We start from the raw sequence: 421,709 nt of genomic DNA on the forward strand, positions 1-421,709 counted from the left end.
GACCCTCACCCTGTTTTCCAGCCTTGGCTTTGCCGCCTCCCCTGTTGTGCTGCAACGCCCCATCAGCCTGGACACCGGCAGCGGCGAGCTGTTCGGCTCGCTCTTGCTGCCCAAATCCGACAAGCCGGTGCCGGTGGTATTGATCATTGCCGGTTCCGGCCCCACTGACCGCAACGGCAACAGCGCCGACGGTGCACGCAACGACAGCCTCAAGCGCCTGGCCTGGGTGCTCGCCCGGCATAACATCGCCAGCGTGCGCTACGACAAGCGCGGGGTCGCCGCCAGCCTGGCCGCCACCCCCGACGAGCGCAACCTGACCCTCGACGCCTATGTGGCCGATGCCGTGGCCTGGGGCAAACTGCTCAAGGCTGACTCCCGCATGGGCCCGTTGATCGTGCTGGGCCATAGCGAAGGCGCGCTGGTCGCCGCCCTCGCCGCGCCGCAACTTGACCCGGCGGGCGTCATCTCCCTCTCCGGCAGCGCCCGGCCGGTGGACCAAGTGATCCGTCAACAACTGGCCGGCCACCTGCCCCCTGCCCTGTTGCTGCGCAGTAATGAAATCCTCGACCGCCTCAAGGCCGGCCAGGTAGATGCCGACATACCCCGCCCACTGGAGGGCATTTTCCGCCCCAGCGTACAGCCTTATCTGATCAGCCTGTTTCGTGCCGACCCTTCGGCCGCTTTCGCCAAGCTGAAGATGCCGGCGCTGATCATCCAGGGCACCAACGACATCCAGGTCGGCGTCGGCGATGCCCAGTTGTTGAAAAAGGCCAAGCCGGACGCCCAACTGACAGTGATCGAGGGAATGAACCACGTGATGCGCATCATCCCCAAGGATGTGAAGGAGCAACTGGAGTCCTACAACGACCCGCAACTGCCCCTCGCCGCCGAGTTGGGCCAACGCATCGTGCGTTTTATCGACGGACTTGGGCCCCGATAAGCGACTATTTGCCTCCAGTCCTGAACAAAGCGGCCGATAAGCCCAGAGTCGACAGCAAAAAAGACTGCCGACTCGCAAGGCTTGGACAGGATCGCGCCGCATGACAACCACCGAAGCAACACCAGAACCTACCGCCGACACCCCGGCTGAAAAAACCGAGGCCGTCGAGGCGGCGGCACTGCCGTGGGCGGACGTACAGGCCGAACACTTCAAGATGCTACGCCTGGCGCCCCTGGCCACGGATCGCGCCACCGGCGTGCGGCCGTTGCGCTTTGTACAGTTCGGCTATGCCGAGCGCCATGACAAACGCCACAGCCTGCTGCGCATGGTTATCCAACTACCAGGGCAGCGCGTACGCCGTGAGCAGAATCACTTGGATATCTGGGTCGATCACGATACTCACCGCGTGCACTTCGGCCCGGGCAACAGCCTGGAGATCGAACCGGCCAACCGTGGGTTGGGGCGATTTCTGGTCGCTCAAGGCGCCGCTTGGGCCAAAAAGAAGTGGTCACATTACCGCGTCGACGGTGTGGACCTGGCCAATAAAGACGCACTGAACGAAGCCACGCGTCTGCGCCGCGATCACTTCCTGCGTATCCAGGGTTTTGACGTGGCCTATGCCGACGTGCAACACCTCAAGGGCACTGTGCAGCCGGGCAAAGTCAGCGAAGTGCTGGACAGCTGGAACACCGAGAAGGTGCAGTTCGTGGAGATCCTTGAAGCCGCACAGATGTTGCAGCAGGCCGAGCACAACCTGGCCGAGCAGGAAGTGAAACTGCGCAAGGAAGAAGAGAAGGTCACCAAGTTCAAGCGTGAGGACAGCGGGCTGCGTTTTACCATCACCTGTCTGGTGGCGTTTACGGTGTTTCAGGCGGGATTGTTGATCTGGATTGCCACACACCGCTGAAACCGGCCTGTGCCATGAAATGAGGTCTAAATGTGGGAGGGGGCTTGCCCCCGATGACGGTGTGTCAGTCAATTCATCAGTGACTGAACCGCAGCTATCGGGGGCAAGCCCCCTCCCACATTTTTTACCTGTATTCCTGCCTTTAAACCTTGGCGGCGAACACCGCTTGGTGCGCTCGGCACTGCTCAGCCGTCAACATGAACACACCATGACCACCGCGCTGGAAGTCCAACCAGGCAAAATCCACTTCCGGGTACAACGCCTCGACGTGCACCTGACTGTTGCCGACTTCGACAATCAGCAAACCCTTCTCGGTCAAGTGGTCCGCCGCCTCGGCCAGCATGCGCCGCACCAGGTTCAAGCCATCATCACCACAGGCCAGGCCCAGCTCCGGCTCGTGCTGGTATTCATCCGGCATGTCGGCGAAGTCTTCGGCATCTACATACGGCGGGTTGGACACAATCAGGTCAAACCGTTGGCCCGGCAGACCGTCGAAGCCATCCCCTTGCACGGTATAAACACGCTCATCGACGCCATGGCGTTCGATGTTCTGGTTGGCGACTTCCAAGGCTTCGAAGGACAAATCGCCCAGCACCACCTCGGCGTCCTGGAATTCATAGGCACAGGCAATACCGATGCAACCGGAGCCCGTGCACAGGTCGAGGATGCGCGCCGGCGGCTGGGCCAGCCAGGGTTCGAAGCGGTTTTCGATCAGTTCACCAATCGGTGAGCGTGGGATCAACACGCGCTCGTCGACGATAAACGACATGCCGCAGAACCAAGCCTCTTTCAGCAGGTACGCGGTAGGGACTCGCTCGTGAATGCGGCGATGCAACAAACGCTGCACGTGGGAGATTTCTTCTTCTTCCAGATTGCAGTCAAGGTAGCTATCAGCAATTTCCCAAGGTAGGTGCAAGGCGCCGAGTACCAATTGCCGGGCTTCGTCCCAGGCGTTGTCGGTGCCATGGCCGAAAAACAGGTCTTCCCCATGGAAACGGCTGACAGCCCAACGGATATGGTCGCGCAAGGTGCGCAGGCGGGAAGTGATCACGGGGGCAAGCTCCTGGAAAAAACGACTGGCGATTCTAACAGTCTTCGCCTGTCCCTTCGATGTACGAAAACCGTTCGCCATCCGTCGGAATTCATCCAATTTGCCATCATTGCCCTAAACAAGCCGCCCACTTGACATCGCTGCACGTCAACAACGGCGTACCTTACGATGGTAGCGATTCACAGAACCGCTCAGCCAGTGGACAATGTCGCAAAAGCCCCCCTCACAGGAGCCCCAGAATGTCCGTTCCAAAGACGATGTTTCAACTCAGCGGTCGCGGTTACGCAGCAGCCAACCTGAACCATGCGACCCTCGTGATCATCGACGCCCAGAAGGAATACCTCAGCGGCCCACTCGCCCTCTCGGGCATGGACGCAGCAGTCGGTAACATCAAGCAGCTTGTGTCATCCGCGCGCAACGCCGGGCGCCCGATCGTGCACGTGCGCCACCTGGGTACCGTCGGCGGCCTGTTTGACCCACAAGGCGAGCGCGGCGAATTCATCCCGGGCCTGGAACCCCTCGCTGACGAAACCATCATCGGCAAGTTGCTGCCCAGTGCGTTCCACGGCACCGGCCTGGAAAAACACCTGCAAGACCTCGGCTCCCTGGACCTGATCGTCTGCGGTTTCATGAGCCACTCCAGCGTCAGCACTACCGTGCGCGCCGCCAAGAACCTGGGCTTTCGCTGCACCCTGGTGGAAGACGCCTGCGCCACCCGCGACCTGCCTTACAAAGGCGGCATCCTGAGTGCCGAGCACGTACAACAGACCGAAATGGCCATCATGGCCGACAACTTCGCAACCCTCGCGTTGACCAAAGATCTGATCTGATCGACTTCTGATGAGCGGTGTGGCGTGTTTATTGCCCCGCTCATCCGCAACGCCCTCTCATTCGGCGCATTTACCTCTCTCTCAGGAACAACTTGTGTATCTTCCGGTCGAAGGGCCGATACCCTGGAGGAAAGGTCGGAATGAAGATATCCGATGGTTTTGACGCCCGCCGCTTGCGCCCCAAGGGCCCGAGCAACTGGCGTCTGCGCCTGGTCGCTGGCTTTGCCGCGCTGCTGGCGATAGTAGGTCTGCTGTTGGCCGGCGCTGGTGGTGCCGGTTTGTTTGGCCACTCACCCGCCCTGGGTGAACTGAATGCCAGCCCTGGCGGTTCGGCCATCCTGTTGGTGATCGGGCTGTTGGTGCTATGGCTGGGCGTATGGTTGTGGCGTCGCAGTCGTCGACGGATGCGCCAGCCGTTGTCACTGAACATCGCTTCGCACCTGATGAAAAAGCACGACTGATGGCACTTGGATAGCGTTTCCTGCGCCCCGGCCGCCGCGATTTAGGTAAACTGCCCGCCCTTCGCGGAGGCTGATATGCAAGACGACGATTTTTCCCTGTTCAAAAACGAGCTGCGCGGCGTCAAGCCGATCAAGCACGACCGCGCCGACACCGGCAAACCCAAGACCGACCGGGCGCAGATCGCCAAGCTGCGCCAGGCCGCGACTGTGCGCACCGATGCCACGGCGGTGGATGGTCTCTCGGACCAGTTCGTGATCGACGTCGGCCCCGAAGATGAGTTGATGTGGGCGCGTGATGGCGTGCAAGAAAGCCAGATGCGCAAGCTCAAGGTCGGGCAGATCCCGTTCGAAGGCAGCCTCGACCTGCACGGCATGAGCGTCGAGAAAGCCCGCGAAACCCTTTGGGCCTTCCTGGCCGAAGCCACTAAATTCGAGATCCGCTGCGTACGCGTCACCCATGGCAAGGCCGTGCGGCTGGATGGCAAACGCCCAATGATCAAGAGCCACGTCAACACCTGGCTGCGCCAGCACGCCCAAGTGCTCGGTTTCACCTCGTGCCAGGCCCGCCACGGCGGCGCCGGTGCGGTGTATGTGATGCTCAAGCGCACCATGATGGAAGGACGCGACGAGTAACAAGTGCCATCGTCAGGCTTGCAGCGATGGGTCGGCCACCGTACCCTTGCGCTTTGCGAAAAACCCACAGGTAGTTTCATGTCCCTGGAACAGAATTACACCGCGATCCTCGGCCAGCTCGGCGAGGACGTTTCCCGCGAGGGCCTGCTCGACACGCCAAAGCGTGCCGCCAAGGCGATGCAGTACCTTTGCCGCGGCTATGAACAGACCCTGGAAGAAGTCACCAACGGTGCCTTGTTCAGCTCTGACAACAGCGAAATGGTGCTGGTCAAGGACATCGAGTTGTACTCGTTGTGCGAACACCACCTGCTGCCGTTCATCGGCAAGGCCCACGTTGCCTACATCCCCAGCGGCAAAGTGCTGGGCCTGTCGAAGGTAGCGCGGATTGTCGATATGTATGCGCGACGCCTGCAGATCCAGGAAAACCTCAGCCGCCAGATCGCCGACGCGGTGATGCAAGTGACCGGCGCCCTGGGTGTGGCCGTCGTGATCGAGGCCAAGCACATGTGCATGATGATGCGCGGTGTGGAAAAACAGAATTCGTCGATGATCACCTCGGTGATGCTGGGTGAGTTCCGCGAAAACGCGGCGACCCGTAGCGAATTCCTCAGCCTGATCAAGTAACAGGCTGCGTACGAAAAAGCCGGCGTTCATCGCCGGTTTTTTTTCGCCTGCAGAATTGAGGTAAGCTGCGGCCCCTTCTGTCATGGGCAAGAGGTTTCAGCCATGTTCGTCAAAGCACTTCGAGTGGGCCTCGGCCAAATCATCATCGCGGGGGACTTCTTGACTCGCCCACGCAAAAAGGCGCGTCCTGCTGAACAACAGGCAAAGGTCAATGAAGCGGCCAAGGGCCTGACCCTGTATCAGTTCCACGCCTGCCCGTTTTGCGTGAAGACCCGCCGCACCCTGCACCGTCTGAATGTGCCGGTGGCGTTGAAGGATGCGAAGAACAACGAGCAAGACCGCCAGACCTTGCTGGAGCAAGGCGGCAAGATCAAGGTGCCGTGCCTGCGCATTGAAGAAAATGGCCAGACCACCTGGATGTATGACTCCAAGGTAATCATCGATTACCTGGACAAGCGTTTCGCCGCAGTCTGACTGACACCGCGATCAGTGTAGGAGCTGGCTTGCCTGCGATGGCGGTGGGTCAGCTTGCATCTCTACGGCTGAAACATCGCCATCGCAGGCAAGCCAGCTCCCACATTCAGTTTTGTATTATCAGATCGAGATCGAGTAGCGCCGAGCCCAGGCACTTGCCATGGGCATCCAGGGCCAGCGAACGGGTGACGCCGCCGCGCAAAATACCCGGCAACACGAAATTCAGCGCCTGCACATTCGGCAGTTCATAACGGCGCACCGGCTCTGCGTCCGGCTCACGCAAGCCGGCGAAGAACTCGGCCACGCGCTCGGCGGTCAGCTGTTCGCACAGCCATGAATAGTCTTCGGCGCGGTACGCAATGATCGAAATGTTCGACGTGTCACCCTTATCTCCGGTACGGGAATGGGCCAGCGTGTGCAACTTCATGCTTCGATCCTCGGGTTGACCTGGCTGCGCGGCAGCATCAACGATGCCACCGCCACCACCTGGCGTACGCTCTTGCTCGCACCTCCACCGCCGGACGGGCCGTTGGTGTAGAGGGTTTCCACTTCATTACCGACCCGCACCGCCTCGCTGCGATCTTCACAGCGGGCAGCCACGCGCAGGCGTACTTCCCAGGGTTCGACGCTGCTACGTGGGCCGTGCAGTGAATCCATGCCGATCAATTCGGCGCGCACGTCCTGCATCCTCACGCCCGTCAACTCAAGGCGCTTGAGTACGATTTCCCGCGCCATCTGCGCTCGTGCGACAGCACCTGGGCCGCCGTAGGACATCTGCCCTTCGCCGATCCAACCGTCCAGGTAACCAACGCTGACCTTCAACTGCCCGGGCCGCGCACGGCCAGCAGCGCCGTGTGCGCGAACGCGATCAACGCCCTCCTCCATGAACGCCACTTGGGAAAAATCCGCAGTCACATCCGGCGTCAGATATGAGGCAGGATCATGTACCTCGTAGATCAGTTGTTCGGTGCACGTGGCGCGACTGACCCGCCCACCCGAACCGCAGACCTTGGTGATGACTGCTTCGCCATCAGGGCCAATCTCGGCCAGGGGGAAACCCAGGCGCGCCAGGTCCTCCACATCCTTGAAACCGGGATCGGCAAAATACCCACCGCTGACCTGTCCGGCACACTCAAGCAAATGCCCCACCAATGTCCCACGCCCCAGGCGAGGCCAGTCGTCTGCCGCCCAGCCGAATTCGAACATCTGTGGCGCCAGGAACAACGACGGGTCGGCTACGCGACCGGTGATGACCACATCGGCGTCGGCGCGCAACGCTTCAAGAATGCCGTCGACGCCCATATAGGCATTCGCTGAAATCAGCCGGCCCCCCAGGGAACCGACGGTTTGGCCATTATCCAGCAGAAACTCAGGTTTCAACACATTCAGCACGTCATCACCGACCACGGCGACCACCTTGAGATCAAGGCCCAGCTCGCTGGCGATACGCCGAACCTCATTGGCGGCGGACACCGGATTGGCCGCCCCCATGTTGGTGATCACCCGTAGACGACGGCCGCCTTCATGCAGGCCAACGAATGGCAACACGCGGCGCATGCGTTCACTCAACAACGGGTCATAGCCGCCCTGCGGATCGCTGATACGCGCCTGTTGCGCCAGGGCAATGGTGCGTTCGGCCAGGCATTCGAACACCAGGTAATCCAGGTCGCCCTGCTCAGCCAGCTCCACGGCAGGTTCGATACGGTCGCCGGAATAGCCCGCGCCGGAACCGATGCGTAAGGTTTTCATCTCAAAAAACTCCCAGGAGCAACGCGGTCAGGGTCATCAACACCGACGCGGCAAACAGAAAAGGAATGGTGAAGCGCTGGTGATCGGCCAGTTCGATCTTGCACAGGCCCACCAACAGGAAAGTCGCGGGGGTCAGTGGGCTGACCGGGAAACCGGTGGTGTGCACGCCCAGTAACGAAGCCTGGGCCACTTGCAACGGGTCGACGCCCAAGGCCTTGCCGACTTCGGCGATCACCGGCATCACGCCGAAATAGTAGGAGTCGGGGTCAAACAACAGGCTCAACGGCATGGAGATAAAACCCACCACGGCCGGAATCAGCTTGCCGTGCCCCGCCGGAATCTGGGCCACCGCCACTTCGGCCATCGCCTTGAGCATGCCGGTGCCTTGCATGATGCCGGTGAACACCCCCGCCGCGAGCAGGATACTGGCCATGGTCAAGGCGGTCTTGGCATGGGCATCGATGCGCGCACGCTGGGCATCCACGTTCGGGTAGTTGATGCACAGCGCGACCACGGTGCCGAGCATGAACATCACCACCGGATCGACCCAGCCGGCAATCATCACCACCATCACCAGCACAGTGAGCATCAGGTTGGCCCAGAACAGCCGTGGGCGACGCAGCTTGATGTCATCTTCACTGAGCAGCCGTTGCGGTACGGCGTCCACCGTGGAGCCGGCGCCCAGGCCCAGGCGTTTTTCCTCACGACGGCCCAGCCACCAGGCGCAGGCGAAGACAAACACCAGGCCGACGATCTGCACCGGAATCAGCGGCTGGAACAAATCCGCCACCGGCACATGCAACGCCGCCGACGAACGCAGTACCGGCCCGGTCCAGGGCAAAAAATTGACCCCGGCGGCCATGGCACATACGCAAGCCAGGATGCGCTTGTCGATGCCCAGCCGCGTATACAACGGCAGCATCGCCGGCACCGTGACCAAAAAGGTCACTGCGCCGGAGCCATCCAGGTGTACCAGCAGCGCCAACGTCGCGGTGCCCACGACAATTCGTGTAGGACGTGTCCCTACCGTGCGCAGGATGCGATCAATGATGGGGTCGAGCATGCCGGCATCGGTCATGATCCCGAAAAACAGAATCGCAAAGACAAACATGCCCACCACTGGGGCGACGTTCTTGATCCCGGTGATGATGAAGGCGCTGGTTTGCAGGCCGAATCCGCCGAGCAGTGCGGCAATGATCGGCAAGGCGATCAGGGCCACCAGCGGTGAAAGGCGCTTGCTCATGACGGCAGCGAGCAAGCACAGGATGGTGATGACACCCAGGGTAGCGAGCATGGGGTACTCCAGAGCGGCCTTTGCGGCCGGTTATTGTTTTCCCTGGAGTATTGGAAGCGGGTTAGTCTTTGTAAATTGGAATATTCACCACCTGGTGTTCGGAAAAACAAAATGAAGAACAGCATCCAACACATTCAGGCGTTTCTTGCGGTAGCCCGCACCGGTAGCTTCACCAAGGCCGCTAGCGAGCTGCACCTGTCACCTTCCGCCCTGACGGTACAGGTGCAACAACTGGAAGACTGGCTCGGCGTCGCCCTGCTCGACCGCAGCCCGCGCCACGTCAGCATCACCGCCGCCGGCCAGGATGCCCGTGGCCCCATGGAAAAACTGCTGCTGGACCTGGACAACATTGTCACCGGCTCTCGCGACCTGGCGGCCTTGCGTCGGGGTGTAGTCACTATCGCCGCCCTGCCCTCCGTGTGCGCGGGCGCCCTGCCCCCGGCTTTGCGTCTGTTTCGCGAGCGCTTTGCCGGGATCGAAATACGCCTGCATGATCTGGTGGCTCACCGTATCCATGCCCAGGTTCGCGAAGGGAGGGTGGATTTCGGTATCGGCGTGCGTGCGCGACTGAGCCATGGCCTGGAATTCCTGCCGGTGTTGAATGATCGTTTGTGTGCATTTGTGCCGCGTGATCATCCCCTCACCCGTCATCCACAACTGACGCTGGAGCAGTTGGCGGAACAGTCGATCATCCTCACCGGCCGCGACAGCAGCGTGCGCGAGCAAGTGGATGCCCTGTTCGATGAGACACGCCTGACAATGAACGCCGGCATGGAGGCCAACTACATGTCGACGGTGCTGGCACTGGTGCGTCAGGGGTTGGGGATCAGTGTGCTGCCAGAGTCGGCGGCGGATAGCCTGGAAGGTTTAAAGCGGATCAACATCGATCATCCCGGCGTAAACCGGGAGATTGGGTTGATCAGTCGTAGCGGGATGGGCTTGAGCCCAGCGGCGCAGCAGTGTTTCGAGCTGCTGAAAGAACAACTCGCTGACACACCACTGAGCTGAATGTGGGAGCTGGCTTGCCTGCGATGCAAACGACACGGTCTGTCAGTTGCACTGCGGCGATACGATCGCAGGCAAGCCAGCTCCCACATTTTGACCGAGTGAATTAGCTCAGCATGGCGACATGCTTGGGATGGCTGGCCACTCGCTTCAACCATGCCTGCACACCCGGATAAGCATCCAACTCAAAACCACCTTCATTCGCCACATGGGTATAGGCATACAACGCCACATCGGCGATAGAGAACTGATCCCCCACCAGATACGGCGTCAGCTGCAACTGGCGCTCCATGACCTTGAGCGCTTTGTAACCGCCCTTGTGCAGTTTTTTGTATTCCTCCAGGCGATCCTCGGGCAGCCCCAGGTAAAACTGGATAAACCGCGCCACCGCGATGTACGGCTCATGGCTGTACTGTTCAAAAAACTGCCATTGCAGCACCTGGGTCCGCAGGCGTGGTTCGGACGGCAGGAACTCGCTGCCATCGGCCAGGAAGTTGAGGATCGCGTTGGATTCCCACAAACAGGTGCCGTCTTCCAGCTCCAATACGGGGATCTTGCCGTTCGGGTTCTTGGCCAGGAATTCGGCAGTCTGGGTATCGCCCTTGAGGATATCGACATCGATCCATTGGTACGGGATGCCCAGCAGGTTGAGCATCAACTTGACCTTGTAGCAGTTGCCCGACTTGTAATCGCCATAAACCTTGTACATGGGGCTCCCCTTATGCCGCTTGCGCGTGCTGTGCTTGACGGACCACCGCGGCCAGGCGCTTGAGACCTTCGTCCAGGCGGGCCGGGTCAATATGGCTGAAATTGAGTCGCAACGAGCCAAGATGCAGGTCCGGCTCGGAAAAGAACGGTTCACCGGGCATGAACGCGACGTCCTGTTCTAATGCTTGCGCCAGTAAAGTGCGGGTGTCGAGTGGCTGTTTCAAGGTCAGCCAGAAGAATAATCCGCCCTGGGGCACCTGCCAGTTGGCCAAGTCACCGAAGTGGCGCGCCAACGCGGCCTGGAAAGCATCGCGACGCTCACGGTAAAAACTGCGCAGTTGCGCCAGATGCTGTTGGTATTTTTCCGTACCCATCCACTGCATCGCCTGCCATTGACCGACGCGATTGGTATGCAGGTCGGCTGACTGCTTGAGCTTGAGCAAATGTGGGAACAAATCCGCGCTGGCAATCAGGTAACCCACACGCAGCCCGGGCAGCAGCGTCTTGGAGACGGTACCGGTGTAGATCCAACTGGCTTTTTTCAAGCGCCCGACGATGGGTTTGGCACTGCCACCATCGAACGTAAGCTCGCGATAGGGCTCGTCCTCGATCAAGGTCACGCCAAACTCATCGAGCAGCGCGGCGACCGCCTCGCGCTTGGCTTCGCTGTAGCGCACGGCCGATGGGTTCTGAAAAGTCGGGATCAGGTAAATGAACGCGGGTCGATGGCGTTCCAGGTTGTCGCGCAACGCCGTCAGGTTCGGGCCATCAGCTTCCAGTTGCACGGTCAGGCAATCGGCGCCGAACAGCTGGAAGATCTGCAACGCGGCCAAGTAAGTCGGGCCCTCCAGCAGGATCTGCGTGCCTTTGTCGATATACAGCTTGGCCGCCAGGTCCAGGGTTTGCTGGGAGCCGCTGACCACCAGCACCTGGCTGGCCTCACAGGGCACGCCCAGCGCACGGGCCTCGGCCGCCAACAATTCACGCAGCCGCGGCTCGCCTTCGCTCATGCCGTATTGGCCGATGTTCAGCGGCATATCATCCCAATTCAGCGCGGGCAGCATGGCCTCGGCAGGTAGGCCACCGGCGAACGACATCACTTCCGGGCGCTGGGCCGCCGCGAGGATTTCACGGATCAAGGAGCTTTTGAGGCGCGTAATACGTTCAGAGAAGGCCATAAGGTCACCGGTAGCGAAGACTGTGGAAAGTACGTCAAACTGGTTGACCGAAATTACGACGACTTCAACGGATACGTCAACATGCTTGACCTTAAAAACCCAGCCAACCAACAAGAAGCCATGCAAGCGTTCTTTTTTGGCTATCAGGCGTTCACCGCCAAGGCCGACGAAATGCTCGAACGCCGTGGCCTGAGCCGGGTGCACCAGCGCATCGTGTTTTTTATCGCGCGCTATCCGGCGTTGAGCGTGAAAGAGCTGCTGGAATTGCTCGGTGTGAGCAAGCAGGCGCTGAATATGCCGCTGCGCCAGCTGCAGGAAATGCACCTGGTCAGCAGCGTCGCGTCCGAGACCGACAAGCGCAAACGCCTGCTGGAATTGAGCGACGAAGGCCTGCGTTTCGAGCAGTCACTGCGCCGGGAACAGGTGAAGTTGTTGCAGCGGGCCTTCAGCGAAGCTGGGGAGGAAGCGGTGGCCGGCTGGCTGGCCGTCAATCAAGCATTGAGCGCAGCGAACTAGCAGCGCCCCAACCATTCGAAAACATTATTTGCTTTATTTGTATACAAAAGCATAATCCACTGCGTGCGAGTTCCTGACCTATTGGTCAACAAAACCCGCCAGTACCTCAAAGCGCTGTTGCCCACTGTTGTGACCGGCGCTGGAAATAACAATAAAACTCTTGAGGAGTACTCGCTGTGGATAGCCGCAAATCCGAAGCCCCGACGCTGGACCTTGCCCCCTCACAGAACAGCTGGCTGGAACGCCTGTTCAAACTCAGTTTGCATGGCACCACAGTGAAGACCGAGCTGATCGCCGGCCTCACGACCTTTATCACCATGGCCTACATCATCTTCGTCAACCCCAACATCATGGCCGACGCCGGTATCGATCATGGCGCGGCGTTCGTCGCCACGTGCATCGCCGCCGCGCTGGGTTGCCTGTTGATGGGCCTGTACGCCAACTGGCCAGTGGGCCTGGCGCCGGGTATGGGGCTTAATGCGTTTTTCACCTACACCGTGGTCGGCACCATGGGCTATCACTGGGAGACCGCCCTGGGTGCGGTGTTTATCTCCGGCGTGCTGTTCATGGGCCTGACCCTTTCGCGCGTGCGTGAATGGTTGCTCAACAGTATTCCCGTGAGCCTGCGCCATGCCATGGGTGCGGGTGTCGGCTTGTTCCTCGGCGTGATTGGCTTGAAGACCGCAGGCATCATCGTCGACAGCCCGGCCACCTTGATCAAGCTCGGCTCGCTGCATGAGCCAGCGCCGCTACTGGCAGCCGTGTGTTTCCTGCTGATCGCCATCCTCAGCTACCACCGTGTGTTCGGCGCCATCCTGATCAGTATCATCGCTGTCACCCTCGCTGGGTGGGGCCTGGGCCTGGTGCATTACAACGGCATGATCTCCACCCCACCGAGCCTGGCGCCGACCTGGATGGCCATGGACGTCAAGGGTGTATTCAATGTAAGCATGATTAGCGTTGTTTTTGCTTTTCTTTTTGTACACATGTTTGATACCGCAGGTACACTGATGGGCGTCGCGCAGCGGGCCGGATTGGTGAATGCCGATGGGCGTATCGATAACCTGTCCCGTGCATTGAAGGCTGATAGTGCTTCCAGCGTGTTCGGCGCCATGGTCGGTGTTCCGCCGGTGACCAGCTACGTGGAAAGCGCAGCGGGTGTTGCCGCTGGCGGCCGTACCGGGCTGACCGCCGTGACCGTGGGTATCCTGTTTGTGGCGGCGATGTTTTTCGCACCACTGGCAGGCATGATCCCCGCCTATGCCACCGCTGGCGCGCTGATCTACGTGGCAATGCTGATGATGGCAAGCATGGCGCACATCAATTGGGATGAAGCCACCGACAGCATCCCGGCGATTGTCACGGCGATCATGATGCCACTGACCTTCTCGGTCGCCGACGGGATTGCCCTGGGCTTTATCACGTATGTGGCGCTCAAGGCCGGTACTGGCAAGTATCGCGAGATCTCCGCCAGCTTGTGGGTGCTGTGCGCGATCTTTATCGCCAAATTCATATTTCTATAAAGGAGTAACGGATGAACCTGGAAACCTGGCTACTGTTCAGCGGCGCAGCACTGATCGTGATCCTGATCCCTGGGCCACTGTCACTGCTGATGATCAGCAACAGTCTCAACTACGGCCTGCGTCGTTCGTATCCAGCGTTTCTCGGTGGGGTGTTTGCCTCGATCTGCCTGCTCAGTGCCTCGGCCCTGGGCTTGGGCGCTCTGTTGATGGCGTCGGAACAATTGTTCAGCGCGTTGAAGATCGCCGGCGCGGTGTATCTGTTCTACCTCGCCTGGCAGAGCTGGGTGCAATCACGGCAGCCGAGCCAGGGTGCGGTGGTGCCTCAGGTCGTGGCGACGCCACGGTTCCGTGCACTGTTTGGCCGTGCGTTTGTGCTGGGCGCCAGCAACCCCAAGGACATCCTGTTCTTCGCTGCCTTCCTGCCGCAATTTCTCAGCAGCCAGCAGCCGTTCCTGCCGCAACTGCTGATCATGATCGTCACCTGGACTGTGCTCGACCTGCTGTGCAAGCTCGCCTACGGCCTCAGCGCCCATGGTGCGGCGCGGTATCTGCGCAGCGGCAAGGGCCAGAACTGGTTCAATCGAATCAGCGCGGGGCTGTTCGGCGGCGCCGGCGCCATTGCTCTGCTCAAGGGATGAGCTGGATCTTGACGAAGTAAACCGTTGGGCCGGTGTCGCCTGCCCACTGGATACCGGCCACGATCTTGACCAACCGTCCCCCCCTGAGGCTACGCAGGACCAACGGATACACCGGCGATCGGCTTCTACGCAGCGCGCCTCGTTCAAACCAGCTATCAGAAAGCCTGATGAAGGGTTTGCTGGACAAATTGACGTTAGTCCCACTGACCCAACGCGTATATATGTAGTACCCGTTGCCGGAATTGGGATGGGTGCAAAAGAAGTCGGCAAACTCGATGCCACCGGGCTGCTTGCCGATGGGGCGTACCACAAAACCTTGTTGTTCCAGCACCCGGCGCACAGCGGCCTGGTTTGCAGCCAGACGAGGTCGTTTGTTACTCCTGCTAGCCAGGCCAAGTGACGCATCCAGCACAAACGGCGGCGTGAAATCCACACGTGCGAACCCAGGCGCCAAACCGTCGAGCCCGAGAGTGAAACTGGCGCGACTGGACAGTTGAACAGGGCGCAACATTCTCAGCAGGTCATCGGTGCGCCCCAAAGTTTTCGGATCAGTCCATTGGTCCAGAGTCGCTTTGACGGTGAGCAAGTGCGTTGCCGTGACCGACGGACTGTTGTCCGCCAACTCCACCAATCGCCGTCCACCAAACGTCTTGCTGCTTGCGGACATCGTCGGGAATGCGCGGGTAAAGGTACGCTCCAGGGGTTCATTAAACAGCACTGGATGAGGCGTCCATAACCCATTGGCACCGAGTGTCGCGGGCACCGGTTGATCCTCCCAACCGACACCCAGCCAGTGGTCCACATCCTGATAGGCACGCGGGCGCAGCGACGGGCTCTTCATGATGAATAGCGTTTTCTGGTAAGGCGCATTCGTGCCCTGCGGCAACAACCAATAATAGTCGACGCCCAATTGGACCAGATGCTGCCCCTCCCCGGCGGCTCCTGCCGGTAAGCGATAAATACGGTGAGCGGGCGACACATCGTCCAGGGGTCCACTGGCGCGATTCCCCCATCCCTGCCATGTGCTGGGCGCATTGGGTGATTGGCGCAGGGCATCAAGCAACGCCTGATGCGAGGGGGCGACCCATTGGGTGCCGACGGCTTGGGCAGTACTCGGGCCGGGTTGAGGAACAGGCTCCCCTCGCGGGGTAACGGACCACGGCCGCAAGCCCCCGGAACTCGGCCCGGGTTGCGGTTCCGGTGCATCGGCCTGCAACAACCACTCCCTGGGTTCCTCGATATGCAGGATCAGCTCATTCTCACCTTTTTCCTTGGGGTTCTTCAGCCGCAGGACCTGTTCATTGTCGCGTCGATACACCGCATATTGATGCCCTCCCTCCTCCACGAACTGCTCGCCGTCCTTCACGAAGACACCTTTAAGGCCAGGACCTTGTAGCGCGACACCGCCGGTGATGCGCTCCTTGCGCATGTGCTCCAACGTGCGAAAAGGTTTGATAGACGGCGCCAACCGGGAAGGCCCAACACCTGCCAACGCCTGGCGACGATGCAATTGCCCCAATGCCCCACGCATGGAGGCGCGCCCCACCGACGACACCACAGTGCTGGAACCTTTGGGTACGGGAGCAAAACTGGCCAACACGTCCACAAACGCCATCAACGTCACGAAAGCCAGGTCCACCGCATCATGAGAATCTCGACTGTGGTGGTAGCGTTTTGCCGCGATCAGAACCTCCACCAAGCTGATGCCCAACCCAATCACCGGGATGAACGACAACAGGCCGCGCACCCGCGCAGCGTACTGTTCGCCCAGTCGCAGTTCTCGGTAAGTCGCCAGCAGCTTGGCCGAATTGGACTGCCCCTGGCTGCGCCGCTGAATATCGAACATCTGGGCATGGGCCAGCAACACCAACGGCTGCGTGTGTACGGTAGGGACGATGCCCAGCCAGCCGGTGGGCGAGTCGTCTATCTGCTCCTGGATTTGTGCTTCGATTGCCTCCAGCGATACGGCCGGCACCCGATGCTTGACCTTGAACCAGCGCACCACGCGCGCAATACCTTCATAGGTGCTGAGAATACCGTGATCCAAAATCTTGACCGGGCGCCACAGCCAATCCGGGATCGGCGAAGATTCCGCGCCGCCGGGGTAACTGGCCACAGCTTCGGCATCCCAGCCGGGCGCAATATGCTGCGCCAAGGCCTTCACTTGAGCCTGCGACGCCCAGACCCGATTCACTTCGGCACGCGCTTGCTCCAAACCCGCAAACTCGCTGAGCGACGGGTAATCCAAAGCCGCTGGCCAATACAGCACACAACGCTCGCTGAGCTCATCATGGATCAGCAACATCCCGGCGATGTGTCGAGGATGTTCAAGGGTATGGCCGAGCAAACGCATGAAGTAAAGCCGCAACCGATGGCCATTCTTTGCCAGGTCTGCCGGCAGCACGGCTGCCATGGCGGTCGTGAACATGCTCTGGGCGATCGCGCCGAAGCCCTGTTGCACCGCTGAAAACAACTGCATGCGAGCACGCTGTCGAACGGTCCGGTGGGTCAGTGCCCTTGAAACGCCTTGCTGGATGGCCGAGGGGTAAAAGACCTGTTGGATCAGTGTGTCGTAACGGCCACCGATATCCAGTCTGGAGAGGGTTTTGATCAAATAGCGCGGGTTGAGGCGCGATTTCCACGCGGGCTCCAGGTAAGTAGCCCGGTTCAAGCGCCACTCGGTCCAGGGCGCTTGCGCGTCGAGATTGTGCAACGCCAGTTGCAGCAGGGTGTAAGTCGAGCGCTGTGGGCTGACCACCGTCTTGATATGGCGATCGCCAGGCACGCACTGACTCGACCACCCACAAAAGTGAGTCGCGACGTCATCCGGAATTTCAATGAAAGGCTTGTCGATGTCCAGCCCGTCGTACACGCCATCCTCTTTCAGTTGTTTGATCAACTGCTCGCGGGTGAACGTCTCTAAAGAGGGTAATAACTGCCAGAGCCGTTTTTCCAAAGCAATGGAGTTGGCCAGATAGCGTGTTTGCAGACGCCGGTATTCTTTGCGCCGCGCAGGCGTTGTCGTGGCAGGCCAAGCCGGAAGTTTTTTCGCCTGCTCAGCCGCCAGTTGCATCAATTGCACGTTGGCAATCGCCAGGTCACGGGCGTCACTGGCTGGCACCTGCAAGTACTGGCGCAACTCTCCAGCCAACATTGAGCGCCCCAAGGCAGGGTCACTCACCTCGCTGAACAAGCGAACTTTTTCACCGAGCCGCTTATACAAATCGGCGTGATAAACAATCAGCTCCCGAAAAATCTCGTGCAGCACATTGCCCTCGGTGGCCTTGTACTCAATCACTGAAGTTGGGCCAATCACCCGGCGCGCTGAAAGGCGTTGATCACGCCCGATGCATTGCCACAACGGCGAACCATCAGGACTGCGCAGGCTGGCCAACACGCACTCGGACAGCACCTGCAAACTGGCAAAGGCACACATGCCGCCGTGCGTACCGGCCGTGACCAACACAACAGGCTGTGCCCGTGCGGGTTGGCTGAAGGCACTGCGAGTGGTCACCACAAAGGCCCCCATCAGGGGAAATGTCGACTGCCCCGGCGTGTTCATCGCCAGGCGCAACACCTGAGTGTCACTGCCGTTGCGCGCTGCGGCCAATGGCTTGTCGAGCACCTCGAATACACGTCGCAGTGGCCCTTCGTTTATCAACTTCAGGCGTTGCTGCATCCGTGCTTCATACATCAGTGCCTGATGCTGCGCCTTCAGCAACAGCGTCGCTCGCTTATGGTCGCCGTCAGGCCGTTCCAACCAATAGGCCTGTTGAAACAAGCGCTCACCCTCGGCCTGAACATGCTTTTGAGCTTGCTCAACCTGAACCTGCCACTGTGCCTGGAGCGCACTGAACACTTGATAGGCGCCTGGCGTCTTGTCATCCGACAGGGCGGCCAACGCCCTCTCCCAGCGCTTGAGGGTTTGCTCCCGGGTGCGCAATGGCAAACCAGGGGCCAGGCTGGCAAAGGTAATTTCCCGGGAACGGCGCACGTGATCCCACTCCAGCAACCAGGCCACTGCAGTACCTGATCCGAAACGGCTTACCAGGCGATTTCTTCCCCGCTCGATCACCTGCATGAATCGCGCGATGTCGCCTTCGGCAGGTCGGGCCTCTCCTGGTGCATTCACACTTTGATGGTTGATCGACAAGGCGCAGGCCAGCTCATTGGCCCACTGCCCGTCCAGCACCGCAATTGCGCTGTGGCGCAAGCCATCACCGAGCAGCGAATGACCGCGCCGAGCCAACACTCCGGCGCCGATGCCATCACACACTTCATTGCGCCGCCTCAGTGGCAGGCATTGCCACACGCTGGCGAATAATTCACCGCCGATCAACAGCGGCAGGTTGCATTGCAATTGCTGCCAGGAGCGAAACTCATAGAACTCCCGAGCCAACCCCGGAAGGTAAATGACCTGTGGGGAGGTCTCATCCTGATAAAGATGCAATGCCCCGGGAATGGCCAGAAACACTTGATCCGCCCTCGGCCACCCCAACTCCGCCACTTGCAACAGTGCCCAGGCGCCGCCTGCACGCTGACGTGCTTCTAGGGTGGGCGCATCAATCAGACACTGGACCAGGGCAAACCCGAAAGACGACAGTTGATCCAGTTCACGTGCCAGGAATGCCTTTTGCGCGAACGCTATAGCGCACTGCTCCACCCAACGTTCTCGTCGGGTCAGCCACGAGCCATCGGCCAACTGTCGCCAGTAGACGGTGACTGCGCGATCCAGCGTGCCCAGCAGGTTCAACCTGTTGATGCGCTCCAGCGCTTGCCTGGCGGTAAAAGGCAATCGAGCTTCGGGTTCATCCTTCACGCTCAACACCGTGAATTGATTGGTATTGGCTGCGATGAACGGATCAGCAAGCAGCGCCAGGGCACGCTCGGTGAGCCGGTGAACCTTGCTTGGCTCGGTAAATATCAGACGGTCCGGGTCGAGCGCGAATGCCTCGCGCAAGGTGGCACGAACCACCAGCAAGATACGCGGCGCGCGGCTTATCAGTTGCTTCAGGATTTTCACCGAGGCCGCACAACGCACTTCGGCGACATGGAGTTGATTGATCAACTGACTGGGTTGGGCGGCAGCATTGATGCGACGCGTCAATTGTTGCCGCAAGGCATTCAGTGCGGGCTCGGGGGTGTCAGTGGGCATGGCAAGTTCTTCATATGCAGGAAAAACCGAGCCTAGGCACAGCAGCCCATGACCGTGCGCTACATACTTGAGCCGTGGGCCAGACGAAAAAAAGCCCGCAGTGTGGGCGGGCGAAACCAACGAAGAGCTTTGGGGGTGTGAAGCGAGGTGACGCTAGCTACCGCGATAGGTGGAGTAGCTGTAGGGCGAAATCAGTAGCGGGACATGGTAGTGATCCTGTTCGGCGCTGATGCCGAAACGCAGTACCACCACGTCGAGGAAAGCAGGTTCCGGCAATTGCACGCCACGGGCACGGTAGTAATCCCCGGCGCTGAATTGCAGCTGGTAGACACCACTGCGGTAGTCGTCGCCTTGCAGCAGTGGCGCATCGCAACGGCCGTCGCTGTTGGTCACGGCAGTGGCGACCAGTTCCAGCTGCGCACCTTCGACGCGGTACAGCTCCACCTTGATCGCGCTGCCGGGGCAGCCGTGTGCGGCGTCCAAAACGTGTGTGGTCAAACGTCCCATGGCGTCTACGCGCCTCCCGTAGTCAGTAGAAGAGTGATCCGCACTTTTTCAGGGCATCGAAAAAGCCGGCGATGACTGATTAAGACACTTTTTAAAAAAATTGTACACAATAAAAATTACAAACCTTTGGATCTGCCCACCGCTATTGCGCGGGCAGGCAATTGACGAGTGATCCTTGCTTTTAAACGACCTTTTGTCCATTAGCTGACCAACCAGGCAAGTTTCTTGCTACACCATTTACCGTGAGCCCTGCAGAAAAAATGCAGAAATGCAGGCTTACAAAGTGCGCGATAAGTTGTATACAATCACTCATCGCTAACACGACGAACAAGAAGGAAGACTGCAGTGAGCGCTGACTACCCACGCGACCTGATCGGTTACGGCAGTAACCCTCCTCACCCCCACTGGCCGGGCAAGGCGCGCATTGCGCTGTCTTTCGTACTCAACTACGAAGAAGGTGGCGAGCGCAATATCTTGCACGGCGATAAAGAGTCCGAAGCCTTCCTCTCGGAAATGGTCTCGGCCCAGCCACTGCAAGGCGCACGTAACATGAGCATGGAGTCGCTGTACGAATACGGCAGCCGTGCCGGCGTGTGGCGCATCCTCAAGCTGTTCAAAGAGTTCGATATCCCACTGACCATCTTCGCCGTGGCCATGGCTGCCCAGCGCCACCCGGATGTGATCCGTGCCATGGTCGAGGCCGGCCATGAGATCTGCAGCCACGGTTATCGCTGGATCGACTACCAATACATGGACGAGGCCCAGGAACGCGAGCACATGCTCGAAGCCATCCGCATCCTCACCGAGCTGACCGGCGAACGCCCACTGGGCTGGTACACCGGCCGCACCGGCCCCAACACCCGGCGACTGGTGATGGAGGAAGGCGGCTTCCTCTACGACTGCGATACCTACGACGACGACCTGCCCTACTGGGAGCCCAACAATCCCACTGGCAAGCCACACCTGGTGATCCCCTACACCCTGGACACCAACGACATGCGCTTCACCCAGGTGCAGGGTTTCAACAAGGGCGATGACTTTTTCGAATACCTGAAAGACGCATTCGACGTGCTCTACGCCGAAGGGGCCGAGGCGCCGAAAATGCTCTCCATTGGCTTGCATTGCCGTCTGATTGGTCGCCCGGCGCGCCTGGCTTCGTTGAAGCGTTTCATTGAATACGTCAAAGGTCACGAGCACGTGTGGTTCACTCGCCGAGTGGACATTGCCCGTCACTGGCACGAAACCCACCCTTTCAAGGGAGCGGCGAAATGACTGCGTTCCAAACCGTCAAACCCTCGACCTTGAGCCGCGATGCCTTCGTCAACGCTTTCGCCGATATCTACGAACATTCGCCATGGGTGGCCGAAAAGGCCTTCGACCTGGGCCAGGACGCCTCGATTGATGAAATCGAGACCCTGCACCAGCGCATGAGCGACATCCTGTTGAGCACCGATCACACCCGTCAACTGGCCCTGATCAATGCTCACCCGGACCTGGCCGGCAAAGCCGCCGTCCAGGGTCAACTGACCCAAGCCAGCACTGATGAACAGGCTGGCGCGGGGATTCACCAATGCACGGCCGAAGAGTTTTCTCGCTTCACCGAGCTGAACGATGCCTACAAGGCCAAGTTCAAGTTTCCCTTCATCATGGCGGTAAAAGGCAGCAACCGGCATCAGATCCTGGCCGCGTTCGAAACGCGCATCCACAACTCGGTGGACACCGAGTTCAAATGCGCACTGGCCGAGATCAACAAGATTGCGTTGTTCCGTTTACTGACCCTCTAACAGACCATCCCCAGCCACTCTATCTAAGGCAGACAAGAAGAATGAAAGCTTACGCCGTACCTTTCGAGAAGTTCGTCAACCTGGCCGACGCCCGCCTGGGCACCAAGATCATCTCCGTGACCGATGACTGGTTCGCTGACGCCAACCGCCTGTTCCAGCCGACCCCGGCCGTGTGGAAGGAGGGCGTTTTCGATGACAACGGCAAGTGGATGGACGGCTGGGAGTCGCGCCGCAAGCGCTTCGAAGGCTACGACAGCGCGGTGATTCGCCTGGGCGTGCCAGGTTCGATCAAAGGCGTGGACATCGACACTTCATTCTTCACCGGCAACTTCCCGCCGTCGGCGTCCCTGGAAGCCTGTTTCCTGGCTTCGGGCGAGCCGGATGACAATACCCAGTGGGTGGAAGTACTGTCGGCCGTCGAGCTGCAAGGCAACAGCCACCACTACCACGAGATCAACAACGACCAGGCCTTCAGCCACTTGCGCTTCAACATCTACCCGGATGGCGGCGTGGCGCGTCTGCGTGTATACGGCGTGCCGTTCCGCGACTGGTCTTCGGTGGGCGACAACGAACAAGTCGACCTGGCGTCAGCCCTGAACGGCGGTCGTGCCCTGGCCTGCTCCGACGAACACTTCGGTCGCATGAGCAACATCCTCAACCCGGGCCGTGGCATCAACATGGGCGACGGTTGGGAAACCGCGCGTCGTCGTACGCCAGGCAATGACTGGGTGATCGTCGCATTGGGTCATCCAGGCGAGATCGAGAAGATCATCGTCGACACCCTGCACTTCAAGGGCAACTACCCGGACACCTGCTCGATCCAGGGCGCATTCGTGAAGGGCGGCACCGACAGCCAGATCGAAACCCAATCGCTGTTCTGGCGCGAACTGCTGCCGGCGCAGAAACTGGAAATGCACGCTGAACACACCTTCGCCGAGCAGATCAAGGCACTGGGGCCGATTACCCACATCCGCCTGAATGTGTTCCCGGATGGCGGTGTGAGTCGCCTGCGGGTCCTGGGCAAAGTAGCCAAGTAAGCGGTGAACCCAATCGCAGGCAAGCCAGCTCCCACATTTGAAATGCATTCCCCTGTGGGAGCGGGCTTGCCCGCGATGGCGGCAAAACAAACAACACAGCATTCGGATAAGAAGACAGCCATGCGCACACTCGTGATCGAACCCCTGACCAAAGAAGCCTTCGCCCCCTTCGGAGACGTTATCGAAACCGACGGCAGCGATCACTTCATGATCAACAACGGGTCGACCATGCGCTTTCACAAACTGGCCACGGTCGAAACCGCTAAACCGGAAGACCACGCCATCATCAGCATCTTCCGCGCCGACGCGCAGGACATGCCGCTGACTGTGTGCATGCTGGAACGACACCCGCTGGGCAGCCAGGCTTTCATTCCGCTGCTCGGCAACCCCTTTCTGATCGTGGTCGCGCCCCTTGGCGATGCACCTGTATCAGGCTTGGTCCGCGCCTTCGTTACCAACGGCAGGCAGGGCATTAATTACCATCGCGGCGTCTGGCACCACCCGGTGCTGACGATCGAAAAGCGGGATGACTTCCTGGTGGTTGATCGCAGTGGCACAGGCAATAACTGCGATGAGCATTTTTTCAAAGAGGATGAGCGGTTGATCCTCGCCCCCCACCAATAAGAGAAGGTCTGATCACCCGACAATAAGGGTGACAGGCGAGAGGTAAAGACTGTGGAAGCACATCTGTTGGAATGGCTGAACCTTAGCGTGCGCTGGGTTCACATGATCACTGGCGTCGCGTGGATCGGCGCTTCCTTCTATTTCGTCTGGCTGGAAAACAACCTCAATCGTGTCAACCCCAAGGACGGCCTGGCCGGTGACTTGTGGGCGATCCACGGTGGCGGTATCTATCACCTGGAAAAATACAAGCTGGCCCCACCGACCATGCCAGATAACCTGCACTGGTTCAAATGGGAAGCCTATTTCACCTGGATGTCCGGCATCGCGCTGCTGTGCGTGGTGTTCTACTCCAACCCGACCTTGTACCTGCTGGCACCGGGCAGCAGCCTGAGTGGTCCGGAAGGTGTACTGCTGGGCATCGGCTCGCTGTTCGTCGGCTGGTTCATCTACTCCTTCCTTTGCGACTCGGCCCTGGGCAAGCGCCCTGCCCTGCTCGGCCTGATCCTGTTCGTGCTGTTGATTGCAGCGGCCTACGGCTTCAGCAAGGTGTTCAGCGGTCGTGGTGCTTACCTGCACGTCGGTGCAGTGATCGGCACCATCATGGTGGGCAACGTGTTCCGCATCATCATGCCCGCCCAGCGCGCGCTGGTGGCGGCCATTGCGGAGAACCGCACGCCGGATCCCGCACTGCCGGCCAAAGGCTTGCTGCGTTCACGCCACAACAACTACTTCACCTTGCCGGTGCTGTTCATCATGATCAGCAACCACTTCCCGAGCACCTACGGCAGCCAATACAACTGGCTGATCCTGGCAGGTATCGCAGTGGCGGCGGTGTTGGTGCGTCATTACTTCAACACCCGGCATAACAGCCAGAAGTATGCGTGGACCTTGCCTGTGGGTGCGTTGGCGATGATTTGCCTGGCGTACGTGACGGGTCCGAAACCGGTGGCGACCACACCGGACGTGGCCAAGGCACCTGCCGCCATCGAGTACCAGCCGTTGCCGGAAACCGCGTTGGGTGGTGGCTTGAAACCTGCCGCACCCGCAGCGCCCGTCGAACCGGCTGCTGCACCTGCCCCCGCCCAAGCGACGATTGATTTCGACAAGGTGCACGGGGTGATCCAGGAACGCTGTGCCGTGTGCCACTCGGCCAAGCCCACCAGCCCACTGTTCAGCACCGCGCCAGCCGGCGTGATGTTCGACACCCCGGCACAGATCCAGCAGCAGGCGGCGCGCATTCAAGCGCAGGCCGTGGCGAGCCAGATCATGCCATTGGGCAACATCACCCAGATGACCCAGCAGGAGCGGGATTTGATTGGCACCTGGATCAACCAGGGGGCTCGTACCAATTAACTGACTCACAGAGATCCAGTGTGGGAGCTGGCTTGCCTGCGAAAGCGGTCGGCCAGTCCCCCATCTGGTGGCTGATACACCGCCATCGCAGGCAAGCCAGCTCCCACATTTGGGATTTGCGGTGATTTGAAGATTGCGTTCCAAACAACACAAAAATAAAAAAGATCCGAGGTGTTGCATGTCCGAGTTAGCCGAACCGCAGACTACTGCCGCGCCCGCCATGGTGCGGCTGCCCCTCTTGCAACTGATTCTGGTAGGCCTGCAACACGTCTTGCTGATGTACGGCGGCGCCGTCGCCGTCCCCCTGATCATTGGCCAGGCCGCAGGCCTCAGCCGTGAAGAAATCGCCTTTCTGATCAACGCCGACTTGCTGGTGGCCGGTGTCGCCACCATGGTGCAGTCGTTCGGCATCGGCCCGGTGGGCATTCGTATGCCGGTGATGATGGGCGCCAGTTTCGCCGCTGTCGGCAGTATGGTCGCCATGACCGGCATGCCCGGGATCGGCTTGCAAGGGATCTTCGGCGCAACCATCGCCGCTGGATTCTTCGGCATTCTGATCGCACCGTTCATGTCCAAGGTCGTGCGCTTTTTCCCGCCGTTGGTGACCGGTACAGTGATTACCGCCATCGGCCTGTCGCTGTTTCCCGTGGCCGTCAACTGGGCCGGTGGCGGCAGTGCCGCCGCCACATTCGGCTCGCCGATTTACCTGGCGATTGCCGCCCTGGTGCTGGCCACCATCCTGCTGATCAACCGCTTCATGCGCGGTTTTTGGGTGAACATCTCAGTGCTGATCGGCATGGCGCTCGGCTACGCCTTGTGCGGCCTGCTCGGCATGGTCGACCTCAGCGGCCTGACCCAGGCACCCTGGGTGCAGGTGGTGACCCCGCTGCACTTCGGCATGCCCAAGTTCGAGCTGGCACCGATCCTGTCGATGTGCCTGGTGGTGGTGATCATCTTCGTCGAGTCCACGGGCATGTTCCTCGCCCTGGGCAAAATCACCGGCCAGGAAGTCACGCCGAAGATGCTGCGCCGTGGCTTGCTGTGTGATGCCGGCGCGTCATTCTTCGCCGGTTTCTTCAACACCTTTACCCACTCGTCCTTCGCCCAGAACATCGGCCTGGTGCAGATGACCGGCGTGCGCTGCCGCTCGGTGACAATCATGGCCGGGCTGTTCCTGATTGTGCTGAGCCTGCTGCCCAAAGCCGCGTTCCTGGTGGCATCGATTCCACCAGCGGTATTGGGTGGCGCAGCGATCGCCATGTTCGGCATGGTGACGGCGACCGGCATCAAGATCCTGCAGGAAGCCGACATCGCTGACCGTCGCAACCAACTGCTGGTAGCGGTGAGTATCGGCATGGGCTTGATCCCCGTGGTACGCCCGGAGTTCTTCGCACAGCTGCCGCTGTGGATGAGCCCGATTACCCACAGCGGGATTGCCATGGCCACCCTCAGCGCGCTGTCGCTGAACATACTGTTCAACATCTTGGGCGGCGCTGAACGACCCGCCGTCGCCCATACCCACTGATTCCTTCGTTAACAATAAAAACAATAACGAACAAGGAACATCCCCATGCACGCCATTCACCTGGGGCCGGCCACAAGCCGCGCCCCATTCTCGCCCCACGCGCTCTGTTACAGCGCACTTGAGCCAAGGCCTGAGAGCCAGTATTCTCCGCGCCCGCTCGAATCGACTCAAAAAAAAACAGCGAATGTAAAAGCTGACTGCAGGGCCAACTTATCCGGGCCTACTGTCTGCGGCCAACGTGCACAAAAAACCACTGGATTCGACTGCATCAAGTGCAGCCGAAGGCGTCTTATTGGCTTTTTAAACACCTTGGCGCAGCTCTTGCTAAAAGCATTAAAGCTGACCAAACAGACGATTTTTGCAGCGAACCAAAAGGCGCCACACCAGAGCGCCTGCGTAGAAGAACAACCATAAAACTTTGACTCGGGAGCACCGAATGAAACCTATGTTAAAAGGCCTGATGTTGGCAGGTTCCCTGCTGGCCGGCGGCCAAGCCGTAGCAGGCGATTTGTTGCAGTGGCAGAACAACAGCCTGACGTACCTGTGGGGCAAGAACTTCACCATCAACCCGCAGATCCAGCAAACCGTCACGTTCGAACATGCCGACGCCTGGAAGTACGGCGACAACTTCCTGTTCGTCGACCGCATCTTTTATAACGGCAAGGAAGACGGCAACGTCGGCCCGGATACCTATTACGGCGAGTTCAGCCCACGGTTATCGTTCGGCAAGATCTTCGACAAAGACCTGTCATTCGGCCCGATCAAAGATGTATTGCTGGCCTTCACTTACGAGTTCGGCGAAGGCAATAACAACGCCTACCTGATCGGCCCGGGCTTTGACTTGAATGTGCCGGGCTTCGACTACTTCCAGCTGAACTTCTACCAGCGCCACCCGGCAGGCGACCGTCCAGGCAACAACATCTGGCAAATCACGCCGGTGTGGTCCTACACCATTCCCGTGGGCAGCTCCAATGTGCTGATCGACGGTTTCATGGATTGGGTAGTCGACAACGACAAGAACGCGCGCGGCACCTACCACGCCAACCTGCACTTCAACCCACAGATCAAATATGACCTGGGCAAGGCACTGCACTGGGGCGAGAAGCAGCTGTATGTCGGTATTGAATACGACTACTGGAAGAACAAGTACGGGGTTGAAGACAGCGGCGCGTTCAGGACCAACCAGGACACGGCGAGCTTGCTGGTCAAGTACCACTTTTAACAGACACCGCCAGTCCCTGTGGGAGCTGGCTTGCCTGCGATAGCGATCTATCTGTACTGATCAGGTTGACTGACACACCGCTATCGCAGGCAAGCCAGCTCCCACATTCAGTTCGGTGCCAGACCGAGGAATCGGGTGATTTCTTCACGCTGGGCCAACGCATCCCGCCTGCCCAATTCAATCAACTCACTACAATACCCAGCCTCGAACAGCAAGTAGCTCAACACCCCCGCCCCGCTGGTCTTGGTCGCTCCCGGCCCACGCAAGAACAAACGCAACGCCGCCGGCAACTCCTGGCGATGCCGTGCCGCGATTTCATCGATGGGCTGGCTCGGCGCAATCACCAACACCTCCACAGGCGCCAACTCTGGCGCGACATGGCTGAACCGGTTCAAACGCTCCAGCAGCTCGATATCACTCTCCAGACTGTCGATGAACGTGCTGTTGAGCATGTGCCCACCAATCTGCGCCAGCGTCGGCTGCTGACCGGTGTAGGTGCGCTGCGTCGCGGGTTCGTTACCCCGTGGATTGCCACTTACCCCCACCACTAAAACTCGGCTGGCACCCAGGTGCAAGGCTGGGCTGATCGGCGCCGACTGGCGCACCGCGCCGTCACCGAAATATTCCTGGCCAAGTTTCACCGGAGCAAACAACAGGGGGATGGCAGAACTGGCCAGCAGATGTTCGACACTGAGTTGAGTCGGCAGACCAATACGCCGGTGACGTAGCCAGGTATCAATGAGGCGCCCCCCTTGATAGAAGGTCACCGCTTGCCCGGACTCGTAGCCAAAGGCCGTCACCGCCACGGCATGCAGATGCTTTTTGCGGATGGCCTCATCGATGCCGTGCAGGTGCAGTTTGTCGTTGAGCAGATCCCGCAGCGGCGCGCTATTGAGCAGCGCCACCGGCACCTGGGCGCCCAGGCCCAGCAGGCTATGAATGAAAAAGCGGCCGGCCTGGCGGATCACGCCCGGCCAGTCACTGCGCAGGACCAGATGGCTGCGAAAGCCCTGCCAGAAGGCGGTGAGGCGTTGGATGGCGGCGGCGAAGTCTGTCGCCCCGCTGGCCAGACTCACCGCGTTGATTGCCCCGGCGGAGGTGCCGACAATCACCGGAAAAGGGTTGGGTGCTCCGGGCGGCAACAGCTCGGCAATCGCCGCCAACACTCCCACCTGATACGCCGCTCGCGCCCCGCCGCCGGAAAGAATCAAGCCTGTGACCGGTTCAACTGGGCGCATTGCGTCACTCCATGTGGGAAAGGTAGGGCTTACCGACGGCGTTTCTCGTACAGCTTAGGCTCACCCGGTGGCCGGCTCTTGAAGCGGCGATGGGTCCACAGGTATTGCTCGGGGCATTCGCGCACCGAAGCTTCGACCCACTGGTTGATACGCAGGCAGTCGATCTCATCGGTTTCGCCAGGGAAGTCAGTCAACGGTGGGTGAATCACCAGGCGATAACCGCTGCCATCGGCCAAGCGCTCCTGGGTGAACGGCACTACCAGCGCCTTGCCCAAGCGCGCGAATTTGCTGGTGGCGGTCACGGTGGCGGCCTGGATGCCGAACAGCGGCACGAAGATGCTTTGTTTGGCGCCGTAGTCCTGGTCCGGTGCGTACCAGATGGCGCGGCCGGCGCGCAGCAGCTTGAGCATACCGCGTACGTCGTCGCGCTCTACCGCCAGGGAGTCGAGGTTATGCCGCTCGCGGCCACGGCGCTGGATAAAGTCGAACAGCGGGTTGCCGTGCTCGCGGTACATGCCATCGATGGTGTGCTTCTGCCCGAGCAGGGCGGCGCCGATTTCCAGGGTGGTGAAGTGCAGGGCCATCAGGATCACACCCTTGCCTTCCAGCTGTGCCTGCTTGAGATGCTCCAACCCTTCGACATGGGCCAGCCGTGCCAGGCGCGGCTTGGCCCACCACCAGCTCATGGCCATTTCAAAGAAGGCGATGCCAGTGGAGGCAAAGTTTTCCTTGAGCAGGTGTTGACGTTCCTTGGCGGTTTTTTCCGGGAAACACAGTTCCAGGTTGCGTGCGGCAATGCGGCGGCGATCGCCGGCCACGCGGTACATGCCCGCGCCCAATAAACGACCAATGGTCAACAGCGCCCGGTACGGCAACTGAGTGATCAGCCATAGCAGGCCGAGTCCCAGCCATAACAGCCAAAAACGCGGGTGAAGAAATACAGCTCGAAAACGCGGGCGATCCATTACAGATTCCGGTAAAGACATGGGCCGCGCATTCTACAACGGTTCGACTCGGCTTGCGGCCCGCGGATGTTCTCGTTATAAGTCTCGACACTTTTCGTGACAAGCCGCTTTTGCCGACCATGAGCCAAACCGAACCGCTAGACCAAGATCCCGTGTTCCAGCTGAAAGGCAGCATGCTCGCCATCACCGTGCTGGAACTCGCCCGCAATGACCTCGACGCCCTGGACCGCCAACTGGCCGCCAAGGTCGCCCTGGCGCCAAACTTTTTCAACAATGCCCCCTTGGTATTGGCCCTCGACAAGCTGCCGGCCGGCCAGGGCGCCATCGACTTGCCCGGGCTGATGCGTGTCTGCCGTTCCCATGGCCTGCGGACTCTGGCGATTCGTGCCAGCCGTATCGAAGATATTGCCGCAGCCATCGCTATTGAACTGCCAGTATTGCCGCCGTCCGGTGCCCGAGAACGTCCGCTTGACCCAAGCGAAGGCGAAGTGAAGAAAAAACCGGAAAAACCAGCGGAGCCGCTGATCAAGCCTACAAAGATCATCACCTCCCCCGTACGGGGCGGGCAGCAGATTTACGCCCAGGGTGGCGACCTGGTGGTGGTCGCGCCGGTCAGTCCGGGTGCGGAACTTCTGGCCGATGGCAACATCCATGTATACGGCCCGATGCGCGGACGTGCCCTCGCCGGCATCAAGGGAGATACCAAGGCCCGTATTTTTTGCCAGCAGTTGACCGCTGAGCTAGTGTCCATCGCAGGCCAGTACAAGGTTTCAGAAGATTTGCGCCGTGATCCGCTGTGGGGGGCCGGGGTGCAGGTCAGCCTGTCGGGCGATGTGTTGAACATCATCCGTCTTTAACGGATACTGCCGCATTTTCCAAGCATCTCTAGACTCTGATAGCACAGCGAAACCGGCAAGACTTGCGTAGGAATATTGAAGACTGGTGTTTCCCCTGCGGAAACCACAGTTTTTTTCCTACCAGGCTGTCCGCCTGCAGCGAGTTCCAAGAGATGTTTTTCAGGGGCTGAAAAGTCCTTTTTCCTTAGGGGTGAAACACCTTGGCCAAGATTCTCGTGGTTACATCCGGCAAGGGTGGTGTGGGTAAGACCACCACCAGCGCCGCTATCGGTACCGGTCTCGCTCTGCGCGGCCATAAAACAGTTATCGTCGACTTCGACGTCGGCCTGCGTAACCTCGACCTGATCATGGGCTGCGAACGCCGTGTGGTGTACGACTTCGTCAACGTGGTCAACGGCGAAGCCAACCTGCAACAGGCCCTGATCAAGGACAAGCGCCTTGAGAACCTGTACGTGCTGGCCGCCAGCCAGACCCGTGACAAAGACGCGCTGACCAAAGAAGGCGTAGGCAAAGTCCTGGCCGAGCTGAAAGAAACGTTCGAATACGTAGTTTGCGATTCGCCGGCGGGTATCGAAACCGGTGCTCACCTGGCGATGTACTTCGCCGATGAAGCCATCGTGGTCACCAACCCGGAAGTTTCCTCGGTACGTGACTCGGACCGTATGCTGGGCCTGTTGGCCAGCAAGTCCCAACGCGCCGAAAAAGGCGAAGACCCGATCAAGGAGCACTTGCTGCTCACCCGTTACAACCCTGAGCGCGTCAGCAACGGCGAAATGCTCGGTGTTGAAGACGTGAAGGAAATCCTCGCAGTGACCCTGCTGGGCGTCATCCCGGAATCCCAGGCAGTCCTGAAGGCTTCCAACCAGGGTGTTCCGGTCATTCTCGACGACCAGAGCGACGCCGGCCAGGCGTACAGCGACGCCGTCGACCGTCTGCTGGGCAAGTCCGTGGAACATCGCTTCCTCGATGTCAAGAAGAAGGGATTCTTCGAGCGTATCTTTGGAGGCAACTAAACAATGAAATTTCTCGACTTCTTTCGCGCCAACAAAAAGCCAACGACCGCGTCGGTAGCGAAAGAGCGTCTACAGATCATCGTGGCGCACGAACGCGGCCAACGCAGCACGCCGGACTACCTGCCAGCCTTGCAGAAGGAACTGGTCGAGGTGATCCGCAAATACGTCAATATCGGCAACGATGACGTGCATGTCGCTCTGGAAAATGACGGCAGCTGCTCGATTCTGGAACTTAATATCACCCTGCCTGATCGTTGATCGAAAGGGCGGTCGTCACGGCGGCTCGGTCACCCTGATCCCTTTTTGGGAACCGGGTGGGCGAGCCGCCGTTGGCGTTTGTAACGAGGCTGTTTAATGCCGCTGTCCAATATTCATATCCTGCATCAGGACGACGCTGTCCTGGTGGTGAACAAGCCGACCCTGTTGCTCTCGGTGCCCGGCCGGGCCGATGACAACAAGGATTGCCTGATCACCCGCCTGCAGGAAAACGGCTACCCCGAAGCCCGTATCGTCCATCGACTGGATTGGGAAACTTCAGGGATCATCCTGCTAGCCCGGGATGCCGACACCCACCGCGAACTGTCCCGCCAGTTTCACGACCGCGAAACCGAAAAAGCCTACACCGCACTGGCTTGGGGCCAGCCGGCGCTGGACAGCGGCAGCATCGACCTGCCCCTGCGCTACGACCCGCCGACCAAACCACGCCACGTGGTGGACCACGAGTTCGGCAAGCATGCGCTGACGTTCTGGAAAGTGCTGGAGCGCTGTGGCGACTGGTGTCGTGTGGAGCTGACGCCGATCACCGGGCGTTCGCACCAGTTGCGCGTACACATGCTGTCGATCGGGCACCCATTGCTGGGGGATGGGCTGTATGCCCATGAACAGGCCCTGGCCGCTTGGCCGCGGTTATGCCTGCACGCAAGCATGCTCAGCTTCACTCACCCGCAAAGCGGTGAGCGGTTGCGTTTCGAGTGCCCAGCCCCATTCTAAAACTGGTAATGCGATCAAAATGTGGGAGGGGGCTTGCCCCCGATGGCGGTGTGCCAGTCCATGGACTCAGTGACTGACACTCTGTTATCGGGAGCAAGCCCCCTCCCACATTTGTTCTGTGCACTTTTCGCCACCGACGGTAAACTCCGCGCATTGCTGTCTGGAGCTATTTATGCGCGAAGCGTTGAATCAAGGCCTGATCGACTTCCTCAAGGCCTCCCCTACTCCTTTTCATGCCACTGCCGCCCTCGCCCAGCGCCTGGAAGCGGCCGGTTACCAGCGTCTCGACGAGCGCGACACCTGGACCACCGAGCCCAACGGCCGCTATTACGTCACCCGTAACGACTCCTCGATCATCGCCTTCAAGCTCGGCCGTCACTCGCCGCTGCAAGGCGGGATTCGCCTGGTCGGCGCCCACACCGACAGCCCGTGCCTGCGGGTCAAGCCCCAGCCGGAGCTGCAACGTCAGGGCTTCTGGCAGTTGGGCGTGGAAGTGTACGGCGGCGCACTGTTGGCGCCGTGGTTCGACCGCGACTTGTCACTCGCCGGCCGCGTCACCTTCCGCCGTGACGGCAAGGTCGAAAGCCAGTTGATCGACTTCAAGTTGCCGATTGCCATCATCCCCAACCTGGCCATTCACCTGAACCGCGAAGCCAACCAGGGTTGGGCGATCAATGCCCAGACCGAGCTGCCGCCGATCCTCGCGCAATTCGCCGGTGACGAGCGCGTGGATTTCCGCGCCGTACTCACCGAGCAATTGGCACGGGAGCATGGGCTGAACGCCGACGTGGTGCTCGACTATGAGCTGAGCTTCTACGACACCCAAAGCGCAGCCGTCATCGGCCTCAACGGCGACTTTATCGCCGGTGCGCGCCTGGACAACCTGCTGTCGTGCTACGCCGGCCTGCAAGCCTTGCTCACCAGCGACACCGACGAAACCTGTGTGCTCGTCTGCAACGACCACGAAGAGGTCGGCTCCTGCTCCGCCTGCGGTGCCGATGGCCCGATGCTGGAACAGACCCTGCGCCGCCTGTTGCCTGAGGGTGATGAATTCGTACGCACCATTCAGAAATCACTGTTGGTTTCAGCGGACAACGCGCATGGCGTGCACCCGAACTACGCCGAGAAACACGACGCCAACCATGGCCCGAAACTCAACGCTGGCCCGGTGATCAAGGTCAACAGCAACCAGCGCTACGCCACCAACAGCGAAACCGCCGGTTTCTTCCGCCACCTGTGCATGGCCCAGGAAGTCCCGGTGCAGAGCTTTGTGGTACGCAGCGACATGGGCTGCGGCTCGACCATCGGCCCCATCACCGCCAGCCACCTGGGCGTACGCACCGTGGACATCGGCCTGCCGACATTTGCCATGCACTCGATTCGGGAACTGTGCGGCAGTCATGACCTGGCGCATTTGGTGAAGGTGCTGGGCGCGTTCTACGCGAGTCGCGATCTCCCCTAAGACCGAGGCGCGACCATCGCGGGCAAGCCCACTCCCACAGGGAAATGCATTCCAAACTGTGGGAGCGGGCTTGCCCGCGATGGCGATTTTAAGCACACCGAACTCCACCTGACACACATCAACCCAATTTTCTGTAATCCGACCTAGACTTGTCAGTATTCCCACTCCGACAAGGCTATCCCCTGCCATGATTTCCATGTCCTCCTTCCACGCCATGCTTATCCCCATCCTGATCGGCATGATCCTACTGGCGACAGGCTTCAACTTTCGCGACAAGCCGGTAGGCGTGTTCGGTATGTGGATCGGCATGCTGCTGATCCTGGGCACCGTGGTTTACAAGATCCTCGCCAAACTGGCGGAATGACAAATGCACTCGCATTGGGCATAGCGGCCTCGTACACTCGGTCAATTCGTCGTTTCCAAGGTTGACCGCCTCGTGCTCTCCCGTCTGTTCGCCCTGCCCTGCTATGCCTTGATCGCTCTGCTCACCCTGCTGCCGCTCGCGCCTGCCCAAGCCGTGAGCTTGCCCGGCCTGCTGGGCAACGCCACCAAGACCCAACCCCAGGCCGACGTCCCCCTGGGGCAGTCGCTGGACGAGGTGATCAAGACCCTCGAAAACGACCAGCAGCGCACCCAACTGCTGAGCGACCTGAAGAAGCTGCGCGCTGCCACGCAGAAGGCACAACCGGCCGCCGAAGAGGGCGTGCTCGGTTTGATCGGCGGCACGCTGGCAGGCCTTGAAGCGCAGTTCTCCGGGGCCGACAGCCCACTGGCGCGCTGGTCCAATGAAGTCGACCAGGCCAAGGACGAACTCAGCGCCCTGATGATGCCGGCCAGCGAATGGCTCCCGATCATCTTCGGTTTTGCCGTGATCCTGGCACTATGGAGCCTGCTGGCGGCGGCGCTGATCTGGCTCAGCCACCGCGTGCGCGAACGCTTCGGCCTGCCGGAAGAACTGCCACAGCACCCCCGTACCTGGGACATGGTGCGCTTCGCCCTGCGCAAGCTGGGGCCGTGGATGATCGCGTTGATCATCACGGTGTACTTGAGCTACGCCTTGCCTTCCTCCCTGGGTAAATCCCTGGCGATGGTGCTGGCCTATGCGCTGGTGGTCGGCACCTGTTTCTCGGCGATCTGCGTGATTGCCTTTTCCGTGCTCGACGGCCCCCACCGTCATCGCGCGCTGTATATCCTGCGCCATCAGGCGTTCCGTCCGCTGTGGTGGATCGGCAGCTTTGCCGCCTTCGGCGAAGCCTTGAGCGACCCGCGACTGGTAACAGCGCTGGGCCAGCACCTGGCCCACACCGCCGCCACCATTGCCAATGTGATGGCAGCGCTCTCCACCGGCGTGTTTATCCTGCGTTTCCGTCGCCCCATCGCGCACCTGATTCGCAACCAACCACTGTCCCGCCGCCTCACACGCCGCGCCCTCACCGACACCCTGTCCATCATTGGCACCTTCTGGTATCTGCCGGCGCTGCTGCTGGTGGGTATTTCGCTGTTCGCCACGTTCCTGTCGGCGGGCGACACCAGCACGGCATTGCGCCAGTCGCTGCTGTGCACGGTGTTGCTGGTGCTGTGCATGGTGATCAATGGCCTGGTACGCCGCCACGCCCTCAAGCCGCAACGCGGGCACAAGCGCCATGCCTTGTACTCCGAACGCCTGAAAAGCTTTGTCTACACCCTGGCCCACCTGGTGGTCTGGCTGGTGTTTATCGAACTGGGCCTGCGTGTATGGGGGCTGTCGCTGATCCGCTTTACCGAAGGCGACGGTCATGAGATCAGCGTCAAGTTGTTCGGCCTGGGCGGCACCCTGCTGTTTGCCTGGCTGATCTGGATCCTCAGCGACACCGCGATCCACCACGCCCTGACCCGCTCGCGCAAAGGCTTGGCCAACGCCCGCGCGCAAACCATGATGCCGCTGATCCGCAACGTGCTGTTCGTGACCATCTTCATCATCGCCGCCATCGTCGCCCTGGCGAACATGGGCATGAACGTCACGCCCCTGCTGGCCGGTGCCGGTGTGATCGGTCTGGCCATCGGTTTTGGTGCACAGTCGCTGGTAGCGGACTTGATCACCGGCCTGTTCATCATCATCGAAGACTCCCTGGCCATCGATGACTACGTGGACGTCGGCGGCCACCTCGGCACCGTCGAGGGCCTGACCATCCGTACCGTGCGCCTGCGCGACATCGATGGCATCGTGCATACCATTCCGTTCAGTGAAATCAAAAGCATCAAGAACTACTCCCGGGAGTTCGGCTACGCGATCTTCCGGGTGGCGATCCCCTACAACATGGAAATCGACGACGCGATCAAGCTGATGCGCGATGTCGGCCATAAAATGCGCAACGACCCGCTGCAACGCCGCAACATCTGGTCGCCGCTGGAGATTCAGGGCGTGGAAAGCTTCGAGTCCGGCAGCGCCATCCTAAGGGCGCGCTTTAAAACCGCCCCGATCAAGCAGTGGGAAGTGTCGCGGGCGTTCAACCTGTCACTCAAGCGCCACCTGGATGAAGCCGGGCTCGACCTGGCGACACCGCGCCTGAGTGTGCAGGTGGTAACCGCCGGCAGCGTGCAGGAGAAAGATCAACAACAATAAAGAAGGAGAGGGATTAAGGCGGCGACAGCTTATCTCTACACCAACACACCGCCCCTCCCACATTGGAATGCAGTGAATCAGTTGGCCAGCACCGCACCGTCCATCTTCTGGCGCAGGCTCAACGGGCGCATGTCGGTCCAGACTTCCTCGATGTAGGCCAGGCACTCTTTCTTCATGCCGCTCTTGCCCACGGTGCGCCAGCCTTCTGGCACGGCCTTGTAGTCGGGCCAGATGGAATACTGTTCTTCGTGGTTGACCACAACCTGGAAGAGGATGTCGTCGCGGTCAAATACTGAGGTCATTGCGGTTCTCCGTCGCTCAAAGGCTGGCTGCGCACTGCGCGCAGCGTTGATATCTGTAGAAACGTATCAGGACACAGAAAAATTAGAGGCCGGCCACTGCCGCGGCCAGCGCACGCCCGAATATCTCGGCGACCCGGTCGACTTCGGCGGCGGTAATGACCAACGGCGGCAGGAAGCGCACCACGCTGCCGTGGCGGCCACCCAGCTCCAGGATCAAGCCACGCTTGAGGCATTCACGCTGCACCAGCGGTGCCAGTTGGCGATGCACCGGTGGATGACCCTGGCTATCGAGTGTGCCGTTCGGGTCCACCAGTTCCACGCCGAGCATTAGCCCACGCCCCCGTATATCCCCCAGTTGCGGGAAGTCCCGTTGCAGGATGCGCAAGTGTTCAGCCAAGCGTTCACCCATGGCGGCCGCGTGACCGGCCAGGTCGTGCTCCTTGAGGTAGCGCATCACCGCCGAACCCGCGGCCATCGCCATCTGGTTGCCACGGAACGTCCCAGCATGGGCGCCTGGCAGCCAGGTGTCGAGCCAGTCGCGATACACCACCACCGCCAACGGCAGGCTGCCGCCGATGGCCTTGGACATCACCACAACATCCGGGATGATGCCGGCGTGTTCAAAGGCAAACATCTTGCCGGTACGGCCGAAGCCGCTCTGGATCTCATCGACGATCAACGCCACACCGGCCTGTTCGGTGATACGCCGCAGACCGCGCAACCAGTCGAGATCGGCGGGAATCACCCCGCCCTCGCCCTGCACCACTTCGACAATCACCGCCGCCGGCAGCGCTACGCCGGCTTCCGGGTCATTGAGCAGATTTTCCAGATAATGCAGGTTGACCCGCACGCCTTCCGCGCCGCCCAGGCCGAACGGGCAGCGATAATCGTAAGGGTACGGCAGGAACTGCACGCCATTGGCGAGCAAGGCACTCAAGGGTTTCTTCGGCCCCAGACTGCCCATCAAACTCAACGCGCCCTGGCTCATGCCGTGATAACCGCCCTGGAATGACAAGACCGTGCTACGGCCGGTGGCGGTACGCACCAGTTTCAGCGCGGCTTCCACTGCATCGGTACCGGTGGGCCCGCAGAACTGGATTTTCGCTTCCCGCGCCAGCTCGGCAGGCAAAAGGCCGAACAGGTCCTGTACGAACTGGTCTTTGACCGGTGTGGTCAGGTCGAGGGTGTGTAACGGCAACTCGTCGCTCAGCACCTGTTGAATGGCTTCAATCACCACCGGGTGGTTATGGCCCAACGCCAGGGTGCCGGCGCCGGCCAGGCAATCGATGAAACGGCGACCTTCCACGTCTTCCACGTAGATACCCTTGGCACGCTTGAGCGCCAAGGGGATACGTCGCGGGTAGCTACGGGCGTTGGATTCCTGTTGGCGTTGGCGGGCCAGCAGTGGGGTTTCTTCAAATTGGTAGAGCGTTTCGTGAAGCTGCGTGTCTTCGATATGGCTGATAGCGACGGACATTACTCGATCCCTCATCTGATTCCTGTTCTGGAAACGCACCAGCGAGGAAAGGATTTAGGGGTAGTGGTCGCTAACAGGCAAATGAGCCTCAAATGTGAGAGGGAGCATGCCCCCTCCTACTTTTTGATCGTGTATGCGTCAGAGCCCGCGGTATTTTTCATTCAACGCATACAGAATCGCGCAGGTTTCTGCATCCAGAAACCCACAATAATCCCTGGCTCTAAAGTGCATCTGGAACGCCCGGGTCCGTTGCTCAAACATCTGCCGATTCTTCGCCGGCGCATACCCATACCGCTGGAAAGCCCGCTCCACCCCTACCTCCGATGGCAACCCCAGGCAAAACCGGCGCTGATACATGGCCCGTGTCGCCTCATCGAACCAGGCACCCATGCCTGCTTCATACAAACACCGCCAAGGCAGTTGCGGCCCCGGATCGCTCTTGCGCCAATACGCCACATCCGAATGGCCGATCACGTTGGTCGGCCCGATCTGCGGGTAGCGACCAAGAATGTCGCGCAGCAGGGCAATCAGCACCTCGATCTGCGCCGCAGGGTATGCTGGAAAGGTAAACACGCCACCGTCATCCCGCGCCACGTTGACGATCTCGATGCCGATTGCCCGGCTATTGAGGTTGTCTCGCCCCTCCCAGTGGCCCACACCGGCGTGCCAGGCACGTTTGTCTTCATTCACCAGGCGAAATGCCCGCAGTTCGTCATAACCCGCGGCGTGGTAGGCGGGTTCATTCGGGTCGGGCAACAAATAATGCGCACTGACGCCACCCTGGGTCAGCGTATTCAGGGAAGAGGTGAACGGCGCTGCCGTGTAGTGCAGCACAACCTGCCCCACGGGCTCGCCGTTACGTTCATTGAAATCTTTGGAAGGAAAACTGCTATCGATGACCAACATAAGGATCGTCCTTTTTCAGTACAGGCCGAGTCATTCAGCCCGCTAGAGCACAAAAAAATTACCGCCATCCTGAACGGCTGAATTCCTGGAAGGCAGTAATTATTTGGCACTTGAAAAAGAACAGGTCAGCGTCGCAGCGGCATACCCAGGTCAACCCGCAGACCGTCCGGCTGGCTGTCGAACTTCAGCGAGCAGGAGCAACGCTGGACAATCGCCTGCACAATCGCCAGGCCCAGGCCGCAGCCCTCACTGTTGCCGTTGCGCCAGAAACGCTGCGTGAGGTATTGCAGGTCTTCGCTGGAGATCTGCTTACCATGGTCACGTACCCGGAAGACTACGTTGTCGGCCGCCGTCAGCACGCTCAGCTCCACCCGTGTATCCGCCGGGGTGTGGCGCAAGGCGTTGTCCAACAGGTTGCGCAGCGCCGCGACCGCCAGGCCCACCGGCATTTCCACCGGGGTGATCGAGAGATTGTCGGGCAGGATCAGGTCAATGCGCCGGTTGTCACCTGCATTGGCGTCCTGGATCGCCAGGCGCGCCACTTCTTCGGCGCTGGAATGCATGCCGTCGTCGAACGACAGGTTGCCCTCCACCCGCGCCAATAGCAGTAACTGCTCAAGAGTACGGTGCAGGCGGTCGGCGCCCTCTTCAGCATGAGCCAGTGACTGATCGCGAGCCGCGCCTTCGGTCATGCGCGCCACTTGCAGGTGGGTCTTGATCGCCGTCAGCGGGCTGCGCAGCTCATGGGCGGCGTCACCGGTGAGGCGACGTTCGCGCTCGATGGTCTTGGCGATGCGTTGCAGCAGTTGGTTCTGGGTGTCGAGCAGCGGCTTGAGTTCGCTGGGCAACGGGTGGATCTGCAACGGTTCGAGGGAGTCAGCGCTGCGGCGCATCAAGGCGTCACGCATGCGGTTGAGCGGCACCAGGCTCTGGCCGATGCCCAGCCACAACAGGCACAGACACCCCAGCAAGGCCACACCGACCGGGACCGAGGCGGCCAGCAGGATCGACAGGTTCAACGCCTCGCGCTCCACCTGGCGGTCGGCGGTGGTGATCAACAAATCACCGCGAGAGAGGGTAAAACTGCGCCAGCCCACGCCGTCGATGACCTGATCGCGAAAGCCGCTCTTGCGCGACTCCAGCCCTTCCTCCGGCGTGACATGGCTGCGCGCCAGGATTTCGCCGCGCAACGAACTGACCTGGCAGGCCATGCCGCCCGGTACGTCGAGCTGTGCGGTGCGTAGATACGTGCGGCCGCTCACACTGGCCAAGCCCGGCATCTGTTCGGTCAGCCCCGCCACCATGCGTGCTGACGCCACCAGACGCTGGTCAAGGGAGAACATCATCTGGTTACGCAGGTCGTTGAGCATCCAAGCCGCCGCCAAGACCCAGATCAACACAAAAGCAGCGCCCAATTTAAACGTCAGGCGCAGGCGCAGGCTCATCACGAGGCGTTCTCTCCACCGTCAGCCGTGCCCAGGCGATAACCCAGGCCGCGCACGGTCTCGACGATGCCATTGCCCAATTTGCGGCGTAGGTGATGGATGTGCACGTTGAGGGCGTTGCTTTCCAGCTCGTCGTTGAAGCCGTAGACACTGTCCTTGAGCTGCTCGCTGGACAGCACGCGGCCCTTGTTATGCAACAAGGCTTGCAGCAGCGCCTGCTCGCGACGGGACAGGTCCACCGGTTGGCCGCCCAAGAAGGTCTCGCGGCTGCTCGGGTCGTAGGCCAGCCGACCGTGTTCGATCAGGTTGACGCTGCGCCCCGCCACGCGCCGCAGCAGGGTTTGCAGGCGGGCGGCGAGTTCGCGCAGGTCGAAGGGCTTGAGCAAGTAGTCGTCGGCGCCGGCTTGCAGGCCGTCGACGCGGTTGGTCACTGAATCGCGCGCAGTGAGGATCAGCACCGGGATTTCCAGGCCCTGGCTGCGCTGCTGCTGCAACAGCTTGAGGCCGTCTTCATCGGGCAGGCCGAGGTCGAGCACCATGATGTCGAACGTGGCAGCCTTGAGCATGGCCCGCGCCGCGGCGGCCGAGGCGACGCGCTCAACGGTAAAACCCTGGGCGGTCAGGCCGGCTACGATGCCGCTGGCGATCAGTTCATCGTCTTCACAGACCAGTACGTGCATGCTGAACCCTTCATAAAAGATGGGGGAATTAAAGGCTGGGCGGATTAACGGCCGATTATGCCGTAAAAAGAGGTGCGCCCAGATTATCCCTACACTCTAGAATAGCGCCGGTTAATCATCGGTTAATCAACGCCACACATTGTGTGCCTCACTTGCATCGAACTAAGGCTTGACCATGCGGCATCTGTTTACTTTTTTGCTGGTGTTGTTCGCAGGATTCGCCCAGGCAGCGCCGGGTAATCCGTTTGAGACCAAACCCGACTTCCTCCCGGTGGGCAAAGCCTTCACCTTTACCTCCGAACGCCTGGAAAGTGGCGAGACCCAGCTGTATTGGCAGATTGCCGACGGTTATTACCTGTACCAGCAACGCATGAAGTTCGACGGCCTCGCCGAAAAACCGGCACTGCCCCAGGGTGAAGACCATAGCGATGAGTTCTTTGGCGAGCAGCAAGTGTATCGCCAGGGCTTGGAAGTGAAGATCCCCGCCGGTGTCACCGGTAAGGTCAAGCTCGGCTGGCAGGGCTGCGCCGATGCGGGCCTGTGCTACCCGCCGCAGTCAATCACCGTGGACCTGGGCGGCAACCCGGCCGTTGCCGCCACTACCCTGGCCCAGGACCAGATCCTGGCCAGTGGCCTGCAACAACGCAGCCTGGGCTGGAGCCTGTTGGTGTTCTTCGGTTTGGGCCTGCTGCTGGCGTTTGCGCCGTGTTCGTTGCCGATGCTGCCGATTCTCGCCGGCCTGGTCGTGGGCAGTGGCGCCAGCCCACGCCGTGGTTTTGCCCTGGCCAGCAGCTATGTGGTGTGCATGGCCTTGGTGTATGCAGCGCTTGGCGTATTGGCCGCGCTGCTCGGCGGCAACCTGGCCGCGCTGCTGCAAACCCCGTGGATTCTGGGCAGTTTCGCCGCGCTGTTCGTGATCCTCGCCCTGCCAATGTTCGGTTTTTTTGAACTGCAACTGCCCGCCTTCCTGCGTGATCGCCTAGACAACGTCAGCCGCCAGCAAAGCGGTGGCAGCCTGGTCGGCGCCGGGGTTCTGGGGGCGCTGTCCGGCCTGTTGGTCGGCCCGTGCATGACCGCGCCCCTGGCCGGTGCCCTGTTGTATATCGCCCAGAGCGGCAACGCGCTGCACGGCGGCTTGATTCTGTTCACCATGGGCATCGGCATCGGTATCCCATTGTTGCTGCTGGTGACCGTGGGCAACCGCTTCCTGCCCAAGCCGGGCACCTGGATGAATGTGCTCAAGGGTATCTTCGGCTTCCTGTTCCTCGGCACCGCCGTGTTGATGATTCGCCCGGTAGTCGGCGAAAGCCTGTGGCTCGGCCTGTGGGGCGCACTGGCGCTGGTCATGGCCTACTGCGGCTGGACCCTCGCTCGCGAATACGGGTTGGCGGCCAAGGTGTTCGGCGCCGGCTCCCTGGTGCTGGGCCTGTGGGGCGCGGTGCTGGTGGTGGGCGCGGCCGGTGGCAGCGATGACCTGTGGCAACCACTGAAGGTCTACAGCGGCTCGCGGGTTGCCGCCACGGCGAGCGCTCATGATGCGTTCATGACCATCAACGACCCGGCCGTGCTGCAAACCCAGCTCGACGCCGCCAAGGCCCAGGGCCAATGGGTGCTGGTGGACTACTACGCCGACTGGTGCGTGTCGTGCAAGATCATGGAAAAACAAGTGTTCGGCCAACCCGGCGTGATGGACGCCCTGAAAGATGTGCGCCTGCTGCGCCTGGACGTCACCGCCGACAACGCCGCCAGCCGCGAGCTGCTCGGCCGCTACAAAGTGCCAGGGCCACCGAGTTTCGTGTGGATCGGCCCGGACGGTGAAGAACGCCGCGCCCAACGTATCACCGGCGAAGTGGATGCCGCCGCCTTCCTGCAACGCTGGACGCAAACCCGGGACGCGCTCTGATGCTGACCCTGACCATCGGCACCTTCGCCATTGCCCTGAATCATATCCTGCTGATCAGCGCGCTGATTCTCGCCACCCTGGTGGGTTGGCGAGTGGCCAAGCGTGGCGGGGAAAACCCTGAGTCGGTGCTGTTCAGCCTGTTTTTGCTGGGCATGCTGGTGGCACGCCTCAGCTTTGTGCTGATGTACTGGAGCGAGTACAGCCACGACCCGCTGCAAATGGTCGACCTGCGCGATGGCGGTTTTCTTCCCTGGCCCGGCGTGATCGCCCTGGTGCTCGGCGCGCTGCTGTATGGCTGGCGCCGCCCTGCCCTGCGCACACCGCTGAGTGCCGGCGTGGTCACCGGGCTGGTGTTCTGGGGGTTGACCAGCCTGTCACTGAGCCTGTACGACAAGGGCGCGCAACTGCCGGACATCACCTTGCGCAACGCCAATGGCGACGTGGTGCAACTGGCCGACTACAAAGGCGGCCCGTTGGTGATCAACCTCTGGGCCACCTGGTGCCCACCGTGCCGCCGCGAGATGCCGGTACTGGAACGCGCCCAACACCAGCGGCCCGACGTGACCTTCCTGTTCGTCAACCAGGCCGAAAGCATGCAAAGCGTCAGCACCTTCCTCGCTACCCAGGGCCTGACCCTCGACAACGTGCTGTTCGACGCCAGTGGCCGCCTCGGCCAGGCCGTAGGTTCCATGGCGTTGCCGACGACCCTGTTCTACCAAGCCGATGGACGCCTGATCAATAGTCATCTGGGCGAACTGTCCCAGGCCAGCCTGGCCCGCGCCATGGAACCCTTCGACAACGCCCCCGCCGCCACAAGGAAACCGACATGCCTCGCCTCCGCCACCTGCTGACCCTGCTGCCACTGACCTTGGCCGCGACCCTGGCCCAGGCCGAAGACTGGCCGGCGCCAATCAAACAGATCGAAGCCAAGGGCGCCAAGATCCTCGGCAAGTTCGACGCCCCCAGCGGCCTCACCGGCTACGCCGCGCAATACCAGAACCGCGGCATGGCCCTGTACCTGACCGCCGACGGCAAGAACGTAATCGCCGGCAACCTGTACGACGCCCAAGGCAACGACCTGAGCAGCGCGCCCCTGGAAAAACTGGTCTACGCGCCAATGGCCAAGGAAGTCTGGGCCAAGATGGAAAAAAGCAGCTGGATCCAGGACGGCGACATCAACGCGCCGCGCATCGTCTACCTGTTCAGCGACCCCAACTGCCCGTACTGCAACATGTTCTGGGAACAGGCGCGTCCGTGGGTCAAGGCCGGCAAGGTGCAGCTGCGCCACATCATGGTCGGTATCATCCGCGAAGACAGCGCGGCCAAATCCGCCGCGTTGTTTGCCGCCAAAGAACCGCAAAAGGCCCTGGAAGAACACGAAGCCGCCGGTAAAGGCAGCAAGTTGCAGGCGCTGGCGAAGATCCCGGCGAATATCGAGGCCAAGCTGGATGGGAATATGAAGTTGATGGATGAGCTGGAGTTGTCGGCGACGCCAGCGATTTTTTATCTGGATGACAAGGGTGGGTTGCAGCAACAGCAAGGGGCGCCTTCGCCGGAGAAACTCGGAAAAATTTTGGGCTCTAAGTAGCCGTTTGCTCGCCCCCAAAGTCTTCGCAGAGGCGAGCAAAAGGAGCGCATTCTACTTAATAGTCAAGTTCGAAATCGTCCAAGTATGAGTGTTGTTGATTGGTGGCGCTTATACGAACGATTTGTTGCCCTATCGGAGCAGTGAAATCAACCCTGCTATTTAAAGGCAATCCAGATCGAGTTCCGAGAACCGCACTATTCGCACCGTAAAAGGTAAAAGCTCCATAATACGCATTGCGCGTAAAAGAAAACCTGACACGCGAATAACCACGCTTGAGGAAGAGGTCAACGGTTTGCGTTGGCATCGGCCCTTCTGTAGTCGCTGCACAGTTCAACGCAATGGCGTTGCCAGAAGTCATACCAGGAACTGCTGGATTGGCAGCATGAATACCAACCGTACCTGACTGAGCCCTGATCGTCATCGTTGAAGCGTCAACGTTAGTGCCAGCAGGATACTGGCCATAAGGGAGGGAATTGAAATTTTCAAAGACCGTCGTGATCACACGCACGATCAAAACCCTTGATGGACAGACCACCGCATTGCTTTTGTTTGCGCTGCCATCCGTCGTCACTCTAAACACCAATGTCAAGTTGGTAGCGTCTTTCAGCTTATCCAACTCAGATCGCAATAGAGGAGCGGCCACCCCAGCAGTCAACTCACCAGCGGTAATGCCCCTGGCCGCGTAGACAGGGAAAGAATAGAGCGTGCCGTCCTTTTTCGTCCCAGTTGCGTCCAACCAACAGATATGTCCAGCCCGCAAAAACCACATCGGGTCTTCGAGAGAGTTGGCATTTCCAGTAAAGGTCCTCAGATCCAGAACCCCGTTCTGAGTCCTCGACGGAACGGCCTCCAGCACGTTCGGCGTTTCCAGACGCACTGGAAGACTGATAGCCAATTTCAGCGCAGGAGAAGTCTGCATCTTGCACGCGGTCGTCACGGTGTAAACGATATCCACCGTTTTCCCCATACTCTCGATCACTGCCTCAGGTGGCAGCGCGAAGATGACGGCTCCCGTGGAACTGCCCGGTTTCGATGCCAACGGCCAGCAAGTGCCATTCGGTTTTTTCCAGCAGACACTGATGGTGTGCTTGGCGTGGTTACCCACGTAATCCACCTCGACATGGACGCCGTTGCGCCCATTGTAAGCTGTCAAGTTGGTGCCCACGGCCTCCGTTACCTTGGGCGCAGTCAGGGCCAGAGGCTCCTGCTCGATTTTGAACGTCTGCACAGGAAATGCATGAGCACTCGCCAGATCACATGCCTCACAAAAACTCGCCGCAAAGTGCAGTTCAAACTCGCTGCAATCGGCCAACTTTTTCAGGTCAGCTCTCAGGATAGGCGTATCAACTCCGCTCGCCTTCCACTCGTCTGTAACAGGCGCATCCATCAAAATATCGAACCGGTAGGCAGTACCGTCTTCATGTTCACCAGTGATCCACATCCAGCAACAGTTCGAACACTCTGCGTAATCCCATACGGGAACCAAGGCCGTTGCTCCCCCTGGGAATGTCTGAAGGTCCAGAACCTTGCCCGTTGCCTCTTCAATTTCCGAGTGGGTAAATTCAGGCGATGACACATTGACGAGTTGTTCGGGTGATGCCTGAGGCTCCTCACTATTCGGGAATTCAAGGGTGTATGCCAGTGTCATTTTTTTATTGAAGAAACACGCAATGTCACACGCTGACAGCTCAACGGCCGGCATATCGCCGTCGTTGGCCACTGTCACGCAGCCGAGCGACTTGGAACCGTAGCCCGGCCCGCTCAGGGTGAAGCAGACATGGTCGCCTGCATAGGTGTCCAGGCTGGGGACATCGACATCCCCTCCGTCTTTAGTGAGTACGGGATTAAGGTGCCACTCACGGTTGTAGTCCACAGACTGGCGCAGATGAGGAGGAGGCAAATCCAGCCCAGGTGCCACAATCAACGCTGCGGTCCGACGCCGCTGGATCTCCAGAGCATTCGCCGGCAGTCGCGTTTCAAGGTGCGGGTCGACTTCAGCTGGAGGCTCAGCTGACAAACCGCTGGTAATCCAGGCGCTTTGTAGCGTAATGGACCTCCAGGGTTTACGTCGCGCCAGCCAACCGCGTGCGATAGAGAAGCGAAGCACGTGCCCCGCAACGGCCTCTTCAGCACTCAATTCGTGACCATAAACCACGGTATAGAAGGTATACGGCACAACGTCCTGCTCGGTCACCGCGGTGCAGTAGACCTTGTCACCCTCCTTGGCAAGAGGCGGTACCGGCACCAGCACCGTCTCATCGCCCGTATGATCGTTCATGTCATAGGTAGGCGTGTTGTGCACAATTTTTTCGTGGAGCAAGTAGGGCGCAAGGTTTTCACTTTCACTGGCTGGATAGAACGATATCCCCACTTCCTTGCCCAATGATTGCGCTGCCTGCCCTTGGGCTTTCCCTGTATATGAAATGAGGGCTGTAAATCCCATAAGCCGGGTTAGGTAATTCAAAGGGATTGGTATCTTCCTCGCCCCGGACTGACCGCTTGAGTCCACAATAGCCTCGAGTACCGGCTCAGGCGCCTCCTTTGCACTGAACGTAACGGTGATGGGCGAACCGTCCATGCGTGGGTCAACGGTCAGGTAAGAACCTGGCATTCGAGAGGGAACGACGGTGCCGTCCACCTCACTGGAAATCTGCGCAGCGGCAACTTCCAGCGCTTTGGGCTTGAGCAGTTTTGGCGATTGGGTTTCGACTGGATCTGAGACAGTTTCGGCTGTGGTTGGTGCTTTTTCTTTAGCCATGACAAGAACTCCGTGTTTAAAGGGGCAGCAACCTCGGCCAGCATGAAGCCGAGGTTTCTCCCTTTAGTGAGCTCTTTCGCCACTCTTGCGCCTACTGTCAGAATTGACAGTTCTGACATTACACGAGGCTTTTTCCGATCAGCGGCCGTCTCACAATCCCTCCAACTCCGCCATCAAATCACTCAACCGATCCACCTTCTCCGCGCTGATCTCATTCGCCGCCAACCCATCGATATACCCGGCCAGCTCCGCCACCGTGCTGCACTCGAACATCGCCCGCAGCGGCACATCGCGCTGCAAGGTTTTCTGCACCCGCGAGGCAATCTGCGTGGCCAGCAACGAGTGCCCGCCCAATTCGAAGAAGTTGTCCTGCACGCCGACCCGCTCAACCTTCAGCACCTCGGCCCAGATTGCGGCCAGGGTGCCTTCCAGCTCGTTGCGCGGTGCCAGGTAATCCTGGCTCTGGAGCTGGCCGATCTCGAGCGAAGGCAACGCCTTGCGGTCGAGTTTGCCGTTGGCGTTCAGCGGCAGGCGGTCGAGCCACAGCCAGTGCAGCGGCACCATGTATTCCGGCAGTTCGGCGCGCAGGCGTTGCTTGATGCGGTCCAGGCGTTCGCTTGGTTTCAGCGCTTCATCCGCCGCCACCAGGTAGCCGACCAGATGCTTGCCGTTGACGCCTTCCTGTACGCCCACCGCCGCATCACGCACTTCTGGCTGTTCATGCAGACGCGCTTCGATTTCCCCCAGTTCGATGCGGTAGCCACGAATCTTCACCTGATGGTCGATCCGCCCGACGTACTCCAACACGCCATCACTGCGCCGCCGTGCTAGGTCGCCGGTACGATAGAGGCGCTCGCCCGCTGCGCCAAACGGGTTCGGCACAAACACCGGCGCGGTGCGCAGCGGGTCGCTGACATAACCCCGCCCGACGCCCGTACCCGCCACGCACAACTCACCGACTGCGCCTTGGGGCACCAGCTCCAGTGCGCCATCCAGCAGGTACAAACGGTTGTTGTCGGTCGGTGTACCAATCGGCAGGTAAGTGCCACGGGTCGATGCGGCATCGACACGGAAGAACGCCACGTCATCGGAGCATTCCGCCGGGCCATAGGCGTTCACCAGACCTATCTCGGGGTAACGCTGCAACCACTGGTGCGCCAGCTCCGGCGGCATGGCTTCGCCCGTCGGCAGCATCCAGCGCAAGCCGTCGAGGCCGATGCGATCCTGGGCGAGCATGCCCTGGATCAGTGACGGCACGCTCTCCAGCACCGTGATGCCTTGCGCCTGGACATGCTCAAGCAGCCCTTGCGGATCATGGGCCAGCGCGTTCGGCACGATATCCACCCGCGCACCAAACAACGGCGCGGCAAGGAACTGCCACACGGAAATATCAAAGCTCTGCGAGGCGGTCTGCGCGATCACATCCGCCTCGCTTAGTTGCAGGTACGGCACCTTGCTCAACTGGTTATTGAGCATACCGCGCTGTTCCACCATCACGCCCTTGGGCAGGCCGGTGGAGCCCGAGGTGTAGATCACGTAGGCGAGGTTGTCCGGGCTGCTGTAGATACCGGGGTTTTCGCCACGTGCCGGTATTTCTTCCCACACCAGCAATTGGCAGTCGAAACCGTCCAGCAACTCGATGGCCTGCTCGCGAGATGCTTCTGTACACACCAGCAACGGCGTGCGGCTCAGGTCGATGATGCTGCTCAACCGCTGGCTCGGCAGCCCTGGGTCCAGCGGCAAGTAGCCGGCACCGGCCTTGAAGCTGCCGATGATCATGCCGAGCAGGTCGAGGTTACGCTCGGCCAGCAACGCCACGGGTTGGTCCAGGCCCACACCCGCTGCAATCAGCGCGTGACCCAGGCCGTTACTACGGCGGTTCAGCTCGTCATAGGTCCATTGCTGGTCGAGGCAACTGGCGGCAACGCGCTGCGGATGCGCAACCACTTGGGCTTCAAACAGTTCGACATAGCTGCGTTCCAGCGGGTAGTCATGCTCGCTCTGGTTACAGCCATCCAACAGGAACTCGCGCTCCTGTTCGCCAATCAGCGGCAGCTCGGCCATCTCGCCGTGGAAGCCCTGCACCAACGCCAGCAGCAGGCGCTTGAACTCGCCCAGCATGCCTTGCACGGTGGTTTCGTCGAAGTAGCGCTGGTCGTAGGACAGGTGCAAACCGAGATCATCGCCCGGGTAGCAAACGGCGGTCAGCGGGAAGTTGGTGTGGGTGCGGCCGGAATCCGAGGTGGCATTCAGGCTTTGTGCACGGTCCAGCACCGAGACTTCCACCGGGGCGTTTTCGAACACGAACAGGCTGTCGAACAGCGGCTGGCCCTTGGGCAGTTCGCTGTGCTCCTGGATCGTCACCAGCGGCAGGTATTCGTACTCGCGCAGTTGCATGTTGCTGTCGAGCAAACCGCTCAACCACTGGCGCACACTGCACGGTTGATCGTCCTCGGGCAGTTTCACCCGCAGCGCGATGCTGTTGATGAACAGGCCGACAGTGCGCTGCATCTCGGGCATTTCCACCGGGCGACCCGCCACGGTGACGCCGAACAGCACGTCGCGGTCGCCGCTCAAGCGACGCAGTACCAAAGCCCACGCCGCCTGGGCGAAGGTGTTGACGGTCAGTTGGTGAGCCTGGGCCAGTTCACGCAATTGCGCACCGTCACGGGCATCAAGACGGGTGTAGCAGTCGCCCACCACCATGCCGCCGCTGTGGCCCGCGTGTTCACGCAAGAACGGGCGGTCGCTCGGGATCGGCGTGGTGCGTTCGAAGCCTTGCAGGTTCTGCTGCCACCACTGGCGCGCCTCATTCAGGTTCTGGCGTTGCAGCCAGGCGATGTAGTCGCGATAGCGTGGCGGCGTGGCCAGTTGCGCGTCGCGACCTTCGCCCAGGGCCATATAGATCTCGAAGAAGTCATTCATCAGCAACGAACGGCACCAGGCATCAATCAGGATGTGGTGGTTGCTCATCATGAACCAATAACGCGCTTCACCGACGCGGATCAGGCGCAAGTGGAACGGTGCCCGGTTGAGCAGATCGAAACCGGCTTCACGTTCGGCCTTGAGCAAAGCTTGCAGACGCGGTTCCTGTTGCTCCTCAGGGTCGTTGCTCCAGTCCAGGTACTCAATGGGCGTGCTGCCCGGCTTGTGGATCACTTGCAGCATGTCTTCGCCGACGTTCCAGCAGAACGACGCACGCAGGGCTTCGTGACGGGCGATCACCGCTTGCCAGGCCTGGGCGAAACGCTGCGGGTCCAGGGCGCTGTTAATGCGATAGCGGTCCTGCATGTAGTAGAGGCCGGTGCCCGGCTCCAACAGTGTGTGCAGTAGCAGGCCTTCCTGCATGGGGGTCAGCGGGTAGACGTCTTCGATGGCATTGGCCGGAACCGGCAAGACATCCAGTTGTGCCTGGGTCAGCTGCGCCAAGGGGAAGTCGGACGGCGTGAGGCCACCGGCATCGTCCTGGAGGCAGTGCGCGATCAGGCTTTGCAATTCAGCCAGGTAACCGTCGGCCAATGCGCGGATAGTCTGCGAGTCGTGGCGTTCGCGACTGAACGTCCAGCGCAAGACCAATTCCCCGCCATACACCTGGCTGTCCACGCTCAGCTCATTGGGCAGCGGCGCATCCGGGTCATGGGCAACGCCTGCCGACTCGTCCAGCGGATGGAACAGCGCGTCGGCACCAAAGCTCTGGTCGAACTGGCCGAGGTAGTTGAAGGTGATCGCAGCGCTCGGCAGCGTGGCCATAGACTGCTGGCACAGGTCGTCCGCCAGATAACGCAGCACGCCGTAGCCCAAGCCTTTGTGCGGTACGCCACGCAGTTGCTCCTTGATCGCCTTGATCGACGCGCCCTGCTCCTCGAGCGGGGTGAGGCGCAGCGGATAGGCACTGGTGAACCAGCCCACACTACGGGTCAGGTCGATCTCATCGAACAGCGTTTCGCGCCCATGGCCTTCCAGCTGGATCAATGCCGAACCGTGACCACTCCAGCGGCACAACACACGCGCCAGGGCTGTCAGCAGCAAGTCATTGACCTGTGTGCGGTAGGCACTCGGTGCCTGTTGCAACAGCTGGCGGGTAGACTCGGCATCCAGCCGCACGCTGACGGTATCGGCATCGCGGTTGCGCAATGAACCGTGCGGGCGATCCACCGGCAACGCCACTGCCGGGCCTGCCAGTTGCATCTGCCAGACACCCAACTCTTCACGCAGGGACTCGCTGCCGGCATACGCCTGCAAGCGTGCTGCCCAGTCCCGTAGCGCACTGGTCTTGGCCGGCAGGCTGACGGACTGGCCCTCGCTCAGTTGGCGGTAGACCGTTTGCAGATCCTCCAGCAACACCCGCCACGACACGCCGTCGACCACCAAGTGATGGATGGCAATCAGCAGACGCTGCTGGCCTTGCGGGCCATCCACCAGCAAGGCACGCAGCAGCGGACCACGAGCCAGGTCGAGGCTGCGCTGGGTGTCGGTGAACAGCGCCGTGCACTGGTCCATATCGCGCACTTGCGCCTGCATCAGCACGCCGCCTTCGGGCACCGCCAAGTGCTCGGCGTGCCATTGGGCATCACGCGGGGTGAAGCTCAAGCGCAGGGCATCATGGTGTTCCAGCACCGCCAGCAGCGCTTGCTCCAGGCGATGCGGGTCGAGCAGTTGCAGCGGCTTGAGCACCAGCGCCTGGTTCCAGTGCTGACGGTTCGGGATCTCGGTATCGAAGAACCAGTGCTGGATCGGCGTCAGGCCTGAGCTGCCCGTCAACACGCCCTGCTCCGCGATGACCTGCTCCGAGCGGGTGGCGACGGCGGCCAGGGTTTGTACGGTCTGGTGCTGGAACAGGTCGCGAGGACTGAAATGGATCCCCGCCTGCCGAGCGCGGCTGACCACCTGGATCGACAAGATCGAATCGCCGCCCAGCTCGAAGAAGTTGTCGTCCAAACCGACCTGCTGCACGTTCAACACTGCGCACCAGATCGCAACCAGGGTGTGCTCCAGTTCATTGCGGGGCGCCACATACTGTTGGCGGTTGGCCTCTGGGTCCGGTTGCGGCAAGGCGCGGCGGTCGAGCTTGCCGTTGGCGGTCAGCGGCATGCTGTCCAGTACGATCAGGTGCGCGGGCACCATGTAGTCCGGCAGTTGCGCCTTGAGGTGAGCCTTGAGCGCGTCACGCAGTGCGCCGTGCTCGGCGTCGCTGACCAGATAAGCCACCAACTGCTTGCCGCTCGGCGAGTCCAGCGCCAGCACCACCGTTTCACGCACGGCCTCGTGCTCCAGCAAACGGGTTTCGATCTCGCCCAGTTCGATACGGAAGCCGCGGATTTTCACCTGATGGTCGATACGCCCCAGGTACTCCACAAGACCATCGGCGCGCTGGCGCACCAGGTCGCCGGTGCGATACAGGCGGCCACCGTTGCGGGCAAACGGATCGGCAACAAAGCGCTCCGCCGTCATGCCCGGGCGTTGGTGATAACCCTGGGCCAGGCCGGCACCGCCAACGTACAACTCGCCCGTCGCCCCCTGGGGCACCAGCGCCAGGTCGGCGTCGAGAATGTACGCCACCCGGTCACCGATAATGCTGCCGATTGGCACGCTGCCCGCGCCCTCCTCCAACTGCTCTGGCGCCAGGCTGGCCAGCGGCATCACCACGGTTTCGGTCGGGCCATAGGCGTTGAAAAACACCTGTGGCTGGAACGCCGCACGAATGCGCTGCAAGTGTTCGCCGGTCAACGCTTCGCCACCGGTGATGCACATGCGTACCGGCAAAGTCTGCTGCTGGGTCGCCAGCCATTGCGCCAACTGGCTGCCGTAGCTGGGCGTGAAGCCGAGGATATTGATGCGATGGGTGCGGATCAGTCCGCAGATTTCTTCGGCATCCCACTGGCCCTGGGCGCGCAACACCACCTGTGCACCGCTGAGCAACGGCACCAGCAAGCGCTCGGTAGCGGCATCGAAGTTGATCGAATAGAAGTGCAGCTCACAGTCATCCGGCTGCATGCCGAAGCGCTGGATCACCGCCTGGCAATGCATGGTGATTTCACCGTGCGACACCACCACGCCTTTGGGCTTGCCGGTGGAGCCGGAGGTGTAGATCAGGTACGCCTGGTGTTGCGGCAGGCTGATGAACAGCGGCTCGTTCGCCGGGTAATTGGCCAGCACCGGCAGATCGTCTTCCAGGCACCAGCACGCCACGGTTGCCGGCAATTCGCCGAGGGCTTCGAACATCGCCGCATCACTGAGTAACAGGCCGATGCCGCTGTCTTCGATCATGTAGTGCAAGCGGTCCAGCGGGTATTCCGGGTCCAGCGGCACATAGGCGCCACCGGCCTTGAGGATCGCCAGCAGGCCGATAACCATTTCCAGGGAACGTGGCAACGCCAGGCCGACGCGCACCTGCGGGCCGACGCCCCGCTCGCGCAGCATCCAGGCCAGGCGATTGGCGCGCTCGTTCAGTTCGCGGTAGCTGAGGGTAACGTCTGCAAACGTCAGCGCAGGCGCATCGTCACGGACCGCCGCTTGTTGGCTGAACAACGTGTGAATGCACTGATCGAGACGGTGCTCACCGACCTCGATGCCCAGGCTGTCCTGCAACACACTTTGCTCAACCGCCGTCAGCAAAGGCAGTTCGCTGAGGCGCTGTTGCGGATCGGCGATCAAGGCTTCCAGCAGGTTGCGCCAATGCTCGGCCATGCGTGCAATGCGCGGCTCATCGAACAGGTCAGTGCTGTAGGTCAGGCAGCAACCCAGGCGGTGGTCGAGGTCAGTGACCTCCAGGTTCAAGTCGAACTTGGTGGCGCGAGCATCGTTGGCCAGGTACTCGACCGTCATGCCGGCCAGTTGGCGGCTCTGTTGGAATTCCCAGCGCTGCACGTTGCACATCACCTGGAACAACGGGTTGTAGGCCGCGCTGCGGGTGGGTTGCAGGGCTTCCACCAGATGGTCGAATGGCAGGTCCTGATGGGACTGGCCTTCAATCACGGTGTGGCGCACCTGTTCGAACAACTCGCCGACGCGCATCTGTCCATTGAGCTGGCAACGCAGCACCTGGGTGTTGAGGAACGCGCCGATCAACCCTTCGCTTTCCGGGCGGATACGGTTGGCCACCGGCGCGCCGATACGCAGGTCGGTCTGGCCGCTGTAGCGGTAGAGCAACACGGCCAAGGTGGCAGTCATGGTCATGAACAGCGTAAGGCCTCGCTCGGCATTGAAGGCACGTACGCGGGTGGCCAAGTCGTCGCTCAGGTCGAAGCGGTACAGCTCGCCCTGGTGGCTTTGCACCGGTGGGCGTGGACGATCGCCAGGCAGTTCGAGCAAAGGATGCTCATGACCCAGTTGTGTGGTCCAGTAATCCAGTTGACGCTGGCGCTCGCCAGACTCCATCCATTGGCGCTGCCACACGCTGTAGTCCAGGTACTGCACCGGCAAGGGCGCCAGCGGTGAGTCGCGTTCATCGATAAAGGCTTCATAGAGCGCGCTGAGTTCACGGGCAAAGATGTCCATGGCCCAACCTTCGGTGACGATGTGGTGCAGCGTCAGCACCAGGTAGTGTTCCTGTTCACCGGCCTTGACCAGGCAGGCGCGCAGCAACGGCCCGGTTTCCAGATTGAAAGGCGTATGGGCTTCATGGTCGGCCAGCTGCTGCAGACGTGACTGGCAGTCCGCCGGGGTGAGCGCTGAGAAGTCTTGCCAGTCCATGCGCAGGCCGGTCTGGCGCGAGACGTTCTGATAGGCCACACCGTCGACACTCGGGAAGGTGGTGCGCAGGGTTTCGTGGCGCATGATCAGGGCTTGCAACGCCGCCTCGAAACGCCCCACATCCAGCACACCGCGCAGGCGCGCCATACCGCCGACGTTGTAGGCCGGGCTGTCCGGTTCCATCTGCCAAAGGAACCACATGCGCTGCTGGGAATAAGACAGCGGCACCGGCTGACTGCGATCAACCTTGGCGATGGCGGTTTGCTGGTTGCGTTGACCCGCCGCCTGGATCAGCTCGACTTGCTCGGCAAAAGCGCCCAGCTCGCTGGCTTCGAACAAGGTGCGCAGCGGCAGCTCGACGTCACACGCCTGACGGGTGCGCGAGATGATCTGCGTGGCCAGCAATGAATGGCCGCCGAGGGCGAAAAAGTCATCGCGCAGGCCGATACGGGGCAGGCCCAGCACCTCGCGCCAGATGGCGGCGATGTGTTGCTGTAATGGGGTTTGCGGTTCGACGTGTTCACGCACCTGCCATAGCGGTTCCGGCAGTGCACGACGGTCGACTTTGCCGCTGGGACTCAGGGGCATGGCGTCCAGGCGCATCAGCAGCGCGGGCACCATGTACTCCGGCAACTCGGCGGCCAGGGCGGTTTTCACCACTTGCTCGTGCAGACCGGCCGGCGCGGTGTAATAGCCAATCAGCTTGGCATCACGCACCAGCACCACGGCCTGGGCGACGCCGTCCAGGGCCAACAGGCGTGCCTCGATTTCTTCTGGCTCCACGCGGAAGCCGCGCAGTTTGACCTGCTGATCGAGACGGCCGAGGTATTCCAGCACACCGTCAGCGCTCCAACGGGCGCGGTCACCGGTGCGATACAGCCGCGCACCCTGGTGGTCCGCGACAAAACGCTCAGCGGTCAAGCCTGCACGCCCCAGATAACCCCGGGCCAGGCCGATACCGCCGATACACAGCTCACCCGGCACACCCAGCGGCACGGGGTTGAGATGCTCGTCCAACACGCGGCAGATCACATTGCCCAGCGGACGGCCAATCGGTGAACGCTCACCGTCTTCCGCCCGGCAGTGCCAGTGGGTGACGTTGATCGCGGTTTCGGTCGGGCCATAGCGATTATGCAGTTGCACCGCGGGCAGTTGAGCCAATACGCGGTTGCGCAGTTCGGCGGGCAACGCCTCACCACCCGAGAACAGACGACGCAGGCTGGTGCATTCGGCGGCAAGTGGCTCATCGATAAACAACTGCAACAGCGGCGGCACAAAGTGCAGCGTGGTCACGCCGTGCTCTTGCACGAGTTGCGCGATGCGGTGCGGGTCACGATGTTCGCCAGGGCTGGCCAGCACCAGCCGGCAACCGGTGATCAGCGGCCAGAAGCACTCCCACACCGACACGTCGAAACTGATCGGCGCCTTTTGCATCAGCACGTCGGTTTCATCGAGTTGATAGGTGGCCTGCATCCACTGCAAGCGCTCCGCCAACGCGCCATGGGTATTGCCCACGCCTTTGGGTTGGCCGGTAGAGCCGGAGGTGTAGATCACGTAGGCCAGGTTGTCACCGTGAAGGTGCAGGCCCGGCGCCTGGGTCGGCCAGCTGTCGAGGTGCAGGCTGTCCATGGCGATCACGCACACACCATCTGTCGCCGGAAGTTGTTCCAGCAACGCGGTCTGGGTCAACAGCAGTTGCACGCCGCTGTCCTTGAGCATGTAGGCCAGGCGCTCGGCGGGGTAATCCGGGTCCAGAGGCACATAGGCACCACCGGCCTTGATGATCGCGAGCAGGCCGATCAGCAGTTGCGGCGAACGCTCGGCGGCGATGGCCACGCACACGTCCGGGCCGACGCCTTTGTCACGCAGGTAATGGGCCAGGCGGTTGGCCTGGGTGTGCAGTTGGGCGAAGGTCAGGCTGCCGTCCTGCCAGACCAGCGCGGTGTTGTCCGACGTCTGCTGGTTAAGCAGTTCAGGCAGCCATTGCTGGGCCGGCGCGCAGGGGGCTTCGCTCCACGGCTGCTGCTCGTCTTGCGGCATCAGCTTGAGCTCGCCGATGGCTTGCTGCGGTTGTTCGCACACGGCGTGCAGCAGGTTGATGAAGTGTTCGGCCAGACGCTCTATGCTGCGGCTTTCGAACAACTCATCGGCGTAGTCGAACGACAGGCTCAGGCGCCCGTTGCGGTCTTCTTCACTGTGCAGTTGCAGGTCGAACTTGGCTTCGCGGCTGTGCCACGGCAGCTCATCGGCGAGCATGCCTGGCAAGCGGCGCAACGCGCTCAAGTCACGCTGCTGGTGGTTGAACATGACCTGGAACAAACCCTGCTCGCGGGCTTGGGGGAAGGCTTCGAGCAGTTGCTCGAAAGGCAGATCCTGATGAGCCTGGGCGCCGAGCGCCGCTTGACGGGTGGCAACCAGCAACTCACTGAACGGCAGGCGCCCATCCAGCTCGGCACGCATGACCTGCGTGTTGATGAAGAACCCGACCAAGCCCTGGGTTTCCTGGCGTGGGCGGTTGGCATTCGGCACGCCGATGCGGATATCACGCTGGCCGCTGTAGCGATAAAGCAGGCTCTGGAACGCCGCCAGCAACAGCATGAATGACGTCGATTCATGGGCCTGGGCGGCCTGGCGAATCGCTTCGCTGAGGTTCGCACTCAGGCGCACGTCGTGGCGCGAGGCGCTGTGCCGCCGCTGCGCAGAACGTGGGTGGTCGGTAGCCAGGCTCAGGGCTGGATGCTCCTCGCCCAATTGCGCTGTCCAATACGCCAGTTGCCGCTGGCCCTCGCCCTCGGCCAGCCATTGGCGCTGCCAGCTGCCATAGTCGGCGTATTGCAACGCCAGCGGTGGTAACGCCAGGCTCTGGCCCTGAGTCGCGGCGGCGTAGAAGCGCGAGAATTCATCGATCAGGATGTTCAACGACCAGCCGTCGGCGATGATGTGGTGCAGGGTCACCAGCAGTTGGTGGTCTTCATCATCCAGGCGTACCAGGGTCACCCATAGCAGCGGGCCTTTTTCCAGGTCGAACTGGGTGCGCGCTTCGTCTTCGCGGATCTGTTGGGCGCGGGCTTCACGCTCGGCCAGCGGCAGGTCGCTGAGGTCGATGATTTGCAGGTCGAAATCGGCGGTTTGATCGACACGCTGGAACGCTTGGCCGTCGCGCTCGTAAAAGCGTGTACGCAGGGCTTCGTGGCGCTGGATCAGTTGCTGGAAGCTGGTACGAACGGTGTCTTCGTCCAGCTCGCCCCGCAAACGCAAGGCACCGGGTATGGTGTAGGCGCTGCTGTGCGGGTCCAGTTGCCAAGTGATCCACAGGCGATTCTGTGCCAGGGATTGGGGCAACTCGTCCTGGCGCGACAGCGCATGAATCACGCCCTGGGCAACGCCGCCGTCCTGTTGCAAGTGCGCGACTTGGGCGGTAAACGCAGCCAGCGTCGGCGCTTCGAACAGCATGCGCAGGTTCAACTCCAGGCCCAGGGCTTCACGCAAGCGCGCGACCACCTGTGTGGCGGTGATAGAGTTGCCGCCGAGCAGGAAGAAGTGGTCATCGGCAGCGACCGAGGCCACCTGCAATTGTTCGCACCATATCCCCGCGATCTGGCTTTGCAGCTCCGACTCCAGCACCGCATCACCGGCCTTCATTGGCAGACCAGGGAACTGCGCATAACAGTCGAGGCTGCCATCGGCATGGCGCAGGGCACACGCTGCACGCTGCACCTTGCCGCTGGACGTCTTCGGCAAGCCACCGGGATTGAGCAGCACCACCACGCTCGGGGCTTCTTGACAGGCCTCGGCCACGGCTTGGCGGATGGCTTTGATCAGCGCCTCGGGCGGCAGGATTTTCTGCACACTGCGGCTGATTTCGGCGGCAATACCGATGCCTTCCACGCCCTGGTCTTGCACCGCAAACGCGGCGACCCGGCCCTTGCGCACCACTTCCACTTCGCGCTCGATGGTCTGTTCGATGTCCTGGGGATACAGGTTGTGGCCGCGTACGATCAACAGGTCCTTGAGACGACCGGTGATGTACACCTCGCCGTCACGGATAAAGCCCAAGTCGCCGGTGCGCAGCCAGGTACGGTCGGCATGCTGCACAAAGGTCTTGGCGGTGGCTTCGGGGTTGCGCCAGTAACCGTGGGCAATGCTCGGACCGGCGGCCCAGAGTTCGCCGACGTTGTTGTCGGGCAGTTCAGCAAGGGTGCTCGGGTCGACGATCAGCACCGCATGTTCCGGCTGGCCGGTGCCGCAACTCATGATCGCGCTGCCCTGCCCCGGCTCGGCGCGATTGGCGGCCAGGGCTTGGTCGTCCATGCGCATGGATGGGATGCCGTGGCCACGGGTCCCTCCGGCGACAAACAGGGTCGCTTCGGCCAGGCCGTAAGAAGCGAAGAAATTGTCCGGGGTGAAGCCGCAGGTGGCGAACTTCTCGGCGAAGCGCTCCAGGGTGTCGAGACGGATCGGCTCGGAGCCCGAATACGCCACGCGCCATTTGCTCAAATCCAGGCGCTCCAGGGCCGAGTCACTGACCCGTTCGCTGCACAGGCGATAGGCAAAGTCCGGCCCACCGCTGATGGTGCCGCCGTATTCGCTGATCGCTTCCAGCCAGCGCAACGGCCGCCCGAGGAAGTACGCGGGCGCCATCAACACGCACGGCACGCCGCTGAAAATCGGCTGCAGCAACCCACCGATCAGGCCCATGTCGTGGTACAGCGGCAGCCAGCTGACAATCACGTCATCCGGGTTCAGGTCGATACCAAACCCGCGACGGATCAACACTTCGTTGGCGACGAGGTTGCCATGGCTGACTTGCACGCCTTTGGGCAACGCGGTGGAGCCGGAGGTGTATTGCAGGAACGCGATGTCGTCAGCGTGCAGCTCGGGTTCGATCCAGGCGCCAGCGCTAGCGCAATCCAGGTGGTCGACACTCAACACCGTCGGCGCATTCTCGATTTGCGCCAAACCATCGGCGAGGCTGGCGATGCTCAGCATCAGGCGCGGCTCGGCATCCTGGATGATCGACAGCAAGCGCTCCTGGTGATGCCGGCGCGTGGACTCCGGTGGATAGGCCGGCACTGCGATCACCCCGGCGTACAAGCAACCAAAGAACGCCGCGACGTAATCCGGGCCGCTGGGGAACAACAGCACCGCACGGTCACCCAGCGCCGCGTTGGCTTGCAAGGCGGCGGCGATGGTGCGGGCACGTTGGTCCAGGTCACGGTAACTGAGCACAACGCTGTGCTCGGCGGACTCGGCGAGGAAGCGCAGGGCAACCTGGTCCGGGGTCTGCGCGGCGCGACGTTGAAGGGACTGGACCAGGGTGCGGGGAAGTTCGAAGGCGTCCATCATGGGGTTCCTGCCTGAAATCGGCTTACGGGAAAATCGAGAATTAGAGGGCGTTCAGCTGGCGGCCAGTTGTCGCGCCACGCCCGTTCGCCAACGGGCCAGGTGCTCTTCGGCATAGCGACGCAGGCAGCGCAGCACAGCGCTTTCGTGCTGCACGAGAAAGAAGTGGTGACCGTCGAACATGTCTAGGGAGAAGCCGCTGGCGGCGTCGAGTTGCCAGTCCAGCAACTGGTCGGCGCGCACGCTGTCTTGCTTGCCACCGAACACATGGATGGGCATGCCCAGCGGCTTGCGCTCGCCATAACTGAAGCTGCCGCACAGCAAAAAATCGGCGCGCAGGATTGGCAGCATCAACTGCATCAGCTCAGGGTTGGCCAGGGCTTCTTCGGCGGTGCCGCGCAATTCGCGCAGGCGGGCGATCAACTGCTCATCGGTCTTTTCAATGGCGTATTCGCTGACATCACGGCGGGCCGGGCCAGCGGTACCGGAAGCGAACAGCGCCAGCGGTGCGGGCACGCCACGCAAGCTGAGCGCATGGGCCAACTCAAAGGCCAGCAGGCCACCGAGACTGTGGCCGAACAGCGCGTAGGGGCCGTCCAAGTTGCGACTGATTTCATCAGCGAGCTGCGCCGCCAATGCCTTGATGTCGCGCTGCAATGGCTCGTCCATGCGCATGCCGCGTCCAGGCAACTCCAGCGGACACACCTGCAGCCAGTCCGGCAAGGCGCGGCGCCAGCGTGCATAAACCGAGGCGCTGGCGCCCGAATGGGGCAGGCAGAACAGACGCAGTCGGGTGGGCGTACTCATGGCTTGAGCACTCCCCACTGAAACACGCTGCTTGCTCGTTGGAAACCCATTTCGCCCTCCTGCGGGTGCTGATCCTTGGCCGTTTTGCTAACAGACCTGTCACCCATGAGAACGGACGGAGCCGGCAAATAATTAGTCGTCGAGACGGAGCGAGACGTGCTTCACACCTTTCAAGAAGGCATAAGATTAGTTCGCCTTCTCATTTGACAATCATTATCATTAAGCATAATTTGTTGCCCGATGTGTAGGAGGCCTCAGCACGGACGCCCTCCCCTAACCTCTTTTGCGACAAGGTGATTTCCATGACGGAACAAGTATCCACAGGCAGGTGCGACTCACCGCTTCTCCAGGCGTTCGTCGACAATCGACTGATCCTGGTGAAGATTGCGGCACGCATTACCGGGTGTCGTTCCCGTGCTGAAGACGTCGTGCAAGACGCCTACTTTCGCCTGCAATCGGCGCCCACGATCACGTCGTCGTTCAAGGCCCAACTGAGCTATCTGTTCCAGATCGTGCGTAACCTGGCGATCGATCACTACCGCAAGCAGGCGCTGGAGCTCAAGTATTCGGGAACGGAAGAGGAAGGCTTGAATGTGGTGATCCACGGCGCATCCCCGGAAACCTCCCACATCAATTTCAACACCCTGGAAAACATCGCCGACGCCCTGACGGAATTGCCCCAGCGCACCCGCTACGCGTTCGAGATGTACCGCTTGCACGGCGTGCCGCAAAAGGACATCGCCAAGGAACTCGGTGTGTCGCCGACCCTGGTGAATTTCATGATCCGGGATGCGCTGGTGCATTGCCGCAAGGTGTCAGGCAGCCACAGCGATACGTTTGCGCGGCGGGTCTAGTTTCCGGGCACCGGCATCACATCGATGCGGTACGGCTCGAAAATCTTCAGCATCTGGCCGTTATCGCGCAAGCGCTTGAGCAACGCAGCGAACGCCTCTGCGGTGATCGGCGCTTTCGGGCGCAGCAAGGCAAAGTGGTGATACACCTGATCGATACGCTCCGACACCAGGAACTGCCCCGCCATATCCGCATTGCGCACCATGAAATCACTCAGGTACGAACGGGTAACCAGCGCGATATCGGCACGCCCGCGTGCGACCATCAGCAGGTTGCTGTCATGGGAATAGGTCAGCGTGGCATTGAAGTGCTCGGCCATGTACTTGGGGTCGGAGTTGAAGTTGGCAAACGCGTAGTGATAGCCGCTGAACACTGCCAGACGCTTATTCGCCAGGTCGGCGAAGTAATCTTGGCCGCGATCAGGCTCACGTTGGGCCACGAAGATTTCCGCATCCTCCAGGCCCATGTCGACACTGGTATGAGGGATGTTCTGCCAGCCCCAGTCGGGGTTCTCGAAGATCGCCATATCGACCCGACCCTGTTCAAAGTCCCTGAAACGACGTGGAATCGAGGTAGGCACCAGCACAAACTGGTAGTCACTCTGCAACGCGTTCAGGGCCTCCGCCAATTGTGGCAGCAGGCCGGTATCGGCGCCTTGTTCGGGACGCACGGTGTAGGGTGGAAAGTGCGCGGCGCCAACCCTTACCAATTGCGCAGCAAAAACCGGCATCCACCCCGCGGTGCCCACTGCCAAAAATGTAAGTCCTGCAGCCAGCCGCCATGGCGAAAACATCGAGGCACACACCGTTCAACACTCTGATGGCAATAAGCTAGGCGTTTTTCCCAGGCGAGACAACTTTCGCCGCCAAATTAATAGCTTGCGTCTCAGTCGGCCTTCAACACCATCAACAGGGCTTCTTCGGCCAGTTGCTCAAGGGTCAGGCTGCCTTGGGCGCGGAACCAGGTGGTGGTCCAGGACAGCGCCCCCGTCAGGAAGCGTCGCGTGATAAACACATCACCCCTGATATAACCAGCAGCCTTCGCCTCCCCCAATACCTGTAGCCAGAGGTCTTCGTACACATCGCGCAGGGCGAGTACCTGAACCTGGCCTTCGGCTGACAGCGAGCGCCATTCGTACACCAACACCGCCATGGCCTCGCCACTTCCGCCCATGATCGACTGCAATTCGCAGCGGATCAGCGCCAATACACGCTCGCGCACGTTCGCCGCATCCTCGAGGGATGCACGCATCATCGCGGTGTTGTAGTGAATGGTTTCCTCCATCACTGCACGCAGGATCTCGTCCTTGCTTTTGAAGTGATGAAAGATGCTGCCGGACTGAATGCCCACGGCACTGGCCAGATCGCGCACAGTGGTGCGTTCAAAACCTTTGTTGCGAAACAGGTGAGCCGCGGTTTGCAGCAACTTGCCCCGGGCACTGTCGGGGTCGGTCAATTGGCCGCCGTCGACCATGGTGCGCATCACCCGCTGGGCTTTGTGCTCATCCATGCTGCTCTCCTTCACTTCTACTGACGTCTTGGGCGGCAATTTAGGCCGTGACCGTCACCCAAGCAAGCGCTTGGGCAAAACTTGTGTCAGGAGTTTACAAACCAAGCGCTTGCTTGGTAGTCTCGACACCAGCCATTCGAGGAAGGATTTCTCATGAGCAAGACAGTTCGTATCGGCTGCGCCAGCGCGTTCTGGGGTGACACGTGCACGGCTGCCGCCCAACTGGTGCATGGCGGCGAGCTGGACTACCTGGTGTTCGACTACTTGGCGGAAGTCACGATGTCGATCCTCGCCGGGGCGCGGTTGAAAGATCCCCAGGCAGGCTTTGCCACGGACTTCGTCGAGGTACTCACGCCTCTGCTGGCCGATATCCAGCACCAGGGCATCCGCGTAATCAGCAATGCCGGCGGCATCCATCCGCAAGCCTGCGCCGCTGCACTGCAAGCGGCCTGCGACAAAGCGCAACTCCCGCTGAAAATCGCCGTGCTGCTGGGCGACGACTTGCAACCCCAGCTCAAACACCTGCACGGCATCACCGATATGTTCAACGGTGCGCCACTGCCGCCGGCCTGTGTATCCGCCAACGCGTATCTCGGCGCTCCGGGCATCACCCAGGCGCTTGATCTCGGCGCCGATATCGTCATCACCGGCCGGGTAGTCGACAGCGCCGTGGTCAGTGCCGCGTTGGTGCATGAGTTCGGCTGGTCATGGCAGGACTACGACCGCCTGGCCCACGCTGCGCTGGCCGGGCACATCATCGAATGCGGTGCCCAATGCACCGGCGGCAACTTCACCGATTGGCGCAACGTGCCGGACTACGAGCACATCGGTTTCCCCATCGTCGAAGTCAGCGCCGACGGCCAGTTCACCGTGAGTAAAGTCGACGGCACGGGCGGGTTGATCAGCGAACTCAGTGTGGCCGAGCAGCTGCTGTATGAAATCGGCGATCCACGCGCCTACCTGTTGCCCGATGTGATCTGTGATTTCAGCCAGGTGCGCCTGCAGCAACAAGGTAAAAACTGCGTGCGCCTGCACGGTGCCAAAGGCTTGCCACCCACCCCGCAGTACAAAGTCAGCGCCACTTACCTGGACGGCTTCCGCTGCACCGCCAGTTGCCTGATCGCCGGAATCGATGCGGTGGCCAAGGCCGAGCGCATCAGCCAGGCAATCATCAACAAGACATCGGAGCTGTTCAGCCAGCACGGTTGGGTGCCCTACACCGAAGTGAATATCGAACTGCTCGGCAGCGAAGCCACCTACGGCGCCCATGCCCAACGTCATGACTGCCGCGAAGTGGTAGTGAAACTCGCCGTACGGCACCCGAACAAGCAGGCATTGACACTGTTCGCCCGTGAAATTGCCCAGGCGGCGACAGGCATGGCGCCGGGCTTGACCGGCATCGTCGGCGGGCGACCGTCGGTGTATCCGCTGATCCGGCTGTTTTCGTTCCTGATCGACAAATCGGCGTGTGCGCCGGTGATCGACCTCGACGGCGTCCGCCACGCCGTTGCGCTGCCCGCCACCGTGCCCGTGCTCACGCCGGCCGCGTCCATCGAACCACCCCAGCCTCAGTGCCGCGCAGACGCCAGCGTACCGCTGATCAAACTCGCCGTGGCGCGCTCCGGCGACAAGGGCAACCACAGCAATATCGGCGTGATCGCCCGTGCCCCCGAGTACTTGCCGTGGATCGCCGAAACACTGACCCCGGAGGTGATCGTCGACTGGATGAGCCATGTGCTCGATCCGCTCCACGGTCGTGTAAAGCGCTGGTATTTGCCGGGTAGCCACAGCCTTAACTTCCTGCTGGAAAACGCCCTGGGCGGCGGCGGCATCGCCAGCCTGCGCATTGACCCCCAAGGCAAAGCGTTCGCCCAGCAACTGCTGGAAATCCCCATCGCCGTGCCGCAACACATCGCTGACCTACTCACTTAAAGGACCGTCGCCGTGGCCTTCGACTCGATCTTCAAAGCCGACCTGTTCCAGGGGCAAACCGTGATTGTCACCGGAGGCGGCAGCGGCATCGGCCGTTGCACCGCCCATGAACTGGCGGCGCTGGGGGCCCAGGTGATTTTGGTGGGACGCAAGCCGGAAAAATTGCAGAAGGTCGCGGCGGAAATTGCCGAAGACGGGGGCCTTTCTCATTGGCTTGCCTGCGATATCCGCGACGAAGAGGCCGTGAAAGCGCTGATCAGCCAAATCCTGCGTGACCATGGCCCGATCCACGGGCTGGTGAATAACGCCGGTGGCCAATACCCATCGCCACTGGCCTCGATCAATCAAAAAGGCTTTGAAACCGTACTGCGTACTAACCTGGTCGGCGGTTTCCTGATGGCGCGGGAAGTGTTCAACCAATCCATGAGCAAGCATGGCGGCGCCATCGTCAACATGCTCGCCGACATGTGGGGCGGCATGCCCGGCATGGGGCACTCGGGGGCCGCCCGCTCGGGCATGGACAACTTCACCAAGACCGCCGCCTTCGAGTGGGGCTATGCCGGGGTGCGAGTCAACGCCGTGGCGCCGGGCTGGATTGCGTCCAGCGGCATGGACACCTACGAAGGCGCGTTCAAGGCGGTGATCCCGACCCTGCGCGAACATGTACCGCTCAAGCGCATCGGTACCGAGTCGGAGGTCAGCGCAGCCATTGTGTTTTTGCTCAGCCCGGCTGCCGCCTTCATCAGCGGCAGCACCTTGCGCATCGATGGCGCCGCCAGCCTGGGCAGCCGCGCCTGGCCGCTGCACAAGGCGCAGCCACCGAGCGAGCCGTTCAATGGTTTCCATCGTGCGTATTTGCCCGACGTGCTCAAGGCGGAGCAATAAACCATGCCGGTCATCGAAACGCAGGTCGACACCCACAGCCCGCAATTCGCGCAAAACCGCGACGCCATGCTCACGAGCCTCCAGCAGCTACGCCAACTGGAGCAGAACCTGCTGAGCAAAGCGCAGGAAGCCAAGCCCAAGTTCGACAAGCGCGGCCAACTGCTGCCCCGCGAGCGCCTCAACCTGCTGCTGGACCCTGGCGCGCCGTTTCTCGAACTGGCCAGCCTGGCCGGCTACAAACTCCACGATGACAAAGACGGTAGCGCCGCCGGTGGTGGTTTGATCGCCGGCATCGGCTACGTCAGCGGTGTGCGTATGCTGGTGGTGGCGAACAACAGCGCGATCAAGGGCGGCACCATTTCCCCCACTGGCCTGAAAAAATCCCTGCGCCTGCAGCAGATCGCCATGGAGAACAAACTGCCGGTGGTGACCCTGGCCGAAAGCGGCGGCGCCAACCTCAATTATGCCGCCGAGATTTTCGTCGAAGGCGCACGCAGCTTCGCCAACCAGGCACGGATGTCAGCCATGGGCTTGCCGCAGATCACCGTGGTGCATGGTTCGGCTACGGCGGGCGGGGCGTATCAACCAGGGCTGTCGGATTACGTGGTGGTGGTACGCGGCAAAGCCAAGCTGTTCCTCGCCGGGCCGCCCCTGCTCAAGGCCGCCACCGGTGAAGTGGCCACCGACGAAGCATTGGGCGGCGCCGAGATGCACGCGCAAACCGCCGGCACCGCTGAATACCTGGCAGAAAACGATGCGGACGGCGTGCGTATCGTGCGTGACATCGTCGACCTGCTGCCATGGGACGATCGATTGCCGCCAGCCGTCCAGCGCGCTTACAAAGAGCCGCTGTACCCCATCGACGAACTGTTGGGGTTGATCCCCGATGATCCGAAAAAACCCTATGACGTGCGCGAAATCCTCGCGCGCCTCGCCGACGGTTCCAACTTCCTCGAATTCAAGGGCGAATTCGATGCCCACACCGTCTGCGGCCACCTGCACATCCAGGGGCGTGCCGTCGGCGTGATCGGCAATAACGGCCCGATCACGCCCAAGGGCGCGAGCAAGGCCGCGCAGTTTATCCAGCTGTGCGACCAGAGCCGCACGCCACTGCTATTCCTGCACAACACCACCGGTTTCATGGTCGGCACCGAATCGGAACAGCAAGGCGTGATCAAGCACGGCGCGAAAATGATCCAGGCCGTGGCCAATGCGCGGGTGCCTAAACTGACGATTGTGGTCGGCGGCTCCTACGGCGCCGGCAACTATGCGATGTGCGGCCGTGGCCTGGACCCACGGTTCATCTTCGCCTGGCCCAATAGCCGCACGGCGGTGATGGGCGGCGCACAGGCAGGCAAGGTGCTGCGCATCGTCACCGAGGCCAAGCAATTGAAAGACGGCCTGGTGCCTGATCCCAAGGTGCTGGACATGCTCGAACAGGCGACCGCGCAGAAACTCGACAGCCAATCCACTGCGCTGTATGGCAGCGCCAATCTGTGGGACGACGGGCTGATTGACCCCCGAGATACCCGCACCTTGCTGGGGTTTCTACTGGATATCTGCCATGAGGCCGAAGTGCGGCAGTTGCAGCCCAACAGCTTCGGTGTGGCGCGTTTCTAACAGGAGAACAAAAACAATGATCTTCACCCAGGAACACCAGGAACTGCGCCGCACCGTCCGCGCCTTCGTCGACCGCGAGATCAACCCTTATGTGGATGAATGGGAAAAAGCCGGGCGTTTCCCCATCCACGAGATCTTCCGCAAAGCCGGCGACCTCGGCCTGCTGGGCATTTCCAAGCCGGAACAGTTCGGCGGCATGGGCCTGGACTACAGCTACTCCATCGTCGCCGCCGAAGAGTTCGGCACCATCCGCTGCGGTGGCATCCCCATGTCCATCGGCGTGCAGACCGACATGTGCACCCCCGCCCTCGCCCGCTTCGGTTCCGATGAGCTGCGTGACGAATTCCTGCGGCCAGCCATCAGCGGCGAACAAGTGGGCTGTATCGGCGTCTCGGAAACCGGCGCCGGCTCCGACGTGGCCGGGCTGAAAACCCACGCGCGCAAGGACGGCGGCGACTACGTGATCAACGGCAGCAAAATGTGGATCACCAACTCGCCCAGCGCCGACTTTATCTGCCTGCTGGCCAACACCTCCGACGATAAACCGCACATCAACAAATCGCTGATCATGGTGCCGATGAACACGCCCGGCATCAGCGTCAGCCCGCCCCTGGAAAAACTCGGTATGCACAGCTCCGAGACCGCCCAGGTGTTCTTTGACGGTGTGCGCGTGCCGCAACGCAACCGCATCGGCCACGAGGGGGCGGGTTTCATGATGCAGATGTTGCAGTTCCAGGAAGAACGCCTGTTCGGCGCGGCCAACATGATCAAGGGTCTGGAGTACTGCATCGACAGCACCATCGACTATTGCAAAGAGCGCCAGACCTTCGGCAAGGCGCTGATCGACAACCAGGTCATCCACTTTCGCCTGGCCGAACTCGCCACCGAAATCGAATGCCTGCGCGCCTTGGTCTACCAGGCCACCGAGCAATACATCAAAGGCCAGGACGTGACCCGCCTGGCCTCCATGGCCAAACTCAAGGCCGGGCGCCTAGGCCGCGAAGTCAGCGACAGCTGCCTGCAATACTGGGGCGGCATGGGCTTTATGTGGGACAACCCGGTGGCGCGGGCCTATCGCGACGTGCGCCTGGTGTCGATCGGCGGCGGCGCCGATGAAATCATGCTGGGCATCATCTGCAAACTGATGGGCACCCTGCCCGGTAAAAAGCCATGAACACCCTGCTGCTCGAAGCCCACAACGGCGTGCTGCACATCACCCTCAACCGCCCTGCAAGTCGCAATGCGATGAGCCTGGAAATGGTCAATGAACTGCGCTCGGTACTGGCACAGTTGGACAGCCAGACGCGGGCCTTGGTGATCAGCGGTGCCGGGGGGCATTTCTGTGCGGGTGCGGATGTTAAGGACATGGTCAACGCCGGCCATCAGTTGCAGGCGTTGAACCGGGCGTTTGGCACGTTGCTGCAAGAGGTCGAGGCCGTGCCGCAAGTGGTGATCGTGGTATTGCAAGGCGCGGTGCTTGGGGGTGGGTTTGGGTTGGCGTGCGTGAGTGATGTTGCGATTGCCGATCATCAGGCTCAGTTCGGTTTGCCGGAGACCAGCCTGGGGTTGCTGCCGGCACAGATTGCGCCGTTTGTGGTCAAGCGCATTGGGCTGACCCAGGCGCGGCGGCTGGCGCTGACGGCGGCGCGGTTTGATGGCGCTGAGGCGGGGCGGTTGGGAGTGGTGCATTTTGTGGAGGTGGATTCGCAGGGGTTGGCGCAGCGGCTTGATGAGGTGTTGGGGCAGGTTTTGTGCTGTGCGCCGGGGGCGAATGGGCGGACTAAGGCGTTGTTGCTGGCCAGTGTGGAGGAGCCGCTTGAGGTGGTTCTGGATCGGGGCGCGCAGTGGTTTGCTGAGTCGGCGCTGGGGGTCGAAGGGGTTGAGGGGACGCAGGCTTTTGTGCAGAAGCGCAGGCCTGGGTGGGCTTTGTGAATTGGGGGCATATCCGTTGCTGCGGTAACGGCGGCTATTGGTTCCGCTCTTACAGCGGGTCACTTTTGGAAAAGCGCAAAAGTAACCAAAAGGCCTTCGCCCCACCACTCGGTGCCTCGCCTAGGCTCGGCATGCCCTCACTCCGGCCAGCGTGGTTAACGGGGCGCCTAAGATCAAGATCAACAGCGACTCGCTTCGCATTGTGGAGTGGTTGGGTGGGCTGTTTGCGGTGGGGGGGGTGTCAGTGACGGGTGAAGTGGCTGGTAGATCGCTATCGCAGGCAAGCCAGCTCCCACAGTTGACCGAGGTCGACAGTCAGAAATCGGTCGGCTTTAAGGCCGCCGCGCTTTGGCTTTTGATCTGGAGTCGCCCCGTTAAACGCGCTGGCCGAACGCAGGCTTTGGAGCGTGGGCACACCGAGCTTAAGCGAGGTGCCGAGTGTTGGGGCGAAGGCCTTTTGGTTACTTTTTGGCCTTTCCAAAAGTGACCCGCTGTAAGGGCGGAACCACCAGCCGCCTTTACCAAAAAAACGGATATGTACTCAACCTCAGGAAAAACAACCATGCCGCAGTTCACCAAAATCCTGATCGCCAACCGCGGGGAAATCGCCTGCCGCATCCAGCGCACCGCTCAAGCCCTGGGCTACCGCACCGTGGCCGTCTACAGCGACGCCGACGCCCAAGCCCTGCACGTCCAAATGGCCGACGAAGCCGTCAACATCGGCCCCGCGCCGGTGCAGCAGTCGTACCTGAACATCCCGGCCATCCTCGAAGCCGCCAAACTCACAGGCGCCGACGCCACCCACCCCGGCTACGGCTTCCTCTCCGAAAACCCCGACTTCGCCCGTGCCTGCCAAAGCGCGAACATCACCTTCATCGGCCCAAGCCCAAAAGCCATCGAACTGATGGGCAGCAAACGCCTGTCCAAACTCGCCATGCTCGACGCCGGCGTGCCCTGCATCGCCGGTTACCAAGGCAGCCAACAAGACAACACGACTTTGCAACAGGAAGCCAATCGCATTGGCTACCCCCTGATGATCAAGGCCAGCGCCGGTGGCGGCGGGCGCGGCATGCGCCTGGTGCACGATGCCAGCACCCTGCTGGAAAATCTCCAGACCGCACGCTCCGAAGCAAAAAACGCCTTTGGCAGCGACGAACTGATCCTCGAACAAGCCCTGATCGACCCGCGCCACGTCGAAATCCAACTGTTCGGCGACAACCACGGCAACCTCATCTATTTGGGCGAACGCGACTGCTCGATCCAGCGCCGCCACCAAAAAGTCATCGAAGAAGCCCCCTGCCCCGTGATGACACCCGAATTACGCCAGGCCATGGGCGAGGCCGCCCTCAAGGCCGGGCGCGCAGTGAATTACGTCGGCGCGGGCACCGTGGAATTCCTGCTAGACCGCGATGGCCAGTTCTACTTCCTCGAAATGAACACCCGTCTGCAAGTGGAACACCCGGTCACTGAACTGATCACCGGGTTGGACCTGGTGGACTGGCAGCTGAAAATCGCCGCCGACGAGCCCCTGCCGCTGAAACAGGCCGACGTCACCCTGACCGGTCACGCGATGGAGGTCCGCTTGTACGCCGAAGACCCGGCACAGGGCTTTTTGCCGCAAACCGGCGATGTGCTGCGCTGGGAGCCGGCCGCCGGCGTGCGGATTGACCACGGCGTACGGCAAGGTCAGCGCATCAGCCCGTTCTACGACCCGATGCTGGGCAAGATCATCGCCCATGGCGCCACCCGCGAAGAGGCTCGGCGCAAACTGCTGCGGGCGGTGGAAGATACGGTGCTGCTGGGGGTGAGTACCAATCAGCAATTTCTGGTGGACTTGCTCAAGCATCCGAACTTTATCGCGGGTGATGCCAGCACCGGTTTCATCGCTGAACACTTCAGCGACATTGCCCGCCCAACCGCGTCAACAGAACAGCTCGCCCTGGCCGCCGCGCTGTTCTATCAACACAGCGCCGAACAGCATCCCAAAGCCCTGGCGGGCTGGCGCAACAACGCAAATGTGCCTTGTACTTACCGCCTGGAAGTTAACGACAACCTCCACACTGTCACCGTCGACCCGCTGGCACTCACCTGCGACGGTCACCACGCCATCGTGGTGCTCAACGGTATCCGCCGCCGCATCGCCTACCACCTCGACGACACTCAGCTATGGCTGTCCGGCGTGAAGGTGATCAACCGCACTCAGCAACCTGCCAGCCGCCAAACCGATGCCAGCAGCGGCACGGTCAAGGCACCGATGGACGGTGCCATCGTCGACGTGCGTGTCAGCGCCGGTGACAGCGTGAGCAAAGGCCAACTGCTGCTGGTGTTGGAGGCCATGAAAATGGAACACCCGCTGACCGCCGGTATCGACGGTGTGATCAAGGGCGTGCAGGTCATGGCGGGTGATCAGGTGCGCAATCGCCAGGTGCTGTTGGAGATCGAATAAACGCAGCCCTGTGTACCCATGAAAAAACAGCGCGGAACTACAAGGTCGCGCTACGCTCTATCCCCATCAGGAAAGGACGAGTACGGGAACCTGCGCGATGCCCCATTGGCTGATTATTGACCTTGAAGCCACAACGGATGAAGGCGGCTGGCCCGTGACGGAGATGGAAGTCATCGAGATCGGCGCCAGCCTGGTCAATCGCCAGGGCCGCGAGCTGGATCACTTCCAGCGTTTTGTGCGGCCGCTGCGCCGTCCATTGCTGACGCCTTTCTGCCGCCAACTGACCCACATCACTCAGGCCAACATCGACGGCGCGACACCGATCACCGAGGTGTGGCCGCTGTTCGAGCGCTGGTTGGGCCAGCATCAAGCACGCCTCGAAGGCTGGGCCAGTTGGGGGGATTACGACCGCGTGCAGCTGGAACTGGAATGGCAGCGCCATGACCTGAGCAGCGCCCTGGCGCAGACGCCCCATGTCAACCTCAAGCAACGCTTCGCCAAGGCGCGGCGCCTGGACAAGCCGCTGGGGCTCAATGGCGCCCTGCAATTGGCGGGAATGCAGTTCAATGGCCAGCAGCATCGCGCACTCGAAGACGCACGCAATACCGCACGCCTGCTGCCGTTGATTTTGCCGGTCTAGGCAGCTCCCCCGGGCTTGGGCATACTGGCCGACCTTTCCAGCCCCTTTTCCGAGGATTCACCCATGTTCAAAGTCAACGAGTACTTCGACGGCACCGTCAAGTCGATCGCTTTCGGCACCGCAGAAGGTCCGGCGACCATCGGCGTGATGGCCCCGGGTGAATACGAATTCGGTACGGCCCAGCGTGAAATCATGCACGTGGTGTCCGGCGCGCTGACGGTCAAGCTGCCAGAAGCCAGCGACTGGCAGACCTTTGCCGCCGGCAGCCAGTTCAACGTACCGGCCAACAGCAAGTTCCAGCTCAAGGTCGCGGTAGACACCGCTTACCTGTGCGAATACCGCGGCTGATGTCCGTCCGTTGAAAAAAATGCCCATCTCCCAGGAGACGGGCATTTTTTATTCCAGGATCGTGACCGGCATGCCGACTTCAAGGTAGCCGACACTATCGTTGACCAGGTTCTGGCCGAACATCGCCCCGTTCTCCGTCTTGCGATAGGTATCGAGCGTGGCGAAGGGTTCGCGGTCGGCGCTGCGTTCGCCGGTCGCGGGATCGATCGTGGTGAGAATGCAGCGTGAGCATGCCTTGACCACGCGAAACTCGACATCGCCAATACGCAAGCGCTTCCAGCCGTCTTCGGCGAACGCTTCACCGCCTTCGATCACCAGGTTGGGACGAAAACGCAGCATCTCCATGGGACGGCCAACGTGTTGCGAAAGATCATCCAAGGACGCCTGGCCGATCAGCAGCAGCGGGTAGCCGTCGGCAAACGCCACTTGGTCATCATCTTTGCCGAAACCAGCCTCGGTGGTGCGTGCCCGCGTCAGTGGCATCTGCACCAGCCGCGTGGGTTTTCCGATAAAGGCGCTGACCCAGGCAGCCGCCTCATCCCCGGCATCCGGCACACGCAAGGTGTCGCGCCAGATGGTCACGCCACGCAACTCGGCGTCATCGCCCGGCAACGCCACGTCCAGCGGCGCAACGCCTGGGGTGCTGAGGGTCAAGCCGCCATCAGCGCTCCAAAGCGCCGACAACTGGCTCATCTTCGCCACGGCCCGCTGCGTCAGGAAACGCCCGCTGGCTTCGTCCACCAACATCCAGCGTCGGTCCCCGTCCAGCCCCAGCTTATCCAGGCCAATCTGCTGCAAGACCTCGGCCTTGCCGGACTTCAAAGGGTAACGATATAACGCGCTGAGACGAAGCATGGGCCTGCTTTCCTGGAAGAACAAAGCGCCACCCTATCCGAAACGCGAGCGTCTTTGTAGTGAGCGGGCTTGCCCCGCGCCGCGGAGTGTCAGGCGCCTCATGCTTGGCTGACACTCCGCGGCGCGGGGCAAGCCCGCTCACTACAGGTTTCAACCCTGGGCGTGGTCGAGCATCAGGCGTTGACGCACCACATCCACCAGTTTGTCCGGCTGGAACTTGGACAGGAAGTTGTCGCAACCCACCTTCTTGACCATCGACTCGTTGAAGCTGCCTGACAGCGAGGTGTGCAGCACCACGTAGAGCCCGCGCAAGCGCGGATCGTTGCGGATCTCGGTGGTCAGGCGGTAGCCGTCCATCTCGGGCATTTCGGCGTCGGTGAAGATCATCAGCAACTTGTCGGTCATCACCTGGCCGCTGTCGGCCCAGGCCTTGAGCATGTTCAGTGCCTTGAGGCCGTCGCTGGCGATGTGCATCTTCACGCCGAGTTGCCCAAGGGTGTCGCGCAGTTGCGACAGGGCTACGTTGGAGTCATCCACCAGCAGCACTTCGCGACCACGGGCACTCTCCAGCACCGGGTCTTCGAGTTTTTCGCGGGAGACCTTGGCGCTGTATGGCACGATTTCGGCGAGGACTTTTTCCACGTCGATGATTTCCACCAACTGGTCATCGACCTTGCTGATGGCGGTAAGGTAATGCTGGCGACCGGCGCTGGTCGGCGGCGGCAGGATGGCCTCCCAGTTCATGTTGACGATACGGTCGACGCCACCCACCAGAAACGCCTGCACCGACCGGTTGTACTCGGTGACGATGATGGTGCTGTTAGGCCCCGGAACCAGAGGGCGCATACCGATGGCCTGGGACAGGTCGATCACCGGCAGGGTCTGGCCACGCAGGTTGACCACGCCGCACACGAAGGGGTGGCGCTGGGGCATCAGGGTCAGCTTGGGCAGTTGCAGCACTTCCTGCACCTTGAACACGTTGATCGCGAACAACTGCCGCCCGGCCAGGCGAAACATGAGAATCTCCAGGCGATTCTCACCCACCAGTTGCGTGCGTTGATCTACCGTGTCGAGAATGCCGGCCATTAAAAGCTCCTGATGTGCGCGTTTGATTCACGCTGAGAGGATTGTGCAGCTCAGTTAAGGCTAGTTATCGGCGGCAAGCGCCAGACCTTGACCCCGGTAAAATGCCACGTAAATCAGTTGATGTCACACTGACATCATGCTTTACTCCATTCGCCCCTCATATGGCATTACAGCGACGTTGCGCGACATCCAAATCGACGCTGGGTTCCGCTGCGTAAGGGATTCCCCTACACACAATCAGGTCCAACCTGATATTCGCGATATCTAATAGCCATTAATGTGACGCCATTCTCATTGCATGAATGGAGTCAGGCTTTTGTTTGCCATACCAAGCCCACGCCCCACGGGTCTTCCAGGCACTCTGATGCCGGCAACTAAAGTTGTGCAATTGCCCCGGATAACGAGGGCCACGCTCGGCTTTCGCGATCGATTCAATAACGGTCCTACTGAAATCTCAGAACCAACCTACAGATTCCAGTCATATTTCAGCGGTAGTTTTACGCCATTCACCCGGTGCGACATCTCATCACCCGACCTTAAGTTGCGGAGACTTGCATGATGAATAGCGCAAACGAATGGCAAACCGCACTTCCCGAATTCCTGCTGGAAGCCGAAATGCTGCTAGCCAAGTCGGAAGAGTGCTTGAGCCATCTGCATTTGATTCGCAACGACAGCGATGCCATCGACTGCATGAAAGCCAGCCTCGCCAAGCTCGCGGAAAAAGCCGAAGGCCTGGCACTGCAGGCGATCAGTGAATTCTCCCGACACATCCAATACCTGATTGCCAACGCCGTGAGCCCCATGCAATTGCATGATCAGGCACTGGAGGCCCTGCATGACTGCCTGACGTTGCTGGCCTGGCAATTGGAGTTGATCGACACGCGAACCGGCGAGCTGGCACTGGATGAAAGTGAACAAACCACGCTGATTGCCACGGTTACCTTGCAGATTCCACAAAAAGACTTCGGTAACAAACCGCAACAACAGCTGCATCACACGGCCTGAGCAACGATCAGGTCGTGTTTAATACGTGAGTTATCTAAAAACGACCCTTTTGTTAAACGGTCGAGGTGATCTTGCGTGGCAGAAGTATCAATTAGCCACCAACTTAATTAATACAATGACTCACTCACTTTGAACTCTGGGATTACCCCCCAGGGTATTTGTGTGGTCAATAAGCCTGTCGGGCGAGGCGCCAGGCGACCAACGGTAATAGTGGTGGTACTATGCCCCGCTCGAAGTGACTCAACTTCATCATGTTTAAAAACGATCCGGCACAGCATTCCAAACAAAGGCCTGTCAGCCACCATGACCGGCTTTTCCGCAGCGAACCTTCATTGGCTCCATCCGCTATGTACGCCAGCCTAAAGTCACTCATCGCAAGGTCCGTGTCCCGCAGCAATGCCCGCCGCCTGGTCCTCGCCTTGTGCCTGTGCTCATTGCTGGTCAGCCTGTGGGCCTATAGCCGTTCCGCGCCACTGCCGCTTTCGATCCTTTTGCTCAACCTGATCACCTTGATCGTAGTGGGTGTGCAGCAGTGGAACTCGCGCAAATCCATCAAGTTCCAGCCCCAGGAATTGGCCGACCGCCTGTTGCAAGTCCAGGAAAACGAACGCCACCGACTCAGCCGCGATCTGCATGATGACATCGGCCAATTACTGACCGCCGCCAAACTGCAAAGCGAATGGCTCAAGCGCCGCCTGCCGGACGACCTGCAAAGCCAATGCTCGGTACTGTGCAACACACTGAATGAAACCCTGGCCAAAGTGCGTGATGTCTCGGCCATCCTCAACCCGCGCCAGCTGGCCAGCCTGGGCCTGGAAGCCAGCCTGCGCGCGCACCTGCTCAAGACCCTGGAAAACACCCCGATCCACTGGAGCCTGGAATGCCAGCAACGGTTGACCGGCATCCCCGAAGAAATGGCCGTGGCGGCCTTTCGTATCACTCAGGAAGCGGTGACCAACATGCTCCGCCACGCCCAGGCGCAGAATCTGCGGGTGCGCCTGCAACGCCTGCCCGAGGGCTTATCGCTGATGATTTGCGATGACGGCCAGGGCTTCTCGCCTGCTCCCAACCCGGGCCTGGAAGGCCAGCGGGGCATGGCCGGTATGTCTGAACGGATCGATCAGTTGGGCGGCTCGTTGTCCGTCAACAGCCAGCCTGGCAAAGGCACGCGGATCGACGCACTTTTCCCCTGGGCGCCCCGCGCCCTCGAACGGGCCAGCGCCCCTAAGGCTCTTGAGTGACCTGTAAATTACTCCTGGTGGATGACCATGCACTGATCCGGGCCGGCGTGCGTGCGCTGATCCTGGATATTCCCGGCTACACCGTGATCGGCGAAGCCAACGATGGCGCGCAACTGCTGGAGAAATTCAGCACGCTGCAGCCGGACATCGTGCTGCTGGATCTGTCGATGAAACACACCGGTGGCCTGGACGCCCTGCAGCAACTCAAGCTCGCCTACCCCAAGAGCAAGGTGCTGATCCTGTCGATGCACACCGACCCTGAACTGATCATGCGCGCGCTGGAGTCCGGTGCCCATGGCTACCTGCTCAAGGACACCACGGCCAACGAGTTGGAGCACGCCCTGCTGGCCCTGCGCAACAACGAGCGCTACCTGAGCCCTGCCATTGCCCACACAGTGATCAACCAGGCATTGATCCGCAGCCAAGGCCCCTCCTCCACCACACCCCAAAGCCACACGCTTACGCCACGCCAGCTGGAGATCCTGCGCTTGATCGTGCGCGGCAAATCCACCCGCGAAATCGCCCAGGGCCTGGGCTTGAGCATCAAGACAGTGGAAGCGCATCGCTCACAGATCATGAAGCGCCTGCAGATTTACGACGTCGCCGGCCTGGTGTTATTCGCTGTTCGCGAGCAGATCATCAGCCTGGACGACTAGGGGCGAACCCAGCGGCAAGTGCACGCGCAAAGCCTTGGGCAACGCACTGAAACGCAAATCGTCGCCCTGTAACGGTTCACCATCCAGATTGAGGTACAAGCCCTCGGCCGCCTTGATCTCGACCCAAGGCAAGCGCGCCCGCACAAACATCTTGTCCAGGCCCCAACCGTCGCTCATCAGGGTAAGCAAGGTGCCAACCACTTCCTGAGGTGCTGGCAGGATGCTGATATCGAGCATGCCATCATCGGCCAACGCGCCAGGGCACAGCACATGCCCACCGCCCGCCTGGCGGCCGTTGCCGATACCCAGCGCCAGCAAATCACCTTTCCAGTGAAACCCCGGGCCTTCCAGCTCACCGTAAGCCGCCTTCAATTCGCTGAATCGCGTCAGGCCAGTGAACAGGTAGGCAGCGCCGCCCAGGACCTTTTTCAGGTCTTCCGAGGTATTGGCGGTGACCTGGCTGCCGAAACCACCGGTGGCCATATTGAGGAACATTTGCCCGCCAACCTGACCGAGGTCGATCGCCCGTGGCGGTACATCCAGCAATGCCAGTGCCTGGGCGGGCTCCAGCGGTACACCGGCGGCGCGGGCAAAGTCGTTGGCGGTGCCCAGGGGCATCAGCACCAGGCTGGACTCGGTCTTGGCCAAGGCCATGGCTTCGGCCACGTCGCGCAGGGTGCCGTCGCCGCCGCCGGCAATGATGTGGGTGTAGCCGTCAGCCAACGCTTCGTTGACCAGACGCTGGGCGTCACCGCCCTCCCACGTCACCCGCACGGCCAACTCCCAGCCCTGCTCGCGCCGGGCCTGCACGGCGGAACGCACGTCCTCGTTGAGGGCTTGCTTGCCGTGGAGGATCAGCAGGGCTTTGGGGGTGGTCATTGGGGAATCTCCTGATTCAAGGGTGCTTGGAGGATGTGGACCTTTTGGGAGGGGGTTTGGTTTACCGGGTGTATATCCATTTTTTTGGTAACGGCGGCTGGCGGTTCCGCCCTTACGGCGGGTCACTTTGGAAAAGCCCCAAAGTAACCAAAGGGCTCTTGCCCCAACACTCGGCACCTCGCTCACGCTCGGTGTGCCCGTAATCCATGCCGAATTTCGGCCAGCGTGTTTAACGGGGCGCCTAAGATCAAAATCAAGATCAAAAACAAAGCCAGAGCCAGAGCCAGAGCCAGAGCCAGAGCCGAATTAGATGTGCTTTTCTGTGGGAGCTGGCTTGCCTGCGAAAGCATCAGCCGGATATGCCTGATTCACCGAGGTGTCCGCATCGCAGGCAAGCCAGCTCCCACATTTGGACCGAGACCGACTTCCAGAGACCGGTCGGCTACTAGGCCGCCGCGCTTTTGCTTTTGATCTGGAGTCGCCCCGTCAAACACGCTGGCCGAACGCAGGCTTTGGAGCGTGGGCACACCGAGCCTAGGCGAGGTGCCGAGTGTTGGGGCGAAGGCCTTTTGGTTACTTTTGGGCCTTTCCAAAAGTGACCCGCTGTAAGAGCGGAACCCTAAGTCGCCGTTACCTAAATAACGGATATGTACTCGGTCAGCTCTTGTGAAGCTTGCTCATCAATTGCGCCTCAGCCTGGGTCAACCCACACGACTGCGTCAGCTCATCCACCGTAGCCCCCATCCCCACCAACTTCGCCGCTTGAGCGAATGACAGACTGGTAGGATCACGCTGTTCAATCTGCGCCAGCTTATCCGGCAACGGCCCGAGGATCGCGCGCAGTTCATGCACCTCATCCCCCACCTTCACCGCACTCTGCTGGAAGTGATCAACCCGCTTGACCAAATCGATGATGCGCCGATCACGCACGGCATCGCGCTCAGCTTGCTGCTGGGCCAACTCCCGTTGCTGGCGCATGTAGCGCAGCAGGAAAGCCAAGGTCCCGACCCACAACAGGGCCAGGACAATCACCGCCGCCTCGAAGAACAATCAGATGCTCTCCAGTTCCGACCATTCTTCTTCGCTCATCATCTTGTCCAGCTCAACCAGAATCAGCAGTTCGCCGTTCTTGTTGCACACACCCTGGATAAACTTGGCGGATTCTTCGTTGCCCACGTTCGGTGCGGTTTCCACTTCCGACTGGCGCAGGTAAACCACTTCAGCCACGCTGTCGACCATGATCCCGACCACTTGCTTGTCGGCTTCGATGATCACGATACGGGTGTTGTCGTTGACTTCCGTCGGCACCAGGCCAAAGCGCTGGCGGGTGTCGATCACCGTCACCACGTTGCCGCGCAGGTTGATGATGCCCAGCACGTAGCTGGGTGCACCCGGCACCGGGGCGATCTCGGTGTAGCGCAGCACTTCCTGCACGCGCATCACGTTGATGCCATAGGACTCGTTGTCCAGCTTGAAGGTTACCCATTGCAGGATTGGATCATCGACCAAACCTTGTGCAGATGCTGACTTGTTCATTCCTCGGACCCCTTCAAATGCCGATTTACCCGGCGTATGTACGTAGCAAGATCGCACTCACGTGCGGCCCTTATTGTTCAATCAACTGCGTTGGTTCTGCGCCATCGTCTTGACGGCACCGCTGGCGATCAACTCGGCCAATTCGGCGACGTCGAGCAACGCACACATATGTTCGATCACGGTGCCCGCCAGCCAAGGTCGTTGGCCACGGTGACTGCGCCATTTGATTTCGTTCGGGTCCAGGCGCAACGAGCGGCTGACTTGATGCACCGCCAGCCCCCACTCGTAGCCCTGCACCGAGATCACGTATTGCAAGCCTTGGCGAAAGTCATCGCGGTAGCGGTCAGGCATGACCCAGCGTGCGGTATCCAGCACTTTGAGGTTGCCGGCCTGGCTGGGCAGGATGCCAAGGAACCATTCCGGTTGCCCGAACAACGGCGTCAACTCCTGGCCTTCCAGGGAATAGATCGAACCCAGGCACACCAGCGGCACCGCCAGGGTCAGCCCGGCGACATCGAACAACAGGCATTCGAACGGCTCAGCGGCCCACGACGGACGGCCGTCACCGGTCTGCGGCGGCGGTGTGATGCTCGGCGGCAGGTGCACGTCCACAACGGGCTCGACCACCACCGGCGCTACGACAACCGGCTCGACTGGCGTCGCCACCGGCACCGCTACTGGAGCGACCACAACATGGGCGTCACGGGCCTGCTCTTCCAAGACGGCCAGCTGGAACTCATCCAGCGTGCTTTCCTGCTCGACTACCGGTTCAAGCACCAGCAGAGGTTCCGGCAATTCTTCCGCGGTCGCATCCTGCAGCAAGGCATCCAGGTAGGATTCCAGCGCCAGTTGCGGCCGGGTCTTGAGTTCGATGGGACGGTTCATCACGCCACCTGCGCCACAAGCTGCTGAGCGAGCAGATGCTTGAGCAATGCGCGGTAAGCCAGTACGCCACGGCTTTTGCCATCGAACTGCGAAGGCGTCAGGCCCGCGCGGCTGGCGTCACGCAGGCGCGTGTCCACCGGGATATAGCCGTTCCAGATGGTGTCCGGGTAGGCATCACGCAGTACACGCAAGGTACCGAGGGACGCTTGGGTGCGGCGGTCGAACAACGTCGGCACGATGCTGAACGGCAGCGCCTGTTTACGCGAACGGTTGATCATCGCCAGGGTGCTGACCATGCGCTCCAGGCCCTTGACCGCCAGGTGCTCGGTTTGCACCGGGATCACCAGTTGCTGGCTGGCCGCCAAGGCGTTGACCATCAGCACGCCGAGCAACGGCGGGCTGTCGATGATCGCGTAATCGAAGTCCTGCCACAGTTGCGCCAGGGTCTTGGCGATGACCAGGCCCAGGCCGCTCTGCCCCGGCGACTGACGCTCAAGGGTGGCCAAGGCGGTGCTCGACGGCAGCAGGGAAATGCTGTCGTTACTGGTAGGCAGCAACAATTGCCCAGGCAAATCGGCCGGCACACTGCCCTTGTGCAGGAACAGATCGTAGCAGCTGTGTTCCAGCGCATCCGGGTCGTAGCCGAAATAGCTGGTCATGGAGCCATGGGGGTCGAGGTCGACCACGACCACACGCTTGCCCGCCTCGGCCAGCAAGCCGGCTAAGGCGATGGAGGTGGTGGTCTTGCCGACCCCACCTTTTTGATTGGCAACTGCCCAGACTCTCATTCAGTTGGTTCCTCCCGGTGGGCACAAGCGCGACCGAGACATTGCATACGTTATTGAGCCAGTGACGGGGAATTGACGCTGCCCTGCCGAACCGGCGGCTTAACCACGGGCGGTGCAGTTTGTGTGCCAGCCCGCTTCAATGCTGCATCCGGTGTTGCATTAGCCGTCCCCGTACCGGTCAGACTACGGCGTACGTCCAGGTTACGTGACACTACCAGTACCACACGGCGGTTGCGTGCACGGCCTTCGGCAGTCGCATTGTTGGCCACCGGCTGAAACTCACCATAGCCCACCGACGCCAGGCGCCCTGGGTTCACGCCTTGCATCGCCAACATGCGCACAATGCTTGCGGCGCGGGCGGATGACAGCTCCCAGTTGGTGGGGTACTGAGCGGTGCTAATGGGCAAATTGTCGGTGAATCCTTCAACGTGGATCGGGTTTTCAAACGGTTTGAGGATCGCCGCCACCTTGTCGATGATGGTGAACGCCTGGTCGCTCGGCATGGCATCGGCGCTGGCGAACAGCAAGCTGGAATTGAGCTCGATCTCCACCCACAACTCATTGCCGCGCACGGTCATCTGGTTGGAGCTGATCAGGTCGCCAAACGCGGCGCTGATATCGTCAGCGATGCTTTTCAGCGGATCGCTGGTGCCGCCGATGCCGGCGGCGACTTCATCGCTGTCGTTGACCAGCGGCTTGGCCGGGGTCACGGTCTTGGGCCGTTCGTCGCCAATGGGTATCGGCTTGACCGAGCGGTCGGTGTCGTTGAACACGCCGATCAGCGCCTGGGAAATGACTTTGTACTTGCCTTCGTTGATCGACGAGATGGAATACATCACCACGAAAAACGCGAACAGCAAGGTGATGAAGTCCGCGTAGGACACCAGCCACCGCTCGTGGTTAACGTGTTCTTCAGGCTCGCGGCGGCGACGGCTCACAGACAATCCCTCCCATCAATCCATGAAGCCCTGAAGCTTCAATTCGATGGAGCGAGGGTTTTCGCCCTCGGCAATCGACAGCAGGCCTTCCAGCAGCATCTCCCGGTAACGCGACTGGCGCATGGCGATCGACTTGAGCTTGCTCGCCACCGGCAACAGCACCAGGTTGGCACTCGCGACACCATAGATAGTTGCGACGAAGGCCACGGCAATGCCGCTGCCCAGTTGCGACGGATCGGCCAGGTTGCCCATCACATGGATCAGGCCCATCACCGCACCGATGATGCCGATGGTCGGCGCATAGCCGCCCATGCTTTCAAAGACTTTGGCGGCATTGATGTCGCGGCTTTCCTGAGTGTAGAAATCCACTTCGAGGATGCTGCGGATGGCTTCCGGCTCGGCGCCGTCGACCAGCAATTGCAGGCCTTTGCGTGCATAGCTGTCGGGCTCGGCATCGGCCACGCCTTCCAGGCCCAGCAAGCCTTCCTTGCGCGCGGTGAGGCTCCAGTTGACCACGCGATCGATGCCGCCCGGCAAGTCGACGCGCGGCGGGAAAATGATCCACACCAGAATCTGCATGGCGCGCTTGAACGAACTCAGGGGCGATTGCAGCAAGGCCGCGCCCACGGTACCGCCGATCACGATCAGCGCCGCCGGGCCGTTGGCCAAGGCGCCGAGGTGGCCGCCCTCGAGGAAGTTGCCGCCGATGATCGCGACAAACGCCAGGGTGATGCCGATCAGGCTCAGGACATCCATCAGAGGCACGCCTCCACCAGATGCTTGCCGATGTCGTCCAGGCTGTACACCGCGTCGGCCAGGTCAGCCTTGACGATGGCCATGGGCATGCCATAGATCACGCAGCTGGCCTCATCCTGGGCCCAGATCGCGCTGCCACCCTGCTTGAGCAGGCGAGCGCCTTCACGGCCGTCGGCGCCCATGCCGGTGAGCACCACCGCCAGAACTTTGTCACCGTAGGACTTGGCCGCCGAACCGAAGGTGATGTCCACACACGGTTTGTAGTTCAAGCGTTCGTCGCCCGGCAGGATTTTCACCGCGCCACGGCCATCCACCATCATCTGTTTGCCGCCTGGGGCCAGCAACGCCAGACCGGGGCGCAGGATGTCGCCGTCTTCGGCCTCCTTGACGCTGATACGGCAGAGCTTGTCCAGGCGTTCAGCGAAGGCCTTGGTGAACGCGGCGGGCATGTGCTGCACCAACACGATCGGCGCCGGGAAGTTGGCCGGCAGTTGGGTCAGCACGCGTTGTAGGGCAACCGGGCCGCCAGTGGACGTACCGATAGCCACCAGCTTGTAGGCTTTACGCTTGGGCGCAGGCGAATGAGCGCTCGGTGCCGAGGCGCGCACTGGTGCCACCGCTGGCCGCGCCGCGGGTGCAGGGGCTGGCCGTGCAAACGAGGATGTCGTCGGCGCGGGTGCCGCAACAGGTGCGGGCGCAGGGGTGCTGAACAGGCTGCGACGGTTACTGCGGGAAATGCTGTGCACCTTCTCGCACAGCATCTGCTTGACCTTCTCGGGGTTGCGCGAGATGTCTTCGAAATTCTTCGGCAGGAAGTCCACCGCACCAGCGTCCAACGCATCCAGGGTGACCCGGGCGCCTTCGTGGGTCAGCGAAGAAAACATCAATACCGGCGTCGGGCAGCGCTGCATGATGTGCCGCACTGCGGTGATGCCATCCATCATCGGCATCTCGTAGTCCATGGTGATCACGTCCGGCTTCAACGCCATGGCCTGATCGATCGCCTCTTTGCCGTTGGTGGCCGTGCCGACCACCTGGATGGTTGGATCGGCGGAAAGAATTTCCGAGACGCGGCGGCGGAAGAAACCCGAATCGTCCACCACCAGGACCTTGACTGCCATAAACACTCCGTTAGGCGGGGCAGGCAATACCGCCGAAGCCCCACCAGAATCAAATACGCCGTGCGGCGTAACGCTTGAGCATGCTCGGAACATCGAGAATCAGTGCGATCCGACCGTCACCGGTAATGGTCGCACCCGACATGCCCGGGGTTCCCTGCAGCATTTTGCCCAAAGGCTTGATGACAACTTCTTCCTGGCCGACCAGTTGATCGACCACAAAGCCGATGCGCTGGGTACCCACGGACAGAATCACCACGTGACCTTCGCGCTGCTCTTCATGGGCAGCCGACGCAACCAGCCAGCGCTTGAGATAGAACAGGGGCAATGCCTTGTCGCGCACGATCACCACTTCCTGGCCGTCCACCACGTTGGTGCGCGACAGGTCGAGGTGGAAGATTTCGTTGACGTTGACCAGCGGGAACGCGAACGCCTGGTTGCCCAGCATCACCATCAGGGTCGGCATGATCGCCAAGGTCAACGGCACCTTGATCACGATCTTCGAGCCCTGGCCCTTGGTCGAGTAGATATTGATCGAGCCGTTGAGCTGGCTGATCTTGGTCTTCACCACGTCCATGCCGACGCCACGGCCGGACACGTCGGAAATCTCGGTCTTGGTCGAGAAACCCGGGGCGAAGATCAGGTTGTAGCACTCGGTGTCGGTCAGGCGGTCGGCGGCGTCCTTGTCCATCACACCGCGCTTGACCGCGATGTTGCGCAAGACGGTCGGGTCCATGCCTTTGCCGTCATCGGTGATCGACAGCAGGATATGGTCGCCTTCCTGTTCAGCCGCCAGAATCACCTTGCCGTTACGGGACTTGCCCGCGGCTTCGCGTTCTTCCGGGGTTTCGACGCCGTGGTCGACGGCGTTGCGCACCAAGTGGACCAGCGGGTCGGCCAGGGCCTCGACGAGGTTTTTGTCGAGGTCGGTTTCTTCGCCCACCAGTTCCAGGTTGATCTCTTTCTTGAGCTGGCGCGCCAGATCACGAACCAACCGAGGGAAGCGGCCGAAGACTTTCTTGATCGGCTGCATCCGCGTTTTCATCACGGCGGTTTGCAGGTCGGCGGTGACCACGTCGAGGTTCGACACGGCCTTCTGCATGGCTTCGTCGCCACTGTTCAGGCCCAGGCGCACCAAGCGGTTACGCACCAGCACCAGTTCACCGACCATGTTCATGATGTCGTCCAGCCGCGCCGTGTCCACACGCACGGTGGTTTCGGCTTCGCTGGCAGGCTTTTCAGCCACGGGTGCAGCGGCGGCACGCGCAGGGGCCGGGGCCGCAGCAGGTGCGGGCTTGGCGGCCGCAGGTGTGGCAGCTTTGGCGGGCACCGGCTTGGCGGCCACGGGGGTAGCCGTCGCGGCGGCCGCCGGTGCCACTTCGCTGAACTTGCCCTTGCCGTGCAATTCGTCGAGCAAGGCTTCGAATTCGTGATCGGAAATCAGCCCATCGCCGGCAGGTTCAGGAGTAGCGGCCGGTGCAACAACGCTGGCGGCGGTGGCAGCGACTTCCGGCAAGGCGTCGGCCACGAACGTGCCTTTGCCGTGCAGTTGGTCGAGCAACGCTTCGAATTCGTCGTCGGTAATGTCGGTGTTGGCCGAGGCGGCAGGCGCTTCGGCAGCAGCAGGCGCCACGGCGTCGGCGGCGAACTGGCCCTTGCCGTGCAACTGGTCGAGCAAGGATTCGAATTCGGCGTCGGTGATGTCTTCGCTGGTCGGCACGGCAGGCGCAGTGGCCGCTTGCGGTGCTTCAGCCTCGGCCTTCACGGCACTGAGAGAGTTGAGCAGTTGTTCGAACTCGCTGTCCGTGACATCCGGCTCGGCTTCCACTACAGGCTCAGGTTCCGCTTGAACCACGGGCGCAGCCGAGGTGTCGGCCGGCTCCGCCAGGCGCGCCAGGGCGGCCAGCAGTTCCGGGGTGGCAGCGGTGATCGGTGCGCGATCGCGCACTTCACTGAACATGCCGTTGACCGCATCCAGCGCTTCGAGAATCACGTCCATCAATTCCGAATCAACGTGACGCTCACCCTTGCGCAGGATGTCGAACACGTTCTCGGCGATGTGGCAGCACTCCACCAGCTCATGGAGCTGGAGGAAGCCGGCGCCCCCTTTTACAGTGTGAAAACCGCGAAAAATTGCATTGAGCAGGTTCGCATCATCCGGACGGCTTTCCAGCTCGACCAGTTGCTCGGACAGTTGCTCTAAAATTTCGCCGGCCTCTACAAGGAAATCCTGAAGGATTTCTTCATCGGCGCCGAAGCTCATGTGGGTGCTCCTTAGAAGCCTAAACTGGACAGCAAATCGTCTACGTCGTCTTGCCCGGATACAACGTCTTCACGTTTATCGGCATGAATCTGCGGACCTTCACCCTTGGCGAGATGTTTTTGTGGATCTTTTTCCGAGAGGATCGCTGCGCGGTCATGTTCGATACCGGCAAAACGGTCAACCTGGCCGGCCATCAGCACCAATTTGAGCAGGTTGCTTTCCACTTCCGTGACCAATTGGGTCACGCGCTTGATCACCTGGCCGGTAAGGTCCTGGTAATCCTGAGCCAACAGAATGTCGTTGAGGTTGCTGGAAACCGTGCGGTTTTCCTGCTCACTGCGCGACAGAAAACCCTCAACACGACGCGCCAATTCACGAAACTCTTCCGCGCCCACTTCCCGACGCATGAAGCGACCCCAGTCAACGCTCAGGGCCTGGGCTTCATTGGCCATACCGTTGACCAGAGGCGTGGCGTTTTCCACCAGATCCATGGTGCGGTTGGCCGCCGCCTCAGTCAGCCTGACCACGTAGGACAGGCGTTCGGTGGCATCGGTGATTTGCGAAATCTCTTCGGCCTGGGGCATGTGCGGGTCAATCTGAAAATTGACGATTGCACTGTGCAGCTCACGCGTCAGCTTGCCCACTTCCTGATACAGGCCGCGGTCACGGGTCTGGTTGAGCTCATGGATTAACTGCACCGCGTCGCCGAACTGGCCTTTTTCCAGGCTGTCGACCAACTGGTGAGCATGCTTTTTCAGGGTCGACTCGAAGTCTCCCTGTGACGTTTCGTTATGCTCCATAGCTCCCCCGTGGCAGCATCAATGACCGATGCGTTCGAAGATTTTTTCGATCTTCTCTTTCAAGGCCAGCGCCGTGAATGGCTTGACCACGTAACCGTTGACCCCGGCTTGGGCGGCTTCGATGATCTGCTCACGCTTGGCTTCAGCGGTCACCATCAGCACAGGCAGGCTGCGCAGTTTTTCGTCGGCGCGCACGTGGCGCAGCAGGTCGATACCGGTCATGCCCGGCATGTTCCAGTCGGTTACCAGAAAGTCGATGCTCCCGCTGTTGAGGATCGGAATCGCCGTAATGCCGTCATCCGCCTCGACCGTGTTGGTGAACCCAAGGTCACGCAACAGGTTTTTTATGATCCGCCGCATCGTTGAGAAATCATCAACGATGAGGATTTTCATGTTCTTGTCCAATTCGACCTCCAAGCAGTCTTAAACGCGCCCAGCACCTGGACGCGCCATTTCAATCAACAGGCGTTACACAAAAAGGACTGCCCAGGGCACCACGGAACGAACCCGGCCTCGCCAGGGGCAAGGTCGGTAGCGTCTGCAGTGTCCCCACACTGCCTGTCAGCGCGCGCGCCACTCTCCCAATCGCCCCCGCAAGCGGGCCGCGCACTGGCTATGCAATTGGCTGACACGCGATTCGCTGACCCCCAGGACCTCACCGATTTCCTTGAGGTTCAGCTCTTCGTCGTAGTACAGCGCCAGCACCAGTCGCTCACGCTCCGGCAAATTGGCAATCGCGTCCGCCAACGCCCCCTGGAAACGTTCATCTTCCAGGTCGCGCGACGGCTCGAGATGTGCACTCGCGCCGTCCTCGTGCAGCCCTTCGTGTTCGCCGTCCTGCAACAGGTCGTCGAAACTGAACAGGCGGCTGCCCAAGGTATCGTTCAAAATCCCGTAGTAATCATCGAGACTCAATTGGAGTTCGGCCGCAACTTCATGATCTTTAGCGTCACGGCCTGTTTTTGCTTCAATTGCGCGAATTGCATCGCTGACCATTCGCGTGTTGCGGTGTACCGAACGCGGCGCCCAATCCCCTTTACGCACTTCATCGAGCATCGCGCCACGGATACGGATACCCGCATACGTCTCGAAACTCGCACCCTTGCTCGCGTCGTATTTGGTCGACACTTCGAGCAGGCCGATCATGCCAGCCTGGATCAGGTCTTCCACCTGCACGCTGGCCGGCAAGCGCGCCAGCAAGTGGTAGGCAATGCGCTTGACCAAAGGCGCATAGCGCTCGATCAATTCGCCTTGGCTGTCACGTGCTGACTTTTTGTAAAGGTTGTAGCCGCTGGATGTCATAGCACCGGTCCTGCGCTCGTCTGATGCACCAATCGCTCGACGAAAAACTCCAGATGCCCCCGCGGGTTGGCAGGCAACGGCCAGGTATCGACCTTCTGGGCAATAGCCTTGAACGCCAGTGCGCACTTCGAACGAGGGAACGCTTCATAGACTGCACGCTGCTTTTGCACAGCCTTGCGCACACACTCGTCATAAGGAACTGCGCCGACGTATTGTAAAGCGACATCGAGGAAGCGATCCGTGACCTTGGTCAACTTGGCGAACAGGTTTCGGCCTTCCTGCGGGCTTTGGGCCATATTGGCCAGCACGCGGAAGCGGTTCATGCCGTAGTCGCGGTTAAGCAGTTTGATCAGGGCGTAGGCGTCGGTGATCGAGGTGGGTTCGTCGCAAACCACCAGCAGCACTTCTTGCGCGGCGCGCACGAAACTGACCACGGACTCGCCGATCCCGGCGGCGGTGTCGATCACCAGCACGTCGAGGTTGTCGCCGATATCGCTGAAGGCCTGGATCAGGCCGGCATGCTGCGCCGGGCTCAGGTGCACCATGCTCTGAGTGCCCGAGGCGGCCGGCACGATACGAATGCCACCGGGGCCCTGCAGCAGCACATCGCGCAGCTCGCAACGGCCCTCGATCACATCGGCGAGGGTATGTTTGGGTGTCAGCCCCAGCAGAACGTCCACGTTCGCCAAGCCCAGGTCAGCATCCAGCAGCATGACGCGACGGCCAAGCTCTGCCAGGGCCAGGGACAAATTCACTGACACGTTAGTTTTCCCGACGCCACCTTTGCCGCCGGTCACCGCGATCACCTGTACGGGATGCATGCTGCCCATTTTATTTCTTTACCTTGTCTTGCTTAGACGCAGGCTACATGGCTTGGCCGCGTGAATCGCTTGCAGACCATCAATGTAGATACATTTCACGGCGCTCATCCTGTCTCAACCGACCCGTTTTGCCGGGTTGTGGTAGAGATCGGCGAACATATCGGCCATCGCTTCCTCGCTAGGCTCTTCTTGCATTTGCACACTGACAGCACGGCTGACCAACTGATGACGACGCGGCAGATGCAAATCATCTGGAATCCGCGGGCCGTCGGTCAGGTAGGCGACCGGTAACTCATGACTGATGGCCAAGCTCAACACCTCGCCCAGGCTCGCGGTTTCATCGAGCTTGGTGAGGATGCAGCCGGCCAGGCCGCAGCGCTTGTAGCTGTGATACGCAGCGGTAAGAACCTGTTTCTGGCTGGTGGTTGCAAGCACCAGGTAGTTTTTCGACTTGATGCCACGCCCGGCCAGGCTTTCGAGTTGCATGCGCAGGGCCGGATCGCTGGCTTGCAGGCCAGCCGTGTCGATCAACACCACGCGCTTGCGCAGCAGCGGGTCGAGGGCATTGGCCAGGGACTGGCCAGGGTCGACGTGGGTCACCGGCACATTGAGGATACGGCCCAGGGTCTTGAGCTGTTCCTGGGCGCCGATGCGATAGCTGTCCATGCTCACCAGCGCGATGTTCTGGGCGCCGTACTTGAGCACATAACGGGCGGCCAGCTTGGCCAGGGTGGTGGTCTTGCCCATGCCGGCCGGGCCGACCATGGCGATCACACCGCCCTCTTCCAGGGGTTCGAGTTCCGGAGTAACGATCATGCGGGCCAAGTGTGCCAGCAACATGCGCCACGCCTGGCGCGGTTCTTCGACTTCGGCGGTGAGCGCCAGCAGGTCGCGGGACAGCGGGCCGGACAGGCCGATACGCTGCAAGCGACGCCACAGGTTGGCCTGGTGCGGTTTGCTGCCTTGCAGCTGGGTCCAGGCCAGCGAGCCCAACTGCACTTCGAGCAGTTCACGCAGGCCATTGAGCTCAAAACGCATCGAGTCGAACACACGCTGGTCGACGGCGGCGGCCGGGGCTGGCGCGGCGGGACGTGGCGGCTCGACGAAAGTCGGTTCGACCAAGGGTTCGGCGGCGGTCAACGGCAGGCCGGCGAACAACTGGCGATTGGTGGAAGCGTCGCTGTCGCCGCGCATGCTCAGCTCAGCCTGGGCCGACACAATGCGCGAGGCGGTCTTGCGCAGTTCGTCTTCGAGTTCCATGTTCGGCACGCGTGGCGCCAATGCCGAGGGGGTGTAATCCAGGGCAGCCGTCAGCTCGACACCGCCGGCAATACGACGGTTACCGATAATCGCGGCATCGGCGCCCAGCTCATCACGGACCAGTTTCATGGCCTGACGCATATCGGCGGCGAAAAAACGCTTAACTTGCATAACCCACTACCCTCAGCCGTTGGGCCCTACTGTCGCGACGATAGTCACTTGCTTATTGTCAGGGATTTCCTGATAAGCCAAAACGTGCAAATTCGGTACTGCCAGGCGTCCAAACCGCGACAACATCGCGCGAACCGGGCCCGCCACCAGCAGGATCACCGGATGACCCGCCATTTCCTGGCGCTGCGCCGCTTCGATCAACGAACGCTGGAGCTTCTCAGCCATGCTTGGCTCCAGCAGAACGCCCTCTTCCTGGCCTTGTCCGGCCTTCTGAATACTATTGAGCAATATTTGTTCCAACCTTGGCTCCAAGGTAATCACAGGCAGCTCAGACTCAATACCTACAATGCTTTGCACGATGGCACGGGACAAGCCGACGCGCACGGCAGCCACCAGAGCGGCAGTATCTTGACTCTTGGCGGCATTGTTGGCGATGGCTTCGGCAATGCTGCGAATGTCCCGGACCGGCACCTGCTCGGCGAGCAATGCCTGCAGCACTTTGAGCAATTGCGACAGCGTTAGCACGCCTGGCACCAGCTCTTCGGCCAGTTTCGGCGAGGCTTTGGCCAGCAACCCCATCAATTGCTGGACTTCCTCGTGGCCGATCAGCTCGTGGGAGTGCTTGTACAAAATCTGGTTGAGGTGGGTAGCGACCACGGTACTGGCGTCTACCACGGTGTATCCCAGGGATTGCGCCTGGCTGCGCTGGCTGACTTCGATCCACACCGCGTCCAGGCCAAAAGCCGGATCTTTGGCGGTAATGCCGTTGAGCGTACCGAACACCTGGCCGGGGTTGATCGCCAGTTCGCGGTCCGGGTAGATCTCGGCTTCGGCGAGAATCACGCCCATCAGAGTCAGGCGATAAGCGCTGGGGGCCAGGTCGAGGTTGTCGCGGATATGCACGGTGGGCATCAGGAAGCCCAGGTCCTGGGACAGCTTCTTACGCACGCCCTTGATCCGCGCGAGCAATTGACCACCCTGGTTACGGTCCACCAGGGGAATCAGGCGGTAGCCGACCTCCAGGCCGATCATGTCGATCGGAGTGACGTCATCCCAGCCCAACTCCTTGGTTTCCTGGGCGCGGGCCGGGGACGGCAGCAGTTCCTGCTGGCGGGCGATTTCCTGCTGAGCCAGGACTTTCACCTGGTTCTGCTTGCGCCAGAACAGGTAGGCGCCACCGGCCGCCATGGCCGCCATGCTGAGAAACGACACATGGGGCATACCCGGCACGACACCCATGATCGCCATGATGCCCGCCGCCACGGCCAGTGCCTTGGGCGAGGCGAACATCTGGCGACTGATCTGCTTACCCATGTCTTCTGAGCCCGAAGCACGGGTCACCATGATGGCCGCTGCTGTGGATAACAACAGTGATGGCAATTGCGCCACTAAACCGTCACCGATAGTCAGCAAGGCGTAGACCTTGCCCGCGTCACCGAAGGTCATGCCGTGCTGGAAGATACCGACCGCCATGCCGCCGATCAGGTTGATGAACAGAATCAGCAGGCCCGCGATGGCGTCACCGCGCACGAACTTGCTCGCACCGTCCATGGACCCGTAGAACTCGGCTTCCTGGGCGACTTCCGCACGGCGCGCCTTGGCCTGGCCCTGGTCGATCAAACCGGCGTTGAGGTCGGCGTCGATGGCCATCTGTTTGCCGGGCATCGCATCCAGGGTAAACCGCGCGCTCACCTCGGAGATCCGCCCGGCGCCCTTGGTCACCACCACGAAGTTGATGATCATCAGGATCGCAAACACCACAATACCGACCACGTAGTTACCGCCGATCACCACCTCACCGAAGGCCTGGATCACCTTGCCGGCGGCGGCGTGACCATCCTGGCCGTGGAGCATCACCACCCGCGTGGACGCCACGTTCAGCGCCAGCCGCAGCAAAGTGGCAATCAGCAGGATGGTGGGGAATACCGCGAAATCCAGCGGCCGCAGGGCGTACACGCACACCAGCAGCACGACGACAGACAGGGCAATGTTGAAGGTAAAGAACACGTCGAGCAGGAACGGCGGCATCGGCAACATCATCATTGCCAGCATCACCAGCAACAACAACGGCACACCCAGATTGCCCCGCGAGAGGTCAGTCAGAGTGCCACGGGCCGTGTTGAGCATTTGAGAGCGATCCACCGATATTCCTCGTGTCCCTTGAAGCAAAGTTTTGACGCCGAGAGACGTCCTGGAGGCGGGGTTGCAAGAAGCCTTCCAACTTTGGTTTCGGGCGTGGATCACTTCAAATGTGGGAGGGGGCTTGCCCCCGATTGCAGTGGATCAGCCAATGAATTCGTTGACTGACACACTGCAATCGGGAGTAAGCCCCCTCCCACACTTTCGAACGGGGTGGCTTCAAAGAGGCCGTATATTCTCGGCCTGAGGACCTTTTGGCCCTGGTGCTACGTCATATTCGACTTTTTGACCTTCATCCAGGCTTTTGTACCCACTCGATGTAATTGCCGAGTAGTGGGCAAATACGTCAGCCCCTCCATCATCCGGGGTAATGAAACCAAACCCCTTCTGCGCGTTGAACCATTTCACCGTACCGGTTGCCATTGCCGCCCTCCTTTACACCTCTGGGCCCGCCTCCGTGTCATTGCCCGCACTGAGGGGGAGCGCATAAACGCCCTTGGGTTTATGGATCATCTGAAACGTTATTTGCTCACCAATCGAAAGTGCAACCCAATGCCAATCACTCCAATCGATGAAAACGCTTTCTTCGCCATCGCTCAGCGCAATCAACCACTCTCCCCGGGTCAACTCATAGTATTTGACAGTACCTGTAGCCACCTTCAATACCGCTCTCCCTGCCTCTCGATGACTACATGCGCGCAGTGCCTGGGATGGAATAGAACAACGGGAAGCAGCCTGTGGCTACTGTCAAAGTTGACAGGTAGACACGAGCAAGAGATGGATGCTAGAGCCAGCGATTCATGCGTCTGGTGATTTTTTTCGTTTGCGGGGTTTTCGCAGCTTGGGAGCGGCTGACGGGACGTCGCCGTTAACACCTGTCAACCGAACAGCAACCTCGTTGCCATCAGGGTCTCGGGCAATAAAGCCAATGCCCTTGACCGCATCGAACCACCTGACAGTACCCCTGTCCATCACCGCCTCCCGAGCCGCGCATGACTGCGCGCCTCATCGCTGTATCCAACAGTGAAGGCGGCGTAATGACTACTGTCAAAGTTGACAGGCCAGAAAGGGGTTTAAGTATCGCGACGTAAATCAGGCGGGATCGGCAGGTCTTTGAGCGGATCAGGCCGCTTGCCCTTGCCCGCGCGGTATTGGCGAATCTGATAGACGTACGCCAACACCTGGGCCACCGCCAGGTACAGCCCGGCAGGGATTTCCTGGTCCAGATCCGTGGAGTAGAAGATCGACCGTGCCAATGCCGGCGATTCCAACAGAAGGATGTCGTTGGCCACGGCAATCTCGCGGATTTTCAGCGCGGTGAAGTCGCTGCCTTTGGCCAGCAGCATCGGCGCACCGCCTTTTTCCGGGTCGTACTTGAGGGCCACGGCGTAGTGAGTCGGGTTGGTGATGACCACGTCGGCGTCGGGCACCGAAGCCATCATCTTGCGCTGGGACATTTCCCGCTGCAGTTGGCGAATGCGCTGCTTGACCTCTGGGCGCCCCTCCTGGTCTTTGTGTTCGTCGCGCACTTCCTGCTTGGTCATCAGCAGTTTCTTGTGGCTTTCCCACAGTTGGATCGGCGCATCCACCGCCGCGATGATGATCAAGCCGCAGGCCATCCACAGCGCGCTCCAACCCACCACTTGCACACTGTGGATGATCGCCGACTCCAGCGGCTCGTGGGCGATGCGCAGCAAGTCGTCGATGTCGGACGACAATACCGTCAACGCCACGAATAGAATCAGGATGAATTTGGCCAGCGCCTTGAGCAGCTCCACCAGCGCCTTGGTAGAAAACATACGCTTGAGCCCAGGCCCCGGGTTCATCCGGCTGAACTTGGGCGCCATGCTGCCTGCGGCAAACAACCAGCCGCCCAGGGACACCGGACCGATCAACGCCGCCAACAAAAGCGTAATCAGCACTGGCTGTACCGCCAGGATTGCGATCTTGCCCGAGTGCAGCAGGTACAAGCCCATGGCCCCCGGACTCAGCAACACCTCACGAGGCAGGGAGAAGTTGAGCTTCATTAGCTCCATCAAGTCCAACGCCAGGCCGCCGCCGTAAATCAACAGGCCACCGGCACCGGCCAACATCACCGCGAGCGTATTGAGCTCTTTGGAGCGAGCAATCTCGCCCTTCTCCCGGGAGTCCTTTTTACGTTTCTCCGTGGGGTCTTCTGTTTTGTCCTGACCACTCTCGCTCTCGGCCATGGCTTAGCGCGCCCGTGCCAGATCACGTAAGAACTGCAAGGCGTCGGTCGCCAGCGGTTGATACTGATTGAGAATGTCGGCCATGCCGATCCAGAAAATCCCCATGCCCAATACGAGTGTGAGCGGGAAACCAATCGAGAAAATATTCAACTGCGGCGCTGCACGGGTCATCACGCCAAACGCGATGTTGACCACCAGCAGCGCAGTGATCGCCGGCAGCACCAGTAACAAGGACGAGCCTAATACCCAACTGAGGCGACCCACCAGTTCCCAGAAATGATTGACCACCAGGCCCGAGCCCACCGGCAAGGTGGTGAAGCTTTCTGTCATGACCTCGAACACTACCAGATGGCCGTTCATCGAAAGGAAGATCAACGTCACCAACATGGTCAGGAACTGCCCGATCACCGCTGCCGACACGCCGTTGGTAGGGTCGACCATGGACGCGAAGCCCATGCCCATCTGGATCGAGATGATCTGCCCGGCGATCACAAACGCCTGGAAGAACAATGTGAGCGAGAACCCCAGCAGCGCGCCGATCAGGATCTGCTCGGCAATCAGCAATAAAGCACTGAGGTCCAGGGCATTTACCGGCGGCATTGGCGGCAGCCCGGGCACGATCACCACGGTGATGGCAACGGCGAAATACAAACGAATGCGCCGCGGGACCAAAGTGGTGCCGAACACCGGCATGGTCATCAGCACCGCCGTGACGCGAAACATCGGCAAGATGAAAGACGCCACCCAGGTGCTGATCTGGGTGTCGGTCAAGGCCAGCACTGATTGCATGGGATCAGCCGATCAACTGAGGAATACTGCCGTACAACTGCAGGATGTATTCCATGAAGGTGCGCACCAGCCACGGGCCGGCGACAATCAGGGTGATCAGCATGACCAGCAGGCGCGGCAGGAAACTCAAGGTCTGTTCGTTGATCTGGGTCGCGGCCTGGAACATCGCCACCAGCAGGCCGACCAACAGGCTCGGCACCACCAGCACGGCAACCATCAGGGTGGTCAGCCACAGAGCATCACGGAACAGGTCGACTGCTACTTCCGGCGTCATCGCGCTATACCCCTCCGAAACTGCCGGCCAGGGTGCCGATAATCAGCGCCCAGCCGTCCACCAGCACAAACAACATGATCTTGAACGGCAACGAAATGATCAGTGGCGACAGCATCATCATCCCCATGGCCATCAACACGCTCGCCACGACCAGGTCGATGATCAGGAACGGGATAAAGATCATGAAGCCAATCTGGAAGGCGGTCTTCAACTCAGAGGTGACGAACGCCGGCACCAGGATAGTCAGCGGCGCCTGATCCGGGGTGGCTATGTCGGTACGCTTGGACAGGCGCATGAACAGTTCAAGGTCGCTGGAGCGGGTTTGCGACAGCATGAAGTCCTTGATCGGCCCCTGGGCCTTGTCGATCGCGTCCTGGGCGGTGAGCTTCTCCGCCAGATAAGGCTGCAGGGCTTGCTGGTTCACCTTGTCGAACACCGGCGCCATGATGAACAGCGTCAGGAACAAGGCCATCCCGGTGAGAATCTGGTTCGACGGTGTCTGCTGCAAGCCCAGGGCCTGACGCAGGATCGAGAAGACGATGATGATCCGCGTGAAGCTGGTCATCAGCATGACAAACGCCGGGATAAAACTCAGCGCCGTCATGATCAGCAGGATCTGCAGGCTGACCGAATACTCCTGTGCCCCAGCGGCGTTGGTGCCCAGCGTGATCGCCGGGATCGACAACGGGTCGGCGGCCCACGCCAATGGCGCCACCAGCAACAGCATGAGCGTCAATAAAACGCGCATTACTTCTTATCCTTCTGATCCTTGCCCAGCAACTCCATCAGGCGCTGGGCGAATTCTGGCGTGGCGGCCTCGGTCTTAGCCGCTTCCACCGGCGTCTTGAGCACATGCAACGGGGTGATACGGCCGGGGGTGATACCCAGCAGAATCTGCTCCTCGCCGACTTGTACCAGCACCAGACGATCACGCGGCCCGAGGGCGCGCGAGCCGATCATCTCGATAACCTGGCCGTTACCCGGGCCGATGCGTTGCACACGGCGCATCAACCAGGCCAGCACGAAAATCAAGCCAACCACCAGTAACAGACCGAGCACCAACTGAGTCAACTGCCCGCCGATACCGCTACTGACCACGGGGGCCGCAGCCGCCGCTTGCGCGACCGGCTCAGCCGCCAGGGCGCTCAATGGCAGCGCCTGCAACAGTCCCGCCATCGAATACTTCATATCAGCGCAACTTCTTGATGCGTTCGCTCGGGCTGATCACGTCGGTCAGGCGAATACCGAACTTCTCGTTGACCACCACCACTTCGCCATGGGCGATCAGCGTGCCGTTGACCAACACATCCAGCGGCTCACCGGCCAGGCGATCGAGTTCGATCACCGACCCCTGGTTGAGCTGCAACAGGTTACGGATATTGATTTCGGTGCTGCCCACTTCCATGGAAATCGACACCGGGATATCGAGGATCACGTCCAGGTTCGGCCCATCGAGGCTCACCGGGTCGTTGTTCTTCGGCACGCTGCCGAACTCTTCCATCGGCAGGCGATTGCCGGCCGGTGCGGTGGCGGCGTCGGCGGCCAGCAGCGCGTCGATATCGTCCTGGCCGACATCGCCGGTTTCTTCCAGGGCCGCAGCCCATTCATCAGCCAGGGCCTGGTCTTCGGCGGAAGTGTTTTCGTGTTCGGTAGCCATTACATGTCCTCGGCGCAGCAAAAATTCATCGATATAGGGGGCGGATCAGCGGCGGTTGATCGGCTCAACCACTTGCAACGCCAGGTTGCCCTTGTGGGAACCGAGCTTGACCTTGAACGACGGCACGCCGTTGGCACGCATGATCAGTTCGTCCGGCAATTCCACGGGAATCACGTCTCCCGGCTGCATGTGCAAGATATCGCGCAGGCGCAACTGACGACGGGCCACGGTGGCGCTCAGTGGTACATCGACGTCCAGCAGGTCTTCGCGCAGGGCCTTGACCCAACGCTCGTCCTGGTCGTCCAGGTCGGACTGGAACCCGGCGTCGAGCATCTCGCGCACCGGCTCGATCATCGAGTACGGCATGGTCACGTGCAGGTCGCCACCACCGCCATCGAGTTCGATGTGGAAGGTGGAGACCACAATGGCTTCGCTCGGGCCGACGATGTTGGCCATGGCCGGGTTCACTTCCGAGTTGATGTACTCGAAATTGACTTCCATGATCGCCTGCCAGGCTTCCTTCAAGTCGATGAAGGCTTGCTCAAGCACCATGCGTACGACACGCAATTCGGTCGGGGTGAACTCACGACCTTCGATCTTGGCGTGACGACCATCGCCACCGAAGAAGTTGTCCACCAGCTTGAACACCAACTTGGCGTCGAGGATGAACAGTGCGGTGCCGCGCAGCGGCTTGATCTTGACCAGGTTGAGGCTGGTGGGCACGTACAGCGAGTGCACGTATTCGCCGAACTTCATCACCTGCACACCGCCCACCGCCACGTCCGCCGAACGGCGCAACATGTTGAACATGCTGATACGGGTGTAGCGGGCGAAACGCTCGTTGATCATTTCCAGGGTCGGCATACGTCCACGGACGATGCGATCCTGGCTGGTCAGGTCGTAACTTTTGACGCTGCCGGGTTCGGCAGACATTTCGGTCTGTACCAGACCATCGTCGACGCCATGCAACAGCGCGTCGATTTCATCCTGGGACAGCAGGTCTTGCACGGCCATGTCGTGATCCTACTGCAATACGAAGTTAGTGAAGAGCGCCTGCTCGACCACGACTTTGCCGAGTTCTTTCTGGGCCACTTCCTGCACGCTGGCAGTGACCTTCTGGCGCAGCATTTCCTGGCCGACCGGGGTGGCCAGGCTGTCGAAGCTCTGCCCGGAGAACAGCATCACCAGGTTGTTGCGGATCACCGGCATGTGCACCTTGAGGGCATCCAGATCCGCCTGGTTACGCGCCAGCAAGGTGATACTCACCTGCAGGTAGCGTTGACGACCGTTCTGATTGAAGTTGGCGACAAAAGCCGGAAGCATCGGCTCGAAGATTGCCGGTTGCTTGACGTTAGTGGCGGTCTCGGCGGCGGGGGCCGGTTTGCTGGCACTGCTGTGCATGATGTACCAAGTGCCACCCACCGACGCGCCGATAGCCAGGACCAGGCCCAGCACAATCAACAGGATCAGCTTGAGCTTGCCTTTGCCTGCGGGTGGTGTTGCTGCGTCGTCGCTCTTCGCCATGCCAATAATCCGTCACTATTCGGGGATTCATAGATCTACGGAAAGGCAAGAGCAAGTGTTATGCCAGAGTTGTCTGGAAGAGCTGCACCACAAATCAAATGTGGGAGCTGGCTTGCCTGCGATAGCGGCGGGTCAGCTGGCATCTCTGCCACTGATACACCGCTATCGCAGGCAAGCCAGCTCCCACATGAACCGCGTTTAAACAGGGATCAGGCGTAGTAATCAACGGCGCTGGAGCCGATCACAGTAGAAGTCACCGGTGCCACCGCTTCAGCCACGTCGACATGACTGCCTTTGTCGCTACTGTCACTACGCCCATTACCGCCACTCACACCACGCGCCTGGTTCTGCTGCTGTTGCTGCTCCTGACCACGGGACTGGTCGGACACGTTCACATCCACCTGCCCCATGCCCTGCTGGGCAAACATCTCCCGCAAGCGGCCGGATTGGCTTTCCAGGGCTTCACGTACCACGGCATGGCCACTCATGAAGTTGACCTGGGCCTGCTGGTCCGCCGTCATGTTGACCTTGATATCCAGGCGCCCCAACTCGGCCGGCTGCAACTGGATCTCAGCCGACTTGAGATTGGCACTGGAGAGGTACATCACACGGTTGACCACTTCTTCGGTCCAGCCGCTCTGGTGCATGGCCAACGGCGCATTGGCAACCGGCGGCAAGGCATTCGCGGTTTTCGGCGTGGCGGCCTGGGTCAGCGCGGCCAGGCGGCTGGCGAAATCGTCGACGCGGGTATCGCTGCTGGCGTCTTTCAAATCCTTGAGACCGCTGTCGATCAGCCCACTGAAGGCCTTGTCGCCACCGTCGGTACTGTCTTTGGTGGACTGCTGATCAACCATATTGGCCAGGCCGGCGGCGAAGCTCTGCGCGGCGGTCGGCTGATCCTGGGTCGGCGCCGAGGTGGTTTTTTGCGGCGCCTGGCTGCTGGCCGATACATGCCCGCCCTGCTCCATCGCCAAACGTACGGTCGGCATCGAATCCAGCGGGTCGGCCGCTGGGTCGAAGGCCGGCTGCTTGGCGTCGTCGGTCGTCGCGACCGGCGCGGCAACGACCGGCTGGGCCTTGTCATCCTTGGACACGGCAGCGGGTGCTGGCGCTTCCACAGGAACCGGCACGACAACCGGCGTGACCGCAGCAATCACCGCCGGGTCAACGACAGGGTCGACCGCAGGCTGCTGCACTTGGGACGGGTCCGTGGGTTTACTGTCATCGTTGCTGGCACTGTCATCAGACTTGGCCGGCGGGTTGCCAGGCAAGGGATTGCCGCTATCGGCAACCGCTGGCTTGCTGGCGGCAGGCGTATCGTTGCTGCCCGCCGACTTGGCACTGGTGTCCGAAGGCTTGTCACGGCTGGATTTGATTGGGGTGTCGTCGACCTTCACCGTCGGCTTCGAGCCTTGGCTGGCGAACACTTGAGCAAAGCCAGGGCCCTTGTCCTGTGGGGCCGCAGCCGCTGCCGGAGGTGTAGCGGCGGGCGCTTGAGGCTTGGCTGCGGGGGCAGCCTGAAGGAGCGAATTGGGGGCGACTGGCATAGGTAAAGGTCTCCACTGCACAGGGGTCGGGGATGCAGTATGGGGAGATAGAGCAAGAGTTGGGCCAGCTCTTGGTTGGGATTGGTTTTATTGTGTATATATCCGTTATTTAGGTAACGGCGGCCGGCGGTTTCGCCCTTACGGCGGGTCACTTTCGAAAAGCGCGAAAGTAACCAAAGCGCTCTTACCCCAACGCTCGGTGTGCCCGGAATCCGACATTGATTTAGGGGGCCGCCGCCACGCGCCATCCATGGCGCGGGGCGGCTAAACCGGCATCCCTGCCGGTTTACCCCCCAAATCAATATCGAATTCCGGCCAGCGTGTTTAATGGGGCGCCTAAGATCAAAATCAAGATCAAAAACAAAGCCAGAGCCAGAGCCAGAGCCAGAGCAGAATCAGATCTGCTCTTCTGTGGGAGCTGGCTTGCCTGCGATGCAGACACCTCGGTGAATCAAGTACACCCAGCTGATGCCATCGCAGGCAAGCCAGCTCCCACATTTGACCGCGGTCGACAGCCAGGAAACCGGTCGGCTCCAAGGCCGCCGCGCTTTCACTTTTGATCTGAGGCGCCCCATCAAACACGCTGGCCGGAAGCAGCCGTTACCTAAGCAACGGATATGTACTCAATCAAAGCTGAAACCGCTGCCTCTCCGACTCATACAACGGACGGACCAACGCAAACTCATGGTCAATCTGATCCACCAGCGCGCCCAAATCCGCCGTGGAACCAATGGATTCGACCTCCAACCGCTGACACAATTGCGCCAACCGCACCGCCCCAAGGTTGCCGCTGCTGCCCTTGAAGCTATGGGCAATTCGCCCCAGTGCCTTGGCATCATCCCGCGCCTTGCGCAGCGCCTCGACGCGTTTCTGGGAATCGTCGAGAAAGGTGTCGAGCAACTTGGGGTACTCGCCCTCCATGACGTCCTGCAAACCCGACAACACTTCGGGGTCCAGATGAATCTCAGCCACTTGCTCGCTCCTTGATCAAGAATCGGCGGATTATGCCAGAGCCTTCCAGCAAAACTCCACGCAGACGCTGCGCCCACCGTCCGACCAGCGTACATCGCTGCTCAGTTGGCGCACCAGGCTCAAGCCGCGACCAGACAGACGGTCGGCATCCAGGGGCCGCGCCAGCACTTGCTCCACGTCGAAGCCCGGGCCGCTGTCTTCGATGCGCAACGTCATTCGGCCACCCATCGCGGTCGGCACCACCTGCATGTGCACCCGCACGTAACCATTGTCCAGTTGTGCCAGACGCTCATTGCGCTGACGGTAGTAGTCGGCAAACCCCTGGGCATTGCGCTTGAGTCGCGAGTCCAGGCCCAGTACGCCGTGTTCCAATGCGTTGGAGTACAGCTCAGCCATTACGCTGTAGAGCGCCCCGCTCTGCTCGCGCAGCCCCTGGATCTCCAGCAACAACTGCAGCAGATAGGGCAACGGGTTGTAGCACTTGAGGGGCTGGGCACGGAATTCGAAACTCACCGACCAGTCCAGCGGGCACGACTGACCGCTGTCAGCGTACATGGGCTCGGCCGCACGCAACGGCTGACCGGACTGCAAGGTGATTTCCACCATGCTGACGTCATCCCGCGCTTCACCACGAAAGGCCGCCAGGGCCTGCTCGATGTCTTCGAACAGGCGGTCGGGCTCACGGTTGGCGGCGAATACCTGCTGCAAGCGTTCGGCACCAAACAATTGATCATTGGCGTCAGCAGTATCCAGCACGCCATCGGAAAGCAAAAACACCCGGTCCCCCAGGGCCATGGGCCAGACTTCAGTGCTGTCATCAAACGCTTCCGCCGACAGCACACCCAACGGCAGATGCCGTGACATCAACGGCGTACGCTTGCCCGTAGCCACCTCATGCACATAGCCCTCCGGCATGCCGCCATTCCACACCTCCACTGCACGCCGCTGGGCGCTCAGGCATAACAGGGTGGCGCAGCAAAACATGTCCACCGGCAGGATGCGCTTGAGCTTGGCATTCATCTCCCGCAGGGTCTGCGCCAGGCCATACCCCTTGGCGGTCATGCCATAGAACACTTCCGCCAGGGGCATGGCGCCGATGGCGGCAGGCAGGCCATGCCCGGTGAAATCGCCGAGCAGCACGTGCATGTCACCTGACGGTGTGTACGCCGCCAGCAACAGGTCACCGTTGAACAGCGCATAGGGTGATTGCAGGTAACGAATATTCGGGGCAGCGTTGATACAGCCGGAGTGGGCGACCTTGTCGAACACCGCCTTGGCCGCCCGCTGTTCGTGCAACAGGTAGTCATGGTGCCTGGCGATCTGGTCGCGCTGCTGCAACACCGTGGCTTGCAGGCGGCGCAAGCGGTCCATGGCGTTGATCTTCGCCGCCAGGATCAAGGGGTTGTAGGGCTTGGGCAAGAAATCGTCGCCACCGGCATCCAGGCATTGGGCCAACGCCTCACTCTCGCGCAACGAAGTGAGGAAGATAATCGGCACCAGCGCTTCACCTGCCAACCGCTTGATCTGTCGGGCCGCCTCCAGGCCATCCATTACCGGCATCAGCGCATCCATCAGCACCAGTTGCGGGCGCTCATGGGCGAAGACTTCGACGGCTTGCGCACCGTTGGTAGCCGTCAATACTTGATGCCCCTGGCGCCGCACGATGGTCGACAACAACAGCAGGTCGGCGGCGCTGTCTTCGGCGATGAGGACCGTCAGCGGCTCAAGGACGGGGGCCAGGACGTTCAACTGATATCGAACAGTTTGTCGAAATTGGAGATGGCGAGGATCTTGCGCACATCGGAATTGCTGTTGATCACCTGGACTTCCGAGTCATCGCCACCGGCATGATCCCTGAGCAGCAACAGCATCCCCAAGGCCGAACTGTCCATATAGGTAGTTTCTTTCAAGTCGACGACATACAGCTCAGGCACCTTGTAGAAACGCTCGTAGGCATCCCGGAACGTCTGGTGGCTGCCGAAATCGAACCGGCCCTTGATCGCGATCGTTAACTTCTTCCCATCCAGGGACACTTCTGATTCGACTGACATGTGACAGCTCCTTGTCATTGGCAATGAGACAAGGTTTAGCAGTTGAACCGGATCTGAGCAACACAACCCGTCAAATGTGGGAGCCGGGCTTGCCCGCGATGCAGGCACCTAGGTGCATCAGTTAAATCGCAGTGATGCAATCGCAGGCAAGCCAGCTCCCACAAAAACCAGCTCGCACATTTTAGTACTGCGATTGGCGCGGGAGGCGCTGGGACAGCTCGTCGAGCAGCTTCTGCTCGCGCTTGTCTTCAATGGCCCGCGCTTCGTCGATGTAGCGCTGCACCAGTTTGCGCAAGCCTTCGACCCGGGCGAACGCCGCTTGCCAGCTCTCACGGGCTTTATCGAGGTTGTTCTGGTGCCAGGCCAGGCTCTGGCGCTGCTGGCCGACCGCCGTTTCCAGCTGGTTGAGGAAACCCTGATAGCCCATCAGCCACTGGCCGGACACGCCCTGGCTGCCGCGCTCGATCCACTGCTGCTGGTACTCGCCGCGAAAACGCTCCAGGTCGCCCAGTTTGCTTTCCGCGAGACGCACCTGGCCCTGGAAATACCCCAGACGCTGGACGGCGGTCTTTTCGGCCTTTTCGGCCATGTCCACCACCGGGGCCAGACGTGAAGAGCGGGTGCTGGCCATGGCTTAGCCGCCTGGCGCCGGGGCGAAGATCGAACCCAGGTGCGCTTCGCTTTCGCCCATGCTGATTTTGTCGTTGAGCCCCTGGCGCAGGTAAGTCACCAGTTGCGGTTGCAAGGCGATGGCCAGGTCGGTCTCACGATCGCCACCGGCCACATAGGCGCCGACGCTGATCAGGTCGCGGCTCTGTTGATAGCGCGACCACAGCTGCTTGAAGTGCTGCGCACGGGCCATGTGCTCCGGCGTGACCACAGCCGGCATCACCCGGCTGATCGACGCTTCGATATCGATGGCCGGGTAGTGCCCTTCCTCCGCCAGGCGCCGCGACAAAACGATGTGGCCATCGAGCACGCCCCGCGCCGAGTCGGCAATCGGGTCCTGCTGGTCATCGCCTTCGGACAACACGGTGTAGAACGCCGTGATAGAACCACCACCGGCCTCGGCGTTACCCGCGCGCTCCACCAGCTTGGGCAGTTTGGCGAACACCGACGGCGGATACCCCTTGGTCGCTGGCGGCTCGCCGATAGCCAGGGCGATTTCCCGCTGGGCCTGGGCGAAACGCGTGAGCGAGTCCATCAGCAACAGGACGTTCTTGCCCTTGTCGCGAAAATATTCGGCGATGCGCGTGCAATACATGGCAGCGCGCAAACGCATCAATGGCGCATCATCCGCGGGGGACGCGACCACCACCGAGCGCTTGAGCCCTTCTTCCCCCAGGCTGTGCTCGATGAATTCCTTCACCTCGCGGCCCCGCTCACCGATCAACCCGACCACAATGATGTCGGCCTCAGTAAAGCGCGTCATCATGCCCAACAGTACCGACTTACCCACGCCGGTACCGGCGAACAAACCCAGACGCTGACCGCGACCGACCGTCAATAAACCGTTGATGCTACGAATGCCCACGTCCAGCGGCACGCTGATGGGGTTGCGCTTGAGCGGGTTGATGGTGGGGCCGTCCATCGGCACCCAGTCTTCGGCCTTCATGCCGCCCTTGCCGTCCAAGGCACGACCGGCACCGTCGAGCACGCGACCGAGCATGCTCATGCCCATGGGCAGGCGGCCAGTGTCGGCGAGCGGCACCACCCGGGCACCAGGGGCGATACCCGCCAGGCTGCCCACGGGCATCAGGAAGATCTTGCTGCCGGAAAAGCCCATCACCTCGGCTTCAACCTGCACCGGGTGGTAGCTGTCGTCGTTGATCACCATGCAGCGGCTGCCCATGGCGGCACGCAGGCCTTCGGCTTCGAGGGTCAGGCCGACCATGCGCAACAGGCGCCCTTCGAGGATCGGTTGGCCAGGCAACTCGGTGGCCTCGGCATAGCTGCCCAGGCGCTTGGCGAAGCTGGTGCGATCAAGGCGCATCGGGGGCGTCCAGGTCAACGCTCAGGTCAGGCTCTGCCGGATGAAGGGCTTGCTCATGGAGCTGATCGAAGAGCTTGGCCATGATCTGGGTGATACGGGTTTCCACCGTCGCATCGATACGGCTGTGCTCGGTCTCGACCCGGCAACCACCGGGCTGCAGCGACGCGTCCTCGACGATGCGCCAGGCTTCTTCATGGCGCTCGCGCAGGGCTTTGACCTGTTCGAAATCCTGGGGGTTGATGTACAGCCGCACATTGCCGACGCCAAGGGGCAGCAGCTTGAGGGCTTCACGCATGACGCTTTCGATCTGGCTGGAGTCCAGCACCAGTTCACGCTGAATGACTTGGCGGGCGATGTGCTCCACCAGCCCGACCATGGCTTTTTCCAGTTGCGAGTCCTGCTCGGCGATAGGCTCGAACAGGCTGCCCATCAGACGTTCCAGGCTGGCCAGTTTGACCTCAAGTGCCGCCTCGGCTTCCTGGCGGACTTTGAGCGTGGTACTGCGAAAACCGTCTTTTTCACCCGCCGCAAAACCTTCGTTGTAAGCCTCCTGGCGGATGGCTTCCAACTCTTCGAGGGTCAGTGGCTGGACGTCCTCCAGCGGCACTTCTTCCATTTCCGCCGGAGGCTCTTCGACAGGTTCCGGCTCAGGCTCCGGCACATGCGGATCGAAGCTGGGCAACGACCAGATGTCGAACCCGCCGACATCCCGCGCGCGAATCAGATCGCTGGGCGTCTCATCTTTGTTCGACATGGGACGCGCCTTAGATCATTTCTTCGCCGCCCTTCCCGCCGAGAACGATTTCTCCGGCTTCGGCCATACGGCGGGCAATGGTGAGGATTTCCTTTTGCGCGGTTTCCACGTCGCTGACGCGCACCGGGCCTTTGGCTTCCAGATCGTCGCGCAACAGCTCGGAGGCACGCTTGGACATGTTCTTGAAGATCTTCTCTTTGACGTTTTCGTCGGAGCCCTTGAGCGCCAGCACCAAGACGTCCGAGGACACTTCGCGCAGCAACGCCTGGATGCCACGGTCGTCGACATCGGCGAGGTTGTTGAACACGAACATGAGGTCTTCGATCTGGCCGGACAGGGTGTCGTCGATCTCGCGGATCGAGTCCATCAACTGGCCTTCGACCGAGCTGTCGAGGAAGTTCATGATGTCGGCCGCACGCTTGATACCACCCAAGGTGGTGCGCGAGGCATTCGAGTTGCCGGAGAACTGCTTCTCCAGAATCGTGTTGAGTTCTTTCAGGGCCGCTGGCTGCACGGTGTTCAGCGACGACACACGCAGGATGATGTCCAGGCGTACTTTGTGGTCGAAGTGGCCGAGCACTTCACCGGCCTGGTCCGGGTCCAGATAGGCCACGACGATGGCCTGGATCTGCGGGTGCTCGTAGCGGATCACGTCGGCGACAGCCCGCGGCTCCATCCATTTCAGGCTGTCCAGGCCGCTGGTGTTGCCGCCCAGCAGGATGCGGTCGATCAGGCCGTTGGCCTTGTCTTCGCCCAGTGCCGAGGTGAGCATCTTGCGGATATAGCTGTCGGAGCCGACGCCCAGGCTGGTCTGGTCGCCGACGATCTCGACGAACTCGCTCATCACCTGTTCGACTTGCTCACGGTGTACATTGCGCATCTGCGCCATCGCCACGCCGACACGCTGAACCTCTTTGGGGCCCATGTGGCGCAACACTTGTGCGGCGTCGGTTTCACCGAGGGACAGCAGCAACACGGCGGCTTTGTCGACCTTGGTGAGCTTGGCAACAGCGGCTCGATTATCACTCATCTGCGTTGATCCACTCTTTCACGACCTGGGCCACACGACCCGGGTCTTCTGCCACCAGACTCTTGATTGCATTCAACTGAGCGTCATAGCCTTCGCTCGGGCTTGGCAACAGGATGCTTTGCGGACCACCGAGGCTGACGCGGTCGTTAGCCAGTTCGCCATCCAGGCCGCCCATGCCACCCAACTCGACGTCACCACCGGCCAGGGCCAGCTGTTTCTTGCCATGCCCAGTGATGTTGTTGAGCACCGGACGCAGTACACCGAACACCAGCACCAGGATGAACAACACACCCAGCACTTGTTTGACGATGTCCCAGAACCACGGCTGAGTGTAGAACGCCGGGTCGGCAATCACTTCGCCACGCTCGGCGGAGAACGGCATGTTGATCACGCTGACGCTGTCACCACGGCTGGCATCGAAACCGACAGCGTCCTGCACCAGGCGGGTGAAGCGCGCCAACTCGTCGGCGCTCCATGGGGCGCGGGTCACTGCGCCGTCAGCCGGGTTGACCTTGACCTGATCATCGACCACCACCGACACCGACAGGCGGTTGATTTTGCCTTGCTGCTGCTTGGTGTGGCTGATGGAGCGGTCGAGTTCGAAGTTCTTGGTCGACTGGTTACGCTTGTCCGACGGGTACGGCGCGAGCATCGGCTGGCCGGTGGCCGGGTCCATGATCTGCTGGCCGTTGGCGTCAAGCAGCGGCTGGCCGGGCGCAATCGCACCGGCGGTCGCCGCAGCGCCGCCCGTGGTTTGCGGCGCCGAAGCCGGGGCCGGCGGCTGGTTGCTCAAGGCACCCGGCACACCTTGCGGGCCATTGCTGGCGGTACGTTGTTCGTTGGTGGACTGCTCGCTACGCAGGGCGGGCTGGTCGGGGTTGAACTGTTCGGAGGTCGATTCGACAGCACTGAAATCCACGTCGGCGGACACTTCAGCCTTGTAGCGGTCATTGCCCAGTACCGGTTGCAGGATGTTACGCACACGCTGGGTGAGCATGCTTTCCATGCGGCGGCTGTAGTCGAACTGTTTGCCGGCCTGGGTCAGCGCAGAGTTTTCGGCCTGGTCGGACAACAGGTTGCCCTTCTGGTCCACCACGGTGATCTGCGACTTGCTCAACTCTGGAACGCTGGTGGCCACCAGGTTGATGATCGCCAGTACCTGGCCAGGCTCCAACGAGCGGCCGGAAAACAGTTCGACCAAGACTGAGGCACTCGGCTTGCGTTCGTCACGCACGAACACCGAGCTTTTCGGAATCGCCAAGTGCACGCGGGCACCCTTGACGTTGTTCAAGCTGGAGATAGTGCGCGCCAGTTCGCCTTCCAGGCCACGACGGTAGCGGGTGGCTTCCATGAACTGGCTGGTGCCCAGGCCCTGGTCCTTGTCGAGGATTTCAAAGCCGATGTTGGCGTCGGACGGTGTCACGCCAGCAGCGGCCAGCTTCATGCGCGCACGCGCCACATCGTCAGCCTTGACCAGCAAAGCGCCGGAGTTGGGCTCCACGGTGTAGGCAATGTCGGCGGCGGCCAGGGTTTCCATGATCTGCTTGGAGTCCATGCCCGCCAGGCTGCCATACAGCGGCCGGTAATCAGGTTGCTGCGACCACAACACCACGGCAAAACCAATCGCCACGCTCGCGGCCAGGCCGACCATCAGGCCCACCTGACGCAACATGGTCATTTCGGAAAGGTTTTCCAGGAACGACAGGCCAAACAGCGGCGGCTTGCCGTCTGCCTTGGCGGGTGCGTTGTCCACGACTGCTTCTGCCATGACTTAAATCTCGTCCTTAAACCGGCATCTGCATGATGTCTTGATAAGCCTGAACCAGCTTGTTACGCACTTGGGTCAAGGCCTGGAAGGAAACGCTGGCCTTTTGCGAGGCGACCATCACATCGGTGAGGTCCACGCCGCTTTTACCGATCTCGAAGGCGGTGGCCAACTGGTTCGACGCTTGCTGGGTATCACTGACTTTATTGATTGCCTGACCGAGCATGTCGGCAAAACTGCTTTGGCCCAATTCCGGCGCTGGCGCGACGGATTTCGGTTGAGCCATGGCATCCATTTGCATGGAGCGCATATCCAACATCAACCGATTGAACTCAATACCCTGGCTCATGACCTTCTCTCTCCGACGACCCGCAATTTTTTGACACTACGCAGCGGTTACTACAGGAGGTAGCAACAAGGGTGCCAGATCCGTGGCGATTCGTAAGAAAAGGCAACAAACCATGTCGCCCTAAGTGTTTGTCAGGTGGCGAAAAGATACGCTTCCACATCCATCCCAGCGTCACGCATCTGCGCCAGCTTGTAGCGCAAGGTGCGCGGGCTGATGCCCAAGCGCTCAGCGGCCTCTTTGCGACGGCCGCGCTCGGCACGTAGGGTGTCGATGATCATCTGGAATTCGCGGCGCCGCAGATCATCACCCAAGGCACCACCTGACTCGGCTTCGACAGCCGCCGGTGCGGGTGACAGGGTTGGCACCGGTGCAGCGGCATTGCCCATGGCCAGGCAGAAATCTTGCGGTTGGATCAGCCCGCCCTGCTGCAATATCAGCGCGCGCTGAATCGCGTTATCCAACTCCCGCACGTTGCCGGGCCACGGATAGCTGATCAGGCAAGCCTGGGCTTCAGCCGAGAGCCGCGCCTGAGCGTGCTTCATTTTTTTGACGTGGTTCTTCAGCAGGCGCTCGGCCAGTGGAATGATATCGGCCGGACGCTCGCGCAACGGGCGCCAAGCCAGCGGAAACACTGAGAGCCGATAGAACAAGTCTTCGCGAAAACGCCCCGCCGCCACTTCGCCCGCCAAGTCGCGGTTGGTGGTGGCAACTACGCGGATATCCAACTGGATCGGCTTGCGCGCGCCGACCCGCTCCACTTCACGCTCCTGCAAGACCCGCAGCAACTTGGCTTGCAGGCCCAGGGGCATTTCCGAGATCTCGTCGAGCAGAATGGTGCCGCCGTCGGCCTGCTCGAACTTGCCGGCCTGAGCCGCGATGGCGCCGGTGAACGAGCCCTTTTCATGGCCGAACAACGTGGCTTCGAGCATGTTGTCCGGGATGGCCGCACAGTTGATCGCAATAAAGGGTTGTTTGACGCGGCTGGATTGTTGGTGGATATAGCGCGCCAACACCTCCTTGCCGGTGCCGGACTCGCCGGAAATCAACACGGTGGAATCGCTGCGCGCGACCCGTGCAGCCAGCTCCAGCAACTGCGCACTGGCGGGCTCAAAGGCAATCGGGCCTTCGCCATCGGCAGCCGGCATCACGCCCAAGGCATGCTTGGCGACCAGTTCCATCAAGGCTTTGGGCTCGAAGGGTTTGACCAAGTAATCCGCCGCGCCTTGGCGCATCGCGTCCACTGCGCGCTCCACCGCGCCATGGGCGGTCATCAACAGCACCGGCAGTTGCGGCTGGCGCGCACGCAGCAGGCCGAGCAACTGGTGGCCGTCCATGCCGGGCATGTTGACGTCGCTGACCACCAGGCTGAACGCCTCGCGCTCAACCGCCTCCAAGGCTTCTTCGGCAGAACCGACCGCCCGGTAGTCATGGCCCGCCAACAGCAGCGTGTCAGCCAATGCTTCACGCAGGGCGCGATCGTCTTCCACCAACAGAACCTTGATAGCCATATCCTCTTACTCCACGCTTGCCGGGCTGGAAAACAGCGGCAAGGTCATCAATGCACAAGTGCCACGCCCTAACCGGGAGTGCAGCTGCAATTCTCCCTGATGGGCACGTGCCACTGCCTTGACCACGGTCAGGCCCAGGCCGGTTCCGTTGGTCTTGGTGGTAAAAAAAGGTTCGCCCAGGCGTTGCAGCACTACCGGATCGATACCGCTGCCGCTGTCGCTGATGCACAGGCGCAACGTCTGTTCGCGGCGATACAAGTGCACCTTGAGCCGTGCGCCCTGGCCGCTGGCCTGGGTGGCGTTTTCGATCAGGTTCAGAAGCGCGCCGACCAGGGTGTCACGGTTGCACAGCAGCTCGCCGAGATGGCTGTCGCACTGCCAGCGTACGTTGACGTCCTGGATATGGGTGGCGGCCGCGGATTGCAGCGACTGCATCAGTTCTGCTGGCGTGACGCGATCAGTCAGCGGCAATTCGCCGCGGGCGAACACCAGCATGTCGCGCACCTGATGTTCCAGTTCATGCAGACGCTCCTTGAGACGCCCGGCAAATCGCTGGTGGGTGGCGGCGGGTAATTGTTCATCAGTCAAATGACTGGCGTAGATCAACGCCGCCGACAACGGCGTGCGAATCTGATGCGCCAAAGAAGCGACCATCCGCCCGAGCGACGACAAACGTTCATGACGCGCCAGTTGGTCTTGCAGGTGACGGGTTTCTGTCAGGTCATTGAGCAGCACCAGTTGACCGGGCTCGGCGTCCAGCGAGCGGGTGGCGATGGACAGGCGGCGCCCGTCTTTCAAGGAGATTTCGTGACCGTCGTCTTCACGGGGCGCGAAGCAGCGGGTAATGACTTCTCGCCACAGCTCGCCTTCCAGTGGCAGGCCGAGCATATCGCAGGCGGCCGGGTTGGCTTCGCGCACACGGCCCTGGTCGTCGATGACGATCACGCCACCGGGCAACAGGTCGAGGAGGTTTTGCAGACGGTTGGCCAGGCGCTCTTTCTCGGCCAGCTCTTCCATGCGCTGGGCACTGACCACCGCCAGCTCGCCCTTAAGCTCGGAAACCCGGGCCTCCAGCAAGCTGTAGGAGTCGGTCAGTTGGCTGGACATCTGGTTGAACAGCGAAAACGCCTGTTCCAGACCTTGCCGGCTCTGCTGCTCGACAGACGGGACGAGCCCCGCGAGATCCGGGGACGAAGATAGTTGGGCGGCGTGGGGCATCATGCTCTCTCGCTTGGCTGACCGTCAGTTAAACGGAACGTTGCGAGGGCTGTAGCAATACTTGTGCCGAAAAAAAACCGCTGATAAATCAGCGGCTTGAAAAACAGGCGTCAATCATCCGCCTGTTCATCCCCTTCTCTACGGCTCATGCCGTACTTGCGCATCTTCTCCACCAGGGTGGTACGGCGAATGCGCAGGCGCTCGGCGGCACGGGCGACGATACCGTTGGCGTCGTCCAGGGCCTGTTGAATCAAGCCTTGCTCCAGGTTGCCGAGGTAGTCCTTCAGGTCCAGGCCTTCCGGCGGCAGCATGGCGGTCGAACCGAAATCCGGGGTATGGCCGTTGATGGCCACGCGTTCTTCCATGTCGCTGCGCAGGCTGTCCACCATCTGCTCGTCTTCGTCGTCGACGTAGCGGAATTTCTTCGGCAACTCGACTACGCCGATCACACCGTAGGGGTGCATGATCGCCATGCGCTCCACCAGGTTGGCCAGCTCTCGCACGTTGCCCGGCCAGCCATGGCGGCACAGGGACATGATTGCGGCGGAGTTGAAGCGAATCGAGCCGCGCTTTTCGTGTTCCATGCGCGAGATCAGTTCGTTCATCAGCAACGGGATGTCTTCCACGCGCTCACGCAGCGGAGCCATCTCGATCGGGAATACATTGAGGCGGTAATACAGGTCTTCGCGGAAGCTGCCGACCTCGATCATGCTTTCGAGGTTCTTGTGGGTCGCCGCGATGATGCGCACATCGACGCTCTGGGTCTTGTTGCTGCCCACGCGCTCGAAGGTGCGCTCCTGCAGCACCCGCAGTAACTTGACCTGCATTGGCAACGGCATGTCGCCAATTTCGTCGAGGAACAGGGTGCCGCCGTTGGCCAATTCGAAGCGCCCGGCACGACTGGTAATCGCCCCGGTAAAGGCGCCCTTCTCATGGCCGAACAGTTCGCTTTCCAGCAACTCGGCTGGAATCGCACCGCAATTGACCGGCACGAAAGGCCCGTCACGACGCTTGGAGTGATAGTGCAGGTTGCGTGCGACCACTTCCTTGCCGGTGCCGGACTCGCCGAGGATCAGCACGCTGGCGTCGGTGTCGGCCACTTGCTGCATCATCTGGCGCACGTGCTGGATCGCACGGCTGGTGCCGACCAGGCTGCGGAACAGGTTGGGTTCACGGTGACGGCCACGCTCGCGCGCTTGGTCGTACATCTCGCGATAGACTTGGGCACGGTGAAGGGAATCGAGCAATTTGCTGTAGCTGGGTGGCATTTCCAGGTTGGAAAGCACGCGGCGGCGCTGGTCTTCCGGCAGGTCCACGGAAGAAATATCACCCATCAGCAACACCGGAAGGAACTCATCCCAGGTCGACAGTGTCTTTAACAGGCCTAAAACTGCGCCAGGAGCGTTTACCGTCCCGATCAGTACACAGATGACTTCACGGCTCGACGACAATGAGCTGACCGCCTGCTGCCAATCATGGCTACCACAGGGTAAATTTTCTTCACCGAGAAAATTTAAAATTACCGCTAAATCGCGGCGGCGAACGCTATCGTCATCAATCAGCAGAATTTTGGTTTCACGCCACATGCAATAGCAACTTCCCTAGTTAACTCAAATGCCCTGGGGTCGGGGCAATCTAGATGGCTGTAGGCATTTTCTGCGCAACAGCCTTCTGAAATCTGAAAACAGCACTAGTTAAGTCAAAAAATCGCTCGCAGTCAAATTTATGACGCGCGTTCGGATTAACTGAGCCCGTTCAGCCGAACAGATGGTAAACCTTTGACGCATTTTTAGCTTGGTTGATCTGCGACATCTCTTCGAAAATCGCCTGTCTTTCGCCCGTCGTCACCTCAAGCAATTGCTGATAGACCGCCAGCAGGCTCTCAAGCTTTTCGCGCAACGCATCCTCATCGACCGGCGCTTCACTGAGCACCTGCTCGATGACGTCGCGACAGCCCATATCCAACTCGCCGATGGCGTCCCAGTTACGGTCCGCCAGCGCGCCCATCAATGCCTCACGGGTTTCATCAATGCGTTGCAATGCTTGGCTCATGACGTGTTCCTCAAGGCCGCTTGGCCTTATTGTGCAGCGCCTTGTGGCGCGCCGATGGCATCCCAGCCTTCCTTCACGGTAATCAGCAAACGGGCGACTTCGTCGATCATGTCGGCGTCGTTGTGCAGATTGGCTTCCATCAGACGGTTGGTCATGTACACGTACAAACCTTCCAACTGCTGAACGTATTCCTTGTTGTCGCTTTTTTCCGCACTCAGCCCATCACGAAGTCCAATGAGGATGTCAACGGCCTTGCCCAGCATCAGGCCCTTCGCGGCGATATCACCACGCGCCAATGCACCTTTGGCCTGCGCCATGCGGTCGAGCCCGCCCTCCATCAGCATTTGCACCAGGCGGTGTGGGCTGGCTTCGGAGATCTGGGCATGGGAATTGACCTTCTGGTATTGGCGAAGGGCTCTCATGGGATTCATGTTTCTACCTCGTGACAGGCAACAGCGAGAAGGTTTTCAGTAACCATTATGTCGACTGGGTCGCAAAAAACTTTAACCCGGCGATCTCAGAAAGAACAAAGCCCAGGTCAACGGACCCGGGCTTTTTTTACGCGCTCAATCAGCTGCTACTACTTTTTGAATTACTGATCGCGTTGAGCGTACCGAGGATGCTGTTGCTCTGCTGACGCAACTGCGCCACCAGGGTATCCATGGCCGTGTACTTGCGGGTCAAGGCGTCTTGCATGGTCGTCAGACGGTCATCCAGGGCAGTCTGCTGCTTGTTCAGGTCTTTCAGGCTGTCCGACAACGACGCCGAACGCGTCGCCAGAATGCCGGTGGTGGCCTTGGCATAGCCATCGGTCGCCGTCGTCAGGCGCGCAAGCAAGCCGTCCTTGCCGCTGAAAATACTGTTGATGTCAGCGGCGTTGGTCAGGACAGCCTTGTCCCACTGTTTGGCATCAATGCTCAGCGCGCCGGTGTCCTGGTCGGTCGTGACACCGAACTGGGCCAGGGACTTCAAGGTACCGTTGCCGGACAGCGCGTTGAACTCATTGCGGATGGCCGCCTGCAAGGTGCGCATGGTCGAGTCGCCGGTCAAGGTGGCAGCGATGGAGTTACCGGCCGCATCCTTGGTGACCTTGGTCTCGGCGTTCATGGCCTTGAGCAAAGCGTTGTAGGTATCGACAAAGCCCTTGACCCCAGATTTCAGGGCGGTGGTGCTGGTGGTGACGGAGATAGTCAGGGCCGTACGAACCGGATTCGGGCTCTGATCATTGGCCGTGGCGGTGGGCGACAGAGACAGCAACTTGATACTCACACCACTCACAGCATCGGTGATGCTATTGGTCTTGGATTCCGCAGCAATGCCGTCGATCGTGTACTTGGCATTCTGAGGTGCGCTGACCACCGTGTAGCCCGTATCGATCCCGGAATTACCCGACATTGTCAGGTCCGAACCGACCCCACCATTAGTGGAGGTCAGGATAAGACGCGAACCGTTGGAGTCGGTGAGGATGTTGGCACTCAAGCCAGCGGTACCGAATTGCGAGTTGATCGAGTCACGTACCTGCTGCAGGGTCGCACCGGCCGGCACACTCAGGTCGAAGTTCTTGCCCGACTGGCTGATCGTCAGCGTTGTTGCGCTGGTGCCATTGTTCACGACCGTCGACTGGCCACCGGCAAAACTCTTGGTCGACAGCTTCGAAGGTGCCGCCAACTGGTTGACGACCAGCGAGAAGCTACCGTTCGCAGCTCCTTGGTTGGCGGTCATGGTGGCGACTTTCTCGTCCGAAGACGTACCGGTCAAGCCACTGAAGCTGTTATCGGTGCCCATGTTGGCCAGCGCACCGCGAAAGGCATCCAGGGCTGCCTGGATCTTGCCGATCGACGACAACTGAGTGGTCGCCTTTTGCGACTGGAGGTTGATCTGCGCCTGCTTCGGCGCTCGTTCGGCATCCACCAGGGACTTCACAATCGCCTGGGTGTCGAAACCCGACCCAACGCCAGTAATCGTTGTACCCGCCATTACCTTTCTCCTATTCCGGTGGCTGCCGTTATCTTGACGAACAACGCTTCAAGCGCTGACAGCAACAAATTTCATGCCAGCTCAAGCCTTGTCGTCAAACAACACATGACTGGCGCTGGCCAGGCTCTGTGCCAGTTTCAAGGCAGTTTCCGAAGGAATCTGCCGGATCACTTCACCGGTGTCGGTGGCAATGACCTTGACCACAACCCTATGGGTAGAGTCATCAATGGAAAAGTCCAGATTGCGCTGGGCCGCTTGTACGAATTCTTTAATATCGGTGACCGCTTTTTCCAGGCTGTCCTTTTGGGACGTGCCCGCGGTTGGCGCGGCCGCTTCAACCTTAGTCTTGTCTTTGTCCGCAACCACAGGTGCCGGGGTGCCTTGTGGGGCCAACGGCGGATAAGACAAGTTCAGTTTTACATTCATGTCCATGCCCAATCTCCTCTGATTGGAAAAGACGAAAGGGCACGTAAACGCGCCCTTCCGTCAATCACCACGCGCCGCTATTACTGAAGCAGCTTCAGTACAGCGGATGGCAGCTGGTTAGCCTGCGACAGGATCGCAGTGGAAGCCGACTGCAGGGTTTGCTGCTTGGTCAGTTCAGCGGCTTCGGAAGCGAAGTCGACGTCCTGGATGGTGGAGCGAGCAGCGGTGCTGTTTTTCTGGATGTTGGACAGGTTGTCCACAGTGCTGGTCAGACGGTTCTGTACCGCACCCAGGCCCGAACGGGAGCTGGAGATGGTAGCGATAGCCTGGTCGATTACGGAAACAGCGTTCTGAGCCTTGGTGGCGTCAGTCACGTCAGTTTGCGATACGGCGGTCTTGGCCGAAGCTGCCGAAGTAGCGGCGCCGAAGATACCGGTCACACCAGCGCCTTCCAGGGAGTAGCCCTTGGCGGAGTCCATGTTCACAGCACCGGTAGCGATGATGCCGTCAGCCAGGGCAGTAGCAGTACCGTAAACACCCGAACCGTCTTTGGTTGCAACAGTGATGGTACCGGCAGCGGTCGAAGCGCTGAAGGCCAAGTTTTCACCGGTGTCGGATTTAACCGACAGAGTGCCTTTGGACTGGTCGTAGTTAACGCTGATACCCAGTTTGGCGGAGTTGGACTTCAACTGGTCAGCCAGGCTGGCAGTATCGGTTACGCCGACGAAAGTAGTGGCTTGACCACCAACAGTCATGGTGAAAGCAGCAGGAGCGGTAGCAGCACCGGCGCCGACTACGAACTGAGCTTCAGTGCTGGCGGTAGCGCTCAGGCCACCGATAGCGCCGTTCAGTTGGGCAGCGATGGTTTTGGCAGAAGCTGCAGCACCTACGGTAACGCTGGCAGTCTGGCCGTTACCGGTCACTGCGATTGCGCCGCCTACAACACCAGCGCCTGGAGTGATGCCCATGCTCTTGATTTGCTGCGAACCGATGTTGTTAGCAGCAACGTTGTCCAGAGACAGGTTGATGGTTTCGTTAGCGTTGGCGCCAACCTGGATAGCTTTGGTACCGTACGAACCGTCCAGCAGCTTCTGGCCACCGAAAGTAGTGGTTTGAGCGATACGGGTCAGTTCCGAAGTCAGAGCCTGGTATTCGTCGTTGTTCGACTTACGGTCGTCGGTGCTCAGGGAGCCAGTAGCCGAGGACAGAGCCAGGGTACGCATTTTTTGCAGAATGTCGGTCGAAGCCTGCATTGCGCCTTCAGCGGTCTGCGCGATGGAGATACCATCGTTGGCGTTCTTTACAGCTTGACCCAGGCCGTTGATCTGGCTGGTCATGCGGTTGGCGATACCCAGGCCGGCAGCGTCGTCTTTAGCGCTGTTGATACGCAGGCCGGAAGACAGGCGCTGCATGGAAGTGGCCAGGGCGCCGCCAGCTTTGTTCAGGTTGCCCTGAGTAGTGATCGAAGCAATGTTGGTGTTTACTGTTAAAGCCATGACGAAATCCTCGTTGGATGGATACTGCGGCTTCCGGCCCTGGCAACCGCCGGGTGTGGCCTGAGAACCTACGTAATAGTTATCGTCGTGGGAGCCGGTTGCTTGAGGCTTTTTTTGAAATTTTTTACTAGCCCTGTGCCATCCCTTGCATTTCAAGGGTTTACGGTAGCTCAAAACCCCGCATTCATTGGCTTTTCTGGCGCCAAATAAAAAACGCCGATGATCGGTCGATCATCGGCGTTTTTGTGTGAAGCGCTTGTGCAACGCGCTCAAGCTATTAAAGCGTCACGGGCGATAGAGAATCGCCGAGCCCCAGGACAGGCCCACACCAAAGCCACTGATCGCCACGCGCTTCCAGGTCGCGCTCATCACGTGCTTCTCCAGCAGCAGTGGAATGCTTGAGGACACGGTGTTGCCGGTCTCGACCATGTCCTTGATGAACTTGTCCACCGGCGCATCTTCAAAACGCCGCGCCACGGCATCGACAATCGCCGCACTGCCTTGGTGAATGCAGAACGCATCGATGTCGTCAGCCTTGAGGTCGGACTCATTGAGCAACTCGTGCAAATGCGCCGGCACCTTGAGCAAGGCAAAGTTGAATACCTGGCGACCGTTCATAAAAAACACGCCGTCGCTGACCTTCAGGTGCGGTGCGCCGGAACCATCAGTGCCGAATTTGGACTTGCCCAGCAACCATGGCGCGTCTTCGCCCATCCAGGTGGCGGTGGCAGCGTCGCCGAACAACATGGTGGTGTTGCGATCTTCTGGGTCGACGATTTTCGAATACGGGTCGGCGGTGATCAGCAGGCCGTTTTTCAGGCCGGCGGCTTCCATGAAACCCTTCATCGCGTAAATGCCGTAGACGTAGCCGGAGCAGCCCAGGGAAATATCGAAGGCGGCCACATGGGTCGGCAGGCCGAGCTTGTCCTGAACGATGGCAGCGGTGTGGGGCAAACCCTCTTCGTCGCCGTTCTGGGTCACGACGATCAGCGCGTCAATCGACTCACGCTTCAAATCCGGGTTGTTGGCAAACAAAGCGTTGACCGCCTCGACACACAGATCGGAGGTTTCCTGAGCCGCTTCCTTGCGCGGCAGGAACGCCGAACCGATCTTGCCAATGATGAACTCTTCATCCTTGGCGAATTTGGCACCCTGGGCGTAGTTATCGATCCCGTCTGCCGGCACGTAACTGGCGATGCTTTTTATGCCAATCATTGTGGCTTCCCAATACTAAATAGCTGGAGAACACCCCGCGAACAGCCTCGGGGGTGCTGACAATAAGGGGATAACCCCACAAAAATCTCGCTGAAAGCCCGCGCACAACGACCTGGCGACGACTTATCCTTTTCACACGATACAGTGAAGATGCGCTTTATGACTCACAGGTCACTCAATTTTGTGTGCTTTGTGCAAAACCTTCAAACAATTAAGTCGCAGAAACGACAACGGCCCATCCTGTTACCAGGCTGGGCCGCTGCGTAATCGCGACGAAATTACATTCGGCTGAACAGACTCAACTGGGAAATTTTCACGAAAGCCAGCTGCGACGCCTGCAACATGGTTTGCTGCAACGTCAGGTTGATCGCCGCCTCGCCCATGTCGATGTTGGCCAGATCACTCATGGTGCTGGTATTGGCCAAGCCAATACTGGTGTTTTCACTGGCCTGGATATCCAAGGCATTCTGCCGCGCACCGATGGAGCCGCGCACGTTATCGAGCTGGGTACGTGAATTGGCCAGGTTGCTGATCGATGCATCCAGGACATCCTTGAGCTTGATCGCCGCCGCCGGATTGTTGTCGGCAGGTTGCTCCAGTGCCTGACGCAACTGGCTGAGGGTATCCAGCGCGTTCTGGGTTTTCTTGGTACTGGCACCGACTGAGAACTGATCACCCGCCTGCGGTGGCCCGGCATTCACATCAAACGTCACCCCGGCCGCCGTGACCGTTGTACCGCCGCCGGTATCACCGGTGGCAATGGCCTTGCTGTCTGCCGAGTAAGGCTGGGCGTACACCTCGTAGGCGGTGGCGCTGGTGAACTTGATAACCGCGCCACTGTTGGCCGGGAACGTGCTGGCGTAGTCCGCCTGATTGGACACACGGGCACCGGTCAATTGTGCGGTGGAGGCATTGCTTGGCGTGCGCGAGACACTGAAGGTATCCGGCTTGGCTTCCAGGCTGAACGAACGATCCTTGACCAGTGCATCAGAGTTGGCACCGGGCGCGACATCGCCCAGGTTCAACGTGATGTCGAACTTCACACCGCGCAACGCAACGCTGCTACTGCCTTCCTTGGTGGCATCGAACGTGCCGTTGCCCGGAATCTCGGACGTCACGTCGTTGCCGTCCTTGTCGGCCACCTTATATTGCGTGCTGCTGGTAAAAGTCAGCTTGTAAGGCTGGCCATCGGCGAACTTCTTGGTGTAGTCGATGCCCGAGGTGACCAACCCGGCCGACAGCGCGACCTTGTTATCGTTGACCGTAGGCGGCACCGTCTGCGGCACCGGCGGCAGCCACGTGGCCTGGGTACGCCCAGAGTTTGCTGCGCCTTCCAGAATGGTCTTGCCGGTATCACCAGCACTGACATTCAGTGTATTGGAAACCTGCAGGCTCAGCGGCGTTTCATCGCCCTGATAGCTGTAGGTGCCATCGCTGTTACGCGAATACGGCGGGGTCTGGGACTTGGAGCCGGAGAACATATAGTTGCCGGACGAGTCTTTGCTGTTGAGCAACCCCAGCACCTGATTTTCAATCGCGCCGATCTCGCTGGCGATAGACCGGCGATCAGCGTCGCTGATCGAACCACCGGCGCGCAAGGCCAACTGGCTGGCGCGCTGCATGGCATCGTCGATCGAACTCAGTACGCTTTCTTCGTTGGTCAGGGAGTTCTTCAGGCTGGTGACGTTGCCGCTGAACTGGCCCAGCATGTCTTTCTGCTGTTGCAGCAACAGCAAGCGCGCCGCCGCTACCGGATCATCCGCGGCGGTTTGCACACGCACACCGGAGCTGGCCTGATCCTGGGCCTTGACCACACTGGAGTAGTTATCCGAATACTTGGCGGAGCTGGTTTCAAAATATTGGGCAGTAGAAATACGCATCGTCCCAGGCTCCCTTAAAGACTATTGATCAATGTGCTGAAGGTTTCTTGCGCAGCCTTGATGATCTGCGACGACGCGGTGTAGTACTGCTGGAACTTGATCATGTTGCCCGCCTCTTCATCCAGGTTCACCTGGGACACCGAGTTGCGTGCGTCCTGGTTGGCCTTGAGCAACGCACCGGTAGCCGTGGTGTCGGTAATCGCCGACGCCGCCTTGGCCCCCACGGTCGATACCAGTCGGCTGTTGGCCGCCACCAGGCTCACACCGCCGCCGCTGCCGTCCGACAGACCGACTGTGGCTTTGGTCTGCAAGTCCAGCAGCGCTTGAGCATTGCGGTTGTCCGACTTGCCCGATGCGTTGAAAGAGAACGTGGTGCTGTCGCCATCGGCCGGCGAGCCGCCCACGGTCGTATCAAACTTGAAGCTCTTGGCCGGCGATACCAACGCGCCATTGGCATCGCGCATCGGTACGTTGATGGTGATTTTGTTGCTTTGACCCGGAACGATAGTGCCGCTGCCAATCGGATTGCCCTGAGAGTCGTTGAGCGTATAGGCCTGCGTGCCATCAGCGGCCGGCTTGCCGAACACCATTTTCACCGGCATCGAATGTTCAATCCCGGTACGCAGTTGCGCGGTGTCCGCGCCGCCGTGAATGTCGATAGGCACGGTCAAGGTCGGCGGCGTAAAGGTGCCGGTCCCTTCATTGGTCTTGCTACCCTCGCCCAGCAACGGCCCGGCGAAGGCGATTTTATTGGCGTCCTTCAGCTCGGTACCGATGTTGGTCGCGCCATTGGCGGTCGGGCTGACTTTGAAGCTGTCGCCTGCGGCCATCGGCCCATGGCCGTCTAAGGCCAGGGTGAACCCGTCAATCACCGGCGGCGGCGTGGTGGTCGTGTCGAACGCACCCATGGCCTTACCATCGGAGCGCGTCACGGTGTAATTATTGCCACTGGTGAAGGTGACTTTATAGTCGTAGATCGACAGCTTGCTGCTGTCTTGGATGCTCACGTTCAGGTTACCGGAACCGCTGCTGTTGCCCGCCGCACCCTGGCTGCGCTGCGCAATGGCCGCAGCGCTGTTGATGTCCTTGAACAACGACGAGCCGAAGTCACCGTTCAAATCCACGCCCTGGCCCAGCTGACTGTTGACGGTATCGGCTGTGGCAATCGCGATACGCCCCAGGTCATTGATGGCCGGCATCAACGCATCACTGCGATAACGCAGCAGGCCGCCAATGCTGCCGCCGCTGATGACGTTACCCAGATCAATCGACGTACCGCCGCCAGTGTTGAGCTGGATGGTGTACTGGCTCGGGTCATTGGTGCTCGGCACCGCAGAAACGGTGTTGGACTGATCGCCCAGCACCAGCGACTGGCCACTGCCAGTACTGACGCTGAACAGGCCATTCTTTTCGCTGGCGGTGACGCCGATCAGCTCATTGAGCGAGCGCACGGCCTCATTACGAGCATCCAGCAGGTTGGCCGGGGCGGTGTTGCTTGAGCCCTGGGCCTGAGTGATCTGCTTGTTGAGCGAGGCAATCGAGGAGGTCAGTTGGTTGACCTGATCGCTCATGGTGCTCAGTTGGCCATTGATCGACTCTTTTTGCTGGTTCAGTTGGTTGGAGATCGAGTTGAAACGGTTGGTCAAGGTCTGGGCACTGGTCAACAGCACCTGCCGGGCGGACACGTCGCTGGGGTTAGCCGCCGAGGTCTGCACGGCGGCGAAGAACGCACTCAGCACCGAGGACATGCCGGTGGTCTTGTCCGACAGGGTCTTATCAATCGCACTCGCCTGGCTTGAGTAGGCCTTGGCATCGTTATTGAGCGCGGTGCTGTTCTGGTAGGCCGTATCCAGGAACTCGTTATACACCCGGCGCACGTCCGCCAAGGTCGTACCGCTGCCGATGAACACCCCGCCGTACTGGTTGTTGGCGTTGGCATTCTGGGTGGTCTGCTGGCGCGAATATCCCGGAGTATTGACGTTGGCAATGTTGTTACTCAGGACCGACAACGATCCTTGAGCGGCGTTAAGCCCTGACATCCCGATACTGAGCAAACTCATGATTCAGACCTTATAAATGAGTGGTCGCGCCCGCGGCAGCGTAATTCTGGTAACTGTTCATCGTTTTCGCGATCTGCGAAATCTTGCTGGCGTAGTCCGGATCGGTGGCGTATCCGGCCTTTTGCAACTCGCGAACAAACTGTTCCGGGTTGTCGGCTGATTTCACAACTTCTTTATAGCGATCATTGCTTTGCAGCAATGTCACGAGGTCGTGGAAGCTGTCCTGGTAGGAGTTGTAGGAACGGAATTGCGCCGTTTCCTTGACCATCGCCCCATCACGAAACTCGCTGGTGATTGCACGGGCCTGGCCACCCTGCCAACTCTGCCCGGCCTTGATGCCGAACAGGTTGTGGCTGCTGCTGCCGTCCTGGGCGCGCATCACCGATTTACCCCAACCGGTTTCCAGGGCCGCCTGGGCCACCAGATACTTCGGATCGACACCAATACGCGCGGCGGCAGCCTTGGCCATCGGCAGCATGGTGGCGACAAATTCATCCTGCGAGCTGAAGGCTTTTTTCGCTGGCGCCAGCGGCGGTTGCGCCACGGCACGGCCATACACCTGCATACGCCCACTCTGTACGGCAAAACCGTGGGCAGCACTGTTGATCACGTTGTCATCGGCTGCGCTATTGCGCAGCGGCGCGGTCTTGGCGACGGCGGCTACATCCGTATTCGGCACAATGCCTGCGAGCAGGCGATCAGTCAGTTTGCTCGGCAAGGCGATACGGCGCTGGTTCATCAGCTCCATATCGTTGGCGTGGGCATTGCTGCCTTCAGGCACCGCCACGCGGTAAGCCCACAAAGGCCGTTGGCCGTTGGAGCGTCCCAATGGTCCGTCCACCTGAGTGCCGGCGGCGATCTCGGTCGGGGTATCGACTTTCTTCACCGGCACCTCGGCTGCCGGGCCTTGCAAGGTGGCTGCCTGGGCGTCCACCGGTTTGTTCTTCTGCATCTGGCGCATCAGCACGTCAGCCAAGCCAATCCCCCCGCCTTCGCGGGACATCGAGACGGCCAGTTGCTGGTCGTACATTTCCTGATACTGCTTGGCCGCCGGAGTGTTCAGCGGGTTGTCCTTGCCCAGGGCCTCGGTGGCCGAGCGCATGGACTTGAGCATCTCGCTCAAAAACAGCGATTCGAACTCCTGCGCCACTTTGCGCATGTTGCCTTCGCTGTTCTTGTCACCGACCTTGAGCTGGTTAAGCCGGTTCAGGTCGGAGTAAGACCCCGAGTCCGCCGTGCTGCTGATCCCGCTCTTGCGCATATCCATGGCCATGGCCTCAGATCACGATCAGGTCGGCTTGCAAGGCGCCGGCCTGTTTCAAAGCTTCGAGGATCGCCATCAAGTCGCCGGGCGCTGCGCCCACCTGGTTCACCGCACGGACAATCTCGTCCAGGGTGGTGCCGGGACCGAACTTGAACATCGGCTTGGCTTCTTGCTGGGCATTGACTCGTGAGCGAGGCACCACCGCCGTCTGGCCGTTGGACAACGGCCCTGGCTGGCTGACGATCGGGTCTTCGGTAATGGTCACGGTCAGGCTGCCGTGGGTCACCGCCGCTGGTGACACCTTGACGTTCTGGCCGATCACGATGGTGCCGGTACGCGAATTGATGATGACTTTGGCCACTGCCTGGCCCGGATCGACCTCCAGGTTTTCCAGGATCGACAGGTAGTCGACGCGCTGGCTTGGGTCCAGTGGCGCGGTCACGCGGATCGAGCCGCCATCGATGGCCTGGGCCACACCAGGGCCCAGCATGTCGTTGATCTTGTCCACCACACGCTTGGCGGTGGTGAAGTCAGAGCGGTTGAGGTTCAGGGTCAGGCTGTTGCCCTGGTTGAAACCGCTCGGCACGGTGCGTTCGACCGTGGCACCACCCGGGATGCGGCCGGCCGAAGGCACGTTGACGGTGATCTTCGAGCCGTCACGACCTTCCGCGTCAAAACCACCCACCACTAGGTTGCCCTGGGCGATGGCGTAGACATTGCCGTCAATACCTTTGAGCGGCGTCATCAGCAAGGTGCCGCCGCGCAGGCTTTTCGAGTTACCGATGGACGAAACCGTGATATCCACCACTTGCCCCGGCTTGGAAAACGCCGGCAAGTCGGCACTGATGGACACTGCCGCGACGTTCTTCAACTGCACGTTACCCGAGCCTGGCGGCACCTTGATGCCGAACTGCGAGAGCATGTTATTGAAGGTCTGCAGGGTGAACGGGGTCTGGGTGGTCTGGTCACCCGTGCCATTGAGCCCAACCACCAGGCCGTAACCGATCAACTGGTTGGAGCGCACACCGGAAATGCTGGCGATGTCTTTCAGGCGCTCGGCCTGGGCGACAGCGCTCAAGGAAAGCAACAGCGCCGCAGCCATCAGCTGTTTGAGTTTCAAAATGGCCACCTAGAAAGGGAACAGCGGGCTAAGGAAGAAACGGTCGAACCAGCCCGGCTGACTCGCATCAGCAAACGAACCCGTACCCGAGTAGGTAATGCGCGCATCGGCAATCCGCGTCGACGGCACGGTGTTGTCGGTAGCAATATCATCGGCACGCACCATGCCGGCAATCCGCACCAGTTCGTCGCCGGTGTTGAGGGTCATCCACTTTTCACCGCGTACGGCGATGATGCCGTTGGGCAATACATCGGCCACGGTCACGGTGATCGAACCGGTCAGGCTGTTGCCCTGCCCCGCCGCGCTCTTGCCGTTAGTGGCACGGTCGCCACTGTAACCGGCGTTCAAGCTCAGGTCGCCATCGCCCAACGGGTTATTGGTGTTGGGCACGCCCCCAAACAACGAGGTCAGGCCAATACTGGTCTTACTGGTTTTGCCCACTTGGGAGTTGGCGTTTTTGCTCGCCTGGGTCTTCTCGTTCAGGGTGATGGTGATGATGTCACCCACGCGGAACGCCTTGCGGTCGCTGTACAGGTTCTGTTCGAAACCGGCCTGGTAGATCGAGCCGTTGTTAGCCGCCGCCGGCAGCGGCGTGCGCGGCAATACCGGCGCGTAGTACGGGTCATTGGGTTTTGGCGTCGGGGCGACACAGCCCGCGAGCACGGCGATCCCACTCAATGCCAGAACAGAAACATAGCGATTCATGACCCTTACCTCACGGTGTTGCAGGCGCCCTCAAGAGCGCCCCATAGACTTGATTACAGATTCTGCGTGACGAACGAGAGCATCTGGTCGGCGGTGGAAATCACCTTGGAGTTCATCTCATAGGCGCGCTGGGTGGTGATCATGTTGACCATCTCCTCAACCGTGCTGACGTTGGAGGTTTCCAAGGTGCTTTGCAGGGTGGTACCGAAACCGTTCAGGCCCGGGGTGCCGATTTGCGGCGCGCCACTGGAAGCGGTTTCCAGGAACAGGTTGTTACCCATGGCCTGCAGACCGGCCGGGTTGATGAAGTCGGCGGTTTGCAAGTTGCCGATCACCTGGGACGCCGGGTTGCCGGCTACGGTGATGGACACAGTACCGTCGTTGCCCACGGTGAAGGTCTTGGCGTTGGCAGGCACCACTACGGCCGGCTCCAGGGCGAAACCGTTGGCGGTGACAATCTGGCCGTTGGAGTCGAGGTGGAACGTACCATCACGGGTGTAGGACGTCGTGCCGTCCGGCTGCAGGATCTGGAAGAACCCGCGACCATTGATGGCCATGTCCAGTGGCTGGCCGGTCTGTTGCAGGTTACCGGCGTTGAAGTTCTTCTGGGTGCCGACGATCTGCACACCAGTACCCAATTGCAGGCCCGACGGCAGTTCGCTGTCCTGGGTCGATTGGGCGCCTGGCTGGCGTTTGATCTGGTAGAGCAAGTCCTGGAACTCAGCGCGATCACGTTTGAAACCCGTGGTCGACACGTTGGCCAAGTTGTTGGAAATGGTGGTCAGGTTAGTGTCCTGGGCGGACAAACCTGTCTTGGCAACCCATAGAGCCGGAAGCATGGTGTTCTCCTTCGTACGCCTGTTTGTTGGCGCCGCGTTGCAAAATTAGTCGTCAGTCGTCGCCGGATTCAGCTCATCGACAGAACGCGCGTCATGGCCTGATCGTCTTCCTTGGCGCTGTTCATCATCTTGATGTGCAGCTCGAACTGTTTGGAAAGCGACAGCACTGCGGTCATTTCTTCCACCGCATTGACGTTGCTCGCCTGCAAAAAGCCCGAGGTCAGCCGGACGTTCGCGTCGGCCTGGGCCGGCTGGCCATCCTTGGTGTGGATGGTGCCGTCGAGGGCTTTGGTCATGTTCTTGAGGTCGGGCTGGACCATCTTGATACGGTCCACTTCCGCCATCACCCGCGGGCCTTCGCCCATGGCGCGGATGCTGATGGTGCCATCGGCGCCCACTTCGATTTTCTGCTGGGGCGGCACGGCAATCGGACCACCGTTGCCCATGATCGGCATGCCGTTGCCGGCACGCAGCACACCCAACGCATCCACATTCATGCTGGCGCTGCGCACGTAGGCTTCGCTGCCATCCGGGGTTTGCACGGCCATCCAGCCGTCACCGCTGACGGCCACATCCAGGTCGCGACCGGTTTCGATCATGGCACCCGGGGAAAAGTCGGTGGCAGGTCGCTCAGTCATCGCAAACGCCCGCGCCGGAAAGCTGTCACCGAACACCGGCATCGAACGCGCCTGCTCCAGGTCACGTTGGAAACCGTTGGTGGAAATGTTCGCCAGGTTGTTGGCATGGGCCTTCTGCGCCAGTGCATTCTGGCTGGCGCCGGTCATTGCCACATAAAGGTACTTGTCCACGCTCTTTCCTCTTTCTGACGGACGCTTGCCGCCCACCGCTGTACTGAGGAGGCTTAAGCAATTTGCGAACCAACTTTTTAAAAGAGAGTTAAATCCAGGCGGGGCAAGGGTTTGCGGGGACATACCGGGAGAGGGAGGACGGAGTGAGAGTCGAAAAAACGGCGGACTTATGCCGCCTGCGGCAAGCGCCGGTCTGGAAAACGACGAAGATCGAATGTGGGAGCGGGCTTGTGTGGGAGCCGGGCTTGCCCGCGATGCAGGCACCTCGGTGTGTGAGTCACATCGCGGTGATGCCATCGCAGCGGTGCGACGATTCGACAAGCCAGCTCCCACACAAGCCCGCACATTTTTGACCGGGTTGTGTCAGTGGCTTATTTGTCGGACTTGAGGATTTCGTAATCACGCAACTTATTGGCGATGGTGGTGTGAGACACCCCCAGGCGCTTACCCAACTGTCGGCTGCTGGGGTGCTCGGCATACAAGCTTTCCAACACCGCCTTCTCGAAGCGTCCAACAATGTCTTCCAGCCCGCCCTCCAGGGAAAAGTCGCCCAGAGGCTGGCGCACGCCATAGTCCGGCAAGCGAATGTGCTCGACCTTGACCGTACCGCCATCACACAACGACACCGCCTGGAACAACACGTTTTCCAACTGCCGCACATTGCCCGGCCAGTGATAATGGCTGAGGCGATCCATGGCCGCCGGGGCCAGCTTGGGCAACGAGCAGCCGATCTGCCGGCTGGCCTGATCAAGAAAATGCTCGACCAACGGCGCCAAGCCATCCAGGCATTCACGCAAGGGCGGGATATGCAGCGACAGCACGTTCAGGCGGTGATAGAGATCCTGACGGAATTCACCGCGCGCACAGAGCTCCGACAAGTCGACCTGGGTCGCGCAGATCACCCGCACATCCAGGTAAACCTCTTCATCGCTGCCTACGCGACGGAAGCAACCGTCCTGCAAAAAGCGCAGTAACTTCACCTGCAAGCGCGCACTCATTTCCCCGACACCATCGAGAAACAGCGTACCGCCCGCCGTCAGCTCCAGCAGCCCCAGCTTGCCTTCAGCCCGCGCCCCTTCAAATGCGCCGGGGCCGTAGCCGAATAGCTCGGTCTCGGCCATCGATTCCGGCAGGCCTGCGCAGTTGAGTGCCATCAACGGCGACTGCCCACGCGGGCTGGCCAAGTGACAAGCACGCGCCAACAGCTCCTTACCGGTGCCGGTTTCGCCTTCTATTAATAGAGGCGCATCCAGCGGTGCCATGCGCCGGGCTTCACGCACCACCGCCGCCATGACCTTGGAGCTTTGGAAGATGCTGTCGAAGCCACGCAGCTCTTGCTTGCGCACATTGTAGATGCGCTCACCCACGCGATCGGCACGGTGCAGCGTCAGCACGGCACCGGCCATGGCCTCGCTGTCATCATGTTCGGAAGATTGCAGTGGCGCGATGTCCGCCAGAAACACGTCGCCCTTGACCTTGACCCGCAGGCCATTGATCCGCGACTTGCTCGCACGCACCAGTTCCGGCAGGTCAAAGTCTTCGGCATAGCGCGACAACGGAATGCCCGGCACCTCGTCCACCCGTACCCCGAGCAACTGCGCCGCCGCACGGTTGGCGGCGACAATGGAGCCACCCATGTCAATCGACAGCACCGGAAACTCCAGGGCGCCGAGCAGCGCATTGAGCTCCATATGGCGCCGTTCACTGGGCATCAACCCTACCCGCTTCACCCCAAAGACCCCGGCAATCGCTTCGAACTGCGGGCGCAGCGCCTGGAACTGCATGTTCACCAGGTTCGGACAAAACAGGTAGATGGCGTTGCCATGCTCACCGCCGACTTCGCCCTTGGCGACGTTGACGCCGTACTCCACCAGCAGGTTGAGAATGTCCCGCAGGATGCCGATACGGTTCTGGCAGTGCACTTTGATACGCATGGAAAGGCCCGAAAAGTGGGAAGGCGCCGCGTCTTTTTGTCGCTGGGCGCAGATAGTCGTCAAGATTATGTGACAACACAGGCCCTTTTCACAGCCCGATACAATGATTGGCCGCACAGTCGTAACGAATACTTTACAAAAGTCGGTATATTTTCCTACACCCCAGTGCTTGAAGGTGGATGGAATCTCGCGCCCATCGGGTTATCAATAAGCTCATCGCAGGACATAACAAGAACGAATTCCTAGCAGGAGAGCCGTATGAAGCAGACGCAATACGTGGCCCGCGAGCCCGATGCGCAAGGTTTTATCCACTACCCGCCGGAAGAACACGCGGTGTGGAACACCCTGATCACGCGCCAGTTGAAAGTGATCGAGGGTCGCGCCTGCCAGGAATACCTGGACGGCATCGACAAGCTCGGCCTGCCGCTGGATCGCATCCCGCAACTGGGCGAGATCAACAAAGTGCTGGCCGAAACCACCGGCTGGCAAGTCGCCCGCGTACCGGCGCTGATCCCCTTCCAGACCTTCTTCGAACTGCTCGCCAGCAAGCAGTTTCCGGTGGCGACCTTTATTCGTACCCGTGAAGAACTGGACTACCTGCAAGAACCGGACATTTTCCACGAGATCTTCGGCCACTGCCCGCTGCTGACCAACCCTTGGTTCGCTGAATTCACCCACACCTACGGCAAGCTCGGCCTGGCGGCCACCAAGGAGCAGCGGGTGTACCTGGCGCGCCTATACTGGATGACCATCGAGTTCGGCCTGGTGGACACGCCCCAAGGCCGGCGCATCTACGGTGGCGGTATCCTGTCGTCGCCCAAGGAGACGGTGTACAGCCTGTCCGACGAGCCCGAGCATCAAGCCTTCGACCCGCTGGAAGCGATGCGCACTCCGTACCGCATCGACATCCTGCAACCGCTGTACTTCGTACTGCCCGAGCTCAAGCGCCTGTTCGAAGTCGCGCAGGAAGACATCATGGCCATGGTGGAGCGTGGCATGCAGTTGGGTCTGCACGCACCGAAGTTTCCTCCCAAGCCCAAGGCGGCTTGAACCTTACCTCTTGAGGCCAGGTGAGTCTGTTCCCTGGTCCCGCGTTGCTTTAGGGTGACGCCACTGACGACCGTTTTTCAAACACTCGAATTCAGGACACTGACATGACCACCTTGAACCAAGCCCACTGCGAAGCCTGCCGCGCCGACGCCCCACAAGTCAGCGACGAAGAGTTGCCGGTACTGATCAAGCAGATCCCCGACTGGAACATCGAAGTGCGCGACGGCGTGATGCAGCTGGAAAAGGTTTTCCTGTTCAAGAACTTCAAATTCGCCCTGGCGTTTACCAATGCCATGGGTGAAATCTCCGAAGCCGAAGGTCATCACCCTGGCCTGCTCACCGAATGGGGCAAAGTCACCGTGACCTGGTGGAGCCACTCCATCAAGGGCCTGCACCGCAACGACTTCATCATGGCCGCACGCACCGACGAAGTGGCCAAGACCGCCGAGGGCCGCAAGTAATGCATTTCGATGCCATTGGCCGCGTGTCCGGCGACCCGATCCTCGGGCTGATGGACCTGTACGCCCAAGACACCAACCCGAACAAGTTCGACTTGGGCGTGGGCGTCTACAAGGACGATCAGGGCCTGACGCCGATTCCCCATTCGGTGAAGCTGGCCGAACAACGCCTGGTGGACACACAGACCACCAAAACCTACATCGGTGGTCACGGTGACGCCGCGTTCGGCAAACTGATCAGCGAACTGGTGCTCGGCACCGACTCCGCCCTGATCCGCGAACGCCGTGCCGGCGCCACACAGACCCCAGGCGGCACTGGTGCCCTGCGCCTGAGCGCCGACTTCATCGCCCACAGCCTGCCGGGCCGTGGTGTATGGCTGAGCAACCCGACCTGGCCGATCCACGAAACCATCTTTGCCAAGGCCGGGCTCAAGGTCAGCCATTACCCGTATGTGGGTGCCGACAATCGCCTGGATGTGCAGGCGATGCTTGCCACCCTATCCACCGTGCCGAAGGGCGACGTGGTGCTGCTGCACGCTTGCTGCCACAACCCGACCGGTTTCGACCTGTCCCAGGATGATTGGCACCAGGTGCTGCAGATCGTGCGCGAGCGCCAATTGCTGCCGTTGATCGACTTCGCCTACCAGGGCTTTGGTGATGGCCTGGAGCAGGACGCATGGGCAGTGCGGTTGTTTGCTGCCGAGCTGCCCGAGGTGCTGATCACCAGTTCCTGCTCGAAGAACTTCGGCCTGTACCGCGACCGCGTCGGCGCGCTGATCGTGTGCGCGGCAGATGCCGAGAAGCTCACGGATGTGCGCAGCCAACTGGCGAATATCGCGCGCAACCTGTGGTCGACGCCGCCGGACCATGGCGCGGCAGTGGTCGCGACCATCCTGGGTGATGCTGAACTCAAGAAGGTATGGAGCGGTGAAGTCGAAGCCATGCGTTCACGGATTGCGCAGTTGCGCGCAGGCCTGGTGGAGGCGCTGGCGCCGCACGGCTTGGCCGAACGGTTCGCCCATATTGGCGCGCAACGCGGGATGTTTTCCTATACCGGCTTGAACGCCGAGCAGGTGAAGCAACTGCGGGAGAAGCACAGCGTGTATATGGTCAGCTCGGGGCGGGCCAGTGTTGCAGGGATTGATGCCAAGCGGCTAGCCTTGTTGGCCCAGGCCATCGCCGACGTCTCCAACTGAAGAAACCTGGACTGAAAATGTGGGAGGGGGCTTGCCCCCGATGGCGGTCTTTCAGCAACTGATGTGCCGACTGACACATTGCTATCGGGGGCAAGCCCCCTCCCATATTTGGACTGGCTAGAACACTAGCCTGCAACCATCTCGGCTTTGAGCTGCGCCTCTTTCGCCTGCGCATCCGCCAACCGATACAACTCGATACTGCCATCCCAGTGCTCGATCAACGCCGTGCACGACTCCACCCAGTCCCCGCAGTTGAGGTAATCCACCTCGCCCACCTTGCGAATCTCGGCATGGTGAATATGCCCGCACACCACGCCATGCAGCTCGCGCTTGGTCACTTCGTGGGCAATCGCTTCTTCGAAATCGCTGATAAAGCTTACTGCCGTCTTGACCTTGTGCTTGAGGTACGCCGACAGCGACCAGTAGCCATAGCCGTACCGTGCGCGCCAATGGTTGAGCCAGCGGTTCAGGGTGAGGGTGAATTCGTAGGCCGAGTCGCCGAGGAATGCGAGCCAGCGGTGATAACGGGTGATCACGTCAAACTGATCGCCATGGATCACCAGCAAATGGCGGCCATCGGCGGTGACATGCACCGCTTCATCCACTAACTGGATATTGCCCAGGATCAGCTTGGAATAGCGGCGCAGGAATTCGTCGTGGTTGCCAGTGACGTAAATCACCTCGGTGCCGCGCTTGGCCATGGTCAGCAGGCGACGGATCACGTTGGTGTGAGCCTGGGGCCAGTACATGCCGCCACGCATCTTCCAGCCGTCGATGATGTCGCCGACCAGATACACCTTGTCGGCGTGATAACCCTTGAGGAACTGCGACAGGTGTTCGGCCTGACAATCCCGGGTGCCCAGGTGCACGTCGGAAATCCACAGGGTTCGAACCCGTTGTTTGCGGCTGGGTTTGGCCAACTCGGCACTGGTCATGGGCATCCCTCGACGGTGTTTTCGCGAGCTTGCACCCTGGCGATTAATAGCCCATGACAGCTTTGCGTCAGTCTGATGACAGCGCCGGACGCCTGCGAAGCGTTGTAGACTGCGGGCTTGTTGCCCTGGAGACCGCGATGAGACCGACCCTCACGCTGCGCCACTACGTCGAAGCCCCTATTGCCCATAGCCATGACCATGCGCAGTTGGTATTCGGCTTGTCCGGGCACCTGGACCTGGAAGTGGATGGCCGTGGTAGCCAGGTGCACGAAAGCAGCGTGATGGTGCTGCCGTTCTCCGCCCACCACGCCTGCGGCAGTCGCGATGGCAGCCGCTGCCTGGTACTGGATGTGCCCACCGAGCACTGGTTGCTGCAATCCTTGGGCGATCACGCCGATGCCAGCCGCCGCTTGCTGGATCAACCCACGCGCCTGGCGCTGGACACTCGGCAACACCAACTGGTGCGATGGCTGGCCCACAGCCCGGTGGAGGACCCGTTGATCGCCCAGCAAGGCGCGGTATTGCTGCTCGCCAGCCTCAACCATCATCCGCAGGCCCAACCGATGCTGGGCCGGCGCCTGCCGTATGCGGCGTTCGATGTGCATATCGAGCGGCATGTCAGGCATCCATTGCAAGTGGCGGACCTTGCGCGAATTGCCGAGCTGTCGGTAGCGCGCCTGCATGCGCGCTTCATGGCCGAATGCGGGCAGACGCCCATGGACTACATCCGCAGCCGCCGTTTGCAGATGGCTCTGAAGCTGTTGCGTGAGACCGCTTTACCTATCGGTGAAGTCGCTGATCGCATCGGCTATAACTCACAAAGTGCATTTGCCGCCGCGATGCTGCGGGAGTTTGGTGTATCCCCGGGTGCGTTACGGCGTTCATCGTAGGAAGAGTCTCGCGATAAAAATCGCGAGCCCAGCGACAGACGCGCCCCCGTACAACCCTCTAGACTGCGCTTCTGTTACCCCGTTGGTTCATAGGATCGCAATGACTCCCCGCTCAGCCCTCGGCGCCCTGCATATCGGCGCATTGATGTTTGGCCTTACCGGCGTGTTCGGCAAACTGGCGGCCGCCTCGCCGTCGATCATCGTGTTTGGCCGTGCAATGTTTGCCGTGCTGGCCCTCGCAGTATTTGCGCGGTTTGCCAGCAACACGGCCTGGAAACGGCTGGAACTGCGCGACTGGCGCCGGTTGCTGGTCAGCGGTGTGCTGCTGGCAGCGCACTGGGTGACCTTCTTCATTGCGGTCAAGGTGGCTGGTGTGGCCGTTGCGACGCTGGGGTTTACCGCATTTCCCGCCTTCACTGTGATTCTCGAAGGACTGATCTTCCGCGAGCGTATTCGCGCCAATGAAGTGGTGCTGGTGGCGCTGGTCAGCGTCGGACTGGTACTGGTGACACCAGACTTCAACCTCGCCAGCGAAGCCACTGGCGGCCTGCTCTGGGGCATCGCCTCCGGCCTGTTGTTTTCTCTGTTGTCACTGAATAACCGCGCCAGCTCCGGACGGATTCCTGCCGTACAGGCTGCGCTGTGCCAGAACGTGGTGGTCGCCGCCTGCCTGCTGCCCGTGGCCGCGCCAGGGCTGGCGCAGGTGCAGGCCATCGACTGGCTGTGGATCGGATTGCTGGGCGTGTTCTGTACCGGCCTGGCCCACAGCCTGTTCGTCGCCAGTCTCGCCGTGATCAAGGCGCGCACTGCCTCCGTGGTGTTTGCCATGGAACCGGTCTACGGTATCACCGTGGCCTGGCTGCTGTTTGCCGAAACCCCAACGCTGCGCATGTTGCTGGGTGGCGCACTGATCATCGTCGCCATCGTGCTGTCCGGCCTGATGGGCAGCGCCAGCCAGGCTAAACAGCCCGCTGCAACGGCCTGATCTATACTTTAGACATCCGCAACAGTCGGTAGTCGTTCAACGGATAAAAGACACCTCGACGACAGCCATGGTCTTTTCTGAAGTTGCTGCACGCGAGTGGTCACTCCCTTTACGCGATGCAGGGGTTTTACCATGGAAATGATCATCAGCTTGTTGGTTCAGATCATCAGCGGGGCCATCGGCGGCAACCTGGCCGGCATGACCAACCAAAGCATGGGCTCCACCGGGCTCAACTCTATGGTTGGCGGCGTGGGCGGGCTGGTGTTGGGGCAACTGCTCTCCTGGCTCCTCGGCGCACCGGCAGGTGACGCGCTGAATGTTGCGGCGCTCGGCAGCAACATCGTCGGGGGTGGCGTCGGCGGCCTGGTGCTGACGTTTATCGTCGCCTTCATCAAAAACAAAATGGCTGCCAAATAGCGACGCTACCTTGGGTCACCGCCCTCAGTGGCGGTGACTTTGTTTACTGCGTCCGATCGTTATGACCCAGGTCGCGCTGAGGATCGATCTGATCGCGCACGCGCTGCTTGAGCACCTTGGCCTCCGGAAAACCGCCATCCACCTTGCGTTCCCAGATCTGCACGCCGTCGCAGGTGATACGAAACGCACCGCCAGTGGCAGGCTCCAGCGTCACCCGCCCCAAGTCATCGGCGAAAGTGTTCAACAATTCCTGGGCCAGCCACGCGGCACGCAACAGCCACTGGCATTGGGTGCAATAGGTGATGACGATCTCGGGTTTGCTTGCAGACATAATTTGACAGGTTCCTGGCGTAACGGGCATGGCCGATCGAGTGGCTATAATACCGGCCTTTATCGCCCAGCTTCGAGACTCATGATGCGCCGCCTGCTGTCCTGCCTGTTTCTGTGTCTGCTCCCTCTTCTCGTCAACGCTGTTGAAACGCCACGCCCTAAAGTCGGCCTGGTGTTATCCGGCGGTGCCGCCCGTGGGCTGGCGCATATCGGCGTGCTCAAAGCGCTGGAAGAACAAGGTATTCACATCGATGCGATTGCCGGCACCAGCATGGGCGCGGTGATTGGCGGGCTATACGCTTCAGGCTACAAGATCGATGAGCTGGAGAAACTGGCGCTCAATATCGATTGGCAACAGGCCTTATCCGATGCGCCGCCACGGGAGGATGTGCCGTTCCGACGCAAACAGGATGACCGGGATTTCCTGGTCAAGCAGAAACTCAGTTTTCGCGACGACGGCAGCCTCGGCCTGCCCCTGGGCGTTATCCAGGGCCAGAACCTGGCGCTGCTGCTGGAAAGCATGTTTGCCCACACCAGCAACACCCGCAATTTCGACAAGCTGCCGATCCCCTTCCGCGCCGTGGCCACCGACATCACCACCGGCGAAAAAGTGGTGTTCAACAAAGGCCACCTGCCTCAGGTGATACGCGCCAGCATGTCGATCCCTGCTGTGTTCGCTCCCGTGGAACTGGACGGCCGCCTGCTGGTGGACGGCGGCATGACCGACAACATCCCGCTGGATGTGGCACGGGAGATGGGCGTCGACATCGCCATTGTAGTGGACATCGGCACCCCGCTTCGTTCACGCAAGCAACTGGCGACCGTGGTGGATGTGCTCAACCAATCCATCACCCTGATGACCCGCCGCAACTCCGAAGAACAGCTCAAGGCCCTGCATCCGAAGGATGTGCTGATCCAACCGCCGCTGGCGGCTTATGGGGTGACGGATTTCGGTCGCGCCAAGGACATGATCGACGCCGGCTACCGCGCCACTCGTGCCCTCGATATTCGCCTGGCCCATCTGCGCCCCACCGCCCCCGTGGACCCGCAACTGGTGGCGGCCCGCACGCCGGGCGAACGCACGCCAATCATCACTGCAATCCAGGTGGAAAACGATTCGAAAGTCAGCGACGACGTGATTCGCTACTACATCCGCCAAGCCCTGGGGGAACCCCTTAACCTGGGCCGCCTGCAAGCGGACATGGGCACGTTGTACGGCCTGGATTACTTCGAACAGGTGCAATACCGCGTGGTCAAGAAAGGCCACGACAACACCCTGGTGATCAGCGCACGGGGCAAGCGCAGCGGCACCGACTACCTGCGCCTGGGCTTGAACCTATCAGATGACATGCGCGGGGACAGCGCCTTCAACCTCGGCGCCAGCTACCGCATGAATGGCATCAACCGACTCGGCGCCGAATGGCTGACCCGGGTGCAGATCGGTGACCGCCAAGAGTTGTACAGCGAGTTCTACCAGCCACTGGACACGGGATCGCGCTACTTCGTCGCGCCCTATATCAGGGCCCAGGCGCAGAACGTTGAACTGATCCTGGACAACGATCCCATCTCCGAATACCGCCTGGAGCGTTATGGTTTTGGCCTGAACGTGGGACGACAGATCGGCAACAGCGGCGAGATTCGCTTCGGCGTCGGCGAAGCCTGGGGCAATGCGGACGTGCGCATCGGCGACCGAGACCTACCGAGCGTCAGCTTCAGTGAAGGCTTCTATGAACTGAAATACTCGTTCGACTCCCTGGACAACGTGTACTTCCCCCACTCTGGCGAAGACATCGGTCTGGCCTTCCGAGAATTCGAACCCGGCCTCGGCTCGGACCAACGCTACCGCCAATGGGAGTTCAAGCTGGACAAGGCCATGAGCCACGGCCCGGACACCCTGATACTGGGTGGGCGTTATGGACGCACCCTGGATAAATCCGACGTGGTGATTTCCAGCTTCCTGCTGGGTGGCGCGCGGCAATTGTCGGGCTTTCGCGAAGATGCGATCTCGGGCCAGAACATCAGCCTGATACGCGCGGTTTACTACCGCCGCCTGACGCCACGCTCATACCTGCCGCTGGACTTCCCACTGTACCTCGGGGCGTCCGTGGAACGGGGCCGGGCGTGGAACAACGATAATGAGTTCGACAGCGGGTATATCAACGCCGCGAGTGTTTTCCTCGGGTTTGATACACCGCTGGGGCCGCTCAATTTCAGCTATGGGTTCAACGATGACAAGCAGCAGGCGGTGTACCTGAACCTGGGCCAGACCTTCTAAAGCCACACACTGAAGCAACTGTGGGAGCGGGCTTGCTCGCGAAAGCAGTGTGTCAGTCGATGCATAAGTTGACTGAAGCACCGCATTCGCGAGCAAGCCCGCTCCCACATTTTGATCTTCAACGTGGCCGAGTTCAGGACTTTTCCAGGTTCGCCAGGATGTGCCCGTGCACGCGCATGCACACGCGCATGTCTTCTTCATCCACGCCCACAAACAGTTCATGGCGCAAGGCCGTGGCGATGGTTTCGATCTGGTCGATCAGGGGACGGGCGGTATCGCACAGCAAGATACGCTTGGCACGACGGTCTTCCACGACCGCTTGGCGCTGCACGAGGCCCTGGCTTTCCAGGCTGTCGAGCAGGCGCGCCAGGGTCGGCCCTTCCACCCCAACACTTTGTGCCAGTTCACGCTGGGTGGGTGCTTCTGCAAAACGGGCCAGGTGCAACAGCACCAGCCAACGCGCCTGGGACAAACCCAGCCCCGCCAGGCGACGGTCCAGTTCAGCGCGCCAACCTCGGGACATCTGCGCCAACTGCATGCCAAAACGGTGTTGATCGGTTAACGGCATAAAAAACTCATGATTTAGACTGAAAATAAAGTATGGCTAATTATTAGTCAGCTAAGCATGAGCCATGCCAGTAGGCAAGGGTCGCTATGTACTGATTCGTTACTATTGTCGCAATTGGCACACTAAATCTCGAATTCAGACTGCAAAGCGGCACGTACACAGTACAGAACACCCTCCGGAACTCGCCCGGTAAACAGCGGTGCTATCTCGGCAACGGGTGGCAATTCGCCTTCTCCATCCAGGAAAGCATCCTGGATTTCGCCCAGTAAATCTTCCGGCAAATCAAGGGCCTGCTCCAAGGACAACTGCTGCTTGCCGATGGATTCGGCGAGCAAGGTGTAGACGTTCTTTTCCGAGCATTGCAATTGCCCGGCAATCTGAATTGGGGTCATCCCGGCACGGGCCAAGCTGATCAGTTCGTGACGGATATCGGCGACTTCCTTCGGCGCTTCAGCCTGGCCGCCGAGCACTTCCAGGAAAGCCTGGCCGTACCGCTCCAGCTTGCGCGCGCCCACGCCGCTGACCCTGGCCATCTCGGCCATGGTGGTCGGTTGCTCGCGCAGCATTTCCAGCAACGTGGAGTCGGGGAAAATGACGTAAGGCGGCACGCTGTGCTCCTGCGCCAGTTTGCGACGCAAGGTGCGCAAGGCTTCCCATTGCTCGCGCTCCTCGCCACGCACCAATTGGCTGGCCTGGCTGGTACTGCTCTTGGCGGTGGTCTGCGGCTTGAGGTCGCGGCGCAGCTCCAGGCTCACTTCACCCTTGAGCAAAGGCCGACAACTGTCGTTCAAGCGCAGGCCGCCGAAGCCTTCGATATCGATGTCCACCAAGCCCCGGGCAACCATCTGACGGAACAATGAACGCCACTCGCCTTCGGCGCGCGCCTTGCCGACGCCGTAGACCGAGAGTTTCTCGTGGCCGAAACTGCGCACCTTTTCGTTGTCCTTGCCCAGCAACACATCCACCAGATGGCTCACGCCATAACGCTGGCCGGTACGGTAAATGGCGGACAAGCCCTGGCGTGCAGGCTCAGTGGCGTCCCAGGTCTGCACGCCATCCACGCAATTGTCGCAGTGGCCGCACGGCTCCGGCATGTCTTCGTCGAAGTACGCAAGCAAGGTCTGGCGGCGGCAGCGGGTTTCTTCACACAGCGACAACATGGCGTCGAGCTTGTGCTGCTCCAGGCGCTTGTGGCGCTCGTCGCCTTCGGAGTTTTGCAGCATCTGCTTGAGCATCACCACATCTTGCAGGCCGTAGACCATCCAGGCATCAGCCGGCAGGCCGTCACGGCCGGCGCGACCGGTTTCCTGGTAATACGCCTCAAGGGATTTGGGCAGGTCCATATGGGCCACGAAGCGCACGTTGGATTTGTCGATGCCCATGCCGAATGCGATGGTGGCCACCATGATCAGGCCTTCCTCGTTGAGGAAGCGCTTCTGGTGATAAGCACGCAAATCGTTGGGCAGCCCGGCGTGGTACGGCAGCGCCGGGTAGCCTTGCTCACACAGGAACGCCGCCACCTCATCGACTTTTTTGCGCGACAGGCAATACACAATGCCCGCATCGCTGCGCCGTTCGGACAGGAACGCCAGCAGCTGCTTGCGCGGCTGCTCCTTGGGCACTATGCGGTAGAAAATATTCGGCCGATCGAAACTCGACAGGAAACGTTCGGCATTCTGCAGGTGCAGGCGCTCGACGATTTCCTCACGGGTGCGTTTGTCGGCGGTGGCGGTCAAGGCGATACGCGGCACGTCGGGGAACAGCTCGGCCAACTGGCCCAACTGCAAATATTCGCGGCGGAAATCATGACCCCATTGCGACACACAGTGGGCTTCATCGATGGCGAACAGGGCGATTTCCAGACTCTGCAAGAAGGCCAGCATGCGCGGCTGTACCAGTCGCTCAGGCGCCAGGTAGAGCATCTTGACTTCACCACGCTTGATGCGTGCCGCCAGGTCGCGCTGCTGTTCGGCACTGAGGGTGGAGTTCAACGATGCGGCAGCGACGCCCAGCTCTTCGAGCGTGGCGACCTGGTCATCCATCAACGCGATCAGCGGCGACACTACCACCGCCAGGCCATTGCGCAACAGGGCCGGCACCTGGAAGCACAACGATTTACCGCCGCCAGTAGGCATCAGCACCAGGGCGTCACCGCCATTGGCCACGCGCTCAATGATCGCACCCTGGCGGCCACGAAAACTGTCGTAGCCGAAGATGTCCTTGAGGACGCGTTGAGCCTGCTCGAGCATGTAAAACTCCAAAATGGTGCCGAAATCCCACTGTACAGGCTGGCCGAAAAAACACGGTTTCACGGGAAATAATCCGTAAGCGAAGTTTTCTCGGGTTGGCGCTGGGCCTGCAGGGGCATCGCAAAACGCGGCAGTATACCCGAGCGTCATCCGGCAAAGGGCACGACTGACGAATAGACGTCTCCCTGAACCCCGCATCTAAAACCCGGCAAATATGCCTTGCAGCTGGCCTGGGCGCTCAAGAAAGCCTAGAATTCAGCATCGTTTATTCCCAAGGTAGCCCTTCAATGTCCTTCGCTGAGCAACTAACCCGCCTGCAAGCCTTCCTCGACGCCGATGAGCTGCATGACGAGGCGCTGGACTACGTGGCCGCCCACGGCTACCTGACCGCCCTGTCGATCTGCGCCGATGTCGTGCCTGACCGTGAATGGATCGACGCGTTGTTCGCCGAAGAGCCGCATTACACCGACGATGCCCAACGCGAAGAGATCGAATCCACGCTGATCGCTCTCAAGGCCCACATCGGTCGCCAACTGGCCTCCGACGAGGAATTCGAGCTGCCGTGCGAGCTGGACCTGGGCGAAGAGCCGGATGACTCCGACCTGCGCGGCTGGTGCATCGGCTTCATGGAAGGTGTATTCCTGCGCGAAGCCGCCTGGTTCGAAACCGCCGAGGAAGAAGTCAGCGAAATGCTGCTGCCGATCATGGTCGGTTCGGGGCTGTTTGAAGAAGAAGCTGAGTTTTCTGATATCGCCGCCGATGCCAACCTGATGGACGACATGATCGTACAGATCCCGGAAGCCCTGACCGCTCTGTACCTGCTGTGCAACGCCCCTGACGAAAAACCGGCGATCCTCAAGCCACGTCACCACTGAGTCGTTTGCCCGTGACACCCATGGGCAACCGTTCACTGCCCCTGCGTTACGCACTGCTGGCCATCGGCTGGCTGAGCGTAGCGCTGGGGGTAATCGGCATTTTCCTTCCGGTATTGCCGACCACACCCTTCCTGCTCCTCGCCGCCGCCTGCTTCGCTCGAAGCTCCCCACGTTTCTACCACTGGCTGGTGGAACACCCGCGCCTGGGCCCGTGGGTCCGTGACTACCTGGACGGCAATGGCATCCCGCTCAAGGGCAAGGTCTACGCCATCGGCTTGATGTGGCTGAGCATCGGCTTTTCCTGCTACCTCGTCCCCCTGCCCTGGGCACGCGGCTTCATGCTGACCAGCGCCGTGCTGGTGACGATCTATATCTTGCGCCAGAAAACCCTACCACCCCACTAACCCCCCTGCGACATTACCCCTCACAAGACCTTGGTCGACACTGACTAACCCCAAGCATCATGCGAGACTGTCCAGCCGGGCCTGGAATGCCTGGGTGTTCTTATGCTCGGAGTTACCATGACGCTGTCCAGCGGGCTGATCGCCGCCGTTGCCCTGGCCTATATGGCCATTATGTTTGCCATCGCTTTTTACGGTGACCGCCGCCATACGCCGCTACCGCCGCGCATGCGTGCCTGGGTGTACAGCCTTTCGCTGGCCGTTTACTGCACCAGTTGGACTTTTTTCGGCGCCGTAGGTCAGGCCGCCGAACAGTTGTGGGCTTTTTTACCGATCTATCTTGGACCGGTGCTTTTGCTGGTGTTGGCACCCTGGGTGCTGCAGAAGATGATTCTGATCAGCAAGCAGGAAAACATCACCTCCATTGCCGACTTTATCGCCGCCCGCTACGGCAAATCCCAGTCGCTGGCAGTGGTCGTCGCGCTGATATGCCTGGTGGGCGTGCTGCCTTATATCGCCCTGCAACTCAAAGGCATCGTGCTGGGCGTGAACCTGTTGATCGGCTCCGGGCCGGACACCACTGGCACCCGCGCCCAGGATACCGCCTTGATTGTGTCGCTGGTGCTGGCGTTGTTCACCATTGTGTTCGGTACACGCAACCTCGACGCCACCGAACACCACCGCGGCATGGTGCTGGCAATTGCCTTTGAATCCCTGGTCAAGCTGTTCGCCTTTCTCGCGGTCGGTGCCTTTGTGACCTACGGCCTGTACGACGGCTTCGGCGACCTGTTCAGCCAGGCGATGCTTGCTCCACGCTTGGAAGAATACTGGCAAGAAACGATCAACTGGCCGTCGATGGTGGTGCAGACCGGCGTAGCGATGATGGCGATTATCTGCCTGCCCCGGCAGTTCCATGTGACGGTGGTGGAGAACATCGATCCCCAGGATTTGCGCCTGGCCAAATGGGTGTTCCCCGCCTACTTGATCCTCGCCGCCCTGTTCGTGGTTCCCATCGCCCTCGGCGGCAAGATGCTGTTGCCGGGCTCGGTTTTGCCAGACTCCTACGTGATCAGCCTGCCCATGGCCGAAGCCCATCCGGCTCTTGCCGTGCTGGCGTTTATCGGCGGAGCATCAGCTGCCACCGGTATGGTGATCGTCGCCAGCATCGCCTTGTCGACCATGGTCTCAAACGACATGCTGCTGCCGTGGCTACTCAGGCGCTCCAGCGCCGAGCGGCCATTCGAAGTGTTCCGTCACTGGATGCTGTCGGTGCGCCGAGTCAGCATTGTAATCATCCTGCTGCTGGCCTACGTCAGTTATCGCCTGCTCGGTTCCACCGCGAGCCTGGCCACCATCGGTCAGATCGCCTTTGCCGCCGTGACCCAACTGGCCCCGGCGATGCTCGGCGCGTTGTACTGGAAGCAGGCCAACCGCCGTGGTGTGTTTGCCGGGTTGGCGACGGGCACATTCTTGTGGTTCTACACTTTGGTCCTACCGGTTACGGCGAAAAGCCTGGGCTGGTCGCTCAACCTTTTCCCAGGCCTGACCTGGATGCATTCACACCCGCTCGGTTTGTCCGTTACTTCGCTGACCCTGGGCACCGTGTTTTCCCTGGCCGGCAACTTCACGCTCTTTGTGTGGGTCTCGATGCTATCGCGCACACGGGTTTCCGAACATTGGCAAGCCGGACGATTCATCGGCCAGGAAATCAGCGAACGCGCCAGCGCCCGCTCGATGTTGTCGGTACAGATCAGCGACCTGCTCAGCCTCGCCGCACGCTTTGTCGGGGAAGAACGTGCCCAGCAGAGTTTTATTCGCTTCGCCTATCGCCAGGGCAAAGGCTTCAACCCCAACCAGAATGCCGACAACGAATGGATCGCCCACACCGAACGCCTGTTGGCGGGTGTGCTCGGCGCCTCTTCAACACGCGCTGTAGTAAAAGCCGCCATTGAAGGCCGGGAAATGCAGCTGGAGGACGTCGTACGCATCGCTGACGAAGCCTCCGAGGTTTTGCAATTCAACCGGGCATTGCTGCAAGGCGCGATCGAAAACATCACCCAGGGCATCAGCGTGGTGGACCAGTCGCTGAAGCTGGTGGCCTGGAACCGTCGTTACCTGGAGCTGTTCAACTATCCCGAAGGCTTGATCAGCGTGGGACGGCCGATTGCCGACATCATTCGCTACAACGCCGAGCGCGGCCTGTGCGGCCCCGGCGAAGCGGAAGTGCATGTGGCGCGACGCCTGCACTGGATGCGCCAGGGACGTGCGCATACGTCCGAGCGTTTGTTCCCCAATGGACGAGTGATCGAACTGATCGGCAACCCGATGCCCGGCGGCGGATTTGTCATGAGCTTCACCGACATCACGGCATTCCGCGAAGCCGAACAGGCCTTGACCGAAGCCAACGAAGGCCTGGAACAACGGGTGACCGAACGTACCCACGAGTTGTCGCAACTCAACGTCGCACTCACCGAGGCCAAGGGTGTGGCGGAATCCGCCAGCCAGTCGAAAACCCGCTTCCTGGCAGCGGTGAGCCATGACTTGATGCAACCGTTGAACGCTGCGCGGCTGTTTTCCGCGGCCCTCTCCCACCAGCACGACGGCCTGTCCAACGAAGCGCGACAACTGGTGCAACACCTCGACAGCTCACTACGTTCTGCCGAGGACCTGATCAGTGACCTGCTGGATATCTCACGCCTGGAAAACGGCAAGATCAATCCGCAGCGCCACCCCTTTATCCTCAACGAACTGTTCGACACCCTGGGCGCCGAATTCAAGGCACTGGCCCAGGAGCAAGGCTTGCGCTTTCGACTGCGTGGCAGCCGACTGCGCATCGACAGCGACATCAAGCTGCTGCGGCGGATCTTGCAGAACTTTCTGACCAACGCGTTCCGCTATGCCGACGGACCAGTGCTACTGGGTGTTCGTAGACGCAAAGGCGAGTTGTGCCTGGAAGTCTGGGACCGCGGCCCCGGCATTCCGCTGGATAAACAAAAGGTGATCTTCGAAGAGTTCAAGCGCCTCGACAGCCACCAGACACGTGCCGAAAAGGGCCTGGGCTTGGGCCTGGCGATCGCCGACGGCCTGTGCCGCGTGCTGGGCCACACCCTGAGTGTGCGTTCATGGCCGGGCAAGGGCAGCGTATTCAGCGTGCGCGTGCCACTAGCGCGCAACCAGGCCAGCCCGCCGATCAAGGCCCTGCAAGACAACGGCCTGCCGCTGAGCGGTGCGCAGGTTCTGTGCGTGGACAATGAAGAGAGCATCCTGATCGGCATGCGCAGCCTGCTGACACGCTGGGGCTGCGAAGTGTGGACCGCCACCGACCAGGCACAATGTGCGGCACTGCTGGCCGACGGTGTGCGCCCGCAACTGGCGCTGGTGGATTACCACTTGGACCACGGCGAAACCGGCACTGAGCTGATGGGGTGGCTGCGCGCACAAATGGCAGAGCCGATCCCAGGAGTGGTGATCAGTGCCGACGGGCGGCCGGAGATGGTGGCCGAGGTGCATGCGGCGGGGTTGGATTACCTGGCCAAACCGGTTAAGCCGGCGGCGCTGCGAGCACTGCTAAGCCGGCATTTGCCCCTTTAATAATGTGAGAGGGGGATTGCTCCCTCCCACATGTTGCTCTGCGCCTACTCAGGCAAATGCGCTACACCATCCGCATCGGTCATCGCGCGCTCCAGCAAATCCGCTGGCAGGCTTTTGCTGGCACGCGCACCGAGCAACCTTAACTGCTCGGTGCGGCTGACCAGGTTCCCACGCCCATCCGTCAGCTTGTTGCGTGCCGCACTGTAAGCCTTATCCAACTGTTGGAGACGGTTGCCCACCTCATCCAGGTCCTGGATAAACAGCACGAACTTGTCATAGAGCCAACCTGCGCGCTCGGCAATCTCCCGCGCATTCTGGCTCTGGCGCTCCTGCTTCCACAGACTGTCGATCACCCGCAACGTGGCCAGCAACGTGGTGGGACTGACGATCACGATATGGCGGTCGAAGGCTTCCTGGAACAGGTTCGGCTCCGCCTGCAGTGCCGCGGAAAAAGCCGCCTCGATGGGCACGAACAGCAAAACGAAATCCAGGCTGTGCAAACCTTCCAGACGCTTGTAGTCCTTGCCGGCCAAGCCTTTGACGTGATTGCGCAAGGACAGTACGTGCTGCTTTAACGCCGCTTGGCCGATCACCTCGTCATCCGCCGCCACATACTGTTGGTAGGCGGTCAGGCTGACTTTGGAATCGACCACTACTTGTTTGTCGCCAGGCAACATGATCAGCACATCCGGCTGGAAACGCTCGCCATCCGGTCCCTTGAGGCTGACCTGGGTCTGATACTCACGCCCCTTCTCCAGACCCGCATGTTCCAGGACCCGCTCCAGGATCAGTTCGCCCCAGTTACCCTGGGTTTTCTGGCCTTTGAGCGCGCGGGTCAGGTTAGTAGCTTCGTCCGACAGGCGCAGGTTCAGTTGCTGTAGGCGCTCCAGCTCTTTCGCCAGGGAAAAACGCTCGCGCGCTTCGCTCTGGTAGCTTTCTTCCACGCGCTTTTCAAAGGACTGGATACGCTCTTTGAGAGGGTCGAGCAGTTGACCAAGGCGCTCCTGGCTGGTTTCGGCAAAGCGCTGTTCACGCTCGTCGAAAATCTTCCCGGCGAGTTCGGCGAACTGCGCACGCAGTTCATCGCGCGAACCTTGCAAGTCAGCGAGACGTTGTTGATGGCTGTCCTGCTGTTCACGCAGCTCGGCGCGCAGGGCTGCCGACAGTGCGTCAAGGCGGCGCAGTTCAGTGTCCTTGGCGTTGCGGTCGAGGTTCCAGGCGTGGGCGGCGTCGCGGGCGTTATCACGATCGATCTGCAATAGCTCGACTTCGCGGCGTACCGCGGCCAGGTCTGCTTGCTTGGCGGCATTGGCCTGACTCAGGTCGCTGACTTCATCACGACTGGCGTCCAGTTGGGCCGCAAGCCCTTCCTGGGCCAGTTGTGCGGTGGCCAGGCGCTCTTCGAGCAACTCCCAGCCGGTCATGCGCGCTGTCAGCCGCCGCTGAATCTGCCAGCACACCGCCAATAAAGGCACTGCTGCACCCGCAAGACCCAAGGCAATACTGGTCCAGTCAAAAACCATAGCCATGTCTGCCTTCACCGAAAATAAGCAAGGTTAACCAAGCACAGGGCAGGAAGACAGCTCAGTCTTCGACTTGACCCAGTTCGCGCTGGGCACGACGGTCGCCAGCGCGGGCCGCCAGGCGCAGCAGGTCTTGGCCGATACGGCGGTCGCGGGCGTTGCCGCATTCACGACACATCAATTGACCCAAGCGACTTTGCGCGGCCACCACGCCTTCACGAGCCGGCTGCTTGAGCAAGCGCCCAGCGATGTGTTTGATGTTGGTGCTCTGCCCCAGGCGTGGACTGTCCAGCAGCCACAAGGCGACTTTCAAGGAAAAGCGCTTGGGTGCGGTAACAGTTTGAGGGGTATCGGTAACAGAAGGTGATACTGAGCGAAACTTCATAAAGCACTGTGGGACAGAACGGAAGGCGCGCCACTCTACTCTTTTTTTCGTACAGGTAAAGCTGAAAAAAACCTGCACGCCCGTTCTAGAGCAAGCGCTTGGGACAATCCACAGAAGCTGTGGATAACTCAGTGGAAAACCCTTCTTTAACTCGCCCAAAGGCCCATGGAATGGGGGCCGCAGTCAAACTGACGATTTTTTCACCAATAAAAAAAAGCGAGATTTTTCATTGACTTAAATTTCCATTGCAGGCTAACGGGAGCACTTGCGGGCGGTTGACAAAGGGGTTACACACGCCGCAACCAATGTGCACAAGTCCCCTTCCAATGGTTATATCGACGGTGCTTTTTGGTTCGATACGCCCAGAAAATGTTACCGACCAGGTCAAACGAGGTACTTTTCAAATCCATCTCGCCTCGCCACACTGCCCCACCGATAACGCAACCGTGTAGACGCCCATGAAAGGCATTTTGTTATTTGCCGTGTTGCTGCTAGTGATCTGCGCGACCTCGTTGGGCATCAATGCGGCACTGCCTTCACCCGACGGCGCATTGTTTGCCATCGCCATCCTGCTGTCGGCTGCTTTCACCGCACTCAGTTTGTGCATCGAGTTGAGCGAAGGCAGGATCAATGACATGCACGACGTGATGAAGGTGATCGAAACCGGCCAGTCCCTGCGCCTGACGCTGGCGGCTTACGGCTTGGGTTGCGCACTGGCGGCAGCCTTGACGGTACTGGTCTATCGTGGCCTGCTCGGCGGCTGATTTAAGTTTTTTGGCTAGCACACTTCCCTTCCTTGTTTCAATCCGTTACTATCCGCGGCGTTAGTACCAAGCTGAAAGTCAATTCTGGTCGAACAAGTCCCCTGAACAACACGGGATCGACCACCTCGATGGTTTCCAGGTATCGCTTGCGACGACACTGCCTTTGAACAAGCAAAGGGTGTCGCGAAGTCTCAATACTCTGACCGAACCAACCTGCAAATTGATCAGGATCTTCACCCCGGGCCCAGAACCTTTGCCCTTGTTGTGTTGCCTGCCCTCCTAAGTACCTACCTGCCAGCCCAAGCGCGCCAAACTTATCAGCGCTTCAAACTGGCTGCTTTGTTCCAGTCGGGTTCTTCGTTTGATCAACGGTGATCAACGTTACTGGAACGTTTTAACGTTGCACGGTTCTTATCCGTGTCATTTGTAGGAACACCAATAATATGAACACTCAAATCCACACTCAGGATGCCATTCGCACCCTCACCAACGCTTTTGCACCAATGAACTGCCTGATCATGGCCGCTCGCAAAGGCTGTTTCAGCTTCACCCTGGTCAACGAACACGGCATCGCACGTCACAGCGAACGCCTGTACCCCGATCAATACTCCAGCGCAGAACCGCTGCAGGCTGTGATCGATCGTACCCGTCAGGCCTTGACCGCCTGATCGACCCAGGTCGCTGAAACACAAAAACCCTGTCTGACGGCAGGGTTTTTTATTGCCCAAAATTCGCTAATTTTATTTTTTTACTAAGTTCGAATAGATATAAACGTTATAACTAAATGAAGAAGATGTTTTAAAAACAGTCCTTTACATCGTAAATATGACACTACACTTCAACTCAAGCGGCATGATCCGCTTGCGACGGGCCTGAGATCCAAATCACAGCTGCCAAGCCCCCTCTCAGGCCTCGTCGTCCACTTTCACGGATTGAGGCTTGTATGGGTATCGCCGCCAGCGAATTGTGTCGTTATGTGATCCGTCCGACGTTGATGTACCTCGGCCGTCATGACCCGACAGCTGAATCCCTGCTGCTGGGCATTGCCGCCAGCCAGTCGGAATTGGGTTCCGCCCTGCATGATCGGCGCGGCCATGGCCTGTACAGCATCACCGAACCCCGCCACCGCGCCCTCTGGGATGAATACCTGGCACTCGACCCCGAGCGCGCCAGCCTCGTGCGCGGGCTGGCGAGCCAACATGCATTCCTCAGCGCCCCCCAGCTGGAGTTGACGGTGAACTTGCGGTACGCCACCGCAATTGCCTGGCTGTTGGTGGAACAGCACAGCCCCGCCCTCCCACCGCCGGGTGATGTCTTGGCCATGGCGCGTATCTGGAAAGAAATATTTCACCCTCAAGGCCGGCTGCGGGATTTCGCCCAGGCCTGGAAAACCTGTGTATCCCCCATGAATCAGGTCACTTGCTGATCAGGCATTTTGCAAGATTCGGCTAAAAACGTTGATTTTGGTCGGATTGTCCTACAAAACCGCTCTATCTCCTGCTTTACAGCCTATAGCGCTCGCTTAGATTTATTGTTACTTTCCGCAGCGGTGATCACCACGGAGTTCTAATAATGAAAAAAGTAATGCTCAAGACCACACTTAGCCTCGCCGTTACCATGGCATCCTCCCAACTGTTCGCAAGTGGCTTTGCTCTTAACGAGCAAGACGTCGCCGGGATGGGTACGGGTTTCGCAGGTCGCTCTTCTTCTGCGGATAACGCAAGCACTGTCTACGGTAACCCTGCCGGTATGGCTCGCCTGGAAGGTCAGCAGATCACCGGTGGCGTTGCAGCCATTGACGCCTCCACCGATATCAAAAATGCTGGCGGCCGCTCATCCGGTAGCAACAAAGGCGACATGGTGCCCTTCACCGGTGTTCCATTCGGCTTCTACACGAATAAACTCAATGATCAGTGGGCTATCGGCTTTGGTGTGTACGCACCGTTCGGCCTGGTGACTGATTATGAAACAGGTTTCCAAGGTCGCTCGTTCGGCAGCTACAGCAAAGTGTCTGTCATCACTCTGCAGCCGACCGTCAGCTATGCCTTCAACGACCGCGTTTCCATCGGCTTTGGTCCGACCATCAACCGGATTTCCGGCAAGCTGGAATCCGAGTTGGCTCTGACGCCTAACCCAGCCGTCCCGAATACCAACATCACGATCAAAGGCGATGATACCGCTGTCGGCTTCAACGTCGGCGTGCTGGTACAAGCCACCGATACCACGCGAGTGGGCCTGACTTACCACTCCAAAGTCAGCTACAAGCTGGAAGGCCACACCGAAGTGACCGCGCCTACGCCAACAGCAGCAGTGCTGGCTAGCGGTCGCTACGACGCTTCGTTGAAGATCGACACGCCTGAATCCTACGACCTGTCCGTGACCCAGGACATCAACGATGCCTGGAAAGTCTACGCCGGTAGCACCTGGACTCGTTGGAGCCGTCTGAAAGACATCACGGTCAACAACGACGGCGTTACCCGTGCCGGCGGCGCTGCCGCACCGCAAATCGTGGGCACCATCTCTGAGCCACAGAACTGGCATGACACCTGGGCCTATGCCGTGGGTACTTCGTACCAGGTCACCAAGCAAGTGGTGCTGCGTACCGGCCTGACGTTCGACCAGTCGCCAACCAACAACACTGACCGCTCGCCACGTATTCCTACCGGCGACCGGACCATCTTCAGTGTCGGCTTGGGCTACCAAGTGATGCCGAACATGATCGTCGACCTGGCCTACTCCTACCTCAAGGAAGAGCCGGTCAAGGTCAACAAGTCCAACGCTTTGGGTTCGTCCTACAGCGCCAAGTACGAAAACAGCGCCAACGGTTTTGGCCTGGGTGTGACGTACAAGTTCTGATTCACCGCTGTATAAAAAGCCCCGCTCTCCTGCAAAGGAGGCGGGGCTTTTTAATGGCTGAAGATCAGGGTTGCGATACCAACGCCTTGATCAGTTCAGACACCGAACTCAACAGATCGCCATACCCAACTGCATCAACGCCAGGCCGCCGTGCTGCCAGCCCCACCAGGCCAACAGCAGCAGGACCAAGCCCGCCACCATCGCTAAACACCGCACCGTCACACTCATGCTGTCTCCATTTGCGCCTGGAGCCGTGCCACCGGCCGCTCGCGCACCGGCCAATTCAGGGCCGCAGCGAGCAGGCTCAGCAGGATTGCTACCTGCCAGATCAAATCGTAGTTGCCAGTGCGATCATAAACCACCCCGCCCAACCAGCCACCGAGGAACGAACCGAGCTGGTGGAACAGGAACACGATCCCACCGAGCATCGAGAGGTTTCGCACACCAAACAGCGTCGCTACGGTGCCATTGGTCAGCGGTACGGTCGACAACCACAAGAACCCCATGGCCATGCCAAACAGGTAAGCCGTGACTTCAGTAACCGGCGCCCACAGGAACAACACGATCACCACCGCACGCAGCAAGTACAAACCGGTGAGCAAGCGCGGCTTGGACATGCGCCCGCCGAGCCAACCGGCTGTGTAGGTGCCAAACACGTTGAACAAGCCAATCAACGCCAGCACCGTGGTGCCGACCGTCGCCGGCAAGTGCTGATCCACCAGGTACGCCGGCAGATGCACACCGATAAATACCACTTGGAACCCGCACACGAAGAAACCGAATGCCAGCAGCCAGAACCCGGAATGGGAGCAAGCCTCCCTCAATGCTTCACGCAGCGTTTGCTGGCCTACCGCGGCCGGCAACGGCTTGTCCTTGAGCATCGCGACCAGCGGCAGGATCAACGCAACCATCATGCCTAGCGCCAGCAAGGCAGCCGACCACCCCAGCCAACCGATCAAGCCCAAGGTGCCCGGCACCATGGCGAATTGGCCGAAGGAGCCAGCAGCACTCGCAATCCCCATGGCCATGCTGCGTTTCTCCGGCGGTACAGCACGACCCACCACGCCGAGAATCACCGAAAACGAGGTTCCCGACAGGCCGATACCGATCAACAAACCCGCGCTCAGGGACAATGACCACGCCGAATCGGACATGCCCATCAATACCAGGCCAACGGCGTATAGCACCCCACCGACAAACACCGCTTTGGTCGCGCCAAAACGGTCGGCCAAAGCACCGGTAAACGGCTGTGCAATGCCCCAGATCAGGTTTTGCAGGGCGATAGCGAAGGCAAAGGTCTCACGCCCCCAACCGAATTCGGTGCTCATCGGCGCCAGAAACAGGCCGAAGCCATGCCGCACACCCAAGGACAACGCCAGGATCAGCGCACTCCCTAACAGAACCCAACCACTGGTGCGCCACATCGAGGTCATTTCTTTTTCTCCGTTCGCGGGTATATACCCGCTTGTATTTGAACAAACTCACGTTCAAGCGAGTTCATCCAGCAAGGCCAACAAGGTTTCGCGCTTTTGCGCGCCCAGTCGATCGATCAGTTTCTGCTGCGCGGCTTCCCAGGCCGGCAAAGCGGCGGCCAGTCGTTCTTCACCCGCCTCAGTCAACAACACCAGACGGTTACGCAAGTCATCGCCCTCAACCAATTGCACCAGCCCTTCGCCTTCCAGTACCCGGAGATTGCGTCCCAAGGTGCTGCGATCCAACCCCATGGCGTCGGCCAGGCTGGAAATGCTCGGCTGATCGAGGCGTTGCAGGTTACACAGCAAAGAATACTGGGCGACATTGATCCCGAAGCCGTCGAGAGCGCCGTCGTAATACCTGCTGACGCCACGGGCGGCACGTCGCAGGTTGGTACACAAACATTGGGAAGCAAGCATAGAGCGTGTATATACCCGGGATTAAGGAAATGCAAGAAAGTGTTACAGCGCCAGCCCGATCAGAACCGCCACCTCCAGAAGCTCCAATAGAGCCCCCGCAGTATCGCCGGTGGTGCCGCCCAGACGATTGATCATCAATTGGCGCAAGCCGACAAAGCACAGTGCAGCAATGAGAACCGCCACACCGCCGCTGAAACCTCCGATGAGGATACAGGCCAATCCACTCAGGATCAGCACCTGTTGACCGACGATCCGCGGTAAATGATCCGACAAGGCCTGCCCTAGCCCTCCTGCTCGTACATAACGAGTCGTCAGAAACAACGCCAGCATCGAAGCACGTCCGATAAGCGGTGCGAGGATCAGCGCCGCGCCGTTGTGTTGCTCAATCAGGGCCACCAACGCGGTGAATTTGAGCAGCAACACCAAACCCAGGGTGACCACGGCGATTGGGCCGCTGCGCGGGTCTTTCATGATGGTCAACGTGCGCTCGCGGTCGCCGAAACCACCGAGCCAGGCATCCGCACTGTCGGCCAGCCCATCGAGATGCAAACCGCCACTGAGCAGCACCCAGGCCGTCAGCAACAACGCCGCATGCAGCAACAGTGGCGCCCCCACCAACACGCTGTTCAAGCCCCACAACAACAGCCCGAACAGCAAGCCCACCAACGGATAAAACAACAGCGAGCGCCCCAACTCCTGAGGCTGCGGCATGCCCGGTAAACGAATCGGCAGGCTGCTGAGAAATTGCAGGGCTATCCAGAATGGCAGCATGGTCAGACGCCTTCCTTGAGTGCGCCATCGGCCGTCACCTGCAGGCTGAACAACCCGCCGTGGCCAACTTCGACATTCAGCAGTTGCTCCCTCGGCAAACCGCGCGCCTGCGTCAGTAGCAGGCGCATCACGCCGCCGTGACTGATCAGCAGTATGCGTTCACCGGCATAGGCCTGATGCAGGCGTGAGACCGCGCCCAGCACACGTTCGGAAAAGTCGCTGACCGGCTCACCCTCAGGCGGTGTGAAGGTGTAGGGGTCAGCCCAGAACAGGCCCAGCCCTTCGGCATCGGTTTCCATCAAGGCCACAGCGCTCTGCCCTTCCCACGTGCCGAAGTGCAGTTCCTGCAGATCCTTTTCCAGACTCACCGGCAGGTTGAGCTGTGCACCCAACTCATGGGCAAACAGCGCGCAACGTTGCAGCGGCGAGCTGATCAGCCGGTCCCACGGGCCCTGCTTCACCACGGCGGCGCGCATCTGCGCCCAGCCGTTGGCGGTCAGCGCATCGTCCAGGCTGCCGCGCAGGCCGCCGCCCAACTCGGTTTCGCCGTGACGCAGCAGGTCCAGGTGCAAGATCATGCCGGGCGGTCTGCCACGGCGGCTTCGGCGAAGGTCGCCATCTGCCCATGCAGCGCGCAGGCCAGGCGTAACAACGGCACCGCCAGCGCCGCACCGCTGCCTTCGCCCAGGCGCAGGCCGAGCTCCAGCAGAGGGTGCGCATCAAGGCTTTGCAGCACATGCCGATGGCCCGGCTCGGCACCACCATGGCCGAACACCATCCACTCACGGCACGCCGGGTTCAGGCGAGTTGCGACCAGTGCGGCAACCGTGCAAATAAACCCATCCACCAGTACCACTATTCCTTCCTGGGCACAGGCCAGATAGGCACCCACCAACGCAGCGATTTCAAAACCGCCGAGGTTGAACAGGGTTTGCAATACATCGCCCCGTTGGCCGGCGTGCAACGCGAGCGCACGCTCGATAACGGCCACTTTGTGGCTGACGCCCTGGGCATTCAAACCGGTGCCCGGACCTGTCAGGTCATTCACACGGCAGTCGAGCAAGACACACGCCAACGCACTGGCGGCGGTGGTGTTGCCGATACCCATCTCGCCCCCTATAAACAGCTGTGCACCGCTTTCCAAGGCTCGGTGTGCGCTGTCGCGACCGGCTTGCAGGGCCAAGCGTCCTTGCGCCTGAGTCATCGCCGGGCCGCCGACGAAATTGGCCGTGCCCGCACCAATGTTCAGGTGACGCACACCCGGCAAGTTCAACGATGGCGTCACGGTGCCAAGGTCGATCACTTCCAACCGTGCATCCAACTGTCGCGCCAGAACGCTGATCGCCGCGCCCCCCGTGACAAAGTTGTGCAGCATTTGCCCGGTGACTTCCTGGGGAAACGCCGACACGCCTTCCGCCACCACGCCATGGTCACCCGCGAAGATGGCGATCCACACTTGCTCCACCGACGGTTTTACCTGGCCTTGCAAGCCGGCCAACTGCACCGCCACGGACTCCAGTTGGCCTAGGGAACCGGCAGGTTTGGTCAATTGTTGCTGGCGCGCCAGCGCCTGTTCGTGCGCAGCGGCATCGACGGCTTTGCAGGGGTTGAGCCACCAAGTGTCAGTCATAACGCAGTACCTTTCAAAGTCAGGGGCAGGCCGGCAACGGTCAGGACAACACGCTGACACCGCTCGGCCAAGGCTTGATGCAGCCAACCGGCTTCATCCACATAGCGGCGAGTCAATTCGCCCAGCGGCACGACACCCAGACCGGTCTCGTTGCTGACAAAAATGATTTCTCCCGGCAACAAAGCCAGGGTTTCCAACAGCTGTTCGCGCTCCTGCACAAGACGCTCGGCATCGTCGAGCATCAACAGATTGGTGAGCCACAGGGTCAGGCAATCCACCAACAGGCAGCGTCCGGACGCCGCGTTTTCGCGCAGCACCCGCGCCAATTCGACGGGCTCTTCGATCAAGCCCCAGTGATCCGGGCGCCGCCGACGATGCTGGGCGACACGCTCGCTCATCTCGCCGTCCAGCGGCTGGCTGGTGGCGATATAGATGACAGGCAACGTGCTGTCGGTGGCGAGCTTTTCGGCGAGGCGGCTTTTGCCGGAGCGGGCACCGCCGATGATCAACTGAAGCATAGCGAGTCACCTTTGTTCGGTTGATGCAATTCAATGTGGGGTCGCGTTCGCACCGTTAAACCTCGCACAGTTTTCGCAATAGCTCGGTGTCCAGATGGTGCTCGACCAAGTCCGCCAGGCGTTCGATATCGCGCTCGCGCAGGGCGTGGTAATCCACCTCTTGAACATCGTCCAGACCGGCCCAGCGCAGCAAGGCACTGCACGCTGCTGGCGTCTCGAACAAGCCATGCAGATAGGTGCCGAGGATCTGTCCGTCATCACTTTGGGCACCGTCACGACGGCCATCCTCCAGCAGCACTGCCGCCTTCGACAGTGCATCGCCGGACGTCACCCCCGCGTGAATCTCATAGCCACTGACCTCGGCATCCTCCAATAGCAAACGCCCACGCACGTTGCGCAACTGCTTCTCGGCTTCCAGCGTCGTGCTGAACGCCAGCAGGCCCAAACCGTCACTGGACCCGGCCAACCCTTCCAGCCCGAGCGGGTCATGCACCTGCTCACCGAGCATCTGCAAGCCGCCACAAATACCCAGCACCTTGCCGCCGTAGCGCAAGTGCCGGGCCACGGCTGCGTCCCAGCCATTGGCGCGCAGATAGGCCAGGTCGCTGCGCACGCTTTTCGAACCCGGCAGGATGATCAGGTCGGCAGCCGGAATCGGCTGGCCCGGGCCGACAAACTGCAAGTCAACTTGAGGGTGCAGGCGCAGCGGATCGAAATCCGTATGGTTGCTGATCCGCGGCAATACCGGCACCATCACCTTGAGCACCTGGGCCGCCTTGTCGATCTGGCGCTGGTCGATACCGTCCTCGGCCTCCAGGTGCAGGTCCATCACGTAGGGCAGCACGCCCACCACCGGCTTGCCGGTGCGGGCTTCGAGCCAATCCAGCCCAGGCTGCAACAACGCGATGTCGCCGCGAAAGCGGTTGATGATGAAACCTTTGACCCGCGCCTGCTCCGTGGGCGACAGCAGTTCCAATGTGCCGACCAGATGGGCGAACACACCGCCGCGATTGATATCGGCGATCAGCAGCACCGGGCAATCCACCGCTTCGGCGAAGCCCATGTTGGCAATATCGTTGGCGCGCAGGTTGATCTCCGCCGGGGAGCCGGCGCCTTCCACCATGACCACCCGGTAGGCGGCGCTCAACCGTGCGTGGGAGGCCAGCACCGCTTGCATCGCGATGGCTTTGTAGTCGTGATAGGCCACCGCATTCATGCTGGTCACGGCACGGCCGTGGATGATCACCTGGGAGCCGGTGTCGCTGTTGGGTTTGAGCAGCACCGGGTTCATGTCGGTGTGCGGCGCGAGGTTGGCGGCCTGGGCCTGTACCGCCTGGGCGCGGCCGATCTCACCGCCCTCGGGGGTTACCGCACTGTTGAGCGCCATGTTCTGGGGTTTGAAAGGCGCGACCGCTACACCCTGGCGTACCAGCCAACGACACAGCGCGGTCACCAGAGTACTTTTACCCGCGTCGGACGTAGTGCCCTGCACCATCAGCGTACTCATGAGGCTTCCTTGTAGGCGGTCAGTGCCTCATCGAGTCGCAACCAATCCGCTTCGGTGTCGGGCAAGCCGAAACGCAGGCTGCTGTCGTGAACAAACAGGCGCAGCAAGATGCCGCGTTGAGCCATGAACTCATGCATGCGTTCGGCATGGGGTGTGATCAGCCACTGGAACAAAGCGCAGCCGCCGTGGAGTTGAAAGCCATGGCCTTCGAGCAGCTCGAACAAGCGCTGGCCGGCGTCGATGCAACGCTGGCGCTGACGCGCGTGTCCGACGGTATCACGCAGGCATGCCTGACCGAGCACCCGCGTCGGCCCACTGACGGCCCAGGGGCCGAGCTGTTCGGCCAGCAACTTGAGCAATTTGCGTTCGGCCAGCACGAACCCCAGGCGCACACCGGCCAGGCCAAAGAACTTGCCGAACGAACGCAACACAATCAGCCCGACATGATGGGCCTGGTTCGCCAGGCTCAGTTGTGGGGTGACGTCCATGAACGCTTCGTCCACCACCAACCAGCCGCCGCGCTGGGCCAGACGTGAATGCCAGTCCAGCAGGCGTTGCGGCGTCAGGCTCAGACCCGTGGGATTGTTCGGATTGACCACCACCAGTACGTCGAGGCCATCCAGGAAAAAGTCGACTTCCTGCTCCTGCACTTCGCGCACCACGTAACCGGCACGGCGCCAGGCTTCGGCGTGTTCGGCATAGCACGGCGACAGCACGCCGACCTTGCCCGTACGACGCAGGCGTGGCAGCAATTGGATCGCCGCCTGGGAGCCCGGCACAGGCAATACATGGGGGGCGCCGTAATACTCGCTGGCCGCCGCTTCCAGGCCATCATCGGTTTCCGGCAAGCGCGCCCATGCCCGCATCGGGATCTCAGGGATCGGCCACGGCCAGGGCGCCAGGCCACTGGACAGGTCGAGCCAATCGGCTTCGGCAATCCCATACTGAATCACGGCCTTACGCAGCCGCCCACCGTGCTCAAGCATAGAATTGCGCCCCCGCGCAGAGAATCAACAGCCACAACCATACGCCGCGTTGTACCAGCTGCCAGCCACGGTCAATGGAGTCGGCATCGGCTGCCGGGCCTTCACCCAACTGCGGACGCTGATGCAATTCACCGTGATAGATCGCCGCGCCACCCAATTCGACACCCAATGCGCCCGCCCCGGCCGCCATCACCGGACCAGCGTTGGGACTGTCCCAGGTGGGCCCTTGGGTGCGCCAGCATTTCAGCGCCAGTCGGGTTTTACCGAGCAGCGCGTAGGTCAACGCTACCAGGCGCGCAGGAATATAGTTGAGTACATCGTCGATCTTGGCCGCCGCCCAGCCGAAGCGCTCGAAGCGCTCATTGCGATAGCCCCACATGGCGTCCAGGGTGTTGCTCAGGCGATAGAGCACCACGCCTGGCACACCGGCCACCACAAACCAGAACAGCGCGGCGAACACCGCGTCGCTACCGTTTTCCAGCACCGACTCGGTGGCGGCGCGGGCGACTTCCGTGCGGTCCAGCTCACTGGTCTGGCGACTCACCAGGTAACTCACGCGCTTGCGCGCTTGTTCCAGGTCATCACTGCGCAACGCCTGGGCCACGGGAATCACGTGCTCGCCGAGGCTGCGCATGCCAAGTGCGCAGTACAACGCCAGAATCTCCAGCACCCAACCGATGTAAGGCGCCCATGACAACGCGGTGGCCAACACGGTCAGCGGCACCACGGCGATAAACCACGCGGTCACGCCGTGGCTGCGCCAGCCTCGCCCCCCGGTATTGAAACGCTGCTCGATGCGCCCGGCGAAATTGCCGAACGCCACCAGCGGATGCCAACGCTTGGGCTCACCCAGCAACGCATCCAGCGCCACCGCAGCGACACACAGCAAGGCCACACTCATTGACTAACTCCCCACACATTTTCATACAGCATGTCGCTCAGTGGCCGTGGTTCGGTCCAGCCTTCGAGCTGCAACATCGGGGCCGGATAGAACTCGGCCACCGGCCCCAGGCAGAGCACTGCCAGGGGCTTGGCACCGGGCGGCAGGCCCAGCAGGTCGGCCAGGGCCTGGGGCTCGAACAGCGAGACCCAGCCCATGCCCAGCCCTTCGACGCGAGCTGCCAGCCACAGATTCTGGATCGCACAGGACAACGACGCCATGTCCATTTCCGGTAAGGTACGGCGCCCAAAGATATGGCGCTCGCGGCCATCCATCAGCGCCGCCACCAAGACCTCGGCGCAGTCGTGGATGCCTTCGACCTTGAGCTTCATGAATTCGTCAGAGCGCTCGCCCAGTGCCTCGGCGGTGCGCACGCGTTCTTCTTCCACCAACTGTTGAATCTTCCCACGCAGTGGGCGGTCGCTGATGCGGATAAACCGCCAGGGTTGCATCAGGCCGACACTAGGGGCCTGATGCGCGGCCTGGAGTAAGCGGTGCAACAACTCAGGGGCGATAGAGCCACCACTGAAGTGGCGCATGTCACGGCGTTCAGCGATGGCGCGGTAGACGGCCTGGCGGTCGGCTTCGGGGAATGCGTTGTCAGTCATGGCCTCTTCGCGGGCAAGCCCGCTCCCACATTGAGAGATGTGAACGCTGTCGATGTGGGAGCTGGCTTACCTGCGATAGCGGTCTCAAGCGTGGGCGCAAATAAAGCGGCCACCGCCGTCGGGTTGGACGGGAAATAGAAGTGCACGTAGGACGCGGTCATCCGACCCTGTCGGTAAACCGCCTCGGCACCGCGCCCGCCGTTGGGGCTCAGGCCGCGGGCAATCGGATGCCATTCGGTGCTGGTCAGGGAATGGTGATAGGTGTGGCCGCGCAACACGCCTTCCGGCAACTCGACACTTTGCAGGGCCAAGGCCGCCAGCTTCTTTTGCATCACCGCGTCCCCCTGCAGCAGGCCAACCAACTCGGCGCGGTTGCCGTCGACATCGGTGAGCGAATCAAGCAGGTAGAGCATGCCGCCGCACTCGGCGAGCAAAGGCTTGCCGGCAGCATGGTGGGCGCGGATGGCGTCAAGCATCGGTGTATTTTCCGACAACGCCTGATGGTGCAGCTCCGGGTAACCGCCAGGTAAATAAAGACTGTCGGCGTCGGGCAATTCGCAATCGTGAATCGGTGAAAAGAAGCGCAGCTCGGCACCCATCGCCCGCAGCACGTCGAGACTGGCGCCATAGGTAAAGGCGAAGGCCTCGTCACGGGCCACGGCAATCCGCACACCCGCAAGCAACGGCTCGGCCTCTGTCACCTCGGGGGCGGCGAAGGTCACCGGCGGCGGCAACGCCACTTCGCAGCTGCTGCCCAAGGCTTGGGCGGCGGCGTCCAGGCGCACGTCGAGGTCATTCAATTCACTGGCTTGTACCAGGCCCAAGTGACGGCTCGGCAGCTCGATCCCGGTTTCCCGGGACAGCGCGCCGTACCAACGCAGGCCTTCAGTCAGACTGCCCTCGAGCAGTTGCGCATGACGCTGGGTGCCGACGCGGTTGGCCAGCACCCCGGCGAACGGCAAGTCCGGCTGATAGCGTGCCAGGCCCAGGGCCAGGGCGCCAAAGGTCTGGGCCATGGCGGTACCGTCGATCACCCCGAGCACGGGCACACCGAAGTGGCGGGCCAGGTCGGCGCTGGATGGCGTACCGTCGAACAGGCCCATCACGCCTTCGATCAGGATCAGGTCGGCCTCTCCCGCTGCTTCCCATAGCAGACGGCGACTTTCTTGCTCGCCGACCATCCACATGTCCAACTGATACACCGGCGCACCACTGGCGCGCTCGTGAATCATCGGGTCGAGAAAATCCGGCCCGCATTTGAACACGCGCACCTTGCGCCCCAGGTTGCGGTGCAAACGGGCGAGCGCGGCGGTGACGGTGGTTTTGCCCTGGCCGGACGCCGGTGCGGCGATCAAGACGGCCGGGCAATGACGTGGCTGATTCAAAGTTCGACGCCCTTCTGTGCCTTGATACCGGCCTGGAACGCGTGCTTGAGCATGCCCATTTCGGTGACGGTGTCGCCCATTTCGATCAACTCAGGCTTGGCGCCACGGCCGGTGACAACCACATGCTGCATGGGCGGGCGGGCCTGCAGGTCGCTCAGGACCTGATCCAGGTCGAGGTAGCCGTGCTTGAGGGCGATGTTCAGCTCATCCAGCACCACCAAGCCGATGGCCGGGTCTTGCAGCAGTTCGCGAGAAACCGCCCAGGCAGCCTCGGCAGCGGCGATGTCACGCTGGCGGTCTTGTGTTTCCCAGGTAAAGCCTTCGCCCATCACATGGAAGCGCACTTGCTCGGGGAAGCGGCGGAAGAACAACTCTTCGCCGGTACTGCTGCGCCCTTTGATGAACTGCACCACACCGCACTGCATGCCGTGGCCCATGGCGCGGGCGAGCATGCCGAACGCCGAGCTGCTCTTGCCTTTGCCGTTGCCGGTCAGCACCAGCAGCAATCCGCATTCGTTGGGGGAATTGGCGATACGCTCGTCGATCACGGCTTTTTTGCGCAGCATGCGTGCCAGGTGGCGTTCGTCGCGGTCGGGGGAATCGGTCATGGCAGCTCTCCGTTGGGGCTGGACAAAAACGGCGGGCAGGAAAAAGACAAAACAGACAGCCAAGCATCGCCCACCGTGATGCTGTTGGATGAACCAGGCCGGTCTCCGGACTCATGAGTGGCGCGCAGGCCGACGGCGCGCCTTCCCATATCATGTAGATACAGTGGCAAACAGCACCGCTTTGACTCATTTACCGTTGCGGGGGCAGCGCCGGGATCGCGGCAGCACTGTGTACAAGTGCGCTCACTCACCGGCTTCCCTGTTTCACTCTGTCGACCCCTGGGTCACAGAGCACCTGGAACAAGCCGCGAAGGTTAGTGGGTTGGGGGTGGAGCGTCAATTAAAGCTGGCCTGCCACTTGAACCATTGGGGCGCCGTGCTTCTCTACCCATACAGGTATTAAGGAGAAAACCATGCATAAAACCAGACTGGCCTTACTGATCATGCTCGCCGGCACCCTCGCCGCCTGCGGGGAAAGCTCTACCTTGCAGGTTTCCGACGGCACCGGGCCCTCACCCAAACTGCCGGAACCGAACAAAACCTTGATCCCCACCGTGAATATCGCCCCAGCGATTGGCTGGCCCGACGGCGCCAAGCCGACGGCCGCTGCGGGCATCCAAGTGGCGGCATTTGCCGAGGGCCTGGATCACCCGCGCTGGCTGTATGTGCTGCCCAATGGTGACGTGCTGGTGGCGGAAACCAACGCACCGCCCAAGCCGGACGACGCCAAGGGCATTCGGGGCTGGGTGATGGAGAAAGTCATGGGCCGCGCCGGTGCTGGCGTGCCGAGTCCGAATCGCATCACGCTGCTGCGCGATGCCGACCACGATGGTGTTGCCGAGACCCGAACGGTGTTCCTGGAGAATCTGAATTCACCGTTCGGCATGGCCTTGGTCGGTAACGATCTGTATGTGGCGGATTCGGACAAACTGCTGCGTTTTCCCTACCAGCCTGGCGAAACCACAATCAAGGAAGCGGGCATCAAGGTAGTCGACTTGCCGGGTGGCACCCTCAATCATCACTGGACCAAGAACGTGGTGGCCAGTAAGGACGGCAGCAAGTTGTATGTGAGCGTCGGCTCCAACAGCAACGTTGGCGAAAACGGCCTGGAGGCGGAACAAGGCCGCGCGGCGATCTGGGAAGTCGACCGCGCCAGCGGCCAGCACCGCATCTTCGCTTCCGGCCTGCGCAACCCCAACGGCATGGCATGGGAACCCCAGAGTGGCAAGCTGTGGACGGCCGTGAACGAGCGCGATGAAATCGGCAGCGATCTGGTGCCGGACTACATCACTTCGGTCAAGGATGGCGCCTTTTATGGTTGGCCCTTCAGTTACTACGGCCAGCATGTGGACGTACGCGTCTCACCGCAGAACCCAGAGTTGGTCGCCAAGGCCATTGCCCCGGACTATGCCGTGGGGCCGCACACCGCCTCCCTTGGCCTGACGTTTGCCGAAGGTAACAAACTACCGGCGCAGTTCAGCAACGGCGCGTTTATCGGCCAGCATGGTTCGTGGAACCGCAAGCCGCACAGTGGCTACAAGGTGATCTTCGTACCGTTCGAGGGCGGCCAGCCCAAGGGGCAGCCGCTGGATGTGCTGACCGGGTTTCTCAATAAAGACGAGAAAGCCATGGGCCGGCCGGTGGGCGTGGTGATCGATCAGCAGGGGGACTTGCTGGTGGCGGACGATGTGGGGAATAAGGTGTGGCGGGTTTCTGCGGCCAAATAAAAACCGCATAACCAATGTGGGAGGGGGCAAGCCCCTCTCCCACATTTTGATCTATCTGTAACTTAAGGATTACGCGCCAGATTTCCCGGCAACACGCGCTTGGCGCTGAGATAGGCATTCTGCCAATACGCCTTGGACAAAGTATCCAGCTTCACCGTACCGCCGGTTTGCGGCGCATGGACGAAACGGCCTTCTCCCACATAGATCCCGGCGTGGCTGACCTGTGAACCGCCACCCGTGGCAAAGAACAACAGATCACCGGTTTGCAGATTCTCTTCGCTGACATTCTGTGCACGCATCACGATCAGTTCACGGGTAGTGCGCGGCAACGAGATGCCCGCCGCATCACGGTAGACAAAGCCGATCAGGCCACTGCAATCAAATCCGGAATCCGGCGTGTTGCCGCCCCAGCGATAAGGCGTGCCAACCAGGCCCAGCGCGCGGAAGAGCACGTCTTCGGCAGCAGGCGAGAAACTCTGTGTGGAGTAGTTGAACACCGGCTTGGGCTTGACGGCCACAGGAGCGGGTGGCGGGCGGCTGGCGCAGGCGCTGAGGAGCGCGGCGCAAACCAGCAAAATGAGGCGGGCTGAGGTCGACATGGGCAGAACAATCCTGGTCTGGATGCGGCTTTTCGCTGCCGAACGCTGAAAACCAGAACGCGCAAGCTAAGCTCGCGCGAACGGATTCCAACAATATCCAGGGATTCTAGCGCTTACACGTCAAACTTCAAGTATCACTTTAACTTTACTTACTAGCGGTAACCGTAGTCGGGGCCATGGCGAGTGCGCGCTTGGCTTCGATGAAGGTTTTGCTCCAGTAGCTGTCACCCAGGTTGTCGACTCGAACACCGCCACTGCGACGGCTGCTGGAGTGGATAAACTGGTTATCGCCCAAGTAGATACCGGCGTGACTGACACGACCACGGCCAGCCGTACTAAAGAAAAGCAGATCACCCGGCTTGAGGTTGTTGCGTGCGACCAACGGTGCATCCACGTTGATCATTTCGCGCGTCGAGCGTGGCAGATTCATGCCAGCTTCTTCACGAAACAGGTAGCCGATGAAACCGCTGCAGTCGAAACCGGCTTCAGAGGTACCGCCGAAACGGTAACGGGTACCGATCAGGGACATGCCGCGTTCGAGAATGCTGTCGGCCAGAACTGGAAGCTGGTAAGGCTTGTTGCCGGCGAAGTTGGCCAGTTCTTTTTCAGTAGCGATCTCTTCCTGATAAACAGTGGAAGACTGCGATGCTACGAATTTTGCCTGGGACTGTTGTGCTGGTTTTTGCTGCTCAGCCACGTTTTGAGTGTGGGTGGCGCAACCAAACAACAGGGTAACGAGTGCGAGAGGCACGAGGGGTGCGAAGCGATTTAGCATGGGCACGACCGTGGCTGATGTGTAAAGAAGTCGAGACTATGCCTTCTATCACATCGATTTGCAAATTCAATCGTGATCTATGTGACTTCTTGTTTTGACCATGACATCTAAGCCCTTAACACCCCATACCTGCCATTTGCGTGGTCAAACCGGCCAAAACGCAGGTTTTCTGGCGCCTGAAATATGCCGAAGCCCCCGAAATGACTGGGCTGGCTACCAGCCGAGGGTTTCTTTGAGGAAGGGGATGGTCAGCTTGCGCTGGGCCTGCAAAGAGGCCTGATCGAGCTGTTCGAGCAAATCGAACAACGCGCTCATGCTACGAGTGCCACGAGTGAGGATAAAGTGACCGACTTCGTCGGTGAGGTGCAGGCCGCGACGGGATGCGCGCAATTGCAAGGCACGCAGTTTGTCTTCGTCAGATAAAGGCCGCATCTGGAAAATCAGCGCCAGGGTCAAGCGTGATTTAAGGTCGGCCAGCTTCACCGGCAGCTCACGCGGCGACGTAGAGGCGGCAATCAACAAGCGTCGGCCACTGTCGCGCAAGCGGTTGAACAGGTGAAACAACGCTTCTTCCCAGTCCGCCTTGCCGGCAATCGCCTGCAGATCGTCCAGGCACACCAGCTCGTATTGTTCCAGGTGATCGAAGATGCCGATACCGCGATCCATCAACTCAGCCAACGGCAAATACACCGCCGGCTCGCCCATCTGTTCGAAACGCAGGCACGCGGCCTGCAACAGGTGCGTACGCCCCACGCCGTGCTTGCCCCACAGATAGATCAGACTCTCCGTCCACCCAGCGTCGGCTTCGCAGAGCCGCTCGACATAGCCGAGTGCAGCGGCATTGGCGCCTGGGTAGTAGTTGATAAAGGTGGCGTCATCACGCAGACGCACACCTAGGGGCAGCTGAATCGGTTTCATGCTGACTGAACGGCTCCAAACGAACCGCTAGTGGCCTCTGTGTAAAGTTTGCAAAGTTTATACCCGTGACGCCGGGCGCACAATGCAGCAGACCATAAGCAAAATCAAAGGTTTGCGTTAACTCTTGATGATTTGCGCAAATTGTTTGACACCCCGCCCCCCCAGAAACAACAAACCCGGCCGAGGCCGGGTTTGTGATTCAGTGATTACAGCTCGGGGTCTTCAACCCCCGTGTACACGTCCGAATCCTTGTACAAATCGTGAACATGACGCACCAGCACCATGATCACCGCCGCCACCGGCAACGCCAGCAGAATGCCAGTAAAGCCAAACAGCTCGCCGCCCGCCAGGATCGCAAAGATCACCGCCACCGGATGCAGGCCGATCCGGTCGCCAACCAGCAACGGCGTCAACACCATGCCCTCCAGGGCCTGACCGACCATGAACACGGCAACAATCCCCAGCATCGGGTACAAGTCACCACCAAACTGGAACAACCCAGCCACCAGTGCCGCACCGATACCGATCACAAAGCCCATGTACGGCACGATAGCCGCCAACCCCGCGATCAAGCCGATCAACAGACCCAGCTCCAGGCCAATCGCCATCAAACCGGCCGCGTAGATAATCCCCAGCGCCAGCATCACCAGCAGTTGGCCCCGCACGAAAGCGCCAAGCACCTCATGACATTCCTCTGCCAGAGACACGATGCGCTCCTCACGGTCGCGCGGCAGCAGGCTACGGATCTTGACCATCATGATGTCCCAGTCGCGTAGCAAGTAGAACGCCACCACCGGGATCAGTACCAGGTTGGTCAACCAGCCGATCAGCGCCAGACTGGAGGCCGTGGCCTGGCTGAGCACCACACCGACAATATCGGTGGTCTGCCCCATATGCTCAGTGATTGCCGCCTTGACCTTGTCAAACTTCCAGAAGCCATCCGCCAGCCCCAGCTTGGCCTGGGCCCACGGCATTGCCGTGTGCTGCAGCCAGTCGAGCATCTGCGGCGCCAGTTCGTACAAACGGAACAACTGCTTGGCGAGCATCGGCACCAATACCAGCACCAATGCCGTGATGATCAACGTGAACAGTGCAAACACCGTCACCACGCCCCAGGTCCGAGACATGCCAACCTTCTCCAGGCGATCCACCACAGGATCGAACAGATAAGCGAGCAGCAACGCAACCAGGAACGGCGTCAGGATCGAATGCAGCAAGAACACAAAAACGCACAGCAGGACAATCCCGCCAAGCCACACCCAACGACGCGTATCCGCCATAAATCACTCCATCTGTTATTGGCTTCCTTCTTCTATATAGAAGAAGGAAGAACACTTACCAACGAAAACGTAGCTGCGCCTGCGGCTCGGCAGCAACCGGTGGCTGTGTGCCGTCTGCCACCGGTTGCTGGACCGGCGCTTCACCCGCCGGCACTTCCTGCAACCTGGCCAGACTCAACTGGGTACGCAACTGATCGGCACTGCCATTGACGCGATACACAATGCGGTTGCCCTCCACAAGTTGCGGCTGGCCACCAAAGGGCTCCAGCAGATGGCCCAGAGCCGCATAGCGCTCTAGGTTCATGCCCTGCACTTCCAGCAATTGCTCGGTGCTTACCCCAGGCTTGACGGCAAAACGCGGCGCGAGCTTTTGGCTGACCGCCAGCATGATGGCATCGGCCACCGCGCCGGTATCAGCCCCCTGGGCGGTGCCCTGTTCACTTTTGTCACCCAACCACAGCCGCCATTTGGCCTGCCATTGGTTGCCTTCCTGGCGGGCGTGCACCGCCAGCAATGCATCGGCGCCGTAGCGCTCGGAGGCTGCGCGCAGTGGCGTGGCATCCGCGCTTTCAAGGTTAGGTGCGGTGGCGACCACCTGTTCATCCAAGTCACCCAGCGGCAAGCGCAACGGCAAGCCACGGTGTTGTGCCGCCCGACGCAGGGCCTGTGCGACGACCTGGCCATCGCCGACCAGGCTACTGCCGTCAGTGGAATCGTTCAGCCACCAGCCAAGGATCGAAGGCCGGTTGCTACCCCAGATCGACAGGCCTGCCTGACGCAGCGCGCGATCGGTGCTGACCGGATCGAAATCCACTTGCAGGCTTTCCGGCGGACCAGCGTCGTAGCCGTACTGGGTGATGATTTGCTGCGGGTCCTTGCGAATCGCCGCCAAGCCAGGGCCATCGGCGGCCTTGGCGTCGCCGGTCAGGCGGATCACCAACGTCTGCACCGCACGCTGGGTAGCCTGGTCGCGCTCCTGGGGCGACTGGCTGCTGACCGGTTCGAGTACTTGATAGAGGCCATTGAGGGTTTCGGCATGACTCGCCAGGCTGACCAACGACAAACAGCCTACAAAAAAGAATTTATACAAACGCATGGAAGATTCCCGAACCACAAATTAAACGGGGAGAACAGACCGCCTGAATTCGGCTTGGCAAGGCTGTGACCACAGCGACCGACAAAACATTCACAGAGATCCGGTAAGTTTTCGTACTGTCATAACGATAGCGGGTTAAAGGCTATACCTTAATACACGCCATAACCGAGGCGATTAGCATTTTTTTAACGCCATATGCTCCTGCCCGTCGGCCCGAGGATGGCCGCTGCCCCTCAAGCCTGATAAAATCGCGCGCCTTCGCAGACCGTCAATGGCTGGGCCTTTTACCAAAAGCGCCTGCCCGCTCGGTCGTTACCCCTGAATCCCCCCTAAAGGCCTGGATCATGAGCAAGCAACCCTCCCTGAGCTACAAGGACGCCGGTGTAGACATCGACGCCGGTGAAGCATTGGTCGAACGCATCAAGAGCGTCGCCAAGCGCACTGCGCGCCCTGAAGTCATGGGCGGCCTGGGCGGTTTTGGCGCCCTCTGCGAAATCCCGGCCGGCTACAAACAGCCGGTGCTGGTCTCCGGCACCGACGGCGTGGGCACCAAGCTGCGCCTGGCACTGAACCTGAACAAGCACGACAGTATCGGCATCGACCTGGTTGCCATGTGCGTCAACGACCTGGTGGTGTGCGGCGCCGAGCCGCTGTTCTTCCTCGACTACTACGCTACCGGCAAGCTGAATGTGGACACCGCAGCCCAAGTGGTCACCGGTATCGGCGCCGGCTGCGAACTGTCGGGTTGCTCCCTGGTTGGCGGCGAAACCGCTGAGATGCCAGGCATGTACGAAGGCGAAGACTACGACCTGGCCGGTTTCTGCGTCGGTGTCGTAGAGAAAGCCGAGATCATCGATGGCTCCAAGGTGGCTGCCGGTGACGCCCTGCTCGCCCTGCCATCGTCCGGTCCGCACTCCAACGGCTACTCGCTGATCCGCAAGATCATCGAAGTGTCCGGCGCCGACATCGAGAACACCCAGCTCGATGGCAAGCCGCTGACCGACCTGCTGATGGCCCCGACCCGCATCTACGTCAAGCCTCTGCTCAAGCTGATCAAGGACACTGGCGCAGTCAAGGCCATGGCTCACATCACTGGCGGCGGCCTGCTGGACAACATTCCGCGCGTCCTGCCAAAAGGCGCCCAGGCGATCGTCGACGTGGCCAGCTGGCAGCGTCCTGCGGTATTCGACTGGCTGCAAGAGAAAGGCAACGTCGACGAAACCGAGATGCACCGCGTGCTGAACTGCGGCGTCGGCATGGTTATCTGCGTGGCTCAGGAACACGTTGAAAGCGCGTTGAACGTACTGCGTGAAGCCGGCGAGCAGCCTTGGGTCATCGGCCAGATCGCCACCGCCCCGGAAGGCGCGGCTCAGGTTGAACTGAAGAACCTTAAGGCGCACTGATGCCTGCAACCTGTGATGTCGTGGTGCTGCTTTCCGGCACCGGCAGTAACTTGCAGGCCCTGATCGACAGCACGCGCACCGGCGACAGCCCTGTGCGCATCGCTGCGGTGATTTCCAACCGCAGCGACGCTTACGGCCTGCAACGCGCCAGGGATGCGGGTATCGACACCCGCTCGCTGGATCACAAGGCTTTCGAAGGCCGCGAGGCCTTCGACAGCGCCTTGATCGAACTCATCGACGCCTTCAACCCCAAACTCGTGGTCCTCGCCGGCTTCATGCGCATTCTCAGCGCTGGCTTCGTGCGCCACTATGAAGGCCGCCTGCTCAATATCCACCCTTCCCTGCTGCCCAAGCACAAAGGCATGCACACCCATCAGCGCGCGCTCGACGCCGGCGACACCGAGCATGGCTGCAGCGTGCACTTCGTCACCGAGGAACTCGATGGCGGGCCTCTGGTCGTACAGGCAGTGGTTCCGGTAGAGTCTGCTGACTCAGCGCAGACACTTGCGCAACGGGTTCACACCCAGGAACACAAGATTTACCCGTTGGCTGTTCGCTGGTTTGCCGAGGGTCGGTTGATTCTTGGCGAGCAGGGTGCATTATTGGACGGTCAGTTACTCGCGGCCAGCGGCCACTTGATTCGAACCTAGGAGATTTTATGCGTCGCGCCTTGCTCTTCGCTTTTGCTCTGTTTGCCTTGCCAGCCGTGCAAGCAGCAGATTTACACCCATTCTCCGCCAGCTACACCGCCGACTGGAAACAGTTGCCCATGAGTGGTTCGGCCGAACGTAGCCTGACCCAGAACGGTGACGGCACCTGGACCTTGAACTTCAAGGCGTCCATGCTCATCGCCAGCCTCACCGAGACCAGCGTGATCAAGTTTGACAAGGACGCTCTGCAACCCAAGAGCTACACCTTCGAACGCGGCGGCCTGGGCAAGGCGAAGAAGATCAACCTGGACTTCGACCACTCGGCCAACAAGGTCACTGGCTTCGAAAACAAAGACCCGGTCAATGTCACCCTCGAAAGCGGCATGCTCGACAAGTCGACCTACCAGTTGGCCCTGCAGCGCGACGTGGCTGCCGGCAAAAAAAGCATGAGCTACCGCGTGGTTGAAGGCACCGACACCGACACCTACGACTTCCGTGTGATTGGCCCGGAAAAGGTCCAGACCAAGGCCGGCTCCATTGATGCGATCAAGGTCGAGCGCGTGCGCGATCCCTCGCAGACCAAACGCATCACCCAGATGTGGTTTGCCAAGGACTGGGGCGGCATCCTGGTTGCCCTGCGTCAGGTAGAAACCGACGGCAAGGAATACAACATCATGCTGCTGGACGGTACCGTTGACGGCAAGGCTGTCAAAGGCAGCTGATCGCTAGCTGGAACGAAGAGCCTCGCGAATGCGGGGCTTTTTTTCGTCTGCTGTTTTGTTTTGAAGCTTCTACCGCTATCGCAGGCAAGCCAGCTCCCACAGTTGGAATGCGCTCTCCTGTGGGAGCTGGCTTGCCTGCGATAGCGGTGGCAGATTCAGCACAGGGCATAAGCCTGACCCGAACATGAAACTTCTGTCATAAAACTCAAGCACCTGCGACGCAATGTCGCTATTTACGGGGCCCGCAAGACTGTTGCGTTTTCTGCAATGAATTGTTGCGCGAAAAGTCTGTTTACTTAGCAAGCTAACAAATCATATAACAGAGTCCTGCGACGACTTGCCGCAGATCAACCAGAGATTGGAGCAAGCAGATGACTGTAAAAGTAACTGAACGCGACGATGAACATATGTCCCACGAAGCAGTAGCTCACGGGATTCACATCTGGGATGTGCATCAGCAAGACGTATTAGTCGGTATGTTTCACAACGAGAGCGACGCCCACAATTATAAAAACGAGCTCGAAACTCTTGAAATGAAACGCCAGGAACAAAGCTCCTGAAGCCTCTTTGTAGTGAGCGGGCTCGCCCCGCACTGGGCTGCGCAGCAGCCCCAACCCGGACCACACATTCTTTCAGACAGAATCCCACTATCAGGTTTTGGGGCGGCTTCGCAGCCCAGCGCGGGGCAAGCCCGCTCACTACAAAAAACCCCGCCTTTTGAGCGGGGTTTGTTGTTTCTACAGGCTTACCACATCAAATCATCCGGGATCTGGTAGGCAGCATACGGATCATCCTCATCCGGCACCTGGCTTTCAGTCAGGATATTGAGCTGCACGATACGCTCCGGTGCGCGCTCCTGGATCTTCAGCGCCGCTTCACGCGGGATCACCTCGTAGCCACCACCGTGGTGCACGATCGCCAGGGAGCCGTTGCTCAGCTTGTTGCGCATCAACGTGTTGACCGACAGGCGCTTGACCTTCTTGTCGTCGACGAAGTTGTAATAGTCCTCAGTGGTCAGCTTCGGCAGGCGCGAGGTTTCGATCAACTGCTTGACCTGTGCGGTACGCGCCTTGGCCTCGGCTTTTTCCTGCTGCTGGCGGTTCAACTCCTGGTCGCGCTTGACCTTCTCGGCCTGCGCTTCCTGGGCCAGGCGCGCCTGGGTGTCATCCGCCTCGGCCTGGCCTTTGTGGACCAGGCGCTGCTGCTTCTGTTTCTCTTTGCCGACCTGCTTGGCCTGCTTTTGGTTGACCAGACCTGCTTTGAGCAACTGGTCGCGAAGGGAAAGGCTCATGGTGCTTACTCACTTAGGCAACTGCTCAACCGCAGTTGGACACATTCTTTTCCTGGCGTTTGGCTTCACCCCACAGGGCGTCCAACTCTTCGAGGGTGCAATCTTCTATGGGACGGTGGGTGTCGCGCAATGCCTGTTCGATAAATCGGAAACGTCGTTCGAACTTGGCATTGGCGCCGCGCAGTGCGGTTTCCGGGTCGACCTTGAGATGACGGGCCAGATTGACCGCTGCAAACAGCAGGTCACCGACTTCATCAGCAATGGCCGCCGAGTCGTTATCGGCCATGGCTTCGAGCACTTCATCCAGCTCTTCACGGACGTTATCCACCACCGGCAAGGCGGACGGCCAGTCGAAACCGACCTGGCTGGCGCGTTTTTGCAGTTTGGCGGCACGGGACAAGGACGGTAATGCGGCCGGCACATCATCGAGCAGGGACAATTGCTCCGGCGCGTCGGATTTTTCCGCGCGCTCCTGTGCCTTGATTTGCTCCCAACGCTCCTTGACTTGCTCTTCGCTCAACTGAGGCGTATCCAGCGGCGCATACAGATCGCCCGTCGGGAACACGTGAGGATGGCGACGGATCAGCTTGCGCGTGATGCTGTCGATCACTCCGGCAAATTCAAAGCGCCCTTCTTCCCGCGCCAACTGGCTGTAATACACCACCTGGAACAACAGGTCGCCCAACTCACCCTGCAGGTGATCGAAGTCGCCGCGCTCGATGGCATCGGCGACTTCATAGGCTTCTTCCAGGGTGTGCGGGACGATGGTCGCGTAGGTTTGCTTGAGATCCCACGGGCACCCATGTTGCGGGTCCCGCAGGCGGTTCATCAGGTGCAGCAGGTCGTCTAGTGAATACATTGATCTCTATCCGCTGAAGATCAAATGTGGGAGGGGGCTTGCCCCCGATAGCAGTGGATCAGCCAACCTAGATGCCGACTGATCTACCCTCATCGGGGGCAAGCCCCCTCCCACATTTCAGATTGTGCTCATCCAGATGTTCATGGTGTACGGTTTCGCCGCGTCTCGATGATGTTCGGCAACTGGGAAATACGCCCCAACAGCCGCCCCAGCGCATCCAACCCCGGGATTTCGATGGTCAGGGACATCAGCGCGGTGTTGTCCTCTTTGTTCGAACGGGTGTTGACCGCCAGCACGTTGATCCGCTCATTGAGCAGCACTTGCGACACGTCACGCAGCAAACCGGAACGGTCGTACGCCCGAATCACGATATCCACCGGGTAAGTGAGCACCGGCACCGGGCCCCAGCTGACCTGGATGATCCGCTCCGGCTCGCGCCCGCCCAGCTGCAGCACCGAGGCGCAATCCTGGCGGTGAATGCTCACACCACGCCCCTGGGTGATGTAACCGACGATGGCGTCCCCTGGCAACGGCTGGCAGCAGCCGGCCATTTGCGTCATCAGGTTGCCCACGCCCTGGATCTGGATATCGCCGCGCTTGCCGGGCTTGTAGCCAGTGGCTTTACGTGGAATCAGTTCCAGCTGTTCGCTGCCGCGCTCCGGCTCGACCAGTTGCTGGGCCAGGTTGACCAGCTGCGCCAGGCGCAAGTCGCCAGCGCCCAGGGCGGCGAACATGTCTTCGGCGATCTTCATGTTGGCCTTTTCGGCCAGCTTGTCGAAGTCCACCTGCGGCAAGCCCAGGCGAGCCAGTTCGCGCTCGAGCAAAGTCTTGCCGGCGGCGACGTTCTGGTCGCGTGCCTGCAACTTGAACCAGTGCACGATCTTCGCCCGCGCCCGCGACGTGGTGATGTAGCCCAGGTTCGGGTTCAACCAATCGCGACTCGGCGTGCCGTGCTTGCTGGTGATGATCTCGACCTGCTCACCGGTCTGCAGGGTGTAGTTGAGCGGCACGATACGCCCGTTGATCTTGGCGCCGCGGCAGTTGTGACCGATCTCGGTGTGCACGCGGTAGGCGAAATCCAGCGGCGTGGCTCCCTTGGGCAAATCGATCGCGTGGCCATCCGGGGTGAAGATGTACACCCGGTCCGGCTCGATATCCACCCGCAACTGCTCGGCCAAGCCACCGATGTCGCCCAGCTCTTCATGCCACTCCAACACTTGGCGCAGCCAGGAGATTTTCTCTTCGTACTGATTGGACCCGGCCTTGACGTCGGTGCCCTTGTAGCGCCAGTGCGCGCACACGCCCAGCTCCGCCTCTTCGTGCATGGCGTGGGTGCGGATCTGCACTTCCAACACCTTGCCCTCGGGGCCGATCACCGCCGTGTGCAACGAGCGATAGCCGTTTTCCTTCGGGTTGGCGATGTAGTCGTCGAACTCTTTCGGAATATGCCGCCACAGGGTGTGGACGATACCCAGCGCGGTGTAGCAGTCGCGCATTTCCGGCACCAGCACACGCACGGCGCGCACGTCGTAGATCTGGCTGAACGCCAGGCCCTTGCGCTGCATTTTGCGCCAGATGGAATAGATGTGCTTGGCACGGCCGCTGATGTCGGCATCGACGCCGGTAGCCTGCAATTCGGAACGCAGTTGGCCCATCACATCGGTGATGAAGCGCTCACGGTCGAGCCGTCGCTCATGCAGCAACGTCGCAATCTGTTTGTATTGATCGGGCTCGAGGTAACGGAAGGACAAGTCCTCCAGCTCCCACTTGATATGGCCGATACCCAGGCGGTGCGCCAACGGCGCATAGATGTCGAACACCTCGCGGGCGACGCGGTTGCGCTTCTCGTCATCGGCGGTTTTCACCGCGCGAATCGCGCAGGTGCGTTCGGCCAACTTGATCAGGGCGACGCGCACGTCATCGACCATCGCCACCAGCATCTTGCGCAGGTTTTCCACCTGGCCCTGGGTGCCCATCACCATCGATTGGCGCGGGCTGAGGCTGGCACTGATGGCGGCCATGCGCGCCACACCGTCGATCAGCTTGGCGACCACGGCGCCAAAGCGCTGGCTCACGGTGGCCAGCTCGATATGCCCTTCGCGCACACCGCGATAGAGCACGGCGGCGATCAGTGAATCCTGGTCCAGCTTCAGATCGGCCAGGATCTCGGCGATTTCCAACCCAGTGCGAAAGCTCGAAGTGCCTTCGGACCAGAGATTCTTGGCCGCATTGTTTTGCTGCTCAGACTCACGAGCGAACTCGCAAGCTGCCTTCAAGGCTTCACGGTCCAGTGCCGGGTCGACACTGACGGCATGATCCAGCCATGCCTCGAGATTGATACTGCCGTCAGTGTTGATCGGCTGGTGTGCTCTCACCTGTACCATCTTGCTTACCTTCCCTACGACGCACCTTCGATGCGCCAAAAATCATTCCCGACCTTCTACTGCAGACTCCCTGGCAGATCACAGGCCCTGGAGACAACAGGCCGGTCGGATTAAACGGGCATCCTAGCCCGCTTCAAATAACGCCATGGCCTCGACATGCGCGGTTTGCGGAAACATGTCGAGGATCCCGGCACGCTTTAGCCGGTAGCCTTGCTTGACCAACTCATCCGTGTCCCGCGCCAGCGTGGCTGGGTTGCAGGACACATACACCAGACGCTTGGCCCCAAGAGTGGCGAGCTTGCGAACAACCTCCAGGGCACCGTCACGGGGTGGGTCCAAGAGTACCGCAGAAAAGCCCTGTTTGGCCCACTCTGCGTCAGTCAAAGGCTGGGACAAATCGGCCTGAAAAAACTGCGCATTATGCAAATCGTTGCTGACGGCATTGAGGGCCGCCCGGTCCACCATGGTCTGTACACCCTCCACCGCCACCACTTCGCGCACTTGGCGAGCCAGTGGCAGGGCAAAGTTGCCCAGGCCGCAAAACAGGTCCAACACCCGTTCATCGGGCTGTGGCGCCAGCCATTCCAGGGCCTGGGCAACCATCGCCTCGTTGACCCCGGCGTTGACCTGGACGAAATCGCCAGGCCGATAGGCCAGCTCCAGATTCCACTGTTCCAATCGGAATCCCAAGACGGAATGGGTGTCGACCGGCTCTGGCTGCCCCTCGCCATGCAGCCACAGTTGGGCTTCATGGAAGGCGCAAAACTCTTTCAATACCTGCAAGTCCGTTTCCGACAACGGCGCCATATGTCGCAGCAACACCGCGACGGACGTCCCACTGAACAACTCAACATGCCCCAGGGCCTGCGGTTTGCTCAGACGGCGTAGCATGTTGGGCAAACGCTGCATGATCGGCTGCAAGGCTTGTACCAGCACCGGACAATCATCGATGGCGACGATGTCCTGGCTGGCCACAGCGCGGAAACCCACCTCGAGTTTTTTCGCCTTAGCATCCCAGCGTACGGCCACACGGGCACGACGACGGTAGCCAAATTCCGGCCCACTTAAAGGGGCTGCCCATTCTTGCGGCTCGATACCGGCCACGCGAGACAGTTGCTCGGCAAGCATGCGCTGTTTCAGGGCAAGTTGTTCGGCATGGGGCAAGTGCTGCACGCTGCAACCACCACAACGCCCCACGTGGGCGCATGGCGCTGGGCGACGCAGTTCGCTGGCGGTAAGCACACGCTCGGTGCGCGCCTCGACGATCTTGCCGTGGGCGCCCAACACCCGCGCTTCAACCTCTTCGCCGGCCAGCGCGCCGTTCACAAACCAGGTGCGGCCTTCAAAGAACACTATGCCCCGGCCATCGTTCGCCAGGCGCTCGATGGTCAGGCGTTGCTTCTTGCCCACTGGAATCTGCGGAGCCCGGCTGCCACCCGTTGGTTGGAAGCGCAGGCCTCTCTCGTGCTTGGCCATCAGTTGGGTTCGTCGAAAATGCCGGTCGACAGGTAACGGTCGCCTCGGTCACAGATGATCGCGACGATCACCGCGTTTTCCACTTCTTTGGACAACCGCAACATCCCTGCCACCGCGCCACCGGACGACACGCCGCAGAAGATGCCTTCTTCACGGGCCAGGCGGCGGGTAGTGTCTTCGGCTTCGCGCTGGGCCATGTCGATGATGCGGTCCACACGCGTCGCGTTATAGATCTTCGGCAAGTACTCTTCGGGCCAACGGCGAATGCCCGGGATCGCTGCACCTTCCATCGGTTGCAGGCCGACGATCTGGATCGCCGGGTTCTGCTCCTTGAGGTAACGCGAGTTGCCCATGATGGTGCCAGTGGTGCCCATGGAGCTGACGAAATGGGTGATGGTGCCCTGGGTCTGGCGCCAGATTTCCGGGCCAGTGCTGGTGTAGTGTGCCTCGGGGTTATCCCCATTGGCGAACTGGTCGAGCACCAGGCCACGGCCTTCGGCGGCCATGCGCTCGGCAAGGTCGCGGGCGCCTTCCATGCCTTCTTCCTGGGTGACCAGGATCAACTGGGCGCCATAGGCGGTCATCGCCGCCTTGCGTTCGGCGCTGCCGTTGTCGGGCATGATCAGGATCATCTTGTAACCCTTGATCGCGGCGGCCATGGCCAAGGCAATCCCGGTGTTGCCGGAAGTGGCTTCGATCAGGGTGTCGCCAGGCTTGATCTGCCCACGCAACTCCGCGCGGGTGATCATCGACAAGGCCGGGCGGTCCTTCACGGAACCGGCCGGGTTGTTGCCTTCGAGCTTGAGCAACAAGGTGTTGCTGGTTTCACCCGCCATGCGTTGCAAGCGGACCAGGGGCGTGTTGCCGACGCAATCGGCGATTGTTGGGTACTGCAAGGTCATGGCGTATTCGCAATCCAGACTGCGGGGGCGAACATCATACCGGGAAAGGGCGGTGGGCCATATCACGCAAAGTGTGGTGCTTATGGCTTAAAGGCATAAGCAACAAATAGGTTGCCCTTGAGGCCCCCATCGGGGGCAAGCCCCCTCCCACAAGTTGATCGCATTCCAATGTAGGAGCGGGCTTGCCCGCGATGGCCACAACTCGGTGAACCGGCTAACCACTCCGTCCGTCGCCATGGTTTCTCTGGAACACCTCATCCCCCATCGCCGCAATCTGACCTTCGATCAAGGCCTCGAAGGACTTCAGCAACGGCTCAAACGATACCGGTGCTTCCAACACTTGCAATGCCTGCGCAATCGCTTCAACGGTGGACAACGCTCCCGGCCCCGGCGCCTTGCGCAATCGATAACGGGAAACCGAGCCCTCGGCCAGCGTTACCCGAGGCAATGCGGCCAGCAACGGGTTGAGATGCAGCATCTTGCGCGCCTTGCGCCAAGTGCCGTCGGGGACCACCAGCAACAGCGGTTGCTCCCCAGGCACGTAGGCTTGCAGCGGCTGAGCTTCGTCAGCCGGAAACAATAACCGTGCCTGAAAACCGGGCGGGTTCAATAAAGTCGGCAGATCCTCAAACACCTCCCCCACCACCAACTGCGCGTTGTTCAAACCCAACGCCGCCAATCGTGCGGTATTCAACGCATGGTTGACCTCGCTCGGGTGCTGCAACAGCAACACCCGGGTGCGGCTGTCGAGACTGGGGATCAGCGCGCACAAGCAATGGGTGGCAGGCCTGAGGCATCGGGAGCATTGGGGTCTGGACATGGTGTTATCAGGCCTGGTTCAACTGGGCTTTGAGTAGGTCGCGGAAGGTCTGGATCAGCGGTTCGCGACTGCGGCCACGGCGCATGATCATGGAGAACGGCGCTTGATAGCCAAAGGTGGCCGGCAGCAACACGCGCAAGTCACCCTTATCGGCCCAGGCCTGCGCGTAGTGTTCGGGCAGGTAGCCGATATAGGCGCCAGACAGCACCAGGATCAGTTGGGCTTCCATACTTTCCACGGTCGCGGCGCTGTGCTTGAAGCCATGACGAGCCAATTCCGCCTGGCTCCAGTAACCACGGCCAACCATGCGTTGCTGGGTAATCACTTGTTCGGGGATGCGTCGCTCGTTGAACAGCGGGTGCCGAGTGCTGCAATACAACCAGTGCTGCTCGCGGTACAGCGGCATATAGATCAGCCCGCTCATGCGGTTGGAGAAGGCTCCGATGGCCAGGTCCAGACGATTGTCCTGTACGCCCAGTTGCAGTTCGTAAGGGCTCATCACCGATAAGTGCAGGTGCACCGCCGGGTGTTCCAGGCTGTAGGCGCCGATCACTTCGGCAAATGGCAGCGCTTTATCGCTGACGGTGGAGTCGAGCACGCCGAGCTTGAGGGTGCCGCGCAACTCGCCCTTCAACGCGGCGGCGTATTGCTCGAAGCCCTCCAGCTCACCGAGCAGGCGCAGGGTTTCCTGATGGAACAACTCACCTTTACTGGTCAGGCTGAATCCACCTCGCCCGCGATGACACAGCACCAGGCCCAATGCCGACTCCAGCTGGCTCATATAGGTACTGATGGCCGATGTGGACAGGTTGAGTTCGTGTTGTGCATTGGCGAACCCCTGGTGACGCACCACGCTAACGAAGATGCGCAGGAGTTTCAGGTCGGGCAAGGCGTTGGCCATGGGGTCTCCAGAGGCATACACAAAATCCTGTGGGAGGGAGATTGCCCCCTTCCACATTTGAACGCAGCTTACCCCAAGCATTAGTTTAGAGAAATCTGAACTAAGTATTTGCCCCTGCCGATTCTTTCGTATCGGCACATTTCGCAGAATCGATCCCTAACAAACAAAACAACGATGAGGCACTCCCGTGGACAAGATTTTCCACCAACCACTGGGCGGCAACGAAATGCCGCGCTTCGCCGGCATCGCCACCATGATGCGACTCCCCCACCTGCAAACGGCCAAGGGCCTGGACGCCGCCTTTATCGGCGTGCCTCTGGATATCGGCACTTCGCTGCGCGCCGGCACCCGTTTCGGGCCGCGTGAAATCCGCGCCGAATCCGTGATGATCCGCCCCTACAACATGGCCACCGGCGCCGCTCCTTTCGACTCGCTGTCAGTAGCCGATATCGGCGACGTGGCGATCAACACCTTCAACCTGCTCGACGCCGTGCGCATCATCGAAGAAGCCTACGACGAGATCCTTCAACACAACGTGATCCCACTGACCCTGGGCGGCGACCACACCATCACCCTGCCGATCCTGCGTGCGATCCACAAAAAACACGGCAAGGTCGGGCTGGTACACATCGACGCCCACGCCGACGTGAACGATCATATGTTCGGCGAGAAAATCGCCCACGGCACCACCTTCCGCCGCGCGGTGGAAGAAGGTTTGCTCGATTGCGACCGCGTGGTGCAGATCGGTCTGCGCGCCCAGGGCTACACCGCCGAAGACTTCAACTGGAGCCGCAAACAGGGCTTCCGCGTGGTCCAGGCCGAAGAATGCTGGCACCACTCCCTAGCGCCCTTGATGGCTGAAGTGCGGGAAAAAGTCGGTGGCGGCCCGGTGTACCTGAGCTTTGATATCGACGGCATCGACCCGGCTTGGGCGCCCGGCACCGGCACCCCGGAAATCGGCGGGCTGACCACCATCCAGGCCATCGAGATCATCCGTGGTTGCCAGGGCCTCGACCTGATTGGTTGCGACTTGGTAGAAGTTTCGCCGCCCTACGACACCACCGGCAACACCTCGCTGCTAGGCGCCAACCTGCTGTACGAGATGCTCTGCGTACTGCCTGGCGTGACGCATCGCTGATGAGCGCACAAGCCGTGCACAAAGCCGCCGCCGATCTGGTTTCGGCCTTTGCCCGCAATGATCGCGCCGCCTATTTCGGCGCGTTCAGCCGTGATGCGAGCTTTGTGTTCTACACCCTCCCCGAGCCGCTGCTCAGCCGCGATGCCTACCAGGCGTTGTGGGACAGCTGGCGCCGGGACGAGGGCTTTGAGGTGCTGTCCTGCACCTCAAGCAACGCCATTGTCAGCCTGCACGGTGACGTGGCGATATTTATTCATGACGTGGCCACCGAGCTGCGCATGAACGGGGAGCAATTCTTTAGCCAGGAACGCGAAACCATTGTCTTCAAACGACAAGGATCTCGCACAGAACAACAAGAAGGCCTGTGGCTGGCCTGTCACGAACATTTGTCCGCTATGCCGGAAGGGCTGCCGCCCCCTTAGCCAATGTGATCGGAGCAGATCATGAATAATAAAAACAACGATAAAAGTATTCGAAAAATTGAAACCAACGGGGTCGAACAGATCCCGGATCACGAACGCACCGCCGGCCCCAAGGACCTGTTCCGACTGATCTTCGGCGGCGCCAATACCTTTGCTACTGCGGTACTGGGCTCATTTCCAGTGCTGTTCGGCCTGTCATTCCAGGCCGGCGCCTGGGCGATCGTACTGGGCGTGCTGGTAGGTGCGCTGATCCTGGCACCCATGGGCCTGTTCGGGCCGATCAATGGCACCAACAACGCCGTGTCTTCCGGTGCGCACTTTGGTGTACATGGGCGGATCGTCGGATCGTTTCTCTCACTGCTGACGGCGATTGCCTTCTTCTCACTGTCGGTGTGGAGTTCAGGTGATGCACTGGTCGGCGGTGCGAAACGTCTGATCGGTCTGCCGGAAACCGACTTGACCCTGGGCCTGGCCTACGGTCTGTTTGCCCTGCTCGTGCTGACGGTGTGCATCTACGGCTTTCGCTTCATGCTGTGGGTCAACCGCATTGCGGTGTGGGCGGCGAGCCTGTTGTTCCTACTGGGGATCTTCGCTTTCGCGCCAGCATTCGACAGCCAGTTTGCCGGCACTGTAGCGATGGGCCAGACCGGCTTCTGGGCCGCGTTTATCGGCGCCGCGCTGGTGGCCATGAGCAATCCGATTTCCTTCGGTGCATTTCTCGGTGACTGGTCGCGCTACATCCCACGAGAAACACCGAAAGGTCGGATCATGCTGGCCGTTGTACTGGCGCAAATCGCTACCTTGATCCCGTTTCTGTTCGGCCTGGCCACCGCGACCATCGTGGCGATCAAGGCACCGGACTACATCACAGCCAACAACTACGTCGGCGGCCTGTTGGCGGTGGCGCCCACCTGGTTCTTCCTGCCGGTATGCCTGATTGCGGTGATTGGCGGCATGTCCACTGGCACCACATCGCTCTATGGCACCGGGTTGGACATGTCCAGCGTGTTCCCACGCCTGCTGTCGCGGGTCAAGGCCACGCTGCTGATCGGGATGATGTCGATTGCCTTCATCTTTATTGGACGTTTCGCCGCCAACCTGGTGCAGAGCGTGTCGACCTTTGCCGTGCTGATCATCACCTGCACCACGCCGTGGATGGTGATGATGATTATCGGCCTGATCGTGCGCCGGGGCTTCTACTGCCCGGACGATCTGCAGGTATTCACTCGCGGCGAAACGGGCGGTCGCTACTGGTTCAGCCATGGCTGGAACTGGCGCGGGCTCGGTGCCTGGATACCGAGTGCGCTGGTGGGCCTGTGCTTCGTCAACCTGCCGGGGCAGTTTGTCGGGCCGCTGGGCAACCTGGCCGATGGCATCGATATCAGCCTGCCAGTGACGCTGGGACTGGCTTCGGTGATGTACCTGACCTTGCTTCGCGTCTTCCCGGAACCGGCCGCCGTCTACGGGCCGACCGACCCTCGCAGCAAGCGCGTGGATACGCGCGTTAAACCGGCGCTGCAACAAACCGCCTGATCGCCCATAAAAAAGATAATCGGAGAATCGCCGTCATGGCTTTGGATTTATTCGTCGTACTCATCTACGCCGCCGGCATGCTCGTGCTCGGCTACTACGGCATGCGCCGTGCCAAGACTCACGAAGACTACCTGGTAGCCGGACGCAACCTCGGCCCGTCGCTGTACATGGGCACGATGGCCGCGACAGTTTTGGGCGGTGCATCCACCGTCGGCACCGTGCGCTTGGGTTATGTGCACGGCATTTCCGGCTTTTGGCTATGCGCCGCGTTGGGTGCCGGGATCATCGCGCTGAACCTGTTTCTGGCCAAGCCACTGCTGAAACTGAAAATTTTCACCGTGACCCAGGTCCTGGAAAAACGCTACAACCCCATGGCCCGTCAAGCCAGTGCCGTGATCATGCTGGCCTATGCGCTGATGATCGGCGTGACCTCGATCCTGGCCATTGGCACCGTACTGCAAGTGCTGTTCGGCCTGCCCTTCTGGGTCTCGGTGCTGCTGGGCGGTGGCGTGGTGGTGGTGTACTCGACCATCGGCGGCATGTGGTCGCTGACCCTCACCGATATCGTGCAGTTCGTGATCAAGACCGTCGGCCTGATGTTTATCCTGCTGCCTATCTGCTTGTACCGCGTTGGCGGCTGGGATGAACTGGTGGCCAAGCTGCCCGCGTCGAATTTCAGCTTCACCGAAATCGGCTGGGACACCATCATTACGTACTTCATGATCTACTTTTTCGGCATCCTGATCGGCCAGGACATCTGGCAACGGGTGTTCACCGCCCGCGATGAAAAGGTCGCCAAGTACGCAGGCACGTTCGCCGGTTTCTACTGCATCCTCTACGGCCTGGCCTGCGCCCTGATCGGCATGGCGGCGCATGTGCTGATCCCCGACCTGGATAACGTCAACAACGCCTTTGCCGCCATCGTCAAAGCCTCATTGCCGGACGGCATTCGTGGCCTGGTCATTGCGGCAGCCCTGGCCGCGATGATGTCCACCGCCAGCGCCGGTTTGCTCGCTGCCTCCACCGTACTGACCGAAGACCTGCTGCCGCGCCTGCGGGGTGGCAAACAGTCGAGCCTGACGGTCAACCGCCTGTTCACGATGCTGACCGGCATCGCCGTACTGGGGATCGCCCTGGTGGTGAACGATGTGATCAGCGCCCTGACCCTGGCCTACAACCTGTTGGTAGGCGGCATGCTGATCCCGCTGATCGGCGCGATCTTCTGGAAACGGGCAACCACCTCCGGCGCAATCACCTCCATGACCCTGGGCTTTGTGACAGCGCTGGTGTTCATGATCAAGGATGGGTTGGATGCGAACACGCCGATCTACTACAGCCTGGCGGTTGGGTTGGTGAGTTTTGTGGTGGTGAGTCTGTTGTCGCGCCGGCCAGAGGGTGTGGCGGCCAGCGCAGTTTAAGAAAGAACGGGTTTTAGAGCGGTTTCTTCAGCGGGTGCGACGTCGGATGTCGCACCCGTTTTTTTCATTCGATGCTACACACCAGGCTCACTCAAACAAGTCACCGCAATCCTTACAGCCAAAATACTGCTCGGTTGTCGGGCACTCGATCTCCCCTGTCGCCCCCGCCCTCACCCGCCAAGTACACGCCTTACCGCGATATTTCAGCGTGCCCTCAAGGTAACAAGGCGCCCAGTCGTACTCGTCATGTAGCACACGCCCATCAATCGGTTCAGCGCGCTTGAAAAAGGATGCGACTTGCCGCTCATCCAGCACGACGTCACTAGGCCGGCAGCGTTCAGGCTCTTCGGAGTGAAAGCCTGAGATGGCGATGTCGTCGATATCCGGAAGGGACACCGCGCATCCGGCAAGTAATACCCACGTTCCGAATGACCACCGCCGTAGATTCATTGCCATACCCTTCGTTATCAATACGCGATATTCCAATGCCCATTCATGTGAATGGCAAAAATATAGAAGGACGAATTGGGAAAAGGGCATGGATGACGGAACAAGAAGAAGGCTCTGACGATGAAACGTGCCTCGTCAGATAATTGCAGGCAGTACGAAATGAACAACGGATGCACTCGGATTACAAGAAACCGAACACGCCCTGATAAACAATCCATGGTGCAGCGCCCGCGCGACAGGATCGCGTGAGCGCTTCAGGGCTTACCTGCGGCGTGGCCGACGCTGCTCGTCATCAGTACGAATCGGCACCGGCTGTAGCGGAGGCTCGATCAAGCCCAATGCAACACCCAGATCATGGAGCCAGTTTTGAATTTTCTCTTTCATGGTTGCCCCCTTTGAGGGTAATGCGGGTCGGCGGGAGTTCTGTCGCCTTTTCCTTCAGTGATAGTAGCTCTAAGTCCTACGTAATGCTTGAACGAAACCACAACGAACTATTACCAAATTGATCTGAATCCTGTCGGATCGTTCAAGCAATCGCCCGTGTGTCTTGCAGGAAATCCGCGCTGCCTTCTTGTTGCAGGTCGATCCATGCATTGAGGTTAGCGCCGAGCATACCCTTTCGCCACATCAGCCAGGTCGTCGCAGTAGCAAATGGCCCAGTCAGGGGATGAACGGACACGCTGCCCTTGCCCGGCAGGCTATCGAGCATGGATTCGGACATCAGCGCCACACCGGAACCGGCAGTCACGCAGGCAAGCATGCCTTGGTAGGACTCGATCTCGATGGCACGACCCATGGCCACTCGATCGTGGGAAAACCAGGTTTCCAGGCGCGCACGGTAAGCACAACTGCGACGGAAGGTGAACACCGAACGGCCCGCCACGTCCTGGGGGCCGCGTACGGGTGGATGATCGGCTTCGCAAATCAACACCAGCCGTTCTTCACACAAGGGCACACCGTCCAGGGTGGCGATGGTGATGGGACCATCCACCAGCGCCGCGTCCAGGCGACCGGTGATCAAACCTTCGAGCAATTCACCGCTGGGCGCCGATTGCACCTGCAGGTTCACCATCGGATACGCCTTGTGATAACGCGCCAGCAACTTCGGCAAGTGAATCGCGGCGGTGCTGTACATGCTGCCCAGCACAAAATCACCGGCTGGCTGGCCACCTTGGACGGCACCATGGGCCTCGTCGTGCAATGCCAACAGACGCGTGCTGTAGTCCAACAACACTTTGCCCGCAGGAGAAAGCTGCAAACGCTGACGCTCGCGCACGAACAACTCTACGCCGAGCTGCTCTTCCATCTGCTTAAGCCGCGTCGACAGGTTCGACGGCACGCGGTGCAGGCGCTCAGCCGCACGGGTGATGGAGCCCTCTTCCGCCACGGCCTGGAAAATGCGCAATTGACTGAACTCCATACCTTTCTCCAAAACTGAACAAGTTACTCACTATTATTCATTCTTACAGAAAGTCAATCAGCTTTAGCCTGGAGGTCAATGGCTGCCTTGCAGGAAACCTGAACATGTCCCCCCTGATTCGTTTACTCGCCAGCTTTATCGCCTTGATGATGGCCATGGGCATTGGCCGTTTTGCCTTAACACCGCAGATGCCCCATCTGCTCAGTGAAGGGCAGATCGACTTGACCGGCGCGGGCCTGATCGCGGCGGCCAATTACCTGGGCTATTTCGTCGGCGCTGTGGATTCGATCTTCGCCCGCAGCCATCACCATGTGCGCGCAAGGATGTACGGCGGGTTGTGGCTTTGCGTGCTGTTGACCCTGGCATCGTATTGGGCCCAGGGTTTCTGGCCGCATCTGTTACTGCGCTTCGGCACCGGTGTTGCCAGTGCCTGGGCGTTGGTGATGATCGCGAGTTTAAGCCAGCCCTTGGCGATTGCCGTTGGGCGCCCGCGCCTGGGGGCCTTGGTGTTTGCCGGCCCTGGGCTGGGCATTCTGCTGACCGGGCTGCTGGCACTGGGCTCGAACTTGCTGGGGCAAAGCTCCGCAACGCTGTGGTTGGTGTATGGCGTGGTGGCGCTGGTGATGTTGCTGGCCATCCTGCCGTTCCTACCACAACCGACCACCCCGGTGCCCCACGCCCACCACGCGGGCAGCAACGGTAGCATCACGCACCTGTGCTGGATTTATTTCCTGTATGGCCTGGGCTACATCATTCCGGCGACCTTTCTGTCGCAAATGGCCAGCGTTCAGTTCAAAGGTGACTGGCAGGCCGATCTATTCTGGCCATGCTTTGGACTGGCAGCTGCATTGGGCGTGGTGGTGGCAAGCCTACGCCGTAAAGACCCGCAGACCACCCGCCGCTGGCTGATGAGCACCTTGTGGCTTCAAGCAGCCGGGGTGTTCGCCTGCTTGTTGGGCAATGGCTGGGGCCTGGCATTGGGCGTATTGCTCTGCGGCGCCCCCTTCCTGGCCTGCATGCAGTTGGTCATGGCACGCCTACGGGAAGTCGCACCCCACGGCTACCAGCGCAACACCGGGCTGCTAACCGCCAGCTTTGCCATCGGACAATTATGTGGGCCACTACTGGCGTCGGTGAGCAGCCATTTGAGCGGCGGCCTGCAGCCGGCCTTGATCATTGCCGGCGGCGGCATGGTGTTGGCGGGCGCCGTATTGATCAGCCGGCAACCAGCGGTGCCGGCAAGCGAACCTGCTCTCGACGAGCGAGCACCAGGAAAAACAGCCCTCCCAGGAAGCACCCGGTAAACCAGGCAAAGTTGGCCATGCCCTGCAGCGCCGGGGTGAAGGTGATCGCGACCCCCACCAGCGTCGCGGGCACCAGGGCCTTGACCGCGGTCCAATTCACGCCACCGTCGAAGTAGTAACGCCCCCTCGGGCTGTCATCGAACAACGCGTCCACGTCGATTTTCTGCTTTTTGATCAGATAGAAGTCCACCAGCAGAATGCCGAACAAAGGGCCAATGAACGCCGCAAGAACGTCCAGGGTGTAGTGGATCATCAACGGGTTATTGAACAGGTTCCAAGGGGTGATGAAGATCGATGCCACGGCAGCGATCATCCCACCGGCCCGCCAGCTGATTTTGCTTGGCGCGACATTGGCAAAATCAAACGCTGGCGATACGAAGTTGGCAACGATATTGATGCCGATGGTTGCGGTGACGAAGGCAAAGGCGCCGAGCAGCACCGCCATGCTGTTGTCGATGCGCGAGACGGTGGCGATGGGGTCGTGGAGCATCTCGCCAAACACTGGCAAGGTGCCCGAAACGATCACCACGGTGACCAGGGAGAACGCCAGGAAATTTACCGGCAGCCCCCAGAAATTGCCGCGTCGTACGTCGTGCATGCTGCGGCAGTAGCGGCTGAAATCACCAAAATTCAGCGTAGGTCCGGAGAAGTACGACACCACCAGCGCGGTCGCCACAATCACCTGGCCAAAAGCTTGCCAACCCGACAGGGATTTTTCCGCCAGGGTGAAGCTGACATTTGCCCAGCCGGCCTTCCATACGATCCAACCGGCCAAAGCAAACATCACCGCATACACCACTGGCCCCGCCCAATCGATGAAACGACGAATGGACTCCATACCGGCCCAGAACACTGCCGCCTGCAACACCCACAAGCTTAGGAAGCCAAACCACCCCAAGTAAGACAAACCGGCGAAATGTGGCTCGGCATAAACCGCCATCTGTGGGAAGAAGCGCAGCACCACAATAATCAGCGCGCTGGACGCCAGGTACGTCTGAATCCCGTACCACGCCACGGCGATCAAGCCGCGAATCACCGCCGGAATATTCGCCCCAAACACACCGAAGGCCAGCCGACAGATCACCGGATAGGGCACGGCAGCTTGCTGGCTGGGTTTGGCCACCAGGTTGGCGATCAACTGCACAATGCAAATACCAGCAAGCAACGCGATCAATACCTGCCAACTCGCCAGGCCGAGGGCGAACAGACTGGCGGCGAACACATAGCCACCGACGCTGTGCACATCGCTCATCCAGAAGGCGAAGATGTTGTACCAGGTCCATTTTTGCGGCAGCGGTCCCAGATCCTGGTTGTACAGGCGCGGGCTGTAGCCTTTGGGCAATTGTTCGGTCATCGCTTGGCTCCTCGAGATACCTGCATGCGCTGCCGTTGCGGTGTGCATACGGTAGGCGGCATGGTTTGTATACGAGGCATTCAGCAGAATGCGTGCCAATGGCACACAATCCCCTTGTATCGGCGCTCCAAAGGAATTCAAAGGGTTCTATAGGTGGGGACGATGCTCAGCAACGGTGCAGATAAATCCTGTACACAATCAGTGTTGCACCCGATGTGCACACAGGTAGCCTGCTCTTCTGTGAACCCCAGTGGGAGCCTACAGAAGAGCAGACCGGGCTCAGCTCAGTTCAATGCGATCCGCATGAATCACAATCTGTCCCTGCTTGTAGAGCGCACCAATGGCCTTCTTGAAGTTGCCCTTGCTCACACCGAACAAGTTGCTAATCACCGCGGGGTCGCTCTTGTCGCTGACCGGCAAGGTGCCATTGTTTTCGCGCAACTTGGCGAGGATCTTCGAGTTGAGGCTGGAAGCCGCTTCCTGGCCGACCGGCTGCAGGCTCAGGCTGATGTTTCCATCGGCGCGGATCTCCTTGATAAAGCCTTTTTCTTCCTTGCCCGGACGCAAGAACTTGAACACTTCGTTCTTGTGGATCAAGCCCCAGTGCTTGTTGTTGATGATCGCCTTGAAGCCCATGTCCGTGGCTTCGGCCACCAGCAAGTCGACTTCCTGGCCCACCTGGTAGTTGGCAGGGGTTTTGTCCAGGTAACGGTCCAGGCGTGCGGTGGCGGTGATGCGCTTGGTGTGCTTGTCGAGATAGACGTGCACCACGCAATACTCGCCGGCGGTCAACTGGCGCTTTTCTTCCGAATACGGCAGCAACAGGTCCTTGGGCAAACCCCAATCGAGGAATACACCGATACTGTTGACTTCCACGACTTTCAAACTGGCAAATTCGCCTACTTGAACTTTGGGCTTTTCAGTCGTGGCAATAAGTTTGTCATCGCTGTCCAGATAAATGAAAACGTTAAGCCAATCTTCATCTTCACTGGGAATATCTTTGGGGATATACCGATTGGGCAAGAGGATTTCACCATCTTGCGCACCATCCAGGTACAAACCAAAGTTAGTGTGTTTAACCACTTGCAAGCTGTTGTAGCGCCCGACTAAAGCCATTTCCAAATACCCTCGTTACGTGGGCGGCATTCTACCCGAGTTGGGCTCGATACGCGCGTACGCGTGCGAAGTCGCGGGCTGGCGTGGCTTTCTGCTGACGGCGCTCCGCTCGTCTGATCGATCGCCTGAATTTTTCCTGGGTGTGCCCCACCGTATACCCCGTGGTTTCGAGTTAAAACAGTAAGTTAGAGGATTATTCCAAAGATAAACTTCGGCTATTTCCCGTTGCACCCGTTATTCCCGGGGGATATTTACCAGCAATTGTCAAGTATTTCCTGTACGATGCTTGGCCAAGTTAATTTTCTACAGGTTAGTGGCCGCCATGCGCGTAAAAGCATCCAACAGCAAAGCAAAGCCAGCTCCCGCCGTTGAAACCAGCGAATCGATCAACAGCCAGATTGCTGCTTTCCTCAAGTCCGGTGGTGAAATCCAGCAAATTGCCAAGGGCGTGAGCGGCCAGACTTTCGGCCCGTCCAAGCAGATCAGCCTGGGCAAAAAGTAATACCTGCGCAGTACACCTGGTCCCTAAGCGTCTTGCCTTCAAGGCGCTAGGACTAGAGCCGCAATACCCTCTCTTATCTATACCAATCGACGAACGGGGCTCACCGCCCGGCATTCGCCGGTATGCTTGCACACGTCTAGCACGGGCATCTGCCCGACATACCCGTTACTGCTCCTCGCTTTCTCATGGAGTGAAGCATGCTCAAACCCTGCATTTTCCTGATCGGCGCCCTGTTGGCGAGCCCCCTGGCCGAAGCGCAGATTTTCCAGCGCGAACTGGGCGACTTCGATCTGAAATTGGGCACGACGCCCAGCCGCAGCATGGCCCAAGGGCTGGTAAAACCCACATCGCCGGGCAGCGACTCGTTTCACGGCGGCCTGGACCTGAGCCATGACAGCGGCCTGTATTTCGGCCAGTTCGCTCCCAGCATGGGCTTGGCTTCGGCCAATAACCTCGAAGTCGATTCTTACCTGGGCTTCAAGCGCCCCTTCGACCAGACCTTGGGCTACGAAGTCGGGTTGATCCACTACAGCTACCCCAAGCTCAGCCCCCTCGACAGCCAGGAGTTCTACGGCGGCCTCAACCTGTTGGGCAACCGCTTCGGCGTCTCCTTCAGCAACGATCCGGATCGCCAGGACAGCACATTGTTCGCCGACCTCGGTGGCACACAACCCTTCGGCATCGGCGTGAGCATGAAATACACCACCCATCAGTTGGGCAGCCCGGTCTCGGTGGATGGCGGCTCCATCAGCAGTTTCAGCGATTGGTCGGTACAGTTTTCCCGCGCATGGAAAGGCATTGACCTCGACCTGATCTACAGCGGCTCCAGCCTCAGCGGCACCGACTGCTCAGCCTACTCTGGACACAATTCTCAATGCGACGGCCTGTTGACCTTGAAGGCTGTACGGTCGTTTTATTGAGGCGCTTAAATGCCTGTCCTAATTCGGCGCCAACGTCCCCAGCCAAGCCACCAGTGCCAGGATCAGCACCGCCGCCGCAAACTCCAGGACGATGCTGCGGCGCAACGCTTTACGCGCCGCTCCATGCTCGCCCTGCGCCATAGAACGCTGCAGCAACGGCGTCAGATGGGAGCGATTGAGTGCCGCCAGCCCCAACATCAGGCCGAACAATCCCAGCTTGAAGCACAATAGGATCGCGTAAAGGCCAGTCGTGATGCCATCCAGGTTCGGCCCTACCACAAACAGATAATTCGCCACGCCCGTGCCGATCAACACCGCGACGAATACCGCGCCCACACGCTCAAAGCCCGCCAAGGTGTGTGCCAATACCTGCACCGCCTGCAAAGACGTGCTCATCAGCAACAAGCCAAACGCCGCCAATGCCCCGAGCCACCCCGCCGCTGCCAACAGGTGTGCACTGTCACTGAGGATATGCCACACCCCAAGTGTGCCCTCATGCATCACTCCATGCCCGGTCCACACCAGCGTCACCAATGCGACGGCCCCGAACAAAGTGGCCAATCGGGTGTTGAGCACCACCCACACCAGCGCAACAATACGTAGCCACCAGCTCCAGCCCAGTTCGGTCTGCCAGAGCATCATCCGCAAATGGGGCCACAACGCTTGCCAATCCTCGGCGCCGCTCATGGCCTGGGTCATGGACAGCAGCGACGCTACCGAAAACAGCACCCCCAGACTCGCCAACACCCGCAGCAACGACTTCAGATTCAACAGCCTGCTATCGGCATAGAGGCCAAACAACCCCAGGCCAAACACCAGCATCAAATCCAGATAAAGGGCGAAGCGCAGAAAAACCTGAACCAGTTCATTCATGGCTGGACGCTGAACACCACATTGCCGAGGATCGGGTGAGTGTCGGACGACACCGCGCGCCAATCAACCCGGTAAGTGCCAACCGCAAGCGCAGCGGCCGGCTTGATCAACATCACCTTGGGATCGCTGCTGGCCGCGACGCTGGCCTTCACCGGCATCGGCGAATTCGGCATGCCGGGCATATCGGTCATGGTCAGCTTGGCGCCGGAAAACTGCGTCAGCAGGTTCTCCGAGAAACGCAGCTCGATCACGGCCGGTGGTGCCCCCTTTGCCCCATCGACCGGGGTGGACGACAACAGCTTCGGATGCGCCGAGGCCGCCAGGCTGGTGATCAATCCCGCCCACAACACAGCGCCCGCCAGGGCGGTTTTCAACATTGACATGCAAGACTCCAGGCCGCTCATGGCGGCGAGTTATAGGAAGAGAAAAAACGTCAGAACCACAGGCGTACACCCATCACCCAGCGCACCTGACTGGTGTCTTCACCTTCATCCCGTGCATATTGCGCGGTCTGGCCATAGCTGCGGTTCCAGGTGACACCCACGTAGGGCGCGAATTCGCGGCGGACTTCGTAGCGCAGCCTCAAGCCCAGCTCACTTTCCGACAGGCCCGAGCCGATGCCGCGCTGCGGATCGTTACGCCCATAGAAATTGAGTTCCGCAGTGGGCTGCAGGATCAGCCGGTTGGTCAGGAGGATGTCGTAGTCGCCTTCCAATCGGGCAGCGGTACGTCCCGCCTCACCGACAAACAACGTGGCTTCAGCTTCAAAGTTGTACAGCGCCATGCCCTGTGTGCCGAACGCTGCCCAGGTCTGGCCATCCCCCGGTTTGAAGTCCTGGCGCACACCGCCCACCAGGTCCCACCACGGGCTGATGGCATGCCCCCACAGCGCCTGCACCTCGGCGTTTTCAGTGCGACCGGCACTGCGCTTGCCCTCACTGCGCAGCCACAGGCGGTCGATATCACCGCCGACCCAGCCCTTGATATCCCAGTTCAGCGCACCCTCACCGTCGCCGCCTTGCCATTCCAACTGGTTGATCAGCAATAGCGAGTTGATAGCACTGTCGTGAACCATGTGACCACCGGGGTCGTTGTACACCGCAGCGCGATCAGCGTCGGTCAAGGCCGGGGTCGGCGTGCGGCTTTCGCTGAGTGCGGGGGACGCCGGGCTCATACCCTGAAACTCATCCGCCAATGCCAGCGGCGTGAGTGCCAACCCAATGAAAGCCAATACAACACGATGGCTCATGCTCGCTTCCTTATTCATGCACGCGCACCTCACGGAACATGCCCATTTCCATGTGGAACAGCAGGTGGCAGTGATAAGCCCAGCGCCCCAGCGCATCGGCGGTTACGCGGTAGCTGCGCCGGGAACCGGGCGGCATATCGACGGTGTGCTTGCGAACCTGGAACTGGCCGTTTTCGTCTTCCAGGTCACTCCAGAGGCCGTGCAGATGAATGGGGTGGCTCATCATGGTGTCGTTGACCAGCACCAGCCGAACCCGTTCGCCATAGGTCAGTTGCAAAGGCTCTGCATCGGAAAACTTCACGCCATTGAATGACCAGGCGAACTTCTCCATATGCCCGGTGAGGTGCAGCTCGATGGTGCGGCTGGGATCGCGGCCGTCGGGATCTTCGAAGGTGCTGCGCAGGTCAGCGTAAGTCAGCACACGCCGGCCATTGTTGCGCAGGCCGATGCCGGGGTCGTCGAGCTTGGGCACCGGATTCATGGCTTGCATATCCACCAGCGGGTTGTCCTGCTCGCTGGCGGGATGAGCCTGCATCGACATGGCGCTGTGATCCATGCCTTCCATACCCGGCATGTCCGCCATGGCACCGTGATCCATACCACCCATGCCCATATCGTTCATGGTGATCCAGGGGCGCGGGTCCAGCTCTGGCACCGGAGCCACCGCCCCAGCCTCACAGGCGAGAGTGCCACGGGCGTAACCACTGCGATCCATCGACTGGGCGAACAGCGTATAAGCCGCTGCCGTCGGCTCGACCAGTACGTCAAAAGTCTCCGCCACCGCGATGCGGAACTCATCGACGCTCACCGGCTGCACGGGCTGGCCGTCAGCAGCGATCACGGTCATCTTCAGCCCCGGGATACGCACATCGAAATAGCTCATCGCCGAGCCATTGATAAAGCGCAACCGAATCGTTTCGCCCGCCTGAAACACCCCGGTCCAATTGCGACCGGGAGGCTGGCCGTTGAGCAGATAGGTGTAGGTCTCGCCGCTGACATCGGCCAGGTCCGTAGGGTTCATCTTCATCTGTGCCCACATCAGGCGGTCGGCAACCGTGGCCGACCAGCCTTGCTTGCCCACATCCCGTACAAAATCGCCCACAGTCGGCTTATGCAGGTTGTAGTAGTCCGACTGTTTCTTGAGGGTCTTCATCAGCGCGACGGGGTCTTCATCGGTCCAGTCCGACAGCATCACCACGTAATCGCGCTGGTAACTGAACGACTCGGGCTCCTTCGGATCGATCACCAGCGGGCCATATACGCCCTGCTGTTCCTGGAAGCCGGAATGGCTGTGGTACCAGTAGGTGCCGTGCTGCTTGACCTTGAACTGGTAGACAAACACGCCTCCCGGCTCGATGCCCTGGAAGCTCAGGCCAGGCACACCGTCCATGTTCGACGGCAGGAGGATGCCGTGCCAGTGGATCGAGGTAGGTTCGGCCAGGCGGTTTTTCACGCGCAAGGTCACGGTGTCACCTTCGCGCCAGCGCAACAGCGGGCCAGGCAGGCTGCCATTGATGGTCAGCGCGGTACGCTGGCGGCCTGTGAGGTTGACCGGGGACTGATCGATGAACAGATCAAATTCGTTTCCCGCGAGTACCGTGGGCTGACCGGGACTGGTCAAGGCCCAGACCGGGCTGCGCCAGAGCCCGAGCCCGCCCAGCAAGCCGCCGGCGGCCAGGCCTTTGACGAAAGTTCGTCGGGTGGTTTTGGAGTGCATGCCGATTCAATTCCATGAGTTGAATGGCAGCAGATTAGGGGCGACCGGCTGTCAGCCACCTTAGCGGCAGATTACCGATCTGACAGTTTCGCCCGGCTGACGAGTTACAAAACCCACAGCCATAAAAAAAAACCGGACAATCGTCCGGTTTTTTTCAATTCACCCCTGCCTTACTCGGCAGCCGGCGCCTCTGGTTTACGACGCTTGAGCGGGGCCATGCCGTCCTTGCTGACGAGCGACAGGTTGTCGGTCTTCGGACGGTTGGCGATCTTGCGCTTGGTTGGCGACTTGGCGCCGGTTTTCTTTTTGTCGCCCTTGGCGTCGGTCTTTTTCTTCTTCACGCCAACGGCCTTGCCCGACGCCTTGACCTTCTTCGGCCCGGTGTAGGTGCCTTTGACTTCCTTGATGGTGCGGCGCTCGAACGACTGCTTGAGGTAGCGCTCGATGCTCGACATCAGGTTCCAGTCACCGTGGCAGATCAGCGAGATGGCCAGGCCATCGTTGCCGGCACGCCCGGTACGGCCGATACGGTGTACGTATTCGTCGCCGCTGCGCGGCATGTCGAAGTTGATCACCAGGTCCAGGCCATCCACGTCCAAGCCACGGGCGGCAACGTCGGTGGCGACCAGGATCTTCACACCACCGGCCTTCAGGCGATCGATGGCCAGCTTACGGTCCTTCTGGTCTTTTTCACCGTGCAGCACGAACGCCTTGTATTCCTGAGCCACCAGGCGACCGTAGATGCGGTCGGCAGCAGCGCGGGTGTTGGTGAACACGATGGCCTTCTGATAGGTCTCGTTGGCCAACAGCCAGTTAAGGATCTGCTCTTTGTGCACGTTGTGGTCGGCGGTGACGATCTGCTGACGCGTGGTCTCGTTCAGGTCGCTGACGTTGTTGACCTGCAAGTGCTCAGGGTTGTTCAGCACCTTGGCGACCATGTCACGCAGGGTCGAGCCGCCGGTGGTGGCGGAGAACAGCATGGTCTGCTGGCGGTTGACGCACTCGCCGACCAAGCGCTGCACGTCATCGGCAAAGCCCATGTCGAGCATACGATCGGCTTCGTCGAGCACCAGCACTTCGACTTCCTTGAGGTCAAGGTTGCCAGCGTTGAGCTGCTCGATCATGCGACCCGGGGTGCCGATCAGGATGTCCGGCACTTTGCGCAGCATGGCGGCCTGGACCTTGAAGTCTTCGCCGCCGGTAATGATGCCGGACTTGATGAAGGTGAACTGGGAGAAACGCTCCACTTCCTTCAAGGTCTGCTGGGCCAGCTCGCGGGTCGGCAGCAGGATCAGGGTCTTGATGCTGACGCGCACCTTGGCCGGGCCGATCAGGCGGTTCAGAACAGGCAGGACGAAAGCCGCGGTCTTGCCACTACCGGTTTGAGCTGTCACCCGCAGGTCACGCCCTTCGAGCGCGAGCGGGATGGCCGCTGCTTGCACAGGCGTAGGCTCGACAAATTTAAGCTCGGCCACGGCTTTGAGCAGGCGTTCGTGCAGGGCGAATTGGGAAAACACGGGTGCTACCTCGAAGAAATACAAAATATCAGCTGCATAGGGTAACGGTTTCGGGCGTCCAAACCGAGTTTCTTTACGCGAACGGTGCTAATCAGTTGCTTTTTTGTTAGAGCTTTTGTCGGTAAAGCCAACTTTGCCGCACTTAAATGCTCTAATCGGCCCCATCTTGCATTTAGAGGAATCGGTTTCACCCATGGATATCAAACAGCTTTGGCGCAACGTCCAAGACCTCTGGGGCGCCCTCGACGAACATCCGATGCTGCATGCCGGCCTGGGTCTGCTGGTGCTGCTGGTGGTGGCCTTGCTGGTCGGGCGGGTCGCGCGCTACCTCATCCTGCACGCAGTCAAATTGCTCGGCCGACAGCCCGCGCTGCATTGGCTCAATGATTTTCGCCATAACAAAGTCTTCCACCGCCTGGCGCAAATGACGCCATCGCTGGTGGTCCAGTTCGGCCTGTACCTGGTGCCGGACCTGAGCAAGACCGCCACCCTGTTCATCGGCAACGTGGCGCTGGCGTTCACCATCCTGTTCATGACCCTGGCCGTGAGCGCCCTGCTCAACGCCCTGCTGGATATCTACGCCCGCACCGAACATGCGCGCACCCGCTCGATCAAGGGTTATGTACAACTGGCGAAGATGGTGCTGTTCGTGTTTGCCGCAATCATCATCGTCGCCACCCTGATCGACCGTTCGCCGCTGTTGCTGCTGTCAGGCCTTGGCGCCATGTCGGCGGTGATTCTGTTGGTGTACAAGGACACCCTGCTGTCGTTCGTTGCCAGTGTGCAGTTGACCAGCAACGACATGCTGCGGGTCGGCGACTGGATCGAAATGCCTCAAGTGGGTGCCGATGGCGATGTAGTGGATATCACCTTGCACACGGTCAAGGTGCAGAACTTCGACAAGACCATCGTCTCCATCCCGACCTGGCGCTTGATGTCCGAATCGTTCAAGAACTGGCGCGGCATGCAAGCGTCCGGCGGGCGCCGCATCAAGCGCAGCCTGTATATCGACGCCAGCGGCGTGCGTTTCCTGCGCGACGACGAAGAAGTGCGCATGACCCAAGTGCACCTGCTCACCGACTACATCAGTCGCAAACAGGCCGAGCTCAAAGCCTGGAACGAAGCCCAGGGCCACAGCGCACAACTGTCGGCCAACCGCCGCCGCATGACCAACCTCGGCACTTTCCGTGCCTATGCCCTGGCCTATCTGAAAAGCCACCCGGACATCCAGCCGAACATGACCTGCATGGTGCGCCAGATGCAAACCACTGCCCAGGGCGTGCCGCTGGAGATCTACTGCTTCACCCGCACCACCGCGTGGGCAGATTACGAGCGTATCCAGGGTGACATCTTCGATTACTTGCTGGCGGTGCTGCCAGAGTTTGGCTTGAGCCTGTATCAGCAGCCGAGCGGCAATGATCTGCGTGCAGGTGTGTTGCCTGCGTTATTAGGCGCCAGTCATTTGCCGCCCCTGGAAAACAAATCTGCCTGAGGCCGCCAACCCACCGTGGGAGCGGGCTTGCCCGCGATAGCGGAGTGTCAGCTACAGATTATTCACTGGCCCATCGCGATCGCGGGCAAGCCCGCTCCCACAAAGGTTCAGGGGTGGGCCGGTTCCTTGCGCACGCCCAACCGACTGATCCACACCGCCGCCAAAATCACCAACCCACCCAGGGCCAGTCGGCCCAGCGGCTCGTGCTGGTTCCAGATCAGCAAGTTCAGCAACAGCCCAACCGGCACATGCAGGTTATTCACCACAGCGAGCGTGCCGCCATTGACCAGGCAGGCGCCCTTGTTCCACCAGTACATGCCCAGCGCGGTACTGACCAGTCCGAGAAACAGCAACACGCCCCATTGCAGCGGTGCTTCGGGCAGGAAGTTGGCCTTGCCGAACAACAGGAACGCCGGCAGCACCACCAGTAACGCCCCCAGATAGAAATAGCCGAAGCGTCGGTAATGGGGTTGATCACTCGGGTAGCGCGCCACCAGATGTTTGTACATCACCTGCCCGGCGGCATAGGTGAAGTTAGCCAGTTGCAGCAGCAAGAAACCCATGAAGAAGTTCGGCGTGATCTGATCGAAGCGGATCACCGCAGCCCCGCCCACCGCCACCAGTGCAGCGATCAGCGCCCAAGGGTTGAAACGGCGGTTGAGGGCGTCTTCGATCAGGGTCACGTGCAATGGCGTGAGGATGGTGAACAGCAGCACTTCCGGCACCGTGAGCACGCGAAAGCTCAGGTACAAGCACACGTACGTCACGCCGAACTGCAGAGCGCCGATCACCAGCAGGCGGCGCATGAACGCAGGTTCCACGGAACGCCAGCGGGTCAGCGGGATAAATACCAGCCCAGCCAGCAGCACACGCACCAGCACCGCGAAATAGCTGTCGACGTGACCGGCGAGGTATTCGCCGATCAAGCTGAAGGAAAAAGCCTGAATCAGGGTGACAACCAGTAGATAGCCCATGCGCGCCTCGTTTCGAATGGGCGGGACATTAAAGGTTTTCGGCGTTTCACGAAACTCGGGGCAAAAAAAACCCGACCTCGCTAAAGCGTCAGTCGGGCAGGAGCACTCAGGAGCTACAAGTGCAAAGGGAGGTTCGATACGCGTACTTGAAGGGTTTGCGTGGGGCTAGATAAACACCACGCGATTATCTGACGATTAAAGGATCACGCGACCTGTGCCAGCAACGCCTTGGCGTGGTTGATGCCCTTCTCTTGGAAGTCACTGCTCAGGTTCACCCCTTCAGCATGAATGAACGTCACGTCGTGAATCCCGATGAACGCCATGACCTGGCGCAGGTACGGTTCCTGATGATCAGACGTCGCACCCGTATGAATGCCGCCGCGAGCGGTGAGCACGATCGCACGCTTGCCAATCAACAAACCCTGAGAGCCGGTGGCGGTGTACTTGAAGGTGACACCGGCGCGCAACACGTGGTCCAGCCAGGCTTTGAGGGTGCTGGGAATGGCGAAGTTGTACATCGGTGCAGCCATCACCAACACGTCGGCGGCGAGCAATTCGTCGGTCAATTCGTTGGAGCGGTCCAGGGACGCCTGTTCAACGCCGCTGCGTTGCTCGGTCGGTTTCATCCAACCGCCGAGCAGGTTGGCGTCAAGATGCGGAACCGGATTCAGCCCAACGTCTCGCACGGTGATCTGATCCGCTGGATGGGCGGCCCGCCATTGGCTGATGAACTGCTGGGTCAGTTGGCGGGAGATCGAATTCTGCTGGCGAGCGCTGCTTTCGATGATCAGAACGTTGGACATGGCTTTGTAGGCTCCATCTGTACTTGCTGTAAGTCGATGGAGAAAGATTAACCAGGGCTCATTCGATAAAAAAGCGCAAAAAACTGCTATAACCCATCTAGAAATTTGTTGATAAGCGGAGTATTGCTAAGCACATGCTCCGCTGCCGCATCATTTAGGAGCACAAGCCAGGGCAATACGCATTTTGATAATGGCGCGGTTGAACTTGACCGTCGTGTTGGTGCTTTTACCCGCCGGTACCGACACCGTACGACGACGCGGGGATTCCGGGCCATTGGTAAAGGTTACCGAACAGACAGCGTCATTGGCGCCGTAGTTATTCAACTGGATCGAGCTGATGTCGCCGTCCACGTCGGACGCGGTGTAATCAATGCTCACACCGTCGATCTTCTTGGTCACATCGATCGGGTAGGCAAACGCGCTCATCGGCAGCAGCGCCAGCAACACACAACAGAATTTTCTCATTCGGCAGTCTCCAATAAGGACCGCCAGCTTAGGACAAGAGGAGCTCATCTTGAAAGCGCCCCGCGTTACCCTCGATCAATGGCGCACGCTGCAAGCTGTGGTTGACCATGGCGGCTTCGCCCAGGCAGCAGAAGCGCTGCACCGTTCGCAATCCTCGGTGAGCTACACCGTGGCACGCATGCAAGACCAACTCGGGGTGCCCTTGCTGCGCATCGACGGGCGCAAGGCGGTGCTCACCGACGCCGGTGAAGTGCTGTTACGCCGCTCCCGGCAGTTGGTGAAGAACGCCAGCCAGCTGGAAGACCTCGCCCACCATATGGAACAGGGCTGGGAAGCTGAAGTGCGGTTGGTGGTGGACGCGGCCTACCCGAATGCGCGGCTGGTACGTGCCCTCACCGCGTTCATGCCGCAAAGCCGAGGCTGCCGCGTGCGCTTGCGCGAGGAGGTGCTGTCCGGCGTGGAAGAGTTGCTGATCGATGGCATGGCCGACCTGGCCATCTGCGGGTTCATCATCCCGGGTTACCTGGGCACGGAAATGAGCGACGTGGAATTCATCGCCGTGGCCCATCCCGACCACTCGCTGCACCGCCTGAACCGCGAGCTGAGTTTCCACGACCTGGAGAGCCAAATGCAGGTGGTGATCCGCGATTCCGGGCGTCAACAGCCACGGGACGTCGGCTGGCTCGGTGCCGAACAACGCTGGACAGTCGGCAGTCTGCCCACTGCCGCCACGTTCGTCAGCAGCGGCCTGGGCTTTGCCTGGCTGCCCCGGCACCTGATCGAGCGGGAACTCAAGGAAGGCCTGCTCAAGCAGCTACCCTTGGAAAAAGGCGGCAGCCGCAACCCGACGTTCTACCTGTACTCGAATAAGGACAAACCCCTGGGGCCGGCCACGCAGATCCTCGTGGAACTGCTGCGCACCTTTGACACGGCGCCCCTGGACGCGCCTTTCGCCGCCCCACGACAAGCCTGAAACGGAGTTCACCCATGGCCTGGTTCGATCACGAAGGCTGCAGCCTGCACTACGAGGAATATGGGCACGGCGCTCCGCTGATCCTGATCCATGGCCTTGGCTCCAGCAGCCAGGATTGGGAGTTGCAGATTCCGGTACTGGCCAAACATTACCGCCTGATCGTGGTGGACGTGCGTGGTCATGGGCGCTCGGACAAACCCCGTGAGCGCTACAGCATTCCTGGCTTCACCTTCGACCTGATCGCCCTGATCGAACACCTGAACCTGCCACCCGCCCATGTGGTGGGCCTGTCCATGGGTGGCATGATCGCCTTCCAGTTGGCGGTGGACGAGCCCGGCCTGGTCAAGAGCCTGTGCATCGTCAACAGCGCGCCCGAGGTCAAGGTGCGCAGTGCCGATGATTACTGGCAGTGGGCCAAGCGCTGGAGCCTGGCACGCCTGCTCAGCCTGGCCACCATTGGCAAAGCCCTCGGTGACCGGCTATTCCCCAAACCGCACCAGGCAGACCTGCGACACAAGATGGCCGAACGCTGGGCAAAAAACGACAAACGTGCTTATCTCGCCAGCTTCGACGCAATTGTAGGTTGGGGCGTACAGGAACAACTTTCCAGGATTCCCTGTCCAACCCTGGTCATCAGCGCCGACCACGACTACACCCCCGTGGCGCAGAAAGAAAACTATGTAAAACTGCTGCCCAATGCGCGGCTGGTGGTGATCAAGGATTCCCGCCATGCCACGCCCTTGGATCAACCCGAAGTCTTTAATGCCACCTTGCTCGATTTTCTAAAGACAGTCGAAACCACTACCCAGGATCACTGACCCATGCTGAAAAAAATCGCCTTCTTTACCGGTTCCGTTCTGTTCGCTGCCAACCTGATGGCCGCCGAACCCGCCAAGGCGCCTCACGTACTGATCGATACCACCAACGGCCAGATCGAAATCGAACTGGACCCGGTCAAGGCACCAATCAGCACCAAGAACTTCCTGGCCTATGTCGATAAGGGCTTCTACACCAACACGATTTTTCACCGTGTGATCCCGGGCTTCATGGTCCAGGGCGGCGGTTTCACCGCGCAGATGTCGCAAAAGCCGACCGAAGCGCCGATCAAGAACGAAGCCAGCAATGGCTTGCATAACGTACGTGGCACTTTGTCCATGGCTCGCACCAATGACCCGAACTCGGCCACCAGCCAATTCTTCATCAACGTGGCTGACAATGCGTTCCTCGACCCGGGCCGTGACGCCGGTTACGCGGTGTTCGCCAAGGTCGTCAAGGGCATGGACGTCGTCGACATCATCGTCAACTCCCAGACCACCACCAAACAAGGCATGCAGAATGTGCCAATCGACCCTGTTGTGATCAAGTCGGCCAAGCGCATCGACTGAGGTCTGCAGGCAGCTCCGCGCGTGGCCTACAAGGCCGCGCGCACATTTGAAAGGAGAGCCCGCACGGCGGGCGTCAAACTTAATGCTCTATCGTCGCTTTGAACAACTGATCGATATCTTCCGCGACGCACCCAGCGCGGCCCCTCCCGATAAAGTCCTGCCCTTCTACCTCTACTACCTGCGCCAGGTGTGGCCGCATTTCGCCGCCTTGCTGGTAGTGGGCCTGATCGGTGCACTGATTGAAGTGGCGCTGTTCAGCTACCTGAGTCGCATCATCGACCTGGCACAGGGCACACCGCCTGCCAACTTCTTCCAGATCCACAGCACCGAGCTGATCTGGATGGCCGTGGTCGCCTTGCTGCTGCGTCCGATTTTCGGCGCCTTGCATGACCTGCTGGTGCACCAGACCATCAGCCCCGGCATGACCAGCCTGATCCGCTGGCAGAACCATAGCTACGTGCTCAAGCAGAGCCTGAACTTCTTCCAGAATGACTTCGCCGGGCGCATCGCCCAGCGCATCATGCAAACCGGCAACTCCTTGCGCGACTCTGCCGTGGCGGCGGTGGATGCGATCTGGCACGTGGCGATCTACGCCATCAGTTCCCTGGTGTTGTTTGCCGAAGCCGACTGGCGCCTGATGATCCCGTTGGTGACCTGGATCATCTGCTACAGCCTGGCACTGCGCTATTTCGTTCCGCGCGTAAAAGAACGCTCGGTGATTTCCTCCGAGGCACGTTCCAAACTGATGGGACGGATCGTCGATGGCTACACCAACATCACGACCTTGAAACTGTTCGCCCACACCCGGTACGAACAGGAATATGCCAAGGAAGCGATTATCGAGCAGACCGAAAAAACCCAGCTGGCCAGCCGTGTGGTGACCAGCATGGACGTGGTCATCACCACCATGAACGGCCTGCTGATCGTCACCACCACCGGCCTGGCCCTGTGGCTGTGGACCCAGTCGCTGATTTCCGTCGGCGCCATTGCCCTGGCCACCGGCCTGGTGATTCGCATCGTCAACATGTCCGGTTGGATCATGTGGGTGGTCAACGGCATTTTCGAAAACATCGGTATGGTGCAAGACGGCCTGAAAACCATTGCCCAGCCGCTGGCCGTGATCGACCGTGACCACGCCCCGCGTCTGACGGTGCCCCGCGGTGAAGTGCGCTTTGAGCAGGTGGATTTTCACTACGGCAAAAAGAGCGGAATCATTGGCGGCCTGGACCTTGAGATCAAAGCCGGTGAGAAAATCGGCTTGATCGGCCCCTCGGGCGCCGGCAAGTCGACCCTGGTCAACCTGCTGCTGCGCCTATACGACCTGCAAGGCGGGCGCATCCTGGTCGACGGCCAGAACATCGCCGAGGTAGCCCAGGAATCCCTGCGCGAACAGATCGGCATGATCACCCAGGACACCTCATTACTGCACCGTTCGATCCGCGACAACCTGCTGTACGGCAAGCCCGACGCCACCGACGAAGAACTCTGGGCCGCAGTACACAAGGCGCGCGCAGACGAGTTCATCCCGCTGCTGTCGGACTCCGAGGGCCGCACCGGCCTGGATGCCCATGTCGGCGAACGTGGCGTGAAACTCTCCGGCGGCCAGCGCCAGCGGATTGCGATTGCCCGAGTGCTGCTCAAGGACGCTCCTATCCTGATCATGGACGAAGCCACCTCGGCCCTCGATTCGGAAGTGGAAGCGGCGATCCAGGAAAGCCTCGAGACCCTGATGCAAGGCAAGACCGTGATCGCCATCGCCCACCGACTCTCGACCATTGCTCGGATGGACCGGCTGGTGGTGCTGGAAAAGGGGCAGATTGCCGAAAGCGGCAACCATACCGAGTTACTCGCTCATCGCGGATTGTATGCGCGGCTGTGGCAGCACCAGACGGGAGGTTTTGTAGGCATCGACTGACCTCAGCCGGTCATGACTGCCTCCCCAAATCCGAACAATTTTGACAGTTTTCTCTATCGCACTGGTCATGCGCCACAATCCTGCTGTACTGCAATCAGGAACCAGGAAGGTCCTGACGTAAGACTGCAAGGACGCATCACCGACCAGTTAACTAGATAGAGCAATCTACTAAGGACGTGTTCATGTCTTCTTTGTTCAAACGTTCCGTTACGGAAGGGTTAGGTACGTTTTGGCTGGTGCTGGGTGGCTGCGGGAGTGCGGTGTTGGCCGCAGCATTTCCCAACGTCGGGATCGGTCTGCTCGGTGTGGCCCTCGCGTTTGGGCTCACCGTGCTGACCATGGCCTTTGCTATCGGTCATATCAGCGGTTGTCACCTGAACCCGGCAGTATCGGTTGGGCTGGTAGTGGGCGGAAGGTTTCCGGCCAAGGAGTTACCGGCCTACATCGTGGCGCAGGTCATCGGTGGCATCGTCGCCGCTGCACTGTTGTACTTCATTGCCAGCGGCAAACCGGGCTTTGAACTGGCCAGCGGCCTGGCTTCCAATGGCTATGGCGAGCATTCACCGGGTGGTTACTCGATGGCGGCAGGCTTTGTCACTGAGTTGGTGATGACAGCGATGTTTGTGCTGATCATCCTCGGCGCCACCGACCGCCGTGCCCCTGCGGGTTTGGCGCCGATTGCCATTGGCCTGGCCTTGACCCTGATCCACCTGATCTCGATCCCCGTCACCAACACCTCAGTCAACCCGGCCCGCAGTACCGGCCCGGCATTGATCGTCGGTGGATGGGCGATCCAGCAGTTGTGGATGTTCTGGCTGGCGCCGATCCTTGGCGCAGTAGTCGGCGGTGTGGTTTATCGCTGGCTGGGCAAAGAAGAGACGGTATAACCTAAACGCGTTCAGCCCTGCCGGTAAGGCGGGGCTTTTCGTTAAGGATAATCAGCGCGGTTAACCCGTTACTTGTAGTGAGCGGGCTTGCCCCGCGCTGGGGGGGGCGGAGCCGCCCTAAAACCTACCACCGCGTTCTACCTGACACAACGCGGCGGTCGTATTGGGGCGGCTTCGCCCCCCCCCCCAGCGCGGGGCAAGCCCGCTCACTACAGACATCGGCACTTCCTTATATCTGCCGGTAAGGCAAAGCTGCCCTCGCCTCTTCGGCATACGCCGCAATGCCTACGCGTTCACGCTCAAGAAAATCCTCCACGGCATTCTTCAACCCAGGATGGCGCAGGTAGTGCCATGAATGGGTAATCACCGGCTCAAAACCACGAATCAACTTGTGCTCGCCCTGGGCGCCGGCGTCGAAGCGTTGCACACCATGGGCGATGGCGTAGTCCATACCCTGATAGAAACACGTCTCGAAATGCAGTCGGTCGAACTCCGCCAGGCAACCCCAGTAGCGGCCGTAGAAGCTGCCCCCGCCGATCAGGCTGAACGCCATGGCTACCGGACGTGAACCTTGTTTGGCGAGTACCACGCGAATCGCCTCGGGCATGCGCTCGGCCAGCAGGCTGAAGAATGCACGGGTCAGATAGGGTGATTGTCGGCGGACTGCGTAGGTATTGGCGTAGCAAGCGTAGACAAAGTCCCACTGGGCTTCGCTCAGCTCATGGCCTTGCAGCCATTCGAACTCGATACCCTGCCCCGCTACTTGTTCGCGCTCTTTGCGCATCTGCTTGCGCTTGCGTGAACTCAGGGCATCGAGAAAGTCCTGGAAGTCACGATAGCCACGGTTTTGCCAATGAAACTGGCAACCCAGGCGCTGCAGCCAACCCGACTGTTGAGCCAACGCATCGTCGGCCAACGGGTCGGTGAAATTGATATGGGCACTGGAGAGCCCTTCGATTTCCAGGTAGCCGGGCAGGCTATTGAGCAGCTCAAAACCATCTTGCACATTCGCCGCCAGCAAGCGCGGCCCACTGACCGGGCTGAACGGCACCGCCGTCAGCAACTTGGGGTAGTAATCGATGCCCGCGCGCTCACAAGCATCTGCCCAACCGTGATCAAACACGTACTCGCCATAGGAATGCCATTTGCGATAGCTGGGCAATGCCGCAACCAAACGATCGCCCTCCCAATGCAGCAAATGTTCCGGCTGCCAGCCAGACTGCGGCCCCAGGCTGGTGCTGTCTTCCAGTGCGCTCAGGAACGCATGCCGCACAAAAGGTTGGGCCTGCGGTACTAGCGCATCCCAAACCTCTGGGGTGATTTCGGACAGGTTGTCCAGACGTTGCAGCGGCATCGGCATCCTCACTGTTGCGGGGCGTGAAAGCCCGGCGAGTATCGCCTATCGCGGCCCTGGGCACACCTCGAAACGAGCCAGACAAAGGTCGAAACAATTAGTTCCATTCTTAAATAATTTGTCATCTAGATGAAATCACTTAGCCACTACTCCGTCATAAACCATCGCGATACTGACGCCTGTTTTTAGAGCGCCCGGTTCTATAAGGCGGCTATTTTCCGTCCGTCATCGGTCGGTTGTGTCCTGGATGGTTTGCCATCCCTCCTCACTTTCGGAGATTGATATGCGTCTTGCTTCCACTAAAACTGCGGCGGTCCTGTGCGGCGGCCTGCTGATGGCCCTGAGCGTTCCTGCCAGCGCCGCAGTCGACGCTAAATTGCTCGACATGCTCAAGGCCAACGGCCAGATCACTGCGGCGCAGTACACTGAACTGCAAGCGGAATTGGCCAAAGACCAGAAAGAAAAGCAGATCGCACAGCAAGCTCAACAAGAGACCAACGAGCAGATCGCGGCCACCGCGAAAAAAACCAACGACCTGAGCGTGTTCGACCAGAAGCTGGCCTGGGCCGCCAAGACCCAGTTCAAGGGTGACGTACGCTTCCGTCAGGAAACCGTGAAGATCCAGGGCGAATCCAACAACGGCGGCCGCGACAAAGACCGCCAGCGCATCCGTGCCCGCCTGGGTGCCTACACCGAAATCAACTCGCAAGTGGACACTGGCATCCGTATTGCCACCGGCAGCAGCGACGATGCCCGCTCCACCAACCAGGACCAGGACAACTACTTCGACAAGAAGTCGATCTGGCTGGACCTCGGCTACATCGACTACCACCCGGACCAGATCAAGAACCTGCACGTGATCGGCGGCAAAATGCTCCAGCCGTGGGTGAACATGGGCGACGTGATCTGGGATAGCGACATCAACCCGGAAGGTCTGGCCCTGACCTACAAATACCCATTGGGTAGCAGCGCCGAACTGTTCGGCAGCATCGGTAACTACAACCTCAAGGACAACGTGGATGGCGACGGCGTGCAGTTCCGCCACGACCTGCGCCTGACGTCCGGTCAGTTGGGTACGCGCTTCTCGGTCACCGACAACCTGAAAATGACCCTGGGCGGCAGCGTCTACGCCTACCAGAACGATAAAGACAGCCGCTGCACCACGACCACCACGCCTTGCGCACTGGCGGTCAACGGCAACTCGGCCAACAACCAATTCCGTCTGTATGAAGGCTTTGCCCAAGCCGACATCGGCGGCCTGGCTGTACCCCTGGCGTTTTATGGTCAGTACGTGAAAAACAATGATGCCGTGACCGACCAGGACACCGCCTGGCTGCTGGGTGCCAAGTCCAAGGTGTTCGGTTTCAACCTGGACTACAACTACCGCGACATTCAACGAGACGCCGTGGTCGGCGCCTTCACCGACTCGGACTTCGCCAACGGCACCACAGGTTCGCGCGGTCACAAGTTCAAGGTCAGCTACGACATCGACAAGAACTTTGCCCTCGGTGCCACTTACTTCCTGACCAAGGCCGACTACTCAAGCCGTACCCAGCGTGATGCCAACACCAACACCTTGCAGTTGGATGCTGAAGCCAAGTTCTAAATGTGTGTGTAACAAGCCTTGGGCCAGGACGGCCCAAGGTGGTTTCAACAGCCTTGCGTGGGTGGGTCGATCCCCATCATCCGTTAGACTCCCCCACGCGAGTCTGCCTTTGCCCCGCCTCTACTGATCTTTCAGCCGTTCGGCAGCCAGCCGCTCAGCCAACGCATCAGCATCCTTTACCGGTTCTTCCGGCAAGATCTTCAACGTCGCCTGCATCAAGCGCATCTGACGGATAAATCGCCGGCAGTTAGGGCAGAACATCAGGTGATGACGCACCAGCAGACGCTCACGAAAGGTCAGTTGCCCATCGAGGTAGTCACTGGATCGCGCCACTTGTTCTTTACAGGTCAACATTCGCCCGTTTCCTCAAAATGCTCCACCGTGGCGAAGACTTTAAGCCGTGCTCGATGCAACAGCACACGGACATTGGAGAGTGAGAGCGTCAGAAGATTACAGATCTCCTCCAACTCCAGGCCCTGGCGTTCGCGCAGTACCAGTACGCTGCTTTGCAGCTCCGACAAACTCAGAATCGTATGCTCGAGGCACTTGCGCAGCTCATCCTCGGTCAACAAGGCTTCCGGGGTGTCTTGATGCCAGGCAAAGGGGGCGACGGCCCAGTGGCCGTCGTCGGGTACGAAGCGATCATCGCCGATGGTGCCGTGGGGCGAAGGCAAATCGTCGAGCAAGACTTCCCGGCGATTTTGTTTATAGCGCCCCTTGGCAGCGTTGGCGGTAATGGTCAGCAGCCAGGTCTTGAGGCTGGAACGCCCTTCGAACTTGGCCAGGTTACGCACCACCGACAGCCAGGCATCCTGGACAATTTCGTCGGCGTGGCGCTGGCCGACGATGGCATAGGCCACCGCCCGCATCGCGCTCTGGTAAGTGGTGACCAATTCCTTGTAGGCCCGCTGCTCACCCTTGAGCAGTCGTTCAAGCAGGTGCGCGTCGTCCGCTGCTGCCATTGTCTACCTCAATTTCACCGTGGAACCCCGATACCAGTGGGAGCTGGCTTGCCTGCGATACAGGCACCCTGGTGTATCAGTCACACCGCGGTGATGCAATTGCAAGCAAGCCAACAGTCCCCACATTGGACCGTGACAAACCGGTAAGTCAGCGTTTGCGCAGGATCACGCTGCCGATGGAATAGCCAGCGCCAAACGAGCTGAGCACCGCCACGGAGCCCTTCGGCAGGTCGTCCTGGTAAGTATGGAACGCAATCACCGAACCCGCCGAGCTGGTGTTGGCATAGGTATCGAGAATCACCGGGGCTTCTTCCACGCTGGCTTCGCGGCCCAGCAGTTTCTTCACGATCAGGTGGTTCATGCTGAGGTTGGCCTGGTGCAGCCAGAAGCGCTTCACGTCAGTGACGCTCAACTGGTTTTCCGCCAGGTGCACACCGATCAGCTCAGCCACCATCGGGCAGACATCACGGAACACCTTGCGACCTTCCTGCACGAACAGTTTGTCAGGGGCACCGATGCCCTCTTCCGCCGTACGGTTGAGAAAGCCGAAGTTGTTGCGGATGTTGTTGGAGAACTTGGTCAGCAACTTAGTGCTCACCACGTCGAACTGATGCTCGGAGGTTGCCAGGTCGGCACGCTCCAGGATCACGGCAGTGGCCGCGTCACCAAAGATGAAGTGGCTGTCGCGATCACGGAAGTTCAGGTGGCCGGTGCAGACTTCCGGGTTGACCATCAGGATCGCCCGCGCCTGGCCCAGCTGGATGCTGTTGGCGGCGTTCTGGATGCCGAAAGTGGCCGAGGAACACGCCACGTTCATGTCGAAACCGAAGCCCTCGATGCCCAGAGCTTCCTGGACCTCGATAGCGATGGCCGGGTAAGCACGTTGCAGGTTGGAACAGGCAACGATCACACCGTCGATATCGGCGGCGGTCTTGCCGGCACGTTGCAGGGCTTGCTCGGCGGCACCAATGGCCATCTGGCAGAGCACGGACCACTCGTCGTTGCTGCGCTCAGGCAGGCGCGGGGCCATGCGCTGCGGGTCGAGAATGCCGTCTTTGTCCATCACGAAGCGGCTCTTGATACCCGAGGCTTTTTCGATGAAGGCCGCGCTGGATTCAGTCAGCGGCTGCACGTCACCGCGCTCGATGGCGGCGGCGTTTTCGCTGTTGAACTGTTGCACGTAAGCATTGAAAGACTGCACCAGCTCTTCGTTGGAGATGCTGTTGGCCGGGGTATACAGGCCAGTGCCGCTGATGACGACGTTATGCACGGTCGTTCCTCTAAATCTGTCAGGCAGAAGATATTGGTACCGTCGTACCACATTTTAAGTAGCCCAATGCCGCGCGGCGGACATCAAACTGGCAACGCTTTATTCCATCGCGTCGTGGTGACGACGATCCCGGCATTTATAACGGCGAAGTTTGCCACAACGCCGGCGATTTGGCGCCATATGCCATACAAACACCTAAATGTGGGAGGGGCTTGCCCCACGATAGCGGTCTGTCACCGCAATCGGGGGCAAGCCTCCTCCCACAAATCAGGAAGGCTTCAAGCCTCCACCAGGCTCCACTGTTTGCTCAGGCGCTTATCGGAAATCGGCACTTTGGTGCCCAACTGCTGGGCGAACAACGACACCCGATACTCCTCCAACCACCAGCGATACAGCTCCAGCTGCGGGTCGCGCTTGCCTTCCTGGGCGTGTTTTTTCAGACGGTTCTCATACTGTGTCCACAAACCGCTCAGCTCGCCGCTCCATACCCGATCTTTTTGCACCTGGCCCGGCAATTTCTCCAGGCGCAGTTCAATGGCCTTGAGAAAACGCGGCAACTCCTTGAACCACTGCGCCGGGGTTTCCCGGACAAAACCGGGATACACCAGATTGCCCAACTGCTGTTTGATGTCGTTCAGTGCCACGGCCTGGGCCAGGTCGATCTTGCCCTTGAAGCGCTTCTGCAAACCGTGCCAGAGCTTCAGCACCTCCAGAGTCAAACGCGCCAAACGCTCTGCATGTTCGGTCCAATGACCGCGCTTGCGTTCAGCCAATGCAGCCAAGCCTGCGCCGTCACGGGGCAGGTTGGTTTCGCCTTCCAGCACGCAGGTGTCGAGGCTGGCCAGCAAAATATCCTCCACCAAGGCGTCGACGCGCCCCAATTCGCGGTACATCAAGCCCAACTCGGTCAACCCCGGCAATTTTCCGCGCAGGAATTTCGCCGGTTCCGCCAACTGTTGCATCAGCAAGCGCTGCAGGGCGCGGCGGTGCTGGAACTCGGCCTCGGCGGCGGTGGAGAAGCGCCCTTCCTTGACGGTGCCATTTTCCTCCACCAGCGCCGGATAGACGGTCATCGACAGGCCCGCGATGTTTTGCTGGGTTTTCTCGGCCACCGCCGCAAACACCTTGGCTTCCACCGGTTGCTGGCTTTTCGCGGTTTGCGGCACGGCCAATGCGGCCTGGCTGGCCTCGGCAAAGCGCGCGGTCAGCTCGGCCAAGTCGCGGCCTTCGCCGAGAAACTTACCCTGGCCGTCGACCACTTCCAGGTTCATCTTCAAGTGGTTTTCCACCTGTTGTGCCGCTTCCGCCCAGGCTTCATCGCTGACCCGCGCACCGGTCATGCGCAACAGTTCGCGCCCCAGCGCCTGGGGCAACGAGCCCTGGCCGAATTCGATACGTTGCAGCGCGGCCTTGACGAAGTCCGGCACTGGCACGAAGTTCTTGCGCAGCGCCTTGGGCAAGTTGCGCACCAGGGCAATGCACTTGGCTTCGATCACTCCCGGCACCAGCCACTCCAGACGCTCCGGCGGCAGGGCTGGCAGCAGCGGTGCCGGCACGCGCAGGGTCACGCCGTCACGCGGGTGGTTGGGTTCGAAGTGGTAACTCAAGGCCAGCGCCAGATCGCCCAGATGTAACGTGTCGGGGTAATGCGCGGCTGTGACTTCACTGGCTTCGCGAGCCAGCACGTCTTCTTCGCGCATGATCAGCAGTTGCGGGTTTTTCTGGCTATTGATCTTGTACCAGCTGTCGAAGGTGGCGGTCTGGTGGATCTCGGCCGGCAACCGCGCATCGTAGAAGGCGAACAAGGTTTCTTCGTCGGCCAGGATGTCGCGACGGCGGGCCTTGGCCTCCAGTTCGTCGAGTTGCTCCAGCAGTTGCTGGTTGGCCACCAGGCACTTGGCACGGGATTGAATTTCTCCACGTACCAGGCCTTCGCGGATAAACAACTCACGCGACACCACCGGATCAATCGGCCCGTAGTGCACAGGGCGGCGCCCGACCACAATCAGCCCGAACAGGGTGATCTGCTCAAACGCCACCACTTGGCCGCGCTTCTTCTCCCAATGGGGTTCGAAGTGGTTTTTCTTGATCAGATGCCCAGCCAGCGGTTCGATCCAGTCCGCGTCGATCTTCGCCACCATGCGCGCATACAGCTTGGTGGTTTCTACCAGTTCGGCCGTCATCAGCCATTGCGGACGCTTCTTGCCGATGCCCGAGGACGGGTGAATCCAGAAACGCCGCTGGCGCGCGCCGAGATAGTCACCGTCTTCGGTCTTCTGGCCAATCTGACTGAGCAGGCCGGACAACACCGCCTTGTGCAGCTTCGGGTAGTCCGCCGGGTCTTTGTTGATGGTCAACTGCATGTCGCGACAGATCAGGCTCAACTGGCGATGGGAATCGCGCCATTCGCGCAAGCGCAGGTAATTGAGGAAATTCTTGCGGCACCAATTGCGCAGCGGACTGGCAGTGAGCTCCTGGCGTTGCTCTTCAAAACCGCGCCACAGATTGACCAGGCCGGCAAAATCGGAATCGGCATCCTTCCATTGCGCGTGGGCCTGATCGGCCGCTTGCTGGCGTTCCGGTGGGCGCTCACGCGGGTCCTGGATCGACATGGCGCTAGCCACGATCAGCACTTCCTGCAAGCTGCCAAGCTTGGCAGCCTCCAGCAACATGCGGCCCATGCGCGGGTCCACCGGCAAGCGAGCCAGTTGGCGCCCCAGGGGCGTGAGCTGGCTGTTGCGGTCCACCGCCGACAGCTCTTGCAGCAGGTTGAAACCGTCGCTGATAGCCTTGCCATCCGGCGGCTCGATAAACGGGAAGTCGGTGATTTCGCCGAGACGCAGGTGCAGCATCTGCAGGATCACGGCGGCGAGGTTGGTACGCAGAATCTCTGGGTCGGTAAATTCCGGGCGCCCGATAAAGTCTTCTTCGCTGTACAAGCGCACGCAAATGCCCGGCTCAACCCGGCCGCAGCGGCCTTTACGCTGATTGGCGCTGGCCTGGGAAATCGCCTCGATCGGCAGGCGCTGCACCTTGGCGCGGTAGCTGTAGCGACTGATGCGGGCGGTACCGCTGTCAATCACATAACGAATACCCGGCACGGTCAGCGAGGTTTCTGCGACGTTGGTCGCCAACACTACACGCCGACCTGGGTGGGACTGGAAAATCCGCTGCTGTTCGGCCGGCGACAGGCGCGCATACAACGGCAGGATTTCAGTGTGCTTGAGCTGGGCCTTGCGCAGCATTTCGGCGGCGTCGCGAATCTCGCGCTCGCCCGGCAAAAACACCAGCACGTCGCCTGGGCTGCGTCGCTCGCTGCGTTCATAGGCGGCGATTTCATCGAGGGTGGCGAGGATCGCCTGGTCGACGGTGAGGTCGTCCTCGACGCGGTTGCCCTCCTCGTCCTGTTCCAGGGTCAGCGGGCGATACCACGTGTCTACCGGAAAGGTGCGGCCCGAGACTTCAACAATCGGCGCATCGTCAAAGTGCTTGGAGAAACGCTCCAGGTCGATGGTCGCCGAGGTGATGATGACTTTCAGGTCCGGGCGACGCGGCAGCAGGGTTTTCAAATAACCCAGCAGGAAGTCGATGTTCAGACTGCGCTCGTGGGCCTCGTCGACGATGATCGTGTCGTAGCGTTCGAGGTAGCGATCATTCTGGGTTTCCGCCAGCAGGATGCCGTCAGTCATCAGCTTGATCAGGGTGTTGGAATCGCTCTGGTCTTCAAAACGCACCTGATAGCCGACCAACGCACCCAATGGCGTGGCCAGTTCTTCGGCGACACGGCTGGCAACACTACGTGCCGCGATCCGACGTGGCTGGGTATGACCAATCAGGCCGTATTGGCCGCGACCGATTTCCAGGCAGATCTTCGGCAACTGGGTGGTCTTACCCGAGCCGGTCTCACCGGCAATGATCAGCACCTGGTGCTTGTTCAACGCCGCCTTGATTTCATCGCGCTTGGCGGCGATCGGCAGGCTGTCGTCATAGCGAATCACCGGCAGGCTGGCCCGCCGCGCCGTAACCTGGGCACAGGACGCCTGCATCCGCGCGACCCATTGCGCCAGCTTTTCCTCATCGGGCTTCTTGCGCAGCTCAAGCAACTGCCGCCGCAAGCGGTGGCGGTCGGCAAGCATGGCGTGATCGAGGGTCTTGAGCAGTTGGTCGATAGTGGGCGCTTGGTCGGTCATCAGGGTGGTAAGGGTCTTTTGGGTGAGGCAGGGCGCGCCTGCATAACTGTGGGCGGGAAAAACGAGGAGCAATTGTCGCAGATTTCGGCATTTCTGGAGATGCTCAGTCGGTGACTGGCCGCGTCTGCCTCCGAGTGAACATATTTCTTACAGAAGAAAGTCGCTCATCCGACCATTTCACAGTGCAAGTCCGATGGTTTGAGTGGCGTGTACAGGGCCAAATCAATCAGCCAGAACCTCTGGCAGATAACTGTATCGCTCATGAAACCGGAGTTTTTATGCCTATAGATTCGACAAACAGCCAACCTTATCTACCCAGCTACTCTGCATCCATGCAGGCCCAGCCACGCTCGACAGCGTCGGAGCCACCACCCAAATATGAGTTCGCACCCGCGTATACGGAAAAGCCATCGTCCAACTCAGCTCCCCAGACGTCCTCGACACCGCCCACTAATTTGACAGCCAATCGAATCTCGAACTTCCACACGACCAGTCAGGCAATACGAGGAATGAATTTCATGACCGGCCTGTGACGCAACCGCAAAAACCGGATTGATGTCACCTTTAACATCTGAGAATTTCATATGCCCATTGACTCCAGCCGTTACTACAACGCATCCACCCAAAACCTTCATAGTTACGCCAACAAATACCAGGACATTGCACCTACATCCTACTCGGCAAACAGTTCCTGGACCTCCGCCCCCTCGGGGTCTTCCTACGCCTCCAAGAGCTATCCGAAGCTCCCCAATACTAAGGCAAAAGACCTGAACGCCGAACTGCATCTGGCGGGAGCGGCTACAAATCCCCGAAACCCCACGGCGACGGTGACAAACGTAAAAAAGCCAGAAGATCTGAACATCGCGAAGACACCGAATACGGTTACCAAGTTTGTCGTAACGGGAGACGGACAGATGGCGATCGCCAGCATCAGTAAAAATGTAGCACCAAAGATGGTTTCCCATCCCGCCATCGCCGAAATGGGCGTCGGTGCCGGTCAGTCGAACAATATCGTCAGTGCCGGCTACTTAAACCAAACCATGACGGGGAAAACTCACTTATCCAATACTTCGGGCCACTACCTACCCAAAAAGGAGCATATGAGGCCCGCACAGGATCACTTGGAAAAAATGGGCATCAAGTCGACCAAAAGCCAGTTGGGTGTTTTCTGAATGGCGATCGCTCGGTAAATCAAGTTCAAGAAAAGTGATCGCGCTCCTTGCGCCGGTACGGAAACACATCAATGACCTTGCCGGCGCGAATCGCCTCTTGCAGCCCTTTCCAGTAATCGGCGTTGTACAACTCGCCATGCAGCTCATCGAACAGCTTGCGCTGGCCGGCGTCGGCAAACAGGAACGGTGGGAACTCCTCCGGGAACACGTCCAGCGGGCCAATGGAATACCAGGGCTCCGAGGCCATTTCATCCTCGGGAGTACGTGGCGCCGGGATGTGGCGGAAGTTGGCCTCGGTGAGAAAGCAGATCTCGTCGTAGTCGTAGAACACCACGCGGCCATGACGGGTGACGCCGAAATTTTTCAGCAACATGTCGCCGGGGAAGATGTTCGCCGCCGCCAGTTGCTTGATGGCCAGGCCGTAGTCTTCCAGCGCTTCGCGCACCTGGGCAGGGTTGGCGTTGTCGAGATAGAGGTTGAGCGGGGTCATGCGCCGTTCGGTCCAGCAGTGGCGGATGAGCACGGTATCGCCTTCCACTTCGACGGTACCCGCCGCGACTTCCAGCAGCTCGGCCAGGCACTCGGGTTCGAACTTGCTCAGGGGAAAGCGGAAGTCGGCGAACTCCTGGGTGTCGGCCATGCGTCCAACCCGGTCGACGCTTTTGACCAGGCGGTACTTCTCGATCACCGTGGCGCGGTTAACGTTTTTCGACGGCGAAAAGCGGTCCTTGATGATCTTGAACACGGTATTGAAGCCCGGCAGGGTAAACACGCTCATGACCATACCGCGCACGCCGGGGGCCATGATGAAGCGGTCATCGGTGCCGGCCAGGTGGTTGATCAATGCGCGATAGAACTCCGACTTGCCGTGCTTGTAGAAACCTATGGAGGTGTACAGCTCCGCAATGTGCTTACCGGGCAGGATGCGCTTGAGAAAGCCGATGAACTCCGCCGGCACCGGCACATCGACCATGAAGTAGGAACGGGTGAACGAGAAGATGATCGACACGTCGGCTTCATCGGTGATCAACGCATCGATCTGAATACCGCGTCCTTCGCGATGCAGCAGCGGAATCACCAGCGGCCATTGTTCATCGCGGGTGTAGAGGCGCCCTACCAGATATGCGCCTTTATTGCGGTAGAGTACCGAGGAAAACAGCTCGACGGTAAGGTCCGGGTCTTTGCATACCCAATCCGGCAGGTTTTCCCGCAGCTGGGCTTCCAAGCGAAGCAGGTCGGCGGGCAGGTCGGCATAGGGCTCGCTGAAGCGGTAGTCGGCGAAGATTTGCGTCAACATCTCGGCGATTTTGCCGTTCGGCGTGTACAGCCGAGTTTGTGCCGCTCGCGCCCGACGCAGGCTCGGCCGTGTTGTGTGGATGAACATGCAGCCGTCGCTGATCAGGTCATGGCTGAACAGGCCGCAAAACACCGAGTTGTACCAGGTCTCCGACAGCTCATCGTCGAAGCGCAGGTCGATCAGGCCGATGTAGGCGCTCTTGACCAGAGGCCATAGGTCTACCTCGAGCAGCACCGTTTCCTCGAAACCCGCTCGCAGGCGCGCCGTGACTTCGCCCACTTTTTCTTCATACAGGTTGATACGCGCCGCCGACGCCGCCTGCCCCTGCTGCCATTGAGCCTTCTCGAAACGCTCGCGGGCGCCATCGGTGATGCGGCGGAAGTGCTCACGGTAATCATCAAAACCATCGAGGATCATCCGGGCGATTGCGAGGGCGTGCTGCGACATGCGGGAAACCTCTACGGGTATCTGGAAGCCCTGAGCTTAGCCAGTGAAGCGAGGCAGGAGAAGGATGATTTTGCGCGCGCAGCCGTACAACTTTATTCAACGCTTGGATTTATTTTTAACTTTCACAATTCGACCACGCAGTCAGCAAACCCAGCAAAAAGCCCCGCACCCCAGCCTATGCCCCCGTAACGGCGTGGCTTGGCGTTGTCAGGGGGCAAAGCGCTGAGTGCAGCGTGCTAGAGCCGATGCAAGCGTTTTGATAGCGCATAAGGGAAACCCTGATTACCACATTGATGGCACTTTGATATACAGCGCGCCCTTCTCCCCCCTGACAAGGTCAGAAGACTGATCCGGGAACAGGTTCTAATCGTCCAAGGAGCATTGAGATGTCATTGAGGAATATGCGAATCGGTCTGCGTGCCAGTCTGAGTTTTGGGGTGCTGGCCGCCCTGTTGGTCACTGTCGGGCTGTTTAGTCTGGGACAGATGTCCAAGCTACGGGAAAGCGCGTTGATCATCGAAGACTCGTGGATGCCAAGCATCGAGAACATTCACGATGCCGCCGCTTGCATTGCCAGTATCCGCCTGGAATCCATGCGCATGGCAACGACCGACGAATCGCGGATTCGCGACAACAGCAAAAACCTGATCGCGAGCCGGCGCAGCGAACTGCAGGCCTTTCTCAAGCACCACGAAAGCCTGCTCAGCGGTGACGAAGAACGCGGGATGCTCAACCAGCTCAAGAGCAACGTGAACACTTACGTCGGCCTCGTCAGCCAGATGGTCGATCTGGTCGACAAGGACCAGCAACAAGACGCTATCGACCTGCTGTCCACCCGCGTCGGGCCCCAAGGCACGATTCTCAATAAAAGCCTGGAAGACCTGATCACCTTCAACCAGAAAGGCGTGGAAGACGCCGCTGGCTTGGCCGCCCAGGTGTATGCCAACGCGCAGTGGGTGGTCGGCCTGATCATCCTGTGTGCGCTGATCGCCACGTTACTACTGGCCTGGCTGCTGACTCGCAGCATCACCGCGCCCATCGCCCAGGCCCTGACCGTGGCGCGCACCATTGCCGCCGGCGACTTGAGTCAATCCATTGCTGTTCACGGCCAAGACGAACCGGCGCAATTGCTCACCGCCCTGGCCACCATGCAACAACAGTTGCAGACCACCATCCGTGGCATCAGTGAGTCGGCGCAGCAGCTGGCCTCCGCCGCCGAAGAGATGAGTTCGGTGATGGAGCAGAGCACCCGAGGCCTGCAAGCACAGAACGATGAAATCGAGCAGGCCGCCACAGCGGTGAACGAGATGAGCGCAGCCGTGGATGAAGTGGCGGGCAACGCGGTGTCCAGCGCCGAGGCGTCCAAAGCATCGGACGAAGACAGCAAGCACGGCCACTACCAGATCAGCGAAACCATCAGCTCGATCCAGAGTCTGGTGGACGAAGTGCTCGGCGCTTCGAACAAAGCCGAAAGCCTGGCGCTGCAAGCTCAAGACATCAGCAAAGTGCTGGAAGTGATTCGTGGCATCGCCGGGCAAACCAACCTGCTGGCACTCAATGCCGCCATTGAAGCGGCGCGCGCCGGTGAGGCCGGGCGCGGGTTTGCGGTAGTTGCCGATGAAGTACGCTCCCTGGCGCAACGCACCCAGGATTCCACCGAAGAAATCGAACAGATGATCAACGGCATCCAGCAAGGCACCCAAGGCACCGTCGACGCCCTGAACAGCAGCGCCGAACACGCCGGTGAAACCCTGCAACGGGCCAACAGTGCCGGCAGCGCGCTGGAAAAAATCACCGCCGCCATCTCGCAGATCAGCCAGCGCAACCTGGTGATCGCCAGTGCCGCCGAACAACAGGCGCTGGTGGCCCGTGACGTGGACCGCAGCCTGGTGAACATCCGCGACCTGTCCACCCAAACCGCCGCCGGCGCTACCCAGACCTCGGCGGCCAGCCAGGAACTGTCACGCCTGGCCGTGGACCTCAATGGTTTAGTCACGCGGTTTGTCCTGTAATCCGTCACGCGCTCATGCAACACTCGCCGCCTTATTGAGGTAGGAGTATTCCGTGAGACCTGTCGACACCCTGTATTTGCTGGGGCTGGCTGCCATTTGGGGCGCCAGCTTCCTGTTCATGCGCATCATCGCGCCGGAAATCGGCACGGTGCCGACTGCGTTCTTTCGCGTGTCGATTGCCGCCGCCGGTTTGCTGGTGATCCTGACGGTGATGCGCGTGAACTGGGACTTCCAGGGCAAGTTCAAGACCGTCCTGTTGCTGGGCGTGATCAACTCCGGCATCCCCGCCACCCTGTACTCGGTAGCGGCCCTGGTGCTGCCAGCGGGCTACTCGGCGATCTTCAACGCCACCACGCCGCTGATGGGCGTGCTGATCGGTGGGCTGTTCTTCAGCGAACGGCTGACGCCGTCCAAAATCGCCGGTGTCAGCCTGGGTCTGTTGGGCGTTGGCGTGCTGACGCGCGCCGGACCGGTGTCGTTTGACCTGGAATTGTTGATGGGGGCGCTGGCCTGCCTGTTGGCGACGACTTGCTACGGTTTCGCCGGTTTCCTGGCGCGGCGCTGGCTAGATCAGCGTGGCGGGCTGGACAGCCGGCTCGCCGCCCTGGGTAGCATGCTCGGGGCCACGTTGTTCCTGCTGCCGCTTTTTGCCTACAGCGCCATCAGCCACCCGCCGGCCAGTTGGGGCGGCTGGCAGGTCTGGTCATCGTTGCTTGGACTGGGGCTGGTGTGTACGGCGTTTGCGTACATTCTGTACTTCCGCCTGCTGTCGTCGATCGGGCCGGTGAAGTCGATGACGGTGACCTTCATGATTCCGCCGTTCGGGGTGTTGTGGGGGGCATTGCTGCTGGATGAGCCGCTGTCGATGGCCCATCTGTATGGCGGGATCTTGATTGCCGGAGCGTTGTGGCTGGTACTGCGCCCTAAAAAACTGTAATGAGCGGGCTTGCCCCGCGCTGGGGGGGCGAAGCCGCCCTGAACCCAGCCACCGCGGTCTTTCTGAAACACCGCGGCATCCTTGTTGGGGCGGCTTCACCACCCAGCGCGGGGCAAGCCCGCTCACTACAAACCGGCGTCAGTTTTTACGGAAGACGAAAACCAGGCCGATGATGATCAACCCCATGCCCAACACGCTCAATAACGCGAGCTTGTTGCCAAAGATCAGGTAGTCCATCACTGCCGTCACCGCTGGCACCAGATAGAACAGGCTGGTCACATTCACCAGGTTGCCCCGGGCGATCAGGCGATAGAGCAACAGCGTTGCCAGCAGCGACACCACCAGGCCCATCCACAGCACCGGCAAATAAAAACCCGCGCTGTGTTCATAATGGAATGGCTGGAACGGCACAAACACCGCACACAACAGCAGGCCTGCCAGGTACTGCACCGGCAGCGTGCCCAACGGGTTGTCGGTGATGCGCTTTTGCATGATCGAACCAAAGGTCATGCTCGCCAGCGCCAGCAGCCCGAACAGCATCCCCGCCAGGGACATGCCGGACAAACCAATGCCCTGGTAGACCACCATGATCAGTCCCGCCAACCCCAGCCCCAAACCGAACATCCGGCTGAGCGAACGCTGGCGCTCCATCAGCACCACGGTAAGGATCGGCTGCACGCCCATGATGGTTGCCATCACGCCGGGGGTGACTTTGAGATCCAGGGCCAGCAGATAGAAAATCTGATAAGCCCCCAACAACACCATCCCCGTCGCCACCGCGTACCACAGCGGCTTACCGGGACGCGGCAGTTTCAGTTTAAGCACGGGTATCAACAGCACCAGGCCCACCAGGGCGATGGCAAAACGGATCAGCAGAAAGGCAAAGGGTGATGCATGGGCCAGGCCCAACTTGGAGAAAATCGCCCCGCTGCTCCATAGCAGCACGAACAGGCTCGTCGAGGCCGCCGCGGCCACGGATTGTTTCGAAAAAACAGACATGGTTACCACCTGTCATCAGGCAAAAAAAGCCGACTCAGCAAACGCTGAAGTTCAATGGTTTTTTTCAGGCGGGCAGAGGGGAACAGCGATCAGCTGATCAGCCCGTGATGCCAACACCCGGCGGTGATACGACTGCGTACACCGGCGTGTTGCTGACAGGAGGTGGGTAGTGACTGATCTGCACAGGCTGTTGGTTCCCGCACGGCGCGACCACAGCGTTGACCGCTGAATCGACGACTGCTGTGCATGAGGAAGCTGGCATGTGCTGATCTTTTTGAAGGAATGAAGACGCGACGACTATAACCAGCCGCAAACACATTTTGCAATCACCTCCCCGCACCTTTCGCGTGGAGGAGTTTTCATGCCTGCGAAGAATACCGGTCGTTATAATGCCGCCCAGTTTTCTTCAAGGACCTCCCATGATCACTCTGCCCTGGCTGTACCTGGCGCTTCTTTCCATCGGCTACGTACTGGCCTTGACCTACGGGCAATTGGGCCTGCTGGCCGTCGTCTCGGTCGCCCTGCTGCTGATCGCCGGGTACGCCGTACGCCAGCAACGTACCCCTTGGGCGCGCTACCTCGGCCACGGTCTGTTCATCGTGCTGGCCCTGGGCCTGGCCATGCATTGGTTGCCGGGTTTCTACAATGGGCGCGGCATTGCCCCACAACATTTGACCGCCGATGCAGTCCCCTTCTCGATGTACCTGAACCAGGACAAACCCCTCATCGGCTTCTGGCTGCTGTTGGCCTGCCCATGGATCGTGGCGCGACGTTCGCTGCGCCTGTCGATCTACGCCACCGCCTTGGCGCTGGTCCTGACGGCGGTCGCCGCATTGGGCGGTGCGGCATTACTGGGGATCATCAGTTGGGCGCCGAAATGGCCGGAACAAGCCTGGTTGTGGGTGCTCAACAACCTGCTGCTGGTGACCCTGGTGGAAGAAGCGTTGTTCCGTGGCTACATACAGGACGGCCTGAGCCAACGCTTCAAGCATCTGCCCTACGGCGAAAACCTTGCGCTACTGCTGGCTTCGTTGCTGTTCGGGCTGGCGCACCTGGGCGCAGGCTGGCAGTGGGTACTGCTGGCAACCATCGCCGGCGCCGGTTACGGCCTGGCCTACCGCTTTGGGGGCTTGGGTGCGGCGATTGCCACGCACTTTGGCTTGAATCTGCTTCACTTCGGGTTGTTTACCTACCCGATGCTAGCCGGCTGATTGTTGCAAAAATAAGTTAAATAAAAGCCTGTAGCGGCCGACAACCCTTGAAAGCCTTGCGGATTGAACAATCATGCGTAATAACCAACCCGTTACCCAGCGCGAACGTACCTTCCCCGCTCAGCAACGGTTGATCTCCACCACAGACGCCAAAGGGGTCATCACCTACTGCAACGACGCTTTTGTCGAAATCAGTGGGTTTACCCGCGACGAACTGATCCGCGCGCCGCACAACCTCGTGCGCCACCCGGATGTGCCGTCGGCCGTGTTCGCGCACATGTGGTCCACGCTCAAACAAGGCTTGCCATGGATGGGCATTGTCAAGAACCGCTGCAAGACCGGCGATCACTACTGGGTCAACGCCTATGTGACGCCCGTTTTCGATGGCAACCAGGTGGTCGGCTACGAATCGGTGCGCATCAAGCCTACCGCCGAGCAGATCCGCCGGGCCGAAGCGCTCTACCAACGCATCAACCAGGGCAAGTCCGCCGTGCCTCAACGGGACAAGTGGCTGCCGGTGTTGCAGGACTGGCTGCCGTTTATCCTGGTCAGCCAACTGAGCTTCATGATCGGTGCGTCGCTCAACTCCCACTGGGGCTTTGCCCTGGCGGCAGGGTTGTCGGTGCCGCTGGGCCTGCTGGGCCTGAGCTGGCAACAGCGTGGCCTCAAGCGCCTGCTGCGCCTGGCCGAACAGACCACATCCGACCCATTGATCGCGCAGATGTACACCGACAGCCGTGGTGCACAGGCGCGGTTGGAGATGTCGATCCTCAGCCAGGAGGCACGCCTGAAGACCTGCCTCACCCGCCTGCAGGACACCGCCGAGCACCTCAACGACCAGGCGGCACAATCCAACACGCTGGCGCATAACAGCTCCAGTGGCCTGGAACGCCAGCGCGTCGAGACTGAGCAGGTAGCGACCGCCGTCAACCAGATGGCCGCCACCACCCAGGAAGTCGCCAGCCACGTGCAACGCACCGCCGATGCGACCCAAGAGGCCAATCGCCTGACCGGCCGTGGCCGCGATATCGCCGGGGAAACCCGCGAGGCGATTCAGCGCCTGTCCGTTGCCGTGGGTGAAACTGGCGTGACCGTCACCCAACTGGCCAAGGACAGCGATGAAATCGGCGGCGTGGTCGACGTGATCAAAGGCATCGCCGACCAGACCAACCTGCTGGCGCTCAACGCTGCCATCGAAGCGGCCCGCGCCGGCGAGATGGGCCGTGGTTTTGCGGTCGTGGCCGACGAAGTCCGCCAATTGGCCCAGCGTACTGCGGAGTCCACCGGACAGATCCACACCCTGATCGCCAAGCTGCAGCAAACCGCCAGTGCCGCCGTACAAACCATGGACGCCGGGCATCGCCAGGCCGAAGAAGGTGTGGCACGGGTAATGGAAGCCGATCAGGCGTTGGTGGGCATCAGTGAAGCGGTGGCCAATATCACCGACATGACCACCCAGATCGCAGCGGCGACCGAAGAGCAAAGCGCTGTTGCCGAAGAGATCAGCCGCAACATCAGCACCATTGCGCTGTTGGCAGACCAGACCTCGGAGCAGGCGCTGAACTCGGCGCAGTTGAGTGAAGAGCTGACCCATACCGCCAATACCCAGTACTCGCTGGTAGAGCGCTTCAACCGGTAGATCGCTATCGCAGGCAAGCTAGCTCCCACATTGGACTGGGTTCACAGACTTTGATCTGTGAATACATTCAAATGTGGGAGCTGGCTTGCCTGCGATGAGGCCCTAGTAGGCGCCGATGAACTTAGCCACTTGCACCGCCGCAACCTCCAGATGCTGCTCATGACTGAACCCCGAAGCCTTCAACGGCTTCAAGTCATGATCCCCCGCCACCAGCCACATCACTTCGATGTTCGGCGATAACGCATACCCCTCGACCGCCGCCCGATTGCCCAGGGCATCCCGCTCGCCTTGCACAATCAACGTCGGCGTCTTCAATCCGGCCAGATGCTCGACCCGGGGCTTTTCCGGCTTGCCCACTGCATAAAACGGATAACCCAGGCACACCAGCCCATCAGCGCCCAGCTCATCGGCCAACAAACTGGCCATGCGCCCGCCCATGGACTTGCCACCAATCGCCAGTTTCCCAGCGACATGACGTCGCACTTGGGCATATACCTCACGCCAGCATTCCAGCAATTTCGGCGCCGGATTCGGGGGGCGCTTACCGCCGTCCACCCGACGCTGGGCCATGTAGGGAAACTCAAAGCGCAACACGTTCACACCATGCCCGGCAAGGCGTGCAGCCATATCGTTCATGAACGACGAGTCCATCGGCGCGCCGGCGCCATGGGCCAGGATCAGGGTCGCAGGCTCACGCGCGATAGACCCTGTCGCGGCATCCCACAACCAGCCGCGTTCCTGTACGCAGTGCGCCCATTGATCCCCGTCAATACTGGCCTTGTGCTCTTTGCCCATGCTTGCCTCGCTTTTTAGTCTGCCTATAACTCCAGCCCAAGTGCCGCATTGGCTTGGGTTGAACCGTGGATGGGGAACCATGAACACTACTTTAAGTACCGCCTATAACTACAAGGTGGTCCGCCAATTCGCCATTATGACGGTGGTGTGGGGCATCGTCGGCATGGGGCTCGGGGTTTTTCTCGCCGCCCAATTGGTCTGGCCTGCACTCAACTTCGATTTGCCCTGGACCAGTTTCGGTCGCTTGCGCCCACTGCACACCAACGCGGTGATCTTCGCCTTCGGCGGCTGCGCACTGTTCGCCAGCTCCTTCTACTCGGTACAACGCACCTGCCAGACGCAGCTGTTCGCGCCGAAAATCGCTGCGTTCTGCTTCTGGGGCTGGCAACTGGTGATTGTACTGGCGGCCATCAGCCTGCCGCTGGGCTACACCACCTCCAAGGAATACGCCGAACTGGAATGGCCGATCGCGATTTTGATCGCCATCGTCTGGGTCGCCTACGGCGTCGTGTTCTTCGGCACAGTGATGAAGCGCAAGACCAAGCACATCTACGTCGGCAACTGGTTCTTCGGTGCATTCATCATCACCGTGGCCATCCTGCACATTGTCAACCACGCCTCCCTGCCGGTGAGCTGGACCAAGTCCTACTCGGCCTACGGCGGTGCGACAGATGCCATGGTGCAGTGGTGGTATGGGCACAACGCGGTGGGCTTTTTCCTGACCGCGGGCTTCCTGGGGATGATGTACTACTTCGTGCCCAAGCAGGCCGAGCGTCCGGTATATTCCTATCGCTTGTCCATCGTGCACTTCTGGGCGCTGATCACCCTGTACATCTGGGCCGGTCCGCACCACCTGCACTACACCGCTCTGCCGGATTGGGCGCAGTCCCTGGGCATGGTGATGTCCCTGGTGCTGCTGGCGCCGAGCTGGGGCGGCATGATCAACGGCATGATGACCTTGTCGGGCGCCTGGCATAAGTTGCGCAGCGACCCGATCCTGCGCTTCCTGGTCGTCTCCCTGGCCTTCTACGGCATGTCGACGTTCGAAGGCCCGATGATGGCGATCAAGACCGTCAACGCCCTCTCCCACTACACCGATTGGACCATCGGCCACGTACACGCCGGCGCCCTCGGTTGGGTGGCGATGATTTCCATCGGCGCGCTGTACCACATGATCCCCAAAGTCTTCGGTCGCGAGCAGATGTACAGCCTCGGCCTGATCAACGCGCACTTCTGGCTGGCCACCATCGGCACCGTGCTCTACATCGCCTCGATGTGGGTCAACGGCATCGCCCAGGGCCTGATGTGGCGTGCGGTCAACGAAGACGGCACCTTGACCTACTCCTTCGTCGAAACCCTGGTGGCCAGCCACCCAGGCTTCATCGTGCGGTTGGTGGGCGGTGCGGTGTTCCTCACCGGCATGTTGCTGATGGCTTACAACACCTGGCGCACCGTGCGTTCGGCGCAGCCAGTCGAAGCCGCCACCACTGCGCAGCTGGCCTGAGGAGTCTGTGATGAAACACGAAACGATTGAAAAGAACGTCGGCCTGTTGATGCTGCTGATGGTATTCGCCGTAAGCATCGGCGGCCTGACCCAGATCGTCCCGCTGTTCTTCCAGGACGTGACCAACAAACCGGTGGAAGGCATGAAGCCCTACACCGCGCTGCAACTGGAAGGCCGTGACATCTACATCCGCGAAGGCTGCGTACAGTGCCACTCGCAGATGATCCGCCCGTTCCGCGCCGAGACCGAGCGCTACGGCCATTACTCGGTGGCCGGTGAAAGCGTGTGGGACCACCCGTTCCTGTGGGGCTCCAAGCGCACCGGGCCGGACCTGGCGCGCGTTGGCGCACGTTACTCGGACGATTGGCACCGCGCGCACTTGTACAACCCGCGCAACGTGGTGCCGGAGTCGAAAATGCCGGCCTACCCGTGGCTGGTCACGGCGCCGGTCGACAGCAGCCACACCGAAACCAAGTTGAAAGTGATGCGCACCCTCGGCGTGCCCTACACCGACGACGACATCAGTGGCGCCGTCGCCAGCCTCAAGGGCAAGACCGAGATGGACGCGCTGGTTTCGTACCTGCAAGTACTCGGCACTGCCATCAAGAGCAAGAGGTGAGCCATGGGATTTGAATTCGATGCGGGCACCATCCGCGGCCTCGGCACGCTGGTGGTCGCCATCGCCTTTATCGGCTTGTCGCTGTGGGTGTTCAACAACCGGCGCAACGCGGAATTCGAGCAGGCGCGCCTGCTGCCGTTCGCCGATGAACCCTCTCCATCCGACGCTCAAGAAGAGCCTGCAACAAGGAGCACTCGGCCATGACTACCTTTTGGAGTACATGGATCTGCGTACTGACCCTCGGCAGCCTGATCGGCCTGACCTGGCTGTTGATCGGCACCCGCAAGGGCGAGACCAAGGGCAGCGTCGACCAGACCATGGGCCATGCCTTCGATGGCATCGAGGAATACGACAACCCGCTGCCGCAATGGTGGTTCATGCTGTTCGCCGGCACCCTGGTGTTTGCTGTCGGCTACCTGATCCTCTACCCGGGCCTGGGCAATTGGAAAGGCGTGCTGCCGGGCTATGAAGACGGCTGGACCCAGAACAAGGAATGGGATAAGGAAATGGCCAAGGCCGACGCCAAGTTCGGGCCGATCTTCGCCAAATTCGCGGCCATGCCGGTGGAAGAAGTGGCCAAAGACCCGCAAGCGTTGAAAATGGGCGGCCGCTTGTTCGCCTCCAACTGCGCGGTGTGCCACGGCTCGGATGCCAAGGGTGCGTATGGTTTCCCGAACCTGGCGGACACTATCTGGCGCTGGGGTGGTTCGGCCGAAGCGATCAAGACCACCATCTTGAATGGCCGCCACGCGGCGATGCCGGCCTGGGGAGAAATACTGGGCGAGGACGGTGTGAAAAACGTCGCCGCCTATGTGCGTCACGACCTGGCCAAACTGCCATTGCCGGCCAACAGCACGGCTGATCTGGCGGCAGGCCAAGCGGCCTTCAATACGACTTGCGTGGCGTGTCACGGCCCGCAAGGCCACGGCATGGAAGCCATGGGTGCGCCGAACCTTACCGAGCCTGCCGGTTTTATCTACGGCACCAGCCTGGCACAGTTGCAACAGACTATCCGCCACGGCCGACAAGGCCAGATGCCAGCGCAAGATGTGCTGCAAGGCAATGACAAAGTGCACTTGCTCGCCGCCTACGTCTACAGCCTGTCCCACAACGCTGATGGCGCAACGCCAGAAAGCCAACCGCAATAGCTGCTGACTGCCGCCCCAATTTGGGGCGGCAGCTCTACCGCTCTACGCGACCAAGTGTCGCACCCATCCAAAGCGCAACTTTCCCCTCCTGCCATTCGGGTCTACGCTTGCTTGCACAGCGGACTGATCCTGGCGTACGCAACGACTCCTGTCGCGACCCTGAATTTTTCTTGTCCACTCGATCAGCTTTTCATTTCGGATTTTGTCCCTACGCCAAACATGGAAAGGGCGCAGAATCTGGCGTGGAACGCATTGATACAGGTCAGCCATTGCGTTGCAATGGCCCCTCGCTTTCTACATACTTGCGGCCGATTTTACCTATAAAAAAACCTAAACCGTGGAACCTTAGAATGAGCACAGCAATCAGTCCGACTGCTTATAACTATAAGGTAGTCCGCCAGTTCGCCATCATGACGGTGGTCTGGGGGATCCTTGGCATGGGGCTCGGGGTGTTCATCGCCTCGCAACTGGTTTGGCCGGAATTGAATTTCGGTTTGCCATGGACGACCTTCGGCCGCCTGCGCCCGCTGCACACCAACCTGGTGATTTTCGCCTTCGGCGGATGTGCATTGTTTGCCACCTCCTACTATGTCGTGCAGCGAACCTGCCAGACGCGACTGATCTCCGATGGACTCGCGGCCTTCACCTTCTGGGGCTGGCAAGCCGTCATCCTCGGCGCCGTCATCACCCTGCCCCTGGGCTACACCACCACCAAGGAATACGCCGAGCTGGAATGGCCGATCGCCATTTTGCTCGCCATCGTGTGGGTGACTTACGCCGTGGTGTTCTTCGGCACCATCGTCAAGCGCAAGACCAAGCACATCTATGTGGGGAACTGGTTCTACGGCGCGTTCATCCTGGTGACGGCGATGCTGCACATCGTCAACCACGCCTCCTTGCCGGTGAGCTTCTTCAAATCCTACTCGGCCTACGCCGGGGCGACGGACGCGATGATCCAGTGGTGGTACGGCCACAACGCCGTGGGTTTCTTCCTCACCACCGGTTTCCTGGGGATGATGTACTACTTCGTGCCCAAGCAGGCCGAACGTCCGATCTACTCCTATCGCCTGTCCATCGTGCACTTCTGGGCGCTGATCACCCTGTACATCTGGGCCGGCCCTCACCACCTGCACTACACCGCTCTGCCGGATTGGGCGCAGTCGTTGGGCATGGCGATGTCGATCATCCTGCTGGCCCCGAGCTGGGGCGGCATGATCAACGGCATGATGACCCTGTCGGGCGCCTGGCATAAATTGCGCACCGACCCGATCCTGCGCTTCCTCGTGGTATCGCTGGCGTTCTACGGCATGTCGACCTTCGAAGGGCCGATGATGGCGATCAAGACCGTCAACTCGCTGTCCCACTACACCGACTGGACCATCGGCCACGTGCACGCCGGTGCCTTGGGCTGGGTGGCGATGATCTCCATCGGCGCGCTGTACCACATGATCCCCAAACTGTTCGGCCGTGCGCAGATGCACAGCGTCGGGCTGATCAACGCGCACTTCTGGCTGGCGACCATCGGCACCGTGCTCTACATCGCCTCGATGTGGGTCAACGGCATCACCCAAGGTCTGATGTGGCGTGCGATCAACGATGACGGCACCCTCACCTACTCCTTCGTCGAAGCGCTGCAAGCCAGCCATCCGGGCTACATCGTGCGTGCCCTGGGCGGTGCGTTCTTCGCCAGCGGCATGTTCCTCATGGCCTACAACGTCTGGCGCACCGTGCGTGCCGCCGACCCAGCTGAAGCCGAAGCCGCCGCCAAGATCGCCGTTGTGGGAGCCCACTGATGAAGCATGAAGTAGTCGAGAAGAATATCGGCCTGCTGGCCTTCTTCATGGTCATCGCCGTGAGCATCGGCGGCCTGACCCAGATCGTTCCGCTGTTCTTCCAGGACGTGACCAACAAGCCGGTCGAAGGCATGAAGCCACGCACCGCCCTTGAACTGGAAGGCCGCGACGTCTACATCGCCAACGGTTGTGTCGGCTGCCATTCGCAGATGATCCGCCCGTTCCGCGCCGAAACCGAACGCTACGGCCACTACTCGGTCGCCGGCGAAAGCGTGTGGGACCACCCGTTCCTGTGGGGTTCCAAGCGCACCGGCCCGGATCTGGCCCGTGTCGGCGGTCGTTACTCCGATGACTGGCAACGTGCGCACTTGTACAACCCGCGCAACGTGGTGCCTGAATCTAAAATGCCGGCGTACCCGTTCCTCGTGGAAAACAAGCTCGACGGCAAGGACACCGCGAAGAAGATGGAAGTCTTGCGCACCCTGGGCGTGCCCTACACCGATGAAGACATCGCCGGTGCAGCCGCCGCCGTGAAGGGCAAGACCGAAATGGACGCATTGGTGGCCTACCTGCAGGGCCTTGGCACCATCATCAAAAGCAAACGGTGATCTTCATGGATATCGGGATGATTCGTGGCCTGGGCACCGTTGTCGTGATGGTGGCCTTTGTCGGCCTGGCGTTGTGGGTGTTCAGCCCCAAGCGCAAGTCGGAGTTTGAAGACGCGACCTTGCTGCCCTTTGCGGATGATCCCGAAGCCATCAAGCACGTCGAGCAAGCTTCTAGGAGTAACAAAGAATGACTACGTTCTGGAGTCTGTACGTCACAGTCCTCAGTCTGGGTACCATCTTCGCCCTGACCTGGCTGCTGCTGTCCACCCGCCGGGGCCAGCGCGCCGAGCAGACCGACGAGACCGTCGGCCACGCGTTCGACGGTATCGAGGAATACGACAACCCGCTGCCGAAATGGTGGTTCATGCTGTTCGTCGGCACCATCGTCTTCGCCCTCGGCTACCTGGCACTCTACCCCGGCCTGGGCAACTGGAAGGGCCTGCTGCCGGGCTACAACTACCTCGATACCGACAAGCAAACCCCGTTCGCCAACGGCCAGACCGGCTGGACCGGCGTACACGAATGGGAAAAGGAAATGGCCAAGTCGGACGCCAAGTTCGGCCCGATCTTCGCCAAGTTCGCCGCGATGCCGATTGAAGAAGTGGCCAAGGACCCACAAGCCTTGAAGATGGGTGGCCGCCTGTTCGCCTCCAACTGCTCGGTATGCCACGGTTCCGACGCCAAGGGTGCCTACGGTTTTCCCAACCTGACCGACGCCGACTGGCGCTGGGGCGGCGAGCCGGCCACCATCAAGGAAACCATCATGAAAGGCCGCCATGCGGTGATGCCGGCCTGGGCCGACGTGATCGGCGAACAAGGCGTGGCCGACGTGGCGGGTTTCGTGGTAACCAACCTTGACGGCCGCAAGTTGCCCGAAGGTGCCAAGGCCGACGTGGCCAACGGCGAGAAACTCTTCGCCACCAACTGCGTGGCCTGCCACGGCCCAGCCGGTAAAGGCACACCCGCAATGGGCGCCCCCGACCTGACCCATCCGGGTGCATTCATCTACGGCTCCAGCTTTGCCCAACTGCAACAGACCATCCGTTATGGCCGTCAGGGCCAGATGCCTGCGCAGGAGCAACTGCAAGGCAATGACAAGGTGCACTTGCTGGCGGCGTATGTTTACAGCTTGTCCCATGGGGACAAGAAGGCTGAGGAGCAATAAAAGCCGCTGCAATACCAATGTGGGAGGGGGCTTGCCCCCGATTGCAGTGTGTCAGTCAGTGCATCTGTCACTGATCCACCGCTATCGGGGGCAAGCCCCCTCCCACATTGGATCCGCAGTGTTTCAGAGGACCGAGCTAGTCAAAACCGGCCATACTTGCCAATTCAATTGATCCAGATCATGTAGGTCGCCCCCGTTCAACATCATCTGGGGCGTATCATTAGGCCACTGCAACACCCCTAATTTGACCCCGGCTGGCACGCACTGGCCGAGGCAAATCTCCACCGCCGTGGGATGCAATGATGAGCAAGCAGATACCGGTACATGACGTTACCCCGCCTACCAAAACCGTCAACCTCTACGCCTCGCGCGAGAAAATCTATACCCGCGCCTTCACCGGCTTGTTCCGCAATCTGCGCATGCTCGGTGGTGCCGGTCTGTTCCTGCTCTACTTCGGCACGGTGTGGCTGAACTGGGGTGGTCACCAAGCGGTGTGGTGGAATCTGCCGGAGCGTAAATTCTTCATTTTTGGCGCGACCTTCTGGCCCCAGGACTTCATCTTGTTGTCGGGCTTGTTGATCATCGCCGCCTTCGGCCTGTTTTTTATCACGGTGTACGCCGGACGCGTGTGGTGCGGTTATACCTGCCCGCAAAGCGTATGGACCTGGATCTTCATGTGGTGCGAAAAGGTCACCGAAGGCGACCGCAACCAGCGCATCAAGCTCGACAAAGCGCCCATGGGCGCCAACAAATTCCTGCGTAAATTCAGCAAGCACACCTTGTGGCTGTCGATCGGTTTCGTCACCGGCATGACCTTTGTCGGCTACTTCTCGCCGATCCGCGAACTGGTGTTCGATTTCTTCACCGGCCAGGCCGATGGCTGGGCGTATTTCTGGGTGGGTTTCTTCACCCTCGCCACCTATGGCAACGCCGGCTGGCTGCGTGAACAGGTGTGCATCTACATGTGCCCGTACGCGCGCTTCCAGAGCGTGATGTTCGACAAAGACACTTTGATCGTCTCCTACGACCCACGTCGTGGCGAAGCGCGTGGCCCGCGTAAAAAAGGCACCGACTACAAGGCCCAGGGCCTGGGCGATTGCATCGATTGCACGATGTGCGTGCAAGTGTGCCCGACCGGGATCGACATCCGCGACGGCCTGCAGATCGAATGCATCGGTTGCGCGGCCTGTATCGACGCCTGCGATAACATCATGGACAAGATGGACTACCCGCGCGGCCTGATCAGCTACACCACCGAGCACAACCTGTCCGGGCAGAAGACCCACAAGCTGCGCCCACGGTTGATCGGCTACGCGCTGGTGTTGCTGGCGATGATCAGCCTGCTGGTCACGGCATTTTTCATGCGCTCGCTGGTGGGCTTCGATGTCAGTAAAGATCGAGTGCTCTACCGCGAAAACGCCGAAGGTCGCATCGAAAACGTCTACAGCCTGAAGATCATGAACAAGGACCAGCGCGACCACACCTATGTGCTCGACGCTGCCGGCCTGCCGGACCTCAAGCTGCAGGGCCGCCGCGAAATCAAAGTCGCTGCGGGCGATATCGTCAGCATGCCGGTGGAGCTGTCCAGCGCGCCGGAACAACTGCCGTCGAGTACCAACGAGGTGAAATTCATCCTCAAGGATGCCGATGACGACAGCGTCCACATTGAAGCCAAGAGCCGATTCATCGGCCCACAAGTCCGTTAACAAGAGAGCACGACAATGCCCGCAGCAACCGCCGCAAGCCCTTGGTACAAGCATCTCTGGCCCTGGATCATCATTGGCATCCTGGCCTGCTCGGTCACTTTGACCCTGTCCATGGTGACCATCGCGGTGAACAACCCCGACAACCTGGTCAACGACAACTATTACGAGGCCGGCAAAGGCATCAATCGCTCCCTGGACCGCGAACAGTTGGCCCAGACCCTGCAACTGCGCGCGTCGGTGCACCTGGACGAGTTGACCGGCGAAGTCGACCTGCGCTTGACCGGCAACAGCAACCCGAACACCTTGGAACTGAACCTGATTTCGCCGACCCAACCGGAGAAGGATCGTCGGATTACGCTAACCCGTAGCGACAGCGAACCCGGCCGCTACATCGGCCAAGTGACGGACAAGGTGGAGGGCCGGCGCTTCGTGGAATTGCTCGGGGTCGAAGGCGACAAGACTTGGCGCATGTTCGAAGAAGAGCAGGTCAGCCACGACAAGGACTTGCTGCTCGGTGACGAGCCGCTGCAAGGTGCTGAAGACCAGTAACCCGGCAAACCTGCGCTTCGCGCATCGCGGGCAAGCCCGCTCCCACAGGACACCGCGATCCAATGTAGGAGCGGGCTTGCCCGCGATGAGGCCCTCCCAGCCGACTAAGATTCAGAACCATGACCAGCCCAACGCCCTGCTACCACTGCGCCCTGCCCGTCCCACCCGGCAGCCGGTTTACCGCCGACATCCTCGGCGAACGCCGTGAACTGTGCTGCCCGGGCTGCCAGGCGGTGGCCGAAGCCATCGTCGCCGGTGGGCTGGAAAGCTATTACCAGCATCGCAGCGAAGCCTCGGCCAACCCCGAGGCGCTGCCGGTGCAATTGGTCGACGAACTGGCGCTGTATGACCGCCCCGACGTGCAAAAACCCTTTGTACGCCACGAAGGCGAACTGGCCGAAGCCACTCTGTTGATGGAAGGCATCAGTTGCGCAGCCTGTGGCTGGCTGATCGAAAAACACCTGCGCAGCTTGCCCGCCGTGGCCGAGGCGCGGCTGAATCTGTCCAACCATCGCCTGCAAGTCAGTTGGGCCGACGGGCAATTGCCATTAAGCCAATTGCTCAGTGAACTGCGTCATATCGGCTATGCGGCCCACCCTTACCAGGCGGACCGCGCGGCGGAGCAATTGGCCAGCGAGAACCGCCTGGCCCTGCGCCAACTGGGCGTGGCGGGATTGCTGTGGTTCCAGGCGATGATGGCAACCATGGCGACCTGGCCGGAGTTCAATATCGATTTGAGCCCGGAGCTGCATGTGATCCTGCGCTGGGTGGCGATGTTTCTCACCACCCCTATCGTGTTCTACAGCTGTGCGCCGTTTTTCAAAGGCGCGTTGCGCGACTTGCGCACCCGCCACCTGACCATGGATGTGTCGGTGTCCCTGGCGATTGGTGGTGCGTACCTGGCGGGTATCTGGACGGCGATCACCGGCACCGGCGAACTGTACTTCGACGCAGTGGGCATGTTTGCGCTGTTCCTGTTGGCCGGTCGCTATCTGGAGCGCCGCGCACGGGAGCGCACTGCTGCCGCCACCGCGCAGTTGGTCAACTTGTTGCCGGCCTCGTGCCTGCGCTTGAAAGGCGATGGGCAAAGCGAGCGTATCCTGCTCAACGAGTTGGCCCTGGGCGACCGCGTCCTGGTGCATCCCGGCGCGGTACTGCCGGCCGACGGGGTGATTCTCGACGGCCAATCCAGCATCGATGAGTCACTGTTGACCGGCGAATACCTGCCACAACCGCGACGAATCGGTGACACCGTCACTGCCGGCACACTCAACGTCGAAGGCGCGCTGACGGTCGAGGTGCGCGCCTTGGGCCATGACACGCGCCTGTCCGCCATCGTACGCCTGCTGGAACGCGCCCAGGCCGAGAAGCCGCGCCTGGCGCAAATCGCCGACCGCGCGGCGCAATGGTTCCTGTTGTGCTCGTTGATCGCCGCCCTGTTGATCGGCCTGGTGTGGTGGCAACTGGATTCGGCGCGAGCCTTCTGGATCGTCCTGGCAATGTTGGTGGCGACCTGCCCGTGTGCGCTGTCCCTGGCCACGCCGACCGCCCTCACCGCCGCCACTGGTACCCTGCACAAACTCGGACTGTTGCTGACCCGCGGTCATGTACTGGAAGGTTTGAACCAGATCGACACGGTGATTTTCGACAAGACCGGCACCCTGACCGAAGGGCGCCTGGCCTTACGTGCGATCCGCCCACTGGGCACACTGAACAGCGATGACTGCCTGAGCCTCGCCGCCGCCCTGGAAAACCGCTCCGAACACCCCATTGCCCGGGCGTTCGGTCGTGCGCCGTTGGCGGTTGACGAGGTGCTCAGTTCCCCTGGACTGGGGCTGGAAGGTCGCGTGGGTGACCGTCGGTTGCGCATCGGCCAACCCGGCTTCGTTTGTGGACTGAGTGGTTGCCCGATCCCCCAGTCGCCGGATGAAGCCGGGCAATGGTTGCTGCTGGGTGATAGCCATGGCGCCCTGGCCTGGTTCGTGCTGGATGACCGCTTGCGCAGCGATGCCCCTGCGTTGCTGGCAGCGTGCAAGGCTCGTGGTTGGCGCACGTTGTTGTTGTCCGGCGACAGTTCGCCGATGGTCGCCAGCGTCGCCGCCGAGCTGGGCATCGACGAAGCCCACGGCGGCCTGCGCCCGGATGACAAGCTCTTGGTGCTGCAACGCTTGCACCAGGAAGGCCGTAAAGTGCTGATGCTCGGCGATGGCGTCAACGATGTGCCGGTGCTGGCCGCCGCCGATATCAGCGTGGCCATGGGCTCGGCCACGGACCTGGCAAAAACCAGCGCAGACGCGGTGCTGTTGTCCAACCGCCTGGACGCCTTGGTGCAAGCCTTTACCCTGGCGCGGCGCACCCGGCGAGTCATCATCGAGAACCTGCTGTGGGCCGGACTGTACAATGGCCTCATGCTGCCGTTTGCCGCCCTGGGTTGGATCACCCCGATCTGGGCCGCGATCGGAATGTCCCTCAGCTCGTTGACCGTGGTGCTCAATGCCCTGCGCCTGACTCGCCTGCCGAGTGTGCAGGTAGCCAGCGCCCCTTTGGTAACCCGCCCGCTGCCGGCTTGAGCCGCACGGCCCTGGAGTGCAGATGCCAGCTCTATACGTAATGATTCCAGCGGCGCTGCTGTTAGTCGGCGTGGCCATTTACATCTTCTTCTGGGCCGTGGACAGCGGCCAGTACGAAGACCTCGACGGCCCGGCCCACAGCGTCTTGTTCGACGATCAGGACCCGAACCACCTGGCCGCCGTCGACGAAGCCAATGGCCCGGAACAACCGCCCAAAGACCCGCCCCATGCTTGAGCTGGCCCCCCTGCTGGTCTCGGCACTGATCCTCGGCCTGCTCGGCGGCGGCCATTGCCTGGGCATGTGCGGCGGCTTGATGGGCGCGCTGACCCTGGCGATTCCCAAGGAACAACGCAGCCGCAGGTTTCGCCTGCTGCTGGCGTACAACCTGGGGCGCATCCTCAGCTATGCCACGGCGGGACTGTTGATCGGCCTGGCCGGCTGGGCGGTGGCCAACAGCCCGGCGGCCATGTTCATGCGCGTACTCGCCGGGCTGCTGCTGATCAGCATGGGCTTGTACCTGGCCGGCTGGTGGAGCGGCCTTACCCGCATCGAAAGCCTCGGACGCGGCCTGTGGCGCTATATCCAGCCGATTGCCAACCGTTTGCTGCCGGTGTCCAGCCTGCCCCGCGCCTTGCTGCTGGGCGCGCTGTGGGGTTGGTTGCCGTGCGGATTGGTCTACAGCACCCTGCTGTGGGCGGCGAGTCAGGGTAATGCGCTGGACAGTGCGCTGCTGATGCTGGCGTTTGGCTTGGGCACCTGGCCGGTGTTGCTGGCAACGGGGCTGGCTGCCGAACGCGTCACCGCCTTGCTGCGCAAGCGCAGCGTGCGTGTGGCCGGTGGCATGCTGGTGATTGTGTTTGGCATATGGACGTTACCCGGCCCGCATCAGCACTGGTTGATGGGCCACTAAAAGGGCCATGTGGCATAGCGCCGCTCCCCGTTGATGCAAATCAAGATGCCATCAACGGCGCGCCCCTAGACTCGGCCCACTAGCCTATCCGGGGGACCGCCCGCATGCTCGACGCCATTCGTTGGGACACAGATCTGATTCACCGCTACGACTTGGCGGGACCGCGCTACACGTCCTACCCCACCGCCGTACAATTCGACAGCCAGGTCGGCACCTTCGACCTGCTCCACGCCCTGCGCGACAGCCGCAAAGCTACACGCCCCTTGTCGCTGTATGTGCACGTACCGTTCTGCGCGAACATTTGCTACTACTGCGCCTGCAATAAGGTGATTACCAAGGACCGCGGCCGCGCCCAGGCCTACCTGCAACGCCTGGAGCAGGAAATCCAACTGGTGGCGTGCCACCTCGACCCGAAACAGCCGGTGGAGCAACTGCATTTCGGCGGTGGCACTCCGACCTTTCTCAGCCACGATGAATTGCGCCAGGTGATGACACGCCTGCGCCAACACTTCAATTTGCTCGATGATGACTCGGGTGACTACGGTATCGAGATCGACCCCCGCGAAGCCGACTGGGCCACCATGGGCCTGCTGCGTGAATTGGGCTTCAACCGTGTGAGTATCGGCCTGCAAGACCTCGACCCCGAGGTGCAACGGGCGGTCAACCGCCTGCAAAGCCTGGAAGAAACCCGCGCGGTGATCGATGCCGCACGCACCTTGCAGTTTCGCTCGATCAACATCGATTTGATCTACGGCCTGCCCAAGCAAACGCCGATCAACTTCGCACGCACCGTGGAAGAAGTGATCAGGCTGCAGCCAGATCGCCTGTCGGTATTCAATTACGCGCACCTGCCGGAACGCTTCATGCCCCAGCGGCGCATCAACACCGATGAACTGCCGTCCCCGGCGTCAAAGCTGCTGATGCTGCAAACCACCATCGAGCAACTGACCCAGGCCGGCTACCGCTACATCGGCATGGACCACTTCGCCCTGCCGGACGACGAGCTGGCGGTCGCCCAGGAAGAAGGCAGACTGCAACGCAACTTCCAGGGCTACACCACCCACGGCCATTGCGATTTGATCGGGCTGGGCGTGTCGGCGATCAGCCAGATCGGCGACCTGTATGGCCAGAACAGCAGCGACCTCAACCAGTACCAGAACGCCCTGGCGGGCGCGCAACTGGCCACCAGCCGTGGCCTGGTGTGCACCACGGACGACCGCTTGCGACGGGAAGTGATTCAACAGTTGATGTGCAATTTCAGCCTGGGATTCGAGCAGATCGAACAGGCGTTCAACATCGACTTTCGCGGTTATTTCGACGATTTATGGCCACAGCTGGAGACCATGGCGCAAGACGGCCTGATCGCACTGGATGCACAGGGCATCCGCGTGCTACCCGCCGGGCGCTTGCTGGTGCGCTCGGTGTGCATGGTGTTCGATGCCTACCTGGAACACCAGAACAGGCAACGATTTTCACGGGTGATCTAGCAAGCACCTGTTACTTGGCCATCAGGCTCATGGCTTCCATCTGAGCCTCTGGCGACTCATCTTTCATGGCTTTGGCCAATTGGGTCTGGGTAGTCGCCAGAGCGCCCTGCAATGACGTCACATCGCTTTGCAAGCTGGCGACCCTGACTTGGCGCGCCTCAGGCGTCATTGAGGTGTCAGCCATCACCGCCGCGAGTTCAGCCATCTTGTCCTCGAGCTGTTTTTTAAGCTCACGGATCATTTTCAACAACTGCTTGATGTTGTCCTTCAGGTTGCTGTCATCGATATCTTTATTGCTGTCGTTTTTGGCAGCCTGGAGCCCGGCCCCGGAAATCGTCACCGCTACCCCCTCGACCGCCTTGGGTTCAGCCAGCGGGGTCGGCGCAGCGCCAGTTTTATCGTCCACTGCGACCTTTTTAGGCTCGGGCACCGTAGGAATGCGAATGCTTGAGGGGTTGATACCGGCGATGGAGGGCATGGTCCTGGACCTGAATGAGTGAATTCCTTCCTTGTATCGGCCCCGATACAAAACTCTTTATACCGTTGCCGGTTTTTTGTACACGCTGGCCTCACCGCCCCCCAGTGCGTTACCCTTACGTCTTATGTGTGTTTTCCCACAAGGATTTAAGAAATGTCCGAGCCAGTTAAACTGCGCGCTCACAGCCAGGCTCATTGCAAGGATTGCAGCCTGGCCCCCCTCTGCCTGCCACTTTCGTTGAATCTGGAAGACATGGATGCGCTGGACGACATCGTTAAACGCGGCCGCCCACTGAAAAAAGGCGAGTTTCTGTTCCGCCAGGGCGACAAGTTTGATTCCGTCTATGCAGTACGTTCGGGCGCATTGAAGACGTTCAGCCTGAGCGACAGCGGCGAAGAGCAAATTACCGGTTTCCACCTGCCCAGCGAGTTGGTCGGGTTGTCCGGCATGGACACCGAGATCCACCCGGTGTCGGCTCAGGCCCTGGAGACTACGTCAGTGTGTGAAATTCCCTTCGAGCGTCTGGACGAATTGGCCCTGCAACTGCCGCAACTGCGCCGTCAGTTGATGCGCGTGATGAGCCGGGAAATTCGTGACGATCAGCAGATGATGTTGCTGTTGTCGAAGAAAACCGCCGACGAGCGCATTGCCACGTTCCTGGTCAACCTGTCGGCACGTTTCCGTGCTCGTGGGTTCTCGGCCAACCAGTTCCGCCTGAGCATGTCGCGCAATGAAATCGGCAACTACCTGGGCCTCGCGGTGGAAACCGTGTCCCGCGTATTTACCCGGTTCCAGCAGAACGAACTGATCGCCGCCGAAGGCAAGGAAGTGCATATCCTTGACCCGATCCAACTGTGTGCACTGGCCGGTGGTTCGCTAGAGGGTTGATCCAGAGACTTGCGGCCGCGCCAACCGGCGAGGCCGCAGGTATACTTCGAGTCCGTCTCCAGCCCCAGGACTCTTCGACGATGACCTTCGATTCGTTCGACATCAAATCCCTGATCCGCCCCGTCATCGACTTCCCCAAGCCTGGGGTGATCTTTCGTGACATCACCCCTTTGTTCCAATCGCCTCGCGCCCTGCGCCTGGTGGCCGACAGCTTTGCCCATCGTTATGTCGAGGCCGAGTTCACCCACATCGGCGCGATGGATGCCCGAGGCTTTCTGATCGGTTCAATCATCGCCTACCAGCTGAACAAACCGCTGATCCTGTTCCGCAAGCAGGGCAAGCTGCCGGCTGACGTACTGGCCGAGGGGTATCAGACCGAGTACGGCGAGGCCTTCCTGGAAGTGCACGCTGACAGCCTGTGCGAGGGCGACTCGGTGTTGATGTTCGATGACTTGATCGCCACCGGTGGCACCCTGATCGCAGCAGCAAACCTGGTACGACGCATGGGGGCGAAGATCTTCGAAGCGGCGGCAATCATCGACCTGCCGGAACTGGGTGGTTCGCAGCGTTTGGAAGACATGGGGATTCCGACGTTTTGCCTGACGCAGTTTGCGCTGACCGAGCAGTAACGTTTGTCTGGACTGGCCTCATCGCGGGCAAGCCCGGCTCCCACATTGGAATGCAATCACCTGTGGGAGCTGGCTTGCCTGCGATGAGGCCCTCAATAACACCATAGGGCTAAAGCCCCATCTGCTTGCTGATGATCTCGTTCATCACCTCCCGCGTCCCGCCGCCAATGGACAGGATGCGGTTATCCCGATACAGCCGCTCCACCAGGCTGCCACGCATGTAGCCCTGGCCACCGAGGATCTGCACGGCGTCGTAGGTCACACGGTCAGCCGTGTCGGTAGCGAGGTTCTTGGCCATGGAAATTTCCTTGATCACGCTCTTGCCGGCTGCCATCTTCGCTGCCTGGCGATAAGTGAACTCCCGGGACACTTCGACGGCGGTGGCCATTTCCGCCAAACGATGCTTGAGCACCTGAAATTTGCCGATGGGCTTGCCGAACGCTTCGCGCTGGGCGGCCCATTCAAGGCTTTCCTCCAGTGCCATTTGCGCGGTCATGTTGGCCATCAAGGCCAGGGCCAGGCGCTCACTCTGGAAGTTGCCCATGATGCAGGCGAATCCCATGTTCTCGGCACCGATCAGGTTGCCTACCGGCACCCGGCAATCGTCGAAGAACAATTCAGCGGTGTCCGACGCCCACCAGCCCATTTTCTTCAGCGGCTGGCCGACGGTGAATCCTGGCGTGTCTTTTTCGATGAGTAACAGGCTGATACCAGCAAAGCCCGGCCCGCCGGTACGCACGGCAACCGTGTAGAAGTCGGCGCGGATGCCGCTGGTGATAAACGTCTTGCTGCCGCTGACGCGGTAATGCTCGCCTTCACGGACCGCGCGGGTTTGCAGATTGGCCACATCGGAACCGCCGCTCGGCTCGGTGACTGCCAGAGCGATGATCTTCTCACCCGACAGCACCTGGGGTGCCACGAGGTCGCGCACTTCGGGCCGCGCCCATTTGACGACGGGGGGCAAGCCGATATCCAGTGAACCCAAGCTTGCCACTACACCGCCAGACCCGCAGCGCATCAGCTCTTCGCTGACCGCCACCTTGGCGAACAAGTCGCCCTCATGGCTGCCCCCCAGCGCTTCGGGATAACCGATGCCCAGGATGCCCGCAGCGCCTGCCTTGAGATACAGCTCGCGGGGAAAGCTTTCAGCCTCCTCCCATTGCTCGATGCCCGGCAACATCTCGCGCTCGACAAAACGGCGCACGCTGTCGCGGACCAATTGGTGGCTGGGGTCGAAGTAGTCCTGATAGGCAGACATCGGCAAGCTCCACGGAGATGTGAAGCGAACTTACCAAGCGCTTGCTTGGTTATCAAGCCAAGCGCAAATATCGCCGACACTGCAAAACTAATGTGGGAGGGGGCTTGCCCCCGATAGCGGTGGGTCAGTGGCATAAATGCTGCCTGACACACTGTCATCGGGAGCAAGCCCCCTCCCACATTTTGGGTTGCGTTGTGCTTTAGAGGGCGATGGGTTTGCGACCCGCAAACGAATGCGCCAGCGTCCCGCCATCCACCAACTCCAACTCTCCCCCCAACGGCACGCCATGGGCGATACGCGAGGTGATCAGGCCCTTATTGGTTAGCAGTTGGGCGATGTAGTGCGCCGTGGCTTCACCTTCCACCGTCGGGTTAGTGGCCAGGATCACCTCAGTAAAGGTGCCCTGCTCCTCAATCCGCGCCACCAACTGCGGAATGCCGATGGCTTCCGGCCCAAGGCCGTCCAGGGGTGACAAGTGCCCCTTGAGCACGAAGTAGCGCCCGCGATAGCCAGTCTGCTCCACCGCGTACACATCCATCGGCCCTTCCACCACGCACAGCAGCGTGTCGTCACGGCGCGGGTCGGCGCATTGCGGGCAGAGTTCTTCCTCGGTGAGGGTGCGGCACTGCCGGCAGTGGCCCACGCCGGTCATGGCCTGGCTCAGAGCCTGGGCCAACCGGGTGCCGCCGCTGCGATCACGCTCCAGCAGTTGCAGGGCCATGCGCTGGGCAGTTTTCTGGCCCACGCCCGGCAAGGTACGCAGGGCATCGATCAATTGGCGAATCAGGGGGCTGAAGCTCATGGGCGAAGGGTCCGACAAAACAACGAGACGCGGTTTATACCCGCGCCCCGGATTAGCGTCAAATGGTCAATCCTGCGCGACGCGCACCACCAACTTGCCGAAGTTGCGCCCCTCCAGCAAACCAATGAAGGCTTCGGGCGCCTGCTCCAGGCCGTCGACCACATCCTCACGGAACTTGATCTTGCCGTCGCGCACCCATGGTGCCATCGCACTGAGGAATTCGGGCTGGCGGTCACCATAGTCGTCGAACACGATGAAGCCCTGGATGCGTACACGTTTGGTGAGCAAGGTACGTTGCAATGCCGGCAGGCGATCCGGCCCACTCGGCGCTTCATGGGCGTTATAGCCGGCGATCAGGCCGCACAAGGGAATGCGCGCCTTGGGGTTGAGCAGCGGCACCACCGCATCGAAGACTTTGCCACCGACGTTTTCAAAGTAAATGTCCACACCCTTGAAGCACGCCAGAGCCAGCTCATGGGCGAAGTCCGGGCTCTTGTGGTCAACGCAGGCATCAAAGCCCAATTCGTCCACCACGTAGCGGCACTTGTCCGCACCTCCGGCGATACCCACCACCCGCAAGCCCTTGAGCTTGGCCACCTGCCCTACCACCGAACCCACCGCGCCGGACGCCGCCGCCACGACCAAGGTTTCGCCGGACTTGGGCTGGCCGATATCCATCAGCCCCATATACGCAGTCATGCCAGGCATCCCCAGCACGCCCAGCGCCATCGATGGGCTCGCCAGGCCCTTTGGCACCGGTATCAGGTTGCGACCGTCAGAAATGCTGTGGCTCTGCCAGCCGGTCGAGCCCACCACCAGATCACCCACTTCAAATTTCGGACTCCGTGATTGCTCCACGCGGCTGACGGCGCCACCGGTCATCACTTCGTCGATTTCCACGGGCGCAGCGTAGGAAGGGGCATCGCTCATGCGCCCACGCATGTAGGGGTCGAGGGACAGGTACAGCGTCTTCAACAGCACCTGGCCGTCCGCCAGATCCGGCAGGTTCACGCGTTCCAGGCGGAAGTTTTCTGGGATCGGAGCGCCTTGGGGGCGCGAGACCAGGACAATACGCTGGTTCAGGACTGATTCTTGAGGCATGAAGGGCTCCTTTATCGAATGCATCGGTATAGGGTGCAGACCACGCTTGCCGGGCCGGGGTTCGATTGGATCAGCACAAACAAAAATGCCAGGCGCAAGGCCTGGCATTGGAGTCTAGCTACTCTCAACCGTCAGAGCAGGCCGATCAGAACGGCAACTTCATGCCCGGTGGCAGTTGCATGCCAGCGGTCACACCGCCCATTTTTTCCTGGCTGTTGGCTTCGATCTTGCGCACGGCGTCGTTGACGGCAGCGGCAAACAACGCTTCGAGCATTTCCAGGTCATCTTCGCCAACACCCGGCAATACGCTTGGGTCGATGCTGACACGCTTGATGTCGTGACGACCGGTCATCACCACACTGACCATATCGCCACCGGCTTTACCGGTGACTTCGGCGTTGGCCAGCTCTTCCTGCATCTTGGCCATCTTTTCCTGCATCTGCTGCGCCTGCTTCATCAGGCCGGCCATGCCACCTTTCATCATGGGAATCACCTCAAAGTACGTGGATCAAGTTAGTAGCCCGGTATCAGGACGCCTGGGGCACCGGGGCTTCGACAGGTTCAATTGTATCTTGGCGAACGACGGCGCCGAACTGCTGCATCATTTGCTGGATGAGCGGATCACCGTGAATCGAGTCTTCCGCTTCGCGCTGACGGTTGATACGCCGACGCGTGGCAGCCTGGGCCGGGGTTTCCTGCTCGGGCTTGATCAACTCGATAGCGATGGTCAGCGTACGCTCATGGTACTGGTTCAGCGCATCGTTGAGACGACGCTGCTGGGTCGCGTTGAACAGCGCGCTGTGAGCCGGGTCCAGGTGCAACAGCCAGTGATCGCCTTCAATAGAGATCAGCGTGCAGTTGGCAGCGATGCTGCCGGTCATGCCGGAAATCGGCAATTTCGGGAACAGTTCCAACCATTGCAACGCCAGGCCGGTGGCGGGTGCCGCAGCCGGTTCAACCTCGGGCTCCGGGGCCGGCTCGGCGGTGTGTTCGCTGGCCAGGTCGTCCAGATAGCTGTAGGCCGAATCCATGTCCGGCTCGATGTAGTCTTCGTCCAGCGGCGGCTCATCGTCGAGATCGATACCCGGGGTAGCGGCATCCACCTGGGCGACGGTCGGCTCGGGAACCGGCGCGGATACCCACTCGGGGGCGTCCGGCACCACGCTGTCCGGGGTCGACGTGGGCATCGGCGTCAGCTCGGGCTGTTCGCCGATGGTTTCCAGCACGGGCTCCACGGCGGGCTGCTGCTCCACCTGCGCCTCGACCTCCATCGGGTCGTTCCACGGCAAGTCGACGACCGGCTCGGGCTCAACCACCGGTTCCGGCTCGAGCACGGGCGCGGCTATCACAGGCTCGGGTTCAGAGGCCGCCACCACTGGCGCAGGCGCAACCACCACTGGCGCGACCACTGCCGCGCCAGCCACTGGTTTGGCGGAATCAACTGTGGCCTGGCTGATCCCCACTGGCTTTAGCGGCTGTCTCGGTGCGTCTGCCGAGTCGGCAGGCCGGAAGGCAAGCATCCGCAACAGCACCATTTCAAAGCCGCCGCGCGGGTCCGGTGCCAAAGGCAGATCCCGGCGACCAATCAGGCCCATCTGGTAATAGAACTGCACATCCTCGGCGGGCAACGCCTGGGCCAGGGCCAGCACGCGGTCGCGGTCGCCATGGCCGTTGTCGACGCCTTCAGGCAGCGCCTGGGCGATGGCGACGCGGTGCAGCACGTTGAGGATTTCCGAGAGCACACCGTTCCAGTCCGGACCTTGCTCCGATAGGTGGCGCACGGCTTCGAGCAACGCCTTGGCGTCGCCTTCGATCAGCGCATGCAGCACGTCGAATACCTGGCCGTGGTCGAGGGTGCCGAGCATGGCACGCACATCGGCGGCCATGACCTTGCCTTCACCAAAGGCGATGGCCTGGTCGGTGAGGCTCATGGCATCCCGCATCGAACCATCGGCGGCACGGCCGAGCAGCCACAGCGCGTCGTCTTCGAACGGTACGCTCTCGGCACCCAGTACGTGGGTCAAATGCTCGACCACGCGTTCGGGGGTCATGTTTTTCAGGGAGAACTGCAGGCACCGCGACAAAATCGTTGCAGGAAGTTTCTGCGGGTCGGTGGTGGCCAGGATGAATTTGACGTAAGGCGGCGGCTCTTCCAGGGTCTTCAGCAAAGCATTGAAGGAATGGCTGGAGAGCATGTGCACTTCGTCGATCAAGTAGACCTTGAAGCGGCCACGGCTCGGCGCGTACTGCACGTTATCGAGCAACTCGCGGGTGTCTTCGACCTTGGTGCGGCTCGCGGCGTCGATCTCGATCAGGTCGACAAAACGCCCTTCGTCGATTTCCCGGCACACCGAGCACGTGCCGCAGGGTGTCGAGGTGATGCCGGTTTCACAGTTCAGGCATTTGGCGATGATGCGCGCAATGGTGGTCTTGCCCACCCCGCGAGTACCAGTGAACAGGTAGGCGTGGTGCAGCCGTTGGCTGTCCAAGGCATTGATCAGAGCCTTGAGCACATGGGTCTGGCCGACCATTTCGCGGAACGAGCGCGGACGCCATTTACGTGCAAGAACCTGATAACTCATCGAAAACCGTCGCAACTGGAGAGCAGAGGCCGGTAATGCTAGCGGAGCAAGGGGGAAATTGCATCCGGCACGCTCGTCTAATCTGATTTGGCCTGCGTGGCTGGCCCCCCAAGGGCACACCGGCTGAGGATGTTCCAACGGCCCTCCAGGCTGATAGCCGCCACGCTGGTCAACACAACCACCCCGCCGAGCGCCACCTGCAATGCAATATGCTCACCCAGCAACGTCGCCGCCATCACCATCGCCACCGGCGGGACCAGGTACATCGCCACCGAGGCGCGGCTGACCTCAACATGCTTCAGTACATAGCCCCAGGCCAAGTACGCCAGCGCGCTTGGGAATATCCCCAATACCAACACCGACAGATTCTCCGGCAACGGTGCCTGCATCACCGCGACCGGCAAGCCAGGCAGGTTCACGCATAGCATCAAGGTGCCAGCCCAGACCATGTAGCACGCCATGGTCAGCGGGCTGTAGTGATGGGCGTAGTGCTTCTGGATGGCGAAATAGACACTCCACGAAACCGCTGCCAGCAGGATCAACAAGCCACGCGGGTCGATCTCTCCCACGCCACGGTCGCCCCAGATCACCATCAACACGCCAGCCAACCCCAACAGCACGCAGCCCCAGCGCCAGGCACTGACGCGCTCCTTCAAACAGAACGACGCGATCAGCACACTGAACAGCGGCGCCGACTGGGCCAGCACACTGGACGCCGCCGCCGTCACCCACTGCTGCCCCTGGTTGAGGCTGGTGTGATGCAGGAACACACCAAAAAAGCCCAGCACCAGCAACCACGGCAGATCCCGCAGGCGCGGTCGGCCGATCCCCATCACCAGCGCCACACCGCCCATGAACACCGACGCAATTAAAAACCGCAGCAATGCCAATTGGCCGGGACTGTAGCTGTGCAGCCCCATATGCACACCAATCGGCGAGTAGGCCCAGCAGAGGATGACGCTGGCGATGACTAGCGTAAGCTTCAAGGGTGACGGGGTATTCATTGACGGCATCCACAAACTGAGTAGGAATGCCGTCAGTCTTGGCTTGCGCAAGACGTAGGACAATTAACCGTTTCTGACTTCTGAAATCACTGGAACTGAGTAATGGAACTGGCCCAACTGAAAATGGTGCGAACCGTGGCGCAAACCGGCAGCGTGGCCCAGGCCGCTCTGCAACTGCACTGCGTGCCGTCCAACATCACCACGCGGATCAAGCAGCTGGAAAGCGAGTTGGGCACGCCACTGTTTATCCGCGCCGGGCGCGGCTTGGTGATCAGTGCGGCCGGTGAAATCTTCCTGGAGTACTGCGAGCGCATCCTGGCGCTGGTGGAGGAGTCCAAACGCGCGGTGGACGCCAACGCCATTCCCCGTGGCACCTTGCGCATCGGTGCCGTGGAGTCCAGCGCCAGCGGCCGCCTGCCGCCCTTGCTGGCGGAGTACCATCGGCGCTATCCCGATGTCAGCCTGGAGCTGGTCACCGGTGCCTGGGCGCAATTGCTGGACGATCTGCAACACCACCGTCTCGATGTGGCCTTGGTCGCCAGCGGCAGCAAGCGCGCCAAGCTTGAACACAGCGTGGTCTACAGCGAACGCCTGGTACTGATCGCCAGCGCCTCCAGCGAGCCGATCAGCAGCGCCAAGGACTTGGCCGGTCGCACGTTGCTGGTGTGGCCACCCGGCTGCCCCTACCGTGCCGCGCTGGAAAACTGGGTCAAACCCCACGACTTCAAGCCGAGCATCGCCAGCTATGCCAGTTGGGGCACGATCATCGGTTGTGTCAGTGCGGGGATTGGTGTGGCGTTGGCGCCCGAAGGCATCCTGGCCCGCTATGAACAGGCCAATCAGCTGGCGTCGTACCGGTTTGAGGAATTGCAGGCCGTGGACAACCTGCTGTTCTGGCACAAAGACACCCAGCGCCATCTGGCACGGGATGCGTTTGCCGGGCTGTTGCGCGAAACATTCGGCTGACACCGCTAACAAATGTAGGAGGGGGCTTGCCCCCGATAACTTTGGGTCAGTTAGAACATCTTTAACTGACACACCGCTATCGGGGGGCAAGCCCCCTCCCACATTTAGATGTTTTTTATTGTCGAGATCAGCTTTGGGGAGCTGCCAAACGGCTGTACTGGTCCTGGCTGATCCAACCGATAAACGAACGGTCGTCGGCATTGATGAATTCAACCTGGGCCCAGCCATCCTTGAACGCCAGCACGCCGACCACGTCATTCTTGACGATATACGGACGCTTGACGGCCTTGGCGCCAGGGGTTTTCAGCAAGTAAGCCTTGTCGGCGGACACCGTCACCAGGCCGATCCATTTTTTGTTGGCGGTCTGGGTCAGGTCCAGGCCGGTGGCAATCTCCGGCATCAGCACACTCATGCAACCCGGATGCTGGCGACCCTGCTCCACGGTGAGAGTCACGCCGTCCGGCGCAGGCTTCACGCTGCCGGGGTAGGCGGCGTCGAGCCAAGTGGTCAGTGCGCCGGGCTTGCCTTGCAGGTAGAACGCGCAACTGCGGGTGACGCCCTCCCCTAGTGCTTCCGCGTAATAGCCTTCAACCTGACGGTCAGGTGTCACCGCCAGCATCAACCCTTCGTATTTACCCGAGTGCAACGTCGGCGAAGCGGCCAAGGCCGGCGCTACGATGCACAACGACAACACACTCATCGCGAGAAAACGGATCATCTTATTTTTTCCTTTCAAGTGCGTCGTAGGCTTTTTTCATCAGGTCGTCGTAGTTGCCATAGTCCTCGCCGTTATAGTTGCGGGCCATGGCAGTAAAATCCTTGTCTTTCATGGCTTTCATCAACGCCGGGCTCTTGCTGCAAAAACCGAGGAACGCCTTTAGTTGGTTGCCGGCATTAATCTTCAAAGCGGCGGCAAACTCAAACACCGTCTTGTAACCGCAAGAGGCGAAGTTGAAACCCATGATCTGGAACATACCCCAGGAGGCCGACATCAATGCGGCTTCCTGATCCAGGGCGAACGCGGTTGCCATGGTTTCCCAGGCCTTGGCCTGGTCCTTGTTATTGGTCTGCCACTGCGGCCCGGCCTTTTTCTTGTAGGGGTAGGACAGCAATGGATGCGCCTGATCGTAAATGTGCTTGGTGTACTTGCGAAACAGGTGCCCTTCGAAGGCGATCACCGGCAACTTGGCCGGCCCGAACCCCGAGCGCCCGCCGGATTCCACGGTGGCGAATGCACGGATGATATTCACCGAAATACCGTTGCCCAGCTGCGTGGCGGCGTTCTGGAAGTCACTGTCGCTGAGGGTCATGCCCCCGTCGCAGGTGGCCTGGAGCATCAACTGCCGGTTGCGCCGCTCGGCCTCGACCATCGCCCGCATACGGTCCAGGTACACATTGACCGTGGCCTGCACCGCATCGCCGTTGTTATTGCCAAAGACATTCAGAAAACTTGGAATGCGCATCGTGGGAAACGCCTTCACCGGCACCTTCACCGCCTCTTCGATCAGGCTATTGAACGTGCGCCCAGTCGGGTCGATCACCCCGTCGGGGTGCGCATACTTGAGGTGGCGGAACTGGTACTGGCTGATGCACTGCACCAACTGACCATCGCACTTGCCGTTTTCAGCGAGCGGAAAACCCATTTTCGGGGTGATCAGATTGAACAAATATTGGATGCACTGAACATCGGCGGGCAAGTTACGCGCTTTACCGGGAGCGCCGACCGACGCACTGATAAGTCGGGGCAACCCTTGCAGGCTTTTCATGACAGACATCCTTGTTAGTTAAAGAAGTAGTGGCACTTCAATATCAACTCCACACCCTTGTCATACTATGTAACAAGTGGCTGGCGGAAACTAACAAGGCGGTTTTGGGTTGTCCAGAGCGAGCTGCAAAAGTTGTGAAACAGCCGGGTTAAATCAATCAGAAACCATGGGCGTCACGGGTTTTCTGATACTTGTGGAAATCAATCCACTCAACCACATCGTAAGGCAGGTACAGCTGCATCCGCGCTCGGGAAATCGCGATATACACCGCGCAGAGTCGTTGGTCGAACGCATAGGCATCCTTGAACTTCACGTTGGTCAGCAGCTCGGGCGTGAGCAGCACACGATCGAACTCCATGCCGCCCGCCTCTTCCGCCAGCATCAATAGGCAACGCTTGCCGGGCACGCCGCCCAACCGGTTCAAACGCGTGATATCGGCGACGTTGAAGCCTTTTTCCAGCTCATTTTCTACCCACAGAAACGACTCATCGAACTGGTTGGCATCGCGTACTTGCTGCCAGTCATCCATGTCCGTGAAGTCAGCATGCGGGCCATTATCGTTATGTTCGTTGCTATAAAACTCCGGTTTGAACAAGGCGATGACGCTGATCATGAAGCGTTGGAGATCCTGCTGCGCCGCATTGTCGAGCAAGCCGAACGGGCAGTTGGCTCGCTGAAGCTGGATGGCCCACTTCATGGTGTCCCAATGGGATGCGGTCAACACCACACAGCCTTCCGGCGGCACGAAGCCCTGGGGGTAATGCTCGATGCTCACGTCGGCATCCCGCGCGCCCTCGAAGGGTGTCTTGCCCTTTTGCGAGTGCACGCTGATCAATGGATTGACCAAGCGCTCAACGTTACGACCCGAGCGCACGGAGTAACTGATGTCACTGTGCCGGACTTCGCGCTTTCTGCGCACCATCACGCCGCTGGCCAATTGATACTCATCGCCGAGGGTGATCAACACTTGGCGGCCTCGTTCGATAATCTGCAGCAACGAAGGCGGGATGTCCTGGCTTTCATCGATCAATACATGGGTGTACCGGGGCGGCACCACACAACCGTCGAGGCATGCACGCTTGATCAGCAACAAGGCCGCGAACCCGGTCTGGCCGGCCCATTGCGGATTGGCCGCCAGATAAGTCCACACACGGCTGGAATATTCCAGCAACACCTGGGCATCCACGCTGGACAACGGCTGCTTGAAATGCGGCAAGTGCCTGGCCGACAGGCTGTGATGATTGGAGTGACAATAGCTTTCGAGCACCTTGAGACAGACGTCGAGCGTTGCCTGGCCGTCGTGACCGCGCCACCCATGGATATCCAGGGCTTGCGACACTGCCAGCTTGCCGGGCAGCTTGGCCGAAGCTGCCTGCGCGATCGGGTGTGGCCCCTGCAACAGGGCCTTGGCGAAAGCGGCAAAGGTCGAACCGGCTTTGCTGTCTTGCGCCAGCCCCATGCGCTCGCGAAGCGTCGCCAGTTTTGCCCCCGTGCGCGCCAGCACCAACGTCTGCGCAGGGCGCAGGCACTCGATCAAGGCGCCGAGCAGGTGGCTCTTGCCGATCCCGGCATAGCCTTGAACGTGCAGGTCTTCATTGAGGTTGGCGCGAAAGGTGCGCACCAGCTTGTCCTGGGCCGGGCTGAGCCAACGCTCACGATGCCGGGGGGTGATCATTTGTTGGCTGAACGGATCATTGCCGCGCAGGTGGCGTACCTTGTAGTCGGTATCCCACTTTCCAGTGGGCAGCAGGTAATCCCGCGCCGCCACTTCTTCAGCCGACAAGAGCCGCAGGTTGATCGTTTTGAGCGCGTTGAAGCCGAAGTACAACTTACGCGGATCGAACAGTCGCCGGGCTTCGGACAACAGCGCCGCCGTACCGGGAGACGGAATTTCCACCGCCCAGCCTATCAACTTGGCCAGGATGCGCTCGGCGCCCGTACAGGTCAGGTCTTTTTCCGTGGCCTGGGCCAGGTTCTGGATGACCAGCACCGCCGCCAGCTCAGGGTCCGTCAGGCCAGCCAGCGCATCGGCATTTTCGGCCGCGAGCAAGGCAGTGCAGGTCTCATCGGTGACCGGCAAAAATACGGGGGTGGTTAAATCAAAATGTTCCGGTTGCATACTTCCTCGCAGCGTCGCAGGCGTCAGGCTTCGCCGGGCTCGACCTGAATTCCCAGCTCAAAGCGATACTCGCCGAGAGACCCGGACATGCCGCCAGGAAACCGACCGGCTTCACCGGCTGCGTTGATCTGCTGCTGGAGTTCAAACACAGCCATATCGAACAACCTGCGCAAGTCCTCGGCGCTCTGCGCAGCCACATTCAATTGCAGGGTGTAAACGCTGTTCAGCGCCGGCGGGACAGGCTCGACGACAGGGGCCACGTCGCCGACCCGGATCATCTCGGCCTGGCTCAGGATTTCAGCGTGCTCGTCATCCATGAGGTCCAGCACCCTCGATAACTCCAGGGTCTGCTCCGGATGCGATTGAATACGGTCCTTGATCTCCAGGCGCCGCATCTGCCACTCCCGCAGCTTTTCGCGAGTGAGGTCGTCCACTTTTTCCACGGGTGCTGTCTCCAAATGCCAGGCACTGGAGTATGCCGCCATGGACTGCTCGATGGCAGATGGCTTGAACGCATTTTTTGAATTGGATTTGAAGAGGTACTGCAAGGAAGAGCGTTATGGAGGCAACCCCACCAGCCACACCCCGGCACACAATGTTCCCGCTGTGGCTGCTGCCTTCCGGCTCTGACCAGGTTCACGGGTAATCGTTGCGGGGGGACCGATGGGGTCACCATAACGACGCTGGCCTCTCGGCAAGCCGCGCCATTGTACCGATCTCATCGGAAGTTACAACCGTTGGTTCTGGATTAAAAATGTGAAGGGGCTCAAGCACTTGTCTGCGCCCGTGGGAGCAACATAGAACCCTGTGGGAGCCGGGCTTGCCCGCGATGCTGGCGACTCAGTCTGTCTGGGCTACCGAGGTGATGCCATCGCAGGCAAGCCAGCTCCCACACAAGGCAGATTACTGGGCCAGTACTACCTCATCCGCCCGACCACCTTCTTCCTGGATCACCAGGTGAATGAAGTGCAGCTTGGCGATCACTGCCGGTGGCAGCACGAAGGGATAAAAATCTGGCTGCCCCATGCTACGCGACAGTTCATTGAGCATGCCGGCCAGTTCGATCCAGGCGTTGACGAACGAAAGGAACACCGGGCCGCCTGGGTGCTCAGGGTCATAGAGTGTGGTGAGCGGGAACGGCTGGTAATCCAGGTCCATCTCACGGGCACTCATGCCGAAACCAAGGGCGGTGTCGACGGCGTCCATCATGTGCAGGTAGTGCGCCCAGGTTTCCGCCCAATCTTCCCAGGGGTGCATGGTGGCGTAGGCGCTGACGCAGGTCTGTTGCCAATCCGGACGCGGGCCGTTCTGGTAGTGCTGATCCAGCGCTTCGGCGTAACTGGCGCGTTCGTCGCCGAATAGCTGGCGAAAGGGTTGCAGCCAATGGGTGTTGGCAATCAGGCGGTCCCAGTAGTAATGGCCGACTTCATGGCGAAAGTGGCCGAGCAAGGTGCGATAGGGTTCGCGCATCTGTACCCGGATTTTTTCGCGATGGGCATCGTCGGCCTCCTTGATGTCGAGGGTGATCAGGCCGTTGGCATGGCCCGTCATGGGCGCATTGCCCTCTAGGTCTATGCCGATGAAATCGAAGGCGAGGCCAGCGTCTTCATCGACGCTTTTGGGCACCACTTGCAGGCCCAGGCTGATCAATTGCGCCACCAGCCGACGCTTGGCGGTTTCCACTTTGCGCCAGCGCTCGTGGTTTTCCGGGATCGATAAATCAGGAATGGTCCGGTTGAGGCTGCACGCCACACACAGCGGTGCGGTGCTGTGGGCCGGGATCAACCAGTTGCAGGCGGCTGGGGTATCGAGGTTGGCGCAACGACGGAAGGCGCCGGCGCCGAGATTGTCATCCGGAAGCCAAGTACCCTCTACGGGGCCGGGTTGCAGCGAGGAAAGGCGGCTTTGTTGGGGGTGATAACCCAACAGCGCCTGGCAGACCAGGCATTGGCTGTTGCGAAAGAACAGGGACTGGCCACAACGGCACTGCCACACCTTGCTGTCGCGGGATGTGCCGGCTACGAACGGTGCAGCGATACGCGAACTGAGTTGCTCGAAGTAGCGGAACATGGCGGTCTCTCCCTGGGTAACCAAGACTAGATCATTTAGCACCTGGGATCGTTCCACCGGCCTCTACTGCATTTGTAGTGAGCGGGCTTGCCCCGCTCACTACAAAGTGCTGTCAGATGGAGATGTTGTGCTTGGCAAGGAAGGCGACGAAAGCCTCTTCATCCAATACCTTCAGGCCCAATTCGCTGGCTTTGGCCAGCTTCGAGCCGGCACCCGGCCCAGCCACCACGCAGTGGGTTTTCGCCGACACGGAACCGGCGACCTTGGCGCCGAGGCTTTCGAGTTTTTCCTTGGCCACGTCGCGACTCAGCAGTTCCAGGGAACCGGTGAGTACCCATGTGTGCCCCGCCTCCGGCAAGCCCTCGACCACCTTCTTCTCGCTGTTCCAGTGCATGCCAAAGTCCTTGAGCTGCTGCTCGATGGCCAGGGCATGATTGGAGTTATCGACATTATCGAAAAACTCGCGCACGGCCTTGGCTTGCTTCTCAGGCAGTGCCTGGCGCATATCCAGCCAGTCAGCCTTGATCACGCCTTCCAGTGAGCCGAATTTATCCGCCAGCTTCTGCGCCGCACCCGGGCCGACGCTCGGTACGTGCAGCTTGTCGAGCAAACCGCCCAAGGTCGTGCTGGCGGCGAACTCGGCGCTCAGTTCACCCTGATCCTGCAATTGCAGGCCGCACTCTTGCGGCGACAGCAGTGCGCCGATCACGTCCTGGTTATGGCTGTCTTCAAAGAAACTGTGGATCTCATGCGCCACTTCCAGGCCCACGTCCGGCAAGTACGTCAGCACTTCCGGCAGCGCCTTCTGCACTCGCTCCAGGGACGCCAGGGACCGCGCCAGTACCTTGGCCGTCTCCTCGCCCACATCGGGAATGCCCAGGGCGTAAATGAAGCGCGCCAGGGTCGGCGTCTTGCTGTTTTCGATGGCCGTGATCAGCTTCTTGCTGGAAATATCGGCGAAGCCTTCCAGGTCGATGATCTGCTCGTACTTGAGCGTGTAGAGGTCTGCCGGTGAGCCGATGAGTTTTTCATCCACCAACTGCTCGATGGTCTTGTCGCCCAGGCCGTCGATATCCATGGCGCGGCGTGACACAAAATGAATGATTGCCTGCTTGAGTTGTGCACCACAGGCCAGGCGACCGACGCACCGGTACACCGCGCCTTCGCTGACGGTTTCCTTGCCTTTGCTGCGCTTGACCAGTTGTGTGCGCTCCACATGAGAGCCGCACACCGGGCAGCTCTCGGGGATCTGCACGGCACGGGCGTTCTCCGGGCGACGCTCGAGCACCACCGACACCACCTGCGGGATCACATCCCCCGCACGGCGGATGATCACGGTGTCGCCGATCATCAAGCCCAGGCGCGCCACTTCATCCATGTTGTGCAAGGTGGCATTGGACACGGTCACACCGGCCACCTTGACCGGCTTCAAACGCGCCACCGGGGTCACGGCGCCGGTGCGGCCAACCTGGAACTCTACGTCGAGCAACTCCGTCAGCTCTTCCATGGCCGGGAATTTATGGGCGATGGCCCAGCGCGGTTCGCGAGCGCGGAAGCCAAGTTCGCGTTGGGAGGCGATGCTGTTGACCTTGAACACGACGCCGTCGATTTCATAGGGCAGGCTGTTACGCCGCTCGCCGATATCGCGGTAGTAGTCCAGGCAATCCTGGATGCCCTTGGCCAACTTCAATTCGTGGCTGATGGGCATGCCCCACTTCTGCAACTGCTGCAGGTTGCCGATATGGGTGTCGCTGATGTCGGTGGTCACGCCGTAGCAGCAGAACTCCAGCGGGCGACTGGCAGTGATCTTCGAATCCAACTGGCGCAGACTGCCGGCAGCGGCGTTGCGCGGGTTGGCGAAAGTCTTGCCGCCGACTTCCAGTTGCGAAGCATTGAGCCGCTCGAAACCGGCCTTGGACATGAACACTTCGCCGCGCACTTCCAGAGTCGCCGGCCAACCGCTGCCGTGCAGCTTCAATGGAATGTTGCGCACGGTGCGCACGTTGACGCTGATATCTTCGCCGGTAGTACCGTCGCCACGGGTGGCGCCGCGTACCAGTTCGCCGTCCTGATAAAGAAGGCTGACCGCCAGGCCATCCAGCTTGGGTTCGCAGCTGTATTCCACTGCCGCACCACCACCAAACAGATCGCCTACCGGCAGGTCCAGGCCTTCTGTGACCCGGCGATCAAACTCCAGCATGGTGGTTTCATCGAAGGCGTTGCCCAAGCTGAGCATCGGGATCTCATGCTTGACCTGAGTGAACGCCGACAACGCCGCACTGCCGACCCGCTGCGTCGGTGAATCCCGCGTCACCAGTTCCGGGTGCTCGACCTCCAGGGCCTTGAGCTCGTGGAACAGGCGATCGTACTCGGCGTCCGGAATGCTCGGCTCGTCGAGGACGTGGTAACGGTAGTTGTGCTGATCCAGTTCAGCGCGCAGTTCGAGGATGCGGGTATGGGCGGCGGTCATGGGTGTTCTCTCATAAAGCAAAAGAGCAGCCGAAGCTGCTCAATATGTTAGTGCACGGATTCTACAGGCAACGCTTAAGATCGAACCTCAGCGCTTCTGTGTCAGGGCGCGACGCTCGAACTCGACGATGCGCTGACGATAATGCTCGATGGTTTGTGCGGTCAGGACGCTGCGCTGGTCGTCCTTGAGCTCGCCATTCAGTTCCTGGGACAACTTGCGCGCTGCCGCCACCATCACGTCGAACGCTTGTTTCGGATGACGCGGGCCTGGCAGGCCGAGGAAGAAACTCACCGCCGGCGTGCTGAACAGGTCGATATCGTCCAGGTCGAAGGTGCCCGGCTTGACCGCATTGGCCATGGAGAACAGCACTTCGCCGTTACCGGCCATGCTTTCGTGACGGTGGAAAATATCCATCTCGCCAAAACGCAGGCCGCTTTCCAGAATGTTCTGCAGCAGCGCAGGGCCTTTGAAGCCGGCGGCGTCGCGGCAGATCACGCTGATCACCAAGACTTCTTCGGCGGCCGGCTGATCGTTCACCGACTGGCGCGGCGCACTGCTTTTGGCCGGGGTCTCGTCAGGGAAGTCGTCGTCGCGGCTACTGAAGCTCGGGCCGTCATCGACGTCGAGGTCCAAGTCAGCCTGGCGCGGCTCTGCAACCACCGGAGCGGTGCGCTTGCCACGTTTGGAGGACGGTTCGCGGGCTTCACGCACCGGCGCACTCATCGACGGCAAGTCGTGCTCGTCCAGTTGCGGCTCTTTGTGGGTATCCAGCACACGGGGCGGCCCCAACAGCTCGGCGCTGCCGTCGTCGTCAGGCAAGTTGGACAGGTTACGGTCCAGACGGAACTTGAGCTTGCCCTTGCCACCGCGCATGCGGCGCCAGCCATCAAAAAGAATACCGGCAATGACAATAATGCCGATGACGATCAGCCACTCGCGCAGACCGATTTCCATGTAATCCCGTGCCTCTAATAAAAAATGCTGAAAAATAAGGGGTTTAGCACCGTGCAAACCGCTTTAAAACGTGGCGCCAACTCTATGTTCTGACTGACGTTTTGCCCACGCATACGAAAAATTGACATTAAACTAGCACGACCAAAGATAACTTTACACCGTCTGTCAAAATGCCTTGAACAAATATGTCGATTTGCCACTTTTGCCAGACCGGTAAATCGCCTTACATCGAGCTACAAAAATCCTTTCCAAGCGTGGCTCAGGATTCCACCATCGCCATCGCTTCTTCCACATCCACCGCCACCAACCGCGAACAACCCGGTTCGTGCATCGTGACCCCCATCAACTGATCCGCCATTTCCATGGCGATCTTGTTGTGGGTGATATAGATGAACTGCACCGTCTGGGACATCTCTTTAACCAATCGAGCGTAGCGTCCAACGTTAGCGTCATCCAGCGGGGCGTCAACTTCATCGAGCATGCAGAACGGCGCCGGGTTCAACTTGAAGATGGCAAATACCAGGGCCAATGCGGTCAGTGCCTTTTCGCCACCAGACAACAAATGGATGGTGCTGTTCTTCTTGCCCGGAGGCCGCGCCATGATCGTTACCCCTGTATCGAGTAGATCTTCGCCCGTCAGTTCCAAGTAAGCGCTGCCACCACCGAAAACTTTCGGGAATAACGCCTGTAAACCGCCATTAATCTGATCAAAGGTATCTTTGAAACGATTACGGGTTTCCTTGTCGATCTTGCGGATGACGTTTTCCAGCGTGTCGAGGGCTTCGACCAAGTCGGCGTCCTGGGCATCCAGATAACGTTTACGTTCGGACTGCTGTTGGTATTCGTCGATGGCCGCAAGGTTGATCGCGCCCAGGCGTTGAATACGCGCGGCAATGCGCTCGAGTTCTTCCTCGGCCTCTTTTTCGTTGGCCTGGGCGGTCAGGGTATTGAGCACGCCGTGCAGGTCGTAGCCGTCTTCCAGCAACTGGTCTTGCAAGGTCTTGCGACGGACTGTCAGGGCTTGCCATTCCATGCGCTGCTGTTCGAGCTGGCTGCGGATCAACTGGGATTGCTGCTCGGCCTGGGTCCGGCGCTTTTCCGCATCACGCAGCTCACGGTCGGCGTCTTCCAAGGCGATCTGCGCGGTCTTGAGTTCTTCGTCGACGCTCATGCGTTTGTCGAGCAACTCTTCGAGCTTGAGCCGCAACTCTTCCAGCGGGGCTTCGCCCTCCTCCAGGTTGAGGCTCAGTTGCTCACGCTTTTCGGTGAGGCGTTCGGACTGCATCTCCAGGCGCTCAAGGGCCTGGCGCGTGGCATCGTGCTGGGTGCGCAAGGAGCCGAGGCGCACCGCCAATTGGTGCGCATGATCCTTATGCTGCCGTGCTTCCTGGCGCACACGATCAAGACGTTCGCGTAGGCTGTCGCGCTCGGCCAGCAGCAGCTCGCGCTGCTCGGTGTCCAGGGCCATGCTGTCGAGAGCTTCCTGCAATTGCAGGCGCGCTTCACCGATCTGCTCGTGTTCCAGGGCGCGCTGCTCGCCCATCTCGGCGACTTCTTCGTCGAGGCGCGTGCGGCGCAAGGTCAGTTGCTCGACCTTGGCTTTGCTCGCGGACAGCTGGGCTTTCAATTCGCCTTGCTGACGCGCTTCATCCTGCAACAAGCGGCGCAGGTGTTCGCGGCCGGTCTCCTGCTGGCGCTGGGTGGCGCGCAGGGTTTGCAGTTCGGTTTCCAGGCTTTCCAGGGTGGCTTCACGCTCTTCACGCTCGGCAATCAGGTTGACGATCTCTTGGCCACGGGCCAGAACGCCGCTTTCCGCTTCACTGGCGCGGCGCACGCGCAGGAAATGGCGGCCGACCCAGTAGCCGTCACGGCTGATCAGGCTTTCACCGGCCCCCAACTGGCCGCGCTGGACCAGCGCCTGCTCCAGAGAGTCCACCGGCTTGACCTGACCCAGCCAGGGCGACAGATCAATGGCTGCCTCGACCTTGTCCAGCAAACTGCCCGGCACCCGTGTGCCATCAGCCGCCGGGCTGAGCAAACGCAAATCGCCTTGGGCAAACCCGGCCAAGTCGAAACCGCCAAAATCATCCACCAGTACAGCTTGCAGGTCGGCACCGAGTACGGTTTCCACCGCCAGCTCCCAACCGGCTTCTACCTTCAAACCTTCGGCCAGACGTGGGCGCTCGGCCAAATGTTGATCACGCAACCACTCGGCCGTACCGGTGCCGGGGTCCAACGCCGCCTGCTGCAAGGCTTCCAGCGAGGCCAGTCGACCGTTGAGCCGCTGCAAATCACCCTGGGCCTGTTGCTGCGCCTGGGTCGCCTGTTGCAGTTGCTGACGCAATTGCTCCAGGCGCTCCACTTGTTGTTCTTCGCTGGCTTCCAGCTCTTCCAGCGTCATTTCGCTTTCGGCCAGTTGCTCGCTCAACTCCATGATCGCCGCGTCTTCCGGGTCGGCGGCCAGCAATGCACGCTCTTCCTGCATCCGACGCTGGCGCTCGGCCAGACGCTCCATGCTGGTTTCCAGTTGCTGGATACGCGACTGCTGCACCTCGGCCTGACGGCGCGGCTCGGCGGACTTCAGGTTGAACGTATCCCACTGCTCCTGCCAGCCGTGCATGGTGGTTTCGGATTCTTCCAGGGCGGCGGCGGCCTCTTCGGCGGCGGCGCTGGTGATTTCCTGCTCGGGGGTGAGCATGTCCAGCTCTTCGCCGAGGGTCAGCAGCAAGGTGCGGTCGTGGCCCAGGTGAGATTCGGTTTCCAGCCGCGCGCGTTCGGCTTCCTTCAAGTCATCCTGCAGTTGGCGAAGGCGTTGCTGGCCGTGCTGAATGCTTTGCTCGACGCGGGCAATGTCGCCGCCCACCGAGTAGAAGCGGCCTTGCACCAGATTGAAGCGCTCGGACAGGTCATGGTGGCCGTCACGCAGCCGCTCGATGCTGGCGTCAGCATTGCGCTGCTCGGCCACCAAGGCTTCGAAGCTGATTTCCTGGGTACCAATGATCGCTTCGCGCTGGCCGACCTGATCATTCAATGCCTGCCAGCGCAGGGCCGACAGTTGCGCCTTGAGCTGGCGTTCCTCGCCCTTGTATTCCTGATATTTCTCGGCGGCCTGGGCCTGGCGGTGCAGGCGCTCCAACTGGCGTTCCAGCTCTTCGCGCAGGTCGGTCAGGCGAGCGAGGTTTTCGTGGGTGCGACGAATACGGTTTTCAGTCTCACGGCGGCGCTCCTTGTACTTGGAGATGCCGGCCGCTTCTTCGATAAAGTTACGCAAGTCCTCGGGCTTGGCTTCGATCAGCTTGGAGATCATGCCTTGCTCGATGATCGAGTAGCTGCGCGGGCCCAGGCCTGTGCCGAGGAAGATATCGGTGATGTCGCGGCGTCGGCATTTGGTGCCGTTGAGGAAATAGCTGTTCTGGCTGTCGCGGGTCACTTTGCGGCGGATGGAGATTTCCGCGTAGGCCGCGTATTCGCCGATCAAGGTGCCGTCGGAGTTGTCGAACACCAGTTCGATGCTCGCCTGGCTCACCGGCTTGCGGCTGGTCGAACCGTTGAAGATGACGTCGGTCATCGACTCGCCGCGCAGGTTTTTTGCCGAGCTCTCGCCCATCACCCAGCGGACGGCGTCGATGATGTTCGACTTGCCGCAACCGTTGGGCCCGACCACCGCCGCCATGTTACTGGGGAAGTTCACCGTGGTCGGGTCGACGAAGGATTTGAACCCCGCCAGTTTGATGCACTTGAGCCGCACGTTTAGGCGTCCGCCAACGCAGCGATCACCAACGAGCAACTGCGCTCGCCGTAAGCCGACAACACCAGGCGAATCTGCACCAGGTCACGGGCCAGCACAGCGGCAAGCAACTGCTCGAACAACGCCAGGTACTCGCTCATGGACGCCTTGCGCTGATCCAGGGCCAGGTAATAGGCACGGTTCATCGCCGGTTGCAGGTTTTCGACGGTTTCCTGCAAATACGGGTTGTTGGCGAAGGGGTACGCGGCGCGCATCACGTTGAAGCATTCTTCGACGAAGGCGCGGATGTCCTGGCGCTCGAAGTTGGTGACCAGGCGCTGCTGGATCTGCACGAATGGCGCCATGTCGGCCTGGGTCTGCCAGCCTTGGGCCACGGCATTGCCGAGCAGGATGTACAACTCGCTCATCAACGTGCACAGGCTCTGTACCTTGTGCGCGGTGAGCTCGGTGACATGGGCACCACGGCGCGGCAGGATCGCGATCAGGTGGCGGCGCTCGAGGATCAACAAGGCTTCACGCACGGAACCACGGCTGACATTGAGCGCCAGTGTGACCTTCTGTTCCTGGATTCGCTCCCCTGGCTTGAGATCGCCGCGAATGATACGTTCGGCGAGGTGGTGAGCAATTTGCTCGGCGAGACTGTCCGGCGCCTTGAACGTCATGTTTTCCCTTCAAAATCTTCTATCGGTACAAGCGCGGCAGTGTAGCGCATTGGCCCGCTGATGGCGCTACGCCCACCGGGGCGAATTTGGCATGAAATAAGCAACGATGAACAGGCACAAGCCCCCGACAACGCCGGTTCCAGAAGACTGGGCCATAATTGAAAGTGTTGCGACCGTATTTTCTTGACCTTCTGGTCAGAAAATCATTGACCGAAAAGTCAGAGATGACTAGATTCGGCGCAAAGCGGTTAACAACAATAATGAGTCTGCGAGGCCTTCCGTGATCCAGTTTTTACTTAACCAGGAACTCCGTAGCGAGCACGCCCTGGACCCCAACCTGACCGTGCTCAACTATTTACGTGAGCATTTGGGCAAATCCGGTACCAAGGAAGGCTGCGCCAGCGGCGACTGTGGTGCGTGCACCGTCGTCGTCGGCGAACTGCACAGCGATGAACACGGCGTAGAACAGATTCGCTATCGCAGCCTCAATTCCTGCCTGACCTTTGTCTCGTCGTTGCACGGCAAACAACTGATCAGCGTAGAAGACCTCAAGCACCAAGGCCAACTCCACAGCGTGCAACAAGCCATGGTCGAGTGCCACGGCTCGCAATGTGGCTTTTGCACCCCGGGTTTTGTGATGTCGCTGTTCGCCCTGCAAAAAAACAGCGACGCTCCCGACAGCCAAAAAGCCCACGAAGCCCTCGCCGGCAACCTGTGCCGTTGCACCGGCTACCGCCCGATCCTCGCCGCCGCCGAACAGGCCTGCTGCAACAAACCCCAGGATCAGTTCGACAGCCGCCAGGCCGAGACCATCGCTCGCCTCAAAGCCATCGCACCGACCCAAACCGGTGAACTCAACAGCGGCGACAAACGCTGCCTGGTGCCATTGACCGTGGCCGACTTGGCCGACCTCTACGACGCCTATCCGCAGGCACGCCTGCTGGCCGGCGGCACCGACCTGGCACTGGAAGTCACGCAGTTTCACCGCACGCTGCCGGTGATGATCTACGTCGGCAACATTGAAGAAATGAAGCGCATCGAGTCGTTCGACGACCGGCTGGAAATCGGCGCAGCCACCGCCCTGTCCGACTGCTACGCCGCGCTGCATCACGAATATCCGGACTTCGGCGACTTGCTGCATCGCTTTGCCTCCCTGCAGATCCGTAACCAGGGCACCCTGGGCGGCAATATCGGCAACGCCTCGCCCATTGGTGACTCACCGCCCCTACTGATCGCCCTCGGCGCGCAGATCGTGCTGTGCAAAGGCAATACGCGCCGCACGCTCGCGCTGGAAGACTACTTCATCGACTACCGCGTCACCGCCCGTCAAGACAGCGAGTTCATCGAGAAGATCATCGTACCCAAGGGCCACTCGCGTTTCCGTGCGTACAAGGTTTCCAAGCGGCTGGACGATGATATTTCCGCGGTGTGTGCCGCGTTCAACCTGAAGATCGATAACGGTGTGATCAGCGATGCCCGCGTCGCCTTCGGCGGCATGGCAGCCACGCCCAAACGCGCGAAAAGCTGCGAAACCGTGTTGGCCGGTGCGACCTGGAACGCCGCCACCGTGGAAAAAGCCTGCGCCGCCCTGGCCGAGGATTTCACCCCGCTGTCGGACTTCCGCGCCAGCAAGGAATATCGCCTGCTCAGCGCACAGAACCTGCTGCGCAAATACTTCATCGAACTGCAAACGCCGCACATCGAGACTCGGGTGACCGCTTATGTCTAACCATCACGCCGTCGTTAAAACCCAGGCCGAACTCGCCGAGTTTTTTGCCCAGGACCTCACGTCCGGCGTGGGCCGCAGCGTCAAGCATGACAGCGCCGCCAAACACGTCAGCGGCGAAGCGCAGTACATCGATGACCGCCTGGAATTCCCGAATCAACTGCACCTGTATGCACGCATGTCCGACCGCGCCCATGCACGCATCATCAGCATCGACACGGCGCCCTGCTACGCCTTTGACGGCGTGCGCATCGTCATCACCCACGAAGACGTACCGGGCCTGAAGGACATCGGCCCGCTGATGCCCGGCGATCCGCTGCTGGCCATCGATACCGTACAGTTTGTCGGCCAGGTCGTGTTGGCGGTGGCCGCCCGCGATCTGGAAACCGCACGCAAGGCCGCCATGGCAGCGGTGATCGAATACGAAGACCTGGAACCGGTACTGGACGTGGTCGAGGCCTTTCGCAAGAAGCATTTCGTGCTCGATAGCCACACCCACCAGCGCGGTGATTCGTCCGGCGCCTTGGCCACCGCAAAAAACCGTATCCAGGGCACGCTGCATATCGGCGGCCAGGAACACTTCTACCTGGAAACCCAGATTTCCTCGGTGATGCCCACCGAAGACGGCGGCATGATCGTTTACTGCTCCACGCAAAACCCCACCGAAGTACAGAAGCTGGTGGCCGAAGTGCTGGACGTGTCGATGAACAAGATCGTCGTCGACATGCGCCGCATGGGCGGCGGCTTCGGCGGCAAGGAAACCCAGGCGGCCAGCCCGGCGTGCCTGTGCGCGGTGGTAGCACGCCTGACCGGCCAGCCGACCAAGATGCGCCTGCCCCGGGTGGAAGACATGCTGATGACCGGCAAGCGTCACCCTTTCTATATCGAGTACGACGTCGGCTTCGACGACAATGGCCGACTGCATGGGATCAACCTGGAGCTGGCGGGTAACTGCGGCTGTTCGCCGGACCTGTCGAATTCGATTGTCGACCGTGCGATGTTCCACGCTGACAACTCGTATTATCTGGGCGATGCCACCGTCAACGGCCATCGCTGCAAGACCAACACCGCCTCCAACACCGCCTATCGCGGCTTCGGCGGCCCACAGGGCATGGTCGCCATCGAGGAAGTGATGGACGCCATCGCCCGTCATCTGGCGCTCGATCCGCTGGCCGTGCGCAAGGCCAACTACTACGGCAAGACCGAGCGCAACGTCACGCACTACTACCAGACCGTCGAGCACAACATGCTCGAAGAGATGACCGCCGAGCTTGAGGCCAGCAGCCAATACGCCGAGCGCCGCGAAGCGATCCGCCTGTACAACGCCCACAGCCCGATCCTGAAAAAAGGCCTGGCGCTGACGCCGGTAAAGTTCGGCATTTCGTTTACGGCGAGCTTCCTCAACCAGGCCGGTGCGCTGATCCACATTTACACCGACGGCAGCATCCACTTGAACCACGGTGGCACCGAGATGGGCCAGGGCTTGAACACCAAGGTTGCGCAGGTGGTGGCCGAAGTGTTCCAGGTGGAGATCGACCGCGTACAGATCACCGCGACCAACACCGACAAGGTGCCCAACACCTCGCCAACCGCGGCGTCCAGCGGTGCCGATCTGAACGGCAAGGCCGCGCAGAACGCCGCCGAAACCATCAAGCAGCGCCTGGTGGAGTTTGCCGCACGCAAATACGACGTGAGTGAGGCGGATGTGGAATTCCACAACGGCCATGTGCGCGTGCGCGATCAGATCCTGACCTTTGAGGCCCTGATCCAGCAGGCGTATTTCGCTCAGGTCTCACTGTCGAGCACCGGTTTCTACAAGACCCCGAAAATCTTCTACGACCGTGGCCAGGCACGCGGTCGGCCGTTCTACTACTTCGCATTCGGCGCAGCCTGCTGCGAAGTGATCGTCGATACCCTGACTGGCGAATACAAAATGCTGCGCACCGACATTCTTCACGACGTGGGCGCCTCGTTGAACCCGGCCATCGACATCGGCCAAGTGGAAGGTGGCTTCATCCAAGGCATGGGTTGGCTGACCATGGAAGAGTTGGTGTGGAACAACAAGGGCAAGCTGATGACCAACGGCCCGGCCAGCTACAAGATCCCGGCCGTGGCAGACATGCCGCTGGACCTGCGGGTGAAACTGGTGGAAAACCGTAAGAATCCGGAAGACACGGTGTTCCATTCCAAGGCCGTGGGTGAGCCGCCGTTCATGCTCGGGATTGCCTCGTGGTGTGCGATCAAGGATGCGGTGGCGAGCCTCGGTGATTATCGCCATCAGCCCAAGATCGATGCGCCGGCGACACCGGAGCGGGTGTTGTGGGGGTGTGAGCAGATGCGGCAGTTGCAGGCAGCAAAGGCTGTTGAAAGCGAAACTGAGTTGGCTTCGCTTTAGACCGAGGCGCTGCCATCGGGGGCAAGCCCCCTCCCACATTTTGATCTGTAAATACATTCAAAGTGTGGGAGGGAGCTTGCCCCCGATAGCGGCCTGACTGACAACAGAAGTGTTGAGGTAGACATGAACAACTGGATCAGCGCCCTCGCCGACCTGCAGAACCAGGGTGAACCCTGCGTGCTGGTGACCATCATCGAAGAGCTCGGCTCGACGCCGCGCAATGCCGGCTCGAAGATGGTCATCAGTGCGGCCCAGACCTTCGACACCATCGGTGGCGGGCACCTGGAATACAAGGCAATGCAGATCGCCCGGGACATGCTTGTGCGTGGCCAGCAGAACACCCATCTGGAGCGCTTCAGTCTGGGCGCGAGCCTGGGCCAGTGCTGCGGCGGCGTGACCGTGCTCCTGTTCGAACCCATGGGCCAGGTGCAGGCGCAGATCGCCGTGTTTGGCGCCGGCCACGTGGGCCGTGCGCTGGTGCCGCTGCTGGCAAGCCTGCCGTGCCGGGTGCGCTGGATCGACTCGCGTGACCAGGAGTTTCCGGAACATATTCCCCAAGGCGTGCGTAAAATCGTCAGCGAAGAGCCAGTCGACGAAATTGCCGACTTGCCCGTAGGCAGTTACTGCATCGTCATGACCCACAACCATGCGCTGGACCTGGAGCTGTCGGCAGCCCTGCTCAAGCGTAATGACTTCACCTATTTCGGCCTGATCGGCTCAAAGACCAAGCGGGTCAAATTCGAACACCGCCTGCGTGATCGTGGCTTCGACGCCGCTCAATTGCAGCGTATGCGCTGCCCCATGGGCCTCACCGAGGTGAAGGGCAAATTGCCGGTGGAGATCGCCATCTCCATCGCCGGCGAAATCATTGCTACCTACAACGCCAATTTCGGCCAGCACACCGCCAGCGCCGACCCCATTGCCAAACTGCTGCCGGCTTCACGTCGCAGCCAAGCCATTACTTCTTTTGCCAAGAATTGAGATCACCATGCCTTTGACTCGCAAAGCCTACCGTGCCGCCATTCTCCACAGCATCGCCGACCCCGCTGAAGTGGGTATCGAAGCCTCCTATGAGTATTTCGAAGACGGCCTGCTGGTCATCGAAAACGGCCAGATCAGTGCGCTCGGCCATGCCGGTGACTTGCTGCCGACGCTGCCCGCCGACGTCGAAATCACCCACTACCAGGACGCGCTGATCACCCCCGGCCTGATCGACACCCACATCCACCTGCCACAAACCGGCATGGTCGGTGCCTATGGCGAGCAGTTGCTGGATTGGCTCAACACCTACACCTTCCCCTGCGAAAGCCAATTCGCCGACAAGGCTCACGCCGAAGAAGTCGCGGACATTTTCATCAAGGAGTTGCTGCGCAACGGCACCACCACCGCACTGGTATTTGGCAGCGTGCATCCGCAGTCGGTGAACGCATTCTTTGAAGCCGCCGAGAAACTCGACCTGCGCATGATCGCCGGCAAGGTGATGATGGACCGCAATGCGCCGGACTACCTGACCGACACCGCCGAATCCGGCTACGAGGAAAGCAAGGCGCTGATCGAACGCTGGCACGGCAAGGGCCGCCTGCACTATGCGGTCACACCGCGCTTCGCGCCGACCAGCACGCCGGAACAATTGACGCTGGCCGGCCAACTGCTGCGCGAATACCCAGACCTGTACATGCAGACCCACATCAGTGAGAACAAGCAGGAAATCGAGTGGGTGAAGGCGCTGTTCCCGGAGCGCAACGGCTACCTGGACGTGTACGACCACTACAAACTGCTGGGTGAGCGCTCTGTGTTTGCCCATGGCGTGCATCTGTGTGATGAAGAGTGCGCGCGGTTGGCCGAGACCGGCTCGGCGGTCGCGTTCTGCCCGACGTCGAACTTCTTCCTCGGCAGTGGTTTGTTCAACCTGCCCATGGCCGAGAAGCACAAGTTGAATGTGGGCCTGGGCACCGACGTGGGCGGCGGCACCAGCTTCTCGCTGCTGCAAACCTTGAACGAAGCCTACAAGGTCATGCAGTTGCAGGGCGCACGGTTGAGCCCGTTCAAGTCACTGTACCTGGCGACCCTGGGTGGCGCGCGGGCGCTGCGATTGGAAGACAAGATCGGCACGTTGCAGCCGGGCACCGATGCGGACTTTTTGGTGCTGGACTACAACGCCACGCCGCTGCTCAGCTATCGCTTGAAGCAGGCCAATAACATTGCCGAGACGCTGTTTGTGTTGATGACGCTGGGGGATGATCGGACGGTGTTGCAGACCTATGCGGCTGGACAATTAGTGCACCAGCGCTAATCCCCCCAAAACAACTGTGGGAGCTGGCCTTTGTGGGAGCTGGCTTGCCTGCGATGGCATCACCTTGGTCTAACTGAAAGACCGAGGTGTCTGCATCGCGGGCAAGCCCGGCTCCCACAAAGGCCAGCTCCCACATTTTTGTTCGGATTTACAGTTTGACGGACGAGCGCCCTGGCTTTTTGGTCTGCAACAAATGCGAGAACACCGCATGCAGATCATCCGACGCACTTTCCTCATCGAGGTTGAGCTTGCTGTCGATGTGATCCATGTGGTGCATCATCAAATTCACCGCCAACGTCGCGTCCCGGGCTTCGATCGCGTCGATCAACTGGGTGTGTTCATCGTAGGAACAATGCGAACGGTTGCCGCTTTCGTACTGGGCGATGATCAGCGAAGTCTGGGACACCAGGCTGCGCTGGAAGCTGATCAGCGGTGCATTCTTCGCCGCTTCGGCCAGTTTCAAGTGGAATTCGCCGGAGAGGCGGATGCCGGCCCCGCGGTCACCACGGGAGAAGCTGTCGCGCTCGTCGTTGACCATCTGGCGCAATTCGGCCAGTTGTTCGGCTGTGGCGTGCTGCACCGCCAATTCAGTGATCGCCCGCTCCACCAGACGCCGAGCCAGAAACACCTGGCGTGCTTCTTCTACGCTTGGGCTGGCCACTACCGCACCGCGATTGGGCCGCAGCAACACCACGCCTTCATGGGCCAGGCGCGACAGCGCGCGGCGAATGATGGTGCGGCTGACGCCGAAGATTTCGCCCAGTGCCTCTTCACTCAATTTGGTTCCGGGCGCCAGGCGTTGTTCGAGGATCGCCTCGAAGATATGCGCGTAGACGATATCGTCCTGGGTTCCGCTGCGACCGGCCTTGCCGGCTCGCGGTTGTTTCTTGAGAGGTTGCAACTGTTCGTTCATGGGCACTCGGGTAGGGAGAACGGCGGCGAATTAACGGTAATACGGCAACTTTACGGTAACACGACAGGTTGCTGGCAAGTATCACCTAAAAACAGGGCACATTGTACACAACCCAATGCGCCAACACACTGTACGGCTGTTTGCGGTGTCGGCTGTATTGCAATGAATCGTTACGTTTGAGTTTAGGCTTGAATCCGCACCTTCACCGGCAAACCCCAGGTAAAAGGAACACCTCCCCATGACCGACGCCACCCACGCGCCGCTGCGCCCGCTGGCCGACACTTCACCGTCGGCTGTCGTCGCCGGCTTCATCGCCATGATGACCGGCTACACCAGCTCCCTGGTGCTGATGTTCCAGGCCGGGCAAGCCGCCGGTTTGACCACGGCGCAGATTTCCTCGTGGATCTGGGCGATCTCCATCGGCATGGCGGTGTGCAGCATCGGCCTGTCCCTGCGCTATCGCACACCGATCACCATCGCCTGGTCCACACCCGGCGCGGCGCTGCTGATCACCAGCCTGGGCGGCGTGAGCTACGGCGAAGCCATTGGGGCCTACATCACTTGCGCGGTGCTGGTGACGATCTGCGGGCTGACCGGCAGCTTTGAAAAACTGGTCAAACGCATCCCGGCGTCGTTGGCGGCAGCGTTGCTGGCGGGGATTCTGTTCAAAATCGGCAGCGAGATATTCGTCGCCGCGCAACATCGCACCGGCCTGGTGCTGGGGATGTTTTTCACCTACCTGATCATCAAGCGCTTGTCGCCGCGCTATGCGGTGCTGGCCGCGCTGATCATCGGCACGCTGCTGTCGGGGCTGATGGGCTTGCTGGACTTCAGCGGCTTTCACCTGGAAGTGGCGACGCCGGTGTGGACCACGCCGCACTTCTCACTGGCGGCGACCATCAGCATCGGCATCCCGCTGTTCGTGGTGGCGATGACATCGCAGAACATGCCCGGCGTCGCCGTGCTGCGAGCCGACGGTTACAACGTACCCGCTTCACCGCTGGTCACCGCTACCGGCCTTGCCTCGCTGGTGCTGGCGCCCTTCGGCTCCCACGGCATCAACCTGGCAGCGATCAGCGCGGCGATCTGCACCGGCCCCCACGCCCATGAAGACCGCGACAAGCGCTATACCGCAGCCGTCTGGTGCGGGGTGTTCTATGGCATTGCCGGGGTATTCGGCGCCACATTGGCGGCACTGTTCGCAGCCTTGCCCAAGGAGCTGGTGCTGTCGATTGCAGCCTTGGCGCTGTTTGGCTCGATCATCAATGGCCTGAGTATCGCCATGAATGAGCCGAAGGAACGGGAAGCGGCGCTGGTTACCTTTATGGTCACCGCGTCAGGCTTGACCTTGTTTTCCATCGGATCGGCGTTTTGGGGAATTGTGGCGGGGGTGCTGACGCTGTTGATTCTGAACTGGCGCAAAGCATAAAAAAACGGCGACCCCAGGGTCGCCGTTTTTTCAGTATCACTTAGCCGCGTTGATCGGCTTTTCCGGATACCACACGTCCAGCAGCGGGCTGACTTCAGCGCTTTTCAGTTCGCTGCGAGCCTTGAGCCAGCCTTCGACAGCAGCACGCTGTTCTTCGCTGACCGAGCCGCGCTTCTGCAGGCAAACCAGACCGTAGTCATCGCCGCCCACGTAGCCGAGACCATTGGCCTCCATCGCTTCTTTCAGGAATGCGTCGAGGAAAGCGTCGATAGCTTCTTCACTCAGGCCTTCGTTGAAGTCCAGGTTCAGTTCGAAACCCAGCTCTTGGAATTCATCAACGCACAGTTTTTTGCGCAGACGCTGGGAACGGTTAGTCGCCATGGAACAATCCTCTTAAGTAATAACGGCGGGCACTTTAGCAGTTTAAGGTGGCGATTGCCCGACTCTCTGGGACAGGCGGCACAATGCCTGTAAAAAAAACGCCGATTACCAGCTATCGTTCAGCTACAACTGGAACCCCCTTGGGGCATAATGCCGACACTTTCATGACTATTGAGGGATTTTCTTGGTTACCCCTCACTTTTTTCACCCTCCTCAGCAGCAGGGTTTTATTCCTTATGATCAAATCTTTACGTTCAGTGCTACTTGCCGGCGTTTTCCTGCCACTGGCTTTTTCCGCCACCGCCGCTCCCGTCAATAACACCCTGCCACCCAATGTCCAGCAGGCCCTCCAGAAAGCCAAGATTCAAAACACTGCGCTGTCGTTGGTTATGCTGCCGCTGACCGGCCCGGGCACCCCCACCATTTTCAACGCAGACGTGTCGGTCAACCCGGCCTCCACCATGAAGCTGGTCACCACTTATGCAGCCTTGGAAATGCTGGGCCCCAACCACCAGTGGAAGACCGAGTTCTACACCGACGGCACGCTCAGCGGTGGTGTGCTGCGCGGCAACCTGTACCTCAAGGGCGGTGGTGATCCCAAGCTGAACATGGAAAAACTCTGGCTGCTGATGCGCGACCTGCGCGCCAACGGCGTGCAGCAAGTCACTGGTGACCTGGTGCTGGACCGCAGTTTTTTCAACCAACCGCAACTGCCGGAATTCAATGACGACGGCAACGACGAGAACAAGCCGTTCCTGGTCAAGCCCGACGCCCTGCTCGTCAACCTCAAGGCCCTGCGCTTTGTCACCCGTAATGATTCGGGTCGGGTGATCGTGTCGGTCGAGCCACCGATCGCGAGCATTCGCATCGACAATCAGGTGAAGGCGAACAACACCAAGCAATGCACCGGCGATGTGCGCTACAGCCCTGTGACGGCGGCCGACGGCAGCGTGACCGTCACCGTCAGCGGCCAGTTGGGCGATGGCTGCAGTTCGCAGACTTACCTGTCGCTGCTCGACCACGCCACCTACACCGCCGGCGCCGTGCGGGCGATCTGGCAGGAACTGGGCGGCACGATCCAGGGCCGTGATATCCAGGCGCCGGTGCCCAAGGATGCGAAGGTACTGGCCCGTGCGTTCTCACCGGACCTGGCGGAAATCATCCGCGACATCAACAAATACAGTAACAACACCATGGCCCAGCAGCTGTTCCTCAGCCTCGGCGCACAGTTCCGCAACGATGCCGATGGCGACGATGCCAAGGCTGCGCAACGTGTGGTGCGCCAGTGGCTGGCGAAAAAAGGTATCACTGCACCGCACCTGGTGATGGAAAACGGCTCCGGGCTGTCCCGCGCCGAACGGGTCAGCGCCCGCGAGATGGCGGCCATGCTGCAAGCGGCCTGGAAAGGCCCTTACGCGGCCGAATACATCAGCTCGCTGCCAATTGCCGGCACCGACGGCACCATGCGCAAACGCCTGAAGACCACCGCCCTGCGCGGCGAAGCCCATGTGAAAACCGGCACGTTGAACACCGTGCGCGCTATTGCCGGGTTCAGCCGCGACAACAATGGCAACTCCTGGGTGGTGGTGGCGATCCTCAACGACTCCAAGCCGTGGGGCGCGTCCTCAGTGCTGGATCAGGTGCTGTTGGACCTGTATCGCCAGCCGAAACTGACAGCGGCGGCACCAGTACTCTAAAGACACTGCAGCACTTGTGTGGGAGCGGGCTTGCCCACGATAGCGTTGGTTCAGTCGCCTAAAATATCGACTGGGCGACCGCTATCGCAGGCAAGCCAGCTCCCACATTTGCCCGGTGTTGAAGCTCAAGCGCACAATCGCTCAACCTCAACCCGGTCCCTGCCGGCCTGTTTGGCCACATACACCGCCGAATCTGCGCGCAGCAACAGCCCATCAATCCCTTCATCGACCCGCCAACTGGCGACACCAAAGCTGGCGGTCACAATCCCTACGGTCTCAACCGGCGCACTGCGCAACGATTGCCACAACTCCATCGCCAGACTGTAGGCCTGATCCCCGTCGGTGTTAGGGCACAACACCACGAACTCTTCGCCACCCAGCCGACAAAACACATCGCTGCGGCGCAAGCGTTGGGCAATGCGCTTGCACAGTTCCTGCAAAACGCCATCCCCTACGCCATGCCCGTACTGATCATTGATCCGCTTGAAATGGTCGATATCGAGCATGATCAATGAAAGCGCCCCGGAGGTACGGTTAAGCCGGATCATTTCGGCTTTGACGCGATCCTGGAAATAGCGTCGGTTATGGATACCCGTCAGGGCGTCGGTAATCGACAGCGTGCGCAGCTCTTCCTCGACCCGCTTCAGATCGGAAATATCCGACACATAGCCGTGCCACAACGTGCCGCCGCCGGGTAACTCTTCCGGTGTGGCCTCGCCACGAATCCAGCGCAAGCCCCGCTGCGGCAATTGCACGCGATACTCTTCGCGCCAGTGGGTCAACTGCAACGCCGACAAACGAATCGAGGCTCGCACCCGTTCTACGTCCAATGGATGAATGCGCTCGAACACGCCGCTCGCATCCTGCTGCAACACGCCGGGCTCAATTTCATAGATATCGCGCATGCCGTCACTGGCGTAGATAAAGCGCCAATGGTCCTGAGGCTCCAAGGTGAACTGGAAGATCCCGCCGGGCACATGGGCGCTGAGTTTCTTCAGCAAACGATCCCGCGCAGCCAGGGCCTCATAGGCGCGCTTTTGTTCGGTGACATCCAGGTAAATCGCCAAGTGCCCGATCCACAGACCATGCTCATCCAGCAATACCGTGGGCAGCATATTGACCGTCAGTTGGCTGCCATCTTCACGCCGCAAGGTCCACTCGCGGGTTTCATGTTGGCTGTCTGGATTCTCCACCAGCATCGCCTGACTGGGCGGGATGCGCTTGCCCAATGCCGCGCTCAAATAGCCTGCCCGTGCCTCGAGCTCCGACGTCACGTGCAAGCTCTCCAGGGTCAGATGTCCCAACGCCTGCTCGGCCTTGAACCCGAGCATTTGCTCGGCGCCGGCATTGAAGGTGTTGATCACGCCACGCAGGTCAGTGGCGATGATCGCGACCTGGGTGGCCGCATTCAGCACACTGCGCAGCTGCCCATGGGCGCCGCGCAACTCTTGCTCGCGCAGGCATAACTGCACCGTGCGCTGCTCCACCAGGTTCAGGGCGCGCTGGCGTTGGCTGACCAAGACGTAAAGCAGCACGCTGAGCAACACACTGAGCAGCATGCCCATGGTCAGGATCGTGTTCATTGAAGAGTGGTTGGCCTGATCGAACACCTGACTGGCGCGCAGGCTCAGGGCGTAGACGTGATCACCGAGAGTAAGCCGGCGTGCGGCGACCAGGTCGCTGTTGCCCACCGAATTGCTGGAGGCGTACAAGATGCGCTGCTGATCATCGGAGGTGTCGATAATCTGCATCACCAGGTTGTCCCGGTTCGGCTTGGGCAGACCATCGGCCACCAGTTGGCGCATGCTGATCACCGCCATCACAAACCCGTAGGGTTCGGCATCGGGTGTGTTGCTCACCGGCGATACCAGCAGCACGCCGGCGGCGTAGGCGGGCTCCACTCCGACCAGTTGCATCGGCTGGGACACCGCAGACTTACCACTTTTTTGCGCACGCTCGAGGGCCGAACGCCGCAGGGGCTGGGCCATCAGGTCAAACCCCAGGGGTGAGCCCAAAAGACTCTGGGTCTGGCTGTACAACACCGGGACATACTCATCACGCTCGGGGGCCGGGGCCAATTCACCCGACGCATTGAGTTCACGGATGGTAAAAGGACTGCCACGCTGCCGCGAGATCTCGTGCTCAAACTGGGCACGCTGATCGCGAAATATCCGCGGCGCCCAGGCATAGGCACGGGTGCGCAATAACAAGGGTTGGGCGAAGCCATCGAACTCCTTGCGCGACACATCGCTGGAGTTGATGAAGAAACGCCGCAGGCTGCCCAGGCGCTGCTCCTGGTCCTCGAAGCGTTCCTGAAGACGGGTATAGCGCTCGTTGACCAGTAACTGGAAACGCTGGCGCACCTGCTGCTGGTAAAGGTCGGCAGCCGCCCACGCGACCACTGCCGTCAACGCGCTACCGGCCAGTAACACCACCAATGCCACCAGCCAAGCCGACGCCTGTTCACTGATAAAGCCTAGGATTTTCGGGCGGACAGCTTGTAACGGCATAGGCAACACTCACAACGCCAGCGTGCGGGGGTGTCACTTTGGCTAGGCATTAAGTTATAGACACCGGTCCTGTATTTGACCAGCGCAAAAAAGCCGCAAGCCCGGAATAATCCAGGCTTGCGGCTTTTTGGTGCAGCGTGGTGGAGCAATCAGCGTGCGGTGATTTTCCAGGCCCGGTGAATCTTCGCATTACGTGCGAAATCCGGGTCGAGGGTCTTGTCGCTGATTTCCTCGACGGCATAGCGTTCGCTGAGGTTGTCCTCCAACTGGAACTTGCGGAAGTTGTTGGAGAAGTACAGAACGCCGCCCGGCGCCAGGCGGGCCATGGCCAGGTCGAGCAACTGCACGTGGTCACGCTGTACGTCGAAGATGCCTTCCATGCGCTTGGAGTTCGAGAAGGTCGGCGGGTCGATGAAGATCAGGTCGAACTCATCGCGGCTGGCTTCCAGCCAGGCCATTACATCACCCTGCTCCAGGCGGTTCTTGTCGGAGAAACCGTTGAGGGAGAAATTGCGACGCGCCCAGTCCAGGTAGGTCTTGGACAAGTCAACGCTGGTGGTGCTGCGCGCGCCGCCCTTGGCTGCGTGCACACTGGCGGTGGCGGTGTAGCAATACAGGTTGAGGAAGCGCTTGCCGGCGGCTTCTTTCTGGATACGCATGCGCATCGGGCGATGGTCGAGGAACAGGCCGGTATCCAGGTAATCGGTGAGGTTGACCAGCAGCTTGACCCCGCCTTCGCTGACCTCAGTGAACTTGCCCTGGGCGCTCTGGCGCTCGTACTGCTTGGTACCGCTCTGACGCTCGCGACGCTTGACCACCACGCGGCTCTTGTCGATGTTCAGCGCCTGGGGAATCGCCGCCAGGGCATCGAACATGCGCGCAGAGGCTTTTTCCGGGTCGATGGACTTCGGCGCGGCGTATTCCTGCACATGGACCCAATCGTGGTACAGGTCGATGGCCATGGAGTATTCCGGCATATCGGCATCGTACACACGGTAGCAATCCACACCTTCACGCTTGGCCCACTTGCCCAGCAACTTGAGATTCTTCTGCAGGCGGTTGGCGAACATTTGCCCGCCTTCGCTCAAACGCGCTTGCTCGACCACCGGGGCCGGCGCCGGCTTGATCGGGTTACCGTTCTTGTTGTACTGGCGCTCTTGCGGCTCGGCCGGGGCTTGATCGTAAGCGGCTTGCTCACGTTCCGCCTGGCGTTGCTCGGGCGTGCGGCGCTCGCCGGTGACGAACTGGTCCGGGTTGACCTTGATCAGCAGCAGTTTGCACGGCAAGGCGCCGTTCCAGAACGAATACTGTTTGTGGCTGCGGATGCCCATGCGCTTGCCCAGGTCCGGCGCGCCGGTGAACACCGCGGCTTCCCAACCCATGCACGCCTGACGCAGACGCTCCCCAAGATTCTGGTAGAGGTACAACAGACTGGCCTCGTCACCCAGACGCTCACCGTACGGTGGGTTACAGATCACCAGGCCTTTCTGGTTCTGGTCCGGGCGCGGCTCGAAAGTACCGACTTCGCCCTGGTACACCTTGATCCAGTGGCTCAGACCGGCGCGCTCGATGTTGTTGCGCGCGGGCTGGATCAACCGTGGATCAGCTTCGTAGCCACGAATCCACAGCGGTGGTTTGTTCATGCCAATGGCAGCACGTTCGGCGGCCTCGGCGTGCAGTTTCTTCCACAGCGCCGGGACGTGACCGAGCCAGGTGGTGAAGCCCCACAGCTCGCGGTTCAGGTTGGGGGCCATGTCGGCGGCGATCATGGCGCCTTCGACCAGGAAGGTGCCGACGCCGCACATCGGGTCGCTCAACGCGCCGCCTTCAGCAGCAATGCGTGGCCAACCGGCACGGATCAGGATCGCGGCCGCCAGGTTTTCCTTCAGCGGTGCCGCGCCCTGCTGCAAGCGGTAACCGCGCTGGTGCAGGCTGTGGCCGGACAAGTCGAGGGACAGAATGGCTTCACCACGGTCCAGGCGCAGGTGAATACGCAGGTCCGGGTTGATCTTGTCGATGGACGGGCGTTCGCCGGTTGGGGTGCGCAGCTTGTCGACGATCGCATCCTTGACCTTCAGCGCACCGAAGTGGGTGTTGTCGATGCCCGAACCATGGCCGCTGAATTCCACGGCGAGGGTGCCGTCGGGGACCATGTGATCGGCCCACTCGATATCCAGCACGCCGTGGTAGAGGTCTTCGGCATCTTTCATCGGGAAGCGCTTGAGCACCAGCAGCACGCGGTTGGCCAGGCGCGACCAGAGGCACAAGCGGTAGGCGGTTTCCATGTCGGCCATGCCGCGCACGGCCGAGGTGTGCTCGCGGGCTTCCTCAAGGCCAAGCCCGACGGCTTCCTCGATCAGCAGGCCTTCGAGGCCCTTGGGGCAGGTGAGGAAGAGTTCAAAACGGTCCGACATGGGCATTCCAGGCTTTTCAGCAATAAATGAACGGGCGACGCATCGCCGGCTCGGTTTTCAATCAAGCACTTTTCTTGAAGAGTGCTCGCGTGGCACGAATGTGCCGTTCCACCCCGTCTGACGAGCCTTTGGGCCTTTATTGACGGGGCAGATGATCAATCTGATCGTAACAAAAAGTAATATTCCGACCCTTCGTCGAATAATAACCGACTGCAACGGGCGGACATTCTCACTAAAGGATTAAACCCGTCCTCTTTGCAAGGCACATCATAGCTGGCTTTGCCCAATAAATGGGGCGAAAAGCCATCCCAGCTTATGGCTATAGCATCGTTATCGTTACGTGCTTATGACAAAACGATCATTGAATCCATGTGACCTATTGGTTAGAACTCAACACAGGTTGGCGCCGTAACGACGCCGACACATTGGCTCGCCACGCCGGCAGCGAGCCCACCAACGGCAGAAAAACTCTGCCCGGCCTCGGACGAGGCCGAAGGATATCTAGCAGTCAACAAGTGAGGGAAACACCCTATGAGAAGACTTAAGCGTGATCCGTTGGAAAGAGCATTTTTACGCGGATATCAATATGGCGTTCATGGAAAATCCCGTGAGCTTTGCCCATTTACTCTACCGTCGGTACGCCAAGCCTGGATCAACGGCTGGCGAGAAGGACGCGGCGACAACTGGGACGGTATGACTGGCACTGCGGGCATCCACAGACTCAACGAACTTCACGCCGTCGGCTAATCAGGGCACTTAATTCCGACACGTCACCTTTGAAGATGTAATGACTTAACCACGCGCGCCCCATCCGGGCGGCGGGCTTCGGCCCAGGGGCTCCTTATGGAGCCCTTTTTATTGGCAGGAGAATATAACTTGTAGGAGCGGGTTTGCTCGCCCCCACATTAAAACATCAGCGCAGTGCCGCAATCGCGTCGACCGACTCGCGAATCAGCGCCGGCCCTTTGTAGATAAAGCCGGAGTACAACTGCACCAGGCTGGCACCGGCGGCGATTTTCTCGGCAGCGTGCTTGCCTTCGGTGATACCGCCTACGGCGATGATCGGCAAACGCCCGGCCAGTTCAGCCGCCAGCACCTTGACGATATGCGTGCTCTTGTCCCGCACCGGTGCGCCCGACAAGCCGCCCGCCTCATCCCCATGGACCAGGCCTTCGACGCCGACTCGGCTGAGGGTGGTGTTGGTCGCGATCACCGCGTCCATGCCAGAGTCCACCAGCGCCTGGGCCACCAGTACGGTTTCTTCATCACTCATGTCCGGGGCTATCTTGATGGCCAACGGCACGCGCTTGCCATGGCGCACGGCGAGGTCTTCCTGACGCTGGCGCAAGGCTTCGAGTAATTGCTTGAGGGAGTCACCAAACTGCAGGCTGCGCAGGCCCGGAGTGTTGGGCGAACTGACGTTGACGGTGACGTAGCTGGCATGGGCATAGACCTTGTCCAGGCAGATCAGGTAGTCATCCACCGCACGCTCCACCGGCGTGTCGAAGTTCTTGCCGATATTGATCCCGAGGATGCCCTTGAACTTCGCCGCCTGTACCCGAGACAGCAAGTGATCAACCCCCAGGTTGTTGAAACCCATGCGGTTGATGATCGCTTCGGCTTCCGGCAGGCGAAAGATACGAGGCTTGGGATTGCCAGGCTGCGGCCGCGGGGTCACGGTGCCGATTTCGACAAAACCGAAACCCAACTGTGCAAAACCGTCGATGGCCGCACCGTTCTTGTCCAGGCCGGCCGCCAAGCCGACCGGGTTGGGAAAATCCAGCCCCATCACAGAAACCGGCATTTTCGCCGGAGCTTTGCATACCAGGCCATTGAGCCCCAAGCGACCACCGGCACCGATCAGGTCCAGGGACAGATCATGGGAGGTTTCCGGGGAAAGTTTGAACAACAGCTGGCGGGCCAGGGTATACATGGGCGGGCTAGACTCGGATGACGACGGAAGGTGACGCAGATTATAGCCGGGGTCATGGGCTGCATGCGAGGCGTGACGCCGAGTCAATAGCGATGCGCGACCAACTCCTCATAGCGTGCCCAGATCTTTTGTGCATATTGCAGGCGTAATGCATCGTGCTTTGGCCCCGCACCCGCGCCCACGTTGTAGGAGCCGACAGCCGTCCAGTTGTAACCGAAACGCTGGATAAACTCGGCAAGAATCGAGGCCCCCACTTCCACCGACAGGCAAGGCTCGTTCCGCAATCGCTCTTCGGTAATGCCCAGCTTGAGTAAGCGTGGCAAGTGGATGCTGTTGATCTGCATCAAGCCAATATCATGCGTGCCATTGCGGTTTGCGTAGTTCATCGCCCCTGCACGATAACCCGACTCGACGGCGGCGATGGCCTGCAGCAACTCCGGTTCGAGGTCGTAGCGGCTGGCCGCCTCATTCCAGCAATAGGCCTGCGCCTGCCCACTGCCCAACAACACACTCAGTAGCAGAACCCTGACCCAGCGCTTAAACATGACTGACCTGACCACAGTTCGAACAGACGTGTACCACTCTTCCTCGCCCCTCATCCTCGACCTGCACAGGGCAGGTAAAACGATAGCCCTTGCCATAGATTGTCTTGATAAACCCCTTGTCGCTTCGCAGATACTTACGTAAGGCATAGATACAACGCGTCAATGACTCCTCAGCCACTTCCCCCCGGGGCCAGACCAGTTCCAGTAAGCGATCCTTGGTCATCAGCGTTCCAGCCGAGGCCAGCAGCAGTCGCAGAACCTGCCCTTCCTTGGGCGGTAATTGAATGTCCGCCTCCTCTCCCGTCAACCGGCCATCACCGTGCAAGGTCCAATGAGCAAAGACGAGGGGCACCGTGGGCGCCTCAATCACGATGCCCATTCACACCTCTGCATTCGACTGCTGATCTTCAAATCCTTACTTCCTGTGTCAACTCACTTACCAATGCCACGACTATAAAAATCAGCGCGGCGACCCGCGCTAGGAATAAACCCATTCGAACAACGCTTTTTGGCCATTGCCGGTAAGAGAATTCGCTAATGAGTGGATAAACCAAGCGTGTTCACGGAGAGAGCTCGCGCCCCGGTCGCACAAACGCCCGCTTCACGCGCTCATATTGCGCCGCAGTCAAGGCCGGTGGCCCGGTCGCCGGCACGGGCTCGTCTTGCCCCACACCCACTTGCCATACCGAAACCTCATTCGGCCGCTTGGGTATATCCAGTTCTGCCACCAACTGTTCGATCAGCCTCACTTGGGCAGGCTTGCCCTTGATCAAAAGGCTGTTGGTGTCCGGATAGGCGATCAGTGTCAGCCTCTTGTCGGCCAACTGACCCTTCTGTTCAGTGGACAATAGTGTTTCGATCACCGACGCCATGCCTGGCACATTGACCTTGTTTGCACCCGAGCCGTACTGGCGATCCTCCACAGGGGTGTTGAACACCTGCACGACTCCAAATGCCTGGGTTCCCACGCGCAGTTGGCTGCGTGGCCGGTCCATCAATTGGGCCAGCCGTAGCACATGTTCTATATAGGTCGGTGGCCCCGACACATTGAACGTACGCGCCCCGCTCTCACGCAGGGGATAGCGCGACTCATCAAGCCCTGTGCGTTTCATGAAGCTGCGTAGCCTGTCGAGTGAAATATGTCGCAACGCCACCACTGAGCTTCTCGCCTCTGCTGAGGCGTAGACGTAAAGCCCTTGCCCATTGCTGTACCAGATCAAGTCTTCCTGACGGGCCAAAGCCTCCAGCACCTGTTGCGGTGCCGCGAAATCAAACGTTCCGCTGATAGGTCTACGCGCTACGTCGGCGCTGATCACGACGGGCAGGCCCAATGGCACTGACAGTGCGGTAAAAAGAGTCTTCAGGCTTTCATCCTGTGCCTGATATGACTCCCCCCACGCCGCAGGGCCGCCAAGCACAAGCGCGATACACAGCAGCCAGCTACACAAGCGGTGGCAGGTCTTCATGGCAGGAAAAGCAGCATGCACCGTAGGTTTTCCTCGGCAGTCTGGCGTAGGGAGGCGGCCATACTGAAAGCCAGGCGCGGCTCAATCTTGATGAAAAGCTGACGGTAGACCGGTGGCATGTGCCTTGCTACGCACTCTGTATCAGAGCGCGCGCCAACGACGGAGCGGGCTTACGGACAAAGGCGTCGTTACCCTGCAATGGCCTGCACCGCCATCTGAAGGAACGACGCTTTTTTTTGAGCGAAAAGGTAGGTGTTAATGAACAGTTCCGATCCGCTGGCCTGGGTCAACGGCAGTGACGCCCCGGAAAAGAGCAGCCTCAACCTGGGTTTCATGGCGTTGACCGATTGCGCATCGCTGGTGGTCGCCGCCACCCAGGGTTTTGCTCAACCCTATGGGCTCAAACTCAACCTCAAGCGCCAAGCCTCCTGGGCCAACCTGCGCGACAAACTGGTCAGCGGCGAACTGGATGCCGCCCACAGCCTGTACGGGCTGGTGTACGCCGTGCACCTGGGCATTGGCGGCGTAGCACCGACCGACATGGCCGTACTGATGGGGCTCAACCAGAACGGGCAAAGCATCAACCTGTCCCACGGACTGCAGCAGCAAGGGGTGTTCACTCCTGAGGCGTTGGAGCGATATGTGCACCAAAGCCGGACAAAACTGACCTTCGCCCAGACCTTTCCCACGGGCACCCACGCCATGTGGTTGTATTACTGGCTGGCGAGCCAGGGCATTCATCCCTTGCAAGATGTAAACAGCGTAGTCGTACCGCCACCGCAGATGGTCGCGCACCTGCAGGCCGGGCGTATCGATGGGTTTTGTGTCGGCGAGCCCTGGTGTGCCAGCGCAGTCAAACAGAACCAGGGCTTTACCTTGGCGACCACCCAGGCGATCTGGCCGGACCACCCGGAAAAAGTGCTCGGCTGCACCCAGGCATTCGTCGATCAGTACCCCAATACGGCACGCGTACTGATGATGGCCATCCTGGAAGCCAGCCGCTTCATCGAAGACAGCCAGGAAAACCGGCGCTCCACCGCACAGTTGCTCAGCGCCGCCGATTACCTCGACGCGCCGCTCGACTGCATAGAGCCGCGTTTGCTGGGGCTCTATGAGGATGGGCTGGGCAATCGCTGGCAAGACCCGCACCGGCTGCGCTTTTTCGCCAGGGGCGAGGTGAACGTGCCCTACCTGTCCGATGGCATGTGGTTCATGACCCAATTCCGCCGCTGGGGCCTGCTGCGTGAAGACCCGGATTACCTGGGCACCGCGCGCCAGGTGCAGCAACTGGGCCTGTATCGCCAAGCCGCCCAGGCCGTGGGCGTCAACGTAAACGCCGAGGACATGCGTAGCAGCCAACTGATCGACGGCAAGATCTGGGACGGCTCCGATCCCGCCGCCTACGCCCGCAGCTTCCGCTTGCATGCCCTGGCCGAATCGGTAAACCGCCAGGCCCTGCGCTGACAGGAGGTGCCCTATGTTGCGAATCCTGTTGATCAACGACACCCCGCGCAAGGTCGGCCGACTCAAGGCCGCGCTGACCGAGGCCGGTTTCGAGGTGATTGATGAATCCGGCCTGACCATCGACCTGCCCGCACGCGTCGAAACGGTGCGCCCGGATGTGATCCTGATCGATACCGAGTCGCCGGGCCGCGATGTGATGGAGCAAGTGGTGCTGGTCAGCCGCGACCAACCGCGGCCAATCGTGATGTTTACCGACGAGCACGACCCGAATGTGATGCGCCAGGCGATCAAGTCCGGCGTCAGCGCCTACATCGTCGAAGGTATCCAGGCCCAGCGCCTGCAACCGATTCTCGACGTGGCCATGGCCCGCTTCGAGAGCGACCAGGCCTTGCGCGCCCAGCTTCAAGCCCGTGACCAGCAGTTGGCCGAGCGCAAGCGCATCGAGCTGGCCAAGGGCATGTTGATGAAAATGAAGCACTGTAATGAAGAAGAGGCCTACACCCTGATGCGCCGCCAGGCCATGAGCCGCCAGCAGAAACTGATCCAGGTGGCGGAGCAGATCATCGCCATGAGCGAGTTGCTCGGCTGATCTGGCTCAGCTCTTGCTAAGCATTCCTCACAGGTAACCAACGGCGGTTGCCCCTCCACGACAAAGACGTCGCCCATCCGGTTTGCCCCCGCAAACCCGGTGGCGGCGTTTTTTCGTTTTGGCCCCAGCGCATGGGGCCGGTGGGGCGGCCTCAGGCGGCAGCTCCATCACTCGGCCTTCTTACCTGACTCCCAACCGTTGAGGTGCGTGATGAAATCAAGCTTCTGGAAATCCGGGCACACCCCGACCCTGTTTGCCGCGTTCCTGTATTTCGACCTGAGCTTCATGGTCTGGTACCTGCTTGGCCCGCTGGCGGTGCAGATCGCCGCCGACCTGCACCTGACCACCCAACAGCGCGGCCTGGTGGTGGCCACGCCGATCCTGGCGGGCGCGGTGCTGCGCTTTGTGATGGGCATGCTGGCCGACAAGCTGTCGCCCAAGACCGCTGGGCTGATTGGCCAGGTGATTGTGATCGCGGCGCTGTTCGGGGCGTGGAAGCTCGGCATCCACAGTTACGAGCAGGCCCTGCTGCTGGGCGTATTCCTGGGCATGGCCGGTGCGTCGTTTGCGGTCGCCCTGCCCTTGGCCTCCCAGTGGTATCCAGCGGAACATCAGGGCAAGGCCATGGGTATTGCCGGCGCGGGCAACTCGGGTACGGTGTTTGCGGCCTTGCTGGCACCGGTACTGGCTGCCGCGTTCGGCTGGAGCAACGTATTCGGCTTTGCGTTGATTCCGTTGATCCTCACCCTGATCGTCTTCGCCTGGCTCGCACGCAATGCCCCGGAGCGCCCGAAAGCCAAAGCCATGGCCGACTACTTCAAGGCCCTGGGTGATCGCGACAGCTGGTGGTTCATGTTCTTCTACAGCGTAACCTTCGGCGGCTTTATCGGCCTGGCCAGCGCCCTGCCCGGCTATTTCAACGACCAGTACGGCCTGAGCCCCGTGACCGCCGGCTACTACACCGCCGCCTGCGTGTTCGGCGGCAGCCTGATGCGCCCGCTGGGCGGTGCTCTGGCTGATCGTTTCGGCGGGATTCGCACCCTGCTCGGGATGTACAGCGTGGCAGCGATCTGCATCGCGGCGGTGGGTTTCAACCTACCCAGTTCCTACGCGGCCTTGGCGCTTTTCGTCTGCACCATGCTCGGCCTCGGTGCAGGCAATGGCGCAGTATTCCAACTGGTGCCCCAACGCTTTCGCCGTGAGATCGGCGTGATGACCGGCCTGATCGGCATGGCAGGCGGTATTGGGGGCTTTGCCCTGGCAGCCGGCATGGGTGCGATCAAGCAAAGCACCGGCAGTTATCAGATGGCACTGTGGTTGTTCGCCAGCCTTGGCGTGTTGGCCTGGTTCGGCCTGCACGGCGTCAAACGCCGCTGGAGAACCACCTGGGGTTCGGCTGCAGTGACCGCTGCACGCGTCTGATGAGCCTGCAACTGAGCATCGCCCAGGCCAGCGCCATCGGCCCGCGGGCAGAAAACCAGGACGCGCTGCGGGTGGTCACGCCCGTGGCGGAGCTGGCGGCGAGCAAAGGCTATTTATGTGCACTGGCCGATGGCGTCAGCCAATGCGCCGACGGTGGCCTGGCCGCACGTTCGACCTTGCAGGCCCTGGCCCTGGACTATTACGCCACACCGCAAACCTGGGGTGTGGCCCAGGCGCTCGAACGCTTGCTGCTGGCACAGAATCGCTGGCTGCAAGCCAACGGCGGCGGCCAGCCGCTACTGACCACCCTCAGTGCCCTGGTGTTTCGTGGGCAACGCTTCACCTTGGCCCATGTCGGCGATTGCCGGGTGTACCGCTGGTTTGACGACGAATTACTGCGCATCAGTGAAGATCATGTGTGGGAACAACCGGGCATGCAGCATGTACTCAAGCGCGCCCTCGGCCTGGACCAACACCTGGTGCTGGACTTTCTCGACGGCGAACTGCGTCCAGGCGAATGTTTCCTGCTGCTCAGCGATGGCGTATGGGCCACCCTGGGTGACAACAGCATCCGTGGAATCCTGCGCGAACAAAGCGATCTCGACGCGGCGGTCCACACTTTGGTCAACGCGGCGCACCTGGCCGGCAGCCTGGACAATGCCAGCGCCTTGTTAGTGCGAGTCGACCAGCTCGGTGCCGCAACCCTGGGCGATGCATTGGTGCAGCTGCAACAATGGCCGCTGCCGCCGCCCTTGAAAGCCGGGCAACGCTTTGAAGGCTGGCAGGTTGAAGGTGTGATGGCGCAGAGCCGACAGTCCTTGCTGTACCGGGTGCATGACGCCCAACAGCAGCCCTGGCTGCTGAAAACCCTGCCCCAGAACTACGACGATGACAGCCATGCGGGCCAGGCTTTACTGGCGGAAGAATGGTTTTTGCGCCGAATGGCTGGGCGAGCATTTCCTGAAGTCCACACGGCCAGCGGGCGTCAGCATTTGTACTACGTGATGCGTGAATACCCGGGGCAAACCCTGGCAGAACTGTTCCGACACCAAGGCCCGCTGCCCCTGGCGCAATGGCTATTCATCGCCGAGCGCTTGCTGCGTGCGGTGGGCCTGTTGCATCGACGACAGATCCTGCACCGCGACATCAAACCGGAAAACCTGCTGCTGGGTGACGATGGTGAACTGCGCGTACTGGACTTCGGCCTGGCCTACTGCCCGGGACTGTCCGAAGACCGCGCCCACCTGCTGCCCGGCACACCGAGCTTTATCGCACCCGAAGCGTTTAACGGCGAGCGCCCTACCTTCCAGCAAGATTTGTACAGCGTTGGCGTCAGCCTGTATTACCTGCTGACGGGGCATTATCCCTACGGCGAGATCGAAGCCTTCCAACGCCCCCGATTCACCCAGGCGGTCAGCGCCAACCGCTATCGCCCCGACCTGCCGAATTGGTTGCCACTCAGTCTGGAGCGGGCCGTGGCGGCTGTACCCGCGCAGCGTTATGAAACCGCCGAAGAATGGCTGCTGGTGCTGGAACAGGCCGACCGTCGCGAGCTGAGCGTGCGGCCACGGCCCTTGCTGGAGCGTGAACCGCTGAAGGTCTGGCAAACCCTGGCGGTGGCGTCGCTGCTGATCAATCTGGTGCTGTGTTACTGGCTGCTGCACCACTAGAGGGCGATTCCCCCTGCCATTTCAACCGAAAGCCCAATAAACCCGGGCACTGGGCAACTTGGCACAGCCACTGCATTAGCTCTCCCAAGAACACACATATAGCCGCCTCTTCAACGTCGAAGGGATGAGCTTCCCGAGAGAACGGGACCGGACAAAGGCGTCCTCGCTAAATCGCTAGCGGGGACGCCTTTTTTGTTTGCGCACGATTTGTCGAGCCATTGCGGAGAACGACATGAAAAAACTCAAATTGGTGATGATCGGCAACGGCATGGCCGGGGTTCGCACCCTGGAAGAACTGCTGAAACTGAGCAGCGAGCTGTACGACATCACCGTGTTCGGCGCCGAGCCGTACACCAACTACAACCGCATCCTGCTGTCACCGGTACTGGCCGGTGAGCAAACCTTTGAAGAGATCGTGCTCAATGACCTGAGCTGGTACCTGGACAACCACATCAAGCTGTTGCTCAACCGCAAAGTCGTGCAGATCGACCGGGTCAAACGCATCGTCATCGCCGAAGACGGTACCGAGGCCGAATATGACCGCCTGCTGATCGCCACCGGTTCCACGCCATTCATCCTGCCAATCCCCGGCAACACCTTGGAGGGCGTGATCGGCTATCGCGACATCGCCGACACCCAAGCCATGATCGATACCGCCAAGACCCACAAGCACGCGGTGGTCATCGGCGGCGGCCTGCTCGGCCTGGAAGCCGCCAACGGCCTGATGCTGCGCGGCATGCACGTGACCGTGGTCCACATCGGCGAATGGCTGCTGGAGCGACAACTGGACAAGACCAGCGGCCAGTTGCTGCAAACTGAACTGGAAAGCCGTGGCCTGGTGTTTCGCCTGTGCGAACAAACCCAGGCCCTGCACGACGCCGGCAATGGCCGAGTCGGTTCGGTGCAATTCAAGAATGGCGACATCATCCCTGCCGACCTGGTGGTGATGGCCGCCGGCATCCGCCCCAACACCGAACTCGCGGAAAAATCCGGTATCCCGTGCAACCGTGGGATTCTGGTCAACGACACCCTGCAAACCTATGACCCGCGCATCTATGCCATCGGCGAATGCGCCAGCCACCGTGGCATCGCCTACGGCTTGGTGGCGCCGTTGTTCGAGCAGGCCAAGGTCTGCGCCAATCACCTCGCCCAACTCGGTTTTGCCACTTATAAAGGTTCGGTCACGTCGACTAAGTTGAAAGTCACCGGTATCGACCTGTTCTCCGCCGGCGACTTCATGGGCGGCGAAGGCACCGAAACCATCACCCTCTCCGACCCGATTGGCGGCGTGTACAAGAAGCTGGTGATCAAGGACGACATCCTGGTCGGAGCCTGCCTGTACGGCGATACCGCCGACGGCGGTTGGTATTTCCGGCAGATCCGTGAGAACCACGCCATCGGTGAGATTCGCGATCACTTGATGTTCGGAGAAAATGCTTTAGGCGACGTAGGCCATCAAGGCCAGGACAAGGCCATGAGCATGGCCGACAACGCCGAAGTCTGCGGCTGCAACGGCGTGTGCAAGGGCACCATCGTCAAGGCGATTCAAGAACACGGACTGTTCAGTGTCGACGAAGTGAAGAAGCACACCAAGGCCGCCAGCTCCTGCGGCTCCTGTGCCGGGCTGGTGGAACAGATCCTGATCAATACGGTCGGCGGTGCCGCCGACGTCAAACCCAAAAGCGAAAAAGCCATCTGTGGTTGCAGCGACCTCAACCACGGGCAAATCCGCCAGGCTATCCGCGACCAGCACCTGCTGACCATCGCAGGCACCATGAGCTACCTGAACTGGCGCACGCCCAACGGCTGCGCCACCTGCCGCCCGGCGTTGAACTACTACCTGATTTCCACCTGGCCGGGCGAGGCCAAGGACGACCCGCAATCGCGCCTGATCAACGAACGCGCCCACGCCAACATTCAAAAGGACGGCACTTACTCAGTCGTCCCACGGATGTGGGGCGGTGTGACCAACCCTTCGGAGCTACGGCGTATTGCGGATGTAGCCGACAAGTACAACGTCCCCATGGTCAAGGTCACTGGCGGCCAGCGCATCGATTTGCTCGGCATCAAGAAACAGGATTTGCCAGGTGTGTGGAAAGATCTCGACATGCCATCCGGCCACGCCTATGGCAAGTCCATTCGCACCGTGAAGACCTGTGTGGGCAGCGAGTTCTGCCGCTTCGGCACGCAGAATTCCACGCAATTGGGCATCGAGCTGGAGCATGACCTGTTCAATATGTGGTCGCCGCACAAGGTCAAGCTGGCAGTGTCCGGTTGCCCACGCAACTGCTCGGAAGCGGGGATCAAGGACGTAGGCATTATCGGTGTCGACTCCGGCTGGGAGATGTACATCGGCGGCAATGGCGGGATCAAGACGGAAGTGGCGGAGTTCTTCGTCAAGCTGAAAACCGCTGAAGAAGTCCGCGAATACAACGGCGCGTTCCTACAACTGTACCGCGAAGAAGCCTTCTACCTCGAACGCACCGTGCACTACCTGCAACGGGTGGGCATGGAGCACATCAAGAAAGCCATATTGGAAGACCCGGCCCGGCGCCAGGCGCTGAATGAGCGCCTGCAATTCTCGCTGTCATTCGAACAAGACCCGTGGAAGGAGCGCCTGGAGCAACCACTGCTGAAAAAAGAGTTCGAGGTCATCCCGGTCAAACAGTTGGAGGTGTCGGCATGAACTGGCTGGATATCTGTGCCCTCGATGAAATCAACGCCCTGGGCTCACGCATCATCCAGGGGCCCAAAGGCGATATCGCGATTTTTCGTACCAGTGACGATGAGGTTTTCGCTCTCGACGATCGCTGCCCACACAAGGGCGGGCCACTATCCCAAGGCCTGATCTACGGCAAGCGCGTGGCCTGTCCGCTGCACAATTGGCAGATCGACTTGATGTCCGGCAAAGCCCTGGCGCCGGATATCGGCTGCGCCCATCATCACCCGGCCCGCGTGGAAAACGGTCGGGTGATGCTGGCCCTGCGGGACGCAGGTTGATGGACCGCCAGGTCACCGCCTCCACCTGCTGTTATTGCGGGGTGGGCTGCGGCGTGCTGATTGAGCATGACGGTGTGCAAATCCTGGGTGTGCAAGGCGATCCGAGCCACCCGGCCAACTTTGGCAAGCTATGCAGCAAAGGCGCCAGCCTGCACCTGACCGGCGACCTGGCAGCCCGTGCCTTGTACCCCGAACTGCGCCTGGGCAAAGACTTGGCCCGTGCCCGTACCGACTGGGATACGGCCTTGGATCACGCCGCCCATGTATTCGCCGACACGATCGCTGAGCACGGGCCGGACAGCGTGGCGTTCTACATTTCCGGGCAACTGCTCACCGAGGACTACTACTGCTTCAACAAGCTGGCCCGAGCGTTGGTGGGTACCAATAACATCGATAGCAACTCGCGGCTGTGCATGTCCTCTGCAGTGGTCGGCTACAAACGCAGCCTGGGTGCCGATGCGCCGCCGTGCAGTTATGAAGACCTGGAATCCAGCGACTGCGTGATGATCGTTGGCAGCAATATGGCCTACGCCCACCCGGTATTGTTCCGTCGCCTGGAGGAAGCCAAAGCACGGCGTCCGCAGATGAAAGTGGTGGTGATCGACCCACGGCGCACGGACACCTGCGATTTGGCTGACCTGCACCTGGCCATCTTGCCGGGTACGGATGTGGCGTTATTCCATGGAATTTTGCATCTGTTGCTGTGGGAAGACTGGATCGACCGCGACTTTATCCAGGCACATACCGACGGGTTGGCCGAGCTGAAACGACTGGTGCATGACTACACACCGCAGATGGCCACGCAGTTGTGCGGGATCAGCCTCGAGCAACTGCGTCTGTGCGCGCAATGGGTGGGCACCTCCAGCAGTTTTCTATCGCTGTGGTGCATGGGCCTGAACCAATCCACCGCCGGCAGTGCAAAAAACAGCGCGCTGATCAACCTGCACCTGGCCACCGGCACTATTGGGCGGGCCGGCTGTGGGCCGTTTTCCCTGACCGGCCAACCTAATGCCATGGGCGGGCGCGAAACCGGCAGTCTGTCGAATTTGCTGCCCGGCCATCGTGAAGCGGCCAATCCGGGGCATCGGGCCGAAGTCGCCGCCTATTGGGGGGTTGATGCGCTACCGGCACCAACCGGGTTGACGGCTATCGAGCTGTTCGAGCACATCCAGGCGGGCAAGATCAAGGCTCTGTGGATTGCCTGCACCAACCCCGCGCAATCGCTGCCGGACCAGAACCGCGTGCGCGCAGCCTTGGCGGCTTGCCCGTTCGTGGTGTTGCAGGAGGCCTTTCGCACCACTGAGACGGCCGCCTATGCCGACTTGCTGCTCCCCGCCGCCAGTTGGGGGGAAAAGGAAGGCAGCGTCACCAACTCCGAGCGACGTATTTCCCACGTGCGCCGCGCCATCGCCCCACCAGGCGAAGCGCGACCGGACTGGGCTATTACGGTGGATTTCGCACAACGCCTGGAGCGGCGCTTGCGGCCTGGTTTGCCCAGCCTGTTTGCCTTCGAGCAACCCGCGCAGATCTTTGATGAATACAAAGTGCTGACCCGCAACCGCGACCTGGACTTGTCGGGCATCAGCCACGCCCTGCTTGACCGGATCGGGCCACAGCAATGGCCATTTCCTGTCGGCGCGCGCACTGGAACGCCACGTCTTTACAGCGAGGGTGTTTTCCCGACCGACAGCGGGCGGGCACAGTTTGTCGCTGATCCTTACCGGGCCGCCAAGGAGCAACGTGACGCACGCTTCCCTCTGACCCTGATCACCGGCCGCCTGCGGGATCAATGGCATGGCATGAGCCGCACCGGCACCGCAGCGCAGCTGTTTGGGCATGTCAGTGAGGCGCTGCTGAGCCTGCATCCCGATGAGTTGCGCCGCCATCGCTTCAAGGACGGGGATCTGGTTCACCTGAAGAGTCGTCGCGGCAGTGTGATCGTTGCCGTCAGCAGTGATGACAGCGTGCGCCCCGGTCAGGCATTCCTACCCATGCATTGGGGCGACCGCTTTCTCAAGGGTGGTGTCAATGCGCTCACGCAGCCGGCGTTTGATCCTTTATCGAAACAACCGGAACTCAAGCACAGCGGGGTGCGCCTGGAAGCGGTGCAACTGCCGTGGCAGTTGTTCGCGCTGATCGAAGGAAATGTGCAGCAACACTTTGAGGCGCTACGACCGCTGTGTGAGGGCTTTGCCTACGTCAGTTTGAGCCTGGTCGGACGTGAACGGCCGGCACTGCTGCTGCGCGCCGCACATGGCGAGGCGCCCGACTTGCCGTTGTTGACCCGCATCGACGCGCTGCTGGGGCTCAACGACGGCCCCGTCATGGCCTATGACGACCCACGCCGCTCGATTGGCAAGCGCGTGAAGATCGAGAAAGGCCGCATCACCGCCCTGCGCCTGGCGGGTGAAACCCTGGCGCGGCACTGGCTGCAGAGCTTGTGGCTGGAAGGCCGCGCCGATGATCAATTGCGGCGCTGGCTGCTGGCACCGTTAAGCGCACCACCAGGCGGCACGGCGTCCAGCAACAAGATCCTGTGCAACTGCAAGAACGTCAGCGAAAACGCGGTGTGCAGCGCCATCGCCCGCGGCTTTGGGTTGGATGAGCTCAAACGCGAACTCGGTTGTGGCACGCAATGCGGCTCCTGCGTACCGGAAATCAAACGTCTTTTGGCCGGCAACCCGCAGCCAATCGCAATCAATGTGTGAGGGCAACAACATGAACGCAAAAGTCTGGCTGGTGGGCGCAGGCCCCGGTGATCCTGAGTTGTTGACCCTTAAGGCGGTGCGGGCCTTGCGGGAGGCCGATGTGGTGTTGATCGATGACTTGGTCAACCCACAGGTGCTGGAACATTGCCTGGATGCGCGGGTGATCACCGTCGGCAAGCGCGGCGGTTGCCGTTCGACGCCGCAGGATTTCATTCATCGCCTGATGCTGCGTTATACGCGCCAGGGCAAATGTGTGGTGCGGCTTAAAGGCGGCGATCCGTGCATTTTTGGCCGTGGTGGTGAAGAGGCCATGTGGTTGCGTGAACGTGGGGTTGCAGTGGAGTTGGTCAATGGGATCACGGCGGGGCTGGCGGGCGCGACGAATTGCGATATTCCATTGACCTTACGCGGTGTGAGCCGTGGCGTAACGCTTGTCACGGCCCATACCCAGGACGATAGCAGCCTGAACTGGCGAGCATTGGCCGAGGGCGGAACGACGTTGGTGGTGTACATGGGGGTGGCGAAGCTTGAAGAGATTCGCCAGCAGTTGCTGGATGGTGGCATGGCCAACGATATGCCGGTGGCGATGATCGAAAATGCCTCCCTGCCCCAGCAGCGCGAATGCCGCAGTACGTTGGCGTGGATGCAGCGAGATGCACTGGCATTCGCCTTGAAGAGCCCGGCAATCCTGGTCATCGGCAGCGTTGCGGCAGCGGCGCAGGCGGCGTGCATTGCCGTGCCAGCCAGCGCTTGAGGCAAACTCCAGGCGAAAAAAAACCCGGCCTAAGCCGGGTTTTTTTCTACTACTCAGTAATTACTGAGCAGCTTGAGCTTCTACCGAGGCTTCTACGCGACGGTTGATAGCACGGCCAGCTTCAGTTGCGTTGTCAGCAACTGGACGGGATTTGCCATAACCAACCGAGCTTACGCGGTTAGGAGCAATGCCGTCTTTAACCAGAACTTGCTTAACAGCGTCAGCACGACGCTGGGACAGCTTCTGGTTGTAAGCGTCTGGACCTACGGAGTCAGTGTGACCTTCAACCACGGTGGTGGTGTTAGGGTACTGCTTCATGAAGTCAGCCAGGTTTTTCACGTCAGCGTAGCTGTTAGGCTTAACAACGGACTTGTCGAAGTCGAACTTAACGTCCAGCTCAACACGAACAACCTGAGCAACCGGAGCTTCTGGCTCTGGAACTGGCTCTGGAGCTGGTGCTGGGGTAGGAGCAGGAGCTGCGCCAGCGTTACCGCCGAAGTTCACACCCAGGCCGACCAGTGCGGAGTAATCCCACTTGCCGTTGTCCAGTGCGTAGTCAGCTTCAACACCGGCACGAGCGTACAGGTTGTTGGTGAAGTAGTACTTCACGCCAGCACCGGCGATAGCCAGGGTGGACTGGTCACGACCGCTGTGGCCGTCAGCTTTTACGTTGGAACGGCTCTGGTGACCGAAACCGCCTTCTACGTATGGACGCAGGCTGTCAACGCCAGCCTGACCGAAGTGGTACTGAGCAGTCAGGCTGCCAGTGTCGCCACCGATCTTCTGGTTGCCAGTACCGTCGTTCGAACGGGTGTGGTTAGTCTTGTCGTACGACAGGTTCAGCGACAGATCGTCGGTCAGGAAGTAACCAATGCGAGCGCCTGGGTTGAAGCCGTCTTCGATATGCTTGACGCTATCGTTGTATTGCTTCTTGTAGAACAGCTCGCCTTCAACTGCGCCTTGGCCTTGTGCCAGTGCGCCGAAAGAAGTAGCGGCAATAAGAGTACCAATGGCCAAGCCCAAGGTGTTTTTCAGTTTCATCCGTTAAATCCCCATCTGGTGATTGTAAAGCAGTCCCACAAACCGGGGGACAACTCGGCGACAAGTCTAACAGAACTTGCCTACACGTAAGAGATATTTGCCACGCACTAAGTTTCAGTCTCGCCCGCAAATTTCTCACGCAATTTATCAAGAGCACGTTTGTAACGCATTTTTGTAGCACTCAAACCCATATGCATGATGTCAGCGATTTCCTGAAATTCCAGCTCTGCGACAAATCGTAGCACCAGAATTTCGCGGTCAATCGGATTCACATGCACCAACCAGCGGTCAAGTCCGCCCTTCTCCTCGGGTGCCGGCGCCTTCTCTTCAGACGCTTCCTCAAGGGGGTCAAGACTCAAAGCGTCCATCAACCGACGCTTTCGCCGCTCCTTACGATACTGCGTGATGCACTCGTTGTACGTGATGCTATAGAGCCATGTCTTGAACTTCGATTTGCCCTCGAAGTTCTTCAGGCCATACAGCACCTTGAGCATCACTTCCTGACAGACATCATCCGCATCTCTATCGTTCCCCAAATACCTTGAACAAACGTTGAACAGAGTGCGTTGATACCTGCGCATCAATTCTTCGTACGCGCGTGTTACGTGAAACAGCTCCGTGTGCGAGCGCGCGACCAACTCCTCATCAGAGAGCTCACGGGGGTCATAGCGCGTAGACAGCGTTTGGGCTTTATTCAAAACAAGTCGTGCCGACAGTCAGGTCAATGTCCGCTGCAACCCGGTCAGCCGGGTTTGCGGCGGCGTACATTAGCAGGATTTGCCGGATTAGCGGCTATTGACCTGCTGTTCCAGGAGAATCCGATTGGACAGCGACACCAGGTCGCCATCGTCGGTCAGCACCGTCGTCTTGACCGTGCCGATCTCCTCGATTTGCCCTTCGACCTCGCCTACACGCACGTGTTGCCCAACCTGGTACAGCTCACGCACATAGATTCCCGCAAGAATCTGCCCGGCAATTTCCCGGCTTCCCAACCCCATGGCCAGCGCAACGGCCAGACCAACGGTAATCAAAACAATCACAATCACGTGGTTGAGCAGGTCAGTCTTGACCTCCAACTGGCTGATCGCGACCGAAATACTGATGATGATCACCAGCCCCTGGGCGATTCGCCCCAGGCCCGCCGCGTAGTCCAGCCCCACCCCTTCAGCCGCCCCGCGCACCAACCCATTGGCCAGTTGCGCCAGCAGAACACCGACCAGCAACACCAGCGCGCCGCCGAAAACCTTCGGCAAATACAGCGCCAGCATGTCGAGCGTAGCTGAAACTCGCTCAAGTCCAAGGGATTGAGCCGCAGAAACCAGGAAAATCAGCAAAATGAACCAGTAAACGATCTTGCCGATCAGGGTGGAGATTGGCACTTGCAGCCCGGCGCGCCCCAGCAGCTTGGTCAAGCCGGTGCCCGCCATCAAGCGATCCAGCCCCAATTTTGCGAGCAATTTGGACAACAGGGTGTCGAGCAGCTTGGCCACGACAAAACCCAGCAGCACCAGAACCAGGGCACCAAACAGGTTGGGAATGAAATTCGCCACCTTGGTCCACAATGCGGTCATCGCCGTGACCAGGCTCTGGGTCCAGAGATCAAGTTCCATATTCAATCAGCCTTATCAGCAGTGCGAGCAAGAGGTTTACGACGAGAAACCGGCGACACGTGGGCCGAACCATTGTTCAGGGCCATCATCAGTGCCGGCAACCAGCGACCCAACAGACCGAACAGGTCACCCGCCCCAACCTGACGGTTGGCGGTTTTCAAAACGCGGCCCAAGCAGGCGTCGTCATCACGGTTGGATGGCGATGCATTGAGCATGTCACGCAAAGACTGTTCGAACGGATCGTGCATAAAGACCTCTCGCAAGTGTTTTAAAAGACGAGGGTTAAATTCTTGGGGTCACATAAGACCCTTCTAATATTCAGGTCATATTCAGGTCAAACCCAGCGTAATCGTCGAAAAAGCCACCATTGCCCCAGCGCAACGGACACCATCATCAGGCACGCAATCGCGAATCCGTAGGGGTTTCCCGAGAACGGTATGCCGCCCACGTTGATCCCCAGCAAGCCGGTCAAAAAACTCATCGGCAGAAAAATTCCAGTGATGATCCCGAAGCGGTACATGGTGCGGTTCATGCGCACGCTCAAGCGCCGGTCTTCGGTCTCAAGCACAAGCCCCACGCGCTCTCGGGTCAATTCGAGCTCTTCGAGATAGCGGGTCAGGCTGTTGTGTAATTCGTTCCAGTAGTCGGCGTCGTCGTCACAAAACCAGGGTAATTTGATCCGCGTTAGTTGCGCGAAAATGTCCCGTTGCGGCGCCAGAAAACGCTTGAGTCCGGCTGCCCGTCGGCGAATCTGCAAAACGCTGCCATGCTCCGGAGTATACCGTTCGTCGGCATCGAGTTTTTCTTCCTCGGAATCGACGACTTCAGAGAGGTCAGTGACCAGATCCTGCACTTTATGGGTCAGGTACTGCGCCATATAAAGGATCAGCTCAGATGCGGTTTTCGGCCCGTTACCCTCTGCCAACTGCACCAACAACTCGTCGGTGGCACGCAACGGACGCAGACGCAGGGAGATGACCCGGTTGGCCGCCGCAAAAATACGCACCGAAACCATATCTTCCGGCTCGGCGCCTGGATTGAGGTTGACCCCGCGCAAGAACAGCAGCAATTCGGCGGTCGGCAACGGCAACAGGCGCGGGCGGGTATTTTCCTCCAGCAGCAGGTCACAGGTGAATTCGCTCAAGCCACTGGATTTGCGCAACCAGGTCTGGGTCTGGGGATGACTGCGATCCCAATGCAGCCACAGGCTCTCCTGGGGCTGCAGTTGCAAGTCGTCGAGCTCAGTCCGGGCAATCCAACGCGCACCGCCTTTACCGTCCAGCACCAGGGCATGCACCAACCCCCATTGCGCGTTTTCTTCCTCGAACATCCTCACCCCTATGGCTACTGCGGTTTATTCAGGCATTTTCAGCGGGCTGGGCGACACGATCACACCGTTGTTATCGGCGTAGATGTATTCACCCGGGCGGAATGTCACGCCGGCAAAGGTCACCACCACGTTCAGGTCACCGATGCCACGCTTGTCGGTCTTCATTGGATGGGTCGCCAGTGCCTGCACACCCAGGTCGGTCTGGGCAATGACGTCGACATCACGGATGCAACCGTAGATCACCAACCCTTCCCAACCGTTTTTCGCGGCTTTCTCGGCGATCATGTCGCCCAGCAATGCACGGCGCAGCGAGCCACCGCCATCGACCACCAGCACCTTGCCGGCGCCTGGTTGGTCCGCCTGTTCCTTGACCAGGGAGTTGTCTTCGAAGCATTTGATGGTGACGATTTCGCCACCAAAGGAGTCTCGCCCGCCGAAGTTGCTGAACATCGGCTCAACCACCTGCACCAACTCCGGGTAGGCGTCACACAGGTCGGGGGTCACGTAATGGTTCATCGAGAAACTCCTGTCGTCAAAGAAGAGGTCGAACATCCCACGGTGTACATCAGGAAAACGCGTCGCGACGGGCATTCTTTACAGACTGCCCCGTTGGCGGCGGCCATGATCAGACTCGCTTGGCCGCAACGCAATACCCGTTGCGCGACTGAATATGACCAGAAGCGTTTAATGCGTCATATCTTAGCCGCAACCACTCACAAGTGAAACGCCCTTGGTAGAGCGCTGCGTCAAACCGCTGCGGCCACTTCGGACTGTGTGCCGGATAAAGGTGTCAGCGGGTCTTTCAACCAGCGCGCCACCAATGGCCAGACCTCAGCCTGTGCGGCCTTGCTGACCAGCATCTCCACGTGCCCAAAATCGCTGGTAAACCCTTGCTGGCGCCCCAGGCACAGGTACTGGCGATGCTCGGAGCCGACTTGCTCGAACAGCTTGCGACACGCCCAGTCCGGGTCCTGTTGATCACCCGCGGCACTCACCGCCAACAGCGGTACATCAACCTCGGCCAAGCCTTTCCACCAGTCACGTTCGGCATCACCAAAGCGGCCAAGCAGGCCGTGCCAGCGCATGCTTTCGATCATGACTCCTACAGGTTCGTCTTCCGGCCCGCGCTTGAGCCTTGGGCCGGACAACTGGCCGAAGCGCTTCAAAATAAAACGACCGCCCCACTCCACCACCGGGATTTTCAACGGCCAATACGTGCGACTGACCTGACAACCAAACAATGCCACCGAAGCGGCCGCAGGCGCCCCCAGGTGCTGGCCGCCAAGGGCCGCCGCCAACGTCGTGCCTCCCAGGGAATGCCCGATCCAGTGGGGGATCTGCCCACTTTGCTCACGCACGAACGCACCAATGGCCGGCACGTCATAGCGCGCATAATCGGCAACCCGATTCTTGGCGTAACCGTGGTTGCGCTTGGACAGACCATGGCCGCGCATTTCCGGAATCCACACATCAAATCCCTGGCGCGCCAAATAGGCGCCCAGGCCAATACCTTTGGGTGAGTACCAGAAGCGCCGATTGGAAAAACTGCCGTGCAACAAAATAATCGGTGTGCCCTGGTTTTCCGGGACATCGACCAGCCCCAAACGGGTCACGGCCAGCTCGACGGTGCCGTCTGGGCTGTTGCCGGGCTTGAGGCGGTACACATCTTCACTCAAGTCGCCGCGACGTTCAGCGCTGATCAGGGCGACAGGAAACAGGTTGCTGCTGCTTTGCATAATGTTCTTGCACAAAAAAGGGCGGCGTCCGCGAGGATTCCCGCCCTGTACAGATAAGAATGCCGGTCACCCTCAACGAGTGACCGGCACTTTTGACGTGCCGACCTTAGGCGGACGCTTGGCCTTCAGCCAGGAAGAACCAGGTTTCCAGCACGGAATCGGGGTTCAGCGAGACGCTTTCGATGCCCTGCTCCATCAGCCACTTGGCCAGGTCTGGGTGATCGGAAGGGCCTTGGCCGCAGATACCGATGTACTTGCCGGCCTTGTTACAGGCCTGGATGGCATTGGCCAGCAGCTTCTTGACCGCCGGGTTACGCTCGTCGAACAGGTGAGCGATGATCCCGGAATCACGGTCCAGGCCCAATGTCAGCTGGGTCAGGTCATTGGAGCCGATGGAGAAACCGTCGAAGAACTCAAGGAACTCTTCGGCCAGGATGGCGTTGGACGGCAGCTCGCACATCATGATCACACGCAAGCCATTTTCGCCACGGGACAGGCCGTTTTCTGCCAGCAGGTCCACCACCTGGCTCGCCTCGCCCAGGGTGCGTACGAACGGCACCATGATCTCGACGTTGGTCAGGCCCATCTCGTTGCGTACACGCTTGAGGGCGCGGCACTCAAGCTCAAAGCAGTCACGGAACGCTTCGCTGATGTAACGCGAGGCGCCACGGAAACCCAGCATCGGGTTTTCTTCTTCCGGCTCATAGAGCTTGCCGCCGATCAGGTTGGCGTATTCGTTGGACTTGAAGTCCGACAGACGCACGATGACCTTTTTCGGATAGAACGCCGCGGCCAGGGTGCTGATGCCTTCCACCAACTTCTCGACGTAGAAACCCACCGGGTCGTTGTAACCAGCAATGCGCTTGTCGACGCTTTCCTTGATGTCCAACGGCAGGCCGTCGTAGTTCAACAGGGCCTTGGGGTGCACGCCGATCATGCGGTTGATGATGAATTCCAGGCGGGCCAGGCCCACACCGGCGTTCGGCAACTGTGCGAAATCGAAGGCACGGTCCGGGTTACCGACGTTCATCATGATTTTGAACGGCAGGTCGGGCATGGCATCGATGGAGTTTTGCTTGATGTCGAAGCCCAACTCGCCCTCAAAGATGAAGCCGGTGTCACCTTCGGCGCACGACACGGTCACGCCCTGGCCGTCTTTGAGCAACTGAGTGGCGTTGCCGCAACCCACTACGGCAGGAATCCCCAGCTCACGGGCGATGATCGCCGCGTGGCAGGTACGCCCGCCACGGTTGGTGACGATGGCGCTGGCGCGTTTCATCACAGGTTCCCAGTCCGGGTCGGTCATGTCGGAGACCAGTACGTCGCCTGGCTGGACTTTGTCCATTTCGGACACGTCCTTGATGATCCGCACCTTGCCCGCGCCGATGCGCTGGCCGATGGCACGGCCTTCTACCAGCACGGTGCCGGTTTCTTTCAGCAGGTAACGTTCCATGACGTTGGCCGAGGTACGGCTCTTCACGGTTTCCGGACGGGCCTGCACGATGTACAGCTTGCCGTCGTCACCGTCCTTGGCCCACTCGATGTCCATCGGGCACTTGTAGTGCTTTTCGATGATCATCGCTTGCTTGGCCAGCTCACTGACTTCAGCGTCGGTCAGGCAGAAACGCGCACGCTCGGCCTTGTCGACTTCAACGGTTTTCACCGAGCGACCGGCCTTGGCCTCGTCGCCGTAGATCATCTTGATGGCCTTGCTGCCGAGGTTGCGGCGCAGGATAGCCGGGCGACCCGCTTCGAGGGTGCCCTTGTGTACGTAGAACTCGTCCGGGTTGACCGCGCCCTGTACGACGGTTTCGCCCAGGCCGTAGGCGCCGGTGATGAACACCACGTCACGGAAACCGGATTCGGTGTCCAGGGTAAACATTACGCCGGCAGTGCCGGTTTCCGAACGCACCATGCGCTGCACACCGGCAGACAGGGCCACCAGCTTGTGATCGAAACCTTGGTGCACACGGTAGGAAATAGCGCGATCGTTGAACAGCGAGGCAAAGACCTCCTTGGCCGCGCGGATCACGTTTTCCACGCCGCGGATGTTCAGGAAGGTCTCTTGCTGACCGGCAAAGGAGGCGTCCGGCAAGTCTTCGGCAGTCGCCGAGGAGCGCACGGCAACGGCCATGTCCGGATTCCCGGCCGACAGCGTGGCGAAGGCGGTGCGAATTTCTGCGTTGAGCTTCTCGGGGAACTCGGCTTCCATGATCCATTGGCGGATCTGGGCACCGGTCTTGGCCAGGGCGTTGACGTCATCGACGTCCAGAGCGTCCAGCGCGGCGTGGATCTGAGCGTTGAGGCCGCTCAGTTCGAGGAAATCGCGGTAAGCCTGGGCCGTGGTGGCGAAACCACCGGGCACCGACACACCAGCGCCTGCAAGATTACTGATCATCTCGCCGAGGGATGCGTTCTTGCCCCCCACGTGCTCTACATCATGGACGCCGAGCTTATCGAGGGAAACTACGTACTCTACCAAGGTGATCTCTCCACTTTCTGTGTTGGAAAAGCTCAGGACGCTGGCTGCTCAGTAGGAGCAATCGCCAGCGCTTGTGGCCTGGACCTGGAAAATAAGTGAGAATGCGGCCCACTGCGGGACGGCAAAATCGCGCCTATCATATCCAAGATTCGCCATCAGCTTAAGGCCCAGGGCTCAAATGAAACGATCTGCTTTCTTTATCTCCGACGGCACCGGCATTACAGCCGAAACATTGGGTCAAAGCCTGCTCGCGCAGTTCGAAAACATTACCTTCGCCAAATTCACACGGCCCTATATCGACAGCGTGGATAAAGCGCGCGCCATGGTACAACAAATCAATCTGGCGGCTGAAAAAGACGGCTTTCGCCCGATCATTTTCGACACCATCGTCAATCAGGATATTCGTGAGATCCTGGCGACTTCGAATGGTTTCATGATCGACATCTTCTCCACGTTCCTGGCGCCGCTGGAACAAGAGCTGAGTGAACATTCCTCATACTCCGTGGGCAAGTCCCATTCCATTGGCCACAACTCCAACTATATGGAGCGCATCGAGGCGGTGAACTTCGCCCTCGACAACGACGACGGTGCCCGCACCCACTACTACGACAAGGCCGACCTGATCCTGGTGGGCGTGTCCCGCTGCGGCAAGACCCCGACCTGCCTGTACATGGCGATGCAATTCGGTATCCGCGCGGCCAACTACCCGTTGACCGAAGACGACATGGAACACCTGACCCTCCCGGCGGCCCTGCGTGCGCATTCGCACAAACTGTTCGGCCTGACCATCGACCCGGACCGCCTCACGGCCATTCGTAACGAACGCAAGCCCAACAGCCGTTACTCCAGCTACGCCCAGTGTGAATTCGAAGTGCGCGAGGTGGAAAATCTATTCCGTCGCGAGAATATTGCGCACATCAACTCCACGCATTTTTCGGTGGAAGAGATTTCGGCGAAGATTCTGGTGGAGAAAGGCGTGGAGCGTAGATTCAAGTAATTTTTGTTGCCTGGACTGGCCCCTTCGCGGGCAAGCCAGCTCCCACATTCGACCGATTTCCAACTTTGGAATGCGGTCGAATGTGGGAGCTGGCTTGCCTGCGATGAACGATAACTCGGTGAGCCTGCCTACAACTGAAACCGCCCCCCACCCTGCCCCAGTGCCGTAGCCAACGCATCAAACCCCGCCCGCAACAACTGATCATCCCCCGATGTATTGCAGATACTCGCCCGAATGAATTGCGGCACTGCCGTTTGCCCCACGGCAAATGCCTCCGCGGTGGCAATCAGGTAATTGTTCTGCTTGAGCTCCGCTTCAATCTCCGATGCGCGCCATGGCTCCGGCACTTCGATCCAGAAGTGCGGGCTGTTGAGATGGGTGCGGTATTGCAGGCCGGCCAACAAGCCCTGTACCAGAGCCTTGCGACGGCTGATCTCATGGATTTGCTGGCGCAGCAGATATTCCGCCGTGCCATTTTCGATCCACTGGGTCGCCAGTTCCAACGTCACCGGCGTGGCCATCCAGCAGGTCGACCGCAACGCCGCCGAAATCCGGCTGACCAAGGCTGGCGGTGCATGCACGTAGCCCACACGCAGCCCGGCAGACACGGCCTTACTCAGGCTGCTGATCAAAATCGTACGCTCAGGGGCGAAAGCACTGAGGGGCGGTGGCCGGTCTTCTACTAATACGCCGTGAGCTTCGTCCTCAAGAATCAACAGATTGTGTTCGCGACAAACCTTGACCAGCGCCTCCCGGCGCGCCACCGACAACACTGCCGTGGTCGGGTTCTGGATGGTGGGTGTGCAGTACAACGCCGAAACCCGGTGGTTTCGACAGATTTCATCCAGCGCGCCCGGCAGCACGCCTTCTTCATCCATTTCCAGGCCGATCAACCGCACCCCCAGCATGCGCGCAGCAGTGATCAGCCCGGGATAGGTCAGTTGTTCCGTGACCACCGTATCACCGGCCCGCAACAGCGCCATCATCGCGCAGAGCAAGCCGTGCTGGCCGCCATTGACGCAGATGACCTGCTCGGGAATCGGGTGGAAATCGCGCTGCACAAGCCATTGCGCACCGGCCTCGCGATAGCGTGGCAGACCGGCGTCCGGCGTGTAGGCGCTGATGTCCTGGAGGAACTTGGCATTGGTCGACAGGGTTTGGAAGCTTTGGGCGAGAAACACCGTCTCCTGCCCAGGGATATGCATGTTGCGGCTCATGTCGAAGTACTGGCGCGGCTCCTCGCTGAAGTTGCGGAAGCCTTCATCCCGCTGGCGCTCCATCCCACGCTTGCGCACGAAAGTACCGTCACCCACCCGCGCCACGACCAACCCCAAACGCTCCAGCTCACCGTAGGCCCGACTGATGGTGCCGATGGTTACCCCCAAATTGTCGGAAAGAACCCGATGGGGCGGCAGTTTTCTCCCGGGCTCAATCAAGCCTTCAAGGATGCCTCTTTCCATGACATCGGACAGGCGCTTGTACTTCACGCCCTGACCGCTGGACAACCCCTCACGCATAATTGACACCATGTCAATATTTGTTTTGACAGTCATCATTCGCCCTAATAGTGTGCTTTTGCGGGTTCAATCACCGGATTGAATCACTCATAACAAGTTCAATATAGAGTTCAATTCCGGCTCAGGGAAGCAATAAACGATGCCAATGTCCGCCGTCCTCGAAAACACTGCAAAAATCAAAAATCAGAAACAGTGGCTGGCTGGCCTGGTGACCAGCATCATGTTCCTGATCGTGTGCCTGAGTTGGGGCACCACTTGGCTGGGCATCAAGATTGCCGTGGAGAGCGTGCCGCCGCTGACGTCTGCAGGCCTGCGCTTCCTGATCGCCTTCCCGTTGTTCCTGTGTTTTGCCCTGGTGCGCCGCGAGCCGATCCTGTTTCCCCGGGAAAGCCGCTGGTTCTTCGTGTTTGTGACCCTTTCCTACTTCAGCGTTCCTTATTACCTGCTCAACTACGGCGAGATGCATGTCTCGTCCGGCCTCACCGCCCTACTGTTCAGCTGCATGCCGGTGTTTATCCTGATTTTCTCTGCGCTGTTCCTGCGTGAGCGTATCTATTTCTCCCAGGTGGTCGGCATCGGCATCGGCTTCGGCAGCCTGTACATGATCATCAAGAGCCAGGGCCTGCACCTGGACCACGCCGAATTCCTGGGCGTGCTGGCGATCCTGAGCGCCGCGATCATGCATGCGTTGTGCTATGTCATCACCAAGCAAAAAGGCAGCGCCATCAGCGTGATCACCTACAACACCCTACCCATCGGCATCGCCGGGCTGATGTTGTTCGTGGCTGGCCTGTGGTTTGAAACGCCCACCTTCGATCACATCAGCGCACGCTCCTGGGGCGCGCTGTTCTACCTGGGGCTGGTCGCCTCGGTAGGCGGGTTCATCGTGTACTTCATGCTGCTCAAGCGTTTGAGCCCGATCATCCTGTCGTTCGTGTTCATCATCTTTCCGGTGTTCGCGGTGATCATCGGCGCGTGGTACGAGGGCGTGGCGATTTCACGAGACCTGATGCTGTACTCGGCCATCCTGCTGGCCGGCTTTGCAATCACCAAGTTGCCAATTGAAAAACTCTTGGCCAAGAAATCTTGACCCACTCACCACCACGCGAGAGAAACATGGACGTCCTCCGCCCAAAAGCCCTGGAACAGATCTACGCCCACGCCAGCCGCAGCTACCCCGAGGAATGCTGTGGCTTCGTCTTCGCCGACGGCAGTGTGTACCTGGGCAGCAACATCCAGAACGAGCTGCACCGCAAGGACCCGCAGATGTACCCGCGCAGCGCGGCCAACGGCTACACCTTTTCCGTCGCCGACACCCTGCTGATGAACAAGGCGTTTCGCAGCGATAACCCGGTGGTGGTGATCTACCACTCCCACCCGGATGTCGGCGCCTATTTCAGTGACGAGGACCAGGACAAGGCACTGTTCCTGGGCGAGCCGATCTACTCCGTCAGCTACCTTGTGGTGGATGTTCGCCAAGGCCTGGCCCTGGGGTCAAAACTGTTTGCCTGGGATGGCAAGCACTTCGCCCTTAACCCTTTCAACGACCTGCACACGGAGTTGTCCATGAACGCTGTCTCCTTACCCGACATTCTGGTCCGCGTGGCCAAGCTGCCGGAATCGACCCTTGAGGGCACCGGATCGACATTGCGCGAAGTCATTGAAAGTATCTGCAACCGCCACCCACAACTGCGCGCCCATCTGTTTCACGAAAACAACAACCAACTCAAAGAACACTTTCTGTTCACCGCCGAAGAAGAACTGATCGGCGCTGATGAGCCCTTGCCGGAAAAGGCCAGGATCGAAGTGCTGCTGGCCACTTCCGGCGGCATGGACATGGATGCCCTGAGCAACGAAGAAGTGCAGCGTTATGTACGCCACATCACCCTGCCCGGCGTTGGCCGCGAGGGTCAGTTAAAGCTGAAAAACGCCAAGGTACTGATCATCGGCACCGGTGGCCTGGGCTCACCCATCAGCCTGTACCTGGCGGCTGCCGGCATCGGCACCCTGGGGCTGGTGGATTTTGATGTGGTGGAAAGCAGCAACCTGCAACGCCAGATCGTCCACGGCAACAGCACGCTGGGCATGCCCAAGGTCGAGTCCGCCAAGCAACGCTTGCAAGACCTCAACCGCCATATCCAGATCAACGCCCACGACACTGCCCTGAACGCCGACAATGCCCTGGAGCTGGTAGGCGCCTATGACCTGGTGATCGACGGCACCGACAATTTCGACACGCGCTACCTCGTCAACGACGCCTGCGTGCAGTTGGGCAAACCCTTGGTATACGGCGCCATCTACCGTTTCGACGGGCAAATCAGCGTGCTCAACTATAAAGGCGGGCCATGCTACCGCTGCCTGTTTCCCTCAGCCCCGCCTGCGGAACTGGCGCCCAACTGCAGCGCTGGCGGCGTGATCGGCGTCTTGCCGGGGGTTGTCGGGATGATCCAGGCCACCGAGGCGATCAAGCTGTTGATCGGCATCGGCGAACCCTTGTCCGGCCGCTTGATGCGCTTCGATGCCCTGGCGATGAAGTTCAGCGAAATCCGCTTCAAGCGCCGCGCCGACTGCCCCTGCTGTTCGGACCTGCGCCACAGCGAAACCGTCGCGCCCACCACCTGTGCCGATGCCGTGCCGAGCCAACCGTCCCTGGACGAAGAGCGCTATATAAAGCCCCAAGTACTCAAGCAGGTACTGGAACACCACCGCAGCGCCGACGTGCTGCTGGATGTGCGCGATGCCAGCGAACTGGAAGTGTGCAAATTACCGGGCGTGGTGCACATCCCCCTGGCCGAGCTGGACGGGCAACTTGACAGCCTCAGCCGCGACAACACCCACTACCTGATCTGCTACGCCGGCACCCGTGCCGAGCAAGCGGCCAGCACCTTGCTGGCAGCGGGGTTTGCCAACACCAAGGTCCTGCAGGGCGGCATGAAGCACTGGGTGCGTGATGTCGAACCCGACATGCCGTTGTACTGAGCCGGGGACTGACTGATGTTGCATAACTCCATTCTCGACGCCATCGGCCAGACGCCCATCGTGCGTCTGGCGCAGTTTTCCGAAGACCTCGGCATCGAGGTCTACGCCAAGCTCGAATCCCTCAACCCAGGCGGCAGCCACAAGGCGCGCATCGCCCTGGGCATGATCCTCGACGCCGAACGCCGGGGCGTGCTGATGCGCGACTCGGGGCAAACCATCATCGAGCCCAGCGGCGGCAACACCGGCATCGGCCTAGTGATGGCCGGCAATGTACTGGGCTACAAAGTCGTGCTGGTGATCCCCGACAACTACAGCCCCGAGAAGCAGAAATTGCTGCGCCTGTACGGCGCCAAGGTGGTGTTGTCGGACAGCCGCCTGGGCAACAACTCCCACGGCGAAAAATGCATGGAATTGCAGTTGGAAAACCCCAACTACGTGATGCTCAACCAGCAGCGCAACGGCGCCAACCCGCAAACCCACCGTGACACCACCGCGCCGGAAATCCTCCGCGCCTTCGGTGAACGGCGGGTGGATTACTTCGTCAGTGGCATTGGCACCGGCGGCCACATCACCGGGATCGGCGAAACCCTCAAGGCTGCATGGCCGGCGATCCGTGTGATGGGCGTGGAGCCGGAAGAATGCGACCTGCTCAAGGACCAACACGCTCCGCATCACATCCAGGGACTGTCGATCGGCCTGATCCCGAGCATTCTCAACCTGGAGGTCCTGGACGGCATGCTCAAGGTGTCGCACCAGGCGTGCATCGACATGATGAAACGCATCATGCGCACCGATGCCATCAGCCTGGGTCTGTCGTCGGCCGCCAACTTGGTTGCCATCGCCCAGCTCGCCCCCGAACTACCACCCGAAACGGTGGTGTTGACCATGGTCTACGACAATGCTGACAGCTACCTGCCCAGTTTCGAATAACCGGTTACTCAACCAACCAGAATGCGGGGGTGCCTCCATGGGGGGCTTTATCGACATGCAACAGTTGCACGATGAGTTACTCACCCACCTCATCAAGACCCTGACGCCCGCACAGATGAAGCTGTTGGAACCGCACCTGGCCCCCTTGATCCAGAATGCCGCCCAGGCGGTTGCCGAAGACTTGATCGCCTATTCCTATCGCGACCCGGCGTCCCGTGGGCGCGGTGAGTTGATCCTCGAGTCCTATGCCTCGTTCAAGGCGGTGCTGTTCTACCGGCTCGCGCACTTGGTATGGCACTTCCCCGACTCACCCAACGGTGAGTTTTCGCGCATGGCCCTCAAGCTCAGCAACCAGGGCAAGATCCTCTCCGGCGCCGAGATCCACCCGGCGGCGCGCATCGGTCGGCGCTTTGTGCTGGACCACGGCTACGGCACGGTGATTGGCGAAACCTGCGAGATCGGCAACGACTGCTACATCCTCTGCGGCGTCACCCTCGGTGCCCGGGGTATCGCCAACAACCCAGACGGCAAGCGCCACCCGCGCCTGGGCAACAATGTCGAGGTCGGCTCGGGTGCCCGGGTGCTGGGCTATATCTTGATCGGCGATAACGTGTTTATCAGCCCATCCTGCGTGATCACCCAGGACGTGCCCGCAGGCACCAAGGTCAAGGTGGTAAATCAGATCCAGCTGCAAAAAAATGTAGAAACGGACCACAGCCATTACCTCAGTGCCTTTGCCCTGGATGAACGCTTGCATGTGGTCGGCGAGGTCAACGCCAGCAACAAGGTCACGGTGCTGGATGCCGACTTTCATCCGTTGCAAGGGTTGATGCTGGAGCCCACGGTGAAAGAGCGCCACCACCTGCAATTTCGCCTGCGTCGCCTCGACATCGGCGAACAACTGCCGCGCCTGCCGCTGAACCTGAAAGTCTGCGGGCCAGAATTTGAAATCACCCTGCTCTCGCCCCCTGGTTTAAGTGCAATGGTGCGTCACCTGTTGCAAGCCAGCCCATTGATCGTCGGAGGTTGAACATGTCCGTGCATACCATGGAAACCCTGGCGCTGTTCGACAGCGCACCCTATCAGAACGCCTTCAGCGCCCGGGTGATTGCCGTCAGCGAACAAGGCATTGCTCTGGAGCACACGCTGTTCTATCCCACGGGCGGCGGGCAGCCGGGTGACACCGGGCATTTCACCCTGGCCGATGGCACCCGGGTCGACGTAGTGGGCACCGTGCGCGACCCGGCACTGCGTTCGATCATCTGGCACCAGGTGGAACATTGCCCCGAGCAATTGACTGCCGGCACGCAGATAGACGCCAGCCTCGATTGGGAGCGACGCTACCAGCACATGAGGATGCACACCTGCCTGCACCTGCTGTGCTCGCTCATCGATGCCCCCGTGACAGGCTGCAGTATCAGCGCCGACAAAGGCCGCCTGGACTTCGATCTGCCGGAGATGACCCTCGATAAAGACACCCTCACCCGCGACCTCAACGCCCTGATAGAGGCCGCCCATGAGGTGAAAACCCTGTCGATGCCCGCCACGGAATACGCGACCTTGCTGCAGATCACCCGCACCCAGGCGGTGGCGCCCCCGGTGATCCAGGGTTCGGTGCGGGTTATCGAAATTGCCGGAATCGACATCCAGCCCTGCGGCGGCACCCATGTGATCAATACAGAGGAAATCGGCAAGGTGTTTTGCGAAAAGATCGAGAAGAAGAGCAAGCACAACCGTCGGGTGATCCTGAGGTTTGCGTAACGCCCAAGTGGCAGTTCGTACAGGAAACTGACAGCAAATTTATGCGCTTGTAACATTCAGAAACGTACAATTCCCCCCAGCGGCGTATCTCCCCCAGATACGCCGTCCTGACTCATGGAGAAAGCGTCCCCAGCCTTTCTCTGTGGGCGCTGTAGAGAAGCTAAGCTCAAACCCATCACGCCCTTCTGAACCTGAACGCTGCAGGAACGACTGCCTATGAACAAAGTGTTCCGTCACTACATCCCGGCGTCCACCCTGCGCCTGCTGCCCAACCGCTGGGATTTGGTCGCCCTGCCACTGGTGATCGGTTTTCTGCTGTTTTTCTCCATCACCGCCCGGGAAACCTGGGCCCCCATTGCCACCCTGCAAAGTGAAGTCATTTCCCTCGACCCGGCCAACCTGCCGGAATACGCGATGCGCACCACCCTGCGCATGCTCGCGGCGATGGTGGCGGCGCTGGTGTTCACCCTGCTGTACGGCACCCTGGCCGCTAAAAGCCGGCGCGCCGAAAAACTGTTAGTGCCCGTGCTCGACATTCTGCAATCGGTGCCGGTGCTCGGTTACATCTCGTTTACCGTGACGTTCTTTCTGTTGCTGTTCCCCGGGCGCGTGCTGGGCGCCGAGTTCGCCGCCATCTTCGCAATCTTCACCAGCCAGGCCTGGAACATGACGTTCAGCTTCTACCAGTCGCTGCGCATGTTGCCCCATGACCTGGTGGAAGTATCCACCAACCTGCGCCTTTCCGGCTGGCAGAAGTTCTGGAAGCTGGACGTGCCATTCGCCATGCCTGGGCTGGTGTGGAACATGATGATGAGCATGTCCGGCGGCTGGTTTTTCGTGGTCGCGTCCGAAGCCATCACTGTCGGTGACAAAACCATCACCCTGCCGGGCGTGGGTTCATACTTAGCCCTGGCCATCGCCCAGAAAGACCTGCACGCCGTGGGTTATGTGATCTTGGCGATGATCGCGGTGATCCTGATCTACGACCAGTTCCTGTTCCGCCCACTGGTGGCCTGGGCCGACAAGTTCCGCATGGAAACCACCGCCTCCCAGGGCGCCGCGCCGCAGTCCTGGGTGCTGAACCTGATCCAGCGCACCCGTGTCGTTCAACGCATCCTGCGCCCAATCACCCGTACCGTCAGCCGCCTGGGCAACAAACGCTTCAGCCTGGCGGGCGGCGCGTTCAAGGCACTCCCGACAGAAACGCCCGCTGCGTCGAAACTCATCGACTGGGCCTGGGGCACGTTGATTGCGCTGATGGCCGCCTATGCGCTGTACCACATCGTGCAATACGTCGGCACCGAAGTGACCTTCGCCGAGGTCGGCCACGTGGTAGTGCTGGGCCTGATCACCTTGCTGCGGGTGGCCGGGTTGATCCTGATTGCCTCGCTGATCTGGGTGCCCTTGGGCGTGATGATCGGCTTGCGCCCAAGCCTGGCGGAAAAAATCCAGCCCTTGGCGCAGTTCCTCGCGGCGTTTCCGGCGAACCTGCTGTTCCCCGTGTTCGTCATCGTGATCCTGCACTTCAACCTCAACCCGGACATCTGGCTGAGCCCGCTGATCGTGCTGGGCACTCAGTGGTACATCCTGTTCAACGTGATTGCCGGGGCCAGTGCCTTCCCCAACGACTTCAAGGAGGCCGCCGCCAACTTCCGTATTCGCGGCTGGCTGTGGTGGCGCAAGGTGATGCTGCCGGGGATCTTCCCGTACTACGTCACCGGCGCGATTACCGCCTCGGGCGGCGCCTGGAACGCCAGCATCGTGTCCGAGTACGTGTCCTGGGGCCAGGACAATGTGGTCGCCCACGGGCTGGGCGCCTATATCGCACAAACCACAGCCGCCGGTGACTTCCCCAAGATCGCCCTGGGCGTGGTGGTGATGTCGATCTTCGTGGTGGCGTTCAACCGTGCGGTCTGGCGGCCGATGTACGCCATCGCCGAAAACAAACTTCGTCTGAATTAATGGGATTCGCAGTGATGAATACCTATACCGAACACACCGCCGATACCCCGGAAATCTACTCGCTGAAAAACGTGAACCGGGTCTTCGGCAAAGGCAAAGAAGAGCTGCAAGTGCTCAGCGGCGTCGACCTGAGCCTGCACGAAGGCGAGATCGTCGGCATGCTTGGCCGCTCCGGCTCCGGCAAATCAACACTGCTGCGCATTATCGCCGGCCTGATCCAGCCGTCGTCGGGCGAGGTGAAATACCATGGCAAACCGTTGACCGGCCCAGCCGAAGGCGTGGCCATGGTATTCCAGACTTTTGCGCTGTTTCCCTGGCTGACCGTGCTGGAAAACGTAGAGGCCGGCCTGCAAGCCCTGCAAGTCGAACGCAAGGAAGCCCGCAAGCGCGCCTTGGCCGCCATCGACCTGATCGGCCTGGACGGTTTCGAAAACGCCTACCCCCGTGAATTGTCCGGCGGTATGCGCCAGCGCGTGGGCTTTGCCCGTGGCTTGGTGGTCAACCCCACCTTGTTGCTGATGGACGAACCGTTCTCGGCCCTGGACGTGCTCACCGCTGAAACCTTGCGTACCGACCTGCTGGATTTGTGGAGCGGCAAGCAACTGCCGATCAAGTCGATCCTGATCGTGACCCACAACATCGAAGAAGCGGTGCTGATGTGCGACCGCATCCTAGTGCTGTCGTCCAACCCCGGGCGCGTGGTCGCCGAGATCAAGGTGCCGTTCCCGCACCCGCGTAACCGGCTGGACCCGACCTTCCGGCAAATGGTCGACGACATCTATGCCCTGATGACCGACCGCCGCAGCGCCGATGCCAGTGCCGGTAAGCCCGAACTGAAGATGAGCAGCCTGCTGCCGGAAGTGTCCACCAACCTCATGGCCGGCCTGATCGAAACCCTGGCCGCCGAACCCTACAACGGCCACGCCGGCCTGCCCACCGTCGCCGAACGGCGTCTGCTGGAAGTCGACGACCTGTTCCCCGTGGCGGAAATGCTCGAGCACCTGGGCTTTGCCGAACTCAAGGGCGCCGACATCACCCTCACCGACGCCGGCAAGCTGTTCGCCGATTACGGTACCCAGGAACGCAAGACTCTGTTCGCCGAACATTTGATCCAGCACGTCCCCTTGGCGGCACGCATTCATCAGGTGTTGCTGGAGCGCAGCGGGCACCGCGCACCCCGGGTGCGTTTCGAGCAAGAGCTGGAAGATTCGATGACCGAAGCTTTCGTGGAAAAAACCCTGGAAAGCGTGGTGGCGTGGGGGCGCTATGCGGAGATCTTCTCCTATGACGACCACACCGAGACGTTCAGCCTGGAGGATGTCGAAGGCAGCATGTAAGCCTTGACCAACACAGAACAAAATGTGGGAGCTGGCTTGCCTGCGATAGCGGTGGGTCAGCCACACAGGTGGCACAAATAGACCGCTATCGCAGGCAAGCCAGCTCCCACATTAACCGCGTTGTGATTTAGATAACGAACAAGTCCACAAATCGATTGACCGGCGTGGCCTCAAGCCGCGCTTGATCCTTGCACAACGCAAAAATCTCCCCACTGCGCTGCGCGGTAAACCGCGTGGCCAGGTTGGCCTTGAACTTGTCTTCCAACAACGCAATGCCCTCCGCCCGGCGACGGCGATGGCCAATCGGGTATTCCACCGCCACCTGCTCGGTGTGGCTGCCATCCGTGAAAAACACCTGCACCGCATTGGCAATGGAGCGTTTGTCCGCCTCCAGGTATTCACGGCTGTAGCGTGGGTCTTCAACGATGACCATCTTGTCGCGCAACTGATCGATGATGGGGTGCGCGGCGTGGAATTCGTCTTCGTACTGCTCGGCCACCAAATTGCCAAAGGCCAGGGGCACGGCGGTCATGTATTGCAGGCAATGGTCGCGGTCGGCGGCGTTGGCCAACGGGCCGACCTTGGAGATGATGCGAATCGCCGACTCGTGGGTGGTGATCACGATGCGCTCGATGTCATGCAGGCGATCCTTCACCAGCGGGTGCAAGATCACCGCGGCTTCACAAGCGGTTTGCGCGTGGAACTCGGCGGGAAAGCTGATCTTGAACAACACGTTTTCCATCACGTAGGTGCCGTAGGGCTGGGACAGGCTGAACGTGCGCTTGTCCTCGGGCTTGAGCGCCAAGTCTTTATTGGTATGGCTGAACAATACGTCGTAGAAGCCCCACTGCGGTGCACTCAACACACCGGGGATGCCCATCTCGCCGCGCAGCGCGATATCCGCCAGGCGCACACCACGGCTCGACGCATCCCCCGCTGCCCAGGATTTGCGCGAACCGGCGTTCGGCGCATGGCGGTAAGTGCGCAGCGCCTGGCCATCGACGAAGGCATGGGACAAGGCCGCAAGCAGTTGCTCACGGTTAGCACCCATGAGCTTAGCGGTGACCGCCGTAGAAGCGACCTTCACCAGCAACACATGATCGAGGCCTACACGATTGAAGGAATTTTCCAGAGCTATCACGCCCTGGATCTCATGGGCCATGACCATCGCTTCGAGTACCGCACGCACGGTCAGCGGCGTGTCACCATTGGCCACGCGCTTTTGCGAAAGGTGGTCGGCCACGGCAAGAATGCCGCCGAGGTTATCCGAAGGGTGGCCCCATTCAGCGGCAAGCCAGGTGTCGTTGTAGTCGAGCCAACGCACGATGCAACCGATGTCCCACGCCGCCTTCATCGGGTCCAGTCGGAACGACGTACCCGGTACACGAGCGCCAAACGGCACCACCGTGCCCTCGACCATCGGCCCCAGGTGCTTGGTGCACTCAGGGAAACGCAGGGCCAGCAAGCCGCAGCCCAAGGTATCCATCAGGCAGTTGCGGGCAGTGTCCAGTGCATCCCGGGATTCGATCCGGTAATCAAGGACGTAATCGGCTATGTCCTGCAGGACCTGGTCGTAATCGGGGCGGTTGTTCTGGTCGACGTTGGCGCTCATGACAGTACTCCAAAAATGGGTTGGGGGGGTGTCCTCGGGCTCACGGTTGCTGGAAGCAGATCTAGGGTGTCTGCCTTGGAATAGAGATCACCTGTGGGAGGGGGCAAGCCCCCTCCCACATTGGATTAGTGTTGGGTTTAGAAGGCATCGCCGGGAACACGCACGAAACCTTCCATCAACACCCGTGCACTGCGGCTCATGATGGCTTTTTTCACGACCCATTCACCGTTGACTTCACTGGCCTCGGCACCGACACGCAAGGTGCCGGACGGATGCCCGAAGCGCACCGCATTGCGCTCCACGCCACCGGCCGCCAAGTTGACCAAGGTGCCGGAAATCGCCGCCGCCGTACCAATCGCCACCGCCGCCGTGCCCATCATCGCGTGGTGCAGCTTGCCCATGGACAGCGCGCGCACCAGCAGGTCCACATCGCCGGCCTTGATCGCTTTGCCGCTGGACGCCACATAATCCGCAGGCTTGGCCACAAACGCGACCTTCGGCGTGTGCTGGCGCTGGGCGGCTTCGTCCAGGTGCTGGATCAGGCCCATGCGCAGGGCGCCGTAGGCCCGCACGGTCTCGAACATCGCCAAGGCTTTCGGGTCGCTGTTAATCGCGCCTTGCAGCTCGGTGCCGGTGTAGCCGAGGTCTTCGGCATTGATGAAAATCGTCGGGATGCCCGCGTTGATCAACGTCGCCTTGAAGGTGCCGACGCCAGGCACCTCAAGGTCATCGACGAGGTTACCGGTGGGGAACATCGAACCACCGCCGCCCTCCTCTTCCGCCGCCGGGTCCATGAACTCCAGCTGCACTTCGGCTGCTGGGAAGGTCACGCCGTCCAGCTCGAAGTCGCCGGTTTCCTGCACAGCACCGTCGGTGATCGGCACATGGGCAATGATGGTCTTGCCGATATTGGCCTGCCACACCCGCACCACGGCCACGCCGTTGTGGGGCACGCGGGCGGGGTCTACCAGCCCGGCGCTGATGGCGAACGAGCCCACCGCCGCCGACAGGTTGCCGCAGTTGCCGCTCCAGTCGACAAAGGGTTTGTCGATGGAGACCTGGCCGAACAGGTAGTCCACGTCGTGATCGGCGCGGGTGCTTTTGGCCAGGATGACCGTCTTGCTGGTGCTCGACGTGGCGCCGCCCATGCCGTCGATCTGTTTGTCGTACGGGTCGGGACTACCGATTACCCTCAATAGCAGGGCATCGCGTGCGGCGCCGGGCACCTGCGCCACTTCGGGCAAGTCCTTGAGGCTGAAAAACACGCCCTTGCTGGTGCCGCCACGCATGTAGGTGGCGGGGATCTTGATTTGCGCTGCGTGTGCCATGGTTATCCTCTTCAGGCGGTCGCCGCCGATTCCAGGAAGTCCTGGGCAAAACGTTGCAACACGCCGCCCGCCTCGTAGATCGACACTTCTTCGGCGGTGTCCAGGCGGCAGGTCACCGGCACTTCGACACGTTCGCCATTCTTGCGGTTGATCACCAAGGTCAGTTGCGCACGCGGGGTACGCGCGCCGACCACGTCATAGGTTTCGCTGCCGTCGATCTTCAGGGTGTGACGGTCGGTGCCCGGCAGGAACTCCAACGGCAACACGCCCATGCCCACCAGGTTGGTGCGGTGGATGCGCTCGAAACCTTCGGCGGCAATCGCCTCCACGCCGGCCAGACGCACGCCCTTGGCCGCCCAGTCGCGAGAGGAGCCCTGGCCGTAGTCGGCGCCCGCAATGATGATCAACGGTTGCTTGCGTTCCATGTAGGTTTCAATGGCTTCCCACATCCGCGTGACCTGGCCTTCTGGCTCGATACGCGCCAGGGAACCCTGCTTGACCTTGCCGCCTTCAACCACCATTTCGTTGAACAGTTTCGGGTTGGCGAAGGTAGCGCGCTGCGCGGTCAGATGGTCGCCACGGTGAGTCGCATAGGAGTTGAAGTCGACTTCCGGCAGGCCCATTTTTGCCAGGTATTCGCCCGCTGCACTGTCCAGCATGATCGCGTTGGAGGGCGACAGGTGATCGGTGGTGATGTTGTCCGGCAGCACCGCCAGCGGACGCATGCCCTTGAGCGGACGGGCACCGGCCAACGCGCCTTCCCAGTACGGCGGACGACGGATATAGGTGCTTTGCGGGCGCCAGTCATACAGCGGCGCGACTTTCGGGCCGGTGTCTTCGTGGATGGCGAACATTGGGATATAGACCTTGCGGAACTGCTCCGGCTTGACCGCCGCCTTGACCACCGCGTCGATCTCTTCGTCGCTCGGCCAGATGTCCTGCAGGCGGATTTCCTTGCCATTGGCATCCAGGCCCAGCACGTCCTTTTCGATATCGAAACGGATGGTGCCGGCAATCGCGTAAGCCACCACCAACGGCGGCGAGGCCAGGAAGGCTTGCTTGGCGTACGGGTGAATACGCCCGTCGAAGTTGCGGTTACCGGAGAGTACGGCGGTAGCGTACAGATCACGGTCGATGATCTCTTGCTGGATCTCCGGGTCGAGTGCGCCGGACATGCCGTTGCAGGTAGTGCAGGCAAACGCCACCACACCAAAGCCGAGTTTTTCCAGCTCATGGCCCAGGCCGGCTTCTTCCAGGTACATGGCCACGGTTTTCGAACCCGGCGCCAGTGAAGATTTGACCCAGGGTTTGCGGGTCAACCCCAGCTTGTTGGCGTTACGCGCCAGCAAGCCCGCAGCGATCACGTTGCGCGGGTTACTGGTGTTGGTGCAACTGGTGATGGCCGCGATAATCACAGCGCCATCGGGCATTTGACCGGGCACTTCTTCCCACTGGCCGCTGATGCCTTTGGACGCCAAATCAGTGGTGGCGACGCGAGCGTGCGGGTTGCTCGGGCCGGCCATGTTGCGCACGACGCTGGACAGGTCGAAGGTCAGGCCACGCTCGTATTGCGCGCCCTTCAGGTCATCCGCCCACAGGCCGGTATGACGTGCGTATTGCTCCACCAGGGTGACTTGCTCATCTTCGCGCCCGGTGAGTTTCAGGTAGGCGATAGTCTGCTGGTCGATATAGAACATCGCGGCCGTGGCGCCGTATTCCGGGGCCATGTTGGAGATGGTCGCGCGGTCGCCCAGGGTGAGGGCCGAGGCGCCTTCCCCGAAAAACTCCAGCCATGCGCCGACCACTTTTTGCTTGCGCAGGAACTCGGTGAGCGCCAGCACCATGTCGGTGGCCGTGATGCCTGGTTGCAACTTGCCGGTCAACTCCACACCGACACTTTCCGGCAGGCGCATCCACGAGGCGCGCCCCAGCATCACGCTCTCCGCTTCCAGGCCGCCGACGCCGATGGCGATCACGCCCAGGGCATCCACATGCGGAGTGTGGCTGTCGGTGCCGACGCAGGTGTCCGGGAACGCCACACCGTCGCGCACCTGGATCACCGGAGACATTTTCTCCAGGTTGATCTGGTGCATGATGCCGTTGCCCGGCGGGATCACGTCGACGTTCTTGAACGCCTTTTTGGTCCACTCGATAAAGTGGAAACGATCTTCGTTGCGGCGGTCTTCGATGGCACGGTTTTTTTCGAACGCTTGCGGATCAAACCCACCGGCTTCAACGGCCAGGGAGTGGTCGACGATCAGTTGGGTCGGCACCACCGGGTTGACCTGAGCCGGGTCGCCGCCCTGCTGGGCGATGGCATCGCGCAGGCCGGCCAGGTCGACCAGGGCCGTCTGGCCGAGGATGTCATGGCACACCACACGCGCCGGGAACCACGGGAAATCGAGGTCGCGCTTGCGCTCGATCAACTGGCTCAGGGACGCGTTGAGCGTGGTCGGGTCGCAACGGCGCACCAGGTTCTCCGCGAGTACGCGGGAGGTGTAGGGCAAGGTGGCGTAGGCGCCGGGCTTGATTGCATCGACCGCCGCACGGGCGTCGAAGAAGTCCAGGCGACTGCCGGGTAGCGGTTTGCGAAATTCAGTGTTCATCGTCAGGACTCGGTCACGGTGGTTAGGCGGTACGAACCTACGGCATTGATCTGGGTGAACACGGTCCCTGTGGGAGCCGGGCTTGCCCGCGATAGCGATGTAACTGCCGACACATGTGTTGAATGTCAGTCAGTCATCGCGGGCAAGCCCGGCTCCCACATTGACCCGGTTCCAACCCTCAAAACCGGCGCCTCAGGTTCATCCCATTCAGCGACGTTCGATTGGCACGAACTTGCGCTGCTCGACGCCGACGTATTCGGCGCTTGGACGGATGATGCGGTTGTTGGCACGCTGCTCGAACACATGCGCCGCCCAGCCAGTCAGGCGTGAGCACACGAAAATCGGCGTGAACAGCTTGGTCGGGATGCCCATGAAGTGGTACGCCGAGGCATGGTAGAAGTCAGCGTTGGGGAACAGTTTCTTTTGCTCCCACATGGTCTTGTCGATGGCTTCGGAGACCGGGAACAGCACCTTGTCACCCACCTCGTCGGCGAGCTTTTTCGACCAGCCCTTGATCACTTCATTACGCGGGTCGCTGTCTTTGTAGATCGCGTGGCCAAAGCCCATGATCTTGTCCTTGCGCGCCAGCATGCCGAGGGTGCCTTCGACGGCTTCTTCGGCTGAACCGAAACGCTCGATCATCTCCATCGCCGCTTCGTTGGCACCGCCGTGCAACGGGCCGCGCAGGGAGCCGATGGCCGCGGTCACGCAGGAATACAGGTCGGACAGGGTCGACGCACACACACGAGCAGTGAAGGTGGAAGCGTTGAATTCGTGCTCGGCGTAGAGGATCAGCGAGACGTTCATCACCTTGACGTGCAGCTCGCTTGGCTTCTTGCCATGCAGCAGGTGCAGGAAGTGGCCGCCGATGCTCGGCTCATCCGTCACGCAGTTGATACGCTTGCCGTCGTGGCTGAAGCGGTACCAGTAGCACATGATCGCCGGGAAAGCCGCGAGCAGGCGGTCGGTGACATCGCGCTGCACGCTGAAGTCTTTCTCCGGCTCGATGTTGCCCAGGAACGAGCAACCGGTGCGCATCACGTCCATCGGGTGAGCGTCGGCGGGAATGCGTTCCAGCACCTCCTTGAGCGCTTGCGGCAGATCACGCAGTTTGCCCAGCCTGGCGGTGTAGGCGGCCAGCTCGGCTTGGGTCGGCAATTCGCCGTACAGCAGCAGGTAGGCGACTTCTTCAAATTGCGCGTCGGCGGCCAGTTCGCGCACGTCGTAGCCACGATAGGTCAGGCCGGCACCGGCCTGGCCCACGGTGGACAGGGCCGTCTGGCCCGCCACCTGGCCACGCAGGCCGGCGCCACTCAGTACTTTTGCTTCAGCCATGTTCGATCTCCAATCTTGAATTTATTAGGGAGGCATGTGGGAGCAGGCAAGCACCTTCCCACAGGCTTACTTTTTCGCGGCAAACAACGCGTCGAGCTTCTGCTCGAAGGTGTGGTAGTCGATGCGATCGTAAAGCTCCATGCGGGTTTGCATGGTGTCGATCACGTTCTGTTGGGTGCCGTCACGACGGATTGCGGTGTAGACGTTCTCGGCGGCCTTGTTCATGGCGCGGAAGGCCGAAAGCGGGTACAGCACGATGGAAACATCGGCAGATTTCAACTGTTCGGTGGTGTACAGAGGTGTCGCGCCGAACTCGGTAATGTTAGCCAGGATCGGTGCCTTCACGCGGGAGGCGAACAGTTTGTACATTTCCAGCTCGGTGATGGCTTCCGGGAACACCATGTCGGCGCCAGCCTCGATGCAGGCGGCGGCACGCTCCAGGGCGGACTCCAGGCCTTCTACCGCCAAGGCATCGGTACGCGCCATGATCACGAAACTGTCATCGGTGCGCGCATCCACGGCAGCCTTGATGCGGTCGACCATTTCCTGCTGGGACACGATTTCTTTATTCGGACGATGACCGCAGCGCTTGGCACCGACCTGGTCTTCGATATGAATGGCCGCTGCGCCGAACTTGATCATCGACTTGACCGTGCGCGCCACGTTGAACGCCGAGGAGCCAAAGCCGGTGTCCACGTCCACCAGCAGCGGCAGGTCGCACACGTCAGTGATACGACGCACATCGGTCAGCACGTCATCCAGGCCGGTGATGCCCAGGTCCGGCACGCCCAGGGAACCGGCAGCCACCCCGCCGCCCGACAGGTAGATCGCCTTGAAACCGGCGCGCTTGGCCAGCAGGGCGTGGTTGGCGTTGATCGCACCGACCACCTGCAAAGGGTGTTCGCTGGCGACCGCGTCACGGAAACGTTGGCCTGGCGTGCTGTTGTTATTGGAACTCATGACTCACCTCGTTAGGGGGTAGTGTCTGGAAAGTGACGGGCGATGTTGCGTTTGGAGGCGCCGATATGGCGGCGCATCAACAACTCCGCCAGTTCACCGTCACGATCGGCAATCGCGTCAAGAATGCGGTGATGCTCGGCAAAAGCCTGGCGTGGACGATTGGGCGTCGCGGAGAACTGGATGCGGTACATGCGCACCAATTGATACAGCTCGCCGCAGAGCATTTGGGTCAGGGTGCGGTTGCCGGCGCCTTGGATGATCCGGTAATGGAAATCGAAGTCGCCTTCTTGCTGGTAATAACCGAGGCCCGCCTGGAACGCTTCGTCGCGCTCATGGGTGTGCAACACCTGGCGCAGCTCTTCGATTTCCGCATCGGTCATGCGCTCGGCGGCCAAGCGGCAGGCCATGCCTTCGAGGGATTCGCGGATTTCGTAGAGTTCGATCAATTCGGCGTGGCTCAAGGACACCACCCGCGCACCGACATGGGGCACACGCACCAGCAGGCGCTGGCCTTCCAGGCGGTGGATCGCCTCACGCAACGGGCCACGGCTGATGCCGTAGGTGCGCGCCAGTTCCGGTTCGGAAATCTTGCTGCCGGGTGCGATTTCACCCTTGACGATGGCAGCCTGGATACGCCGGAAGACGTTCTCGGACATGGTCTGGGAATCGTCTTGCGCTATCACTGGGGTTTCCAGTTGATCCAGCATATTGTCGACACCTTTAAAATCAATGTCGCAAAAACTAGCCAATCAGCCCCTGATAGTCAAAGAATAAATCAACATTGTCGACAATCGTCTAATAACCCCTTCTGCACTTTCCCAGGGCATGGCCGCCTGCCAGCGCTGGCGCCAAAAAAGCATCATGTTAGAATGCCCGCCGCTTTCGCCTGACATCACCCGATGAAACGGCGCACGAGGGAGTTTGCGCAGCAATGCCAGTCGCCTTGAATTGAACATCGCACGGCACCGCCTCAGGATTTATGAGACTCAAGCCCTTCCTTCTATTGATTTGCCTATGGTGTGTACCGGGGCTTGGCATCGGTGCCGAGAAGACCGTGTATGGCCTGAATGAATACGCCAAGCTGGCCGGTATCGACCTGGAAGTGGCCGCCAAACTCGACACTGGCGCCAAGACCGCATCCCTCAGCGCCCGTGATATCAAGCGCTTCAAGCGTAATGGCGAATCCTGGGTACGCTTTTACCTGGCCATCGACACTGCCCACTCCCACCCCATCGAACTGCCCCTGGCCCGCGTCAGCAAGATCAAGCGTCGCGCCGGTGACTACGATCCCGATGAGGGCAAGCAGTACACCGCCCGTCCAGTGATCAGCCTGGATGTCTGCATGGGTACCGCTTTACGCAGCATCGAAGTGAACTTGACTGACCGCAGCGCATTCCAATACCCGCTGCTGATCGGCTCCGAAGCCTTGAAACGCTTTGATGCGCTGGTCGACCCCAGTCTTAAATACGCAGCGGGCAAACCTGCCTGCGCCGCCGACGCTCATACCGCCGAGTAAACCGAATGCGCTCTCTGACCTTGCACCTGAAAATCCTGATCACCATTTTGGTGGTGCTGGGTATTTCGGTCACCGCCTACCAGATTTTCGTGTTGGGTATCCCTGTGACCGAGGACGCCACGGACGACTTGTGGAACATCGACGCCAAGGTCGAGTTCGTCGCCAACCCCAAGGACCCGGTAAAGATCTCGATGTTCGTGCCGCCGCTGAGCCGCGACTTCGTCAGCCTCAATGAAAGCTTTATCTCGAACAACTATGGGGTGAGCGTCAACCGCACTGACGGCAACCGCAAGGTGACTTGGTCGGCACGCCGGGCCAAGGGCAAGCAAACCCTGTATTACCGCCTGGTGCTGACCAAGCGCTACAGCGGCGAAAAGGTCAAGGTCAAGGGCCCGACCTTCCGCGACAGCATTGCCGTGGAAGGCCCGGAAAAAATCGCCGCCGAAGCCTTGCTGGCGCCGATCCGCCAGCACTCGGCCGACGTCGAGACGTTCATCGGCGAAGCCATCAAGCGTACCAACAACCTCAACGACGACAATGTGAAACTGCTGCTGGCCGGCGACCCGTCGACGCCGCACAAGGCCAAGATCGTCGAACTGCTGCTGTCTATCGCCCATGTCCCGGTAGAAAAGGTCCACACCATCCGCCTGGTGGCCGACCAGCCGCAAACACCGGAACTGTGGCTGCGCAGCTTCAATGGCAACGACTGGTTGTACTTCAACCCCGAAACCGGTGAACAGGGCCTGCCGGCCGACCGCCTGTTGTGGTGGACCGGCGATGAAAACCTGATCACGGTGGAAGGCGGCAAGAAAGCCGCCGTGACGTTCAGCCTGAACAACAGCGAAATGAACGCCATTCGCCTGGCCAAGCTGACCGACGAGAACACCGACGCCAACTTCCTCGAATACTCGCTGTACGGCCTGCCGCTGCAAACCCAGCAGACCTTCATGATCATGGTGATGATCCCGATCGGCGTGCTGGTGATCCTGATTCTGCGCAACCTGATCGGCCTGCAGACCCTGGGCACCTTTACCCCGGTCCTGATCGCCCTGGCGTTCCGCGAGACGCAGTTGGGCTTCGGCATTGTGCTGTTCACGATCATCACAGCGCTAGGCCTGTCCCTGCGCTCGTACCTGGAACACTTGAAATTGCAGATGCTGCCGAGGTTGTCGGTGGTGCTGACCTTCGTGGTGGTGTTGATCGCGGCTATCAGCCTGTTCAGCCACAAGCTGGGGCTGGAACGCGGGCTGTCGGTGGCCTTGTTCCCGATGGTGATTCTGACCATGACCATCGAGCGCCTGTCGATCACCTGGGAAGAGCGCGGTGCCAGCCATGCGCTGAAAGTGGCGATTGGCACGCTGTTCGCCGCCACCCTCGCCCACTTGATCATGAGTGTGCCGGAGCTGATCTACTTCGTGTTCACCTTCCCGGCGATCCTGCTGATCCTGGTGGGCTTCATGCTGGCCATGGGGCGTTATCGCGGCTACCGCTTGACCGAGCTGGTGCGTTTCAAGGCCTTCCTCAAGGCTGACTCGTAATGTTCGGCTTCTGGAAGACCTGGAAGGCCCTGGAAGCGCGAGGGATCATGGGCATCAACCGGCGTAACGCCGACTACGTGCTCAAGTACAACAAGCGCAGTCTGTACCCGATCGTGGATGACAAGATCATCACCAAGGAACGGGCCATCGCCGCCGGTATCCATGTGCCGCAAATGTACGGCGTCATTTCTACCGAAAAGGAAATCGACAAGCTCGACGAGATCCTCGACGGACGCAGCGATTTCGTGATCAAACCGGCCCAAGGCGCCGGCGGTGACGGCATCCTGGTGGTGGCCGACCGCTTTGAAGGGCGCTATCGCACGGTGTCCGGCAAGCTGCTCAGCCATGAGGACATCGAACATCAGATTTCCAGCATCCTTACCGGCCTGTATTCCCTGGGCGGCCACCGCGACCGTGCGCTGATCGAATACCGCGTGGTGCCCGACCAGATCTTCAAGAGCATCAGCTACGAAGGTGTGCCGGATATCCGCATCATCGTGCTGATGGGCTACCCGGTCATGGCCATGCTGCGCTTGCCGACCCGTCAATCCAGCGGCAAGGCCAACCTGCACCAGGGTGCCATCGGTGTGGGCGTCGACCTGGCGACCGGCGTGACTTTGCGCGGCACCTGGCTGAACAACATCATCACCAAGCACCCTGACACCACCAATGCGGTGGACGGTGTGCAACTGCCCTACTGGGACGGCTTCATGACGCTTGCCGCCAACTGCTATGAGTTGTGCGGGCTGGGTTATATCGGCGTGGACATGGTGCTGGACCAGGAAAAAGGCCCGCTGATCCTTGAGCTCAATGCTCGGCCGGGGCTGAATATCCAGATCGCCAATGACTGTGGCCTGACCTTGCGCACCCATGCAGTGGAAGCGCGGCTGGATGAGTTGAAAGCGGCTGGCGTTACCGAAACCCCGGAAGAGCGAGTGAAGTTCGCGCAGGAACTGTTTGGGCATATACCGCACTTTGAAGGCTGATCCGGGCTTCAATCTGTCTATACCCGACATCCCCTCTAGGACCATCTCCCACAGGGGACTACAATCGCCCCCCCCCCCACGCCAACGGCTGATCCACCCCGCAATGTCGACCTGCTCCGTACACCCGCTGCCCTACCAGGCCAACCCCGCCGAATACTTCGCGGTGATCCGCCATGCCCCTGGCGCGGTGCTGCTCGATAGCGGCCGCCCCACAGCCGAACGCGGCCGTTATGACGTGCTCAGCGCCTGGCCGCAATCAACCTTGACGGTTTGGCCGGATGAGAGCGGCACCGATTTCCTGCAACGCTTGCGTGAAAACCTGACACAGCTGGGTGAAGCAGAATTACCCGCAGGTTATGAACTGCCCTTCGCTGGGGGTTTGATCGGCTATCTGAGCTATGACTTTGGCCGGCATCTTGAGCAGATGCCACACCTGGCGGCGGACGATTTGCACCTGCCAGACGCGCGTTTCGGCCTGTATGCCTGGGCGCTGATCAGTGATCACCACGCTCAGACCAGCCAGTTGGTCTTTCATCCGGCACTGGCCGGAAGCGAGCGGCAACGGTTGATCACAGTGTTCAGCCAGCCGACAACTGAGCACTCTGCAAGCTTCACCCTGCATGGCCCTATGGTGCCGGACCTCACTGCCGAGGCTTACCGGCAGGCCATTGTGCGCATCCAGGACTACATCCAGGCCGGTGACTGCTATCAGGTCAACTTCGCCCAGCGCTTTCGCGCGCGGTGCATCGGTGATCCGTGGGTGGCTTACTGCGCACTGCGCGAAGCCTGCCCGACACCCTTCTCGGGGTTCCAGAGCCTACCGGATGACGGTGCGGTATTGAGCCTGTCGCCCGAACGCTTCGTGCACATCAGCGAGCGCCGGGTCGAAACCCGCCCGATCAAGGGTACCCGTCCTCGTGGTGCAACACCCGAAGAGGACGCCGCCAACGCCGCCGAGTTGCTGGCCAGCCCCAAGGATCGCGCCGAAAACCTGATGATCGTCGACCTGCTGCGCAACGACCTTGGCCGCACCTGCCGCACCGGCTCAGTGAAAGTGCCGGAGTTGTTCAGCCTGGAAAGCTACCCCAACGTGCACCACCTCGTGAGCAGCGTGACGGGTGTGTTGGCCGACGACAAAGATGCTCTCGACCTGATCGCCGGCAGCTTCCCCGGCGGCTCCATCACCGGCGCCCCGAAGATCCGCGCCATGCAGATCATCGACGAGCTGGAGCCGACGCGACGCGGGCTGTACTGCGGTTCGCTGGTGTACCTGGACGTGCGCGGTGAGATGGACAGCTCCATCGCCATTCGCAGCTTGCTGGTCAAGGATGGGCAGGTGTGCTGCTGGGGCGGCGGAGGGATTGTGGCGGACTCGGAGTGGGAGGCGGAGTATCAGGAGTCGCTGACGAAGGTGCGGGTGTTGCTGCAAACGTTGGAAAACCTGTAGCACAGGCCAGCTCAGTCTCTCGAAGCAGAAAAAATCTGAATCAAATCAACGCGGAGACCGTGTGATGAACATCAAACCTATTCATTCCCAGGAAGACCTGGCCACTGCGCTTGCGCGAGTGGAACAGCTATGGGGAGCAGAAATCGGCTCGCCTGAGGGAGATGAGTTGGAAATCCTCGCAATCCTCATCGAAAAATACGAGGCGGAGAATTACCCCATGCCTTCTTCGGACCCAGTGGGCGCGTTTCGGAGGTACTGAACCACAAGCGCAAACTCAGCCTGTCGATGATCAAGCGCCTGCATGAAGGTTTAAGCATTCCGTATGAACGACTGCTGGCCGGCATCTAGGGCCTGCAGCGTCAGAAAGGGCCCCATCGCGGGCAAGCCCGGCTCCCACAGTTGATCGGGTTCAGGTGGGAGCTGGCTTGCCTGCGAAGCGGCCATCAGCCTCACTGAAATACTTACAGGCTCAACGTCCGATTCGACGCCTTGATGAACGCTTTCTTCAAATCCTCAAACGTATGCACCGCCGGGAACTGCGGAAACTCACGGATCACGTTTTCCGGCGCGTGAAACAGAATCCCGTGGTCGGCCTCGCCCAACATGGTGGTGTCGTTGTAGGAGTCACCGGCAGCGATCACGCGGTAATAAAGCGTCTTGAAGGCCAGTACCGACTGGCGCTTGGGGTCTTTCTGGCGCAGTTGGTAGCTCACCACCCGATCGTGTTCATCGGTGATCAAACGGTGGCACAACAAGGTCGGGAAGCCGAGTTGACGCATCAGCGGCTGGGAGAATTCGTAGAAGGTATCCGACAGGATCACCACCTGGAAACGCTCGCGCAACCAGTTGACGAACTCGACGGCGCCGTCCAGCGGCTTGAGGGTCGCGATCACTTCCTGGATGTCGGCGAGCTTGAGCCCGTGCTCGTCGAGGATGCGCAGGCGTTGCTTCATCAGCACGTCATAGTCGGGGATGTCGCGGGTGGTGGCCCGTAGGGATTCAATACCGGTTTTTTCGGCGAAGGCGATCCAGATTTCCGGAACCAGCACCCCTTCCAGGTCAAGACAGGCAATTTCCACAAGACACTCCGTTCGTATTATTCAAGTTGAGCGAGCCAAAGGACTGCCGAACTCTAGCGATTCAAGCTCGCCGCCGCAACGCAGGGCGGATTTGATACCATCGTTCCCCTATAGAGCGCTCAGCGCCACTGACCTGTAGGAACCGTCCTGATGAACCAAGCCTTCGACGTCGCCGAACTCGCCGCGACTTATGCCAACAAATCCGCCCAGGACATTCTCAAACTGGCGTTCAGCCAGTTCGGTGATGACGTGTGGATTTCCTTCAGCGGTGCCGAGGATGTGGTGCTGGTCGATATGGCTTGGAAGCTGAACAAGAACGTCAAGGTGTTCAGCCTCGACACTGGCCGCCTGCATCCGGAGACCTACCGGTTTATCGAGCAGGTGCGCGAGTTCTACAAAATCGACATCGAACTGATTTCGCCGGACCAGAGCAAGCTGGAACCCTTCGTCAAGGAAAAGGGCCTGTTCAGCTTCTACAAGGACGGCCATGGCGAATGCTGCGGTGTGCGCAAGATCGAACCGCTGCGCCGCAAACTGTCCGGTGTAAGTGCCTGGGCCACCGGCCAACGCCGCGACCAGAGCCCCGGCACCCGTAGCCAGGTGGCAGCGCTGGAAATCGACACCGCCTTCTCCACCCCGGAACGCACCCTGTACAAATTCAACCCGCTGGCCCAAATGACCAGCGAGGAGATCTGGGGCTACATCCGCATGCTGGAGCTGCCCTACAACAGCCTGCATGAGCGCGGTTTCATCAGCATCGGCTGCGAGCCTTGCACCCGCCCCGTATTGCCGAACCAGCACGAGCGCGAAGGCCGCTGGTGGTGGGAAGAAGCGACGCAGAAAGAATGCGGGCTGCATGCCGGGAATATCATCAGCAAAGCCTGAAGACTGACGCGGTAAAAAATGTGGGAGGGGGCTTGCCCCGATGGTGGTGGATCAGTCGGTAAATATGGTGACTGGCACTGCGCTATCGGGGGCAAGCCCCTTCCCACATTTGTTTCATGCCGGTCATAAATATGTACACACAAATGTAACCATAGGTGCCATTTATGTGTGCAATATTTTCAGGCGCGCACCATAACGTAACACTCCTCCACGCCTGTTGTTCGCCCTCACCAATCGCATCTCCTCAACCTAAAAATAAATATCTGTTCAATCGGTCAATTTATATTTCTTTTAATTCAGCTGGTTATTCAACAATCCTATAAAAACGAAATTACCCACAGTTTTCATAGACCGAAAACTGGCACGCATGTGGCTTAAGGTGAAATACGTTTTGTATACAATAAATACAAATCATACATACACTTTTCTATCTGCGGCTTGCTCGCAGATGCGCTGGAGCCTGCCGGAATGCGTACAAGCCTCTCGAATAACATCGCACTGGATCTGCCCTCCTCCGCCCTGAATCCCGAGGCCGCAAGCCCAGGCCCCTTGGTACTCAGCCCGCGCCTGCACAACCAAGACCTGGCACCCACCAAGGCCGAAGGCCGGCGCTGGGGGCGCTACAGCATCTTTGCGTTGTGGACCAACGACGTGCACAACATCGCCAACTACTCGTTTGCCATCGGCCTGTATGCGCTGGGGTTGGGCGGTTGGCAGATCCTGTTATCCCTGGGGATCGGCGCGGCGCTGGTGTACTTCTTCATGAACCTGTCGGGGTTTATGGGCCAGAAGACCGGCGTACCGTTTCCAGTGATCAGCCGTATCAGCTTCGGTATTCATGGCGCGCAGATTCCCGCGTTGATTCGGGCAGTCATTGCGATTGCCTGGTTTGGTATCCAGACCTACCTGGCTTCGGTGGTTTTCCGCGTGTTGTTGTCGGCCATTCATCCAGGGTTTGCCGACTATGACCACAACTCGATCCTCGGCCTGTCAACCCTCGGTTGGGCGTGCTTTGTGACGATCTGGTGCGTGCAGCTGGCAATCCTGGCGTATGGCATGGAAATGGTACGCCGCTATGAAGCCTTCGCCGGGCCGGTGATTCTGGTGACGGTGGCCTCACTGGCCGGTTGGATGTACTTCCAGGTCGGCGGAAATATCGCGTGGTCGACCCGAGAGCCCCTGAGCGGCGGCGAGATGTGGCGCAACATCTTTGCCGGTGGCGCGTTGTGGCTGACCATCTACGGCACGTTGATCCTCAATTTCTGTGACTTCGCCCGCTCTTCACCGTGCCGCAAGACCATCCTGGTAGGCAATTTCTGGGGCTTGCCGGTGAATATCCTGGTGTTTGCCGCGATCACCGTGCTGCTGTGCGGCGGGCAATTCCAGCTCAATGGCCGAGTGATCGAAAGCCCGACCGAAATCATCGCCGCCATCCCCAACACCTTTTTCCTGGTGCTGGGTTGCCTGGCCTTCCTGATTGTCACCGTGGCGGTGAACATCATGGCCAACTTCGTCGCGCCAGCCTTCGTGTTGAGCAACCTGTCGCCCAAGTACCTGAACTTCCGCCGCGCCGGCCTGATCAGCGCAACCGTGGCGGTATTGATCCTGCCGTGGAACCTCTACAACAGCCCGCTGGTGATCGTGTATTTCCTCTCCGGCCTGGGTGCGCTGTTGGGGCCGTTGTACGGGGTGATCATGGTCGATTACTGGCTGATCCGTAAAAGCCAGGTGGATGTGTTGCAGCTGTATAGCGAAGACCCCAACGGCGTTTATTACTACAACCGCGGGGTCAATTTGCGCGCAGTGGCGGCGTTCATTCCAGCAGCGGTGATCGCGATTCTGCTGGCGCTGTTGCCCGGTTTTGCCAGCGTTGCTCCCTTTTCCTGGATGTTTGGCGCCGGTATTGCAGGGTTGCTGTACCTGCTGATCGCCAAGCGCCAGCCGTTCTACGCCGATGTCAGCGGCGAAAGCATTGCAGTCGATAACGTCAGTCACTAATCAAGGACATTCCATGCGTATTCTCGTGGTCAACGTCAACACCACCGAATCCATCACCGACACCATCGCCCAGCAGGCGCGCGCCGTGGCCTCACCCGGCACCGAAATTGTGGGGCTTACCCCGTACTTCGGTGCCGAGTCGGTGGAAGGCAATTTTGAAAGTTACCTGGCGGCCATTGCCGTGATGGATCGGGTGATGGCGTACGACCAGCCGTTTGACGCGGTGATTCAGGCCGGCTACGGCGAACATGGCCGTGAAGGCTTGCAGGAGTTGTTGAACGTGCCGGTGGTTGATATCACCGAAGCAGCCGCCAGCACTGCCATGTTCCTGGGCCACGCCTATTCGGTGGTGACCACCCTGGACCGCACAGTGCCGCTGATCGAAGACCGCTTGAAACTCGCCGGCCTCTACCAACGCTGTGCCTCGGTGCGCGCCAGCGGCATGGCGGTACTCGAGCTGGAGGAAGACCCGCAGGCCGCCATGGAAGCCATCGTGCGCCAGGCCGAGTTGGCCATCCGTGAAGACAAGGCCGAGGTCATTTGCCTGGGCTGCGGCGGCATGGCCGGGTTGGATGAACAGATCCGCCAGCGCACCGGCGTACCGGTGGTGGATGGGGTGACGGCGGCAGTGACCATCGCCGAATCGCTGGTGCGCCTGGGGTTGTCGACGTCGAAGATCAGGACCTATGCGACGCCAAGGCCGAAGAAGGTGATTGGCTGGCCGGGCCAGTTCGGCCGGTAGACCGAGGTGCCACCATCGCAGGCAAGCCAGCTCCCACAGGGGAATGCATTCCAAGGTGGGAGCTGGCTTGCCTGCGATGGCCGCGACGCGGTGTGCGAGTGCAATCAAATGGCACTGAATCGCTGCCCCAGCTGCTGTTCGGCAAACTGCTCGATGATGAAGTCCACAAACGCCCGAGTCTTGCCGGGCAGTAGTTTGTGTTCGGCGTAATAGATGGAAATGTTGCCATCATCCACGTACCAGTCGGGCAGCACTCGCACCAACTTGCCGCTCGCCAGCCACGGTACGGCAAACGGCATGCTCACCAGGGCGACGCCCAACGCCTGGTCTGCGGCGACGCAGGCGGCCTGTGAATCACTCATGGTCATCCGCGCCCTGAGGTTCAACGGACCGTGCTCACCGTGGCGACCGGTCAATTGCCAGGAACGCACGCGACCGGTTTGCGGTGAGCGAATCAGAATGCCGTCGCAGCGTTCAAGGTCCAGCGGTTGTAGCACCGCTCCACGCGCCGCCAAGTACTCGGGTGAGGCCAACAAGACCCGATGAGCCGGCGCCAGCTTGCGCGCCACCACGCCCTGAGGCAGCTCAAAACCGCCGCCCAGTGCCGCATCGAAGCCCTGGCCAATCAGGTCGACCTGGCGGTTGTCAAAATGCCAGTCGGGGCTGATATCCGGAAACCGTTTCAGAAACTCGCCCAATAGCGGCACGATATACAAACACCCGACCACCGTGCCCATGCTCACCTTCAAGGTGCCCGCCGGACGCCCTTCGGCGCTGGCCAGATTGGCCACGGCATTTTGAATGGTGGTGAGGCTGGCACTGACTTCTTCGAGGAACAGCTTTCCCGCTTCGGTCAGAGTCAGGCGGCGGGTGCTGCGCTGGAACAAACGCACACCCAGGCGTGCTTCCAGCTTGGCGACGCTTTTTCCTACCGCCGCCGGGGTCAGGCTCAGGTGCCGCGCCGCCTCGGCAAAGCTGCCACCTTCGGCGCTGCGCACGAAGCATTCGATACTTCCAAAGCTTTCCATATCGCCCCACTCTAAACTTTTGGTTTACACAGACTATAGCAATCACGGTCTACCGGCAGGGGTGAACGAGGTCGATACTCGGCTCCAACCACAAGGCATCCCGCCTTGAACAGCTCGGAGATCGACATGACCACTCAAAACCTCAGCGGCAAAGTCGCCTTGATTCAAGGCGGTTCCCGCGGCATCGGCGCCGCCATCGTCAAACGTCTCGCCGCACAAGGTGCAGCCGTCGCCTTTACCTACGTCAGTTCGGCCGCCAAGGCTGAAGCGTTGCAGAACAGTGTGATCAGTGAAGGCGGCAAAGCCTTGGCGATTCATGCCGACAGCGCCGACGCCACAGCGATTCGCCATGCGGTCAACGCCACCGTCGAAGCCTTCGGTGGCCTGGACATTCTGGTGAACAACGCCGCCGTACTGGCCGTCGGGCCGCTGGAAGACTTCAAGCTGGAAGATTTCGACAAGACCCTGGCGGTCAACGTGCGCAGTGTATTTGTCGCGACCCAGGAAGCCGCCAAACACATGAAGGAAGGTGGCCGCGTGATCAACATCGGCAGTACCAACGCCGAGCGCATGCCATTTGCGGGTGGCGGGCCGTACGCCATGAGCAAATCAGCGCTGGTGGGGCTGACCAAAGGGTTGGCGCGAGACCTGGGGCCACGAGGCATCACTATCAACAACGTGCAGCCTGGACCGGTGGATACCGATATGAACCCGGCAAGCGGTGATTTTGCGGAGAGTTTGATTGAGTTGATGGCGATCGGACGCTACGGCCATGTCGAAGAAATCGCCAGCTTCGTGGCCTATCTGGTAGGGCCAGAGGCCGGCTATATCACCGGTGCCAGCTTGAGCATCGATGGTGGTTTCAGCGCCTAGGGTTTCTGGAACACGGCAACACTAAGTGTGGGAGCTGGCTTGTGTGGGAGCCGGGCTTGCCCGCGATGCAGGCACCTCGGTGTGTTAGTCACACCGCGGTGATGCCATCGCAGGCAAGCCAGCTCCCACACAAACCCGGCTCCCACATTTTTGATGTGTAGTTATTCAGGAAAGCGGCGGCAAACCATAGGCAGCCAAATCAAAATCCGCGAGTTTGCGGATGATCTGGTCGGCATGCTGGTACTTGCTGTCGGCCATGGCTTCATCCGGCACGGCGATGGCGGTCATGTTCGCGGCCTTGGCGGCCGTGACTCCGAACGGCGAATCCTCGAACACCAGGCAATCCTCGGGCGCGACGCCCAGGCGGCGGGCGGCGGTGAGGAAAATGTCCGGCGCAGGTTTGGCAGCACCGACTTCCGGGTCATCGGCGGTGACGATGGTGACGAACAGGCCAAACCACTCGCGGTGCAAGGTGGTCTTGTGGCCAAACGAATTGCGCGACGAACTGGTGCCCACGGCAATCGGGATGTTATGCGCCTTCAAGTGCCGGACCAGCGCTTCGGCGCCAGGCATTCCCAAGGCCTTGGGGAAACGCTCGCTCATCAGCGGTTCGCGGATTTCGAGGAACTCAGCCGGGGTGATCGGCAGGTCCAGCGCCTTGACCACGTAGTCGGCCAGGTCCTGGGCACCGCGCCCGATGATGTGCTGCTTGATGCCCCAGTCATAGGTACGGCCGTAGCGTTCGGCGATGATCTGCGTCACTTCGGTGTAGATACCTTCCGTGTCCAGTAACAACCCGTCCATATCGAAAATCACGGCCTTGATCGGACCGACAGCGGTACGCGGTGCATTCATCAGAACAGAACCTGGAGGAAGGACTAAAAGGATTCAGCACAATAACGGCCACGCTTGTCGACAGGCAACCCTTTAGACTGTGCGCCCTTCCTATTGAAGTGCCCGCGATGCTCTACCGCCTAGCCGCTGACAGCCTGGTGCTGTTTCACCTCAGTTTTATCCTGTTCGTGCTGTTCGGTGGCCTGCTCGCCCTTAAATGGCGCCGAGTGATGTGGCTGCACCTGCCCGCTGTCGCCTGGGGCATCGCAGTGGAGGTGCTGCACCTGCCCTGCCCGCTGACCCGTTGGGAAAACCTGTTTCGCCACCTCGCCGGGCAAGACGGCTATGGCGGTGGCTTCATCGAGCACTACATCCTCACATTGATCTATCCCGCGGGCCTGACCGCGAATATTCAACTGGTGCTGGGCGCAGTGGTGGTGCTGATCAACCTGGTGGTGTACGCGCGTTTGATCAGGCGCGCTTAGGCAGGCAACCCAAGCCATCCAATGTGGCCTCCACTGCCTGTTCCAGCGGCGTGTGAGGTTCCTTGCCCAACACCGCGACCAGACGCTGGTTGTCCATGCGCAATGGTGTGCGCCAGAGGTAACGCATCTCCTGCATCTCGCGGAAGGTGACGACAAAAGGTGCAGCCAGCGTCAACAGCCACCAGGGAAAAGCACCTGCACGGGGTTGCCGGCCCGACCTACGTAACACCACGCGCTGGATGGCCTCGCTCATCTGCGTGCCATCGGTATCGATATGGCCCGCCATGTGAAAGCTGGCGAAAGCATCAAGGGTGGCACGGCGCTCAAGCAACTCGACTATCGTACAGGCCACGTCCGGCAGGTAGGCCCATTGATGCAACACGCCTCGCGCCCCCGGATAACTCACTTTGGCGACCGGTTTTCCAGGCTTGAGCAGCCCCATGGAGAACCAACTGCTGCCCGCACGGGCGCCGAAAAAATCCCCGGCGCGCACGACCAGCACCCGCGCGCCCTGCTGGGAGGCGACCAGCAAACGTTGCTCCATTTGCACGCGGATCGCGCCCTTGCGCGTCTGCGGATGCTGGGGCGAATCCTCATGCAGCACGGGAAAGGCATCCGGCCCGAAGTTGTAGACCGTACCCGGCAACACAATGGTCGCGCCCTCGGCGATAGCCGCCGCGATGGTGTTGTCGATCATCGGCAGCACCAGCCCGGCCCAATTGCGATAACCCGGCGGGTTGACGGCATGGACGATCACCTCGCAACCACGCGCCGCCGCCAGTACGTCCTGCCGATTGAGTGCATCACCCGCAAGCCAGGTCAGACTGGGGTTCTGGCGACGGGCTTTGTCCACATCCCGAGTCAACGCACACACGTCCCAGCCCGCCGCCGCCAGTTGCTGCGCGACTTCGCCACCAATTCCGCCAGTTGCACCCAATACCAGAACCTTGCTCATGACCTTCTCCCACATGGATTGATGGAGCAATTGTGTGGGTGGCACTGCTATAGATGAATTGCCGAAGACCAACCAATCACTATACATTTATGCATGGCAGCGAATATTGGTTGGGAGCTTTACCGGTCATTCCTCGGCGTGCTCAAGGAAGGATCGTTGTCGGGGGCCGCGCGGCTGCTCGGCATCACACAGCCTACAGTCGGTCGGCATATTGCTGCGCTGGAGACGGCGTTGGGCGTGGTGCTGTTCACCCGTTCGCCCACAGGACTGCTGCCCACGGCGGTGGCTCACACCTTGCGCGCCCACGCCGAAACCATGGAACGTACCGCCGCCGCCCTGGAGCGTGCCGCCTCAGCCCAGGGCGACGAGGTACAAGGGGTGGTGCGAGTGTCGGCCAGTGAAGTGGTCGGCGTGGAAGTACTGCCGCCGATCATCACCGAGTTACGCCGCCAGCACCCGCACCTGCGGGTTGAACTGGTGCTGACCAACCGCCTCAGCGATCTGCTGCAACTGGAAGCCGACATCGCCGTGCGCATGGTCCGACCGCGCCAGGAGCAATTGCTGGCACGGCGTGTCGGCCTGATAGAAGTCGGCCTGCACGCCCGCGATGATTATCTGCAACAACATGGCATGCCGCTGCACATGCACGACCTGGCCGACCATTCGGTGATCGGCTTCGACCAGGAAAACGCCTTTATCCGCAGCCTTGCCATCAAGGGCTTCGAACGCAGCGCCTTCGCCCTCAGCAGCGACAGCGACCTGGCACAGCTGGCACTGATCCGCGCCGGTGCCGGTATTGGTGGTTGCCAGGTGCAACTGGCCAAGCGCGACCCACGTCTGCGTCGGGTACTGCCACAGGCTTTCGCACTCAAATTGGACACTTGGGTGACCATGCACGAAGACCTGCGCAACAGCCCGCGCTGCCGAGTAATGTTTGATGCGTTGGTGGAAGGTTTGCAGCGTTACGTACAGGTTTGAGACAGCTTCGCTGGTAAAGAATCAGGCTTCCCTCAATCCGTTCGTAGACGCCCCCATGTCCGAAGCCTTCGAAGTCCCCAGCCCCCACGAAAAACACGTCGAGCACACCACTGAACATGCCCACGGCCGCGGTGACAATTTCGCTAGCCGCATTGCCGTGATGACCGCCCTGATGGCCACCGTCGGCGCCATGCTCAGCTACCAGGCAGGCTCCACCGAAAGTGAAGCGGCGATGGACAAGAACAACGCCGCCATCATCAAGACCGAAGCCGCCAACCAGTGGAATTACTACCAGGCCAAATCCAGCCGGCAAAACCTGGCCGAGCTGGCCTCGCACATTCCTGGCGTCGATGCGGCGCACTACAACGACGAAGTGCAACGCTACAAGAGCCAGAAGGAAGAAGTCCGTAAGCAGGCCGAAAAGCTTGAGGCCACATCAAAGGAATGGGACCAGAAATCCGAAGAAGCTTTACACCAGCATCACCGCTGGGCGCAGGCGATGACGGCGATTCAGATCGCGATTTCGTTGGCGGCGATTACCTTGCTCACACGCAAGGAATGGCTCAAGCGCCTGTCATACACGGCCGGCGGCGTGGCGGTGGTGTTAGGCAGCCTGGCATGGCTGCATCTCTGACGGAACGCGGTCAAATGTAGGAGCGGGCTTGCTCGCGAATGCGGAGTGTCAGTGGATACATGTTTGACTGATCCACCGCTTTCGCGGGCAAGCCCGCTCCCACATGGGGTGGATTGGTGTTTTCAGAGTTGGGCTCGTCCAACGTATCGCTATATAGTAAAACGCATAACGAACCGCACAGCCCAATTCGAGGAAACACCGGTGACCGCACAACCCAAGGAAGCTGTGGGCACCGCCTACAGCATCGACTCCATGCGCTACGCCCAGGCCATGACCTGGCAAGCTATCGAACAACTCGCCCAGCGCATCCGCCCCGGCATGCTCGAGTCCGAGGCCCGCGAGTTGGGCAAGCAAGTGCTCGCCAGCCTCGACTTGCAACGCATCTGGCATCCGCTGCTGGTGCGTTTCGGCGCCAATACCCTCAAGACCTTCAAGCAACGCTCCGACGGCGACCCGGTATTGGGTGAACACGATATCTTCTTCATCGACATGGGCGCCGTGTGGCAAGGCCACGAAGGCGACGCCGGAGCGACGTTCACCACCGGCAACGACCCGGACATGATCACCTGCGCCAGCGCCGCCAAGGAGCTGTTCGACCGCGTACAATCGCGCTGGAAAAACGATCAGGTCGCGGGCCTTGAACTTTACCGCTACGCCGAAGAGCAGGCGCAGGCCATGGGCTGGCAGTTGAACCTCGACATCAAAGGCCACCGCGTCAGCGACTTCCCCCACGCCATCCATCGCGGTGGCGACCTGGGGGATTTCGAGCACTACCCGAATGCCGGGCTGTGGATCCTGGAAATCCAGATTGCCCACCCCACCCTGCCTTACGGCGCCTTCTACGAAGACTTACTCGCTTAGGAAACAGAAATGGAACGCTCCACTGAATACCCCGTGCTGTTGTTTTCCTACGGCACCTTGCAGGACAAGTCCGTGCAACTCGCCAACTTCGGCCGGGAATTGGTCGGCCAGCAAGACGCGATGCTCGGCTATTCGCAAAGCTGGGTCGAAATCACCGACCCGCAAGTACTGGCCACCAGTGGCAAGACCCATCACCCCATCGTCGCCCCTACCAGCGAAAGCGGCTGCAGCGTCGAAGGCATGGTCTTTCAGATCACCGAGCAGGAGCTGGCAGCAGCCGATGCCTATGAAGTGTCGGACTACAAGCGCGTTTCGGTGGCGCTGGCCTCTGGCCTGACAGCCTGGGTGTATGTGCAGGCGTGAAAGTGAAACCTTGGCTGGTTGATTTCAATCTGCCAGCTGAGCGATTAGAGTGTCGCCCCCAGGGAATTGGATCCCGGGATTGAGTTCATGGAGTTACGAGTGAAGTACGTCAGTAAAGTGGTTGCAGCAGCAGTTCTGGGTTTCACCCTCGCAGGTTGCACCGGTACCGCGATCAAATCCCCGCAATACGACAGCAGCCAATACACCGTTTTGGGCCACAGTGAAGCCAGCGCCACCGGCATCATGCTGTTCGGCGTTATCCCGATTGGCCAGAACAGCCGTTTCGTGCGCGCTCAGGACGCCGCCATCAAAGCCAAGGGCGGCGACGCGCTGATCAACACCCAAGTCCAGGAAAACTGGTTCTGGGCGTGGGTCCTCAGCGGTTACACCACCAAGATTTCGGGTGATGTGATCAAGCTGAAAACCGCGCAATAATGACGCTGAAATAATCAAAATCGCCAGGGCCTAGGCCCCGTACGCGACGTATCATGGGCCATACCTTCGAGGATGGCCCATGAACCTCAGTATCTTGTACGCCCTCGCGGCCGCCGCGCTGTTCGGCGCCAGCACCCCGCTCGCCAAGAGCCTTGGCCTTGGCCTCTCGCCCATCCTTCTCGCTGGCCTGCTCTACCTCGGCAGCGGCATCGGCCTCGCCGGTGTACGCCTCATTCGTGATCGCGGCTGGAAACCCACCGGGCTGACCCCATCGGAATGGCCCTGGCTACTCGGCGCCATCGCCTTCGGCGGCATCCTCGGGCCTGTCGCCCTCATGTTCGGCCTCACCCGCACCACCGGGGCAACAGCATCCCTGATGCTCAACCTTGAATCGGTGCTGACGGCGCTTATCGCCTGGCTGGTGTTCAGGGAAAACGCCGACCGACGCATCGTCCTCGGCATGCTCGCTATTGTGTTGGGCGGCGTGGTGCTGTCCTGGTCAGACAGTGGCGGTGCAAGCCACGACTGGACCGGACCGTTTGCCGTGGCGCTGGCCTGCTTGTGCTGGGGGATCGACAACAACCTGACACGCAAGGTGTCAGCCTCTGATGCGCTGTTTATCGCAGGCGCCAAAGGCTTGATTGCCGGCTTGGTGAATGTAAGCCTGGCGCTTTATCTCGGCGCGCAAATACCGAGTGCCCTACAACTCGCGCCGATCCTGCTAGTCGGGTTTCTCGGTTATGGCATCAGCCTGGTCATGTTCGTCCTGGCGCTACGCGGACTGGGCAGCGCACGCACCGGCGCCTATTTTTCGACAGCGCCCTTCCTCGGTGCCGCGGTTGCCTTGCTGGTGATGGATGAATCGGTAACCGCAGCGTTCTGGATCGCATTGGCGCTGATGGCGGCAGGCGTGTGGCTGCACCTGACGGAGAGGCATGCCCATGAGCATCTGCATGAAGCGACGGAACACGGGCATCGGCATGTGCATGATGAACATCACCAGCATGAGCACGATTTTGAGTGGGACCCAGCGGTACCCCATAGTCATGTGCATGTGCACAGTGTGATGAGGCATAGCCATGCGCATTTTCCGGATGTGCATCATCGGCATAGGCATTGAGCGGCGGGGTTGAACGTTTTTCGGCCGTAGAAACCACAAAATATCGTGCACTTAATCCCAGATATTCCATTCCAGCTATCCGGATAACCTTGAGCTCAAGCCGATAAAAAACGCGACATTTCATGCTCGTTCTGGAGCGCGGCGCCGGAACGCCGCGCGTATCACATCACGCTACGATATCGCTGACAGCCGCCTGGCCAACGGTGGTGACGAGGAAATCCGCCACGCCGTGCCCGGAGAAGTCCACTGCCAACGTACCCAGGTTGGTGCCCGAGGCGTAGGTCAGTACAGCATCGCCGGCATGCCCAGAAAAGGCACCGATGAAGTTCAGGCCCGCACCATTCGTAATGCCGGTGAGGTCGATCTTGTCGGAACCTGAGGTGAAGTCAAAGATCTTGTCCGCCGTCCCTGGCTTGGAGTCGGAACTGGCACCGAACAAGAAAGTATCATTGCCGGCGCCGCCCCACAGTTGGTCCGCGCCGCCACCGCCGTAGATGATGTCGTTGCCGGCACCGCCCTTGATGAGGTTGGCTGCGCTGTTACCAATGATCAGGTCGTTGCCTGAACCGCCAAACGCGTTCTCGACGGTGACGCCCTTGGCGATGGACACGTTGCCCACCAGGCCGCCAACGTCAGAGAACGAGGCTTCATTGAGGTTGATCTTCTGGTTCTGGGTAAAACCGGAGAAGTCCAGGGTGTCGTTGCCGCCACCGTCCCATACCGAGAACACCAGCTTGTCGGCATTGGAAGTGGCGCCGTAGAAATCACGCCCGGTGTTGGAGTTGAACCCGTAGGTGGTGTCGCCAGCGCGGGTAGCGTAGTTAGCGCCGTAGAGCTTCTGGATCGCGGCAATGTCGTCGATCAGCGGGCCGGAAGCATAAGCTTCGACACCGCCTTTGCTGAAGTTCTGGTTAGTGTTGCTCTCGCTCCAGTAACTCATGACGCTGTAGCCACGCGTATCTTCAGCATATTTAGCGTCCGCATATGATGGGTCGCCTTCACTAGCGTCGTATTTTCCTGGGTGTTCAAGTCCTAGGGTGTGACCAATCTCATGAGTTAAAGTTTGCCGACCATAATTGCCATTCGCTGGGTTAACGTTTTCTTGATAGTCTTCATTTACATAAAACAAAGCATCACTATTGCCACTATTATTTGGATAAAATCCGAAGGCCGATCTGGCACCTCCATGCTGTAAATCAGTACTGTAATTACCCAGTGAAATGTGCCCATCACCTCCACTTGAAGATTCAGTGAATGAAATATTGGCTACATCCGACCAAGACTGAAATGAAAGGGCAGTTTGGGATTTTTGTTGAGCGTTGAATGGGATAAATCCAGAAACGCTTTCTGAAGCGTAAGAGTCACTCTCTGAGTCTAGAAAGCTGTAGGTAAAGTTGTATTTTCCGTTATGGTCGTTGTCGGCCCACAAGTGGCCTCCTCGCGTTATCTGATCAGCAGCCTGTGCAATTGTGTATGATGGCTTGCCATTTATCTGGTCAGCGCCACCTCGATCATAGATGTGCGAGAAGGCTTGATAGTCTTGGTACTGCTCACTGGTTTGGCCTGCCGCAGACGCGGGATTAATCTCAGTGAGTTTTTTCGTCAAGTTCGTCATATTTACACTCATCCATGCTTGCAAGTATTAATGTTTGATATAACTTTAACGCTTAAGCCCTTTCATTGTGGCGAGACTATTTTTAGATTAAATCTGGCACCTGTGTAATTTAAAAAATAAATACTCCATATAATATTTAGGAATTTATTTATGAAATATGAGACACACTCAAACCAGAAGGTTTAGGTGAGTATTCCGAAGCTGATCGGTACTGAGCCTAAAGCTATTGTTTTTAAAGATATTTCGAACCCGCGCTCGGTAGCACGATACCCATCAGTTGCGATGGGTGTGCAATTTGGGTTTTATCGATCTGAATTCTTGGCTGGCGGAAAATGTTGAGTGCGATCATTTTTTGACCGCCAGACTCTGGGGCATATTTAAAACAGCCAAGGCTGCATAGTGCCAAGAAGGGATGCGACGTAGAGCGAGGGTAGTACAAACGAAAAAACCCGTGAACTCTAAGCAACTGAATTCACGGGTTTTTCTAAATGTGGCGGTGAAGGAGAGATTCGAACTCTCGATACAATTTCTTGTATACACACTTTCCAGGCGTGCTCCTTAAGCCACTCGGACACTTCACCGTATCTCGTCAAACCAGTTCAGTCTGTCGAGGCGCGCTAATGTAGTCGAAAGCCTTTCTGATGGCAAAGGTTTTTTTCAGAATTTTCATGCGGTTAGACGGTTATGCCATTACCTGCCCATTCAGGGACGGTGATTCTGCCATTCTCGGGCATGGGGAATGGATGCCTGGGACGGTCGGTGCGCCCTGCTCCGGGCCGTCTACCCTTGGGTGTGGCGTAAAAGCCTGACTGGGTAGTCAGTCACGGCGCTTTACCAGGGCGGACGTGGTGGGTAACGTTTGCGCATGCATTTGTATAAATAGCCTCTCTATAACAAACCCTACAAGGAACCGCGTCATGAGTGAGTTGATTGCCTACCACCTCGAAGACGGTATCGCGACCCTGACCTTGAGCAACGGCAAGGTAAATGCCATTTCTCCGGCGGTGGTGAGTGAGTTTAATGCGGCGCTGGATCAGGCCGAGAAGGACCGTGCGGTGGTGGTTATCACCGGGACGCCGGGGATACTGTCGGGTGGTTATGATTTGAAGGTGATGACGGCCGGCCCCAAAGAGGCGATCAGCCTGGTGACGTCGGGCTCGACGTTGGCGCGTCGACTACTGTCCCATCCGTTCCCGGTCATCGTCGCTTGCCCTGGGCACGCGGTCGCCAAGGGTGCGTTCCTGCTGTTGTCGGCGGATTATCGGATTGGTGTGGAAGGCCCGTTCAGCATCGGCCTGAATGAAGTGGCAATTGGCATGACCATGCATCACGCCGGTATCGAGTTGGCGCGGGATCGTCTGCGCAAGTCGGCATTTCACCGCTCGGTGATCAACGCCGAGATGTTTGACCCGCAGGGTGCATTGGCTGCCGGCTTCCTCGATAAAGTCGTCGCCCCTGAAGCGTTGCACGCTGCTGCCCTGGAAGCGGCGCGTCAGTTGAAGAAGATCAATATGAACGCCCACAAGCACACCAAGTTGAAAGTGCGTAAGGCGCTGTTGGAGGCGCTGGATGATGCAATCATCCAGGATCAAGGCCACAACCTGGGCTGAGCCCTACTCTCGTTATGCCAGAGCCCGACCTTGAGTCGGGCTTTTTCTTACAAATAAACAGAATCACCTTGAGCCGCTCTAGTCGGGCTGTATCGGCACATGTTGAAACATGTGCTTAAACATCGCCTATCTCCTACGTCTGTAGGGGCAATTGCCGAATACAGTGCACATCCGTACACTGCGCCACCTTTTGTCCCGATAGGCCGTGTCGATGCTTTTTCTGTTACGTATGTTGTTGATGGGCCTGCACTTTATCGTCGCAGGTGTGCTGGGCGTTTTGTTGGGCATTTGCCGACCGTTCAACCCGGACAACAGTCGCTTGTGCGCGCGCCTTTATGCCCTGCCCGCCATGTGGATCTTGCGCCTGAACGTGAAGACCGATGTCGACTCACTGCGCAACAAGCCCGGCACCTGCGTGATCATCGCCAACCATCAATCCAACTTTGACCTGTTTGTGTTCGGCACCGTGGTGCCTTACCGCACGGTGTGTATCGCCAAGAAGAGCCTGAAGTGGGTGCCGCTGTTCGGCCAGTTGTTCTGGCTGGCGGGCAATGTGTTGATCGACCGGGGCAATGCGCATAAGGCACGCCGTGCGATGCTCACCACGACGCATACTTTGCAGCATGAGGACACGTCGATCTGGGTGTTCCCCGAAGGCACGCGCAACCTGGGCAAAGGCCTGTTGCCGTTCAAAAAAGGCGCGTTCCACATGGCAATTACGGCGGGTGTGCCGATCGTGCAGGTGTGCGTCAGCAATTACGTCACCCATATGCAGCTCAATCGCTGGAACAGTGGTGATGTGCTCATTCGTTCGTTGCCACCTATTCCTACGGCTGGACTGACCGCGGATGACATCCCTCAGTTGATGCAGACTTGCCAGGAACAGATGGACCATTGCATCGAGGCAATGGACCGCGAGCTGCAATCGGCTGCAACAATCGAACTCGCTTCCAGCTAAGCTGCCCAACACCAGTCCTCTCAAATAAGAAGCGATCAGCACCATGGGTAGAGTTGTTGCGGCCGCGGTCTACAGCGCCGGTAAAAAAGTCACCGATATCACCCTCGATGAAGGCGCGGCCTGGGCCGCCAAACCCGACCATTTTGTGTGGATCGGCCTGGAAGAACCCAACGCCCAGGAACTGGCCAACCTGCAACGCCAATTCAACTTGCATGAATTGGCCATCGAAGACGCCCTGGAAAAACACAGCCGCCCGAAGCTGGAAACCTTCGGCGATGCGTTGTTTATCGTCACCTATTCACCGGTGCGCGAGAACGGCAAGCTGGAGTTTATCGAAACCCATATCTTCGCCGGCAACGGCTACATCATCACGGCGCGCAACGGGCATTCTGCGTCCTACGGCTTTGTACGCCAGCGCTGTGAGGCGCGGCCGCTATTGCTGGAGCATGGGGAAGACTTCGTACTCTATGCCTTGCTGGATTTCGTCACCGAGAACTACCAGCCGGTAAGCGAGGCGATCCATGCCGAGATCGACGAGCTGGAGCGCAACGTGCTGTGCAGCTCGTTGAGTGAGCGCGATATCCAGAACCTGCATGGCCTGCGCCGTGATGTGCTGCGGCTCAAGCGCTACGTGGCACCGATGGTGGAGATCAGCCAGGAACTGCAGAAGCTGAGTTTTCCGTTTATCGACAAGAACATGCGCCCGTATTTCCGTGACGTGCAAATCCATGTGACACGACAGATGGAAGACCTCACCACCCTGCGCGATATCGCCAGCCAGACCATCGAGATCGGTGTGTTGCTGGAGGCTTCGCGCCAGAGTGTGGTGCAGCGCAAGTTCGCCGCGTGGGCGGCGATTCTCGCGTTCCCCACGGCGGTGGCGGGGATTTACGGGATGAACTTCCAGAACATGCCCGAGCTGCAATGGCACTACGGCTATTTTGCGGTGCTCGGGTTCATTACGCTGGGTTGTACCGGCCTGTGGGCCAGTTTCAAGCGTTCGGGCTGGCTTTAAACCTTAGCCTCGGATTTGTGAGCCACAAACCGCATCATCCATTCCGCCACGGTGACACCGTGGTGGTCGCGCTCAAGGCTGGCCACACCCTTTGTGTAGACTTTTTCGCCCAGGGTTGTCTGAAGAATCTCCAGCAACTCGCGGGAATAATCGTGGATAAATTCCGGGTGGCCCTGGAAGCACAGCACCTGATCGCCAATGTGATACGCCGCAAACGGGCAAAACGCGCTGGAAGCAATGACCGTGGCGTTTTCCGGCAGCGTGGTCACTTGGTCCTGGTGGCTGATCAATAACGTCAGCTCTTCCACTTCAGGGCTCATCCACGGTGCCTTGGCATCGAGCTGGTAGTCGTGGATACCCATGCCCCAGCCCTGACCCGCGCGTTCGGTCTTGCCACCCAGCAACAGTGCGAGCAACTGGTGACCAAAGCAGATACCCAGCAGCTTGTCGCCGCGCTCATAACGTTCGAGCAGGTAGGTCTTGAGGGTCTGGATCCACGGGTCGGTGCCAAAGGAATCGGCCTTGCTACCCGTGACCAGGTAGGCATCAAACACTTCGTCGTCCGATGGGTATTCACCCTGTACCACGTTGTAGATGACAAATTCGGCGGCAATCGGTTGCTTGGAGAACAGGCGCTTGAACATCTGCCCGTACCCTTGGTATTGATCGATCAAGCCTGGACGCAGGATATCGGTTTCCAGGATACAGACGCGTAGCGACATAAAAAATACCTGACACGGTGATGGGAATAATGCACACCCCAGAGCCTGCCTCGAAACCCCCTCCAAGGCAAGCCCTGGTAGAGGCTCTTTGTGGGAGAGGGCTTGCTCCCTCCCACATTCAGATCACCGAAACACTTCACCTTGTGCTGCCTTTTCCAGCAACAGCGCTGGTGGAGAGAACCGTTCCCCATATTGCTCAGCCAGGTACCGGGCGCGGGCGATAAAGTCGTTCAACCCGTACTGGTTGATAAACTGCAACGCGCCGCCACTCCACGCGGCAAAGCCGATGCCGAAGATCGACCCCACATTGGCATCCGCCGTGGACATCAACACGCCTTCCTCCACACAGCGCACGGTTTCGATGGCCTGGATAAACAACAGGCGGTCGCGCACATCCTGAGGCGAAATCCGCTTGCCTGGCTGTTCGAACCGGGTTTTCAACTCGGGCCACAGGTGTTTTTGCCCACCCGCCGGGTAGTCATAGAAGCCACCGCCCGCCGCCTTGCCTGCGCGCTTGTACTCATTCACCAACAGATCGATCACCCGCGTCGCCGGATGGATCGGCACATCCTTACCTTCCGCCTGCAAATCCTTGGCCGTTTGCTGTCGGATATGGCTCATCAAGCTGAGTGACACTTCATCGGACACCGCCAACGGCCCCACCGGCATGCCGGCCTTGCGCGCTTCAGTCTCGATCATCGGCGCGGCCACGCCTTCGCCAAGCATGGCGATGCCTTCGTTGGTGAAAGTGCCGAACACCCGCGAGGTGAAGAACCCGCGACTGTCGTTGACCACAATCGGGGTTTTCTTGATTTGCAGTACGAAATCAAAACCTCGAGCCAAGGTTTCGTCGCTGGTTTTCGCGCCTTTGATGATCTCCACCAGGGGCATCTTGTCCACCGGGCTGAAGAAATGCAGGCCCAGGAACTTGCCTGGATCAGGCACGGCGTTGGCCAAACCGCTGATGGGTAAGGTTGAGGTGTTGGAGGCAATCACTGCCTCGGTGCCCACCACGCCTTGGGCGGAGGCCGTAACCTGGGCCTTGAGTTCGCGGTTTTCAAATACGGCCTCGATGATCAGGTCGCAACCGGCCAGATCAGCGTCAGAAGCCGTAGGATGAATGCGCGCCAAGATCACGTCCCGCTGCTCGGCGGTCAATTGCCCACGGCTGACCTTCTTGTCCAACAGCGCGGCCGAGTGTGCCTTGCCCTTCTCGGCGGAAGCGAGGTTGATGTCCTTGAGCACCACCTCGATGCCCGCACTGGCACTGACGTAAGCGATGCCCGCCCCCATCATCCCGGCACCGAGTACGCCGACTTTGCGCGTCACGTAAGGCGCAAAGCCTTGGGGGCGCGAGCTGCCAGCGTTGATTTCGTTGAGCTGAAACCAGAAGGTGCCGATCATGTTTTTCGCTACCTGCCCGGTCACCAACTCGGTGAAGTAGCGGGCTTCGATCAGGTGCGCGGTGTCGAAATCGACCTGAGCGCCCTCTACCGCAGCGCAGAGGATTTTCTCCGGTGCAGGGAAGCAGCCGTTGGTTTTGCTGCGCAGGATCGACGGCGCAATCGCCAGCATCTGCGCCACTTTGGGGTTCGACGGCGTACCGCCGGGGATTTGATACGCCTTGTTGTCCCACGGTTGCCTGGCCTCAGGGTTGGCGAGAATCCAGGCGCGGGATTTGGCCAGCAGTTCCTCGCGGCTCACGGCCAGCTCATTGATCAAGCCGGCTTGCAGCGCCTGTTGCGGTCGTACTTTTTTACCTTCCAGCAAGTACGGCAGGGCCTTTTCCAGCCCCAACATGCGCACCATGCGCACCACCCCGCCGCCGCCCGGCAACAAGCCGAGGGTGACTTCCGGCAAGCCGAGCTGTGTGGACTTATCGTCCATCGCGACGCGGTAATGACAGGCCAGGCAAATCTCCCAGCCCCCGCCCAGCGCCGCGCCATTGATCGCGGCCACGACCGGTTTGCCGAGGGTTTCCAGGCGACGTAATTGTGCTTTCAACACCAGCACACCGTCGTAGAAATCCTTGCCGTGGGCCTTGTCGACTTTGATCAGCTCATTGAGGTCGCCACCGGCAAAGAATGTTTTCTTTGCTGAGGTGATTACCACACCTGCGATGTCGTCCTTTTCCACCTCCAGGCGTGCGACGGTGGCCGCCATGGCCTCGCGATAGGCGGCGTTCATGGTGTTGGCACTCTGGCCTGGCATGTCGAGGGTCAGCACCACAATCTGGTCCTGGCCTTTTTCGTAACGAATGGCGTCGGTCATGACGGGTTCCTTAGGCTCAGAGGCGTTCGATAATGGTGGCGATGCCCATGCCACCGCCGACACACAGGGTGGCCAGGCCATAGCGCTGCCGACGCACTTCCAGCTCGTCGAGCAGGGTGCCGAGGATCGCGCAGCCGGTGGCACCCAAAGGGTGGCCCATGGCTATGGAACCACCGTTGACGTTGACCCGTGCGGCGTCGATGCCCATGTCCTTGATGAACTTGAGCACCACCGAGGCGAAGGCTTCATTGACTTCGAACAGGTCGATGTCTTCTACGCGCAACCCGGCCTTGGCCAGGGCTTTACGCGTGGCCGGCGCCGGGCCGGTGAGCATGATGGTCGGGTCAGTGCTGGTGACCGCTGTGGCGACGATGCGTGCTCGCGGTTGCAGTCCCAGTTCGCGGCCCTTGGCCTCGGAACCGATCAACATCAATGCAGCGCCATCGACGATGCCGGAGCTGTTGCCCGGCGTGTGGACATGGTGGATGCGCTCCACATGGCTGTAGACCCGCAGTGCGGTAGCGTCGAAGCCCATCAAGCCCATCATCTCGAAACTGGGCTTGAGTTTGCCCAGGCCGTCGAGGGTGGAATCGCCGCGGATAAACTCGTCATGGTCCAGCAGCACAATGCCGTTCTGGTCCTGCACCGGAATCAATGATTTATTGAAGGAGCCGTCTGCACGTGCCCTGGCCGCTTTCTGCTGGGACTGTAGGGCGAAGGTATCGACATCCTGGCGACTGAAGCCTTCCAACGTGGCGATCAAATCGGCGCCAATGCCTTGGGGCGTGAAATGACTGTGCATATTGGTTTGCGGGTCGAGCACCCAGGCCCCACCGTCGCTGCCCATGGGCACGCGGGACATGGACTCAACACCCCCCACCACCACAAGGTCTTCGAAACCAGAGCGCACTTTCATCGCGCCAAGGTTCACCGCCTCCAGGCCCGAGGCGCAGAAGCGGTTGATCTGTACGCCGGCGACGCTGATGTCCCAGTCCGCCACCAACGCGGCCGTCTTAGCGATGTCAGCGCCCTGGTCACCTATCGGGGTAACGCAGCCGAGGACGATGTCATCGACCTGGTGCGTATCGAGGTCACTGCGCCGGGCCAGCGCCGTGAGCAAACCGGCCACCAGATTGACCGGTTTGACACTGTGCAAGGCACCATCGGCCTTGCCTTTGCCCCGGGGCGTACGTATCGCATCAAAGATCAAAGCTTGGGTCATGACGTCCTCGAACCGCAGTGCGTGTGTGCCCCTACCTTAGGCCCGATTGACACGGTTTCAATGACGGATGCGCTCATTGCTTTTGACCCCCTCGCTCGGACGAACGGTAGCTAGCTACGGGAAACCGCTGATTAATCGTTTTAGCTGTCTAGCCCTAGGGCTGGCGCCAAGATGGCGAATAGCCTCATGCCGTTTTAAGCGCAAATACCAATAAGCTGATATGAAATGGATCTAAGCCGCGCAGAACGAGGGCTCTAAGGTTGAATCTGTAAGAAGCTGTTGCCGGGTTTTGCTGGAGCAGCTGTAAGAAAAGCGACACGTCATATCGGCATAGTGGAATTTACCGGCACGTATTTGACGCTCAGGAATAACAACAAAAGGCAGTCAGCCATGTTCAAACATTCGAAAGTACGTCAGGCGGGACTTATTCTTTTCGCCACCACACTGATTCTGATCTTGCCCAATCTAACCAAGGTTATCGGGTGACGACTCAATCCCCATATTCGGTGCACACACAGCCTCAGGACTGCAGTTTTTGGCAGCACCTGCCGGGACATTGCGCATAGCGGTCCTGTGCAGGCGCTGCCGTTTTGCGTGGGAATTTCCGGTATCGTAAACACCATTACCCATCGCACCGGGCCTTTCTCTTGAAAACCATCCTCGCCCTCCTCGCCGTCTTACTGAGCCTGCCGATCTCTGCCGCGCAACTGACCATCGAACTGGAGCACACCAGCAAGACCTGGCAGACCGCCGACTTGCTCAAGCGGCCCGATGTACAAACGGTGCAGGTCGTCGATGATGTGTCCTACAAACGCAACATGACTTATCGCGCAGTGCCGCTAGCGGCCCTCCTACCGGGACTGCAGCCGGAAAACCACCTGCAAGCCGTTGCCCTCGATGGCTTCGCCGCCGAACTGACTGCCGCACCTTTGCTGGAAACACATGGCGCGCGTGCCTGGCTGGCGGTGGAAGACCCAGCCCACCCATGGCCCCCGCTGGCGGAAGGTAAACCGAGTGCCGGGCCGTTTTACTTGGTGTGGACCGACCCGCAAGCGGGTCACATCAGCCCAGAACAGTGGCCGTTCCAGATCTCCGGGATCAAGCAATTGAAGACCGTGGCCGAACGCTTCCCAGCCTTGCTACCCGACCCGAAGCTGGCGGCGAATGACCCCATCAACCAGGGCTTTGCGCTGTTCCAGAAAAACTGCCTGGCGTGCCATCGACTTAATGGTGCGGGCGATGCGCTGGTGGGGCCGGATTTGAACATCCCCTACAACCCCACCGAGTATTTCAGTGGGGACTTCCTCAAGCGTTATATCCGCGACCCGCAGAGCCTGCGGCATTGGCCACAGGCGAAGATGCCGGCGTTCGCGGCCAGTGTATTGCCTGACGGTGAGCTGGATTTGCTGGTGGGATATTTGCAGCATATGGCAGGGCGTAAACAGCGGCCCTGAATCACCGCAAACCCAATGTGGGAGCTGGCTTGCCTGCGATTGTGGCCTGTCAGTTGTCAGGGGGATAGCTGATCCACCGCTATCGCAGGCAAGCCAGCTCCCACATTTGATCTGCTTCGTTCTAGAGATTATTGCTGCTGCACTGAAATCACCGGGGTCGGGGCCACAAATACCTTCGCATGCATCTGCTCATGCCCACCGCCCCGGCGCATGCCACGTACCGGGCAGGCATCCAGGTAATCCAGGCCCACGGCCAATTTCAGGTGCCGCTCCGGCCGCGCCAGTTGGTTGGTCACGTCAAAACTGTACCAGGCGTCATCCAGCCAGGCTTCGGCCCAGGCGTGGCTGGCCAAATGGGTGCTGTCTTCGGTGTACAAATACCCCGACACATACCGCGCCGGAACCCCCAGGCTGCGCGCGCAGGCCAGAAACGCGTGGGTGTGGTCCTGGCACACACCCGCGCGCCCGGCGAAAGCCTCGGCAGCGCAGGTGTCGACTTCGGTGGCGCCGGGCGAGTAGACCATTGACTGGTTGAGCGCGTGCATCAAGTCGATCAACGCGCTGCGGTCGCGACGTTGTCGGCAGTGCTGCTCGGCAAAGCGGCGCAGTGCCTCGTCGGCTTCGGTCAGGCGCGTGCTGCGCAGGAACGGAAAAGCCGACTGGCTTTCGTGCTCAGCCTCGCGCAACTCGTCGATATCCACCTGGCCACGGGCACCAATGATGATGGCGTCGTGGGGCTCGTCCAAGGTCAGCACGTGCAGGATGTTGCCGAACGGGTCGACCTGGGCCCGTACTGGGCGTGGCAAGTCGAGTTGCCAACTGATGACGTGCTGGCGCTCGCTGTCGTGGGGCGTGAGGCGCAGGTACTGGATGCTGGCGCGCACCTGATCTTCATAGTGGTAGGTGGTTTCGTGGCTGATGGAGAGTCTCATGCCGCCTCCAGGTAGGAACTGTAGATGGCGTCGCCCAACTGGCGAACCAAGGGGATAAAGTCGGTCAGCCAGGCGTGCAGGCCTTCCTCGAGGATTTCATCGATGGCGGTAAACCGCAGGCGTGCATCCATTTCAGCGGCCAGGCGCTGGGCCGGACGGCCATTGAGGCCAGGCAGGCTGGCAAGGATCTGGTCGATTTCTTCGCTGCAGGCGCGCAACGAGCGTGGAACGTCGGCACGCAACAGCAGCAGCTCCGCCACTTGCCGCGCCCCTGGTGCGTCGCGGTAAATCTCGGTGTAGGCCTCGAACGACGATAACGCACGCAGCAATGCGCTCCACTGATAGTAGGCATGGGCCGTACCGTCGATGACGGCGGCGGCTTGGTCGCCGGCCATTTCATAGCGGGCGTCCAGCAGACGCAGGGTGTTGTCGGCACGCTCAATGAAAGTGCCCAGGCGGATGAAACGGAAGGCATCGTTACGCATGATGGTGCCGTAAGTGGCGCCCCGGAACAGGTGCGAACGTTCCTTGACCCACTCACAAAACCGGCTCATGCCGTAGCGGCTCAAGCCTTGCTGGGCGATGTCGCGTATATCCAGCCAAGTGGCGTTGATGTTTTCCCACATGTCGGCGGTAATTCGCCCACGCACCGCATGGGCGCTGGCTCGCGCTGCGCCGAGGCAGCTGTAGATGCTGGCCGGGTTGGCTGCGTCCAACGCAAAGAAGTGCAGCAGGCGTTCGGCATGCAGCTCGCCGTGACGCTCACGATAGTCATCCAGGGTGCCGGTGATCAGCAACGGCATGGCCAGTTCGTGCAGGCCGTCACCGTGCCCGTCTTGAGGCATCAAGGACAGTGAATAGCTGACGTCGAGCATGCGCGCGAGGTTTTCCGCGCGCTCCAGATAGCGCGACATCCAGTATAGATCCGAGGCAGTTCTACTCAACATGGCATCAATCCTCGACCACCCAAGTGTCTTTGGTGCCGCCGCCCTGGGACGAGTTGACCACCAGTGAGCCTTCACGCAGCGCCACGCGGGTCAAGCCGCCAGGCACCACGCGGGTTTCCTTGCCGGACAACACGAACGGGCGCAGGTCGATATGGCGTGGTGCTATGCCGTTTTCGACGAAGGTCGGGCAAGTGGATAAACACAGGGTCGGCTGGGCGATATAGGCATGGGGCTTGGCCTTGATACGGGCACGGAAAGCTTCGATTTCCGCCGCTGTGGACGCCGGGCCGACGAGCATGCCGTAGCCGCCTGAGCCTTGGGTTTCCTTCACCACCAGGTCCGGCAGGTTGGCCAGTACGTGGGACAGTTCATCGGGCTTACGACACTGGAACGTCGGAACATTCTTCAGGATGGGCTCTTCATCCAGGTAAAAACGGATCATCTCGGTGACGAAGGGGTACACCGACTTGTCGTCAGCCACCCCGGTGCCGATGGCATTGGCCAGCACCACGTTGCCAGAACGATAAGCGGCCAGCAGGCCAGGCACGCCGAGCATGGAGGCCGGATTGAAGGCCAGCGGGTCGAGGAACGCATCGTCGAGGCGACGGTAGATCACGTCCACCGCCTTGGGGCCGTCGGTGGTGCGCATGAACACGCGGTCATCACGCACGAACAGGTCGGCCCCTTCCACCAGTTCCACCCCCATTTCCCTGGCCAGGAACGCATGCTCGAAAAACGCACTGTTGAAGCGCCCCGGCGTCAGCACCACGACGCTCGGGTTATCCAGTGGGCTGGAGCTTTTCAGGGTATCGAGCAGCAGGTTGGGGTAGTGATCAATCGGGGCGATGCGCTGGGCGGCGAACAGCTCGGGGAACAGGCGCATCATCATCTTGCGGTCTTCGAGCATGTAGCTGACACCGCTCGGTGTACGCAGGTTATCTTCCAGCACGTAGTAGGTGCCGTCGCCGTCCCGTACGAGGTCGACGCCGGAAATATGGGAATACAGATCGCGGTGCAAGTTCAAGCCCTGCATCGCCAGTTGATATTGCTCGTTGGCCAGCACCTGTTCGGCGGGAATGACCCCGGCCTTGATGATGCGTTGCTCGTGGTACAGGTCGGCGAGGAACATGTTCAGCGCCTTGACCCGCTGAATGCAGCCACGCTCGACAACCCGCCATTCGCTGGCCGGTATGCTGCGCGGGATGGTATCGAAGGGAATCAGGCGTTCGGTGCCTTGCTCGTCCCCGTAAAGGGTGAAGGTGATCCCGGCGCGGTGAAACAGTAAATCCGCTTCACGCCGACGCTGCGCCAACAGCTCGGCAGGGGTTTCAGCCAACCAGCGGGCGAACTCGCGGTAATGGGGGCGGACTTGCCCTGCCCCATCGTACATCTCGTCGTAATAAGTGCGGGTCATGCCGTACTCCTTGTCACCCGGGCGCAGGAACTATCGCAAGGCCCGTGCCAGCGGCATTAACACTTATAAATCAGTGAGTTGAATAAACAGCGAAATCAAACCGCACCGTCCTGGTGCGCAGAATGCCCGCCGCCTTGCTTCACGCTTCATCCCAATGCGGGTTTTGGCTATCAACAGCATAGTCAGAGTTGATTTCACCGCCTGGCAACCGCTGAGGATAATCACCCCACCTGCTGAACTGCCTTCAGCGCTCCGCTCTTCCCTTTAGGCCACCCTCGTTGGGTGGCTTTTTTTTGGTGCAGGAAAGTACAGCGCAAGTTCCGAAAGCTTTCTGACGGCACAAACAAAATCGGCCGACCCAAAAGGTCAGCCGATACGCTGCGTTTCTCATACCGCTACATGGGTAAACCACGCACCTCCTGCTTCACGCCCCACCCTTCGATGATCCCGCCCAGCGGCTCGACCACCGCTTCAAAGTCTTGCTCGAAGTCTCCTATGCCGTCGTAGGTCGCGAACATGATTTTGCTCAGTTCCAAGTACCACGCGCCATCGTCGCGCGCGCTGACCTGGGCATTCAGGGATTCCCCGCGAAATCGACCCGCAGCCCTGCGCGCCCGTTCCTCATCCGGGAAAATGGCGTAGAACTCAATGGGGTGAAAACGCGAGAAGTCGAAGCCGCCTTCTTTCATGCGGCGCAGAACGTTGGTGCTGATGTCTTCTTGATAGGCTGTGCTCATGAAACGTCCTCCTCAAACCGATGGATAGACTTTCCGTGCTTCCCGAAGCCCATGCCCTACTGGCATGGGTACCACGGCAACAAAAACACCGCTGGAAAACAAGCATGTAGCTGACAAGACCAGACCTTAGCGATTCATTCGCTGATCTCGGTTGCAGAGTAGCGCGAAGCTATCACCTCCACCAGAGGCGCTTTGATGGCATACAGGGAATGTTCAGGCGGCAGGTGAGACGTCGAGGATTTGAATGCTGTTCTGGTCTTTGAGGATCTTGACCGTAGGCTCGGGTTTGCGGCCTTCAAGGTCATTGAGGTCGAGTTCGGCGGCGACCGGAACCAACTTGCTGCGGATCATGTGCGCCGCATCTTCGAGGCTGGGCTTCTGCGCGCAGTCGAACTGCTCTACGGACTTCACGCCGTGGTCATCAACGAAGGTAATCTGCCACTTTTGCATCGGTGCCTCCTCGATAAAACCCATGTGTGGGCTTACATCTATCTGGACCTTGAGGGCTCGCTAAACGTTCCACCCGAGGCCGGAGGCACCTGATCAACCGCGCTTATTTTTCAGCGCGTTCCTTCAAGGCTTTCAAGGTGTTGAACGGGGCGTCCACCACGAACTTGTTGGCCAGCCACGACGGCACACTGCCACCTGGTTCGGTGTGCACCTGGTAGGTCACTTCGGTTTGGTTATCGCCTTTGGGCACCAGTTTCCAGTAACCCTCCACTTGGGCCACACGCACATAACCTTTGACTTCCGGCTGGTAGGTCGGCACTTCCAACAATTTGCGGGTCACGGTGCCGTCGGCGGCCTTGGAGGTAGTGATTTCGAGGATGGAATCGCGGTCGGTCACCGGGAAAGGCGCCTTGAACTGAGTGTAGGTCCAGCTCTTGTCGCCTTCCTGCTTGAGCAGTTTTTGCGATTTGCATTCGTGGATCCAGGAACAGGCACCGGCCACGTCTTCCTGCAGGGCCTGGATCTTCGCGACCGGAGCCTTGATCACTGTCACACCGCGATAGGCCTTGTACTTGGAGCCGGCGATTTCGCTCAGGGACACCTTGATACCGTCCTCGTCCTTAGCAACCTGCCAATCTTCGGCCTGGGCAGTGGCAGCAAACAACACTGTAAAACCGCACACCACAGCCATTCGTTTCAGCGAACCCATTGTTGTATTCCTTATTGTTGAAGTTCCGATAGTAAAGCCCATCAAGCCGCCGTCATCTGCTCCCACCAGCCGATCAACCGGATTGCGTCGACCTGGTCATTGCCGCAGACCTCGATATCCGCCTTGAAATCACTGCACACCGCCGGTCGCTCGGGGCGACCAAACAGCTGGCATAGCTGTTCGACCGACAAGTGCACACAGCGTTCTCCCGCCGGTTTGCCGTTGGGCATTCCCGGTAGCGGTGAACTGATGGAGGGGGCGATGCAGCAGGCGCCACAGCCTTCACGGCATTTCATGACCAGCAGGTCCTCGACGGCTCAATGTGGATGGCCGGGCTAGAGTACGCCCTAAAACAGCCGTTTTAAAATGGTCTAACAAGGGTTTTTCGCACAAAACAAAAGTGACTGACCAGTCTGCGACAGATGGTCGAAGGCCTGCGTCACGTTCGGGGGAAAGTTTACTGCTTGAATTCGAAATCCAGCGCCGCGCCTTCCACTTCACGCCGTTCTTCATTGCGCAGTTGCAGCTTCATCTCATTGCTGAGCAAGCGGCCGTTGATCTGGAACGCACTGTTATCGGTTGGCTTTTCGCCAAACATAGGCGGCAACAGCGGCACACTCTTGGGCTTGGGCATGGTGCCGATCGGCTGCAAGTGCCTCACCATATCCGAGGGCAGAGACAGGTCCAGATGCGCCGGGGGCAACTTGGTCTGGGCCACTTCGTGGGCCGACTTGGATTTGCTGGCGACCGGGGCACGCTTTTTCACTGGCGCGGCTTTCTTTTTGGTGGGGGCAGGCTTCTTTACTGGAGGCTTTTGCTGAGTTTGGGCGACAGGCCTGGTTTCAGTCACGGGCGCCGCGGCCAGCACAGCGCCGACGTTACACAGGCTTAACAGGCCAACCACCCAAACAACACGAAAAATAGAGGTCATATCGCCAACAGCATTAACGGCAGAAAGCCATATGCTCGCTTGTTGTACGCGGCATGACAAGCGCGGTGATCCGCCGAGCCGCCAAACTGCCCCCTTTGCACACCTCAAAAGCCTGCTGCGGTTTCCTGACACAACTGGCTGGCGAGCATCCCTAGGGTCATCAGTGCGCGTTCCGCCTCACGGTTCCACGGCGTGCCACAGTTGAGGCGAATACAGTGGTTGAACTGTTCCGTATTACTGAAGATCACCCCCGGCGCAATGCTGATGCCTTGTTGCAGCGCACGTACGTGCAGTTCCTGGGTATTGACCCGCCCGGGCAAACTGACCCACAAGATAAAGCCACCGGTTGGACGGGTCATCTGCGTGCCTTCGGGGAAATACTGCTGCACGGCCAGTTGGAACGCGCTGAGGTTCTTACGGTACTCCTGGCGGATATAGCGCAGGTGCCGGTCGTAGCCACCGTTCTCCAGGTATGCCGCAACGCCCATCTGGGTGACGCTGCAGGCAGAGTGGGTGCTGAACATCTGCAGACGCTGGATTTCCTGCTGGTACTTGCCGGCAATCATCCAGCCGATACGCACACCGGGCGACAATGTCTTGGAAAAACTCGAGCAGTAGATCACTCGATCGAGGCGATCATAGGCTTTCAATGCCTTGGTGCGGCCGACTTCGAACATCAGTTCGCCGTAGATATCGTCTTCGACGATCTGGATATCGAAATCCGAGGCCAGGCGCAGCAATTGTTTCTGCCGCTCTTCAGGCATGGTCGCGCCCAAAGGGTTGCTCAAACGGGTGGTCAACACCAAAGCCTTGATCGACCATTGGTTCGCCGCCAGTTGCAGGGCCTCCAGGCTCATGCCGGTGGCGGGGTCGCTGGGGATCTCGATGACCTTGAGGCCCAACAGGTCGGCCAGTTGCAGCAACCCGTAATAGGTGGGGGATTCGGCGGCGATCAAATCACCGGGACGCGTAAGCACCCGCAGTGACATCTGCAACGCATCCACACAGCCGTGGGTGATCACCACTTCGGAGGGGTCCACCACCACGCCGGCATCGCGCATGCGAATTGCCACCTGGCGGCGCAACGGTTCGAAACCCGGACTGAACATATAGCTGAACGCCCGTGGGCTCTGGAAGCGCGTGACCTTGGCCAACTGCTGGTGCAGTGCGCGCACCGGCAGGTAGTCGACACTCGGCACCGCCGCCCCCAACGGAAACACCCCTTCGCGGCGCGACTCCACCAATACTTGCTGGATGATGCTGCTGCGGGTGACCAACCCTGGTCGCTCGACCCGTGCGATGTCTGGCGTGGGCGCCGTCAGTGCGGGTGTCTGGTGCACGTAATAGCCCGACTGTGGCCGCGCCCGGATCAGCCCCTGGTCTTCCAGGTTGGCGTAGGCCTGCAACACCGTGGCATGGCTGACATTGAGCTGGGAGCTCATCTTGCGCACCGAGGGCACGCGCTCCCCCGGTTGATAGACACCGCGCCGGATGTCCTCAGCCAGTTGCTGGGCAATACGCTGGTAAAGCAACAGATTGGTCATGACGCAGCACTCGATTTCACGGGTATTTTATTTTTGTGTGAAACATACCGGCACAGTTTAGAAGTGTACGGGGACAGTTGCCACAATAGTCGAGCGCGGGCGGCAGTGATAGAAAAAACTGTAAGGGTGTAACCCGAACCAAATGTGGGAGGGGGCTTGCCCCCGATAGCGGTAGTTCCAGTCAATATATTCGTTGACTGATACTCCGTCATCGGGGGCAAGCCCCCTCCCACATTTTTGAGTTGTGCCAGGCTTTAGCGGGCAGCGCCCAGTTGGCCTTTTTCATCAGAGAAGACGATCTCTACCCGACGGTTCTGCGCACGGCCACGTTCGGTGGCATTCACGTCCACGGGATACTGGTCGCCATAGCCTTCGACCTGGATGCGTTTTTCATCAATGCCCAGGTCCATCAGCACATCGGCCACCGATTGCGCACGGTCGCGGGACAGCTTGAGGTTTTCCTGCTCGCCACCAGTGTTGTCGGTGTAGCCCTCGATGCGCACCACGCGGCGGGGGTTCAGTTGCAGGAACTGGACGATTTTCAGCACCGTGCGGTTGGCTGAGTTCTCCAGCTCGGCTTCGCCGGTGTCGAACAGCATGTCGCCCAGGGTCATCACCAGGCCGCGATCTGTCTGGGTGGTAGTCAGGCTGGCAATTTGCTGCTCAAGCCATTTGCCCTGCTGCTGCACACTGGCCAGCTTGCTTTCACGCAGCGCCAGTTGCAGGCGCTGGCGCTCCAGTTCGAGCTTGGTACCGCGTTCGGCATTCAGGCCCTGCTCGGTGTGTTCCCGTGCAATCGCGCTGTAGCGTTGGCTCAGGTAAGCGTAATGCACGACGTCGGCACCACTGCCCCAGTAGCTGGACAAACGGTCGGCACGGGCCAGGGATTCACCGGCGCGAATCACGTCTTTAGGCGCGAAACGCAGCACGTTGGCGTCTTCCTTGACCTTCTGGAAGTCATTGCCTGCCTGCTGCAACGCTTGCTCGCTATTCGGCTGGCTGACGCAACCGCCCAGGGCGGCACTGCCCAACAGCAGCACGCAGCTCAAGCTACGAATGATCGGGCTCATTGGGCTTCTCCCAACTGCAATTGCTTGCGCAGGCGAGTGATGCGGGTATTGAGCACGTTCAGTTGTTCCTGGGTTTTGCGGGTCAGAATCCGCGCTTCAGCGAGGCGTGCGTCCAGCTCGGCCTGTTCTGCCTGCATGCGCGCCGCCTTGTAGGATTGGTCAGCCATGTCGGCCTTGGCCTTGGCGAACTTGTCTTCAGCCAGCTTCAGCTCAGGCGATTGATCGGTGCTGGCTCCCACGGCGCTGGCTTGCTCCAGGGCTTGCTGGGTGAGGCGGATTTGTTCATTCGGCGCAGGATCAGCTGCACATCCCGCCAAAGCGACAACGGCGAGGGCCGCGAAAAGAGGTCGAAGATTCACTGTAAATCCTTACTTTGCTGAGGTGCCGACGGGCTGCTGCAGTTGCGCTTTCCAACGCTCAAGATTGTGCTGCAACGCGGTGTGCGCGACATCGGACGTGAGCAATTCTGTCATCTTTTTGGCCAGCTGTCCGCGCAGCCAAGGATCATTGCAGGCCGAGTTATGGGAAACCGCCAGGTACAAACCCGGCTGGTCGACGGGGACTTCGCGCGCAATCAGATCGTTACTCATGCCCAGGCTCTGAGCCATGGCCATCCCGGAATAGCGTCCGGCAAGCACGTAGTCCACTTCCCCGAGCAGCAATTTCTGGAAGGCGGGCGTCAGGTTGGGAAAGCGCTGAAGGCTCAACTGCTGGCCCGCAAACGTTTCAAAACCTGCACTCAGGCGGGCACGTTCTGACACCGCCCCCTTATGGCCGTGCAGGTCTGCTGCGGTGGTGTAGATCAGGGGCGAATCCTTGCGGGTCCACACCAGATAGTCGATCTGCACCAATGCCGGATGAATGTAATCGAGGGTTTCCAGCTCGCCCACGTTCAACGGTGCATCGGCCAGCATGTCCATGCGTCCGCTGCGTACTTCATCCAGGGCCAGGGAGCGTTTGCCGCCATAAAGCAGGTCGATTTTCAGCCCAAGGTCCTTGCCCACTTGTTGCAGCACATCGGCGGTGGCGCCGATCAGGTGCGTCGGGTCCTGGGGGGCACGCCATAGCAAAGGCGGTGCGTCCGGGCTGCCGGTGATCACTAGGCGCTCACATTTGCCAGCAGCCAGCGCCAGGCTTGGCAGCAGCGTGAGGCCCAGCAGTAAGGCCCAGGGGCGCAGTTCCATGGCGAAGCTCTCCGATGTTCTAAAAAGAGGCAGCAAAAAAAAGCCCGGTCACAAGGACCGGGCTCTTTATAAGTGAAGCCGCTGGTTTAGACCAGCTTCTCCAGCTCAGGTACAGCTTCGAACAAGTCCGCTACCAGGCCGTAATCAGCCACCTGGAAGATCGGTGCTTCTTCGTCCTTGTTGATCGCAACGATCACTTTGGAGTCTTTCATACCAGCCAAGTGCTGGATCGCGCCGGAGATACCGACGGCGATGTACAGCTGTGGCGCAACGATCTTGCCGGTCTGGCCGACCTGCATGTCGTTGGGTACGAAACCTGCGTCGACGGCCGCGCGGGAAGCGCCGACCGCGGCACCCAGCTTGTCGGCCAGGGCGTACAGGAATTTGAAGTTGTCACCGTTCTGCATGCCACGGCCGCCGGAAACGACGATCTTGGCAGCCGTCAGCTCAGGACGGTCCGACTTGGCCAGCTCTTCGCCAACAAAGCTCGAAGTGCCTGCATCGTGAGCAGCGGCCACAGCCTCAACGGCAGCCGAACCACCTTCAGCAGCAACCGGGTCGAAACCGGTGGCACGCACGGTGATCACTTTGATTGCAGCGGTCGATTGCACGGTGGCAATGGCGTTACCGGCGTAGATCGGACGCTTGAAGGTGTCGGCGCTTTCTACCGAGATGATCTCGGAGATCTGATCGACGTCCAGCTGCGCAGCAACGCGTGGCAGGATGTTTTTGCCGTTGGACGTGGCAGCCGCCAGGATGTGGCTGTAGCCCTTGCCCAGCTCAGCAACCAACGGGGCAACGTTTTCCGGCAACTGGTGCGCGTAGGCCGCGTTGTCGGCCAGCAGAACCTTGCTCACGCCAGCGATTTTCGCAGCGGCTTCAGCCACGGCGCCAGCGCCAAGACCTGCAACCAGTACGTGAACATCACCACCGATTTTAGCGGCGGCAGCCACGGTGTTCAGGGTGGCCGGGGCCACGACTTTGTTATCGTGTTCAGCGATTACCAAGATAGTCATGATCAGATTACCTTCGCTTCGTTCTTCAGTTTCTCGACCAGTTCAGCCACCGACTTGACCTTGATGCCCGCGCTGCGAGCAGCCGGTGCTTCAACCTTGACGGTCTTGTTGGTGGAGGCGGTGGAAACGCCCAAAGCTTCTGGAGTGACCGACTCAAGCGGCTTCTTCTTGGCTTTCATGATGTTTGGCAGCGACGCGTAGCGCGGCTCGTTCAAACGCAGGTCGGTGGTGACGATGGCAGGCAGCTTCAGGGAAACGGTCTGTGCGCCGCCGTCGATTTCACGGGTCACAGCCACGCTATCGCCGCTCACTTCGACTTTGGAGGCGAAGGTGCCCTGGCCGTAACCGGTCAGCGCAGCCAGCATCTGGCCTGTCTGGTTGTTGTCGCTGTCGATGGCCTGTTTGCCAAGGATCACCAGTTGAGGCTGTTCCTTGTCGACAACGGCTTTGAGCAGCTTGGCAACGGCCAGGGAGGTCAGCTCTTCAGCGGACTCGACCAGGATGGCGCGGTCGGCGCCCAGTGCCAGGGCGGTACGCAGCTGCTCTTGGGCAGTGGTCGGGCCGATGGAAACCACGACGATTTCAGTCGCCACGCCTTTCTCTTTCAGGCGTACAGCTTCTTCCACGGCGATTTCACAGAAAGGGTTCATCGACATCTTGACGTTAGCAAGATCGACGCCGGAATTGTCCGCCTTGACGCGAACTTTCACGTTGTAATCGACAACGCGTTTGACAGCTACAAGAACCTTCATGGATTCCTCGTTACTCTCCGGTGAAAAGAAAGTCGCCTAGGCGAACCTGGCGGTTGATGCTCATCGGCACACAAGGGCACCTCCAAAAACCTCGGCGGATGACCTTGCTCACGGGAAATGATGACCGTTCGTCAGTGGTGACTCAGAGGTCATTCTTTATCGCAGCGTGTAAACTGCGCGCCATCGTTTAGGCACGCGTCACCTGTCTTGCTTTTGGACGTGCTCTTGAAACCTGCAGTCTGCCTACGGTAAGCGCAAAACCGACCGTATATTGACCGGAACGCCTATTCTGGTCAATACGCCAAAATAGCCAGTCATAAGCCGCGTTGCTTTGATTTACCTAGCTTTCAACCAATTCAAACAAACGTTTGTATTGGACGCTGACAGTGGTCTATATATAATGCGCCACCTAGAGAGAGCGGTGGGTCTTGCCGTTGTTGTAAGACGATACCGAACCTCCACCCATTAGAAAAAAAAGCCTGTTGAGCCTTGAGTAGGAGATAGCCTGTGGAACGCGAATACATGGAATTCGACGTGGTCATCGTCGGCGCCGGCCCGGCGGGCCTGTCTGCCGCCTGCCGACTGAAGCAGAAGGCCGCCGAAGCCGGTAAAGAAATCAGCGTCTGCGTGGTCGAGAAAGGCTCCGAAGTCGGCGCCCACATCCTCTCCGGTGCCGTGTTCGAACCACGTGCCCTGAACGAACTGTTCCCGGACTGGAAAGAGCTCGGCGCCCCGCTCAACACCCCTGTGGTGCGCGATGACATCTATGTGCTGCGCAGCGCCGACACCTCCACCAAGGTTCCTGACTTCTTTGTGCCCAAGACCATGCACAACGAAGGCAACTACATCATCTCCCTGGGCAACCTGTGCCGCTGGCTGGCCCAGCAGGCCGAAAACCTGGGCGTGGAAGTCTACCCAGGCTTCGCCGCCCAGGAAGCGCTGTTCGACGAAAACGGCGTGGTGCGCGGGATCATCACCGGCGACCTCGGCGTCGACCGCGAAGGTCATCCGAAAGAAGGCGTCTACACCCCAGGCATGGAACTGCGCGGCAAGTACACGCTGTTCGCCGAAGGTTGCCGTGGCCACATCGGCAAGCAACTGATCCAGCGTTTCAACCTGGACAGCGACGCCGACGCCCAGCACTACGGCATCGGTCTCAAGGAAATCTGGGAAATCGACCCAGCCAAACACCAGCCAGGCCTGGTGGTACACACCGCCGGTTGGCCGCTGGACATCATGAGCGCCGAGAACACCGGCGGCTCGTTCCTCTATCACCTGGAAAACAACCAGGTGGTCGTTGGCCTGATCGTCGACCTGTCCTACAGCAACACGTTCCTGTCGCCGTTCGATGAGTTTCAACGCCTCAAGCATCACCCGGTGCTGGCCCAGTACCTCGAAGGCGGCAAGCGCATCAGTTACGGCGCACGTGCCATCTGCAAAGGCGGCCTGAATTCGTTGCCGAAGATGGTCTTCAAAGGTGGCGCGCTGATCGGTTGCGACCTCGGCACCCTGAACTTCGCCAAGATCAAGGGCAGCCACACCGCGATGAAGTCCGGCATGCTCGCCGCCGACGCCGTCGCCGACCGCCTGTTCGCCGAATCCGAAGGCGGTGATGAACTGACCGCGTACGTCGACAGCTTCAAATCCAGCTGGCTCTACGAAGAACTGTTCGCCAGCCGCAACTTCGGCCCGGCGATGCACAAGTTCGGCCCGATCCTCGGCGCTGGCTTCAACTGGTTCGACCAGAATATCCTGGGCGGCAAGATGCCGTTCACCCTGCACGACACCAAGCCGGACTACGCCTGCCTCAAGCTGGCCAAGGACAGCAAGAAGATCGATTACCCGAAACCCGACGGCAAGCTGAGCTTCGACAAGCTGAGCTCGGTGTTCATCTCTGGCACCAACCATGAAGAAGAACAACCGTGCCACTTGAAGTTGAAAGATCCGAGCATCCCGATCAGCACCAACCTGCCGCTCTACGATGAACCGGCACAGCGCTACTGCCCGGCCGGCGTGTACGAGGTGATCACCCAGGAAGACGGCGAGAAGCGCTTCCAGATCAACGCCCAGAACTGCGTGCACTGCAAGACCTGTGACATCAAGGACCCTTCGCAGAACATCACCTGGGTCACGCCGGAAGGCGCGGGCGGGCCGACTTACCCGAACATGTAAGCTCACTGCTTGAACAAAAAAGGCTCCCAAATGGGAGCCTTTTTTATGCCCAACACAAATCAAATGTGGGAGCGAACTTGCCTGCGATAGCGGTGGGTCAGTTAGAACACCTTTGACTGAGAAACCGCTTTCGCAGGCAAGCCAGCTCCCACATTGACCGCGTTGAATCAGTAAGATCTAGGCGGCGCGTTCTTCGCCGGGATTGCGCAGGAAATAGCGTTTGTACTCCCGACTGAACTGCGACGTACTCTGATAGCCCACACTGTGCGCCGCCTGCGCCACGCCCATGCCCTCCACCAGCAGGAGCTGTTGTGCCTTGAGCAACCGCAAGCGCTTGAGGTACTGCACCGGTGACAACAACGTGCAACGCTTGAAATGCTCGTGAAACGTCGATGCACTCATATGCGCATACCCGGCCAGGGTCTCGATATTCAGCGGCTCGGCGTAATGGGCATGCAGGTGATTCAACGACGTGGCGATCCGTGAGAACTGCCCCTGCTGTTCCACCAACGCACGCAACACCTCAGCCTGCGGCCCACGCAACGCGGTGAACAACAATTCACGTACCCGTGCAGGGCCCATGATCCGGCTTTCCAACGGATCGTGCAGGCACTGCAACAGCCGTTCGACACAACCGCGCATCGCGTCATCCAGCACCACTGAGCTCATCGACTCCAGCGTCTGCGCTGCCGGTGGCGGCCCGGCTTGAATACCCATGGCCATGACCAACTCGCCAAGCACAACGCGATCGATGCCCACAGTCACGCCATACAACGGCGCATCCGGCAAGGCAAAGGTCTCGCATTCGAACGGCACCGGCATCGCCTGGATCAAGTAATGCCCGGCGCCATACTCCAGGGTTCGCGGGCCCAGATAGGCGACCTTGCTGCCCTGGACGACGATCATCAGGCTCGGCTCATAGATCTGCGGCCCACGCGCCACGTCGCAACTGGCGCGCATTACCTGCACGCCGGGAAGGTTCGTCGGGGAAAAACCGTCGCAAGGCGTAAGCCCCTTGATCAAGGCAACCAGCGCAGCATTGGCATCGAGATGACGAGTCAACAACATGGCAAAAAACTTCGTGAAAAAGGGATGAGACCATCATCGCAGGTCTGAAGACAGATGCATCCAAACACAGGGCACTCCCGGACGAATAGGCATGAGACTCGGAGCAATCGCCATGGCCGCACCCAGGCCCGGCGCGGAGAATGCGCGGCCTCCCTGATCATTCCTTGTGCGAGGTTTCACATGTACACCGCCATCGGTTATGCCGCCCAATCAGCCACCACTCCCCTCGCCCCCATGTCCTTCGAACGCCGCAGCCCACGCGTCGACGACGTGGCCATCGAGATCCTCTACTGCGGCGTCTGCCACTCCGACATCCACCAGGCACGTAACGAGTGGGGCATCGCCGTCTACCCGTTGATGCCGGGCCATGAAATTGTCGGCAAAGTCACCGCCGTCGGTGCCAACGTCACCGCGCACAAAGTCGGTGATCTAGTGGGTGTGGGTTGCATGGTCGACTCATGCCGCCATTGTGAAGCCTGTCAATCGGACCTTGAGCAATACTGCCTGGAAGGCCCGACCATGACCTACGCCACCCCGGACCGCGTGGATGGCAGCAACACCATGGGCGGTTACTCCGACAGCATCGTGGTCAGTGAACACTTCGTGGTGAAGATCCCCGCCAGGCTCGACTTGGCCAGCGCCGCGCCGATCCTGTGCGCAGGCGTGACCATGTACTCGCCGATCAAGCACTACGGCATCAAGGCTGGCGACAAAGTCGGCGTATTGGGAATGGGCGGCCTGGGTCACATGGGTATCAAGCTGGCCAAGGCGATTGGCGCAGAAGTGACTCTCTTTACCCGCTCCGCGAGCAAGGCCGAAGAAGGTCGTCGCCAAGGCGCCGACCACGTGATTGTGTCCACCGACGCCGAGCAGATGAAAGCCGCCGCCGGGCACTTCGACTTCCTGCTGGACACCATCCCGGTGCAGCACGACCTGAACCCCTACCTCGACGTGCTGCGCTTTGACGGCGTGCATATCCTGGTGGGCCTGATCGAGCCGGTGGACCCTCCGGTGAATGCCGCCAAGCTGATATTGGGCCGTAAAGTGTTGGCCGGTTCGTTGATCGGTGGTATTGCCGAAACCCAGGAAGTCCTGGATTTCTGTGCCGAGCACGGCATCAGCTGTGACATCGAAATGCTCGACATCCGCCACATCAACGAAGCCTACAGCCGCATGATCGCCGGTGATGTGAAGTACCGCTTTGTCATCGACATGGCGACCCTGAAAGCCTGATCAGGCTTTCGCGCCCAACTCCGCTGACAGCCGGGCTGCGACCTGTTTGATCACAGGGATCAGCTCGGCCATTTTCTCCAACGGCATGTAGGGCACGGTACTGGCGATGCTGATGCCGGCGACGATGCGCCGGCTGGCATCGCGCACGGGGGCCGCCACGCAACGGATCGAAGGTTCGTTGTCTTCCAGATCGAACGCATATCCGCCCACCACGTATTCACGCATGCGCTGCTCAAACTGCGCCCAGGACTGTTCCGGGTGTTGCGGCCATGCCTGGCTTTTCCCGCCGACCGGCAAACTGACTTCGTACAGGCGCTGCCACTCCTCCACGTTGTCATCCAGCAGCAGCGCCTTGCCGATACCGGTACGCGCCAGCGGCATGCGATGGCCGACCCGCGAGCGCATTTCCGGGCCGTTGCGGCCTGGGTTCTTGTGCAGGTAGAGCACGTCGTCGTATTCGCGAATTGCCAGGTGGATAGTGTCACCGGTGAGTGCCGACAGTTCATCCAGATACGGCACGGCCAAGGTCACCAATGGCAGCTCTTCGCGGGCCTGGAACCCCAGCTCGATCAACTTCGGCCCCAACAGATAACCGACTTGCGGCACCACACGCAGGTAACGCTCCTCCACCAGGCAACTGGCCAGGCGGTGGGTAGTGCTGCGGGTGGTGCCGATGCGCTTGGCGATCTCTTTCAAGTCGCGCGCACCGGCCGCCACCGCTTGCACCACGCCCAGGCCACGCAGCAAGGTCTGGGTGCCGGTGGGGGCGGCGTCTTTGACGGGGATGTGGGCGTTTTCCTGCATGTCGGGCCTATGTGGTGGTACGAAAACGAGCGGCATTATGGCAAATACCGCCCGCCAGAACAGAGGAGATCCACTGTGGGAGCTGGCTTGCCTGCGATGAGGGAGAGTCAGCCAGTAAATGTGCAAGCTGACCCACCGCTATCGCAGGCAAACCAGCTCCCACATGTTGATCGCCACATGGCAGAACTTCAACGCTGTTTCATGCGGTCAATGATGACGGCCAGCAACAGGATCGAACCCCGGATCACGTACTGGTAGAAGGTGTCGATGTTCTTCAGGTTCATCGCGTTTTCGATGATCGCCAGAATCAGCACCCCGGCGATCACATGGCGGATCATGCCGATGCCGCCGCTCAACGACACCCCGCCCAACACGCAGGCGGAGATCACCGTCAGCTCGAACCCCTGGCCGATCATCGGCTGGCCCGAGGTCATGCGCGAGGCGAGAATCACCCCGGCCAATGCGCCAATCAAACCATGCACCGCAAAGATGATGATCTTGGTGCGATCAACGTTCACCCCGGCCAGCAACGCAGCTTCCTGATTGCCGCCGATGGCCATGGTGTTGCGTCCGTAGGTCGTGTAGTTGAGCAACCAGCCAAAGAACACAAAACACAGCACCGTGATGATGATCGGCACCGGCACGCCCATCAGTTGCCCGTTGCCGAACACGAAGAAGCCTTCATCCATCACTCCGACGGCCTTGCCGTTGGAAAAGATATAAGCCAGCCCGCGCACGATCTGCATCGTAGCCAAGGTCGCGATCAACGCGTTGATGCGCAGCTTGGCAATCACGATGCCGTTGATCAGCCCCACCACCAGGCCCATGGCCAACGCCGCCGATACGCCGAGCACCACGCTGTCGGTGTCGCGAATCACAATCCCCGCCACCACCCCGGCGCAGGCGATCACCGAGCCCACCGACAAGTCGAAATGCCCCGATGCCAGGCAAAACAACATGGTGCAGGCAGCGATGCCCACCGTGGAAATTGCCAGGCCCAGGCCGCGCATGTTCAGCGGCGAGAGGAAGTTGTCGATAAACAGCGCACTGAGCACAAAGATGCTCAACGCCGCGAGCAACATCACCCAGTCATCGAGGAACTTGCGCTGGTTGAAACCCGGCCAGAAGCCTTTTGCAGTCTTTACCTGGGACATATTCACCTCGAATTCTTCAAGCCCGCGTACGCGGAAGGGCCAGTTGCAATAGCCGTGTTTCGTCGGCCTGGTCGCGGCTCAACTCACCGGTCAGGGCGCCCTCGCTCATCACCAGGATGCGGTCGGAGATGCCCATCACTTCCATCAGGTCGCTGGACACGACGATCACCGCAATCCCACTGGCCGCCAGGTTATGGATGATCTGATAGATCTCCGACTTGGCGCCGATGTCGATGCCACGGGTGGGCTCATCCAGCAGCAACACCTTCATCGGCATCGACAGCCAGCGCCCGAGAATGGCCTTCTGCTGATTGCCGCCGGACAGGTACATGATTTTCTGCTGCGCGTTCGGCGTTTTGACTTTCATCGCCTGGATCTGCTGATCGGCGTTGCCCTTCTCCCAGCCTTCACGCAACAGCCAGCCGAACGAGGAATGGGCGCCTCGTGCGCTGATGTTGATGTTCTCGGCGACGCTGGCCAGCGGAATGATGCCTTCCTTCTTGCGATCTTCTGGGCACAGCAGCACGCCGGCTTGAATGGCATCCCGCGGTGAACGCAGGTGCAGGGTTTGTCCGCCAAGCTCCAGATGCCCGCCGCTGGCGCGTTCCAGGCCGCTGAGCAGGCGCAACAGTTCGGTACGGCCCGCGCCCACCAACCCGAACAAGCCGAGAATTTCGCCTTTGCTTACCTGCAAGCTGACGGCTTCGCGCAGGCCTGGGCCGAGCAGACGGTCGACCTTGAGCGCCACCCCACCCTGCTCACGCGGGCGGTAGTCGTAGATGTCCTGGATGTCGCGGCCGACCATGCAAGTCACCAGTTGGTCGTGGGTCAGCGTGGCCATGTCGTCAAAGGTGCGCACAAAGCGACCGTCCTTGAACACCGTCACCGCATCGCAAATCCGGAACACCTCCTCCATGCGGTGGGACACGTACAACACCACCTTGCCCTCATCGCGCAGTCTCGTAATGATTGCCATCAAGCGGTCGATTTCCCGCGCCGACAAGCTGCTGGTGGGTTCATCGAAGGCAATCACATGGGCACCACGGGACAGTGCCTTGGCGATTTCCACCAATTGCCGCTGGCCCAGGGACAGGCGCCCGAGTTTTTCCTGGGGGTCGATTTCATCGGCCAGGCCCTTGAGGCAGGCCAGCGCCTGCTGGCGCAGCCGACTGCGATCCAGCACGCCGAAACGCGACGGCAAATGCCCGAGGAACAGGTTCTCGGCCACGGTCATTTCCGGTACCAGATGCAGCTCTTGGTGAATCACCGCCACACCGCTGGCAATGCTGTCGGCCGCGCTTTTGAAGGCCATGACCTGCTCGCCGATCTGCACCGTGCCACTGCTTGGCGTGTAGGCTCCCCCGAGGATTTTCAACAGCGTGGACTTCCCCGCGCCGTTCTCGCCCATCAGCGCATGGACCGAGTGCGGCCGCGCTTCAAAGCTGATCTGCGCCAGGGCCTTGACCCCGGGAAACTCCTTGCCGATGCCATTGAAACGCAGAGCCGCGCCGATCATTTCCACAGACCGATCTTGCTCAACTCTTCCTTGAAGTTGGCACGGGTGATCAGGGTCACGTTGTCCAATGCGGTGAACTTGGCAGGCTCAGTGCCTTTGGTCACCCACTCGAACATCGCGCTGGCGGTTTTGTAGCCCGACGCATCAGGACTCAGCAGCATCGAGCCGTAGAACCCCGTGTCGGGCTTCTTGAGTTCTTCGATGGCATCGGTGCCGTTGATGCCGACGCCAATCACATTGGCCGCCTTGAAGCCGGCACTTTCGGTGGCGCGAACACCACCCAGCACGGTGCTGTCGTTCATGCCGCCGATGATCAGGTTTTTCGCGGTGCCGGGCAGTTTCACCAGGGCGGAATTGGTGGCGTCCATGCTACCCGGCACGTCTAGGGTTTTCTGTGCGCTGAACAGGATATGGTCGGCGGGCAAGCCAGCGGCCTTGAGACCCTCGACTGAGCCGTCAGTGCGCTTCTTGCCGGTCTCCAACTCGTCGAAGGTGTTGATGACAGCGTAAGTTTCCTTCCAGTCCCAGTTACGGTGCCTGGCTTCGGCGGCCATGGCTTCGCCTTGTTTCTGGCCGATCTTGTAGGCGTCCAGGCCGACGTAGGGCACGTCTTCCATCGGCTTGCCCTTGGCGTCGACGAAACGGTCATCCACCGCCAGCACTTTCAGATTGTTGAGCTTGGCCTTGGCCATGATGGCCGGGCCGAGAGACACGTCCGGTGGGCAGATCACAAAGCCTTTGGCGCCATTGGCGGCCAGGGTGTCGATGGCGGATAAGGTTTTCTCGCCGTCAGGCACGGCGATCTTGATCACGGTGAAGCCCTGGTCCTTGCCGGCTTTTTCGGCGAACGCCCACTCGGTCTGGAACCAGGGTTCCTCGGCCTGTTTGACCAAAAAGCCGATCTTCACTTCTTCGGCCGATGCAAAGCCACTGAAGGTAACAGCGAGCGCCAGGGCGCCTAAGGTCTTCTTGAACATGAACCACCTCTTCTTGGTATTAGTCGTGGTACATCACAGAACGCCCGCCATCGATCATCAGGCAGGTGGCATTGATAAAGGGGGCTTCGTCGGTGGCGAGGAACAGCGCCGTCATCGCCACCTCGATGGGCTGGCCGATGCGCTTGGGCGGGTGCAGGTCGAACGCACGCTGGCGCTCGGCGTGGGGGTCGGGGAAACCGTTCCAGTAGTCGACGTTGAGCTGGGTCTCGATGTAACCCGGGGCGATCGCGTTTACACGAATCCCCTTGGGCGCGTATTCGATGCCCAGGGCACGGGTCAGGCCGAGCAGGCCGTGCTTGGCCACTGGGTAGGGAAAGCAGCCGGGAATGATGTGGCTGGAATGGGTGGAGGCAATGTTGATGATGTTGCCGATGCCCTGCTCGATCATGTGCGGCAACACCGTGCGGCAGCCGAACCAGGCACCGTCGAGGTCGATGGCGAAGCAGCGGCGCCAGTCTTCGTCAGTCATCTCCAGCGGATCGCGGAATACATTGACCCCGGCGCAGTTGACCAGCACATCCACGCGACCGAAACGCTCGATGGCCAGGTTGACCAACGCCTGCCATTGCGCCTTGGAGGTGATATCGACGGGTTGCGCGACAATTTGCGCACCGTGTTCGCGCCAGTGGGCGGCAACTTTCTCGACCTTTTCGCCCTGGATATCCGCGATGACCAACTGCGCTTGCTGGGCCTGGAAGCAGGCGACAATCGCCTCGCCAATCCCCTGGGCGGCACCGGTGATGATCACCACTTTGTTTTTCAGCCGCTCGCCATAGGTAGGCTCGGGCACCGCAGGGAGTGACAACGGTTGGGGCTGCATCGCTTCACCTGTTTTATTTTTGGTAGTGAGTGCTGATGCAGGCGACTATAAACCCATTTTTTGAGATATCTCAATATATAAATTTGCATCCCATATAATGAGCAAAAATGAAAAAAATGTGGGAGAGGGCTTGCCCCCGATAGCGGTGAATCAGTCGACATATCTTTCGCTGACCTGCTGCTATCGGGGGCAAGCCCCCTCCCACATTGGATCTTCAATACCTCAGAAAGGTGGCTTCAGCCCAGGGCAAAGTCGCGCAAGGCATCCCCTTCCATGCGGTAACGTACCCATTCTTCCTGGGGTTGGGCGCCGATGGATTTGTAGAAGGCAATCGCCGGTTCGTTCCAGTCCAGCACGCTCCACTCGAAACGCCCGCAGCCGTTATCACAGGCGATCTTTGCCAGGTGGCGCAACAACTTCTTGCCCGCCCCGCCACCGCGTTGTTCAGGGTTGATGTACAGGTCTTCCAGGTACAGGCAGTTGCTGCCAAGCCACGTGGAATAGCTGAAGAAGAACACCGCAAACCCAATCGGCAAGCCGTCTCGCAAACAGATCAGGCCATGGGCGGTGGAGCCCTCGCTGAACAGGCTGCGCTCGATATCCACCACACTGGCGATCACTTCATGCCGGGCCTTTTCATATTCGGCAAGCTCGGTGATGAAAGTCAGGATCTGCGCAGCATCGCTGGGCACGGCGGGGCGAATCTCGATGGTCATGGGCGGGCCTTGGGCAATTTCAAAGCCCACATACTAAGGGGCTTTAATGACTGATTGCAGTGCAATTTCACTGCATGCCCTTACTCCGTCCACGGCTAACGCTGGCACCACCAACCACACAACAATCGGCAAAGCGGTACATGGTAAAAAGTCCGGCATAACTCCAATGACTTCCAGGCCCTCCATGAACTCCAAGTCCCCGGTGAACACCCCGTTGTTCGCCCTGTTCTGCCTTGCCAGTTTTCTGTTGTCGCTGTCTTACGGTTCAACCTTTCTGTTGTCGCTGCTGATTCATACGCGCGGCGGCAACGAACACGATGCAGGCAGCGTGATTTCCATGGCGATGCTGAGCACTTTTGTGGCCGTGGTGGTCTCCGGACATTTGGCTGATGCGCTGGGTGCGGCGCGGGCAATTGCAGGAATGGGCCTGCTGCTGTTGGTGGCGTGCCTGGGCTTTGCACTGACACCTGGGTTCGGCCAGGGCTTGAGGATGTTTGGCCTGGCCTTGGGGCTCGGTTGGGGGGTGTTCTATACCTTGGGTCCGATCATCGTGACTATGCTGGTAGAGCCGAAACAGCGGGCGAAGTACTTTGCGTTATTGTCCGGCAGCATGATGAGCGGGATCGGCTCCGGCCCCTTGCTCGGACGCGCGGCGAGCGCGTTGGAGCTGCCGCTGATCAGCGCGTTTTACATCGCTGCCTGCGCCAGCCTGGTGGGCGTGGTGATGTTCTGGCGCCTGGGCGCCCATCTCAAGCAAGAAGCGGCTGTGGCAAAAATATCCTGGTGCGCCACGCGCCAGGTGCTGTCATCGAAGGCCGTGTTCGCGATCATCATGGTCGGCTTGGGTGGCTGTGTGTTCGGCGGGTTGTCCTCGTTCCAGACCAGCTATGCAGCGGCGCATTCATTGGATTACTCATTGTTCTTCCTGGGTTTCCTGAGCGCGGCGATCACCAGCCGCCTGCTGATCGCCGGGTTTGTCGTCAAGCGTGATCCTTATCGCTCGGCGTGCGTACTGTCTGGGTTGATGCTGGTGTCGGTATTGATGTTCGGTTTCACGGTGTCGGGAACCTTCAGTTACCTACTCGCCGCTATCACCCTGGGCGTGGGTTATGGACTGACGTACTCGGTGATCAACGGCCTGGTCGCCAACGAAGCCCCCGCCGGCACCACATCCCAAGCGTTGCTGTTGTTCAGCCTTGGGTACTTCGTCGGGGTATTTGGGTTCCCGCTACTGGCGGGACGGATTATCGTCGAGTATGGCCTGCAATCGCTGCTGCTGAGTGTGACGGCAGTGGCGCTGCTCAACTGGTTGATCACCCTCGCGAGGCTAAAGCGGCCTCAGGGCTCCAGGCCAATGGGAAAAAACACCCCGCCGCTCCACACGCCCAGCCAGTTCTGACCGTTGATCGGACGACTCACGGCCAGCTCGACCAATTGATAGAACGCGTTGCGATGCACCAGGGCTTCGAGGTTGGTGCGCACCAACAGATAAGGCGCAGGCTCCTGAGTGACAGGGTCGATCACCACCCGCAGCGGATGTTCGAGGTTGGCATCGATCTGTTCATCGACATTGGTGGTAAAGCTCAGCACCTGGCTTTCACCCTGCCCTTGCACTTCCAGTGTCAACGCAACAAATGGCGCATCATCGACGCTGATGCCGACCTTCTCTACAGGCGTAACCAGAAAATACTCATCGCCGTCGCGGCGGATGATATTGGAGAACAATTTGACCATCGGCTTTCGCCCAATCGGCGTGCCCTGATAGAACCAGGTGCCGTCACGGGCGATGCGCATGTCGATGTGACCGCAGAAATCCGGATTCCACAGGTGCACGGGCGCTGGCCCCTTGCCCTTGGGCAGTTGGGCCAATAGATCATTGGCCTTGGCGGAATCGGTCATCGGGTCCTCCTGTTACTGATCACTCATGCCCAGCAAGCCGCGAGCGTACTGCGCCAGGGGGCGGGCAATCAGATCTTCTGGCTTGTTGTCGTGGAACGTCAGTAAACCGCCACGACTGCGAATACGTGCAGTATCAATCAAATACTGGGTGCTGGTCTCGATCAACATGATCTGGATCACGCCGCTGTCCAGTCCCACGCGGTCCAGGGCCTGCTGATCAGTCCACTCATCGGCGTTGCCGATACGGTCATCGGCTGCCGCAAAGCGGCAATACAGCAGGTAATGCGCCCTGGCCGCCCGTGCTTCAGCCATCGCCTGCTCCAGGCCTTCCGGCTTGCGGGCGCGACGCACCATGGGGAAATATTCGACGAAACCGTTGAAGGCCTCCTCAGCCACCACGTTAGGTCGCGGGTAGGCGCTGCCCGGCGGCACAAAGGCGCCCTGGGCAATAAAGACAAAGGAGTCCGGCTGTATGCGCACCGACGCCGTACGGCGTGTATCACTGTGGTCCAGCAACCCGGCGTCGCTCATCTGATAACGGGTGCCTTCGGCCATATCGCTGACGGTCATGCAACCACTCAGCGTCAACGACGCCAGCAACAAAACCAGACTACGCATCCTAATCCTCCAGAAGCCGGTGACGGAAAACCGGCGAATGGGCGTGAGATGCAGGTTCTGCGCCATTTGGTAGCAACACATTTGCTTTTGTGTTGTCTTGGGGTTGGTTAGCCGCCAATGATCTTCATGATGGTCGCGCCGCCAGAGAAGGCCACTTCCTGTTTATCGCCGAGGGCTTTCATCAGCAAGCCTTGCAGGGCCGGCAATGCCTGGTGGCGCGGCTTGTCCAGCAAGTCGCCGATGTAATGCCGGTTACTCGACGACAGACAGCCATGCAACCACCCCGTGGAAGACAAACGCAGCCGTGAACAGGTACGGCAGAACGGTACGCTTTCGTTGGCGATCACACCAAAGAAGCCCTTGCCCGGTACTTCGTAGCGCACCGCCGTAGCATCCACAGGGGCGTCGGCTTGCAGGTATTCGTGATGTTCGCCGATCAGGCTGAGCAGTTGCTGCAGGCTGACAAATTGCTGCAGGAAAGCGTTGGAGTCCTTGGCCAGGTGGCCCATGCGCATCAGCTCGATGAAGCGCAATTCGTAGCCACGCTCCAGGCAATAATCGAGCAGCGGCATCACCTGGTCCAGGTTCTGTCCGCGCAAGGGCACCATGTTGACCTTGATCTTGATCCCGGCCGCGCGAGCCTGGTCCATGCCCGCGAGCACGGTGGCCAAATCGCCGCCACGGGCAATGCTGCGAAAGGCGTCGGCATCCAGGGTATCGAGGGAGACGTTGATGCGCCGGATACCAGCGTCCACCAGCAAAGGCAGTTTGCGGGCGAGCAACTGACCGTTGGTGGTCAAGCTGATATCACGCAGGCCCATCTGCCCCACGGCGCCCATGAAGGCTTCCAGTTTGGGGCTGACCAGCGGTTCGCCGCCAGTGATACGCAGGCGCTCGATGCCCGCCGCCTCAATCAGGTAGGCCACGCCACGGGCCATGGCCTCGGCCGAGAGTTCGTCCTGGGCAGCCACCAACCGCTTGCCGTTGGGCACGCAGTAGGTACACGCATAATTGCAGGCTGAAGTCAGGCTGATCCGCAAATTGCGAAATCGCCTGCCTTGACGATCAACGATCATGGATCACTCCGGCAGAAGATAATTCGGGCGCGCTAGAAGCTGACTCATAAATCAGCTTTTAGCAAGGTCCTTGCCTGAGTATATTCCTGGGGTACTGCGCCTGGCAGTAAATCATTACGTGGCAGGCGGCAGTTCAGTCGAGTGTTTGCGCTTGTTGCCCATGCGCACGCCAATGTCCATCAGGAACTGGAAGAAGCCCTCCTGATCTTCCAGCACATTGCTCCAGAACGGCGAGTGGTACAGCGCTACTGCGCCGTGTACCAAGGCCCAGGCGGCGCAGTAGTGGAAATAAGGCGGCACATCCTCAAGCTTGCCTTCACTGATGCGGCCCTTGATCAGCAAGGTAAGACGTTCGAAGTTCGAGGCACGGATCTTGTGCAGCTCCTCGACCATTTCCGGCACCTGATGGCCCTTGACTACCTTCTCTTCCAGGCGGTCGAACAAGCGATAACGCTGCGGGTCACGCATGCGGAACTCGAAGTAGGCCCGGGACAGGGCTTCCTTGTCCTTGTCCACATCGGCCGAGTGCAACAGTTCGTTCAAGTCGCGCTCGTAGTCGAGCATCAGGCGCAGGTAAATCTCGGCCTTGGACTTGAAGTGCTTGTAGATGGTGCCTTTGCCGATACCCACGGCATCCGCAATCATCTCGACGGTGACGCTGTCTTCACCTTGTTCGAGGAACAGCTTGAGTGCGGTGTCGAGAATTTCCTGCTCACGGCGGCGAAACTCACGGACCTTACGGGGTTCTTTGTGCATGAGGAAAAGGTCTGCAGAGGTGAATAGGGGAAGGGTTACGCAAGGCCAGGGATACCTGGCGATACGATTTACCCAGTGCGAGGGATTATCCCGACTGAACGGTCGTTGGGCAACGCCTATGTGAACCGGCTTTGCACTTAACTTTCAGCATGCCAACGATTTCATCGATATCAGTCAGAAATAACACGCAACATCCTCGCCTGCCCATAGGACTCAATGAGAACTCAAGCGAAGCGCGTGTATTCCAAATCTGTTTAAAAAACGATCAGATGCGACTGGACTGAATGGGATAGTGATCAATACTTGAACTGTCGACGTGACATCTCCCCCAAGTGACACGTCGACCTGGGTACCGACGGACTGCGTACCCTTGTTTTACTCCTAATGGTCTTAGCCCGGATTCACCCCCCAGAACCCGGGTTTTTTTTGCCCAGGATTTAAGAAACGTGGGCCAACGGAAACAGGCGCTTGAAGTTCTCCGTGGTCTGCTCTGCAAAACGCTCGTAGGGCTCACCGCGCAGCATCGCCAGATAATCCGCCACATCGCGCACATACTCCGGCAGGTTCGGCTTGCCACGATGGGGTATCGGCGCCAGGTACGGTGAGTCGGTTTCCACCAGCAAGCGGTCGGCCGGCACCTGACGCGCCACGTCACGCAAAGCGTCCGCATTGCGGAAGGTGACGATGCCCGACAGGGAGATGTAGAAGCCCAGATCCAAAGCCGCCTTGGCCATGTCCCAGTCTTCGGTGAAGCAATGCAGCACGCCGGCCTGGGGCAATGCGGCTTCGCGCAGCAAGGCCAGGGTGTCGGCGCGGGCGCCACGGGTGTGGACGATCACCGGCTTGCCAGTTTGCTGGGCCGCTTGCAGGTGCAGACGGAACGAGGCCTGCTGCAATTCGGCGGCTTCAGGCTCGTAGTGGTAATCCAACCCGGTTTCACCAATCGCCACCACCCGTGGGTGGTTGAGTTCGCCTAACAACCAGTCGAGGGCTGGCGCTTCGCCGGGCTTGAGGTCCAGGGGGTGGATACCGACCGAACAATCCACATCGGCATAACGCTCGGCCAGGGCTTTGACGTCGGCGGCGTTCTCAGCACTGACGCCAATACACAGGAAGTGCCCTACCCCACGCTGGCGCGCCGCTTCAAGGGCGGCATCCAGGGAACCATCGTGCTGGGCAAGGTCGAGGCGATCAAGGTGGCAATGGGAATCTACGAGCATAGGAAGTTACAACTTGAGTCACGATAAGGGGCTGGCCAACGATACACCCGTCAGCCACGGAAATTAACGGCGGCCGAGCAGACCCACCCATTGCACCAGCAGCGCTTCAAGCAACAGCACGCGGTTGAGGTTGGCCTTGCCCAGGACCTTCTGGCGTTGGGCGAGAATCCAGTCCTGGATATTCAGCACCTTGTCCTGGGCGCTCTTCTGCGCAAGGTATTGCACAACTTTGCGCATGTCCGGCAGGCCCAGGCCGCCTTCATCCTGGGTCAACTGATAGCGCAGGATCAGGCTCGACCAATCGCAGAACCAGTCGAACAACAGCAGGAGGGGAATATCCTTCCAGGCGCTTTCGGCCAGTTGGGTGGCGGAGAGTTCCTGCTTGAGCAGTTTCTTCACGCCATCGACCACTAGCGCCCGTTGCTCACGCACACCCTGAGCCTGCAGCTTGACGGCGGCCAACGGTGAACCGGCGGCCAACGTCAACAGCTCGACCCGCTCCTCCGCAGAACAGTCCGGCAGTGCCTGCGCCAGCCACTCCAGGCTCATCGCCTCGCTCGGTAACGGGCACGCCTGCTGCACGCAACGGCTGCGAATGGTCGGCAACAAACGGCTGGATTGGTGGCTCACCAGCAACAGCACCGTATCGCCGGACGGTTCTTCCAAGCTCTTGAGCAAAGCGTTGGCGGCGTTGATGTTCATGGCCTCCACCGGTTCGATCAGTACGACCTTGCGCCCGCCCATCTGCGCGGTCTGCACCACAAAGCTGACGAGGTCACGCACTTGGTCGACCTTGATCGCCTTGTCAGCTTCCTCGGGTTCCAACAGGTAGTTGTCCGGGTGGCTGCCGGCCTTGAGCAACAGGCAGGACTTGCACTCGCCGCAGGCTTCCAGGTTGACCGGTTTTTGACACAACAGGCTCGCCATCAGGCGCTCGGCAAGATCACGCTTACCGATGCCTGCCGGCCCGTGCAGCAGATAGGCGTGGGCATGCTGGGCACGACCGGCCAATTGCTGCCAAAGACTATCCTGCCATGGGTAGGCTTCAGCCACGGGCGCGCTCCAGCAGTTTCGGCAACAACGCGTCAATGGCGCCCTGCACTTGCGTCAGTGGCTGAGCGGCGTCCAGCACGTAGTAACGGGCAGGTTCAGCGGCGGCACGCTTGAGGAACGCAGTGCGCACAGCGTCGAAAAAGGTCCGGCCTTCCAGTTCGAATCGATCCAGGCGGCCACGGGCACTGGCGCGGGACATCCCCACTTCCACCGGCAGATCGAACAGGAGGGTCAGGTCGGGGCGCAAATCGCCCTGGACGAAGGTTTCCAAGGCGGCGATGCGCTCCAGGGACAAGCCTCGACCACCACCCTGATAGGCGTAGGTGGAATCGGTAAACCGGTCGCAAATCACCACCGCGCCGCGCGCCAGGGCCGGGCGAATCACTTCGGCCAGGTGCTGGGCGCGGGCGGCAAACACCAGCAGCAGCTCGGTGTCCGGATTCATCTGTTCTTCACCCGGCGCCAACAGCACTTCACGAATGCGTTCAGCCAGCGGCGTACCACCCGGTTCACGGGTCAACACCACCTCGATACCCCCGCCGCGCAAGCGCTCGGCCAGGTAATCGCGATTGGTGCTTTTGCCGGCGCCTTCCGGGCCTTCCAGGGTAATAAACAAGCCAGTCACAGGCAGTCCTTAGTCAGAGTCATTACGGGCTTTGCGGTGCGGCGGTATCCGGCGCCGGTTCGGTGGGCGCATCGGCCGGGGGCGGTGCGTCCTGCGCCGGCTTCACCGCGGGCGCCGGGCTGGAACGATAGTCAGCGCGGCGCTTGAGTTGGAACTCACGCACGGCGGCATTATGCGCATCCAGGTCATCGGAGAAAATATGGCTGCCATCGCCACGTGCGACAAAATACAGGCTGCTACCCGGCACCGGGTTCAGCGCAGCGTGGATGGCTTCGCGGCCGACCATGGCAATCGGCGTCGGCGGCAGGCCGGCGACCATGTAGGTGTTATAGGGGTTGGCTTCCTTGAGGTGCGCACGGGTCAGCTTGCCGGTGTAGCGTTCGCCCAGGCCGTAAATCACCGTCGGGTCGGTCTGCAGCAGCATGCCGATCTTCATGCGTCGCACGAAGACCCCGGCAATCTGTCCGCGCTCTTCAGGTACACCGGTCTCCTTCTCCACCAGGGAGGCCATGATCAGCGCTTGATAAGGGTCGGTGTAAGGCGCATCGACCGCGCGCCTCCCCCACTCTTGGGCGAGTACATCGTCCAGGCGGTTGTAGGCTTTTTTCAGGAAATCGACATCGGTCATGCCGCGCACGAAGCGGTAGGTGTCCGGGAAGAAGCGCCCTTCAGGAAACACGTCGGGGTGACCGAGCTTGTCCATAACTTCCTTGTCGCTCAGGCCCGACAGCGTCTGCACAATCTTTTCGTGCTTGGCCAGCGCCGAGCGCACCTGACGGAAATTCCAGCCCTCTACCAGCGTCAGGCTGTATTGCACCACTTCGCCACGCTGCCACAAGCCGATCAAGCCTTCGGCCGTCAGGCCGGGAGTCATGCGGTACTCCCCGCTGTGCAGCGGCTGGCCGTCGAGATTGAAACGCCAGTACAGGCGCAACCAGAAGGCATCGTCGAGCACCCCCTCGGTTTCCAGACGATTGAAGGTCCCGGTCGGGGTAGCCCCAGCCGGTACATCCAGCAATTGTTCCTGGCTCAGTTTCAGGGGCTGCTTCAAGGCAGAGTCGAGCTTCCAGGCGGAGAAGCCCAGCACCAAGCCTGCCGAGACCAAACCGATCAGCAGCAGTAAAACCAGTTTTCGTATCAACTCAAATATCCAATAGCGCGCGAACAATGCCCTGCAGTTTACGGGTGAGTGGCCCAACCGACCAGCTCATCGCAGCGCACCCGCGCACCGGCCAAATGCCATAAACGCTGTTGCAGACAAAGACTTCGTCGGCCAGCTGCAACTGTTCAACGCTGATGTCAGCCACGGCCGCCGGGATGCCCAGGGTTTGCGCCTGGGCCAGGATCTCGGCACGCATCACGCCTGCGACGCCACAACGATTCAGATCGGCGGTTAGTAACCACCCGTTGCGTACCAGGAACAGGTTGCTGAACACGCCTTCGATCACGCGACCGGATATATCCAGCATCAAACCCTCGGCGTGCTCGGCATCCTGCCATTCGGCGCGGGCGATCACCTGTTCCAGACGATTAAGGTGCTTGAGCCCCGCCAGTAGCGGCTGTTCAGCCAGGCGGGTGGCACATGGAAACAAACGGATTCCATCGATTCCATGGGCTTGGGGATAGGTAGCGGGCGGGCTGCCCTGCAAGATACGACGCACCGGGGCGTCAGGGTTGATGCCATAACCACGCAGGCTGTCGCCACGGGTGAGGATCAACTTGAGGACACCGTCGCCGAGAGCGGCGGCATAAGCCAGCACTTCGCTGCGGATCATCGGTTGATCCGCAACCAGTGCCAACCGCCTGCACCCCTCATCGAGGCGTTGCAGATGGCGATCGAGCAGCACAGGCTGCCCGGCCTTGACGGCGATGGTCTCGAACAGGCCATCGCCATACGCCAGGCCGCGATCTTTCAGGGGCACGCTGTCCGCTGGCTGACCGTCGACCCAGCTGTGCATCACTCGGCGAACCGACGGAACACCAGGGAACCGTTGGTGCCACCAAAACCGAACGAGTTGGAGATCACCACGTCGATCGGCATCGGTTGCGCTTCGTGGGGCACGAAGTTCAGGTCGCAGCCTTCGTCCGGCTCATCAAGGTTGATGGTCGGCGGAGCGACCTGGTCCTTGATGGCCATCACGCTGAAGATCGCCTCGACCGCACCTGCCGCGCCCAACAAGTGGCCGGTCATGGACTTGGTCGAGCTGACCGCCAGCTTGTAGGCATGCTCACCGAACACCGACTTGATGGCCTCGGCTTCCGCCAGGTCGCCCGTCGGGGTCGAAGTACCATGGGCGTTGATGTACTGCACCTGGTTGGCATTGACCTTCGCATCGCGCAAGGCGTTGGTGATGCAGCGCGCAGCACCGGCACCGTCGGACGGTGGCGAGGTCATGTGGTAGGCGTCACCGCTCATGCCAAAGCCAATCAGTTCTGCGTAGATGGTCGCACCACGGGCCTTGGCGTGTTCAAGCTCTTCCAATACCAAGGCACCAGCGCCATCGGACAGTACGAAACCGTCACGGCCCTTGTCCCACGGACGGCTGGCACGGGTCGGCTCGTCGTTACGGGTCGACAGCGCACGGGATGCGCCAAAGCCCCCCATGCCCAGGCCGCATGCAGCCATTTCGGCGCCGCCGGCGATCATCACGTCCGCTTCGTCGTAGGCGATGTTGCGCGCCGCCATGCCGATGCAGTGAGTGCCCGTGGTGCACGCCGTTGCGATGGCGTAGTTAGGCCCCTGTGCGCCCAAGTGGATGGACAGGAAACCGGAAATCATATTGATGATCGAGCCCGGCACGAAGAACGGTGAAATTCGACGGGGGCCGGAATCGTGCAACGTGCGGCTGGTTTCTTCGATATTGGTCAAACCACCAATACCCGATCCCATGGCCACGCCGATGCGGTCACGGTTGGCGTCGGTAACTTCCAGGCCGGCATTACGCACCGCCTGAAAACCGGCTGCCAAGCCGTATTGAATGAACAGGTCGAGCTTGCGGGATTCCTTGACCGAGAGATATTCCTCGACATTGAAACCCTTTACCGAGCCGCCAAAACGGGTGGAATAGGCAGAAAGGTCCGTGTGTTCGATCAGACCAATACCACTGTGGCCAGCCAGAATGCCCTGCCAACTGCTCGGCACATCCGTGCCCAGTGGCGACAACATACCCATACCGGTGACTACGACGCGTCTACGCGACACAGCACTCTCCTTTTTCTAATGACGACACTTTGCTTCAGCATTCACTTTTCATCAGGGCTAAAGAAAAAACCGCACGCCGTTACAGCAGTGCGGTTTTTCCCTGACAGCAAGCGACGACTACAAACTATTACGCCTGGTGGCTAGTAACGTAGTCGATAGCAGCTTGAACAGTAGTGATTTTTTCAGCTTCTTCGTCCGGGATTTCGGTCTCGAATTCCTCTTCCAGAGCCATCACCAGCTCAACGGTGTCAAGGGAGTCGGCACCCAGGTCTTCAACGAAGGAAGCAGTGTTTACCACTTCTTCTTCTTTAACGCCCAGTTGCTCGGCAACGATTTTCTTGACGCGCTCTTCGATGGTGCTCATACCTTGTTTTCACTCCTAATGGACAAATTCAGGCAGCTGGCCAGTGGGTAAGTGTATAGAAAGCCATTTCAGCTTTTCAACTGAAAGCTTCACCCTGTACCCGGTCGGCCACCTGCCTATAAATTAAGTTGCAGCTTTATAACGGATTTTAGACAGCTCGTATGACATTTTTTTGAAGCGATCCGTCACAATTTAACTCATGTACATCCCGCCGTTCACCGGGATTGTAGCCCCGGTCACGTATGCCGCACCGTCGGATGCCAGGAAAGTGACCACATTCGCGATCTCTTGAGCCTGGCCCAGACGGCCCAGCGGAATCTGCGTCAGCAACGCTTCACGCTGTGCTTCCGGCAGTTCGCGGGTCATATCGGTGTCGATGAACCCAGGGGCCACCGAGTTGACCGTAATCGACCGCGAACCGACTTCACGCGCCAATGCACGGCTGAAACCTTCCAGGCCGGCCTTGGCGGAGGCGTAGTTTACTTGGCCTGCGTTGCCCATGGCACCCACTACGGAACCAATATTGATAATTCGGCCCCAACGCGCCTTGGTCATGCCACGCAAAACGCCCTTGGACAAGCGAAACAGACTGTTCAAGTTGGTATCGACCACGTCGTACCACTCGTCGTCTTTCATACGCATCATCAGGTTATCGCGGGTGATGCCGGCGTTGTTCACCAGAATCGCCGGAGCGCCGAATTGTGCGGTGATCTCGGTCAGCACAGCAGCCACGGACTCATCACTGGTCACGTTCAGCTCAAGGCCGGTGCCTTGTACGCCGTGTTCCTTCAGGGTCGCGGCGATACGCTCGGCACCCGAAGCGGAGGTGGCGGTGCCGATCACGACAGCGCCCTGACGGCCCAATTCCAGGGCAATCGCCTGGCCAATGCCACGGCTGGCGCCGGTAACCAGTGCAACTTTACCTTGCAGACTCATGCAGGCTTCTCCTAAGTGTGGGGATCAGGCCAGTGCCGCGCGAGCGGCAGCGAAGGCATCCGGGGTATTGAGGTTGGCAGTCGACACGCCGTCGGCGCAACGCTTGTTCAAGCCGGCCAGGACTTTGCCTGGGCCGCACTCGACCAGTTCGGTGGCACCATTGGCGGCCAGGGTCTGAACCGATTCAACCCAGCGTACAGGCTTATAGAGCTGTTCCAGCAGGTCACGCTTGAGGGTGTCGAGGTCGGCGGCCACGGCTGCGCTGACGTTCTGCACCAATGGGATCTGCGGCGCTTGCCAATTGATGGCGGCGATGGACTCGGCAAAACGCTCGGCGGCCGGGCGCATCAGTTCGCAGTGGGATGGCACGCTCACTGGCAACGGCAGCGCACGCTTGGCACCGCGGGCCTTACAACCTTCGATGGCACGCTCAACAGCCGCCTTGGCACCGGCGATGACCACCTGGCCAGGGGAGTTGAAGTTCACGGCGCTGACCACTTCGCCCTGGGCCGCTTCGGCGCAGGCAGCAATCACATCAGTATCTTCCAGACCCAGGATAGCGGCCATGCCGCCCTGCCCGGCCGGAACGGCTTCCTGCATCAGCTGGCCGCGACGCTCGACCAACTTGACCGCTTCACCGAGGGTCAAGCTGCCCGCGGCAACCAAGGCACTGTATTCACCCAGGCTATGACCGGCAACGAATGCCGGACGCGCGCCGCCTTCTGCCAGCCACAAGCGCCACAAGGCGATGGAAGCGGTCAGGATGGCCGGCTGGGTTTTGTCGGTTTGATTGAGCTGTGCTTCCGGCCCTTGCTGGGTCAGTGCCCACAGGTCGTAACCCAGGGCATCGGAAGCTTCCTTGAAGGTTTCCAGGATCAGCGGGTATTGCGCGCCCAGCTCGGCCAACATGCCGAGGGACTGCGAGCCCTGCCCTGGAAAGACGAATGCGAGGGATGTAGACATGTAACAAGCCCCTAATGATCTGGTCGTCAAAAATGCTCACTCCTACGGTGGGAGCGAACGAAACTGACAGATTGGATGGTCAATTGAACTGGCCGGTCACATTTAAGCACTCCCGGGCCGATTCGCCTAAGGCAACAGATCCTCAAGACGGCCGTGCAAACGCTGCGGCAGGTTTTCCTGAATTTCGATTACGGCGCGTGCAATCGCACTTTGAAAGCCCTCAACACCCGCCGAACCATGGCTTTTCACCACAATGCCCTGCAAGCCGAGAAAGCTGGCACCATTATGCCGCGCCGGTGCCAAGTCAGCCTGTAAGCGACGCATCAACGGCAATGCCAGGGCGCCAACTGCACGCGAAGCCAGGTTTCGCTTGAACAACACCTCAATACGCGTAGCGATCATGGTCGCCAAGCCTTCACTGGACTTGAGCAGGATATTGCCGACAAATCCGTCGCACACCACCACATCCGCCTCGCCCCGGTACAAACCGTCGCCTTCGACAAAGCCGATGTAATTCAGCCCACGCGCGCCCTGCAACAGCGTAGCCGCTAGCTTGACTTGCTGGTTGCCCTTGATGTCTTCGGTGCCGATATTCAGCAGGGCCACCCGCGGCCGCGTCACACCCAGCGCTTCGGCGGCCACCGAACCCATCACAGCGAACTGGAACAGATGCTCGGCGCTGCAATCGACGTTCGCGCCCAAGTCCAGCAGTTGGCAATAGCCCTTCTGCGTCGGAATCGCCGCTACCATCGCCGGCCGATCAATGCCAGGCAGCGTCTTGAGCACATAGCGCGACAGCGCCATCAAGGCGCCAGTGTTCCCAGCGCTGACACAAGCCTGCACCTTGCCATCACGCAACAGTTCCAAGGCTACCCGCATCGAGGAGTCAGGTTTGCCACGCAAGGCTGTCGCCGGTTTTTCATCCATGCCGATGGTTTCGCTGGCCGGAATAATCGTCAGGCGCGCGCGATCCACCGCCGGATGGCTGGCAATCAGTTCTTCAAGTAGGGAGTGTTGACCGACAAGGGTCAGGTGCAGCGAGGGCGTTGCAGACAGACTGGCAATGCAAGCCTGAACAATGCTGCGGGGACCGAAGTCCCCGCCCATTGCGTCAATCGCGATGACTTGAGCGGACAAGTGATTACTCGTCAGCGCCCTTGTCGATCACTTTACGGCCACGGTATACGCCTTCTGGCGATACGTGGTGACGCAGGTGAACTTCACCGGTGGTCTTTTCTACGGACAGGGTGCTTGCCTCGAGAGCGTCGTGCGAACGACGCATGTCACGGGCGGAGCGGGATTTTTTGTTCTGCTGAACAGCCATAATTGATTAACTCCTAAACGTTTGGGTCACGCTTTAACTGCGCCAATACACTGAACGGGTTGGACCGCGTTACCTCGTCCTCGCTCGGTTCGGGCTCGTCATCGAGGCCCGCCGGCTGCTGGCATTCTTCCGGATGATGAGCAGGCACAATGGGCAAGGCGAGCAAAAGCTCCTCCTCGATCAGTGCATGCAGATCCAAAGGATCTTCGCCCAGTTCCAGCACGTCATAACCTTTCGGCAACGACTGGGTATTCGCACCCTCCTTCACCACAGCATAACTGCACTCGCTGTGGATCGGCAGGGTGACCAGCTCAAGACAACGCTGGCAAACCATTTTGACTTCGGTGTCGATAAAACTGTGGATTACCACAGATTTACGTTCATCTCGTTCAAAAACGAATTTGGCCTGCACCGTACCGACAGTGTCGGAAAGCGGGTCGCAGAGTCTCTCCAAATCGGCCAGCAGCAGTTCACCTTGAAGGGAAGTGCCACGATCAGCCAATTTGCGCGGGTCAACGTGAGGTGGAATCGGGTCATTCAACATAGGCGCAGCATTATAGGGATGCACCCAGCCATGTCAAAGGAAATTCAGCCCTGTGCGTCAGCCGGTCGCCCCGCTAGAATCGGCGGCTGCCTTGAGGAGACGCCCATGCTGCCTTTATTACTCGCATCCAGCTCGGTTTATCGCCGGGAATTGCTGAGCCGCCTGCACTTGCCATTCATCTGCAGCTCGCCGGATATCGACGAAAGTCATCGTGCAAATGAGTCTGCCGTGGAACTGGTCAAGCGCTTGGCCACACAGAAAGCTCGCGCACTGGCGACTAGCCATCCAGGGCATTTAATCATCGGCTCCGACCAGGTGGCCGCGCTTGAAGGGCGCATTATCGGCAAACCCCACACATTTGAAAACGCCCGCGAACAATTACTGGCCGCCAGCGGCAAGCGGGTCAGCTTCCTGACCGGACTGGTGTTGCTGAACACCGAGACGGGACGCTGCCAGGTCGATTGCGTACCGTTTACCGTGCATATGCGTAAGCTCGACGTAGAGCGGATCGAGCGCTACTTACGGACTGAGCAACCCTATGACTGCGCGGGCAGCTTCAAGGCCGAAGGGCTGGGCGTGAGCCTGTTTCAGAGCACCGAAGGGCCGGATGCGACCAGCCTGGTCGGCTTGCCACTGATCCGACTGGTCGACATGCTGCTCGCTGAAGGCGTGGAGATCCCCTAAGGACACCACAAAATCAAATGTGGGAGAGGGCTTGCCCCCGATTGCGGCGGATCAGCTACAGATTAGCTGACTGATCCTCTGCTATCGGGGGCAAGCCCCCTCCCACACTTTGAGCTATGCCAGCCTCAGGATTTCAGCGCAGGGTCGGCCCCTGGAAGCCCATGTAAAAGGCCAGCTTTTCCGCCACGCTGGCGCCGAGCCGCTTGGAGAACCGATCAAACGGCGACTCCTCGACCGTGAAATCCACCAGTTCCTTCTCGCCAATCACATCCCGCGCCACCGAACTGGCACTGCCCAAGCCATCGATCAAGCCCAGCGGTAACGCCTGCTCGCCCGACCACACCAGCCCGGAAAACAACTCCGGATGCTCTTTATCCTTCAGGCGATCACCACGCCCCTGCTTCACGCTGGCAATGAACTGGCGATGAGTGGTGTAGAGCACACCTTGCCAGAACTGGGTTTCGTCGGCCTTTTGCGGCTGGAACGGGTCAAGGAACGACTTGTGCTCACCTGAAGTGTAAGTGCGGCGCTCCACTCCCAACTTCTCCATGGCCCCGACAAAACCGTAACCGGCAGCCGTCACACCAATGGAGCCGACCAGACTGGCCTTGTCGGCATAGATCTGATCGGCGGCGCTGGCAATGTAATAAGCCCCCGAAGCCCCCAGGTCGGAGATCACCGCATACAGCTTGGTATCCGGGTGCAGCGCGCGCAGACGGCGAATCTCGTCGTAAACATAGCCCGACTGCACAGGACTACCGCCCGGGCTGTTGATACGCAGGATCACGGCCTTCACCTTGGAATCTTCAAACGCAGCACGCAGAGCGCTGACAATATTGTCGGCGCTGGCGGACTCCTTGTCGGCAATCACCCCGCGCACCTCGATCAACGCGGTGTAGTGGCTGCCACGGGTAGCGCTTTTTTCAACATCCATCAGTGGACTGAACAGCGCCAGCATGGCGATGAGCCAGACAAAGGTCAGCAGCTTGAAGAAAATCCCCCAACGTCGCGCACGACGCTGCTCCTGGACGCTGGCCAGGAGGGTTTTCTCCAGCAACTTCCAGCTCTTTTCATCAGCGCTTTCGGCCTTTTCAGGCGCTTTCCACTCGTCACTCATGCCATTAACCCCAGCAAAGACTTATCGGGCCTGACTGAGCCAGGCCTGCAATTCGGAAAAATGATCAATCGTCAGCCGAGGCTCGTATTGCTGCAAGGCCTCAGCCGCCTGGGCACCATAGCTGACAGCCACACTGTCCATGCCAGCGTTGCGCGCCATCATCAAGTCGAAGGACGCATCCCCCACCATCAACGCCTGACGCGGCGCCACGCCGCAATGGGTCAGGATCTGTTCCAGCATCAGAGGGTGAGGCTTGCTGGCAGTTTCATCGGCTGCACGAGTGATATCGAAATAATCCTCAAAGCCGTGGGCCTTGAGCACCCGGTCCAGCCCGCGACGAGCCTTGCCGGTGGCGACAGCCAAGTGATAGCCCTCGGCGCGGAACGCCTCAAGGGATTGCCTTACCCCCTCAAACAACGGCGAAGGTTCGGCTTCCAAGGCAATGTAGTGATCGGCGTAGTGCTGACGAAACGCTATCAGCTCTTCGTCATCGATCTCCGGGTACAACGTGCGTATCGCTTCAGGCAAACCCAAGCCGATGATGCCCTTGACCGCCAGGTCGCTGCACAGTGCATAGCCGGAACGGGTCGACGCCATGTGCATCGACTCGACGATGCGACCAATGGAGTCGGCCAGCGTGCCATCCCAATCAAAAACCAGCAGCTTGTAGTCAGGGTGCGGCACTCAAACGCTCCACGGTCTTGGCCCACATCTCATCGACCGGCGCCTGCAACTTCAGCTCTCCGCCATCGGGCAGCGGCACGGTGAGCATGTAGGCGTGCAGGAACAAACGCTTGCCACCCAGGTCGCGAATTTCCTTGGAGAAATCCTCGTCACCGTACTTGGTGTCGCCCGCAATGCAGTGACCGGCGTGCAGGGTGTGCACGCGAATCTGGTGGGTACGACCGGTGACCGGCTTGGCCTCGACCATCGTGGCGAAGTCACCAAAACGGCGCAGCACCTTGAACAGGGTCAGGGCTTCTTTGCCCTCCTCGTCCACTTCCACCATGCGCTCGCCGGAACGCAGGTTGCTCTTCTGCAACGGTGCTCGGACGCTTTTGATCGAACTGGCCCAATTGCCGCGCACCAGCGCCATGTAGCGCTTGTCCACGCCATCGCCACGCAGGGCGGTGTGCAGATGGCGCAGCATGCTGCGCTTCTTGGCGATCATCAGCAGGCCGGAAGTATCGCGATCCAGGCGATGGACCAGTTCCAGCTCCTTGGCATCAGGTCGCAATTGACGGAAAGCTTCGATCACGCCGAAATTCAGGCCACTGCCGCCGTGAACCGCAATGCCGCAAGGCTTGTTGATCACGATCAGCTTGTTGTCTTCAAAGACAATCGAGGCTTCCAGGCGTTGCAACAGCCCTTGGGCCAGCGGAACAGGTTCGTCACGCTCCGGCACGCGGACCGGTGGCACACGGACGATATCGCCCGCCTGCAGCTTGTACTCGGGCTTGATCCGGCCCTTGTTCACGCGCACTTCGCCTTTTCGCAAGATGCGGTAAATCAAGGTCTTGGGCACGCCTTTGAGCCTGGCCAGGAGAAAATTATCGATGCGTTGGCCGGCATATTCCGGCGAGACCTCAAGCAGCTGGACGCTGGGGGTCTGGGGGTCGGGAGTCGTCATGGCGGCGATGATAACAATTTTTTATGGAATTGAAGCACTTAATCATTGCTGCTATAGTCGCGAACGCCGCCAAAAGCGGCCTGGCCAGAGGACTTGCGGCAAATTGCCGGCCCTGACCATCGCAATTCATCAGGACGCGAGGCCGTCCTACGGGGCTTTCGCCACCTTGGAAGGCTCGGGATTGTAACAAGCGCAGGTGACATGAGGCCTGAAGCGAGTGCAGAAAGCAGAGTGAATACTCGCGTTTTGCGCCGATATTTACGGCCAGTTCACAAAGTGCAGTCAGTCTTGAACCAGACCATGGCGAATGCTTCGGAAACAACGCCTGTTAAGAGCTGAGTGAGAGCGCAATCGCCCACACCTAGTCTTGTTTAGCCATGAGCGTGGACTCCCCATTGGAGAACACGGTAAATGCCAACCCGCTGCGGATTCTGCGCGCGGCAGCACCCGAATTATCAGGGATACGTGTAGGGTGGAGATGCACAACCGTCGGACCGTGTAGCACTAGGCTTATATTTAGACGCTTCATCTCGTCCACAGTCGCCGGTTGATTCCTCCTCCTGACCTTAGCTTTTGTTGAAGTGGTGCCTTTGTCACCACCGCTAACAAGCAGGACGCGTCCGTCGCGATACCAGCCCAATTGGCCGGTGTTTGCTGGACACTGGAGTGGCCAACCACTCTTGACGCACCTGACACCGACCGTGAGAAGTCGTGTGTGCCGAACGCCGTTTCCGGCAGCCCGGAAACCGACGGTACAACATGAAAAGAATGCTGATTAACGCAACTCAACCCGAAGAGTTGCGTGTTGCACTGGTAGATGGCCAACGCCTCTACGACCTGGACATCGAATCCGGTGCACGCGAGCAAAAGAAGGCCAACATCTATAAAGGCCGTATTACTCGCATCGAACCAAGCCTTGAGGCTGCCTTTGTCGATTTCGGCTCCGAGCGCCACGGCTTCCTGCCCCTGAAAGAAATCTCCCGCGAATACTTCAAGAAAGCCCCTGAAGGCCGCGTGAACATCAAGGACGTCCTGAGCGAAGGCCAGGAAGTCATCGTCCAGGTCGAGAAAGAAGAACGTGGCAACAAGGGCGCTGCCCTGACCACCTTCATCAGCCTCGCCGGCCGTTACCTGGTCCTGATGCCGAACAACCCACGCGCTGGTGGCATCTCCCGTCGCATCGAAGGTGAAGAGCGCAACGAACTGCGTGAAGCGCTGAACGGCCTGATCGCACCCGCCGACATGGGCCTGATCGTTCGCACTGCCGGCCTGGGCCGCAGCAGCGAAGAAATGCAGTGGGACCTCGACTACCTGCTGCAACTGTGGACCGCCATCAAAGAAGCGTCCCTGGACCGTTCCGCGCCGTTCCTGATCTACCAGGAAAGCAACGTGATCATCCGCGCCATCCGCGATTACCTGCGCCAGGACATCGGCGAAGTGCTGATCGACAGCGTTGAAGCCCAGGACGAAGCCCTGACCTTCATCCGCCAGGTGATGCCGCAGTACGCCAGCAAGATCAAGCTGTACGAAGACAGCGTCCCGCTGTTCAACCGTTTCCAGATCGAAAGCCAGATCGAAACCGCCTTCCAGCGCGTGGTCGAACTGCCTTCCGGTGGCTCCATCGTGATCGACCCGACCGAAGCCCTGGTGTCCATCGACATCAACTCGGCCCGTGCGACCAAAGGCAGCGACATCGAAGAAACCGCCCTGCAGACCAACCTGGAAGCGGCTGAAGAAATCGCCCGCCAGCTGCGCCTGCGTGACATCGGCGGCCTGATCGTGATCGACTTCATCGACATGACCCCTGCCAAGAACCAGCGCGCCGTGGAAGAGAAAGTCCGCGAATGCCTGGAAGCTGACCGTGCCCGCGTACAGGTCGGCCGCATCTCGCGCTTCGGCCTGCTGGAAATGTCCCGTCAGCGCCTGCGTCCATCCCTGGGCGAGAGCAGCGGCATCGTTTGCCCGCGTTGCAACGGCACCGGCATCATCCGTGACGTTGAATCGCTGTCCCTGGCGATCCTGCGCCTGATCGAAGAAGAAGCCCTGAAAGACCGCACCGCCGAAGTCCGCGCCCAGGTGCCGATCCCGGTTGCAGCTTTCCTGCTCAACGAAAAACGCAACTCGATCACCAAGATCGAACTGCGCACCCGTGCCCGTATCGTGATTCTGCCGAACGATCACCTGGAAACGCCGCACTTCGAAGTACAGCGCCTGCGTGACGACAGCCCTGAAGCCCACAGCGGCCAGTCCAGCTACGAGATCGCTGCTGCCGCTGCCGAAGTGGAAGAAGTCCAGCCAGCCGCTGCGACCCGCACCCTGGTTCGCCAGGAAGCTGCAGTCAAGACTGCGCCGGCTCGCGCCAACGCACCGGTTCCGACCGAAGTCGCCGCACCGGTTGCCGCACCGGCCGCACTGCCTGAGCCAAGCCTGTTCAAGGGCCTGGTGAAGTCGCTGGTCAGCCTGTTCGCCACCAAGGAAGAGCCAGCCGCTCCGGTTGTGGTTGAAAAACCAGCTGCCGAGCGCCCGGCGCGTAACGAAGAACGTCGCAACGGTCGCCAGCAGAGCCGTAACCGCAACGGTCGTCGTGACGAAGAGCGCAAACCGCGCGAAGAACGTGCACCGCGTGAAGAACGCGCGCCACGTGAAGAGCGTGCACCTCGCGAAGCCCGTGAAGAGACCCCGACTGTAGAACGTGCACCGCGCGAAGAGCGCGCACCACGCACTCCACGTGCCCCACGCGAAGACCGCAAGCCACGTGGCGAGCGTGAAGAGCGTGTACGTGAACTGCGCGAGCCGCTGGACGCCGTGCCAGCCGTTGCCGGTGCAGCGGTTGTCGCCGAAGAACGCCCGGCTCGCCAGCCGCGTGAAGAGCGTGCGCCTCGCGAGGAACGTCAACCACGCCCACCGCGTGAAGAGCGTCAACCACGTGCCGAGCAAGCCGCTGCCGCCAGTGAAGAAGAAGTGCTGACCGGCGAAGAGCAACTGCAGGACGACGGTCAGGAAGGCGCCGAAGGTGATCGCCCACGCCGCCGTTCCCGCGGTCAGCGTCGTCGCAGCAACCGTCGTGAGCGTCAACGCGATGCCAACGGCAATGTGATCGAAGGTTCGGAAGAAGCTGGCGAAAACGCAGAAGCCGCTACTGGTGAACCAACTGGCGCAGAACTGGCTGCCGGTCTGGCCGTTACCGCCGCTGTTGCCAGCTCGGTCATCAGCGCTCCAGCTGAAGCCCATGCACACGAGCAGGCTGAGCGCGCTACCGCTGCTATCGAAGAAACCGTGGTTGTTGAGACAGCTGTTGTCGAGACGGCAGTGGTTGAAGCACCTGTCGTTGAAGCGCCAGTCGTGGAAGCACCGGTGGTCGAAGCCACTACCCCAATCGAAGCGCCGGTTGTTCCGGAAGTGGAAGTTGCACAGGCTCCTGTAGTCCAGCCAGAAGTTGAAGTGGCGGCTGTTGAGCCAGCACCTGTGGTTGAGCCTCAGCCAGTCGTTGAAGCCGCGGTTGAAGCACCGGCTGTCGAAGCCGCTCCAGAAGTACGGGAAGTTCGTGAAGAACAGACCGCCTTCCAATGGCACGCTGAACCAGCAGCACCGGTTGAAGCACCAGCCCCTGTGGTAGAAGAAGCACCAGCACCGGTTGCTGAAGTCGTGGTTGCCGAGCCAGCCCCAGTGGTTGAGCCCGCTCCGGTCGCTGAACCAGCGCCAGTGGTTGAAGCGCCGGTGGTTGAAGCCGCACCGGTCAGCGCCCTGACCGAGAACGGCCGTGCACCGAACGACCCACGTGAAGTGCGTCGTCGTCGCAAGGAAGCTGAAGCCGCCGCTGCCGCTGCCGCTGCACAGGAAGCAGAACACGAGAGCAAACCTCTCGTCTGATTCCAGCAGCAATTAAAAAGCCCCGCCTGATCACTCAGGCGGGGCTTTTTAATGCAGTGGAATCCGATCAAATATGGGAGGGGGCTTGCTCCCTCTCACATTTAGATAGGCTTGAAACTCAAGGACTGCGGCACATCGATATCCCAAAGCACACCAACATCTTCGACCAGCACTTCGTTCACTATCGCCTCAGCAAACAACGACCTGGCCCCGCGATCCCCGCTCAGCGCCATCAACCCTGGCCCAAATTCCCGGCCGAACGCCACAGGATGCCCATACCGTCCCTCCTGTACGGGCACGCTGATGCCGCCCTGCTCCATCCCATCGATCACCCGCTCAATGCTCGACGGTTGGATAAATGGCATATCCCCCAGTACCACCAGCCAGCCGTCCGACGGGCTACTGGCTGCAACCGCTGCGGCAATACTGTCGCCCATGCCGGCTGAATGAAGCAGCAAAACTTCGCAGCCATGCGCCTCAGCCAAGCGGATAACGTCCGAACGCTCCGGAGAGGTCACCAACCAGCGCCTGACAACGCCCACGGGCAAATTCCTCAGCACCTGCTCGATCACCGGCCGAATCACGCCATCCAGGCCTACGCAATCGGCCAATAACTTGTCTTTATCAGGCCCGGCCTCGGCGCGGAAACGACTGCCCTGCCCCGCCGCGAGCACAATCGCAGCGACTGTCACTGCGCCACCACCGGCATCGGTTTCTTCTGCATCGGCGCCACACCGTTCTTGATCGCGACAATTTCCGCCATCAACGACAAGGCGATTTCCGCCGGTGTGTGACTACCAATATGCAAACCGATCGGCCCATGCAAACGTGCTATGGCCTCCGCCGATACTCCCAGAGCTGCCAGGTTTTCCCGACGTTTCTGGGTATTGACCCGCGACCCGAGAGCACCGATGTAGAACGCCGCAGAATTCAACGCCGTGAGCAGCGCCATATCATCCAGGCGCGGATCATGGGTCAGGCAAACAATAGCCGTGCGTTCATCCGTCTGGATATTCAACACCGCTTCATCCGGCATGCCCGGTACAAAGCGACCATGCTGCTCTTCCCAGCCATAGACAAACTCTTCCCGCGGGTCACAGATGAGCACTTCGAAATCCAGCAAACGCGCGATTTCTGCTACATAGCGCGACAGTTGTCCGGCGCCGATCAACAGCAGCCGCCAGCGCGGGCCGTAGATAGCCCGCAGGTGTTCGCCATCGAAGCTGACCACATCATCCTTGCCGGCCTCACTCAGGGTCACGGCACCGGTCACCAGGTTCAGCTCCCGGGCAACGATCTGGTGATCCTCACAGCGCGCCAGTAGCTGTGCGACCCACTGCCAATCGTCTACTCGCTCTTCGGTCAGGCGCAACGTGCCACCGCACGGCAGGCCAAAGCGCGCCGCCTCATCGCGGGTGACGCCGTAGGTCACCAGTTGTACCGGTGGGCCGCCGTCGGGCAGGCGACCGTCCTGCAGGCGTGCGATCAAGTCATCCTCGATGCAGCCGCCAGACACCGAGCCGATCACCACCCCATCGCCACGCAGTGCCAGCATGGCCCCCGGTGGACGTGGTGCACTCCCCCAGGTCTGGACCACGCTGTACAACACCACCCGCTGCCCGGCGCGTCGCCATTCGAGCACGCTGCGCAGGACATTCAGATCCACACTGTCCACAAAACCTCCTGCAAGCGTTACAACCGATTCGCCTACTGTAAAACAAAAGCCATCAACGTGACGCGCCACAAACGCAAACGCCCCGAACCAGTCGGGGCGTTTGCGGATGGCTTCGGCGTCAGTTCACGCCGGCAGCGACTTACTTGATGGCTGGAGCAGGACCTTCGGCCACACCCAGGTCATCTTCCGGACGGGTATCGGAGATCCCGGTACCACCGGACGCCAGCTCGCTTTGCAGCTTGTCGGTGTCCAGCTCCTTGACCCACTTGGCCACAACGATGGTAGCAACGGCATTACCCACCAGGTTGGTCAGGGCGCGGGCTTCGGACATGAAGCGGTCGATACCCAGGATCAGCGCCAGGCCAGCCACCGGCAGGTGACCTACGGCCGACAGGGTGGCCGCCAGTACGATGAAGCCCGAACCGGTCACGCCCGCAGCACCTTTGGAGGACAGCAGCAGTACCAGCAACAGGGTGATTTGATGGGTGATGTCCATGTGAGTGTCAGTCGCCTGGGCGATGAACACGGCAGCCATGGTCAGATAGATCGAAGTACCGTCGAGGTTGAAGGAGTAGCCGGTCGGGATCACCAGGCCTACTACGGATTTCTTCGCGCCCAGACGCTCCATCTTGATCAGCATGCGTGGCAGTGCGGATTCGGAGGAGGAAGTACCCAGTACGATCAACAACTCTTCACGGATGTAGCGCACCAGCTTCAACACGCTGAAACCATGGGCGCGGCAGATGGCACCCAGCACCACGACCACGAACAGGATGCAGGTGATGTAGAAGCAGATCATCAACTGGCCCAGTTGCACCAGGGAACCTACACCGTAGGCGCCGATGGTGAATGCCATGGCACCCAGGGCACCAATTGGCGCGAGCTTCATGATCATGTTGATGATGTTGAACATCACGTGGGCGAAGCGATCGATGAAGTCCAGCACCGGTTTGCCGTAAGCGCCCAGGCGATGCAGGGCAAAACCGAAGATCACCGAGAACATCAGCACTTGCAGGATGTCACCGTTGGCAAAGGCGCCAACAATCGTGTTCGGGATCACATTGAGGATGAAGCCCACCACGCTCTGGTCTGCACCAGCGGTCACGTAGGCCGCGACTTTCGAGGCGTCCAGGGTCGCCACGTCGATATGCATGCCGGCGCCCGGTTGCACGACGTTGACCACGACCAGGCCGATCAGCAAGGCGATGGTGGAAACAATTTCGAAGTACAGCAGCGCGTAGCCGCCGGTTTTGCCGACCGATTTCATGCTTTGCATGCCAGCGATACCGCTGACAACGGTGCAGAAGATGATCGGGGCGATGACCATTTTGATCAGCTTGATAAAGCCGTCACCCAGTGGCTTGAGGGCCACGCCGGTCTGCGGGTAGAAGTGACCAAGCAAAATACCGATAACGATTGCAACGATCACCTGGAAATACAGGGATTTGTACAGTGGCTGACGAGTCGTCATTGCAAAGTTCCTCAATCGTCCCGTGTGGCAAATATCCGCCATTGCCCACGACACTTGAATTGCGAACCCTCCTGCACTGGAGGGATTTGTTGTTTGCGCCGCCGGTAGGACCGAACCTGCGCTGCCATTTCTTATCGCAAACGCCGTGCCACTTTCGTCAAATCCGCTGAAGGCCTTTAGACATCAGGGCTGAGGGTTTTCAAACGCTCCCCACAGCCTCTGACAGGTGGCGGATTTCCGCCCACTCGTCCAATCCCGTCCTACAATTTGGCGGATATCCGCCTTGTCGCACCACCCAGTGATGGCTAACATCCGCCACTCCATGGACGAGGCCCTCACATGCGTGAACGTACCATCGCCAGTCACTACGCCCGAGCAGCCCTCGGTGGTGCGCGCCGGGCGGGCTACGACTATTGCGCCCTGTTGCAACAGGTGGGCATTACCCCGGAGTTGCTGACCGAGCCCCGCGCCCGCATTGCTCCGGAGCAATTCACCCGGCTCTTGCAAATGCTTTGGCTGGCGCTTGACGACGAATACCTGGGCTTCGCCGAGGGGTCGAGTAAACGCGGCACCTTCGCCATGATGTGCCACGCGCTGATTCACTGCCGCACCCTGGAGAAGGCTCTGGAACGCGGTTTATTATTTTATAGCCTATTCCCACAAGGTCCGCGCTGGCAGCTGACAAGAGAAGGCGACATGGCTCGCCTGAGCCTGGATGACTCTCAGCTGTGGGACCCTGATCACTTCCTGAGTGAATGCCTGCTGGTGATCTGGCATCGCCTGGGGAGTTGGCTGATCGGCCAGCGAATCCGGTTGCATCAGGCAACCTTCAGCTACCCGATGCCGGCCCATGCCGGCGAGTATGACCTGCTCTTCCCCTGCCCTCAGGAGTTCAGTGCACCAAGCAGCAGCCTGGTGTTTCCCAGCCGCTATTTGAGCCTGCCGCTGTTGCAGGATGAACGCACGCTCAAGCATTTTCTGGAGCGCTCACCCGCTGACTTGCTATCACGGCCGGATGAAGGCGACAGCTTGAGCAGCCAGCTGCGCCGCTTGTTGAGCCGTGACCGCACGCCCTGGCCGGACCTGGAGGCCGTGGCCCAGCACCTGCACATCAGCCCGCAAACCCTGCGCCGGCATTTGCGGGAAGAAGGCACCAGCTTCCAGGCACTCAAAGATGAATTGCGGCGAGACATCGCCATTTATCACTTGGGAAGAGCCAATTTGTCCTTGCAGGAAATCGCCGAACAACTGGGGTTTTCCGAACCCTCGGCGTTTCATCGAGCCTTCAAGAAGTGGACAGGGCTTACGCCTGGGGCTTATCGCGCGCAAGAAAGTTAGAGGCGCTTTGGCTGGACGGACGCTATCGCGGGCAAGCCCGACTCCCACATTTAATGGTGTGAACCCGATCAAATGTGGGAGCTGGCTTGCCTGCGATGGGGCCAGCACAGCCAGTAGGGATCACAGGGCAGGAAAGTGAATCTTGAACGCCGCCCCACCCAACGGCGAATCCCCCAGGGTCAGGCGCGCGCCGTAGCTTTCAATGATGTCCTTGACCACGGCCAGCCCAATCCCCTGCCCTGGGTGCTGACGATCCAGCCGCTCGCCACGTTGCAGAATGCGTGCGCGCTGGTCCGGTGGCACGCCGGGGCCATCATCTTCGATACACAGCTCGGTGCCTTCCAGGTTTTCCACCAGGCTGATGCGCACTTCGCTCAAGCAGAGCCGGTAGGCGTTTTCCAGCAGGTTGCCAAGCATTTCGAGCAGGGCGCCTTTCTCGATGGGCACATCACATTCGTCCGGCAAGTCAAAGGACACCGTGACACGCTTGTCGCGGTATACCTTGTCCAGGGTGTCGCACAGGCTTTGCAACACCGGCGCCAGGCGTACCTGATGGCGTACCAGGCCACTTTTGCGCAGGCTGGCGCGTTGTAACTGGTAGCCGATCTGCTGGCTCATGCGTTCGATCTGCGATTGCAAAACCCAGGCCTGGCCGCGCTCTTCGGGGCGCTGGGCCATGTCCTCGCTGACACCTTGCAATACCGCCAGCGGGGTTTTCAGGCTGTGAGCAAGGTCGTCAAGGGAATCGCGATAGCGCGCACGCTGCTCACGCTCGCTGTGCAGCAAACGGTTGAGGGAGCCGGTGAGACGTAGCAATTCGCGGGGGTGTTCTTCGGTAAGGCTTTCGCGGGTACCACTTTCAATCTGGTCCAGCTCCTGGCTCAAGCGCCGCAGGGCTTGCAGGCCCCATGTCAAACCCAGCCAGAGCAACGTCAACAGCACAAGCAAGGCAGCGCCGAACCCCAGATAGAGGTTTTCCCGTAGCCCCTCAAGGGTCAGCTGATATTCGCGCACAGGTTGCAGGGCGACGATGCTGAACGCTGCGCTTTTACCACCGAGCAGCTTGACCTCGACGTCATACACAAAAAACTCCTGACCGTTGGCCTCGCGGATGCGTGCAAATTCATTGCCGCGCCCGTCGTAACGCGGCCGATAGTTGATGTTTTCTTCCTGGGTCGCCCGCGAACGCCACACCAGATGGCCTTCGCGGTCGTAGATATAGCCCAGCAGCCGACTGTCGGTGAGGTTGAAACGCTCATCGGGCAACTGCGCAGGCATCAGCAACCGGTTGTTTTCAACCCGTGCCGCCGAGATCAACGTCGTGACGTCCGAGGCCAGGCGCTGCTCGATAGAATCTTGCAACGCCAGGCTGAAAGCGCCTTGCATGGCGGGCAACAAGCCCAGCATAAACAGCACGGCCAGGGTGGCGGCCGCCAGCATCAGGCGTATACGAAGCGAGCGAATCAACGGCAGCGCTCATTGAACAGGTAGCCCAAGCCGCGCACGGTGTCGATCGGCTTGAACCCCGCCGGGCCTTCCAACTTGCGACGCAAGCGGCCCACCAGCACTTCAATGACATTCGGATCGCGCTCGTCATCATCGGGGTAGAGCTGCTCCATCAGGCGGTCCTTGGCAACGACCTGTTGGTGGTGGCGCATCAAGTATTCGAGAATCCGGTACTCATAGGCGGTCAACGCCAGGGGCTGCTCATCCAGGGAGGCTTGCTTGCGATTGAGGTCCAGCAACAAGGGGCCCGCAACAATCGTAGACTGAGTGAAGCCACTGGAGCGGCGCAGCAAGGCATTCATCCGCGCCTCCAGTTCTTCGAACTGGAAGGGCTTGACCACGTAGTCGTCGGCGCCGGCGGCCAGGCCTTCGACTTTGTCCTGCCAGTTGCCACGAGCCGTGAGAATCAGGATCGGGAAGCTCTTGGCCTGGGTGCGCAATTGGCGGATCAGGTCCAGGCCACCCATGCCGGGCAGACCCAGATCGATGATGGCCAGGTCGTGGTTGAACTGGCCGGTCTGGTACAAGGCTTCTTCGGCATTGGCCACGGCCTCGACCACGTGCCCACTGTCGGTCAGGCGGGTCAACAGGTGATGACGCAACAGCGCCTCATCTTCCACCACCAGCAATTTCATAAGGCTCTCCAAGGCGATTCAACTGTCCGACAGAGGGATATCATAGCGGCCCTGCAAGTCTTGCGGGCGCAGTTTAATGCCATTGTATTGGCCCGTCAGGTGTTCGTAGCCGGTGCGGTAGCCCGGTTGCGGGACGGTCTGCCCGAGCAGTTGGCCCCACGGCGCGGCCTGACTGCCCGCGTCTTCAAAGCTGACACGGTGGATCAGGTTGCTGGACTTCTTGGTTTTCTCGCCGCCAAATGCCGCAAAGGCACCGTCCGAAGCCTGCACTCCGGCAGTGGCACTGAGCATGGTTAATGCCAACATCAGCTGTTTGATCGCAGTCATGGGGTCACCTCTATGCGTTTGGCTGTTGGAGCCAGACTACGCACGCGCCCCTGAACTCCCCCTGAACGGGCTCTGAACCTCGCCTGAACCGGGGCGGGCTATCCACTGGCGTACCAACTGAAGCAAAATACCGCCCATGACGCCCCTACCCGCTTGCTGCACCCCACTCGATGCCCATTGGCCGCTGCCAGAGCCATTGCCGGGCACGGTATTTCTCAGTACCCGATTCGACCCGGCCTTATTGATTGCCGATGACTTCCAGCGCAGCGCCGTGCCGCCGCCCCCCAGCATCCAGCGCTCGGTGGCCAAGCGTCAGGCCGAGTTCCTGGCCGGCCGCGTGTGTGCCCGCATGGCGCTGCAACAACTTGACCGACTCGATTGCGTCCCAGCCATCGGCGAAGACCGGGCGCCGGTGTGGCCTGGGCATATCAGCGGCTCTATCACCCACAGCACCGGGCATGCCGCCGCAATCGTCGGCTACAAGGCACAATGGCGCGGGCTGGGGATGGACCTGGAGAACCTGTTGAGCCTGGAGCGGGCGGAACGCTTGGCCGGGGAGATTCTCACCGCCGATGAACTGCAACGCATGGCAACCATGCCGCGTGAGCAGATCGCCCTGTTGGTAACGCTGACGTTTTCGCTCAAGGAAAGCTTGTTCAAGGCGCTCTACCCGATTGTGCAGAAACGCTTCTACTTTGAGCATGCCGAGGTGCTGGCATGGTCCGACGCAGGTCATGTGCGATTGCGTTTGCTCACGGACCTGTCGGCCGAGTGGTGTCATGGCACGGAACTGGAGGGGCAGTTTGCAGTAGTTGGGGATCAGCTGTTGAGTCTGGTGGCTATCGGCGCTTGATAGCCCGCTATCGGGGGCAAGCCCCCTCCCACAGGGAAATGCATTCCAAATGTGGGAGGGAGCTTGCTCCCGATGGCGGTGTCAGGATTTATCTTGGTCCCTCGGCCAACTCAGGCTGAAGCACGCCCCGCCCAGGTTGTTGCTCTTGCTGATCAACGCACGCCCGCCGTGCCAATAGATGATCCGTCGCACAATCGACAAGCCCAGGCCATGCCCGCCCGAGGCACGGGTGCGACTGTCATCCAGGCGCAGAAAGGGTGTGAAGATGCGCTCCCAGGCACTTTCCGGCACGCCCGGGCCATCATCTTCCACATCGATGCGGCAGCGCACCTGGCCTACCTGGTAGCTGATCAACACCTGGCCTTGGGCGTGACGCATGGCGTTGCTCACCAGGTTCTGCAAAGCACGGTGTAAATAACGCGGTTCGGCATCGACCCAGGCGTCCTCCCAATGCGCCGAAGACAGGCACACACCCCGACTCACGTTCACCTGCGGGCGCAGTGGCGACAATTCGCCGATGACCTGATCGAGTAAAGCGTTGAGGTCGATGCGTTGGAAATTCAGCTCCGGCGCACCTTGCTCCAGGCGTGCATAGGTGAGCATTTCGTCCACCAGGCCATCAAGGTCCTGGATATCACTGTCCATCCCCTCCATGTACTTGCGCCGTGCCTCGGGGGTGGCGGCGTCACCGATCATCTCCAGGCCAAAGCGCAGGCGCGCCACTGGAGTACGCAATTCGTGGGACACCGCACGCACCAGTTCACGCTGGATCGCCAGCAACTGCTGCAGGTGCTCAGCCATGCCATTGAAGGCCGCCGCCAGACGCCCGACCGAGTCCGCCCCACGGGCCGGCACGCGCACCTCCAGGCTGCCTTTGGCAATCCGCGTAGCCGCCGCTTCCAGCCCCCGCAGACGCTGCTCCAACTGACGCACCAGGAAATACACAATCAAGCCGATCAGAGTCAGGCTGATCAGTGCAATCAGGATCAGCCATTGCACCGGATAAGGGTTCATTTGATACAACGGGCCGATTTCCAAGACCCAGGGCGTGCCGACCATACCGGCGAACACGCGGATCGAATCACCGCCCTTGCCCAAGGCCATCACCGTATCGCCTTCCGACACACGACGGCGTTGGTCGTCATCCATGTCGGCCTGGTCAAGGGCCATCAAGTGCATCTCGAAGCCAAAACCCTTGGCCTCCTTCAGGTCGGCCAATCGCTGCGGCTGCTCCGCCACCGGGAAACGCACCAGTTCATCAGCCAATAAATAGATAGTCGCACGCGCCAATTGCTCACTGATCTGCTGCACTTCGCCGGTCAACACCAACGACTCCTGTTCACTGACCAGACGCAAGACACGTGCGGCATGGGGCCCGGTCTGCTCCACCAGCACCTGACCACGTTGCAGGCGATTGCGCTGGGTCAGATCCAGATGGGCGTCATTAAGAGGGCGCAGCTCCAGGGGAATCCCCAGCAAACGCTCCCACACCGCCAGGGCGCGTTGGCGCTCGATGGGGCTCATGGGTTGCAGGTTGTCGCCCATCAAGGCAAAGGTGCCGTGGGCCAGGCGCTCGCGGTACTGGCCGCTGCGCACCTCATTGAGCAAGTGCAGCGCCAGCACGCCCAGCAGTGCCACCAGAATCAGCGCCGCGCACATGCCACCGTAGATGCGCAGAAAGATCGAGTTCACAGCGACATATCGGCAGCAGCTTCGGGGACGAACAAATAGCCTTTGCTGCGAATGGTCTTGATCAGGCGCGGATGAATCGGGTCGTCGCCTATTTTCGGGCGAATGCGTGAGATACGCACATCTATGGAGCGGTCCTGGCCGTCGTAGCCGATGCCGCGCAGGGCGATAAAGATTTCTTCGCGGGACAGAATGCGTCCGGCATTCGCCACCAACAGCCATAACAGGTCGAACTCGGCGCTGGTCAGCTCGATACCACCGTTGTGCAACCAGGCTTCGCGCAAGGCGTTGTCCACCACCAATGGGCCGAATTGCAAGCGGCGCTGGCTCTCCACGGTGACAGGTTCGGGCGGCTCACTACGGCGCAGCAGGGCCTGGATGCGCGCCAATAACAGGCGCGGGCGCACGGGCTTGCACACGTAGTCGTCGGCGCCCATGTCCAGGCCCTGTACCTGGTCCATGTCATCAGTACGTGCGGTGAGCATCAGGATCACGCCGTCGTAGTCTTCGCGCACCTTGCGGCAGATGCTCAGGCCGTCTTCACCCGGCAGCATCAGGTCGAGGATCACCAGGTCCGGTTGTTCGGCGATGATGCGGGCCGCGGCCAGTGCACCATCGCTTTCCACCGCTACCTGCAAGCCATTGCTCTCCAGATAATCACGGGTCAACTCGGCCAGTCGCTCGTCGTCCTCGACAATCAATATTTGCCAGGCTTCTTGCTCCACGGGGGATCCTCGTCGCGATATAGGATGTGGGAGGGAGCAAGCCCCCTCCCACTTGATCTTCGCCAGCCACACCTTATTTGTAATGTTTAGAAGGCATAACAAAGACCGATTGTAGCCACGGGCCAGCCCTCTAGCACAAGCCTGGAAATCCACTCGGTGATCGTGTTTTTTTGTGATAGGGTTCGCGCCCTTCGAAAAACGGCCAGTTGTTTTGAGCCCGAAACATTTAATGACAAACGGTGCAATCCAGCAGTAATGCGGCCTACACGGGCATTGAACCTTTCTTACACATTTTACTCACAACGTTATCCACAGGTTACTGCGTTGCTAACCCCTCGAAAACGCATTATCTTGTACCTCGGCGACAGACAAGACCCTACATGTGGGGTTTTTGACCAAAGCGCCTAACCACACAAGTGGCTCGAAATTCAAGCGCTTTATTTGCTAGCGCGGCGTGGAACCAACAGATTTTCAGTAGACCAAACCGCTCACGCGGATGGCAGCTGTTCTCCATCCCCGACATGGAAAACGGTACGGGTGTTGCAGGAAAAAGCCTGGCACTCGCAATCAAATATAGAACGTGGAGACAACCCCCCATGCAAACCGACACAACTCGCGAGAACCCGCAAGGCTCTGTGCCGCAGGCCGCTGATTCAAACCTGGATCTGTCCGCCACTGCACCTGGCCAATTGCGTGTGATCAAGCGTAACGGCACTGTCGTTCCTTACACCGATGACAAAATCACCGTCGCCATCACCAAAGCGTTTCTTGCAGTTGAAGGCGGCACCGCTGCTGCCTCGTCGCGCATCCACGACACCGTTGCCCGCCTGACCGAGCAGGTCACTGCGACCTTCAAGCGTCGCATGCCTTCGGGCGGCACCATCCACATCGAAGAAATCCAGGACCAGGTCGAATTGGCCCTGATGCGTGCCGGCGAGCAAAAAGTGGCGCGCGACTACGTGATCTACCGTGACGCCCGCTCCAAGGAACGTGCCGTGCGCTCCCCGGCTGAAGAAGCTGCGGTACAAGCTCACCCATCGATCCGCATCACCCTGGCCGACGGTTCTTTTGCACCGCTGGACCTGGGTCGCCTGAACACCATCATCACCGAGGCCTGCGAAGGCCTGGAAGAAGTCGACGGTGACCTGATCCAGCGCGAAACCCTGAAGAACCTGTACGACGGCGTGGCCCTGACCGACGTCAACACCGCGCTGGTGATGACCGCCCGTACCCTGGTTGAACGCGAGCCGAACTACTCGTTCGTGACCGCACGCCTGCTGATGGACACCCTGCGTGCCGAAGGCCTGGGCTTCCTGAAAGTCGCCGACAGCGCCACCCACCACGAGATGGCCGACCTGTACGCCAAGGCCCTGCCTGCCTACATCGCCAAGGGTATCGAATTCGAATTGCTGAACCCGGTCCTGGCCACCTTCGACCTGGAAAAACTCGGCAAGGCGATCAACCACGAGCGTGACCAGCAGTTCACCTACCTGGGCCTGCAAACCCTGTACGACCGTTACTTCATCCACAAGGACGGCGTACGCTTCGAACTGCCGCAAGTGTTCTTCATGCGCGTGGCCATGGGCCTGGCGATCGAAGAGAAGCAGAAAGAAGACCGTGCCATCGAGTTCTACAACCTGTTGTCGTCCTTCGACTACATGTCGTCGACCCCGACCCTGTTCAACGCCGGCACCCTGCGTCCACAGCTGTCCAGCTGCTACCTGACCACCGTGCCGGATGACCTGTCGGGCATCTACCACGCGATCCACGACAACGCCATGTTGTCCAAATTCGCCGGTGGCCTGGGCAACGACTGGACGCCGGTGCGTGCACTGGGTTCGTACATCAAGGGCACCAACGGCAAGTCCCAGGGCGTTGTACCGTTCCTGAAAGTTGTGAACGACACCGCCGTCGCCGTGAACCAGGGTGGCAAGCGCAAAGGCGCTGTCTGTGCCTACCTGGAAACCTGGCACATGGACATCGAAGAGTTCATCGAGCTGCGTAAGAACACCGGTGATGACCGTCGTCGTACCCACGACATGAACACCGCCAACTGGATCCCTGACCTGTTCATGAAGCGTGTCTTCGATGACGGCAAGTGGACCCTGTTCTCACCATCCGAAGTGCCAGACCTGCACGACCTGACCGGTAAAGCCTTCGAAGAGCGCTATGAGTACTACGAAGCCCTCACCGAGTACCCAGGCAAGGTCAAGCTGTTCAAGACCATCCAGGCCAAAGACCTGTGGCGCAAAATGCTGTCCATGCTGTTCGAAACCGGCCACCCATGGCTGACCTTCAAGGACCCATGCAACCTGCGCAGCCCGCAGCAGCACGTGGGCGTGGTCCACAGCTCGAACCTGTGCACCGAGATCACCTTGAACACCAACAAGGACGAGATCGCTGTTTGCAACCTGGGCTCGATCAACCTGCCGAACCACATCGTCAACGGCAAGCTGGACACCGCGAAGCTGGAGCGTACCGTCAACACCGCAGTTCGCATGCTCGATAACGTGATCGACATCAACTACTACTCGGTGCCACAGGCGCAGAACTCCAACTTCAAGCACCGTCCGGTCGGCCTGGGCATCATGGGCTTCCAGGACGCGCTGTACCTGCAGCACATTCCTTACGGTTCGGACGCTGCGGTCGAGTTCGCCGACAAGTCCATGGAAGCGGTCAGCTACTACGCGATCCAGGCTTCCTGCGACCTGGCCGACGAGCGCGGCGCCTACGAGACGTTCCAGGGTTCGCTGTGGTCCAAAGGCATCCTGCCGCTGGATTCGCAACAGATCCTGATCGAAGCCCGTGGCCAGAAGTACATCGACGTTGATCTGAACGAAACCCTGGACTGGGCGCCGGTACGTGCCCGTGTGCAGAAAGGTATTCGTAACTCCAACATCATGGCCATCGCACCGACCGCCACCATCGCCAACATCACTGGCGTATCGCAGTCGATCGAACCGACCTACCAGAACCTGTATGTGAAATCGAACCTGTCGGGCGAATTCACCGTGATCAACCCGTACCTGGTTCGCGACCTCAAGGCCCGCGGCCTGTGGGACTCGGTCATGATCAACGACCTGAAGTACTACGACGGTTCCGTGCAGCAGATCGAGCGTATCCCGCAAGAACTCAAAGAGCTCTACGCGACCGCCTTCGAAGTGGACACCAAGTGGATCGTTGACGCCGCCAGCCGTCGTCAGAAGTGGATCGACCAGGCCCAATCCCTGAACCTGTACATCGCTGGCGCTTCGGGCAAGAAACTGGACGTGACCTACCGCATGGCTTGGTACCGTGGCCTGAAAACCACTTACTACCTCCGTGCCCTGGCTGCGACCAGCACCGAGAAGTCGACCATCAACACCGGTAAGCTGAACGCTGTTTCCAGCGGCAACCACGGTGATGATTCGGTACTCGCTGCCCCAGCCGGTCCGGCGCCAGTGCCAAAAGCCTGTGCGATCGACGAGCCGGATTGCGAAGCTTGCCAATAAGCTGAGCCGGTTCCTGGTGTAACCACCCGGAACTGAAAAACCCCCGATAGACCCTGGATGCAGTTGGGTTTATCGGGGGTTTTCTTTTTGCTATTTGAATGCGTAGGCATTGCCCTCTTGAGGTGCTCCCCCTCTCCCGCCCCACAGCTCTATGCGCCCCCTATTACCGCCATTGAATGACCGCCATAATCCACAACACCCAACTTACCGCTTACCAATTGAAGTGGCGCGCGCCCTCGGTAAAGGGCTTGTTGGTCATGGGTTCGCTGCCGCCGAAATCGCGTGGATCAACCCTGATGTCACCCCCACCACCACCGCCCCCTCCCACCTTGATTGCCCGATCCAATCAGTGGCGAGACGGGTACCAGAGGTTCCTGAGCCAGCAACTCAGTGAGTTACCCTCGGTGTTATGGGCTATTTTCTTACGCCCACAAAAAACCCCTCTGACGAGGGGTTTCTTGTGGAGCACTAACGCATCAAGTCATCTGAATGATGGTCTGCATGATGGTGCTCTGGGTGGAGATGGTCTTGGCGTTCGCCTGATAGTTGCTCTGGGCCTTGATCAGGTCCACCAGCTCGTTGGTCAGGTTGACGTTGGAACTCTCCAGGGACTTCGACACGATCGAACCCAGTGTGCCGGCTTGCGGGGTGTCGTAACCCGGCTGGCCCGAGGCGAAGGTTTCTTTCCAGGTCGTGCTGCCAGCGGGCTGCAGGCCTTGCTCGTTGTTGAAGCTGGCCAGGGAGAGTTGGCCGATAGCCTTGCTCTGCTGGTTGCTGAACGTCGCGAACAACACGCCGTTACCGTCAATGTTCAAACCAGTGATCTGGCCCGTGGCGTAGCCATCAGTGACCGGAGGGTTACGGTAAGTGGCCGAGTTGTATTGGGTGATGTTAGCCATGTTGATGGCGATCCCGGTCGGATTGGCCGTCGCGCCGTTGGCCTTCCACACGCCGTTGGTGACTGTCCCTGGCGTCCAGTTGGAAATGGTCAGCGTGGTGCTGGTGGACGCACCAGTGACAATCCCGGTGAGCTTGCCGGTGCCGTCAAAGCTGAGTGTCGAAGCGGTCGGCGGCGTGGAGCCTGTGCCGGTCGGGGCCGTACCGTCAGGGTTACGACCATCGATCAGGGTGTAGGATTTCCAGGTGTTGGAATCCGTCTTGACCAGGTACTGCACCATTGGGTGGGCGTTACCCTGGCTGTCATACAAGGTGGTGTTGTACTGGGTGGTGAAGGTTTCGGACTTGGTTGGATCGAACGGAGTAGCCGTCTGGTCGATCACCGGCGACGACGAGTTCAGGTTGCTTTGGGAATCCACTTTGGTGGAAGCCTTGGGCGGCAAATTCGCCAGGTTCAATTGCAGGTCGGTCAGGGCGCCCTTGATGATGTTGCCGTTGGCATCCGCCGCGTAGCCCTGCAAGCGCGAAGTGCCGGTGTTGTTGGTGATGTAGCCGTCTTTATCCGCACGGAAGGAACCGTTACGGGTGTATTCCAGCGAACCGTCACTGCCCTTCTGCACGAAGAAGCCGCCGCCCTGGATCGCCATGTCCAGCAGGCCACCGCTGCCGACCACATCACCTTGAGTGAACTGCTGCGACACGGCCGCCAGGCTCACACCGCTACCGACGCTGTTCTGGCCAGTGCCCAGTTTGGAGGCTGCGTAGATGTCCGCGAACTCCGCACGGGATGACTTGAAACCGGTGGTCGCGACGTTGGCGATGTTGTTACCGGTCACGTCCAGTTGTTTGTTGGCCGCATAGAGGCCGCTAAGGCCGATGTTAAAAGACATGTTTCTCTCCCTCTGCCGTATTTAGCCGGCTCTATGTACCGATAGTCTGAATTTGCGACAGCTTGACGCTGCCCATACCGCCCGCAAGGTTCAGCAACATCTCGCCGCCGGTCTTGCTCAAGGTCACGCTGGTCACCGTGGCGGGAAGCGAAGTCAACAGGGCGGCCGAGTCGCCCTTGTCATTCTTGTAAGTGGCGTTGAAGGTGTAGGTACCGGCTGGGGCGACTTCACCCTTGTCGTTCTTGCCATCCCAGATAAAGCTGGAATCACCGGCGCTCTGGGCGCCCATGTCGATGGTGCGCACCACGTTGCCGTCTTTGTCGGTGATCTTGACCGAGACGTTACCCGTGGCAGTTGTCACCGCCACCGAGCCGGTCATGCTCTTGCTGGTATCCACCGTGGCCTTGTCGGTCTGGGTGATGATCGAACGCCCCACCAGCGACGACGCTTGCAACGCTTGCGACGAGCTGAAGTTGCTGGAGATCGCATTCACCGAGTCGTTCAGGGTGTTGATGCCTTCCAGGCTGCTGAACTGAGCCAGCTGTGCGACGAACGCACCGTTGTCCTGAGGCGACAGCGGGTTCTGGTTTTTCAGTTGGGTCACCAGCAGCTGCAGGAACGCGTCCTTGCCCAGGGACTTGTTGCCCGTGGCGGCCTTGGCAGCGCTATTGAGACTGCTGTTGTCCGTGGCGGTCTTGACCTTGGAATTGAACAGGTCCTGGACCGGCGTGTTGGCTGGAGTAGAAGTGGTATCAACAATGGCCATTATTTGGCGCCCCTTATCACTGACCCAGGGTCAGGACCTTCTGCATCATGGTTTTGGCGGTGTTCATCATTTCCGCATTGGTCTGGAACGAGCGGCTGGCAGAGATCATGTCAGCCATTTCCTCAACCACGTTGACGTTGGGGTAGTACACGTAGCCCTTTTCGTTCGCCGCGGGGTGGTTAGGCTCGTAACGGGCCTCAAGGTTGCTCTGGTCTTCGACGACACCCAGCACCTGCACGCCGGAGCCTGCGGCATCCTGGTTCTGGAACAGCGAATCACTGCCGTTACCCTGGCCACCTTGGAACATGGTGGCGAACACCGGGTGGCGGGCGCGGTAGGTCTGGTCGATGCTCGAAGACACGGTCTCGGCGTTGGCGATGTTACTGGCGACGGTGTTCAAACGCGTGGTCTGCGCGCTCATGCCACTGCCGGCAATATTGAAAACACTGGACAGGGACATGGCTTACTCTCCACGCAGGGCTGACATCAGCCCTTTGAATTTGCTATTGAGCAGGGTGAAGCTGGCCTGAAAGTTCACCGAGTTCTCGGCATAGGCCGATTGCTCCAGTTGAGCGTCGACGGTGTTCTGGTCGATCGAGGGTTGCATCGGCGTGCGATACAGCAGCGATTCGTCACCATTGCTCAGGCCTTGCGCTTCGATATGACGGCTATTGGTCATGTTCAAGGCGAAGGTGCCGTTCTTGGTCTTGTCCTGTTGTGCAGCGAGCACAGCGGAAAAATCCAGGTCCCGAGCCTTGTAGTTCGGGGTGTCGGCGTTGGCAATGTTGTTAGCCAGGACTTCAGCACGCTGGGCGCGGAAGCCCAAGGCTTGTTCGTGGATACCGAGCGCTTTATCGAAGCTGATGCTCATGGCGGAAACCTTTAGGCTGACCTGCTTTTCGTAACAGGGTTATAGCAAGGCCCATGCCAATTCTTAGAACACCTGTATCTCAGGGGTTTGCGGGATGTTTGCCGACGGCAATGCCAGAAAAGCGGCAACGGGTTTCCGCGTGGCGCCAGTAAAGCGGCAATGCGGGATTGCCGCTTTCGAAAGGATTGCCGCAAAACAAATGTGGGAGGGGGCAAGCCCCCTCCCACATTTTTGAGCGAGTACTGTTTGCTTACTTGGCTTGGTAAATGATCCCAGGGCTGCATTGCACCATCTGGTAATGATCCGGCAGGCCGTTCAATGCCTCGGACGCGCCAAGGAACAGATAGCCGCCACGCTTGAGGGTGCCATGGATGCGCAACAGGATGTCTTTCTTCACTTCAGCCGAAAAATAGATCAGCACATTTCGGCAGAACACCATGTCGAACTTGCCCAGGCTCGCATAGCTGTCGAGCAGGTTGAACGAGCGAAACTCGACTCGGTTCTTGATCGGCGCCTTGACCGCCCATCGCCCTGCCCCTTTCGGGTCAAAGTAACGTTGCAGGCGCTCCTGGGACAAACCACGGCCCAGGGCAAGACTGTCGTATTCGCCGGTTTTGCAATTGGTGAGCATGGTGCCGGATAAGTCGGTGGCAACAATTTGCGCACCGGCCTTCAATTGGCCCATGTTGGTACGCTCGAACTCATCGATGGACATCGAGATCGAGTACGGCTCCTGCCCCGAAGAGCATGCCGCCGACCAGATACGCAGGCGTTGCCCGGGGCTTGCCTTGATGGCCTCCGGCAGTACCTTGCTCTTGAGCACTTCAAAGGGATACGTGTCGCGAAACCACAAGGTTTCGTTGGTGGTCATGGCATCGACCACCATTTCCTTGAGCCCGCTACGCGGCTGACCCTGGATGCGCTGCACCAACTCACCCAGGGATTTGATGCCCTGCTGCTCCATCAGTTTGTTGAGACGGCTGGATACCAGGTACTGCTTGTTTTCACCGAGCAATATGCCACAGGCTTTTTCCAGGAAGACCCGGAACTGTTCGAAATCCAAATTACCCGTAGACAATGATACCGCCTCTTAAATCGTATGACCGCCAGGGGAAATCCCCTAGCCGTGATCTGCTGCCTTGATCCGGTCGACTACCCGGGATGCCAGGTCATCAGGACGGAATTTGGCCAGGAAGTCATCAGCACCGACTTTCTTGACCATCGCCTGGTTGAATACGCCCGACAACGAAGTATGCAGGATGATATGTAATTTTTGCATGCGTGGGTCATTGCGTATTTCGGCCGTGAGGGTGTAGCCGTCCATTTCCGGCATTTCAATGTCGGAGATCATCATCAAGAACTCTTCCTCCGGCTTCTTGCCCTCATCCACCAGCTTACGCAGATAGTCCAACGCCTGGCGACCGTCATTCAGGGCCACCACCTCCACGCCAACCGTTTGCAGGCAGCGCGTCACTTGCTTGCGTGCGACCGAGGAATCGTCAACGGTCAATACGCGCAGGGACACCGCCTTGTGCGCCGTCTCGGCATCCACCACACCTATCGAGATGGCCTCCGAGGTCGGCGCCACTTCGGCGAGGATTTTCTCCACGTCGATGATTTCCACCAACTGGTTATCCACCCGCGTCACCGCTGTGAGGTAGTGGTCGCGCCCGGTGCCCTTGGGCGGCGGATGAATCTCTTCCCAGTTCATATTGACGATGCGCTCTACCGAGCGCACCAGGAAACCCTGGGTCTTGGTGTTGTACTCGGTGATGATCACGAACGGGCTTTCACGGTCCTGCAAACCGGAGGATCCCGTGGCCATGGCCAGGTCGAGAATCGGAATGGTCGCACCACGGATGTTGGCCACGCCACACACCACCGGGCTCGACTTGGGCATGATGGTCAGCTTGGGACACTGCAGCACTTCCCGCACTTTAAACACGTTGATGCCATATAGCTGCTTGCCGTCCAGGCGAAAAAGCAACAACTCCAGGCGATTCTGCCCTACCAGCTGTGTCCGCTGGTTTACTGAATCCATTACTCCTGCCATGCCCAGACTCCTACGTTAAAACCTTTGGGGGTGCGACGCGCACCCAACACTAAACGGCACGAGCTTTGCTATTTATTGGCTATGAACATTAAAACGACAGTTTCCCGACGCCACGGCTCCCCACGCTACGGCAGATTGCTCTGCGCCTTGCTGACGCTACTTGCCTTGGGCTCGAGCGCCACGGCCCGCGCAGATAATGTCACCTTGCCTGATCTCCTTATCGGCGTCACTCAAGGCTTTCTTGAGTTCACTGTAGAAGATTATCTGGCGACGACCCAGACGCCGGGCCGTTATGAAATCCAGGTCAACCAGTTAGACCCGCGCCTACGCATGCCAATGTGCGACAAGGAATTGACAGCCACCCTGGAAAGCCCTGCTCAGCCCATCGGGCGTGTGACGGTAAAAGTGCGCTGCGAGGGCTCATCCCCCTGGACGGTGTTCGTTCCCGCCCAGGTCAAGCTGTTCCGTGACGTGGTAGTCGTTACCCGCCCCCTGAAGCGCACCGGCATTATTGGTGTTGAAGACATTGCCCTGCGTGAGCGAGATATCGGCCTGATCAATCAGGGCTACCTGACCTCACTGGACCAGGCGATAGGGCAGAAACTTACCCGACCAATGGTCACCGACCAGGTCATCACGCTTGTCCATTTAGAGCAAGCAGAGGTCATCCGCAAAGGTGATCAGGTGGTGATTTCCGCCAGCAGCGGCGCGCTGAGCGTGAAGATGCCGGGAGAAGCACTGTCCAACGGCGGCATGAGCGAACAGATCAGGGTCAAAAACCTTAATTCCAACCGTGTGATCAAGGCGCGAGTGACAGCACCAGGCCAAGTCGAGGTAGCGTTATAGTTCGCTGGTGTGAAACGCTAGCTTTTCCTACACTGTGCGTTGGATGTGGACCTGTACAGGTTTATTGTCAATCGCGCCTAAAGTTTGTCCGGGTATGGCCGAAAACATGGCAAGCGTCCAAATACCCAGAGGTTTTTTAACATGGTCATTGATTTCAGTCGTTTGAATAACACCCCGGCTTTGCCCGGCTCTACGCGCACCAGCGGTGCGAAGGACAGTGTAGAAGCCAAACCCCAGCCTGCGCCCGCCAAGGCAGAACAGGCCGGTGCCAGCCAGAGTGGGGAATCGGTACACCTGAGCAATGAGGCTCAACAGTTGCAGAAGGTCACTGACTCGCTGCGTGATCAACCGGTTGTCAATAAAGCCCGCGTGGCCGAGTTGAAACAGGCTATCGCCGATGGCAGCTATAAAGTCGACAGCAACCGTGTAGCCAGCAAGCTGCTTAACTTCGAAGCCGAGCGCTAGGCAAAGGCCTGCGCAGGGCTTTTGGACGCTTAAAACCCAAGGCCAGCCATGCACCACGACGAACATTTGCTCCAACTGATCATTGATGATCTGGCGCCGACGCAACATTTGCTCGAGCTGCTCAAAGAAGAATCCCTGGCTCTCTACGGCCGGGACATGCGCTTGCTGGAAGAGATCCTGGCACGCAAACAGTCGCTGATTGTGCTGCTTGAACAGCACGGCAAGAAGCGCAGCGAAATTCTCCTCAGTCTGGGCCTGCCAGCTGATCACGACGGACTTGCCCAACTGGCCAGCCACTCCTCGGTCGGCGACCAACTGCTGGCGCAGAGCAGCGCGCTCAATCAATTGCTCGCCCAGTGCCAGGAAGCCAACCTGCTCAACGGTCAGTCGATCCAGCTTCAGCAAGCCACGACCGCCAACCAGCTGCGTATACTCCATGGCGGAGAGCCTCCGGCCCTCTACAACGCCCAGGGGTCCACATCACGCCTGGTCAAACCAAGCACCCGCAGCCAAGCCTGACACTGGTTTACCGCGCGACCTATCCAAGGCGCGCCACATGCTGGCAAAATGCCGGTTCTTGCGTGTAGTCGTATTTTGCCTGGAGATGGAAGAACCGTGTTCAACGCCCTTAATGCGGAAGATGCCCCGCAGCCACCCAAGGTCCTCACCACGCCTCTGGAAATCGCCGGCACTTTGCGGATGCTGCAGGAAAGCCATGACCCGCTGATCATCACCTTCCACGAACGCAGCCAGCGCTTCCAAAGTTATCTGGTAGACATTGAGCGGGACAGCAAGACGCTGGCCCTGGACGAAATGATTCCCCGTGACGGCGAACGCTACCTCGAAAATGGCGAACCGTTCCGTATCGAAGGCTTCCATGAAGGTGTACGGGTTGCCTGGGAAAGCAACGGCACGTTGACCATCAGCGAGAAAGATGGCCACCGCATCTATACCGGAAGCATGCCTGACGAGGTGGTCTACCATCAGCGACGCAATGCCTTCCGGGCCGCGTTGAAGCTGGCGCAGTTGGTGAATATCGAGTTGGGTGGCGAAAAACTCAAGGCACCGATCAGTGGCAAGTTGCTGGATATCTCCGCCACCGGCTGCAAGCTGCGCTTTGAAGGCGATATCTCCGAGCGCCTGCAATTGGGCCAGGTCTATGATCGCTTTATCGCCGCTCTCCCGTTTGGCAGCATGAGCACCTCCGTGGAACTGCGCTACCTGCACTTCGAAGACAAGATCAACACCACGTTCGCCGGTGTGCGCTTCCATAACATGAGCGGCCTGGTGCAGCGCCAGGTAGAACGATTTGTGTATCAGCTACAGCGTGAAGCGCGACGCTTCGACAAAGATGACGATTTTTAAGCATTAACACTCGCATCAAAAAAAACGGGCAGATCCTGATGGGATCTGCCCGTTTTTGCTTTCAGGGGCGCGCCCTGCTCAGGTCATGCGGATGATCGTCCGGGTCCGGATGCTCTGGCGGTGTATCAGGTGTGGCCTCTTCAACGGGTGCTTCCGAATTGGCTTCAGGCTCCGTTACGGTGGTTTGCATCTGCTCCTGCACCACCGCTTCATCGACACGTGGATCCAACGCAGCCACCAATGGTGAACTGGACATACTGTCGGGCATCGCCACGTGATGCAGCGGGGCGTCATCAACCTGATGCAAGTTAGTCACTGCCTTCGGCCGGATACGCCACACCAGTATCAACGCGCACAGACTGAAAAATGCGTACAGCATGTGGCTGCCGAACAACTTCATTACCACACCTGCCAGCAGGGGCCCGACGCTGGCGCCAATGCCATAGGTCACCAGCAACATGGCTGTCAGCGATACTCGACGATCACCCTCTACATGGTCATTGGAAAACGCCACGGCCAGTGGGTAAAGGCAGAATTGCACCAGCGAACACAGGAATCCCGCGACAAACAGCACTTCCAACGGCACTTGGGTCATGATCGCCAGCGGCAGGGCAGTCACTGCCAGGCAAAGTGCGAAACAGCGAATCAATAATGCACGGTCATAGCGGTCCGACAACCAGCCCAGCGGCCACTGCACCAACAAACCGGCGAAGATACAGCATCCCATGAACAAACCGACCTGTTCAGTCGTCAGTCCCTGCTGGGAAGCGTATAGCGGCGCCAAGCCGTAGAAGGAGCCCACGATCAAGCCCGCTCCCAACACCGTGCTCAGCGACTGCGGCACACGCTTGATAAAAAAGCGTGGTTCCATCGGCGCCGGGTGCAAAGGTGCCGGGTGTATACGCCGTGTCATGGCCACCGGCACCAGGCATAGGGCAAAACACAGTGCCACCAGCATCAGCAGTTCCAAGCCAAGCTGAGGATGCATCACGAGGATCAACTGCCCCAACACCAAGCCCAGGTAGGAAGCGATCATATAGCCGCTGAACACTACGCCGCGCTGCTTGGCGTCCGCCTGCTCGTTGAGCCAACTCTCGATAACCATGTACTGGCACATCATCCCCAGGCCTACGATCATCCGCAGCACAATCCAGGCCGGCAACCAGTTGATCAGTCCGTGACCGAGTACGGCGGCACCGACAATCCCGGCACAGGTGGCATACGCACGAATGTGCCCAACACGGGCAATCAGGCGATGCCCGATCTTGCCACCCAGCACCAGGCCAAAATAGTTGGCCGCCATCAACGCACCTACCCACAGGCTGTCAACATGGTCGGCGGCCAGGCGCAACGCCAGGTAAGTGCTGAGCAAGCCGGAGCCGATCAACATCATCAAAGAGGCGAAATAAAGGGCTCGAAAAGATTTCCAGATCTGGCGCATCGGCGTTCCGAGCGGCTCCTTGCAGTAAGGGACAGGGCTATCGGCATGATAGTCCGGGGGACTTCGTCCGGACAGGCGGTATAGGCTGTTTCCGGGGATTATTTTGCTTAAAAGCTCAGACGCTGCATGGGTGCCTGGAAGGTACACGCCGATAGGTATAAATGCAGCGCACTGCTTGTGAACGCTGATCACCTACAAGGTTCGATTCATTTTTTAGAGGGCTGCCGCATTGAGGCTCGAAGCAGAGGGATGGGCTTTGGCATTGAGGGCTACATTGATGAGCCTCGTTGCACTTTTCGAGCGCCCAAAACAAAACCCCATCTGCTTTCGCAAATGGGGTTTCGGAATTTAATCTTGACGATGACCTACTCTCACATGGGGAA

General features: G+C 60.1%; 375 protein-coding genes, 1 tRNA gene, 1 other RNA gene, 2 pseudogenes and 1 riboswitch (1 of these 380 cut by a window edge). Of the genes and pseudogenes, 151 read left to right on the plus strand and 228 right to left on the minus strand.

Features of this window, described 5'->3' with window-relative positions; genetic code table 11:
- Both AC07V4_RS08425 and AC07V4_RS08430 read left to right on the plus strand, forming a co-directional pair.
- Window positions 1–940 carry the 3' portion of an alpha/beta hydrolase gene (locus AC07V4_RS08425; protein ID WP_492635965.1) on the plus strand. The gene continues 23 nt to the left of window position 1, outside the view, so 940 of the gene's 963 nt are visible here — the last part of the coding sequence; its start codon lies beyond the left edge, outside the window; it ends in the stop codon at window positions 938–940.
- A 100-nt stretch (window positions 941–1,040) separates the two neighbouring features.
- Complete coding sequence (locus tag AC07V4_RS08430; RefSeq protein WP_431752687.1) at window positions 1,041–1,847, plus strand: hypothetical protein; 807 nt, start codon at window positions 1,041–1,043, stop codon at window positions 1,845–1,847.
- A gap of 142 nt (window positions 1,848–1,989) precedes the next feature.
- Here the strand turns inward: AC07V4_RS08430 and prmB are convergent, their stop codons facing one another.
- Window positions 1,990–2,898: a 50S ribosomal protein L3 N(5)-glutamine methyltransferase gene (gene prmB, locus AC07V4_RS08435; protein ID WP_492635964.1), complete on the minus strand. Its 909-nt coding sequence runs from the start codon at window positions 2,896–2,898 to the stop codon at window positions 1,990–1,992.
- A 239-nt stretch (window positions 2,899–3,137) separates the two neighbouring features.
- Between prmB and AC07V4_RS08440 the strand changes: the two genes are divergently transcribed.
- The 5 genes from AC07V4_RS08440 to AC07V4_RS08460 all read left to right on the plus strand — a co-directional run bounded on the left by AC07V4_RS08440 (window position 3,138) and on the right by AC07V4_RS08460 (window position 5,920).
- The gene (locus AC07V4_RS08440) at window positions 3,138–3,728 is read left to right on the plus strand and encodes a cysteine hydrolase family protein (RefSeq protein ID WP_431753362.1); all 591 of its coding nucleotides are present in this window, start codon (window positions 3,138–3,140) and stop codon (window positions 3,726–3,728) included.
- Between the two features lie 140 nt (window positions 3,729–3,868).
- Window positions 3,869–4,189: a hypothetical protein gene (locus AC07V4_RS08445; protein ID WP_053257227.1), complete on the plus strand. Its 321-nt coding sequence runs from the start codon at window positions 3,869–3,871 to the stop codon at window positions 4,187–4,189.
- A gap of 75 nt (window positions 4,190–4,264) precedes the next feature.
- Window positions 4,265–4,822, plus strand: coding sequence for a Smr/MutS family protein (locus AC07V4_RS08450; RefSeq protein ID WP_431753360.1), 558 nt, complete (start codon window positions 4,265–4,267; stop codon window positions 4,820–4,822).
- Between the two features lie 78 nt (window positions 4,823–4,900).
- Window positions 4,901–5,446 carry a GTP cyclohydrolase I FolE gene (gene folE, locus AC07V4_RS08455; protein WP_003442011.1) on the plus strand — a complete coding sequence of 182 codons (546 nt, stop codon included), beginning with the start codon at window positions 4,901–4,903 and terminating at the stop codon, window positions 5,444–5,446.
- Window positions 5,447–5,548: 102 nt separating this feature from the next.
- Window positions 5,549–5,920 (plus strand): glutathione S-transferase N-terminal domain-containing protein, encoded by a 372-nt coding sequence (locus tag AC07V4_RS08460; protein ID WP_492635963.1) that lies wholly within the window; start codon window positions 5,549–5,551, stop codon window positions 5,918–5,920.
- Between the two features lie 106 nt (window positions 5,921–6,026).
- Here AC07V4_RS08460 and AC07V4_RS08465 read toward each other — a convergent pair whose 3' ends face one another.
- From AC07V4_RS08465 to AC07V4_RS08475, 3 genes are read right to left on the minus strand one after another with little or no spacing between them, the layout of a single operon-like run.
- Complete coding sequence (locus tag AC07V4_RS08465) at window positions 6,027–6,347, minus strand: AtuA-related protein (protein WP_492635962.1); 321 nt, start codon at window positions 6,345–6,347, stop codon at window positions 6,027–6,029.
- On the minus strand, window positions 6,344–7,669 hold the full coding sequence (locus AC07V4_RS08470) for an acyclic terpene utilization AtuA family protein (protein WP_492635961.1): 1,326 nt from the start codon (window positions 7,667–7,669) through the stop codon (window positions 6,344–6,346). Before AC07V4_RS08470 ends, AC07V4_RS08465 begins: the two co-directional genes overlap by 4 nt.
- 1 nt (window position 7,670) lies before the next feature.
- Window positions 7,671–8,963, minus strand: a complete 1,293-nt coding sequence (locus tag AC07V4_RS08475) for a CitMHS family transporter (protein WP_492635960.1) — start codon at window positions 8,961–8,963, stop codon at window positions 7,671–7,673.
- 111 nt (window positions 8,964–9,074) lie between these two features.
- On the opposite strand from AC07V4_RS08475, the gene AC07V4_RS08480 reads away from it, so the two are divergent.
- The gene (locus AC07V4_RS08480; RefSeq protein WP_492635959.1) at window positions 9,075–9,971 is read left to right on the plus strand and encodes a LysR family transcriptional regulator; all 897 of its coding nucleotides are present in this window, start codon (window positions 9,075–9,077) and stop codon (window positions 9,969–9,971) included.
- Window positions 9,972–10,074: 103 nt separating this feature from the next.
- Here AC07V4_RS08480 and AC07V4_RS08485 read toward each other — a convergent pair whose 3' ends face one another.
- A complete protein-coding gene (locus AC07V4_RS08485; protein WP_492635958.1) occupies window positions 10,075–10,677 on the minus strand; it encodes a glutathione S-transferase family protein in 603 nt (200 codons plus the stop codon).
- A gap of 10 nt (window positions 10,678–10,687) precedes the next feature.
- Window positions 10,688–11,854, minus strand: coding sequence for an aminotransferase-like domain-containing protein (locus AC07V4_RS08490; RefSeq protein ID WP_492635957.1), 1,167 nt, complete (start codon window positions 11,852–11,854; stop codon window positions 10,688–10,690).
- A gap of 81 nt (window positions 11,855–11,935) precedes the next feature.
- Here AC07V4_RS08490 and AC07V4_RS08495 point away from each other — a divergent pair, with 81 nt between their 5' ends.
- The 3 genes from AC07V4_RS08495 (at window position 11,936) to AC07V4_RS08505 (ending at window position 14,531) form a co-directional block, all read left to right on the plus strand.
- Entirely contained in the window at window positions 11,936–12,370 is a 435-nt protein-coding gene (locus tag AC07V4_RS08495; protein ID WP_492635956.1) for a MarR family winged helix-turn-helix transcriptional regulator, read from the plus strand.
- A 176-nt stretch (window positions 12,371–12,546) separates the two neighbouring features.
- Window positions 12,547–13,893: an NCS2 family permease gene (locus AC07V4_RS08500; protein ID WP_492635955.1), complete on the plus strand. Its 1,347-nt coding sequence runs from the start codon at window positions 12,547–12,549 to the stop codon at window positions 13,891–13,893.
- Window positions 13,894–13,904: 11 nt separating this feature from the next.
- Window positions 13,905–14,531, plus strand: coding sequence for a LysE family translocator (locus AC07V4_RS08505; protein WP_492635954.1), 627 nt, complete (start codon window positions 13,905–13,907; stop codon window positions 14,529–14,531).
- Here the strand turns inward: AC07V4_RS08505 and AC07V4_RS08510 are convergent.
- Both AC07V4_RS08510 and uraH read right to left on the minus strand, forming a co-directional pair.
- On the minus strand, window positions 14,521–19,686 hold the full coding sequence (locus tag AC07V4_RS08510) for a dermonecrotic toxin domain-containing protein (protein ID WP_492635953.1): 5,166 nt from the start codon (window positions 19,684–19,686) through the stop codon (window positions 14,521–14,523). The genes AC07V4_RS08505 and AC07V4_RS08510 overlap by 11 nt on opposite strands.
- 153 nt (window positions 19,687–19,839) lie before the next feature.
- Window positions 19,840–20,193, minus strand: a complete 354-nt coding sequence (uraH, locus tag AC07V4_RS08515) for a hydroxyisourate hydrolase (protein WP_028617268.1) — start codon at window positions 20,191–20,193, stop codon at window positions 19,840–19,842.
- A gap of 345 nt (window positions 20,194–20,538) precedes the next feature.
- On the opposite strand from uraH, the gene puuE reads away from it, so the two are divergent.
- The 8 genes from puuE (at window position 20,539) to AC07V4_RS08555 (ending at window position 27,738) form a co-directional block, all read left to right on the plus strand.
- Window positions 20,539–21,465: an allantoinase PuuE gene (gene puuE, locus AC07V4_RS08520; protein WP_492635952.1), complete on the plus strand. Its 927-nt coding sequence runs from the start codon at window positions 20,539–20,541 to the stop codon at window positions 21,463–21,465.
- Window positions 21,462–21,977, plus strand: a complete 516-nt coding sequence (uraD, locus tag AC07V4_RS08525) for a 2-oxo-4-hydroxy-4-carboxy-5-ureidoimidazoline decarboxylase (protein ID WP_431753348.1) — start codon at window positions 21,462–21,464, stop codon at window positions 21,975–21,977. The genes puuE and uraD overlap by 4 nt, the downstream gene beginning before the upstream one ends.
- Before the next feature lie 41 nt (window positions 21,978–22,018).
- On the plus strand, window positions 22,019–23,014 hold the full coding sequence (gene alc / locus AC07V4_RS08530; RefSeq protein ID WP_431753347.1) for an allantoicase: 996 nt from the start codon (window positions 22,019–22,021) through the stop codon (window positions 23,012–23,014).
- A gap of 120 nt (window positions 23,015–23,134) precedes the next feature.
- Window positions 23,135–23,638 carry an ureidoglycolate lyase gene (locus AC07V4_RS08535; protein WP_257784089.1) on the plus strand — a complete coding sequence of 168 codons (504 nt, stop codon included), beginning with the start codon at window positions 23,135–23,137 and terminating at the stop codon, window positions 23,636–23,638.
- Window positions 23,639–23,689: 51 nt separating this feature from the next.
- Entirely contained in the window at window positions 23,690–24,991 is a 1,302-nt protein-coding gene (locus AC07V4_RS08540; protein WP_492635951.1) for a urate hydroxylase PuuD, read from the plus strand.
- Window positions 24,992–25,169: 178 nt separating this feature from the next.
- Window positions 25,170–26,516, plus strand: coding sequence for a nucleobase:cation symporter-2 family protein (locus tag AC07V4_RS08545; RefSeq protein WP_492635950.1), 1,347 nt, complete (start codon window positions 25,170–25,172; stop codon window positions 26,514–26,516).
- A 45-nt stretch (window positions 26,517–26,561) separates the two neighbouring features.
- Window positions 26,562–26,930 (plus strand): hypothetical protein, encoded by a 369-nt coding sequence (locus AC07V4_RS08550; protein WP_492635949.1) that lies wholly within the window; start codon window positions 26,562–26,564, stop codon window positions 26,928–26,930.
- A gap of 22 nt (window positions 26,931–26,952) precedes the next feature.
- Window positions 26,953–27,738, plus strand: a complete 786-nt coding sequence (locus tag AC07V4_RS08555) for an outer membrane protein OmpK (RefSeq protein WP_431753551.1) — start codon at window positions 26,953–26,955, stop codon at window positions 27,736–27,738.
- A gap of 107 nt (window positions 27,739–27,845) precedes the next feature.
- Here the strand turns inward: AC07V4_RS08555 and AC07V4_RS08560 are convergent, their stop codons facing one another.
- Window positions 27,846–28,976, minus strand: coding sequence for a patatin-like phospholipase family protein (locus AC07V4_RS08560; RefSeq protein ID WP_492635948.1), 1,131 nt, complete (start codon window positions 28,974–28,976; stop codon window positions 27,846–27,848).
- Window positions 28,977–29,005: 29 nt separating this feature from the next.
- A complete protein-coding gene (locus AC07V4_RS08565) occupies window positions 29,006–29,941 on the minus strand; it encodes a lipid A biosynthesis lauroyl acyltransferase (RefSeq protein WP_492635947.1) in 936 nt (311 codons plus the stop codon).
- A 119-nt stretch (window positions 29,942–30,060) separates the two neighbouring features.
- On the opposite strand from AC07V4_RS08565, the gene minC reads away from it, so the two are divergent.
- The 7 genes from minC (at window position 30,061) to AC07V4_RS08600 (ending at window position 36,865) form a co-directional block, all read left to right on the plus strand.
- Complete coding sequence (gene minC / locus AC07V4_RS08570; protein WP_492635946.1) at window positions 30,061–30,798, plus strand: septum site-determining protein MinC; 738 nt, start codon at window positions 30,061–30,063, stop codon at window positions 30,796–30,798.
- A 200-nt stretch (window positions 30,799–30,998) separates the two neighbouring features.
- Window positions 30,999–31,811, plus strand: coding sequence for a septum site-determining protein MinD (gene minD, locus AC07V4_RS08575; RefSeq protein WP_016970146.1), 813 nt, complete (start codon window positions 30,999–31,001; stop codon window positions 31,809–31,811).
- A 3-nt stretch (window positions 31,812–31,814) separates the two neighbouring features.
- Window positions 31,815–32,069 (plus strand): cell division topological specificity factor MinE, encoded by a 255-nt coding sequence (gene minE, locus AC07V4_RS08580; RefSeq protein ID WP_010208824.1) that lies wholly within the window; start codon window positions 31,815–31,817, stop codon window positions 32,067–32,069.
- A gap of 96 nt (window positions 32,070–32,165) precedes the next feature.
- Window positions 32,166–32,801, plus strand: coding sequence for an RluA family pseudouridine synthase (locus AC07V4_RS08585; protein WP_003192838.1), 636 nt, complete (start codon window positions 32,166–32,168; stop codon window positions 32,799–32,801).
- 172 nt (window positions 32,802–32,973) lie between these two features.
- Entirely contained in the window at window positions 32,974–34,263 is a 1,290-nt protein-coding gene (locus tag AC07V4_RS08590) for a M18 family aminopeptidase (protein ID WP_431749517.1), read from the plus strand.
- A gap of 187 nt (window positions 34,264–34,450) precedes the next feature.
- Window positions 34,451–34,627, plus strand: a complete 177-nt coding sequence (locus AC07V4_RS08595) for a hypothetical protein (protein WP_431749516.1) — start codon at window positions 34,451–34,453, stop codon at window positions 34,625–34,627.
- Between the two features lie 72 nt (window positions 34,628–34,699).
- Window positions 34,700–36,865, plus strand: coding sequence for a mechanosensitive ion channel family protein (locus AC07V4_RS08600; RefSeq protein ID WP_492635945.1), 2,166 nt, complete (start codon window positions 34,700–34,702; stop codon window positions 36,863–36,865).
- A gap of 77 nt (window positions 36,866–36,942) precedes the next feature.
- Here the strand turns inward: AC07V4_RS08600 and AC07V4_RS08605 are convergent, their stop codons facing one another.
- The 5 genes from AC07V4_RS08605 to AC07V4_RS08625 all read right to left on the minus strand — a co-directional run bounded on the left by AC07V4_RS08605 (window position 36,943) and on the right by AC07V4_RS08625 (window position 41,675).
- Window positions 36,943–37,167, minus strand: a complete 225-nt coding sequence (locus AC07V4_RS08605) for an MbtH family protein (RefSeq protein ID WP_034117011.1) — start codon at window positions 37,165–37,167, stop codon at window positions 36,943–36,945.
- A gap of 82 nt (window positions 37,168–37,249) precedes the next feature.
- The gene (locus tag AC07V4_RS08610; RefSeq protein ID WP_492635944.1) at window positions 37,250–38,644 is read right to left on the minus strand and encodes an aspartate aminotransferase family protein; all 1,395 of its coding nucleotides are present in this window, start codon (window positions 38,642–38,644) and stop codon (window positions 37,250–37,252) included.
- A gap of 138 nt (window positions 38,645–38,782) precedes the next feature.
- On the minus strand, window positions 38,783–39,550 hold the full coding sequence (locus AC07V4_RS08615) for an N-acetylmuramoyl-L-alanine amidase (protein WP_492635943.1): 768 nt from the start codon (window positions 39,548–39,550) through the stop codon (window positions 38,783–38,785).
- Between the two features lie 125 nt (window positions 39,551–39,675).
- On the minus strand, window positions 39,676–40,995 hold the full coding sequence (locus tag AC07V4_RS08620; protein WP_492635942.1) for a sensor histidine kinase: 1,320 nt from the start codon (window positions 40,993–40,995) through the stop codon (window positions 39,676–39,678).
- Window positions 40,995–41,675 (minus strand): response regulator, encoded by a 681-nt coding sequence (locus tag AC07V4_RS08625; protein WP_431749511.1) that lies wholly within the window; start codon window positions 41,673–41,675, stop codon window positions 40,995–40,997. The genes AC07V4_RS08620 and AC07V4_RS08625 overlap by 1 nt, the downstream gene beginning before the upstream one ends.
- 175 nt (window positions 41,676–41,850) lie before the next feature.
- Here AC07V4_RS08625 and dsbD point away from each other — a divergent pair, with 175 nt between their 5' ends.
- Genes dsbD through dsbG form a run of 3 tightly spaced genes read left to right on the plus strand, consistent with a single transcriptional unit; the run spans window position 41,851 to window position 45,166 of the window.
- Window positions 41,851–43,578, plus strand: a complete 1,728-nt coding sequence (dsbD, locus tag AC07V4_RS08630; RefSeq protein WP_492635941.1) for a protein-disulfide reductase DsbD — start codon at window positions 41,851–41,853, stop codon at window positions 43,576–43,578.
- Window positions 43,578–44,429 (plus strand): prolipoprotein diacylglyceryl transferase family protein, encoded by an 852-nt coding sequence (locus tag AC07V4_RS08635; RefSeq protein WP_492635940.1) that lies wholly within the window; start codon window positions 43,578–43,580, stop codon window positions 44,427–44,429. Before dsbD ends, AC07V4_RS08635 begins: the two co-directional genes overlap by 1 nt.
- The gene (gene dsbG, locus AC07V4_RS08640) at window positions 44,405–45,166 is read left to right on the plus strand and encodes a thiol:disulfide interchange protein DsbG (protein ID WP_492635939.1); all 762 of its coding nucleotides are present in this window, start codon (window positions 44,405–44,407) and stop codon (window positions 45,164–45,166) included. The genes AC07V4_RS08635 and dsbG overlap by 25 nt, the downstream gene beginning before the upstream one ends.
- A 55-nt stretch (window positions 45,167–45,221) precedes the next feature.
- On the opposite strand, the gene AC07V4_RS08645 is transcribed toward dsbG, so the two are convergent.
- The 3 genes from AC07V4_RS08645 to AC07V4_RS08655 all read right to left on the minus strand — a co-directional run bounded on the left by AC07V4_RS08645 (window position 45,222) and on the right by AC07V4_RS08655 (window position 61,766).
- On the minus strand, window positions 45,222–47,924 hold the full coding sequence (locus AC07V4_RS08645; protein ID WP_492635938.1) for a hypothetical protein: 2,703 nt from the start codon (window positions 47,922–47,924) through the stop codon (window positions 45,222–45,224).
- A 150-nt stretch (window positions 47,925–48,074) separates the two neighbouring features.
- Window positions 48,075–60,962, minus strand: a complete 12,888-nt coding sequence (locus AC07V4_RS08650; protein ID WP_492635937.1) for a non-ribosomal peptide synthetase — start codon at window positions 60,960–60,962, stop codon at window positions 48,075–48,077.
- A 51-nt stretch (window positions 60,963–61,013) separates the two neighbouring features.
- Window positions 61,014–61,766, minus strand: a complete 753-nt coding sequence (locus AC07V4_RS08655; RefSeq protein ID WP_492635936.1) for a thioesterase II family protein — start codon at window positions 61,764–61,766, stop codon at window positions 61,014–61,016.
- 302 nt (window positions 61,767–62,068) lie between these two features.
- Here AC07V4_RS08655 and AC07V4_RS08660 point away from each other — a divergent pair, with 302 nt between their 5' ends.
- Window positions 62,069–62,620 carry an RNA polymerase factor sigma-70 gene (locus AC07V4_RS08660; RefSeq protein ID WP_005789991.1) on the plus strand — a complete coding sequence of 184 codons (552 nt, stop codon included), beginning with the start codon at window positions 62,069–62,071 and terminating at the stop codon, window positions 62,618–62,620.
- On the opposite strand, the gene AC07V4_RS08665 is transcribed toward AC07V4_RS08660, so the two are convergent.
- Together AC07V4_RS08665 and AC07V4_RS08670 are read right to left on the minus strand one after the other, a co-directional pair.
- Window positions 62,617–63,411 carry a substrate-binding periplasmic protein gene (locus AC07V4_RS08665; RefSeq protein ID WP_492635935.1) on the minus strand — a complete coding sequence of 265 codons (795 nt, stop codon included), beginning with the start codon at window positions 63,409–63,411 and terminating at the stop codon, window positions 62,617–62,619. The two genes, AC07V4_RS08660 and AC07V4_RS08665, sit on opposite strands and share 4 nt — an antisense overlap.
- Window positions 63,412–63,503: 92 nt before the next feature.
- Window positions 63,504–64,127 carry a TetR/AcrR family transcriptional regulator gene (locus tag AC07V4_RS08670; RefSeq protein WP_492635934.1) on the minus strand — a complete coding sequence of 208 codons (624 nt, stop codon included), beginning with the start codon at window positions 64,125–64,127 and terminating at the stop codon, window positions 63,504–63,506.
- A gap of 153 nt (window positions 64,128–64,280) precedes the next feature.
- On the opposite strand from AC07V4_RS08670, the gene AC07V4_RS08675 reads away from it, so the two are divergent.
- From AC07V4_RS08675 to ppnP, 8 genes are all read left to right on the plus strand, one after another.
- Window positions 64,281–66,059 (plus strand): acyclic terpene utilization AtuA family protein, encoded by a 1,779-nt coding sequence (locus tag AC07V4_RS08675; RefSeq protein WP_492635933.1) that lies wholly within the window; start codon window positions 64,281–64,283, stop codon window positions 66,057–66,059.
- A gap of 12 nt (window positions 66,060–66,071) precedes the next feature.
- Window positions 66,072–66,944 (plus strand): SDR family oxidoreductase, encoded by an 873-nt coding sequence (locus AC07V4_RS08680; RefSeq protein ID WP_431751335.1) that lies wholly within the window; start codon window positions 66,072–66,074, stop codon window positions 66,942–66,944.
- Window positions 66,945–66,947: 3 nt separating this feature from the next.
- Window positions 66,948–68,564, plus strand: coding sequence for an acyl-CoA carboxylase subunit beta (locus AC07V4_RS08685; protein WP_492635932.1), 1,617 nt, complete (start codon window positions 66,948–66,950; stop codon window positions 68,562–68,564).
- 16 nt (window positions 68,565–68,580) lie between these two features.
- Window positions 68,581–69,738 (plus strand): citronellyl-CoA dehydrogenase, encoded by a 1,158-nt coding sequence (atuD, locus tag AC07V4_RS08690; protein WP_492635931.1) that lies wholly within the window; start codon window positions 68,581–68,583, stop codon window positions 69,736–69,738.
- Complete coding sequence (locus AC07V4_RS08695) at window positions 69,735–70,496, plus strand: enoyl-CoA hydratase/isomerase family protein (protein WP_492635930.1); 762 nt, start codon at window positions 69,735–69,737, stop codon at window positions 70,494–70,496. Before atuD ends, AC07V4_RS08695 begins: the two co-directional genes overlap by 4 nt.
- Before the next feature lie 562 nt (window positions 70,497–71,058).
- The gene (locus tag AC07V4_RS08700; RefSeq protein ID WP_492635929.1) at window positions 71,059–72,942 is read left to right on the plus strand and encodes an acetyl/propionyl/methylcrotonyl-CoA carboxylase subunit alpha; all 1,884 of its coding nucleotides are present in this window, start codon (window positions 71,059–71,061) and stop codon (window positions 72,940–72,942) included.
- A gap of 97 nt (window positions 72,943–73,039) precedes the next feature.
- Complete coding sequence (locus tag AC07V4_RS08705) at window positions 73,040–73,582, plus strand: 3'-5' exonuclease (protein WP_492635928.1); 543 nt, start codon at window positions 73,040–73,042, stop codon at window positions 73,580–73,582.
- Window positions 73,583–73,645: 63 nt separating this feature from the next.
- Entirely contained in the window at window positions 73,646–73,930 is a 285-nt protein-coding gene (gene ppnP / locus AC07V4_RS08710) for a pyrimidine/purine nucleoside phosphorylase (protein WP_431751329.1), read from the plus strand.
- A 48-nt stretch (window positions 73,931–73,978) separates the two neighbouring features.
- Here the strand turns inward: ppnP and AC07V4_RS08715 are convergent, their stop codons facing one another.
- A complete protein-coding gene (locus AC07V4_RS08715) occupies window positions 73,979–74,785 on the minus strand; it encodes an MOSC domain-containing protein (RefSeq protein ID WP_492635927.1) in 807 nt (268 codons plus the stop codon).
- Window positions 74,786–74,935: 150 nt separating this feature from the next.
- A complete protein-coding gene (locus tag AC07V4_RS08720; protein ID WP_492635926.1) occupies window positions 74,936–75,871 on the minus strand; it encodes a chemotaxis protein CheV in 936 nt (311 codons plus the stop codon).
- Between the two features lie 555 nt (window positions 75,872–76,426).
- On the opposite strand from AC07V4_RS08720, the gene AC07V4_RS08725 reads away from it, so the two are divergent.
- The 3 genes from AC07V4_RS08725 to AC07V4_RS08735 all read left to right on the plus strand — a co-directional run bounded on the left by AC07V4_RS08725 (window position 76,427) and on the right by AC07V4_RS08735 (window position 78,773).
- Window positions 76,427–76,876, plus strand: coding sequence for a hypothetical protein (locus tag AC07V4_RS08725; protein ID WP_431752573.1), 450 nt, complete (start codon window positions 76,427–76,429; stop codon window positions 76,874–76,876).
- Window positions 76,877–77,223: 347 nt separating this feature from the next.
- The gene (locus tag AC07V4_RS08730) at window positions 77,224–78,117 is read left to right on the plus strand and encodes a sensor histidine kinase (protein ID WP_492635925.1); all 894 of its coding nucleotides are present in this window, start codon (window positions 77,224–77,226) and stop codon (window positions 78,115–78,117) included.
- Window positions 78,114–78,773: a response regulator transcription factor gene (locus AC07V4_RS08735; RefSeq protein ID WP_492635924.1), complete on the plus strand. Its 660-nt coding sequence runs from the start codon at window positions 78,114–78,116 to the stop codon at window positions 78,771–78,773. The genes AC07V4_RS08730 and AC07V4_RS08735 overlap by 4 nt, the downstream gene beginning before the upstream one ends.
- Here the strand turns inward: AC07V4_RS08735 and yegS are convergent.
- The 52 genes from yegS to AC07V4_RS08995 form a co-directional block, all read right to left on the minus strand.
- Entirely contained in the window at window positions 78,732–79,652 is a 921-nt protein-coding gene (gene yegS, locus AC07V4_RS08740; RefSeq protein WP_492635923.1) for a lipid kinase YegS, read from the minus strand. The genes AC07V4_RS08735 and yegS overlap by 42 nt on opposite strands.
- A gap of 657 nt (window positions 79,653–80,309) precedes the next feature.
- Entirely contained in the window at window positions 80,310–80,702 is a 393-nt protein-coding gene (locus AC07V4_RS08745; RefSeq protein ID WP_431753573.1) for a DUF2802 domain-containing protein, read from the minus strand.
- Entirely contained in the window at window positions 80,703–81,188 is a 486-nt protein-coding gene (locus AC07V4_RS08750) for a chemotaxis protein CheW (protein WP_110625085.1), read from the minus strand.
- 81 nt (window positions 81,189–81,269) lie between these two features.
- On the minus strand, window positions 81,270–82,073 hold the full coding sequence (locus tag AC07V4_RS08755; protein WP_492635922.1) for a CheW domain-containing protein: 804 nt from the start codon (window positions 82,071–82,073) through the stop codon (window positions 81,270–81,272).
- Window positions 82,073–82,861, minus strand: a complete 789-nt coding sequence (locus AC07V4_RS08760) for a ParA family protein (RefSeq protein ID WP_431753571.1) — start codon at window positions 82,859–82,861, stop codon at window positions 82,073–82,075. The genes AC07V4_RS08755 and AC07V4_RS08760 overlap by 1 nt, the downstream gene beginning before the upstream one ends.
- A 50-nt stretch (window positions 82,862–82,911) precedes the next feature.
- The gene (gene motD / locus AC07V4_RS08765) at window positions 82,912–83,799 is read right to left on the minus strand and encodes a flagellar motor protein MotD (RefSeq protein WP_492635921.1); all 888 of its coding nucleotides are present in this window, start codon (window positions 83,797–83,799) and stop codon (window positions 82,912–82,914) included.
- A gap of 15 nt (window positions 83,800–83,814) precedes the next feature.
- Window positions 83,815–84,555, minus strand: a complete 741-nt coding sequence (locus AC07V4_RS08770; RefSeq protein ID WP_123717524.1) for a flagellar motor protein — start codon at window positions 84,553–84,555, stop codon at window positions 83,815–83,817.
- Complete coding sequence (locus tag AC07V4_RS08775; protein ID WP_492635920.1) at window positions 84,555–85,676, minus strand: protein-glutamate methylesterase/protein-glutamine glutaminase; 1,122 nt, start codon at window positions 85,674–85,676, stop codon at window positions 84,555–84,557. The genes AC07V4_RS08770 and AC07V4_RS08775 overlap by 1 nt, the downstream gene beginning before the upstream one ends.
- A gap of 49 nt (window positions 85,677–85,725) precedes the next feature.
- On the minus strand, window positions 85,726–87,936 hold the full coding sequence (locus AC07V4_RS08780) for a chemotaxis protein CheA (protein ID WP_492635919.1): 2,211 nt from the start codon (window positions 87,934–87,936) through the stop codon (window positions 85,726–85,728).
- Window positions 87,937–87,947: 11 nt separating this feature from the next.
- Complete coding sequence (locus AC07V4_RS08785; RefSeq protein ID WP_431750594.1) at window positions 87,948–88,736, minus strand: protein phosphatase CheZ; 789 nt, start codon at window positions 88,734–88,736, stop codon at window positions 87,948–87,950.
- Between the two features lie 18 nt (window positions 88,737–88,754).
- The gene (locus AC07V4_RS08790; protein WP_005790040.1) at window positions 88,755–89,129 is read right to left on the minus strand and encodes a chemotaxis response regulator CheY; all 375 of its coding nucleotides are present in this window, start codon (window positions 89,127–89,129) and stop codon (window positions 88,755–88,757) included.
- Window positions 89,130–89,297: 168 nt separating this feature from the next.
- Window positions 89,298–90,038: an RNA polymerase sigma factor FliA gene (gene fliA / locus AC07V4_RS08795; RefSeq protein WP_065909829.1), complete on the minus strand. Its 741-nt coding sequence runs from the start codon at window positions 90,036–90,038 to the stop codon at window positions 89,298–89,300.
- Complete coding sequence (gene fleN, locus AC07V4_RS08800) at window positions 90,035–90,868, minus strand: flagellar synthesis regulator FleN (RefSeq protein ID WP_003192912.1); 834 nt, start codon at window positions 90,866–90,868, stop codon at window positions 90,035–90,037. The genes fliA and fleN overlap by 4 nt, the downstream gene beginning before the upstream one ends.
- Before the next feature lie 105 nt (window positions 90,869–90,973).
- Window positions 90,974–92,290, minus strand: a complete 1,317-nt coding sequence (flhF, locus tag AC07V4_RS08805) for a flagellar biosynthesis GTPase FlhF (RefSeq protein ID WP_492635918.1) — start codon at window positions 92,288–92,290, stop codon at window positions 90,974–90,976.
- Between the two features lie 12 nt (window positions 92,291–92,302).
- Entirely contained in the window at window positions 92,303–94,417 is a 2,115-nt protein-coding gene (flhA, locus tag AC07V4_RS08810) for a flagellar biosynthesis protein FlhA (protein WP_492636056.1), read from the minus strand.
- Between the two features lie 231 nt (window positions 94,418–94,648).
- A complete protein-coding gene (locus AC07V4_RS08815) occupies window positions 94,649–94,852 on the minus strand; it encodes a cold-shock protein (RefSeq protein ID WP_492635917.1) in 204 nt (67 codons plus the stop codon).
- Window positions 94,853–94,864: 12 nt separating this feature from the next.
- Window positions 94,865–95,086 (minus strand): hypothetical protein, encoded by a 222-nt coding sequence (locus tag AC07V4_RS08820; RefSeq protein ID WP_492636055.1) that lies wholly within the window; start codon window positions 95,084–95,086, stop codon window positions 94,865–94,867.
- A gap of 416 nt (window positions 95,087–95,502) precedes the next feature.
- On the minus strand, window positions 95,503–96,639 hold the full coding sequence (gene flhB / locus AC07V4_RS08825) for a flagellar biosynthesis protein FlhB (RefSeq protein WP_431751181.1): 1,137 nt from the start codon (window positions 96,637–96,639) through the stop codon (window positions 95,503–95,505).
- Window positions 96,640–96,642: 3 nt separating this feature from the next.
- Complete coding sequence (fliR, locus tag AC07V4_RS08830) at window positions 96,643–97,428, minus strand: flagellar biosynthetic protein FliR (protein ID WP_492635916.1); 786 nt, start codon at window positions 97,426–97,428, stop codon at window positions 96,643–96,645.
- Between the two features lie 4 nt (window positions 97,429–97,432).
- Complete coding sequence (gene fliQ / locus AC07V4_RS08835; RefSeq protein WP_431751179.1) at window positions 97,433–97,702, minus strand: flagellar biosynthesis protein FliQ; 270 nt, start codon at window positions 97,700–97,702, stop codon at window positions 97,433–97,435.
- A 4-nt stretch (window positions 97,703–97,706) separates the two neighbouring features.
- Window positions 97,707–98,450 (minus strand): flagellar type III secretion system pore protein FliP, encoded by a 744-nt coding sequence (gene fliP, locus AC07V4_RS08840; protein WP_431751178.1) that lies wholly within the window; start codon window positions 98,448–98,450, stop codon window positions 97,707–97,709.
- Window positions 98,450–98,890 carry a flagellar biosynthetic protein FliO gene (gene fliO / locus AC07V4_RS08845; protein ID WP_492635915.1) on the minus strand — a complete coding sequence of 147 codons (441 nt, stop codon included), beginning with the start codon at window positions 98,888–98,890 and terminating at the stop codon, window positions 98,450–98,452. Before fliO ends, fliP begins: the two co-directional genes overlap by 1 nt.
- Window position 98,891: 1 nt before the next feature.
- Entirely contained in the window at window positions 98,892–99,359 is a 468-nt protein-coding gene (gene fliN / locus AC07V4_RS08850) for a flagellar motor switch protein FliN (RefSeq protein ID WP_348750903.1), read from the minus strand.
- 45 nt (window positions 99,360–99,404) lie between these two features.
- Window positions 99,405–100,373, minus strand: a complete 969-nt coding sequence (fliM, locus tag AC07V4_RS08855) for a flagellar motor switch protein FliM (protein WP_431752667.1) — start codon at window positions 100,371–100,373, stop codon at window positions 99,405–99,407.
- Between the two features lie 9 nt (window positions 100,374–100,382).
- Window positions 100,383–100,883, minus strand: a complete 501-nt coding sequence (gene fliL, locus AC07V4_RS08860; RefSeq protein WP_492635914.1) for a flagellar basal body-associated protein FliL — start codon at window positions 100,881–100,883, stop codon at window positions 100,383–100,385.
- A gap of 209 nt (window positions 100,884–101,092) precedes the next feature.
- The gene (locus AC07V4_RS08865; RefSeq protein ID WP_492635913.1) at window positions 101,093–102,430 is read right to left on the minus strand and encodes a flagellar hook-length control protein FliK; all 1,338 of its coding nucleotides are present in this window, start codon (window positions 102,428–102,430) and stop codon (window positions 101,093–101,095) included.
- A gap of 627 nt (window positions 102,431–103,057) precedes the next feature.
- Window positions 103,058–103,402 (minus strand): Hpt domain-containing protein, encoded by a 345-nt coding sequence (locus tag AC07V4_RS08870; protein WP_492635912.1) that lies wholly within the window; start codon window positions 103,400–103,402, stop codon window positions 103,058–103,060.
- A 30-nt stretch (window positions 103,403–103,432) separates the two neighbouring features.
- The gene (locus AC07V4_RS08875; protein ID WP_492635911.1) at window positions 103,433–105,151 is read right to left on the minus strand and encodes an ATP-binding SpoIIE family protein phosphatase; all 1,719 of its coding nucleotides are present in this window, start codon (window positions 105,149–105,151) and stop codon (window positions 103,433–103,435) included.
- Window positions 105,148–105,453, minus strand: a complete 306-nt coding sequence (locus AC07V4_RS08880) for an STAS domain-containing protein (protein WP_492635910.1) — start codon at window positions 105,451–105,453, stop codon at window positions 105,148–105,150. Before AC07V4_RS08880 ends, AC07V4_RS08875 begins: the two co-directional genes overlap by 4 nt.
- A 181-nt stretch (window positions 105,454–105,634) precedes the next feature.
- Complete coding sequence (gene fliJ / locus AC07V4_RS08885; protein ID WP_431752873.1) at window positions 105,635–106,084, minus strand: flagellar export protein FliJ; 450 nt, start codon at window positions 106,082–106,084, stop codon at window positions 105,635–105,637.
- Window positions 106,085–106,087: 3 nt separating this feature from the next.
- Window positions 106,088–107,446, minus strand: coding sequence for a flagellar protein export ATPase FliI (gene fliI, locus AC07V4_RS08890; RefSeq protein WP_431752874.1), 1,359 nt, complete (start codon window positions 107,444–107,446; stop codon window positions 106,088–106,090).
- On the minus strand, window positions 107,436–108,200 hold the full coding sequence (fliH, locus tag AC07V4_RS08895) for a flagellar assembly protein FliH (RefSeq protein WP_492635909.1): 765 nt from the start codon (window positions 108,198–108,200) through the stop codon (window positions 107,436–107,438). The genes fliI and fliH overlap by 11 nt, the downstream gene beginning before the upstream one ends.
- A gap of 10 nt (window positions 108,201–108,210) precedes the next feature.
- Window positions 108,211–109,230: a flagellar motor switch protein FliG gene (gene fliG / locus AC07V4_RS08900; protein WP_431752876.1), complete on the minus strand. Its 1,020-nt coding sequence runs from the start codon at window positions 109,228–109,230 to the stop codon at window positions 108,211–108,213.
- Window positions 109,223–110,998 (minus strand): flagellar basal-body MS-ring/collar protein FliF, encoded by a 1,776-nt coding sequence (gene fliF, locus AC07V4_RS08905; protein WP_431752877.1) that lies wholly within the window; start codon window positions 110,996–110,998, stop codon window positions 109,223–109,225. The genes fliG and fliF overlap by 8 nt, the downstream gene beginning before the upstream one ends.
- Before the next feature lie 16 nt (window positions 110,999–111,014).
- Window positions 111,015–111,344 (minus strand): flagellar hook-basal body complex protein FliE, encoded by a 330-nt coding sequence (gene fliE / locus AC07V4_RS08910; protein ID WP_016972029.1) that lies wholly within the window; start codon window positions 111,342–111,344, stop codon window positions 111,015–111,017.
- Between the two features lie 131 nt (window positions 111,345–111,475).
- A complete protein-coding gene (locus tag AC07V4_RS08915) occupies window positions 111,476–112,852 on the minus strand; it encodes a sigma-54-dependent transcriptional regulator (RefSeq protein WP_492635908.1) in 1,377 nt (458 codons plus the stop codon).
- Between the two features lie 6 nt (window positions 112,853–112,858).
- The gene (locus AC07V4_RS08920) at window positions 112,859–114,070 is read right to left on the minus strand and encodes a sensor histidine kinase (protein ID WP_492636054.1); all 1,212 of its coding nucleotides are present in this window, start codon (window positions 114,068–114,070) and stop codon (window positions 112,859–112,861) included.
- Between the two features lie 110 nt (window positions 114,071–114,180).
- The gene (locus AC07V4_RS08925; RefSeq protein ID WP_431752879.1) at window positions 114,181–115,656 is read right to left on the minus strand and encodes a sigma-54 dependent transcriptional regulator; all 1,476 of its coding nucleotides are present in this window, start codon (window positions 115,654–115,656) and stop codon (window positions 114,181–114,183) included.
- Window positions 115,657–115,825: 169 nt separating this feature from the next.
- Complete coding sequence (fliT, locus tag AC07V4_RS08930; RefSeq protein WP_028617332.1) at window positions 115,826–116,122, minus strand: flagellar protein FliT; 297 nt, start codon at window positions 116,120–116,122, stop codon at window positions 115,826–115,828.
- A 26-nt stretch (window positions 116,123–116,148) separates the two neighbouring features.
- Window positions 116,149–116,553 carry a flagellar export chaperone FliS gene (gene fliS, locus AC07V4_RS08935; RefSeq protein ID WP_431753567.1) on the minus strand — a complete coding sequence of 135 codons (405 nt, stop codon included), beginning with the start codon at window positions 116,551–116,553 and terminating at the stop codon, window positions 116,149–116,151.
- A 139-nt stretch (window positions 116,554–116,692) separates the two neighbouring features.
- Window positions 116,693–118,099 carry a flagellar filament capping protein FliD gene (fliD, locus tag AC07V4_RS08940; RefSeq protein WP_492635907.1) on the minus strand — a complete coding sequence of 469 codons (1,407 nt, stop codon included), beginning with the start codon at window positions 118,097–118,099 and terminating at the stop codon, window positions 116,693–116,695.
- Between the two features lie 81 nt (window positions 118,100–118,180).
- A complete protein-coding gene (locus tag AC07V4_RS08945; RefSeq protein WP_492635906.1) occupies window positions 118,181–118,531 on the minus strand; it encodes a flagellar protein FlaG in 351 nt (116 codons plus the stop codon).
- A gap of 74 nt (window positions 118,532–118,605) precedes the next feature.
- Window positions 118,606–120,021: a flagellin N-terminal helical domain-containing protein gene (locus tag AC07V4_RS08950; protein WP_492635905.1), complete on the minus strand. Its 1,416-nt coding sequence runs from the start codon at window positions 120,019–120,021 to the stop codon at window positions 118,606–118,608.
- A gap of 285 nt (window positions 120,022–120,306) precedes the next feature.
- On the minus strand, window positions 120,307–121,236 hold the full coding sequence (locus AC07V4_RS08955; protein WP_492635904.1) for a ketoacyl-ACP synthase III: 930 nt from the start codon (window positions 121,234–121,236) through the stop codon (window positions 120,307–120,309).
- Between the two features lie 278 nt (window positions 121,237–121,514).
- On the minus strand, window positions 121,515–123,116 hold the full coding sequence (locus AC07V4_RS08960; RefSeq protein ID WP_492635903.1) for a flagellar hook-associated protein 3: 1,602 nt from the start codon (window positions 123,114–123,116) through the stop codon (window positions 121,515–121,517).
- Window positions 123,117–123,130: 14 nt separating this feature from the next.
- On the minus strand, window positions 123,131–125,176 hold the full coding sequence (gene flgK / locus AC07V4_RS08965) for a flagellar hook-associated protein FlgK (RefSeq protein ID WP_492635902.1): 2,046 nt from the start codon (window positions 125,174–125,176) through the stop codon (window positions 123,131–123,133).
- Window positions 125,177–125,186: 10 nt separating this feature from the next.
- Window positions 125,187–126,449, minus strand: a complete 1,263-nt coding sequence (gene flgJ / locus AC07V4_RS08970; RefSeq protein WP_492635901.1) for a flagellar assembly peptidoglycan hydrolase FlgJ — start codon at window positions 126,447–126,449, stop codon at window positions 125,187–125,189.
- A 4-nt stretch (window positions 126,450–126,453) separates the two neighbouring features.
- Entirely contained in the window at window positions 126,454–127,563 is a 1,110-nt protein-coding gene (locus tag AC07V4_RS08975) for a flagellar basal body P-ring protein FlgI (RefSeq protein ID WP_431752271.1), read from the minus strand.
- Between the two features lie 6 nt (window positions 127,564–127,569).
- Window positions 127,570–128,265: a flagellar basal body L-ring protein FlgH gene (flgH, locus tag AC07V4_RS08980; protein ID WP_431752268.1), complete on the minus strand. Its 696-nt coding sequence runs from the start codon at window positions 128,263–128,265 to the stop codon at window positions 127,570–127,572.
- 53 nt (window positions 128,266–128,318) lie between these two features.
- Window positions 128,319–129,104: a flagellar basal-body rod protein FlgG gene (gene flgG / locus AC07V4_RS08985; RefSeq protein ID WP_060756054.1), complete on the minus strand. Its 786-nt coding sequence runs from the start codon at window positions 129,102–129,104 to the stop codon at window positions 128,319–128,321.
- 68 nt (window positions 129,105–129,172) lie between these two features.
- Window positions 129,173–129,913, minus strand: coding sequence for a flagellar basal body rod protein FlgF (locus tag AC07V4_RS08990; RefSeq protein WP_431752267.1), 741 nt, complete (start codon window positions 129,911–129,913; stop codon window positions 129,173–129,175).
- A gap of 371 nt (window positions 129,914–130,284) precedes the next feature.
- Window positions 130,285–131,847 carry a sigma-54-dependent transcriptional regulator gene (locus AC07V4_RS08995; protein ID WP_492635900.1) on the minus strand — a complete coding sequence of 521 codons (1,563 nt, stop codon included), beginning with the start codon at window positions 131,845–131,847 and terminating at the stop codon, window positions 130,285–130,287.
- A gap of 258 nt (window positions 131,848–132,105) precedes the next feature.
- Here AC07V4_RS08995 and phhA point away from each other — a divergent pair, with 258 nt between their 5' ends.
- The 3 genes from phhA to AC07V4_RS09010 all read left to right on the plus strand — a co-directional run bounded on the left by phhA (window position 132,106) and on the right by AC07V4_RS09010 (window position 134,551).
- Window positions 132,106–132,897 carry a phenylalanine 4-monooxygenase gene (gene phhA, locus AC07V4_RS09000; protein WP_431752265.1) on the plus strand — a complete coding sequence of 264 codons (792 nt, stop codon included), beginning with the start codon at window positions 132,106–132,108 and terminating at the stop codon, window positions 132,895–132,897.
- A gap of 104 nt (window positions 132,898–133,001) precedes the next feature.
- A complete protein-coding gene (locus AC07V4_RS09005; RefSeq protein WP_003192995.1) occupies window positions 133,002–133,358 on the plus strand; it encodes a 4a-hydroxytetrahydrobiopterin dehydratase in 357 nt (118 codons plus the stop codon).
- On the plus strand, window positions 133,358–134,551 hold the full coding sequence (locus tag AC07V4_RS09010; protein WP_492635899.1) for an amino acid aminotransferase: 1,194 nt from the start codon (window positions 133,358–133,360) through the stop codon (window positions 134,549–134,551). The genes AC07V4_RS09005 and AC07V4_RS09010 overlap by 1 nt, the downstream gene beginning before the upstream one ends.
- Before the next feature lie 125 nt (window positions 134,552–134,676).
- Here AC07V4_RS09010 and AC07V4_RS09015 read toward each other — a convergent pair whose 3' ends face one another.
- Window positions 134,677–135,486, minus strand: coding sequence for a UDP-2,3-diacylglucosamine diphosphatase (locus AC07V4_RS09015; RefSeq protein ID WP_431753235.1), 810 nt, complete (start codon window positions 135,484–135,486; stop codon window positions 134,677–134,679).
- A 137-nt stretch (window positions 135,487–135,623) separates the two neighbouring features.
- Between AC07V4_RS09015 and AC07V4_RS09020 the strand changes: the two genes are divergently transcribed.
- The 3 genes from AC07V4_RS09020 to AC07V4_RS09030 all read left to right on the plus strand — a co-directional run bounded on the left by AC07V4_RS09020 (window position 135,624) and on the right by AC07V4_RS09030 (window position 137,778).
- Complete coding sequence (locus tag AC07V4_RS09020) at window positions 135,624–136,376, plus strand: helix-turn-helix transcriptional regulator (protein WP_492635898.1); 753 nt, start codon at window positions 135,624–135,626, stop codon at window positions 136,374–136,376.
- Window positions 136,377–136,476: 100 nt separating this feature from the next.
- Entirely contained in the window at window positions 136,477–137,361 is an 885-nt protein-coding gene (locus tag AC07V4_RS09025) for a DMT family transporter (RefSeq protein ID WP_492635897.1), read from the plus strand.
- 132 nt (window positions 137,362–137,493) lie between these two features.
- Window positions 137,494–137,778 (plus strand): hypothetical protein, encoded by a 285-nt coding sequence (locus AC07V4_RS09030; protein WP_492635896.1) that lies wholly within the window; start codon window positions 137,494–137,496, stop codon window positions 137,776–137,778.
- 43 nt (window positions 137,779–137,821) lie between these two features.
- Here the strand turns inward: AC07V4_RS09030 and AC07V4_RS09035 are convergent, their stop codons facing one another.
- The gene (locus AC07V4_RS09035; RefSeq protein WP_492635895.1) at window positions 137,822–138,109 is read right to left on the minus strand and encodes an Rdx family protein; all 288 of its coding nucleotides are present in this window, start codon (window positions 138,107–138,109) and stop codon (window positions 137,822–137,824) included.
- An 84-nt stretch (window positions 138,110–138,193) separates the two neighbouring features.
- Here AC07V4_RS09035 and AC07V4_RS09040 point away from each other — a divergent pair, with 84 nt between their 5' ends.
- Complete coding sequence (locus AC07V4_RS09040) at window positions 138,194–140,383, plus strand: patatin-like phospholipase family protein (protein WP_492635894.1); 2,190 nt, start codon at window positions 138,194–138,196, stop codon at window positions 140,381–140,383.
- Between the two features lie 133 nt (window positions 140,384–140,516).
- Here the strand turns inward: AC07V4_RS09040 and AC07V4_RS09045 are convergent, their stop codons facing one another.
- Window positions 140,517–140,951 carry a MarR family transcriptional regulator gene (locus tag AC07V4_RS09045; protein WP_123715558.1) on the minus strand — a complete coding sequence of 145 codons (435 nt, stop codon included), beginning with the start codon at window positions 140,949–140,951 and terminating at the stop codon, window positions 140,517–140,519.
- Between the two features lie 122 nt (window positions 140,952–141,073).
- Complete coding sequence (gene recQ, locus AC07V4_RS09050; protein ID WP_492635893.1) at window positions 141,074–143,200, minus strand: DNA helicase RecQ; 2,127 nt, start codon at window positions 143,198–143,200, stop codon at window positions 141,074–141,076.
- A gap of 287 nt (window positions 143,201–143,487) precedes the next feature.
- Here recQ and AC07V4_RS09055 point away from each other — a divergent pair, with 287 nt between their 5' ends.
- The 3 genes from AC07V4_RS09055 to AC07V4_RS09065 all read left to right on the plus strand — a co-directional run bounded on the left by AC07V4_RS09055 (window position 143,488) and on the right by AC07V4_RS09065 (window position 148,067).
- Window positions 143,488–144,075, plus strand: coding sequence for a UPF0149 family protein (locus AC07V4_RS09055; RefSeq protein WP_431751793.1), 588 nt, complete (start codon window positions 143,488–143,490; stop codon window positions 144,073–144,075).
- 20 nt (window positions 144,076–144,095) lie between these two features.
- Window positions 144,096–144,479 carry a YbaN family protein gene (locus tag AC07V4_RS09060; RefSeq protein ID WP_492635892.1) on the plus strand — a complete coding sequence of 128 codons (384 nt, stop codon included), beginning with the start codon at window positions 144,096–144,098 and terminating at the stop codon, window positions 144,477–144,479.
- 117 nt (window positions 144,480–144,596) lie between these two features.
- Entirely contained in the window at window positions 144,597–148,067 is a 3,471-nt protein-coding gene (locus AC07V4_RS09065; RefSeq protein WP_492635891.1) for a hybrid sensor histidine kinase/response regulator, read from the plus strand.
- Between the two features lie 44 nt (window positions 148,068–148,111).
- On the opposite strand, the gene AC07V4_RS09070 is transcribed toward AC07V4_RS09065, so the two are convergent.
- Complete coding sequence (locus AC07V4_RS09070) at window positions 148,112–149,590, minus strand: DNA recombination protein RmuC (protein WP_431751795.1); 1,479 nt, start codon at window positions 149,588–149,590, stop codon at window positions 148,112–148,114.
- Window positions 149,591–149,651: 61 nt separating this feature from the next.
- A complete protein-coding gene (locus AC07V4_RS09075; RefSeq protein ID WP_431751790.1) occupies window positions 149,652–149,975 on the minus strand; it encodes an SEL1-like repeat protein in 324 nt (107 codons plus the stop codon).
- 458 nt (window positions 149,976–150,433) lie between these two features.
- Between AC07V4_RS09075 and AC07V4_RS09080 the strand changes: the two genes are divergently transcribed.
- The 4 genes from AC07V4_RS09080 to AC07V4_RS09095 all read left to right on the plus strand — a co-directional run bounded on the left by AC07V4_RS09080 (window position 150,434) and on the right by AC07V4_RS09095 (window position 153,595).
- On the plus strand, window positions 150,434–150,739 hold the full coding sequence (locus tag AC07V4_RS09080; RefSeq protein ID WP_431751789.1) for a hypothetical protein: 306 nt from the start codon (window positions 150,434–150,436) through the stop codon (window positions 150,737–150,739).
- Between the two features lie 443 nt (window positions 150,740–151,182).
- On the plus strand, window positions 151,183–151,407 hold the full coding sequence (locus AC07V4_RS09085; protein ID WP_060756074.1) for a hypothetical protein: 225 nt from the start codon (window positions 151,183–151,185) through the stop codon (window positions 151,405–151,407).
- A gap of 275 nt (window positions 151,408–151,682) precedes the next feature.
- Window positions 151,683–152,165, plus strand: coding sequence for a hypothetical protein (locus tag AC07V4_RS09090; RefSeq protein ID WP_431751788.1), 483 nt, complete (start codon window positions 151,683–151,685; stop codon window positions 152,163–152,165).
- 146 nt (window positions 152,166–152,311) lie between these two features.
- Entirely contained in the window at window positions 152,312–153,595 is a 1,284-nt protein-coding gene (locus AC07V4_RS09095; RefSeq protein WP_431751787.1) for an OmpP1/FadL family transporter, read from the plus strand.
- A 224-nt stretch (window positions 153,596–153,819) separates the two neighbouring features.
- On the opposite strand, the gene AC07V4_RS09100 is transcribed toward AC07V4_RS09095, so the two are convergent.
- The 12 genes from AC07V4_RS09100 to cobO are packed head-to-tail and all read right to left on the minus strand — an operon-like array spanning window position 153,820 to window position 164,440.
- On the minus strand, window positions 153,820–155,028 hold the full coding sequence (locus tag AC07V4_RS09100) for an MFS transporter (RefSeq protein WP_492635890.1): 1,209 nt from the start codon (window positions 155,026–155,028) through the stop codon (window positions 153,820–153,822).
- A gap of 54 nt (window positions 155,029–155,082) precedes the next feature.
- Window positions 155,083–155,487, minus strand: coding sequence for a MarR family winged helix-turn-helix transcriptional regulator (locus tag AC07V4_RS09105; RefSeq protein ID WP_492635889.1), 405 nt, complete (start codon window positions 155,485–155,487; stop codon window positions 155,083–155,085).
- 42 nt (window positions 155,488–155,529) lie between these two features.
- Entirely contained in the window at window positions 155,530–156,258 is a 729-nt protein-coding gene (locus tag AC07V4_RS09110) for an adenosylcobinamide-GDP ribazoletransferase (protein WP_492635888.1), read from the minus strand.
- 2 nt (window positions 156,259–156,260) lie between these two features.
- Window positions 156,261–156,836 carry an alpha-ribazole phosphatase family protein gene (cobC, locus tag AC07V4_RS09115; RefSeq protein WP_492635887.1) on the minus strand — a complete coding sequence of 192 codons (576 nt, stop codon included), beginning with the start codon at window positions 156,834–156,836 and terminating at the stop codon, window positions 156,261–156,263.
- Entirely contained in the window at window positions 156,833–157,888 is a 1,056-nt protein-coding gene (cobT, locus tag AC07V4_RS09120; protein WP_492635886.1) for a nicotinate-nucleotide--dimethylbenzimidazole phosphoribosyltransferase, read from the minus strand. The genes cobC and cobT overlap by 4 nt, the downstream gene beginning before the upstream one ends.
- Window positions 157,885–158,406 (minus strand): bifunctional adenosylcobinamide kinase/adenosylcobinamide-phosphate guanylyltransferase, encoded by a 522-nt coding sequence (gene cobU / locus AC07V4_RS09125; protein WP_492635885.1) that lies wholly within the window; start codon window positions 158,404–158,406, stop codon window positions 157,885–157,887. The genes cobT and cobU overlap by 4 nt, the downstream gene beginning before the upstream one ends.
- 55 nt (window positions 158,407–158,461) lie before the next feature.
- Window positions 158,462–159,913, minus strand: a complete 1,452-nt coding sequence (locus tag AC07V4_RS09130) for a cobyric acid synthase (RefSeq protein ID WP_492635884.1) — start codon at window positions 159,911–159,913, stop codon at window positions 158,462–158,464.
- Window positions 159,910–160,899: a threonine-phosphate decarboxylase CobD gene (gene cobD, locus AC07V4_RS09135; protein ID WP_492635883.1), complete on the minus strand. Its 990-nt coding sequence runs from the start codon at window positions 160,897–160,899 to the stop codon at window positions 159,910–159,912. Before cobD ends, AC07V4_RS09130 begins: the two co-directional genes overlap by 4 nt.
- Window positions 160,892–161,800, minus strand: a complete 909-nt coding sequence (gene cbiB / locus AC07V4_RS09140) for an adenosylcobinamide-phosphate synthase CbiB (RefSeq protein WP_492635882.1) — start codon at window positions 161,798–161,800, stop codon at window positions 160,892–160,894. The genes cobD and cbiB overlap by 8 nt, the downstream gene beginning before the upstream one ends.
- On the minus strand, window positions 161,797–162,447 hold the full coding sequence (bluB, locus tag AC07V4_RS09145; RefSeq protein ID WP_492635881.1) for a 5,6-dimethylbenzimidazole synthase: 651 nt from the start codon (window positions 162,445–162,447) through the stop codon (window positions 161,797–161,799). The genes cbiB and bluB overlap by 4 nt, the downstream gene beginning before the upstream one ends.
- A complete protein-coding gene (locus AC07V4_RS09150) occupies window positions 162,444–163,832 on the minus strand; it encodes a cobyrinic acid a,c-diamide synthase CobB (RefSeq protein ID WP_492635880.1) in 1,389 nt (462 codons plus the stop codon). The genes bluB and AC07V4_RS09150 overlap by 4 nt, the downstream gene beginning before the upstream one ends.
- Entirely contained in the window at window positions 163,829–164,440 is a 612-nt protein-coding gene (gene cobO / locus AC07V4_RS09155; protein ID WP_492635879.1) for a cob(I)yrinic acid a,c-diamide adenosyltransferase, read from the minus strand. The genes AC07V4_RS09150 and cobO overlap by 4 nt, the downstream gene beginning before the upstream one ends.
- Window positions 164,441–164,519: 79 nt before the next feature.
- A riboswitch (cobalamin riboswitch) is annotated at window positions 164,520–164,754 on the minus strand.
- A 99-nt stretch (window positions 164,755–164,853) separates the two neighbouring features.
- Here cobO and AC07V4_RS09160 point away from each other — a divergent pair.
- A complete protein-coding gene (locus AC07V4_RS09160) occupies window positions 164,854–166,167 on the plus strand; it encodes a PQQ-dependent sugar dehydrogenase (protein WP_492635878.1) in 1,314 nt (437 codons plus the stop codon).
- Between the two features lie 62 nt (window positions 166,168–166,229).
- Here the strand turns inward: AC07V4_RS09160 and AC07V4_RS09165 are convergent, their stop codons facing one another.
- The 5 genes from AC07V4_RS09165 to AC07V4_RS09185 form a co-directional block, all read right to left on the minus strand.
- Window positions 166,230–166,766, minus strand: a complete 537-nt coding sequence (locus AC07V4_RS09165; protein WP_431749223.1) for a C40 family peptidase — start codon at window positions 166,764–166,766, stop codon at window positions 166,230–166,232.
- 145 nt (window positions 166,767–166,911) lie between these two features.
- Complete coding sequence (locus tag AC07V4_RS09170; RefSeq protein WP_492635877.1) at window positions 166,912–167,541, minus strand: C40 family peptidase; 630 nt, start codon at window positions 167,539–167,541, stop codon at window positions 166,912–166,914.
- Window positions 167,542–167,754: 213 nt separating this feature from the next.
- On the minus strand, window positions 167,755–168,459 hold the full coding sequence (hda, locus tag AC07V4_RS09175) for a DnaA regulatory inactivator Hda (protein ID WP_017134884.1): 705 nt from the start codon (window positions 168,457–168,459) through the stop codon (window positions 167,755–167,757).
- A 206-nt stretch (window positions 168,460–168,665) separates the two neighbouring features.
- A complete protein-coding gene (locus tag AC07V4_RS09180; protein WP_492635876.1) occupies window positions 168,666–169,739 on the minus strand; it encodes an AI-2E family transporter in 1,074 nt (357 codons plus the stop codon).
- A gap of 55 nt (window positions 169,740–169,794) precedes the next feature.
- The gene (locus tag AC07V4_RS09185; protein WP_492635875.1) at window positions 169,795–170,835 is read right to left on the minus strand and encodes a DUF2066 domain-containing protein; all 1,041 of its coding nucleotides are present in this window, start codon (window positions 170,833–170,835) and stop codon (window positions 169,795–169,797) included.
- 344 nt (window positions 170,836–171,179) lie between these two features.
- Here AC07V4_RS09185 and purM point away from each other — a divergent pair, with 344 nt between their 5' ends.
- The 4 genes from purM to AC07V4_RS09205 all read left to right on the plus strand — a co-directional run bounded on the left by purM (window position 171,180) and on the right by AC07V4_RS09205 (window position 174,170).
- Entirely contained in the window at window positions 171,180–172,238 is a 1,059-nt protein-coding gene (purM, locus tag AC07V4_RS09190) for a phosphoribosylformylglycinamidine cyclo-ligase (RefSeq protein ID WP_492635874.1), read from the plus strand.
- On the plus strand, window positions 172,238–172,888 hold the full coding sequence (gene purN, locus AC07V4_RS09195) for a phosphoribosylglycinamide formyltransferase (RefSeq protein WP_492635873.1): 651 nt from the start codon (window positions 172,238–172,240) through the stop codon (window positions 172,886–172,888). The genes purM and purN overlap by 1 nt, the downstream gene beginning before the upstream one ends.
- An 8-nt stretch (window positions 172,889–172,896) precedes the next feature.
- Window positions 172,897–173,610, plus strand: a complete 714-nt coding sequence (locus tag AC07V4_RS09200) for a DUF3108 domain-containing protein (protein WP_492635872.1) — start codon at window positions 172,897–172,899, stop codon at window positions 173,608–173,610.
- A 371-nt stretch (window positions 173,611–173,981) separates the two neighbouring features.
- Window positions 173,982–174,170, plus strand: coding sequence for a hypothetical protein (locus tag AC07V4_RS09205; protein ID WP_492635871.1), 189 nt, complete (start codon window positions 173,982–173,984; stop codon window positions 174,168–174,170).
- A gap of 185 nt (window positions 174,171–174,355) precedes the next feature.
- Here AC07V4_RS09205 and AC07V4_RS09210 read toward each other — a convergent pair whose 3' ends face one another.
- The 7 genes from AC07V4_RS09210 to AC07V4_RS09240 form a co-directional block, all read right to left on the minus strand.
- The gene (locus tag AC07V4_RS09210) at window positions 174,356–174,901 is read right to left on the minus strand and encodes a DUF2058 domain-containing protein (protein ID WP_492635870.1); all 546 of its coding nucleotides are present in this window, start codon (window positions 174,899–174,901) and stop codon (window positions 174,356–174,358) included.
- A gap of 25 nt (window positions 174,902–174,926) precedes the next feature.
- Entirely contained in the window at window positions 174,927–175,760 is an 834-nt protein-coding gene (gene mazG, locus AC07V4_RS09215; RefSeq protein ID WP_492635869.1) for a nucleoside triphosphate pyrophosphohydrolase, read from the minus strand.
- A gap of 140 nt (window positions 175,761–175,900) precedes the next feature.
- On the minus strand, window positions 175,901–178,144 hold the full coding sequence (relA, locus tag AC07V4_RS09220; protein WP_492635868.1) for a GTP diphosphokinase: 2,244 nt from the start codon (window positions 178,142–178,144) through the stop codon (window positions 175,901–175,903).
- A 123-nt stretch (window positions 178,145–178,267) separates the two neighbouring features.
- The gene (gene rlmD / locus AC07V4_RS09225) at window positions 178,268–179,620 is read right to left on the minus strand and encodes a 23S rRNA (uracil(1939)-C(5))-methyltransferase RlmD (protein WP_492635867.1); all 1,353 of its coding nucleotides are present in this window, start codon (window positions 179,618–179,620) and stop codon (window positions 178,268–178,270) included.
- A complete protein-coding gene (cysM, locus tag AC07V4_RS09230) occupies window positions 179,620–180,522 on the minus strand; it encodes a cysteine synthase CysM (RefSeq protein ID WP_431752516.1) in 903 nt (300 codons plus the stop codon). The genes rlmD and cysM overlap by 1 nt, the downstream gene beginning before the upstream one ends.
- A 214-nt stretch (window positions 180,523–180,736) precedes the next feature.
- Complete coding sequence (locus AC07V4_RS09235; protein ID WP_492635866.1) at window positions 180,737–181,342, minus strand: tRNA-uridine aminocarboxypropyltransferase; 606 nt, start codon at window positions 181,340–181,342, stop codon at window positions 180,737–180,739.
- 7 nt (window positions 181,343–181,349) lie between these two features.
- Window positions 181,350–182,243 carry a LysR family transcriptional regulator gene (locus AC07V4_RS09240; protein WP_017134867.1) on the minus strand — a complete coding sequence of 298 codons (894 nt, stop codon included), beginning with the start codon at window positions 182,241–182,243 and terminating at the stop codon, window positions 181,350–181,352.
- 187 nt (window positions 182,244–182,430) lie between these two features.
- Here AC07V4_RS09240 and speB point away from each other — a divergent pair, with 187 nt between their 5' ends.
- The 4 genes from speB to AC07V4_RS09260 are packed head-to-tail and all read left to right on the plus strand — an operon-like array spanning window position 182,431 to window position 186,754.
- Complete coding sequence (gene speB / locus AC07V4_RS09245) at window positions 182,431–183,381, plus strand: agmatinase (protein WP_492635865.1); 951 nt, start codon at window positions 182,431–182,433, stop codon at window positions 183,379–183,381.
- Complete coding sequence (locus tag AC07V4_RS09250) at window positions 183,381–183,803, plus strand: YybH family protein (RefSeq protein WP_492635864.1); 423 nt, start codon at window positions 183,381–183,383, stop codon at window positions 183,801–183,803. The genes speB and AC07V4_RS09250 overlap by 1 nt, the downstream gene beginning before the upstream one ends.
- 21 nt (window positions 183,804–183,824) lie before the next feature.
- Window positions 183,825–185,336, plus strand: coding sequence for a purine-cytosine permease family protein (locus tag AC07V4_RS09255; protein ID WP_492635863.1), 1,512 nt, complete (start codon window positions 183,825–183,827; stop codon window positions 185,334–185,336).
- Between the two features lie 35 nt (window positions 185,337–185,371).
- Complete coding sequence (locus AC07V4_RS09260; protein ID WP_492635862.1) at window positions 185,372–186,754, plus strand: sodium:solute symporter family protein; 1,383 nt, start codon at window positions 185,372–185,374, stop codon at window positions 186,752–186,754.
- Between the two features lie 711 nt (window positions 186,755–187,465).
- Here the strand turns inward: AC07V4_RS09260 and AC07V4_RS09265 are convergent.
- Together AC07V4_RS09265 and ptrR are read right to left on the minus strand one after the other, a co-directional pair.
- Complete coding sequence (locus AC07V4_RS09265; RefSeq protein ID WP_003193089.1) at window positions 187,466–187,588, minus strand: PA1414 family protein; 123 nt, start codon at window positions 187,586–187,588, stop codon at window positions 187,466–187,468.
- Between the two features lie 142 nt (window positions 187,589–187,730).
- Window positions 187,731–188,624: a putrescine utilization regulator PtrR gene (ptrR, locus tag AC07V4_RS09270; protein WP_492635861.1), complete on the minus strand. Its 894-nt coding sequence runs from the start codon at window positions 188,622–188,624 to the stop codon at window positions 187,731–187,733.
- Window positions 188,625–188,728: 104 nt separating this feature from the next.
- Between ptrR and AC07V4_RS09275 the strand changes: the two genes are divergently transcribed.
- Entirely contained in the window at window positions 188,729–189,928 is a 1,200-nt protein-coding gene (locus AC07V4_RS09275) for an MFS transporter (protein ID WP_492635860.1), read from the plus strand.
- Here the strand turns inward: AC07V4_RS09275 and AC07V4_RS09280 are convergent.
- Window positions 189,840–191,282 carry an NCS1 family nucleobase:cation symporter-1 gene (locus AC07V4_RS09280; RefSeq protein WP_492635859.1) on the minus strand — a complete coding sequence of 481 codons (1,443 nt, stop codon included), beginning with the start codon at window positions 191,280–191,282 and terminating at the stop codon, window positions 189,840–189,842. The genes AC07V4_RS09275 and AC07V4_RS09280 overlap by 89 nt on opposite strands.
- Window positions 191,283–191,561: 279 nt before the next feature.
- Window positions 191,562–192,398 (minus strand): CvfB family protein, encoded by an 837-nt coding sequence (locus tag AC07V4_RS09285; RefSeq protein ID WP_017134857.1) that lies wholly within the window; start codon window positions 192,396–192,398, stop codon window positions 191,562–191,564.
- A gap of 322 nt (window positions 192,399–192,720) precedes the next feature.
- Here AC07V4_RS09285 and AC07V4_RS09290 point away from each other — a divergent pair, with 322 nt between their 5' ends.
- Both AC07V4_RS09290 and AC07V4_RS09295 read left to right on the plus strand, forming a co-directional pair.
- The gene (locus AC07V4_RS09290) at window positions 192,721–192,900 is read left to right on the plus strand and encodes a PFL_1563 family small protein (RefSeq protein ID WP_003193095.1); all 180 of its coding nucleotides are present in this window, start codon (window positions 192,721–192,723) and stop codon (window positions 192,898–192,900) included.
- A 197-nt stretch (window positions 192,901–193,097) separates the two neighbouring features.
- Window positions 193,098–193,820 carry a TorF family putative porin gene (locus AC07V4_RS09295; protein ID WP_431750834.1) on the plus strand — a complete coding sequence of 241 codons (723 nt, stop codon included), beginning with the start codon at window positions 193,098–193,100 and terminating at the stop codon, window positions 193,818–193,820.
- Between the two features lie 18 nt (window positions 193,821–193,838).
- Here AC07V4_RS09295 and copD read toward each other — a convergent pair whose 3' ends face one another.
- From copD to AC07V4_RS09320, 5 genes are all read right to left on the minus strand, one after another.
- Window positions 193,839–194,693: a copper homeostasis membrane protein CopD gene (copD, locus tag AC07V4_RS09300; RefSeq protein ID WP_492635858.1), complete on the minus strand. Its 855-nt coding sequence runs from the start codon at window positions 194,691–194,693 to the stop codon at window positions 193,839–193,841.
- On the minus strand, window positions 194,690–195,076 hold the full coding sequence (gene copC / locus AC07V4_RS09305) for a copper homeostasis periplasmic binding protein CopC (RefSeq protein ID WP_492635857.1): 387 nt from the start codon (window positions 195,074–195,076) through the stop codon (window positions 194,690–194,692). The genes copD and copC overlap by 4 nt, the downstream gene beginning before the upstream one ends.
- Before the next feature lie 50 nt (window positions 195,077–195,126).
- Window positions 195,127–195,942 (minus strand): copper resistance protein B, encoded by an 816-nt coding sequence (locus AC07V4_RS09310; protein WP_492635856.1) that lies wholly within the window; start codon window positions 195,940–195,942, stop codon window positions 195,127–195,129.
- 10 nt (window positions 195,943–195,952) lie between these two features.
- A complete protein-coding gene (locus AC07V4_RS09315; RefSeq protein WP_492635855.1) occupies window positions 195,953–197,659 on the minus strand; it encodes a copper resistance system multicopper oxidase in 1,707 nt (568 codons plus the stop codon).
- A 170-nt stretch (window positions 197,660–197,829) separates the two neighbouring features.
- Window positions 197,830–199,176: a DEAD/DEAH box helicase gene (locus tag AC07V4_RS09320; protein ID WP_492635854.1), complete on the minus strand. Its 1,347-nt coding sequence runs from the start codon at window positions 199,174–199,176 to the stop codon at window positions 197,830–197,832.
- Window positions 199,177–199,369: 193 nt separating this feature from the next.
- Here AC07V4_RS09320 and AC07V4_RS09325 point away from each other — a divergent pair, with 193 nt between their 5' ends.
- Window positions 199,370–200,668, plus strand: coding sequence for a mechanosensitive ion channel family protein (locus AC07V4_RS09325; protein ID WP_492635853.1), 1,299 nt, complete (start codon window positions 199,370–199,372; stop codon window positions 200,666–200,668).
- A 107-nt stretch (window positions 200,669–200,775) separates the two neighbouring features.
- Here the strand turns inward: AC07V4_RS09325 and AC07V4_RS09330 are convergent, their stop codons facing one another.
- The 3 genes from AC07V4_RS09330 to AC07V4_RS09340 all read right to left on the minus strand — a co-directional run bounded on the left by AC07V4_RS09330 (window position 200,776) and on the right by AC07V4_RS09340 (window position 202,910).
- Window positions 200,776–201,642, minus strand: coding sequence for a carboxylate/amino acid/amine transporter (locus tag AC07V4_RS09330; protein WP_492635852.1), 867 nt, complete (start codon window positions 201,640–201,642; stop codon window positions 200,776–200,778).
- Between the two features lie 203 nt (window positions 201,643–201,845).
- Window positions 201,846–202,445, minus strand: coding sequence for an FMN-dependent NADH-azoreductase (locus tag AC07V4_RS09335; RefSeq protein ID WP_492635851.1), 600 nt, complete (start codon window positions 202,443–202,445; stop codon window positions 201,846–201,848).
- Between the two features lie 150 nt (window positions 202,446–202,595).
- Entirely contained in the window at window positions 202,596–202,910 is a 315-nt protein-coding gene (locus AC07V4_RS09340) for a 3-phosphoglycerate kinase (RefSeq protein WP_492635850.1), read from the minus strand.
- 49 nt (window positions 202,911–202,959) lie between these two features.
- Here AC07V4_RS09340 and AC07V4_RS09345 point away from each other — a divergent pair, with 49 nt between their 5' ends.
- The 5 genes from AC07V4_RS09345 (at window position 202,960) to aqpZ (ending at window position 208,070) form a co-directional block, all read left to right on the plus strand.
- Window positions 202,960–203,883 (plus strand): PA3225 family LysR-type transcriptional regulator, encoded by a 924-nt coding sequence (locus AC07V4_RS09345; protein WP_431749914.1) that lies wholly within the window; start codon window positions 202,960–202,962, stop codon window positions 203,881–203,883.
- A 14-nt stretch (window positions 203,884–203,897) separates the two neighbouring features.
- Window positions 203,898–204,701: an alpha/beta fold hydrolase gene (locus AC07V4_RS09350; RefSeq protein WP_492635849.1), complete on the plus strand. Its 804-nt coding sequence runs from the start codon at window positions 203,898–203,900 to the stop codon at window positions 204,699–204,701.
- Window positions 204,702–204,704: 3 nt separating this feature from the next.
- Window positions 204,705–205,268: a peptidylprolyl isomerase gene (locus tag AC07V4_RS09355; protein WP_492635848.1), complete on the plus strand. Its 564-nt coding sequence runs from the start codon at window positions 204,705–204,707 to the stop codon at window positions 205,266–205,268.
- An 82-nt stretch (window positions 205,269–205,350) separates the two neighbouring features.
- Window positions 205,351–207,183 carry an ABC transporter ATP-binding protein gene (locus AC07V4_RS09360; RefSeq protein WP_492635847.1) on the plus strand — a complete coding sequence of 611 codons (1,833 nt, stop codon included), beginning with the start codon at window positions 205,351–205,353 and terminating at the stop codon, window positions 207,181–207,183.
- 182 nt (window positions 207,184–207,365) lie between these two features.
- Complete coding sequence (aqpZ, locus tag AC07V4_RS09365) at window positions 207,366–208,070, plus strand: aquaporin Z (protein WP_431749918.1); 705 nt, start codon at window positions 207,366–207,368, stop codon at window positions 208,068–208,070.
- Between the two features lie 229 nt (window positions 208,071–208,299).
- On the opposite strand, the gene AC07V4_RS09370 is transcribed toward aqpZ, so the two are convergent.
- Window positions 208,300–209,424 carry a GNAT family N-acetyltransferase gene (locus AC07V4_RS09370; RefSeq protein ID WP_492635846.1) on the minus strand — a complete coding sequence of 375 codons (1,125 nt, stop codon included), beginning with the start codon at window positions 209,422–209,424 and terminating at the stop codon, window positions 208,300–208,302.
- Window positions 209,425–209,707: 283 nt separating this feature from the next.
- On the opposite strand from AC07V4_RS09370, the gene AC07V4_RS09375 reads away from it, so the two are divergent.
- Complete coding sequence (locus AC07V4_RS09375; RefSeq protein WP_431749922.1) at window positions 209,708–211,030, plus strand: putative porin; 1,323 nt, start codon at window positions 209,708–209,710, stop codon at window positions 211,028–211,030.
- A 120-nt stretch (window positions 211,031–211,150) separates the two neighbouring features.
- On the opposite strand, the gene AC07V4_RS09380 is transcribed toward AC07V4_RS09375, so the two are convergent.
- The 4 genes from AC07V4_RS09380 to hrpA all read right to left on the minus strand — a co-directional run bounded on the left by AC07V4_RS09380 (window position 211,151) and on the right by hrpA (window position 217,452).
- A complete protein-coding gene (locus AC07V4_RS09380) occupies window positions 211,151–211,384 on the minus strand; it encodes an anti-sigma factor family protein (protein WP_438866291.1) in 234 nt (77 codons plus the stop codon).
- The gene (locus tag AC07V4_RS09385) at window positions 211,378–211,992 is read right to left on the minus strand and encodes an RNA polymerase sigma factor (RefSeq protein WP_492635845.1); all 615 of its coding nucleotides are present in this window, start codon (window positions 211,990–211,992) and stop codon (window positions 211,378–211,380) included. The genes AC07V4_RS09380 and AC07V4_RS09385 overlap by 7 nt, the downstream gene beginning before the upstream one ends.
- 148 nt (window positions 211,993–212,140) lie before the next feature.
- Complete coding sequence (locus AC07V4_RS09390; protein WP_492635844.1) at window positions 212,141–213,262, minus strand: beta-ketoacyl-ACP synthase III; 1,122 nt, start codon at window positions 213,260–213,262, stop codon at window positions 212,141–212,143.
- A 278-nt stretch (window positions 213,263–213,540) separates the two neighbouring features.
- A complete protein-coding gene (gene hrpA, locus AC07V4_RS09395) occupies window positions 213,541–217,452 on the minus strand; it encodes an ATP-dependent RNA helicase HrpA (RefSeq protein WP_492635843.1) in 3,912 nt (1,303 codons plus the stop codon).
- 584 nt (window positions 217,453–218,036) lie between these two features.
- Between hrpA and AC07V4_RS09400 the strand changes: the two genes are divergently transcribed.
- Window positions 218,037–218,624, plus strand: coding sequence for a hypothetical protein (locus AC07V4_RS09400; protein ID WP_492635842.1), 588 nt, complete (start codon window positions 218,037–218,039; stop codon window positions 218,622–218,624).
- A gap of 25 nt (window positions 218,625–218,649) precedes the next feature.
- Here AC07V4_RS09400 and aceK read toward each other — a convergent pair whose 3' ends face one another.
- Window positions 218,650–220,368, minus strand: coding sequence for a bifunctional isocitrate dehydrogenase kinase/phosphatase (aceK, locus tag AC07V4_RS09405; RefSeq protein WP_492635841.1), 1,719 nt, complete (start codon window positions 220,366–220,368; stop codon window positions 218,650–218,652).
- A 401-nt stretch (window positions 220,369–220,769) separates the two neighbouring features.
- On the opposite strand from aceK, the gene AC07V4_RS09410 reads away from it, so the two are divergent.
- Window positions 220,770–222,380: a methyl-accepting chemotaxis protein gene (locus AC07V4_RS09410; protein WP_495029362.1), complete on the plus strand. Its 1,611-nt coding sequence runs from the start codon at window positions 220,770–220,772 to the stop codon at window positions 222,378–222,380.
- Window positions 222,381–222,432: 52 nt separating this feature from the next.
- Entirely contained in the window at window positions 222,433–223,317 is an 885-nt protein-coding gene (locus AC07V4_RS09415) for a DMT family transporter (protein ID WP_492635839.1), read from the plus strand.
- A gap of 138 nt (window positions 223,318–223,455) precedes the next feature.
- Here AC07V4_RS09415 and AC07V4_RS09420 read toward each other — a convergent pair whose 3' ends face one another.
- Window positions 223,456–224,316: a DMT family transporter gene (locus AC07V4_RS09420; protein WP_431752489.1), complete on the minus strand. Its 861-nt coding sequence runs from the start codon at window positions 224,314–224,316 to the stop codon at window positions 223,456–223,458.
- A gap of 419 nt (window positions 224,317–224,735) precedes the next feature.
- On the opposite strand from AC07V4_RS09420, the gene AC07V4_RS09425 reads away from it, so the two are divergent.
- On the plus strand, window positions 224,736–225,527 hold the full coding sequence (locus tag AC07V4_RS09425; RefSeq protein ID WP_492635838.1) for a CPBP family intramembrane glutamic endopeptidase: 792 nt from the start codon (window positions 224,736–224,738) through the stop codon (window positions 225,525–225,527).
- Between the two features lie 73 nt (window positions 225,528–225,600).
- Window positions 225,601–227,166 (plus strand): methyl-accepting chemotaxis protein, encoded by a 1,566-nt coding sequence (locus AC07V4_RS09430; RefSeq protein WP_492635837.1) that lies wholly within the window; start codon window positions 225,601–225,603, stop codon window positions 227,164–227,166.
- A gap of 102 nt (window positions 227,167–227,268) precedes the next feature.
- Here AC07V4_RS09430 and AC07V4_RS09435 read toward each other — a convergent pair whose 3' ends face one another.
- Window positions 227,269–227,961, minus strand: coding sequence for an alpha/beta family hydrolase (locus AC07V4_RS09435; protein WP_492635836.1), 693 nt, complete (start codon window positions 227,959–227,961; stop codon window positions 227,269–227,271).
- 79 nt (window positions 227,962–228,040) lie between these two features.
- Between AC07V4_RS09435 and ccoN (AC07V4_RS09440) the strand changes: the two genes are divergently transcribed.
- From ccoN (AC07V4_RS09440) to hemN, 14 genes are all read left to right on the plus strand, one after another.
- Window positions 228,041–229,465 carry a cytochrome-c oxidase, cbb3-type subunit I gene (ccoN, locus tag AC07V4_RS09440; protein ID WP_431752485.1) on the plus strand — a complete coding sequence of 475 codons (1,425 nt, stop codon included), beginning with the start codon at window positions 228,041–228,043 and terminating at the stop codon, window positions 229,463–229,465.
- A gap of 10 nt (window positions 229,466–229,475) precedes the next feature.
- On the plus strand, window positions 229,476–230,084 hold the full coding sequence (gene ccoO, locus AC07V4_RS09445; protein ID WP_134656962.1) for a cytochrome-c oxidase, cbb3-type subunit II: 609 nt from the start codon (window positions 229,476–229,478) through the stop codon (window positions 230,082–230,084).
- A 3-nt stretch (window positions 230,085–230,087) separates the two neighbouring features.
- Window positions 230,088–230,288, plus strand: a complete 201-nt coding sequence (locus AC07V4_RS09450; RefSeq protein ID WP_071483007.1) for a cbb3-type cytochrome oxidase subunit 3 — start codon at window positions 230,088–230,090, stop codon at window positions 230,286–230,288.
- Entirely contained in the window at window positions 230,285–231,232 is a 948-nt protein-coding gene (ccoP, locus tag AC07V4_RS09455; protein ID WP_492635835.1) for a cytochrome-c oxidase, cbb3-type subunit III, read from the plus strand. Before AC07V4_RS09450 ends, ccoP (AC07V4_RS09455) begins: the two co-directional genes overlap by 4 nt.
- 350 nt (window positions 231,233–231,582) lie before the next feature.
- Window positions 231,583–233,025 (plus strand): cytochrome-c oxidase, cbb3-type subunit I, encoded by a 1,443-nt coding sequence (gene ccoN / locus AC07V4_RS09460; protein ID WP_431752483.1) that lies wholly within the window; start codon window positions 231,583–231,585, stop codon window positions 233,023–233,025.
- Window positions 233,025–233,633, plus strand: coding sequence for a cytochrome-c oxidase, cbb3-type subunit II (ccoO, locus tag AC07V4_RS09465; protein ID WP_003193167.1), 609 nt, complete (start codon window positions 233,025–233,027; stop codon window positions 233,631–233,633). Before ccoN (AC07V4_RS09460) ends, ccoO (AC07V4_RS09465) begins: the two co-directional genes overlap by 1 nt.
- Before the next feature lie 5 nt (window positions 233,634–233,638).
- Window positions 233,639–233,824 (plus strand): CcoQ/FixQ family Cbb3-type cytochrome c oxidase assembly chaperone, encoded by a 186-nt coding sequence (locus AC07V4_RS09470; protein ID WP_032831505.1) that lies wholly within the window; start codon window positions 233,639–233,641, stop codon window positions 233,822–233,824.
- On the plus strand, window positions 233,821–234,798 hold the full coding sequence (gene ccoP, locus AC07V4_RS09475) for a cytochrome-c oxidase, cbb3-type subunit III (RefSeq protein ID WP_492635834.1): 978 nt from the start codon (window positions 233,821–233,823) through the stop codon (window positions 234,796–234,798). The genes AC07V4_RS09470 and ccoP (AC07V4_RS09475) overlap by 4 nt, the downstream gene beginning before the upstream one ends.
- A gap of 302 nt (window positions 234,799–235,100) precedes the next feature.
- Window positions 235,101–236,504 (plus strand): cytochrome c oxidase accessory protein CcoG, encoded by a 1,404-nt coding sequence (ccoG, locus tag AC07V4_RS09480; protein ID WP_492635833.1) that lies wholly within the window; start codon window positions 235,101–235,103, stop codon window positions 236,502–236,504.
- A gap of 15 nt (window positions 236,505–236,519) precedes the next feature.
- A complete protein-coding gene (locus tag AC07V4_RS09485; RefSeq protein ID WP_492635832.1) occupies window positions 236,520–237,053 on the plus strand; it encodes a FixH family protein in 534 nt (177 codons plus the stop codon).
- Window positions 237,054–237,172: 119 nt separating this feature from the next.
- Entirely contained in the window at window positions 237,173–239,623 is a 2,451-nt protein-coding gene (locus AC07V4_RS09490) for a heavy metal translocating P-type ATPase (RefSeq protein ID WP_492635831.1), read from the plus strand.
- A gap of 22 nt (window positions 239,624–239,645) precedes the next feature.
- Entirely contained in the window at window positions 239,646–239,858 is a 213-nt protein-coding gene (gene ccoS, locus AC07V4_RS09495; RefSeq protein ID WP_424488626.1) for a cbb3-type cytochrome oxidase assembly protein CcoS, read from the plus strand.
- Window positions 239,851–240,534 carry a sulfite exporter TauE/SafE family protein gene (locus AC07V4_RS09500; RefSeq protein WP_492635830.1) on the plus strand — a complete coding sequence of 228 codons (684 nt, stop codon included), beginning with the start codon at window positions 239,851–239,853 and terminating at the stop codon, window positions 240,532–240,534. Before ccoS ends, AC07V4_RS09500 begins: the two co-directional genes overlap by 8 nt.
- 104 nt (window positions 240,535–240,638) lie before the next feature.
- A complete protein-coding gene (hemN, locus tag AC07V4_RS09505) occupies window positions 240,639–242,021 on the plus strand; it encodes an oxygen-independent coproporphyrinogen III oxidase (RefSeq protein ID WP_492635829.1) in 1,383 nt (460 codons plus the stop codon).
- A 10-nt stretch (window positions 242,022–242,031) separates the two neighbouring features.
- Here the strand turns inward: hemN and AC07V4_RS09510 are convergent, their stop codons facing one another.
- Window positions 242,032–242,499 carry a hypothetical protein gene (locus tag AC07V4_RS09510; protein ID WP_492635828.1) on the minus strand — a complete coding sequence of 156 codons (468 nt, stop codon included), beginning with the start codon at window positions 242,497–242,499 and terminating at the stop codon, window positions 242,032–242,034.
- A gap of 153 nt (window positions 242,500–242,652) precedes the next feature.
- Here AC07V4_RS09510 and fnr point away from each other — a divergent pair, with 153 nt between their 5' ends.
- Together fnr and AC07V4_RS09520 are read left to right on the plus strand one after the other, a co-directional pair.
- Window positions 242,653–243,387 carry a fumarate/nitrate reduction transcriptional regulator Fnr gene (gene fnr / locus AC07V4_RS09515; protein WP_016979302.1) on the plus strand — a complete coding sequence of 245 codons (735 nt, stop codon included), beginning with the start codon at window positions 242,653–242,655 and terminating at the stop codon, window positions 243,385–243,387.
- Between the two features lie 80 nt (window positions 243,388–243,467).
- On the plus strand, window positions 243,468–244,016 hold the full coding sequence (locus AC07V4_RS09520; protein ID WP_028617477.1) for an adenine phosphoribosyltransferase: 549 nt from the start codon (window positions 243,468–243,470) through the stop codon (window positions 244,014–244,016).
- 109 nt (window positions 244,017–244,125) lie between these two features.
- Here the strand turns inward: AC07V4_RS09520 and AC07V4_RS09525 are convergent, their stop codons facing one another.
- The 6 genes from AC07V4_RS09525 to AC07V4_RS09550 all read right to left on the minus strand — a co-directional run bounded on the left by AC07V4_RS09525 (window position 244,126) and on the right by AC07V4_RS09550 (window position 250,763).
- Window positions 244,126–245,274, minus strand: coding sequence for an acyl-CoA dehydrogenase family protein (locus tag AC07V4_RS09525; protein ID WP_492635827.1), 1,149 nt, complete (start codon window positions 245,272–245,274; stop codon window positions 244,126–244,128).
- 199 nt (window positions 245,275–245,473) lie between these two features.
- The gene (recR, locus tag AC07V4_RS09530; protein ID WP_015885312.1) at window positions 245,474–246,076 is read right to left on the minus strand and encodes a recombination mediator RecR; all 603 of its coding nucleotides are present in this window, start codon (window positions 246,074–246,076) and stop codon (window positions 245,474–245,476) included.
- Between the two features lie 66 nt (window positions 246,077–246,142).
- Window positions 246,143–247,177 carry an NADPH-dependent curcumin/dihydrocurcumin reductase gene (curA, locus tag AC07V4_RS09535; RefSeq protein ID WP_492635826.1) on the minus strand — a complete coding sequence of 345 codons (1,035 nt, stop codon included), beginning with the start codon at window positions 247,175–247,177 and terminating at the stop codon, window positions 246,143–246,145.
- Window positions 247,178–247,322: 145 nt separating this feature from the next.
- On the minus strand, window positions 247,323–247,661 hold the full coding sequence (locus tag AC07V4_RS09540) for a YbaB/EbfC family nucleoid-associated protein (protein ID WP_003175481.1): 339 nt from the start codon (window positions 247,659–247,661) through the stop codon (window positions 247,323–247,325).
- A 43-nt stretch (window positions 247,662–247,704) separates the two neighbouring features.
- Entirely contained in the window at window positions 247,705–249,759 is a 2,055-nt protein-coding gene (gene dnaX, locus AC07V4_RS09545; RefSeq protein WP_492635825.1) for a DNA polymerase III subunit gamma/tau, read from the minus strand.
- A 77-nt stretch (window positions 249,760–249,836) separates the two neighbouring features.
- Window positions 249,837–250,763, minus strand: a complete 927-nt coding sequence (locus AC07V4_RS09550; protein ID WP_492635824.1) for a DMT family transporter — start codon at window positions 250,761–250,763, stop codon at window positions 249,837–249,839.
- A gap of 102 nt (window positions 250,764–250,865) precedes the next feature.
- Here AC07V4_RS09550 and AC07V4_RS09555 point away from each other — a divergent pair, with 102 nt between their 5' ends.
- Complete coding sequence (locus tag AC07V4_RS09555) at window positions 250,866–251,729, plus strand: LysR family transcriptional regulator (protein WP_492635823.1); 864 nt, start codon at window positions 250,866–250,868, stop codon at window positions 251,727–251,729.
- A gap of 127 nt (window positions 251,730–251,856) precedes the next feature.
- Here the strand turns inward: AC07V4_RS09555 and AC07V4_RS09560 are convergent, their stop codons facing one another.
- From AC07V4_RS09560 to AC07V4_RS09605, 10 genes are all read right to left on the minus strand, one after another.
- Window positions 251,857–252,447, minus strand: coding sequence for a hypothetical protein (locus AC07V4_RS09560; protein WP_492635822.1), 591 nt, complete (start codon window positions 252,445–252,447; stop codon window positions 251,857–251,859).
- A gap of 1 nt (window position 252,448) precedes the next feature.
- The gene (locus AC07V4_RS09565; RefSeq protein WP_492635821.1) at window positions 252,449–253,495 is read right to left on the minus strand and encodes an N-acetylmuramidase family protein; all 1,047 of its coding nucleotides are present in this window, start codon (window positions 253,493–253,495) and stop codon (window positions 252,449–252,451) included.
- Window positions 253,496–253,652: 157 nt separating this feature from the next.
- Window positions 253,653–255,614: a hypothetical protein gene (locus tag AC07V4_RS09570; protein WP_492635820.1), complete on the minus strand. Its 1,962-nt coding sequence runs from the start codon at window positions 255,612–255,614 to the stop codon at window positions 253,653–253,655.
- Window positions 255,615–255,637: 23 nt separating this feature from the next.
- Window positions 255,638–256,099: a hypothetical protein gene (locus AC07V4_RS09575; protein WP_492635819.1), complete on the minus strand. Its 462-nt coding sequence runs from the start codon at window positions 256,097–256,099 to the stop codon at window positions 255,638–255,640.
- Window positions 256,100–256,183: 84 nt separating this feature from the next.
- Window positions 256,184–256,280: signal recognition particle sRNA small type (gene ffs, locus AC07V4_RS09580), an RNA gene on the minus strand.
- A gap of 237 nt (window positions 256,281–256,517) precedes the next feature.
- Window positions 256,518–257,684, minus strand: coding sequence for a zinc-binding metallopeptidase family protein (locus AC07V4_RS09585; RefSeq protein ID WP_492635818.1), 1,167 nt, complete (start codon window positions 257,682–257,684; stop codon window positions 256,518–256,520).
- Between the two features lie 112 nt (window positions 257,685–257,796).
- A complete protein-coding gene (ligA, locus tag AC07V4_RS09590) occupies window positions 257,797–260,154 on the minus strand; it encodes an NAD-dependent DNA ligase LigA (RefSeq protein WP_492635817.1) in 2,358 nt (785 codons plus the stop codon).
- A gap of 87 nt (window positions 260,155–260,241) precedes the next feature.
- Window positions 260,242–261,108 carry a cell division protein ZipA gene (gene zipA / locus AC07V4_RS09595; protein WP_431751409.1) on the minus strand — a complete coding sequence of 289 codons (867 nt, stop codon included), beginning with the start codon at window positions 261,106–261,108 and terminating at the stop codon, window positions 260,242–260,244.
- A gap of 259 nt (window positions 261,109–261,367) precedes the next feature.
- Window positions 261,368–264,856, minus strand: a complete 3,489-nt coding sequence (gene smc, locus AC07V4_RS09600; protein WP_492635816.1) for a chromosome segregation protein SMC — start codon at window positions 264,854–264,856, stop codon at window positions 261,368–261,370.
- Window positions 264,857–264,858: 2 nt separating this feature from the next.
- Complete coding sequence (locus AC07V4_RS09605; protein WP_492635815.1) at window positions 264,859–265,518, minus strand: GntR family transcriptional regulator; 660 nt, start codon at window positions 265,516–265,518, stop codon at window positions 264,859–264,861.
- Between the two features lie 280 nt (window positions 265,519–265,798).
- Between AC07V4_RS09605 and xdhA the strand changes: the two genes are divergently transcribed.
- The 4 genes from xdhA to guaD all read left to right on the plus strand — a co-directional run bounded on the left by xdhA (window position 265,799) and on the right by guaD (window position 271,932).
- Window positions 265,799–267,247, plus strand: coding sequence for a xanthine dehydrogenase small subunit (xdhA, locus tag AC07V4_RS09610; RefSeq protein WP_492635814.1), 1,449 nt, complete (start codon window positions 265,799–265,801; stop codon window positions 267,245–267,247).
- The gene (gene xdhB, locus AC07V4_RS09615) at window positions 267,240–269,639 is read left to right on the plus strand and encodes a xanthine dehydrogenase molybdopterin binding subunit (protein ID WP_492635813.1); all 2,400 of its coding nucleotides are present in this window, start codon (window positions 267,240–267,242) and stop codon (window positions 269,637–269,639) included. Before xdhA ends, xdhB begins: the two co-directional genes overlap by 8 nt.
- A 123-nt stretch (window positions 269,640–269,762) precedes the next feature.
- Complete coding sequence (gene xdhC / locus AC07V4_RS09620; protein WP_492635812.1) at window positions 269,763–270,620, plus strand: xanthine dehydrogenase accessory protein XdhC; 858 nt, start codon at window positions 269,763–269,765, stop codon at window positions 270,618–270,620.
- Window positions 270,621–270,627: 7 nt separating this feature from the next.
- Complete coding sequence (gene guaD, locus AC07V4_RS09625; RefSeq protein ID WP_492635811.1) at window positions 270,628–271,932, plus strand: guanine deaminase; 1,305 nt, start codon at window positions 270,628–270,630, stop codon at window positions 271,930–271,932.
- A 148-nt stretch (window positions 271,933–272,080) separates the two neighbouring features.
- On the opposite strand, the gene AC07V4_RS09630 is transcribed toward guaD, so the two are convergent.
- Window positions 272,081–272,845 carry a GntR family transcriptional regulator gene (locus AC07V4_RS09630; protein WP_017134778.1) on the minus strand — a complete coding sequence of 255 codons (765 nt, stop codon included), beginning with the start codon at window positions 272,843–272,845 and terminating at the stop codon, window positions 272,081–272,083.
- Between the two features lie 238 nt (window positions 272,846–273,083).
- Here AC07V4_RS09630 and AC07V4_RS09635 point away from each other — a divergent pair, with 238 nt between their 5' ends.
- A complete protein-coding gene (locus tag AC07V4_RS09635) occupies window positions 273,084–274,274 on the plus strand; it encodes a benzoate/H(+) symporter BenE family transporter (RefSeq protein WP_431753167.1) in 1,191 nt (396 codons plus the stop codon).
- 36 nt (window positions 274,275–274,310) lie between these two features.
- Here the strand turns inward: AC07V4_RS09635 and AC07V4_RS09640 are convergent, their stop codons facing one another.
- Window positions 274,311–274,655: a YggL family protein gene (locus tag AC07V4_RS09640; RefSeq protein ID WP_492635810.1), complete on the minus strand. Its 345-nt coding sequence runs from the start codon at window positions 274,653–274,655 to the stop codon at window positions 274,311–274,313.
- A gap of 236 nt (window positions 274,656–274,891) precedes the next feature.
- On the opposite strand from AC07V4_RS09640, the gene dacB reads away from it, so the two are divergent.
- On the plus strand, window positions 274,892–276,352 hold the full coding sequence (gene dacB, locus AC07V4_RS09645; RefSeq protein WP_492635809.1) for a D-alanyl-D-alanine carboxypeptidase/D-alanyl-D-alanine endopeptidase: 1,461 nt from the start codon (window positions 274,892–274,894) through the stop codon (window positions 276,350–276,352).
- 125 nt (window positions 276,353–276,477) lie between these two features.
- Here dacB and AC07V4_RS09650 read toward each other — a convergent pair whose 3' ends face one another.
- Together AC07V4_RS09650 and rlmKL are read right to left on the minus strand one after the other, a co-directional pair.
- Entirely contained in the window at window positions 276,478–278,862 is a 2,385-nt protein-coding gene (locus AC07V4_RS09650) for a sensor domain-containing diguanylate cyclase (RefSeq protein ID WP_492635808.1), read from the minus strand.
- A gap of 149 nt (window positions 278,863–279,011) precedes the next feature.
- Complete coding sequence (rlmKL, locus tag AC07V4_RS09655; RefSeq protein ID WP_492635807.1) at window positions 279,012–281,276, minus strand: bifunctional 23S rRNA (guanine(2069)-N(7))-methyltransferase RlmK/23S rRNA (guanine(2445)-N(2))-methyltransferase RlmL; 2,265 nt, start codon at window positions 281,274–281,276, stop codon at window positions 279,012–279,014.
- Between the two features lie 531 nt (window positions 281,277–281,807).
- On the opposite strand from rlmKL, the gene rmf reads away from it, so the two are divergent.
- Window positions 281,808–282,023, plus strand: coding sequence for a ribosome modulation factor (rmf, locus tag AC07V4_RS09660; protein ID WP_002553055.1), 216 nt, complete (start codon window positions 281,808–281,810; stop codon window positions 282,021–282,023).
- 166 nt (window positions 282,024–282,189) lie between these two features.
- Here the strand turns inward: rmf and AC07V4_RS09665 are convergent, their stop codons facing one another.
- The 4 genes and pseudogenes from AC07V4_RS09665 to AC07V4_RS09680 form a co-directional block, all read right to left on the minus strand.
- Entirely contained in the window at window positions 282,190–283,209 is a 1,020-nt protein-coding gene (locus tag AC07V4_RS09665) for a quinone-dependent dihydroorotate dehydrogenase (protein ID WP_492635806.1), read from the minus strand.
- 83 nt (window positions 283,210–283,292) lie between these two features.
- Entirely contained in the window at window positions 283,293–283,754 is a 462-nt protein-coding gene (locus AC07V4_RS09670; protein WP_492635805.1) for a transglycosylase SLT domain-containing protein, read from the minus strand.
- The gene (locus AC07V4_RS09675; protein ID WP_492635804.1) at window positions 283,747–284,133 is read right to left on the minus strand and encodes a winged helix-turn-helix domain-containing protein; all 387 of its coding nucleotides are present in this window, start codon (window positions 284,131–284,133) and stop codon (window positions 283,747–283,749) included. Before AC07V4_RS09675 ends, AC07V4_RS09670 begins: the two co-directional genes overlap by 8 nt.
- A 277-nt stretch (window positions 284,134–284,410) precedes the next feature.
- A pseudogene (locus AC07V4_RS09680) lies at window positions 284,411–285,220 on the minus strand (secretin N-terminal domain-containing protein); the annotation flags it as partial.
- Window positions 285,221–285,478: 258 nt separating this feature from the next.
- Between AC07V4_RS09680 and AC07V4_RS09685 the strand changes: the two are divergent.
- The 8 genes from AC07V4_RS09685 to cobA all read left to right on the plus strand — a co-directional run bounded on the left by AC07V4_RS09685 (window position 285,479) and on the right by cobA (window position 296,827).
- The gene (locus tag AC07V4_RS09685) at window positions 285,479–286,684 is read left to right on the plus strand and encodes a CmpA/NrtA family ABC transporter substrate-binding protein (protein ID WP_492635803.1); all 1,206 of its coding nucleotides are present in this window, start codon (window positions 285,479–285,481) and stop codon (window positions 286,682–286,684) included.
- 13 nt (window positions 286,685–286,697) lie between these two features.
- Window positions 286,698–287,273: an ANTAR domain-containing response regulator gene (locus AC07V4_RS09690; protein WP_053257467.1), complete on the plus strand. Its 576-nt coding sequence runs from the start codon at window positions 286,698–286,700 to the stop codon at window positions 287,271–287,273.
- Between the two features lie 210 nt (window positions 287,274–287,483).
- Window positions 287,484–288,695 carry a nitrate/nitrite transporter gene (locus AC07V4_RS09695; RefSeq protein ID WP_492635802.1) on the plus strand — a complete coding sequence of 404 codons (1,212 nt, stop codon included), beginning with the start codon at window positions 287,484–287,486 and terminating at the stop codon, window positions 288,693–288,695.
- The gene (locus AC07V4_RS09700) at window positions 288,695–290,365 is read left to right on the plus strand and encodes a bifunctional protein-serine/threonine kinase/phosphatase (protein ID WP_492635801.1); all 1,671 of its coding nucleotides are present in this window, start codon (window positions 288,695–288,697) and stop codon (window positions 290,363–290,365) included. The genes AC07V4_RS09695 and AC07V4_RS09700 overlap by 1 nt, the downstream gene beginning before the upstream one ends.
- A 232-nt stretch (window positions 290,366–290,597) precedes the next feature.
- Window positions 290,598–293,051, plus strand: coding sequence for a nitrite reductase large subunit NirB (nirB, locus tag AC07V4_RS09705; RefSeq protein WP_492635800.1), 2,454 nt, complete (start codon window positions 290,598–290,600; stop codon window positions 293,049–293,051).
- Complete coding sequence (gene nirD / locus AC07V4_RS09710) at window positions 293,048–293,365, plus strand: nitrite reductase small subunit NirD (RefSeq protein ID WP_492635799.1); 318 nt, start codon at window positions 293,048–293,050, stop codon at window positions 293,363–293,365. The genes nirB and nirD overlap by 4 nt, the downstream gene beginning before the upstream one ends.
- Window positions 293,365–296,073 carry a nitrate reductase gene (locus AC07V4_RS09715; RefSeq protein WP_492635798.1) on the plus strand — a complete coding sequence of 903 codons (2,709 nt, stop codon included), beginning with the start codon at window positions 293,365–293,367 and terminating at the stop codon, window positions 296,071–296,073. The genes nirD and AC07V4_RS09715 overlap by 1 nt, the downstream gene beginning before the upstream one ends.
- Window positions 296,074–296,083: 10 nt before the next feature.
- Window positions 296,084–296,827, plus strand: a complete 744-nt coding sequence (gene cobA, locus AC07V4_RS09720) for a uroporphyrinogen-III C-methyltransferase (protein WP_492635797.1) — start codon at window positions 296,084–296,086, stop codon at window positions 296,825–296,827.
- A gap of 60 nt (window positions 296,828–296,887) precedes the next feature.
- On the opposite strand, the gene AC07V4_RS09725 is transcribed toward cobA, so the two are convergent.
- From AC07V4_RS09725 to ppsA, 8 genes are all read right to left on the minus strand, one after another.
- Window positions 296,888–297,868, minus strand: coding sequence for an OmpA family protein (locus AC07V4_RS09725; protein WP_492635796.1), 981 nt, complete (start codon window positions 297,866–297,868; stop codon window positions 296,888–296,890).
- Between the two features lie 107 nt (window positions 297,869–297,975).
- Window positions 297,976–298,566: an RNA polymerase sigma factor SigX gene (gene sigX / locus AC07V4_RS09730; protein ID WP_003193286.1), complete on the minus strand. Its 591-nt coding sequence runs from the start codon at window positions 298,564–298,566 to the stop codon at window positions 297,976–297,978.
- Window positions 298,567–298,653: 87 nt separating this feature from the next.
- Window positions 298,654–299,478, minus strand: a complete 825-nt coding sequence (locus tag AC07V4_RS09735; protein WP_492635795.1) for a mechanosensitive ion channel family protein — start codon at window positions 299,476–299,478, stop codon at window positions 298,654–298,656.
- A 2-nt stretch (window positions 299,479–299,480) separates the two neighbouring features.
- Window positions 299,481–299,726, minus strand: coding sequence for a hypothetical protein (locus AC07V4_RS09740; protein WP_005790375.1), 246 nt, complete (start codon window positions 299,724–299,726; stop codon window positions 299,481–299,483).
- A gap of 86 nt (window positions 299,727–299,812) precedes the next feature.
- The gene (locus AC07V4_RS09745) at window positions 299,813–300,808 is read right to left on the minus strand and encodes a zinc transporter ZntB (RefSeq protein ID WP_492635794.1); all 996 of its coding nucleotides are present in this window, start codon (window positions 300,806–300,808) and stop codon (window positions 299,813–299,815) included.
- Window positions 300,809–300,832: 24 nt separating this feature from the next.
- Window positions 300,833–301,324: a ribonuclease E activity regulator RraA gene (gene rraA, locus AC07V4_RS09750; RefSeq protein WP_145159137.1), complete on the minus strand. Its 492-nt coding sequence runs from the start codon at window positions 301,322–301,324 to the stop codon at window positions 300,833–300,835.
- 230 nt (window positions 301,325–301,554) lie between these two features.
- Window positions 301,555–302,544, minus strand: coding sequence for an alpha/beta fold hydrolase (locus AC07V4_RS09755; protein WP_492635793.1), 990 nt, complete (start codon window positions 302,542–302,544; stop codon window positions 301,555–301,557).
- Window positions 302,545–302,650: 106 nt separating this feature from the next.
- Window positions 302,651–305,026, minus strand: coding sequence for a phosphoenolpyruvate synthase (ppsA, locus tag AC07V4_RS09760; RefSeq protein ID WP_492635792.1), 2,376 nt, complete (start codon window positions 305,024–305,026; stop codon window positions 302,651–302,653).
- A 178-nt stretch (window positions 305,027–305,204) separates the two neighbouring features.
- On the opposite strand from ppsA, the gene ppsR reads away from it, so the two are divergent.
- Complete coding sequence (gene ppsR / locus AC07V4_RS09765; protein WP_003193298.1) at window positions 305,205–306,023, plus strand: posphoenolpyruvate synthetase regulatory kinase/phosphorylase PpsR; 819 nt, start codon at window positions 305,205–305,207, stop codon at window positions 306,021–306,023.
- Between the two features lie 128 nt (window positions 306,024–306,151).
- Here the strand turns inward: ppsR and AC07V4_RS09770 are convergent, their stop codons facing one another.
- Entirely contained in the window at window positions 306,152–307,576 is a 1,425-nt protein-coding gene (locus AC07V4_RS09770; RefSeq protein WP_431750184.1) for an aminotransferase-like domain-containing protein, read from the minus strand.
- Between the two features lie 160 nt (window positions 307,577–307,736).
- On the opposite strand from AC07V4_RS09770, the gene AC07V4_RS09775 reads away from it, so the two are divergent.
- From AC07V4_RS09775 to AC07V4_RS09805, 7 genes are all read left to right on the plus strand, one after another.
- Window positions 307,737–308,630: a DMT family transporter gene (locus AC07V4_RS09775; protein WP_492636053.1), complete on the plus strand. Its 894-nt coding sequence runs from the start codon at window positions 307,737–307,739 to the stop codon at window positions 308,628–308,630.
- A gap of 26 nt (window positions 308,631–308,656) precedes the next feature.
- On the plus strand, window positions 308,657–310,519 hold the full coding sequence (gene moeB, locus AC07V4_RS09780; RefSeq protein ID WP_492635791.1) for a molybdopterin-synthase adenylyltransferase MoeB: 1,863 nt from the start codon (window positions 308,657–308,659) through the stop codon (window positions 310,517–310,519).
- A gap of 15 nt (window positions 310,520–310,534) precedes the next feature.
- On the plus strand, window positions 310,535–311,449 hold the full coding sequence (locus AC07V4_RS09785) for a PLP-dependent cysteine synthase family protein (protein ID WP_492635790.1): 915 nt from the start codon (window positions 310,535–310,537) through the stop codon (window positions 311,447–311,449).
- A gap of 37 nt (window positions 311,450–311,486) precedes the next feature.
- Window positions 311,487–312,479: a serine O-acetyltransferase gene (locus AC07V4_RS09790; RefSeq protein ID WP_492635789.1), complete on the plus strand. Its 993-nt coding sequence runs from the start codon at window positions 311,487–311,489 to the stop codon at window positions 312,477–312,479.
- Between the two features lie 2 nt (window positions 312,480–312,481).
- Window positions 312,482–313,210 carry an alanyl-tRNA editing protein gene (locus tag AC07V4_RS09795; protein WP_492635788.1) on the plus strand — a complete coding sequence of 243 codons (729 nt, stop codon included), beginning with the start codon at window positions 312,482–312,484 and terminating at the stop codon, window positions 313,208–313,210.
- A gap of 216 nt (window positions 313,211–313,426) precedes the next feature.
- Complete coding sequence (locus AC07V4_RS09800) at window positions 313,427–315,172, plus strand: ABC transporter permease (protein ID WP_431750189.1); 1,746 nt, start codon at window positions 313,427–313,429, stop codon at window positions 315,170–315,172.
- A gap of 14 nt (window positions 315,173–315,186) precedes the next feature.
- Entirely contained in the window at window positions 315,187–316,509 is a 1,323-nt protein-coding gene (locus AC07V4_RS09805) for an ABC transporter ATP-binding protein (RefSeq protein ID WP_431750190.1), read from the plus strand.
- 127 nt (window positions 316,510–316,636) lie between these two features.
- On the opposite strand, the gene prpD is transcribed toward AC07V4_RS09805, so the two are convergent.
- The 6 genes from prpD to AC07V4_RS09835 all read right to left on the minus strand — a co-directional run bounded on the left by prpD (window position 316,637) and on the right by AC07V4_RS09835 (window position 325,057).
- Complete coding sequence (prpD, locus tag AC07V4_RS09810) at window positions 316,637–318,121, minus strand: 2-methylcitrate dehydratase (protein WP_492635787.1); 1,485 nt, start codon at window positions 318,119–318,121, stop codon at window positions 316,637–316,639.
- Between the two features lie 137 nt (window positions 318,122–318,258).
- Window positions 318,259–319,449 carry a 2-methylaconitate cis-trans isomerase PrpF gene (prpF, locus tag AC07V4_RS09815; protein WP_431751256.1) on the minus strand — a complete coding sequence of 397 codons (1,191 nt, stop codon included), beginning with the start codon at window positions 319,447–319,449 and terminating at the stop codon, window positions 318,259–318,261.
- 11 nt (window positions 319,450–319,460) lie between these two features.
- On the minus strand, window positions 319,461–322,055 hold the full coding sequence (acnD, locus tag AC07V4_RS09820) for a Fe/S-dependent 2-methylisocitrate dehydratase AcnD (protein WP_492635786.1): 2,595 nt from the start codon (window positions 322,053–322,055) through the stop codon (window positions 319,461–319,463).
- A gap of 207 nt (window positions 322,056–322,262) precedes the next feature.
- The gene (gene prpC / locus AC07V4_RS09825; protein WP_492635785.1) at window positions 322,263–323,390 is read right to left on the minus strand and encodes a bifunctional 2-methylcitrate synthase/citrate synthase; all 1,128 of its coding nucleotides are present in this window, start codon (window positions 323,388–323,390) and stop codon (window positions 322,263–322,265) included.
- A gap of 66 nt (window positions 323,391–323,456) precedes the next feature.
- Window positions 323,457–324,350 (minus strand): methylisocitrate lyase, encoded by an 894-nt coding sequence (gene prpB / locus AC07V4_RS09830; RefSeq protein WP_123715392.1) that lies wholly within the window; start codon window positions 324,348–324,350, stop codon window positions 323,457–323,459.
- A gap of 11 nt (window positions 324,351–324,361) precedes the next feature.
- Window positions 324,362–325,057: a GntR family transcriptional regulator gene (locus AC07V4_RS09835; protein ID WP_431750133.1), complete on the minus strand. Its 696-nt coding sequence runs from the start codon at window positions 325,055–325,057 to the stop codon at window positions 324,362–324,364.
- A 272-nt stretch (window positions 325,058–325,329) separates the two neighbouring features.
- Between AC07V4_RS09835 and rloA the strand changes: the two genes are divergently transcribed.
- The 5 genes and pseudogenes from rloA (at window position 325,330) to AC07V4_RS09860 (ending at window position 330,185) form a co-directional block, all read left to right on the plus strand.
- On the plus strand, window positions 325,330–325,866 hold the full coding sequence (gene rloA / locus AC07V4_RS09840; protein ID WP_431750132.1) for a retropepsin-like aspartic peptidase RloA: 537 nt from the start codon (window positions 325,330–325,332) through the stop codon (window positions 325,864–325,866).
- A gap of 5 nt (window positions 325,867–325,871) precedes the next feature.
- A complete protein-coding gene (gene rloB, locus AC07V4_RS09845; RefSeq protein ID WP_431750131.1) occupies window positions 325,872–327,404 on the plus strand; it encodes an osmotic stress tolerance membrane protein RloB in 1,533 nt (510 codons plus the stop codon).
- A complete protein-coding gene (locus AC07V4_RS09850; protein WP_492635784.1) occupies window positions 327,404–328,390 on the plus strand; it encodes an alpha-L-glutamate ligase-like protein in 987 nt (328 codons plus the stop codon). Before rloB ends, AC07V4_RS09850 begins: the two co-directional genes overlap by 1 nt.
- Window positions 328,391–328,493: 103 nt before the next feature.
- Entirely contained in the window at window positions 328,494–329,837 is a 1,344-nt protein-coding gene (pabB, locus tag AC07V4_RS09855) for an aminodeoxychorismate synthase component I (RefSeq protein ID WP_492635783.1), read from the plus strand.
- A 64-nt stretch (window positions 329,838–329,901) separates the two neighbouring features.
- Window positions 329,902–330,185 (plus strand): annotated as a pseudogene (locus tag AC07V4_RS09860) (helix-turn-helix domain-containing protein).
- A gap of 113 nt (window positions 330,186–330,298) precedes the next feature.
- Here AC07V4_RS09860 and thrH read toward each other — a convergent pair.
- Window positions 330,299–330,916: a bifunctional phosphoserine phosphatase/homoserine phosphotransferase ThrH gene (thrH, locus tag AC07V4_RS09865; RefSeq protein ID WP_431750128.1), complete on the minus strand. Its 618-nt coding sequence runs from the start codon at window positions 330,914–330,916 to the stop codon at window positions 330,299–330,301.
- Window positions 330,917–331,066: 150 nt separating this feature from the next.
- On the opposite strand from thrH, the gene AC07V4_RS09870 reads away from it, so the two are divergent.
- From AC07V4_RS09870 to AC07V4_RS09880, 3 genes are all read left to right on the plus strand, one after another.
- Entirely contained in the window at window positions 331,067–331,801 is a 735-nt protein-coding gene (locus tag AC07V4_RS09870; RefSeq protein WP_492635782.1) for a phosphoadenylyl-sulfate reductase, read from the plus strand.
- A gap of 468 nt (window positions 331,802–332,269) precedes the next feature.
- Window positions 332,270–333,799: an NCS1 family nucleobase:cation symporter-1 gene (locus AC07V4_RS09875; RefSeq protein ID WP_492635781.1), complete on the plus strand. Its 1,530-nt coding sequence runs from the start codon at window positions 332,270–332,272 to the stop codon at window positions 333,797–333,799.
- 13 nt (window positions 333,800–333,812) lie between these two features.
- Window positions 333,813–334,541, plus strand: a complete 729-nt coding sequence (locus AC07V4_RS09880; protein WP_492635780.1) for an aspartate/glutamate racemase family protein — start codon at window positions 333,813–333,815, stop codon at window positions 334,539–334,541.
- A gap of 104 nt (window positions 334,542–334,645) precedes the next feature.
- Here the strand turns inward: AC07V4_RS09880 and AC07V4_RS09885 are convergent, their stop codons facing one another.
- Entirely contained in the window at window positions 334,646–335,569 is a 924-nt protein-coding gene (locus AC07V4_RS09885) for a LysR family transcriptional regulator (RefSeq protein WP_492635779.1), read from the minus strand.
- Between the two features lie 126 nt (window positions 335,570–335,695).
- On the opposite strand from AC07V4_RS09885, the gene AC07V4_RS09890 reads away from it, so the two are divergent.
- Window positions 335,696–336,442: a 3-oxoacyl-ACP reductase family protein gene (locus AC07V4_RS09890; protein ID WP_431751973.1), complete on the plus strand. Its 747-nt coding sequence runs from the start codon at window positions 335,696–335,698 to the stop codon at window positions 336,440–336,442.
- Window positions 336,443–336,607: 165 nt separating this feature from the next.
- Here AC07V4_RS09890 and AC07V4_RS09895 read toward each other — a convergent pair whose 3' ends face one another.
- Window positions 336,608–337,297 (minus strand): HAD-IA family hydrolase, encoded by a 690-nt coding sequence (locus AC07V4_RS09895; protein WP_492635778.1) that lies wholly within the window; start codon window positions 337,295–337,297, stop codon window positions 336,608–336,610.
- Window positions 337,298–337,404: 107 nt separating this feature from the next.
- Between AC07V4_RS09895 and AC07V4_RS09900 the strand changes: the two genes are divergently transcribed.
- Window positions 337,405–337,761, plus strand: a complete 357-nt coding sequence (locus AC07V4_RS09900; RefSeq protein WP_492635777.1) for a DUF2784 domain-containing protein — start codon at window positions 337,405–337,407, stop codon at window positions 337,759–337,761.
- Here the strand turns inward: AC07V4_RS09900 and AC07V4_RS09905 are convergent.
- Window positions 337,748–338,716, minus strand: coding sequence for an NAD(P)H-binding protein (locus tag AC07V4_RS09905; protein ID WP_492635776.1), 969 nt, complete (start codon window positions 338,714–338,716; stop codon window positions 337,748–337,750). The genes AC07V4_RS09900 and AC07V4_RS09905 overlap by 14 nt on opposite strands.
- Window positions 338,717–338,809: 93 nt before the next feature.
- Here AC07V4_RS09905 and AC07V4_RS09910 point away from each other — a divergent pair, with 93 nt between their 5' ends.
- The 6 genes from AC07V4_RS09910 to AC07V4_RS09935 all read left to right on the plus strand — a co-directional run bounded on the left by AC07V4_RS09910 (window position 338,810) and on the right by AC07V4_RS09935 (window position 343,107).
- Complete coding sequence (locus tag AC07V4_RS09910) at window positions 338,810–339,694, plus strand: LysR family transcriptional regulator (RefSeq protein ID WP_431751278.1); 885 nt, start codon at window positions 338,810–338,812, stop codon at window positions 339,692–339,694.
- A 55-nt stretch (window positions 339,695–339,749) separates the two neighbouring features.
- The gene (locus tag AC07V4_RS09915) at window positions 339,750–340,328 is read left to right on the plus strand and encodes a DUF4337 domain-containing protein (protein ID WP_492635775.1); all 579 of its coding nucleotides are present in this window, start codon (window positions 339,750–339,752) and stop codon (window positions 340,326–340,328) included.
- Between the two features lie 201 nt (window positions 340,329–340,529).
- Window positions 340,530–341,189 (plus strand): M24 family metallopeptidase, encoded by a 660-nt coding sequence (locus AC07V4_RS09920; protein WP_492635774.1) that lies wholly within the window; start codon window positions 340,530–340,532, stop codon window positions 341,187–341,189.
- Window positions 341,190–341,198: 9 nt separating this feature from the next.
- On the plus strand, window positions 341,199–341,552 hold the full coding sequence (locus AC07V4_RS09925) for a gamma-glutamylcyclotransferase family protein (protein ID WP_431752585.1): 354 nt from the start codon (window positions 341,199–341,201) through the stop codon (window positions 341,550–341,552).
- A 99-nt stretch (window positions 341,553–341,651) separates the two neighbouring features.
- Complete coding sequence (locus AC07V4_RS09930; RefSeq protein ID WP_065909457.1) at window positions 341,652–341,987, plus strand: hypothetical protein; 336 nt, start codon at window positions 341,652–341,654, stop codon at window positions 341,985–341,987.
- Between the two features lie 79 nt (window positions 341,988–342,066).
- Window positions 342,067–343,107 (plus strand): DMT family transporter, encoded by a 1,041-nt coding sequence (locus tag AC07V4_RS09935; RefSeq protein WP_492635773.1) that lies wholly within the window; start codon window positions 342,067–342,069, stop codon window positions 343,105–343,107.
- A gap of 166 nt (window positions 343,108–343,273) precedes the next feature.
- On the opposite strand, the gene AC07V4_RS09940 is transcribed toward AC07V4_RS09935, so the two are convergent.
- Entirely contained in the window at window positions 343,274–344,722 is a 1,449-nt protein-coding gene (locus AC07V4_RS09940) for a serralysin family metalloprotease (protein ID WP_492635772.1), read from the minus strand.
- 491 nt (window positions 344,723–345,213) lie between these two features.
- Window positions 345,214–345,303, minus strand: a tRNA-Ser gene (locus tag AC07V4_RS09945).
- Between the two features lie 336 nt (window positions 345,304–345,639).
- On the opposite strand from AC07V4_RS09945, the gene AC07V4_RS09950 reads away from it, so the two are divergent.
- The 3 genes from AC07V4_RS09950 to AC07V4_RS09960 all read left to right on the plus strand — a co-directional run bounded on the left by AC07V4_RS09950 (window position 345,640) and on the right by AC07V4_RS09960 (window position 348,305).
- Window positions 345,640–346,332 carry a crotonase/enoyl-CoA hydratase family protein gene (locus tag AC07V4_RS09950; protein ID WP_492635771.1) on the plus strand — a complete coding sequence of 231 codons (693 nt, stop codon included), beginning with the start codon at window positions 345,640–345,642 and terminating at the stop codon, window positions 346,330–346,332.
- Window positions 346,333–346,543: 211 nt separating this feature from the next.
- Window positions 346,544–347,290, plus strand: a complete 747-nt coding sequence (locus tag AC07V4_RS09955; protein ID WP_492635770.1) for a lysophospholipid acyltransferase family protein — start codon at window positions 346,544–346,546, stop codon at window positions 347,288–347,290.
- Window positions 347,291–347,333: 43 nt separating this feature from the next.
- The gene (locus AC07V4_RS09960) at window positions 347,334–348,305 is read left to right on the plus strand and encodes a magnesium and cobalt transport protein CorA (RefSeq protein ID WP_492635769.1); all 972 of its coding nucleotides are present in this window, start codon (window positions 347,334–347,336) and stop codon (window positions 348,303–348,305) included.
- Here AC07V4_RS09960 and AC07V4_RS09965 read toward each other — a convergent pair.
- The 3 genes from AC07V4_RS09965 to AC07V4_RS09975 all read right to left on the minus strand — a co-directional run bounded on the left by AC07V4_RS09965 (window position 348,302) and on the right by AC07V4_RS09975 (window position 352,520).
- Complete coding sequence (locus AC07V4_RS09965) at window positions 348,302–349,027, minus strand: amidotransferase (protein ID WP_431750063.1); 726 nt, start codon at window positions 349,025–349,027, stop codon at window positions 348,302–348,304. The genes AC07V4_RS09960 and AC07V4_RS09965 overlap by 4 nt on opposite strands.
- 123 nt (window positions 349,028–349,150) lie before the next feature.
- Window positions 349,151–351,298 (minus strand): 3-hydroxyacyl-CoA dehydrogenase NAD-binding domain-containing protein, encoded by a 2,148-nt coding sequence (locus AC07V4_RS09970; protein ID WP_492635768.1) that lies wholly within the window; start codon window positions 351,296–351,298, stop codon window positions 349,151–349,153.
- A 16-nt stretch (window positions 351,299–351,314) separates the two neighbouring features.
- On the minus strand, window positions 351,315–352,520 hold the full coding sequence (locus AC07V4_RS09975) for an acetyl-CoA C-acetyltransferase (protein ID WP_492635767.1): 1,206 nt from the start codon (window positions 352,518–352,520) through the stop codon (window positions 351,315–351,317).
- A 647-nt stretch (window positions 352,521–353,167) separates the two neighbouring features.
- Here AC07V4_RS09975 and AC07V4_RS09980 point away from each other — a divergent pair.
- On the plus strand, window positions 353,168–353,974 hold the full coding sequence (locus AC07V4_RS09980; RefSeq protein WP_492635766.1) for a c-type cytochrome: 807 nt from the start codon (window positions 353,168–353,170) through the stop codon (window positions 353,972–353,974).
- 128 nt (window positions 353,975–354,102) lie between these two features.
- On the opposite strand, the gene AC07V4_RS09985 is transcribed toward AC07V4_RS09980, so the two are convergent.
- The 14 genes from AC07V4_RS09985 to AC07V4_RS10050 all read right to left on the minus strand — a co-directional run bounded on the left by AC07V4_RS09985 (window position 354,103) and on the right by AC07V4_RS10050 (window position 365,660).
- The gene (locus tag AC07V4_RS09985; RefSeq protein ID WP_492635765.1) at window positions 354,103–354,906 is read right to left on the minus strand and encodes a transglutaminase family protein; all 804 of its coding nucleotides are present in this window, start codon (window positions 354,904–354,906) and stop codon (window positions 354,103–354,105) included.
- Entirely contained in the window at window positions 354,903–355,853 is a 951-nt protein-coding gene (locus AC07V4_RS09990; RefSeq protein WP_492635764.1) for an alpha-E domain-containing protein, read from the minus strand. The genes AC07V4_RS09985 and AC07V4_RS09990 overlap by 4 nt, the downstream gene beginning before the upstream one ends.
- A 4-nt stretch (window positions 355,854–355,857) precedes the next feature.
- On the minus strand, window positions 355,858–357,267 hold the full coding sequence (locus AC07V4_RS09995) for a circularly permuted type 2 ATP-grasp protein (RefSeq protein WP_492635763.1): 1,410 nt from the start codon (window positions 357,265–357,267) through the stop codon (window positions 355,858–355,860).
- Between the two features lie 395 nt (window positions 357,268–357,662).
- Window positions 357,663–358,004, minus strand: a complete 342-nt coding sequence (locus AC07V4_RS10000; protein WP_003193463.1) for a ribonuclease E inhibitor RraB — start codon at window positions 358,002–358,004, stop codon at window positions 357,663–357,665.
- Between the two features lie 213 nt (window positions 358,005–358,217).
- Complete coding sequence (locus tag AC07V4_RS10005; RefSeq protein WP_492635762.1) at window positions 358,218–358,454, minus strand: hypothetical protein; 237 nt, start codon at window positions 358,452–358,454, stop codon at window positions 358,218–358,220.
- Between the two features lie 103 nt (window positions 358,455–358,557).
- Window positions 358,558–359,163 (minus strand): START domain-containing protein, encoded by a 606-nt coding sequence (locus tag AC07V4_RS10010; protein WP_492635761.1) that lies wholly within the window; start codon window positions 359,161–359,163, stop codon window positions 358,558–358,560.
- Window positions 359,164–359,204: 41 nt separating this feature from the next.
- The gene (locus AC07V4_RS10015; RefSeq protein ID WP_492635760.1) at window positions 359,205–359,459 is read right to left on the minus strand and encodes a YkgJ family cysteine cluster protein; all 255 of its coding nucleotides are present in this window, start codon (window positions 359,457–359,459) and stop codon (window positions 359,205–359,207) included.
- A gap of 161 nt (window positions 359,460–359,620) precedes the next feature.
- Window positions 359,621–360,094, minus strand: coding sequence for a translation initiation factor 2 (locus AC07V4_RS10020; RefSeq protein ID WP_492635759.1), 474 nt, complete (start codon window positions 360,092–360,094; stop codon window positions 359,621–359,623).
- A gap of 104 nt (window positions 360,095–360,198) precedes the next feature.
- Window positions 360,199–361,638 carry an aminotransferase-like domain-containing protein gene (locus AC07V4_RS10025; protein ID WP_060756270.1) on the minus strand — a complete coding sequence of 480 codons (1,440 nt, stop codon included), beginning with the start codon at window positions 361,636–361,638 and terminating at the stop codon, window positions 360,199–360,201.
- A gap of 254 nt (window positions 361,639–361,892) precedes the next feature.
- The gene (locus tag AC07V4_RS10030; protein ID WP_492635758.1) at window positions 361,893–362,708 is read right to left on the minus strand and encodes an OmpA family protein; all 816 of its coding nucleotides are present in this window, start codon (window positions 362,706–362,708) and stop codon (window positions 361,893–361,895) included.
- A complete protein-coding gene (locus AC07V4_RS10035) occupies window positions 362,705–363,067 on the minus strand; it encodes a DUF4398 domain-containing protein (RefSeq protein WP_431750228.1) in 363 nt (120 codons plus the stop codon). The genes AC07V4_RS10030 and AC07V4_RS10035 overlap by 4 nt, the downstream gene beginning before the upstream one ends.
- Window positions 363,068–363,076: 9 nt before the next feature.
- Window positions 363,077–363,892 carry a substrate-binding periplasmic protein gene (locus tag AC07V4_RS10040; protein WP_492635757.1) on the minus strand — a complete coding sequence of 272 codons (816 nt, stop codon included), beginning with the start codon at window positions 363,890–363,892 and terminating at the stop codon, window positions 363,077–363,079.
- Window positions 363,893–363,978: 86 nt separating this feature from the next.
- On the minus strand, window positions 363,979–364,908 hold the full coding sequence (locus AC07V4_RS10045) for an electron transfer flavoprotein subunit alpha/FixB family protein (RefSeq protein ID WP_492635756.1): 930 nt from the start codon (window positions 364,906–364,908) through the stop codon (window positions 363,979–363,981).
- A gap of 2 nt (window positions 364,909–364,910) precedes the next feature.
- The gene (locus AC07V4_RS10050) at window positions 364,911–365,660 is read right to left on the minus strand and encodes an electron transfer flavoprotein subunit beta/FixA family protein (RefSeq protein ID WP_028617555.1); all 750 of its coding nucleotides are present in this window, start codon (window positions 365,658–365,660) and stop codon (window positions 364,911–364,913) included.
- 507 nt (window positions 365,661–366,167) lie between these two features.
- Here AC07V4_RS10050 and AC07V4_RS10055 point away from each other — a divergent pair.
- Window positions 366,168–367,832 (plus strand): electron transfer flavoprotein-ubiquinone oxidoreductase, encoded by a 1,665-nt coding sequence (locus AC07V4_RS10055; RefSeq protein ID WP_492635755.1) that lies wholly within the window; start codon window positions 366,168–366,170, stop codon window positions 367,830–367,832.
- Between the two features lie 177 nt (window positions 367,833–368,009).
- On the opposite strand, the gene AC07V4_RS10060 is transcribed toward AC07V4_RS10055, so the two are convergent.
- Window positions 368,010–368,900 (minus strand): AraC family transcriptional regulator, encoded by an 891-nt coding sequence (locus AC07V4_RS10060; protein ID WP_492635754.1) that lies wholly within the window; start codon window positions 368,898–368,900, stop codon window positions 368,010–368,012.
- A gap of 180 nt (window positions 368,901–369,080) precedes the next feature.
- On the opposite strand from AC07V4_RS10060, the gene AC07V4_RS10065 reads away from it, so the two are divergent.
- Window positions 369,081–370,133 carry an NAD(P)-dependent alcohol dehydrogenase gene (locus AC07V4_RS10065; RefSeq protein WP_492635753.1) on the plus strand — a complete coding sequence of 351 codons (1,053 nt, stop codon included), beginning with the start codon at window positions 369,081–369,083 and terminating at the stop codon, window positions 370,131–370,133.
- Here AC07V4_RS10065 and AC07V4_RS10070 read toward each other — a convergent pair whose 3' ends face one another.
- The 6 genes from AC07V4_RS10070 to AC07V4_RS10095 form a co-directional block, all read right to left on the minus strand.
- Entirely contained in the window at window positions 370,134–370,937 is an 804-nt protein-coding gene (locus AC07V4_RS10070) for an IclR family transcriptional regulator (RefSeq protein WP_492636052.1), read from the minus strand. It lies immediately after the preceding gene.
- A gap of 188 nt (window positions 370,938–371,125) precedes the next feature.
- A complete protein-coding gene (gene araH / locus AC07V4_RS10075) occupies window positions 371,126–372,091 on the minus strand; it encodes an L-arabinose ABC transporter permease AraH (protein ID WP_025854166.1) in 966 nt (321 codons plus the stop codon).
- A 16-nt stretch (window positions 372,092–372,107) separates the two neighbouring features.
- Window positions 372,108–373,607, minus strand: a complete 1,500-nt coding sequence (araG, locus tag AC07V4_RS10080; RefSeq protein WP_492636051.1) for an L-arabinose ABC transporter ATP-binding protein AraG — start codon at window positions 373,605–373,607, stop codon at window positions 372,108–372,110.
- Window positions 373,604–374,584: a substrate-binding domain-containing protein gene (locus tag AC07V4_RS10085; protein ID WP_431750914.1), complete on the minus strand. Its 981-nt coding sequence runs from the start codon at window positions 374,582–374,584 to the stop codon at window positions 373,604–373,606. The genes araG and AC07V4_RS10085 overlap by 4 nt, the downstream gene beginning before the upstream one ends.
- A gap of 19 nt (window positions 374,585–374,603) precedes the next feature.
- Window positions 374,604–375,425, minus strand: coding sequence for an SDR family oxidoreductase (locus tag AC07V4_RS10090; protein WP_492635752.1), 822 nt, complete (start codon window positions 375,423–375,425; stop codon window positions 374,604–374,606).
- A 236-nt stretch (window positions 375,426–375,661) separates the two neighbouring features.
- Complete coding sequence (locus AC07V4_RS10095; RefSeq protein WP_492635751.1) at window positions 375,662–376,141, minus strand: GNAT family N-acetyltransferase; 480 nt, start codon at window positions 376,139–376,141, stop codon at window positions 375,662–375,664.
- A 184-nt stretch (window positions 376,142–376,325) separates the two neighbouring features.
- Here AC07V4_RS10095 and AC07V4_RS10100 point away from each other — a divergent pair, with 184 nt between their 5' ends.
- On the plus strand, window positions 376,326–377,540 hold the full coding sequence (locus AC07V4_RS10100) for an MFS transporter (protein WP_492635750.1): 1,215 nt from the start codon (window positions 376,326–376,328) through the stop codon (window positions 377,538–377,540).
- Here the strand turns inward: AC07V4_RS10100 and AC07V4_RS10105 are convergent.
- The 16 genes from AC07V4_RS10105 to AC07V4_RS10180 all read right to left on the minus strand — a co-directional run bounded on the left by AC07V4_RS10105 (window position 377,480) and on the right by AC07V4_RS10180 (window position 390,721).
- Window positions 377,480–378,040 (minus strand): DUF1285 domain-containing protein, encoded by a 561-nt coding sequence (locus AC07V4_RS10105; RefSeq protein WP_492635749.1) that lies wholly within the window; start codon window positions 378,038–378,040, stop codon window positions 377,480–377,482. The two genes, AC07V4_RS10100 and AC07V4_RS10105, sit on opposite strands and share 61 nt — an antisense overlap.
- 12 nt (window positions 378,041–378,052) lie before the next feature.
- Entirely contained in the window at window positions 378,053–378,658 is a 606-nt protein-coding gene (locus AC07V4_RS10110; RefSeq protein WP_492635748.1) for a DUF4823 domain-containing protein, read from the minus strand.
- 107 nt (window positions 378,659–378,765) lie between these two features.
- Entirely contained in the window at window positions 378,766–379,734 is a 969-nt protein-coding gene (locus tag AC07V4_RS10115; RefSeq protein ID WP_492635747.1) for a GTP 3',8-cyclase MoaA, read from the minus strand.
- A 114-nt stretch (window positions 379,735–379,848) separates the two neighbouring features.
- Window positions 379,849–380,490 carry a TetR/AcrR family transcriptional regulator gene (locus AC07V4_RS10120; protein WP_431752164.1) on the minus strand — a complete coding sequence of 214 codons (642 nt, stop codon included), beginning with the start codon at window positions 380,488–380,490 and terminating at the stop codon, window positions 379,849–379,851.
- Window positions 380,491–380,927: 437 nt separating this feature from the next.
- The gene (locus AC07V4_RS10125; RefSeq protein ID WP_492635746.1) at window positions 380,928–381,710 is read right to left on the minus strand and encodes a TatD family hydrolase; all 783 of its coding nucleotides are present in this window, start codon (window positions 381,708–381,710) and stop codon (window positions 380,928–380,930) included.
- Window positions 381,711–381,773: 63 nt separating this feature from the next.
- Window positions 381,774–382,763 carry a DNA polymerase III subunit delta' gene (locus tag AC07V4_RS10130; RefSeq protein WP_492635745.1) on the minus strand — a complete coding sequence of 330 codons (990 nt, stop codon included), beginning with the start codon at window positions 382,761–382,763 and terminating at the stop codon, window positions 381,774–381,776.
- Window positions 382,756–383,388, minus strand: coding sequence for a dTMP kinase (gene tmk / locus AC07V4_RS10135; protein WP_492635744.1), 633 nt, complete (start codon window positions 383,386–383,388; stop codon window positions 382,756–382,758). Before tmk ends, AC07V4_RS10130 begins: the two co-directional genes overlap by 8 nt.
- 22 nt (window positions 383,389–383,410) lie before the next feature.
- Entirely contained in the window at window positions 383,411–384,529 is a 1,119-nt protein-coding gene (gene mltG / locus AC07V4_RS10140; RefSeq protein WP_492635743.1) for an endolytic transglycosylase MltG, read from the minus strand.
- A 1-nt stretch (window position 384,530) separates the two neighbouring features.
- Entirely contained in the window at window positions 384,531–385,346 is an 816-nt protein-coding gene (pabC, locus tag AC07V4_RS10145; protein WP_492635742.1) for an aminodeoxychorismate lyase, read from the minus strand.
- Window positions 385,346–386,590 (minus strand): beta-ketoacyl-ACP synthase II, encoded by a 1,245-nt coding sequence (gene fabF / locus AC07V4_RS10150; RefSeq protein WP_431752219.1) that lies wholly within the window; start codon window positions 386,588–386,590, stop codon window positions 385,346–385,348. Before fabF ends, pabC begins: the two co-directional genes overlap by 1 nt.
- Window positions 386,591–386,717: 127 nt before the next feature.
- A complete protein-coding gene (acpP, locus tag AC07V4_RS10155; protein ID WP_003175607.1) occupies window positions 386,718–386,954 on the minus strand; it encodes an acyl carrier protein in 237 nt (78 codons plus the stop codon).
- A gap of 192 nt (window positions 386,955–387,146) precedes the next feature.
- Window positions 387,147–387,890: a 3-oxoacyl-ACP reductase FabG gene (fabG, locus tag AC07V4_RS10160; RefSeq protein ID WP_492635741.1), complete on the minus strand. Its 744-nt coding sequence runs from the start codon at window positions 387,888–387,890 to the stop codon at window positions 387,147–387,149.
- Between the two features lie 24 nt (window positions 387,891–387,914).
- Window positions 387,915–388,853 carry an ACP S-malonyltransferase gene (gene fabD, locus AC07V4_RS10165; RefSeq protein ID WP_492635740.1) on the minus strand — a complete coding sequence of 313 codons (939 nt, stop codon included), beginning with the start codon at window positions 388,851–388,853 and terminating at the stop codon, window positions 387,915–387,917.
- A gap of 126 nt (window positions 388,854–388,979) precedes the next feature.
- Window positions 388,980–389,990, minus strand: a complete 1,011-nt coding sequence (gene plsX, locus AC07V4_RS10170; RefSeq protein WP_492635739.1) for a phosphate acyltransferase PlsX — start codon at window positions 389,988–389,990, stop codon at window positions 388,980–388,982.
- Window positions 389,991–389,994: 4 nt separating this feature from the next.
- Complete coding sequence (rpmF, locus tag AC07V4_RS10175) at window positions 389,995–390,177, minus strand: 50S ribosomal protein L32 (RefSeq protein ID WP_003179396.1); 183 nt, start codon at window positions 390,175–390,177, stop codon at window positions 389,995–389,997.
- A gap of 13 nt (window positions 390,178–390,190) precedes the next feature.
- Entirely contained in the window at window positions 390,191–390,721 is a 531-nt protein-coding gene (locus AC07V4_RS10180; RefSeq protein ID WP_010566563.1) for a YceD family protein, read from the minus strand.
- A 105-nt stretch (window positions 390,722–390,826) separates the two neighbouring features.
- Here AC07V4_RS10180 and AC07V4_RS10185 point away from each other — a divergent pair, with 105 nt between their 5' ends.
- Window positions 390,827–391,405, plus strand: coding sequence for a Maf family protein (locus tag AC07V4_RS10185; RefSeq protein WP_492635738.1), 579 nt, complete (start codon window positions 390,827–390,829; stop codon window positions 391,403–391,405).
- Window positions 391,406–391,538: 133 nt separating this feature from the next.
- Here AC07V4_RS10185 and AC07V4_RS10190 read toward each other — a convergent pair whose 3' ends face one another.
- The 3 genes from AC07V4_RS10190 to rluC are packed head-to-tail and all read right to left on the minus strand — an operon-like array spanning window position 391,539 to window position 394,152.
- On the minus strand, window positions 391,539–392,522 hold the full coding sequence (locus AC07V4_RS10190; protein ID WP_492635737.1) for a S49 family peptidase: 984 nt from the start codon (window positions 392,520–392,522) through the stop codon (window positions 391,539–391,541).
- A 21-nt stretch (window positions 392,523–392,543) separates the two neighbouring features.
- Complete coding sequence (locus AC07V4_RS10195; RefSeq protein WP_492635736.1) at window positions 392,544–393,206, minus strand: HAD-IA family hydrolase; 663 nt, start codon at window positions 393,204–393,206, stop codon at window positions 392,544–392,546.
- Window positions 393,193–394,152, minus strand: a complete 960-nt coding sequence (gene rluC / locus AC07V4_RS10200; RefSeq protein ID WP_492635735.1) for a 23S rRNA pseudouridine(955/2504/2580) synthase RluC — start codon at window positions 394,150–394,152, stop codon at window positions 393,193–393,195. Before rluC ends, AC07V4_RS10195 begins: the two co-directional genes overlap by 14 nt.
- Before the next feature lie 759 nt (window positions 394,153–394,911).
- Between rluC and rne the strand changes: the two genes are divergently transcribed.
- Entirely contained in the window at window positions 394,912–398,022 is a 3,111-nt protein-coding gene (gene rne, locus AC07V4_RS10205; RefSeq protein WP_492635734.1) for a ribonuclease E, read from the plus strand.
- Window positions 398,023–398,123: 101 nt separating this feature from the next.
- Here the strand turns inward: rne and AC07V4_RS10210 are convergent, their stop codons facing one another.
- The 3 genes from AC07V4_RS10210 to AC07V4_RS10220 form a co-directional block, all read right to left on the minus strand.
- Window positions 398,124–398,714: a nucleotidyltransferase family protein gene (locus AC07V4_RS10210; RefSeq protein WP_492635733.1), complete on the minus strand. Its 591-nt coding sequence runs from the start codon at window positions 398,712–398,714 to the stop codon at window positions 398,124–398,126.
- Window positions 398,711–399,697, minus strand: a complete 987-nt coding sequence (locus tag AC07V4_RS10215) for an XdhC family protein (RefSeq protein WP_492635732.1) — start codon at window positions 399,695–399,697, stop codon at window positions 398,711–398,713. The genes AC07V4_RS10210 and AC07V4_RS10215 overlap by 4 nt, the downstream gene beginning before the upstream one ends.
- A 139-nt stretch (window positions 399,698–399,836) precedes the next feature.
- On the minus strand, window positions 399,837–401,168 hold the full coding sequence (locus tag AC07V4_RS10220; RefSeq protein ID WP_492635731.1) for a dicarboxylate/amino acid:cation symporter: 1,332 nt from the start codon (window positions 401,166–401,168) through the stop codon (window positions 399,837–399,839).
- 339 nt (window positions 401,169–401,507) lie between these two features.
- Here AC07V4_RS10220 and AC07V4_RS10225 point away from each other — a divergent pair, with 339 nt between their 5' ends.
- Window positions 401,508–402,506, plus strand: coding sequence for an AraC family transcriptional regulator (locus tag AC07V4_RS10225; RefSeq protein ID WP_431751120.1), 999 nt, complete (start codon window positions 401,508–401,510; stop codon window positions 402,504–402,506).
- 120 nt (window positions 402,507–402,626) lie between these two features.
- On the opposite strand, the gene AC07V4_RS10230 is transcribed toward AC07V4_RS10225, so the two are convergent.
- Genes AC07V4_RS10230 through AC07V4_RS10240 form a run of 3 tightly spaced genes read right to left on the minus strand, consistent with a single transcriptional unit; the run spans window position 402,627 to window position 404,974 of the window.
- Window positions 402,627–403,973 (minus strand): ATP-binding protein, encoded by a 1,347-nt coding sequence (locus AC07V4_RS10230; RefSeq protein ID WP_492635730.1) that lies wholly within the window; start codon window positions 403,971–403,973, stop codon window positions 402,627–402,629.
- A complete protein-coding gene (locus AC07V4_RS10235) occupies window positions 403,970–404,647 on the minus strand; it encodes a response regulator transcription factor (RefSeq protein ID WP_060756320.1) in 678 nt (225 codons plus the stop codon). The genes AC07V4_RS10230 and AC07V4_RS10235 overlap by 4 nt, the downstream gene beginning before the upstream one ends.
- Before the next feature lie 18 nt (window positions 404,648–404,665).
- Window positions 404,666–404,974, minus strand: coding sequence for a hypothetical protein (locus tag AC07V4_RS10240; protein WP_492635729.1), 309 nt, complete (start codon window positions 404,972–404,974; stop codon window positions 404,666–404,668).
- Between the two features lie 136 nt (window positions 404,975–405,110).
- Here AC07V4_RS10240 and AC07V4_RS10245 point away from each other — a divergent pair, with 136 nt between their 5' ends.
- Window positions 405,111–405,827, plus strand: coding sequence for a 4'-phosphopantetheinyl transferase family protein (locus tag AC07V4_RS10245; protein ID WP_492635728.1), 717 nt, complete (start codon window positions 405,111–405,113; stop codon window positions 405,825–405,827).
- A gap of 81 nt (window positions 405,828–405,908) precedes the next feature.
- Here the strand turns inward: AC07V4_RS10245 and AC07V4_RS10250 are convergent, their stop codons facing one another.
- Together AC07V4_RS10250 and AC07V4_RS10255 are read right to left on the minus strand one after the other, a co-directional pair.
- Entirely contained in the window at window positions 405,909–407,519 is a 1,611-nt protein-coding gene (locus tag AC07V4_RS10250) for an ATP-binding protein (RefSeq protein ID WP_492635727.1), read from the minus strand.
- The gene (locus tag AC07V4_RS10255) at window positions 407,516–408,241 is read right to left on the minus strand and encodes a response regulator (RefSeq protein WP_431751125.1); all 726 of its coding nucleotides are present in this window, start codon (window positions 408,239–408,241) and stop codon (window positions 407,516–407,518) included. Before AC07V4_RS10255 ends, AC07V4_RS10250 begins: the two co-directional genes overlap by 4 nt.
- Before the next feature lie 596 nt (window positions 408,242–408,837).
- On the opposite strand from AC07V4_RS10255, the gene AC07V4_RS10260 reads away from it, so the two are divergent.
- Window positions 408,838–411,732 carry a ribonucleoside-diphosphate reductase subunit alpha gene (locus tag AC07V4_RS10260; protein ID WP_492635726.1) on the plus strand — a complete coding sequence of 965 codons (2,895 nt, stop codon included), beginning with the start codon at window positions 408,838–408,840 and terminating at the stop codon, window positions 411,730–411,732.
- Window positions 411,733–412,208: 476 nt separating this feature from the next.
- Here AC07V4_RS10260 and flgE read toward each other — a convergent pair whose 3' ends face one another.
- The 6 genes from flgE to AC07V4_RS10290 form a co-directional block, all read right to left on the minus strand.
- Window positions 412,209–413,519 (minus strand): flagellar hook protein FlgE, encoded by a 1,311-nt coding sequence (gene flgE, locus AC07V4_RS10265; RefSeq protein ID WP_492635725.1) that lies wholly within the window; start codon window positions 413,517–413,519, stop codon window positions 412,209–412,211.
- A gap of 31 nt (window positions 413,520–413,550) precedes the next feature.
- Entirely contained in the window at window positions 413,551–414,285 is a 735-nt protein-coding gene (gene flgD / locus AC07V4_RS10270) for a flagellar hook assembly protein FlgD (RefSeq protein WP_492635724.1), read from the minus strand.
- Between the two features lie 16 nt (window positions 414,286–414,301).
- Window positions 414,302–414,745 (minus strand): flagellar basal body rod protein FlgC, encoded by a 444-nt coding sequence (flgC, locus tag AC07V4_RS10275; protein ID WP_060756328.1) that lies wholly within the window; start codon window positions 414,743–414,745, stop codon window positions 414,302–414,304.
- A 3-nt stretch (window positions 414,746–414,748) separates the two neighbouring features.
- Entirely contained in the window at window positions 414,749–415,156 is a 408-nt protein-coding gene (gene flgB / locus AC07V4_RS10280; RefSeq protein ID WP_010208346.1) for a flagellar basal body rod protein FlgB, read from the minus strand.
- 250 nt (window positions 415,157–415,406) lie between these two features.
- On the minus strand, window positions 415,407–416,234 hold the full coding sequence (gene cheR / locus AC07V4_RS10285) for a protein-glutamate O-methyltransferase CheR (protein WP_025854126.1): 828 nt from the start codon (window positions 416,232–416,234) through the stop codon (window positions 415,407–415,409).
- A gap of 42 nt (window positions 416,235–416,276) precedes the next feature.
- Window positions 416,277–417,209, minus strand: a complete 933-nt coding sequence (locus AC07V4_RS10290) for a chemotaxis protein CheV (protein WP_492635723.1) — start codon at window positions 417,207–417,209, stop codon at window positions 416,277–416,279.
- Window positions 417,210–417,290: 81 nt separating this feature from the next.
- Here AC07V4_RS10290 and flgA point away from each other — a divergent pair, with 81 nt between their 5' ends.
- The 4 genes from flgA to AC07V4_RS10310 all read left to right on the plus strand — a co-directional run bounded on the left by flgA (window position 417,291) and on the right by AC07V4_RS10310 (window position 419,885).
- Entirely contained in the window at window positions 417,291–418,055 is a 765-nt protein-coding gene (gene flgA / locus AC07V4_RS10295) for a flagellar basal body P-ring formation chaperone FlgA (protein ID WP_492635722.1), read from the plus strand.
- A gap of 141 nt (window positions 418,056–418,196) precedes the next feature.
- Window positions 418,197–418,520: a flagellar biosynthesis anti-sigma factor FlgM gene (flgM, locus tag AC07V4_RS10300; protein ID WP_492635721.1), complete on the plus strand. Its 324-nt coding sequence runs from the start codon at window positions 418,197–418,199 to the stop codon at window positions 418,518–418,520.
- A 48-nt stretch (window positions 418,521–418,568) separates the two neighbouring features.
- Complete coding sequence (locus AC07V4_RS10305) at window positions 418,569–419,039, plus strand: flagella synthesis protein FlgN (protein WP_431749442.1); 471 nt, start codon at window positions 418,569–418,571, stop codon at window positions 419,037–419,039.
- Window positions 419,040–419,135: 96 nt separating this feature from the next.
- Window positions 419,136–419,885, plus strand: coding sequence for a flagellar brake protein (locus AC07V4_RS10310; protein WP_492635720.1), 750 nt, complete (start codon window positions 419,136–419,138; stop codon window positions 419,883–419,885).
- A 61-nt stretch (window positions 419,886–419,946) separates the two neighbouring features.
- Here the strand turns inward: AC07V4_RS10310 and AC07V4_RS10315 are convergent, their stop codons facing one another.
- Window positions 419,947–421,326, minus strand: coding sequence for an MFS transporter (locus AC07V4_RS10315; RefSeq protein WP_492635719.1), 1,380 nt, complete (start codon window positions 421,324–421,326; stop codon window positions 419,947–419,949).
- Between the last annotated feature and the right edge of the window lie 383 nt (window positions 421,327–421,709).

This window comes from Pseudomonas sp. GW821-FHT03A09 (assembly GCF_059421065.1).

Bases quoted from the DNA above. Each gene is read 5' to 3' on its own strand.
- AC07V4_RS08430 (WP_431752687.1), top strand. From the start codon at position 1,041: ATGACAACCACCGAAGCAACACCAGAACCTACCGCCGACACCCCGGCT.
- AC07V4_RS08440 (WP_431753362.1), top strand. From the start codon at position 3,138: ATGTCCGTTCCAAAGACGATGTTTCAACTCAGCGGTCGCGGTTACGCA.
- AC07V4_RS08445 (WP_053257227.1), top strand. From the start codon at position 3,869: ATGAAGATATCCGATGGTTTTGACGCCCGCCGCTTGCGCCCCAAGGGC.
- AC07V4_RS08450 (WP_431753360.1), top strand. From the start codon at position 4,265: ATGCAAGACGACGATTTTTCCCTGTTCAAAAACGAGCTGCGCGGCGTC.
- folE (WP_003442011.1), top strand. From the start codon at position 4,901: ATGTCCCTGGAACAGAATTACACCGCGATCCTCGGCCAGCTCGGCGAG.
- AC07V4_RS08460 (WP_492635963.1), top strand. From the start codon at position 5,549: ATGTTCGTCAAAGCACTTCGAGTGGGCCTCGGCCAAATCATCATCGCG.
- AC07V4_RS08465 (WP_492635962.1), bottom strand. From the start codon at position 6,347: ATGAAGTTGCACACGCTGGCCCATTCCCGTACCGGAGATAAGGGTGAC.
- AC07V4_RS08470 (WP_492635961.1), bottom strand. From the start codon at position 7,669: ATGAAAACCTTACGCATCGGTTCCGGCGCGGGCTATTCCGGCGACCGT.
- AC07V4_RS08475 (WP_492635960.1), bottom strand. From the start codon at position 8,963: ATGCTCGCTACCCTGGGTGTCATCACCATCCTGTGCTTGCTCGCTGCC.
- AC07V4_RS08480 (WP_492635959.1), top strand. From the start codon at position 9,075: ATGAAGAACAGCATCCAACACATTCAGGCGTTTCTTGCGGTAGCCCGC.
- AC07V4_RS08485 (WP_492635958.1), bottom strand. From the start codon at position 10,677: ATGTACAAGGTTTATGGCGATTACAAGTCGGGCAACTGCTACAAGGTC.
- AC07V4_RS08490 (WP_492635957.1), bottom strand. From the start codon at position 11,854: ATGGCCTTCTCTGAACGTATTACGCGCCTCAAAAGCTCCTTGATCCGT.
- AC07V4_RS08495 (WP_492635956.1), top strand. From the start codon at position 11,936: ATGCTTGACCTTAAAAACCCAGCCAACCAACAAGAAGCCATGCAAGCG.
- AC07V4_RS08505 (WP_492635954.1), top strand. From the start codon at position 13,905: ATGAACCTGGAAACCTGGCTACTGTTCAGCGGCGCAGCACTGATCGTG.
- AC07V4_RS08510 (WP_492635953.1), bottom strand. From the start codon at position 19,686: ATGCCCACTGACACCCCCGAGCCCGCACTGAATGCCTTGCGGCAACAA.
- uraH (WP_028617268.1), bottom strand. From the start codon at position 20,193: ATGGGACGTTTGACCACACACGTTTTGGACGCCGCACACGGCTGCCCC.
- uraD (WP_431753348.1), top strand. From the start codon at position 21,462: ATGACTGCGTTCCAAACCGTCAAACCCTCGACCTTGAGCCGCGATGCC.
- alc (WP_431753347.1), top strand. From the start codon at position 22,019: ATGAAAGCTTACGCCGTACCTTTCGAGAAGTTCGTCAACCTGGCCGAC.
- AC07V4_RS08535 (WP_257784089.1), top strand. From the start codon at position 23,135: ATGCGCACACTCGTGATCGAACCCCTGACCAAAGAAGCCTTCGCCCCC.
- AC07V4_RS08545 (WP_492635950.1), top strand. From the start codon at position 25,170: ATGTCCGAGTTAGCCGAACCGCAGACTACTGCCGCGCCCGCCATGGTG.
- AC07V4_RS08550 (WP_492635949.1), top strand. From the start codon at position 26,562: ATGCACGCCATTCACCTGGGGCCGGCCACAAGCCGCGCCCCATTCTCG.
- AC07V4_RS08555 (WP_431753551.1), top strand. From the start codon at position 26,953: ATGAAACCTATGTTAAAAGGCCTGATGTTGGCAGGTTCCCTGCTGGCC.
- AC07V4_RS08560 (WP_492635948.1), bottom strand. From the start codon at position 28,976: ATGCGCCCAGTTGAACCGGTCACAGGCTTGATTCTTTCCGGCGGCGGG.
- AC07V4_RS08565 (WP_492635947.1), bottom strand. From the start codon at position 29,941: ATGGATCGCCCGCGTTTTCGAGCTGTATTTCTTCACCCGCGTTTTTGG.
- minC (WP_492635946.1), top strand. From the start codon at position 30,061: ATGAGCCAAACCGAACCGCTAGACCAAGATCCCGTGTTCCAGCTGAAA.
- minE (WP_010208824.1), top strand. From the start codon at position 31,815: ATGAAATTTCTCGACTTCTTTCGCGCCAACAAAAAGCCAACGACCGCG.
- AC07V4_RS08585 (WP_003192838.1), top strand. From the start codon at position 32,166: ATGCCGCTGTCCAATATTCATATCCTGCATCAGGACGACGCTGTCCTG.
- AC07V4_RS08590 (WP_431749517.1), top strand. From the start codon at position 32,974: ATGCGCGAAGCGTTGAATCAAGGCCTGATCGACTTCCTCAAGGCCTCC.
- AC07V4_RS08595 (WP_431749516.1), top strand. From the start codon at position 34,451: ATGATTTCCATGTCCTCCTTCCACGCCATGCTTATCCCCATCCTGATC.
- AC07V4_RS08605 (WP_034117011.1), bottom strand. From the start codon at position 37,167: ATGACCTCAGTATTTGACCGCGACGACATCCTCTTCCAGGTTGTGGTC.
- AC07V4_RS08610 (WP_492635944.1), bottom strand. From the start codon at position 38,644: ATGTCCGTCGCTATCAGCCATATCGAAGACACGCAGCTTCACGAAACG.
- AC07V4_RS08615 (WP_492635943.1), bottom strand. From the start codon at position 39,550: ATGTTGGTCATCGATAGCAGTTTTCCTTCCAAAGATTTCAATGAACGT.
- AC07V4_RS08620 (WP_492635942.1), bottom strand. From the start codon at position 40,995: ATGAGCCTGCGCCTGCGCCTGACGTTTAAATTGGGCGCTGCTTTTGTG.
- AC07V4_RS08625 (WP_431749511.1), bottom strand. From the start codon at position 41,675: ATGCACGTACTGGTCTGTGAAGACGATGAACTGATCGCCAGCGGCATC.
- dsbD (WP_492635941.1), top strand. From the start codon at position 41,851: ATGCGGCATCTGTTTACTTTTTTGCTGGTGTTGTTCGCAGGATTCGCC.
- AC07V4_RS08635 (WP_492635940.1), top strand. From the start codon at position 43,578: ATGCTGACCCTGACCATCGGCACCTTCGCCATTGCCCTGAATCATATC.
- dsbG (WP_492635939.1), top strand. From the start codon at position 44,405: ATGCCTCGCCTCCGCCACCTGCTGACCCTGCTGCCACTGACCTTGGCC.
- AC07V4_RS08645 (WP_492635938.1), bottom strand. From the start codon at position 47,924: ATGGCTAAAGAAAAAGCACCAACCACAGCCGAAACTGTCTCAGATCCA.
- AC07V4_RS08650 (WP_492635937.1), bottom strand. From the start codon at position 60,962: ATGATGGACGCCTTCGAACTTCCCCGCACCCTGGTCCAGTCCCTTCAA.
- AC07V4_RS08655 (WP_492635936.1), bottom strand. From the start codon at position 61,766: ATGAGTACGCCCACCCGACTGCGTCTGTTCTGCCTGCCCCATTCGGGC.
- AC07V4_RS08660 (WP_005789991.1), top strand. From the start codon at position 62,069: ATGACGGAACAAGTATCCACAGGCAGGTGCGACTCACCGCTTCTCCAG.
- AC07V4_RS08665 (WP_492635935.1), bottom strand. From the start codon at position 63,411: ATGTTTTCGCCATGGCGGCTGGCTGCAGGACTTACATTTTTGGCAGTG.
- AC07V4_RS08670 (WP_492635934.1), bottom strand. From the start codon at position 64,127: ATGGATGAGCACAAAGCCCAGCGGGTGATGCGCACCATGGTCGACGGC.
- AC07V4_RS08675 (WP_492635933.1), top strand. From the start codon at position 64,281: ATGAGCAAGACAGTTCGTATCGGCTGCGCCAGCGCGTTCTGGGGTGAC.
- AC07V4_RS08685 (WP_492635932.1), top strand. From the start codon at position 66,948: ATGCCGGTCATCGAAACGCAGGTCGACACCCACAGCCCGCAATTCGCG.
- atuD (WP_492635931.1), top strand. From the start codon at position 68,581: ATGATCTTCACCCAGGAACACCAGGAACTGCGCCGCACCGTCCGCGCC.
- AC07V4_RS08695 (WP_492635930.1), top strand. From the start codon at position 69,735: ATGAACACCCTGCTGCTCGAAGCCCACAACGGCGTGCTGCACATCACC.
- AC07V4_RS08700 (WP_492635929.1), top strand. From the start codon at position 71,059: ATGCCGCAGTTCACCAAAATCCTGATCGCCAACCGCGGGGAAATCGCC.
- AC07V4_RS08705 (WP_492635928.1), top strand. From the start codon at position 73,040: ATGCCCCATTGGCTGATTATTGACCTTGAAGCCACAACGGATGAAGGC.
- ppnP (WP_431751329.1), top strand. From the start codon at position 73,646: ATGTTCAAAGTCAACGAGTACTTCGACGGCACCGTCAAGTCGATCGCT.
- AC07V4_RS08715 (WP_492635927.1), bottom strand. From the start codon at position 74,785: ATGCTTCGTCTCAGCGCGTTATATCGTTACCCTTTGAAGTCCGGCAAG.
- AC07V4_RS08720 (WP_492635926.1), bottom strand. From the start codon at position 75,871: ATGGCCGGCATTCTCGACACGGTAGATCAACGCACGCAACTGGTGGGT.
- AC07V4_RS08725 (WP_431752573.1), top strand. From the start codon at position 76,427: ATGATGAATAGCGCAAACGAATGGCAAACCGCACTTCCCGAATTCCTG.
- AC07V4_RS08730 (WP_492635925.1), top strand. From the start codon at position 77,224: ATGTACGCCAGCCTAAAGTCACTCATCGCAAGGTCCGTGTCCCGCAGC.
- yegS (WP_492635923.1), bottom strand. From the start codon at position 79,652: ATGACCACCCCCAAAGCCCTGCTGATCCTCCACGGCAAGCAAGCCCTC.
- AC07V4_RS08750 (WP_110625085.1), bottom strand. From the start codon at position 81,188: ATGAACAAGTCAGCATCTGCACAAGGTTTGGTCGATGATCCAATCCTG.
- AC07V4_RS08755 (WP_492635922.1), bottom strand. From the start codon at position 82,073: ATGAACCGTCCCATCGAACTCAAGACCCGGCCGCAACTGGCGCTGGAA.
- AC07V4_RS08760 (WP_431753571.1), bottom strand. From the start codon at position 82,861: ATGAGAGTCTGGGCAGTTGCCAATCAAAAAGGTGGGGTCGGCAAGACC.
- AC07V4_RS08770 (WP_123717524.1), bottom strand. From the start codon at position 84,555: ATGGATGTCCTGAGCCTGATCGGCATCACCCTGGCGTTTGTCGCGATC.
- AC07V4_RS08775 (WP_492635920.1), bottom strand. From the start codon at position 85,676: ATGGCAGTCAAGGTCCTGGTGGTGGACGATTCGGGTTTCTTCCGCCGC.
- AC07V4_RS08780 (WP_492635919.1), bottom strand. From the start codon at position 87,936: ATGAGCTTCGGCGCCGATGAAGAAATCCTTCAGGATTTCCTTGTAGAG.
- AC07V4_RS08785 (WP_431750594.1), bottom strand. From the start codon at position 88,736: ATGGAGCATAACGAAACGTCACAGGGAGACTTCGAGTCGACCCTGAAA.
- AC07V4_RS08790 (WP_005790040.1), bottom strand. From the start codon at position 89,129: ATGAAAATCCTCATCGTTGATGATTTCTCAACGATGCGGCGGATCATA.
- fliA (WP_065909829.1), bottom strand. From the start codon at position 90,038: ATGACATCCAGCGGCTACAACCTTTACAAAAAGTCAGCACGTGACAGC.
- fleN (WP_003192912.1), bottom strand. From the start codon at position 90,868: ATGGGCAGCATGCATCCCGTACAGGTGATCGCGGTGACCGGCGGCAAA.
- flhF (WP_492635918.1), bottom strand. From the start codon at position 92,290: ATGCAAGTTAAGCGTTTTTTCGCCGCCGATATGCGTCAGGCCATGAAA.
- flhA (WP_492636056.1), bottom strand. From the start codon at position 94,417: ATGCTCAACACGGCCCGTGGCACTCTGACTGACCTCTCGCGGGGCAAT.
- AC07V4_RS08815 (WP_492635917.1), bottom strand. From the start codon at position 94,852: ATGGCAACCGGTACGGTGAAATGGTTCAACGCGCAGAAGGGGTTTGGT.
- flhB (WP_431751181.1), bottom strand. From the start codon at position 96,639: ATGGCCGAGAGCGAGAGTGGTCAGGACAAAACAGAAGACCCCACGGAG.
- fliR (WP_492635916.1), bottom strand. From the start codon at position 97,428: ATGCAATCAGTGCTGGCCTTGACCGACACCCAGATCAGCACCTGGGTG.
- fliQ (WP_431751179.1), bottom strand. From the start codon at position 97,702: ATGACGCCGGAAGTAGCAGTCGACCTGTTCCGTGATGCTCTGTGGCTG.
- fliP (WP_431751178.1), bottom strand. From the start codon at position 98,450: ATGCGCGTTTTATTGACGCTCATGCTGTTGCTGGTGGCGCCATTGGCG.
- fliO (WP_492635915.1), bottom strand. From the start codon at position 98,890: ATGAAGTATTCGATGGCGGGACTGTTGCAGGCGCTGCCATTGAGCGCC.
- fliN (WP_348750903.1), bottom strand. From the start codon at position 99,359: ATGGCTACCGAACACGAAAACACTTCCGCCGAAGACCAGGCCCTGGCT.
- fliM (WP_431752667.1), bottom strand. From the start codon at position 100,373: ATGGCCGTGCAAGACCTGCTGTCCCAGGATGAAATCGACGCGCTGTTG.
- fliL (WP_492635914.1), bottom strand. From the start codon at position 100,883: ATGGCGAAGAGCGACGACGCAGCAACACCACCCGCAGGCAAAGGCAAG.
- AC07V4_RS08865 (WP_492635913.1), bottom strand. From the start codon at position 102,430: ATGCCAGTCGCCCCCAATTCGCTCCTTCAGGCTGCCCCCGCAGCCAAG.
- AC07V4_RS08880 (WP_492635910.1), bottom strand. From the start codon at position 105,453: ATGTCAGTCGAATCAGAAGTGTCCCTGGATGGGAAGAAGTTAACGATC.
- fliJ (WP_431752873.1), bottom strand. From the start codon at position 106,084: ATGGCCAGCACCCGCTCTTCACGTCTGGCCCCGGTGGTGGACATGGCC.
- fliI (WP_431752874.1), bottom strand. From the start codon at position 107,446: ATGCGCCTTGATCGCACCAGCTTCGCCAAGCGCCTGGGCAGCTATGCC.
- fliH (WP_492635909.1), bottom strand. From the start codon at position 108,200: ATGTCGAACAAAGATGAGACGCCCAGCGATCTGATTCGCGCGCGGGAT.
- fliG (WP_431752876.1), bottom strand. From the start codon at position 109,230: ATGAGTGATAATCGAGCCGCTGTTGCCAAGCTCACCAAGGTCGACAAA.
- fliF (WP_431752877.1), bottom strand. From the start codon at position 110,998: ATGGCAGAAGCAGTCGTGGACAACGCACCCGCCAAGGCAGACGGCAAG.
- fliE (WP_016972029.1), bottom strand. From the start codon at position 111,344: ATGAGCCAGGGTATTGAGTTCAATCGGTTGATGTTGGATATGCGCTCC.
- AC07V4_RS08915 (WP_492635908.1), bottom strand. From the start codon at position 112,852: ATGGCTATCAAGGTTCTGTTGGTGGAAGACGATCGCGCCCTGCGTGAA.
- AC07V4_RS08920 (WP_492636054.1), bottom strand. From the start codon at position 114,070: ATGCCCCACGCCGCCCAACTATCTTCGTCCCCGGATCTCGCGGGGCTC.
- AC07V4_RS08925 (WP_431752879.1), bottom strand. From the start codon at position 115,656: ATGTGGCGTGAAACCAAAATTCTGCTGATTGATGACGATAGCGTTCGC.
- fliT (WP_028617332.1), bottom strand. From the start codon at position 116,122: ATGAGCCAAGCATTGCAACGCATTGATGAAACCCGTGAGGCATTGATG.
- fliS (WP_431753567.1), bottom strand. From the start codon at position 116,553: ATGAATCCCATGAGAGCCCTTCGCCAATACCAGAAGGTCAATTCCCAT.
- fliD (WP_492635907.1), bottom strand. From the start codon at position 118,099: ATGGCGGGTACAACGATTACTGGCGTTGGGTCGGGTTTCGACACCCAG.
- AC07V4_RS08945 (WP_492635906.1), bottom strand. From the start codon at position 118,531: ATGGACATGAATGTAAAACTGAACTTGTCTTATCCGCCGTTGGCCCCA.
- AC07V4_RS08950 (WP_492635905.1), bottom strand. From the start codon at position 120,021: ATGGCTTTAACAGTAAACACCAACATTGCTTCGATCACTACTCAGGGC.
- AC07V4_RS08955 (WP_492635904.1), bottom strand. From the start codon at position 121,236: ATGATTGGCATAAAAAGCATCGCCAGTTACGTGCCGGCAGACGGGATC.
- AC07V4_RS08960 (WP_492635903.1), bottom strand. From the start codon at position 123,116: ATGCGTATTTCTACTGCCCAATATTTTGAAACCAGCTCCGCCAAGTAT.
- flgK (WP_492635902.1), bottom strand. From the start codon at position 125,176: ATGAGTTTGCTCAGTATCGGGATGTCAGGGCTTAACGCCGCTCAAGGA.
- flgJ (WP_492635901.1), bottom strand. From the start codon at position 126,449: ATGGCCATGGATATGCGCAAGAGCGGGATCAGCAGCACGGCGGACTCG.
- flgH (WP_431752268.1), bottom strand. From the start codon at position 128,265: ATGAATCGCTATGTTTCTGTTCTGGCATTGAGTGGGATCGCCGTGCTC.
- flgG (WP_060756054.1), bottom strand. From the start codon at position 129,104: ATGCTTCCGGCTCTATGGGTTGCCAAGACAGGTTTGTCCGCCCAGGAC.
- AC07V4_RS08995 (WP_492635900.1), bottom strand. From the start codon at position 131,847: ATGCGTATCAAAGTGCACTGCCAGAACCGTATCGGCATCCTGCGGGAC.
- phhA (WP_431752265.1), top strand. From the start codon at position 132,106: ATGAAGCAGACGCAATACGTGGCCCGCGAGCCCGATGCGCAAGGTTTT.
- AC07V4_RS09005 (WP_003192995.1), top strand. From the start codon at position 133,002: ATGACCACCTTGAACCAAGCCCACTGCGAAGCCTGCCGCGCCGACGCC.
- AC07V4_RS09010 (WP_492635899.1), top strand. From the start codon at position 133,358: ATGCATTTCGATGCCATTGGCCGCGTGTCCGGCGACCCGATCCTCGGG.
- AC07V4_RS09015 (WP_431753235.1), bottom strand. From the start codon at position 135,486: ATGACCAGTGCCGAGTTGGCCAAACCCAGCCGCAAACAACGGGTTCGA.
- AC07V4_RS09020 (WP_492635898.1), top strand. From the start codon at position 135,624: ATGAGACCGACCCTCACGCTGCGCCACTACGTCGAAGCCCCTATTGCC.
- AC07V4_RS09025 (WP_492635897.1), top strand. From the start codon at position 136,477: ATGACTCCCCGCTCAGCCCTCGGCGCCCTGCATATCGGCGCATTGATG.
- AC07V4_RS09030 (WP_492635896.1), top strand. From the start codon at position 137,494: ATGGAAATGATCATCAGCTTGTTGGTTCAGATCATCAGCGGGGCCATC.
- AC07V4_RS09035 (WP_492635895.1), bottom strand. From the start codon at position 138,109: ATGTCTGCAAGCAAACCCGAGATCGTCATCACCTATTGCACCCAATGC.
- AC07V4_RS09040 (WP_492635894.1), top strand. From the start codon at position 138,194: ATGCGCCGCCTGCTGTCCTGCCTGTTTCTGTGTCTGCTCCCTCTTCTC.
- AC07V4_RS09045 (WP_123715558.1), bottom strand. From the start codon at position 140,951: ATGCCGTTAACCGATCAACACCGTTTTGGCATGCAGTTGGCGCAGATG.
- recQ (WP_492635893.1), bottom strand. From the start codon at position 143,200: ATGCTCGAGCAGGCTCAACGCGTCCTCAAGGACATCTTCGGCTACGAC.
- AC07V4_RS09055 (WP_431751793.1), top strand. From the start codon at position 143,488: ATGTCCTTCGCTGAGCAACTAACCCGCCTGCAAGCCTTCCTCGACGCC.
- AC07V4_RS09060 (WP_492635892.1), top strand. From the start codon at position 144,096: ATGGGCAACCGTTCACTGCCCCTGCGTTACGCACTGCTGGCCATCGGC.
- AC07V4_RS09065 (WP_492635891.1), top strand. From the start codon at position 144,597: ATGACGCTGTCCAGCGGGCTGATCGCCGCCGTTGCCCTGGCCTATATG.
- AC07V4_RS09070 (WP_431751795.1), bottom strand. From the start codon at position 149,590: ATGGTTTTTGACTGGACCAGTATTGCCTTGGGTCTTGCGGGTGCAGCA.
- AC07V4_RS09075 (WP_431751790.1), bottom strand. From the start codon at position 149,975: ATGAAGTTTCGCTCAGTATCACCTTCTGTTACCGATACCCCTCAAACT.
- AC07V4_RS09080 (WP_431751789.1), top strand. From the start codon at position 150,434: ATGAAAGGCATTTTGTTATTTGCCGTGTTGCTGCTAGTGATCTGCGCG.
- AC07V4_RS09085 (WP_060756074.1), top strand. From the start codon at position 151,183: ATGAACACTCAAATCCACACTCAGGATGCCATTCGCACCCTCACCAAC.
- AC07V4_RS09090 (WP_431751788.1), top strand. From the start codon at position 151,683: ATGGGTATCGCCGCCAGCGAATTGTGTCGTTATGTGATCCGTCCGACG.
- AC07V4_RS09095 (WP_431751787.1), top strand. From the start codon at position 152,312: ATGAAAAAAGTAATGCTCAAGACCACACTTAGCCTCGCCGTTACCATG.
- AC07V4_RS09100 (WP_492635890.1), bottom strand. From the start codon at position 155,028: ATGACCTCGATGTGGCGCACCAGTGGTTGGGTTCTGTTAGGGAGTGCG.
- AC07V4_RS09105 (WP_492635889.1), bottom strand. From the start codon at position 155,487: ATGCTTGCTTCCCAATGTTTGTGTACCAACCTGCGACGTGCCGCCCGT.
- AC07V4_RS09110 (WP_492635888.1), bottom strand. From the start codon at position 156,258: ATGCTGCCATTCTGGATAGCCCTGCAATTTCTCAGCAGCCTGCCGATT.
- cobC (WP_492635887.1), bottom strand. From the start codon at position 156,836: ATGATCTTGCACCTGGACCTGCTGCGTCACGGCGAAACCGAGTTGGGC.
- cobT (WP_492635886.1), bottom strand. From the start codon at position 157,888: ATGACTGACACTTGGTGGCTCAACCCCTGCAAAGCCGTCGATGCCGCT.
- cobU (WP_492635885.1), bottom strand. From the start codon at position 158,406: ATGCTTCAGTTGATCATCGGCGGTGCCCGCTCCGGCAAAAGCCGCCTC.
- AC07V4_RS09130 (WP_492635884.1), bottom strand. From the start codon at position 159,913: ATGAGTACGCTGATGGTGCAGGGCACTACGTCCGACGCGGGTAAAAGT.
- cobD (WP_492635883.1), bottom strand. From the start codon at position 160,899: ATGCTTGAGCACGGTGGGCGGCTGCGTAAGGCCGTGATTCAGTATGGG.
- cbiB (WP_492635882.1), bottom strand. From the start codon at position 161,800: ATGAGTGTGGCCTTGCTGTGTGTCGCTGCGGTGGCGCTGGATGCGTTG.
- bluB (WP_492635881.1), bottom strand. From the start codon at position 162,447: ATGACTGACAACGCATTCCCCGAAGCCGACCGCCAGGCCGTCTACCGC.
- cobO (WP_492635879.1), bottom strand. From the start codon at position 164,440: ATGACCGATTCCCCCGACCGCGACGAACGCCACCTGGCACGCATGCTG.
- AC07V4_RS09160 (WP_492635878.1), top strand. From the start codon at position 164,854: ATGCATAAAACCAGACTGGCCTTACTGATCATGCTCGCCGGCACCCTC.
- AC07V4_RS09165 (WP_431749223.1), bottom strand. From the start codon at position 166,766: ATGTCGACCTCAGCCCGCCTCATTTTGCTGGTTTGCGCCGCGCTCCTC.
- AC07V4_RS09170 (WP_492635877.1), bottom strand. From the start codon at position 167,541: ATGCTAAATCGCTTCGCACCCCTCGTGCCTCTCGCACTCGTTACCCTG.
- hda (WP_017134884.1), bottom strand. From the start codon at position 168,459: ATGAAACCGATTCAGCTGCCCCTAGGTGTGCGTCTGCGTGATGACGCC.
- AC07V4_RS09180 (WP_492635876.1), bottom strand. From the start codon at position 169,739: ATGGCGGATACGCGTCGTTGGGTGTGGCTTGGCGGGATTGTCCTGCTG.
- AC07V4_RS09185 (WP_492635875.1), bottom strand. From the start codon at position 170,835: ATGCGTTTGTATAAATTCTTTTTTGTAGGCTGTTTGTCGTTGGTCAGC.
- purM (WP_492635874.1), top strand. From the start codon at position 171,180: ATGAGCAAGCAACCCTCCCTGAGCTACAAGGACGCCGGTGTAGACATC.
- purN (WP_492635873.1), top strand. From the start codon at position 172,238: ATGCCTGCAACCTGTGATGTCGTGGTGCTGCTTTCCGGCACCGGCAGT.
- AC07V4_RS09200 (WP_492635872.1), top strand. From the start codon at position 172,897: ATGCGTCGCGCCTTGCTCTTCGCTTTTGCTCTGTTTGCCTTGCCAGCC.
- AC07V4_RS09205 (WP_492635871.1), top strand. From the start codon at position 173,982: ATGACTGTAAAAGTAACTGAACGCGACGATGAACATATGTCCCACGAA.
- AC07V4_RS09210 (WP_492635870.1), bottom strand. From the start codon at position 174,901: ATGAGCCTTTCCCTTCGCGACCAGTTGCTCAAAGCAGGTCTGGTCAAC.
- mazG (WP_492635869.1), bottom strand. From the start codon at position 175,760: ATGTATTCACTAGACGACCTGCTGCACCTGATGAACCGCCTGCGGGAC.
- relA (WP_492635868.1), bottom strand. From the start codon at position 178,144: ATGGTACAGGTGAGAGCACACCAGCCGATCAACACTGACGGCAGTATC.
- rlmD (WP_492635867.1), bottom strand. From the start codon at position 179,620: ATGGCCAAGCACGAGAGAGGCCTGCGCTTCCAACCAACGGGTGGCAGC.
- cysM (WP_431752516.1), bottom strand. From the start codon at position 180,522: ATGACCTTGCAGTACCCAACAATCGCCGATTGCGTCGGCAACACGCCC.
- AC07V4_RS09235 (WP_492635866.1), bottom strand. From the start codon at position 181,342: ATGTCCAGACCCCAATGCTCCCGATGCCTCAGGCCTGCCACCCATTGC.
- AC07V4_RS09240 (WP_017134867.1), bottom strand. From the start codon at position 182,243: ATGGCCAACGCCTTGCCCGACCTGAAACTCCTGCGCATCTTCGTTAGC.
- AC07V4_RS09250 (WP_492635864.1), top strand. From the start codon at position 183,381: ATGAGCGCACAAGCCGTGCACAAAGCCGCCGCCGATCTGGTTTCGGCC.
- AC07V4_RS09255 (WP_492635863.1), top strand. From the start codon at position 183,825: ATGAATAATAAAAACAACGATAAAAGTATTCGAAAAATTGAAACCAAC.
- AC07V4_RS09260 (WP_492635862.1), top strand. From the start codon at position 185,372: ATGGCTTTGGATTTATTCGTCGTACTCATCTACGCCGCCGGCATGCTC.
- AC07V4_RS09265 (WP_003193089.1), bottom strand. From the start codon at position 187,588: ATGAAAGAGAAAATTCAAAACTGGCTCCATGATCTGGGTGTTGCATTG.
- ptrR (WP_492635861.1), bottom strand. From the start codon at position 188,624: ATGGAGTTCAGTCAATTGCGCATTTTCCAGGCCGTGGCGGAAGAGGGC.
- AC07V4_RS09275 (WP_492635860.1), top strand. From the start codon at position 188,729: ATGTCCCCCCTGATTCGTTTACTCGCCAGCTTTATCGCCTTGATGATG.
- AC07V4_RS09280 (WP_492635859.1), bottom strand. From the start codon at position 191,282: ATGACCGAACAATTGCCCAAAGGCTACAGCCCGCGCCTGTACAACCAG.
- AC07V4_RS09285 (WP_017134857.1), bottom strand. From the start codon at position 192,398: ATGGCTTTAGTCGGGCGCTACAACAGCTTGCAAGTGGTTAAACACACT.
- AC07V4_RS09290 (WP_003193095.1), top strand. From the start codon at position 192,721: ATGCGCGTAAAAGCATCCAACAGCAAAGCAAAGCCAGCTCCCGCCGTT.
- AC07V4_RS09295 (WP_431750834.1), top strand. From the start codon at position 193,098: ATGCTCAAACCCTGCATTTTCCTGATCGGCGCCCTGTTGGCGAGCCCC.
- copD (WP_492635858.1), bottom strand. From the start codon at position 194,693: ATGAATGAACTGGTTCAGGTTTTTCTGCGCTTCGCCCTTTATCTGGAT.
- copC (WP_492635857.1), bottom strand. From the start codon at position 195,076: ATGTCAATGTTGAAAACCGCCCTGGCGGGCGCTGTGTTGTGGGCGGGA.
- AC07V4_RS09310 (WP_492635856.1), bottom strand. From the start codon at position 195,942: ATGAGCCATCGTGTTGTATTGGCTTTCATTGGGTTGGCACTCACGCCG.
- AC07V4_RS09315 (WP_492635855.1), bottom strand. From the start codon at position 197,659: ATGCACTCCAAAACCACCCGACGAACTTTCGTCAAAGGCCTGGCCGCC.
- AC07V4_RS09325 (WP_492635853.1), top strand. From the start codon at position 199,370: ATGGATATCAAACAGCTTTGGCGCAACGTCCAAGACCTCTGGGGCGCC.
- AC07V4_RS09330 (WP_492635852.1), bottom strand. From the start codon at position 201,642: ATGGGCTATCTACTGGTTGTCACCCTGATTCAGGCTTTTTCCTTCAGC.
- AC07V4_RS09335 (WP_492635851.1), bottom strand. From the start codon at position 202,445: ATGTCCAACGTTCTGATCATCGAAAGCAGCGCTCGCCAGCAGAATTCG.
- AC07V4_RS09340 (WP_492635850.1), bottom strand. From the start codon at position 202,910: ATGAGAAAATTCTGTTGTGTGTTGCTGGCGCTGCTGCCGATGAGCGCG.
- AC07V4_RS09350 (WP_492635849.1), top strand. From the start codon at position 203,898: ATGGCCTGGTTCGATCACGAAGGCTGCAGCCTGCACTACGAGGAATAT.
- AC07V4_RS09355 (WP_492635848.1), top strand. From the start codon at position 204,705: ATGCTGAAAAAAATCGCCTTCTTTACCGGTTCCGTTCTGTTCGCTGCC.
- AC07V4_RS09360 (WP_492635847.1), top strand. From the start codon at position 205,351: ATGCTCTATCGTCGCTTTGAACAACTGATCGATATCTTCCGCGACGCA.
- aqpZ (WP_431749918.1), top strand. From the start codon at position 207,366: ATGTCTTCTTTGTTCAAACGTTCCGTTACGGAAGGGTTAGGTACGTTT.
- AC07V4_RS09370 (WP_492635846.1), bottom strand. From the start codon at position 209,424: ATGCCGCTGCAACGTCTGGACAACCTGTCCGAAATCACCCCAGAGGTT.
- AC07V4_RS09375 (WP_431749922.1), top strand. From the start codon at position 209,708: ATGCGTCTTGCTTCCACTAAAACTGCGGCGGTCCTGTGCGGCGGCCTG.
- AC07V4_RS09380 (WP_438866291.1), bottom strand. From the start codon at position 211,384: ATGTTGACCTGTAAAGAACAAGTGGCGCGATCCAGTGACTACCTCGAT.
- AC07V4_RS09385 (WP_492635845.1), bottom strand. From the start codon at position 211,992: ATGGCAGCAGCGGACGACGCGCACCTGCTTGAACGACTGCTCAAGGGT.
- hrpA (WP_492635843.1), bottom strand. From the start codon at position 217,452: ATGACCGACCAAGCGCCCACTATCGACCAACTGCTCAAGACCCTCGAT.
- AC07V4_RS09400 (WP_492635842.1), top strand. From the start codon at position 218,037: ATGCCCATTGACTCCAGCCGTTACTACAACGCATCCACCCAAAACCTT.
- aceK (WP_492635841.1), bottom strand. From the start codon at position 220,368: ATGTCGCAGCACGCCCTCGCAATCGCCCGGATGATCCTCGATGGTTTT.
- AC07V4_RS09410 (WP_495029362.1), top strand. From the start codon at position 220,770: ATGCGAATCGGTCTGCGTGCCAGTCTGAGTTTTGGGGTGCTGGCCGCC.
- AC07V4_RS09420 (WP_431752489.1), bottom strand. From the start codon at position 224,316: ATGTCTGTTTTTTCGAAACAATCCGTGGCCGCGGCGGCCTCGACGAGC.
- AC07V4_RS09425 (WP_492635838.1), top strand. From the start codon at position 224,736: ATGATCACTCTGCCCTGGCTGTACCTGGCGCTTCTTTCCATCGGCTAC.
- AC07V4_RS09430 (WP_492635837.1), top strand. From the start codon at position 225,601: ATGCGTAATAACCAACCCGTTACCCAGCGCGAACGTACCTTCCCCGCT.
- AC07V4_RS09435 (WP_492635836.1), bottom strand. From the start codon at position 227,961: ATGGGCAAAGAGCACAAGGCCAGTATTGACGGGGATCAATGGGCGCAC.
- ccoN (WP_431752485.1), top strand. From the start codon at position 228,041: ATGAACACTACTTTAAGTACCGCCTATAACTACAAGGTGGTCCGCCAA.
- ccoO (WP_134656962.1), top strand. From the start codon at position 229,476: ATGAAACACGAAACGATTGAAAAGAACGTCGGCCTGTTGATGCTGCTG.
- AC07V4_RS09450 (WP_071483007.1), top strand. From the start codon at position 230,088: ATGGGATTTGAATTCGATGCGGGCACCATCCGCGGCCTCGGCACGCTG.
- ccoP (WP_492635835.1), top strand. From the start codon at position 230,285: ATGACTACCTTTTGGAGTACATGGATCTGCGTACTGACCCTCGGCAGC.
- ccoN (WP_431752483.1), top strand. From the start codon at position 231,583: ATGAGCACAGCAATCAGTCCGACTGCTTATAACTATAAGGTAGTCCGC.
- ccoO (WP_003193167.1), top strand. From the start codon at position 233,025: ATGAAGCATGAAGTAGTCGAGAAGAATATCGGCCTGCTGGCCTTCTTC.
- AC07V4_RS09470 (WP_032831505.1), top strand. From the start codon at position 233,639: ATGGATATCGGGATGATTCGTGGCCTGGGCACCGTTGTCGTGATGGTG.
- ccoP (WP_492635834.1), top strand. From the start codon at position 233,821: ATGACTACGTTCTGGAGTCTGTACGTCACAGTCCTCAGTCTGGGTACC.
- ccoG (WP_492635833.1), top strand. From the start codon at position 235,101: ATGAGCAAGCAGATACCGGTACATGACGTTACCCCGCCTACCAAAACC.
- AC07V4_RS09485 (WP_492635832.1), top strand. From the start codon at position 236,520: ATGCCCGCAGCAACCGCCGCAAGCCCTTGGTACAAGCATCTCTGGCCC.
- AC07V4_RS09490 (WP_492635831.1), top strand. From the start codon at position 237,173: ATGACCAGCCCAACGCCCTGCTACCACTGCGCCCTGCCCGTCCCACCC.
- ccoS (WP_424488626.1), top strand. From the start codon at position 239,646: ATGCCAGCTCTATACGTAATGATTCCAGCGGCGCTGCTGTTAGTCGGC.
- AC07V4_RS09500 (WP_492635830.1), top strand. From the start codon at position 239,851: ATGCTTGAGCTGGCCCCCCTGCTGGTCTCGGCACTGATCCTCGGCCTG.
- hemN (WP_492635829.1), top strand. From the start codon at position 240,639: ATGCTCGACGCCATTCGTTGGGACACAGATCTGATTCACCGCTACGAC.
- AC07V4_RS09510 (WP_492635828.1), bottom strand. From the start codon at position 242,499: ATGCCCTCCATCGCCGGTATCAACCCCTCAAGCATTCGCATTCCTACG.
- fnr (WP_016979302.1), top strand. From the start codon at position 242,653: ATGTCCGAGCCAGTTAAACTGCGCGCTCACAGCCAGGCTCATTGCAAG.
- AC07V4_RS09520 (WP_028617477.1), top strand. From the start codon at position 243,468: ATGACCTTCGATTCGTTCGACATCAAATCCCTGATCCGCCCCGTCATC.
- AC07V4_RS09525 (WP_492635827.1), bottom strand. From the start codon at position 245,274: ATGTCTGCCTATCAGGACTACTTCGACCCCAGCCACCAATTGGTCCGC.
- recR (WP_015885312.1), bottom strand. From the start codon at position 246,076: ATGAGCTTCAGCCCCCTGATTCGCCAATTGATCGATGCCCTGCGTACC.
- curA (WP_492635826.1), bottom strand. From the start codon at position 247,177: ATGCCTCAAGAATCAGTCCTGAACCAGCGTATTGTCCTGGTCTCGCGC.
- AC07V4_RS09540 (WP_003175481.1), bottom strand. From the start codon at position 247,661: ATGATGAAAGGTGGCATGGCCGGCCTGATGAAGCAGGCGCAGCAGATG.
- dnaX (WP_492635825.1), bottom strand. From the start codon at position 249,759: ATGAGTTATCAGGTTCTTGCACGTAAATGGCGTCCGCGCTCGTTCCGC.
- AC07V4_RS09550 (WP_492635824.1), bottom strand. From the start codon at position 250,763: ATGAATACCCCGTCACCCTTGAAGCTTACGCTAGTCATCGCCAGCGTC.
- AC07V4_RS09555 (WP_492635823.1), top strand. From the start codon at position 250,866: ATGGAACTGGCCCAACTGAAAATGGTGCGAACCGTGGCGCAAACCGGC.
- AC07V4_RS09560 (WP_492635822.1), bottom strand. From the start codon at position 252,447: ATGATCCGTTTTCTCGCGATGAGTGTGTTGTCGTTGTGCATCGTAGCG.
- AC07V4_RS09565 (WP_492635821.1), bottom strand. From the start codon at position 253,495: ATGAAAAGCCTGCAAGGGTTGCCCCGACTTATCAGTGCGTCGGTCGGC.
- AC07V4_RS09570 (WP_492635820.1), bottom strand. From the start codon at position 255,614: ATGCAACCGGAACATTTTGATTTAACCACCCCCGTATTTTTGCCGGTC.
- AC07V4_RS09575 (WP_492635819.1), bottom strand. From the start codon at position 256,099: ATGGCGGCATACTCCAGTGCCTGGCATTTGGAGACAGCACCCGTGGAA.
- AC07V4_RS09585 (WP_492635818.1), bottom strand. From the start codon at position 257,684: ATGTTCCGCTACTTCGAGCAACTCAGTTCGCGTATCGCTGCACCGTTC.
- ligA (WP_492635817.1), bottom strand. From the start codon at position 260,154: ATGACCGCCGCCCATACCCGCATCCTCGAACTGCGCGCTGAACTGGAT.
- zipA (WP_431751409.1), bottom strand. From the start codon at position 261,108: ATGGAAATCGGTCTGCGCGAGTGGCTGATCGTCATCGGCATTATTGTC.
- AC07V4_RS09605 (WP_492635815.1), bottom strand. From the start codon at position 265,518: ATGACGTTCAAGGCGCCGGACAGTCTCGCCGAGCAAATTGCTCACCAC.
- xdhB (WP_492635813.1), top strand. From the start codon at position 267,240: ATGTCTAACCATCACGCCGTCGTTAAAACCCAGGCCGAACTCGCCGAG.
- xdhC (WP_492635812.1), top strand. From the start codon at position 269,763: ATGAACAACTGGATCAGCGCCCTCGCCGACCTGCAGAACCAGGGTGAA.
- guaD (WP_492635811.1), top strand. From the start codon at position 270,628: ATGCCTTTGACTCGCAAAGCCTACCGTGCCGCCATTCTCCACAGCATC.
- AC07V4_RS09630 (WP_017134778.1), bottom strand. From the start codon at position 272,845: ATGAACGAACAGTTGCAACCTCTCAAGAAACAACCGCGAGCCGGCAAG.
- AC07V4_RS09635 (WP_431753167.1), top strand. From the start codon at position 273,084: ATGACCGACGCCACCCACGCGCCGCTGCGCCCGCTGGCCGACACTTCA.
- AC07V4_RS09640 (WP_492635810.1), bottom strand. From the start codon at position 274,655: ATGGCGACTAACCGTTCCCAGCGTCTGCGCAAAAAACTGTGCGTTGAT.
- dacB (WP_492635809.1), top strand. From the start codon at position 274,892: ATGATCAAATCTTTACGTTCAGTGCTACTTGCCGGCGTTTTCCTGCCA.
- AC07V4_RS09650 (WP_492635808.1), bottom strand. From the start codon at position 278,862: ATGCCGTTACAAGCTGTCCGCCCGAAAATCCTAGGCTTTATCAGTGAA.
- rlmKL (WP_492635807.1), bottom strand. From the start codon at position 281,276: ATGTCGGACCGTTTTGAACTCTTCCTCACCTGCCCCAAGGGCCTCGAA.
- rmf (WP_002553055.1), top strand. From the start codon at position 281,808: ATGAGAAGACTTAAGCGTGATCCGTTGGAAAGAGCATTTTTACGCGGA.
- AC07V4_RS09665 (WP_492635806.1), bottom strand. From the start codon at position 283,209: ATGTATACCCTGGCCCGCCAGCTGTTGTTCAAACTTTCCCCGGAAACC.
- AC07V4_RS09670 (WP_492635805.1), bottom strand. From the start codon at position 283,754: ATGTTTAAGCGCTGGGTCAGGGTTCTGCTACTGAGTGTGTTGTTGGGC.
- AC07V4_RS09675 (WP_492635804.1), bottom strand. From the start codon at position 284,133: ATGGGCATCGTGATTGAGGCGCCCACGGTGCCCCTCGTCTTTGCTCAT.
- AC07V4_RS09685 (WP_492635803.1), top strand. From the start codon at position 285,479: ATGAACAGTTCCGATCCGCTGGCCTGGGTCAACGGCAGTGACGCCCCG.
- AC07V4_RS09690 (WP_053257467.1), top strand. From the start codon at position 286,698: ATGTTGCGAATCCTGTTGATCAACGACACCCCGCGCAAGGTCGGCCGA.
- AC07V4_RS09695 (WP_492635802.1), top strand. From the start codon at position 287,484: ATGAAATCAAGCTTCTGGAAATCCGGGCACACCCCGACCCTGTTTGCC.
- AC07V4_RS09700 (WP_492635801.1), top strand. From the start codon at position 288,695: ATGAGCCTGCAACTGAGCATCGCCCAGGCCAGCGCCATCGGCCCGCGG.
- nirB (WP_492635800.1), top strand. From the start codon at position 290,598: ATGAAAAAACTCAAATTGGTGATGATCGGCAACGGCATGGCCGGGGTT.
- nirD (WP_492635799.1), top strand. From the start codon at position 293,048: ATGAACTGGCTGGATATCTGTGCCCTCGATGAAATCAACGCCCTGGGC.
- AC07V4_RS09715 (WP_492635798.1), top strand. From the start codon at position 293,365: ATGGACCGCCAGGTCACCGCCTCCACCTGCTGTTATTGCGGGGTGGGC.
- cobA (WP_492635797.1), top strand. From the start codon at position 296,084: ATGAACGCAAAAGTCTGGCTGGTGGGCGCAGGCCCCGGTGATCCTGAG.
- AC07V4_RS09725 (WP_492635796.1), bottom strand. From the start codon at position 297,868: ATGAAACTGAAAAACACCTTGGGCTTGGCCATTGGTACTCTTATTGCC.
- AC07V4_RS09735 (WP_492635795.1), bottom strand. From the start codon at position 299,478: ATGGAACTTGATCTCTGGACCCAGAGCCTGGTCACGGCGATGACCGCA.
- AC07V4_RS09740 (WP_005790375.1), bottom strand. From the start codon at position 299,726: ATGCACGATCCGTTCGAACAGTCTTTGCGTGACATGCTCAATGCATCG.
- AC07V4_RS09745 (WP_492635794.1), bottom strand. From the start codon at position 300,808: ATGTTCGAGGAAGAAAACGCGCAATGGGGGTTGGTGCATGCCCTGGTG.
- rraA (WP_145159137.1), bottom strand. From the start codon at position 301,324: ATGAACCATTACGTGACCCCCGACCTGTGTGACGCCTACCCGGAGTTG.
- AC07V4_RS09755 (WP_492635793.1), bottom strand. From the start codon at position 302,544: ATGCAAAGCAGCAGCAACCTGTTTCCTGTCGCCCTGATCAGCGCTGAA.
- ppsR (WP_003193298.1), top strand. From the start codon at position 305,205: ATGAAACGATCTGCTTTCTTTATCTCCGACGGCACCGGCATTACAGCC.
- AC07V4_RS09770 (WP_431750184.1), bottom strand. From the start codon at position 307,576: ATGACTGTCAAAACAAATATTGACATGGTGTCAATTATGCGTGAGGGG.
- moeB (WP_492635791.1), top strand. From the start codon at position 308,657: ATGGACGTCCTCCGCCCAAAAGCCCTGGAACAGATCTACGCCCACGCC.
- AC07V4_RS09785 (WP_492635790.1), top strand. From the start codon at position 310,535: ATGTTGCATAACTCCATTCTCGACGCCATCGGCCAGACGCCCATCGTG.
- AC07V4_RS09790 (WP_492635789.1), top strand. From the start codon at position 311,487: ATGGGGGGCTTTATCGACATGCAACAGTTGCACGATGAGTTACTCACC.
- AC07V4_RS09795 (WP_492635788.1), top strand. From the start codon at position 312,482: ATGTCCGTGCATACCATGGAAACCCTGGCGCTGTTCGACAGCGCACCC.
- AC07V4_RS09800 (WP_431750189.1), top strand. From the start codon at position 313,427: ATGAACAAAGTGTTCCGTCACTACATCCCGGCGTCCACCCTGCGCCTG.
- AC07V4_RS09805 (WP_431750190.1), top strand. From the start codon at position 315,187: ATGAATACCTATACCGAACACACCGCCGATACCCCGGAAATCTACTCG.
- prpD (WP_492635787.1), bottom strand. From the start codon at position 318,121: ATGAGCGCCAACGTCGACCAGAACAACCGCCCCGATTACGACCAGGTC.
- prpF (WP_431751256.1), bottom strand. From the start codon at position 319,449: ATGGCACACGCAGCGCAAATCAAGATCCCCGCCACCTACATGCGTGGC.
- acnD (WP_492635786.1), bottom strand. From the start codon at position 322,055: ATGAACACTGAATTTCGCAAACCGCTACCCGGCAGTCGCCTGGACTTC.
- prpC (WP_492635785.1), bottom strand. From the start codon at position 323,390: ATGGCTGAAGCAAAAGTACTGAGTGGCGCCGGCCTGCGTGGCCAGGTG.
- prpB (WP_123715392.1), bottom strand. From the start codon at position 324,350: ATGAGTTCCAATAACAACAGCACGCCAGGCCAACGTTTCCGTGACGCG.
- AC07V4_RS09835 (WP_431750133.1), bottom strand. From the start codon at position 325,057: ATGCTGGATCAACTGGAAACCCCAGTGATAGCGCAAGACGATTCCCAG.
- rloA (WP_431750132.1), top strand. From the start codon at position 325,330: ATGAGACTCAAGCCCTTCCTTCTATTGATTTGCCTATGGTGTGTACCG.
- rloB (WP_431750131.1), top strand. From the start codon at position 325,872: ATGCGCTCTCTGACCTTGCACCTGAAAATCCTGATCACCATTTTGGTG.
- AC07V4_RS09850 (WP_492635784.1), top strand. From the start codon at position 327,404: ATGTTCGGCTTCTGGAAGACCTGGAAGGCCCTGGAAGCGCGAGGGATC.
- pabB (WP_492635783.1), top strand. From the start codon at position 328,494: ATGTCGACCTGCTCCGTACACCCGCTGCCCTACCAGGCCAACCCCGCC.
- AC07V4_RS09870 (WP_492635782.1), top strand. From the start codon at position 331,067: ATGAACCAAGCCTTCGACGTCGCCGAACTCGCCGCGACTTATGCCAAC.
- AC07V4_RS09875 (WP_492635781.1), top strand. From the start codon at position 332,270: ATGCGTACAAGCCTCTCGAATAACATCGCACTGGATCTGCCCTCCTCC.
- AC07V4_RS09880 (WP_492635780.1), top strand. From the start codon at position 333,813: ATGCGTATTCTCGTGGTCAACGTCAACACCACCGAATCCATCACCGAC.
- AC07V4_RS09885 (WP_492635779.1), bottom strand. From the start codon at position 335,569: ATGGAAAGCTTTGGAAGTATCGAATGCTTCGTGCGCAGCGCCGAAGGT.
- AC07V4_RS09890 (WP_431751973.1), top strand. From the start codon at position 335,696: ATGACCACTCAAAACCTCAGCGGCAAAGTCGCCTTGATTCAAGGCGGT.
- AC07V4_RS09895 (WP_492635778.1), bottom strand. From the start codon at position 337,297: ATGAATGCACCGCGTACCGCTGTCGGTCCGATCAAGGCCGTGATTTTC.
- AC07V4_RS09900 (WP_492635777.1), top strand. From the start codon at position 337,405: ATGCTCTACCGCCTAGCCGCTGACAGCCTGGTGCTGTTTCACCTCAGT.
- AC07V4_RS09905 (WP_492635776.1), bottom strand. From the start codon at position 338,716: ATGAGCAAGGTTCTGGTATTGGGTGCAACTGGCGGAATTGGTGGCGAA.
- AC07V4_RS09910 (WP_431751278.1), top strand. From the start codon at position 338,810: ATGGCAGCGAATATTGGTTGGGAGCTTTACCGGTCATTCCTCGGCGTG.
- AC07V4_RS09915 (WP_492635775.1), top strand. From the start codon at position 339,750: ATGTCCGAAGCCTTCGAAGTCCCCAGCCCCCACGAAAAACACGTCGAG.
- AC07V4_RS09925 (WP_431752585.1), top strand. From the start codon at position 341,199: ATGGAACGCTCCACTGAATACCCCGTGCTGTTGTTTTCCTACGGCACC.
- AC07V4_RS09935 (WP_492635773.1), top strand. From the start codon at position 342,067: ATGAACCTCAGTATCTTGTACGCCCTCGCGGCCGCCGCGCTGTTCGGC.
- AC07V4_RS09940 (WP_492635772.1), bottom strand. From the start codon at position 344,722: ATGACGAACTTGACGAAAAAACTCACTGAGATTAATCCCGCGTCTGCG.
- AC07V4_RS09950 (WP_492635771.1), top strand. From the start codon at position 345,640: ATGAGTGAGTTGATTGCCTACCACCTCGAAGACGGTATCGCGACCCTG.
- AC07V4_RS09955 (WP_492635770.1), top strand. From the start codon at position 346,544: ATGCTTTTTCTGTTACGTATGTTGTTGATGGGCCTGCACTTTATCGTC.
- AC07V4_RS09960 (WP_492635769.1), top strand. From the start codon at position 347,334: ATGGGTAGAGTTGTTGCGGCCGCGGTCTACAGCGCCGGTAAAAAAGTC.
- AC07V4_RS09965 (WP_431750063.1), bottom strand. From the start codon at position 349,027: ATGTCGCTACGCGTCTGTATCCTGGAAACCGATATCCTGCGTCCAGGC.
- AC07V4_RS09970 (WP_492635768.1), bottom strand. From the start codon at position 351,298: ATGACCGACGCCATTCGTTACGAAAAAGGCCAGGACCAGATTGTGGTG.
- AC07V4_RS09975 (WP_492635767.1), bottom strand. From the start codon at position 352,520: ATGACCCAAGCTTTGATCTTTGATGCGATACGTACGCCCCGGGGCAAA.
- AC07V4_RS09985 (WP_492635765.1), bottom strand. From the start codon at position 354,906: ATGAGACTCTCCATCAGCCACGAAACCACCTACCACTATGAAGATCAG.
- AC07V4_RS09990 (WP_492635764.1), bottom strand. From the start codon at position 355,853: ATGTTGAGTAGAACTGCCTCGGATCTATACTGGATGTCGCGCTATCTG.
- AC07V4_RS09995 (WP_492635763.1), bottom strand. From the start codon at position 357,267: ATGACCCGCACTTATTACGACGAGATGTACGATGGGGCAGGGCAAGTC.
- AC07V4_RS10000 (WP_003193463.1), bottom strand. From the start codon at position 358,004: ATGAGCACAGCCTATCAAGAAGACATCAGCACCAACGTTCTGCGCCGC.
- AC07V4_RS10005 (WP_492635762.1), bottom strand. From the start codon at position 358,454: ATGCAAAAGTGGCAGATTACCTTCGTTGATGACCACGGCGTGAAGTCC.
- AC07V4_RS10010 (WP_492635761.1), bottom strand. From the start codon at position 359,163: ATGGGTTCGCTGAAACGAATGGCTGTGGTGTGCGGTTTTACAGTGTTG.
- AC07V4_RS10015 (WP_492635760.1), bottom strand. From the start codon at position 359,459: ATGAAATGCCGTGAAGGCTGTGGCGCCTGCTGCATCGCCCCCTCCATC.
- AC07V4_RS10020 (WP_492635759.1), bottom strand. From the start codon at position 360,094: ATGACCTCTATTTTTCGTGTTGTTTGGGTGGTTGGCCTGTTAAGCCTG.
- AC07V4_RS10025 (WP_060756270.1), bottom strand. From the start codon at position 361,638: ATGACCAATCTGTTGCTTTACCAGCGTATTGCCCAGCAACTGGCTGAG.
- AC07V4_RS10030 (WP_492635758.1), bottom strand. From the start codon at position 362,708: ATGAGCCCGATCATTCGTAGCTTGAGCTGCGTGCTGCTGTTGGGCAGT.
- AC07V4_RS10040 (WP_492635757.1), bottom strand. From the start codon at position 363,892: ATGGAACTGCGCCCCTGGGCCTTACTGCTGGGCCTCACGCTGCTGCCA.
- AC07V4_RS10045 (WP_492635756.1), bottom strand. From the start codon at position 364,908: ATGACTATCTTGGTAATCGCTGAACACGATAACAAAGTCGTGGCCCCG.
- AC07V4_RS10050 (WP_028617555.1), bottom strand. From the start codon at position 365,660: ATGAAGGTTCTTGTAGCTGTCAAACGCGTTGTCGATTACAACGTGAAA.
- AC07V4_RS10060 (WP_492635754.1), bottom strand. From the start codon at position 368,900: ATGTTGTTGACTCGTCATCTCGATGCCAATGCTGCGCTGGTTGCCTTG.
- AC07V4_RS10065 (WP_492635753.1), top strand. From the start codon at position 369,081: ATGTACACCGCCATCGGTTATGCCGCCCAATCAGCCACCACTCCCCTC.
- AC07V4_RS10070 (WP_492636052.1), bottom strand. From the start codon at position 370,937: ATGCAGGAAAACGCCCACATCCCCGTCAAAGACGCCGCCCCCACCGGC.
- araH (WP_025854166.1), bottom strand. From the start codon at position 372,091: ATGTCCCAGGTAAAGACTGCAAAAGGCTTCTGGCCGGGTTTCAACCAG.
- araG (WP_492636051.1), bottom strand. From the start codon at position 373,607: ATGATCGGCGCGGCTCTGCGTTTCAATGGCATCGGCAAGGAGTTTCCC.
- AC07V4_RS10085 (WP_431750914.1), bottom strand. From the start codon at position 374,584: ATGTTCAAGAAGACCTTAGGCGCCCTGGCGCTCGCTGTTACCTTCAGT.
- AC07V4_RS10090 (WP_492635752.1), bottom strand. From the start codon at position 375,425: ATGCAGCCCCAACCGTTGTCACTCCCTGCGGTGCCCGAGCCTACCTAT.
- AC07V4_RS10095 (WP_492635751.1), bottom strand. From the start codon at position 376,141: ATGACCATCGAGATTCGCCCCGCCGTGCCCAGCGATGCTGCGCAGATC.
- AC07V4_RS10100 (WP_492635750.1), top strand. From the start codon at position 376,326: ATGAACTCCAAGTCCCCGGTGAACACCCCGTTGTTCGCCCTGTTCTGC.
- AC07V4_RS10105 (WP_492635749.1), bottom strand. From the start codon at position 378,040: ATGACCGATTCCGCCAAGGCCAATGATCTATTGGCCCAACTGCCCAAG.
- AC07V4_RS10110 (WP_492635748.1), bottom strand. From the start codon at position 378,658: ATGCGTAGTCTGGTTTTGTTGCTGGCGTCGTTGACGCTGAGTGGTTGC.
- AC07V4_RS10115 (WP_492635747.1), bottom strand. From the start codon at position 379,734: ATGATCGTTGATCGTCAAGGCAGGCGATTTCGCAATTTGCGGATCAGC.
- AC07V4_RS10120 (WP_431752164.1), bottom strand. From the start codon at position 380,490: ATGCACAAAGAACCCCGTAAGGTCCGTGAGTTTCGCCGCCGTGAGCAG.
- AC07V4_RS10125 (WP_492635746.1), bottom strand. From the start codon at position 381,710: ATGCTCGTAGATTCCCATTGCCACCTTGATCGCCTCGACCTTGCCCAG.
- pabC (WP_492635742.1), bottom strand. From the start codon at position 385,346: ATGCACAGCTGGGTCGACGGTCAGCCAGCGGACAGCGTGCCCCTGAAA.
- acpP (WP_003175607.1), bottom strand. From the start codon at position 386,954: ATGAGCACCATCGAAGAGCGCGTCAAGAAAATCGTTGCCGAGCAACTG.
- fabG (WP_492635741.1), bottom strand. From the start codon at position 387,890: ATGAGTCTGCAAGGTAAAGTTGCACTGGTTACCGGCGCCAGCCGTGGC.
- fabD (WP_492635740.1), bottom strand. From the start codon at position 388,853: ATGTCTACATCCCTCGCATTCGTCTTTCCAGGGCAGGGCTCGCAGTCC.
- rpmF (WP_003179396.1), bottom strand. From the start codon at position 390,177: ATGGCTGTTCAGCAGAACAAAAAATCCCGCTCCGCCCGTGACATGCGT.
- AC07V4_RS10180 (WP_010566563.1), bottom strand. From the start codon at position 390,721: ATGTTGAATGACCCGATTCCACCTCACGTTGACCCGCGCAAATTGGCT.
- AC07V4_RS10185 (WP_492635738.1), top strand. From the start codon at position 390,827: ATGCTGCCTTTATTACTCGCATCCAGCTCGGTTTATCGCCGGGAATTG.
- AC07V4_RS10190 (WP_492635737.1), bottom strand. From the start codon at position 392,522: ATGAGTGACGAGTGGAAAGCGCCTGAAAAGGCCGAAAGCGCTGATGAA.
- rluC (WP_492635735.1), bottom strand. From the start codon at position 394,152: ATGACGACTCCCGACCCCCAGACCCCCAGCGTCCAGCTGCTTGAGGTC.
- rne (WP_492635734.1), top strand. From the start codon at position 394,912: ATGAAAAGAATGCTGATTAACGCAACTCAACCCGAAGAGTTGCGTGTT.
- AC07V4_RS10220 (WP_492635731.1), bottom strand. From the start codon at position 401,168: ATGACGACTCGTCAGCCACTGTACAAATCCCTGTATTTCCAGGTGATC.
- AC07V4_RS10225 (WP_431751120.1), top strand. From the start codon at position 401,508: ATGCGTGAACGTACCATCGCCAGTCACTACGCCCGAGCAGCCCTCGGT.
- AC07V4_RS10235 (WP_060756320.1), bottom strand. From the start codon at position 404,647: ATGAAATTGCTGGTGGTGGAAGATGAGGCGCTGTTGCGTCATCACCTG.
- AC07V4_RS10240 (WP_492635729.1), bottom strand. From the start codon at position 404,974: ATGACTGCGATCAAACAGCTGATGTTGGCATTAACCATGCTCAGTGCC.
- AC07V4_RS10245 (WP_492635728.1), top strand. From the start codon at position 405,111: ATGACGCCCCTACCCGCTTGCTGCACCCCACTCGATGCCCATTGGCCG.
- AC07V4_RS10260 (WP_492635726.1), top strand. From the start codon at position 408,838: ATGCAAACCGACACAACTCGCGAGAACCCGCAAGGCTCTGTGCCGCAG.
- flgE (WP_492635725.1), bottom strand. From the start codon at position 413,519: ATGTCTTTTAACATCGGCCTTAGCGGCCTCTATGCGGCCAACAAACAA.
- flgD (WP_492635724.1), bottom strand. From the start codon at position 414,285: ATGGCCATTGTTGATACCACTTCTACTCCAGCCAACACGCCGGTCCAG.
- flgC (WP_060756328.1), bottom strand. From the start codon at position 414,745: ATGTCCCTGTCCAGTGTTTTCAATATTGCCGGCAGTGGCATGAGCGCG.
- flgB (WP_010208346.1), bottom strand. From the start codon at position 415,156: ATGAGCATCAGCTTCGATAAAGCGCTCGGTATCCACGAACAAGCCTTG.
- AC07V4_RS10290 (WP_492635723.1), bottom strand. From the start codon at position 417,209: ATGGCAGGAGTAATGGATTCAGTAAACCAGCGGACACAGCTGGTAGGG.
- flgA (WP_492635722.1), top strand. From the start codon at position 417,291: ATGAACATTAAAACGACAGTTTCCCGACGCCACGGCTCCCCACGCTAC.
- flgM (WP_492635721.1), top strand. From the start codon at position 418,197: ATGGTCATTGATTTCAGTCGTTTGAATAACACCCCGGCTTTGCCCGGC.
- AC07V4_RS10305 (WP_431749442.1), top strand. From the start codon at position 418,569: ATGCACCACGACGAACATTTGCTCCAACTGATCATTGATGATCTGGCG.
- AC07V4_RS10315 (WP_492635719.1), bottom strand. From the start codon at position 421,326: ATGCGCCAGATCTGGAAATCTTTTCGAGCCCTTTATTTCGCCTCTTTG.